A 461,373-nucleotide genomic window follows, 5' to 3' on the forward strand; every position below is an offset into this window, starting at 1 on the left:
GTTGCATGATATGTCCGGTGAGTGCAAAACCGTTGGCTTTTGCGATTTTTTCTTGCTTATGTTCTATGTCCTTATCTTCAAATTCGATAATTAAACCACAATTTTTACAGATGAGATGATCATGATGCGGTTTATTAGCAAGTTCAAATTTTTTACCTGCTTGTCCAAAAGTCAGTGATGTGACGATATTAGAATCTTCAAGAAGGTTTAAGGTTCGGTAAACGGTGGCAATTCCAATATTGAGTTTTGGATGATTTTTTTTGATTAAAATATAAAGTTCTTCTGGCGAGAAATGATTGGGAAAATTATAGAGTGTTTGTATCACAATCTCTCTTTGCCTTGTGAATTTTAATACATTTTTTTTCAATACATCCTTGAACGCAGCGATTAAGTGGTCGTATTCGATATTTTCCATAGAGTTCATAGTATGCTTACTTTGAAGTATTGTTTTCTGGTGAACCGGAGATTTTCTCTACTATGTCATCGGTATTGATTTTTACGATGTATTTCCCGGTCTCTAGAAAAATAGGATACATGAAACTTTTATCCATATATTTTTGAATTCTTGATCTGACAAATTCTACATTGGTTAATGCGATGGCCAAAATCGAAAAAACTAGAAATATTTTTAAACTACCGACAAGAAAACCGGCGAGTTTATCCAGGCCGCTTAAGCCACTCGCTTTTAAGAGGTGAGATAGAATATATCCGATAATAATGCTCAAAATCCATACTAATAACAGTGTGGCGATAAAGCCAATCAGATAGAGTGATGCTTTGTTGCCAAAAGCGTAAATATTAGTGTCGATAAATTGACCTGTTGTCTCAGCAAAACGTGTAGCAACATAAATACCACCGACGATACCGATTAAACCAAAGACTTCTTTGATAAATCCATTAATCACACCTTTTATCCCCAATATCAATATGAGTGATAAAGAGACAATGTCAAAAATTGATACTTGATCCATCTGCTAATTTACCTTACAACAGTTTTTGCCATGCAATTTTGCTGCATAGAGTGCTTTGTCTGCGCGTGCTAGTATATTATCTATTGTGTCACCTTTGACGTGGCTAGTAATGCCCGCACTGATAGTCAAATGGATGGTGTTGCCCTTGTATAAAAGTTTGCTTTCGCTTGTGTTTTGTATAATACGTTCGGTGATTTTAATGCAGTTTTCTAAATTTGAACGATTGAGTAATACAATAAACTCTTCACCTCCAAAACGGTAGACTTTGATACCGCTACGGATTGAACTTTGTATGAGACGTGTCAAAAAGATGAGTGTTTTATCTCCGGCAATATGACCAAAAGTATCATTAATAGTTTTAAAATCATCCGCATCAAAAAGAATGACTTGCAAATCCAAGTCGCGATCGTTTCCAATTTTTAGGATTTCTTCTAAATCTTTATTAAGAGATCTTCTATTGTATATTTTAGTCAAAGGGTCGATATTGGATTCACGTTCGAGTTTTTCAACTTCTAATTTTAACGTCGTAATCATTTGCTCTGCATTGTCCAATTCATTCAGAAGTTGTTTTTGAAAAACATCCAAACTGTTTAGGATTTTTGCAGCATCTAGACCATTGGGTTCTTTTCGGATTTCATCAATATCTATAATATTTTCATCAGATATTGATTTGATATTGATCTTAGATTGTTCAAATTCTTTGATGCTCTCTCGAGTAATATCAAGACAAGCTTCTTTTAAGCTTGTGTCAAGGTCATCGATGGAAAATAGGTATTTATATTTTTTTGACAAATCAAAAATATCTTGGTTGTCATCAGTTAAAAGTAAATCCATAAAAGTTTCATGATAATACTTTGGATATGGAGGTATATCAAGATTTTCTAACTTTTGAAAAGTTTCTTTACCTATCTTGCCGATTTTATCTGCAATATTTGCATTTTTATTCATAATGTGTTCACTCCCCAAGGATATTCGAATATTTTATCGATTTTATGCTGTGATATTGTTAAATCCATCATATTCCTAAGCTGTTCATCAACTCTTGTGTTTGTGTGGAGTAGCGAATCGCATTCTCTTTTGTTATTAATTTAGCATTTAAATGTTTGAGAAGGGATTGTGTTTGTGTCATCATACCGGTTTTTTGTTGATTTAACTGCATTTGCGAGTATATTTGATGCAATTTATTTTCTCTAATAAGATTCGAAATCGCTGCATTATTGATGAGTATCTCATGAATCGCAATTCTTCCGCTACCGACTTTAGGAAGTAAGCTTTGTGAAATGACGGCATAAAGAGAAGTTGAGAGCATATTTCTGACTTGAATTTGTTCCGCACCTTCAAAACTATCGACAATTCTATTAATCGTTTGGACAGCTGAGTTTGTATGCAAGGTTGCAAAAACAAGGTGTCCGGTTTCAGCGGCTGTGATGGCCGTACTGATTGTTTCTTGATCTCGAATTTCACCCACGAGAATGACATCGGGATCTTCACGCAGTGAAAATTTCAATCCTCTCGCAAAACTTTTAGTATCGGTTCCGACATTTCTATGAGAAAAGAGAGATTTTTTGTTTTGATGCACAAATTCGACAGGATCTTCAATCGTGATAATGTGCTTGTTCTCTGTGAGATTAATTTCATTTAGTAATGCCGCAAGCGTGGTTGATTTCCCACTTCCTGTTGGTCCGGTGACTAAGATTAACCCTTTTTCTCTTTGGACTAAATCCTTGAAAATAGGGGGAGTTCTAAGTTCATCTAAGGAAGGAATTTCAATAGGAATAATCCTAAAAGCAGCGGCTAATTCACCATTCATAGTGTAATAGTAGTTGGCACGAAAACGTCCGATATCTGGGAATTCTATCGCAAAATCGAGTTCTTTTTCCTCTTCAAGAGCCTTTTTTTGTTTGTCACTGAGCAGAGTGTAACACATCTCTTCTATTGCAACTCCTGAGAGTTTTTCAAGATCTAGAGGTACTAATACCCCATCAATCCGAATCTGAGGTTCACTACGACTGACAATATGAAGATCAGAAGCCTTATAATTGAGAACGTTTTTGAGTAATGATTTGATGTTCATGATAGTTGGCCTATTCTATGATTTTTGGTACTACGAAACAGCCATCTTGACTTTTTGGCGCATGTTCTAATATAGTCTCGATGATTTCAGGGTTTACTGATGGTGTATCTTCTCTGAAAGGTGTGCCCCCATCTAAAGTCGTAAAAGTGGCAGTTTCTTGGTCGAGATTTAATTCATTCAAAATCTCAACAAATTGCACGATTTTACTCAGTTCGCTAATGACTTCCTCTCTTTTATTTGTATCGATGCTTAATGCAGATAATCCTTCGAGTTTTGTCAATAATTTGTCGTCTATTTGCATTTTATATCCTATTTGATTTATATTTTGATAACATTATATCAAAAATTATTGGCAAAGAGTTAATTTATATATTATATGATAAAATGCCTCCCTAATAATTAGATTAAAAGGATTTCATTTGAGTTTGAAAGAGAATTTAAAAAGTGTCAAAGATGAGATTGGGGCTGAAGAACAATTTCTAGAAAGCATTATAAAAGGTGAACGCTTCTATAAGAGATACAAACGTTATATTATTATTGGCGCCATTGCTATTGTTGTTTTTGTTGTGGGATATATGACATCAACTTATATGACAAACCGAAATCTAACCCTTTCAAATCAAGCATATGAAACATTAATAAAATCACCAAAAGATGCCGAAGCGCTTAAAACGCTAAAAAGTAAAAATGCGACACTATATGCTGTGTTTCAATTTCAAGAGGCTGTGAAAAACAAAGATGTTGCGGCATTAAAAACCTTGTCTGAGAATAAAGACAATGCCTTTTTGGCAGATTTATCCTCCTATGAGTTATCTCAAATTAACAATACAGAACCTCAAAAAAGTCAATTACTGAATGGTTTTGTACTATTAGAAGAAGGATTTGATTTGTTAAAAAAAGGTAAACAAGCAGAGGCATCATTGAAATTTGCACAAATTGATCCAAATTCACCACTGGCTCAAATTGTTAAAAATCTAGAACATTATAAAGTGAACACCAAATGAAATATTTACATTTAATCGTTGCAGCATCATTAGGTCTCTTATTGCTTAGTGGATGTGGCACAAAAAGACAAAATTTTGAACCCAAATCGGTATCTTATGCTATTAGTTATGATGGGACATTGCCCTCAGAGATTGTAGATGTGTCACGTCATGGTGCTACATTGCAAAATGGGCAAATAATCACGAGTTCTGGATTACAAAAGGTGACGTTGCCAAAGGGATTTATGTTTCTTAATGATGATAATGGCCACTATCTCGCCGCATCACAATGTGGTGATTTGATTGTATTGGACAAGAATTCAAAGATTATTTATAAAAAGAAATTTGATACCACGGTTGCATCAGCGGTGTTAAAGGATTCTAAAATTGCTTTAGTATTGGCCTCCAATACGATGGTGCTTTTGGATATGAAAAAAAATACGATTTTATTTCAAAATCAAGAAGATACAACCTATGCCCTTGATTCGAGAATAGCTGCACCGTATTTCCTTGATAGTCTTGTTCTCTTTCCTACCTTAGATGGCCGACTTTTAGTAGTGGATTCTAAAAGCAATAAAATTTTGCGTAATATTGTCATTAGCGATGAGAAGTTTTTTGGTAATGTTATTTATTTGGGAGTTCTTGGTAATCGCTTGGTCGCAGCAACGAATAAAAAAGTGGTCTCGATTAGTCCTAAGACGATGACTACGCTAGAGGCTCATGTGAAAGATGTCATTGTGTTAAAAGGGAGAATTTTTGTCTTTACCAATGATGGGACTGTTATCTTAGCCAATGAAGACCTCAAGGTTTTGAAAAAGAGAAAATTTACTTTTGCTGTGTTTGCTGGAGTTATTTATGGTAAATATATTTATATGATTGAGCGGGGAGGGTATTTGATTGCAACTGATATTGATTTGATTACGGCCAATGTCTATAAGATACCTGAAGATATCAATTCGTACTTATATTTTACAAAAGATGAATTTTACTATAAAAATAAATATTTTAAGTTGTCACACAAGAAATAGTCTTGAAAAAGGTAGTAGATTTTTTAGCAGAAAAGAATTGTGTATTAAAATCACTAGAATCGATTGATTTGTCCCTGGTAAAAACTAGAAAAAAGCTAAGAATTTACAGTGGAGTCAATGAAAAAAGTTTTTATACTGTGATATTTCAAATTGGGCAAAAAAGTAGATTTGTCAAGAAAAATGCCCAAGAGATTATAGACCTAGAACAAAAATTAGAGCGTGCTGTGTCCCATGCCTATAAATATAAGTATGTATTGATTGCCTCGCCTTTATGTTCTTTAGCGAAAAAAATGATGAAAAATAATGGATGGAGTGTTTACGAGGTGAGTCATGATACTTTGTGATATTGGAAATTCCAACGTGGATTTCTTTCATGATGGAAAAATTTGGTCGATGAGCCTTGATGCGTTTGAAAGCTACAAGGCTAAAGAGAAGATTTATTTTATCAGTGTTAATGATAGAATTACAGCAAAACTACAAGATTCTTCCTACTTTATAAATCTTGAACCCTATTTTAATCTAGACACGATTTATCAAGGTTTGGGGATTGATAGAATATCAGCGTGCTGTGTCATCAAAGATGGGATTGTCGTTGATGCTGGCACCGCAATTACGGTAGATATTGTATCAAATTATCAGCATTTAGGGGGATTTATTTTGCCGGGGCTCGCGTCTTATGAAAAGACATTTGCCGGCATTTCTGATAGACTTAAATTTAGATTAAATCCTAATATCGAGCTCGATGCCTTACCACAAAGAACGGCTGATGCACTATCTTATGGAGTTATAAAACCTATCTTAATGATTATAAAAGAGACCAGTAAAGAGAAAAGAATCTACTTTACCGGAGGAGACGGTCAATTCTTTTCAAAATATTTTGAAAATTCTATTTACGATAGAAGCTTGATTTTTAGAGGAATGAAAAAAATAATAGAGGAAAATTTATGTTAAGTGTTGCATTACCAAAAGGCAGAATTGCAGAAGAAACATTGGAGATTTTTGAAAAAATCTTTGGTGAAGCCTTTCGATTTGATGATAGAAAATTGATATTAGAAACAGAGGGTTTTAAGTTTTTGTTAGTTCGAAATCAAGACGTTCCGGCATATGTCTTGCATCAAGCCGCAGATATTGGTGTGGTCGGGTTGGACGTACTTGAAGAGAAAGATGAGGATTTAATCAGATTATTGGATCTTAAAATTGGAAAATGTAAAGTCTGTGTGGGGATAGCTAATGATAAAAAATTAGATTATTCACTCCCTGAAATCACTATTGCGACAAAAATGTCGAATATATCCCAACGATACTTTTCTAAAAAAGCAATGGGTGTGAAGATAATCAAGTTATATGGATCGATCGAATTAGCACCATTAGTAGGGCTGAGTGATGCGATTGTTGATATCGTAGATACCGGAAATACTATGAAGCAAAATGGGCTCAAAGTAGTGGAAACCATCATGGATTCATCAGCTTATCTAATAGCAAATAAAAATAGTTTTATAGAAAAGAAAGAAGAAATAATCTCTTTATATGAAAAGATAAATAATGTGATCTCCTAAAGAGATCCCATTATTTATAGAAGGTTTTTAATTTTTAGTATTTTTTCATACAGTTCATGCTCTCGAATCGGTTTGACTAAAAAGTCAAACGCACCACTCTCAAAAGATTGATGTTTTTTTGTCTCATCTGTTGTTAGAACAATAATCGGTATGTTGTGCTTCTCTGGCAATAACGATATATTTTCCATAAACTCAATCCCATCCATGACTGGCATTTTGATATCTAAAAGAATCAGATTGATATTTTCTGTTTCTTTTACAATATTCAAGGCATCTAATCCGTTCGTTGCTTCTATGACTGATTCAATATCAGTATGTTTTTTCAGCATTGAATGTATCAATTTTAAGTTTATGATATCATCATCAACGGCTAGTATTGTTAAGCCTTTATCCATTTTATTTCCTCTTTTATAGATTTTCTTGTATCAATTTTTCTAACTCAACTTTATTAATAGAGTTCGCTTCTATACTATCATAGACAGACTTGATTTCTTCTGGTATGATAGTAGCAGAATCTGCAAATAAAATTAATTTAGTGTGACTTGACGCATAGTCAGTATTTGTTTCTGTTAATAATGCTCTGAGATTTTCAAAATCTAGATCCCCAATTTCTTTATCTAAGATGATAATGTTGTACAGATTGCCCTTGATTTTTTCTTTAAAATCATCTGCACTTTTTGCCGTATCGGTATCATAACCCATTTTTGTGATGATTGTGGCAAAAATCTTAGATTCTATGATGCTTTTTTTGAAAATCATGATCTTTGGATCGGATGTTGTTGGCTCTTCTACTTCAAGCTTTTCTTCTGTATCATGAGAGGCTTCAACCGTTTCATCAACATCTTCTACTGCAAGTTTCGGACGATCTGATTCTACCTCTTTTGTCGCCGTTTTACTCTCTTTTGTTGTCTCTTCTGTTGTGTAGTCTATCTTGTCTTTTATAAACATATTTAAGACACTAAGAATACTCTCTTTTTTGATTGGTTTGGTAATGTATTCATCCAAGCCTTCATTCATAAATCGCTCACGGTCGCCTTTGAGAGCATTAGCGGTGATAGCAATGATTGGAATATGTGGTAGGTTTGCTTCTTCTTCATATTTGATAATTTCCTGCGTTGCAATGACCCCATCCATAATCGGCATCGCAATATCCATAAATACCAAATCATAATCATGCTCTTTTCTGAGTTCCAACGCTCGAAGTCCATTTTCCGCAATGGTAATTTTAAGACCGAGATCTTCAAGTGTACGTTTGATTAATTTTTGGTTGATTTCATTGTCTTCTGCCACTAAGACATTAGCGTCAAATTTTGTTCCAAATGTCTGAGTATTTGGATGGGATGGAACTTTTTCTTGAGGTGTCTCTTTGACTGGAAGCATCTCTTTACTAGATTCGAGTATTTTGACAATTTTTGTCATATTGATTGGTTCGTATACCGGTGTAATGTACTTGCTTTTTAACTTCTCAAATTTTGATTGTTGTGAAGATTTTAAGACAATGATAATTGGGAGTTTAATTTTTTTGTACTCTTCTATTTCTTCTTCACTTAAGTCACTGTAATCGGCTACGATGATATTACTATTTGATTTGTAAATCAAATCTTTTAATTGTGAAAAATTGCTGTAAAAATTGACACGTGAGCCAAAAAATGAAAAATAATTATAGATAAATTGGCTGTGTGGTTTTGGTGAATCCGTAGAGGATAAGATGGCACAATGATACTCTCGAAATGCATTTTCATAGTTGGTGTCACTAGAAGTTGATTTGTCAAATTCAAGAGTGAAATAAAATTTTGTACCTTTGCCGTATTCACTCTCGAGTGCTAAGGTACCACCCATCAATTCAATGTATTTTGAAGAGATTGTCAATCCCAATCCTGTACCACCAAATTTTCTTGTAATGGTAGAATCAGCTTGGCTAAAGGCATTAAAGATATCTTTGATTTTATCTTTTTCAATACCAATACCGGTGTCTTGTACACTAAAGGTTATTTTTACTTTATCCGATGGGGTCGATTCGTCATCGACACGTTTTACCTCAGTGGTGATGTAACCATCTTGTGGTGTAAATTTCACCGCATTACTCATCAAGTTAATCAAGACCTCTTTAATTTTAGTAGAGTCCCCTTTGATATAAGTAGATAAACTAGGATCAATATAAGAGGAGAGGTGGATGCCTTTTTCAGATGCTTTTGGTCCATAAACTTCGATTGCATTTTCAAACTCTTGTATTGGTGAAAAGAGAATTTCGTCAATTTCGACTTTGTTGCTTTCAACTTTTGATAAGTCTAGGATGTTGTTGATAATTTCCAAAAGGTTTTCTGAACTTTTTTCAATAACTTCGACAAATTCTTTGCTTTCATCATCAAGTTCATTATTTTTAAGAAGTTCCGTAAAGCCAATAATACCATTGAGTGGGGTTCGGATTTCATGAGACATATTGGCCAAGAAAATACTCTTCGCAGCACTAGCCTCTTTAGCGTTATCTTTTTCTTTTGCAATATTTTCGACAGCTTGATCGATAATCTTATACGCTGAATTCATACCCTCAGAGGTACTAAAATCAACATCTTGTTTGGTTTCTGCCAACTCTTCAACTTTTTTAAAGATACTTTGAAGTCCTAAAATGTTGTTTTTAAATTGTTTTGAAAGTACTAATCCCATAATCAAAAAGATGATTGAGATGAACCATGTGGAACCGGCTGATATAAGTTGACCGATATTTTGGTTTTTATAGTTTTTGATGGCAGATACCAATGATGTTTGAATGATTTGAGAACTGCGCTCCATTAACTGTATTTTTTTTGTCATGAGACTAAACCAAAGTGTCGGATCGATTAAATATTCCCCGCTTTGAGCCGCTAAAACGACATCTTTTTTAGCATCAAGGACATCTTCTAAAATCTTCTTATCTTGTCGTGAGTTATAAAGACTGCCAATACGCATCTTAGAGACAGGGTCTTCGATAGTTTGATAGTTAAAAGTATGGGTTCGACTTGATATATTAAGCCATATTTTTGTATCTTCATCAGTAAATGGTACATATTGACTGATAATTTTTGCTATAAATCCTCTCTCTTGACCATTGTATTCGATATCATTAAATAGGTTTACAAGTGATGTCGCCAGTGAGACAATTTGTGAGTTAGTTACAATATCTCTAATAGAGCCAATTTCTTTTAAGATATAGGTATTAATTTGCGAGTAGTAGGAAAAAAAGATTCTATTAAAGTTGATATCTTTCAGCGAGTCTACTCTTGCTCTAACTTCTGTGATTTGGTTCAGTAGTGTGATGATTTGCTTGATATTTGTATTAGTTTTTTGTGTTTTATAATAGTTATAAAAACGCTTAATACTCTTATTGACATTTAAACGTTGCTGCATCAATGCCTCTTTGGCAATGTGTCCATTGCTCGCGATGAACGTTGAACTCAAACCCCGCTCTTTTGCAATATCTTGAGACAGTGTGCCTAAGACTTTTTCTGAGACGAGTTTATTTTCAAAAAGTACTGCTTTATTGTATTCTACATAAGATATATACAAAAAGTATGAAGAAAATATAAAGAGTATAATAATCGGATAAATTCCAATGATTTTTAGCGTATTTTGCATTTTAAATTTCATTTTTCTGCCTTTTTGTCAATTGTTATGTTATAAATTCTAGCAATTCTTTTGCACTCTGTTAGATTTTTTTTCAGCCCATCTTCTAGCAATGTCACGGCCTCTTCTTTATTAGTATTATTCCTCAAGTACGCTTCAGACAGATAACACTTTGCTCGAAGATTTCCTGCATTGACGGATATTTTTAAGTATTTTATTGCCTTGTCTCGCTCCGGTGGCATACCCTCTCCGTATAAATACATTTTGCCCAACATAAAATTTGCCTGTATTGAGTTATCCTTGTTAATAGCTCTTAAAAATGATTCTTTTGCTTCCTTAAAGTTGCTATCTTTGTAAAATAACATTCCATCTCTGAAATTGCTAGCTTGCAATAATATTGCTGCAACAGATAAGAAAAAAATAATTTTTTTCAAAATAATTTTTCCTCCATATCTTTGATTTGAATTTTAAATATTTCTATTTTCTCGCTAAAATCATCATCCCCGATACTTGCAATAATCGCATCTAAGGTATGAATGATGCTGTGAACTTTGAGCTGTGATACGATTCCTTTGAGTTTTATAATCATCTCTTTTATGGCTGCTGCATCAAGAGTCTCTAGTGAGGAATCGATGAGATGGAGCGTTTTTTTGGATTCTTGGATAAAAGCATTCATAAACAATGCAATGTCTTCCAAGTCCATGTCAGTCTCTTCTGCAATTTGTACAATATCGATATCAAAATCATATTGTAAGATTGGCTGAGTCTCTTTTATCCTCTCTTTTTCGATAACCGGCTCTTCTTTAATATCTGCTTCTTCTAATGTTGTTTCTTCTAGTGTTGTGTCTTCTGATGTTGTGTCTTCTGATGTTGTTTCGCCTAAAAAATCTTCGAATTTTTCTGTAGGAATTTCGATTTCTGGCTCTTGAGGTGTGACGGGTTCATCAAAATCTGAATCTAAATTGATTTTGAGTTTTACATTGGGTACATACTCTTCTGTCGCTGGTTTGATTGTCTCATCAAAGCTATTTTCTTTATCATCAAAATCAAGACCGGAGAGATCATGATCTTCGTGTTGAGGCTCTATAGAGACATCTGTTTGCGGTTCAATAAAGTCATCATTAAAATCTTCTATTTTAAATGTTTCTGGCACGGTATCCGTATCGGCGATTGGAATATCCAAAGGTGCGGGTTCTTCTTCTTTGATTGTGAGTGTATCGTCCTCTTCACTTTCAAAAGCGACATGAGGGCGCATATCAAAGTTATCTTCTTCAAATAAAGTATCATGATTTTGCATGTTTTTATCAGACGAAAAACTAATCTCTACATTATAAATTCCCGAAGACTCGTTTAACTCTTGCATCAAAAAAATTTCAGAAATCTGTAATGTGGCTTCTAACTCTTGTCCATTGGTATTTTTAATGATAATGTTTTTGTTTGGAACACCACTATGGAGTGCATAATCAATCCAAGAAAAATTCTTAAATTTTGAAATATACCCAGGTCGATTGATAAACATATCTGCAGGGTCATTATAGTAGCTTTTAAACTCATCAAAATCTTGGAAGCCTAAAGAAGACAATTCCTTTTGACCCATGCCTAAAAAATTACCTTTTTTGTCGTACAATATCAAGTTTAATCCTTTGGTATAAATGTTGGCGTTAACTCCAAATCTAACATCGGCTAATAAATTCTAACTAAGTAATACTTAAAGTCATATAATATTATAAAAAGTCTTAAGAATTACAAAAGGTATGAATTTTTTTCGCTAAATTTGCGTTAATAAGGCTCTTTAACTCTTCTAACGAGGCTTTATAAATGTGATCATAAGTGCCAAAATAGGATAACAACTTTTTGATGGTAGCCGGTCCTACTCCTTCGATTGATTGAAGCGGGTCGTTGAGATCAAGACTTCGTTTTTTCTTTTGATGAAAGGAGATGGCAAAGCGGTGCGCCTCATCTCTTAAGCGTTGTAAAAATTGTAATCTTTGGTCTTGTGTCGGCAAAGAGAGGCTGTATTGAGAACAATGTAAGATATCTTTGGCACGCCCTTTGGAACGGTTAGACTTGGCATCGTGCTTTTCTTTTGATATCGCTAGGACTTCGAGCATGATATGATGGTCTTCTAAGAGAGACATGGCGAGCTTCAATAATGTCATACCGCCATCTAAAAGCCAGAGATCGGGCATGGGGTTACTTTTAAAGTCCTGAATACGCCGTGTTAGAAGTTCGCGCATTTGCGCATATTCACTGGTTTCATTTAAGTTATATTTGCGATAACTTGATTTGTCAAATTTGCCTTCCCAAACAATCATGCCCCCTACAGTGGCAACACCTCCCATATGGGAGTTGTCAAAAACTTCAATGCGATAGGGGGTACGCTTTAAATCAAACAATTCTTGTATCTCTTTGGCCGGGTCTTTTTTCTTCTTTTCCAGACCCAAGAGATAGTGTGCATTTTTTTGAGAGATGGCAATGAGCTTGGTTTTTTCTCCTCTTTTTGGTGTTGTGATTTTGATTTTTTTACCAAAAAGATTCATCAAATACTCTTCAAGCGTCTCTTTTTCTTTGAAATCATGACCAACCAAAATTTGAGAACACAATAAAGGCGCATCTTGTCCGTAAAACTGTAATATTGCGCGTTTATAAAGCTCATCTTTATCAAAACCAGTTGAATTTTTAAGAAGAGTGTGATCGGTTGATATAATTTTCCCCTCACGTATAAACATCTTGATGATGATGGCATGACCGGCCTCTTCATGAACATAAAAAATATCAAAATCTTCCAATCTTGCGAGATCTACTTGAGTGATTTGGGTTGTGTGTCGTATGGCTTGAATCATATCGCGTATTCTTGCTGCTTCTTCAAAATGCTCTAAAGAGACGGCTTTTTGCATCTGTTTTTCGAGTAATGCTAACATTTTTTTTCTATTTTTCAGTGCACTGATGGCCTCTTGGACGATTGTTGCATATTCTTGTGCTGAGATTTTACCCTCACAGGGGGCATGACAGCGTTGCATTTGATAGAAAAGACATGCTTTTTTTGATTTTAGGCACCCCTTTTTTTGTACCAAATTAAAGAGAAGATAAAGGGATTCCATAATTTCGCGCGATGCGCTAGAAAAAGGACCAAAATATTTAACATTTTTTTTCTTGATAATTTTACGGGTAATTTCAAATCTTGGAAAAGCTTCATCTAAATCAATAGAAATGTAAGGGTAGGTTTTATCATCTCTGAGCAAAATATTGTATTTGGGTTTGAGTTGCTTGATTAGAGAATTTTCTAAAATCAGTGCATCGTGTTCATTCTCTACCAAAATATATTTGAGCTCTTTGGCTTCATGAATCATTTTGGTGATTCTCGCACTGAGATTACGAGCAGGAGCAACATCTGAGAGCGAACGAAAATAACTTTTGACTCGATTTTTGAGATTTTTTGCCTTGCCTACATAGAGAAGATGACCATCCTCATCAAAATATTGATACACCCCACTACTTTGTGGTAGTGTTTTTAATTGTTCCCTCAAGCTCATGATCTATTTTTTTCTTTGATAGTGTTACGAATTTCTTCAAACAAAGATTGTAGCTCTTTGTTGGAGGAGTGATTAGCAAAAGTGGCATTGGACCGTTCTTTATATCGGAGTACTTTGGTTTGTGACACATTGGGTTTTGTGAGGGGACCTTTATTGCTAACGAAAGCACGAATCTTGCTTGAATTGATAAATATGCAGTTCGGATTGAGCTCGATGAGCTTTTTTAATATACTCTTTATCAAATTACTCTTATAATTAAATTCCATTTTTATACCGGGGTGTGTGAGCACAAAAAAAAGCGTATCATTCTTCTGATACATAAATCTTGTGTGACTACTGATACTCTTTGGTAATAAAGAGAGCAACATGTTGTAACAATCAGCATGCTGTAATTTTTTTAAATAAGGTCTGTTTTTTAAATGAGAAATTATATAATTTGCTTTTTTCATGCTCTAATTATAGCATCACTTTTCTTTAGTTTTACAGGTTGTGGATATAAAGGTCCACCGAGTTATCAAAGTCAAGACCAAAGCACAAAAGTCTCGCAATGAGTGCCTTAAAACAACATTATGATGTATTGATTATTGGTACGGGAGTTGCGGGATTAAATACAGCCAATCACTTAGATGATGATTTAGATGTCCTGGTGATATCGAAAGATTATGCGTGGGAATGCAACACCTTTTATGCGCAAGGTGGTGTGGCTGTTGCTGTTGATGAGGATGATATTCCCTCACACATAGAAGACACCCTCAATGCCGGAGCGGGACTTTGTGATAAAGAGGCTGTTGAGATTTTGTGTCATGAGGGACGTGATGCTATTGCTGATTTTATGCGCAGTGGTTTTGAATTTGATCGCGATGCGTCTGGAAATCTTTTATACACAAAAGAAGCCGCACATTCACGCAACCGAATTTTGCATGCCGGTGGCGATGCCACAGGACGCTATATCCATTTGCATTTGATGAATCAATTAAAATTTCCCATTCTTTATAATACACAAGTGAGTGATTTACTCATCGAAGATGGTGTCTGTTATGGGGTACGTGTCTTTCATCATAATGAAATTTTTAATATTTATGCCAAACACGTTGTGATTGCTAGTGGCGGGGTGGGATCACTCTATGAGTATCATACTAACGCAAGAACCATCAGTGCCGATATGCAAGGAATTTGCTTGAGCCATGGTATTGCTCTTAGAGATATGGAGATGATGCAATTTCACCCGACCGTTTTTGTGCAAAGCAATGCCGTACGAAAACAACTATTGAGCGAATCACTTCGAGGAGAGGGAGCAAAAGTTGTCGACAGCAAAGGCAAACGATTCTTGTTCGATTATGATGCACGAGGGGAACTCAGTCCTAGAAATATTGTCTCTCAAGCGATTTTTGATTATCAAAAGCGTGTGGATAAAAAAATATTTTTAGATGTGAGTCATTTTGAAGATGAATTTTTTATGAAACGCTTTCCTAGTATTTACTTCAATATGAAAGGGATGGGCTATAATCTTCCAAAAGATTTGATTCCCATATCTCCGGCATTTCATTATGCTATGGGGGGAATCAAATGCGACTTGATGGGGCGTGTTGATGGTATGGCGTGTCTGTATGTAGTCGGAGAATCAGCCAATACCCGAGTTCATGGGGCGAATCGATTGGCCAGTAATTCTCTTTTAGAAGGGTTTGTCTTTTCAAGACGCGTGGCTCATGATATCTGCGAAAAAAGAGATGATGACAAACCTGCGGTACTCTTTGATGAATGTGAACCAAGCTTGATCAAACGTGGAGATAAAGAGCTAAAAAATAGATTAAGAAATTTGATGTGGGATAATGTCGGTATTATTCGTGAGAAAGAAAATTTAGAAAAAGCACGACAAAGCGTAGAAGATATGCTAGAATTACCAACCGGAAAACTTTTGAGACTAAGATTACTAAGCTCAAGAGAGATTATAAAAAGTGCGCTAAAGAGAGAAAAATCTCTTGGTGCACACTATCTTATAAGGAGAGATTAAATATGAAGGCATGGGGGTTATTATTGGCATTTGCATTAAATGCATTTGCTAGTGGCGGAGAAAATCTGACCACTTCTTGGGTGGGGATTTTATCTTTGATTATTTTCGTAGTGGGGTATTATATTATTGCTGCCGAAGAGAAATATCATATCAACAAAGCAAAACCGGCACTTTTTATAGGTACATTGATTTTTATGTTGATAGGATTGTATTTTTCTCTCCATGGTATGGATGAAGCACCATTGGCTCATGAAGTCGATAAATTAATTTTGGAAATTGCAGAAATCTTTTTCTTCCTAATGGTAGCGATGACGTATATTGAAACATTAATCAACAGAAATGTTTTTAATGCATTAAAATATAGTTTGGTTTCAAAAGGGTACTCTTATAAGAAGCTTTTTTGGTTGACGGGTATTTTAGCATTTTTTATTAGTCCTATTGCTGACAACTTGACGACAGCATTAATCCTCTCAACGGTATTGATTACAATCGAAAAGGAACGACGAGAATTTTTGGTTCCGGGTGCTATCAATATCGTCGTGGCTGCAAATGCCGGGGGTGCGTGGAGTCCTTTTGGTGATATTACTACTTTGATGGCTTGGACTGCTGAAAAAGCGGGTTTTGTTGATTTCTTCTATCTTTTTGTTCCTGCATTTTTTGGGTGGCTATTGACCGCTTGGTTACTCTCCCTTTTTGTGCCAAAAGATAAACCACACTTTGATCCAACGACAGAGCACAAAGAGTTGATTTATGATGGTGGAAAAGTCGTGATGATTCTGGGAATCTTGACGATCACTTCTGCGGTGTTGGCGCATCAGTTTTTCCATTTGCCGGCTATGTGGGGTATGATATTTGGTCTCTCTCTTTTAAAACTTTATTCTTATAAACTAAAAAAACGCAATCATATTGAGTTGAATATTTTCCAATCTATTAGTAAAATTGAACACGATACTTTGCTATTTTTTGTTGGTATTTTAGCCGCGGTTGGCGGATTGCACTTTTTGGGCTTTTTGGATTTGGCCGCCAAATTGTATGGTATCGTAGGACCAGATGCGGTCAACATCGGTGTGGGCTTTTTGTCCGCTGTTGTAGATAATGTACCGGTCATGAGTGCGGTGTTGAAATCTAACCCAGATATGGGAATGGATCAATGGTTATTAGTAACGATGACAGCTGGTATTGGTGGTAGTTTGATTAGTTTCGGTTCTGCTGCTGGTGTTGGTGTTATGGGAAAATTAAGAGGTATTTATACCTTTACGGCACATATGAAATATGCATGGACGATACTCATTGGCTATATTGTATCGATTGTGATATGGTACATACAATTTGAAGTGTTAAAACAATTTTGATTTTAAAGGAAAATAATGAAAAGAGATAAGCACAAGGTTTTAAAAAGCAAGGAGCGGACACTATGAAGCACGTCCCTATAATAGTTTTGGATTTTGGATCTCAATATACGCAACTCATCGCACGAAGAATGCGAGAAGAAAAAGTCTATTGTGAAATTCTTCCTTACAATGAACCCATTGAAAATATTAAGAAAAAGAATCCACAAGGGTTGATTCTCTCGGGTGGTCCTGCCTCAATCTATGATGAAAATGCGTATAAAGCCGATACTAAAATCTTTGATTTAGGGTTGCCGATTTTGAGTATTTGTTATGGAATGCAATTGGTGATTGATCACTTTGGTGGAAAAGTAGTGCCAGCATTGCATCATGAGTATGGTAAAGCAGAGATTGCATTTGATACCGTGGATGGCAAAATCAATCCTATTTTTAATGGCACAGATGATAATCAGATTGTATGGATGTCTCATGCTGATAAGGCAGAATCATTGCCTGAGGGTTTTGTCAAAATTGCTCACAGCCAAAATTCCCCTTTTGCTGCAGTAGCGAATGAAGAGAAAAAAATCTACGCTTTGCAATTTCACCCTGAAGTATCACATTCGACTTGTGGTGGTACGATTTTGAGAAATTTTGCCAAATATATTTGTGGATGTGAAACCACATGGAATATGGGCTCATTTGCAAAAGAGGAGATTCAAAAAATCCAAAATACCGTCAAAGATGGTAAAGTCTTGTGTGCGGTGAGTGGCGGTGTGGATAGCTCTGTTGTCGCCGCGTTACTAAATGAAGCCATTGGAGATAAATTGGTGGCGATTTTCGTAGATACAGGATTGTTGCGTGCTAATGAGCGTAAAGATGTGGAAGATATGTTTAAAACCAAGCTTAATATTCCTTTGATTACAATTGATGCAACCGAAACCTATTTGACAAGACTCAAAGGGGTTGTAGACCCTGAAGAAAAGCGCAAGATAATAGGACACACCTTTATAGAAATTTTTGCTAATGAAGCGAAAAAACATGATAATATCAAATATCTTGCACAAGGGACACTCTATCCTGATGTTATTGAATCGGTCTCTGTTAAAGGACCGAGTAAGACAATCAAATCGCATCATAATGTCGGTGGTTTACCTGATTGGATGAAATTTGAATTGATTGAACCATTACGAGAATTATTTAAAGATGAGGTACGTGCTCTAGGATTGGAACTTGGCATTCCCAAAGAGATGATTTCAAGACATCCGTTCCCTGGACCAGGATTAGCGATACGCATCATGGGCGAAGTCAACCAAGAAGATTTAGAAATCTTAAGAAGTGCGGATGTGATTATGTTAGATGAGCTACGATCTAGTGGCTATTATGACAGAACATGGCAAGCCTTTACTGTGCTGCTAAATGTGAAGAGTGTCGGTGTTATGGGTGATAATAGAACGTATGATAATACCGTATGTGTGAGAATTGTCGAAAGTGTGGATGGGATGACCGCGACTTTTGCCAGACTACCTCATGAGCTACTAGAGCGGATGAGCAGTCGCATCATCAATGAAGTGGATGGAATCAATCGTGTGGTTTATGATATCTCATCCAAGCCCCCAGCCACAATAGAATGGGAATAACGATTGCGGGATATTTATCTTCTCAATCATGAGCCTTTTGAAGGGGTCATAAATTTACCGATGATCAAGATCAACTTTTTGCAAGAAGAGATTGATCTTGATGATTATGATAGTGTGATTTTTACCTCTAAAAACGCAGTAAAAGCAATCCAGCGCATCAATCAAAGCTGGATTCACAAAGAGATTTATTCTATAGGAACAGGGACATCACGCGAAATTGAAAAACACCATGCCCATCCGATTCTTACGGCCAAGAGTTCTTATGGAAACGCGTTTGCAGAAGAGATTAAAGATCAGCTCAAAAATAAAAGAGTCCTATTTTTACGAGCGAAAAAAGTCTTATCTGACTTGAGTACCATTTTGAAAACGCATCATGTCGATTTAGATGAAAAAGTTGTCTATGAAACCGTGTGCCAAAGCCACAACAAAGAGCAACAACCTCCTCGCGATTCAATCATCATTTTTACCTCTCCTTCAACCTACCAATGTTTTATAAAAAATTTCACATGGGATGCCAGCTATAAAGCAATCGCAATCGGCTCAGTAACCGCATCAGCATTGCCTTCTCATATTGATATCCATCTTGCTAAAGAGCAGACGATACAAAGTTGTGTTGATTTAGCAAAAACTATTTGATATTTAAGCAAAAATTGCCTATAATTTTAACTGCCTGAGTGGTACGACACCGTTTTTTATGAGGGTCCAACATATTGTTATCTGTGGGACGGGTGTTTTATTGGTGTGTCTGCATTTTTGTTTGAGCTTCTTTGAAGTTAGAATCTGCAGCCTAAAGATAAAATTAGTTCTACATCGTTGGCTTAATAGGGCCAAAGAGTAAACGAACGGCCGCTTGGGTTAAGCAGTAGTCACTCTTTTGTGCCTACTGCTTTTTTATTATTTGGAGATTGATTTTATGGATATATTGATAGTAGGAAGCGGTGGGAGAGAGTATGCGATAGGACTGTCGCTAAAAAAAGATGATGCTGTTGATAACATTTATTTTGCACCCGGAAATGGTGCTACTTCTAATTTCGCTACCAATATAAATATTACAGATTATGAAGCCCTAGCCGATTTTGCACAAGAACACAAGATTGATTTGACGATAGTCGGGCCAGAGGCTCCTTTGGTCGGCGGTATTGTTGATGTATTTAAAGCTAGAGATTTATTGATATTTGGTTCATCCAAGGCCGCATCTAGATTAGAAGGCTCCAAAGTTTATATGAAAAATTTCCTCTCAAAATATAATATCCCAACAGCAAAGTATATTGAAACACAAGAGTATCATGAGGCTGAAAAATTCATAGACCAACTGCAAGAGCCCATTGTGGTGAAAGCCGATGGTTTATGTGCTGGCAAAGGGGTGATTATTGCGCAAAGCAAAGATGAAGCCAAAGCAGCCGCCAAAGCGATGTTACGTGGAGAAAGTTTTGGAGATGCCGGAAAATCTATCGTCGTAGAAGAATTTTTAGATGGTTATGAATTATCTATATTTGCGATATGTGATGGCGTCAATTATAAAGTGCTCCCAGCAGCACAAGACCATAAAAGATTATTAGATGCGGATAAGGGTCCAAATACCGGTGGTATGGGTGCTTATGCGCCAACACCACTTGTGAATGAGACGATTTATCAAAAAGTAGAGGAGCGTGTTATTGTTCCGACTTTAAAAGGCATGCGAGAAGAGGGTTGTCCTTTTGAAGGTGTTTTGTTTATCGGATTGATGATTGTCAATGGTGAGCCGATAGTCTTAGAATACAATGTGCGTTTTGGTGACCCAGAGTGTGAAGTATTAATGCCACTTTTGAAGACCCCTGCAAGTGAGTTGTTTTATAAAGCAGCAAGCGGTAATTTACAAAATCTAGACCTAGAATTCAGTGACAAATTTGCCGTGGGTGTGGTGATTGCAAGCCAACACTATCCGTATAAAAGTGCCATTCCGGCTGAGATTATTGTAGACCAATCGGTGCATGATGAACTTGAAGATACGTATGTCGCTTATGCGGGTGTTAGCCGTGAAGATGACAAACTCTATGCTACTGGTGGGCGCGTGCTACTTTGTATTGGCGTCGGTGAGAGTATTAAAGAAGCACGAGATAAAGCATATTTACTCTGTGGACAAGTCCATTTTGCAGGGAAACAATTCCGACAAGATATTGCATATCAGGCGTTACATTCATGAATGACGATCAGATAATAGAAACATTTGAGCGTGAAAATATTACGCTAGCATCAATTAAAAAGAGATTGTGGGCTTATACGATTGATGAGATTTTGATCTCCGTTATTTTTGTGATTATTTATATGGGGATTATTCCTCCTGATGCCACGTATGAACAAATTATTACTTTGATTAATAGCATGTTTATTTATGTGGTGTCTCTCAAAATTATTTATCAGACTTTCTTTGTCTGGTATTATGGGGCAACCCCTGGGAAAATTCTCTCAAAAATCAGAGTCATCTCCACAGTAGATATAGAAAATCCAAATCTTTTAAGTGCACTAAATCGAGCCATTGTGCGAATTATTAGTGAGAGTTTCTTTTATATTGGTTTCTTGTGGGCATTTGCAAATCCGAAGCGAGAAACGTGGCATGACAAGATAGCAAAGACATTGGTTGTTAATGTTTATTAGGGTTTTATTTCTCTTATCTGTTTTTTTGACATTTGGTATTGCGCAGACACAAAACGTCGAAGTTTTAGCAAAAAATGTCAAAAAAGTCGGTTATAATATTCATGCAGAGGGCAATGTTGTATTGTACTCTCAAAAATATCTCATTACAGCAGACAAAGCCGATTATAATCAACAAACAGGAGATTTGCAGCTCTATGGTGATATTACCGTCCTTGAAGGTCTTGAATTTTCTGCCAAAAGCGGTCAAGCATCGCTCAATCTCAATACGGATATGGGGTCATTCCAGCCACTCTTTTTTTTCAATGACGCCTCAAATATTTGGTTGAGTTGTGAGAGTGCGACGTCGAGTCCTGAATATTTCTTGACCCAAAAATCAATTGTATCGAGTTGTAATGTTCAAAATCCAGATTGGAAAATTGATTTTACATCAGGCGAACTCAATCGTAAAAATAGTTTTTTGAGTATCTATAATGCCGTTTTTTATGCGGGAGATGTCCCCTTGCTCTATTTACCATATTTTTCATTTTCCACTGATAAGACAAGGCGTACGGGACTTTTGAGACCCAAGCTTGGATTTGGTAGTTCTGAGGGATTATTTTATATGCAACCCATCTATTTTGCGCCACAGGCCAATTATGATGTGGAAGTCGACCCGCAAATCCGCACATCCAGAGGTAAGGGCGTGCATAGTGTGCTACGATATGTAGATTCCCCATATTCTACCTTGAAAGTAGGAGCGGGTATTTTTCAAGAAGATGATACTTACAAGACAGAACATGACCTTGTCAATCAAGAACATTACGGGCTAGAGTTATATTATGATCGAAGCCAGTTATTTAGCAATAAAAAAAGTAATAACAGTGAAGATGGGCTGTATGTTGATTTTCAATATTTAAATGATATCGACTACTTAAATACAAAATCGTATAATGATGCTTCTTATGACAACCTTGTAACATCAACCTTTAATTATTACTACAAACAAGATTTGAACTATTATGGACTTTATGCAAAATATTATATTGATACGAGTAAAACTTCAAATAATGATACCTTGCAAGAGTTGCCCGCTTTGCAATACCACCGGTTTTCAACGCCACTATTTTTTAATAATCTCCTCTATTCACTAGATGCTAAAATGAAAAATTATGAGCGTATTTCAGGGGTGAATGCAACGCAATATGAATTAAATGCTCCTCTGACATTTTATTTTTCACTTTTAGATGATTATCTAAAATTTTCAATTTCTGAGAATATTTATCTGACACATGTGGATTATACCAATGCCGCAACACCAACACGATACGGAGAGTATTATAGAAATTATCACAAATTTTCACTCTATACTGACCTTTCAAAACCGTATGATAACTTCTACCACACGCTCTATTTGGATTTAGATTTCATTGTACCGAGCAAAGAAGAAAAAAATGGCTATTTTGCTGATTTTATTCCTGTGGACACAGAAGAGAAAAGTTTGACTTTTAATTTGGCAGAGTTTTTTTATAATTCTCAGGGTGAAAAAAAAGTTAGCCATACTGTAAAACAACAGTACTTTTTCAATGATTATGGCTATAAATATGGAGATTTGGAAAATAATCTAAAATTTTTCTTCTCCAAAAAGATTAATTTTACCAATACGATTTATTATTCTCATGAGTTTTCACGTTTCTCAAAAATCCAAAATGCCTTTAACTATGATGGTGAAACATATCAAGCAAGTTTGACCTATACGTATGAGCACAGCGTGAGCCGTACTTATATCGATCGCGTATATACCAATACAAACTTTGTCTCGCTTTCAGTGAGTACAAATTTTTATCGAAATTATACTTTTTTTGGCTCTATCGATTATGATTTTAAAGATGAATTTTTCAAAACTTGGAAGATAGGCTTCAAGAAAAAGAAAAAATGTTGGGATTTTTCTATCATATACAGTCAAAATATCACGCCACAGTTAAGCAGTTCTTCGAGCAGTTCTGTTAACAAACAGGGAATCTATTTCTTGTTTAATCTCTATCCAATTGGTAGTGTTGATTATCAAATTGTGAAAGAGGATAGTCTCTCAACGACCAATTAACATGATAGAAACCAAGACATTTGAATTGATTCAAGATGCGTTGGATGTGATGGATTTGCCTCCTTTTATTGATATGGGAGAGTTAAAAACACGTTACAAAGAGTTGGCTAGAATCAATCACCCCGATGCTGGAGGTGATGAAGAGAAAATGATACAAATCAATCAAGCCTATAATATTCTCAAAGAATATATGGAAAATTTCAAATTTTCATTTACACAAGAGGAGATAAACAAACAATTTCCACAGGAGCAGTATGCTTCACAATTTAAATTTTAATTTTTTGCGTTGAAAATCCCAATTTTTAGCCAAATACTAAAACAAAACGATATAATAAAGTCTTAAAAAATAATTAAAGGCATTGTGCCTTTCTAAAATAACAGGAGAAACGATGGAATATAAGATCGAAGTCAACAACCAAACCGAGATTTATGATATAGGAAAAGTTGCAAAACAGGCAGCAGGCTCTGTCATGTTAAAGATTAAAAATACAGTCATATTAGCGGCTATCTCAAGAGATGATAAACAAGTGGATGAAAATTTTGTCCCACTAACGGTACAATACATAGAAAAAACTTATGCATCAGGAAAATTTCCTGGTGGCTTTATGAAAAGAGAAACCAAGCCAAGTGATTTTGAAACCCTAACTTCTCGCATTATTGATCGAAGTTTAAGACCACTATTTCCTGATGGATATGCTTACCCAACACAATTAACCGTGTTTGTTTTGAGTTGTGATCCTGAAGTCGATCTTCAAGTTGCCGCTCTCAATGCCGCAAGTGCTGCGATATATGTCTCTGATATTCCTGTTAACAAGTCTGTCAGTGGCGTTAGAATAGGAAGAATCGATGGTGAATTAGTCGTCAACCCTACCAATACGGAACTGTCAAACTCGACACTTGATTTATATGTAGCTGGAACCAAGGAAGAGCTCTTAATGATCGAGATGAAAGCCAATGCGAGCATGGATAATAATACCCTGCCTATGATGACAATTGATCCGATGATTGACCCCACTTTGAGTGAAAATATGCTACCGGTTCAAAAGATAAATGAAGCAACCGAAGAGGAGATACTCGAAGCCATAGATAAAGCACAAGAGGCGATTAGTGCTGCTGCTCATGCTTATGAAGAAGCCTTTTCCCCAATTAAAAAAGAAGATGCGGTTCTTGAATACAAACAAGACCTTATGGACGATTCTATTGCTATTTATATCGATGAATTTTATAAAGAAGAGGTCAAAGATGCCATTGCAAAGATGGCAAAAAGTGAACGTGCAAGTGAACTCAAAACGATTATCAAAAAAATCATGACAGATGATACTGCTATCAAAGAAGAGTGGAGTGAAGAAGTCGTCAAAAATGTGATGAATGACTATAAGAGAAAAATTGTACGTAAGATGATTATCGAAGATGGCGTACGAGCAGATGGTAGAACACTGACTGAAGTAAGACCGATTTCAATTGAAACCAATATCTTGCCAAGTGTTCATGGCTCTTGCCTTTTTACAAGGGGCCAGACACAAGCTCTCGTCTCCATTACCCTAGGTGGAGATAAAGATGGACAAATGTACGAATTATTGACTAAAAAGGGAAATCAAGTGGATAACTTTATGGTCAATTACAATTTTCCGGGATTTTCAGTTGGCGAAGCGACACCACTTCGATCCCCAGGCAGACGCGAACTAGGACATGGAAATTTGGCCAGACGTGCATTGGAGCCGACTTTAGATGTTGATCGTGTTCAAACGATTCGATTGGTATCTGAAATCTTAGAATCCAACGGCTCATCATCGCAAGCAACGATTTGTGGCGGTTCTTTGGCGCTTAAAGCTGCGGGAGTGAATGTTCATAAATTGGTAGCAGGTATTGCGATGGGTGTGGTATTTGAAGATGACAAACATGCTATTTTGACTGATATCATGGGACTTGAAGATCATGATGGCGATATGGACTTTAAAGTAGCAGGAACCCGTGATGGTATTACTGCTTTGCAGATGGATATAAAACTAGGTGGCATCTCAAGAGATACACTAAAAGAAGCGTTGTATCAAGCCAAAGAGGGACGTAATCATATCCTCTCTATTATGGAAAAAGCAGATGAAGAGATTAAAGTCAATAATTCTATTTTACCAAAATTAGAGCTTTTTAGCATTGATCCTTCAAAAATTGTTGATGTCATTGGGCAAGCAGGTAAAACCATACGAGAAATTATTGAAAAATTCGAAGTTTCTATAGACTTAGACCGTGATAAGGGTGAGGTAAAAATTGCCGGTGATAATAAAGAAAAAGTAGAAGCGGCAAAAGAACATATTGTTGGTATCGTCAATCAACCTTCACGTGGTAGAGATTCACGGGGACGTGATAACAGAAGAGGTGGCAGTCACAGAGACAGCAAACCGGTTCCAAAATTTGTACAAGATGAAGTGGTAGATGGTGTCGTGAAAAGAATCGTAGATTTTGGTGCTTTTGTCGAATTGCCTGGTGGTATTGATGGATTGCTTCATGTCTCTAAAATTGCAGACCACCGCGTAGAGCGAGTGAGTGATTATTTGGAAATTGAGCAGGCTGTTAAAGTGAAGATTCTAAAACAAAATGGCAATAAAATAGAATTAGCATTGGTTAAATAAGCATGGCATACAAGGTAGAGTGAGCGTCTCTACCTTGTGCCAGTGTGGTGGCTTTTTGAAAATAATCCATCGCCAGGGAAACAATCTCAAGTGAGCGTGCGCGTATTGATTATCGAGGATATAACATTAGGGCAGGATTAACAACCCGCAAAGCACAAAATTTGTCTCAAAGAAACAGATACCAATGCATAAAGTGCAGCAAAAAATTTATATTAATCATATTTTAATTTGTAAAAAGGTACAATCTCGTCGAAACAAAGTGATAAGTAGGGATACGCAAGCCGAACGGACTTTGTAATTTTAATTAAAGATTTCGTATCTTTAATAAGGAGAATCGAAATGAAGAAAATCGTATTTTTATTGGTTGCATTTGCTGGTTTTGCATTTGCAGGAGAAGATAGTATGGTTCAAGCTTATTCAGTAGTTGCTGCTGGTGTTGGTTTGGGTCTTGCAGCTCTTGGTGGTGCTATTGGTATGGGTCATACTGCGGCAGCTACAATCGCGGGAACTGCTAGAAATCCTGGTCTTGGCGGAAAGCTTATGACTACGATGTTTATCGCTCTTGCGATGATCGAAGCACAAGTTATTTATGCACTTGTTATTGCATTGATTGCACTTTACGCAAATCCATTTTTAGGATAATTTCTACAAAAACGGAGAGATGATATCTTGTCTCTCCATCCACACATGCGGGCGTGGTGAAACGGTAGACACGCGGGCTTGAGGGGCTCGTGCTTAACGGCGTGGGGGTTCAAATCCCCCCGTCCGCACCATAAAATCTTCAACATTATTTATCAAAATTTTTTATCCTACTTACTATAATTTATTTGAGAAATCTTTTATTGATTTTGATGCTTCTGTTTAACTCTTTAGTATAATCTTTTATTAATTTGAAAAGAGATACCATTTGCTTTTTAAGGAGTTATACATGAATCAAACAATCGAACAATTACGCAATCGAAAATCAATCCGAGAGTTTACGGGAGCACCTGTTAAAGAAGAAGATTTACAACTGATTCTCCAAACAGCTCAAAGAGCTCCAAGCTCCATAAACGGACAACAAGTCTCACTTGTATATACAAGGGATAAAGCTATCATCAAAAAAATCGCAGAACTCTCCGGCGGACAAGTTCAAATCGAAACGGCCGATGTCTTTGTGACTTTTGTCATCGATTTTAATCGCACGACGATAGCCGCACAAATGGTGGGTAAAGAGCATCTCATCGAACAATCAGCTGAAGGTATTGTCTTAGGAGCAGTAGATGCAGGGATTATGCTCAGTTCCTTGCAAAGTGCCGCTGAGAGTTTAGGATATGGTACCACCGCCATTGGAGGACTTAGAAATCAACCTGATGCGATGATAAAACTCTTAAATCTTCCTCCAAAAACATTCCCCGTAGTTGGCAGCACTATTGGTGTCCCCACTGAGAAAGCCAAAAATGCCCCACTCAAACCTCGTGTTCCATTTGAGAGTTTTGCCATGGCGGATACTTATAATCATGAAGCCGTCAAAAAAGGCGTCACACAATATGAACAAGATTTGAAAAACTTTAGAGAAGCGCATGGTATGAATTATCTCACCTCTTATGCCGAGCAGATTGCGAATTTTTATGGCAAAATCTATTTTCGCTCCATTGCAGAAAATCTCACCCATCAAGGATTTGTATTTCAAGATGAAATAAAATAATCAAACGTAATTGTGCATAATTGTAAACAAATTGTGGCTTTGAGCGTGATTTGTCCTGAAAAAGGGAGGTCTGATTGTTGCATTTGATGTTTTTTTGCTAAAATCACTCCAAAAAGGAAAATTTATGGAGTTCCCCAAAAGCGTCAATATCACGGAAGTCGGTCCTCGTGATGGATTTCAAAGTATTAGTGAGTGGATTCCCACCGAGCTAAAATTAGAAATCATAGAGGGCCTCATCCAATCAAATTTCAAAAAAATCGAAGTGACATCATTCGTCAGCCCCAAAGCAATCCCTCAAACCAAAGATGCTAAAGAGATTGTGGGTACATTACTTCAAAAATATCAATCCAATGATGTTATCTTCAATGCCCTGGTTCCCAATCTCTTTGGCGCCACAGCGGCTTATGAAGCGGGACTTCGCGATATCACTTATGTGATTTCCGCAAGCGTGGCACACAACAAGGCCAATGTCAAAAGAACAAGAGAAGAATCCTTTGCAGAACTCAAAGAAATCAAAAATCAATTTCCTGATTTACATATCAATCTCGCAGTCGGTACGACCTTTGGTTGTCCTTATGAGGGGGATATTCCCGTGAAGGAAATCAACATGATGGTGCAAAATGGCTTGGATATTGGTGTGAGTGAAATCTCGCTAGCTGATACGATTGGCATCGCCAATCCGTTACAGATGTACACGCTTTTGACTGAGCTCAAACAAAACTTTTCTGATGTTGATTTTGTATTGCATCTTCACGACACCAGAGGGATGGGCTTGGCTAATGTTGTGATGGCACTGCAATGTGGCATTCACTCATTTGAATCCGCCCTTGGTGGACTAGGAGGCTGTCCTTTTGCCCCTGGTGCTGCTGGGAATATCGCCAGTGAAGATTTAGTCAATATGTTAGAGAGTATGCAGATCAATACAGGCATCGTTCTACCAAAACTTTTAGAGACGGTGAAGATTGTCAAAGAGAAGATTAAACCGACTTTGACGAGCCATATGGCCTATGTTGACACGTGTAGTAAAGGAGTATCATGATGCAAAAAAATGGACCATTAAAAGGGGTCAAGGTATTGGAATTAGGCAGTCTCATAGCCGGACCGTTTGCGGGGAGATTGTTTGGAGATTTTGGCGCTGAGGTCATCAAAGTAGAGCCCCCTCATATCGGAGATCCTCTGAGAAAATGGCGTCTTTTAAAAGATGGTACTTCACTGTGGTGGTATGTCCAATCACGCAATAAAAAGTGTATTACCCTCAATCTAAAAGTACCACAAGGTCAAGAGATTATCAAAAAATTGGCCAAAGAGGTGGATATCATCATCGAAAATTTTAAACCCGGAACGCTTGAAAAATGGAATATCGGCTATGAAGATTTAAAAAAAATCAATCCTAAAATCATCATGGTGCGTATTTCAGGCTATGGACAAGATGGTCCATATAGTGCCAAACCGGGATTTGGAAGCATCGGTGAAGCACTAGGAGGCATTCGCTATCTTAGTGGTTATCCTGATCTTCCACCGGTTCGTACGGGCATTAGTATTGGAGATTCTGTCGCTGCGATTTATGCGGTGATGAGTGCGGTGATGGCGATTTATCACAGAGATGTCAATGGTACACAAGGACAATATATCGATGTGGCACTCTATGAGGCGATTTTTAGTCTGATGGAGAGTCTGGTCCCTGAATACGATCAATTCAAATTTATCCGTGAGCGCAGTGGTAACACCTTGCCAGGCATCGCCCCATCAAATATCTATCTGTGTAATGATGGCAAATATGTTGCCATTGGCGCCAATGGCGATAGCATTTTTCAAAGACTCACCCAAGCGATGGGGCGCGAAGATCTTGCTCAAAATGAAGCCTTCAAATCCAACGATGGCCGCGCCAAAGAGATGGCATATTTGGATGCACAAATTACCCAATGGACCGTCAGCAAAACGATTGATGAAGTGCTGGAAATACTAGATAAATACCAAATTCCCTCCGGTGCCATTTATAATGTGGCTGATATGTTCAAAGATGCGCACTTTAAAGCGCGTGAGATGATTCAAGATGTCGAGGTTGAAGGCTTAGGCACTCTAAAAATGCCAGGCATTATGCCAAAATTTAGCAACACTCCAGGAAGTATCCAGTGGTCAGGATTAAAACTCGGAGAAAGTAACCGTGAAATTTATGGAGAATTACTCGGATTAAGTAGTGCAGAGTTGAGTGAAATGGAAACACAAGGTATCATCTGATAGTCGTTTTGTTACAATTTGAAATCAATAGTGATGAAATACCATGATAAGGGGCTTTTGATTGACAAATAGCGACATTTATCATAGAATTTAGGGACAAAATTTTAAAAAGGGTTGCACATGAAATTCAAAAATATATTACTAGCACTAGGGCTTGTATTGGCCGTAGCTTCAACATCTTATGCTTCTAAAACCATAAGAGTAACATTACAATTACCTATAAGTCATCCGTTAGGAGAAAATTGGTTAGAGTTTAAAAAATTGGTTGAAAAAAACTCAAATGGAGATTTGAAAGTACTCATATTTCCATCAGCCCAACTCTACAAAGACAAACAAGTCCCAGAAGCAGTTGGAAGTGGCGCGATAGAAGCGGGGACGGCCTTCTTGGGGCGATTTACCGGGTCTGTTCCTGCTGTGGATGTTGTGGGATTACCATTTTTCTTTAAAGATTCAAAAAGTCTGAGAAAAGCAGTCAAAAGTGGCTCTCACATGAGAACGATTCTCGATAAGGCGATTTTAAAAGAAACCGGTGCTAAAATCTTGTGGTGGCAAGCATACGGTCACAATGTCTATCTTAATAATGGTAAGCCAATCCGTGTTCCTGATGATCTCAAAGGCAAAAAGGTAAGAACGTATGGCAAAATTTTGAGTTGGACCGCAGAAGCAGCTGGTGGTTATCCTACGATTATGTCCGGTTCCAAACAATTTCTCGCATACCAACAACACGCTGTGGATGTCGGGATGACAGGACTCTCCGCTGTTGGCAGTCGTAAGCTTTATGAAGTCATGAAAAATATGACCGTTTCCAATGATAGTATTATCGAATTTGTAGCCATCATGAATGATAAATTTTTTGAGTCTTTGACGCCCAAAGAGAAGAAGATTATCTTAGATGCTGCGGCGATTGTGGAAAAACATTTGCGCGATAAAATCTACTCAAGTGAAGATAAAATGGTAGAAGATCTCAAAAGTAAGATGAATGTGATCGAGTTGACTCCTGCTGAGCGAAAAGCGTGGCAAAAAATTGCAAAGCCAGTGATGCAACGATTTATCAAAGCCACAGGTTCTATGGGTGAAGAGGTTATCAAAGCAGCGCGTGAAGACGAAGCACAATAATAAAATAATAAAATCAAGCAGGGCAAGACGCCCTGCAAACTAGAAGAGAAATATGATAAAAACCATCGATGCTATAACAGAATTTTTTGGAAGATTATCCGCTTGGATATACTTTTTTATTGGATTAATTGTGACCTATGAGGTCGTGATGCGCTATGTCTTTACGAGTCCGACGATTTGGGTGGATGATATTTCAACCATTGCGCAAATATGGGCGACATATATTGGTGTGGCGTTTGCATTAAAACACAAAGATATGATTGTCATCGATGTGGCGTTTAAAAATCATGATTCTGTGATGAGAAAAATCCTTGAGACATTTTCTTTGGTTGTTATCATTGTATTTAGTGGTATTGTTATCTATTATGGTTATCAAATTTGGCTCGATTCCACGCTCAAAGGTCATACGACAGGTTCTTATCTCTCGATTCCAAAATGGTTCACTCAAGCCTCCATTTGGGTAGGGTTTGCACTCTTGCTTATCCAAGCACTTGCCGAGATTGTGAAAGTTTGGACGATTGGAATCGCTCCTGATGAAGAGAGCGAAATGATTAAGGAGAGTGTCTGATGAGTGCTTTTGTCATCCTCTTTTTACTCATCATGCTTTTGGTGCTCAGAGTTCCTGTAGCTTTTGCATTGGGCGGTTTGGGAGCGGCACTTTTGGCCTATTATCCACTACCACTCAATGGTATTCCCCAACGTCTTTATGGTGCGATGGACAGTTTTGAGCTGTTGGCGGTTCCGATGTTTTTGTTGATGTCCAATATCTTGCTCAAAGCAGAAGTGGGCAAAGACCTCTTTCGTGCAGTTCAAAGCTGGATTGGACATTGGCCTGGAGGTTTGGGGATTGCGACGATTGTCTCATGTGGTATTTTCTCAGCTGTTTCAGGCTCTTCTGTGGCGACTGCAGCTACGATTGGAATCGTGGCGATACCAGAGATGACATCACGGGGTTATCCGAAACATTTTGTTTATGGACTGATTGCCGCAGGAGGGACGCTTGGAATCATGATACCGCCTTCCATCCCTTTGATTGTTTATGGCATCATCTCTGAGAGTTCGATTTCTAAGCTTTTTTTAGCCGGCATTGGGCCGGGGATTTTTTTGATATTTCTCTTTATGGCTTATAGTATTATTTATTCAAAAGTGAGCAAAAAATATACCCCACTTCCCAAAGCGACAGGACAAGAGCGACTTGCCGCCACCTTGCGGTCGATTCCGACGATGATTATCGCCATCAGTGTCATTGGCTCGATTTATGCAGGGATTGCCACACCTTCTGAGAGTGCAGGGTTGGGATTTGTGATTTCACTCATCATGACATTTGCGATGAGACGCATGAGTATTGCCAAACTCAAAGAAGCCACTTATGATGCGGCCAAAACGACGATTATGCTCTTTATTATTATTGCGGGTGCAAAGGTCTTTTCTTATGCGATTACGCTTTATATGATTCCTCAAAATATTTCCAATCTTTTGGTAGAAAATGTCTCCAATCATACGCTATTTATCTTAGCGGTTGGCATTGTATTATTGATTGTCGGATTTTTCTTAGAATCGCTCTCTATGCTTTTGATTATGGTGCCAGTTCTATTTCCTGCGGTGCTTGCAAGAGGGATTGACCCGATTTGGTTTGGACTCTTTTTTGTCGTGTTGATTGAGATGGCACTTATCACACCGCCGATTGGAATGAATCTGTTTATCATACAGGGGATCTCGCATGCAAAAATTGAGACTGTTATCAAAGGAGTGTGGCCTTTTGTCTTGATGATGGCTTCGACTGCTATTTTATTGTGGTATTGGCAAGATTTAGCTTTGTATATCCCGTATCATTTTTGAGTACGTCTCATAAATCTCCTGATTATGATGTTTGAGAGCTCCTTTGATTAATATTTCGCATTTGTTGCATATTTGTTGTTTGATAGCATCATGATACGAAGAATCGAGGAGTTTTAAAAGGGTTTTAATATGATAGCGATCAATCGCAAAGATGGTGTTTGAGAGTTGTTCGTGACCGGAATTTTTGATGATGCACGCCTCTTTGATGAGGCCGATTTCATAAAAAAGAGCGACTCTCAACCAAAGGTCATAATCCTCACACACTCGCATTTCTTCATCAAAATAACCAACATGTTCAAAGATACTTTTGTGCATCATGACAGAAGAGGCTGCGATTTTGCATCGAGACATATTCTCTAAAAAACACCAACCCTCGGGTTTGGTGAGATTTTTGGAATATTTTACTTTTTTTCCATCTCTCAGCCACTGTTCATTGGTATGCGAAAATAAAATATCAGGATGCATTTGGTGAAATGAACATTGCATTTCAATCTTTTTATCAAGCCAAATATCATCACTATCCAAAAAAGTAATCCACTCATGTTGCGCCGCTTTGATGCCTATATTTCTAGCATGAGAGACACCGTTGTTTTGGGTTTGTATGATTTTAATCGTTTTGAAATGTTGAAGAACCTCTTGCGTGGTGTCATTGGAACCATCATCGACGATAATAATCTCATCAACTCCTCGTGTTTGTTTCAGAATTGATGCGATACTTTGAGGTAAAAAATCGGCACGATTATAAGTGGGGATGATTGCGGTGATTTTCATGAGAAACTGTGGTGTTGGAGTTTGATATACATGAGTGCGGTCATAATCGCATCACTGAGGGCATCGTGTTTGCCAAAAATCGGCAAATCCAAATCATGCATCATCGAATCAAATCGAAGGTCGATTCTCCCCTCAGGGATGTGTCGGCGTTTTTTATCATGATAGATTTTGGAGACTTCGATTTGCTTATTTGGAAGCTTGATACCCAGATAGGGTTTGAGATATTTGTTGATCATTTTGACATCAAATTCAAGATAATATCCTACCAAGGGACGATTTCCGATAAAATGTAAAAATTTTTCAAGCGCGATGTGGGATTCACTTCCTTGTTCTAAGTCGATATTACGGATAAAATGAATCTTGATACTGTTTTGATTGATAGGGCGTGTGGGCTTGATAAAGAGTTCAAATTTTTCGGATGTGAGGATTTTATCGCCTTTGATTTTTACCGCTCCGATGGAGAGGATTTCATCTTTTTTGGGATTTAATCCCGTAGTCTCTGTATCAAAAACGACCATTTCATCACAGTTTTTTTCCTCAAACAAAAAGGAAAAATCAGGATTTTTCAATTTCTTTAAATTTCTTTTTTTTAAAAAACGGTGTACCATTTAGCTCACTCTATCGGTTTTGAAATGAAATGCAATGGTTTTTTTAAATTTATTGACGATTTTGAAGCTATCTTTTAAGAGGTCTAATTCGAGTTGATTGAGCTCATTGATATTGATAATGTTGCTTTTGTTTTCTTCTTCAAAAGCACTATTTTTGAGCCGTTGTTTTAATCTCAAATTGATAAGGGTATCAAATGCCTCTATTAAAGAACTGGCATATTTCTCATCGATGACGTCAAGTTTGACCAGTGCTTGTATGCGCTCAATTGTATTGGTCATGGGGATTTTATACTCCAATGCCAAACTACGAATGCCTTGCACAATCGGGAAAATGCCACCTTTTTTGACATCGACTTGATTATTTTCAGTCTTGAGATTAGAAAAAATTCCAATCGGCGTTTCAAAAATGAGGGCCGCTTTGGCAAAGTTGGCCATGATGACATCTTTGTTTTCTAATTTTTTAAAGATAGTCGCTTTGAGCTTTTCGAGTAATGTGGCATCCCCAGCTACACAAATAGAATCAAAAAATATTGCCATATGCATATAATCATCCCCACTAGGAGCTTCCAACCAGCGATCAATCTCTGCAACATACGCTTTGGCATGTTTGCGCCAATAGGGGTTTGAAACCATGATATTGCCCTCACATCTTGGAAAACCAATTCCCAAAAGTGCTTCATTCAGAGCCATCATGTAAGGTTCAAAATCTTTTTCATTCTCAAAATCATCGATGATAAGAGCATTATCTTGATCGGTTTTGAGAATCTGCTCTTTTCTACCTTCACTTCCCATGACAATGAGAGCAGCTTTGTCGGCTAAATGTTTTGGCATGATCATATCATAGAGTTTTTTGTGAATTTTTTCATTAAGTTCAGAAATAAGCTGTGAAATATACTCCACTTTAGTTCCCTTATCATGAAGCTTTTTGATGATATTAATCAAATCCTCACTGGCCATTTTGAGCTCTTCAAAATTCTTTGCTTTGTCAATTTGCATCGAGACCAAATGGGAGTGATTGGCAAAATAGCTTAAGAGATCGAGTTGTTCTAATACCCCAATGACCACATCTCCATCACATACGGCCAATCTTTTGATAGAGTTTTTGGTCAAAAGCAACAGGGCATTGGAGAGGTAATCATCGTACTCAATGGTGATAATAGGATGAATGGCAATCGGTCCGATGGGCGCGAATTTGTCATAATCATTGAAGATGACATATTTTCTAATCGTACTGTCGGTGACGATACCATAGCGGTAATTGGAACCATTTTTGACGATGATACACTTGTTTTTGGTCTTTACCATCTTTTTGAGAGCACTCATGATGGGCATATCTGCATCTACGATACAGGGAGTATGCGTATAAGTGTCACGTACTTTAGCAAGCATGAAACTTGAAAATTGAGTGGTGTATTCTTTTTGTTTGGCTGATTGGATTTTATTGGCAAAGCCTTGGATAAAAAAATCTTTGAACTCTTGATTTTGTTCTAAAAGATTTAAAAAGGTTTTTTTATCCAATTCAAAACAAATTAATTCTTCTAAGACCGAAAAAGTCTCCTCCGTCTTTCCATCAATCAAAGAATCTGCATCAAAGATATTAGAATTTGAATATACTTTGATGAGTTCCCCATCATGATACTCTCCTACCTTGCCTTTGACGATGATATAGAGAAAATTTGATGCGGTATTTTTGGATATCAACACAGTATCTTGAGTGTAATATCCGATGTTCATTGAAGAGAGTGTTTGTTCGATTTGATCATGACTGAGTATCTCAAAAGGATGGATTGATTTTAAAAAAGATTTTTGATCGAGTAAACTCATGAGGATGCCTTGATATAAAAAGGGTTGGTACTAATTGTACCAACCCAAATATTTTAATGAGCTGAAGCGGCGCCTGCACCTCGTGGAATTCTAATTCTCTCGACGAGTTCTTGTATCTCAGTCGGTGGAGGTGGTGTCATGGCACTTACGACAATCGCCACGATAAAGTGGATAATCATACCAATGGTACCAATTCCTGTTGGTGCGATGCCCCAAAGATAATCGGCTTTGTCTCCACCCATAAAGACAAAGTAGACGATATAGGAGAAGGTAAAGATGAGTCCGACGAGCATTCCTGCGATGGCTCCTTCTTTGTTCATTCTCTTATAAAAGATTCCCAATACGATGGCTGGGAAGAAGGAAGCTGCGGCCAATCCAAAGGCAAAGGCAACAACTTGTGCCACAAATCCTGGAGGATAAATACCCAAATATCCTGCGATGATAATCGCGACCACGGCGGCAAGTCTTGCTGCAAAGAGCTCTGCCTTTTCACTCAATTTTGATTTGCCCGTTTCTGGATCTTTCATGAGCACTTGGCCGATGAGATCATGTGAAACTGCTGTGGAGATGGAGAGTAATAATCCCGCAGCTGTGGATAACGCAGCAGCCAAACCACCCGCTGCGATGATGGCGATAACCCAGTTTGGAAGTCCGGCAATTTCCGGATTGGCCAAAACGATGATATCGCGATCGAGGTAGACTTCATTGATAATCTTACCATTAGCTTTTTCTTCTGCTGCTGTCATATTGACAGGAGCGGCTGGATTACTGGTGAGTTTTACTCCATCTTTTCCAGTTTTTCCATTAAAGACTGGCTTGCCTTTTGCTCCGGTAAATGCAGCGCCTGAGGCTACTTGAATTTTACCATCACCATTTCTATCATTCCATGCAATCAAACCGGAATCTTCCCATGTTTTGAACCAAGACCCTCTATTGATGCTGCCATCACTTCGTTTGACTTCATTGTTGACAAATTTTGCATAATCAACATTTTGTAGGTTTTTAATGAGATTCAATCGTGCAAATGCCGCCACTGCTGGAATCTGTGTATAAAGTATCGCGATGAAGACCAAAGCCCAACCGGCGCTAATTCGTGCACCCTTTACAGTAGGAGTGGTAAAAAATCTAACGATAACGTGTGGAAGCCCTGCTGTTCCTAGCATCAAAGCAGTGGTGAGCATAAAGACATTCCATGTCCCGCTATGACTTGCTGTATAGGCTGCAAAACCCAGATCGGTCATTGAGGTATCCAATGCGTGTAATAAATACGTACCGCTATCAATCATCCGAATACCATCATCAAAAGCAAAAGGAATTTTGCCTCCAAATCCAAGTTGTGGTAAGAATGTATTAGTCACTTGAAGTGATAAGAATATCGCAGGAACTGTAAATGCGAAAATCATCACACAATATTGTGCCACTTGTGTATAGGTAATCCCTTTCATACCGCCTAAAACAGCATAAATAAAGACGATGACCATCCCGATAATAACACCGGTGTTGATATCAACTTGTAAAAATCTTGAAAAAACGATACCAACCCCTCTCATTTGACCTGCAACATAGGTAAAGGAGATAAAGATAACACAAATAACAGCAACCGTTCTTGCGAGATTGGAATAGTATCGATCCCCGATGAAATCAGGCACGGTAAATTTACCAAATTTTCTAAGATAAGGTGCTAATAGCATGGCAAGTAGTACATAACCACCGGTCCATCCCATCAAATACGCACCCCCATCACTACCTTTGAGTGAGACGATACCTGCCAGTGAGATAAAAGAAGCCGCACTCATCCAATCTGCTCCGGTTGCCATACCATTCATGATAGGGTGTACTCCACCACCGGCGACATAAAACTCTTTTGTTGAACCTGCTCTTGCCCAAATTGCTATAAGAATATAGAGGCCAAAAGACAAACCGACAAATAAATATATTAATCCTTGTAATTCCATGATATCTCCTAATTATTCGTGAATGTCATATTTTTCTTCAAGTCTTTCCATCATTTTGGCGTAAACAAAAATGAGAATAACGAAGATATAGATAGAGCCTTGTTGAGCAAACCAAAATCCAAGCTTAAATCCCCCAAATGAGATAGAATTGAGTTCATCTAAAAAGATGATACCGCATCCATACGACGCAACAAACCAAATAACTAGCAGTTTGAGTATGGTAGAAATGTTTTCTTTCCAATACGCTTGTGCAGCACTATTGTCCATGGTGTCTCCTTGTAAATTTTTTTAACAATATAAATATAAATTATCAAAGTAGCATTATCGTAGCAAAATTGAAAAGTGAGAAGTTATGTTATAAAAATGTAGCTAGTTGAGTAAAAAAGAAACAAAAAAGGCTTTTTTAGGTTTAAATATTTAAATCAATGTATTGATTCGTAACAATTTCGGCAATTTTTTTACTCAGAAGGGTGTAGCCTTTGGCATTAGGATGCACATCATCGATTTTCAAAGTATCATCATTGACAATAGTTTGTAATATATCATCTGCTAGAGGAACATGAAATTGCGCTGCTAAATCTTCATAAAACGAAGCAGTAGTGACACGTAAAATATCCAGTTTTGGAACCCCTACTAAAATGACAAAAATATGTTGTTTTTGTGCGAGTTGTATCATTTGGGCCAGATTTTCTTTGGTTTTTCTCAAATCTTGTCCTCTTAAAATATCATTACCTCCCTCACAGAGAATCAAAATATTTGGTTTGTATTTTTTCAAAACCGAAGGCAATCTGAGAAGTCCCCGACTTGTATCTTCTCCTGAAATGCCTGCATTGATAACATTGGTGTGCAAAAGATTGGAGAGTTGTGCGGGATAGGAAGCATTGTCATCAACACGATATCCTTTTGTGATACTATCACCAAACGCAACGATTGTCGTTTTTTCTGGCACAAAATAGTTTCCATCATCTTCATCTTCCTGATTATTGATGAATGAAAAGAGTGCGATTGTTGCGGCTATTAAAACGACAATTTTGAAAAAACTCACTAGGTTTCCTTTTTCATGACAAATTTATTTTTCATTATAGCTCAATTTGTGTTTATTATGATAAAATTGCAACAAAAAAAGAGTAGAAGTGGTAAAAAAAGGTATTGATTGGGTTGCCGTGGGAGCGTTGATTCTCGCGATGATGGTGTGGGCGAGTTCTTTTATAGCATTAAAATCAGCAATTGGTCCGATAGGTCCTATGAATGTGATATTTTTCAGGATGGCACTAGCTAGTGTTTCCTTTATGTTTTTCATAAAAAAATTCAAAAAAATTAGTTTTACTAAAAGAGATATCAAGTTTATCGCTTTGATGACTTTTTTTGAGCCTTGTTTGTATTTTATCTTTGAAGCGCACGCACTCAAAAATACTTCTGCGGCGCAAGCGGGTATGATTACCTCTATGATGCCTATTATCACAGCAATTGGTGCTGGATTTTTCTTAAAAGAAGCCATTACCCGTAAGTTGATGATTGGTTCGTTTTTGGCGGTGGTAGGAGCGGTGTGGTTGAGTGTGAGCTCCGAATCAACAGATCAAGCCACCAATCCACTTTTGGGAAATACTTTGGAATTATTAGCGATGATTTGTGGGGCGGGTTATACGATTGCAATCCGTCATTTGAGCGCACGATTTTCACCTCTATTTCTCACTGCCATCCAATCGTTTATGGGAACAATATTTTTCTTGCCATTTGCCCTATGGGAATATAATACGACAACGATGCATGTGAGTACTTCGGCAATATTGTGGGTCGTATATTTGGGGATTTTTGTGACAATGTTTGGTTATGGTATGTTTAATTTTGCTTTGAGTCGCATTGAGGCAAGCAAAGCCGCTGTTTATACAAATCTCATCCCTGTTTTTACCATCATTCTCGCTTTTATTATTTTGGGAGAAAAATTTGGATTCATGGAAATAGTCGCATCATGTATCATCTTTAGTGGTGTCATTATCTCCCAGATGCCAGGATGGAAACGAAAAATAAAACAACGTGCTTAATGGGTGTATTTGACGAAAATATGAGCCCCACACAGTAAATAAATGTTACATTTTTGTAAGAAAATATTGGCTTTTGTACCCTCAAATTTTGCTTTGATATTTGCAAAATCGGCAATAGCACGACTCAATTCATCTGCACTGATGAGCCCATTGTCAAATCGCCCTTGTGTGAGTTCATAGTAGCTTTTTGCTGAGCGTAGTTCTTTTTGTGTCGCACTTTGAACTCTCTTTAAAGATTGCAATTTCAATAAGGCATGATGTATCTCTTTGGTGACACTTCTCTCATAATCTTGCAGATAAAGACGTTGGGCTGTTTTCTTGTATGTTGCGGCTTCTTTTTCGCTTTTAATAGCACCCCCATCGAAGAGATTCCAACGCAATGTTGCACCGATATAGCTTTGGTCTGCATTAGTATAACCATTGCCGTTTAGGTTCAAATCATCTCCCTCTTTTTTGAGTGCTCCCACTAAAAAAATCTGCGGATAGGATTGAGAATTGGCTAATAAAATATCTTTATCATCAATCTTGAGTTCTGTTTTGAGTGCTTGGATATCTTCGCGGTTTCTAAGTGCCATATCTATCAGCGCTTTCGTGTCCATGTGTAGCGTTAATGGTGGCAATGATGTGATATCTGTCTTGATATTGGTGATATATTGCAATGTTTCGACGAGTTGTTCTTTTTGATTTTTTAAAGTTGCCAAAGTGGCAATAATCTCATATTGCTTGGCTTCGATTTTATAAAGATTGGCTATATTAATCAAGCCATTGTCATACATGCTTTTTGCTTTTTTATAGGAATCTGTGATGGCAGTTTTGGCATCATTTGTGGCTTTTATAGTCTTATTTATCGTAAAAATATTGGCATAAAGCATTGATATTTTGAGATAGAGTTGTCGTTTTAAATCTGTAGTTTCTAAACGGTTTTTGATGATTTTTAATTTGGCTTTTTCGATATTTTCACTGATGGCAAAACCCGTAAATATAGGATAAGTGATACTCAATGCTGCACTAAGATTCGTGCGTGTTCCCATCGGTAAGGGTTGATTTAATCCCGGTAAGGCGCTGATGTGGAGTTGGGTTGTGGGGATGTCTTTGAGTCGGGTGGCATTGAGGTTCATCTCAAGGTTTGGATAGCGTTTGGCCTGTGTTTTGTGCAAGAGGCTTTTGAGCGCTTGGTTTTGTTTGTGCTTGGATTGGATGAGTAGATTTTTATCAACACTATGTATCAAATCTTGAAATGTTGCGCCATATAGAAAAATTGGTATGATAAAGAAAATGTATTTTTTCAAATTTTCTCCTTCTTTCTTTTGAATTTTATAAATAAAAATAGTGTAAATATCGAACCGATGAGTCCCCAGTGTGCTGCATCTAAAAAGACAGATGAAAAGCCATAATTGTAGCTCATGAAGATTTCGTAATTTCTAAAAGAAGCGACGGTTTGGTCCATAGAAATTCCAAGAAAATTTTTAAAATTCTCTAAATAATCAAGAACATATTGACTGTTTTGTAGTTCATTCATGTGTTGGAAGTTGATATTTTTAAAATAGTCCATATTATTGGTCGCAATGGCTGTACCAAAACTCCCTCCGACAAATCGCACATAATCCATCAAAACGATGGCAAGCTCGCCTTTATCTTTGGGGACATTTTGCAACAGTAGCACCGTCACCGGAGCAAAAAAGAGCCCCATCCCAATACCAAAAGGAATCGTCAAAAGTTCTGCTTGCACGAGTGGAGTATAATAATTGAGCGTCGGCAAAATAAACAAGGAGGTGATGATATAAATAATCGTTGCCATCAAAATGACATTTTTCGCACCGATTTTATCTGATAAAATTCCCGCGAGTGGAGAAAAAATACCAATAAACACCGCAAAAATAAAGACAGCAATACCCGCATCGAGTGTTGGTAGCATTTTGATATGCTCATAATAAACCGGCAAAAGGTAGAAATACTGATACATACTAAAGCCCATGATGAAAAAATAGATCAAGATACCATTGGTAAAATCAGAATTGCGAAAAAGTGAAAAATCGATTAATGAATGTTTGGTGTTGAGTTCACTGAGTATATAAAGAAGATACCCGATGATGGCCGTAAAAAGCAAAAATCCGATGAGTGAATTATTGAACCAGCCTTTTTGTTGTCCTAAAGATAACATGACAAGGATAGAAATGGTAGCCATGGAAATCAAAAAAAAGCTGATGAAATTGAGTTTGATACTTTTGAGATTTAAATCTTTGGGCAAAAAGACGATACTGGCTAGTGTCAATAAGACGCCGATGGGGACATTCACAAAAAAGACCATTCTCCAATTGTAATACTCTGTCAAATAGCCTCCAATTGTCGGACCCAAAGCAGGTGCAAAGCTGACGCCCAAGCCAAAGATTCCCATCGCAAAACCTTGTTTTTTTGGCGGGAAATAGGAGAAAATCATGATATGACTGGTGACCATGATGAGGGCTTCACCCGTGCCTTGGAAAATCCTCGCAATGATGATATGGGAGAGTTCGCTAGAGATACCACAGACAAATGATGCACTTGAGAATATCATGATACCGGCAATAAAGATTTTTTTGGCACCAAATCTTTTGATGAGGTACTCTGTAATCAAAAGTGCAATTGCTGCTGCAATCATATAACTGGTGATAATCCACTGCACTCCATACATATCGGTCGCTAGAGGACCGGTGAGTTTGGGGACGATGACATCGACAATCGTCGTATCGAGGATGGCCATAAAGGAGCCGACCATCACGATAATACTAAATATAACCCTCTCTTTGGAGGTGATATCCCAACTGTTTTTGACGCCTTGTTGCATTATTTACTTCGTTTGATGGCAATATTGGCGCTCATACCGACTTTGAGTCCGGTAATAGAATCCAAAGCAATGCGCACAGTAAAGCGTTGGTCGAGTTTGGTGAATTCACCGCTGGCAATATCCCTAGGGACGAGTGAAAAGGTTGATGCAGAGGTAGGCAGGATATTTTCAACCACGCCTTTGTACTCTTTCCCATCAAGGGCGTCGGGTTTGACTAAGACGCTATTGCCGATTTTGACACCGTGTAGTTTTGTCTCTGATAACAAGACTTCAACATGCAGTTTTTTGGGGTTCACGACATAATAAATCGGATATCCTGAGGCGACCACTTGGTCGGTATTGGCAATTTTTTTGGCGACAATACCGTCATAGGGAGCTTTTAATTCACAATAAGATATTTTATTTTCTATCGCTTTTTTATCATCTTGAAGCGCTTTAATTTTGGATTCAAGTGCAAGAATCTCTTTTTGCAACTCTTTGGTTGCGCTTTTCTTGACAATAGATAAGGTCTTGGCATCTTGGACATTGTTAAAGTTTAAAATTACCGAACCCAACTCTTGCTTTTGCGAGGCAATTTTATCTGATAATGCACGCCTTGATGTTTGGATATTTTCATAATCGTTTTTGGCAATGAGTTTTTTATCCCACATTCTTTTATAGCGTTTTTCATCTAAAGACAACTTAGCCAGTCGCGTTTCATTGGCACTAATAGAGAGTTGTAGTGCTTCGATTTTTTTCTTGTATGCTGCGATATTGTTAGTGGCAATCTTTTCACCTAAATGCAACTCTTTGCGGGTGCGTGAGAGTTTGTCTTCTAGTGCTAATTTGTTCATCTTAAGGGCTGTAATAGAGTTTTGAATCTTATGTTTTGTAACATTGAAATCCGTCGCATCGATTGTCGCTAAAATTTCCCCTTTTTTTACCGAATCTCCCTCGAGCTTGGTCATGGATTGAATTTTTCCATCGACCTTGAAACTGAGTGCTGAGAGTGAATCACTTTTGACAAATGCCGCATCACTCACCGCATTGACAGAACGGTATCGCAGATAGAGGTACCCCTCATAGACAAAAACTAAAACTAAAAGAACGATGATAATATTACCGATTTTTTTCATTGATATTCCAAATTTAAAAAATTTATTTGATTATACCGCGTTAAGATTGAAGGTTCACTTTTAAGAAAAGAAAAGAAGACGTTTTACACCTTATCATGAGAGGGACAAGATACCATGGTCTAAAATTTTTAGCGACAAAAATTATTGTAAAAAAAATCTTGATTGATGCAGAAATGCGCACATGAGCGTTTTGTGTGCAAATCTCACCGATAATGCTATCAAATATACCCCAAAGGGCAAAGCTGTTTTTATAGAATTAAAAGATAAAATACTAATGATAAAAGATGAAGGCATCGGTATCGGAAAAAAGATTTGGATTATGTTTTTGACCAGTTTTTCAGAGTGCATTTGGCAAGATCTGAGGGCGTTTAAGGCTCTGGACTTGGATTATCGATTGTCAAAATGATAGCCAATCTTCACAATGCGGAGATTCGCGTGCAGAGCACTCTTGGTGTTGGGACGAAAATCGAAGTATGCTTTCTTCACGATGAAGATGTCTTAGATTGATAATAGAAGGAACGTTTTGAAAAAATTTGATAGAGGTGAAGTCCTTACGATATCGTTTAGTCACTTTGCGCATGATATGTATTCTGCTTTTTTAGCGCCGATGTTGCCATTTTTGATATCCAAATTGGGTATCAGTCTCTCAGAAGCATCGTTTTTTGATATAGCCAGACGGTTGCCGACACTGTTGAATCCGTTTTTCGGTTTGATGGCTGAGAAGAGCAGCGTCAAATACATTGTGATTTTTACACCCTCCATTACGGCAATTTCGATGAGTCTGCTTGGATTTGCAAACTCCTATGTCTTAGCATTGATTTTACTCTTTGTCGCAGGTTTGAGTGCGGCACTGTATCACATCCCATCTCCGGTCATCATCAAAGAGGCATCGGGCAATCGGGTCGGTACGGGTATGAGTTTTTTCATGGTGGGAGGCGAGGGTGCCCGTACGGTAGGGCCGTTGTTGATTACCGGAGCGATTTCGATGTGGGGATTGGAAGGTACGTATAAGCTGGTGCCTTTTGGATTGTTCGCGTCCTTATTATTGTTTTACAAACTCCGAAATTTTCATCTAGATACGTCATTGAGAAAACCTAGAGAAAAAGGTGATGCCAAAATTTTTCTTGTGAGATATTCTCCTTTTTTCACCGCCATGGGTGGATTTTTGCTGTTTCAATCTGCGATGAAAACGGTTTTGGTTCTGTATTTGCCTGTTTATTTGATGCACCATGGTGCTGATATTTGGCGTTCTGGTATTTCCCTGTCGGTGCTGGAGTTTTTTGGTGTGGCGGGAACTTTATTTGCAGGTTCTTATTCGGATAAAATAGGACGATTTAATATGCTCATGATATCGACTATTGTATCGGCAGTTTTTATGGTATTATTTGTCTTGTTTCATACACTATTACTGTTTCCGATATTGGCAGTTCTTGGATTTTTTCTTTTTGCATCAGGCCCGGTTTTGATGGCGAGTGTGCAAGATCTCAATTCCCATATGCCGACATTTGCAAACAGTATTTATATGAGCGTGAATTTTGGAGTCAGTTCTGTTATCGTGTTTTTGGTGGGACTTTCAGGTGACCATCTAGGCTTGGACTTAACGTATGAGATAACCGCCGCCATGGCATTTGCATGTATCCCTTTTGTATTGATGTTAAAAAGAACTATGAGTAAGGAAGAATAAATGAATGAGATAAAAATAGGTATTTTAACCGTGTCAGATAGAGCCAGTGCGGGAGTTTATGAAGACCTCTCTGGTCAAGCGATTATTAGCACGTTGAAAGAGTATATTAGCAGTGATTGGTCTGAAGTTTATGCGGTGATTCCTGATGAAAAAGAGTTGATCGAAGAGACACTCAAAGATATGGTTGATGTTGAAGAGTGTTGTTTGGTAGTAACCACCGGAGGTACCGGACCTGCTATTAGAGATGTGACGCCCGAAGCGACAGAGGCAGTGTGTGATAAGATGATGCCAGGCTTTGGTGAATTGATGCGTCAAGTGAGTTTGCAATATGTCCCCACTGCCATATTATCACGACAAGAAGCCGGCATCAGAGGCAAAGCATTGATTATTAATTTGCCAGGTAAACCAAAATCCATCCGTGAGTGTTTGGATGCGGTATTTCCTGCTGTGCCTTATTGTATTGACCTTCTTGAGGGACCTTTTATTGAGTGTGATGAAACCGTCATCAAACCATTTCGTCCTAAAAGTAAATAAATGACAAAAAGCGCGTATTAATGCGCGCTTTTTGCATGACTATGCTGCTCCGATGTAAAGGAGTATGATGCCAAATATGATTCTATAAATCCCAAAACTCACGAAGGTAAAGCGCTCTAAAAATGATAAAAAGAGCTTGATCGTGAGATAGGCGACGATAAAAGAGACGACAAATCCGATGCTAAGGGTCAGGATATTTTCGTTTGAAAATTCACGATAATGTTTCAAAAATTCATAGCCACTGACTGTTATCATTACCGGAAAAGCCAATAAAAAACTAAATTCTGCACTGATTTTTCGATTGAGACCAACCAGCATGCCTCCGATAATCGTAGCACCAGCACGACTGGTGCCGGGGATGAGTGCAAAGATTTGTGCCAGACCAATGAGTAGCGATTGTTTATAGGTGAGTGTTTCTACATTTTGAACATGATGCTTTTTTTCTTGGTAAAATTTTTCCACAATCAAAAATACAATTCCCCCGATGATGAACATAATCGCGACGATATTGGTAGAAAAGAGATCTTTAATCTGGTGTCTGAAAATAAAGCCAATGATGGCAATCGGTAAATATGCGACGATGATACGCTTCCACAGTTCAATCTTTTTGGGGCTAAATTTTTCTCTATAAACCAAGACGACCGCTAAAATTGCAGCCAATTGAATGATGATTTCAAAGGCTTTAGTGTAAGTGTTTTGAGCCAATCCCAAGGCTTGACTCGCCACAATCATATGCGCTGTCGAAGAGATTGGCAAAAATTCTGTGAACCCTTCGATAATACCCAAGATGGCAGATTGTAAGATATCCACTACGCAATCGCCTCTAATTCTTGTTGCACTTTTTCATATTTGTTTTTTGCTTCGCTGAGCGCGGTTTGGTTTTGTTCTACGACGGCTTTGGGTGCATTGGCGATAAATTTTTCATTGCCTAGCATTTTTTCAAGCTTCATGATCTCCATCTCAAGTTTACTTTTTTGGTTGTTTAAGCGCTCGATAATCGGTCCTAAATCGATATCTGCAAGTGGGATATAAATCTCTAAATTATCGCTGATATCACTGGCACTATTTGGTATTTTTTCATTGACAAGTGTGATATTTTCGACTTTTGCCAAGAGTTTGATATACGGCAAGGCATGGCGTAAAATCTCTGGATTATCAAGTTTGATAGAAGCATTGGCAATTTTTTTGTTACCCATCTCAATATTGGCTTTGGCCCTTCGGATACTGATAATAGCTTCGATTACTAATTCAAACGTCTTCTCCGTATCATAATCGCGAGATGTCGCTTTTGGATAGGATTTTATCATGATAGATTTTTCATCTTCCAATACGGTACCGGAGAGCTCATGATATAAAAATTCTGAGATGAATGGAGTCAGCGGATGGATGAGTTTCATCGCCTCTTTAAAGATGCTTCCTAACTCTTTGATACTGGATTTATCCGCTTTGCTCAGCTCGATGCCCCAATCGCAGAATTCACCCCACAAAAATCGATACAGTACGGTTGCGGCATCGTTGAATCGATACGAGTCAAAATACTCTCGTGTCTCTTTTGTCGCGATAGCCAGGCGACTGTTCATATATTTGCCTAGCGGTGTTTTAATCTCAATATTCTCAAGGTCTTCAAATTTACTTTCGTTCATCAAAAGAAATCGTGAGGCATTGTAGAGTTTATTGGTGAAATTTCGAATCTGTTCTAATTTCTCGCCACTGAGTTTGATGTCTCTGCCTTGTACGGCTAAAATCGCCAAAGTAAATCGAAGCGTATCCGCGCTGTATTCTTCGATGGTGTCAAGCGGATTGATGACATTGCCTTTGGATTTACTCATCTTTTGGCCGTGTTCATCTTTGACAAGTGCATGCAAATAGATATCTTTAAATGGCAATTCTTTAAAGGCATGTTCTCCTTGGAACATCATCCTTGCGACCCAGAAAAAGAGGATATCAAAACCCGTGATGAGTAGGGTATTGGGATAAAATGTTTCCATGTCCTCTTCAAACCATTTTTCACCTTTAAGGGCTTTTCCATTGCCCCAGCCTAGTGTTGAAAAAGGCCACAAACCAGAACTAAACCAAGTATCTAAAACATCAGGGTCTTGATAGATATTTTTACTCTCACATACCGGACATACCAATTGGGTATCTTTTTCACTCGCCCATTCATAGCCACAATCTTTACAATAAAAAACCGGGATACGATGTCCCCACCATAGCTGGCGTGAAATACACCAATCTCTGAGGTCTTTCATCCAAGCATTAAAAGAGTTAATCCAGTGTGCGGGATAAAATTCAGCTAAGTGTTCGTTGACTTTTTTGATGGTGCCATCGGCAATCTCTTTTTTGACAAACCATTGTTTGGAGATATAAGGCTCCACGACATTATGGCAGCGATAACAGTGTCCGACTTGATTTTCATAATCTTCAATTTTGTCTATAAAACCAGATTCTTCTAATTTTTTGACAATCAAATCACGTGCTTCTAATCGCTCTAAACCTTCAAATTCACCACAATATTCATTTAAAATTCCTTTATCGTTAAAGATGGTGATAAATTTAAGATCATGACGCTTTCCGACTTCGTAGTCGTTGAGATCATGAGCGGGAGTGACCTTAACGCAACCGGTTCCAAATTCCATATCGACATGGGTATCAGTAATAATCTCGATTTCTCTGCCAACGAGTGGTAATATGACTTTTTTGCCAACCAAAGAGCGGTAGCGCTCATCATCAGGATGTACCATCACCGCCGTATCGCCAAAGTAGGTTTCCGGTCGCGTTGTTGCTACTACGAGGTACTCTTGGGAGTCTTTTAGAAAATATTTGAGGTGGTAGAGTTTGCCTTGGTTTTGTTCGTATTCGACTTCAATGTCGCTGAGGGCGCCATCGTGGGTACACCAGTTGACCATGTAATTGCCACGGACAATCATCCCCTCATTATAAAGATTAACAAAGGATTTTTTAACCGCATTTTTCAATCCTTCATCCATCGTAAATCGCTCACGGCTCCAAGCTGGTGAGATACCGAGTTTTCGCATTTGATGGACGATTTCTCCGCCGCTGAATTCTTTCCATTCCCATACTTTTTTCAAAAAGGCTTCGCGGCCGATTTCATCTTTGGTAATCCCCTGAGCCAAAAGTTGTTTTTCGACGACATTTTGTGTCGCAATACCCGCATGATCGGTGCCAGGTTGCCACAGTGTCTTATACCCATCCATTCGTTTGTATCTGGTGATAATGTCTTGCAATGTAAAGGTTAGTGCGTGTCCGATATGTAGGCTTCCCGTGACATTTGGAGGGGGCATCATGATACAGAATTTTTTATCTTTTTCTTGAATTTCTTCATTGCCATCAATCTCGAAATATCCCCGTTCTTCCCATATTTTATAATAGGCGTCTTCGATATTTTTTGGATTATAAACCGTGCTTTTTTCACTCATAATAATAGATACCTTATAATTTTTAACGCGATTATACTAAAAGGGGATTGAAATGTTGTTTAATCAAAGATGTTTAAGGGATTTTAATGTAGTATAATACGTATCATATAGGTTTTTAAGGATTAGGGATGCGGGGAAACAAAAAAATATTAGCTATTTTTGCGGGCATTTTGCTCTCTTTTTCTTTATTAATTATTGCTATTGTTGTGGTGAGTTTTAAAAGCTATGTCCAAAAACGAGAATTTGTGCAAGCCAAGATTGTCGCCTCTATGGTTGAGGGTGGATTAACCGCGCATATGAATGCGGGTGTCATGAGCCAGCGTCAACTTTTCTTGGAAAATGCGAAAAAATCCGCAGATGCTCTTGATATTTGGATTTTTAGAACGGACAAAGTCGTCCAGGAATTTGGCAAAGGCTTTCCCAATGAAACAGTGAGAGATGCCATAGACAAAACAATGATAAAAACCAAAAAAATTCAAGAAGTGATTCATGATGATCTTCTAAATCCAACCCTTCGGATCACCATCCCCTATATTGCAACAGCGCATTCTCATCCTGATTGTCTCAGTTGTCATACCAATGCAAAAGAGGGCGATGTACTAGGGGGTATTAGTATGGTATTTAGCCTGCAACAAGCCCGATATAATAGTATCATGACGATTTTGCGTATTTTTGGTATTTCGATTCTCTTTATCATACTGTTTATTTTTGTGACGAGTAAACTGCTGAAACCTTATGTGGGAAGTTTAATCTATATCAAAGAATCCTTGGAAAAAGCCAACAAAGGTGATTACTCAACACGTATCAAACTCATGGGAGATAATGAATCCACAGAAGCGTTCAAATGGCTCAATACCCTTCTTGAAAAGCTGCAAGAGATGGTCGGCTCGATTGATAAAAATATCGCACTTTTTGTCTCTGATCGTCGGCAAACCTTTCAAGACCCCCTAGAAAAATCAAAATTTATCATCGAAGATATCGCGATGTTGTACCGGTTTAAAAAAGTCATCGAACAAGATATTTCCAAGCAAATCATTTACCAAAGATTGGTGAAATTTTTCAAAGAACACCTCAAGATTGAAAATTTGTCATTTTATGAAGTGGATATCAAAAAAGATACACGCACTTTGATATACGAAGACATTACAGAGGATTTTTGTCACGCCTCAATCAATACCAGTGTCAATTGCAGAGCTTTTCGAACCAACTCGATTGTGGCGAGTGATGATTTTGAATCGGTATGTCAAGCGTGCAAATTGAAGCGAGATTATCTGTGTATTAACTATCCGATTGATGAAAATATCTCATTGGTTATCAATATCAAACCCAAAGATAGCGACGCTCTGTTTCAAAGCAAAAAAGCCATCGGCTATATCAAAAATTATCTTGAATCGGCCAGACCGGTTTTACAAAGCAAGATATTGACGGAAATCTTACAAAAATCCAATATGATTGATGGTTTGACAGGATTACACAACCGAAAATATCTGGATATTTTCATGGAAACGCGTGTCTTAGAGTATAAATCTTATGCGATTGCCATGCTGGATATTGATTATTTTAAAAAGGTCAATGACTCTTATGGTCATGATGCCGGAGATCGTGTGCTTAGAGGACTTTCTGAAATATTTAAAAAGACAATCAAGAAAGAAGATGTAGCGTTTCGCTTTGGTGGAGAAGAGTTTCTGATTTTTATGCCTACGAGTAAAGATGCTTATGAAACAATCAAAAAGATCAAAGACATGTTTGAAAAAACTATTTTTGAGATGGGAGAGACGAGTCTCAATAAAACATTGAGTGCGGGAATATCGTATTACAAAGAAGATGCTCCAAGTGCGTGGCAAGTGATCAAAAATGCTGATATTGCTTTGTATGATGCCAAACATAGCGGTAGGAATAAAATCGTTTTGTTTAAGGACATCAAGGAAAAGGATCAATAATCAAAACAAGTAAATTTGTTCATTTTTTATTTGTATTGCTGTTTCCCATCTATGGAATGTCCGCCACTTTGGTCGTAGACAATACGCTTTCTTTCTTTGGATTTTTAAATTGTGAAGGGTTGTCGCTTTTTTCTTCATACTCTACCATTCAAGGCGCTTTAGATGATGCCACAGATGGCGATACTATTAAAATATGTAAAGGCGATTATAACGAACAAGATAGCGTGCTTGTTGATAACCTAACGATTACCAATGGTGCCGATGTGTATGAGCCAAGTGATGTGAATTGGTACAATAATGGTGATGTCTTAGTAGTAGGAGATAGTAGTCATTCTCCTAAAAATTTGGTAGTCCAAAACGTATCACTGTATTCTACGAGCAATTCTTCCAATTCCAAGGCTATTCGTATTAATTATGCACAATCAAAGATAACACTGAATAATTTGCTTATTAAAACTGATGGCGCAGATGGGGTTTATGGAAGTTACAATGTAAACAATGATTTACAAGGGGTCTTCAAAAATTTGACGATTGAAAGTGGCGGCAGTGGTATTTATATCAGCCAAGGAGGCCTCCAAGATTTTGAAAATATCGCTTTTACTCTCTCAGGAAACAGTGCCAATGATACTGCCATCAAGTTGCAACATAGCGTGGCAGATGAAAATCATATTTTTAAACACCTCTCTTTTGATGTGGGAAAACAACCGGCTATTGCGTTAAGTAGCGGAAAACAGATGATATTTGAAGATATTAATATTACGGCTAGCAACTATACGAATAATACCAATGCGATAGCTTCTGATTATGGCACAACAGTAGATGATTTGACTTTTAATGATATCAATATCAGTCTGAACAAAGGAACGGGTATTGAAATTGAACAAGGAAACAATATTAATGTCGATAACTGTACGATTAGCGGCAGTACTCAATATGCATTTCATACCGGTAGTGGAATAGATGGCGCTCTGACATTTAAAAATATTGCATTTGATACTAATGGGAATTATGGCTTACTCGTACAAGAAGGGACCGATGTCACTATAAATAATGCCACAATCAGTGGCAGTTCGGGCAATGGCTGGGGCATCAAGACAGATTGGAGTGTGACAGGAAGTCTGGATTTTAGTGATATTAATGTGACGGCTCATGCGGGTGGGATTAAAGCGACACAAGGAGATAATGCTGTTTTTGAGAATGTGAGAATCAACAGCGATAGTAGTAGCTCCAATGACAATGGTCTTGAGTTTGATTCTAGTACATTTGAAAATATTACGATTTCAAATTGTGATATTAATGCTACTGGAAATGCCTTGCAAGTCAATAATGCAAGTGGGACTCTTAACGTCAATGCTTCCAAACTGACCACTAATGGCAACTATGCCCTTTATCTTAAAACCGGTGTGATGATGGCATTGATTGAAAATTCTTGTTTCTACAATACCTCAAGTAGTGGTAATAGTTATGCGATGTATCTCTATAATTGGCATACGATTTCTGTCAATAACAATTGTATCTATGCGCTAAATGGCGGAAATTATGCTTATGCTTCAAGTTCATACGATTGGGATGGAAATTACTGGGATGGTGTGAGCGATAGTAGTGGAGACGGTGCCATTAGCCGAGATGATACAACAAAAATAAGTACCAATATTGTAGATAATAATCCTCTTACCATGTGCCAGAATAGTTGTGGTGGTGGTACGGATTTTACGCTAAAAGAGTGTTATTATGATAATTTCAATAGAGCGAGTTTGGGTGAGAGATGGAGCATCATTAGTACCGGAACCTATCCTCCTGATATTACCGATAACAAACTCATGTTGACAAAAAATCATAACAATATTGCCTCAGGGGTATCACTTGTGGGCAAGTTTCCTGCTCAAAATAATCTCGTGCAGATAGAGTTTGAGCACAACGCTTATGGCGGTAGTGGTGCTGATGGGATGACCATAGTCTTTTCAGATGCAAATACTACCCCTGTTGCTGGAGCTTCTGGTGGGTCATTGGGTTATGCCCAAAAAACGGGAATTAGTGGTTTTGCAGGAGGTTGGCTTGGCTTTGGACTTGATGAATATGGAAACTTTTCAAATCCGACAGAAGGTCGCGTGGGAGGTACCAGCCTGACCAAAGATGCTTTGGCAATTCGAGGATCTGAAGGAGATAATTATCAATATATCGCAGGAACCGGTACATTAAGTCCCGGAATCGATGATACCAGCGCATCAACGCCCGCACCAAATTATAAATATAAATTTATCATTGATACCAGAAACTCTCAAACACTGATTACCGTATATCGAGATACTCTTGATGGCAATGGCTATGTCTTGTTGTCCAATATGGATGAGGTCAATGCAACGCAAAGTGCCAGTAGTCCTGAAAATTTTAGATTTAGTTTGACAGGTTCAACTGGAGGTTCTACTAATTATCACAGTCTTGATGACCTCAATATCAGCGCAGCCAATTGTGGTACATTGGGAAAATTAGCAGAGAATCCAAACAGCTATTTTGATGCTTGGGAAGTCGGAGCGAGCTACAATGTGAGCAATCGTGTCATCAAAACAAAAATTGTCAAGCAAAATTTTAATCTCAATATTTTTGCACTCAATGAAAGCAATACGGATTATCAGGATTTCAATGGTACCGTTTGTGCCAGTGTGGTGGATAGTAACACTCACAAAGTGCTTTCAAATTGGGTAAAACTTTTATTTGATGCGACCAATCCTTATGTGAATGTCGCCACATTTAATTCTGAGTATGCGAGTCACGATGCGCAGATTGATTTGGTTTGGAAAGAAAATGTTGATACGACTTGTCCGATTAGTGATGAAGACAACAGTACACGCTCCACCGATCATTTTGCAATCCGACCGCTTAAATTTACCATCGATACCAATACGACATCTCTATATGCTGGCGTACCTTTTCGTTTGGATATAAATGCTAGCAATAATAGTGGTGGCAATAGTTTGGATTATAATGAGACCAATGGGACCTCTTATACTATCAGTATCAGTGATTCCAATGCCACATGCCCTAGTGGCAGTTTGGGGAATGTACCCGATCCGATTCAATTTTCCAACGGTGGTGTGAGTTTCACTCCAAAATACAGCGATGTCGGCGATGTCAACATCACAATCAAAGAAAATTTAGGTAGTGAATTTGCCTATATTGACCATAATGATTCTAGTGATACAGAGCGGTTGATTCCCACAGTGAGCAAAACGATAACGTTCAATCCATACCGGTTTGCTATTATTGATGCTAGTTTTGTGAGAGATCCCAATCAAGATTGGCGCTACATGGCAAATGTGGATGATACCAATATCAGCCTCTCGTTCAAAGTCCAAGCTCAAAATGCTGATGGTGATGTCACTAAAAAATTTGACCGATACTGTTATAGCCATGATGTTGGAGTTACAATCGATGTCAATGCCACGAGTAGTGATGGCAATATCAGTTATACTCAATTTATCAACAATACCATGACAACCGCTCATGATAAAAATCTCAGTAATCCAGATTTTAATGCGACGATTAATGATCAAAATTTTACCGAAGGCAATAGCTCGCTTGTCATGTATGCGCTGAATGTTTACAGACAACACAATATCCCAAAAGACCCGCTAACAATGACGATGGAGGATATAAATACCAGTTACCCAACCGATGTCAATGTACTCAATCCTGGACTCGTCTTAGAGAATAATGACAGTCAGTTTTATTATGGGCGCGTCAAAACTCATGATATTGATACAAACAAGCAAAGCGCACTATTTGATCTGCAAATAGAAGTCTATTCAACCGCGGGCACCTCCTATGTCAGTGGATTTCATCAAAATAGTACCCATTGGTATCAAATGCAAAAAGATAGTAGCACACAGATGAGTGCCCTTTTACCAAAAAAAGATTTTACACTGAGCGAAGATGAAAACAACATCAATGCGATTACACCGACGCAAAATACCACTCTTGGAATCGACCGCTTTACTATAAGCAATACGTGGAGCAATTCAAATTCTGCTTATATCCATGTCAAATCGCCTGCATATCTGTGGTTTAATCATTACAAAGATTATAATGACAGCAATACCAGCGATTGTTCGCAGCATCCGTGTTTTAAATACAATTATTTTCATAAGAGCACTGCGGTGTTGATCCAAAGTGGAGATTTTAATGGGACAGATATTGGCAATGAGTACAATCAAACCAATTACATAAAATCTGGTGTGAAAGTATTCAGATGATGAAAAAATCTGGGCGCTCTGGCTTGTCACTGATTGAATTGATTTTCACGATTGTTATCATCGGGATTGTCTTCACTGTGATTCCCAAAATCATTTTTTCGTTGAACAAAAGCGATCAATTTGCCATCAGGCAAGATGCGCTTTTTAACGGAATCTCTATGATGCAGATGATCTCATCTCTAGCCTGGGATGAAAACAATACAGCTTCAAACGATATCCTACATGTGAACGCTGGCAATGCACTTTTTGATTGTAACAGCACGACACATTATAGAATCGGTGGATTTATAGGCTCAAGAAACTGTGAAAATGATAAAAATGCGAGTGTGATGGGAGATTTTGCAGGAACCAATTATTTTTTGGCCAATAATATCGACCGTTTTAATAACCAAGATATCAATGCATCCTACTACAATTTACACATCAGCGTCCAATATATCGACGAAAATATTACATATCCCTCACCACATCAAGCCAAAGTGATGTTAAATACTCATGGTGCAGCGTCCAATGACACCACAAATTTAAAAAGAGTAGAGTTAAACATCACCTATAATGGAAAACGAGGCACGGTAGGAAAACAAATCGCACAATTTTCCTATGTTTCAGCTAACATCGGGCAGATGACCTTCAATAGTAGAGTCTGGAAATGAAAAAAGCCTTTACGCTCGTAGAAGCGATTATCACCATCGTCATCATCGGGATTTTATCCGCAGGGACTTTTGTGGCACTCAAACACTTATATTTACGTGCCGCCAAAGCCAAAGCCTTCAGTGAGCTCTCCAGCGATTCTCAAGTCATCGCAGATCAAATTGCCTCCTTGTTATACTATCGGGTTCCCAGCTCTGTCATTGGTTACAAGGGTGATGGAAGCTTTGGCTCGATTTATAATATGGAAACATCATATCAGATTTTAGAGTGGATTGGCTCGGCGAGTGAGGGGCTAAAAGCTGGATATTACAGTGGTTTTGTGGATTTAAATGCCTCCGATAAAACAACGCAAACGATTACTTCTTATGATATCAATACCACCGCTCTTGACACGCTGATGGCCGACAAATTTGATGGGGGTAGTACAGATGATTTAGCGCTTATCTTTGCAGGGAGTTTTGATGATGGCGCGCTCTCTTTGGCTAGTGATTTTAACAGCTCTTTTGGGTGGCATGCTCATAATCATAATCTCCTCTATACCCTCCAAAGTTTGCATACTAATAGCATCACCTTAGATGCATCACCCGATATTATTTATGAAAAATATTATTTGGTCGATAGCGCTTATGCGATTGCACGGGGTGCGGATATTGACTTAAATGCCACTTGTATTAGAAATTTAAATCAAAGTATTGATAACAATACGCTTTTTTTATTTTATAATTATCGCCCTTGGAAAAATCAAACATTTTGTGCTGACCCCCATGGTGGTAGTACCCAAGATGGCAATGTCACGATACTCTCCTCTTATGTCACGGGATTTCAAACCGGATTGATTAATGGCAATATCAAATTTGATGTGACACTCACCAAAAAGATTCGAGGCAGTGAGCATAATGTCACTATCTCCAAACAAAAGGTAGTATTTTGATGCGCCGTGGATTTGGTTTGATTCAAGCCTTGATTGTCATCATCTTAGTGAGTGGTCTATTGGTCGTAGCGATGAAATACGCCACAATCACAATCAAACAGACCTCCGATGCTTATGTCAAGGAGAGCGCCGAACTTTTTATGAAAAGTGCCGTAGAGATGAGTTTATTGGCTATCAGTGGCTATGAACGCAACAGTACCCAAGGATGCTTGCAAGAGGTTCATATCACCTCTGCTGATGATAGGTTTTTTGCTGATGTCAATATTACAAAATATTATCTCTTAAGTGGAAGTCAAGATTGTAGCGATTGTGGTGCGTTATGCCAAAGTGTTCAAACTGAAGACTCACATGGCATGGTGTTGCTCAATGTGCATGTCCAAACCAATCCCCATAATACTAGAAACAAAAATAAAACCATCTCACTTTATATGAGGACATTGCAAAGACCATGAAAAAACATCAATACACTCACCGCGCATTCACGATATTGGAGTTGATTTTTGTTATTATCTTGATAGGCATCATCAGTAGTATTGGGCTGAGTTCTTTGCCTGATAATAGGTTGCTGAATGATACCAACTTTGTCATCATGAAAATCAAAGAGACACAACGCCATGCGCTAGGCAATGATGTGATAGGATTCAATACTCCTTGGAGTGTGCAAAGTGATGCGACTTGTCTGGATGTAAATAACACAAGTTTCGAAGAAAAAGCGCGTCAGAATTCTACTCCTTTTCAATTTGTTTCTGATGTGAGTAGTGAAAATAAGCGTCTGTGTTTTGATGAATTTGGCAGACCCTATCATGATGAGAAATTAATACAACAAAAATTAGACATAAATATCACCTATAATCACGAAATGAACACGATTTCAGTCCAACCAATGAGTGGATATGTTATAATAAAAAATTAAAACTAAAGGTTAAGGTTAGCATGGCAGAAAAACAAGAAATCCAGTATATTAACCCCGTTGATCTGACATTGATTGCTTATGATGGCGTTCGCTTCAAAGAGACGCAGTATCAATCGCGTCTCAAGAGTGTCTCTCGGGTTTTATATGAGCATGTTATCATCTATAGTTTTAAAATTCCCGCTTCACAAAAACAAGATGATTTAAATTCATTAGTTGAAATCAAGATGTACGAAGAAGCCGGTCTTGATGTCAATAAAAATTATAAAATTACCTACATTGTCAAAGCACTGGATTTTGATGAAAGTAATCTCATAGAAGCGTTTGCGATTGATCAGGATATCTTAAGGGAATATTTTAAGGGTGCGGTTAAAAAAGTCAAATACATTGATTTTTTAGCGCTACCGTTTTTTGCTTTTACGACCTTTTATACTAACAAAATATTAACCGGCAAAAATGATATTTTTGTCTATTTGAGTGAGCAAGAATCTTTTATGAGTTTCTACAAAGATGGCGCATACATCTCAACAAAATCACAAATCAACATCACAGAAATTATCGAAAAATTAAAAGCAAATGATATTGATTTGAGTGTGGATGCCTTTTATGAACTCTTGAAAAATAAAGGTTTGGATGCGACACAATATGAGCCACAAGAGCGCGAACTTTTTAATTTGATAGAGTCGATTTTCTCCCAAATACTCACCAAAATCCAAAACGTTGCGATGCACAATCGGAGTGTTTTTGACTTTGATACCATCGATCGCATCTTTTTGAGTACACCCCAAGGACGTATTAGAGGACTGAAAGAGTTTGTTTTGACATTTGGTTTGAGTGATACAAACGTACTGGATTTTAATCTTTTTAAAGAAAAACAAACCCATCATTTCTTGGACAACGTTGTAGCATCTTATGGGCAAGATAACATCATCGCGCACTCTGATGGACAAAATGCGACGATTTTCACAAGAAAACCCAGCTTTCTCAAAACACGAACAGGGAAACTCTTTATGAGCGTGATGCTTGTATTTATCATGATGCTTGTTGCTTATGAATATCTTGCGATGTCGATAGCCTCCTTACGCCAAAAAGAAGAGGTGCTAAGCGCTCAACACCAAACGACAAAAAGAGTACTCAATCAATATAAAACCGCCATTAAAAAACAAAATGCATTGATTGTCAAAGAGCAAGAGGCAATCGCCAAGCAGCATAATGTCATGAGTCATATCCAAAATAGTATTGAAACGTTAGAGAATTTAAGAGGTAAAGACCAAGGGTATGTGAGTTTTTTAACACAGGTTAATGCCCTGCTGAAGCGCTTTGGATTGCATGCAAAAAGTATCCAACAAATCAACAAGCATATGAAGATTGAAGTCATCTCTAGTTATACCAATCGTGATGAAATCGCCAAGTTTTTACGTGCATTAATACATGAAGGTTTTGTGAATGTTTCGACCGATGAAATCAAACTTGATGAGAAAAACTACATCAGTAAAATAGGAATTGAACGTGAATAATTTCGAAAATTATCTCGAGAATGTGGATAAAAAGCAGCGGTACTTGATCTATGTGATGATTTTTGGATTGATGATTTATGTGTTTGTTTATATCATGATGCCCCGTTTAGATGAGCAAAAAAACCTTGAAAATAATATCAATCAATTGCAAACACAATTGAGACAAAATGCACCCACTAAATTTAAAAATACTTTGGCATTGAAAGAGAAGCAACTCTTGCAATTGCGAACGGAAAAAGAGAGTAAGCAAGAACAAATCAATCTTTTGGTTTCAGGATTGTATCAACTAAAATTTGCTCTATTTGATGATAAAAAATGGGCGAAAAATATCACAGAAATCTTGCAAAATTCGCTCAAAAGAAATCTCCAAATCGATTATATTAAAAGCAGCAACGTGAAAAATCAAAATAGCAAAGATATCCTCCAAAAAAAGAAAACACTTGAGATACAAGGGAGTGGTAATTACATTGATATCGTAGCATTTATCTCCTATATCGATACGCTTGATACCTTGTTGCAATTTAGTAAAAGTGATATCTTCCTCAAAGATAATCGCGTCAATTTCAAGCTAGATATTGATTTATATGGGATAGGATTATGAGAATATTTTTGATGGTCATGGTTTCTCTGTCGATTCTTTTTGGTGCTGATTTGTCCACGCGATTAGATCAATTGATTCACAGCAAGAAAGAGAATAAAATTGTTGTTTTGAATTACAATCCTTTTGTTGTAACCAAAAAAGTAAAGGGTACGACAACATCGGTCATGAGTACCAGCAACAAGCAAGCATCACCTATTCATTTTGTAATGGTACTCAATCATAGTGCCTTTATCAATGGTCATTGGTACAAAGTCGGTGAGCGTGTAGCAGGATACAAGATAAAGAAAATTTTTACAGATAAGATTAAGATAGAGAAAAAAGGTGTGACGAGAACGCTTTATTTGAAAAAGAAACAACAGATATTGAATATAAGGGAAAAATAAACATGAAGATTAGATTTTTATTGTTAACTTCAGTACTTCTTGCGACATTGGCATTTGCAAATTGTGAAAATAAACTATTTTCTTTCAGCATTAAAGACAATACCACGCAGCATGTTAAAATCATGGATGTTTTAGAAAACATTACCGACACCTGTCATATGACGATGTTGTTTGAAGATGGTTTTGTTAAAAAGGAATTGGACAAGAATCTCAATTACATTAATGTCAAAGATTTTTCTCTCAAAGAGTTGCTCAATTTATTATTGCGTGATCGCAATCTGTTTTATACATTGGATGAAAATCAAAAAATATTAAAAATCTCCTATCTTAAAACCAAATCTTATTTCCTAGATTATGTGAGCTTTACCAAACGAACCAGCAGCACCAACAAAACTATCAAAACGGGCTCTTCTACGGGTAAGGGAGCAGAAGATTCTACGACGATGGATTTTACTTCGGATTTTCAATTTTGGAGCAAAATCGAATCTGAGGTCAATAATATCCTTAACCGGGGTCAAAATGAGAGTAAACGCGTATCAAAAGCGTTGATCAATCAAGATGCTGGGATGATTACAGTCACGGGTACAAAAAAACAATTGGATATGGTGGAACACTATATCAAAGACATCATGAGACGACTTCACAAAGAGATACTCATCGAAGCAAAACTCATCGAAGTAAAATATACAGATAGTAAGACCAATGGAATTGACTGGAGTAAATTTAAACTCTCCCTTAGCGGCTCAAGTGATGCATTGGCCTCGCGGACAAGCGGTAGTTCGATCAATGGCTTTGTAAAACCAAATTACCTCATAGGCTATAATTTTTCGATGGAAGGTTTGCTTGATTTTCTAAAAACGCAAGGGGATGTTAAAATTGTCTCTAATCCAAAAGTTATGACACTCAACAACCAATCGGCTGTCATTAATGTGGGAACCGAAGTCAATTATCGCTATGATAGCGGTAGCACCACGACCACTTCAAGTGGTGGGTCTGTGACGACACCAAATTACACAGCAGATTCTACCTTTGTTGGTGTGACACTGGATATCACGCCGCAAGTTACCAATGACAACTTTATCATGCTCAAAATCAATCCAACAGTGAGCGAGATAGAAAAAGAACACATCGATAGTGATGGCGTTCCATTTTTGGCGCCGGATATCAAAATCAAACAACTCTCCTCTATTGTGAAGGTAAAAGATGGAAATAAAGTGTTAATCGGCGGATTGATTAATAAAGATGAAACTTCAAGTAAAACGAGTGTGCCGTTGTTATCTTCCATCCCATTGTTGGGCAAAGCGTTTCAAAGCGACGGGAAAGTCATCACTAATAGTGAGTTGATTATCGTTTTGATTCCGCATATTATTGATATTAATAAAAAACCAGATTTAAACGATTTTGATATCAAAATCGATAGAAAATATAAAAAATGAGAGATTTTTCAGCTGCAAAAGCACTCTTTAGAGATGTGATTGATGCCAGGAATTATTTTGATAGTGTGAGTGCGGAGATTGCACGTCACAAGGTTGAAAACTCTATCGAAACAAAAGAAGCACCGCTGATATTTTTGATTGGAGACCCGGGTGTGGGAAAGAGCTATATCCTCAAGCTCATCAACCTGGAACAGTCCAAAAATTCCCTGACGGTTTTTATCGATCATCCCTTTTTTGACAAAAGAGATTTGCTGAAGATTTTGTATGAAGCCAAGGGTATTGCTTTTGATAAAGATACTAATTTTAACGAGCTCAAGGAAGTTTTGCTTGAAAATTACCGAGACAGCAATCACACTATTTTCATCGATGAGGCGCAACTCTTAAATGAAGAACAGTTTGAACTGATACGCATACTTAGCGATACAAAGGTATTCCAGTTTGTTCTCTCAATGCACAAAGAAGAGGGTATGGCAATCTTGGAGAAAAAACATTTTAAATCGCGTACCAAGGTGGTAGTGGAATACGGAGTCTTGCATCATGATGAGGTGTTTCGCTATATTAAAAGCAGTTTACAATCAGTAGGACAAGAGGATATTATGGAGATGTTCACAGAAAAAATCGCCAAAAAAATTACCCATTATTGCAACGGTAATTTTAGAACCATCAAAAAATTTCTCTTTACACTTTTGTCTTTGTTGGAATATGCCAAGCAAAATGGCCTGAGAAAATATGACAAGATTAATCCTTGCTTATTGCAAATGAGTGCTTTGGAAATTGGAGTCATTCATGACAAATAGAGCGTTTGAAGAGTTAGAGAGACGCTGCCAAGCGCTAAGACGAAAACGATTTTTAAAGTGGGCATTGTTGATAGTATTTCTTTTGGTGGCGGTAGGGACAATCGTTTTGATGTGGTACATGCCAGATAAAAAAGTTGTTTCTTCCAAGGTTTCACAACCACTACAAGAGACGCGTTTGCATCATGATATAAATCAGAGCAAAAATATCGCAACCCAAGATCAAGCGATTGTATTAAATTCTCCAGATATTGTTCCAAAATTGAGTGATACGAAGCCAGAGAAAAAGAGAGCAACGGTGACAAAACCCGCTAAAATAGCTCCGGCAAAAGTGAAAAAAATTGAGCCGGTGCGCGAACCTAAAAAGGTAACACCCAAAGAAGAAAAACCAACAATCAAAATCTTTGTGAAGAGTGTCGGCAATGAAACGTCATTGCTAGAATCAAATCGCAAGGGAGAAGATTTTGATTCTTCATTGAAATTATCGCAATTTTATCTAAAAGCACATAAATATGAAAAAGCGATACAATATTCCAAAAGAGCCAATCATTTTAATCCCTCATCTGCAAAACCATGGTTGATCTACGCTAAAGCAAAAATCAAACAAAACAAACGCAGTGAAGCAATCAAAGCATTGGAGACGTATCTTTCATATTTTAGTTCAGATGATGCGAGTAATTTACTGATTTCTATCAAAGGCAAACAATGATACAGCGATATAGAGACGCAAATGCGAGAATTAGGAACGTGATATGATTCAAAAAAAGATACGAATCGGAGATATCTTAGAGGAAAAAGGGCTCATCACACATGAGCAACTCGAAATGGCTTTGGTGGCACAAAAAAATAGTAATTTTTCCAAAAAGCTTGGGCAGATTTTTATTGATGAGGGGTTTTTGAGTGATCGTGTGTTTGCGGAGACATTAGCAACACAACTGGATATTGATTTTATTGATTTATATGGAGTAGAGGTTGATTTTGTATTAATGTCAAAATATCCTGTTAAATTACTCAAAGGTGCCGAGGCCATTCCTTTTATGGAGGATGAAGAGTTTATCCATGTTGCTGCTGTTGACCCTCTTGATTATGAATCTTTGGAGTTGTTAGAGCGCAGTATTGCCACAAAACCTATCAAATTATACATTGCACTCAAAAATGATGTTTATCATATCTTTGATCGTTTTGAGATTTTATCGACGACGAAATTATTGGTTGATAATATTAAGCACGAGATTGCCTCAAGTAACTATAAAGCCGATAGTGAGCAGAGTTCTGTAATGCAACTCATCGAGCAAATCATCAAAAGTGCTATCAAAAAAAATGCCAGTGATATTCACATTGAGCCTTCTGCTTTTAACGTATCTGTGAGAAGTCGGATTGATGGCGTGTTGCGTGAGAATTTTGTATTTGACATCGAGATTTACAATGCCATTGCATCACGTATTAAGATTTTGGGAAATTTAGATATCAGTGAAAAACGAAAATCTCAAGATGGTAGATTTTCTATGACGCTCAATAATAATACGTATGATTTTAGGCTCTCAACTGCACCGACGATGTTTGGTGAATCCATCGTCATGAGAATATTAGACCAACAAAAGATATTGCTAAAACTCAGAGATTTGGGGATGGATGAGAATAATATCAAACTTTTTGAAGAGATATTAAAATATCCCTATGGTATCATCTTTGTTACCGGTCCAACAGGAAGTGGTAAGACTACGACCTTGTATGCGGCGCTCAATGAAATAAAAAGCATTGAAAATAAAATGATTACCATCGAGGATCCGATTGAATATCAACTCCCCCTTGCTCAACAGATACAAATCAATGAAAAGATTCATTACTCTTTTGCTGAAGCACTGCGCTCAATACTCAGGCAAGATCCTGATATCATCATGGTCGGAGAGGTTCGAGATAAAGAGACTCTCGATATCGGGGTACAAGCTTCACTGACTGGGCATTTGGTCTTCTCAACACTGCATACCAATGATGCTCCTAGTGCTATTACTCGGATGATACAAATGGGGTTAGAGCCCTATTTGATTGCGGATTCTTTAGTGGGTGTGATTGCGCAAAGATTGGTGCGAAAAATTTGCCCATATTGTAAAAAAGAGTATAAACCTTTAAAGGTAACGCTTGATAAAATAGAGAAATTTCTACCCGAAGAGTACACATTTTACAAAGGTGAGGGATGCATGCGATGTAATTTCACAGGTTACAGTGGCCGAACGATGATTAGTGAGATTTTGCAAATCACTGAGACCATCTCGCATCTTATTTCTATTAACATGAACAAATACGAGATTGCAAGAAAAGCCGAAGAAGATGAGGGATTTCAACCCATGATTCACGATGGTATCAAAAAAGCATTGGCTGGGATTACCACGCTTGAAGAAGTCTTGAGAGTAGCGAAGTAAGGTACGATGAAGTATTTTGAAATAGAGTTTATTAAAGAAGCCAAACGAGAAAAACTGCTCATGACCGCGGCTAATAAAATAGAAGCAATTGATGATTTTAAGAGAAAATCTTTGGGTGTTTTTGTCATGATAAAAGAGGTGAAAGAGCCTCTTTCTTTAAAATTCTCGAAGTTATTTGAAAAAGTCAAAGCAAAGCTACGCGCCAATAAAATACCACTTGAGCCCTATATCGCATCACTGCGACATATCGCTACGATGCTAAATGCAGGACTTTCTATCACGGTTTGTTTGGAAGATGTCATCAAAACCACCGAGCACAAACGCTTGAAAGAAATTTATAACACCATGTTGCAAGAAGTAGAATCAGGGATTAACTTATCAGATACCTTTCAAGAATTTGAATACGAATTAGGAGCCATTTCCGTGGCTTTGATTGATTTGGGTGAAAAGACCGGGACACTCGATGAATCTATAGAAAAATTGGCAGATATTTTACAAGAAGTGCAAGATAATAGGATGAAATTAAAAAAAGCCACCCGATATCCTATCATCGTCATCATTGCGATGTTGATTGCTTTTTCATTGGTCATCACGATGGTCATACCGCAATTTCAATCCATGTTTACAGAATACAATGCGCATTTGCCTTTCCCGACACTCTTGCTCTTGTGGATTGAAAATGCCATTAAGATATATGGACTTTATGTATTAATCGGTGCGGCGATTTTTAGTATTGGATTGTCGGTTTTTTATAAAAAGAGTGAACTGTTTCGTCATCTCTTTGATCGCTATATGCTAAAAGTTTATATTGTCGGTCAAGTGATTTATCTCTCTATGATTGGGCGATTTGTTTATGTCTTTGATCGGCTCTCAACGTCTGGTATTCCGATTATTGATTCTTTGAAAACAGCCATTGGGATTGTAGAAAATGCCTATTTAAAAGAGCGTTTAAATGATATTATTAAAGCGATAGAAGAGGGCAAAAGCTTAAAAGACGGGTTTGAAAATACAGGACAATTTGATAGCATGGTGATTCAAATGATTAGTGCGGGTGAGAGTAGTGGGGCTTTGAGCAAGATGTTGGAGAAAATTTCTGATATTTTTAGAAAAAGGTACAGTTATTTGGTCGATAATGTCGCCACGATGATAGAACCGCTCTTGATTGCAGGGATTGCGGGATTTGTACTCTTACTTGCCCTTGGAATTTTCTTGCCGATGTGGTCGATTGCAGAAGCGGTTGGAGGCACTTGATGGATGATATGCAACTGGGTAGTATTAGTATTGCAATTGTGAGTACGATAATACTGGGTATCACCTTTTGGATTATTCACAAGATTACAAATATTTAATTGCAGGTTAGAGATACGCCTGAATAGTTTGTGCTTGCCGTTCCATTGATGTCTATGAGCAGAAAATCTCCAGAAGTTATATTTTTATCATGATAGAGACAGGATTTGTTTGAATCTACATAAGAGGCATAGAGCCAAAAGTCATTTTTGTCAGGTTTCCCTGCAATATCACTGTTTGGTGCACTAGTATCAAAACTGACACCATTTTTAGCATTAGACGCGGGTCCTGTGAAGATTGAGATATTATAATCACTGCCACTAATGACGCCATTACTCGTGCCGCTAACATTTTCAAATTTACTGGTATCATTTTTAAGGACATAGGAAAAGGGCGCATGCTTCGTGCCTAAGAATGTCGGGTAACCATCAGAATTTAACTCACTTGAAGCTCTTTTGTTGCCCCAAGTAAAGCTGCCTTCGTTGATGCTGTATTCACCATTGGCACTTTCTAGGACGGTAGTGACTGCTGAGATTGTAGCAATCTCAGCAGTTTTTTTGGCACCATCTGTGATGCCGGATAATTTCGGTACCGCGATGGAAGCTAAAATACCGATAATAATAATGACAAAAATAAGCTCCACCATTGTAAATGCTGATTTTTGCATTATTCAGATCTTATTAATTGACCGCAGTTACTGTGCCAGCAGGCGCTGTTTTACCACTTTCTTTTATAGTATCCGGAAGTGCTTGTGCTTGAGTTCCATTGACATCGACCAATCCAATTGATTGCGCATTGATGATTGTACTCATATCCGTTCCTGTTACATTTAAGTCATAATTATTTGGATTAAAGACCCAAAAGTCATTTTTATCCGGTTTGCCAGCAATGTCACTGTTGGTTGCATCGGTTGGATACGTTAGACCATTGGATGCATCACTTGCAGGTCCTGTGATGAGTAAAATATCAGCTGAAGCATTAGTATCACCATCACCACTTGCTGCATCAGATGTGACGTATCCAATAATTTTGAAATTATCACCTTTTTTCATGATGGCTTTTAGAACGCCTTTATCTGTATTGATATTATCATAGATTGTTGCACTTGCTGCACCATCAATGACTCTATCATTCCAGGTGACATTATTGTCATTATAATCTTGTAATCTAAACTCTTTTTTACCCGTTATCACACCATCCATACTGCTCATCGCAGATATTTCACTGTTTGCTTTTGCATTATCTTTGACATCGTTGAACTTCGGTAATGCCGTCGCCGCTAAAATACCGATGATAACAATGACAAAAATCAACTCAACCATTGTAAAACCATTTCTTCTCATGAGAACCCCTAATATTAATTTTGGACATTATAACAAAATTTAAGTTAACAGAAAGTAAGTTTTATCATAAATCAATAATATTTGCACTATAATTGCGCTTTCAAAGGAAATGAATGCCACTCTCTAAACTCAATAAAGAACAATATACCGCTGCCACAGCACCCGCTGGCGCGAATCTCATCGTCGCGAGTGCAGGGACAGGTAAAACCTCCACAATCGTCGCGAGGATTGCGTATCTATTAAATCAAGATGTCAAGCCACAACACATACTTCTTTTGACATTTACCAATAAAGCGGCCGCTGAGATGTTAGATCGTGTCGGACACTATTTTGATCGATCAATCGTCGAACAGATTGAATCAGGTACCTTTCATGCGGTGAGTTATCGACTGCTAAAACGATTAGGGAAAACTATCACATTAAAACAACCCAAAGATCTCAAAGTCTTATTGAAAACCATCCATGCTAGAAGGCGCTTTGATCATATTGATTCACCCGTGCGCCCGTATCAGTCGTCTTATCTGTATGATCAGTTTAGTCTGTATCAAAACTCTACAGTGACGCTCAGTTTTTCAGATTGGCTAGAGGAGCAAGGAAGCGAACATGGGGCTTATTATGATATTTATGAAGACATACTCAGTGAGTTTCAAGAGCTCAAAAAAGAGTATGGTTATATTGATTTTAATGATCTTTTAATCATGATGCGTGATGTTTTGAAGCGTGATGATAGTATTAAATTCTCAGAAGTGCTCGTCGATGAGTATCAAGATACCAATATTTTGCAAAGTTCTCTGATTGATGCTATCGATAAAAAATCTCTCTTTTGTGTGGGAGATTATGACCAGAGTATTTACGCTTTTAATGGGGCAGACATCGGGATTATCAGCTCCTTTACATCGCGCTATCAAAATGCCAAAGTCTTTACCCTCAACAAAAACTACCGATCTACGGAGAAGATTTTGGCATTGGCCAATAAAACCATCAGTTATAATCCTAGAATTTATGACAAAAAGCTAGAAGTGACGCGTGTGGGCGCGTGTGAATCTCCAAAATTGCTCGTGTATGATGAACTCTTTACCCAATATCATGCCATCTCTTCATTAATCAAAGATTCGACGACTCCTTATCCTGATATCGCAGTCATTTTTAGAAATAATTCCAGTGCAGATGGGATAGAGGCGACACTCAAAGAACAAGGTATTAACTGCAAGCGAAAAGGGGGTATCAGTTTTTTTGATTCTCGTGAAGTCAAAGCGATGATTGATTTGGTGAGTGTGGTTGTCAATCCCAAAGATATGATGTCTTTTATCCATTTATTTGAATACACCAAAGGAGTGGGTGCCGCACTCTCCCGAGAGCTCTTTGAGGGCTTGTTTAAATTGGGCTCGGGTAATATTTTAGAGGGATTTTTTCATCCCTTGGAGGATGTGAATCCTTTCAAAACACGCGCGAAAAATTATCAATTGGGACTATTTGATGAGTATTTTGAGATGGGAAGTGTGGGACGGTTTTATAAATTGGGATTTGAAGAAGCCTTTTTGTCCAATCCGATTTTGAAACATTCAAGACTCAGTGAAGAGGGCGCGACATTTTTATATGCTTTTTACAAATTTTTAAAACGCTGTTTGCGCATCAAAAGTCCAAAAACCTTGGTCACGCATGTCATTAATTCAGAAATCTTTGCTAAAATCAGTGAGGTACTCTCCACCCAAAGAGCCACGAAAAAAGATGGGGGCGTCGATGCACAAATGAAAGAAGAGGCAGCCAAAAAAATTCTAAGAAAAGGCTATCTTTTGCAAGAAGTGGCATCATCGTATACATCAACGGAACGATTTTTGAATGCCATCACTCTGGGTAGCGGTGAGATGAGTGAGGGTGAGGGAGTGAATTTGCTGAGTATTCATGCGAGCAAAGGATTAGAGTTTAGTGAAGTGTTTGTGATTGATTTGATGGATGGAAGATTTCCTAACCGAAAGCTGATGAGCAAAGGAGGCAGTCTGGAAGAAGAGCGCCGACTCTTTTATGTGGCGACCACACGAGCCAAAGACAAACTCGCACTCTCTTTTGCCAAATATGACAGAATCAAAAAGGTCTCTTACGTGCATTCGCCATTTTTAGTTGAAGCTGGATTTGATATTTAATTTACTATTTACTTAAACTCGCTATAATCGTTCCTAAATAAGATAAAAATACTCTTATTAGATTTTTTATTAGGAACGATTATGAACAACCACCTCTATATCAATGATTTAATACACGAAGATTCTCCCTATCTCAGACAACACGCACACAATCCTGTTCAGTGGATGGCTTGGAATGACACGGCTTTTTCAAAAGCAAAAGAGGAGAACAAACTAATCTTTCTCTCTATCGGTTACAGCACGTGTCATTGGTGCCATGTGATGGAGCGAGAGACTTTTGAAGATGAAAAAGCGGCGAGTCTGCTCAATGATGCTTATGTGAGTATCAAAGTAGATCGAGAAGAGATGCCCGATATTGATAAGTACTACCAAGAAGTCTTTTATCTGCTCAATAAACGCTCGGGCGGGTGGCCTTTGAGTATTATCATGACACCAAATCGTGAGGTCATATTTGCTGCAACGTATTTGCCCCCTGTGGATAGTGCTAATATGTCAAGTTTCTCTCACATTATCAGCTTTATCGCAAAAAAATTCAAAGAGGCACCCCAAGAAGTACAAAAAAGCGCCAGCAGTATCTCCGCGGCACTAGAACGGTACCAGAGCGCTCAAGCACAACAAGGCTCTCTTGATATAGACCTGCTCGAAGCATTTATTAGTGGGGTGAAAAATAGTTTTGATGACCTTCACAAAGGCATCGGGCAAGCTCCAAAATTTCCTCATGCGAGTACCTTTGATACGCTCATAGATTTGTATAAAAGTCAAAAAAATCAAGAAGCTCTTTTTATGGCACAAGATGCTCTTGATGCGATGGCTCAAGGGGGGATTAATGATCAGATTGAGGGAGGATTTTATCGATACAGTACTGATGAAGCATGGATGATTCCGCATTTTGAGAAGATGCTCTATACCAATGCTGAGATGATAACAGCCTATGCGAATCTTTATAGCATCAAACCCAACGCCAGCACCAAAAAAGTCATTGATGAGACGATTGCGAACATGAATGAGAGATTTTTAGAAAAAGGATTGTATAAAAGTGCCAGTGATGCCGACAGTGAAGGGGAAGAGGGCAAATATTTTGTCTTTGAATATATCAGTGCAAAACAAGCTCTAGAGGAAGCAGGTTTTGATGAGATGGCGACCCAGAGGCTTTTGAGTTATCTTAATATTACAAAATATGGCAACTTTGAAAATAACACCAGTAACCCTTATATTGAAGAGGGGGAAGTGCCTGAAAATCTTGCAAAAGCAAAGAGCGTTTTGAAACAATTACGAAGTCATGTCAGCTATCCATTTATCGATGATAAAATTTTGACATCTTGGAATGCATTGATGGCATCTGCACTTTTTGATGCGGGAGTTGTCGATGAAAAATACTCAAAAGAGGGGGTATTGTTGGTCGAAAATATCCTGAAATATTTGAGCAAAGAGGGTGTTTTATATCATCAATTACTTCTGGGTTCTAGCTTAAAAGTTGTTGGCTTATTGGAAGATTATGCTTTTTTAATCGATGCGCTTATCAAGGCCCATCAATATACACAAAATACAAAATACTTGCAAAAAGCAGCAGATTTGACGCAATTGGCGATTGAGAAGTTTTATCATGAACACACCTGGTATCTCTCAGATGGTGATTTCAAAGCCAAAGCCTCATTGGATGATTCAAGCTATAAAAGTGCCAGCGCAAAGATGATTCAAAATATTTTTGTGATATCGCTTCTTGGTTCTCATGCTGAGCAATCTTTGTTGGCGAGTGAGATGCTCTCATTTCTTGCTTCAACGATCAAACAATACCCCTCCGCTTATCCAGAAGCCATCAAAGCCCTCATGATGGACCAAGTCGGTGTGATTGTCTTAAAAGGACCCAAAGAAGCCTTATCTACATTATATGACATCAAAAAAGAGATGGCTTATCCTTATATTTATGTTTTAGAAAACAAAGAGAAAGCGTTGCAAGCGTGCTCTAGCAAAGCGTGTTTTTCACATTCCAATGTTGCAGATGAGATCAAAAAAGATATTCTAAAGTATTTAAAACAAGAGTAATAATTGTAGAAATTGATATGAGGAGGAGGGTTCCTCCTCGTATTTTTTTGGGATATTATAGCGCTTTTGCGATGTATTTATTCAATCGTTTGGCAAAACTGGCAATATCATCAATCTTCATGCCTTCAGCTAATTTTGCTTGATCCAATAGAAGGAAAGCAATATCTTGAAGTGCTGCAAAATCTTCTTTTTCTAGTATTTTTGCAAAAATTTCATGTTTGGCATTGAGTTCTAAAATTGGTTTGACTTTTGGTAAATTGTCTTGACCCATTTGTTTTAACATTTCTTGCATTTGGAAATCTGGATCGTTTTTATCATAAACCAAAACAGAAGGAGAATCGCTCAATCGTGATGAAATTTTGACATCTTTGACATCATCTTTCAAGATTTCTTTGATTTTGACCAAAATTTGTTGGAAGTTTTTCTCATCTTCTTCGCTGATTTTATCTTCTTCTTTTATCTCTTCATCAATATCAGAGTTGTTGACCGGTTTGATTGGTGTTTTATCATACTCTTGAACCATTGGAATCACGATAGCATCGACTTCTTCATCGAGTAGAAGGACTTCGATATCTTTGGCTTTGAATTGTTCGATTAACGGAGAATTTCGCAATAAGACTTCATTTTGTCCGGTGATATAATAGATACTTTTTTGATCTTCTTGCATCGCTTCTTTGTACTCTTTTAGTGAGACAAGACCCTCTCGCTTGCTGGATTTAAATAGTACCAAATCCAACAGCGCCTCTTTGTTTTCAAAATCACCATAGAGACCTTCTTTAAGAACACGACCAAAAGTTTTGTAAAATTCAAGATATTTTTCAGCATCTTTTTCTTTTAATTTTTTAAGCTCACCCAAAATCTTTTTGACCGAAGCGCGTTTGATGGTCTCTAAGATTCTATTTTGTTGTAAAATTTCACGGCTAACATTGAGTGGTAAATCCTCAGCATCAATAATCCCTTTGACAAATCGGAGGTAGGTTGGAAGCAATTCTTTTTCATCATCGGTAATAAAGACTCTTTTGACATAGAGTTTAACACCAGGTTGGTAATCCACGCGGAAGAGGTCCATTGGCTGTGTTGTCGGGATAAAAAAGAGTGTTTTATACTCTATGGTTCCCTCCGCTCGTGTGTGAATCCACAAGAGAGGATCAGTGCTGTCGTGAGAAATTTGTTGATAAAAGTCTTTGTATTCTTCATCTTTGATACTTGATTTGTTCATTGTCCAAAGTGCTGAGGCTCTATTGACTTGTACCTCTTTGATCTCTTTGGTTGGTTCTTCTTTATCATCTTTTGCTGGGATGGTTTCTTCTTTGTCCATATAGATTTCAAATGGGATGTGGTTAGAGTATTTTTTGATGATGGCTTCGATACGGTAATATTCTAAAAATTCCAACTCATCATCTTTGAGATACAGCGTGATAGTGGTACCAAAATCTTCTTTTTTTGCTTGTGCGATATCGTATTCGCCACTGGCTTCGCTTGACCATAGATAGGCTTGGTCTTCATTAGCTTTTTTAGTGAGTACTTCGATTTTCTTGGCGACCATAAATGCAGAGTAAAATCCTACACCAAATTGACCGATGAGAAGGGAGTCTTTTTTCTTGTCACCACTGAGTTGAGAGAGGAAAGATTTCGTACCACTTTTAGCGATGGTTCCAAGATTTTCAATCAAATCTTCTTCGTTCATACCGATACCATTATCACTGATGGATAAGGTATTGTTCTCTTTATTTAAGATGATTTTGATTTTTGGTTTGAATGCTAGATTTTTATAAGCATCATCGGTTAATGTTAAATAGTTTAATTTATCAAGCGCATCGGAAGCATTAGAGATGAGCTCTCGTAAAAATATCTCTTTATTGGAATATAAAGAGTGAATCATGAGGTCTAAAAGTTGTGTTACTTCTGTTTGAAATTTGTGGGTATTGGACAAATTTTCTGTAGCATTTTCATTAGATTTTTTTGCCATGATAGTTCCTTTTTTTGATTTTTTTTGTTGTCATTTCTTTATAGAGGTATTATTTTAGCATCTCATAGGTAAAAGTTTCATAAAATTATGAAATAAACTTTAGTCACTTTTGTCAACTTTATATTATTTCAATAGATATTCAAAACTTTTAAACCCAATACCGGCAAAAATAACCGTACCAAAAACATTCAAAAGCATGTTGGAAAATGCTAAAAAGACACTCCCTTGACTAAAGAGCCAGAAGGTCTCAAGTGCGAAGGTGGAGTAGGTTGTCAACGCTCCCATCATACCAGTTGAAAGTAGGGATTTTAATGTGGGAGAAAAGAAGTGTGTGTATGTAAAAAAAGCAAATAAAATTCCCAGTGTTAAACTCCCTAAAAGGTTCACGCCAAAGGTTCCAAAGGGAAGATCATGGGGGATGTGTTTGTTAATCACACCATTGAGATAGGCTCGTAGGATGGCACCTATAAAGCCACCACTACCGATTGCCATCAAAGTTTGAAAGCTCATCATTTAATTCCTTTTGCATAGTTGATTTGATGTTTTCATACCATTGTGGGTCAGATTCAGGGTCGACTAAATCTAAAAATTTGACAATTACGGTCCCACTATGGGCTTTGAAGTTTTGCGAATCCAAGATATTTCTTGTATTGACTACGACCACGGGTTGCACTTTTAGTTTTAGTTTTTCTGCTAAAAATTTTGCTCCATTTTGGAATTTCAATATCTTTTTGCCTCGCCCTCTGGTTCCTTCTGGAAAGATTGCGATGATGCGTCCCTCTTTTAATCGTTCTTTTGCTGTTTTGACAAGTTTGACAAGAGATCGTCTATCTTTCCTATCGATGATAATCATCTTGGGCGCTACCAAAATATGTCCAAAGAGTGGGATGTCACGTATCTCTTTTTTGGCAACCCAACAGAGATCTTTGGGATAGATAGCCTCAAGTGATGTGATATCTAAGAGGCTTTGGTGGTTGACCATGATAAGATCAGCTTGAGTGTCGATGGTCCCTTTTTGAACGATATTAAAACCAATCAAAAACGTTTGCATTTTCGCCCATGCTTGACGTATTTTGTAGGTACTTTTTCTAAAAAGATACATCAGGATAATAGTAATGAGTACCGTGATGACAAATTGTATCATGATGTATAGTGCTTTAATTCTCGATAACATTAGAATCCTTTATCCAGCCAATTTTTCCATTTGGTAGGATGATTTTTATATAATGATTAATGGTTTTGATTTTCTGTGCATAAATAATCCTCGGCGTTACAAAAAAGACAGTCGAATTTTGAGTTGGAAGTATGAGGACTTTGGTATTGCTAGCAATTTTGATACTACTTAAGGGGCTCATATTGAAAACGAAAAGTGCAATAGTCCCTGCCAAAAGTAAAAAATATATAAGTTTTCTTCTTCTGAGTAATAGTATTAATAATCCAAGAATGACCACACCATAAGTCAGGTCTTTATAGAGTTTAAAATTATTATCCGTTGGGTTTAAATTGCTTTGTGTGCTGACTTGGTCATCATCGACAATGATTTTCACATTGAGTTTTTCAAAGCTATTTTTTCGGGTATTAAAATAACTAAAGGTGAGATTTTCGGTATGTTTTGGAATGATAGCATAATAATAAATTTTAGATTTAGGGGCATTGTAGGTTGCCGAATCGATACCATCTCTCAAGACCGTGGAGAGTTTAAAATCTTTTAAATTTGAATTTTTTGCTTCTATTTCAAGCACGGTGATGAGATTCTTTTCATCAAAGTTTGTTGTTTTACTTTTGATGATTTCTAGGGAACTTGCGATGACATTAGAAAAATATTTGTCAGCATTGAGATTGATAATATTCAACGCCAATGGTGGAAATATTTGAGAATCGGTGAGTTGATTGTCTTGATAAAGTTCCAGAGAAATTTTAGGGAATGTGGCATTTTTATCCAGCACTTTAAAATAAAACGTTTTATAAAAAATTTCATTATTTTGCCATTTCCATTTATCATCGATATTGCGTGTTTGTACGCCATTATCTTGAATAACAGTATCTTTGATTTCGTCAAAATCCTCTGTTGCAATCAGCGCTTTCACTTTAATGGGAAAAATTTGTCCGACAAAAACACGTCTTGGTACCTGTTCGTATGAGAGAAAAATGGTCTGTTTTTTCTCAGGTGCTACCGTGGTAAAAGCAGTGTTATTGTACTCACTGCTATTTTGTTCTGTGAGATTTTCATCATGTATATTATTGATAGATTCTGGTGTCTGGATGGTATTAACATACGAGGTATTTGGTGATTGTATCCCTTCATTAAATGTGGTAATACTATAAAGTTGGACAATCAGCACAATCCAGACAAAGAAAAATCTCATGAGATTATTTAAAGAAACCTTCGAGCATTGTGGCTCCATCACTAGACCCTAGTATCGCTTCGATGGCTCTCTCTGGATGGGGCATTAAACCAAAAATATTTTTTTCTCGGTTGCAAATACACGCAATCGCGCCAACGGAGCCGTTTGGATTTTCATGATTGCCATCTGGGTCGCAATATTCTAACAGTACTTGATGGTTATCATACAACGCTTTTAATCCACTCTCATCTATAAAATAGTTTCCCTCACCGTGTGCAATAGGAACATTGATAATATCGCCCTTTTGCAATTGATTTAAAAATATATTGTCTGTCTCGATGACTTTTAGGTGTTGGTATTTTGATATAAAATGCGTATTTTGGTTGCGCTTCATCGCACCGGGCAAAAGTTTGGCTTCTAAAAGCATTTGAAAGCCATTACAAATTCCCAAGACCTTGCCCCCACGGTTTGCATAGGAGATGACGGCATTCATGATGGGTGAAAATTTAGCGATGGCAGCACTGCGTAGATAATCACCATAACTAAAACCACCGGGTAATACGACTAAATCTGTACCTGCGGGTAAGACATCTTCTTTGTGAAAGACTAATTCGACATCAGCACCAAGTTTTTCAAAAGCATATTTGGTGTCCGTTTCACAATTGGTTCCGGGAAATACCGCTACTGCAACTTTCATGATTATTGCTCTGTATCGATTGAATACGTTTCGATTACCGTATTGGCTAGAAGCTCTTCACACATCTTAGTCACACGCTCTTGTGTTGCATCGTATTCTTCATCTTTAATATCAAGAATGATTTGTTTCCCGACTCTGACATCTTGAACTTCGTTAAACTTTAAAGCAAGTAAAGCATGTAATACTGCTTTTCCTTGAGGGTCTAAAACCCCTTCTTTGAGTTGTATGTTGACGATGATTTTCATTTGTTTTTTCCTTATTACTTAAATTTCAAGAGATTTGTTATTGGCTGACAATTCTTCTAAGAACCTCTTCATAGGCGCCCTTAACACTACCAATATCTTGTCTAAATCGGTCTTTATCGAGTTTTTCATGAGTGTTCATATCCCAAAGACGACAACTGTCTGGACTGATTTCATCTGCTAGCAGAATATTGCCATCATGATCAATGCCAAATTCTATTTTGAAATCAATCAAATCGATATGTCTTGCTTCAAAAAACTTTTTCAAAATACTATTAATCTCACGGGCGAGACGTTTAAGCTCTTCTAAATCGGACTCACTCTTGACGAGGTTCATCAAAAGGCAATGCTCATCATTGAGAATAGGATCATGCAAGGCATCATTCTTATAGCAAAATTCAATCAAGGCAAAAGGCAATTTTTTACCTTCTTCGATGCCTAATCTTTGTGTTAATGAGCCCGTTGCTCTATTTCTGACAATCACTTCAATCGGGATAATACTCACTTTTTTGACTAATTGTGTGTTCTCACTCAAAGTGTCAACAAGATGTGTTTTGATGCCTTGTGCTTCTAGGATATGAAACAGGTGCGTACTGATTTTGCAATTGAGGGCACCTTTACCTGCTTCTGTGCCCTTTTTTTCAGCATTAAATGCTGTGAGATCATCTTTGAATTCTGTAATGAGCAGGTTCTCATCATCAGTTTTATATAACTTTTTACCTTTGCCCTCATAGAGCAATCCTAACTTTTTCAAGCCCTCTCCTAGTTATTTTTTGGTTTTAAAGACAAAACTTTAATGACATCGATGGCTGTTTTGAGTTGGATGTCCTTTTCGATTTCACTATTGGTAATTACGTCTTTTTTTGATACTTTCTTTTTGACTTTTTTCTTCTCGATTTTTTGCAATTCGCTTTGTAAATGTTTCTTAAGCTCTTTTTCTTTGATAGAAAATGCATTGACTTTATGTGGTACTTTACCCGCATAAACGGTGACATCAGGAGTCACGCCGACTGCTTGGATAGTACGGCCACTTGGCAAATAATATCTTGCTATGGTCAATCTAAGTGCTTCGGTTTTATTGATAGGAAGGATGACTTGAACGCTTCCTTTACCAAAGGTTTTTTCACCCACAATAACAGCACGTTTTAAATCTTGCAATGCCCCACTGACAATTTCACTTGCACTCGCACTGCCTCCATTGACTAAAACACTCATCGGAAGTCTCGATATAGTAGCAGATTTTGTTGCATCATATTGGATGTCTTCACCGGCGTCTCTTCCTTTTTGTGAGACGATAACTCCCTTATCCACAAAGAGGTCCACAAGACCCACTGCTTGGTTCAAAAGTCCGCCTGGATTATTTCTAAGATCGAGGATAATTCCTTTGGCATCGCGATGACTTGAAATTGCTTTTTTGGCTTCTTCTACAACATTTTTGCTAAAACTGGTGACTCTGAGATAGAGAATATTGTCTTTTTCAATGGTTTTGGCATAAACAGCATCTACGGTGATGATGTCACGAATAATGGTAATTTCCAATGGTTTGCTTTCACCTTCTCTTACGATGGTGAGTACGATTTTTGTTTTTGGTTTGCCTCTCATATGCGAGACGGCTTCATCAATCGTCATGCCGAGTGTTGAGAGATCATTGATTTTGAGGATAATATCACCGGCTTTGATTCCGGCTTTATCAGCAGGGGTTCCCTCAATCGGTGCGATGACGGTGAGTGCACCATTTTTCATACCGACAGTAATGCCTAGACCACCAAACTCGCCATCGGTTTGTATTTTGAGGTCTTTGTAATTTTTCTTATCGAGAAAAGAAGAGTGGGCATCAAGATTAGCCATCAAACCTTCGATAGATTTATTGACGATTGCGGTGATATTGATATCATCAACATAATATTTTTCTATGGTACCTACGACTCGGGTATATTTGGACAATGCTTGCAATCTGCTCGCTTCACTTTCTTGTGTTTGTGCAAAAAGCGTAGAGGAGAGCAAAAGTGTCGCTCCGCTTAGCGTTAAAATAAAACCTAAGCTGGCAATTTTAGAATGTTTCATTAAATATTTCTCCGTATATAATTTGGGTTAATTGTCTCTTGTCTTTACACAAATCAATGGGCGTTGTGTAAGAGAAGATTATATAGAAATTTCCCTAAATTTTGTATAAATCAAAGTATGATTTTTTAGCAATAGGGAGCTAAAAAAGACAAACATAAGTAAAAATACTTAACAAACTTGACATTAATAGACTAAAGTTGTATAATAAATTTAAAAATTACAGAAGGAGATGCATTATGAATACACTATTTGAAAAGCTAACTCATCAGATGACACAAACCATCGAGAGTGCGCTATCATTAGCCTTGCATACTAAAAATCCAGAAGTGTCCCCATGGCACGTATTATGGGCGTTGGTTACCAACTCATCTTCCATATTAAATCAAGTTTTAAATAAAATGGGCGTGGACAAGGCGGCATTAGAACTCGAAATTAAAAGCAAAGTCAATATGTTACCCACCGTATCAAGTATCACAAAAGAAAATATCAAGCTCTCACGTGCTTTAATCGAATCGTTGCAAAGTGCACAAGGTTTGATGAGCAAACAAGGAGATAGTTATCTCTCTGTTGACACGTGGTTACAAGAGAACATCAAAAATAAAGAGATTAAAGATGTACTGAGCAAGTATATCGATTTGCTTGAGATGAAAAAAACACTAGAATCACTTCGAGGCAACAAAAAGATTGATAAACAAACCGGCGATGAAACGCTTGAATCATTGGAAAAATTTGGAATTGATTTGACCAAAAAAGCCATCGACGGGGAACTTGACCCGGTTATTGGTCGTGATGAAGAGATTCATCGTATCATGCAGATATTAATCAGAAAAACCAAAAACAATCCAATTTTAATCGGAGAACCCGGTACGGGTAAGACTGCCATTGCTGAGGGGTTGGCCTTAAGAATTGCAAACAATGATGTACCGCTTAGTCTGCAAAACAAAAAAGTGGTCGCTTTAGATATGAGCGCACTGATTGCAGGGGCAAAATATCGAGGAGAGTTTGAAGACCGACTCAAAGCGGTCATTGAGGAAGTCAAAAGTTCGGGAGATATTATCCTTTTTATCGATGAAATTCACACCATCGTAGGCGCTGGAGCAAGCGAGGGTAGTATGGATGCGGCAAACATTTTAAAACCGGCATTGGCTAGAGGTGAATTGCATACCATCGGTGCGACAACGCTCAAAGAGTACCGAAAATATTTTGAAAAAGATGCCGCTTTGCAACGAAGATTTCAACCCGTCACGGTCAATGAACCAAGTATTAATGAAGCATTGCAAATTTTACGTGGGATTAAAGAGTCACTCGAAGCGTTTCACAGCGTGAGGATTACCGACAGTGCTTTAGTGGCTGCTGCGAAGTTAAGTGATCGCTACATCACGGATCGATTTTTACCAGATAAAGCCATCGACTTGATTGATGAGGGGGCGAGTGAACTCAAGATGCAAATTGAGAGTGAACCGATTGAGCTCAGTCGTGTCAAGATTGAAATCGGGCGTTTGATGGTAGAAAAAGAGGCCCTTTTGATGGAAAGTAAGAAAAAGAACAAAGAACGACTCGATGAAATCGAAAAAGAATTGAGTGACATCAAAGAAAAAGAGAAAAAACTACAAATCCAATTTGACACCGAAAAAAGTGTTTTTGAACAGATTGCTAACTTGAAAAATGAGGCTGAAGTCTTGCGCAAAGAAGCAGATATTGCCAAAAGAAATAGTGATTTCAACAAAGCCGCTGAGATAGAGTATGGCAAGATACCAGAAATCGACCAAAAAGAGCAAGAACTCAACGCTCAATGGGAAAAAATGATTGAGAGTGGTACGCTTTTGAAAAATAGTGTCGATGAGGAGATGATTGCCTCGATTGTGAGTAAATGGACGGGAATCCCTGTCACCAAAATGCTCCAAAGCGATAAACAAAAAGTGCTAGATGTTGAAGATAGACTTCGAGAAGAGGTGGTCGGTCAAGACAAAGCCTTGCATGCGATTGGGCGAACGATTAAGCGAAACAAAGCCGGACTTGGTAGTGATTCAAGACCAATCGGAAGCTTTATGTTCTTAGGTCCAACAGGTGTAGGTAAAACACAAAGTGCCAAAGCGTTGGCCAAATTTTTGTTTGACAGCGAAAAATCCCTCATTCGATTTGATATGAGTGAGTACATGGAAAAACATGCGGTGAGCAGACTCATCGGGGCGGCTCCAGGATATGTTGGCTATGATGAGGGAGGACAACTCACCGAAGCCGTCAGACGCAAACCTTATAGCGTGTTGCTATTTGATGAGGTCGAAAAAGCACATCCGGATGTCTTTAATATCTTGTTGCAAGTCTTAGATGATGGACGACTCACCGATAATAAAGGGGTGACGGTTGATTTTAAAAATACGATTATCATCTTGACGTCAAACATCGCGAGTGACAAGATTATGGAGAATCCGCAAAATTGCGAAAAAGATGTGATGAATGAGATTAAACGTTACTTTAAGCCAGAGTTTTTGAACCGACTTGATGATATCGTGATTTTTAATCCGCTTAGTTTTGAAGACATCAAAAATATCGTCAATATTATGTTCACAGAATTGGAACAACGTGTGGGCGAACGCGGTATTAAAATCAGCTTAGATGAGAGTGCAAAAGAGCTCATCGCCCAAGCAGGATTTGATCCGGTATTTGGGGCACGACCACTCAAAAGAGCATTATACGAACTTGTAGAAGATCGTTTGGCAGATATGATTTTGAGAGATGAGTTAAGTGAGGGCTCCGATGTTGCTATCAAAGCGTATCAAGATGAATTGGTTTTTGAATTACTGTAAGCAACGTAAAAAATAAAATGGCGCCGATTGAGAGGTCGGCGTCGTAACAGAAACGGACGTTAGTTTGAAAAAAAGCTGAGGTTATTTTCTCCCCGGCTTTTGGCGGTATACATCGCCGTATCAGCATTTTTGATAAGCATATCAGAGGTATGACCATGTTGAGGAGAAAGCGCAATTCCAATAGAAGTGCCTACTTGAAGGTGCGCTTCTTCGATGATGATGGGTTGGTTTAATGAATCGATGATGCGCTGTGCTACGTGCTTAATCTCCTCTTTGCCTTTTGGATTATTGAGAATAAAGATAAATTCATCACCACCGACACGGGCTATGGTGTCAGATTGTCGTACGAGTGAGAGAAGCCGTTTGGCAATTTCTTGCAATAATTTATCTCCTATATCATGACCGTAGTGGTCATTGACCTTTTTAAAGCCATCTAAGTCTAAAAACATCAGTGCGAAATTGTAAGTATCATGATACAAATTTTCTAACTTTTGGTCGATTGTCTTAATCAACGCCGTACGATTTGGCAGATTGGTCAGGGCATCATGAAAGGCTAAATGTTTGATGTATTCATCTTTATGCCATAAAGCGGTAATATCACTAAAAACGGAGACATAGCGGATGGCTTCACCGTCTCCATTGCGTACCATACTAATCGTCATACGCTCCAGATAAAGATCGCCATTTTTGCGACGATTCCAAACCTTCCCTTTCCATTGGCCTTTTGTTTTTATATCTTCCCACATTGCGGCATAAAAAGCGGCATCATGACGGTTTGATTTTAGTATGCGGGGATTTTGATTTAGGACTTCAGCTTCACTGTAGCCAGTAATCTCTATGAAAGCGGGATTTACCGATAAGATAAGGCCATTAGAATCTGTGATTAAGACCCCATCGAGCGTATTTTCAAAAACACATGCTGCGAGTTTGAGTTGCGCCTCTGTCTCTTTTAAATCGGTCACTTCATTGGCTAAAATTGAAAATCCCTGAACGTGTCCTTGGGCATCAAAATCTGGAATATAATGTCCGATAATATGTCCTAATTTACCATTGGCTTTTTTGAGAGTTTTCTCAAAGTGCTGAGCTTCTCCCGCTAAGACCTTGCGGATATAGGGCGTATTGTCAGTAAAAATTTTTTCTCCGGCGAGTTCTTTAAATGTCATGCCAATGATCTCTTTGGGGTGTTTATCAAACCAAAAAGTATAGGCATTATTAGCAAAATGACAATGCAAATCTTTGTCCCAATACCCAATCATACTAGGTAGTGAGTTGACGATAGAATATAGTAATGGTTCACAATCTTTTATGTGAGATGGTGATGTTCTTAGGTCTTGCTCTCTCCTATTTTTCATATTTTATCCTTGGACGTTGCCATTTTAAAATAGTGCTAATTTTGAGTATGGTACGATTTAACCATTATCATAAAAGAGTATATCTGAACTTTTTTAATACTGGTTAAATAATAAAATTTAATATCAAAAAAAATAATAACAACACTCAATTTTATTTTTCCTTCATTTAAACATTAGCATGGTATAGTGTTACTCATGATTTTAAAGGAGATTTATGCGTTATTTGATCATGATAACATTGATTTGGGCTTTTTCATTTAGTTTTATTGGTGAGTTTTTAGCCGGTCGCGTTGATAGTTATTTTGCGGTACTGATTCGTGTGGCTTTGGCCTCGCTGATTTTCTTGCCTTTAACAAAATTTCGTGGTATTGCCACAGAATTAAAACTCAAAATCATGTTAATTGGTAGCGTGCAAATTGGTTTGATGTACATTTTCTTTTATCAATCATTTTTATTTCTCAGTGTTCCTGAAGTCATACTCTTTACGATTTTTACACCCATCTATGTGACATTGATTTATGATGGACTCAAAGGGCAATTTAAGCCATTGTATCTTATCAGTACGGGCGTGGCGGTTTTTGGGGCATATATCATCAGATATCACAACATCAGTGCAGAATTTATCACGGGCTTTTTGATGGTGCAAGGGGCTAATATCTGCTTTGCAATCGGACAGAGTGCCTATAAAAAAGTGATGGAATCGCATCAAAATATCAAACAACGTGATGTCTTTGGATATTTTCATTTTGGCGCATTGGGTGTGAGTTTGGTTGCTTTTGCTCTATTTTCTCATCATGATAAACTCTCTCCTACGATGACACAATGGGGTGTTTTACTCTGGTTGGGAATTGTTGCCTCAGGATTGGGATATTTCTTGTGGAACAAAGGTGCCTGCGAAGTGGATGCTGGTGTACTAGCTATCATGAACAACGCTTTGGTGCCCGTGGGACTTATTATGAACCTTTTCATATGGGGAAAACAGACCAATTATCTCTTACTCTTTTTAGGGAGTATTATTATTGCATTGTCCTTATGGTTACATCAATTTTTTATCAAGCATTACCAAGTTCGTAGTATTTAAAAATCTCTATTTTTTCGTCTTTTTTATAATATTTATAAGTGAATATTAATTCATAAAATATCATATCTATTGAAGTTTAAAGGTAATATAATTATTTTGGTTGCTCAAAAGAGCGCTTGGAACAGTGTTTTCAATAAAAAGGAGAAAACATGTTATCTTTTAATCGTATGCTATTTTTCGCTTCTTTAGCAGTGGGTCTGCTAAATGCTGCGAGTACAACTACTACTTTTACCGTCAATGCAACGGTAATCAACACCTGTCATATCAGTGCCACAGATCTTAATTTTGGTAATTATGACCCACTCTCTGTAACACCGACTGATGGGACTAGTACCATCACCGTCACATGCGTGCTAAATAGTGCTTATGAAGTAGCACTAGACAAAGGCAGTGGATCAGGCAGTGATTTTACTACGGGGCGTAAAATGACAGGAGATACCAATGCAACAGAATTGTTGACATACAATCTCTATACAGAGGCGTCACATACCACGGTTTGGGGCGACGGAACAGGTTCATCCACGGTTTCCGGTACGGGTAGCGGCCCTTTGAGTTCGATTAATCATACCGTCTATGGGCGCATTCCTGCAAATGAGAATGTGTCAGCACAAACTTATCAGGACACGATTACTGCAACCATTAATTATTGAAAAAAGGAACAGTATGAAAAGAGTACTTGCCACACTAGTATCGCTGATATGGATTGGCTCAGTTCTTTTTGCTGGTTCCTTCTCGATAAAGCCTTTGCGTATTGATCTTTCTTCCGATAAAAAAACGGACATGCTAAGCGTCCGTAATATGAGTGAACATTCGATGATTATTCAGCTGGACCTTGTCTCATGGGATCAAAAAGGTGGAACAGACCATTATACTCCGACTCATGCGTTGATTGCGGTGCCATCAATATTTGAAATCAAGCCAGGTGCTTCGCAAACGATTCGCATTGGATTGCGTAAGATGGATCGGTATGAGCGTGAAGCGGCATATCGACTCTACCTACGTGAAGTTCCCTCGAAGATGGATTTGCAAAGTGGACGTGTCAATGTTGTCCTTCGTATCGGTATTCCTATTTTTGTGAAACCACGCAAAAAAAGCGGCCCGATATTGACATGGGAAGCAACATGTAGTGAACAGAAAACTCTTGTGCTTAGGGCCCGAAATACTGGCAATGCACATATTAAGGTGATGGAAATCGCGGTGGATAATCTAGATGCAAAGAAGCCTATCGTAAGAAAAATGTTGAGTTATATTCTTTCTGGTAAAGAACGCTCCTGGTCATTTCCGACTTATAAGTGTCCAAAGCTTGGCACAAAATTAAAGCTTTCGGTACTAACAGACATAGGTCGTATCCATGCCAAACCGGTGGCAAAGTAGTCCATGTTATGCCTTACTCATATTACTCCTTATGGGAGTATGTCCACTCCTTGCCACAGAATCAAAACACTCCTCCTTGTTTCTTCCTTCTTTAGAAAAAAAAGGATACCAAGATTCACTTTTTTCTATAACACTCAATGGGCAAAATACGGGAGATGTCTTTTTAGTCTTGATGCGAGATGAGAGGCTTTATCTGAGCCAAGAAAATCTTAGCACATTACGATTGGTCTTACCCCAGAACCATAGAGTTCAGATCAACCATAAATCCTACATCCCACTCGATGCCATTTCTGGGCTTACCTATACTTTGGATTCGGCTCATTTGATATTGCATTTACGTGCTACACCCCAGTGTTTTATCAAAAGTGAATTGACATCCAAGCATACGACTTCTTCAAAATTCTCTCCCGCCTCAAACGGATTTTTCTTCAATTATGATACATCCTACGAACAGACTCAAGATCAAAAGTCAGGCAGCTTGCTTGGCGAAGTAGGAATTTTTGGTGAGAACGGTCTTGTTTTAGGGAATTTTTTATTGCACAATGATGAGGTTAATGGTGAGGTGACACGGGATATGGTACGACTAGATACTGCCTATATCTTTGATTTACCAGCAGAACTTCAGACTTTGCGAGTGGGAGATAGTATCAGCAAAAGTGATACGATGTGGGGAAATTCCGTGCGTTTTGGTGGGGTGCAGTGGGGAACCAATTTTGCTATACAACCCGATCTCATTACAATGCCTCAATTTTCGATCAGTGGAGAGGCGAAGTTACCCTCTACCGCAGATCTTTATATCAATAATATCCGCAAAGAGCGTTTTGATATCGATCAGGGACCTTTTACGATTCCGAATATTCCAACAGTAAGTGGTGCTGGGCAGATGCAGCTTGTCGTAAAAGATATTTTAGGCAGAGAAACAGTGATTCAAGTCCCATTTTATGCGAGTCCAAGTCTGTTGCAAACCGGACTTGCTGAGTATTCTTCTGAGATTGGATTTTTGCGAGAAAATTATGCGATTCAAAGCAATGATTATGGCGCATTCGTGGCAGCAGGAACATATCGGCGTGGGATTACCGATGGTTTGACATTAGGTATTCATGGTGAGGGGACATCCCAGACACAAGCGCTTGGAATTTCTAGTAATATTTTGTGGTCTAATATCGGTATTTTTAGTGCTTTTGCCGCAGGCAGTCATAGTCGTGAAAATACGAGTCGTGTAGGCAGTCAGGGCGAGCAAATAGGCTTGGGTTTTGATCACTCAGGAAGTCCTGCGAGTTTTGGAGTGCGCGCGACTTTTAGTACGCGAGGATTTACAGGTGTGGGGGAAGAGGATGCATCAAGGATACGATTTGATGGACGCGTATCACTGCACTATGCTACGCAACATGTCGGATCATTTAGCGGCACACTATTGCATCGTAATTATTGGGAAGAAGAAGATGTTAGAGCTGTGACACTTGGCTATCAGTTGCGATTAGGTAAATGGGGCAGTTTTAGCGCGACATTACAACATACGATTTTACCTGAATCTGATAATGTATTATTTTGTTATGTCTCCATTCCATTGGGAAATCGCACCAGCGGTAGTATTCATGTGCGAAGGGACAATGGCGTGTTAACAGAAAGTTTCGCACTGCAAAAAAGTTTGCCATCAGGTACAGGGAGCGGATACAGTGTGCAAGGAGAGACGGGTGAGAATGAGCGCTTGGAAGCGACTTATAATTACCAAAATAGCCATGGAAGCTACCATGCCACAGTGGTACGAAATGAAGATCAAAATGCCTATCGTCTTGGTATTAGTGGGGGCATTGGCTATCTTGATGGTAGCTTGTTTCAAGCCAGACGCATTGATCAAAGTTTTGCTATAGTTGATGTGGGAGATTTCAAAGGGGTTGATGTCTATCAAGACAATCAATTAGTGGGAAAAACAGACGAAAATGGACGCGCTATATTGCCAAGATTACGCGCATATCAAAAAAATCCAATACGCATCGAAACCAAGGATTTACCTATGAATGTGAGTATTCCTCTCTATAAAATAAACGCCGTCCCCAGATATCGACAAGGGATTCAAGTCAATTTTCCAATACATCACGTGCGCCAGGCCGTCATGAGATTTGTTACAGAGGAGGGTAGCGCTCTTCCAACAGGAGCGGATATCCAGATCAAAGGAACCTCGCATCATTTTCCTGTTGGCTCAAATGGAGAGGTTTATCTTACAGATTTAGATGCTGTGAGTCAGATTCGAGCTTGTTGGGATGGTCACTGCTGTGAGGCCACCATCACCTATCCAAAGAGTGATGATCCCCTCCCTGATTTGGGAGAGCAGATTTGTAAGGAGATAGGACAATGAATCAAATACCCCGATATATAAAAGTAGGATTACTGACATTTTGTTTGCTGACCCAACCCGCATGGGCACTGCTTGCTAGTTGTACGGTCTCCTCCACTCCGGTTAATTTTGGAAATTATGATGTCTTTAATTCTTCACCTACGGATGCAACCGGCACTGTGACGGTTACATGTACCGGTATTCTGGGTCTATTGGGACTTTTAGTACATTATAATGTGAGTCTTGATAGTGGCAACAGTGGTAATTCTAGCGCGCGAAAAATGCAACAAGCAGGAAGTAGTACGGACCTTGAATACAATCTCTATACAGATAGTGGACACTCAGTGGTGTGGGGAGATGGGAGTAATGGAAGTAGTACTATCTCTTCGAGTCTCACGATACTTCAGCTGGGTGCAAATACTGATAATATTTCACTCTATGGCCGTATCCCTGCGGGACAAAATGTCGAAGCGGGCTCTTATAGTGATATCATCACGGTGACGGTTGATTATTAAACTGTTGAGGCTTACATAAAAAAGAACCCTAAAAGATAATAGGATAATTTTACTCTTATTTAAGTTAAAAGAGTATATATGTATAAAAATTATCACAAAGGTCGTATGATGACATTTACAGATCAAGAAGTTTACAATGCGGTAAAACACTATTTGCCACAAGTGAATGAATACGTAAAATCGCACGGTGGCAAGATAAAGCTTTTAGGCGTTAAGGACAATACCGTTTATATAAAACTCAGTGGTGCCTGCCATGGGTGCTCGCTGAGTCTCATGACAACCAAGCTAGTAGTAGAAAAAAGTCTCAGAGATTATATCGATCCGAGACTTGTTGTCATAAACGTCGATGGTAAGCCTGAAAATCAACTCCCTGAAACTTATTATATTGATCCAGAAGATCAAATAGAACTCAATAAAACAACCAAAGAACGATTGCTAAGTGCTATCAAAAAGTTTTTTTAAATCAACTATTTGATATCAAAGAAATACGAACTCTCATAGATGACCATACCAGATGGAGATTTGACATGATAGGTTTCGTATGACATATAACCTTTTTCTTGGAAATATGCATAATGGTCCGTTTCACGCTCAAGAGTATATTTTGAATCATTTTTTCTCTCTTTGTACTTTTTGAGTACAGAGGAAGATTTAGCCTCAATATACTGTTTCAATGTAATAAACAGTTGCTTCTCTTTTTTAAAATAGACAAAAGTACCATTGACGATACGGTTGTTGTTGTAGATAGTGACATCACAGATTTGTACGGCACTGTTTTTTATCTTAGAGTGAGCACCGGTTTTATTAGTCGTCCAATGCGCAGACCAATTTTTGGTAAAAAACACGCCCAATTTATCATAAATAATCTTTTGATTCTTATGATTATTGGGTAATTTTAACACTTTGACGATTCTATTGATAACACTCTTTTGGTCTTTAGGCATCGCACTAAGAGTATCCAAAGCATACACATTGTGTAGCAATACCATAATAAGCAGTACTTTTTTCATTTTAATTTCCCCTCCTACAAAGAAATACTATCTTAAACGGTTATGAGAGTATTGTCAACTGATGACACCATTCGATAGTTTGGCGTAATTATAGGTAGATGATACTTAATTGGCCATAAAAAGGGGTAAATAAAGAGATTGATGCAATCTCATTCTATGATGATTTGCCAAAGATTTTTCTTATTTTCAAAAGTCCCAGTTGCATGCCACTGTATCTCATGATCTTTGCCAAAGCTTTCCACTCGGATTTTTCATAGCAAGGATTAGGACATTTTCTGCATCGTGGTTTTTCATCATGAGGACACTCGATGAGTCTTTGGTGTGAGTATTTTAGCGTCTTCTCACAAGTCTCGCATAAGTGGTAATCCACCACCCCTAAATCAGTATCATGATAGAACAAAATCAACTGGCCGTCTTTCTTATCATGATCGGCATGATTGTTATCACAATAAAGTTGTATAAATTTGTGTACCACTCTCACATCATTTTCAAATTTTTCTGTTTTCACCGAAGTCCTCCTCGTTGGCTCCATTTGTATTTTTTATCATCTTTTACTTTACTAAAGAATAATCTCCCGGAATGTCGCCAAGGGTCTAAAATGATGCCTTGATCAAAAGGGCATCCCTTGCAGGTGACGACAAGCACATTGTGTTCACTCCAATAATCGCCGATATTGGCACCACCGATATAGTAATCAAAACTTTGATAATGCTGTTGTTTCACAAACGAGAGCATATCATAAGCAAATTGCCAACACAGACCCTTTTCTTTGAGCCCAATATTGACTAAAAAGTTTTGCAACAAAGGCGGCGTGACCAAATGATACTCTTGGGCAAGTTTTCGCGACTGGATGATGGCTTTGTGTGCGAGATCTTTAGCCTCATGATCATTAGGATGTAGGGAGTTTAACATATTATTGAGCCGGGTGACTTGATGTGTGTCAACTGCTGAAGGATTAGGGGCATGCGCACAAGCAAAAAAGAGAAGCAGGGGAATGAACAGAATAAGATACTTTTTCATAAATGCTATGATAATCAAATAAGATAAATATATTTTAAATGCAATTAAGTAAAACTACAGTATAATCCATACCTTAATTTACAAAAATTAAATACAAATAAAGGAAACAGATGAAAAGAACATTTCAACCCCATAATACTCCGAAGAAAAGAACCCATGGTTTCAGAACGAGAATGAAGACAAAAAATGGTAGAAAAACAATCAATGCAAGACGAGCAAAAGGTAGAAAAAGATTGGCTGCATAGGTGATTTTAGGATACTAAAGAAAACCAAAGAGTTTTCTTTTGTGTATCACAATAGTAAAAAATGGCATTTTGATGGTGCTGTGATCTTTTACACACCCAATACAGAGAAACACGTCGGTTTTACGACAAGTAAAAAAGTTGGGAATGCAGTGAAACGAAACAGAGCGAGGAGGAGACTCAAAGCTTTGTTTCTAGAGCTACAGCCAAATTTATCAAGTGGAAGTTATGTGATTGTTGCAAAAGATAAGATTCATAATCTTGACTATGCGGCACTCAAAAAAGGTCTACTCTGGTCGTTTGGCCGATTAAATTGTTTGGAAAAATGAAAAAGATAGCATTGGCATTGATAGGGTTTTATCAAAGGTTTTTAACTCTTTTTAGCTATGGGAGTTGTCGATATTATCCCACCTGTTCACAGTATGCAAAAGAACAAATCATGTTTAACAATTTTTTTAAGGCGCTGTTTTTTTCAATTTTGAGGATACTCAGATGCAATCAACTGTTCGTTGGTGGCATCGATTATCCTGTGGTTAAGAAGGTTTTTAACAGAGTTTCTTTTGTTAGACGTTATCAATCATCTTTGCATAAAGTATCTTTTTGGTTTGTGCCAAAAGATGAAAAAAGTTTTTTCGTTGTGAAATCTTTTAAAAATACTATATAAATATAAAAAGGGTTATTTGTGTTAGATAAACTTAGTAATCAAAATAGAATCATTATAGCAACTGTTATCTCATTTGTTTTTTTTGCTGGATATGATTATTTTTTTATTCCAAAACCGGTTCATAATCTCAACGAGCAAAACAGTTCTCAAATTGAGAAAAACACTACGGCAAACTCCTCAAAAGCTCCTAGCGTCGCCACTGATTTAAGTACGAAAGTTCCTAGCAGTAGCACACAAAACACACCAGTCACCAATAAAACTAAAGAACAATTACTGCTGAAAGTAAAAGCAAAAAATTATGAACTTGATATCGATAGATTGGGCCGAATTAACAAGTTTTACTTAAATGATAGCAAATACACATCTCCTGATGGCAAGCGCTTACAGCTTGTGAGTCATGAACTGAATGTTTTGCCTCTTGAGTTGCGTTTTAGTGATGAAACAATCAATACCGATGCTTTTGCTACATCTTATACCACAAATAAAACAAATATTGAGATCAAAGATAAACCAGCCACTGTTACTTTGACACAGAATCTCACCGGCGTCATTGTTAAAAAGATATTGACATTTTATCCTGATGGGCATTATGATGTTCAGGTTCTTTTGAATCATAATAAAGAGTATTTTATTACTCCAGGATATCACCCAAGCCTCGCTAAAGATAGCTATACATTCCATGGGGCACTTTTGAAAAAAAGTGATGGTGGTATGGAAATTATCTCTGATGGTGATGCCCAACAACAAACTTTTAAAGGCGTCAAATTTGCTGCAAATGCAGATAAATACTACACGACAGTCCTTTATAACTTCAAAAAAGGTATGAATGTTGTAGAAGGCTCAGAAAAAGATCAAATTCCCGTGCTGTTTATAAAAGGAAGCAAAGATTTAAATTTGGGTGGATACATTGGACCTAAAGAGTTTGTGATTTTAAATAAGATTAATCCTGGCTTAACTGATTTGATTGAATATGGATTTTTTACTTTTATATCCAAACCCCTCTTTGTGCTTTTATCTTACCTCCATGCATTTTTAGGAAACTGGGGTTGGGCGATTGTCGTCTTGACTTTCTTGATCCGCTTGGTGCTTTTCCCATTGACTTATAAAGGGATGGTTTCGATGAACAAGATGAAAGTCTTGGCACCGAAGATGAAAGAGTTACAAGCAAAATACAAAGGCGATAAACAAAAATTAAACGCACACATGATGGAATTGTATAAAAAACATGGCGCCAACCCGATGGGTGGATGTTTGCCGATGCTTTTGCAAATCCCGGTATTTTTTGCTATTTATCGTGTATTACAAAATGCAGTCGAACTCAAAGGCGCCCCTTGGATCTTCTGGATTCATGATCTTGCGGTGATGGACCCTTATTTTATATTGCCAATTCTTATGGGACTGTCAATGTTCGTACAACAAAAATTGGCCCCAAATAATTTTACAGATAAGACACAAGAAAAAATTATGAAATTTCTGCCTTTAGTGTTTACATTTTTCTTTGTGACATTCCCAGCAGGTCTAACCTTGTACTGGTTTGTGAGCAATCTTTTCTCCATCGCACAACAAGCGTATGTAAACAAACTATTTGAAAAGAAGAAAGTGGCAGAGGAAAAGGCTTAATTATGATTAGAATAGAAGCAAACACCTTAGAAGAAGCATACCTAAACGCCGCTAGCGAGTTAGGGTGCTCTATCACGGAATTGGATATTGAGATTGTTCAAAATGCCAATTCTGGATTTTTAGGTCTGTTTAAAAAAACCGCTATTATCGAAGTAATCAAGAAAGGTTCTAAGCGTACAGAGAGCAAAAGAGCTAGAAATACAGAAGAAAATCTACCTAAAAAAGAGAAGACTTTCGAAAAGAAAAAACGACAAAAACAACGCAAAGAAGACCACCACAAAGAAGAATCACGCAAAAACCATGTCGCACATACTTCTAAAAAACATACCGACACGCAAAGAAGAAATGAGAGTGCTCATGATAAGATAAAACAACCTGAAATCAAAGTCGATATGGATGAAGCTATTAAAACCATCACCGTCGATATCAATAGACTATTTAAAGAGAGTTGTTTTGATATTGATCTTATAAAAGTGTCACAATACAACGCCGATACGATATTGATTGAATTCTCAGGCGAAGATGTCGCCCTTTTGATTGGCAAAGAAGGATACCGTTATAAAGCGCTTTCTTATTTATTGTACAATTGGATTAATATCAAATACGGACTCAATATTCGCTTAGAAATTGCAGAATTTTTGAAAAATCAAGAAGAGATGATTACCAAATATCTGGGACCCGTTATTGAGCGTGTGCGCAACAATGGACGTGGACAAACAAAAATCTTGGATGGTGTCTTGATAAAAATAGCATTAGAAAAATTACGAGCGGAATTTCCTGAAAAATATGTCGGTATTAAATCCGGCAGAGAGGGTGGTCGCTTTATCGTCATCAACGATTTCAATAGGAAAAACAAATAGATACCATTTCAGCCATTTCTACAGCCCACGGCATCGGCTCAATTGCCGTCGTTAGAGTGAGTGGGCCACTCGCCTTATTGATAGCACAAAAAATCACACAAAAAGAGAATTTTACACCACGATATGCTTCACGATTAGCGCTGTATGATGCTCATTCTGAAATGATAGATGATGCCATCGTGATTTACTTCAAAGGACCTCATTCCTTTACGGGGGAAGATATTGTGGAGTTTCAATGTCATGGAGGTGTGGTTGTAGCAAGTATGATTTTAGAGACGGTTATCCAACATGGTGCGCGCTTAGCAACACCGGGAGAATTCTCAAAAAGAGCTTTTTTAAACGGCAAGATTGACCTCACAGAAGCGGAGGCCATATCAAAGCTCATTGAAACCAAAAGTGTGGATGCTGCGAAGATTTTAGCGCGACAAATGCGAGGCGAATTGCGTGAATTTGTCGAAAAAATACGAGATGAATTGGTCGATATACTGGCTTATGTTGAAGTCAGTATTGATTATGCTGAAGAAGATTTACCTGAAGATATCTTGCAACAAATCATCAAAAAACTGGATTTATTAGAGCGAGATTTGAAAATCACTTATGAGAGTTCAAAGCGCAGAGAAGGGCTTATTGAAGGCTTTAAAGTGGCAATCGTGGGCAAACCAAATGTAGGCAAAAGTTCACTGTTGAACTCTTTCTTAAGTTATGAACGTGCTATCATCAGTGATGTAGCAGGGACGACACGAGATACGATTGAAGAAGATATTAGACTCGGTACTCATCTGATTAAAATCGTCGATACAGCAGGTATTCGAGAATCCAATGATTTGGTAGAAAAAATAGGAATCGAGCGCTCAAAAAAGGCCATTGAATCGTCTGATATTGTGATTGCTTTATTTGATAATTCACGAGAATTTGATAGAGAAGACCAAGCTATTATGGATATTTTGGATGCTTGTGATACGTCAATTCCTATTATCAAGGCCTTGAACAAAATCGATTTGCCGTCTCGGTTTGATGTGACGCATTTGCATGGAGATTTTATTGAGATATCAAGTATTTACGATAATACGTTGATTTTAGAAAAATTAAAAGCAATCTTGGAGCGCTCATCACAAGATGATGCCTTGCTTTTGATTTCAAAAAGACAAATTGATGCGGTTTATGGGGCACTTGAAGCGATTTATGAGAGCAAAAATGTACTTAATGAGGGTGAATTAGAGATTTTTGCGTTCCACCTCAATGAGGCTATCGCAAAAATGGCATCGATTACCAAAAATTTTGACCGTGATGAGATACTGGATAAGATGTTTGGCAGTTTCTGTCTAGGCAAATAAAAGTGAAACGAGTGATAAGGAGTGAGTTTTGGAAAAAGTGAGAGAGAATATTATCTCAGAAGAGGGCATTCTCTATTTTGATTATACTGCATCAGGTCAAGCATACGCACCTATTGAAACCAAGATCTTAGAGATTTTAAAAACCTATGCGAACACACATTCTGAAGTGTCATCAAGTGCGATTATTACCAATCAACACTATACCAAAGCACGCAATGATTTAAAAAAAGCATTGGCAATTGATTCACGATTTTATTTGATGCCGACAGGTACCGGTGCCACGGGTGCTATTAAGAAATTCCAAGAATTGATGGGTATCTACATTCCGCCACGTACTAAAAAACGCTATAACATCAATCCTAAAAATATTCCATTGGTGCTAGTGGGCCCTTATGAACACCATTCTAACGAGATTAGTTTCCGCGAAGGATTGTGTGATGTGATTCGTATTCCTTTGGATAAATCTGAAAATATAGATATCGATTTTTTGGAGCAAAAACTTCAAGAAAATCAAAACAGAGAGCTTATTGTTTCCTTTTCTGTGGCTTCTAATGTCACCGGTGTGATAAGTGACTATAAAAGAATTTACACCTTAGTGAAACAATATGGGGGTACTGTTTGTATCGATGATGCTGCCGCTTCTGCTTATATGAATATAGATTGTAACTATTATGATGCACTGTTTTTATCGCCACACAAACTCTTAGGCGGTGTGGGTGCTTGTGGTCTTTTAGTCATCAAAAAAGAGTTGTGCACTGAAGACAAGCCGACTTTTGCGGGGGGAGGTACGGTGCAATATGTATCTCGGACGTCTCATGAATATTTGAGTGATATCGAAATGATAGAAGATGCCGGAACCCCTGGAATTATCCAATTGATTCGTGCTTCTTTGGCCTATAATCTAAGAAATGAAATTGGACTTGAAAATATTGCAAAATTGGAAAAAGAACTCAAGATTTACTTTGGTAAACAAGTAAAAGAGTTGAAAGGTATCAAACTGTATTGCAGTTTTGAACAAGAAAAACTCTCTATTTTTTCTTTGAATTTTCAAGGTATCAGTCCGTTTGATATTTCCAAATTTCTCTCAGATAACTACAATATTCAAACACGAGCAGGATGTAGTTGTGCTGGGCCTTATGGACATGATCTTCTCCACCTAAAAGACAATCAAGCGTTTGATGAAAAGCCGGGTTGGCTGCGTATTAGTATCCATTTTACCCATACAAAAGAGCAGATTGACATCTTAATCAAAGCACTAAAGGAAGCTATCAAAGTTCTAAAATAGTGCACTTATTTTTCTTCATACTATCAGCGATTAGAAGTTTTAACTCAGGAAAATAATGATACAATTCCAACTTATATTTATTATAAGGAAAGAATATGCAATTTTTATTTGGTCTTGTTTTAGGATTTGTCCTTTGTGCCGTTGTGGTTTGGAAATTTATGCCTAAGTTGATGATGATTAACAAGCGCAGTAAATTAAATTTTGAAGAAACGGTAGAGGCGATACAAAAACTAGCAAAAGAAGCGGGTTGGAATGTTCCTCATGTTTATAATATGAAACAATCCTTTGAAAAAGCCGGCAATAAAAATGTTGAAAAGATGCATGTCATATCTTTGGGTCAATCAAAACATGCTTATGAGATTGTCAAACATGATAAAGATAAAAATATCTTGGCCTTTATGCCTTATCGGGCCGGTGTTTATGAAGACACAAATGGCAAAGTCTATTTTTGTGGTGCCAATATGACAATCATGAGCAAACTTTTTGGCGGCAATATTGAAAAAGTCATGGGAGCATCAGCCAAAGAGTTAGATGACGCCTTTGCAAAAATTTTACTCTAGCGTTGGACTTAAATACTTATTTAGCACTTTTTTAGTAGAATAATCCCATACTAATTTATGGGATTAAAATTCATGGAAAACTTAGAAGCATTACTAAAGCAACACAAACTCACGTTAGACGAATATGAAAATATTCTAAAAATCATGGGGCGAGAACCCAATCTTTTGGAGATTAAAATCTTCTCTTCCATGTGGAGCGAACATTGCTCTTACAAATCAAGCAAAAAATATTTAAATGGCTTTCCTACTAAGGCACCATGGGTAATCCAAGGTCCAGGTGAAAATGCTGGTGTGATTGATATTGGAGAGGGCTTGGCTGCGGTTTTTAAGATGGAATCTCACAATCACCCAAGCTTCATTGAACCCTATCAAGGCGCAGCTACTGGCGTCGGTGGAATTTTGCGAGATGTCTTTACGATGGGAGCGAGACCAGTTGCTAATATGAATTCCCTCCGATTTGGAAATGTGAGAAAAAACGATGAAACAGCCAAACATCAACGTTATTTAGTGCGTGGCGTCGTGGCGGGTATCGGTGATTATGGTAACTGTATGGGCGTGCCTACCATTGGGGGTGAAACCTCTTTTGAAGAGTGCTATAACGGTAATATTTTAGTGAATGCGTTCACACTGGGTCTTGTCAAAACCAATGAGATTTTTTATGGTTTGGCAAAAGGTGTGGGTAATCCTGTGATTTATGTTGGTAGTAAGACTGGACGTGATGGACTAGGTGGTGCCGTGATGGCGAGTGACAGTTTTAGCGAAGAAAATAAATCCTTACGACCTACAGTACAAGTGGGTGATCCATTTGCTGAAAAACTTTTGCTTGAAGCCTGCTTGGAACTGTTCCAATATGATTATATCGTAGGAATCCAAGACATGGGTGCTGCGGGACTAACGAGTAGTTCTTTTGAGATGGCAGGACGTAGTGGTAGTGGTATGATCATGAATTTGGATCTTGTCCCTGCGCGAGAAGAGGGGATGGAGCCGTTTGAATTTATGCTCAGCGAATCTCAAGAGCGGATGTTGATTTGTGCTAAAAAAGGGTATGAAGACAAAGTCTTAGAGATTTTCAGAAAATGGGATCTTGATGCAGAAGTCATTGGCGAGGTGACAAATAGTGGCAATATGGAACTTTTTTGGTATGATGAAAAAGTAGCTGATATTCCAGTATTGCCTGTTGGAGAAAAAGCTCCAATTTACGATAGACCCATACAAAAACCTGCATATTTAGACAACATAAAAGCAACTCGTATCGATGATTTTGAAAAAGTTTCAAACCAACGTGCCTTTGAAAAACTCTTTTCTTGTCCTGAGGTTGTGGATAAATCATGGATTACGCAGCAGTATGATTCCATGGTACAAACCAATACGATTAAAGCACCCGGTAGTTTAGATGCTAGTGCTATTCGCGTCAAAGGTACCAATATAGCGCTTTCTATGAGTAGTGATTGTAATCCAAGGTTTAATTATATCGATCCTTTTGGCGGTGCAGCGGCTGCAGTGATGGAGAGTGGTCGCAATGTCGCGATGAGTGGTGCACGACCCAAAGCCATTACCGACTGTCTGAATTATGGTAACCCTGAAAATCCTGAGATTATGTGGCAATTTGCCCAAGGATGTTATGGTATCAAAGAAGCTTGTGCTGCTTTAAATACGCCAGTGGTCAGCGGTAATGTTTCCCTCTATAATGAAACTGATGGCGAGGGTATTTTCCCAACACCCGCGATTGCTATGGTGGGGGTCAATGATGATGCCAATGCCACATTACCTAGTGCTTTTCAAAATGTCGGCAATACTATTTATCTTATTGGTGATACCGCGAGTGATTTTGGTGGTAGTTTGTATATGAAAGAGTTATACGGTAAAGTAGAAGGTACGCTTGGTAAGATTGATTACAAAAAAGAGTTAAAACTTTGGGATTTAGTCATCAAAGCCAATCAGCAAAAACTTCTCAAATGTGCCAAAGACGTCAATGTCGGTGGGATTGCGATTGCCTTGGCAAAGATGAGTTGTGTGAGTGGATTGGGCTCTAAGTGTTGCATTGACTTGGAAGATGAGAGAGATATTTTTGCTGAGAGTTTTTCACGAGCGATTGTGGAAGTGAGTGACGAAGAGGCATTTGAATCTTTAGCAAAGCAGATTGGCATCACCATTCAAAAAATCGGTACGGTGACGAAAGAGAATGAATTTACATGTAATTATATTAATGCAAATTTAGATGATTTAAAAAAGGTATATTTTAATAGATTTCAAGAATTAATAGAGCAAGACGTCTAGTTATACATGAGAAAACTACTCTATTTATTATTTTTACCGCTTCTTTTACTGGCAGGAAAACCCCATCTGCTACTTTTAGAAACGTATCATGAAGATGCAAATATCAGTGGTTGGCTCATGAGTGAAAAACTCGATGGCGTGAGAGCGTATTGGAATGGAAAAGCGTTGATATCTCGAGGAGGGCAAAAATTTGCTGCTCCTTCGTGGTTCACCAAAGGATTTCCTCCCTTTGCCATTGATGGTGAACTGTGGAGTAAACGAGGTGACTTTGCGAATATTTCCGGTATTGTCAGGCGAAAACATGCGCATGATGGGTGGCGGCAATTGAGCTATAATATTTTTGAAGTTCCCTACCAAAAGTGTGGGCTTTTGCAGAGACTTCGTGTCTTGCAAGCGTATTTAAAACAACACCCCCATACGCATATCAAGATAATCAAGCAACGTATTTGTCACAATCAAAATGATTTAAAACACTATTTAAAGACAATCGAAAAAAAAGGAGGTGAGGGTGTCGTATTACGCGATCCTCTTGCCCCATATATTGCAAAAAGAACCCATCGGGCACTCAAGGTGAAAAGCTTTTTAGATGATGAATGCCGTCTTATTGGCTACAATCAAGGTAAAGGCAAATTTGCCCACAAAGTAGGCTCGTTTCGCTGCCAAATGGCCTCGGGGATGATTGTGAATTTAGGCAGTGGTTTAAGTGATTATGAACGTATGCATCCCCCTAAAATCGGCGCAATTTTGACCTTTAAGTATAAGAGTCTAACAAAGAATGGCAAACCAAGATTTCCGGTGTTCCAAAGAGTAAGAATACCGCAGAAACATCAATAGGATATGAGATGAAAGATTATAAAATTAGTGAAAATATGAAAGTTTTTGTGTATATTCTCGGTGCATACTTGTTTAGTATTGCCATTCGCTTGATATGGGTATATCAATTCAACGGCTATGAAAACTTTATGTGGAATCATCAATTTATGATTAATACCAACGATGGGTATTTTTGGGCTCAGGGCGCTAGAGATTTGATTCGTGGTTTTGCGACACCCCATTCTGGGTCACCACTGAGTGCAGGGGCTTCATTGCTGACCTATTGGATTTATGAAGTGCTGCCTTTTTCATTGGAAACGGTCATTTTTTATATGCCGGCATTTTTGAGTTCGCTTTTGGTTATTCCGATGATTTTAATCGCCAAAAGTATCAATAAATCTGAACTTGGCTTAATAGCAGCACTTTTAGCTTCAATTACTTGGAGTTACTATAATCGTACCATGGTGGGGTATTATGATACAGATATGTTAAATATTGTGCTACCAGTGTTTCTATTATGGTCGTTGACGCTCGCATTTAGAAGTCAAGAAGAAAAATATCTGATTTTTACAGCCTTGGAGATTATCATCTATCGATGGTGGTATCCACAAAGCTACTCATTAGAATTTGCTTTTTTTGGGCTTATTTTGTTGTACACATTGATTTATAAGCGTAAGAGTATCTATCATTATAAACTATTGGCTATCATGTTATTTGCCATGATGGGATTGCCAAGTTTAGTGAGATTGGTGATAGTCGTGGTGGTATATATGGCATACAAAAGTAAAAAACTTGATACTTATATCTATTATTTACTCGCTTTTGCCTTAGTGCTATTTTTCTTGAGTGGTGGTTTTTCACCTATTTGGACGCAATTAAAAGGGTATGTTTTTAAAGATGCGACAGAGTTAGTTGGGCATGGTATGCAACTGCATTTTTTCTCTGTTATGCAAACGGTGCGAGAGGCGGGACATATCCCTTTTACTACTTTTGCTAACAGAATCAGTGGTGATACGCTCATCTTTTTCTTTTCGCTTTTTGGATATATTTGGTTTTGCTTTCGATATCCTGTGATGCTCTTGGGGTTGCCACTTCTTGGCCTTGGATTTTTGGCTCATGTAGGGGGACTGAGATTTACGATTTACGCCGTTCCTGTGATGGCTTTTGGTGCTGCTTTTGCTGTTGTGACATTGAGTGAGTATCTCAAAAAATTCTTAGTAGAGGGGAAAAGTAGCTTTTATATTCGAGCCATTTTTGTATCTGTTGTTACCTTAGCATTATTGTATCCCAATATTATGCATGTTATTGGATATAAAGTGCCGACAGTATTTTCGAAGCAAGAAGTGACTGTTTTGGATAAATTAAAACATGTTGCCCATAGAAAAGATTATGCCCTTGCTTGGTGGGATTATGGGTATCCGTTGCGTTATTATAGTGATGTGAAAACCTTGATAGATGGAGGAAAACATAGCGGTGATGTGAATTTTCCTGTCAGTTATATCTTGACAAATCCACAAAACATAGCTGCAAAATTAGCGAGATTGGATGTCGAATATACAGAAAAATCATACCATTTAGCTGCTAATAATCCTGATATAAATAGAACAAATATGGAGAAGATGACACTTGATTATGGTTTTCATGATACTAATGATTTTTTAGCATCACTGGATTCCAATATTACCTTACCGAAAAAAACCAGAGATATCTACTTTTTTCTCCCTTTTCGTATGCTGGGAATTTTTCCAACGGTCGCGCGTTTTAGTGATATGGACTTGATGAGTGGTAATACGATAAAAAGACCATTTTTCTATCAAACCAATCGTTTTAAAGATTCTGGGGATATTTTAAATTTAGGCAGTAATGTACTCTTTAACAAAAAAAATGGTACCCTAAAAGTGGGCAATGAAACGGTACCCATCAAAGATTTTTATGTCACCGCGTATGAAAAAAATGGCAAGTTGATACGACAAAAGCAAATGCTACATCCTGAAGGCAAGATCTCTATCATCTATATGCGTTCTTATAATATCTTTTTGGTATTAGACGATGCGATGTTGCACTCTTCTTATATTCAGTTGTTTGTATTTGAAAATTATGATAAAAATCTTTTTGAGCCGATTTTATTGAGTCCGAGTGCCAAAATCTATAAATTAAAAATATAATAAAAAGAGGTTGAGATGCTTTCATTTTTTGACAAAAGATTGTTGAATATTCTTATCATAGCGTGTTTGACTATGGTGACCTTTTTCTGGACTTTTTGGATTTTTCATCAATCTTTAGAGATACATGTCATCATCGCTGTGATACTCACGAGAATCATCGCATCGTATCTCCTTTTTAAAGATTATTCCCTCTCATGGTCAAAGGCTACGCAGAAAACCTTTATGATCAAAAGTTTTGTCAATATGATGGCTTTTTTGGTCTATATGCCATTTTTTTACACGGTTTTGCCGGTATCTTTTTTCCTCTCTGAATTATTCCTCTATCTTTTTACGATTAATTTTTTTATGTATTTGTATTATATGTATGTTAACCGCAGTAAAATGGAAAAAAATAAAAATCTGGTTATTTATGGTGCGGGAAAAGCTGGGTTGCGGCTGGAAGAAGAGTATCGCAATTCGCATTTTAAGATTCGCTATTTTATCGATGATGATACAAAATTGCAGCATCGAAGTATTGATGGTATTAAGATTATCTCAAAAGAGGTATTTAAAAATCGTGTGAAAAATCAAATGGATTTGTTAATCATTGCATTGCCATCTGAAAATCCTCTTGTGATTCAGAAAATTTTCAATGATATGGAACACTATTTTAAAGATATCAAAATATTACCAACATTGGAAAAAATACTCTCAAACACACCATTTGTCGAACAACTCAAAGATATTAGCGTGGAGGATTTATTAGCCCGTCATCCTCAAGATTTGGATAAAGAATCAATTGCTAATTTTTTAAAGGGTAAAAAAGTTTTGGTCACTGGAGCTGGCGGAAGTATCGGAAGTGAAATTAGCAAGCAATGCTTGAAATATGGAGCTGATGAACTCTACCTACTTGATCACAGTGAATTTAATCTTTACAATATTTATGAAGCGATTGGCTCGGAACACGTGCATACTTTTATGCACAGTGTCCTAGATAGTAAGCGACTCGAAAAAACGATTCAAAAAACCCAGCCTGATATCATCATCCACGCTGCGGCTTATAAACATGTCCCTTTGGTGGAAGATAATATTGAAGAGGGGATTTTAAACAATATTATCGGTACTAAAAATTGTATCGATTTGGCGATAAAATATGAGGTGCAAAAATTTATATTAATCTCCACTGACAAGGCAGTACGCCCGACCAATGTCATGGGGGCAACGAAACGTGTGTGTGAATTGTATGCGGGCAATGTCAATAGTCAGCATACTGAGATTGTAGCCGTGCGATTTGGTAATGTTTTAGGCAGTAGTGGCTCGGTGATTCCAAAATTTAAACAACAAATTGAAAATGGCGGTCCAATCACAGTGACACATCCTGAAATCACGCGCTACTTTATGCTGATTCCCGAAGCGTGTGAATTGGTACTTCAAACTGCTGCCATTGCAAAGGGTGGTGAAATTTTCATTCTTGATATGGGTGCGCCGGTGAAGATTTATGATTTGGCGAAAAAAATGATTGAATTAAGTGGCAAGAAAAATATTGAAATTCAATTTACAGGTTTGAGACCTGGGGAAAAATTATACGAAGAATTGCTTATAAATGAAGCAGATAAGCAGACACAATACCAATCTATTATGGTTGCTAAAGATACATATTATGATATTGAGCAATTAAATCATGATATTGATGAATTGGTTAAAAGTGACGATAAAATAAAAAAATTACAAGAAATTATTCCAGAATTCGACCATAAAATTTAAATCTTATAAGAGGCTCAAAAGGCCTTGAAAACAAAGTTTTATGCTATAATAAACTTATATTTACACTAAAAGGTTACGCGTGATTCGATTTATAATGATGGCACTTTTGTGCTTAAGTAGTTTGAGTTTTGCTTTGGATAAAGCATCGTTAATAGAGGCAGTTAGAGCTAATCCTGCTTTGTTAGATACCCCTGCGGCACAAAATGCAATGCGCGAAAATGGCATGAGTAAGGCAGATGTGACTTCTATTATCAATTCAAAACAACAGAATCATGATGCCAATCTTTCCATAACTCCTAAGATAGAAAATCATATTTCAAATGAGCAAAATAGTTCCGATGCACCGACTGCTACGAATGAAAACAAGAAAAATTTATCAGAAGGGCTCAACCCTTTGAAATTTTTATCAGACAAAGAGGCAATTGCAAAAATTCAGAGTGAGCGCCAATATGTGAAAGAAGAGAAATTAGCACGATTTGGCGATAAATTTTTTATTAATAAAAATCGTATTGATGCGTCAAATCTCATTATTCCTGATTATTATATAATCAACAAAGGAGATCAGATTTCGATTGATTTGTATGGAGATATTAATAAAAATTACACTTTGAAAGTGGATGAATATGGCAATATCAATGTGCCAGTATTGGGCCCTATTAATGTTGCCGGATTAAGCTATGCGGGAGTGAAAGAGGTGATTAACAAAAAATTAAAGCCGACATACCCAACCTCTAAAATTTTAGTCAAAATCTCAGCAAATTCTTCTATTCAAGTATCTCTGACTGGCAGTGTGAATGCGCCAGGACTTTATAATTTACCAGCAGTTTCTACCATCAAGGATCTTTTGATTGCCGCTCATGGATTCGGTAAAATTGGCAGTATGCGTGAGGTCTATCTCAAAAGAAATGCCAAAACAATTAAGATTATTGACTTCTATAAATTAATCAAAAATGGAGAATTGGTTGATACGACCTTATTACGCAATGGCGATATCGTTTTTGTTCCAAAAGCAAAAGAGCAAGTGCGTCTTCGAGGGGCTGTGAATATCCCTGCCATTTATGAATTGAAACCGGGTGAGAAACTTCAAGAACTTATCCATTATGCCGGAGGTATCAAAGCACAAGGGGCTAGTCACTCAATAAAAATTAAAAGATATGTAAAAAATGCGTTTAGCAAGGTCTTATTTAAAGATATTAAATCAAATCTGCGTTTGCAAAATGGGGATGATATTTATGTGTATGATATTTCCCAACTCAATAAAGATCAAGTATTTGTATATGGTAATATTGACAAACCTGGAAGTTACATGATGCCAAAAAGTGGTGATTTAAAAGATTTATTGAGCCAGTTGGAGTATCTCAAAAGTACGTATATGAAGTATGGGTTGATTAAAAGATTTGATGAATCCATCGTCTCTTTTGATTTGAATCACCCCAAAAATATTAAACTCAAACAAAAAGATACCATTTACATCTTTAACACACATGAAATTGCTCCTAATCAATACATCAAAGTCTCCGGTGATATGGTTAAAAAACCGGGAAAATTTCAGTATTTAAAGGGAATGAACCTTAAAGATGCCATCAATTCAGCGGGAATTCTCTCTCCGTTTGATACAAAAAAAGTACAAATTACAAGCTATGATAAGACTATGATGCCGACGGTTAAATTTGTAAATTATGACAAAAATCTCAATCTACTTTTGCATCCTTATGATGAGATTCGTCTCTATGATTATTATAATTTTTCTCCTTTAAAACCCGTCAGCGTTTATGGTGAAGTAAATGAGCCTAATATTCATCATTTTTCAAAGAATATGACCTTGCAAGATTTAATTTCAATGTGCTCAGGTTTTACAGACAGAGCAGATAAAAACCACATAGAATTAGTACGCTATCGTATCAAAAATGGGACACGAACTCGCAAGATTATGGAGCTATCGACAAAAGATTTAAACATGCAGATTCAACCTTATGATGAAGTTTATGTCAAGCGGATTCCTGAATGGTTTGACCGAAAAGTCGTGAGTGTTAAAGGTGAAGTGCGTTATCCTGGCAACTATGTGATTAATACAGGCGATACGGTTTATGATGTCTTAAAAAGAGCAGGCGGATTCAACAAAGATGCTTATTTATATGGTGCTGTTTTGACACGAGAATCTGTAAAAAAAGCCAATCAAAAACGGGTACAAGAATCACTCTATAAACTCAAGAAAAAAGTTGCTATTGTGGCCGCTTCTGCCAAAGATATTGGAGAGAGTAGTGTGGACTCTAAAAATCTCATTGATGCGATTGATTCGTTGATAAAAAACTATCATGATCTCAAACCAGTTGGAAGAATTAGTATTAATATTGAGAGAAATTTGGAGAAATTCAAAAGCTCTCCTTATAATATTACTCTTGAAAACAATGATACTATCTACATACCACCACGACAAAATTCTGTCTCTGTGATGGGTGAGGTAATCAGTCCGACCGCTTTTGTGTATGATGACAAGGATGCCATCTCTTATATTAAAAAAGCAGGCGGTATCACAGCAAGTGCAGATAGCGTCTTTTTTGTGGTACACGCTAATGGCATGAGTGAAAAAGGTGACTTTGGATATTTCAACAGTAATATCACCGTGCATGCGGGTGATGTCATTGTCGTGCCAATTCAAATCAAAACATCAACATGGTATGGTATCGCCAAAGACGCATCATCGATTCTCTATCAGTTAGCCGTGACGGCAGCTTCACTCAAGACAGTAGGAGCACTCTAATGCAAAATCAGATGATCCAAGAAGATGAGATTGATTTAAGAGAACTCTTTGCCACGATTTGGAAGGGGCGCGTGTGGATTGCTATTTTCGTGTTTGTCATTACGTCGTTGACAATAGTCTACACCCTCAGTGTTCCTAATCAATACACCATTAGTACCACACTCGCACCACAAGAAGAGTCACATGGTGCAAATTTAGGAAGTTTGGGTTCGCTCGCTTCATTGGCAGGGGTCAATATTGGTGGCAGTTCCGGAGTGACACCTGATGTAGCATTTCAAGCATTATTGAGCAATTATGCTTTTATGCACACATTTATCAAAAATAGAAAAATTGATCTTATGGTGAAACGTGGTGATGCCCATCATGATTATATTTTTGCACTAGGATTTGACGCACTTTATCGTTTACTTCATAGTAGTGCGCAACGAGATAAAATGACAGATTTTGAAATCTATAAATATCTGAAAAAAAGTATTGCGATTAGTTCTGATAAAAAAACCGGGATGATTACCGTCTCGGTGACATTACCATCAAGAGAGATGGCCATGTATGTTTTGGATCATTTTTTGAGTGATACAACACACTATCTTATCAATAGAAATATAACAGATATTGATTTGCAAATATCAAAATATAAAGAAGAGCTAAGAAAGACAGAAAATCTTGAGTTAAAAACAGAGCTGGCAAAATTAGTATCAAGTTTGGTGAAACAAAAAATTTACATCAATACCAGCAAATATTATAAAGTTAAAATTATCAGTAAGGCCTATATCCCTGATGTCAAAGATAAGGCAAAACCAAAAAGAGCTTTGATTGTCATTGTTAGTTTTGTGACATCTTTTATTTTGGCTATTTTTATCCTTTTTTTTGTACAATTTATCAAACGAGAAGGTTCTGATGTATAAGCCAAGAAATTTGTGAGGTTGTCAGTCATTATGAAAATATTAGAAAATACACATAAAATAGAATCAATCGGGTGTGTCGGACTGGTTAGTAAGCCTCATGATACAACCCTCAAAAAGTATTATCATGAGATACACGATGTGCTTGAAAAATATGGTGTCAAACTTTTGGTTGCTGAAGATAGCGCCAAAAACTTAGGATGCACGGGTGTAGATTTTAATGATATGTGCAAAAAAAGTGATTTTCTAATAGCACTCGGTGGTGATGGTACCTTGATTTCATTGTGTCGCCGAAGTTTTAATTACAATAAACCAATTTTGGGTGTTTATGCAGGGCAATTGGGATTTTTGACTGATATTAAAACAGATGAAATTGAAGAGTTTATTGATAATATGTTTTTGGGAAATTATCGAATTGATGAGAGAATGTTGCTCGAAATTTCTCTAGAACACAATAGCAAAACCAAAAATATTGTCGCTTTTAATGACGTCATTTTTGCGAGAGATAATGCCTCATCGATGTCAACCATAGCCGCTTCTGTCAATGATTATCTTATCAATGTATATCGCGGAGATGGTTTGATTGTCTCAACACCTACGGGCTCAACTGCTTACAACATCTCAGCCGGCGGTCCGGTGGTGTATCCTTTGACAGAAGCGTTGATACTCACGCCCATCTGTCCACATTCACTGACACAGCGCCCGCTTGTCTTGCCTGTGAATTTTGAAGTGGAGTTTCAAAGTGATGATGATATTCTCATCGTGATTGATGGACAAGATAGATACAAAATGCGAGATTTTGAAAAAGTCACCATTAAGATAGCGCAAAAGAGTGCGAAACTCATTCATACGCTAGAGCGCAATTATTTTAATACTTTACGAGATAAATTAAGCTGGGGAAACTGATGATAGAACGTCTTTATTTGAGGGAGCATTTTTCTTTTAAAGATTGTGAATTACACTTTGCTCCGGGATTGATTGCTTTTACGGGGCCTAGTGGTGCGGGGAAATCTGTATTGATGCAGGCCATTTTATCACTTTTTGGTTTTAGCGATGCAAAAGCATTGTTGATTGAAGCTACGGTCTTACACCAGTTGGATATGGAGGCGTATGGCATTGTGAATGAGCCAGCCAATGTTTTTAAGTTGATGCGCTCGAAAACGACGCGATATTTTGTAAATTCTCAAAATATCTCTAAAAAGAGTATCAATGAACTCTCCAAAAATTTTCTTAGCTATTTGAGTGTCAAAGATAATGGTGAGTTTGAAAATGAAAGGCTCTTGGAGTTCTTAGATGCGATATGTACTCACAATCACCCGCCTCATAGGAAAAATTTGAAAGATTTTAAAGCAAAATATGATGCCTACAAAACATTAGATAATGCACTCAAGACAATTCAAGAAAAAGAGAACAAAATCGAAGAACTCAAAGAATTTGCGAAGTTTGAGATTAATAAAATCAACGATATTGACCCTAAAATTGGTGAAGATGAAACGCTCATGTCTCTCAAAAAATCCTTGTCCAAAAAAGAGAAGATGCAAACGGCGCTTGATAGTGCTTATGGTATCTTTGATTTTGAATCAAACGTGATAGAAGCCTTGCAACTGATAGAAACAGAGAGTACGTTTTTTGATGAGTGTATGAATGAGTTGAGAAATCAATTTGAGATACAAAAAGACTTGTTGAATAATTTAGAAGATATTGATATAGAAACGATGTTAGATCGCATCGAAAAGATTGCCAGTTTGAAAAAACGTCACGGTAGTATTGAAGCGGCACTTGCTTATAAAGAAGAGAAAATAAAAGAACTAGAAGCTTATGAAAATATCTCTTTTGAAAAACAAAATTTAGAAAAAAAATATGCCAAAGCACGCACCGAAGTTGAACATTTAGCCCAGCAACTATCCAAAACGAGAGGCGAGCAATTAGAGATTATGAACCAACGCATCAATCATTATTTGCAGATGCTTTATATGCCATCAGTGCGTGTGGAATCCCAGCAAAAAGAGTTGGATGATTATGGTATTGATGCTTTGGTTGTGAATCTTGGAAGCGTTGAAGTCAAAAAAATTAGCTCCGGTGAATACAACAGACTAAGATTGGCGTTTTTAGCAGCGAGAGAAGAGTTTCTAAGAAGCGATGGGGGTGTTTTGATTTTGGATGAAATTGACTCAAATTTAAGCGGAAAAGAGTCAATGAGCGTGGCAAAAGTGTTGGAAGTTTTATCCCAAAAATATCAAATATTTGCGATTTCACATCAGCCACAACTCTCATCACGCGCGGATATGCATTTTTTGGTTTCCAAAGATGACCATGGTAGTCATGTGCGATTGTTGGATAAAGAAGAGCGTGTCGAAGAGTTGGCACGTATGGTCAGTGGTGAAAAAATCCATGAAGCAGCTTTAGAATTTGCAAGTTCACTGATGGCTGGAAATAAAGATTAAAGAAAAAGAGATATATTATGATTATAGATACACATTGTCATCTTGATGATGAGAGATACTACGAAGATTTGGATGAGGTGATTAAAAGAGCTGAAGCTCATAATGTCAAAGCCTTTTTGATACCAGGTGCCGATATCAAAGATTTGCAACATGCACGGGAGATTTCACACCAATATCCTAATATTTTTTATGCAGCAGGGGTACATCCTGATTGTATTGATGGATATGATGAAACCGTATTGAGAACCTTTTTAGAAGACGAACGCTGTATTGCGGTGGGAGAGTGTGGATTGGATTATTTTAGACTTCCTGAGGATGATGCCCAAAAAGCATTGATAAAGCAAAAACAAAAAGAGATTTTTGCCAAACAAATCCAACTGGCCAAAGAGTTGAATAAGCCATTAATCATCCATATTCGAGATGCAAATGACGATAGTCGTCACGTATTAGAAGAGAATGATGCGGGCAAAGTTGGAGGCGTTTTGCATTGCTACAATGCTTCAAAGCATTTGTTGCCATTGCATAAATTGGGTTTTTATTTTGGAATTGGAGGCGTTTTGACATTTAAAAATGCAAAAAATCTCGTCGCTATCGTACCTGAAATTCCCAAAGAGAGACTGCTGATTGAAACCGATGCCCCTTATCTCACACCCCATCCTTATCGGGGTAAAAGAAATGAACCAGCTTATACAGAATTGGTCGTAGAGAAGCTCTCACAAACACTAAATTTGAGTGTTCGTGAGATCGAAGATTTGACGACGCATAACGCTGCGCGACTTTTTAAAGCATTTTCAAGCCTAATTTAGCTAAAATAATACATTTTAGACGCTGTGACGCAAAGGGGCCAGATGCTTAGAATTATATTAGTTTTAGTCTTGTTGATACAAAGCAGTGACGCTTTTTTAGTGACACAAAATAACTTCCAAGAGCAAGTAAAGGTATTAAAAAGTTTCGATATTGATTCTACTTTCTTAAAGGATAAAACGTTTATCTCGATGAAAGACAAAATGAACCGTTATCGGACAAAACACTTTCTAAAAGTCTTAGAAGAGGGCAATCGATTTGTTCCTTATTTGCGTAAACTTATCAATGATTCAGGTATCCCCAAAGCCTTTTTATATCTTGCGATGGCAGAATCAAATTTTGCACCTAATGCTTATTCTAAAGCCAAAGCAGTGGGCTTATGGCAATTTATGCCAGCAACAGCTAAGCATTTTGGTCTGAAGATTAATACGTATGTTGATGAGCGAAAGGACCCCATCAAATCCACCAAGGCAGCGATTAAATATTTGAAATATTTGCATAATATATTTGGCAAATGGTATCTTGCAGCCATTGCATATAATTGTGGTGAAGGCACACTGCTCAAAGCGATTAAGCGAGCAAAAAGTGATAATCTTAATGTCTTACTCAATGATAGAAAACGATACCTTCCACGAGAGAGTCGTCTCTATATTCGCAAAATTGTCATGATGGAAAGTTTGGCTAATAGTGCAGATTTTATTATCGAAAACAACTCTGATTATCTTCTAAATGGCGGCAGTGCTGAGACATTTGCAAAGGTTGAGGTCAAACAAGGGACTTCTTTGGGTGCGGTCGCTGCTAGTATCGGACTCTCCTTAAAAGAGATACGCTCTTATAATCCACAATTGCGTTACGATTTTGTGCCCCCTGCAAAAGGGAAATACACGATTTATTTGCCTTATAACAAACAAGCAGACTTTAAACAAAATTATAATCCAAAGAAAAGCAACAACAGATTTTTTGTCTATCGGGTGAAAAAGGGTGATTCCCTCCATAAAATCGCAAGACGCTATGGTATTAATTATCACATTATTAAAGATTATAATCATTTAAAATCCAAATGGCTTCGTATCAAACAAGCGCTTATTATTCCAATCGTGAAGCCAAGTATGATCAGCTATACCATTCGAAAAGGTGACACGCTCGGTAAAGTTTCCCATAAATTTAATGTGGCCATTAATACATTGATTCAGGCCAACAATAAAAGAAATTCGATAATTCGAGTAGGTGAAAAACTTGTCATACCTCAAATGCAGTAAATTTTTTATTTTTTGTGTCACTTTAGTGATTTTCGCAGGGTGCAGTAGTCGAAATTATACTTTTTCAAATGCTGCCTACAACCCAAATCGTGCTCCATCGCATAGTACGGTTATCAAAAATTCGTCGAGTATGCATAAAGCAACGATGCGTCCTTATCAAGTGGGGGGCAAGACGTATTACCCGACCAAGGTGAGTGTGGGCGATACTTACAGCGGTATTGCCAGTTGGTATGGCAAAGATTTTCACGGTCGCAAGACCTCAAATGGTGAATTTTACAATATGTATGCGATGACCGCTGCGCACAAGACATTGCCTATGAATACGATGGTCAAAGTAACCAATCTGTTAAACCACAAAAGTGTCGTAGTCCGTATCAATGACCGCGGTCCTTTTGTCAAGACTCGTATCATCGATCTCTCTTATGAGGCGGCATTGCGTTTGGGTTATGCGACTAAAGGAACGGCACCTGTTAGATTGCAAGTGATAGGATTTAGCGGGGTGATTAATACGAGCAACACACAAGTGCGTAGTGTTGATTTAAACAATTTCTATGTCCAAATTGGTGCCTTTAGAAACCAAGCAGGCGCACAACGATATGCCAAAGAACACCGCAATGTATTAGGGGCATATCGTGCCATTGTAAAACGATCCTCATATCAAGGATTACCACTTTATCGTGTTTATTTAAGTGGTTTCAAAAGCGAAGAAGAGGCGCGAGATTTTATAGCTAAGGGGCTGTTTAGAGGCTCCTTTATTGTAGGAAATTAAAAAAGGTTTTATCATGAAAACAGCATTAACAAGAACAACAAAAGAGACAGATATTACAATCAAAATCGATTTAGCAGGTGCAGGGCAATCTAACATTCATACCGGTATTGGCTTTTTTGATCATATGTTGGAGGCTTTTGCTAAACATTCATTAATCGACTTGGATATTCATTGCAAGGGTGATATTCATGTAGATTTTCATCACAGTGTCGAAGATGTTGGGATTGTGTTAGGCTCACTTTTAAAAGGATTGATTTATCCTTTGGAAAAGGTCGAGCGATTTGCTAATTCTGTTGTTGTGATGGATGAAGCTGCTGTGGAATGCGATATGGATTTAAGTAATCGACCGTATCTGGTTTTTGATTTAGATACAGATGGAAAGATTGGTGATTTTGATGTAGAACTTTGTGAAGAGTTTTTTCGGGCAGTAGTGGTGAATGCCGGAATTAGCGCTCATATCATCAAAAAAAGAGGCAAAAACAGACACCACATCGTCGAAGCGGCTTTTAAAGCATTTGCCGTGGCATTGAGACGTGCCATAGCCAAAAATGAACGTATCGGAATACCCAGTACCAAGGGAATCTTATGATTGAACTTTTGGTATTAGATGTTGATGGTTGTATGAGTGATGGCAAAATCATTTATGCAAGCAATGGTGAAGAATTCAAAAATTTTAACGTCAAAGATGGACTCGCCATTGTCTCTTGGATCAAGCTTGGGAAAAAAGTCGCAATTATCACCGGAAGACATTCGAGTATTGTCGATAAAAGATCCAAAGAGCTAGGTGTTCATTATCTCTATCAAGGGGTGAGCAATAAAAAAGAACAGTTAGAAGCAATCTTGGCACAAGAGGGTTTGGGTTTTGAACACGTTGCTGCGATTGGTGATGATCTTAACGATATTGCGGTGTTGTCTTTAGTGGGGAGATCATATTGTCCTAATAATGCGAATCACTATGCCAAAAATGCCGTCGATACTGTATTAAATTGCAATGGCGGTGAGGGCGCGGTGAGAGAAATGATTGAGGATATTTTAGAGCACGAACATTTGATAGAGGATTTTATAAAACTTTGGCAGTAAAATTCTTACGATATTTTTTAATAATATTTTTGGTGATTATGGTATTTTTATTGACGAAAAATCCCTATGCATTGCATTATAAGCCCAAAAAAGGAGAACAACCAAGTATTGAGCTGTTTGATGTCAAGGATTATGAAATCCTACCAACAGGAATCAACAGTATCGTTTTTTCAAAAAAAGTTGAGAAATATAAAGCCTATGATAAATTTTATCAGATTGATGTGCTGTATAAAGATAAGCTGAATCTCATCAGCACCTTGATTTCAGATAAGGCTCTCTTGCGAGATTCGATTCTTTATTTTACTGAAAATGTCAAATATACCCGAAGCGATGACTTAGCACTCAATACCCAAAGTGTCCAGTACAATTTGAAAACAAAAGTGCTCAGCAGTAAAACTTCGTTTGAATTAATCAAAAAAGATATGAAAACGATAGGGGATTCATTTATCTACCAGATGCAAGAGGGTATAATTGAAGCCAAGAACGTCAAATCAACCATAAGGATGGATAAATAATTGAAATATTTACTTTTAGTTTTAGTAGCGACCTTATTAAGCGCCAGTGAAGTTCAAATTACTGCTGATAAATTTGTGGCCAATGAAGCCAAATTAATATCTACGTTTACAGGAAATGTTCATGTCACGAAAGGGAGTGACGATTTGAAAGCTGATAAAATTGTTATTGACTTTGACAAAGAGAAAAAACCTATAAAATATACAGCAACTGGTCATGCAAAAGCACACATGACACTCAATAAAAAGAAATATTTTGCTAGTGGTAATGTTTTGATTTATGAGCCAAAATTAGCACGCTATACTATCGAAAAAAATGCGTTTTTACATGAGCTGAGTACCGATAAAAAAGTTTACGGTGATGTGATTCATGTAGATCAGAACAAAGGGTATTATGAAGTAGGTAGCAAGAAAAATGAGCCTGTGAAGTTTATCTTTAAAATTGAGGATAAGAAAAAGTGATACAAATAGTAGAGGCACATTTTGTTACTTCAGCCCAGGGTGTCAAAGACTCCTTGCCTGATGGCGTGAGTGAAGTCGTATTTTTGGGTAGGAGTAACGTCGGTAAGAGTTCAATCATCAATGCATTTGCTAATAAAAAAGGATTGGCCAAGAGTTCTGCAACACCAGGGAAAACGAGATTAATAAACTTTTTTGATATTAAGTTTATGAAAGATAAAGAACCTTTTATGTGCCGATTTGTCGATTTACCAGGATTTGGCTATGCTAAAGTATCAAAAACTTTAAAAAATGAGTGGCAAAAACATTTGACTGATTTTTTAGAATCACGACATTCAATTCGCGTCTTTGTGCAACTTCTCGATTCCAGACATCCACATCTTGAGATTGATGAGAATGTCAATGATTACATTCAATCTCTTTTAAAACCTGATCAAAAATTGATTCAAATTTTTACAAAAGCTGACAAGTTAAATCAAAAAGAAAAAAGTGCGTTAAAGCGAGAGTTTCCCGGTGCCATACTCGTCTCTAGTAGTCAAAAAACCGGAATCAATCAAGCACTTGAAACACTGTTTGATTCTATTTTTCCAGCAAGGCAATCATGATGATTACATATACCAAAGGAACGCTTAAAGACATCGAAGCCATGCAAGCACTTGTTGCCCCAGAAGTTAAAAGCGGTATTATTTTAGAACGAAACAATGATGAGATAGCGACCAATATTAGGTCTTATATCTTAGCAAAAGAATCAGGGGTATTGATTGGTTTTGGCGCTTTACATTTTCACACAAAAGAGTTAGGTGAAGTGAGAAGTCTGATTGTATCGGATACCTCACGGGGTAAAGGCGTTGGTAAAAATATCGTCAATACCATTTTGGAAGAAGCCGCTGCTCTTGAGGCACAAAAAGTATTTGCGCTGACCTATAAAAAAGCTTTTTTTGAGACTTTGGGTTTTGTGGAAATTCCCAAAGAAGAGTTGCCTGCTAATAAAGTATGGACCGATTGCATTAAATGCAAATTCTTTCCAATTTGCGATGAGATAGCCTTAATCAAAAACATATGATCCAAAAAGAAAAAATATTTGATTTTCGGCTGGTACTTTTTAGTATTGTCCTTGTACTGATTCAAATATTTTCGAGTATGTATCAATTTTTCCCTACTTTTGTGGGGGTATTTTTTTGTTATGTGCTCTTAGAGATTGATAAAAAAGAGAAATTTCTTTATGTCTTTTTGAGCTTTTTATATCTAAGTTTTTATGAATTAAACAAAGGATTTTCCCTTTTCTCATATATTGTTTTAGCATTACTTTTTTATTATGTATTTGCTGAGCGGATTAAAAGTTATTTTACTTGTAAAAATTGTATTTTATTTATTTATGTTTTCGTGGCCTATATTGGACACTTTTTTTTAAATGAGCTTATTTCATATGCTCTACACAAGCCCCATCCGAGTTTTTCTATGGAATATTTTTATTATATAGGATTTGATTTTATTATTTGTAGTATTTTCTTTAGGTCAAAAGTATGAAAATCAAGATATTTATTTCCATTTTTGTTGTTATTTGGATTATCATTCTTTCACGTGTTTATTATATTAGTATCAAATCGTATGCATATTATGAAGAGTTAGCCAAACAAAATGCTATCAAAACGGAAGAGTTAGCACCTCTTAGAGGTTCGATTTTAGATTTACACGGTCGTCCCTTGTCTGTTAATAAACTGGGATTTTCAATCGGAATCGCGCCGGGTCTCAGCTCTTCTCGGAAGAGAAAAGAATTAGATAAAAATCTAGATTTCTTAGTGGAGACTCTGCATTTAGATAATAAAGAAAAACTCAGAAAGCGTTATCTCAAAAAAGATTCTCCCTATGCTCACGATTTTGTCAAAGTCATTGATTTCATTGCGTATGATGATGTTATCAAAAGTTTTACTAAAATTTCGCTTAATAAAAATCTCAAGATTGAAGTCTCCTCAAAAAGATACTATCCCTATAGCGATTTAGCTGCTCATGTGGTTGGTTATGTGGGCAAAGCAAATGCCAAAGAGGCCGCTGTTGATAAAATTGCAAAATTGACTGAATATGCAGGAAAAACAGGAATAGAAAAATACTATAACAGAGCGCTTGAAGGAAATAGCGGTATCAAAAAAACCAATGTGACAGCCTTCAATGTGGAATTGGACGTGTTAGAGAAAAAACTCCCCATCAGTCAGGATGTCTCTTTGACTTTAGATATTGAATTGCAAAAATACATCTCGCAACTTTTCAAAGGTAAAAGTGGTGCGATTATTGTGATGAATGCAAAAAATGGCAAAATACTGGCAGCAGGAAGTTTCCCTGAATATGATTTGAATAATTTTGTGAGTGGTATTTCAGAAGCAGAATGGAAAGCACTGTCCAGCGACTTTAATCATCCCTTTACCAATAAACTTATCAGTGGTTTGTACCCTCCTGGGTCGACTATCAAAATGGGAGTGGCGTTGGCATTTTTAGAATCAGGTCTCATCACGGCCAAGACGACGATTTTCGATACCGGTAGTATTGAACTTGGGAATAGAAAATTTAGAGATTGGAAAAAGGGTGGCCATGGATATGTTAATCTAAAAAAAGCGATTAAAGAGAGTTGTGATACCTATTTTTATGATGGAAGTTTAAAAGTTGGTATTGATAGGATTACACCCGTACTTGAGCGTTTGGGCTTTGGTGCGAAAACGGGAGTGGACCTTCCTAATGAATTCATTGGAATTGTACCGGGAAAAAAATGGAAGATGAATAAATATCAGCAACCTTGGTATCAAGGCGAAACACTCATCACCTCTATCGGACAAGGATATTTTTTGGTGACGCCGATGCAAATTGCACGCTATACCGCCTTGATTGCTACGGGTTATGGCGTGACACCGCATTTTGTTGATAAAGTGGGAAATCTTGGAATTGTATATGGCAAAGATAAAACTATCATGAGCCGCAAAGACCATAGATACCTAAAAGATATTCGTGCTGGTATGTATGAGGTCGCCAATGTGCCGCATGGAACGGCGTATTATAATTTGCATACCAAATTTAAAATTGCAGCTAAAACCGGTACGGCGCAAGTTGTGGGTATTCCACAGAGTGAAAAAAGACGTATGAAAGAAAGTGAGTTAGAATTTTTTCACCGATCTCATGCATGGTTGACGACTTATGGACCTTATAAAAATCCTCAATATGTCGTCACAGTACTGGTAGAACATGGGGGACATGGTGGCTCTGCGGCAGGTGCCATTGTCTCTAAAATCTACAACAAACTGCTAGAAGACAAATATATCACACTGAAAAAGCATTAAGTGAGTGTGCTATCATCAACAGTAAGATACTAAAGAGTAGAATAGCTGAGGATTTGTTGTAAAATTTATTGGCAGATATGAAAATTAACAAGATAGCCGATGCAAACATACAGAGGATATCATAACTATTTTCTAGAATATTGATATACAAAGGATGCACGATAGCCGATGCTCCAAGAACGACGGCAATATTGGCGACATTGCTTCCGATAATATTACCGATTGCCATATCGATATTTTTCTTTTTAATGGCCATAATGCTCACTACAAGTTCAGGTAAGCTGGTTCCAAACGCTATCAAGAGTAATCCGATAATCCATTCACTTGTTCCTAAATCTCTCGCAATTTGAGAGGCTGATGTGATGGTGTATTTAGCACCTAGTATGACAAAGATAAAACCCAGAACCAAAAAGAGACTTGAACGAAGCCAATCGAATTTTTCTTTGACGATATCTGTATCGATGGCATCTTCAAATGTTTTGGCATCGGTTTTTAGGAAGATGAGATAGGCAATCATCATGAAAAGCAAAACAATACCATCAAGACGACTGATGACGCCATCAAATGAGGTCACCACAAAGAAAATAGGTGGAATGAGAATCCAAGCACTGTCATATCGGAAGATGTCGCGTTTTGGATTGACATTGTGTGCGAGGAAAAATATGGTTCCTAAAATCAATGAAATATTGATAGTATTACTACCCAAAACATTGGAAATCGCTAAATCTGATTTATCATTGAGTGTTGCAGTGATGGAAGCGGCCATTTCGGGCAGACTGGTGCCCAAGCCGATTAAGGTAGCTCCGATAACAAAAGAGGAGATATTAAAGTAGAGTGCAATCTTTTCTGATTGGATAATAATAAGATTGGCTCCATAGATGAGGGAGACCATCGCAATGAAGAAAATGATATATTCCATCGGTATTATCCTTCGGTTCTAACGATTAAACTTTTGGGAAGGTGATAGGCCGTAATAATTTCTTTTTCTTTTTCCCGCATCGCCCCATCATCGGTTTCATGATCATAACCAACAAGATGTAACAAGCCGTGTATAAATAGCAGTGTGACTTCTTCTTGTTCTTGGTGCCCTAGTGCTAGAGCGACCTCTTTGACTTTTTTTTCATTAATAATGATACTTCCTAGTGGGACATGCTCCATGGGTTCAAGTGGAAAACTGAGTACATCCGTACTCTGGTCGAGACCGCGTGTTTGTTTGTTGAGGAGTTTCATCTCATCATCACCGACAATCATCAGCTCGATATCTTTATCACTCAATGATTGTGCGATTGTTTCCATCATGTTGATGTCCATGGGACAGTTTGTATTGTTTTCTATTAGTATCATGAAAAAAGACCTCTGTGTTCTATTTTGGGTTGCGAAAATATATCATGATATTCTTTGATATCACCAAAAACCAAAGCATATCGAAAATTTTCTTTTAGTTTGGTTGCGAGTTCTTGTTTGTCTTTGAAGAGGCACGCATGCGTACAAGTCTTGAAATAATTCGCATACCGTTTGGGTACGCACAAAACCAAATCTTCTGTGAAACGTTCTAAATATTTAAATTCCATGTCAAGATAGTCAATATTTTTTTCAAAAATGACAGCCTTTGTGGTTTGTCCAAAATCCTTCTTATGCAGTTTATTATCGATAAATACTGAGACAAAATGCTCAGACATGATGACAGAATGCGCATCATGATGGAGCTTTTTCTCTGCGACAAACTCTAAAATTTCACAAAAATATTCTATGAAAATGCTCGGTATTTTAAGATTTTTATAAAAAACATCCTTATAAATGAAAGAGGAATAAAAAGGACTTTTTGATTGAAGATATTGAATCGAAGCATGCTCTTTGATTTTATCACAAACAGGGTCAATGCTATGAGCGAGTCGTTCATCACTACAGGTATATTGGATATTTTCTCCATTTTTAGTGAGTAACAAAAGCGCTTTGTATGTATTAGAAGGTAACTTTTCATAAGTCTTGTATTTGATGATACTGTGCAACATCTCTTCGGCAATATCATTTAAAAAAAGCAACGAAGAGTTTTTTTTGCTAAATTCATATCGTGAGAGTTTGATACAAGCAAGTCGCAATGAATCGACTTCAATCCATGCAATTTCATTGTCTAAAACACTCAGAATATTTTCAGAGACGATGGCATAGGCACCATTTTTTATCGCTGTTTTTTGATTGTAGACAGAATTGTTTGCATCCAAAAACAAGTCGCCCTGTGCAATATTGTCAGGGTTGATTCTAAAAGCATTGACATGATCAACAGATGGAAAGTTTTGTAACTTCCCATCGATGATTTTTGTAATATCTTCTATTCTCATCCAACACTGGAACCATTGTCTTTTGGAGTTTCTGGTCTGATGAGCGTCAAACCGTTGGCATCTTTGGCTGCGAGCAACATTCCTTCACTCAGTAGTCCTAAAATTTTGGCGGGTTTTAGGTTTGCTACAACGGTGATTTGAGTATTGATGAGATCTTCTGGTTTGTAGTATTCTTTGATCCCTGCGATAATTTGTCTTGGTTTTTCTTCGCCAAGGTCAACTTGCAATTGCAATAATTTCTTGCTTTTTGGTACGGCCACAGCCTCAATAATGGTTCCCACTTTGAGTTTTGTTTCAAAAAATTGATCGATAGAAATGGCGGTATCTTTTACTTCTTCTTTTTTTGCTTCTTTTGCTGGGGTAGGTTCGGGAGCTTTTAACAGTTCTGCTTCTACTTTAGGAAACAATGGTGGCACTTTTTGTATGGTAAAATCTTCTAATAAACCATTGTTTTCAATAAACGTAACATACGCATCATGATTGATAGAAAAATGCAAGGCTTCAGCAATCTTATGGGTCGTTTTTGGCATAACCGGATGCAAGAGTATGGCGACTTTTGCCAAAATATTAGCGACCATTGCCACGGTGGCCAGTGCAAAATCATTCTCGCCATTTTTCATTTTGACCCAAGGCTCATAAATCGTGATGGATTGGTTGGCGATAGTGAGTGCTTTCCATAACTCTTCTAAAAAACGGTTGGTTTGTAAATCATTGAGATTGTTTTCAGCTTGTCGTAGATGTTCCATGACATTGGTGATTTCTTTTTCATGATAGTGCCACACATTTTTTGATGAGATGCCAAAGGCACTGTATTTACCACTCATACCAATGATACGGTTCAATAAGTTTCCCAGTTCATTACTCAGGTCTGAATTGATACGATCGATAAGAGCTTTTTGGGAAAAATCACCATCTTGTCCAAAAGGAACTTCTCTGAGCATAAAATATCTAAAATTTTCTAAACCATAAGCATCTGCGACCTCTTTAGGATTGACGACATTGCCTTTTGATTTACTCATTTTTTCACCATTACGAGTCCACCATCCGTGTGCGGCGATATGTTTAGGTAGTGGCAAGCCTAGACTGAGCAAGAAAGCAGGCCAGTAGATCGCATGAAAACGTAAAATATCTTTTCCCACTAGTTGAACAGTGGCAGGCCAATAAGTCATATTTTTTTGATCAGTTCCATAACCTAATGCTGTGATATAGTTTAAAAGTGCATCCAACCAGACATACATAACATGTTTTGGATCATTGATTTCAGGAGGCAGTTTCACACCCCAATCAAAGCTCGTTCTTGTGATAGATAAATCTCTTAATCCTTGTTTTACAAAGCTGATCACTTCGCTCTTTTTGCCTTTTGGTAGGACACATTTTTCATCATCTTCATACCATTGCAAAAGTTTTTCTTGGTAGTTTGAGAGTCTAAAAAAGTAACTCTCTTCTTTGACGATTCGAGTCTCTTTACCACAATCGGGGCAGAGATTTTCATCGATGAGTTGCGTATCTGTAAAAAAAGTTTCACAACTGACACAATAGTGTCCTTCATAATGCCCTTTATAAATATCGCCATTGTCATACATCGTCTTAAAAGCTTTTTGGACGCCGATTTTGTGTTCTTCATCCGTTGTCCTGATAAATTTATCATAGCTGATTTCAAATTCATCCCACAAACTTCTAAATTTGCCACTGATTTCATCGGCATAATCTTGCGGTGTGCGGTTTCTAATTTTTGCGGCTTCTTCGATTTTTTGTCCGTGCTCATCAGTTCCTGTTAAAAAAAATGTTTCATAACCTTTGAGTCGGTAGTAGCGCGCCATAGTATCAGCAATGATTGTGGTATAAGCATGACCGATGTGGGGTACATCATTCACATAATATATTGGCGTTGTAACATAAGCCTTTTCTCTCATTCTTATTTCTCCTTTTTATGTGGGCAAGTTCTAAAATTCAAATCCACCGCTTTGTCCTTTAGACATACTGTTGTAAACAGCATCGACATAAGTTTTCCGTAGGGTACATTCAAAAATTTTGTCGCATTGCATGCAACTGTCTAATTGTAATTTTTCTTGGCACGCTTTCACTGCTTGCAGTGCTTTGTCCAGCTCCTCTTCATACTTATCTTCTTCGTTACTCATAGCAGGCCATAACTCTTTCTATCTCTTTTTTTGAGCCGAAAAAACATGGCGTAGTATCATGAGGATGGGACGGTACTAAATCTAAGATTCTCTGATTTTTATCATTGATAGCAGCGCCTCCTGCTTGCTCAAAAACAAAAGCAAAAGGGAATACTTCAAAAATCATCCTCAATTTTCCTTTGGGAACATCCGTGGTTCCTGGATAGGAAAATAATCCACCACCTTTGAGTAAGATTTGGTGTAAATCTGGCACCATACCTCCGGAATATCGCAATCTGTAACCATCTTGGAAAATATCATCGATAAGTTTCTTGTGGGATTTTGACCACCCTTGTTGGGTGCCACCGGGTGCATTTAATTTGCCTTTTTCTTTGAGTTTGATGTCGTGCATATAGACAAATTCATTCTTTTGATTGAGTCGGTACATTTTGACATCTGATTCGGCGATGACTAGCTCAACTCGGGGACCATACACCACATAAACTGCGGCTTTGAGATGGGCACCATTGGATCCGCCTTCATAAATTCCAAAGATGGATCCCACACTTAAATCGACATCAATAAGGCTCGAGCCGTCTAATGGATCGTATCCAATGGTATAAATACCATTATCATGAAGGGAGGTTTTATTCTCTTTTTCTTCGCTGATGATTTCTTTGATAGAAGGAATTTTGCGAAACTCTTCTTCGATAACAAGATCACTTTTGATATCGATTTTTAGTTGGGTGTCCCCTGTCGTATTGATGCTTGAAGAGTAGCCCGTATCATCGTATTCGATTAATTCTCGTATTCGAATCGCTGATGTTTTGATTGCTTCATATATCTCATTCATGTCGTTGCCTTTTATTTAACTTTTTTTGCGTTTTTTATCACCCAGTCTATGATGGCATCGGTATCGTTTAAATCCAAAACGGTGATATCTTCAGGTATATTATAATCATTGACATTGATACTATCATCAATAGCAATGGCATTAGAATATTTAAAATAACTCTCATCAATTTTGTTTCTAAAAATCGATATTCTTGGAAGAGGGAGTGTTTTTAAGCCTTCCACCATCAAAAGGTCAAATTCACCAATTGTTCTAATAATTTCATCAAGATCTTTTCTTCTTTGTGAAAAGAATGTCGTTCGCGTCTCTGAAACGACCAAAACTTCAGCACCAGTTTGTGCAAATTTCCAGCTGTCTTTTCCCTCTTGGTCAAAGGTTGCTTTATCAGAAGGATCATGTTTGACGATGGCAATCTCATACTTTTTTTGTAATTGATTCGAGACCTTGACGATCAAAGAAGTTTTTCCACTATCTGAGGGGCCACTAAAGGCTATTGCTAAATATTTCATTTATATATCTTCTTGCTTAATTTATATTTTGTTTTAGTTTTACAAAGTATGAGCGATTATATCGAAAATATCTTTAGGTTTTAATGAGTTTGTTACATAAAAAAGTTTATAATCCACAAAATATAATCCACAACGGAGCTTCTATGAAAAATATAACGGTTATCTTTTTGACAGCATTGATTCTTGCGGGGTGTTCGCCTAAGTATGAGCCTTCCTACACCCATATCGCAAAAACAACCGAACAAGCAGTTGCAAACACCAAAAAAGCACAAATACTAAAAGAAAAAAAGCCCGTAATTTTCGCAACTGTAACGTATTTGGATTCATTAGAAAATAAAAAATTTGTCGATAAAAACCTAGAGCAGTTTGTCGTGGGTATTCATTTTACTCACTCTAAAATCAGTCGAGAAGAACAAGAAAAGATGCTCAAAAAATTGACATTTCAAATTGATGATAACAAAACATCTGTCACCGTTATAGCATTAAAATCTACCAATCCGATTCTCAATATCATCCCAGCATCGACTCCGTGGAGTCACTATTTTTTAGTGCAAACGCCAAAGATTCAAAAAAATACAATCGTATTTAGCTTTCAAATTCCTCCGTATCAGCGACAATCATTGACGTTTAAAAAAGATTTTTAGATTCATCTTTAAAACGATTATTATGTGAGCATTTCTTTATCTAATATCACTTTAATTCTTGCTCTATATGCACGTTTTAGGTGTTTTTTCTATCTCGTTTGTATCCCACAAAGGCTCTATTTTGAGCCTTTTATATTGGGTGCCATGAAGGTATGAGAAGAATCTTGTAGTGTTATTTTTTCTCCTAAAAGTTGAGAATATATGATATAGTTTGCCAAGACTTTTTTCCCATATCTTCGGCTTTCAGCATACGGAATGAGCTCCATACTCATGTAGGGTTCATACGCACCTTTTGTGAAGTAATTGCCTGTTTTTAGCATTCTTCTAACAAAACCAATACCCCCATTGTAAGCATAGGCGATAAAAAGAGGATTGGATAAGTGTTTGCTCAGATAATCTAAGTGGTGATTGGCAAATTGATATGCGATTTTAGGTTGAAACATTGCATCAATGTCAAAATCTTTTAGTGCCTGTTCTTTGGCTGTTGCTCGTGCTAAAAAAGGCATAAACTGCATCATTCCAAGCGCATAAGATGTCGATATTGAAGCGGGAATAAAGCGACTTTCTTGCCTTGCAATTGACAATATTAGCGCGATACGATGATGGTCGTACTGTTCTAAATATTGATAAAAGGGCATAGGAAAATAGTTGTATTTATCTCCAAAGGCACGCTCTTTTATGAATGCATACTGACCGATGGTGTTCTTATGTTTGTATTGTTGCGCGATGTGGTCTAATTGTGTTGCATTTTTGTCTTTAATCTCTTGCAAAAGATTCACCCATAAAAAAGGATTTTTGATATCATAATCTTTTGCATCGGCATCAATATGTGGCGATTTGATATTATCAAATTTTTTGCCACGGATTTCATGGGCAAAGATAGTATAGATATTGACATCAAAACTCTTCATGAGTGCATCTAAATACGAAGACTCATGGGTAGCCAAATAACGCCAAAATAGTGTTTTATCTTTGTCAAAGCGATAATAATATTTTTGGGAGGCCTCAGCAAATAAAGTGCGTGCCAACTCCTTTTTGTGATGTTCGAGTGCGTTAAGACCCAAGAAAAATATCGCATTCGCATTGAGATGTGCATGGGTGGGCAACTCCAGGAGAGAAGTTTGTAATTTTTTGAGATTTCTTTGTGTCATGATACGTTCAATGACGCTGTTGAAACCTTTTTCTTGACTTAAGGCTTCTAACTCTTTTGGTGTGAGTGTGCGATTGAAAATTTTACTACGATTTTTTGCCCCACATGAGGTAAAAATTTTGATAAAAGCTTTTTTGTCGCGCAAAGCAGCTTTAAAAACATCCTCAGATGCGAGAATTTTCAAGATGGTATGAGTCTCTTTATAGGCGCTGAGTTTGTGTGCTAATTGTTTGATTTTTTCTTTTTTTAGATGCATCGCATCCCAAACACTGAGTCCGATGGCGATACATTCATTATCTTTTTGTAGCAGGGTATCGGTTTTGTAGCGCAAGCATGCGGCTACTTTTTTGAAGCCGGGGTCATCTATTCGTTTAGCAAAAGAACGAAAGAGTTTGAGATTGACCACTTTTGCCTCTTCTAATAATCGTTGCGCATCCGAGCTTGAGACATTGTTTTCATTGAGAAATCTATAAATATAGTAATCTTTAGAAATACTTTTTGGCAAGGTCTCAAAAGCCGCAACATCAGCCGGTACTTTTGCAAACAGAAGTACCGGTATGGCGATACAAATACCCAACAAACGGTACATGATATTAGCCTGCAACTGAATTGGCCAAATTAAAGAGAAGTTTGACGGCAAATAAATCTAAAAATTGCAATGCCAAAATAATGATTATAGGTGCAAGATCAATCCCTCCGATTACGGTTGGTATATACTTTCTGACGTAATGATAAACAGGCTCTGTGAGTCTATTTAAAACTTGCACAATTGGGTTATAAGGATCAGGTCGCACCCAAGTGATGAGAGCGGCTATGATGACTACCCAGATATAAATATTGATAACCATATGCAGTATTTGTGCGACTGCTTCTACTAAGGTTGATAATACGATCATGGTTGATTTTCCTTTATTTAAATTTTATTTGCTTACGCTAACTTTTTTTATTTGCGATATGTGCTTGGTTGATACTCTCTAAGGTCTTAATATCGAAAATAGCATCAGTTTGAGAGATTTTATCGATATCAAACCACGTTGCGGCCTCCTTGAGTGTGAAAATTTCCTGAGGGGTGTCATAGCACAAAACAATCAGATAATTGACAATGGCCTCAGGAAGATAGCCGTGATCCAAAAGCCATCGCACACTATTGATGGGGTCGTGTTGATTCATTGCCTCGCCATCATGATGGCAAATACGCGGCAAATGGGTATATGTGATGGGTACACGATATCCCAGTGTTTGTCTGATATGTTCATGTTTTGGAGCATCAAGACGATGCGCACTTTCTTGGATAATATGGCTGACCCCTTGAATCATATCATCAATCGCACAGGCAAAATCATACGTAGGATATTTCTCTTCTGTCATGATAACAAAGCGATCAATGCGTTCTTTTTCAAAGGAAAATACGCCATTACTACTCTCTTGTACTCTAATATCATGAAGCGGTTTTTTGAGTCTGATAACAAAGGGCTGGGTACTGTTTAAAATCGTCTCAGAGCTCAAATGTTCACAGGTTCCATCATATTGATAAGTCTTTGAGGCCTCTGTTGCCAATTGTTGTTTCTTTTTGATCTCTTCTGGTGTACAAAAACAGATAAATGCTTTTTTTTCATCTAGCAATTTTGAGGCAAATTGGAGATGATATTTGAAATTGTCATGTTGATAGTAGAGGGCATCATAAGTGATACCGCAGATTTTTAGTATGTCCAAAATCTGGGCATCTTTTTCTGCCATATCTTTGTTCCCTTCGAGGGTTTCCACTCTGATGATAAATTTGTCCTCACGTTGTCGGGCGCATAGTGCATTTATAATAGCAACTTGAAGGTTTTCAAGACCTATGTCACCAGTTGGAAAGAGTGCAAATCTAAACATTTATTTCCCTTGATTTTTTCGGTATTTTATCCAATTGATAGTTAAAATACTCTTTTTAAAAGGTCTATAAACTTTTGAAAAAAAGTTTTTTCTTGTGGCTTATAAACACGTTTTGTTTTGTCTATAAGCCATTCTAAATGTTTTGAAGCTTCTTTTAGGTTGATGGGGTCAAAATCATTTTGCATCTAAAATTCTCTCGATTTCTTTCATCGCGCTTTGGTTTTTGAGCGAAAATTTTATCTCAATTCGTCGTGATGCTTCTTTGTCTTCTTTGCCATCTTTGTTATAAATTGGGTCTAGATAAGAGCGTCCACTGGCAATCATCAAGGATTTGATATTGTGTTTTTTGACAAAATCCAGACTCAAAAGATAGTTCATCACTTCATAGGCTCGTTTTTGAGAGAGTTCTAAATTATACAAAAACCCACCATCACTATCGGTGTGTCCTTCTATGATAATTTTGTCAATATGTCCTTTAATATCAGGATTGTTTAATAGCGCGCCAACATATTCGATGAAAACTTTTTTGAGTTCTTGTTTGGAGCTCTCTTTGAGGACGGATTTTCCTTTGTCAAATAAAATATTAGAAGAGAATCTAAGCGAACCGTTTTTGGGATTGATTTGGATATTTTTACCCAATATCTTTTTGAGTTCGCTGATGACTTTGATGCGAATCCCTGTCAGATTCTTAATCTTCTCTTTAGTACTTTGCATTTGCGCTACCAAACGATCATATCGAGTCTCTTTTTCTCCAAGTTCGGTGAGGAGTTTGAGTAATTCTTCATCTTTTAGTGTGATGGCATTGCGCTTTGCATTTAATTCATTGGATAGGACGAGTACTTTGCCTTTGAAATCTTCCAGACTTTTCTCTTTTTCCAAAAGGGATGCGTTGACATCATTGACGATGGATTGTAAGATGACGATTTTATTGCTAAAAGAGCTCAATTGGGTGTTTTTTTGAAACAGTAATCCTTTGAGTTCTTGAATCTCATCATTTTTGAGTTGTAGGGCACTTTTGGTTTTTTCCACGCTGCTTTCACTTGAAAGCAAGTGGTGTTTTAAGATAATCGATTTAGTGACAATGGCTCCAATGAGCAGGATAAATACAAAGAGCAATCCTGCCATCAAATCAGCATAAGAGACCCAGAAATTTGTCACATCCTCTTTTTTGCTTTGTTTTAAATTCATGCGTTATCTCTTGAATTTCTTGAGGATTTCTCGATGATACTCTTCCAGATTTTGCAATATTTTTTCATTGTGTCCATCTAAAAGGTAGGCAAAATCTGAGAGTTTGATGATGACATCGGAGAGTTCCTTGTCAATTCTCTCAAATGTTGTGTTGACACGGCTGTTTAATTTGTTATCAATAGCAGAGATTGTTTGATCCAAACCTTGGGTTGCGGCGATAAAATCTTGTATCGATTGACCCAGATTTTGTGTCGCCGCAATCGAATCACTCGAAGCGTTGATTTGTTCTATTGTGGCCAATACAGCCGTGGCAGTACGATCCATTTTGTCGGCGATTGTAGAAAAAGAGGTTGATGTTGTTTCGACAATTTGCTTAAAATTGTTGAGATAATCTTCATTGAGTGCTTTGACTTTATCGGTTGTAAAAACCTCGCCTAAAGCTTGAATGAGATGTTGATTTTCAAGTTGTCTACTCCCATATTTATACGCATCGAGTTCGTTTTGGCTCCAAACATATTTGGAATAGAGTGATGTGATATATTTCATCGTGGATTCAAGTTTACTGATACCTCTTTTTTCAAAAAATATCCACCACAGTGATAAGAAAATACCATAAATAGAAACATAAAATGCTGTCCCGACACCACTGAGTAAAATCGTAATCTCATGATCGAGTGCGGCAGTGTCTTGGGCTGAAAAATCCGGCATCGACATAGCGATAGAGATAAACGTACCTAAAATTCCCAACATCGGGAAAACGGTCGTAGCAATACTCGAAAAATTGTCATTTCTGAGGTTACTATTGTAAGATTCCAAAAAGCTATCGATACTCGAGAGTGATTTTTTACTTTCTCCGATTTGAAGTAAATTTTTATTCAAGTACTCTTGCAATTGCGTACCGATATCGTAAAATGAGTTTCTGAAACTACACGCAGCATAATTGGCATTGTGTTTGATAAAAAAGATAAATATAAAAAAGATGAAACCTATCATGATAAGAGTATGGATTTCAACTTTTAACGGAATGAGTCCAAAATATGCCAATAGAGTTGATAGAAATATTATAAGTGGAATTGATAAAATAACAAAGAAATTAGGAAGACAACTTGAGGATTCTTGTGGTGCAATCAAAGGAAACTCCTGATACTTTTTTTGATGTTTTGATTATAACATAAATGATTAACGATTGCGTAACAATCCTTTTAGTTCTTATTTCCTTGACTAAAGTCAACGCATTTTATAGAAAAAAAGTGTAAAATTACAATTGAAAGCTTAAAAAGTTGCTTTTAGGCTTTGTTCTTGTGGGTGTATAAAAATAAGAAATCTAGCATATATTTTTTATTTTTATTCCAATGTTTCTTGGTGTCAAAGCTGAGACAAAACGTAAGTTAGGAGTTTTTATGTCCGACAAAATGGAAAAAAACGCGAAACGATCTATTTGGGCAATCTTGATTCTTTTGGGAATCGGATTAGTGATAGGTCTGTGTATCTCTTATGTTGCTGCTGTGGTAGTGGAGAAAACTGCCGGTGAGAAGTTTTGTACACTTTGTCACACCATGCAACCAATGGCAGATGCATATAACGCCGATGTCCATGGGGGAAAAAACTCTTTCGGGGTGAAGGCTAGCTGTGTCGATTGTCACTTGCCTCACGATTCTCTTGCTGCTTATCTGATAGAAAAAGCACGAACCGGTTTGCATGATGTGAGAGTGCAGACCTTTTCTGATGTTTCTAAAATCGATTGGCAAGCAAAGCGAAAACGGGCAAAAGAATTTGTGTTTGACTCAGGATGTATGAGTTGTCACGCAAATTTAAGAGACGCTACGATGTCAAATCCAAAAGGGTTTATAGCACACAAAGAGTACTTTGAAAAAAGGACCGATAAAAAGTGTGTCGAGTGTCATGAGAATGTAGGTCACCATATTTTGGGTGATTACATTAAGAAATAATTCGATCTTAAAAAGGAGTTTGAATGCTTAAAAGATTGTTGGTACTATTTGCACTATTTGCAACGTTTGCATTTGCGGCGAATGTAGGGGATGTTACATCCGTGAAGACTATTAAAGTCAACAGGGGTTTAACAAAATTAGGAAAAAGTTGTGTCGAGTGTCATGCCAAACTGACTCCTGGTCATGTCAATGATTGGCGAGAGAGTAGACACGGTCATGTAGGAGTATCTTGTATCGATTGTCACGTCGTGCAAAAAGATAATCCAATGGCAGCACAAAACTGTAAAGGGGTTCAAGGTACTGATGTTTATGTGAGTATTTTGGTCAGCCCAAAAACGTGTGGTCGATGTCATGTTAATGAAGTCAAAGAATTTCATCAAAGTGGTCATGCAAGAGCAGCATTACAAGTGGCTGCAAAACCTTCAATGCAAGCATTGATGCACAAATTTGAAGGTCGAGATGATCCACATCTCAAAAATGCACCAGAAGCGACAGGGTGTATGCAATGTCACGGTACGGTGATTAAGCTTGATAAAAACAAAAGACCAACTGCTGAGACGTGGCCAAATTATGGTATTGGTAATGTTTATCCAGATGGTAGTGTTGGAAATTGTAAATCATGCCATTCAGCGCATCGCTTTACGATTACAGAGGCTAGAAAACCGGCAGCTTGTGCTTCATGTCACCTCGGACCAGATCATCCGGATATCGAGATTTACAACAACTCCATGCACGGTCATATCTTCAATGCCGAGGGTAATACGTGGAAATACGATTCTGCTCCAGATGCTTGGGAACCAGGCGATTATAGAGCACCGACTTGTGCGACTTGTCACATGAGTGGTATTGGTGATCTTAAATCCACACACAATGTGAGCAAGCGACTCAAATGGAACCTCTGGGCACCGATTTCAAAACTGAGAGATGGTGGCTATGAAACTGCTGTAACAGAGTTTGAAAAAACGGGTAAAGCCACAGCGGGTAATCCACTAGCAGGAAATCCAAAAGGAAGTGCTGCAGGACGTGCTGAGATGGAACAAGTTTGTAAATCATGCCATGTTCCAACGCATACTAAAAATTTCTTCAAAATGGGTGACCAACATGTTGAACTTTATAATAAATATGCAAAAGAAGCCAAAGGTATTATCGATGAGTTGACCAAAAAAGGGTTGATGAAAAAAGATAAATGGGCGGATGAAGCATTTAAAACATGGTATCACTTGTGGCATCATGAAGGACGCCGTATGAGACAAGGGGCATTGATGGCAGGACCAGATTATGCTCATTGGCATGGTGTTTTTGAATTGCAACAAGATATTAGGGTACTCAGAGATATTTATAAGTACCGTACAGAGAACAACAAGATAGAGCAACCATAAGGCAATCATTCCGGGAGAAGGCACACTCTTCTTCCGGATACCATCAACTTCTTATCAAATTTTAGTTTTAGATGAGATCACACGTGCTAGAGTGTGATAAGAAGTACATTATCAAGAGAGGGGATAGTATGAAGAAGATTTTTTTGAGTTTGATTTTTTTGGCTTCCATGGGCTATGCTGCGACGACACTGGCCATTGTCAATAATGAAAAGATTACCGATGAGGTCGCACCGAAAAATTTCAAGAGTTTAAGCCACCAAGAGCAACAAAAAATTGTCAATCGATTGATTGAACAAAGATTAGCCTGTGATTATGCCTTGAATAGCGGCATCGAAAAGACCAAAGAATATAAAAAAGTTTTAGAGCATATCCTAGGGTACAGCAAGAAACAAAAAAGTGGCAATTTGAAAGATTCGGTTACTACAAATGAAACCGGTTTTACTAAAGAACAACTTTACAGCAAAAAGGGTTTGTTGGCGTTTGATTTTTTATTGGAGAAAAAAGCCAAAGAGATGAAACCCAGTCGTAAAGAATTAATGGCCTTTTATCAAAAAAATAAATACAAATACGACACACCGCATTTGTTGGAACTTTATACTATTGTAGTTGATTCAAAAAAGAGAGCGAATATGATTGCTTCTCAATTAGAAAAATCTAAACATATCGTGACAGATTTTTCAAAATTGGCACAACAATACTCCCTTGCTCCTTCCAAAGTTCACGGGGGATATTTTGGTAAGATAGCCGTTGATAACTTAAACGAAGTATTACGACCGCATTTAGAACATCTAAAACAGCGAGAATACACCAAAAAGCCAATCAAGACTCAATTTGGTTATCAACTCTATTTAGTACTTAATAATATCCCGAAATATGACAGTAAATTTGATGAAGTCTCTCTTGATGTCAAAGATGCTTATGTCAAACAAGCCGTTAAAAAGTGGGCTTATGATAAGATTATGCAATTAAAAGGAACCGCGAAAATCAAAACATTTATCTAAGGCTTCACATGATTGAAAAATTAGCAGCAACTCCTCTATTAAAATCTTTGCCAAAAGAGATAATCGAGGAGATTGCCTCCTTTAGCAAACTGAAATCTTTTGCTAAAGGGGAGATACTGTTTTATGAAAATGATGCAGTTGATACGATTTATTATCTTTTAAGTGGATCCCTCAAATTTTATAAAGTGGATCGATTTGATAATGAAATATTTTTATACAAACTCCCTAAAAATTCTCTCATATTTGATTTGTCAAAATTGTGTGATGAGTTCATCATCCATTGTTATGCCAATGCTGAATTTTTAGAAGAGAGTGAAGTGTTGGCTATTGATTCTCAACCATTCAAACACTTAATGTCTACCAATCAAAATTTTCTTCAATGCATACTCAAAGAGGCCTTTTTGATGATTCAGCAACTTCAGTGTGTCATCAGTCGTGATGTGGTGTTTGATGGGGCTGCAAAAGTGGCGCATATGATTTGTGAAGATCTTGAAAATTTTAATAAACTCAAAAAACATGAAATTGCTTATATGTTGCACATACAGCCAGAGACGTTGTCAAGGATTTTGAAGAAATTCGTGAGGACCAATGTCATCATGATTGAACAAAATAATGTGATTATCGTGGACAAAGAAAAACTAAAAAGTATATTTTCGTAGGGGATGAGACGATGTTTAAACTAACCGGTATTAATAAAAAAATTAAAGTAGTCGGAGGCTTGTTGTCTTTGATTGTTGTGTTGGCGATTATTATATCAGTATTGATGAATGAACGCAGTAAAAAAGATTCATTGATTATCAATATTGCAGGCAAACAACGCATGCTAACGCAAAAGATTAGTAAAGAGGTTTTTTACAACGTCTACAAAATGTCGACAGATTTTAGAGTGGTTGATGCGAGTATCTATACTTTTGAGAACAATCTTCATGATTTAATTTATGGCAATAGTGCCAATGGCATTTATCCGCCGCAAAATATTAAGATTACAGAAAAACTGAAGCAAGTACATGCGATGTGGATTCCTTTGAAAGAAAAAATCGTGAATTTAGAAAAAAATCTACTCAAGATGAAACCCGATTTGGATATTTTTACCTTCAGGATTGACAAGATGTTAGATTTAACAGATACCGTGGTCCAGCAGATGGTCAAAGATAACCTAAACCAGCACTATATTGATCTCTCCGGGCGTCAGCGCATGCTCTCTCAGCGCATGAGTTTGTTTCTCAAAAAATATTTACGCACCTCTGATATTGAAGATTATAACTATTATCTTAATGCCAAAAAACTTTACAATACGACCATTACATCGTTTTTAAATGATACGCATGTCAAAGCGCACAAAACGCTTTATGGTGTTCTTGAAAAAAATTATACCTATTGGAAAGAGTTTGAAGCGTATGCCCAAGATTTGATTCATTATCAAAATACGATTGATGTGGATTTGAAATATATCTACAACAATAATATCAAAGTACTCAATGCTATGGATGAGGCTGTTTGGTTGTTTACCGATTATAGTGAACAAAAAAATATGTTTTTTATCTATGCACAATTTCTATTGTTGAGTGTGGGCTTGGTGATTATTCTCTACTCTTTTTTACTCTCAAAAGAGATTATGAATCATATTGATGATTTTGTAGCGGATGCCAAAATGCTCGCAACCAGTGATCTGAGCAATCTGAATCGTTTTGTGTTACGTGATGCGCAAGAAGATGAGCTCAAAGAAGTCTCCAATCATATCAGTTCATTTGTTACGAATGTAAACAATGTGCTAAAACATTCGCAAGATGCCATCGAAAAAGCAGAAAAAGCAGTATTAGAATTAGAAATGCTCTCCGAGAGCGCTAGTAGCGCACTTTTGGAGCTTGACATGGATGAAGAAGAAAAAAGTGGCTATGACAAAAAAATCAGTGCCACAGAAGATATCGCCATCGAATCTACCGAAAATCTCCTGCATGTAACGCAAATGCTCAAAAAACTGAAAGCTAACTTAAACAGTATCACAGAAATCACGAAGAAAAAAAATCCATAATTACTTGACCTAAGTCATAGAAATTTTTAATGAGATGATGTTACTATTTGTTTGAAAATACAAATAGGAGGTAAGAATGTCATTATCAAGAAGAGATTTTTTGAAATCAACTGCTGCGGCAAGTGCGGCGGCTGCTGTTGGCATCTCAATCCCCAAAGATGCGCTCGCCGCATCTGAGGCAACTCAAAAGGATTGGAGATGGGATAAGGCGGTTTGTAGGTTCTGCGGTACCGGTTGTGGTATCATGATGGCTACAAAAAATGGAAAGATTGTTGCCGTGAAAGGTGATCCTGCCGCTCCGGTCAATCGAGGATTGAACTGTATTAAAGGGTACTTTAACGCCAAAATCATGTACGGCGCCGACAGATTAACCCAGCCACTTCTTAGAGTTGATGCAAATGGTAACTTTGATAAGCATGGTAGATTTGCACCGATTAGCTGGAAACGCGCATTTGATGAGATGGAAAAACATATCCGATACGCGTTGAAAAAAAGTGGTCCAGAAGGAATCGGAGTCTTCGCCAGTGGTCAATATACCGTCATGGAAGGATATACCGCTCTCAAAATGATGAAGGGTGGATTTAGATCCAATGCCATTGACCCAAATGCCAGACATTGTATGGCCTCAGCAGTTGTTGGCTTCTACCAAACTTTTGGAATCGATGAGCCAAGCGGTTGTTATGATGACATTGAACTTACCGATACGGTTGTGACTTGGGGTGCTAATATGGCAGAGATGCATCCGATTCTCTGGTCTCGAGTTACGGATCGTAAACTAACAGACCCAGAACGAGTTAAAGTGGTCAATCTCTCTACCTATACATCAAGAACTTCAGATTTAGCAGATATTGAAATCATTTTTAGCCCCAATACTGATTTAGCAATTTGGAATTATTTAGCGCATGAAATTGTTTATAATCATCCCGAAGCCATTGATTGGGATTTTGTCAAAGAGCATATGATTTTTGCCGTAGGGCCTGTTAATATCGGATACGGTATGAGACGAAAAGGTGAGAAATCTATCACTCCGGTGAATGCTGATGGCAGTGCAGGAAAATACAGCGCCTTAGAGATGGAAACCATTAATAAAGAGATGGCCAAAAAAGTTTCTGCCAAAGAAGCCCCTTCACTAGCACCTTATGGCTATAAAGAAGGCGATGTGATGGAAAATATCCCAGGAACACTCAAACATTGGGAAATCTCTTTTCAAGAGTACAAAAAATCACTGGCTCCTTTTACATTGGATTATGTTGCTAAAATATCAAAAGGTGATCCCAACGAATCCTTAGAAGATTTCAAGAAAAAGCTCCAAGCATTGGCTGATCTTTATGTCGAAAAAGGCAGAAAAGTCGTGAGCTTTTGGACGATGGGTATGAACCAACACACTAGAGGAACGTGGGATAATACTCTCTCTTACAATGTTCACTTTATGTTAAATAAACAAGCCAAACCCGGCAGTGGTGCATTCTCCCTAACCGGACAACCAAGTGCGTGTGGAACGGCTAGAGAAGTGGGGACGTTCTGTCACAGACTCCCAGCAGATCTCATGGTAGCCAATCCAAAACACCGAAAAATTGCTGAGAAAAAATGGGCCGTGCCAGAGGGTACGATCAATCCTGTGGGCGTACAACATATCATGAAAATTCATAGAGATATCGAAGATGGATTGATTAAATTCGCTTGGGTTAATGTCTGTAATGCTTACCAAGATAGTGCGAGTGCCAATCATTGGATCAAAGCTGCTCGTGAGATGGACAACTTCATCGTGACTAGTGATGGATATCCGGGAATCTCCGCAAAAGTTTCTGATCTTATTTTACCAAGTGCTATGATTTATGAAAAATGGGGTGGCTATGGTAATGCAGAGCGACGAACGCAGTTGTGGCGACAACAAGTCCTCCCTGTTGGTGAAGCGATGAGTGATACTTGGCAATGGGTAGAACTCTCCAAACGATTTACCGTCAAAGACCTTTGGGGAGCATACGCGCCATCAGGTCCTAGAAAAAAAGCGCTTCCAGATGTCATCGCAAAAGCAAAAGCAATGGGATATAACGAAGATACGACAATGTTTGAAATTTTGTTTGCAAATGATAAAGCAAAAAGTTATAAAATCGATCTTAATAAATTTCCACAAAAAGGATTTGATAATTCAGAATGTATCGGTGATGCTAGAAATGTTATCGGTAGTGATGGGAAAGTCTTCAAAGGTTATGGTTTTATGCTTCATGAATATCTTTTTGAAGAGTATGCGAGCTTTGGTCGTGGTCATGGACATGACTTGGCACCATTTGATATCTACCATAGAGTACGAGGACTCAAATGGCCTGTCGTTGATGGCAAAGAGACCCAATGGCGCTTTAATGTCAAGTATGATCCGTATGCAAGAAAAGCCAATCCAGATGGCGATTTTGCCTTTTATGGACCACTTGCAAAAGCACTGCCATCAGGCGATTTACAAGGTATTAAAGACAAAACGAAAAAATCATTAAAAAATAAAGCAAAAATCTTTGCCCGTCCTTATATGGATCCACCAGAAATGCCAGATAGTAACTACAATATGTGGCTCTGTACGGGTCGTGTTTTGGAACATTGGCATAGTGGTACTATGACGATGCGTGTGCCAGAACTTTATCGTGCTGTTCCTGAAGCTCTTTGTTATATGAACCCACTTGATGCTAAAGAAAAAGAGATAAAAGAGGGCGAATTGGTATGGGTTGAGAGTCGCCGTGGTAAAGTCAAAGCACGTGTACAAACCAGAGGAAGAAATAGACCAGCACAAGGCTTGGTTTTTGTTCCGTGGTTTGATGAAAAAGTATTTATCAATAAAGTCTGTCTCGATGCGACATGTCCGATGTCAAAACAAACAGATTATAAAAAATGTGCGGTTAAGATCTACAAAGCATAAAAAGTGCGTGAATTGATAGATGCATACGACCGCAAGGTTGTGCTTTAGTAGTGCGTGAATTTTAAAGGAATTTACTTCCTGAGTTGATAAATTCATACGACCGCAAGGTTGTGCTTTAGTAGTGCGTGAATTTTAAAGGAATTTACTTCCTGAGTTGATAAATTCATACGACCGCAAGGTTGTGCTTTAGTAGTGCGTGAATTTTAAAGGAATTTACTTCCTGAGTTGATAAATTCATACGACCGCAAGGTTGTGCTTTAGTAGTGCGTGAATTTTAAAGGAATTTACTTCCTTTAAAAGATGTATAAAATGAAAAAGAGGTTTGTTTTGAAGAGTCCTAAATCAAAAAAAATAAAGATAAGTGAGCGAAGGAGATTTATCTCTTTAGTAACTCAAAGTATCGGGATTACGGCTTTGGGTGGTTTTATTTGGAGTGGTTATTTGCAAGAGGCAAAAGCGACTCCTTTGATATTGCGACCACCGGGAGCTTTGAAGGAAGATGATTTTCTAAAGACGTGTATCAAATGTGGATTGTGTGCTGAGGCGTGCAAGAACAGAAGCTCCAATCCTGATCAAACGCATCAAACTTCGACTTTGATTATGGCAAAGCCCGGAGATGGGATGCCAATGGGGACGCCTTATTTTATACCGCGCTCAATTCCTTGTACGATGTGTGAGGATATCCCCTGCGTAGAGGCTTGTCCGAGTGGATCTTTGGATAAAAATCTTTTGATTGATATGGCAAAAAATCGAACCAAAATGGATATTAATAAAGCGAAAATGGGCGTGGCGATGATCGATCCTCACGCATGTATTGCTTATTGGGGAATCCAATGTGATGCCTGTTTTCGTGCGTGTCCTCTTTTGAATACCGCCATTACACTAGAGTTGAAGAAAAACGATCGGACGGGTAAACATGCCATGTTGCTTCCATTTGTACACGCTGATGCGTGTACGGGATGTGGATTGTGCGAACATGCTTGTGTGACCGAAAAGGCAGCGATTCGTGTCTTGCCTGTTGAGGTGGCACTTGGAAAAGCTGGAGATCGTTATATAAAAGGCTGGGATAAAGCAGATGAAAATCGACTCGAAGGGGTCTCAACCAAAACAACAACTCAAACTAAACGCAGTGCTAAAAATCCGACAGATTATTTGAATGAAGGGGTGAGTTATGAGTAAATATAGATTTTTATTGGCTCGCCGTACCACTCAGATTATGATCTTGGTTTTGTACTTTGGCGCCAATGCCTATGGCTGGAAGATGTTAGCCGGAACCCTGAGTTCTTCTACGATATTAGGAACGATTCCCTTAGCGGATCCGTTTGCGATTTTGCAAATGCTAGTAGCCGGAGCAACTCTGGGCGCTGATATTTTACTGGGCGGTTTGATTATTTTGCTCTTTTATGGCTTGATTGGCGGTCGCGCTTTTTGCAGTTGGGTTTGCCCTATCAATATGGTCACAGATAGTGCCAATTGGCTGAGGAGAAAACTCTATCTTGATGATGCCGAGCGCAAAGTATGGGTGAGCCGAAAAGTTCGCTATTGGGTTTTAGGACTCACGTTGATTGTCTCAGCGATTGTCGGAGTTGGTGCTTTTGAATTTGTATCACCGATTACCATCCTCAATCGAGGTATTGTTTTTGGTTTTGGTATGAGTATGGCCGTCGTAGCGGTGATATTTTTATTTGATTTGTTTGTGCTAAAAAACGGCTGGTGTGGACATATTTGCCCCCTTGGAGGATTTTATTCTCTTGTCGGTAAATTTGCTCCCTTGAGCGTCATGCACAATCAGGCCAATTGTACACTTTGTATGAAGTGTAAAGATATCTGTCCTGAGAAACAAGTGCTCCATACCATTGGCAAAAAAAGTGGCAAAATAGTGGACATTGAGTGTACCAATTGTGGTCGATGCATCGAAGTTTGTGAAGATGATGCCCTAAAATTTACGATATTTGATATAACAAAAGATATAAAAGGAGAGATATAATGAAGATTAAAAAACTATTGATCGGTTTATCGGTATTGGTTGTCATGACCATAGTAGGTTGTGCGACAAATCCGACAGTCAGCGAAAACTCGCTGGGCTTGAGAAAAACCAATATCTATACCGAAAATGATACAACGGTTCAAAAGATTGATTATACCAAAGCCGCTCCCGGTGAGGCTAAGGTTTATGAACGTTCATTTGAAAATGCACCGCCATTGATTCCACATAGTGTTGAAGGGCTGCTACCTATTACGAAGAACAATAACTCGTGTTTGGGTTGTCATATGCCAGAGATTGCTCCAAGTGTCGGTGCTGTGGCTATACCAGAGTCCCATTTTGTATCGTTTCGACCAAAAACTAAGATTGAAGCCAATGGCACAGAGTTAAAAGATGGAATTGTAGTTGTGAACACTGCCAATATCCCTGCGCCAATCGATAAGCTCCACAAGCTCAATGACGCGCGATTTAATTGTTCGCAATGTCATGTGCCTCAAGCCAATATCAAACCATTGGTCAAGAACAATTTTGTACCAGAATTTACATCAAAAGATGGAAAACATAAATCCAATCTTTTAGATGTTCTTAATGAAGGCGTGAAGTAGATGGATTCCAAGAGGCGAGGGTTTTTCAAAACACTCTCACCCTATAAAGATAGAGACGAGTCGGCAGTTGAACCGATTCGTCTGCCTTATCATCATGATCCCTTGTTGTTTGAGTCCGTATGTGTTACCTGCGAGTCCAAACCTTGTGCCACTGTTTGTGATGAAAACATTATCATGATAACACAAGATGGCTCCCCGGCATTGGATCTTTCAAAAAGAGGGTGTACTTATTGTGAGGAGTGTGCAAAAGCTTGTGATCGTGGCGTATTAGATCCTAATATACAAGACAAACAGATCAAAGCGCAGGTTTCTTTGAATATTGGAAAATGCATTGCTTGGGATCAAGTTATTTGCTCATCTTGCGCGGATGTATGTTATGATAAGGCGATCAAATTTTTGGGAATGCTAAGACCAGAGATTGTCCAAGAAAATTGTACAAATTGTGGTTTTTGTATCGGAGTGTGCCCCACAGAGGCAATAGAAATAAGTGCAAAAAGGTAAAAAAATGAGACTATTATTATTACTTTTATTATGTTTGCAGAGTGTTTTTTCTATGAATTTAAAACCCATAGAAACCATCAAGATGCAAGGTGCGGTGATTGATCTTGAAAATATCGGTGATCGATTGTATATTGGTACAGATGCTGGCAAAATGAGTGTTTATGATATCACACAAAATAAGATTGTCAAAACCATTACTTTGGAAAAAATCCATGATTTTATGGATGATTTGATGCCGCCGAAGATTTATAGCGTTGATGCTATGGGAGACAAAATCCTTCTACTCTCTGAGGGTGAAAATGGCGTCAAAAATCTCTTTATAGAAGATAATGGTGTATTGAAAAAAGTTTTGGGCAAAAAAGATCATCTTACGATGAGTAAAGCGAAGTTTATCGATAAAGATCATGTCTTCATCGGTCTTTTGAGTAATGAAGTGCTCTTATATGATCTCAAAAATAAAAAGATTATATACCAAGAGCAATTGAGTCAATCTAAATTTTCAGATTTTGCACTCAATGAAGATAAAACAAAAGCGGTGATTGCATGTGAATCAGGTATTAATTATTTGATTGATACAAAAACAGGTAAGCACATCAGAACGTTGGAAGGCGCTAATAAAGATAATGTATTTAAAATCGCTTACAAAAATGGAAGGGTTGCCACAGCAGGCCAAGATCGCATTGGAGCAGTCTATCGGGTCAAAGATGGTAGTTATATCGAGTTTCATGCCCCTTTTTTGATTTATTCTGTGGGACTCAATCATGATGCTTCTTTAGTCGCATTTGCTTTTAATGACAACAATGATATTGCGATATTTCGTACGGATTCTTCACAAAGAGTTTACACGCTTATCGGTCAAAAAAGCACGATGAATACCATCATATTTTATGACAAAAAAACAATGTTCTCAAGCAGTGATGATAAATATATAATGAAATGGAGATTAAAATAATGAATATATCCAGTATTGTAGTCCAAGTGTTACCCAAATATATGGACGGCGTTTTAGAGATTTTGAAAAATGCACAGTTTTGTGATTATCATTATCATGATAGTGAAACAGGTAAAATTATCGTGACGATTGAAGGCGAAAGTGTTGATGATGAAATCCGTAATTTGAAAATTATCCAAGGAATCGAACATGTGATTGCCGCAGATATGATGATGAGCTATAGCGAGGATGAACTCGATCGTGAAATCAAAAAATTAGAAGCGCAAAATGCCGTACCGGAGATGTTAAATGATGATACGATAGAAGCGAAAGATATCGTTTATCATGGTGATTTGAAAAAGAAAAATATATAAAGGAGTGCCTTATGAAAGCATCGCAAACATTTATAGAAACCCCTGTCCCACAAGACGAGCTTATCATCTCCCGCACAGACTTAAACGGTAAAATCACTTATGCCAATAAAGTTTTTGCTGATATTTCAGGATACGAACCTGAAGAATTAATCGGGAAAAGTCACAATATTATCCGTCATCCTGATATGCCAAAGTCAGTATTTAAAGCACTATGGGAGACCATCAAAAGTAAAAAAATGTGGAGTGGCTATGTCAAAAATATGAGAAAAGATGGTGGGTATTATTGGGTTTATGCTGAAGTATCACCGCTTTATAAAGATGGCAAGATTATCGAATACAAATCCATGCGCACGCCCATCAGTGATGAAAAAAAGATAGAAATTCAAAAAAAATATGATGCCATGCGAGCCAGCGAAGAGGGAAGTGTTCGGATTGTAGCTAACATATCGACAGAAAATGACAGCAAATTGATGCAATATGCAGCGGACAAAAAAATCAGTAAGGACGCGGCACTAGATAGTATTTTAGGAGATTATTTGTTATAATACTAGTATGACAATTAATCAAATAATAAAAAATAGCAATCTCAAATTGACATCAGCACGTATTGAAATTTTAGAGATTTTGTTGACAAAAAACAAGCCCATATCTTATGAGGATATCAAAAACTCTCTGACGATGGATAAGGCGACTTTTTATCGTAATATCGCAAAATTCGAAGAAAATGCGATTATTAGAAGCTTTGAGGCGAATGATAAAAAACGCTATTTTAGTTTAGAGCAAAATTTCCACCCCCATTTTATCTGTACAAAATGCCATACCATCTCTTGCCTCAATGAGACACAAATCGTAGAGATGGATGATTATAAAATCGAAAGTATTGTGATTAAAGGCATTTGTCCTAAATGCCTACAATCCTAACATTGCTTGCTTGAGACTTTGTTGTGCTGGTTTATCACAAAACCAGATTCCAAAGAGAGCCTTTTTAAAAGCCAACCCTTTGATGATTGTCGCAAGTTTTTGATTTTTATATATGTGCACGCCCGTTTTGGGTTCATAAAGAAAACGATAAATATCTCCATTTCGAATTTTTTCATGAAAGACATGTAAAAATGTATTGATATCCTTTTTTAACGGCGTGATATTTCCCTGCGTTGCATTTTCAAATCCCTCTAGCGTAGCACTCACCATTTTATCCGTACTGATTAGAGATGATGTGATGTGTAAGGTCATCTCCATAGTATTGTTAGCATCAATGATGGCATGGGCATCGTGTGTTTTATGTTGCACGTACAAAGCACCGACATAAAGATCAAAAAAGAACTTATTTCTAATACCTGCTCCGTTGAGTTGAAGTGCGGGATTTTGGATGGTATTAGGTATCTTAATACCACTAATCTCTTTGGCATCTAATGCCGTAAAAAAACAAAAACTGATACCTATTATGCCTATGATGAAATATCTCATTTGATATCCAGCCCTAATACGGTTGCATTGTTACGCATCGCTAGGATGACTTCTTGGATTAAATCTCCCAATTCCATATCAAGCATCTCAGCCCCTTTTGTGATGACTTCTCGACTCGCTCCCGCAGCAAAAGATTTTTGTTTGAATTTTTTCTTCACCGATTTGACTTCTAAATCCATCACTGATTTTGAAGGACGTACCAAAGCACACGCAGTAATTAATCCGGTCAATTCATCCACCGCATAAAGGGTCTTCTCCATTGGTGAGAGGGGTTCGATATCGGTACACATTCCATAAGCATGAGACATGATAGCACGGATGATTTCATCACTGTAACCTAGGGGTGTCATAATCTCTTGGGTTTTATAGCAGTGTTCATCAGGAAATTGTTCATAGTCTAGATCATGTAACAGTCCTACAATTCCCCATTTCTCTTCATCTTCACCAAACTTTTTGGCAAAATGGCGCATGGCAGATTCGACAGCTAGCCCATGGGTGATGAGTGCATCTGTGTTGTATTGTTTGAGTAAATTAAAAGCATCGTCTCGCGTTGGCATTGTCGTAACTCCTATAAAATTTTGGGATATTTTAGCCTTTTTTGTATATAATTGCAAAAAAAACTAGGAACGTGAATATGAATAAAAGTTTGGCTACAGATATCATCAGTATCGTATTGATTGGCATCTCATTTATGGTGCCGCAACCCTACAAGCACTTGCTTCTATATGCAGGTCTCTTTGCTTTATCTGGTGCTATTACCAATCAGATTGCGATTCATATGCTATTTGAAAAAGTGCCGTTTTTTTATGGTTCAGGCGTTATAGAGGCGCGTTTTGAAGCTTTTAAGGCATCGATTAAAAATCTCATGATGCACCAATTTTTCACAAAAGAGAAAATCGATGAATTTTTTGAAAAAGAGGAACGCAAGATTGATTTGACGCCGATTATCAATGAGAGTGATTTTTCTCCGGCCTTTGATGCATTGGTTAAAACCGTGATGGAATCTTCATTTGGTGGGATGTTGGGTATGTTTGGTGGCGAAAATGCCCTCGCTTCGCTTAAAGAGCCTTTTTGTGAGAAGCTTAAAACATCAGTTTTGACAATTACACAAAGCGAAGATTTCAGTGCTAAGATGGATGCCTATGTCAAAGAAGCTGGTATGAGTGAGGGGATGTTGGTCTCCATTGAGGCGATGATTGATAAGAGACTGGATGAATTAACTCCAAAAATCGTCAAAGAGATTGTGCAAGATTTTATCAAAGAGCACTTAGGTTGGCTCGTCATCTGGGGTGGATTTTTCGGTGGTGTGATTGGAATAATCTCTGCTGGATTTTTAAAATGACATGCCAGTATTTTGGGATTTGTGGCAGTTGCAAACTCTATGAACTCTCCTATGAAGAACAAATAGCCCAGAAGAAAGAGACGATTCGTGAGCAATTTGAGCCTTTAGGGATTGAAGATTTTGAATTTTTTGCCTCTAAAGAATCACACTATCGTGCGCGTGCAGAGTTTCGTATTTGGCATACGAATGAGCGGATTGATTATGGTATGCACAAAATGCAAGGTCACGGTATCGTGACCATTAAAGAGTGTCCCAAAGTCGATGCACAGATTTTTGATATGATGCCGCGTCTTTTGGCGTATTTGCAAGACCATGAACTTTTGAAGCGTAAATTGTATGCCATAGAGTTTCTCTCTACATCACAATCTCTGTTGGTGACGCTGATTTATCACCGTCCTATCGACGAGGCGTGGGAGCAAGAAGCCAAAGCGTGCGCACAAACACTTCATATCAATATCGTCGGAAGAAGTAAAAAAATCAAAAAAATCATAGGCAATGATTTTGTGATGGAGCATCTTCAAATCTTTGATGAAACGTATCGATATCAAATCCTCGAAGGGGGATTTTCGCAACCAAATACGACGATTAATCAAAAGATGATTGAGTGGGTTTTAAACGCGGTTCACTCTAGTAGAGATTTATTGGAACTGTATTGTGGACATGGAAATTTTACGATGCCATTGAGTCAAAAATTTGATAAAGTTCTGGCGACTGAAATCTCCAAAACATCGATTAATGCAGCACTGACAAATTGTGAGCTTAATGGAATTGATTCGATTCAATTCGTACGCATGAGTGTTGAGGAGTTAACCGCAGCATTACAAAAAGAGCGAGAGTTTTATCGGCTGAAAAATGTTCATTTGGATGATTATGATTTTTCTCATGTTTTTGTCGATCCTCCACGTGCTGGTATTGATGAGAAGAGTTTGCAATTTATCTCCCAATTTGAAAATATCATCTATATCTCATGCAACCCCCTAACACTCAAACGGGATCTTTTAATACTCACCAAAACGTTTGACGTTGTGAAATTTGCTGTCTTTGATCAATTTCCTTATACAAACCATATAGAATCTGGTATAATTTTACGCAGAAAACAAACACTGACAAATTCATGACTTCTGATCACTCAATCCGCTTGATTTTTATTTGAATTTGAATACATTATGAAAGGAAAAAACTATGGAATGTCCAATGCCTACTATCAATACCAATGATATAAAAGAGATAAAAAAGATTTTTGATGAGGTACAAAGTATTGCGATTATTGGTCTCTCTCCTGATGAGAGTAAAGACAGTAATAAGGTCGCGCGTTATTTGCAACAAGAAGGTTTTAAGATTATTCCTGTTTATCCTAAAGAAGAGACGATTTTAGGTGAAAAAGTGTATCGAAGCCTTAGTGAAATCGACGAACGCGTTGATATGGTCGATATGTTTCGTAAACCTGCTATTGCTGATAGTTTGTTGGAAGAAATCTTAAAACGTGATGATGTCAAAGTATTTTGGTTGCAATTAGGAATTGTTAATAATGAAGCGTGTGAAAAAGCAAAAGCAGCAGGGCTCACCGTCGTGCAAAATAAATGTTCCAAAGTAGAACATCAAAGGTTGGCTGTATGATAGAACTGAGTGAAATAATACAAGCCAAGAGATTAATCGCCGATGTCGTCTCCAAAACACCCTTTGTTTATGCGCCTCTTTTAAGTGAAAAAGTTGATGCTAAAATATTTTTAAAAAAAGAAAATCTCCAACTCACCGGTGCTTATAAGATACGGGGAGCTTTTAATAAAATCGCGTCATTAAGTGATGAAGAAAAACAAAAAGGCGTCATCGCAGCCAGTGCGGGGAATCATGCCCAAGGTGTTGCTTATAGTGCCAGACATTTTGGTATCAAAGCGACGATTATTATGCCTGATGCTACTCCATTGCTAAAAGTCTCTGGTACCAAAGATTTAGGTGCTGAAGTCATTTTACATGGTAATAATTATGATGAAGCTTATGCTTATGCACTCAAATATGCCAAAGAAAATGGCATGACTTTTATCCATCCATTTGAGGATGATAAAGTCATCGCAGGACAAGGTACGGTTGCGATTGAGATGCTCGATAAAATTCGTGATCTCAATACTATCTTAGTACCAATCGGTGGTGGCGGACTCATCAGTGGTGTCGCCTCAGCCATCAAACAAATTGATCCCAAAATTCGTGTTATCGGCGTCACTTCTAAAGGGGCACCGGGGATGTATAACTCATTTAAAGCCGGTAAAGCAATCAACTCAAAAAGCGTGAGAACGATAGCTGATGGTATTGCCGTTCGTGATGTTAGCGAGAAAAATCTCGCACATATCTTAGAGTTGGTTGATGATATTATTCAAGTTGATGAAGAAGAGATTGCTAGTGCGGTTTTATTTCTTTTGGAAAAACAAAAAATTATCGTAGAAGGGGCGGGTGCCGTTGGTGTGGCGGCTATCCTTCATCACAAAGTTGATTTGAAGAAAAATGAAAATGTTGGTATTGTGCTCAGTGGTGGTAATATCGATGTTCAGATGCTCTCTGTCATCATTGAAAAAGGTTTGATGAAGTCACACCGAAAGATGAAGCTACTCATCACTTTGATTGATAAACCGGGTGCTTTGATGTATTTGACCGATATCTTACGCGATGCCAATGCCAATATCATCCAAATCGATTATGATAGGACATCGACCAAGCTCGCTTATGGAGATGCCAAGATTACCATCGTGCTTGAGACCAAAGGAAAAGAGCATCAAGCAGAAATCAAACAGATGTTAGAGAACAATCACTACCCTTTTGTCGTAGAACTTTAAAAAGTGAGCCGGTGTATCTACACGGGCTTACTGATGCGGCAAATCGCGGGAAATTGGCTTATTTGTTTAAAATTTGAGCCAGTTTTCCCCAATAAATAGCCAAAAAAATGATAAAATCTCAATACAAAAAATGCTAAGATGAATCGATTGAACTCATGCAATGTGACGCGCTGTTTCATTACATTTTAATTAATATAGAGTGTGATAAAATATGCTAATTAAACGAAAAGGTACAATAATTGACACAAAATAAAGATTTTTTACGTACAATAGTCGAAGAGGATTTAAACTCGGGAAAATACAAAGAAATCGTGACCAGATTTCCACCAGAACCCAATGGCTTTCCTCACATCGGACACGCGAAATCCATCGCGATAAACTTTGGTATTGCGCGTGATTATCAAGGATATTGTAATCTTAGGATGGATGATACCAATCCGACCAAAGAGGATACCAAATACGTCGAAGCACTCAAAGATGCCGTGCAATGGTTAGGGTTTGAGTGGCATGATGAGGTCTATTTTACTTCAGATTATTTTCCAAAACTTTATGAGTATGCGATACAACTTATCAAAATGGGCAAGGCTTATGTGGATAGTCTCAATGAAGAGGAGATACGAGAATACCGTGGCAGTGTGACAGAAGCGGGCAAACGCAGTGAATATGCTAATCGTAGTGTTGAAGAGAATTTAGAACTCTTTGAAAAGATGAAAGATGGTGTATTCAAAGATGGCGAACATGTCCTAAGAGCCAAGATTGATATGAGTGCGGCCAATATGAAGATGCGTGATCCACTCTTATATCGCATCCGACATGCCCATCATTTTAGATCTGGCGATGCGTGGTGTATCTATCCGATGTATGATTTTGCCCACTGTTTGTCTGATTATATCGAAGGGGTGACGCACTCAATTTGTACTTTGGAATTTGAAAATAATCGTGAGATTTATGATTGGTTGCTTGATACGCTTGAGCTTGATCCTCCCCGTCCTTATCAGTATGAGTTTGCGCGTCTTGGTATTAATTACACGGTGATGAGTAAAAGAAAGCTGTTGGAGTTAGTACAAGGCAATTATGTGAGTGGCTGGGATGATCCTCGTCTTCCAACTCTCGCAGGGTATCGAAGAAGAGGATATACGCCTGAGGCGATTTTAAATTTTTGCGATCAAATTGGTATTGCCAAAGCCAACTCGACGGTTGATGTGGCGCAACTGGAATTTTGTATTAGAGATGATTTGAATCAAAAAGTTCCTCGCGTGATGTGTGTCCTTGATCCGCTTAAAGTTACCATCGAAAATTATGAAGGCAGTGAGATGATTGAAGCCTCTTACTATCCTCATGATGTTCCCAAAGAGGGCTCGAGGTTGCTTCCTTTTTCAAAAGAAATTTATATAGAACGTGATGATTTCATGGAACATCCACCCAAAGATTATTTTCGTTTGACTCCTCATCAGCCCGTACGCTTGAAAAATGCTTATATCATCGCGTGTACGGAAGTCCTCAAAGATGAAAAGGGACGCATTATCGAAATCAAAGCCAAATACTATCCTGATTCCAAAAGTGGTTCTGATACGAGTGGCATTAAGACCAAAAGTGCGATTCATTGGGTTAGCGCCAAAGAGGCAAAAAAAGTTGAAATACGATTGTATGATCGGTTGTTTAAGGTTGAAGCACCTGAGGGGATTGAAGATTTAAATCCAAACTCATTGCAAATTATCAAAGAGGCTATGATTGAGCCCTCTGTGATTACCGAAAAGCTAGATGAGCGATTTCAATTTGAGAGACAAGGATATTTCTATGAAGATCCTATCGATTCTACTGATGATAAACCGGTCTTTAATAAAATTGTCGGCTTAAAAGATTCTTGGGCCAAAAAGAAAAAAGTTGCCACACCGCCTGCGCCGAAACCAACTGCGCCAAAACCAAAAAATAAAAAGCCAGCCAGTGCTAAAGTGGCGATGTCACTGAACGCAACGCAACAGAAGCGATTTGATTATTATCGTAAATTGGAACTTAATAGCGAAGTAGCGACGATTCTAGCATGTGATGCGCAGCTTTCCTCTTTTTATCATGATGCGCTATCAGAGTATAGCAGCCCTGTGAGTTTGGCAAATATGATCGTCACAGAGGTGGCAAGAGAGCTCAAAGAAAAGCCCATAGAGGCTTTAAAATTTGATGCAAAACAGATTGCACAACTTGTGAAAATGATCGATGATGCGACCATTTCAAGTAAAATTGCAAAACAAGTTTTTGAACAGATGTCTCAATCTGGGAAAAATCCTGCTGAGATTGTCGAAGAAAAAGGCTTGGTACAAATTAGCGATCCTGCAAAAATTTCACCAATTGTTGATGAAGTGTTTGCGAAAAATCCTGAAAATCTTGCTAAATTTAAAGCGGGAAATGAGAAACTTTTTGGTTTTTTTGTCGGACAGGTTCTCAAAAATAGCGGAGGAAAAGCCAACCCACAAGTGGTTAATAAACTGGTAAAAGAAAAATTAAGCAAATAAACTTTAAAAAAAGGTGCCATGGGATAAAACAGCTTGGTACCTTTATCTCTTTATTAAGCAGAGTAAAACTATAATGATAAAGTTAGGTAAACTCCTGTAAAAAGTAGTCTGTCTCTATTCCTCCTATTTCGGTTGCTACGCATCAGACATGACAGGATACAGAAAGGATTGATCACTTGGAATTGAAAAAACTACTGAATTATTTGATATTATTTTCCGGAGCGATACTTATCCTTATAGGAATTATATTTGTTTTTATGTATGTTTGGGAAGGAATTATCATAAGGATAGGGAGTCCAGATCAGTCTCTTATCTTTTGGTATTTACCGATTTTTTTTATAGGAATTATAGGGATTATGGGAGGTGTTGCAATGCTAGTTTACGGACTCAATCGCATAAAGAATCTCACCAAATAATTAGAGAGTTAAAAGTAGCCTGTCACTTTTTATTTCATTTTAGGCATTTAAAAGTCAGTTGTCTAATATATATAACACAAACCATATCATCTAAATAATATTTTTTGGATATTTCAATATTCTCTATATCACTAAAAATACTACTGTCAATAGCTTTATCTTCTCTTGCTTTTGCCCAAAGAAAGTCAACATCCACTTTAAATATCAATAACTAATCATTTTTTACATGAAGAGATTCAAACTCTTTCATATCACCTTTTAATGGATGTCTTTGATATAAACTATCTATCTTTTCACTAGATTGTAGTTTGTTGATAATTATCTTTAAAATCTCAAAATCACTCTTTGTGTATTTTCCACATTTTTAATCTCTCAAAATATCTTTTTTAAAAGATTTTTCAATCTTAATCTCTAGATAGTTTAACTTAACGTAAGTGATAGTTTGCCAAAGGCGTGACTTTTATTTGTCTTTGAATTGCTTTAGCGCTTTTTCTAAATCCTCTTTAGTATCAATGCCAAAGCTTTGGCTTTGTACTTCTATCATCGCGACTTTTTTATCATGATAAATCGCACGCAGTTGTTCTAGTTTTTCGATATTTTCCAAAGGAGAAGCAGGCAAAAGGCAAAATTCATGAAGCGATTTTTTGGTAAAGCCATAAATACCAAGATGCCCAAAATAGTGGTCGTTTTTCTCTCTTTCATAAGGAATCTTGCTCCTTGAAAAATAGATTGCATTGCCTTTGACATCAGTAATCACCTTGACAAGATTAGGATCATTGGCCGCCTCATCGCTGATAATTTTATAGCAACTTGTCATCATGATATCTTCATGATGACTCAGAGCGTGTTGTACTCGATTGATAACTTTTTGGACGACTTCTGGCTCAATAAAGGGCTCATCTGCTTGGACATTGATGATGACTTCATCATCAGGTAAAGAGAGTTGCATCAGGGCTTCATTGATTCTATCAGTGCCACTTTGGTGGGCTTTACTGGTCAAACACGCTTGAAACCCATAATCTTTTGCCAATGAGACAATCTCATCAGAATCGGTGGCGATGGCGACTTCATCAAGATTTGAGACTCTTTTGGCCGTAGCGATGACCATCGGAAGGCCATTGATATTGGCTAAGACTTTATTGGGAAAACGGTTTGAAGCGATTCTCGCAGGAATAAGTATCATGATTAACCTTTGATAAAATGCAATATTTCTTGTTCGATTTGTTCTTGATCGACGATTTTATCATGAACGATTTTTTTATCAAAAAGTTCTTGAATCATCCCCGGTATTTTTATTTTCATCGCACTGCTGAAATCTCGGAGTGCTTCAAAATCATTATATTTTTTATTCTCTTCTTTGAGGGCGCTGATCATCGTAGGAGCAAATTTGGTCCACTCTGCTGTTGAGCAAGCAATCACGGGAATCTCTGTTTCACCAAGAGCATCGTATGCTTTGATAGTCGTGGCCGTATGCGGGTCTAAAACATAGTTTTTCTCGGCATATTTCTTGATGGTTTTTTTAGCGAAATCATCATCAGAATAAACCGCAGCAAAATCTTCTTGCAATAGCGCTAACTCTTTTTGCGTGAGTTGATAGAATCGATTGGTTTTGAGATTGTCCATCAATTCTTTACAACGAGTGGCTCCAAATTTATCATATAAAACACGCTCTACATTAGAAGAAATCAAGATATCCATCGCCGGTGAGGTGGTTTGCAGCAATGTTCTTCCTCGAAGATCATAAATGCCGGTATTGATAAGATCGGTGAGAATATTATTGATGTTAGAGGCAATTAAGATTTTTTTGATTGGTAATCCCATCTTTTTAGCATAATAAGCACCCAGAGCGTTGCCAAAATTACCACTGGGGATGATTTGATAAAAAGGTGCATTTACTGTGATTTTATTCTGTTTTATCAGATTGACATAGCCAAATATATGGTAGATGATTTGAAAGATGATTCTTCCGAAATTCACCGAATTAGCCGCACTGAGTTTAACCTGGTGTTTGTCTAACTCTTTTTGAAAAGATTCAGATGCTAGGAGCGATTTAAGCGAGTTTTGTGCATCATCAAAATTACCATGAATACCTAAAACTTTGAGATTTGATGCCTCTTGGGTGACCATTTGGAGGCGTTGCACATCGCTAGTACCACCATCAGGATAGAGACAAGCGACTTTGATATTGGGTTTATTGGCAAAGGTATCAAGTGTTGCAGGACCGGTATCGCCACTGGTTGCAGCCAAAATCAAGTAGTTTTCTTTTTGTTTTTGTGCCACGTGTGAGAGGATGTATCCAAAAGGTTGCAATGCCATATCTTTGAAAGCGCGCGTCGGGCCGTGATAGAGCTCATTGATATAGAGATTTTCTTCGATTTGTTTTAGTGGTACTGGGTCATTTGCATTATCAAAATTGTCATACAGTGCCAGCGCCTTATCTATCACTGTCGTATCGATATCGATGTTGAATTTTAAAAGAATCGTTTTGGCGATTTCCTTATAATTTTGGGTTTGTGCCTTAGCAAAAAAATCTGCGTCAAGTTGCGGCAAAGTCTCAGGAATATACAATCCGCCAAAACTCGCACTGGGATTTAATATTGCATAAGAAAACGCTACTTTTTCTGGTTTGTGTCCGTCATTTCCTCTGGTTTCTATAAACATCATGTCCTCTTCTATTTGATATTGGTTCCGATTCCATCACTGGTAAAAAGCTCTAATAAGATAGAGTGTTCAATCCTGCCATCGATAATATGGGCACTCTTGACGCCACCTTGTAAGGAGGCCAGGCACGCATCGGTTTTTGGAATCATACCGCCATGAATGGTGCCATTTCTTTTGAGTGCTTTGATATCTTCTTGGTTTAAGACAGATAGTAATTTTTTCTCTTTATCTAAGATTCCCGTAGTATCTGTTAAAAATATAATTTTTTCTGCGTTGAGTGCGACGGCAATCTCACTCGCTGCTAAATCAGCATTGACATTGAATCCTGGATGATTACTGCCTCCTGCTGCGATAGGTGCGATGACGGGGATAAAGTTTTGGGCTACAAGGTCATCGATGACACTGCGTCTGACATGGGTGATTTCACCTACTAATCCATATTTGCCATTTTCCAAAGCGCGGGCTTGCATGAAGCTGGCATCTTTGCCGGTAATTCCAATCGCTTTGGCTCCGTTAAAATTCAAGAGATTGGTGATTTCTTTATTGATATGCCCACCTAAAACCATCTCAACCACTTCCATAATCTCATCATCAGTGACACGTAATCCATCGACAAAATGACTATTAATCGCAAGTTTGTCTAGGAGATTATTGATTTTTTTGCCCCCACCGTGTACGATAATAGGTTTGATACCGACTAAGTACAATAAGACGACATCTTGGGTAAATTTTTCTCTTAGCGCCGGAACTTCTTGGGCGCTACCGCCATATTTTATTACAATAGTTTTTTTATTAAAAAGTCTGATGTACGGCAAGGCATCCATCAGAATTCTGGCTTGTTGTATCTTCTCTTCCATATTTTGTCTCCTTTATCCGGTACAAAATCCAAACTAAATTTCTCTTTGTTTACACGAAATCTTCTGCTGTAAATTTTGGATTTTACCTAAAATTGGCTAAAAATGCGTTGATTTTATCGATGGCGCTTTGTTTTATTTCAATGTTTAGCTTCATGATAGAGAGATTAAAACCAAAAGCTTCCATTTTGACTGCATCCTTTGTCGTGGTTAAGATAGAAGTGGCATGAAATCGGCTCATGATTTTGGAGAGTTCTTCTTCATGATATGCATGATGGTCTTCAAAATAGACTTTTCCTATGAGATTTTTAGGCAAATATTCATCGAGCCGGTTAGGTTTTGAAATGCCCGTGACCAGTACCATCTGCTCAGTGGCATTCTCGATGTTCACGACTCTTTTAAAATCCACATCTTCTTGTAATACCAAATCAGCATCATGATAGAGATAAATGGGTTCCCGATACGCACCACTTGGAATACAAAAAGGGAGTTTTGGCTCGCGTTTTGGTCGAATTAAAATATCAAATTTTTTAATATAAGCTTTACTAAATCCATCATCTAAAAGGATGATGTTACAGCCAAGACTTTTGGCATATTGTATGGCTTCACTGCGGTCTTCTGAGACGATGACGGTCGCGTGGGGGAGTGATGTCGCATACTCCATCGCTTCATCTCCGCTTTGGAATACATCACAGTATATTTTATGATTATGGGCGACAAGTTTCATCCCCTGAGTTTGCCGACCAAATCCTCTCAGTATGATAGCGACATGGTCATAATGCTTTGCTATCTCGATGGTAAGGGGAGTTTTGCCACTACCTCCTAAGGTCAAATTACCAATACTGATGATGGCAACTCCAAAATCTCTCTGTTTGGCACATACTCTTTTACAAATAACAATAAGGGAGTAGATGATGCTAAGTGGAAGTAATATGAGTGCGAGGAGGTAATGCCACAAAGTGGAAGGATAGAAAAGATACGTTTCTATCCAGAGTGTTATTTTTGCTTTATTAAACACGAGTTTTGGAAATATCGATAATCTGTTCGCAAATATAATGAACCTCGCTATCTTTGAGGCCATGATAGATTGGCAAAGAGAGGATTTTTTGATAATTACTCAAAGCTTTTGGAAAATCATTGACTTTGATAGAATATTTTTGTTTATAATAACTCAAAAGATGAATCGGTATATAATGCAATGAAGTGTTAATACCCCGTTCTTTTAACTCTCGTGCAAAACTATCTCGGTTTTTATCCACCTTGATGATGTATTGATTATAGGTGTGATCACGTTTTTGTATAGGCGTATTGACATGAGGACAGTCTTTGAGTTCTTTGTCATAAATTTTAGCAATTTGTTGGCGTCTTTTGATGAATTCTTCGTTTTTTTCTAATTGTGCCAATGAATAGGCCGCATTGAGTTCATTGAGATCATATTTGAGCCCAATATCGACGACATCATAAACATAGCCAAGGTTCCCATGGGCATCCCAACCATCATTGACGATGGCATGATTGCGAAGCAGTGAGGCTCTGTCTTTGAGATTTTCATTGTTTGTTGCTAAAATCCCACCACTGGCAATAGCATGTTTCATTTGTGGTGAAAATCGAAAGGTTGTGATATCCGCTTTGAGTCCGCCGATTTTTTTGCCATTATACGTAGCGCCCATCGCATCGGAGGCATCTTCGATGATATTGATATTATAGAGTTTTGCAATCTTATAAAGTTTATCCAGATCTGTTGGTTGTCCAGCGATATGATTAATAAAAGCACCTTTTAGTTTTTTGCTGCGATTTTTTTCCAAAATATTCTCAAGATTATCCAAGTCGATATTAAAATCATCTTCATCAATATCTACAAAAACAGGCTCGGCATCAAAATGTCGAATGACCTCAGCCACAGAAGGAAAAGAGTTCACCGAACAGATGATTTTATCGCCACGTTTAAGATCAAGAGCACACATAGCAAGATGCATAGCAGACGTACCGTTATTGGTGCTGATGGCATTTTTACTACCGATATACTGTGCGAACTGTTCTTCTAATTTTCGAGAGATTTTTGTTTCATTTAACTCTAGCACATCTTGTACATAGGTCTTCTCTCGTATGTCGATGGAAGGTTTATAAAATGGTATCTCTTTATTCATAAGGGTATCCTTTATATAGTGATTATAACTTTATATCGCGTGGATATAAAAAATCATGTCCAATGGTACGGTGACTGATTTTGGCAATGATAGGCATTTTTCTTTTAAATTGATTTCTATAAATTCTATTTTGAATGAGCGCGATGATCTCAGACTCAAAACCTGCATCTAGCATCTCTTGTTCATTCATGCGTTTATCAACAAAAGCATGCAAGGCCTGGTCGAGGTCAGCATAAGAAAATCCAAGATCTGCTTCATCGCTTTGGCCTTCCCATAAATCAGCAGAAGGGGGCTTTGAAATGATAGATTGAGGGACGCCAAGATATGTGGCAAATTCAAAAATCTCTGTTTTGTACAAATCGCCAATAGGATTAATGGCACTTGCAAGATCTCCAAATAACGTTCCATATCCAAGTAATAGCTCACTTTTATTGCTAGTCCCAAGGACGAGTGCGTGCTCTTTGGCTGAAATATCATAGAGGATTGACATCCTCACACGGGCACTAAAATTACCGATACGCAGGTTGTCTGCATCAGAATCTTTAAAATAAGTGCTGATAAGAGGTGCTATGGAGACAGTTTCATATGCAATATCAAATGCATTACAGAGTGTTAGGGCGTCATCTAAGCTCGAATCACTTGAAAAAGAAGAGGGCATCATGATACCTAATACATCTTTCCCAAAAGCCTTTTTTGCTAAAACAGCAACAACAGCAGAATCAATACCGCCACTAATGCCAAGCACTACCTTTTTCAGAGACGTTTTATAAACCTCATCTCGTAAAAATTTTATGATATATGATTCTATTAATTCGTATTTTTTCAAACAAACCCTTAAATTTTAGAAAGATTATTCAAGATAGATTATACTGAAGAAATTATTAATTTTCTCTTTTAAATATAGTTAAATTGTTTAAGGTTTGTGTAAAATAGACAAAAGTTTACAAAAAGTTTAAAATATAAACTTAAAAAAACAATTTAAAGCTAAATTTAAGGTAAGATAAAATAGTATGAAAAAATTTCTATTTTATGACACCAGAAATGCTCTCATTTGAAGATAATAAGGAGAATCAATGTTAGAAATTAGATGGCACAGTCGCGCAGGACAAGGTGCAGTCACAGGAGCCAAGGGATTGGGCGATGTGATTGCCAATACAGGCAAAGAAGTGCAAGCATTTGCATTTTATGGTTCCGCCAAAAGAGGCGCTGCTATGACGGCTTATAATCGGATTGATGATCAACCTATTATCAATCATGAGAAACATATGGTTCCAGATTATGTGCTAGTGATTGATCCTGCTTTGGCATTATCAGCCGATATCACCGCACATGAAAAAAACACCACACGATATATCGTGACGACACACTTGTCGAAAGAGGCGTTAATCAAACAGGTACCAAAGCTTGCCGGTAAGCAAGTTTTTACGGTGGATTGTATGAAAATCTCTATGGAGACGATAGGACGAGCCATCCCCAATACACCGATGTTAGGGGCTTTGATGAAAGTCTCAGGGATGTTTGATGTTGAATATTTTAAAAATGCGATGCTTAAAGTACTAAGTAAATTTCCACAAGCCGTGATTGATGCCAATATGGCGGCAATTGATCGTGCCTACAACGAAGTAAAATAAAGGGGCTAGAATGGACTATTTAGGATGGGATCAAGTAGAAGCAGGTGCCGTATTACCGTCATTTGATGAGGTAAAAGGAGATATTGCTTTGCTAAAACAGGCAGAACGAGATTATGCACCAACCAATTCTTATACCGCAAGTGTTGCAGATTGGCGAGTCTTTAAGCCGGTATTTAATCGCGATCTTTGTATTGATTGTCAAAATTGTTGGGTTTTTTGTCCCGATACTGCGATTATTGCTGTGGATAAGAAAATGGTGGGAATTGATTATGAACATTGCAAAGGATGTGGTGTGTGTGTGGATGTGTGTCCAACCAATCAAAAATCACTGCTTATGTTCGATGAAAATGAAGATAATGACAGGGCATTGCAAAATTGGCCAGAGAAAATAAAGAAGGAAAAGTAATGGCAGAAAAATTAAAATTACAAGAAGTGGAAGTTTGGGATGGAAATATGGCCTTTGCTCAAGCGATGCGACAAGCACAAATCGATGTCGTTGCTGCTTATCCCATCACCCCATCGACTCCGACGGTTCATGGTTATGCTAAATTTTTATCTGATGGTTATATTGATGGCGAATTTGTATTAGTGGAGAGTGAGCATGCTGCGATGAGTGGCTGTGTCGGAGCTGCCGCTGCGGGTGGAAGAGTCGCGACGGCGACGAGTTCTCAGGGGTTTGCCCTGATGGTTGAGGTGCTGTATCAAGCCGCAGGTATGCGGTTGCCTATCGTTTTGGCTCTTGTTAATCGTGCGCTTGCCTCTCCTTTGAATGTCAATGGAGACCATTCAGATATGTATTTAGGACGAGATGCTGGCTGGATCATGATAGATGCATTCAATGCCCAAGAAGCGTATGATTTGATGTTGATGGGCTTTAAAATAGCAGAAGATTTAAGTGTAAGATTACCGGTTATGATTAATCAAGATGGTTTTATTACCTCGCATACGGCACAAAATGTTAGACCTTTGCAAGATGAAGAGGCTTATGAATTTATAGGAGAATACCAATCGGTCAATCCGATGCTTGATTTTTCACATCCTGTGACGTATGGGGCGCAAACAGAGGAAGATTGGCATTTTGAATTTAAGGCACGACAACATAAAGCACTCATGGATTCCAAGGCGTGTATCCAAGAGGTTTTTGAATCATTTAAAACCGTGACTGCAAGAGAATACAATATCGTAGAAAGTTATGAGATGGACGATGCCCAAATCGCGATTGTAGCCCTTGGCAGTACGGTTGAGAGTGCCGTGTTTGCAGCAAGAAAATTGCGAGAAGAGGGCATCAAAGCCGGAGTGGTGGCCCCACGATTGTTACGACCATTTCCTTATGAGGCCATCAAAGACGCCCTGAAAGATGTCAAAGCGATTGCGACACTCGATCGATCATCACCCGGTGGTGCTCTTGGTATGCTCTATAATGAAATCAGTGCGGCACTGTATCAAGGGGATAATCGACCGATTATTAATAACTATATTTACGGCTTGGGTGGTAGAGATATGACACAAGAAAATATTATGGAAATTTTCAGAGATATCAAGAAAAATGCCGATGCTGGGAAACTGGTCACACCATTGCAACAGTTTAGTGGACTTCGCGGTCCTAAACTCTCTTTCTTTTAAATAGGAGTAAACAGATGAATAAAGAAATAAGAAATTTAAAACAGTTTTCAACATCCAATGACCGATTTGAAGGGGCGCATTTATTGTGTCCGGGATGTGCCCATTCCATTATTGTAAGAGAGTTATTAAATTGTACTGATGACAATCTTGTCATTGCCAATGCAACAGGATGTTTGGAAGTTTGTACCGCAGTCTATCCGCATACTTCTTGGGATGCGTCTTGGATTCATATTGGATTTGAAAATGCTGCGACATCTGCAAGCGGTGCTGAAGCGATGTATAAAGCATTAAAACGAAAAGGAAAATTAAAAGACCCCGATAAGCCTGTCAAATTTGTTGCCTTTGGTGGCGATGGTGCGACGTATGATATTGGATTTCAATTTTTAAGCGGTGCGGTAGAACGGGGTCATGATTTTACGTATGTTTGTCTTGATAATGAAGTCTATGCCAATACCGGTGGTCAAAGAAGTAGCTCCACTCCTATTGGTGCGAGTACGACGACAACACCAGCGGGGCGTATTAGCTATGGCGAGAAAAAAATGAAAAAAGATATCGTCTCGATTATGGCGGCCAATGGGGCTCCTTATGTCGCCCAAGTTTCACCAAACAAATGGAAAGATATGGTGAAAAAATATCAAAAAGCATTGAGTATTGAAGGACCTGCTTTTATCAATGCGATGAGTGCGTGTACGACAGAGTGGAAATTTCCTTCCAATGAAACGATTCAAGTGAGTGATTTGGCGACGGATTCTTTGGTCTTTCCTCTTTATGAAATCGAAGAGGGGCATAAATTAACCATTACGTATCGACCGAGAAAAATCATCCCCGTACGCGATTATTTAGGCGCACAAGGACGTTTCAAACACCTCTTTAAAAAAGAAAATGAATATTTGATTGAGGCCATGCAAAAAAGTGTCGATGCAAAGTGGGAATTATTGCAAAGACGTGAAGAGGCGGGCGTCTAAAAAATAGGTATAATGTCATAGCTGAGAAATACTTTGCTATGACATTATGAGATATGAGGACAAGATGATGGATATCAAGAAAAAACCTTGCGGTGCTTATATGACAAACTGCTATATTGTAAAAATTGGTGCGGTTGAATTTATTATTGACCCGGGTATGGGTGCTGATGTTTGGGTCAAAGAGAACGTCACAAACCCGGTGGCCATTTTAAATACGCATGGACATTTTGATCATGTTTGGAGCAATAGTAGTCTAAAAGATTATTATAATATTCCAATTTATGCACCCAAACCCGATGTATTTATGCTCCAAAATGATCCTTTTGGACAAGGTACTCCTCCGAGTGAGGCAGATGTAGAGGTTGAAGGTGATGCCAGATTTGAGATTGCTGATATTCCGATACAATACTATTTTTTTCCCGGTCATACCCCAGGATGTAGTGCCATATTGATAGAAAATGCACTCTTTAGCGGTGATTTTATCTTCCAAAACTCGATTGGGCGAGTGGATTTTCCTTATAGCAGTCCTGAGGATATGAAAGCGAGTATTCGCAAATTTTTACAGATGAAAGAAGATTATATTATTTATCCCGGACACGGCGAGAATACAACCGTATTGACAGAGCAAAAGAGTGTGGGGGCTTGGTTGAATTATATTTAACTATCCAAGGCGTGCGTGATAGTCTGTATTGATATTTTTTAGCTTTGTTTTTAAGATATGTTTTTCTAATACAACAGCTTGAAAAATACCCTCAAAGATTTTGATTTCTCCGATTTCACCGGTGACATTGACTTCACGTTTTCGGGAATCTTCAAATTTAGCTTTGGCTTTAAAATCTATAATATCGCCACTTTTTGCGGGTGCCAAAAATTTACTTTTTGCTGCGATAATGACGAGGTTTTCTTCATTGATAGCAGCGATTGCTGCATATTCTGCTGCACTGGCGATAAAACCATTGTGCACGAGTCCTAGCATATCAACACTCATCTCCTGAGTCGTATGAAATACCGTCTGTGCAAAACTATTTTCTAAGGAGGTGATTTGTCCCGAAAAAGTTGATTTTAGTTTTTGGTGGGTATGCAGGTCATCACGCAAGTCATGTTCACGCTCTAGCATACTTTCTGATTCATCTAAATCATTAAAATCATTTTCAAAACTCTCTTCTTGAGTCTCAGTAAACTTATTAAGTTCTTCTGATGCTAATGCGTGCGCGGCTTGGGGCATAGTATATCCTTAAATTTATCGTTGAAAGTAATATCGGTAAATTAAATTCTTATTTTAACGTACGCACGTTTTGGTGCAGGATATCCCTCTATAGTGAGCTCATGATTGTTAGGGTCGAGAAAATTATCCAAACTCTCTCCTTCAATCCATTTTGTTTTTCGTTGTTCCTCAAGATCAGTTTTTTTGATACACAAAAGTTCAAATGTACGAAATCCAGCACGCTGGCACCAATGTTGTAGCGCGGTCACTGTGGGGATAAAATAGATATTGGGAATTTTTGAGTAGCGATCTTGTGGTGTGAGGCACATCGGTGCATCTCCATCGATGATAAAAGTATCCAAAATCACTTCACCCTCAGGATTCAACCCTTTTTTGAGTGCTTTTAGTGCACTGATTGGATCACTCCTGTGATATAAAACCCCCAAACAAAAGATGACATCAAATCGCGTCTCATAAAAAGGCACATGCTCGATGCCTAAAAGTTCATAAGTGATAGGTGCTTTGATAAAATGATTGATAAAATCAAATTGTGTTTTATAGTGAATTGAGGGGTCAAATCCGACCAATTTTTTGGGATGTTGCTCCAACATACGGAAAAGATAATAACCATTATTACACCCAATATCAGCGACGCATTTATCTTTCAAATCCAAATAAGGCTCTAAAAGATTGTACTTGATTTGACTTTGCCATTCGCTATCGATAAAGGTACCAAAAACATTAAAAGGTCCTTTTCTCCAAGGTCTGAGCATCCATGCAAGCGCATCAATCTTTTTTTTCTCTGTCTCTTGAAGGGTACTCTCTTCTAGTGTGATAATATCACTAAAGCTCACTCTACTTGGTTGTATGTTTGGCAGGGCTGCGAGGTGTTCTCGTAGTGGTTTGATATTTTTCCACTCGTTCCATTTTTCGCGCTCTTTTCTAATGGTGTTCAAATCCATTACTGTGCAATCTCGTCATAAGTGGTTTCAATTTTTTTCTTGACATCTTTGTATTCGATGAGATTTTTATCACATTTTTTGTGATAAATACCCATACCATCATAATACTCATGACAATCATTATAATAATTGTTTGAGATACCTCGATCATTCACATATAAACATCCACTCAAAAAAAGTGGTATAATAATCATTAATACTATTTTCATAAGATTATGATAGCATTTCATAGATGATAAGGTACTTAATTTGAAAGGGTCTATATGACGACAGTTTTGATTGTGATATTGGTAGTAGTAGTTGCGTTGGTATTGATGTACAACTCTTTGGTCTCTAAAAAGAATCAAGTAGAGAATATTTTTGCTAGTTTAGATGCTGTTTTGAAGAAAAGATATGATTTGATTCCTAATCTTGTCGCCAGCGTGGGTGAGTACATGGAACATGAAAAAAGTATCCTAGAAGAAGTGACAGCACTGCGCACAGCTGCAAATAAAAGCAATATTAGTGATGATGAGAAGATGGAGCTTGATACTAAAGTCACGCAAGTTTTGAAATCTATCATGATAGCTGTTGAAAACTATCCCAATCTGAAAGCGAATGAAAATGTCTTGCATCTTCAAAAAACGCTCAATGAAATTGAGGAGCAAATCTCAGCAGCAAGGCGGGCATATAATCAAGCTGTGACAGATTATAACAACGCGCTTGAGATGATTCCGACCAATATCGTAGCCTCATGGATGCATTATTCTGCGAAGAGAGTATTTGAAATCAAAGAAGACGAACGAGAAAATGTGGATGTGAAACAACTCTTTGATAAATGAAAAAAATCAGTGAATTAACCGAATTTTATTATCGCGAACTGCATCCCATTTTGGTGCAGCTAGAAAAAAAGCGTACCACGATTCGTTTCAGGCTCATCTTAGTAGCGTGTGCATTGTTGTTATGCGATTTGATTTATCTTCGTTATGCTCGCGTTGATTTTATCATGATGCTCTCAATCAATGCGCTGATTGCCTTTGGGATGTATCGTTATTTGATGCGTGGCTATAAAGATGATTTTAAAGATAACGTCATTTTGCCATTGATTCATCACATCGATGCCAATCTTGTATATATGAAAAAATCTCATATTGACCAAAAAAGTTTTGAACAATCTAAAATTTTTACAGAAACGCCTGATGGATTGAGTGGTAATGATTATATCTATGGCAAGATTGATGATATCATGATAGAACTCTCAGATGTGCATGCATGGAAAAAAGAGCGTAATGCCAAAAATAAAATCACAATCAAGACCCTCTTTAAAGGGCTTTTTATTGTTTCAGAATTTAATAAAAGCTTTAAAGGGACCACGGTGGTATTACCCGATGTGGCACAGAGTTCTTTTGGTAATCTTGTTGGCGGATGGCTGCAATCTCATAATCTTCACCGCGAAGATTTAGTGAAGATGGACAATGTCCTATTTGAACAGCAATTTGTCGTCTATGGGAGTGATCAAATCGAAGCACGCTATATCCTCTCGCATGCTCTGATGAAGCGATTATTGGAGTTTCAAGAGCGCTCCAAACATCGCATTTGCGTCTCTTTTGTGAATGCAAAAATCTACTTGGCAATCGAATATAATAAAGATTTGTTTGAACCCAGTGTGTTTCGCTCCCTTTTAGAGTACAAAACAGCACTAGAATACATCGCCACGTTGCATTTAGCGATTGGTATTGTTGAGGAATTACAATTAAATGAAAAATTATGGAGTAAGGCATGAATGAAAACTTATTGACACAAAGTATCAAAGATTATTTAACCCCCAAAATGCTAAAGTATGCCATCCTTCCTTTTGTTGTGACGATGGTGGTGATGTATGTCATCTTTTTTGGTCTTGCGGGCATGGGATTGGACCAACTTCATACAACGATGGATGTGAATACGACGCATACTACAATCGTCAATGGCATTCCCCAAACCGATACGTTTAGCGCGCATCTTCAAAATTCCTCTATCATCAAATTTTTGATGAATTACACCATTACGTCATGGCTTGCAGGATTTTTGATTTATGCCATCGGAGGATTTTTTATTCTCTATTTTTCTATTTTTATCGCGATTATTGTGATTGGGTTCATGACCCCTTTTGTGATGAAAGAGTTGCAAAGAAGACACTATCCTGAAGTCAAGATGATTGGATATTCAGGTGTTTTTGAGAGTATTTTTTTGGTGATTCAGTGGGCTTTTGTCATGATATTGCTTTTTGTAGTATTGATTCCACTCTATTTTATACCATTATTGAATATTATCGCATTTAATGTGCCTTTATATTACTTTTTTCACAAGATGTTAGTGTTTGATGTCGCATCGCATATTGCAACGCGAGAAGAAGATAGAAAAATACGGTATCTTAATAAAACGTCGCTGCGTATCAAGACGGTATTATTGTACCTTCTTTCCTTGGTACCATTTGCCATATTTTTTGGTGCGATTTTTTATGTGATATATTTGGGAAATACCTATTTTACAGAAATAAAAAAAATTAGAAATTAGGAGAATGAGAGAATGAACAGTGTACTCGATTATTTTAAAATTATATCCAAGATTCCACGATGTAGTTTTAAAACTGAGAAAATGAGAGCGTTCCTTGTAGAAGAGGGTGAGAGACTCGGTTGTGAAGTGAGCACGGATAAAGCGGGCAATGTATTATACAAAAAAGGCACGCCTAAGATCTGTTTGCAATCGCATTATGATATGGTCTGCATCGGTAAAGCGCCACATTTAGAATTGATTCAAGAAGGGAATATTTTAAGAGCCAAAGATTCTACCTTAGGGGCGGATAATGGCATGGGCGTGTGTATGATGCTCTATTGTATGCAAAAATATGAGAATTTAGAGTGCTTGTTTACCTCAGATGAGGAAGTGGGATTGATTGGAGCGACAGAGCTTGAGTTACCGATTGTTGCCCCTTATGTCCTCAACCTTGATGGGGAAGATGAAAACGAAATCTATACCGGATGCGCCGGTGGTACGGATATGGAAGCCGTGATTGATTTGAAATATGAAGATTTATCTCCTGATGCAACAGTTTATGAAGCCAAAGTTGTCGGTCTCAAAGGCGGGCACAGTGGCGTTGAGATTGATAAAAATATTGCCTCTAGTATCAAGGTGATGGCACGATTTTTATCACAATGCAATGGGGAACTTATCCATCTTGAAGCGGGTGAACGACGCAACTCGATTGCCAAACATGCCAAGGCGATTTTTACGAGCAGCGAACGGGTTCAAAGTGATGATGAGCATATTGTCATCACAGAGATAAAAAATACTTTTTCAAAAAAAATAGAAAATTCCCAAGCCATTATCAAAACCTTGCAAGCCTTTCCACAAGGAGTGAGAAGTTGGAACCGTGAATATGGCATACCTGAAGATAGCATCAATTTAGGTCTTGTAGAGATGAGTGAAACCCAACTCAAAGTCATCCTCTCCCTACGATTTTTAAATGATAAAAACAGTGCGATATTAGCAGATGAAACGCGTGTATTTTTTGAATTGTGCGGGTTTTCAGCCTCCATATTGTCTACTCATGTGGCATGGACGCCGACGATTGGTGAATTTTCTCATACTGTCAAAGATATCGTCTCAAAATATGTGCCTGGTGCACAATTCAAGGCGATTCACGCCGGACTTGAATGTGGCATTTTATTGAGCAATTGTGCGCAGGTTAAAGAAGCTATCTCCATAGGACCTAATATCAGATCTCCACACTCCACGCGAGAAGAGTGCGATTTGGATTCTGTGGAGCGTATTACCCAGGCTGTTGAAGAAATTATCGCGCTTTAAAGCCCTCTTTACTTTTGCAATAAGCATTCAAAATACAATCATCACATTTTGGGTTTTTGGCCGTGCAGACATAGCGGCCAAAGAGTACCATCGCCTGATGGAGGATATGAAGGTTGTCTTTGAATGCTTTGGTGAGATCGACTTCTGTTTTGATTGCGGTTTCAGATTTGCTGAGTCCCAAACGATGTGCCACACGGAACACATGGGTATCTACTGCCATAAGATTTGCTTGAGAGTATTCTATCATGACAACATGGGCGGTCTTTTGACCGACTCCCGCTAGAGAGATGAGCTTTTTCTCATCTAAGGGAATCTCACCTTCAAAATGTTCCATGACACTTTTTGCCATTTGGATGATATTTTTCGCTTTATTGTTAAAAAATGAGCATGACTTGATAATCTGTTTGACTTCATCTAAATCAGCCATGGCTAAACTGGACACATCCGGATAGGTTTCAAAAAGTTTTGGTGTGATGAGGTTGACACGCTTGTCCGTACATTGGGCGGAGAGAATGACCGATATGAGGAGCTCATATAGATTTTTATATTTGAGTTCCGTGACGGCATTATCGTAATTTTGAATCAAAATCTCTTTGATTGCTTGTATCTCTTTTTTTGTTGCTTTTTTCATGCTGCGTATTTTATAGCATTTGGAATTAAAAGAAGATTTATTAATTATTTAAAATAATAGAGTATAATTTTGGCGAAACTAATTTAAAAAGGAATTGTATGAAAAAGATCATTTTTGCAAGTTTAATCGCGATAGTATTCGGCGTGAGTTTGAATGCGACCGTATATGCAACTGTCAATGGGAAAGACATTACAGATCAGGATTTAAAAGTATTATTAAGAAGTATGCCAGGTGCTACCTATGAGCAACTTCCTCCAACCACACAAAAAAAAGTAGTAGAACAAGCTGTTGAGAGAGAATTGTTGGCACAACATGCTGTCAAATCTGGTATTGAAAAAGAAGCAGATTTTCAAAAAGCTTTATCAAAAATCAAAAGTGATTTAGCGTTGGAACTTTGGATGAAAAAAGAGTTTGCACAAGTCAAAGTTGATGAAAAATCAATCAAAGATTATTACAATAAAAACGAGAGCAAATTTGTAAAACCATCACGTGCCAAAGCGAGACATATTCTTTTGAAAACAGAAAAAGAAGCCGTAGCAGTCATCAATGAATTGAAAAATTTAAAAGGTGATGCGTTAAATAAAAAATTCATAGAATTAGCAAAAACAAAATCAGTAGGTCCAAGTGCTAAAGAGGGTGGAGAACTGGGTTGGTTTGACAAAGGTAGAATGGTAAAAGCATTCAGTGATGCTGCATTTGCATTGAAAAAAGGTGCGATTACTATGAAACCAGTGAAAACACAATTTGGTTACCATGTTATTTTGCTAGAAAACAAAGAAGTTGGCAAAAAAGCAACATTAGCAGAAATGAAACCAAAGATAGAATATGCTTTAAAAATGGAAAAATTTAGAAAAAAAGTTTCCGATGAAGCAAAGAGTCTTAAAAAAGGTGCAAAAATTACAATTAAATAAAGGGCGCTCAGATGCAAGGCAAAAAAATATTTGATTTCGTGAAACCAGGGGTTGTGTTTGGTGATGATCTAAAGAAAATCTATGAGGTAGCAAAAGCAAACTCTTTTGCTATCCCTGCTGTCAATGTTGTCGGCACGGATTCAATCAATGCCGTGATGGAAACAGCAAAAGAAGTCAATTCTCCTATTATTATCCAATTTTCATTTGGTGGTGCCAAGTTTTGGGGAGGTGAAGGACTTGATCCTAATGTTTCAGCCATTTTAGGTGCGATTAGTGGGGCATTGCATGTCCATAATCTCTCTAAAGCGTATGGCATTCCTGTCATTTTGCACACCGATCATGCGGCGAGAAAACTCTTGCCTTGGATTGATGGGTTGTTGGATGAAGGAGAGGATTATTTTGCAAAATATGGCAGACCTCTTTTTAGTTCGCACATGCTAGATCTCTCAGAAGAGAGTTTGGAAGAAAATATTACGACGTGTAAAGAGTACTTGAAGCGTATTTCTAAAATCGGAATGTCCATTGAGATTGAACTCGGTTGTACTGGTGGTGAAGAAGATGGCGTCGATAATACGAGCATGGATAACTCAGCGTTATATACTCAAGCCGAAGATGTGGCGTATGCGTATGAAGAGTTGAGTAAAATCAGCGAAAGTTTTACAATCGCGGCATCATTTGGTAATGTTCACGGTGTGTATCGACCTGGCAATGTGAATTTATTGCCAAAAATTTTGAAAAATTCTCAAGATTACATTGAAGAAAAATTTAAAACAGCACCAAGACCGGTCAATTTTGTATTTCACGGTGGTAGCGGTAGTCATCTTGATGATATCGAAGAATCCCTTTCTTATGGGGTGATAAAGATGAATATTGACACCGATACACAATGGGCATTTTGGGAAGGTACCAAAGGTTATATTGACCAATATCGTGATTATTTACAATCTCAAATTGGCAATCCTGATGGTGATGATTTACCAAATAAAAAATATTATGACCCTAGAAAATGGTTGAGAGCGGGTGAAAAAGGGTTGATTAAACGACTCAAAGAAACGTATCGCGATCTTAACTGTATCAACAGAAATTAATACAAGAGCCCCAAGGGGCTCTTCTTTTTGATGACACTACTGCAAACTCCCTTAGAGGCACACTTTTTTTTAAACCGTACTTTTTATATCAAACGAGATGATTTATTACATCCTGATTTTAGCGGCAATAAAGCGCGTAAATTTTACTATTTTTTGAGCCACGATTTTTCACATATCCAGCGCATTGTTAGTTATGGTTCAAATCAATCCAATGCCATGTATTCTTTGAGTGTTCTCGCAAAAATGCGTGGTTGGGAGTTTCTCTATTTTTGTGATCATGTGCCTCATTTTTTGAGACAAAATCCCATAGGAAATTATCGTTATGCCATTGAAAATGGTATGAGACTGATGATATCGCAAAATCGCTATCATGATGCCCATCAATTAGAGGATGATGTTACCTTGGTGATTGAAGAGGGTGGGCGACAAAAAGAAGCAGAAATCGGAATCAAAAATCTTGCGCTAGAATTGTGTGAGGATATCGATAAACAACACCTTGAGAACCCTTGTGTCTTTTTGCCCTCCGGTACCGGAACCACAGCACTGTATTTACAAAAATATCTCCCTTACCCGGTCTATACATGCACGACGGTAGGGAGTAGGGAATATTTAGAAGAACAATGGAATATGGTAGAATCTAGCTGTGAGCATCCTATCATTTTGGATTCTTCTAAAAAATATCACTATGGAAAACTGTATCAAGAAGCTTATGCCCTATGGGCGCGTTTACAACACGAGATGGGAGTGACCTTTGATTTATTGTATGACCCTATTGGTTGGATAAAACTTTTAGAGAATATTGAAAAGATTAAGGGCAATGTGATTTATATCCATCAAGGCGGACTCAAAGGCAATCTCTCGATGCAAGCGAGATATGAGCGAAAATATGGTAAAATGAATGAAAGAATTACGAGGAAAATAGATGCAAATATTAAAAACTGATGATACAAACTTTAATACAGAATTTAAAAAATTACTAGAACGCGGCAAAATGGATATGGAACATGTCTCCAAAATTGTCACGGGCATTATTGATGAAATCAAAAAAGAGGGCAATGATGCCTTAAAAAAACACATTCAAAAGTTTGATCATTGGGAAGTGCTCAATGATAAAGCGCTTGAAATTAGTGTCGATGAGATGAAAAAAGCATACGATTCATTAGATGAGGATTTAAAACACGCTTTGCAGTTAGCCTATGATCGTATTTATGCCTATCATGAAAAATTAATGCCAAAAACATGGATGGAGACTGATGATACTGGCTCGATTCTTGGACAAAAAATCACTGCAGTGGATCGTGCAGGACTTTATATCCCCGGTGGCAAAGCAGCTTATCCGAGCTCTTTATTGATGAATGCTGTTCCTGCTATTGTAGCGGGTGTCAATGAGATTGTTGTCTGTACTCCAGCACCGGGAAATGAACTCAATGCCTTGCTTCTTGCTGCGATGCATTTATGCGGTATCAAAAAAGCTTACAAAGTCGGAGGGGCAAGTGCCATTGCGGCGATGGCTTATGGAACCCAAAGCATCCCTAAAGTCGATGTCATCACCGGTCCTGGCAATATCTTTGTAGCCACGGCCAAAAAACTTGTCTATGGCGAAGTCAATATTGATATGATTGCGGGTCCGAGTGAAATCGGCGTGCTTGCGGATACGAGTGCGGATGCCAATTTGCTTGCGATTGATTTACTGAGCCAAGCCGAACATGATGAGATGGCCAGCTCTATCATGATCACCACCAGTGAGAGTATTGCCAATCAAACCATCAACGAGATTGAGCGATGGCTCAAAACTTTGAGTAGAGAAAAAATAGCCAGAACCTCAATCGAAAATCGAGGGGCTATCATCATCTCAAAAGATATGGATGAAGCCATAACGCTGATGAATGAGATTGCACCAGAACACTTAGAAGTGATGTGTGCCGAACCGATGGAAATTTTACCCGATATCAAACACGCGGGTGCTATCTTTTTAGGACGCTATACCCCAGAACCGATAGGAGATTATATCGCCGGCCCTAATCATACCTTGCCAACAGGCGGAACGGCCAAGTTTTATTCTCCATTGAGTGTGGATCACTTCATCAAAAAATCCTCCATTATTAGCATGAGTGAGACGGGAATCAAAAAAGTCGGAGACAAATGTGTCTTGTTGGCCAAGGCTGAAGGCTTAGGCGCGCATGCGGCATCTGTAGGAGAGCGATTATAAGGCGATATGGAATAAAAAGTATGTTGAAAATCATTAAAAAAATTATTGGCGTAATAACATAATGTTTCACACAATATATCAAATAATATGTTTTGTATATATCTTAGTTGGTTTTATCTTTGCGCATCAAGTTGAACAGGAGAGTAGCAATAAAAAACTGATAGCAATTTACTTATTTATAACGAGTGTTATATTATTAAGTATTTATATGGATTTTTTTCATATACATGGGAAAGAATACACATAATTATAAGAAAAGGAATACGTAAGATAATCCTTTTCATGTGTTTTCTTCTTCTCAAGTTCATAGCGATTTTTTGAAAATTATTATTAAAAATTTTCTATTCAAAAAGGCTTAGATATTCCACATATTTATATGATAGTATTGTCTTTTTTTATTGTGTCGATATTTTTTTGTTGGTTTATCTAAGATACAAGAATGTAAGTATTGATTTTAGACTTGTTGTTCTAGTATCTGTTGTGTCCTATTTAGAAATTATTCCTATGACTAGTGGTCTTTGATACAAATCAAAATAAATTTATTATATTAAGTAGTTCAAAGTTTTTTTTGATAAAACTTATAACCCACAATTATTAAGGTAGTCGGTAATCGTCATACTTTTGCAAATCGTTCTTTTCGATGAGCGTTTTGAGTTGTTGGGTATAAATAGCGCCCATTTCTGAGTAGCTTTTGAGATATTTTATGAGTTCGAGGGGATTTTCATTGGCGGCTCGAGCTTCTCGAAATTTGGCATAAGAACCGACTTTTGAGAGGGTTTGAAAATAATCATATACCGAACCCTCCAATGTTTTGTATTTTTTCAGATAGATGGTTTTGCCACTTCGTGTTTGACCTGCTGCGATGCGGTTGTCGCTTTTTTTAAATGACCAGACCCCAAAGAGATTGTTGGCTTGTGTGAAAAATCTCGAGCTGCCCCATCCACTCTCGATAGCGGCTTGTGCTATCACGACGCTTGGTGCGTGAGTGACGAGTTTTTGGGGGATGAGTGTCTCATCTTTGAGTCTAAAAATTTTTTTATATTTATCGATAATCTTTTGTTCAGATTCACTTCGCGTTGGCAATGCCAAAATTCTTTTGAGTGTTTCGCGCTCTTTGCTAATCTTGCGTTTTGCCAGTAAAATAGATGGCAATAAGATAGAGATAAAGGCCTCTTTTTTCTTTTTTGTAGGAAGGGTCTTTAAAGAGATAACAGAGGTATAAAGGATAGGGGCTACGATGGGTCCATCTAAGAGTTGAATATCGCTTGGCGTATGGATTGCTTTGTAAATAATATGCAATTTACCACTATCATGAGAGAGGCTAAAATACAAGCTGTACATTGTGTATCCCATGGGCAAAGCCAAGAGAATCACAATGATGACAGAGAAGATTCGTTGCATCTTTATGAGACTTCCAATACGATTTTTCCGATGTGTTTTTTCTCTAAAAATTCTTTTTGTGCGGTGACAATATCAAAAAGCGGATAGACCTTGGCGATTAAGGGGCGGATCTCTTCTTTTTCGATACGTTTGATTAGGTTGCTAAAAACATAAGGTTCCAATTCGGTGCACCCAAAAAAATTTAAATCTTTGAGATATAAAGTGCGCAGATCAAGGGTCACTTGGGCGCCACCAATGGCACCGGAAATCGCGTATCTTCCTTTTGGTTTTAGAACTTCTAAAAGTTTTGGCCATGTTGCTCCTCCGACCAAATCAATGACGACATCGACGCTATTTTCTCCTAATACTTGGATGATATCATCATCTCTTGAGATGACTTGTGAGGCGCCCAATGCTTTGATGGCATCAAATTTTTTAGGTGACGTGATGGCGATGACTTTAGTACCACGTGCCAAAGCGAGCTGAATGGCCGCAGAGCCTACACCACCAGAGGCTCCTGTGATTAAGAGCGTATCTTTTTCGCTGACATTGGCACGTGAGAGAAGATTTTCAGCAGTGGAGTACGAGCAGGGGAAAGAGGCCAGTTCAATATCACTGTATTTGCTTTCTATTTTATGTGCATGACGCGCTGATACGACGGTATACTGAGCAAATCCTCCATCGCACTCTGAGCCAAAATACCCTGAATTTTGTAATACTTCTCCATTGATTTCTCTAAGCGAAGGCTCGATGAGTACGCGCTCTCCTATGCGATTTGAATCGACATTTTCCCCAACTTTGACGATATAGCCACATACATCAGCACCCTGAATTCTTGGAAAAGAGAGCGTATCTCCTGACCAACTACTATTTTTTGAGAGATCATCATTTTTGGCATACCAACCAATTCTTGTGTTGATATCGGTATTATTCACTCCCGCTGCTTTGACTTGAATGAGCACTTCGTTGGCTTTTGGTTTTGGTGTGGGATAATCGTGTTTGAGGCTCAATTGATCATAATCACCATGCCCTTTTAGGATGATGGCTTTCATGGTTTTTGGAATGGTTTGCATGTTAATCCTTTGGTTTTTTTAATAATGTATCGATTTTACCCAGTATCAAATTGGCATGTACTTTGAGATCATAATATTCTCCCATATAAGAGAGGGGTATTTTGGTGTCTTTTTGTATCTCATTGAGCATCTTGGTCAAATCTTTTTTGATGGCGATTAAATCTTCTCTTTTTGCATCGATGAGTTTAGAATCCACTTCATGAAGAATTTTGTACCATTTATAGATTTTCGATCGAATACGCCATCGATACAGCGGAAGTGCTCCTTTAAGAAGCGGGAAGAGCAGTGTCAGCAGTGGGATGATCATGATAGTGAGTCTCTCGATAGAATTGGCAATCCAAAATGGAAAGATTCTCTCTAAAAAACTATCGCCCTTTATGAGGTATTTTTGTGCCGCTTCACTCATAGGGATTTGAGTATATTTGCTTGTGGGAAACTCATTTTGTACTGAAAAAATTGAAGCAGGTGCATGTACCGCTTTGGCTGCTTTAATCAGCAACTTAATCAGCACGGGATGTAGTGTTTTAGTAGAGACTAAAGTCGCTGTTGTACCGAGTAGTATACGATTAGAAGAGGGGATATTCTTCTCCAGATTGATGATGCCCTCACCCAAAGTTAAAGCAGAAAGGTAAGAGAATTTTTTGCTGTATGCTTTGGCTCTTTGGAAACTAAAGAGTTTCAAGTTTTTATCTTTTAAGAGATTTTGAATTTTTTGCGAATTGGGTGAAATGACACTAAAAATTGCATCGACTTTTCCCTCTTGGAGTGCTCTTTGGGGATCTTCTCCTTTAAGGTCTATGAAGTGCGTATTGTCTGCGTTGATATTGTTTTCTTTGAGTAACACCTCAGCAAGTGCACGCGTACCGCTGCCGATATCTCCGATGTAGAGCTTTTTGCCTTTAAATTGATAGAGATATTTCAATCGCGCTTTGTCTTTATAGAAAATCCAAAGAGGCTCATAATAAATACTACAAAGTGACATGAGATCTTTGATGTCCCGTTGATTGGCGGTGCCTCCTTGTACGAAAGCCACATCCACTTTGTGTGCTTCAAGCAATGAGAGTGCCTCAACAGAGCCTGCTGTTGGGATAATTTGCAAATCAAATTTCTCTTTTTTTAGGATTTTTTGATATTCAAGCGCATATTTATAATATGAACCCGTGGTTTTTCCTGTCGCGATTTTAATCGTTTTAGGTGCAGGAGGTTCGATAAACTGGTATGAGAAAATAGCGACGATGAGGACGATGAGCCCAAAAGGAAAGAGAATTTTGCACCATTCGCATTTCATTATTTACCCCTTTTTGTATAAAATTCTTTTTTGAATTCTTGAAAACGATTTTTGAGAATCGCCTCTCGAATCTGCTTCATGAGCGTCAAATAGTAGTGCAGATTGTGAAGAGAAGCGAGCCTAAAATAGGTCAATTCACGAGCACGAAAGAGGTGGTTGAGATAGCCACGAGAATAATTTTTGCATGTGTGACAATCACACTCTGGATCGATCGGATCCGAATCCAAGATGTATTTAGCCCCTTTGATATTTAATTTCCCAAAAGAGGTAAAAAGAGTACCATTTCTTGCATTTCTTGTTGGCATCACACAGTCAAACATATCCACACCGCGCTGTACATTTTCGACGATATCCTCAGGCGTTCCCACGCCCATAAGGTATCGAGGTTTGTCTTGTGGCATAAATTCGGTGGTAAATTCGACCGTATCATACATTTGAGAGTTGAGCTCTCCGACACTCAAACCCCCGATGGCAAACCCGTCATAATCCTCTAATGCGCAGAGTTCATTGGCGGAGATTTTTCGGAATTCTTGATCGATACCTCCTTGGATAATCGCAAAGATATTTTGATCGATACCGATGCCTTTTTGTTGTTGTGATGTGTGATAGGTGATGGCACGCTTGGCCCAATCGGTCGTTCTTTTAATCGAGAGTGCGACGCGCTCTTTGGTGGCAGGGAGGGCAACAAGATCATCTAAAATCATCATGATATCAGAATTGAGATTGTACTCAATATCTAAGACTTTCTCCGGTGTAAAATAGTGTGTCGAGCCATCGATATGGGATTTAAACTTGATACCATCGGCATCTGCTTTGGAGATGTCACTGAGACTAAAAGCTTGAAATCCACCACTATCGGTGAGAAAGCTATTGGGAAATTTACTAAAACCGTGCAATCCGCCAAAGTGTTTGACCACTTCATCCCCCGGTCTTAAGTAGAGGTGGTAGGTGTTGCCCAGTATAATCTTAGCTCCCAAAAGCTCCACTAAATCTGTGGCATCTAGACTTTTGACACTTCCCACCGTACCAACTGGCATGAAGATCGGTGTTTGTATCGTACTGTGCGCAGTCGTAATCGTACACGCTCTGGCATTTTGGTCTTTATTATCTATTTGAAATTTCATCTTTGGAATCTATCCTTAATTTATATGAATCATGAAAGACTCCATTTTAGCGAAATCTTTTTTATAAAGAGTTTTGGCACAAAGAGGAGTGTGCTATAATGCTTCTTTAATTTTGGTTTGAAAGAGAATTTTATTGAAAGAGATTACCTATTCTAAGAGCAGTTTTTCAAATAAAGCCTTTGATACCCACTCTCATGATAATTTTTCGATATCTTTGATTACGGAGGGCGCGTGTACTTTTTCTAAGGCTACTACGTGCTACACAGCCTTTAAAAACGATATCAGGATTATCAACCCTCATGAATCTCATGCGATTCTTCGCAGTACGTGGACTCATATTAATATCGTCCCACAACGTGCTTTTATCCAAGCGATGGTGCCTTGTGAGAATATAAAATTTCAATCCATAATACAAGATCAAAAAGCCATAGCACTCTTTTATCTGCTCTATGCATCCTTTTGTGATACTGATGATAAGATGGCGATGGAAATGGCAGCTTTAGAGTTTTTCTCGTATCTGATTGAGCACTATTTGGAGGTTAATATTTTGGATGATGAGCACCCTCTGCCTAGACAATGGCTCAAAAATGCATGCTCCTACATGCAAGCGCATGCCCTCTCAAAAGAGATACGCCTAGATGCCATGACGCAAGAATTGGGAATATCAAAATATCACTTTATCAGAGAGTTTAAAAAGCACATGAATATTTCTCCCTATCGATACCTCCAAAATATCAAGATTAATAAAGCTAGGGCGATGATTGATGGTGGCGTTCAATTTGCAGATATCGCACAAGAGTGTGGCTTTTATGATCAATCGCACATGATAAAAGTCTATAAACAGTTCTACGGACACTCTCCCTCTCAGGTGAAACACCCGTTTGCAAAATAGCAATATGCTCCTATACTTTGAAACACGAAAGATTATATACTTCATAAAAAAATCAGGATAGACTATGGATTTCAATAATTATCTCAGTTATGTGGCCATCTCATTTTTTACGATTACTTCTCCGGGTGCGGCGATACTTTTGGCCATCAATAATGCCATCAACTTTAACCTCAAAGCGGTCTTTCTCTCCACACTAGGCAATGCCATAGGACTGTTTTTGCTCTCTTTAGTAGCGATGTTTGGTGTGGGTGTTTTACTCAAGACTTCAGCGGTGTTTTTTATGGTACTAAAAATCGTAGGGGCGGGATACCTTATCTATCTAGGCTTCAAACAAATCTTCAATCACAAAATGAAATTTGCTTTTGCCAAATCTGGAGCAAAAGTGCATCTTTTTGATAGTAAAAAAGTCTTCCAAAAGGGCTTTTTAGTTGCAGCTACGAACCCTAAGCCTATTTTGTTCTTTAGCGCAATATTTCCACTGTTTTTAGAACAAGACAAAAGTACTCTGTTACAATTTTGTATCATGACCGCGACGTTTATCTTCATCTCTTTTTGCTCTTTGATGTTTTATGGCTATTTGGGAAAAAGGGCGCGCCAACTCTTTTCGGATGAAAAAAGACTGAGGATTTTTTACCGTATTTCGGGCGTTTTATTTATCATGATGGGAGTGGGAATGCTCAGTATTAGCGCTTAAACTTCCCATAATAGCGTTCTTGCTTTTGGGGAACCGGCTAGTTGTCCCAAACTTTCCGGTGCGGGTCTTGGGGATTTTATGGCGTCAAATTCTTGGGCGATGGAGGCACATTTTGGTGAGAAATAGACTTTGACTTCACACTGTAAGCGTCCTTCTGATTCATGACGATAAAAGATTGCCATATCTTCGGGCTGATTTTGTTTTTCATATTGTGATAAAAAACGTTTTTCGATGGCATCTAAGCGCTCTGTTGCCAACATGGCATCGCCAAGATTGCAAGAAAACCAAGAGTCCATTTTTCCTCCTCTTTGCATTGACTACTGTCCTTTATTTTATCACAAACTTTATAATAAAAAGATGGCGTGATGATGGGAGTGATTGTCTTATCATGAGAGAATAAAAAAGGTTACTTTTTCTCTCATAAGTGAGTCTTGATTTCATCTTAGGTATAATATAATAAAAAGATTCTTGACGTTTTTGGAGTATTGATGAAGAATATCCTGATTTTAGCTGATGGTATTTTGGCTAAATATTTTTTAGAAAGAGTGGTGAACCTTCAAGACGGTGCCAACAACTATTCGGTCGTCTACTATGATGCGCGCTCGGTGCCTGAACATAAGCCTGAAAATTTTACATTTCATAATTTTGATCCGACGAGTTTCAAAAAGCTCTCCCTTGTCTTTGATCAAGAATTTTTTCAAGTTATGATTGTCGTCTCAAAGAAAATAGATGCAGAAGCGGCTTATGAAAATATCAGAAAAATCGATCCCAAGATTCAGATTGTGATGGTGGACCGTTGGGGAATTGCGTATGATGATAAAAGATTGTATCTTTTAGATTCTCGTGAAGTTTTATCCTCTCGTTTTACCGATTATTTGCCTGATATGCCAGTCATCGCGCAAAATGTAGGACTCGGACAGGGTGAGATTATGGAGGTGCGTATTCCTACGGGGAGTTCGTATTCGTATCGCCATTTGGGAAATATTGAGCAAAGTACGTGGAAAATTGCAGCAATTTATCGCGCTAATAAACTGATTTTGCCTCGAGATTCTTTGATGATTCAACCCAATGATATGTTGTTGATTATTGGAGACCCCAATGTTTTAAAAAGTGTCTACAAAAGTGCCAAACGTGAAATCGGTCAGTTCCCTTCACCGTTTGGACAGGTGATTTACTGCTTGATTGATATGCTAAAAATGAGTGATAAAGACATCGCCATGATTTTAAATGATGCCATGTTATTGCATTCTAAAATTAACTCAAGACGATTGTATGTCAAAGTGATTAATCCGACCTATTCTAAGCAATTTGAAAAGATTAAAAGTTATGAAGGTGCTAATATTAGCATCAATATAGATTATTATGAGCGCTCTTTTTATCGTGTGCTAAAGCAGGATGTCAAACATGTTGATATTGGTCTCATTATCGTACGTCATGATTTTTTTGTGAAATACATTCGTGAATTTTTTGAAATTAGAAAACCCATCTTTAAGATAGGCTTTTGGGGTTTTTCAGAGCTTAGAGAGGCTGTGATTTTGAGCAATGATAGTGATGATATCGAAAAAGAATCTTCTGCGATTTTTGATTTTTCAAGTCAATTAGATTTGAAAATTAAACTCTACAACTTCAAACCAGAAGGCTCACTAGAAGAGGATGAATTGAGTGAACATTTTAATAACTTATCTAAAATTTTTAACAAAGAAATTGAGATTATCGATTCTCAAAAAAATCCACTATTAGTGCTGAGGCATCGGAGCGATATTGTGCAATTTATCCCCTTTAGCCGAAAAATAGCCCATTCCAATATTTTCTCAATTTTTTCTACTGATATGGATAAATTGTATTTTAAATTGGCCTCAAATTATCAGGTATTTATGCCTGTCACTGTTGATACTTAGGAGAAACTTTTATGGTAATTACCATTGATTTTAATAATACACAAGATAAAAACTATGAGATATTTATCGAAACATTAAGTGATATGAACTTTGATACCAAAGTTGCCATCGTGACCAATCCAACGGTCGCTGCACTGCATCTTGAGCGATTACTCTCTCACATCAAAGCCGATGCAATACACATTATCAGTGTCCCTGATGGTGAGGCGTATAAAAATATGGAGACGATTCAAGATATTTTGAATCAATGTTTTGAAAACAGACTCGATCGTCAATCGATTTTGATTGCATTAGGTGGTGGCGTGATTGGTGATATGACGGGATTTGCTGCTTCTATTTTTCAGCGCGGCATTCGTTTTATTCAAATCCCTACGACGCTTTTAGCACAAGTAGATGCCAGTGTGGGCGGCAAGACGGGCGTGAATTCACCCTATGGCAAAAATCTAATAGGAGCCTTTTGGCAACCCTCTCGTGTCTATTGTGATACACAGTTTTTAAAAACCCTACCAGCACGAGAATTTTCAGCCGGAGTAGCAGAAATTATCAAGATGGCCGTGACGTTTGACAAAGATTTTTTTGAGTGGCTTGAGAATCATGATATTCATGAAGAAGCGGCACTGAAAAAAGCCGTACAAAAAAGTATCGAAACAAAGGCTCGTGTCGTGGCTCAAGATGAACGTGAAAAGGGTATTCGAGCGGTTTTGAATTATGGACATACGTTTGCACATGTCATCGAAAATGAGACACATTATACCCGCTATCTCCATGGCGAAGCTGTGGCGATTGGGATGGTGATGGCCAATGCTTTGGCGGTGTCATTGGGTTTGATGGAAGCCGATGAAGCGACTCGTATTGCCGCGCTGCTCAAACGCTATCATCTTCCTACGGATTATGAAATCCAAGATTGCGAAGCCTTTTATCAGCATTTTTTCCTAGACAAAAAAAGTCATCATGATAAGATTACCTGGGTCTTGCCACAGGGGATTGGTGGATTTTCATTGCGTGATGATGTCCCCAAAGCAGATGTTATGGCGCTCTTAGGTGGGTTTCATGGCTAAGAAAGTATTTTTTAAAACATTCGGTTGTCGCACTAATATCTACGATACACAAGTGATGATGCAAAATCTCAAGGATTTTGAAGTGACACGCAATGAAGAGGAAGCACAAATCGTTGTTGTGAACTCTTGCACGGTTACCAATGGTGCTGATAGTGGTGTCAGAAGCTATATTAATGCGCTCAATCGCAAAGGGAAACAAGTCTATATCGGAGGGTGTGGTGCTTTTAGTAAGGGTGCGGATTTGTTCGCCAAAGAGAAAGTCTTTGGTGTATTTGGACACTCTGAAAAAGAGAATCTCAATAAGCTTTTGCAAAGAGAGACACGCTTTGTTGAGATTGGTGATTTGACTTCGCTTGATGAGACGATTGTTGAGGAGTATTTAGGTAAAAATAAAGCATTTATCAAAATCCAAGAAGGGTGTGATTTTAGATGCAGTTATTGTATTATCCCTTATGTCAGGGGTAACGCACGCAGTCAAAATGAGAGTAAAATACTCGAACAAATCGAAAAATTAGCCAGCAATGGATATGGAGAATTTATCCTCACCGGTACCAATATCGGAAGCTATGGTAAAGACAAGGGCAGCTCATTGGGGAAATTGGTCCAAAATATTGGTAAAATTCGTGGAGTGAGACGCTTGAGATTAGGGAGTATTGAGCCGGTTCAGATTGATGAGAGTTTTCGTGAAATATTGCACGAGCCATGGTTGGAGCGTCATTTACATATCGCATTGCAACATACCAATGAAGAGATGCTGCGTATCATGAGAAGGCGCAATAATACCAAAGATGATTTGGAACTTTTTTATGAGTTGCAAAGTCTTGGATTTGCACTAGGGACCGATTTCATCGTGGGACATCCCGGAGAGAGCGAAGAGAGATGGGAAGATGGTTTGAAAAAGATTCAAGATTTTCCTTTGACGCACATTCATGCCTTTATCTATTCCAAAAGAGATGGGACCCCTTCGGCAAAATTGAAAGATGAGATTCGTGGAGATGTTTCAAAAACACGCTTAAAGGCATTGGAATCCATCATTGAACAAAAAAATTACGAATTTAGATTAAAGAATAAAAAAAGTTTAGATATACTTGTTGAAGAACAAAAAAATGGCTTATATACCGGATTTGATCAGTACTATAATAAAATATATATCAAATCAGATAGAGATATTTCAAAAGAGTGGATTGAGATAGGAGATTATGATGTTCGAGAAAATGGCAACTTTGCTGAATTTTAGATCCAAAAAATTACTGGTGTCAATGATGGCATTGAGTATTGTTGTGATCTTGATGGGATATCAGTATATCCAAAATTCACCCTCGATTATTAATCTAGATACGTATCATAAATTACTGACAAATGGGGTCATCGAAAAAGCAAAAATTAGCCAAAACGAAGTTATCTTATACACGACCGAAGGGGTCTATTCTATAGCTAAAGATGGCATCATGATCAAAGATCTTCTCAAAAAAGTCCCCATAGAAGTAGAAGACAATAATGAATACGCCAATACACTTATCACCGCATTGATGTTGGCTTTTGTCTTATTGTGGTTGGTGATTTATGCAAAAAAACGTCAGATGCGAGAACAGATTGAAAGCGAACAAAAAAAAGAGACCAAAATGTTCTCTTTGGATTCTCTTGGCTCTTTTGAAATGAATCCGGCAATCTCGAAAATAAAATTTACTGATGTTGCGGGTATTAAAGAGGTCAAAGAGGAGCTTGAAGAAATCGTGGATTTTCTGAAAAGTCCTAGCAAATATCAAAAATATGGTATTTCATTGCCTAAGGGCGTGTTATTGATTGGACCTCCGGGTGTGGGTAAAACACTCATCGCCAAAGCCGTGGCAGGAGAGGCTAATGTACCGTTTTTTTATCAAAGTGGTGCGAGTTTTGTCCAAATTTATGTCGGTATGGGTGCTAAAAGAGTGCGTGAACTCTTTTCTCATGCCAAAGCGTATGCTCCTTCGATTATTTTTATAGATGAAATCGATGCCGTTGGTAAAGCACGTGGCGGGATGCGCAATGATGAGCGCGAATCTACCCTCAATCAACTCTTGACTGAGATGGATGGCTTTGAAGACAATAGCGGTGTCATCGTGATTGGTGCTACTAATAAAATCGAAGTCATTGATGAGGCGTTGTTGCGTTCGGGTCGATTTGACAGACGGGTATTTATCCCCTTGCCAGATCTTGCTGATCGAAAAGATATCTTGCAAATTTACCTCCAAGATAAACCTTCTCGCGTCAATCTTGATGAAATAGCAAAGATGAGTGTCGGGTTTTCAGGTGCGGCATTGTCAACTTTTGTGAATGAAGCGGCGATTAATGCACTCAGGCGAAAAAGTCAAATAATCGAGCAAGAGGATTTTCGAGCCGTGAGACTCAAAGTACTCTTAGGCAAGACAAAAGTGCTCAGTTACAGTGATGAAGAGAAACGAATTCAATCGGTCTATCAAGGGGCCAAAGCCTTATGTGCCTATTGGTTTGAAGTGGATTTTGACAAGATTACTATTGTCAATGACCGCTTGAAAGATATGGATAAAGAGATTGAATCCAAAACACAGATGCTCTCCAAAGTCAAAGTATATCTTGCAGGTATCGTGGCGACACAAATCAAATACAATGAAAAATTTTCAAATGCGACAGAAGATTTAAAACGCGCGACGAGTATCGTCCAAAATATGGTTGAGAATTATGGCATGGGCGATAAAGTCTTGCCAAATAATCATGATGTAGAGAAAATTTTGGATGAAGCATTTGCAGAAGTCGAGAAGTTTTTATTAGGTATGGGAAGTACGCTAGATAGCATTTCAAACATATTGTTTGAAAAAGAGAGCGTTTCACGGGAAGATTTAAAAAAGATTCTCAATGAAATATTTTAGTGGATTTTGTTTTAAAGGGGAATCAAAACTATTTGAAGATTGGCTAGAGGTTTGTGATTTTTGTGTCGCAGGCTTTGGTATGGGCGCCATTGATGCTTTTGAATATGCACTGCAGAGTGAAACAAGAATCGACAAACTTCAGCTCTTTTCTCCTGTTTTTTTTCAAAATAGAAGCGAAATATTCAAAAAAAATCAAATAGAACGTTTTCTCAAAAATCCCGATAATTACTGTTCAGATTTTATAAATCGAGCGCAATATCCCTATCATGATGATCTTTCAATCTACCGTAAACATAGCACAAAAGAGGTACTAAAAAAAGCATTGTATTATGTTTGGGATCAAGAACAAATCAAACGACTGTGCGAGCGCAATACTGCTATTGAAGTCTATCTAGGAGGATTAGACCAGATTTTAGATACGACCGCAGCACTTGAATTTTTTACACCTTTTGCTGATGTCTATTTTATGAAAAATGCCGGACATTTACTCAGATAAAAAGTACCATACACTCCATCGCACCGTGCGCTCCAATGACGAGGGCTTGTTCAATATCTGCAGTTTTTGATGGACCACTGATAAAAGTACCAAATGTATTTTCCTTGAAATTAATCTGCTCATAGGCTTCATGCATACTCGCTACAATATGCTCTTTTTTGACAACAATTAACAATCTTTGCGCGATAAAATAAAGCGAACGATTGATATTTTCATGATCTTGCAACCACACTGCTGCATTTTCTGCTACTGCAAATTCTCCTTTGACCACTGCTAGGTCCACGTTTTTTAACTCATGCGGGTCTTGGACATCATTGGGGTTGATGTGTTCGATTTGCAAATCCATAGAGGTCGCGATAGTACCATGATGTTGATAATGCTCTTGTATAAAAGTTTCGATATTTTCTTGAGTATCCAGCCAGTGTGCCATGCCTCCGACAGATTGCAGTGCTTGTGCAAATTGTTTGTCTTTATCATGATAGTCATCATGCGCTATTTCAAGATCAGGCAATGCTACCTGAGTCGTGTTTTGTTTAGCGATATTGGTTCTGATTTGATCTAAAATATACGCTTTTGAAGTCATTTTTTACGCTCCTTATACAACTCCTTGAAACTCTGCTTTGGAAAGGGTGGCAATTCTCGATTTTTTCCCCAGACATTGAATTTTGAATACAAAAGATTGCGCGGTAATATGGGGACTAGTTTTCTTGCAATCTTGCCACCTGAATCCATAATCATAGGGTGTTTCATCACCCACGTTGCCATTTTAAGTGCGCGATGTTTTGTTTTGTCCAACAAACCCGCATCCACGACATCTTGACGGTGGAGGTAGAGTTGCTCATGTAAATCTACCTTTACCGGACATATATTGCTACACGAAGCACACAGTGAACAGGCAAAAGGCAGCGAAGCATTTTTTTGAATCGCTTTACTCGCTCCAAGGGTGGAGCCAATAGGTCCTGGAATGGTGTAACCATAGCTATATCCTCCGCTTCTTCTATAAATCGGGCAGGTATTGAGACATGCGCCACAGCGGATACATTGAAGCGATTTGACATATTTTTTGTTGCCTAAGATTTGGCTTCTGCCATTGTCCACGATGATGATGTGCATCTCTCCTTCATGTTGCGGAGAGTGGTAATGAGAGGTATAGGTCGTGATCGGTTGTCCCGTGGCACTGCGTGCTAAAAGGCGGGTAAAGACAGAGAGATCCTTGAGTCGTGGGATAATCTTTTCAATTCCCATGGATGCAATATGTAATTTCGGAAGACTCGCACCAAGGTCAGCATTTCCCTCATTGGTACATACGACAATACCACCGGTTTCACTAATGGCAAAATTGACGCCCGTGAGTGCGGCATCGGCACCTAGAAATTTCTCTCGAAGATGTTTTCTGGCCTCATGTGTGAGATAGGTAGGGTCACTGTTGCCTTTTTGTGTATGGAGAAATTTTTCAAATGTTGTACCGACATCTTCTTTCTTGAGATGAATGGCTGGCAAGACGATGTGAGAAGGAGGTTCGTGTCGGAGTTGGACAATTCGTTCTCCCAAATCCGTGTCAACCACATCGATGCCATTTTCTTCTAAAAAAGGATTGAGATGGCACTCTTCTGTAAGCATGGATTTGCTTTTGACAAGTTTCGTCGCTCCATTACGGCGCAAGATATCGAGCACTATTTTGTTATGTTCTTGAGCATCTCGTGCCCAATGTACTTCAATATCGCGTTTTCTAGCATTGGTCTCAAATGCGCTGAGATAATGGTCTAAATTCGCTAATGTATGCGTTTTGATAGCATCAGCTTTATCTCTTAGTGCTTCCCACTCTGGCAGACTTTGTGCTTGGATGTCCCTTTTTTGGCGAACAAACCACAGTGCTTTGTCATGCCATTTCATACGGTTGGTATTTGAAGCAAATTTTTCGGCGAGTTTAGGATGGTCACTCATGCTAACCCCTTTGCTAATATTTGTGCGATGTAGATAGTTTTTATGGGGAGTTTATCTCGATCAATCAAGCCTTGCATGTGCATCAAACAAGACATATCTACCCCGGTGATATACTCACTGCCTGCTTTGATGTGATCCTCAAGTCGTGCTCGTCCCATCGCTACGCTCATGGCTTCTTCGCTCACCGCAAAGGTTCCTCCAAAGCCGCAGCATTCATCATTGCGCTCTAAGGTAGAAAAGGAGATATCTGATACCAAATCCAAGATATCTTTGATTTTAGAAAATGCTGGTGCATGGCATTCGCTCATGCTCGCAAGCCCGAGTTCTCGGTGTCCGTGACAAGAATTATGGATGCCCACTTTGTAAGGAAAACTGACATTGAGATGGTCTGGTTTGATGATATCGTGTATAAATTCGATGAGTTCATAAGTGTTTTTTTGGACGTGTTCAAAGCCCTCCATCTCAGAAACAAACTGAGCATAATGGTGTCGTACCATGCTCACACAACTACCACTTGGTGCGACGATATAATCATAGTGCTTGAAAATTTCTACAAATCGCTTAGCCAGTTGGGCACTCTCATGAGCGCACCCGGTATTGGCCATGGGTTGACCACAGCAGGTTTGTTCCAGTGGATAGTCCACATCCAATCCAAAACTTTCTAAAATCTTGAGAGTATCCATGGAGGCTTCAGGATATAATTCATTCATAAAACAGGGAATAAACAGTCCGATTTTCATCGCAAGTGCTCCTCTTGTATTGGCATCGCAAGGATAAATTTCTCATCATGATTGCACCAGCATTCTAGAGAAATTTATGAGGGTTACGTATGGTTATCACCAATTTTAACGTTTACATATAACATATGTATGACATTTTATATATTAGGTGAGAATTGCCTCCAAAAAGTACTCAATCAGTAGCGTTCCTACTAATAAACTGAGGATGATAAAGGATACCAATAATGCCTTTTTCATATTATCGGTTGGTGAAGGCTAATTTTAAAGCCAGCAAGGTGAAGATTCCACCGGCTATTTTGTTCATGATACCTTCTGCATTTTTATTTCTATTGAACCAATGCCCCAATTTTCCTGCGACAAGACTAATGGAACTAAAGACGATAAAGGTACAAATAATAAAGATAAATCCCAAAACAAAGATTTGCAAGGTCATGCTACCGTTTTTAATATCTGTAAATTGCGGTAAAAATGCCAAAAAGAAAATAGAGACTTTTGGATTGGTAATATTCATGAAAATACCACGACGATAAAGCTTGAAATAGCTCATTTTAGAGTGATTGGCATTGAAATGATGGGAAGCACCACTTTTAAAAGAAAGATAAGCAAGATAGAGTAGATAGGCCGCACCGATGTATTTGAGGATATCAAATGCCAATTGTGAAGTTTGGAAGATGGCCGCTACTCCCAATGCGACGGCAGTCGTGTGGACGATCAATCCCGTACAAAGTCCCATCGTGACAAAAATACCAGGTTTTGAGCCTTTGCTCATTGATTGGGTTAAAACAAAAATATTGTCAGGTCCAGGAGCCAGAGCTAAAAGGGCGGATGCTGTAACAAACAAGATAAGCGTATCAAGCGGAAATAACATAAAAATCCTTTTTTTCTTAATTGTAACAAAATAAGATTTATACCATGTTGAGATTCACGCAATGGGATGCACTCTTTAATACCTTTTTGATGTAACGTAGCCTATAATTTCAAAAGACCTTTATAAATTTCTACGATTTAAAGCGAGCCAGATGAATCATAAAACTCTAAAGATTATCTTTTTAAGTTATTTTATTTTGATATTTGCCGGTGCCTTTGCTTTGATGCTGCCATTTACTCATGTGGGGCATCTCAAATTCATCGATGCGATTTTTACCTCGACTTCAGCGGTGTGTGTGACAGGATTGATTGTCAAAAGTACGTCGGAGTATTTTAACTTTTCAGGACAGTTTATCATCTTGATGCTCATACAAATAGGCGGTGTTGGGTATATGAGTTTGGTGACGCTATTTTTTCTGTTTACGAAAAAAAATCTCAATATTCATGAAAAAAACCTTGCTAAAGATTCATTGAATTATTCAAGCAATTTGGAGATTCAAAATTTTATCAAAAAAGTTTTTTTGTTCACCTTTGTGATTGAAGGTGTTGGTATTGTTCTTTTAACCTTGCATTTTAGCTTTCAAATGTCTTTTTTCAAAGCGTTGTGGGAAGCGATATTTCATACGATATCAGCCTATAACAATGCCGGTTTTTCACTCTTTTCTGATAGTTTGATTGGCTACAACAGTGATATCTGGGTCATCATGATCCTCTCTTTGTTGATTATCTTTGGGGGGATTGGATATCTTGTTCTTGTTGAGTTGCATGCCAAAGCAGTATCAAAGCGCTATATGCTCTCGGTACATACCAAGATTACGTTGGTAGGAACCGCCATACTCTTAGTCTCAGGGACACTATTATTTCTTGCAATCGAGTGGGATAATCATGACGTTTTTGGCAATATGCCTTTATGGCAGCGTATTTTGAATAGTTTTTTTCTCTCTGTCAATTTTAGAACAGCAGGTTTTAATAGTGTCGATCTCTCAACTTTAAGCGAACCGTTACTTTTTTGTTCTACAATCTTCATGATGATAGGTGGTGGCGCTGGCAGTACCGCAGGAGGTATTAAAATTACCACGGTTGCGGTGTTGATAATCGTCACCATTCATACGATTAAATTGAGTAATCAAAAGCCAAATCTCTTTAAAAGAACGATTTCTTCAGAAGTTATTCAACGGGCATCTGCGATTATTATTGTGGCCTCTTTTGTTGTGATGATTGCGACAATTTTATTGACAGAAACACAGCATACAGGTTTTATGAAGACGCTCTTTGAGGCGATTTCTGCTTTTTGTACCGTGGGGGTATCTGTGGGGAATGGCGGAATTTTAAGTTTTTCGAGTGATTTTGACTCTTTTGGTAAGGCCATGATCATCTTGTTGATGCTCATCGGAAGGATTGGAATTTTTGCCTTTGGTTTTTTAATCATGGGGAAAGAAAAAGTAAAACATATACAATACCCAGAAGGAAGGATTTTATTATGAAAACATATGCCGTAATCGGATTAGGAAAATTTGGGCATCATATCGCTAAAGGATTGGCAGATGAGGGTGTTGATGTTATCGCAATCGATAATGATGAACATAAGATTCAAGAAATCAGTGAATACATAGAAGATGCCATCGTTTTAGACAGTACTGATATCAAAGCACTCGAAGAGGCGGGTGTGGTGGATTTAGATACCGTGATTATCAGTATTGGGGAGAGTTTGGAAGCGAGTATTTTGACATTGATGGCGCTCAAAGAGCTCAACAACAAAAACATCATCGCCAAAGCCATGAGTCTTACCCATGGTGAAATTCTCTCGCGATTGGGTGCTTTTAAGATTATCTATCCGGAGCGAGATTCAGCCAAAAAATTAGTAGAAAATATCGTCGGAGATGTATCGATGGATAATGTGGACTTTAGTACGACCAATAAAATAGCGAAATTTGAAGCCACTAAATCATTTATCGGTAAAAGTGTTCGAGAAGCGGAGTTGATGTTTGATCATGAGATTCATATGATTGCGTGCAGAACCAAAGGAATTTGGTTTTTTGATATTGACAAAGAGTATATCATAAAAGAGAAAGATAAGTTGGCATTTATCGGGAAAAACGCATTTATTGGAAAACTGAGAAATCTCACCAAGAAAGAGGAATAATCTAAATACGAGAGTAAAATTGTTAGCCAGACACACTAAAATTTTAGTCAACTTTGTGTATAATGCCCATAATAAAATAGTATATTAGGAAAAATTATGTCAAGAATTACAAAAGAAGAAGCGTTAGAGCTGATTCGCCATTATGACCTGAATGAACTCGGACGCTTGGCTACACTTAAAAAACAAGAGCTACATCCAGATAAAGTGACCACTTTTATCGTAGATAGAAATATCAATTACACCAATGTTTGTTGGGTTGATTGCAAATTTTGCGCCTTTTATAGACACGCTAAAGAAGAAGATGCCTATGTTTTAAGTTTTGAAGAAATTGGTAAAAAAATCGAAGAATTAATTGCCATTGGAGGGACACAAATCCTGTTTCAAGGCGGGGTGCATCCTAAACTCAAAATCGAATGGTATGAAGATTTGGTATCATGGATTAGTACGCATTATCCGACGATTACCATCCATGGTTTTTCTGCCATAGAGATTGATTATATTGCGAAGATTTCAAAGATTTCATATAAGGAAGTATTGGAGCGTCTAAAGGCCAAAGGATTGTTCTCAATTCCTGGTGCTGGAGCTGAGATTTTGAGTGATAAAGTTCGTGATATTATTGCACCAAAGAAATTAGATACCGCAGATTGGATTGATATTCACAGACAAGCCCATAAAGTTGGCATTAAATCAACAGCTACGATGATGTTTGGTACGGTTGAAGAGGATGAAGATATCATCGAACATTGGGACCATATCCGAAATCTTCAAGATGAAACCGGTGGTTTTCGTGCGTTTATTATGTGGAGTTTTCAATCCGATAATACACGCCTAAAACGTGAAATCCCTAGCATCAAAAAACAGTCCTCCAATCGATATTTGCGTTTGTTAGCCGTGAGTCGATTGTTTTTGGATAATTTTCCCAATATACAAAGCTCATGGGTCACACAAGGCAGCTATGTCGGACAACTTGCCCTCATGTTTGGTGCCAATGATTTAGGCAGTACCATGATGGAAGAAAATGTCGTAGCCGCAGCGGGTGCTAGTAATGAGATGAATCAAGAAGAGATGGTTCGATTGATTCGTGAAGTGGGAGAATATCCTGCCAAAAGAGATACTGCATACCGTATTTTAGAGAGGTTTTAATGTGAAAAATCTTATTATTTTGTTTTTATTTTTGCAAGGAGTTTTGATGAGCCAAAGTTTGGATAGTATAAAGGTTAATGGTGTTTCCATACCGATTATTTTTGAAAAAGAGACACATCTGCCTATCGTCACGGCACAGATTATTTTACGATGTAGCGGTAGTATTGAAGATGGCAAACAAAGCGGTCTTGCAAGATTTACAGCCAATATGCTCAATGAAGGAACTAAAAAACTCGGCTCCGTTGCCTTTTCAGAACAACTAGAAGAGCGTGCGATTCATCTGAGTACTCACGCAGGATTTGAGACGTTTGTATTTGAAATTTCATCCTTAAAAGAACAGTTTCCTTATTCGATGAGTATGCTCAAAGAGCTTTTGATGGATCCAAATTTTACACAAGAGAGTCTCTTGAAAGTGAAGAGTCAAACGTTGGGAATGCTCTCTTCTAAAGAGAGTGATTTTGATTATATTGCCAATATCAATCTAAAAAAACTCATTTACAAAAATACCCCAATGCAAGAGCCAACAGCAGGAGATAGTGCGAGTATCAAAGCATTGACATTAGATGATGTCACGCATTTTTATCATGAGCATCTTGATTTGTCCAATATGGTCATCGTGGCCGGTGGAGATATTGACATTCAAGCCTTTAAAAAAGAGTTGATGGATGTATTGAAAGTCTTGCCTGTGGGTGCTAAGCGACAGTTGGTACATTTTGATGCCAATGGCGATGAAAACAACCAAACGGTACACAAAGAGACCGAGCAAGCTTATATTTACTTTGGCGCGCCACTAGATATGAGCAGTAGTGATTCAGATGATTATAAATCAAAAGTTGCCAGTTTTATCCTCGGAGAGAGTGGGTTTGGTAGTCGGTTGATGGAGGCAGTGCGAGTCAAAAAGGGATTGGCTTATTCAATTTACTCTAGAAATAGTATCAATAAATCACACAGTGCCTTTACGGGTTATTTGCAAACTAAAAATGAAAATCGCAAAGAAGCAGAACGCATTGTCAAAAATGTTATTGATGATTTTGTGAAAAACGGTGCGACAAAAGATGAACTCGAACAAGCCAAAAAGTTTTTACTCGGAAGCGAACCCTTACGCAATGAAACGCTATCTCAGAGACTGAATCGTGCCTTTTTTGAATATTATCGTGGATTTAAACTTGGGCACTCTAAGGAAATTTTGGAGAAGATCGATGCGTTATCTTTGGGTGAACTTAATGCTTTCATCAAAAAACATCGAGAGATTACCCAGTTGAGCTTTTCTGTGGTTACTAACTGATTTAGAATATGAAACGGTCGCTTCAACTACAATCAGAAGAAGATCAAAAAAAATTTGATAAATTAAGAATTGATTCTATTTTGGGATTGGCATTGTTAATCCCAAAATCTTATGACAATAGTTTTATCACCCAAACCCCCCAGCTCAATCAAAAAAACTGTATCGAAGTTGAAGTACAACATGTGAGCAAAACACCCAAGGCGCTAAGCTTGGATCTTTTTTGTATCACGTGGAATGAAAAGATTAAAGGGGTGATTTTTAGACCCAGTTTTTATCATACGAAAATTTTCAAACCAGGTAGCCTTATGCATGTCAGAGGTAAAATTGTCTGGGGTATGGGCAAAATACAAATACAACAACCTCAGGTTTTAAAAGCCATCAATACCATTACCTCCAAATATAAAACAGCCCTTTCAAACGAAGCGATGCGTACTCTAGTGAAAAAATATGTCACAAAAGAAGCTTTGATTTCAGAGGGGATGAGTGATAAAGATGCTACGAATTTATGGCGTTTGCATCATCCTGATCTTGATTTTTTATATGAATTTGAAAAAAATGGCTATCCTCATGATATCAAAGAAACGTTGAAATATGCTGAGATTTATCACTATCTGGATGCATTAAGTAAAAAAAATATTACCTATCTTGCAAAGAATAGATTGGAGCATGACGCAGAACCCTTTATCGCTACCTTGCCTTTTGATTTGACACCAGGCCAAAGAGCGTGTATCGATGCCATCAAGCAAGATTTTCAAAGTTCAAAAGCTGCCAAGCGTTTGATTATGGGTGATGTTGGTTGCGGGAAAACTATCGTGATGTTGGCTGCTGTGATGATGGCATATCCTAAACGTACGATTTTGATGGTCCCTACAACCGTCTTGGCAAATCAAATCTATGAAGAAGCTATCAAATTTCTCCCCTCCAATGTCACGGTTGCTAAAGTTGTCCAACAATCTAGCAAAGAGATTGATTTGGAGACTTTTGACTTCATTATTGGTACGCATGCTTTGCTCTTTCGGAAATTGCCTGAGACCGATTTGGTGATGGTAGATGAACAACACCGTTTTGGGACAAATCAACGTGCAACCATCTCAAATATCGCCAAAGTTGGTAATACGCGTGCACATTTTTTGCAATTTTCAGCCACACCAATCCCGCGTACTTTGAGTATGATGCATGCCTCAGTCATCGATTTTTCATATATCAAAGAGTTGCCTTTTAAAAAAGATATCGAGACACATATTATCGGAAAATCTAAATTTCCACAGTTGATTGGACATCTCAAAGATGAGATTGCAAAGGGTCATCAAGCCATCATTGTCTATCCGCTCGTTGAAGAGAGCGAAGTGATTGATTATCAATCAATAGAAGAGGGGCGTGGTTATTGGGAGAAAAATTTTGAGCATGTGTTTGTCACTTATGGCAAAGATAAAAATAAAGAAGAGACCTTGCAACGATTTCGTGATGAGGGCAATATCCTCGTTTCAACAACAGTCATAGAGGTAGGAATTTCTCTGCCAAAATTGACCACTATTGTTCTGGTGGCACCTGAGCGATTGGGATTGGCGAGTTTGCATCAGTTAAGAGGGCGTGTCAGTCGAAACGGGCTCAAAGGCTATTGTTATTTATATACTAATCTAGAAAAGAGTGATAGGCTGAGTCAATTTGCCAAAACAACCAATGGCTTTGAAATTGCAGAGCTTGATTTACAGTATCGAGCAGGGGGTGATATGCTTCGTGGAATTTTTCAAAGTGGGAATAATTTTGTCTGGTTTGATATGGCTGAAGATCATGAAATTCTAAAAAAAGCTAAAGCAGCAATGGAGTATAATGGCGCCTAAATACCAAAAAATGGAGCTAATATGGAAAAACCCCAGCCAAATTCGCAACAATATGAACTGGAAGATAATGATTTTATTATCTCAAAGACGGATTTAAAAGGACGCATCACATATTGCAATCAAATTTTTATTCGTCTATCACAATATGATGAAAAGGAGCTGATTGGTGCTCCACATAATATCATCCGACACCCTGATATGCCTCGTATCATTTTCAAATTACTATGGGAGCGGATTCAGAGTCAGCAAGAAATTTTTGCTTTTATTAAAAATCTCACCAAAGATGGTGGATATTATTGGGTTTTTGCAAACATAACAGCCTCTTTAGATATTAATGGTGCGAGTATTGGGTATTATTCGGTGAGAAGAAAAGCGAATCAAGAAGCAATGCCTACCATTATTGCATTATATCAAAAACTCTCAGCGCTTGAGAAAAGCGAAAATATAAGTGCGTCAGAGCAATATTTAAATGATTTTTTAGAAAAAAAAGAGATGAATTATGATGAGTGGGTCATCTCCTTGCAAGGATAAGCAATATGTTTAACATCAATAAAAAATACAATCAGGAACTATTAGAAAAAATCAATAGTGTTATTGAGAATGCGGCCATGGGCAAACTAGAAAATCGTATTGTCAACATTGATATGAATGACCCTTTGGCTAAGACGGCTTGGGGTATTAATGATTTATTAGACCAGCTAGAAGCCTATATGAGAGATGCCAATACGGCTATTGATATGACGAGTCAGGGTATTGGTTATAGAAAGATGTATCCACAAGGTCTCAAGGGATTGTTTGCTATCTCAAGTCAGCGTATTGCAAAAGGTGTGGATGCGATTTTAATCGCGAGCAAGGAGCAGTTGCGTGCAAGTTTGAGTACAAAATTTGGTAATTTAAATGGCGGAATGGCTTCGTCTTTAAGAATTTTACAATCAGATATGATTGAAGTGATTGATGTGGTATCCAATATTAAGACATTAGCAGAACAAACAGCCACAAAATCCAATGATAGTATGGCGGTTACAGATGATGTCTCTGAAAAAATAGAAATTTTGACGGGTTTGATTGTTGATATTGTAGAGGCGATACAATCTCTTGGTGTTCGATCTGAAGAGATTTCATCTGTGGTCAATTTAATCAAGGATATTGCAGACCAAACCAATCTACTGGCACTCAATGCTGCGATTGAAGCTGCACGTGCTGGAGAACATGGCAGAGGATTTGCCGTAGTGGCTGATGAGGTGCGAAAGTTGGCGGAGAGAACAAGCAAAGCCACAGCAGAAATCGCCATCACCATACAAACGCTTCAGCAAGAGACACAGGGTATTCAATCAAATGCACATGAAATCAATACGATTGCAGTACAATCAGCAGAGGCGATTGAGGGTTTTACAAAGACATTGTATGAGTTTAATAAAGATGCCCACAAAACCTCAAAAGCCTCCAAATATACAGAAGATAAAAGCTTCTCAACTTCAGCAAAAATAGATCATATTATCTATAAAACACGAGCTTATGCCTCCGTACTCAATGAAAATATTCATGATGAAGTACTCACAGATGAATCAAAAAATCGTTTTGATCTTTGGTATTATGCTGCAGGGAAAGAGTCCTTTGGGCAAATGCCGGCTTATCGGTCGATTGAGCCTTTGTATCAAGAGGTGAAAAAGCGGGTTTCTTCGAGCTTAGAAGAATTAGAACACCATGGACTCAAAGCGCAAAATGCTGATTTTTTCTTGAATAATTTTGTCGAATTAGAGGAATTTAGTAACAAAATATTTAAATGTTTGGATACGATGGTAGTAGAAAAATCTAAAAGGGAGTGACCCCTTTTAGATGTGAGTGATGTCTAGTAGAGGCCAAATTTGGCATCAGATCTTTTATATAAGACACGTACTTTGTCTTCTTTATCATGAAAGATCATAAATTGTTGTCCGTTTTCTTTGAGTTCGGCAAGCGCGTCATCAACATCGATTGGTTTATAACTCTCTAATCGCATTGGTACGATTTCATCTTCTGAGTATTCTACTTCTTCTGTTTCAACTTCTGGTACTTCTTTTTGTTTGAAACTTGTGACTTTATCATGATGTCTTCTCAATACTTTTTGAGCGCGATCAATCGCTAAATCAATAGCGGCATAAACATCTTTATCTTTTTGTTTGATGACGACGGTGTTCATATGTGCGAGATTGATAGCAAATTCTACGCTAAAGCCTTTTTTCCCATTTTTTTCATCAGCTGAAAGTATGCATTTTGTTGAAATAATATCTAGATTGTACTTTTTTAGTGTATCCACAGCACCTTGTATGTGCCCCTTGATTGAATCTGTCAACTCTAGCTGTTTTCCTACGATACTTAAATTCATAATGTCTCCTTGATGCCCTACCATTAGGGCTTTTTTGGGTACAATTCACCCATCAAAATTATAACAAAACTCAGCTTAAGCTGAGTTTCTGTGAAAACGAAGACAATAGGGCTGAGTTTCTGTGAAAACGAAGACAATAGGGCTGAGTTTCTGTGAAAACGAAGACAATAGGGCTGAGTTTCTGTGAAAACGAAGACAATAGGGCTGAGTTTCTGTGAAAACGAAGACAATAGGGCTGAGTTTCTGTGAAAACGAAGACATTGGGGCTAAGTTTTCTGTGAAAACGAAGACATTGGGGCTAAATTTTTGTATTTATGGTTTTTGTATCGTACGTCTGTGGATTCGGATTGGCTCTAGTGACACTGTTGGATTGGTCGTGACAATGGTATCGATGATAACCGTGCGATTGGAATCGGCTGTGACGATATCCGTCCCTAGTTGTGTACATTTTGGCGATGCTGGGAGGTTGTCGCCAATATATTGAATTGTGATATTGACATCATGAGTGTAATTTGTACCAGATGTGGGGTATTTGATATCGATATGATTCAAACAGCCATTAGTTGCATTGACTTCATGTCCACTAATCGCTAGTAATGCGTATTCGGTAGCACTTTTTGCCAACAATTCCGCTTCTATTTTAAGATACTGATCGGTAGTCTGTTTGGCTGATTGTGTTGACATAGAAAGCGCCAAAATCGATAGCGTTGCTACGACAAATAAAAAGATAATTGCGGTGATAAGAGAAAAACCTTTACGCATTAGTACACCACCTTTTCTTTGCAAAATGCAAAGTCATAATTTCCACTTTGGTTGCCATCACGAATACAGAGTTTGAGTCGGATGGTATCTCCGATTTTTGTAAATTTAAAGGTACTGACATGTTCGCATAAGATCGCTTTTGATGTATTGGTATCATCATACTTTTCATCTTCCCACGGTTGATAATTGTAGTGCAGGGTGAGATTAAAATCATCAGAATTACTACCTTCAGGAACAACAGAATAAGCACTCCACGCCAAATAATAGTGCTCAAAAATCTCATCTAGCGCAGAAGTGTTTTGATCAAAGTTCAAAACATCATTGGCACCTGAGGTATAAGAGACTTTATAGGTATATTCTCCTTTGGTTCCATTCCATCCATATTGGGAGACATCAAAATTTGATTGACCATTAAAGATGAGTGCAGGTCTGTTAGCGGCAACACTATTATCGAGTCTCACTTTTCCATTAGAGAGTGCTCCGATGATTTGATCGGTAGTATTGAGATCACTTCCGATTGTCTTGAGCTTGCCATGAGCACCTAGCGCTTTGTTTGTTGTAGCATTATTAAGATCAATAAAACCACTCCATCCTGGATTATTCACACCTCGAAAACTCTCATTATCATACCCAATCCACTCTAAAATCTGATAGGAATCATTAGCATCGGTTAATGATACATAATGAGGAGCTGGAGTTCCCGCTGAATCGGTATCTCTAGCGATGATGCTGTCTTTTATACGAAATTGTAAGCGTTGTGCTATCTCATTCAAAACCAAATCACTTTGTGCTTGTAAGCGATTGATGGCTCTGGTTTTGATGTAATTATCATAAAGTTTTACGATGATTTCTGCTCCGATACTGGCGACGATTCCCAAAACGACGATGACCATGACCAGTTCAATCATTGTAAAAGCAGGTTTTTTGCGCATCAATAGGCCTTTCTTAATAGAGTGCTTTCACCAATATTACAAGAATATGTCCGAAGTGTAAATGGGGTTTCATTGTTTCCTGTGACACTTAAGGTAAGCAGTTTGATATTGGTTGATGTTCCACTAGCGGTCGTCCCAAATACAAAGTTGATATCATTGGCGTTATAATTGGCTGTATCACTCACATAGACTACGCTGGTTGTTAGATTAAAATCTTTAAAATGATAGTCAAGATTTGTATTTTGTGCGGGTAATTGTAGTTGACTTGGTGTGGCACTGTTAAAGTCATCAATATCATCAAGATCTCCACTATCAGGACCTAGATTTGCGGGGGAAGTCGAGGCATTGAGGTCGGTGAAAAATTTCCTTCTTTTATCTCCTTTGACATGACCGATTCTACGAATACCATCACTAGAGACATTGAGATCACTGTCACCATCGGTGGTTAAGACACGCACGGTATCATTTTGGATGGAATTTTCATCCCATCGATAGGTCAAAGTATCTCCTAGTTTTGTCCGAGCTGCCAAGATGACTTCTTGCTGCATGGTATAGGCATTGTTGTTTTGCGTTTGTGTGAGCAACATAGGCAAGGTCATCACAGCAATTCCCATCACAACAATGGCGACGATGAGTTCCAGCATAGAAGCTGCAGAGCGCATCACCAGTTCAACCTTCTGTTAGATCGTGTAGAGACATTGGTATCAATGACATGCCCGAGTTTCCCTTGTCCTGCCCACTCTTTGCCATCTTCTTGAAATTCAAGTATAAAATCTTTTGGATCATACGTAATCCAATCGGTTGCATTGATTTCAACTTTGTCGATATACGGTAGATTATTTGGATCGGCAACAACATCCAGAGTATCGGTACCATTGGTCGGATTTCCAAGGAGTGTGGCATTGGTATCATCTGAGCCACTTGCATAATTAGTGCCAAATCGTACGTTTTCTACAGTAGAATATCGACTAACATTGCCATCGATGACATTGGCATGTTTGGTATTGATGTACCAATTGATTGAGTCGATACTCTCTCCACCATTGATTGACATCAAGTTTCTATCCGCTGGTGTGCAATCTTTACAATAAACTTCATAATAGACAATGGCTTTGCCACTATTGCCTGCAAATCGATAATCTGGAGCGTGAACACGACCATAATAAAAGTGGATATCATTGGTTGCATTGATGTCTGTTCCTGCTCCTGCTGTTACATCAGCTAATGCAATACCTAAGTAACTTGTGATAGAGCCTTTGAGCGTTTGTGCATCAATAAGAGCCGGTTGGATCGGTGTAGTTGCATTTCTCTCTACGGCCATTCGAAGCGTAATCGCTGAAGTTCCTGAGGTAAAGTTATTGTCATAAGCAACTGTATCAGCGTGATTGTTCGTAGCACTGATATTGTTATCAGTGGTCATATCGGATGTATTTTGATCATTGGCAATACTGATGCGAAGGGCTGAGAGATCTTTGCTTTGGGCATTGTACGTGAGTGCTACATCGACATCATTGGCAAAACACATACTAGAGAAGAATGTTGTGGTGTTGTTATCAACATTTTTTGCTTCTACCGTGGTATCGATAGTGGCATACATTGGATCGATAATTGGTTGGTTTACCATATAGGTAAAACCATCGTTGTAATCATTAACCGTTGTATTGGTAAATTCAAAATGATCCGGTTGAAATACGATTGATGTCGAATTACCATCCACACTACAACTAATCAATCCAGCACTACTATCGTTTTGACCGATAGAGCTGGCATTACAATCTCCAACAATCGAGTCTCTGTAGGTCCAATTGCTATCTTTAACAACAAGTTTGATAACCCCGACATTGGAATACTTAGCATTGCTTGCTGTGGCGAATCCATCGGTGAAATTGGCTGTACTGATATTGAACTCATTGGAATCAATACATGCGTTATTGGTTGAAAATGCAGAATCTAAGCCGATGTCGATATTGCCTGCTGCCTTAGATAGCGAGGCATTGTAGGAGAGTGAATCATTGGACCCATTATAATCAGGTGCGTGTATGTCAAGTCCCAAGTTTGAGGCTCCTGAATTGACGATGTAATAGGCTCCTGAATGCGTTGCTCCTGTGAGATTTATATCAAAAGAGGCCGGTCGGGTCGTAAAGACATCACCAGCATATGGTGCTGAAGAGTTGAAATCATCAGGATATAGTTTGGATTCGGTGTGGTTGCCATCATTGGTTCCGATAGAAATATTCAAATCAAATCCTAACTCTCTTGAAGCGCGATCATAAGTCGTGCCACTAGTGAGCCAATGGATATTATTGATATCTGTCAATGGAATACCGACATTTGCATCAACGACTGTTGGGTAAATATCTTTTGATGTTCCATTGTAAATATCTTTGATGCGAAGAGAATTGATGAAAATTGATGTATTGGCATCCACATCCAGTGCGCTGATACCTCCGAGTGAAATATTGAGGTCAAAAGGGGCATTGACCACTTTTGCTCCGACGGTACTTCTACCGATATCTTTTGCCACGACAACAATATTGTCCCAGTTAAAATAGACCGGACTTGATTCTACCGGTAGGGATACTTGAGTGACGGTACCACCGGAGAGATTATAATCTTTCAATGTTGGATTGGTAAAGGTAATGGACATACTATTGGAAAATGTTTTTCCGAAAGTAGCCAGAGAATTAATCGTAGCATTAAATTCTATCCATGCTACATGATCTTGAGCAAATGATGAGAAAGAGTAAACCAGAGTATTTGAACCAACATCATATGTGGTATCACTGTAACTGTGATTAATCAAGTTTGGATCAAGAACATAAGTGGCGTTTGTATCATTACTGTCTGCTCTATCTTTAAGTACCACGGCACATTGGTCTCTTGTTGATTCACTGCTGTTATACGTTGGATCTTCACAAGGTGAGCCTACTTGAAATGGCGTCAGATTTGTGACAACGCTACTGTTGTTTTCATAGGTGAGTTCTCTCGGAAGTGCATCTGTGATATAAACATCATCTGCAGAATCATCACCTGTATTGAGGATAGTGAGACGGTATTTGACGATATCACCCCGTCTTAATTGTGGTGATGGATCAGAACATTTATTCCATCCAGCAGCTGGATTAAGAGGTTCTTTGAGCTTGAAACACTCTTTATAAGAGTCAATGAAATCTGGGGCAAAAATTTGTGTTTGCATAGAGAGCATTTGTACAAAAGCTTGCTCACTAGGATAGGCAATACCACTTAATACATCAGATTCATTGACCGCAATCGTCGCTTTGGTGTGATTTTGTGAATGTGAGAGATAACAAGGTCTTCCATCAGTATTGGTGCAACTGCCGTTTCCATCATAATTGCTACTCAAGTTGTATTGATCCATATCATTACCCAGATTATAAGTTAAACCAGGATTTTTCGTTATGAGATTATTGTTGACATCTTGGAACGTAATGGTATCGTTAAAGAGGTTGTCTGTATTGTTTGTATCCTCAATAACCGCATTGGCAGTACCATTTTTATCATCAATGGTCATACCCTCTAAAGAGATCTGTTTATCACCACCTTGGACAAAATCATAAAGAGAGGATTCTATGTCTCCAGAAATTGGGGTGATAAATCCACTAATATCAATTGGTAATTTTGCTTGACCACCTGGACCTGGTGGGACTAAATCAACAAAACCACTAAATACGGACAAGTTCTTAAATTTGACTTCTCTGTGATATCTGTGGTTGACAGAATAGGCCACTACCATAGTCCAACCTCCAAAATATCCAAACGTCGTACCACCTTTCCATGATGTTTGTGTGACGTTGTTTTCTGTTGTGGTGGATGGAGCAAAATCTATGGTATCTCTTCCTTGTGTGACTTGCATATCTGCGACGGTATAATTACCATTTATATTGCCATTTAAATTTTTAATAATATCTGTGATATCTGCTTTGGCACCATAGAAGATTCTGTAATTACCAATATTATCCGTGTTATTTGCATCTTCGTCGCCTTTTTTAAACTGATAATAATCCGCTCGATTGGAAGGATCGGCGGTACCGTTCAAATCAGTTTTTGCAACGGTTATATTATGAACGGAACCATCTGGGGTGATGAGTTTGACGCTATTAAAAGGAATATCATCTCCTGTTTCATTTTTATCATCTCCATGAAGATGACCGCCCCAGAAAAGACCCGCATATTCGATCGTGATATTGTCTTCAGGATTGGAAGTATTGGTATCTACGATGTGTAGAAGTGCGGAGGAGGCATTGGTGTATCCTCCCACAGAATGTGCGTAGGTTGAGTTTACTTCATCAAGATTTTGTGAACCGTCATAGTTTTGAGGTACTAATATTGTATTACCAATGGTTGCGATATTACCATATTTATTGACGCTAACATCGTTGTTGAAATATTTCAAAGACGGTCTTAATATATCCACACTTGTTGCTGAAGTATTGGTGTCAATCGTCGTATTGACATCATTATTGTTCATATTTGTATCTACCGTACTGCTACTGACCGATGCATCATTGGTAAGTCCTGATGCTTGATTTGGTGAAATCATGGTGACATAGAGTTCGACATTGTTTCCCATGCTGAGATGATTCATACTACATGAAAAGGTATTGCTTACAGGGGTAGTACAGCTAACAGTTGCGTTGGATTCATTGGTGTTGGTTGTGATACCAACGTAGGATAAGCGACTATCAAAATGATCCGTAATCGTGATATTTTGTGCATCGGCATAGGTGCTAATATTATCAACTCTCACCGTATAAACAAAAGCGGAACCTGGATTTGGTTTGATTGGGGAGGCCGTTTTTGTTATTTTTAGATCGGTACCGATGATATAGTTTTGTGCTGTGTCGCTATTGTTTGCACTATTTTCATCGGGTTGATTTGTGGCCGTAGCTGTGGCGGTATTGGTAATATTGACTTTGTCAACATTGGCTGTTTGTGCATTGAGGGTAAATGTTTCAGATTCATTTTTACGTAGAATCAAAGTATCTGGGAAGGTACAGTTGAAACTATTGGTTCCTGTACAGTTGAGGTTTATTGAGTGTGATTCACTGGTATAGCTTACATTAGGCGGTAAGGTATCTGTTAGCGTAAATCCTTTTGTCACCGGTTCATTCGATAAATTGGTTACCGTGATTGTATAGGCAAGATTTGATTCTGCTCCAACATTTCCGGAAGGATTTGATGTTTTTATGACACTAAGATCGACACCACAAATTGTTTCTGGTCTATCTGTTCCATCATAATTTTTCAGCGCTTTTTCGTAATTGTAAATGTTCTTAACCGCTCTTGCATCCAGAGCAATGTTATAAATTTCCACTTCGTCAATGTAACCTTGAAAGTGTTCTATTGTTTTATTATTATTTAATTTTGTTCCTCCATTAACATATCCTATCCCTGTATCGTCGCTATGAGCGTTTAATCTCGTTCCATCGCCACTTCCAAATGAGATACCATTGAGATAAGCATGAAAAGCACCAGACTTGAGAGTATCACTATCCTCAGCATCAAGGGTTAACACGACATGATTCCATTTATTGATTTGTATCGGGGTATAAAGATATGTTCCAGAACTCCAGCCTCCCTCTTGATTCCAACCCCCAACATACAAGTTTGAGCCTCTTAAATATATTGCCAAACCTCTAGCACTGCCACCTTCTTCGTAGATAATTTTATTTCTATTATTAGCTGTTGTCGTATTGGAATCAAACCAGAGAGAAATTGATCTTTTATTGTGGGCTGCTGTATTTATCAATGTATTATCGGGTATGTCTATGTAATCATTACTTCCATCAAAACTACCACTTCTCCACGCGGTTGAAAAGTTGTTGTCATCATAGGCTAAGATATGGTTGATGGTTTGTGCACCATTTTTAGCTTTACCATTGACACCATTGATACTATCAACAACTTCTCCATTACTACCATCCCAAGAACACTCTTCAAAACGATAATCGACATCGGGCTTAATAGGATAGACTTTGACATCAACCGAGGCAGTATGACTCACTAGATTCTCTTGAGGCGTTGGCGTTGTGACTTCTACTGTGCTGGTTAAAGGATCAATCAAAGTATTGGTATTTGGCATCGTTGCAACTACAGTGATGTTTTTATTTTGGTTGTAATCAAGTGTCGAATAGTTACAAGTAACGGATTGATTGGAATCGGTGAGATTACAATCACTAGCCCCTGAAGTGATATAGAGTGCATTGATAGTTTTTGAAAATGTTTGTTTTAATACGACATTATGAGCGGTTGAGATATTGATATCGCTCACGTTTATATTGTAGGTGACATTTCTGTCTTCTAGCACATCAGTTGGGGTCGCGTTGATGCTGACGTTAAGATCAGCTCCGATGACTCTTACATCTGGGGCAGTCGCATTGATAGGATTTTCTATCGAATTTGAGTTGATATCGACGGCATTGGTATAAGTGCCAATTTTATTTGCGGGTGCTTTGACATTAAGTCTTAGGATACTCTCTCCACTATATGCTTGTATCAAAGGTTGTGTGCAAGCTACTGTATTGCCCGTGGCGGTACAACTCCAATCACTATCACTTCCATTATTGTCAATATAAGTTAAATCTGCAGGTAAGATATCAGTCGTATTAACATCGATTGCAGGATTTCTACCGGTATTGTTGATATCTAAAACATAAGTATAAATTTCACCCAATGCTACTTGTGTTTTGGGAGCATCAAAGGTGGCATTTAGCGTGGCACCTTCGAGTTTGATTTTAACATCATCGTTATTATTACTATTATCCACTTCGGCTGTACTGGAGTTGATATCCGCAACATTGGTGACATTTCCTATACTACCAGATGTTTTAGCAGAAACCAATATGTCCGTTGCTGTTGTATTTGGCGCAAGCGTGCTTCTTGTACATGTTAACGTATCTGAGGCAAATGAACAGTTCCAATCACCCGGATTGGTAATATTAAAATCACTAAAACCATTTGGCATCACATCGGTGAGCGTGATATCTTTTGCTAGTCCTTTATCTATATTTTCAACAGATAATTTAAAATCTACAGTTTTCCCAACACCCACTGTGATATTATTATCATGATACAATCCATCGCTCAGAGGATCAGGGTCATGTGCATATTTGGTGATTTTTAAATCAGCTCCTCTTATCGTAGTCGTGATGACTTTACTTTGTCCGGTTGTATTATTTGCATCATCACTTCCTACAACAACAGCAGTATTGGTGATGTTGCCATTGTAGTTTGGCGCTATTGATGAGATGGTTATAGGATTTGCCGTAGAACTCTTGGCTAAGGTTGGAAGGTGGCATATAATCTTTGAATTATTTGCATCAAATGCATCACAATTCCATCCGGTTCCACTTGCATTAACATCACTCCATCCCGGAGTTGCAGACATGTTGTTGAAGCTAAAGGTGACATTGATGTCTTTTGCATCGGATAAGCCTTGGTTTTTGATACTGATAAAGTACTGATGGGCTCCATAAGCTCCGACTGGGTTGGGACTTTGTGTCGGATCATTAGCAAAGACGATATCCCCACCTTGTATCGTTGTCTCCCAACTTGCTTTATTTGGAGTAGAAGTTTCGACAGTACTGGTAAATGCTTCTACATCATTTCTAGCCGTTCCGGTATAGTGAGGGAGCGTCGAGTTAAATGTAAATGTTGTTGATTCATGACCTGAGAGATTTTGATCATATATAAATTTTTTGCTTCCATTGACATCCGTTCCTAAACTCCAATGTGAGTTGGAGATATTTCCATCATAAGTGGCGCCGTTTGGAAAAGTATCAAGGACATATATATCAGAAGCAGGCACTGAACTGCTATTTGTAACTGTCACGCTATAGGTGACGACATCACTCATCCCAGCGATCGCAGGACCGCTTTTAGTGATAGAGATATCAGTACCTTGCGTTGTTGTCGTTATAGTATCTGTATTATCTGGCAATAATCTTGTGAGTTCTGGAGTTGAGTTAGTAACATTGGCTTCATTACTCAGAACTTCTCCCGTGCTATTTGGAGTGGTGACATTGACGGTGATATCTGGTGCTGAATTTGATGGTGCAACCGTGTTTCCATAAGAACATGTAAGGATATGACTTGCTTCAGTACAATTCCAATTGGTTCCACTTGCACTTATAAAATTGACATTTGCAGGTAAGGTGTCTTTTACCACGATAGTATCAGCTGTCGTACTTGGAATATCATGTGCCGCAGTTCCGGTTCTTGGATAATTTCTCGTGGCAAGTGTATAACTGAAGGATTGATTTGCTCCAACTGGATCAGCTGATACGGTTTTGACGATGGACATATTGGCACCGCGAACGAGTGTATTGGTATGAAGATATCCATCTCCAGTGGTTGGTGCATTATTGCCTAGATTTTGATCGCTAAGGGAAGTTTCTGCTTTGTATCTATTGACTATGAAGTTTTCGTTTTCATCATTGATGTCAAAACTTGCAGCATTAAAAGCATTGGAGTTTACGGTGGCTACCAAAACCCATCCGTTTGCAACAGTTAAAGGAGTATTTAGTCCATCATTCATAGTACAAAATAGTGTTGCTCCCGCTGTCGTAGGGTTATTACAAGTAAATCTAGCATCTGGTGTGACTGAAATATTTGTTATGTTATCTGGTAAAATATCAGTTACATTAACATCTGTAATGCCTGGCGGTGTTGTACCAGATATTGGGGCATTTCTGACATAAATATCATATTTTAAAGTACCATCGATAGCGACATAGTTTTCAGTTGTACCATAATAACTTCCATTGATAGTTTTTGCTGCTTGCAAGTCAATATTTATAACTTCCGTAGTCGCAGTATCAGTATTGTTATCATAGCGAGATTCAGATGTGTCTGTCGCTGTTGTAGCGGTGTTATATACCCAGTCATGAGCTGGTCCTGCTGTGACATTAAAACTGACGATGTTTTGATTGTATCCTACAGGAATTGTAAGATTGGAATCATTGGTGTGACATGTGATATTTGAACCGTTGATTGAACAGGTCCAATCAGAACTTAAAGTGCTTAGAGAACCATTGACATAAGTGACATTTGAGGGGATTGTGTCATTGATCTCTGCTCCATAGGCTGGAGAATGTCCTATATTTTGTAAATTAATCGTGTATCCATAAGTTGAATGACCGGCGACTCTTGCTGGGGCCGTTTTGGTGATAGCAAGATCTGCACCTTCTACATCAAGATTGACAGATGCGGTATTATTCGCCGTATTTTTTTCCAGTGTTTCTGAACCGGTGGTTGCAGTATTGAGATAGGTTCCATTTGTATTGGGCGCATTGGTTGTGATGGTAAAAGATTTACTGGCATTTTGAGCAAGATCTCCTAGAGTACAGTGTACGGTTTGTCCTGAAACATTTGACCCGTCATTGGTACAGCCGTTTGTTGATATATTTGTAAAGCCATTTAGAAGTGTATCATCAACATAAGCATTGGTGGCGGTCGCAAGTCCAGTGTTTGTAACCTTTATAGTATAGGTGACACTTTCATTGAGTTGTGCTGTTGTAGGGAGTACAGATTTTGTTATACCAAGATCCGCTCCTCTAATAGTCGTTCCAGCAATTGCATGATTGCTAGTGGCGATTTCTTTCTCTGCCGTTGTAGTAGATACATTGGCCTCATTGCTTCTTACCTGATCAATGGCATTGATATCATTTGGAGCCGTTGCCTCGATGGTTATATCTGTTGTTGACGCATTTAATGCAAGAGATGGCGCGTAGGAACAGCTAAACCCCGTATCTGTCACATTGCTACACGTCCATCCTGCCCCAGCACTTAAGGTGGATGTTTTAAGTTTAAAACCATCCGTCCCTGATTGTGTAACATAATCATCTAAAGTAATATTATTAGCAACTGCTTCCCATTGGTTTTCTACATGAATGGTATATGTTACCGTTCCTTTGAGAGCGACATTAGTTTTATCGACATCTTTAAATACAACAATATTTGCCCCATGTACTTCTACACCCCAATTTTGTGTATCATTGCTTGTATTGCTTTGGCTTGTTGAGGTCACTGCTTGGCTTTTATTTAAGATATCACTGTTACCCGGGAAATTACTATCGTAGTTTGGTGCGGTTGCACTGATGGTGATTATTTTAGAAGCATTTTTAGCGATATCTCCCAGCTGACAGGTGTAGGGTGCCCCCGTAGTGTAATTTGTCCCACCGTTACAATCTATGAGTATATTTGTAAAATCTCCATCTGTAGTATTTGCCGTATTGAAAAAGTTGGTGATATTGACATCTTTTGCTGTGGCACTTCCGTCATTTCTGACTTCAACGCTAAAGACGACATTTTCATTGGCAACTGCAGTGGTGGTTGTCGGTGGTATCACAACGATATCGGCACCTTGTATTTCGGTGCTTGCACTATCGCTTACTGTAGGTTGTGGCGTTGTTGTCGTTGTTACCGATGCGGTGTTGGTTCTGGTTCCCAATGTCGCATTATAGGGGACATTGACCTTGAAATGTATCGTAGAGCTTGCACCTTCGGCTAAAAGTGTTGGTCTTGTACAGTTCAGTGCTGAAGTTCCAACTCCAGAACAGGACCAACCATCTGAATTTATAACAGAGTTGATGGTGTATCCTGCCCCTAAACTCGTGGCTAGATTATCGCTTAAAGTGAGGCTTTGTGCATCTGAATGTGAGGTATTTGTCACTGTGATATTATAATCGATCAACCCGCCTGCTTCTACGATAGGGGTTGCTACTTTATCGATGGTGAGGACAACACCAGTAACATTGACGTTTGCGGTGTCGGTACCATCATTTGAATTGAGTGAATGACTTATCTTGGCGGTATTTTGTACCGTCCCCGTAGTGGCCGATGGAGCCTGGGCTTCAAAAGTGATACTGCTACTACTGCTTCCTGGAATAGTTGCTTTAGTACAATGAAAGGTACCGGTAATAGGAGTAGCTGGACAATTCCATCCATCATTAGATAAGATATTGATGATGCTGACCCCTGATGGGAGTTGATCTTCTATATCTGCATCAGATGCAGGAGCGGTATTGACATTGGATACATTTATGGTATAAGAAAAGGTTTTGCCAAGACCTACATCGGTGACATTGGCACTTTTGGTGATATTGAGATTAGGTCCTTTGATGTGAGTGGTTACAGTATCAGATGTATTGGTAGTATTTTGCTGGTCTGTATCGGTTGTGACACTCGCTGTGTTAGTAACATCATCGAGACTAGTGGTTGGCATCTTGACCTTAACGGTAAAACTCCAAGTCTCTCCTGGTGCCATACTTGTTTTAGTACATGTAAGCGTTTGTCCACTTCTAGAACATCCTGCTGAATCACTGATAAAACTCATATCAGGATCTAACGTATCGGTGACGACAACATTGTCTGCAGCTACTTCACCGGCATTGGTAGTTTTTATTGTATAGGTGTATTCTGTGCCAATATCGGTACTGCCATTATCAGGTTTTTTTACAATATTTAAATCCGCTCCCAATACTTGTGTTGTTAGAGTAGTTGAATTGTTTGTCGTACTGAGTTCTCCCGTGGTCGTTGATGCCGTGGCATTATTGGTGATGGATTGGTGTGTGGTTGGCATCGTAACGTGTAAATCTAAATCATAAGCTTCATGATACGCAAGTGTTGTATCTTTTAAAGTACAATTTATCGTCGAAGAGCCACTACACGTCCAATTTGTGTTGTCATAGCTTGATAAAGTGACACCTGCTGGTAATGTGTCGCTTAGTGTGACATCATAAGCAGGACTCGCTCCATTATTAATGACATGCAATCTATAAATCACATTGCTGCCCACACCGGCATTACTGGCATCGATTCCGTTTATAAGTGAAGAAGTAAGAACGATGTCGGCGGCTTGGACGACGACTGCTGCACTAGGTTCTAGTGGCATCGTATTATAATCACTTGAATCGGTATTTAATCTAGCGGTATTGGCAATAGGTTGTTCATTTGAACTAGCGGGAGCTTTGACATTGATAACTAAGGATTTGCTATCTCCTACTGCTAAATCCAATCCGCTACAACTGATAGTACCTGAAGATTCTGAACAGGACCAGCCACTTGGCGTAGAATTAAAAGAAACAAAACTTATATTTGCTGGCAATGTATCACTCAGCGTGACATCTCTAGCCGCAACAGTGGTTGTGCCTTTATCTGGATTGGTGACGTTGATTGTATAAGTAAAGGCTTCATTGAGTTGTAAAGGTGTTTTAGAGGCGGTTTTTGTGGCATGTAGATTTGATTTTCCGACGCTAAATGTTAGACTTGTTGTGTCGTTACTAGAATTTGGGTCCGGAATGGTATTTGCTACTGCTGTGACGCTTGGCGTGATAGTCCCAACAGAAGAGGGTGCTGTAATTTGCAAATCGAGTGTATTAGAAGAAGATGCGTTGTGTATGGCATAGGCATACGTACACGTGACAGTTGTAGAATCACTAGTACAACTCCAACCTGTGCCACTGCTGGTGTTATAACTTGCTCCTGTTGGCAGTGTGTATTCTATCTTTTCATTTGTCTCATAGATGTCGGTTTCATTACTAGGATTTTGATTGGACAGAGTGATATGATTATGAAACACTTTTCCCGCTTCAATCGTAGTCGTAGGAGCTGTCAATGAGACACTCAAATCAATGGTATAATCAGTCGCATTTAATTTGGATGTTGAGATAAATAATATAAATAAAAATATTAAAAAAGTATATGGAGAAAAACGCCTATTTATTGCTCTTGTAAGATAAAAATTCATAAATTCACTCCCTTGCCCACTCAGGGGTAGGGTGGTCGATTGAAAAAGAGATGTTAAACATAACTTTTGGCAACCCAACCACCCACCTAATCATTAATATGACAATGCTGCTTACTTATTTTACAATGATAAAAATAAAAATAAACTTAATCTAAATATAGCTAGAAATGCTTTCTATAATACCAAAATCCTGATGTTTGCTCGCATCAAGTAGGACTTGTGCCATAATCTTTCGATCATGATTAAAAATCAAAGGGGCAATAAAATTGACCGTGGAATCCTCAATAGGCGAGGTCGTTATCATGATATTAAAAATAGAGATATTAGTGTTTTCATCTAGCTCCAATAATTTTTTAAAGTATGCCGGTACTTCAAAATCATAACTTCTTAACATAAAAGGGTTGATGAGTGTAAACTCTGTCGTATTGTCAGGGCTTTTTAATTTCATAAAAAAGTCATCAATTTTTTCTAAATTGACAGTTTTTAGTCCCTCAAAGCCTAAAATTGGTGATATGATGTCAAATGTCATAAACTTCCTTATCTCTTCTTGGATATCGTGATTATAGCAAAACTGAATAAATAAATCGGTTAAAATAAAAAAAAATCAACTTTAATTTTCTGATAACTAAAAAAAAGATACAATACAAACCTATTTATAGAATAAGGAAGATATATATGAAGATGTATAAAATTTTACTATTGGTGACGTTGATTGTGTTCGTGACAGGGTGCTCTACAAAAGAAAAAGTTGCTATTTATAACAAGCCTGCACTCTATTGGTACAATTCCATCATCAAAGAAGTAAAAAATCAAGATTTGGAAAAAGCAGATGATTACTTTACATCGTTGTCAAGTGAGCATGTTGAATCCCCTTTGTTACCGACAAGTATGTTGATGCTAGCCCATGCGCACATGCAAGAAGAAGAGTACATCCTCGCGAACTTCTATCTTGATGAGTACATCAAGAGATTTGGTAATGCTAAAAACACAGAATATGCCAGATTTTTGAAAATGAAAGCTAATTTTGACTCTTTTTTGCAACCGGGTAGAAATCAACAATTGTTGCTCGATACCATTCAAAGTACCAAAGCATTTGTCAAGCGCTATCCAAATTCAAAGTTTCGACCAATGGTAGATACGATGTTGGTAAAATTGGAATTGGCAAATTTTCAATTGACAGAGGAAACGGCCAGTTTATATGGACGTCTTGACAAACCCAAAGCAAAAAAAATCTACGACGAAAAAATCCAAAAGTCACCTTTAAAGGATGCAAAGATGATTAAGCCGCACGTTTCTTGGTTTCGATCACTCTTTGAATAACTATTGACTTCGTGGAACATCTTGCGTGATGAGGGTGTTCCCATTAGGTCACAACACACTACAATACAATAATATTAGGAGATAGAATGCATTTAGATGATTATCTACAATTTCCTTCAACCTTACCGATTTTAGTTGAAGACAACTTATTTTTATATCCGTTTATGATTTCTCCGATTTTTTTATCTGATGAAGATAATATTGAGGCAGTAAATCTCTCATTAAAAAATAATACCCCAATCATAGTCTGCCCTGCCTTACCCGAAGAAGAGGGTGGCAGAGATTTTGGCAGTATTTACAAAGCCGGGGTCATTGGCTCTATCATGAGAAAAGTAGAATTACCAGATGGTCGCGTTAAAGTGCTCTTCCAAGGCATGCAAAAAGGAAAAATTGTCGAGGAAATAGGAACAAAACCGTTGCAAGGGGTGGTGGATTTGATAAAAACACACGAATCCAACTCACAAACCAGCGAAGCGGGATTGGTGATTTTGAAAGAAAAAGTCCATGCTTTAGCCAAAGTGAGTAACTATTTTCCCCCGGATTTTTTGAAAACAATCAATGACAACAATGAAGTACATCGTGTTTGTGATTTGATTGCGAGTAGTATGCGCCTCAAAAAATCTCAAGCTTACGAACTTTTTATCATCGAAGATGATGAAACCAAACTGCTCAAATTGATGGAATTTTTGGCTGAAGAAATCGAAGCGAGTAAATTGCAAAAAGAGATCAAGACCAAAACACATTCTCAAATTGACAAGATTAACAAAGAGTACTTTTTAAAAGAACAACTCAAGCAGATTCAAAAAGAGTTAGGTACAGACAATCAGCGAGACGAAGAGATTGCGGAGTATCGAAGAAAGCTGGAAATCAAGAAAAAATATATGGAAGAGGATGCTTATAAAGAGATTTCCAAACAGATTGACAAACTCTCACGCATGCACCCAGACTCCAGTGATGCGAGTATGATACAAAGCTATTTAGATTGGGTTATTGAGATACCATTTGAAAAATTGGCTTCCAAAAAATTGGATATTTTAGATGTCAGAGCACAACTTGACAAGGATCATTATTCACTGAAAAAACCAAAAGATAGAATTGAGGAGTATTTCGCCGTTCGGGAGCTCTTGGATCGACGTGGCATCAAAGACAAAAAAGCAAAAGGGGCAATACTCTGTTTTGCAGGACCTCCAGGTGTTGGTAAAACATCATTGGCAAACTCTATTGCGAGGGCATTAAAGCGTGAACTTGTCAGGATTGCATTAGGTGGGTTGGAAGATGTCAATGAATTAAGAGGTCATAGACGTACCTATATTGGTGCGATGCCAGGACGCGTTGTCCAAGGGATTATTGAAGCAAAAGAGATGAATCCAGTCGTCGTATTAGATGAAATCGACAAAGTGGCACGAAGTTATCGTGGAGACCCGACAGCGGTGTTGTTGGAGATACTAGATCCTGAGCAAAACAATAAATTTAGAGATTATTATCTGAATTTCAATATTGATTTGAGCAAGGTGATTTTCATCGCTACGGCTAATGATGTCTCTTCTATTCCTACGCCGTTACGAGATCGTATGGAATTTATCTTTTTGAATTCTTACACGCCACAAGAAAAATATCAAATAGCCAAAAAATATTTACTTCCTCAAGAGCTCAAAAAACATGGCCTCAAAAATAGTGAAGTTTTTATCTCAAAGTCTACGTTGGAAAAGATTATAGAAAACTACACCCGAGAATCTGGTGTGCGAAACTTGAGAAGAAGATTGGCTGAGATATTGAGAAAATGTGCCAAACAACTTTTGATTGACCCTGAAATAAAGAAAATCAGTATTACCAATAAAAATATCGAAGAGTATCTTGAAAAAACGATATTTGAAATTGAGGAAAAAGAGAAAGTAGATCTCATCGGTCAAGTCAATGGCCTCGCATGGACGAGTGTGGGGGGTGATGTTTTGCGTATCGAAGCCATCAAGATTCAAGGAAAAGGTACTTTGCAACTCACGGGTTCATTGGGTGATGTCATGAAAGAATCCGCACGGATTGCTCAGAGTGTGGTAAAAGTGCTGATAGATAATAACAAACTCGCGATTCCACTCTCCATCATACCAAAACCTCCAGTGGACAAAGAGGGTAAGAGCGCGAAAATTACACCAAGTGATGTGTATCGACGCTTTGATTTGCATATTCATGTGCCAGAAGGAGCCACGCCAAAAGATGGTCCAAGTGCCGGTATTACCATGGCGACGGCGATTGCATCAATACTCTCAGAGAAAAAAGTACGCAGTGATGTCGCGATGACGGGTGAATTGACATTGAGTGGAAAAGTATTGCCGATTGGTGGGCTCAAAGAAAAGCTTATAGCTGCGTATAAAGCAAAGATAAAAACAGTTTTGATTCCAAAGAAAAACTATGATAGGGATTTGGAAGATATACCAGAAGAGGTAAAATCAAAGATGGAATTTATCGCGGTCTCTAGGATTGAAGAAGTATTAAAACAAGCGCTTATCTAAAGTGCTTGTTTCACATGATCTTGCAACAAAAGCTGCAAGATCATGATATTTGTCGTGTGTTATTGATTGAGTAAATCAAACGGAGTAGCAACTACTTTTTTGGTATTTACAACGTATGGAATCAATGCAGCAGCACGTGCTCTTTTGATTGCAAGTTCTACCATTTCTTGATGTCTTTTGCAGTTTCCTGTTAATCTACGTGGCATTATTTTGTATCGCTCAGATAGAGAGTGTTTAAATAATTTTGTATCTTTGTAGTCCATGAATTCTATTTTTGCTTCGCAATAAGTACAATATTTTCTTGCGTATTTTCTTTTTTCTGCCATTTTTTATCCTTTTTATTCTTGTATATTAGAACGGTATTTCATCTTCATCAATGTCGATGACAGGTGTCTCGTTGCCGTTGTGTACTTGAGCAGCCGGTTGTCTATAACTTTTTTGCTCATCTTTGTAGTGTGACTGTTCTGGCTTATAATCGCCACTCTCATTGGAGCCTCTTGAGTCTAACATTTGCATATTGTCAACGACGACAGAGTGCTTGCTTCTTTTTCCACCATTTTGATCGGTCCACTGATCGAGCTTTAATCTTCCTTCGACGAGGATTTTTTTGCCACGATTTAAATATTGGTTTGCTACCTCTGCGGTTCTACCAAAAAAAGTGATATCGATAAAACAGACTTCTTCACCTGGTGTTCCGTCTTGTTTTTTGAACTTTCTATTAGTCGCGATACCCGTGGTGCACACAGCGCCACCGCTTGGCATATAACGAAGCTCTGGATCTCGTGTCAAGTTTCCTACTAATATGACTTTGTTAAACATGATATGACTCCTATAGGTCTTTTAGTCTTCTACGGTTTCTTTCACTGTTTCTTGCTCTGGTGTTGCGACAGGCGCTTCTGTTGCTGGTTCAGCTGCTGGTTCTTCAACTGCTTTTGGTGTAAACTTTGCAACTTGTTTATTCCAATAAGCAAGCTCTTTTTGGTTTTCATATTTAACACTCATAAATCGGATGAATTCTTCTGTAATACGAATAATTCTCTCTACTTCTATAATGGCTGTAGTAGGAGCTGTGAAGTAAAATACACTGTAGTATCCTCTATCGTGTTTTTCGATAGGATATGCTAATCTTCTTACTTTCATATCTTGTAATGCCGCAATTTGGGCACCATTTTTTTCTAAAACTTCTCTAACGAAGTTAATCTTTGCCTGAAGTTCCTCTTCTGTAAGAGTCGGTTTCAGTACGGTTAGCAACTCATAATGTCGCATGGTTTCTCCTTTTGGTTTTCACCCATAACTGAGTAAGGATGGTTTATTTTTGACTATCAAAATAGTTCAAGGTTGCGATTATACTACAAAAAAGTTTGAAGTTTTATTAAGGTAGATAAAAGTAGTGCGTTTTTATCGATATTTTGCATTTTTTTGAGTTTGAGTTCACTCTCAAACAGCAAATCAAGCATCGCTTTGTAGCTTGTGAGATCAATCATCATGCAAAGACGTGATCGTTCATTGGCGATTTGAGGAGGCAGCGGATATCCTAAAATCTCCTTGGGATTAAATTTACCATGCGTTTTGATGTAAGCTTGAAACATAAAAAGTTGCGCTAATTGCGTTTGAATGGCATTGATGATGCGAACTTCATCAGCGCTTCCTGATTCCATGAGTTTTGTATAGGTATGGGAAATATCTTTTTTTTGTAATAATTCCGTGATAAATTTGTCCATACTGACCGTCCCGACTCCATAAATCACATTGTCAATGTCTGATACTTCGATTTCTTTGTCAAGAATAGCCAGTTTATCAAGATCATTAATGCACAGTCCGATATCTTCATCTTCGAGTTGAAAGAGATGGGCAAGTGCAAATTTGCTGATTTTTATCGCTTTGTCTTTGGCCGCATTGTCTAAGAGCATCAATGCTTCCCCTTGATTGGGACGAAAAAATCTGACAAAATTAGCACTGACTTTGGGAGAAAATGATTTTTCCATATTTTTGGCTTTTTTATCTTCGCCAAAAAATTGAAAAATAAAAAAATTTCCTTCATTTTTATGACACAATTGGACTAATTGATCCAAATCTTTTTTGGGGATGGTGGTATCGGTTTTGATAATCAAGATATTGCGATCTCCAAAAAGTGATGCTTGGGAGAGAAAATTTTTGGCTCCGGTGAGATTGTATTCATCATAATAAAGTTGTAATTTTTCTTCTGGTCTGACATCAAGTTTCGAGAGCATTTTGGACATAAAAAGATTATTTTGATAGAGACAACTTCCATAAAAGAGGATTGATTTTGGTAAGGTGTTTTGGTGCAGAAGGTTTTCAAATTCTCTCTTATACATCGGTTTGGACTACCTTTGCGAAAATTCTAGCGGAGGGAATATCCACCTCTGTGATACTGATACGTATCTTTTGAAAGAGTTGCACATTATAATCCAATAAAAACAGTCGTGCCCCTTTGATTTCATCATCTAATTTTGCAATCGGAGTGCGCTCAGCACTCGTGACGACAGCCTGATAGGTTTCACCAATATGTTCTGCTGCCCATCTGGCAAATTTACGATCCATATAATCCCACGCCACTTTAGCACTTTGGCGTTCTAACTCACTGATTTTTTCACATGTGGTGGTGATATCTTGGAGCAAATAATTAAAACGTTTACTCTCATGATGCATGGTTGCTTTCAAAAGACGGTGCAAAATCAAGTCGCTGTAGCGTCTGATGGGTGATGTAAAATGGGTGTAAGATTTAAATCCTAGACCAAAATGTCCACGGTTTTCTGGCTCGTATTTGGCTTTTTTTTGAGAGCGTATGATGAGCTTGTCTACTTCGGTCCTAATATCTAAGAGTGAGGCTTTGTCTTGAATCTCTTTAATCATCTTGGGAATGTCTGTTGAAAAATCCACGGAGATACCAATCATCGCCAAATCATCTAACATCGTTTGTAATTTATCGTATGAGGGGTCATCATGGGTTCTAAAAATCCCGTAAGAAATTTTCTTGGAGGCTGCTTTGTTGGCTAAGAGCATACAGTCTTCTATCAATTGATGTGAAGGAGTTTCAACCTCTTCACGGGTAGCGATTAGGTTTTGCTCGGTATCTAATTCCATTCTTATTTCACTCGATGCAAAATCAAATCCCTCTTGAAGACGTTTGTTCTTGAGTTTTTGTGTGACCTCATGTAGTGGCATCAAAAATGTGCGTATTTTGTGATCCATCGCATCGAGATTGGGGTATTGGTTTTGCAAAATAAGATCGATTTGGTCATAATGATAGCGTTTTTTAGAATTAATAACCCCATCAAAAAGTTCCTCTTTGATTGGGTTGAGAGTTTTTCTATCTAGCGTAATTTTAAAAGTATAGGCAAGCCGATCGACATTGGGTTTTAAAGAACAGATATTTTCACTAAGTGCCCTGGGTAACATCGGGATAGATTTGTGAGGAAAATAGATAGAAAAGCCACGTTTTTTAGCCTCTTTATCGATGTGTCCCATCTCAAAGACATACTCACTCACATCCGCAATGGCGACGTATAATATAAAGTTTTCATGATCAAAGTAGATGGCATCATCAAAATCTTTTGCATCGATAGGGTCGATGGTGCAAAACGGCAGATGTGTCAAATCCACACGATTGGGATAGAGTGTTTTATCGACATAAGTACCATGACTCAAAGCTTCCTCTTCACTCTCTTTTGAGAAAAATTCTTCTTTTTCATATAATCCTAATGCTATTTTTTCATCGACACTCGGGTCATCCATCGAGCCGAGAACTTCGATGATATTGTTGGTGGCATTATCGATTTTTAAGACAGTATGTTCAGGTAACAATTTGAGTGATTTTTGGGAGGCGGTGATATCGCATGGCAAAGCAGTGCTGATGTTGATACCGACGATTCTGTTGTTTTGTGTTTTGGTATAGATAATACTTGTATTGTGCGCGCGCTCTATAATCAAGACCACTTTGGCTTTGATACGGGAACGATTTTTGGAGTGAAGTTGTCTTGCGAGGACAAAATCACTTTTAGCAGCACCGTTGAGATCGCGAGTTTCAATCAATAAATCTCTGCCACTTTCTCCTGCTACATTTAAAAATCTAATGCCACTTGTGACGATATCTACCGTACCGAGTTTGAATTTTCGATTGAGAAAATATGTGTTTTTGTGCTCATCAATCGCTTTTGCTTTAATCAAGTTATTGATCATGGGCTGAAACTCTTGTGTGACCTCAGATCTTGGGATACCGTCGTTTAGTTTGAGAATAAAGTCTTTCAAATTTTTAACGTCTCGATGGCATTGACAAATGGATCAGCTTCTAATTGGTAGGATTCTAACAGTTTTAAAGATTCTGCGACTTGTGCTTCCTCTAAAATACCGAAAATATTCACAGATGTTTTGACAACGTGTAAGGCTTTTGCATACGCTTGTATATGTTCGTGTGCTAAGTTTGGATTATTAGAAAACTCTATCGCTTCAATGAGTTCGGTTTCTAAATTCCATTTTTCAAAAATTTTTGCGGTTACTTCTTCATTGGTGAAATTTGTCAACTCTTCTTCGACTTGAGACAAACTTTGCAAATCAGAGTGCGCTTGTATTTTGTTTTTGAAGCCTTCGCTTTCATTTTGCTCTATCAGTTCATGTGCGATGATGAGCTTGCCGACTTCAACCATAAAAGAGGCAGGTTGCAATACATCAAGCATTTTTCGATCTACTCGATTATACCACTTAAACATCAAAACACTCTGCATCGTGCTAATCTCTAAAAATTTCTCTTTACTAATACAATAGGGGCTGAGATTGATTTTGATATTGTCTTTGATGGCACTTGAGAGTGCAAAACCTCGAATCGTCGCCATACCAAAAAGTGAGACAGCATGTGAAATACTATTGATTTCTTTGCTAAAACCGTATAAAGGTGAATTGGCGGATTTGAGTATATTAGCAGTGAGCATCGGGTCTCTTTGCACCACTTTAACTAAATCTTGCATTGAACTGTTAGTATCCGAGCAGATGTTTTGTATCATGATTACGGTGTCATCAAGGGGTGGCAACGCTTTTATTTTTTTGAGTATTCCACTATCCATATATTCAACCTTTTTATAAAGAAGTTTTTTATTTTACTATTTTGTATATTACAATTGGCTAAAAAATTTTCTTTATTCCTGCGAGATAGGGCGTGTTAAAATGGATTTATTTTGAGTTTCATTTTCATATTGCTTGACTAATGGTATTGCAAAGTGCTATGATTGATTTCATATTATAGCAAAAAGTATTTAGGAGGATTTTTGTCTGCTTATTTACAACAATTATCAGTGCTTTATGTTGAGGATGAAGCGGATATAAGAGAGGGTTATTGCCGTACTCTTAAGCGACATTTTAAAGAGACATACAGTGCCTCCAATGGCTTTGAAGGCTTGGCCTTGTATAAACAATATTGGCCCGATATTGTGATTACTGATATTCGAATGCCTGAATGTAGCGGTATTGAAATGTCCAAAGAAATTCTCTCCCTTCGTCCTGAGCAAATTATCGTCTTTACGACGGCACACAGTGAGTCTGAATACACACTAGAGGCTCTTGAATTGCGGATTAGTGCTTATATACTAAAACCTGTGGAGAAGAATAAACTCATAGAAAAACTTTCCAAACTCGCTGAGAATTTAATCCAGCAAAGAGAAACACGCCAACATCAAGAGACAATCCAAAACATGCTCAATAATCCGTCAAATCTTCTCATTCTCACAGATTTAACGCAAGTGACTTTTGCATCTCCTGGGTTTTTTGACCTCTTCGGAGTCAAGGATAAAGAGGCTTTTCATGATCGATTTAGAACCTTTTTGGATATTTTTGACAGCAGTGAGATACCGAGTCATCTGAGTATCAAAGAAGATTTTTTAAATCATACGCTTTTGGATAAAGACCCTGATAAAATTGTCGCCATACTAACACAAGAGGGAATGCGAAACTACCATATCAAAGTGACTCAAGTGGGCAAAGCACAAACATGGTACCTTGTTACGATGTGGGATGTTACCAATATTTATCATGAAAAGATAGACGCTGAACACAAAGCCAATCATGATGAACTCACTCAAGTCTTTAGTCGGGTACGATTCAATGAATTTTATCATCAAGAGTTTTTACGAGCGCTAAGATACAAACGAGCACTCAGTTTGGCTGTTTTAGATATTGATCATTTTAAAGCGATTAATGACACTTTTGGACATCTAGTCGGGGATGAAGTCCTCAAAACGCTTGCCAATTTTTGTCAAAAGAATATTCGTAATACGGACTTTTTATCCCGATGGGGAGGAGAGGAATTTGTACTAATTTTAAGTGAGACACCGATTGAAGATGCCTTTGTTGTCTGTGAAAAGTTGAGAATTGGTTTGATGGAACTTCAATTTACGAAAAATATTCCGGTGACTATTAGTATCGGCTTGAGCCAATTACAACCGGGAGATTCAAAAGAGAGTTTATTGCGTAGAGCTGATAATGCTTTGTTTAAAGCCAAACAATTAGGTAGAAATCAAGTGAACATCAATGCGTAACAGCTAAAAAGTAGTGTGTATGAAATTTTTTATTCTTTTTTGTTTTTCGGTGCTACCGATGTTTGCGCTCAATATTCTTATTCTCAATTCTTATGAATCCACTTTTGCCTGGACACAATCTCAAACGAGCGCGATTATCGAAAAACTGCATGAAAAAAATCTCAACCATTTGCATATCTACACGGAGTATATGGATACAAAAGTATTGCCACTAACGGCAAAAAGAGAGCAAAATATCTTAGGGTTTTTACAAAATAAATATGAAAAAATTCCTTTTGATATCGTGGTCACTACCGATGATAATGCATTGAAATTTGTTGAATATTATAAAGAAAAAAAACTCTTCAAAAAGGCAAAAGTTTTCTTCTCTGGGGTGAATACCATCTCTTTGGCGAGTCAATTAAATCCGCGTGAATATGCCGGTGTTTTTGAAAAAAAACATCCTTTAAAAAACTTCAATCTAGCGAAAAAAATAAATCCGAGATTAAAAGTGATTTACTTGGTGACAGATGATTCGAAGACATCGACAGAAGAGATGCAGTTATATCAAAAACAGTTACACGGTGAAACTGCAATCAAATTGGTGTATATTCAAGAGAAAAATATCGAAAATGTACTGAAAAAGCTCAAGCATTATGAACCAGAATCTATCATGATATTATTGGTGTTTTCAAGTTTTCAGTACAATCACCAACACCTCCCTTATCAAAAAGCAGCACAACTTTTATCGCAAGTGTACCAAAATCCCATGCTCGTTCATACCCATGTTTATATCAATATTCCCCATACGAATATTGTAGCAGGTGATTGTACCGATGGTAAAGTACAAGGCACTATGGTTGCGAAAAAAATCTTTCAATATCTACTTGGCACCAAGATGCAAAATATCGGTTTTGAGATGCAAGATGGCAATCGTATTTATCTTAATGTGAAAAATCTCCATCGCTATAATATTCATATTAACGATTTAGGCGTTACCAATCCGAAGTTGGTGAATCCACTCACCTCTTTTTATGATTTGTACGCTTCTTGGATTTATGCATTTCTTATTATATTAGGGGTCATTTTGTTGCTTTTTTACACTTTGACCAAAAAGAATCAATCACTTAAAAAAGCACTAAAAAATTTGAAAATATTAGCAGAAACCGCATTTGGTGGTATTATTGTACTTGATCCCAAAATGAAAATCGAGTATGTCAATCAAAGAGTGTTTGATATCACAGCGTTTGAACATCATGAAATGCTAAGGATGCATATCTTAAAGTTTGTGCATCCCAATGACGTTAAAATTGTCGAAAACATGATAGAAACCCAACAAGAAAAACCAATAGAAATACGGTTTCTCAAAAAAAATCATACATTTTTTTATGTGCTCCTTCGATGCAGGAAGATGAGCTTTAACAATAAAATTTATATGATTATCGGGATGACAGATATCAGTGATATGAAGCGGCAAGAAGAAAAAATCATACAGATGAATGAGACGCTCAAAGAAGAAATCGCTCGCGCTTTAGAAGAAAACACCAAACACCTTCAAGTCCTTCAAGAACAGAACAAATTGGCTTCTATGGGCGAGATGATTGGGTCTATCGCACATCAGTGGCGACAACCTTTAAATGCTCTCAATATTAACGTGCAGAATTTGGATGATGATTACGATGAGGGTTTGATTGATAAGCATTTTATCGACAATTTTATAATCAAAAATAGAAAGATTATTGAGTTTATGGACAAAACCATTGATGATTTTAGAAACTTTTTTAAAATCGATAAAGAAGTGACGTGTTTTAGTGTTGCCAAAATTATTGATGAGGTACTTGTATTAGAGTCAAGCCATCTGAAAAACAACCATATCCTCGTGACGATTCGAGGTGATGATTTTGAGGTGCGAGGATTTGCCAACGAATTTAAACAAGTGATTCTCAATCTCTTGAGCAACGCTCGTGGCGCGATTTTGGACCATGCCATAGAACAAGGTTATATTGAAATCATACTTGATGCCCCGTCACTTAAAATCCAAGACAATGGCGGGGGTATTAAAGAAGAGATTATGGACAGAATTTTTGAGCCATATTTTACAACCAAATCGCAAAGTTATGGAACAGGTGTTGGATTGTATATGTCAAAAATCATCATAGAAAAAAACATGGGTGGAATTTTGAGAGTTGAAAATACGCAAGATGGCGCACTCTTTGAGATTATTACACAGAATTAAAGTTTTTTTCGGTAAAATTGACGAAATTAAAATAGTAAAGGATTCGTAAAATGGCAATTACTGTGTATTATGATAAAGATTGTGATTTAAGTATTATTCAATCAAAAAAAGTTGCAATCATAGGTTTTGGTTCTCAAGGACACGCGCATGCAGAAAATTTAAGAGATAGCGGTGTTGAAGTGATTATCGGCCTGAGAAAAGGCGGAAGCTCATGGGCTAAAGCAGAAGCAAAAGGGTTTGATGTCAAAACAGTTGCAGAAGCGGCAAAAGTTGCGGATCTTATCATGATTTTGACACCGGATGAGTTTCAAGCAGATGTCTTTGAAGAGGAGATTAAAGACAATCTACAAGAAGGCAATGCGATTGCTTTTGGACATGGTTTTAATATTCATTATGGACAAATCAAAACGCCAAAAGGTGTAGATTGTATCATGATTGCACCAAAAGCTCCAGGACACACGGTAAGAAGCGAATTTATTAATGGTGGTGGTATCCCTGATCTTATCGCTGTAGAACAAAATGAAAGTGGTATGGCTAAAGAATTAGCGATGAGTTATGCTTGCGGTATTGGTGGCGGTAGAACCGGTATCATTGAGACAACATTCAAAGACGAAACAGAAACCGATCTTTTCGGAGAACAAGCGGTTCTTTGTGGCGGGATGACCTCATTGGTCAAAGCAGGATTTGAAACATTGACAGAAGCAGGATATGAACCAGAAATGGCTTATTTTGAATGTCTTCATGAAATGAAATTAATCGTCGATTTGATGTATCAAGGCGGTATTGCTGATATGCGTTATTCGATTTCAAATACTGCAGAATACGGGGATTATATTAGTGGACCAAAAGTCATTACAGAGGAATCAAAAAAAGCAATGAAACAAATCTTGAAAGAGATTCAAGATGGTACATTTGCGAAAGATTTTATCTTAGAAAGACGAGCAGGATATACGAGAATGAATGCAGAGCGTGCTAATGCAAGACGCAGTTTGATAGAAAAAACAGGTGATAAACTAAGAAGTATGATGCCATGGATTACGGCAAAACGTATTATCGATAAAGACAAAAACTAACCCCCTAACATCGGGTCGATAAGGTCTTATCGCACCCGATGTCCAATTTAATATAAAGATTATTTTTGATAAAAAAGAAGAAAAAACATCCAAGAAATAAAAAGAAAAGCTCTAAAAAAACAGCAAATTTTAAAAACCAATTATTTTATGCTGCCCTTGTTTTTATTGTTGTATTTTTAGGATTTGGTATCTACCAATATTTACATCAATCGTCGCAACGAAGCCAATCATCACAGTTGGTTAAAAAGCAAGACCAAGCAACACGCGATTTAATGCGCAAGATGAAACAGATGCTAGAAGTGGAAAACAAAAGCGTCAAAGCAGAAATCAAAGCGATAGAAAAAAATAAAACAACAGAAGCAATTCCTGCGAAACAAGTCAGTGCCACACCCTTAGATAAAACACTACCTACCCCTAAAATAAAAATAGAAAAAGAGACAAAATCACTCTCAGAAATCCAAGATTATGAGAGCAATAAGAAAAAAGATGTCCCAGAAAAACCTCCCGTTATAACCCATCATGATGAGCCTTATAAGGGGGCACCAAAGTTAGCGATTATCATCGATGACGTGGCTTTTGCTCATGAGGTGAAAAATATTAAAAAGATACCTTTCAAAGTCTCGCCGTCGTTTTTCCCTCCCACCAAAGGGCATCCTAATACGATAAAACTCTCACAGCAATTTTCATTTTCGATGGTACATCTCCCTTTAGAGGCAATGCATTTTGCCCATCCTGAACCGCATACTTTATTGGCGAGTGATTCTAGGGAGACGATTTATCAAAGAATTCAAACAATAAAAAAAGAGTTCCCTCGAACAACTTACTATAACAATCATACCGGTAGCAAATTTACCTCCAATGAAGCGGCCATGGAGAAATTGCTTGGTGTGATGCATGGTTTTGGGTTGCATTTTGTAGATAGTCGCACGATTGCCTCTACAAAAGCTCAAGTTGTGAGTAAAAAATTGCATTTGCGTCTTTTATCAAGGGATATCTTTTTGGATAATAATTCTGATCCTAAGGCGATCATAGCACAGTTGAAAAAAGCAGTACTCTTGGCAAAAAAAAGAGGGTATGCCATCGCGATAGGTCATCCGCATAAAAATACATTGCAAGTATTAGAGCATGCAAAAGGGTATCTACAGGGTGTGCAATTAGTCTATATCAATGAGATTTAGATGCAAGAAATTAAGCCTATTCCTAGTGCTTTTAATAGCCTAAAAGATCAACCCAAAAAGCTCTATTTCCAAGGAAACACCGCTTTACTTACTATGCCTAAAGTCTCAATTGTAGGGACAAGACATCCTATCTCTTATACCAAGCAAATGTGTCAAAAATTGGCTCATGCCTTAAGCAAACGTGGCGTTTGTGTGGTGAGTGGTGCCGCGATGGGTGTGGATGCTTTGGCGCATCGATCTGCTTTTCCTAATACGATTGCGGTGATGGCCAATTCACTTGATATTGTTTATCCTAAAGTTAATATGGCATTGATTCAGGATATGGCACAGAAATCATTAGTGCTGAGTGAATATGAGCGCCATACCAAGGCGACACGATACAGTTTTGTATTACGAAATCGTTTGGTTGTTGCATTGGGTGACGTTTTAGTCGTCGCAGAGGCAGATTTAAACAGTGGCTCAATGCGTAGTGTTGAAATCGCACAAAAATTAGGCAAGAAAATCTATGTTTTTCCACATCGATTGCATGAGAGTTTGGGTACCAATTCACTCTTAGAAAAACATGAAGCCACGGCTATCTACGATATTGATGCCTTTGCAGATCAGTTTGGTAGGGTAGAAGAAAATATCGATGCCTTGACAAAATTTTGCCAAACCCATGATGATTTAGACGATTTTTTAGAAGAATTTGGCACTGAAATCTATGATTTTGAGTTACAAGGTCGTATTGAAATTTCTAATATGAAGGTGGTGCTAAAATGATTTATGCCAGTATCGATGTGGGGTTGAAACGCATCGGTGTAGCCGTTTGTTTAGATGGGAAAATCGTATTTCCAAAAGATGCCATCATGCGCAAAAATAGACAACAAGCCGCACGGGATGTTGATGATTTTTTGCAAGAGTGGCATGTGGATGTTTTGGTTGTGGGCCTTCCCCAAAGTGGCAGTAGTGCCCAGGAGATGCAGCGTCGAATTCGCCATTTTGTTTCACTGTTAGATTTTGATCAAAAGATAGCCTTTCAAGATGAATACGGAAGCAGTCTTGAAGCCCAAGAGATGATGAAAGGCATCACCAAGCAGAGAAAAGATGGTAAAATCGATTCTCTAGCGGCAAAGATTATTTTAGAGCGGTGGTTATCTTAGAAAGATATCTCGATATTTTTCCTCATCAAAGGCGACAATAACCTGATCTTCAAATTCTATAACGGGACGTTTGATGAGTAGATTTTCATCGGCTAACCACTGAATTTTTTGTGCATCATCGAGATGTAATTCTTTTAACTTCAGCGTTCGGTATTTTGTTCCTTTGTTGTTAAACAGTAGCTCAAGTGGTACGTGTTTGAGCCACTTATTGATATGATCAAGACCAACAGGTTCTTTCTTAAAATCTACCAACTCATAGGCAATATCATGATCTTTGAAAAACTTCAAAGCTTTTCTGACACTGCCACATGTTTTGATTCCATATACTTTCATTTGTTAATCCTATTTTAAATTTCAATAGTGTATAGTATATAAAATTATCTATTAAAAAGGAGTTATAATGCAAGTAAATCTTAGTTCAATGCGCACTTATGAAGATTGGCTTTCAAATAATTCCAATAATATTGCCAATGTTAATACACAAGATTATAAGGCGATTGAGACGACACTAAAAAACAGTGCTGATAGCGTCACAGCCCATGCGAGCAACGGTGACAATGGTGTAGATTTAGCCAAAGAGATAACCGACCAGATTGTCATAAAGAATGGATTCCAAGCTAATGTCTCGGCTATTAAGACCCAAGATGAGATGATTGGCTCGGTATTGGATTTACTCGCTTAAAACCTTAGAGGATTAACATCGCATCGCCATAAGAGAAAAATCGATACTTTTCTTTTACTGCTTCTTCATACAATGCCATCGTTTTTTCAATGCCAACAAATGACGCAACGAGCATCAAAAGGGTTGATTTTGGTAGATGGAAATTTGTCAAAAGATGATTGACACGTATGGGCTTGTTTTGTGGATGTAGAAATAAATCACAATAGCCACTCTTTTCTCCTACTCTTGCATAATACTCGATGGTTCTTGTCACCGTAGTACCAATAGCTAAAATGGGTTTATCAGAGCGTATTAATTCACAGGTTTGATTGCTAATGTCAAAGTACTCTTCATGCATTTTGTGATCATGAATATCCTCACAAGTGACTGGCTTAAACGTTCCCGCACCCACATGTAAGGTTACTTTTTGGGTTTCAAAGCGATTTTGTAATATCTCAAACATCTCATCATCAAAATGTAGGGATGCCGTTGGTGCCGCGACAGCACCGCGGTGTTTGGCAAAAACACTCTGATAGTCACTGCAATCATCTTGTGTATCTTCTCTTTTGATATAAGGAGGAAGCGGGATGTGTCCTATGAGTTCTAAGACATCAAAGAGTTGCGCGGCATTGATTTTTTCTTCTTCAAGAAAAAATTCTACGACTCTCAATCCATCATCATGCATGGCAATGACACATGCTTTGAGACCATGGTCAAACCTTAGCCAGCTTCCCGGCTTGACGCGACCTTTGATATAAACAGAAAAATGATTCTCTTGTAAAGGGGCATTAAGAAGAAGTTCGACCTTGCCACCGGTGGATTTTTCACCATAAATTCTAGCTTTGACGACTTTGGTGTCATTAATCACAATAGCAGTATCTTGAGGAATATAATCTAAAATATCTCGAAAAGTCGTATGAATAATAGTATCTTTTTGACGCTCATAAATCAAAACTCTCGCACTCTTTTTGTCAGCCAGTGGGTTGAAGGCAATCAACTCACTGGGCAAATCATAGTCATAAGTCGCTACTGAAAATGGATCAATCAATGCATTACTCGGCGTCTTTTTTTTCTAATGTTTGTATTGTAGGTTCTGCGTCATCATCGTCATCTTCGGTTTCGTCATCATCATCTTTTTGAGCAGGGTTGACAATTTTTGCCACAATAATAGAGAGTCCATAGAGTAATACCAAAGGACCTGCCATTAAAAACTGCGTCAAGACATCAGGTGGGGTTAATAGAGCAGAAACTGCAAAAATGATAATAATCGCATATCTAAAAAATCCCTTGAGTGATTCATCATCAACAAGTCCTAATTTTGCAAAAAAGAAGGTGATAACCGGCAACTCAAACGCGATTCCAAATCCGACAAGAAGTTTCGTAAAAAATCCGACATATTCTCCAATACTCGGCAGTGCCGTAAAGAGTTCGGAGCCAAAATTAATAAGAAAATTAAATCCAAGAGGGATGACAAGATAATAGCAAAAAATAGACCCAGCCAAAAACATAAAGGTTGCGGAGAGGACAAACGGCAGGACAAGTTTTTTTTCATCTTCATAAAGTCCCGGTGCTACAAAGAGCCAAAATTGCCAAAAAAGTACTGGCAAAGATAGGATGATACCGGTAAAGAAAGAGACTTTAATCGCGGTAAAGAATGGTTCTTGAACTTTCGTAAAAATAACATGAGAATTAGCCGGTAAGACACCATTAAGGGGTGCAATCATCCAAGCGAGGATAGGTTCCCAAAAAGTAAAACAAGCAAAGAACATGACAAAGATGACAACGACAGAGATAAACAGTCGCTTTCTTAGTTCGACTAAATGTGGTTTTAATTCATCAAACATTGTTAGGCATCCTCTTTGTCAGTTTTTTCAAGCTTTTCTGGCTGTTTTATTGTTTCGCTTTTCTCAATCTTTTCGACGGTTCTATTCGTGCCCATTGGGTCTTGTATGGCTCTTTTAGTTTTTGCGATGTCTTCTTTGACCTCTTTAAAAGTCTCATTGAGTCCTTGGGTGCTGCTTTTTATCTCTTCGAGTTCATCAAAAGAGAGTTCTTTTTTCGCGCTGGTTGCGGCACTATCAAGTTTTTTCTTATATTCCAATGCTTCATCTTTTAACTCTTGTATGTGCATTTCTTGTTCGATTGATGATTTTGCCTCATTGATGCTTTTTTTGAAAGTTTTAAAGAATTTGGCGACTTGCACCATCGCATCAGGTAGTTTTTCAGGTCCTAAAAATAATATAGCGATGATCGCTATAATCATTAATTCGCTAAAACCCATTCCAAACATAGTATATACCGCCTTTCGGTTTTTTAAAAGAGGAATTATATCCTACATTTACTCAAAAATAAATAAAGCTTTAGCAATTGAGGTGATTGTTATGAATCCAATTTTTTGCAAATCCCCTGTGTGGTGCGCAAGAGCGTTTCAAAAGCATCTTTTGAGAGTGGTTTTTCACAATAATAACCTTGGAGATATGTTGCCTTTCGGTCTTTTATAAAGTGGTATTGTTCCTTTGTCTCAACACCCTCAGCAATGGTTTCAAGATTGAAATTTTTAGCGATGTTGAGTATGGTATGAATCAACTCTTTGTCATCAGCATCATCTTGAATATCTTGAATAAAGGATTTATCGATTTTCAATGTGGTAAAGGGCAATTTTTTGATGTAGAGCAAAGAGGAGTATCCCGTACCAAAATCATCAATAGAAAGATTGACACCCATCGCTCTTAATGTTTGCATTTTTTTGGTAATGCGTTTGATATTTTTGATGATAATCGACTCAGTGAGTTCGAGTTCGAGACAGTTAGGATCGATTTGGTTTTCATCTAGTATGGTACGTAATTGTGTCAAAAAGTGTGGATTGTTAAATTGATTAACGCTCACATTAATCGCAATCTTTTTTAATGGTACTGTGTCTTGAAAGGTCTCACGCCAGATTTTAAATTGTCGGGTTGCCTGGCGCAATACCCATGCGCCTAAACTCAAAATCAGACCGCTCTCTTCAGCAATAGGAATAAATTCATCGGGTGCGATTTTTCCTAGTGTTTTATTATTCCATCGTAGCAAGGCCTCTGCTCCGATAATATAAGAAGATTCCAAAGAGACGATGGGTTGGTAATGGATTTCAAGCTCATCATGAGCAATGGCATTTCGGAGTTCATTCTCGATTTGAAGATAGCGTTTTGCTTTTGCTTTCATATAAGATTCATAAAAACGCGTGGTATTTCTACCAGAATTTTTTGCTTGATACATCGCGATATCTGCATGTTTGAGTAAATCCTCTGTACTCTCTTCTTTGTGGGTAATCAATGCGATTCCAATACTCAACGAAATATTCAGATGAAATCTTTGAATATGATAAGCATCTGTAAATACTTGATGTATTTTTTGTGCGACCAATTCTGCTTTAATCATGGCTTTTTCTTGCTCTTGTGACAAATCGCTTAATAAGATGACAAATTCATCTCCACCAATACGTGCGACCATGTCATCTTCCCTAATGGCACTTTGTAAGCGCTTGGCCGTTTGAATCAGCAGTTCATCTCCGATGCTATGTCCTAAGGAGTCATTAATGTTTTTAAAATGATCAATATCCAGAAAGATGACGCCGCAGATGATACCGTGTCGTCTGTATCGGATGATTTCTCTATTGGTATTTCGCAAGAGATTCATTCTGTTTGGAATATTGGTGAGCGTATCATGATTGGCTTGGTATTCAATATTTTTTTCTTGTTTGACACGTTTTGTAATATCCATTACGATGGCAACGGCATTGGTGACTTCATGTTCGGTATTAAAAAGTGGATTGGTATTGATGATGACCCAAATATCTTTATTGGCATATTTTGTTTTATACGCACCTTCGTAGGCACCGGGTTGTCCATCTATTGCTGATTGCAAAGCATATATCACTTTTTTGTTGTCTAGACGTTTCATATCCAGACCGATAATAAATTCCCGAGGTGCCCCAAGAAAATTTAAAAATTCCTGGTTTGTATCTTGGATGATTAAATTTTTGTCGTATAAAAACGATCCGATAGGAACATTTTGAAAAATGGTTTCAAATTTTTGTTCAGATTGGGTCAATTCATTTTTTTTCTTCTGATACAATTGCATTGAATTGACCGCACTAACATAATTTTGATTGAGTTTTTGAGCCATGTATTGCAACATGATAAAATAGAGTGTGACTAATAATGCAATATAATGGTACATCACTTCAGTTTCTTCCAACAGCACCACAATAAGGGGCACTAAGAGGAAAGTTAAAAATGCGCTGACATTAATGCGTATTTGAGACAGCGTACTTAAAGACCCCGCACTAATACCGCTTAAAATCATCATGATAAGCATTTGATAGAGATAATTCTCATTGATAAAAAACAAAATCGGAACCGCTCCCCAGATGGCACCTGAGAGAATGACTCCCAAGGTAAAAAGGCGACTCCAACATACATTGGTGCACAAAGCATGATGATGATGAAAAGAATAAAATAAAACATAGCGCAGGAGTGTGATAAGGCTACTCATCAAAAACCAAGTGATGAGTTTAGAAGCATCCACGCGACCGTAAAAGAATACAAAAAATGTCACAGTAATAATACCAAGACCAAGAAGTGACAACGCGAGGTTTTGATAAGTATCTTTGAGCAATTGTTCTTTATTCAATGCCATTCCTTCATTTCCTGCGCGATTTCACACACGTGTCTTTCAAGCTAAAATACTTTCTGTATCATGAGAGCATATTATATCAAAAAATAGAGTGAAATTAGGGGGTTTTATTTTATAAAAAGGTATAAAAAGGTATTCTTACTTATAAATATATTAAATAAATATATTGATTTAATATCTTAAGGTGTAATATGAAATATGATGTTGTTGTTATCGGAAGTGGCATTGCAGGGATGCGAGCAGCCATAGAAGCAAAAGAGCTTGGCGCAAATGTTGTACTGATTACAAAATCGTCTCCATCAGCGAATAACTCGTTTATGGCCAAAGGAGGGATCAACGCGGCATTTGGCAATATGGGAGATAAAGATAATATATTTCAGCATAGTAATGAGACGTTGAAAAGTTCAGTAGGCATTGGCAATGAAGAGTCAATCCGTATCTTTTGTGAACAAGCGCCTGCGGCGGTTAGGGATTTGATTGGATATGGCGTTGAATTTAGCACATTAAAAAACGGCAAAATTGCCCAAAGACCTTTTGGTGGCTCAAAATATAAAAGAACGGTTTATGCTGCTGATGAGACCGGTCCTGCTATCATGAAGGCATTGCATCGTGTGATAAAAAAATACGAAATTGATGTCATTAAAAATCATATGGCCATCAATCTCGTTAGTAAAAATAATATCATCTCCGGGGTGACACTTTTTGATGAAGAGACCCAAAAAGTCGTCGTGTGTGAGGGTAAAAGTGTCATACTTGCAAGTGGTGGATTTGCTTCATTATATAAAAATTACACCTCCAATGTCAGAGATGCCACCGGCGATGCGATTGCGATGGGACTCAGAGCCGGACTTCGAGCTATTAATCTTGAATTTGTACAATTTCATCCTACGGGGTTGGAGGGGACAAATTTTTTATTAAGTGAGGCAGCAAGAGCAGAGGGCGGCAAATTGGTTGATGAAAATGGCGAATCTTTTGTAGATGAACTCAATACGCGCGATTTTGTAACCCGTGCTATTTTTAAAGAGATGCAAAAAGGCAATAAAGTCTTTTTGGATTTGCGAGACGTACCCCAAGAGGTACTAGATACGAAGTTAATCGGTATCAAAAAAAGAGTGCAAGCTTTGAAAAAGCTCGATGCGAGTAAAGATTTGATACCCGTTAGTCCTATTGCCCACTATACCATGGGTGGCGTTGAAACTGATGCCATAGGGCGTACCAATATTGAGGGGCTTTTTGTCGTCGGAGAAGCAGGCGATAATGGCGTCAATGGTGCCAATCGATTGGGTGGTAACTCTCTGTCTCAAGGTGCTGTTTTTGGTAAAATTTCTGCTTATGAGGCGATTAAGTTTGCCAATAAAGTGAAAAAATTCAACGGTGTGGATTATTATGACATCATGAAAGACATCCAACTTGTCGAAAATCTAAAAATATTGGCGGGGCACACCGATGCTGTAGAACTTCGAAATGAGATTGGACATATTCTGTTTAAGAAATTAGGGATTATTAGAACGGGCGTGGGCATGAAAAAAGCACTAGAACGCTTTGAGGAGATTGAAGCCTCACTGGAACAAAACCGTAGCGAGAAATCTACTACGATTAAAAATATGTTGGAATTGATGAATGCGATTTTGGTGGCCAAAGCTGTGGTGAAATCTGCCTTGTCTCGTGAAGAGAGTAGAGGGTCGCATTTTCGTATTGATTTCCCAGAAACCGATCGTAAATTTAAGAAAAATAGCTACATTTCAATGGCGGAGTTATAAGAAACCTATTGTATAATAGAGACTAAAGTTTTCGAGATAATAAAATTTTAGGAATACTCGTGAAAAAAGCGATATTATTATTGAATATGGGAGGTCCCAATAACCTCTCTGAAGTCAAACTATTTTTAAACAATATGTTTCATGATAAAGCCATCATTGGCGCACCATTTCTCATCAGAAAAATGATTGCTTATTTTATCGTAAAGGGTCGTCTTGAAGAGGCGACACGTAATTATGAAAAATTAGGGGGCGTCTCACCGATTGTGCAAAATACGAAGAATCTCGTAGAAGCGTTGCAACAAGAGCTGGATTTGGATGTGTTTTACATCATGAGATATACCCCACCTTACGCACATGATGTTCTCTCTAAAATAGAAGATTATGAGCACTTTTATGTGATTCCTCTCTATCCACATTTTTCTACGACGACGACGCTATCATCGCTTGATCATCTTTATGAAGCGGCTGAGTCATTGGGTATTGATGATGAGAAATTTTCGATTATTGATCAATACTACAATAACGCCCACTACAATCAAACCATTGTCAACCGGATTAAAGAGCGCTTGGGTGATGATAACCCTCAAGATTTTGAGCTCATCTTCTCAGCACACGGATTGCCCCAACGCGTGATTGACCGAGGAGATCCTTATCAAGTGCATATCAAGCGTAATGTTTACTGGGCCCGTAAAGCGCTGAATGATAATGGCATCCGATTTTACAAAACGCACCTGGCGTATCAATCCCGACTTGGACCGGTGGAGTGGATTAAACCTTATTTGGATGACAAACTCAAAACCTTAGAAAAAAAGCGCGTGATTATCTATCCGATTGCTTTTTTGATTGATAATTCTGAAACCAAATATGAGCTAGATATTGAATACAAAGAGATTGCTGATGCGCTCGGATTTGTGGATTATCGTGTCGCTGAAGCGCCTAATACTTTGATAAAAGATACGATTATAGATCTCTATCATAAAATGTCATAGTATCTATTGTGTGATAAAAAGTGCCAATTCATCGCTAAGAAAATAATCTAGATTGTAGACCCTGCCTTGATCTGCTTTTAGTTTATGTTCCTCAAGTAAGATGGTGACATATTGTAATTCATCATGATGAAACTCTTCCATGGCGATGCCCACCTTGCTTCGTAATCCCAAAAAGATTTTTTCTACATGGATATCCTCACTATTGAGCGGTTCTTCTGTGATGCTTTTGGGATTTTTGATAAAGGCTTCAATCCCTTTTTCGGTATAAAATCTGTGCTTATCATGATACCCCACAGCTCCCGCTCCAATCCCGATATAATCATCATGCTCCCAATACCCTCTATTGTGCACACTCTCATACGTGCCAAAGTTGGAAATCTCATATTGGGGAAGACCTCTTTTGATAATGTCTTGAACAAATGTCGTAGCAAGAGGAAGGCAATCGTGTGCTACTTGCGGTGTTTGGAAAAAAGGAGTTCCCTCTTCTATGGTGAGGGAATAGGCGCTTAGGTGGTTGATGGGCAATGAAAACGCGATATCTAAATCATGAGACAACAGCGCACTGGTGTCCATACTCGTACCATAAATTAAATCAATAGAAATATTCTCAAATCCCGCTTGGTGGGCATGGTTTACTGCTTTGATTGCAAGATTTTTGTTGTGATTGCGTCCTAAGAATTTTAATTTTTCATCATCAAAACTCTGGACGCCAAAACTCACACGATTGACCCCTAGGGCTCGCATCTCTTGAAGCCAGGGAAGGGTCGCTGAGTTGGGATTGGCCTCAGTGGTGATTTCAGCATCATCGCAAAGATAAGGACGAAGCAGTTCAAAGAAACCTTCATAATATTTTGGTGTGATGGTTGAGGGCGTACCTCCACCGATGAAAAGGGAGCGGATGCTCTTGGGTTTGGGCTCAAAACGTGCCAATTCATCTTTTAAATGTGTCTGAATCGCGTTCATATAAGAGGGTTTTAGATTAAATTTATCAACGTAAGAATTGAAAGCACAATAGTGGCATAAGCTATCGCAAAATGGAATATGGAGATATATAAGCATAAATAAATCACTTTTTTGATAGTATTTTATCTAAATAAAAGTGACTAAATCCTTTAGGAAACTATTAAAAAATAAGAAAGTTTTGATAAAATGCCGGAAATTAAAAAATACAGACAGAATGTGGCCGCAGTAATATTGTCGCACCGATATCCGCTTGCATGTGAATTTTTAATCGCCAGAAGGAATGATATAAAAAACGTTTGGCAATTTCCTCAAGGCGGTATTGACGAGGGCGAGTCGGCACAAGAGGCACTTTTTAGAGAACTTAAAGAAGAAATAGGCACTGATAAAGTTGAAATAATTACAAAATATCCGGAACAATTAAAATATGATTTTCCAAAAACGATTGCGAAGAAAATGTATCCATTTGATGGGCAGAGTCAAACGTACTTTCTTGTCAAATTGAAGCAAAATGCTACCATCAATCTCAATACAAAACATCCTGAGTTTGATGATTATGATTTTGTAAAATTGAAAGAAATTTTTGATGTGGTGACCTATTTTAAGCGACCGGTATATCAAAAAGTATTACAATATTTTAAAAAAGAAGGGTATTTATAGATGGGAGTTGGAACAAGATGCTAATCGTGCAAAAATACGGCGGAACAAGCGTCGGAACAGTAGAGCGAATTACAGAAGTGGCAAAAAGAGTTGCTCAAAGGAAAAAAGAAGGTAATGATTTAGTCGTGGTAGTTTCTGCGATGAGTGGTGAGACCAATAAGTTAATCGAATTAGCACACAGTTTTAGCAAAGACCCAAAAAAACGAGAGATGGATTTATTGCTGAGTTCAGGAGAGCGGGTAACCAGTGCGCTTTTGGCCATAGCGTTGAGCGAAATGGGTCATGAAACCGTTGCCATGAGTGGACGACAAGCGGGAATTCAAACCGATGATCTTCATACTAAGGCTCGGATTGAGCATATTGATGGGTCACGTATTGAAAAAGAATTAAAAAAAGGCAATATCGTCGTCGTAGCGGGTTTTCAAGGTATCACTGAAATTGGTGAAGTCTCAACGCTCGGTCGTGGCGGTAGTGATTTGAGTGCGGTGGCGATTGCGGGGGCATTGGGTGCGGATGTTTGTGAAATCTATACCGATGTTGATGGGGTCTATACCACAGATCCAAGGATTGAACCAAAGGCAAGAAAATTAGCTAATATTAGCTATGATGAAATGCTAGAATTGGCAAGTTTAGGTGCTAAAGTCTTACAAAGCCGGTCGGTTGAATTAGCAAAGAAATTAAATGTTAATTTGATTACAAGAAGTAGTTTTAACAACAATGAAGGAACAAATATTTTGAGAGAAGAGGACATAATGGAAAAACCACTCGTTAGTGGTATTGCTATTGATAAAAATCAAGCAAGGGTTACATTAAGAGGTGTTACTGACAAACCGGGTATTGCTGCTGAAATCTTCAGAAAACTTGCAGAAGAGGGTGTCAATGTCGATATGATTATCCAAAATGTGGGGGTTGATGGTGCAACAAATTTAGGATTTACAATTCCAAATAATGAACTCAATATCGCAAGAAAAGCGATGGAAGATATCCAAGCATCAGAAAAAATAGAGATTGATGAGGGGATTGTCAAAGTCTCTATCGTAGGAGTAGGGATGAAATCTCACAGTGGTGTTGCTTGTACTGCATTTGATACCTTGGCTGATGAGCGAATTAATATCCAAATGATTAGCACAAGTGAAATTAAAATCTCGATGGTGATTAGTGCAAAATATGGAGAATTAGCCGTTCGTGCACTTCATGATGCCTATAAATTGGACCAATAATTTATGCAGAAATTTTTAAAGTGGTCATTGGAGAATATTCGTAAAGATAGCTCCATGATGAGTTGGATGGAAGAGAAGAGATTTGAATGGGTACCCCTCAATGTCTCAATGCTCAAAAACTTATTGGCCGGACACACTATCTTGATTGTCACTGATGATGATCGTGAATGGTTCGGTCAATATGTTTTAAGTGATGTCAATCGATTGACGAAAAACAGACCAATTTTACCTTTTGTCTCATTAAAGGCATTATTTCCTAATCTCAACACTTTAAAAACCAAAGAGGATATTGAATTACTCGAAAATATGCTGATGCAATCTTTCCCGAATGGCTACACGTACTTTTATGTGGGAAAAAATAATAATATCAAAATGCAAATCGCCAAAAGAAAAGACGATAGTTTTATCTGGGTTATGGACGAACAGTTGCAAAATAGCTTTTTTCTCTCCTCGAGTGATGAGAATTTGGATATTAAACTGATACAACTCTATAAACTTCTAGATAAAAGTATCAATGCCTTGCTTTTTGCTGAGGTAGATTTTGATAGTGAATGATGAAGACCTTCGCAGTCATATCCTGATTTGTAAAAATTTACAAAAGGCATATGACCATATAGAAACTCTGTATGCTGATGTCTATCGCAAATTATTTTTTCGAGATGATTTTCTCTTGGAAGATGCTAAAAGTGTGACTAAGGAAGCCTATATTGCTGAAAATGAGAAAAAACTCCTCATTTTAGGGGCTAAAAATTATAATATTTATGCTCAAAATTCTCTTTTGAAAATGCTAGAAGAACCCCCTCGAAATATTGTTTTTATTTTGGTTTGTGAGACAAAAAATGTTTTTTTACCTACCATTCGCTCAAGATTGCTAGCGAAACAATTGGATTTTAAAGAAGAGAAGATACCGCTAGATATCAATCTGGCACAATTGGATTTGAAGGTGATTTTACACAGCGTACAACGCTATTCTAAAATCAGTAAAAATGAGTTAAAATCTCTGCTTCAAACAATTGTATCAGATGCTATTACCCGCTATCATATGGAGTTTACGACTCGTGAGATGGAGCATTTTGAGCGCTTGTTTCAATTAGCGGATATGAATTCAAGACCGGGCAATGTCCTCGTGTCACTTTTGTTGAGTATTTATTTAAAAAAGAGATAATATGAAACTGTATAAAATGTCAGATGATACCAATATAAAAGAGTGCCTTAAAGACTTAGAAGTGACCCCAGAAGGGGCCAAAATATTATGTAAAAAATCAAAATATTACTTGATTTATATCAAAGATCTCAGAGCACCGGCTGCCAATATTCTAAAGCAAGATGCACTCTCAATAGGAGCTGATTTGGCCGTACCCAAAAATAGTGTCACCTGCCAAGACCCTTTGGTGGATGCGGTATTGATTGCCAATGAAAATCATATCAATCAACTTGCAAAAAAAGAAAAAATACAACCCTTTGGACTCAAAGAGCTCGCCTCGCGTTTGCCAGAATTTTTACATCACAAAAAGGACAAAACGCAGATTATGGGCGTGCTCAATGCCAATCATGATAGTTTCAATGCCAATAGTCGATTTTCGGATTATGATGCTCAAATGCGCATTGAAACAATGATGGCTGAGGGGGCTGATATTATTGATATTGGTGGACTCTCAAGCCGACCCGGTAGCACTCCCATTAGTGATGAAGCGGAATGGGAACGCATCAAGAATATTGTTGATATTATAGAGAAAAATAAATTTTATGATCAGGTTTTGTTTTCGCTTGATAGTTACAGCCCTTTGTGCCTGCGATATGCCTTAGACCGTGGATTTAGCATTATCAATGATATTACGGCTTTGGAAAACGATGAGGTTGCCAAGATTGCTTCAGCTTATGATGCTACGGTTGTATTGATGCATAAACGAGGCACCCCGAAACAGATGCAAGACAATCCACAATATGATAATGTTATCTTGGATGTGGATGCTTTTTTTGATGAACGTGTGCAAAAAGCAAGAGCATTTGGCGTCCAAAAAATTGTCTTAGATGTCGGCATTGGTTTTGGTAAGACATTGGAGCACAATCTCTCACTCCTCCAGCATCATGAGCATTTTTTGCATTTTGGATACCCCCTTTTAATAGGAGCAAGTCGCAAATCGATGATTAATGCAATCAGTACGAGTGAGGTGGCCGAACGATTGCCCGGTACCTTAGCGATTCACCTCGAAGCGGTGCGCAAAGGGGCATCAATCGTGAGGGCTCATGATGTGAAAGAACATCAACAAGCATTGCGTGTACAAGATGCTATATTGGAGGCACAATAAGTGGATTTTGAATTTTATTATTATATTATTTTTTTAGCATCAGGTTTTTTGGCAGGTTTTGTTGATTCGATTGCTGGTGGTGGTGGAATTATCACTGTGCCGGTTTTACTTGCCGCTGGAATTCCGCCTCACATCGCGCTTGCTACCAATAAATTAGGCAGCTCTTTTGGGAGTTTTACCGCTTCGATGAACTTTATCCGTAAAGGCTTAGTGACATTCAAAGAGGTTTACATCGGAGTGATTTTTACCTTTATTGGCGCGGTCATTGGGACGAAAACAATTCTTTTGTTGCAGGCTGATATTTTGAATAAAATCATACCCGTTATGTTGGTTATCATTTTTTTCTACACGCTGTTAAACCCAAAATTTGGTCACCTTGACAAAAGCAGTCGATTAAAAAAACCACTTTTTTTCTTTATATTTGGGCTGTTAATCGGCTTTTATGATGGTTTCTTTGGACCCGGAACGGGTACCTTTTGGACGATTGCCTTGGTGACATTGATGGGTCTCAATCTCAAAAAAGCTACGGCGACGACGAAGATTATGAATTTTACCAGTAATTTCGTCTCGTTGTGTGTGTTTATTATCGGGGGACATGTATTGTTTTTCATCGGTATTTTAATGGGAATGGGACAAATTATCGGTGCGTATGTAGGCTCGTCGATGGTGGTGAAAAAGGAGGTGACGTTTATCAGAACCTTTTTCCTTTTTATTGTAGGTATTACCATATTAAAATTAATCTATGACAGTTGGCTTTCATGAATGAACTAGAATATAAAAATAACGTAGCACTTTTAAACCAATGGGCTGAGGCTTATTATCTCAAGGATGATCCTCTTGCTAGTGATGAGGAGTATGATAGACTCTATCATGATGTCTTGGATTTTGAGCGCAAACATCCTGATAAAGTGCTTGCAAACTCTCCAACCAAAAGAGTAGGGGGGATGGTACAAGAGGGTTTTTCCAAGGCAAAACATCTTAAAAGAATGTGGAGTATGGAAGACATCTTTTCAGATGATGAATTGGATACGTGGATTGAGCGGATTAAAAAAACCAGTCAAAATTTTACACTCTATTGTGAACCAAAGTTTGATGGAGCAAGTTTAAATATCATCTATAAAGAGGGCAAATTGCATCAAGCCATCACGCGAGGTGATGGTGTTATGGGTGAAGATGTGACCGAAAACATCAAAACAATCAATTCGATTCCTTTGGAGATTGATTATAAAGAGTTGATTGAAATACGCGGTGAAATTGTGATACGAAAAAAGGATTTTGAGACTCTCAACCAAGAACGATTAGAGCAAAATGAGCCCCTATTCGCCAATCCGAGGAATGCCGCAGCGGGAAGTTTGCGTCAATTAGATACTAAGGTCACAGCAAGCAGACGGTTGATGTTTTATCCGTGGGGAATCGGTGAGAATCACTTGGATTTACCACGACTTAGTGAACGGATGGATTTTGTCTATCATCTTGGTTTTATGAAACCACCCAAAGCCATTATCACACAAGATTTAGATGATGTACGTGTTTTGTATCATGATCTCATTCAATCCCGTGATACGATTCCTATGATGATGGATGGGATGGTGATTAAGATCGATGAAGTGGCCTTGGAAGAAGAGTTGGGCTATACGGTGAAATATCCCAAATGGATGGTGGCTTTTAAATTTCCTGCTGTTGAGAAAGTGAGCAAAATCCTTGATGTGATTATCCAAGTAGGTCGTACGGGCGTTCTTACCCCTGTGGCGGTGCTAGAACCTGTAAATATTGATGGAGCCATAATCGAGCGAGCCACATTACATAATTTTGATGAAATACAAAGAAAAGATATCAAAATCAATGATGCTATTATCATTATTAGAAGTGGTGATGTGATTCCTAAAGTCACCAAAGTCTTGCGTGAGCGCAGGGATGGAACACAACAAGATATCCCTAGACCGACTCATTGTCCAATTTGTGGCAGTGAAGTGTTGGATGAGGGGATTTTGATTAAGTGTCAAAACTTCTCATGTGAAGCCAGAGTCGTCAATGCCATCATACATTTTGCTTCAAAAAAATGCATGAATATTGATGGTCTTGGCACAAAAATCGTTGAATTATTGTATGAGAAAAAACTGCTGCGAAGTGTGGAAGATATTTATAATCTTAGTGCTGTAGATTTGCTAGCATTGGAAGGCTTCAAAGAAAAAAAAGTGACCAATTTGATGCACTCTATTGAAAATTCAAAAAATGTGACTTTGGAGCGTTTTATTAATTCCTTAGGGATTGAACACATCGGTGAAGTCGCTGCGAGAAAAATAGCAGAACATTTTGGCCAAAGTTGGATTGATGCCCGCTTTGAAGATATTGTCGCCCTTGATGGCTTCGGTGAAGAGATGGCACGCAGTCTGATTGATTTTCTTGTTGTTAATAAAAGCAAGATTTTACATTTGAATGCACAACTTCATATCAAAAATCCAGAGATAACAGAAAAGATAGCGTCACTTTTTACCAACAAGACAGTCGTCATCACCGGAAGCCTCTCTAAGCCTCGTGATGTCATTAAAGAGCTGTTGATTACCCATGGGGCAAAAGTCACCAATAGTGTCTCTAAAAAAACGGATTTTGTGATTTTTGGAGCCGATGCAGGAAGCAAATACGACAAAGCACTTGCCCTTGGCGTGCCATTGATGAGTGAGGAGGTAATGCTGCGTGAGATTGGATAATTATCTTCATGAAAAAGGATGGGCACAAAGTCGCAATAAAGCCCAAGAATTGATAAAAAAACAAGAAGTTTTGGTGGATGATAAAATCATCTCAAAGCCCAGTTTTGATGTCACAGAGGCGATGTGTGTCCGTGTTGTGGATTCAAAACAATATGTCAGTCGTGCTGGATATAAACTAAAAAGTTATCTCCAAGAACAAGATGAGATTAACATCGCAGGGATGACGTGCTTGGATGTAGGAAGCAGTACGGGAGGATTTTGTCAGGTATTGTTAGAAGAGGGCGCTCAAAAAGTTGTAGCGGTTGATGTTGGTAATGAGCAGTTGCACGAAAGCCTCAAAACATTCTCCAATTTAGAGGTTTTTGAGAAAACAGATATCCGAGATTTTCATTATCAAGAAAAATTTGATATGATAACTTGTGATGTATCTTTTATCGGAGTGGGACATATCATAGCACATTTAGATCTGCTAGCAAAGCAATATATTTTGATTTTATTTAAACCGCAATTTGAAGTAGGAAATCTTGTCAAACGGGATAAAAAAGGTGTCGTAAAAGATGGGATTGCTATTCAAAGAGCAAAAGAAAAATTCCTAGCAAATTGCCTACAATATTGGGATTTGGTAGGGTATCAAGATTCAAAAATAAAAGGAAAAGAGGGAAGTGTTGAAACATTTTACTGCTTCAGAAAAAGAAAAAATTGATTCTATTGCCATTGGAACGTTTGATGGATTGCATTTGGGACATCAGCAATTAATCAAAAAGCTTTCCCCAAATGGCGCTTTATTTGTCATCGATAGGGCAAAAGCAAACTTGACTCCGGGTCGAAAACGAAGTGATTATACGACATTCCCATGCTTTTATTATAAAATCGATCAAATCAAATCTTTTGATTGTACGACATTTGTCTCTTTTTTAAAAGCGGAATTTCCCAATCTGAAAAACATTATTATTGGTTATGATTTCAAATTTGGTGCACAACGGTCTTGTGATATTATGGACCTCAAAAACCTTTTCAAAGGAACAATTACCATCGTGGATGAATTTTTCTTAGATGGTATTTCGGTTCACTCTTCCAAAGTGAGAGAACTGATTCAAAAGGGAGAAATAAGACAAGCCAATCATCTCATCGGTAGGCGTTATTGCATTAGTGGTCAGCATATTCGAGGACAAGGATTGGGGAAAAAAGAGTTTGTTCCCACGATTAATTTAGAAATTGGAAGGTACATCCTCCCTAAACATGGCGTTTATTCAACAGTGAGTAAGATTGGAACCTCATTATTTCCTTCTGTCACTTTTATTGGCATTAGAGAGAGTTCTGATGGCAAATTTTCTTGTGAAACACACATCCTTGATTCAGAGATTGAAGCACCGGAATCTTTGGAAGTATGTTTTGTAGATTTCATTAGAGAAAATAAGAAATTTGACTCTTTTGAGGCATTAAAAATACAAATATTGAAAGATATTGATACGGCTAAAAAGATTATTACAAAAAGTGGTCTTCATGGATAAAGTATTTACAAAACCCATTGAAAAACAGTTTGAATTTGATGAAAATGTTGCGACGGTTTTCGATGATATGCTTGAACGCTCCATCCCTTTTTATCAAGAGGTTATTGCACTCATTTGTAGCGTTATTAACGCACGCGTTAAAGACAATGCTCGAATTTTGGATTTGGGTTGTTCAACCGCACGTACCTTGCTTTCACTCTATCAAAAAAGTGAGAAAAAACTGGATTTGATTGGATATGATAATTCAGAAGCTATGCTACATCAAGCTCATAATAAAATCAAGGCCTATGGTGCTGATATTAAGTTGGAATTAGGGGATATCTTAGAGGCATCTTTACCAAAAAGTGATGTGATTATTGCCAATTATATGTTGCAATTTATTCGCCCTATCCACCGTGTGAGTTTTTTGAAAAAAATTTATAATGCATTACAACCAGGTGGCTTGTTTATCTTTAGTGAAAAAATTGTCTATAACGATAACAAACTCAATAAAGAGATTATCGATATTTATTATGATTTCAAAAAGACACAAGGCTACAGCGAGTTTGAAATCTCACAAAAAAGAGAAGCTCTGGAGAATATATTGATTCCTTACACCGAAGATGAAAATAAAATGATGGTGAGAGATATTGGTTTTAAGAGAGTTGAGACGATTTTCAAATGGGGAAATTTTGTGACTTTTATCGCAACCAAAGCCTAAAATTCTTCAAAATTGTTGCTGATATATTCGAGTTCATGAATATTTTGTGCAATGTATTCAACATCTTGACTTGCTTCATAGGACGCAGCAAAGAGGAGTTTATCTCCCTCTTTTAAAAGCATTTGCGTATGAGGAAGCAAATGAAATTTATTTCCCCTTTGTAGGAGCAGTGTTATCACGCTATTTTTAAGCACTCTATCATCGCGTCTTCTTAAGAGATAATCGAGCAAAATTGGATGCCCCACATGAAGGGCGTTGACGATTGCATGGGCTTGATTTGCATCGATGATGAGTTCAAAAATCTTTGGATTTGCACCGATTAAATCCATAATCTGTCTGATTAAATTTGCCCCAAAAGCTTCATTTTGCTTTTTCAAAAGGATTAAAAATTTGTCAGACATCGGATTGATTAATGCATTGACGGTTTTATGTATCAGAATTTTGGAGAGCATATAGACATAATCAATCTTTGAATATTGAAAGATTGAGTAATTTTCAAGTTCATTTTCTCTCGCAATGGTGATGATATTAGGGTTTAATTTCTTAGCCGTTGATAACAGTGAGAGATTGGTCGTATCATCGTTGGTGCCCGCAATGATGACGACAGCCTCTTCAATGCCTTGGTCTTTGAGCATGTCTCTATCATCTGCATCGCCAATGACGACGCCTCTTTTGTTGGGGTTTTTAAGTTGGTTGATATCAATCTCTATAAAAGTGGCTTCTATTTTATTTTCTTCTAAAACATGGTAGAGTTTTTTCCCCATTCTACCGTATCCGCAGATGATGTATTTGCCTCTTGGTAATTTTATTGGATCTTTTTCTAAGGTATCGATATTGTAAACCCATTTTTCAATTTGATAAATAGAGGGCGAATTGAGGCTTAAATGGAGATGATTTGAGATAATACTAAAGGGATTTTCAATAATCTCAACACCCACATCCGAAAGGTTTTCCGTGAGATTTTCTGTGGTTGACTTGATGGCAAGAGGCACATTGGGGTTGGTGAGTTTACAGGTGATTGCAATTCTGAGATTTAAGTTGTCATCTTCAAATAAAGAGACAAGCCCTTTACAATAGCGTGATTTGATACCTGATATTTCCAGTGCGACAGGATCATAAATATCAGCTTGAATCACGGGGACAATGGGCGTGTATGCTTCCAAGAGGAGCTCATTGACCCGCTCTTCATTTCGTTCGATTACGACGACACGAAATCCCTTTTTTAAAGATTTTTCTATGATTTTACGTGTGGTGCTATTAAAGCCTAAAATAATAAAGAAATCTTCTTTGAGGTTTTTGATCTGTTTTTTGAAACGTGCTCGTGCGAGTTCTTTGATGAGGATTTTATCTTGTACGAGTGAGATAATGCTACCAATACTATAAAACCATCCAATGACGGTGATATAAATGAGCATCGAGACCCAAATTCTCTGAGGATATGTAAAAACATAAGGGGTCTCACCAAAACCTATGGTAGTAGCCGTATAAGTGACAAAGTAAAAGGCATCGAAGATGCTCATATGATATATTTTGCCATCACTCGTGACCCCATCAATCGAGACCAGTCCAATGATTGCCACAGTATAAGCAATGATGAGCACGATAAATGGCACGCGCATCTTCTGCAAGATTAAAAACAAAGAACTATTCTTCATTTCCATTGTGATATTACCTTTTGGACTTTACAGTATCACCTACGTACAAAATAACAGACGTGATATTAGCAAGCAATGCGCCTCCTGATAAAGAGACAATGAGAACAGAAACATGAGATCCCATGACTTGATTATAAGTCGCAATAGTCCATATCGTCGCCGCTGTGATAAGTTGTATATCTGCGACTAATGAAGTCGCCAATAAGACAGAGCCCATCTGTGTTCGATCTCCTAACTTGAGGATGGTGGCAATCAGATTGATAACAATGGCGGCGAGAAGTTCATACTTATCATGATGGGCAATGGAATCAATATCCCCATAAAAAAAACCAAAATTTAATGTCATGGCCAGGATTATAAAAAATCCCGCTCTTACTTTTTCTAAATTCATCTTTAATCCTTGTTATAGGGTTTATTCAAACAGCTTCGGATGATTTTTCTTGACATATTCGATGATTTTGATAATCTCATCTCTGCCCATTTCACTATCTTCATCATCTTTGAAAACAATGTCTATCGCGTTGACATAAGCATCGACGGCCTCTTCAAGTTTCTCTTTTTTAACCCCTGCAAAATAAAGCGCAACATTTAACATATCGGTCAATTGTATTGCCAACTCTTCAATCTCAGACTCTATATTTTGAATTTCGTTATCTTGCATTTTTCCCTCCTAGTTTTTTTGTTATCAAATTCATGATTTGGCTTCTGATTCCTTCATAGACAAAACCGTCTTTGAATCCGCCCAATAAACCGCCGCTAGCATTTGCATGCCCCCCACCGTTGGCTATTTTTGCTGCCATCTTACTGACATCGATTTTGCCATCAGCTCTCAAACTGATGGTTTTTTTAGATGTCACATCCATGAAAAAATCAAAATTTGGATTGGCTTTTAGAAATGCATTGCCAATAACAGAGACGTTTCCGATGTTATAGGTCAAGATTCCTAGATGCCCATCGTATTCAATTTTCATGAACTCTTTATTCTTGTTCAACATTTTAACATTATATTCGGAAATTAGATTACTTAATGTGTCGTTTTTATCTTGCATGAGGATTTCTTTTTTGATTTTATGTATATTTTCATCCAAAACAATGTGCGGGTCTTCATAATCAAAGTAGGGCTGTATCTTGGTAAGCAGTTCAAATATGTATTGGCTGTTTTCTTTGGGGAACATAATACGGTTGATTTCTTTTGCTCCACTGACCAATCCCAAGCAGACTTTTCCTAGCTCAAATTCTGCTTTATCTTCGAGCCATATATCCACAGCATTGACGACATTGACAAATTTGTTGAGCTTCTCATCACGGCCATATAACTTAGAAAAGAAATCATAAGTGATTTTAGTCGCACATCTTGTATCATCAAGATAATACCAATCAAACTCTTGCGCGCAATCTTGACCTGATTTATGATGGTCAAGTAATAAGATCATGATGTTTTCTTGCGTATTCATAATCTTGGAGTCAAACTCTTTGGCTTGCTCAGGCGTGAGATTTAAATCTGTGATTAAGATGATATTTTTTTCAAAACCATCATTTTGAATATCGGCAAAGATTTGATTGAATCTTTCGTTGATTTCTCTACCATAATTTGAGTTATAAAAGGTGACGGAGTCAAAATATCTTCGTGTGACCATTTGACACCCATAACCGTCCAAGTCTGTATGTGAGAGGTGATATAGCTTATAATCCATGTATTTCCTTATAAATTTTCAATTTCAATGGCTCCTAATACTTCAAATTTCGCATTTGAGTCGATTTCTGCGTGGCTTAAGACAACCACATCGAGGTTGAATTTTTCAAAGATATCATTGAGCGATTTGCGTAGTAATGGATCGACGACAATCACAACAGGAGCGATGCCTTTTTGCAAGACCTTTCCTGCCTCTTCACTGATAACTTGAACCAATTGGTTGATTTGTCCGATATTCAAGATAAGATCACGTACGCCATCTCTATCATGAACCGCATCCAATAGCTTTTGTTCGGTTTGTGCATTAAAGGTCAACAATTTGATGACACCCTCATCATCTTTATAGAGTTTGGTGATGATTCGTGAGAGTTTGGCCCGAACTTGTTCGACGATGATATCGACATTTCTCGTGATTTCTGCAACATCACTAATTGTTTCTAAAATTGTAAGCATGTCTTTGATGGGAATGCGCTCATGTAAGAGTGCTTTGAGCACCTTTTGTATGAGACCAATACTGGCAACTTTCATGCAATCTTCGACTACAACGGCATAATTTTCTTTTGTCTTATCGATGAGTGCCTGGACATCTTGTCTGGTCAAGAGTTCTTCTGAGTATTTTTTGATTAATTCACTCAGGTGCGTGGAGATAACCGTAGAGGGATCTATTGTTGTATAGCCTTTGATAATGGCATCCTCTTTTTTATCGGCATCAATCCACAAAGCATCCAGTCCAAAAGCTGGCTCTTTTGTTGGGATTCCTTGAATGTCATCCGCAACCAATCCGCTATCCATCGCAAGAAATTTGTCAGGTAAAATTTCGCCACTGCCTATCTCTACTCCTTTGAGCAAGAGTTGATATTGCGTTGATTTGAGATGCAAATTGTCTCGAATTCTCACTTGTGGGATAATATAACCATAATCGGTGGCAATTTTGCGTCTCATACTTTTGATTCTATCCAATAAATCTCCACCTTGCGAAGGATCAGCGAGTTTGATTAATTGATAGCCAAGGTCAAGCTCTAAAATCTCGAGTTTTAAAATCTCATCCAAGGCTTTTTCTTCTTCCTCTTTTAGCTCTTGTTTTGTCTTCTTTGGTACACTTGGCGTTGGTGCGGCATTGGCTGCTTCTTTAGGTGTTTTTTGTTCTTTTGGAAAGAGGTTTCCGATAGAAAATCCCTCTTCAACGGTACGCTTCATGATATAGCCCAGTGTTAAAAATATAGCACCGACAAGGCTCAAAGATATCGTAGGAAGACCGGGGACCAATGCAAAAAGTACCAAGATGAAGCCTACAATAAACAGTGTTTTGTAATCTCCAAATAGTTGATCGATGGCGCCAGTAGCAAAGTTTTGGTCATCTTTATTAGCGCGTGTGATGATGATACCCGTAGCGGTGGAGCTAATCAATGCTGGTAATTGGGAGACCAACCCATCTCCAATGGTCAAAATCGTATAGGTTTTGGCGCTGGTCGCTAAGTCTAGGTTATACTGAAAGGCTCCGATTAAAAATCCTCCGATAATATTAATAATCGTGATGATGATTCCGGCGATGGCATCACCTTTTACAAATTTACTAGACCCATCCATCGCCCCATAAAAACTCGCCTCTTGCAGGATATCTTCACGACGTTCTCGTGCCGTTTTTTCATCAATCAATCCGGCATTGAGATCCGCATCAATCGCCATTTGTTTTCCAGGCATGGCATCGAGTGTAAATCGTGCAGCGACTTCAGCAACTCTGGTGGAACCTTTGGTGATAACCATAAAGTTGATGAGTACCAAAATGGAAAAAACGATAATTCCAATGACATAGTTACCACCGACAACAAATTCTCCAAAACTAGAGATGATTTGACTCACTGCATCAGGTCCTTTGTGTCCATTGCTCAAAATCATCCTAGTCGTCGCGATATTCAGAGACAATCGATACAGCGTAATGATAAGAATCAAAGTAGGGAAGGTGGTCAAATCCGTCGGTCTTGGGATATAGAGTGCAATTAAGATAATTAAAACCGATACAGATAAAGAGATGGTAAGAAAAAAATCCAGTACAGGGCTAGGTAGCGGGATGATAATAATCGCCAAAATAGCGATAATCATTACGACCATAGTGAGATCTTTGGCTCGAAGGATTGGTCCTAATATAGGTGTTAAGCTAGAAAATATTTTATTTCTATTTTGTTTCAACTATCACCTTTAACTTTCTATAATATCTTTAAGCGTCAAATCATCTAAAAAATGATCGATTTTTTTCTGTAACTTGGTCAAAACGGGTAAAATCTTGCAAAATTCATCTTTGCCACTGGGACATTGTGATTCTGGTGTCGAACACTCAAAGACCTTTGTTGGCCGCTTTTCTGCAGCCTCTATGATGTCCTTAAGCGTCAGATGTTCGGCATCTTTTGCCAATAGAAAACCACCTTTTGTTCCTTTAAAAGATTTTAATATTCCATTTTTTGCTAATGCTTGTAGTATTTTAGCCAAAAAACTTTTTGAAATAGCAAGTTCGGTAGATAATGTTTCCACATCTTGTGGTGAATTTTTCTTGGCAATGATTATCAAAGACAATAATGCATATTCACTGGCTTTTGTTAATAACATAGGATAACCTTTCTTTTATAATTACCTAAAACGGTCAAAATATCACTATGTGCTACTTTGATGATGCTCATGATAAAGATTATTTCATCTTATTCTTAATGAACAAATCCATGTATTTTAGTAATAAGACTAATATTGTACTAAATATAAACTAGATTTTCCTTTAAGGGCAAAAAGCAACAGATATTCTCATGAAAAAAGAGTCGATTTTGTTTTTTTATTTTGAAAATGAAGAATCAGGGTGACTTTTTTGATTTTTTTCGCTATAATTTCTGGCTTTAAAATATTGAGGAAACTCAAAATACCAATCAAGGAGGTCATTATGGCTTTAGGTTCGGCGGAAAAGTTAGAAATCGTCAGCAAATTTGGAAGAAACGAGGGTGACACTGGTTCCCCTGAGGTGCAAATCGCAATATTATCAAAAAGAATTTTAGATTTAACAGAACATCTAAAAATCAACAAAAAAGATCACTCATCACGATTGGGTCTATTGAAACTTGTTGGACAAAGAAAACGATTGATGCGATATCTTAAAAAGACGAATTTTACGAAATACACAGAAATAGTTAAAGAACTGTCAATCCGAGACAAATAAGCATTGTGAGCCTATAATTATATAGGCTCATCCCCACACTCCGACTCCATCATCACCTATACCCCCTTCAGATATACAGATTAACGTATAAAATATATAGAAAAAGTATGTAAAATTGTAATAAATAGCATAAAATATTCATTTTACTATGTATAAATACACTTATATTGAATATTTTAGATATAATAACTTATGTTTTGCATATATTTAGGTGTAATTAATTTTCTCTTAGTTAAAATAGAAATATGAAAACTAATGATATATTTAATCTCCTTCATAATGCCGTAGAATCAAAATTCTTAGGAAAAAAGATTAGCCAACGTGAGATGGCAGATCGTCTTGGCATTTCTATGCGGACATATCAAGATTGGCGATTGGGAAATTCTCAACCCCAAGCGGCCACTGCCATATTTAAAATGTTGAGTGAACTTGATGACGATGAAGTGTTAAGAATCACCAAGCGTATCCGAAACGGTCTCAATCAGGAGGGAAAATGAGCACATTATCTCAAAAAGAAAAACAAGCACTAAATGAATTATTTGTGACACTCAGCAAAAAGCAAAAGACGTGTTTCAAAATGCAGCAAATCAAAGATTTCCTTACTTTGAGATTGAAATATCTTTTTAAAAACAAAAAAGTCAAACACCAGATAAAATAAAGTCTTAATCAATTACCCCCTTTTTTCTAAACCTTCTACTACAATATTCACTTTTTATCGACCATTCCTTATGACAATAACGCAGATAAACCCCTAGAATGCGACTAAATATAGTTGAGTCTAATAGACTAAAGAAATATACTTGACAAAATGACACTCAATGTTGTATAATTTCATCAGCAATTAAAAGAAGAGAGTGACAAGAGACGTCATGAAGGCTGGATAAGGTAAGACACAAGAAGAGCCAAAGCTCATGTGAAGGAATATGTGGTGAAGATATCCAAAAGAGATGTAATTTTAGAATCGATAATCAAAGAGTACTTGAAATCAAAAAGTCCTATTGGTTCGAGTGAATTAAAAGGTCGTATGAGACTGGATATTTCGCCATCGACGATTCGAATCTATTTCAAACAACTCTCTCAAGAGGGTGCATTGATACAATTGCATGTCAGTAGTGGTAGAATCCCAACACAGAGTGCTTTAAAAGAGTATTGGCTGAATCGTATTAATCCAGAAGATTCCATCATGATAGAAGATATTGACAAGATACAAAATGCAATCCGTGATTATGGTTTGTATTGTATTGTCAAAAAAAACAAAAATGACACTTTTAATGAGTTGATGAAAGTCAATGGAAGATTTTTGATTTTGGTTTTTGATGAAGATGAGATTGTTTTGAAATATCATCCCAAAATTGAAAAGTTTCTAAGCAGTCTAGTCGGATGTAGTATGCAAGATTTGAGTCATATTGCTTCTGCGGTTGGATTGTACGAATTGCGACATAAATTGGAAATGATTTTTTCAAGTTCGTCCCTCCTAAAAGAGGGCAAAGATGAATTATACAAAATTGCAGAAGAGCTTCATAACGAAGAGTTTATCGATAAAATCATAGAACCAGGATTTTTTGATTCTTTGAATATTGGAGTTTATTTTGATGGTTTTGTTCCCAATGGCTGTATGGCTGTCAAGCGCAATGCCAATATGAATAATGATGACTTACAAATGTTTTGTCTAGGAAAACTAGACAGTGACTTTGAAGGTTTTTTTAAAAATGCAAAGGAGTAACAATGGATTCGGAAAAAGATAAGCAAGAAGAGATTATTCAAGATGAAGAACAATTAGAGACAACAGAAACAGAAAATACGACAGAAGAAGTGGAAGAAAAAGAAGAGCAAGAAGATGAAGTGACGCAACTAAAGAATAAAATTCTGGAATTGGAAGATCAACATCTTCGATTGACTGCTGATTTTGACAATATAAGAAAAAGAATGGAAAAAGAAAAGTTGATGGCAATTGCTTATGCTCATGAGACTTTTGCAAGAGATTTGTTACCGATTATTGATGCCTTGGAAATGGCGAAAAATTCTAGTGAAGCAGAAGAAAATCAAAATAGTGATGAGTTACTGAATAAAATCAAGGAGGGAATAGATTTAACCATAGAACAATTTAAAAAGACCTTTGAAAAACATGGTGTTGAATTGGTCGATATGAGTGGGGAATTTGATCCAAATTTTCATGAAGCTGTCATGCAGTTAGAGAGTGAAGAGAAAAAATCCGGAGAGATATTAGAAGTATTTCAAAAAGGATATAAGATAAAAGATAGAGTGCTTCGTCCAGCAATGGTCAGCATCGCAAAATAAAACAAAAAACAAGAAAGGATTTAGTATGGGAAAAGTAATAGGAATAGATTTAGGAACAACAAACTCATGTGTTGCTGTATATGAACACGGAGATAGCAAAGTAATACCAAATAAAGAAGGAAAAAATACAACCCCTTCAATCGTGGCATTTACAGATAAAGATGAAGTATTAGTAGGGGATACTGCAAAAAGACAAGCCGTTACCAATCCAAAAAGAACCATTTATTCTATCAAAAGAATTATGGGTTTGATGAGTGATGAAGAAAAAGCAGAAGAAGCGAAAAAAAGACTTCCTTACGAAATCGTCAATAGAAATGGTGCGTGTGCAATCGAAGTAGACGGTAAAGTCTATACTCCACAAGAAATCAGTGCAAAAGTATTGATGAAATTAAAAGAAGATGCGGAATCTTACTTCGGTGAAGAAGTGACCGATGCGGTAATTACCGTACCAGCATATTTTAATGACTCACAAAGAAAAGCGACACAAGAAGCAGGTACAATTGCAGGCTTGAATGTGTTGAGAATCATCAACGAACCAACCAGTGCGGCACTTTCTTATGGTCTTGAGAAAAAAGAAGCTGAAAAAATCGTCGTTTACGATCTTGGTGGTGGTACCTTTGATGTCACGGTTCTAGAAACCGGTGATAGTGTTGTTGAAGTATTGGCAACCGGTGGTGATGCATTCTTAGGTGGTGATGATTTTGATAACCGCTTGATTGATTATTTGGCTAGCGAATTCAAAAATGAAAATGGAATCGATTTAAAACAAGATGTGATGGCGTTGCAACGACTAAAAGAAGCTGCTGAAAATGCAAAAAAAGAGCTATCAAGTTCAACAGAAACAGAAGTCAACTTGCCATTTATCACAGCAGATGCATCCGGTCCAAAACACTTAGTGAAAAAAATCACAAGAGCGAAATTTGAATCAATGATTGAAGACCTTGTTGAAGAGACCATTACAAAAATCCAAGAAGTTGTCAAAGAATCAGGATTAGACAAAAATGAAGTCAAAGAGATCGTATTAGTCGGTGGTAGTACACGTGTACCATTGGTTCAAGAAAAAGTTAAAGCATTTTTTGGCAAAGATTTGAACAAATCTGTAAACCCTGATGAAGTCGTTGCTATTGGTGCAGCAATCCAAGGTGCTGTTATCCGTGGTGATGTTAAAGATGTGCTATTGCTTGATGTGACTCCATTGAGTTTGGGAATTGAAACATTGGGTGGCGTGATGACGAAGTTGATCGAGAAAGGAACCACAATACCGGTGAAAAAAACACAAGTATTTTCAACCGCAGAAGACAATCAATCAGCCGTTACCATTCATGCCCTACAAGGGGAACGAGAATTTGCAAAAGATAATAAATCTTTAGGTCAATTTAATCTTGAAAATATTTCTCCAGCTCCTCGTGGTGTCCCTCAAATCGAAGTGGCCTTTGATATTGATGCCAATGGTATCCTTACTGTCAGTGCTACGGATAAAGCAACCGGTAAAGCCCAAGAAATTAAAATTACCGGTAGTAGCGGATTGGATGAAAAAGAGATCGAAAAAATGGTAAAAGATGCAGAATTGCATAAAGAAGAAGACGAAAAAAGAAAAGTAGCAGTAGAAGCTAGAAATCAAGCCGATGCCCTAGCACATCAAACAGAAAAATCTCTCAGTGAAATGGGTGATGCCGTTGATGCAGGTGAAAAAGCGAAAATTGAAGCGGCATTAAAAGACCTCAAAGACGTCTTGGCTAATGATTCAGCGACAAAAGAGCAAATCGATGAAAAAGTCAAAGCCTTGACTGAAGTCAGCCACAAATTAGCAGAAGCAATGTACAAAAAAGATGAAGCTTCTAAAGCAGGTGGTGCGAGTGATGCTGGCAAAAAAGATAAAAAAGATGATGACGTCATCGACGCAGAAGTAGAATAATGACTACGCAGGGGTTAGGTTAATCTTAACCCCTACAAACTCTCATATCCCCCAAAAAACCGCACCAAAAAGATGACATATTAAACTAATATTTATAATTTTTAGTTAAAATACTGATATCTAATTATGAAGGTTAATGTACATGAAGCTATTTTTAAAATTGTTTTTGGTTCTTGTGATTTCCGTAGTCTCATTGTCTGCCTTAGAGCAGAGGAAGATTTTATCTCCGGATGAAGCTTTTGTCGTCAATGCGAAAATGGAGCAAAAGAGTGTTAATGTGGATATTAAACTAGGGCAAGATATTTATATCTACTCTAATAAATTAAAGTTTGAGATTCTAAAGCCACTTCAGGTCTCTTTGGATAAAGAGATTACAAAACCAAAACCAATGAAACATGAAGAGTTTTTGGTTTATGAAAAAGAGGTGAAGATAGCCATTCCTCTTTCTGTCATTAAAACCCATGTAAAGTCTGGAAAATTTACCCTTCGTGTCAATTACCAAGGATGCTCTGCACAAGGTGTTTGTTATCAACCACTAAGCAAAGACTTTGACTTTGATTTGGGTGCTGCAAGTGCTGCAAAAACTACCCCTGTTGCACAGCAAGATGTTGCAAAACCAGAGGCGGCCGCAAGTCAAAATATCTCTGAAGAGAATCAAATTGCAGATAGCTTTACCAATAAAAGTATTGGATTGGTCTTATTGACATTCTTTGGCTTTGGTTTGTTGCTTTCTTTAACTCCATGTGTTTTTCCAATGATACCTATCTTGTCATCGGTGATTGTGTCTCAATCTTCTTCTAGTATGAATACTAAAAAAGCTTTTTTTCTCTCTTTAGTCTATGTGCTTGCGATGTCTTTGGCTTATACCATTGCTGGTGTTTTGGCTGGGTTGTTTGGTGCTAATATTCAAGCCGCACTTCAAAATCCATGGGTGATTTCGATTTTTAGTCTTATCTTTGTACTACTGTCTTTCTCGATGTTTGGGTTTTATGAATTACAAATGCCAAGTTTTATCCAATCAAGATTATCAAAAAATAGTGAAAACTCTAACAAAGGTGGTATTGTAGGTGTGGCTATTATGGGATTTTTATCCGCTTTAATAGTTGGCCCTTGTGTTGCGGCTCCTTTGGCAGGCGCTCTTGTTTATATTGGACAAAGTGGTGATGCATTGCTTGGTGGATTGGCACTCTTTTTTATGAGTCTTGGTATGGGGGTTCCTCTCTTGATCGTCGGAGCCGGTGCTGGTAAATTTATGCCACGTCCTGGTATGTGGATGGATGCTGTCAAATCGATTTTTGGTGTTTTGATGTTAGGTGTTGCCATCTGGATGCTTGCTCGTATCGTTTCTCCTATGACAACGATGCTCTTGTGGATGACACTCTTTTTAATATCCTCAATTTATATGGGTGCATTAGAACCTCTAAAAGAGAATGCCAGCGGATGGAGAAAGTTTTTCAAAGGCTTGGGCGTCATTTTATTTGTTTATTCGATTATGTTGTTTGTCGGTGCTATGAAAGGTTCTACCAATCCTTTACAGCCACTACAAGAATCAGGAGTCGTTTTACAACAAGCTCAAGGGGTACAAAGTACGGAACCGGTATTTAAAAAAGTAAAAACCATGAGTGAACTCAATGCGGTCATTAAAACATCTAAAAAGCCAGTTTTTATAGATTTTTATGCGGATTGGTGTGTGAGTTGTAAAGAATTCAAAGAGTATACTTTTAGTGATAGCAATGTGCAAAAAAGAATGGCAAAATTTACCTTAGTTCAAGTGGATGTTACTAAAAATAGTGCAGATGACAAACAGATTCTAAAGCGTTTTAATATATTTGGTCCTCCTGCGATTGTGTTTTTTAACAATAACCAAGAATTGAAATCTTATAAAGTAGTAGGCTTCAAAAAAGCGAAAGAATTCGCAGATCATTTAGATAAAGTGCTTGGTGAGTGAAACTCGGATGAAAGTCGCCTTAGTAGTTGATGTGCAAGGTCTTGAAAATAGACCATTATTTGAAAAACACCTCAAGCGGGAGGGATTTCTTCCAATCGAGGGGGAAGAGTTTGCATATCTCGGTGAGGCGACTTCACATATCTTTAATACGAGAGCTTACATTCTCGAAGTCGTTTCAAAAGGGCTTAAAAAGACTACTTTTGAAACGTGCAGAATCATTTTTGAAATCGGAGAAAATCCGATGGAACTCTATATCTTTGATAAAACACGTCATGAATTTGTACCACAGCAAGTGTAAACTCTATATGGAACCTTTTTTGCTTTAAATAAGGTGTTGCAATTTATAAAATAAGGTAAATGATGAGAAAAATCTTGTTCGTCTCAGGTACTGCATTACTGTTGATTGGATGTTCAACCCATCCTGTGGATCCAAAGATTACGATGAAGCCACCTGTTTATGTGGACCAAACGCCATCACGTGTCAATGATGCTCCCCAATCAAATCCCGGAAGCCTTTTTGGTCAAGGGGACAACCCTCTCTTCTCAGATTTAAAAGCCATGCATGTGAATGATATTGTGACGGTGACGATTAGTGAAAATATAGCACAAAGTTCAAGTGCTGCAAAATCTCTATCAAAAAGTAGCAAAGACTCACTCGGTGGTGGTTTGGTCACTAACAATGGTTCCAATAGTACCTTGAAAAAAGTGACCGATACTATTAATGGTGTTGCAAATATTGGATTTAGTACTGATTCTTCCAACTCATTTTCAGGATCAGGAAGTAATACTCGGGATGAAACTTTTACCACTACCATATCTGCTAGAATTATTAAAATCTTAAACAATGGTAACTATTTTATTGAAGGAAGTCGTGAATTGTTACTCAATGGCGAGAAACAGATTATTCAAATTAGCGGCGTCATCCGTCCTTATGATATTGACCAAGCCAATACGATTGATTCTAAATATATTGCTGATGCTAAGATACTTTATAAAACACAAGGGGATATGGACCGTAGTACTACAAAACCTTGGGGTACAAAATTCTTAGAATCTATTTGGCCTTTTTAAAGCGTCATAGATTCTATTTTTTAGTTTTTAACGGCTTTGGCTAAATCCCACATTGGCATAAAGATACCCAATGCCATCAATAAAACCATAGCGGCAATAAATCCGAGTAAAATGGGCTCAATATAGCTTGAGATATTATCAATGAGGTCATTAAATCTCGATTTAAAGTAGTTTGTCACTTTATCTAGCATTTTATCCAAGGTACCACTACGCTCACCGGCATGAATCATTTGAATCAACATGCCCTCAAAAAGTTGTGTATCGCTAAAACTTTGAGTGAGAGATACCCCGCGTTGTACCGAGACATTAACAGAACTTAGTTTATGTTTGAGGTGCATATTGTCCAATGTCAAAAGAGAGGTCTCAAGTGCATCGGCGATAGGAATACCTGAGCGAATTAGTTCTGTAAAAACAAGGGTAAATCTTGACATCGTAGCATAGAATGAGATGCTTCCAATCAAATAGACTCTCAAAATGTATTTATCAAAATTATATTTGAATTTTTCATTGTTGACGAGCATGTATTTGACGAAGACAATCACAATGATGATAAATCCTAGCACATAAAATCCATAGTTATGGATGACATTTTCCAAAAATAGTAAAATTTTTGTTGGAAGGGGTAGTTCTGTTTTGAATTTTGAGAAGATATCTTTGAACTTTGGAACAACATATACCATCAAGATAGTAAACGCGATGGCGATGGCTATCATGACGGTGATTGGGTATCGCATGGCTTTTTTAAATTTGGCACGGTTCTCTTCGATTTCTTCAAGTATTTCGGCCAATTTTTCCAAAGATTCAGACATATTACCCGTACTTTCACCGAGTTCAACCATAGCCAACGTGACATCTCCGAGTTCTTTTCGGTAAGGCATCATTGCTTGGGTGAGACTAAGACCCGAGTTCAAATCGTCATTGAGTTCAGAAAATATAATCTTAAGCGCTTTATCAACACTGGCATCTTTGACCTCTTTAATACTATCATGAATAGAGATACCAGCATCAGTCATAACGGCAAGTTGACGAATGGCCGCAATGAGTGCTTTTGAATTAATCTTCTTTTTGATAACAGATTTAAAAAACTTTTCTTTAAATTCTGAAAATTGATCTTCTAATGGGGCTGATGTTATTTTGATATTGAGTAAAATACCCGGGATTTTTGTCTTGGCTATGGTAATAGCATCTTTTTTGTTTGGTGCTTTTATGGTTTTCGTCTCTTTTTTCCCTTTAAATAGGGAGGTTACTTCATAATACTTCATCCTTTTGCCACCCTTATAACTTCATCTAGAGTCGTCACACCATTGGCTGCTCTTAGTATGCCATCTCTATACATATTGACAAAACCTTCTTTGAACGCTTGCTCCGTGATTTGTTCTTTACTTTTCCCTTGTGCAATCATACTCGATATGGTCTCACTTACTACTAGTATTTCAGAGAGCATTTCCCGTCCCATATAGCCTGTTTGTGCACATTTTTCACATCCGTTGTTTTTATAAAACTGATAATCATTAGGTAAAAATTCTTTTATTTCATCATAGGCTGTTTTCGGTAACGTCACTTTTGTTTTACAATGTGGACAGAGTTTTCTTACGAGTCGTTGTGCTTCGATGGCGACGAGTGAACCACTGAGTAGATACGGTTCAATTCCCATATCCATAACCCTTGTTACCGCGCTGATTGCATCATTGGTGTGCAGTGTTGAGAAGACTAGATGCCCCGTGAGTGCAGCTTGTACGGCAATACGGAGTGTTTCTTGATCCCTAACCTCACCAATCATGATAATATCAGGATCTTGTCTTAGAATCGATCTCAATGCGCCTGCAAATGTCAAATGTGCTTTTTCATTGACTTGGACTTGTTGTATGAGATTTAATTGGTATTCAACAGGATCTTCTACCGTGATGATTTTCGTTTCGACACTTTTTATGGCATTTAGTGCCGCATATAAGGTCGTCGTTTTACCACTTCCTGTCGGTCCTGTAACAAAGATGATACCATAAGGAGCTCGCATAGCATCATTAAATTTTACAAAATTTTTATTTTGCATTCCCAAATCTTCGAGTCGAATCATGACCTTTGATTTATCCAAAATACGCATAACAATAGATTCACCATTTAAAATAGGAAGGGTTGAAATCCTAAAATCAAATTCTCTACTGAGAATGGTGGCAGAAAATCTGCCATCTTGTGGTTTTCTCTTCTCTGCAATATCCATATTGGAGAGTAGCTTCAACCGTGATGCTAAGGGTGGATAAATATCTTTATCAAATATAAATGTTTCTGTTAAAATGCCATCAATCCTACTTCTGACAACACAGTTATTGATAGTAGGCTCTACGTGAATATCACTGGCGCGTGAGAGAATAGAGGTTTTTAAAATCACTTCAATCAGCTTCATGATACCGGATAATTCTTGCGGATTATCGGTAGCACTTGAAGAGATTTCTTTTCTAATGTCAGCGATCAAATCTTTGATACTATCGCCGAGTTCGATTTTATTTAGATATTTCTCAATCAAGGAGGGTTCACTGATGACCGTTTTGACTAATTTCCTTGGAAATAAACGTTGAATTCCCTCTTGTGCATTGATATCAATCGGATCTTTAAATGCAACATAGATATTGATTTCATCTTCTTTTATTGGCAGGGCTTTAAACTTTCTTAATTGACCAAAAGGCAACTTGTTCACCATGCGATGGTTTATATCTATTGAATCGAGATCAATATATTCTGCATTCAAATTACCTGCAAGTGCCTTTAGAAACTCTTCAATTTGAATAGCAAAGTATTTATTGATATCTTCTAAGTCAACATTGCCTTTTTTATAAAATTCAATGATCAGCGTGATGAGATCTTGCTTATCAAAGATATTTCTATCTAATAAAATTTGAAATATATTTTTTTTCTTACCTTCTGCTTCTTCTTTTATCAAACTAGCCGTTTGATTGTCAATAACGCGATTTTTTATAAGATAAGCAGAAAAATTATTAAGTACATCTTCCATTTTGGCTACCAATACGTTCTTGTTTTTATCAAAATACCATCTTTATAAGTTCGAAGATACATCTTTTTTACTTGGCGTACCTCTTCGATAGAAAGTTGATATTTTAGTGTTGTGTCATGATCATCATCAAACCAGTATGAATTTCCTTTAAAGCGGTATTTTTTTTGAACATATTTGTCAAAAATATTTGATAATATGTAATTTGTCTTTGGTAAGCGAACATATGAGATATCAATATGGTCGATGAGGGCATAATAGAGCAGTTTCTTTTTGTATAAAATCGTCGCATAATAAGCAGCATTTTCTCTATCCGCTTTTGTTTTGTAGAGTTTAATAATGGGTACCATGAGTTTGTTAATCATGTCAGAATTGAGACATGAAACTGCAAAAATATTCAAGAAATTACTGTTATGTTTGTGGTGCGGGTATAGTACAACAGATTTTGAACAAACTTTGGCATATTGTTTTTTTAAAAACATTGTTTTGAGATCATTAAAATCATTGGCCGCTGTATAGCTAACGAGTAGAATCATAATTAATAAAATTTTCTTAGTCATACAATTCTCCATTTATAATATCATGCAAAAGCGATTTTATTTTGCTTGAATTATTGGTTTTTAAAAAAGCTTTTAAGGCTTCAATAGCATCATCTCGTTTGCCTAATTTATATTTTGATTTTGCAAACCAAATCCAACTTTTTTCACTAGTATTATCAATATCGTTTGCAATAATAGACCATTTTAAAGTATTGGCAAAATCTTTTTTCTGATAATACTCTTTGCATAGCATCAATGCAAATATAATACTGTGATTTTCATTAAACCTATCTTTGAGATAGGTGATAGAATCGATTGGTCTTGATTCAATTTTAATCAAATCTTCTTTTTTTGCTACGGGTTTCTTGACCTCTTGTGTCACTTTGACACTCTTTGCTTTTGGTTTCTCTTTTTTTACAATCGGTGCAACCTTCTTTTCAGGTTCTAATTCAACCGTTGGTAATTTTAATACTAATGTATCGCTATTCATCGCATCTTGATGATTTTCTTGTGTTTTTGGGGGCACCATAGCATGGCTTTGTGTTGTATTGATATCGGGTGTATTGCTGATACTTAATGTATGAGCGGGCACTTGTTTGGTTTGGTTTTTATCATGAGATGTTGATATTGGTGGTTGTGAACTCTTTGATTTTAACTCAGCTTTGGGCGCAGAAGGCAGAGTAGCACTCGTGGTAGGCGCTTCTTTGAGATTTTTTTCAGTTTGTGTTTGGTTGATTTCTTGGGTTTTGAGTGTGCTTGGCGTAGCTTTTTGATACCAAAAAAAATAAATCAATGAACCTATAATAATAAGGAATACAAGAAAAAAGAGTAAAAATTTTATTATTCTTTTTTTGATATATGTGGAATATTTTTTTTCAAGTTCTGCTATATCTCCGGCACTATACATGAATCATTCCTTGTGCAATTCCTGCCATCAGTATGTATTTTGTTTTGAGTGTTTCTGAATTGACCTTAGAGGGACTGTATGTGTCATAATATTCTAAAATTTCAAATAATTTAAATAATAATTTATTAATAGTTCTAAGGTTTCCATCTGTGAGTTTTGTGATCAGTTTAAAATGTCGCGTGTTGAACAAACGTAAATATTCAAATTTACTATGAAAAATCAGCTTTTTTTCTATATACGTTTGAATTTCTTTATGAGATAGATTTTTGATTTCTATACTTTCCCAAATCCTAGTTTGAAAATAATCTTTTGCCAAAACATCTTCCTCATCCGTTTTGTGGACGGTAAAAAAGAATTTAAATCTTCTTGAGTCTGCCATCAGCCTAATTTTTTCAATCAGTTCATCTGGATAGAGCTGTGATTCATCGATCAAGACAGTAATTGCTTCTTCTTTTGGGTCGAGTTTTGCTACGATTTTTTTGAGAAATTGATCGTATCCATTAAATTCAGGAGATTCCTCATCAAATATTTTACTGTACAATGCTTTGATAAATTCTATTTCATTGAAATAGGGACGAGGAAAAAAGATGATTCTTTTCTTGTTTTTAAAATCGTTATAAATCTTTTGTAATAAAAAGGTTTTACCCGTGCCGGGTTTCCCATAAAACAAAATCAATTTCAACGGCTTATCGATGGCTTGCACCAATTTTTCATAAGCCGTTGATGATTTATCTAGATTGATATAATCAAACAATCCACCATCAAGAAATATATTTTTTAGATGATAATATTCACTTTTACTCATACAATCTCTTGGAAAATCCTAACTCTCTTAGTGATGTTTTTGTAGATCCTTTAACACCGACAATTTTTGGTGTGATGACAAAAATTAATTCTTGAGATGTCAAAGAGTTGCCATCATATTTAAACGCACTACCTAAGAGTGGAATATCACTCAAAAGTGGAACACTAGAGTGATCAACACCTTTTGAATTGGTGATGAGTCCTCCTAAAATCAGAGTGCTACCATCTTTTACTCTGACAACAGTAGAGAGCTTTTTCTCAGATGTATCCGGAGCTATTTCTCTTGGTAATACTTGTTTCCCATCATCTTCTGTATATTTAAAGTTACTGACTGAAGGATTAATTCTCAAAATAATCTCATTATTATCTGAAATTTCTGGTGTAATATTCAGTAGTACTCCAATAAAGATTGAGTAGTTGGTGTAAGTTGTGGTCGTGGTCGTGGTGGCTGTGGCATTATTGGTCGTATCTTCTGGTACTCTGTAGTTAATATTGTCACCGACTGTGATTAATGCTTGTTGATTATTGAGCGTTAATACTTTTGGACTTGATACGACTTTGGTGTCACCATTTGTAGCCAAAAAGTCCATAAGACCGGCCATTGAAAATACTCCTGAACCTACAACCGTATATGAATTTGCATAGGTGAGTGATTTGAGAGGATTCGTTCCGGTACCATTGATGTTGTACGTAGCCGTATTAGGATTGCTATCGGTACCTAATGTCAAATCAAATTTACTCCAATCAATACCTGTTGAAGATTTATTTTCAAGATCCACTGAGATGATTTTTACATTAATCAAAACTTGTTTGTGGAGCCTCTCTCTTATGATATCAATATATTGTGCGACGCGATCTAACTGTTTTTTAGTAGCCGTAATAGTAATGACGCCAGCATTTTCATTGATAATAGGTTTCTCAGCTTTGTATTCATCCGCGCCGGTATTGAGAACTGAGACAAGTTCGCTAGAGATTTTAGCCCAAAAATCAAAAGTTTCAGTTGATTTGATAGAGTTATCTCCAGTTACTGACCGTGTGGAGCCTTCTTCTGTTGGCGTTGCATCAACGGAAGCATTTAATACAGACGTTCCATTTCTAATTGATGTAATATAATCGATTTTGAAAGTTTTTGTTTTCAAGCCATAAATTTTTAGAATATTTTTCTTGAATTTATAGTAGAGGTCATTATCGCTAATGAGTACATCAAACAACTCATCTAAGGTCAAATTGTTGATATTGATACTGCTAAGTTTGTTTTTAAGAGATTTTTTTGCAATATCATCTTGTACTACAATCGTGAAGTTACAAGTATCGGCAATCTGAGACAATAAGTCTATGTTAGATACTCTATTACTTGTTTTAATATTAAAAGTTCTGTATTCACACGATTTTGCGCTTTTAAAAGCATAAAGAGGAGTGAGTGAAAACAATACTAATACAAAGAGTATCGATAATTTTCTATTATTTTGATGAAAATATGATTTTAGGCCCATTGTGCTTCCTTATAAAAATTTCTCTTATCTTATTAGATTTTTTTAGCAGTACGCTACTTCGTTTGATTTTAATCAATTTGTACGTTCCTATCTTGTGATAGAGCGCAACCCAGCGCCCATTTATTTTGGCTTTATTAGTAAAAATAGCATCCAATCTAAAGTAGACTCTGCGTTTTCCTGCACGTTTTTTTAGTTTTGGATCCACTTTTTCTACAATAAATGGATTCGCAATTTTATCGATAGCTTTTTGATTAATACCCGTTCGAGTCTCACTCACTTTCTCAAAAATCTTATCGTATTTGAGCATCTCGTTTTGAGGTGGCTCTGTATTGTTTGCATATACAAAACTTGTAAATATTATTGTTAATATTAACGCTTTGATGACATTTGTTTTTTTCAATATTTCATCCCCCAAACGGCTATATTTACATAACCATCAATTCCGGCTGCGCCTTTTAGGTTTAAATCATAAATATCGACTACCAGTTTACTCTCTTCAATCTCATTGATAAATTTCATGACATTTTTGAATTTTCCATTGAACTCTACTTTTAAGGTCAGGATCTGTTCAATTTTCTGTAAATTTGGTTTGTTGATACTGTTTTCAATAATCTTAACTTTGACTTTATTTTTTTGAGCTAGGAGGGTAATGGAATCAAGAAACTTAGCCCAGTTTTGGTTGTTGAAAAGTAAATAAGATAAATTTTTTAATTTATTGTCAATATAGGTATTCATGTTCGTAGTATCGGTCAAATGAGTTTTGGCCTTTTCTATATCTTTTCTTGCTTGATTGACATAATAGTGTGTATCACCATTTCTTGTGACAGACCGTAGATAATTTTTTTCGGCCGCCACCTTTTTTTCCATTGTATTGAGATTTCTTTTTGTGTATTTTAGCTTTTTATCCGTGATAGGGAATACATAAGCATAGGATATAAATCCGATAAAAACAAATATCATCAATAAAATCAGCGATACTTCACTACTTTTCTTAGTAGATAGCGCGATATCGAGTTTCTCAAATATACTTCTAGAACTACTCATCATTTAATCCTATATAAATTTTAGACAAATAGATGTTTTTCTTCTCATCCTTGACTATTTTGTCTGTATTGATTTTATATTTATTTAAATCGGTTAATTTCTTGATAAATTCAGTGATTTTCTTATCGCTACGATTTTGTATATCAAAAGTGAAGATATCTTTGTTAAATTCAACATTTTCAATCTTTGATTTTGTTTTATTGGTGATATTGAAAAGTTCACTGAGTATGACAGCTTTCATTGGATAAGAGATTTTTTTTGCATAAATTTCATCCAAAAGTTTTTTTCTAAATTCCAGTTTGGTGCTCTCTTTTTTTAGGAGCGCATTGATTTTATTTTTTTCATTTTTCAGGGACGCCAATTGATTTTTGATGGCTGTCGTTTGACGGCTTAGTTTTCTAAACTCTGTTGAAGTCTGTCCCAGTTTTATTTGTGAAATATAATTTAATCCCAATTGATAGGCTGGATACGCTAAGGAGATGACAATACTCGCAGCGACAGTTGCGATCAATTTCCCTAATGGTCGCTTAAAGAGTGGAGGTGGTCTTTTGAATGGTGAAAAGTTGAGGCCATCATCTCTCTCATCAAAATAAACTTGAGCCGATAACATCATCAATATATGAATTTGATCGATATACCATTCTTTTGAATTGATGGCAATATTGAAATTAAACTCGTGAGATTCAAGTCCCAAATAACTCTGAGCATACTCTTCAATACCTAAGAGATCACCAATCTCTGAGCCAATATAGATTTTATTAATGGCATCAAGCGTGTAGGATCTTTTGGCATACACTAATACATCATTGATATATAAGAATATTTCTCCAAAAAGCTTCATGAGATGTTTTTGGTACTCTAAGTTTGTTCCTTTGAGTCCATCATTTGTTAATAAATCATTGAAATCTTTTTCATCGACACGTTCTCCTACTAATTCACAAAACTTTTCATTAATCTGAGTGAGTGAGTAGTGCAATGATTTAGAGTATAAGTATTCACCATCACGATAGATTGCCAAAAAGGCATCTTCTTTTTGAAAATAGATAAAACAATTAACGCCATCACTCTCTAATAGGTTTTTCTTATAGAGAGCTTTTAATAAGAAAGGGGTGCCGGTTGCATAATCAATATGCTTTGTATGCTTTTTGATAGGCCCTAACCGCTCACTTACCAGTGATGAATCCATAACAAAAACATTATAGATTCTATTTTTAGCGTCATTGGTTTCAGTTTCTAAATAGGTAATGGAGTAATTAATCGCAGAATCAAGTCCTAATTCGTCATAGACTTTTACCTCAATCGCATCTTTTAAATCCTCAGGCGGAATATTTCTGCTCATCTCTATGGTTGCATTGATAATATCCTTAGAGGGAATGTATGAGGTGATAAATGCATCTTTTTTACTTTTTTCAAGCTTATTGACATTGATTTCATTCTTGTTGTATTCATAAGAGATTAGTGTTATCGGGTCAACGGAGATGATACTTGAGTAGTTATTTTTATTTTTTGCCATTGTTGATAACTCCTAATTTTAGTCGATTTCTTTAATGAATATTTTAATTGTACCATAAAATCTAAGATTTATTCAAAATCATAGCCTAATTTTTTCAAAATCTCTCTATTTTGGCTCCATCCGGGCTTTACGGTGACGAAAAGTTTCAAAAAAACGTTTTTGTTGGATAGGGCTTTAATCTCATTACGAGCGCTACTTCCGATTCGTTTGAGCGTTTGACCGTCTTTTCCTATCAGTACGCCTTTTTGACTCTTTTTCTCTACGATAATACTCGCATGTACAACCTCAATATCATCTTTCTCTTCAATTTTATCAATGACTACATCGGCAAAATAAGGAATTTCTTCACTAGTATTGTTAAAAATCGATTCTCGAATGTATTCTTTATAAATATCTCTGATGTTTTCAGTCGTTAAAATCTCAGGGTCATATAGGTAGGGATGTACGGGTAAATATTTGGAAATCTCTTCCAATAAATACTCTTTTTTTGTGCCTCTTTTGATTGAGACTGGCATGATGGCTAGAAATTTGTCTTGATAGCGACTAAATTCTTGTAATTTTGCCAAGATTTTTTCATTGCTGACATTGTCAGTTTTGGTAAGCAGGACGATATGGGGTCTATTTTTTTTGTTTTTTTCTAAGAAATCAAGATAATAGTCTAATTTATCTGTGATTGGGGATAAAAACAAAATTAAATCACAATCTCCCATGGCTTTGAGCGCTTCATCAAGCATGAATTGGTTGAGGAGCCTCTCACGCTCATGTAAACCTGGCGTATCCACAAAGATAATCTGAGTATCATGATGCATCGCAATAATTTTAGAACGCCTTCTTGTGGCATTGGCCTTGTGAGAGACCATAGCAATTTTTTCGTTCACAAGCCAATTAAGGAGTGAACTTTTTCCTGCATTGGGTCTCCCAATGACCGAAACGAAGCCGGACTTCGTTTCTACAATATTATCAGCCATTATAATATGTACCTACTGCTATCTTCGTCTTCAACAATATCATCGAGTTTTTCATGAATTAATTCTTTTGTGACACGAACTTGCTGTCCTGCAAATTCATCTGCGCTATAGCTAATATCTTCTAAGACTTTTTCTATGACAGTATGGAGTCTTCGTGCTCCAATGTCTTCGGTCTTTTCGTTAGTGATTTGTGAAATTTTTGCGATGGCTTTGATGGCATCATCTTCAAAGACCAAATCAACATCTTCAGTTTTTAAGAGTGCTTGATATTGTTTTAAAAGTGAATTTTTTGGTTGGGTTAATATCTTGTAAAGAATCGTTTCACTCAGCGAACTCAGCTCTACGCGCAATGGAAATCTTCCTTGGAGTTCTGGAATCAAATCACTCGGTTTGCTTAGATGAAAAGCACCCGCTGCAATAAATAGGATATGATCGGTTTTGATAATACCATATTTTGTATTCACATCGCTACCTTCTACGATTGGCAATAGATCGCGCTGAACGCCTTCTTTGCTTGGGTCGCTTCGATTAGAAGAGTGTGAACTGACCGCAACTTTATCGATTTCATCTATAAAGATAATACCACCGTTTTCTGCTCGGTCTTTGGCTTCGTTTTTAATGGCTTCATTATCGAGAAGTTTTTCACTGACTTCATTTTTCAATGCCTCTTTAGCATCTTTGACTTTGATAGTTTTTTTGATGTTTTTTTGATTTGAACCGAGTATTTTTATAAAAGATTCTTGAACTTTGACAATTTCTGGTGGCAATGATGAGTCTGACATATCGCTATTGGCATTTGAAATTTCAATTTCAATTTCCAAATCGTCCAATTCATTATCTCTGAATTTTTGGCGCATTTTTTCATAACTGCGTTGATAATCATGCTTTTTTTCTTCACTCGCACCTTTAGGTAAAGGTGGCAATAGTTTTTCTATAATCTCTTTTTCGACATGTGTCATGATGGTATCTTTATTCTTTTCTCGGTGCTGTGCTCGAACCAAATTAAATGAAGCGACCATCAAGTCTCTTACCATAGATTCCACATCTCTTCCGACAAAACCCACTTCTGTGTATTTGCTCGCTTCGACTTTGATAAACGGAACGCCCATCATCTTAGCCATGCGTCTTGCGATTTCTGTCTTTCCTACCCCGGTTGATCCTATCATGAGGATGTTCTTAGGCATGACTTCTTCTTGCATATCTTTTTCAAGTTTTAATCGTCTGTATCGATTTCTCAATGCTACGGCTATTGATTTTTTGGCTTCAAATTGACCGATAATATACTCATTAAGATACTCTACAATCTCTTTTGGTTTTAAATTCATCTCTATTTGTCCTCAAGTGAAAATAATTTAATATTGTTATTGGTGTAGATACAAAGTTCTCCTGCGATATTTAGGCTCTCTTTGACCAGTGTTTCTTCATCAAGATGGGCGTGACGATCGAGTGCACGCGCTGCTGAAATGGCAAAGTTTCCACCACTGCCAATCGCTGCGATTTTACCATCTTCTGGTTCGACGACATCGCCGGTGCCGCTTAATATAAAAATATGTTTGGTGTTGAGTACGATCATCATCGCTTCAAGACGGCGTAGCATCTTATCTTTGCGCCACTCTTTTGAAAATTCTATGACAGATTTGTATAAATCCCCTTTTTTTTGTTCCAAAATTCCTTCAAACATATCAAAGAGATTAAAGGCATCAGCGGTACTTCCGGCAAATCCAGCAAGGATTTTTCCATTATATAATTTTCTGATTTTGGTGGCATTACTCTTTAGGACACTATTGCCAAATGTGACTTGTCCGTCTCCGCCGATGACGGCTTTCTTGTCTCCACGGCATGCTAATATTGTTGTGGCTTCAAACATTTTATTTGCTTACTCCCCGATGATTTCTAAGGTCAAATCTGCATGGATACCATGACCTAATTTTGCAGAAATTGTAAAATCTCCCGTTGTTTTGATGGCTTTATCCATTTCTATCTGTTTTTTGTCAATTTTGACTTGGTGTTGACTGAAAAGTTCTTGAGAGATTTCATCTTTTGTGACGGCACCAAAAAGACTGCCATTGGCTCCTAACTTGCGTGTAATAACAAGTTTTTTATTGGCCAAATCTTCTTTTAATTTGGTCAATGTTTCAATCTCTTCAGCTTCGGCTTCAGCCTTTCTTTTTTGGTCGGCTTCATATTTTCTAAGTACTTCATTGGTAGCATGAAGTGCCAAACCTTTGCCGATTAAAAAGTTTCTTCCATAACCATCTTTGACTTCTTTAATCTCCCCTTTTTTTCCGAGGGATTTAACATCTTTAATTAATAATACTTTCATATCAGTCGCTCCTTGTTATTATAATTTATTGGGAATTTTTGCGTGGCTACACTTTTCTCCGCGATACGCCACAATGCCATCTGTTAGATGGGCAATCTTGGTAAATCCCATCTGTTGCTTCAAGATTGCCAGTACATGACCGGTTCGATTGCCGGTACGACAATACAAAATAATCGGGTCATGTTTCAACGTTTCTAATGTCTCAATGTGAACATGCAACAATGTTGTGGGAAATAAATAATCCGTACCGACAATACTCTGGTCCGTATATTCTAGGATTTCTCTAATATCAATTAAGTGAAAATCAATCTCTTTATTTGCGCGTGATGCAAGCAATGCTTCCAAGTCCGCACTGCTTGCATTTGCAGAAGAAAAAACACGCGTTTTTATGGCTTCAAGTTTATCGTTTTTCATGAGCTTTTTTATTTTTGCCACTGATGATAAATCGTAGTGCATTGAGCTTGATAAATCCGCCTGCATCTTTTTGGTTGTATACTTCATCGGCTTCAAACGTACAAAACTCTTCATTAAAGAGATTATTTTTTTCTGAACTTCTACCCACTACGGTCACATTGCCTTTGTAGAGTTCGAGTCGGACTGTTCCATTGACATTTTCTTGTGATTTATCAATCGCCGCTTGCATCATCTCGCGCTCAGGTGCAAACCAAAATCCATTATAAATCGTCGTCGCATAACGTGGCATTAATTCATCTTTGAAGTGCGCTGCTTCTTTGTCTAGGGTAATACTCTCTATAGCGCGATGTGCTTTGAGCATAATCGTACCACCGGGTGTCTCATAACAGCCACGACTTTTCATACCGACAAAACGGTTTTCAACAATGTCAATTCTGCCGATACCATGTTTGCCGCCGAGGTCGTTGAGCGTTTTTAACATCGTAGCAGGGCTTAATCTTTTGCCATTGAGTGCGACAGGGTCCCCTTTTTCATATTCTATTTCTATGGTTTCACTCTCATTAGGAGCCTCTTGTGGACTGCAGGTCCAGCGCCACATATCATCGTCTGGTTTGGCATTTGGATCTTCTAGTATCAAACCTTCATACGAGATGTGAAGTAAGTTTGCATCCATAGAATAAGGAGATTTATTGCCTTTTTTCTCAATAGTAATACCATTTTTTTGTGCATAAGCCATGAGTTTTTCTCGTGAATTAAGATCCCACTCTCTCCATGGTGCAATAATCGTAAGATCTGAGTTCATACTCAAATATCCCAATTCAAATCTGATTTGATCGTTGCCTTTTCCCGTTGCCCCATGACTGACGGCATCAGCACCTGTTAAGGCGGCAATCTCAGCTTGTCTTTTTGCAATCAAAGGTCTTGCGATTGAGGTACCTAATAGATACTCACCCTCATAAATTGTATTGGCTCTAAACATAGGAAAAACATAATCTCTTACAAACTCTTCTTTTAAATCTTCGATAAAAATATTTTCAGGTTTAATACCGAGTTGAAGTGCCTTTTTTCTAGCAGGCTCTAACTCTTCTCCTTGTCCGATATCTGCTGTGAATGTGACGACTTCACAGTTAAATTCATCTTGTAGCCATTTTAAGATAATACTCGTATCCAATCCTCCAGAATACGCTAAAACGACTTTTTTTACATTTTTTTTCATAATTGTTTCTCCTTTTGTCAAGGCTAATGCCATTAAGGAAAGTATTTTATCGAAAAATATTAAAAATAGAGCTTAGAAAATGAAGAGATAATGATTTTGCAAAGTCTTCACAATAGCAAAAATCGTTCCATACAATGATAATTTAAAATTTGTTTTGATACAATTTCGTAGATTAATTGGTAAGGCTTATACATTGAGAATAGATAAATTTTTAAACAGTGTGAATATTACGAAAAGACGATCAATCTCTGAGGATATGTGTAAAAGTGGCGTCGTGAGCATCAATGACACGGTAGTGAAACCTGCTAAAATGACAAAAGTGGGGGATATTATTAGTGTAAAATATCTCGATAAAATCGTGCGATATGAAGTGTTACAGATACCACAGACCAAGACCATTCCCAAAAGTGCTCAAAGTGAGTATGTTAAAATATTAAATTAGAATTTTAGAGACGTGAGTAAAGGATAGCAATATGTTTGAAGTACCAAAAGAAAATTTTCAAAAAATATTTACCAATGAAATGGGTTTTGATGAAGCAAGAGCCTATTTGATTGATATTTACAAAAGAGGGGAGACAGCCGAAGAGATTGCTGCGGCCACTGAGGTCATGCGTGAACATTCAATCAAGCTGATTCTCCCCGAAGCATTGCGTGATAAACTAATCGATATTGTCGGTACTGGTGGTGATAAGAGTAATAGCTTTAACATCTCCAGTACGGTTTCACTGTTACTGCCGACATTTGGATGTTTTGTTGCCAAACACGGTAATCGTGCGATTACCAGTAAATCAGGAAGTGCTGATATGCTTGAAGCCATTGGCATCAATCTAGACCTTGATACCCAAAAACAGACGAAAATGTTGAGTGAGTGCGGGTTTGCATTTTTATTTGCAATCAATCATCATCCTGCGATGAAATACATCATGCCCCTTCGTAGAAGTATCGAACATCGAAGCATTTTTAATATCCTAGGACCCCTAACAAATCCAGCCGGCGCTAAAAAATATCTTATCGGTGTCTTTAGTGATGCCTTTCTCAATCGCATTATCGTAGGACTTAGTATGCTAGATACAACCAGTGCGGTAGCGATTAGTAGTCGTGATAAGATGGATGAGATTAGTATCTCAGATATTACCTATGCGACCATGCTCAAAGATAATCGTACGAAGGATTTTATCATTGATCCACAAGAGTATGGCATCAAGTTAGCCCCTCGCGAATCAATTGTCGGAGGCAGTGCGAAAGATAATGCCCAAATTACTTATAACATTTTAAAAGGCGAAGAGAACGGCCCAAAACGTGATATCGTACTACTCAATACCGCGATGGCGCTTGTGGTGGATGACAAAGCACGAGACATACAAGAGGGTATCGAGATGGCAAGAGATTCTATTGATAGCCATAAGGCTTTCAAAAAACTCGAAGAAATTATAAAAGTTTCCAATACGATATGAGTCAGATACACGCCATTTGCTCTTTGAATACTTTGGATGATTTTATCGATGAAGTACGCACTTTTTTAGGCGATTGTCGTATCATTTTATTGCAAGGAGACCTCGCTAGTGGCAAAACGACTTTTGTACAAAAATTTGCACAACATATTGGTATTAAGGCGTGTGTGACATCGCCGACATTTTCAGTTCAAAATGAATATGAAAACCGACTGTTTCATTATGATATTTATCAAAATGGCACCGCTGCTTTTATTGCGCAGGGGTTATTAGAAGAACTCGATAAAGAGGGGTGGCATCTGATTGAATGGGGAGATGCCGAATTGGAGCAGATTTTAGAGCGTTATTTACTAGATTATGCTCGCATTACAATAACAAAACATGACAAAGATACAAGGAATTATACGTGCATACACTAAAAGCCGACAAGCTGATGAAGTCTATCAAAAATACAAAAATTATCAATGAAGTTTCACTTGAAGTTAAAAGTGGAGAAATTGTAGGGCTTTTAGGACCCAATGGTGCTGGTAAAACCACCATGTTTTATATGATATGCGGCATCATCAAACCCGATAGCGGTGATATTTATCTTGATAATATCAATATTACCAAAATGTCAATGCACAAACGCTCTAAAGAGGGCATTGGATACTTGCCTCAAGAGTCGAGTATTTTCAAAGAATTAAGCGTAGAAGAGAATCTCATGTTGGCTTCAGAAATTGTTTATGATAATCAAGAAGAGATGGAATCACGCGTAGAAAAACTGTTAGAACTTTTGAATATTGAACCCATTCGAAACCGCAAAGGAATCAGCCTCAGCGGGGGAGAACGACGTCGCTGTGAAATCGCACGATCTTTGGCCAATCAACCAAAATTCCTACTTTTAGATGAACCATTTGCCGGAGTAGATCCCATCGCAGTGGCGGATATTCAGGCGATTGTACGTGATCTTGTGAAATTCAATATTGGTGTCTTGATTACCGATCATAATGTTCGAGAGACATTGGGTATTTGTAACCGAGCTTATGTCATGAAGGATGGACAGTTATTAGCTAGTGGTAATGCCGAAGATGTCGCCAATGACAAATTGGTCAAGACGCATTATCTTGGAGAAGATTTTAAATTTTAAAAAGGTAAATCACCGTGAAATTAAGAGTAAACACAGAGCTTGCCACCAAACAAAAACTCTCATCTACTCTTAGGAGTTGGTTGCCAATTTTACAATCAGATCTTGAATCACTACAAGAGACGCTTGAGCCCTTCGTTCAAGAAAATCCTTTTATTGAAGTCAAAGCAGGCCAAGAAAAAGTCGCCCCGCAATATCAGAAAAAAAGTTTTTTTGAACAAGTTTCAAAGGATTCAGTTTCTACTATTATAGAGGCATTAAGTGTTGATAAAAAGTCCTTATATGAGGTGCTTTATGAACAAATTAATCCACCGCTTTTCCCGACACAAATCTCTCAAAATATTGCGTATGATATTTTAGAAAATATTGATCATGAGGGATATTTTGATGTCACGATGCAAAGGCAAATAGCTGAAAAAAATCATTGTGATATCGCTACTGTTGACAAAATACGCAAAAGGTTTGCGTATCTCTCACCATCAGGCGTGGGAGCTTTGGATTTTAAAGAATCTTTCTTATTTCAACTTGAAGAGTTGGAAGTCGAAGATGCGACCTACAAGCTTGTTTGTAAGATTATGGAGAATTTTGAAGCCGTTGAGTCTTTTGCTTCAGACCCCAATTTCAATAATGCGCTAAAAATTTTGAAAAAATTCAAAAATCCTCCGGCTATTGATTTTATGGAAGAAAATACCCTTATTATCCCTGATATTTTTATTTTCAATACCGACGGTAATATTGAAGTGCGATTAAATGATGCCTATTATCCTGATATATTACTAGACACAACAGGACTTGATGATAAAGAAGAATTTGTCTCCAAAAAAATCAAAGAAGCCAAAGATTTGATTGATGCTTTAGAGATGCGCAAAGCAACGCTTTATAAGATTGGGCTGTTGATTGTAGAGTATCAATATGACTTTTTCTTTGGTTCTGCCATCAAACCGATGAAACTCAAAGACCTCGCTGTGGAATTAGGGCGAAATCAATCGACAATCTCGCGCGCGATATCGGGTAAATATATCTCTTGTGACCGGGGTGTTATTCCTTTAAAACACTTCTTTGCCACAGCCGTTGAAGAAAACCTCTCCAACAGTGCAATCAAAGATTATATGTGCGAACTGGTCAAATATGAAGATCGTAAAAAACCACTCAGCGATATGAAACTCTTAGAAGCGATAGAAAAAAAGTTTGGCATCAAAATCGTGCGACGTACCATCACAAAATATCGCCAACAATTCAATATCGCAGGCTCATCGGAGCGCAAAAAACTTTATGCGTTAAAATGCCTGTAATTACGCCACAAAAAGACTCTTTTTTTCATGATCATGATGCAGTTTGATGATATTGTAAGCATGTTGAATATGATAGAATTTTTTCGTATAGTATTTATTCAAAAAGCGGCTGGTTGATTCAAATCTATCAGGATGATACTTCTTGGCTAATTTTAAATAATGTGCTCTGACTACTTTGAAACTATCGGTTCTCACACATCCTAAGACTCTATAATGCTCTTCTAAAAACTGATGTAGAGAATCTTGTATGACATCTTGGTAGGATTTGTTTTCTAGAAATTTTTGATAAGCACTGTATCGTTTTTTATCATATTTAAAAGTAACAAAAGCGCCTAATAACTCTTTTTGTTCGAGTAAATTACTCAACAAGCGTGCAGTTTTTGAAGCCAACGGTGAGATGGTGAGTGTTTTATCATGATAAGAGTACTCTGTGGCATGATCTTTGAAATAGATTTTTAAGTAATTAATGAGTAGCAAAGGAGCGGTATCAAAAACAAATTTGACACGAAAATCTTCCTCAAACACCATCGAGATATTGATACATTGGGATATTTGATTGGCTTTAATTAAGGATATTTTGATGTTTTTGTCCACAGAATTTTGTATGGATTGCAGTGTGGTGTCTGTGAAATTTTTGTTTTTTGATGCATACATTTTACTAATCAATTTCAAAAAATACCGTCGTTGGACGTGCTCTTCTGCTTGCTGAAAGATGATAAATTTAGATTTTTTACCAATCGTTTTTGCAAATTTTTTCTCCGCGAGATTTTGAAGAAAATAGAATGCTTTGGTATCTTCTATGATGTGAATTGATATAGAATTTCGAGAACATAATATCTGCATTGACCCCAATCCTCTTTTGTATTTCAAAAAATAAAGCAAGAAGTATTCCGTTTTCATACTCTTTTCATTTCCATTTTTTATAATTTCACCAAGAAAAAATTATCGAAGGAGTGATAGATGAATATTATCAATTGTTTTGTAAAGGGTATTATCTCCCTTAGTTTAATCGCTACTTTTGCTTTGGCAGAAGGAGATCATGAGGCTCATGATGTTAGTTTTCAAGATTTGAGTATGAAAAGCTCTATTCAACTGAAGCAAGATACCACAGAAATGCAAGAGCAACAACACGCCAAACTTGGTGTCTCAGATATCATTCCGACACTAAAATCGAAATTTTCTGGTAAGATTACAACCGTAAAGCTAGAAAATATTGATGGAAACTTGGTCTATACAGTAGAAGTATTAGCACAAGATAATAGCCGTAGCAATGTCTTGATAGATGCCGGTAACGGCAAGATATTGGCACACCAATTCAATAAAAAGGATCATAATCATGAAGAAAGTAATGATCAAGAAAATGAACACGACGATAGCTGAGACTATCTTGTGGGAAGCATTTAGATTATGAAGTTACTGATTATTGAAGATGACGCACAAATCCTCGCTTTTTTAAAGCGGGGATTGCTCGAAGATGGCTATTTGGTGGAGAGTGCAACAGAGGGAGAAGAGGGACTTTATATGGCCATGCATCATGCTTATGACATCATCGTGCTCGATTGGATGCTCCCTGGCAAAGATGGTCTGGAAATCATCGCCTCCCTACGGGCTCAATACATCAAGACGCCCATCATCATGCTCACGGCAAAAGACGGTATCAAAGACCGCGTCAATGGACTGCGGTGTGGTGCGGATGATTACGTGCCCAAACCCTTTTCTTATGAAGAACTAGTAGCAAGAATTGAGGCATTACACCGAAGAGATGTGACACAAGGCTCTAATACGATTGAAATTGGAGATTTACTTATCAATCTCAATGCGAAAATCGTAAAAAAAGCGGATGAGACGCTAGAACTCACAGCCAAAGAGTATGAATTACTGCTCTTTTTAATCAAACACAAAAATGCCATTGTTTCTAATACGATGATAGAGAGTGGTCTTTGGGGAGATGAAGAGTATATCAATAGCAATGTCATTCAAGTGACGGTGTATCACTTGCGTAAAAAAATCGGCAAAGATTTGATTAAAAGCTACCGAGGGTTGGGGTACAAAATTGAAATTTAAAAGTCTTAAAACAAGAGTATTACTCTGGTTTGGTAGCATCGTGGCTCTTTTGTTGATTCTCTTTAGTTTTTCGTTTTATTATTTTTATAACAAAAGTATCAATCTCTCACTTGAAACACGACTGTATAATCAAGCACGCTATCTTCATGAAACGGTTTTGCCACATTTAAAAAAAGGGGAAATAATCGATGATGATCGCTATGATTCGTTACAAATTGCCATTGTTCGAGGAGATGATATTGTTAATCAAACAAAAAAATTCCATTTGAAACATTTTGATACCTATCTCAATGCGACAAAACCTTTTACTAGTATTGCGGATGATGAACATATGAGCGTGATTTATGATTTCAAATTTCAAAAGCCTTTTGAAGGTGATATCTTATTGTATCAAAAAGAGATTGATGATAAGGCGGAAAATGTCGTCGATACGCTTTTGGTTCTCAATCCTATTTTATTACTGGTTTTGTTATTTTTAGGCCATCAATTAATCGAAAAAGTTTTAGTTCCCATCCGCAGCGTCACGCAGATTGCGAAAAATGTTTCCGTGACAAATTTTGCGACGAAAATTCCTCTACCAAAGGGAGAGCACGAACTCAAAGATCTCGTGGATTCTTTCAATACGATGACCGATCGACTCAAAGAAGGTGTTGAGAAGATTGATCGATTCAACAGCGATGTCTCACACGAGCTCAAAACTCCCTTGACGGTGATCAAAGGAGAGATAGAAGTCTCATTGAAAAAGAAGCGAACGTCTGAATACTATCAACAAACATTGCATACAATTTTCGATGCAGCCCATCAAATTCAAAGAATCATTGATGATTTACTCTTTTTGACTAAATTTTCAAAAAAAAATATTAAAACAACGTACCGTTTGAGTGATTTGGATGCGATTTTACTCAAAACCGTCGACAAATATGCCCCCATTGCCGCAAAAAAATCTATCAAAATTCATCTCGATCGTTTGGAACCTGTGGCTTATCTTGTCAATCCCCTCTTGATAGAGCGTATATTTTCCAATCTCTTGGATAATGCGATTAAATACACACCGTGTGATAAAAATATCCATCTCTCAATCTATCAAGACAATCAGGTGCATTTTAAGATTGAGGATGAGGGCATTGGTATCGCTGAGAAATTTTTGGCCAAGATAACCGATCGTTTTTTTCGGGTAGATGCATCACGAAATAAAAGTATCGATGGTTTTGGTATCGGGCTCTCTATTGTAGAAAATTGCGTCAACCTTCACGATGGCACACTCAAAATCACTTCCAAAGAGGGGGTTGGTACGACTGTCGAAGTGCTTTTATGATGCGCTACTTTTTATAATTGCCTCATTCATCCTGATTTCATTTTTACCTCTTATAATATCGCCAAGCAAAAAAAATGCTAAAATCATATGAGGAGTTTTCATTGGAAACGACTGGAAAAAAATTGTTGCGGGTTCCTGAGGTGACCTTTTTGTTTTGGGTGGTAAAATCACTTTCAACAACCGTGGGCGAAACCACGTCAGATTTTTTTGTCAATCTGGGTTTAGGGATGCCATTGATGGCAGTGATTGTCGCTGTGCTGATGGGTGGATTATTTTCTTTACAGTTTAAAAAATACCAACAATATGTCCCGGTGATTTATTGGAGTCTTGTTGTCTTGATGAGTGTTGAGGGTACGTTGATTACCGATATGTTGGCAGATAATCATCTTGCGAGTTTACAGACTTTGACGATTGTATTTACCTTGGCGATGTTGATTGGCTTTACGCTGTGGTATCAGAGAGAAAAAACGCTTTCGATACACTCGATTGATACTGCTTCTCGTGAAGCCTACTATTGGATAGTGATTTTGATGGCATTTGCGCTAGGAACTGCTGCTGGTGATTTGATATCTGAAGCTCTATCGCAAGGTTATGGTGTTGCATTATCGTTATTTAGTAGCTTGATTGTATTGGTGGCGGTAGCTTATTACGCCTTGAAGCTCAATGCTGTTTTGGCATTTTGGCTGGCTTATATCTTGACACGACCTTTTGGTGCTTCATTGGGTGATTATCTCTCTCAATCCCAACAAGATGGTGGCTTAGGTTTTGGTTTAGGTGCTATTAATGGTTTGTTTTTTATGATTATTATCCTCTGTGTTATTTGGATGCATCAGCAAATTAGCCAAAAAACAGAGAATGTGGCACGTAGAAAAAAAATATAAAATTTTAATTTAGGATGAACCTATGATGAAACACGCAAAAGGGTACTTTGGTTTGATGGTGATAATCTCAATTTTCTCACAGAACTTGTGGGCTTATAACACCAATAGCATGAAAAAAAATTATCATGAAGCCGTGCGCCTGCCAGATACCATCTTGAAGCCTTTGATTGAAGATAAAAAAATCACAAAGATTAAAACGACAGTGGCGTATCAACCTCAGTATTTAGGAATGGACGCGATTTATGTGAAAGAAAATATCGATAATCTTGGCAAATATCGCTGGAATAAAAAATCCAAAACTTATATCAATGCGCTCAATCATCGTGCCTTAAAATTCAAAAAAAATCATATCTATTTGATTTCAAAAGTGCAGTATGCCAAAATATCACAGCTTGATGATGCCCTCAAAACCATCGGCAAAAAAAATATCTCTGCCCAAAAATTAAAAGATTTATTTGAAAATTACAATAACCGAGATATAACAAAACGCAACTTGTCGTTTTATCATGAGCTTGTGCAGACATTATTGGCTGATCGTCTGATTTGGCTGAAAAATAGAGAGTATCTTTTTATTGTTGATAAAAAGACACAACGAGCTTATATCTTTACATTTCAAAAATCTCTTGATACGATAGAGTTCATCGGCAGTGATAAAATCTCAACCGGGAATCCTCGCTATAACAGTAGAAATAACCGCTACTTTGAGACGCCTATTGGCATCATAAATCGAGCCAAATATCGACGGGGTGATTGGCGAGCTGTGAGTAAAAATGCCTTTAAATATGGAGAAAAATCCGATCGTGTTTACTATCTTGGTACCTATACGATTCCCATAGCGTATCAATCAAAATTCAAGAGAGAAGTGCATCTGGCGATTCATTCGACCACACCGATTGATGCTATGCTTTTGGGACATAAAGTCTCCAAAGGGTGCATCCGAATTAGTCGCCATCTCAATAAAATTTTAAATAAAAGTGCGCTTTTAGATGGTAAAAATGGTAAATATGTCATCATCATTGACTCAAGTCTTCCTATGGCTGAAAATATTAGACAGATGATGCTATTTTCAAGTAAATCACTCAAGAATAGAAGTAAAAAATACGCAATGCATTTTTATTAATACTTAAAATAACACATATTTATGACATTTTCAATTTTTTGTGCTACAATATAAAGATATAATGCAAGATGAGGGAAGGGATGCTTGGAAAAAATATATCTACAAAATTAGATAGTTTTTATTTATTTTTCATCATTTTGATTTGGGCGATTGCATTATTTGCTTTATACTTCATCTACTACTATAAAAACCAAAAAAAATCTGATTATTTTAATGAAAATATTATCACACTTGAGATTGCTTATAAGGCCAGTCGTGATAAATATAGTCTACTGGCTGATTACATTTTTGCCAACTCTATCAATAACAAGACCATTTTATCTCTTTTTGAAAAAGGGCTTGATGCTCGTGGTGAACAACGCCATAGTGAGCGCTATAAACTGTATCAAAAATTGTTACCCTTGTATCAGAAATTGCAACAAAATGGCATACGTCAGCTTCATTTTTTTACACTTGAAAATAGGAGCTATTTGAGGTTTCATAAACCTGAGCATTATGGTGATGACCTATCAAAATTGCGCCAAACTGTGGTGTTTGCAAATCAAAAAAATCAAAATGTCTCCGCCTTTGAAACCGGGAGAGTGGTCTCAGGTTTTCGCAATGTCTTTCCTCTAAATTATAATCATCGACATTTAGGAACTGTAGAGATTAGTGTCACGACAAAAGCAATATTAGATACCTTGCATGTGTTAGACCCCCGTCGAGAATACCGCTTTATCTTGAGTAAAAATGTCGTATTGCCTAAATTATTCAAAGAACAAAAACATCACTATACCCTATCCCAAATCGATTCTGATTTTGTTTTGGAAAACTATCAAGATAGTGCGCGTGATGCACCAACAAAACTGATTAAATTAACACAGAAAATCAATCAACAATTGCACCAAAATAAAAATTTACACCAAGCCTTGGCAGATGGAAAACATTTTGGAGTGTTCTCAAAAATCGGTACTACTTTTTATGATGTCTCTTTTGTCCCTATGCGCGGAATCACCGGAGGAGTTGAAGGATACTTGATAGCATATAAAAAGAGTGCCAATATTCCTGTGATTTTAAAAATCTACTCTTTGTTGTATTTTAGTGTTATCTTGGTGGCTTTATTGATGACTTTGTTGTTGATAGTGATTCGGCGCAACCATACCACGATACAATATCAAAGAGAGTGGTTTAAATCGATCAATGATAGCTTAGGAGAGGGACTCTATGTGATGGATTTGGATGCCAATATTGTCTATATTAATCCTGTAGCTTGTGAAATTTTAGGCTATGATGAAGCTGAGTTGTATGGCAAAAGTGCTCATGATATTTTCCACTCACACGCTCTAAATCATGATGTACCCCAACAAGAGTGCCCGATATTTAAAGGAGTGTTAGAACATCAAGCCATGACAAGCGAACACGAATATTTCACCTGTAAAAATGGTGCAGTTATTCCCGTACAATTGACCAGTCGTCCCATTTACAAAAATGGTACGATTCATCAGATTGTGACCTCATTCCAGGATATGAGTGAAAAGCGCAAACTTGAAGAGCAAAGTGATTTATTGTTGCGTGCTTTGGAAGTGAGTGCGAGTACGGTGGTGATTACAAATAAAGATGCCATCGTAGAGTGGGCCAATCCTGCCTTTGAAAAGCTCACCGGATATAAAGCAGAAGATGTCATGGGCAAAAATCCTAGTGATTTTATAAACTCTGGAAAACAAACGCCTGAGTTTTATGAACACATGTGGCAGACGATTTTAAGTAAAAAACCGTGGCGGGGTGAGCTTATCAATAAGCGAAAAGATGGAACACTGTATTATGAAGAATTGACCATTACACCTATTTTAAATGCAGAAAAAGAGATTAATCATTTTGTAGCAGTGAAACAAGATATTAGCCAAAGAAAGAAACTTGAAAATAACCTTGAACATTATGCGATGCACGATGCGCTGACCAATTTGTCAAATCGAAGATATTTGACTGCTTATTTAGAGCGATTGTTTATCACCCTTTCTGATGAGAGCCAATATGTCGCGATTTTATTTTTAGATTTAGATGATTTTAAACAACTCAATGACAAATATGGTCATGATATAGGCGATGCCATACTCATAGAAGTAGCCAACAGATTGCAGCGTAGTGTCCGCAAACAAGACCTTGTCTCACGATTAGGTGGGGATGAGTTTGTGATTGTACTAGAAGGTTTGCCTCCTAACTTTGAAAAGGCAAAATTCAATGCGCAAGCCATTGCTCAGAAGATAAAACTAAATATTTCTTCATCTTTGAATCTTGACTCACAGACTTTTCATATCGGTATTAGCATCGGAGTGACACTATTTCACAATAATTCCAAAACAGTCAATCAACGTATCAAAGAGGCTGATGATTCCCTCTATCACGCAAAAGCACAAGGAAAAAATCTCATCTATTTCTACCAAGATATCTTTTAATTTATACTTTTCCGATAAAGTTACTTGACATTAATGCATTTTTAGTTTATAATTCCTTAAATATTACATTAATTTATAAGGAATTCAAATGACACAAGAAACATTAGCATTGCATTTTGGTTACGAAAAAGGGGATTTTGGTACGATGGCTGTGCCTCTTTATCAAACATCCGCTTATGATTTTGGCAATGCTCAAACCGCAGCAAACCGTTTTGCTTTAAAAGAACTCGGACCCATTTATACACGCCTAAACAATCCAACTACAGAAATTTTTGAAAAAAGAATAGCTGCAATCGAAGGGGGTGAAGCCGCCGTAGCCATTGCTAGCGGTCAAGCTGCTACATTTTTTGCGATTGCCAATCTGGCAGAAGCTGGTGACAATGTCATCTTGGCAGAGAAAGTTTATGGCGGTACGACGACATTAATCACGCATACACTCAAACGATTTGGTATCAAAGCGAAAGTTTTTAATAGTGATACTGCTGATGATTTGGAAGCATTGATTGATGAGAAGACCAAAGCGATCTTTTTTGAATCTCTCTCAAATCCACAAATTGCTATTCCAAATATTGAGAAAATTGTCGCCATTGCTAATCAACACAATGTGGTTACCATCTGTGATAATACCGTCGCAACACCGATTTTATTTCGTCCGTTTGATTATGGCGTCGATGTTATCATTCACAGTGCGAGCAAATACATCTCAGGACAAGGATTGAGTATCGGAGGTGTGGTTGTTGCACGAAATAATCTGAATGAAAAATTGATTAAAAATGTGCGTTATCCACAATTTAATGAGCCAGATGAGAGTTATCATGGTTTGGTTTATGCAGATATTCCATTACCACTTTTTACACTTAGAATCGTGCTTTCGTTGATTCGTGATATTGGTGCTACCATCGCACCATTTAACTCATGGTTATTAATCCAAGGACTTGAAACCTTGAGCGTGCGAGTCAAGCAACATTCTCGCAATACATTAGAAGTGGCCAGATTTTTAAAATCACATCCAAAAGTCAAAAACGTCAATTATCCAGGATTAGAGGGAGATGTACAACATGAGAAAGCCAAAAAATATTTTAAAGATGGCTTGACTTCTGGATTATTGAGTTTTGAAGTAGAAGGATTAGAATTTGCAAAAAGCATCTTAGATAATACCAAAATCTTCTCCGTTGTTGCCAATATCGGGGATACCAAATCTATCATTACCCATCCTGCGAGCACCACGCACATGCAAGTGCCAGCAGATGAGTTGGAAAAAGCAGGCATTAGCCAAGGATTGATTCGATTAAGTATTGGATTAGAGAGTCCTGAGGATTTAATCGCTGATCTCAAACAGGCCATAGGATAATCTTATGGCTCTTATTTCAAGCAAAGGGATGTATGGGCTCAGTGCTATGTATGAATTGTCGCTTATCGAATCAGACAAACCAACGCAAATCAAAGATATTTCAGAGCGCGCATCCGTCCCTCAAAATTATTTAGAACAACTCCTCGTCGTGCTCAAAAGGGCAGACTTGATTACTAGTGTCAGAGGTGCACACGGGGGTTATTTTTTAGCACGCAGTGCGAGTGATATCATGATAAAAGATATCTTAATTGCCCTTGAGGGTAATCTCAGTGTTGTGGATTCGGATATTCAAAATCCTGTTTTAAAAATGTTTTATGATGAGAGTAACAAAAAGCTTGAAGATATTTTTAATATTCCTCTTTCAAAACTCGGCGAATACGAAGAGATTCTAAGAGGACAAATACATTATGTTATATAAAGGAAATACTCATGAATTATGCACAAAATGTCACCGAATTAATCGGTAACACCCCTTTAGTAAAATTAGGTCAAATCTCACAAAAAAGTGGTGCGACGATACTAGGAAAATGTGAATTTCTCAATCCAACTCACTCAGTTAAAGACCGTATCGCTTACAATATGATAAAAACCGCATTGGATGAGAAGCGCATCAGTAAAGATTCTATTATTATTGAACCCACAAGTGGCAACACCGGTATAGGGTTGGCTTCTGTGTGCGCCAGCTTTGGCTTGAAACTCATCTTGACGATGCCAAGTTCCATGAGTTTGGAACGACGGAAACTACTCGCCGCACTTGGTGCAGAATTAGTCTTGACTGAGCCAAAATTTGGGATGCAAGGAGCCATCGATAAAGCGCAAGAGATTGCACAATCTACTCCAAATTCATTTATCCCACAACAATTTGCCAATGAAGCCAATCCTGCCATCCATGCAAAAACCACTGCAGAAGAAATTTGGCGTGATACTGATGGAAAAGTCGATATCTTTATCGCAGCAGTAGGTACCGGTGGTACTCTTACTGGTGTCGGACAAGCATTGAAAAAGAAAAATCCGAATATCAAAGTATATGCAGTCGAACCGGATGTCTCAGCGGTACTCTCAGGTGAGAAAGCCGGTCCTCACAAAATACAAGGAATCGGTGCAGGATTTGTCCCTAAAGTGCTTGATACCAAAATTTATGATGGCGTTATCAAAGCCAGTTATGAAGATTCAGTGTCCGCTTCTCGAGCCGTAGCAAAAGAAGAGGGATTATTGGTAGGTATTAGTGCCGGAGCCAATATTTTTGTCTCACAAGAACTTGCATCTTTACCTGAAAATAAAGACAAAATAATCGTGACAATCCTTTGTGATACGGGGGAACGATATTTGAGTTCTGGACTCTATGAATAATTAAAATAAACTAAAAACTACAACAATCGGCTTGCATATTAAGTTTTCAAGCCGATTTTCTCTCTCATTGCGTTACAAATTTACACAGGTTTTATGACTATCATGATGCTCATTTATTGTATGAAAGTCTGTAGATTTAGCCGCAAACCCTTGTAATATAGTGCTAATTGTTCACATAGCAAATTATTAATAATGATTATAAAATTAAATTTAAGATTAAATAATTATTTAATTGTCACAACTATTTTAAAATTAAGTATCTTCGTACTATATTTTATACAGTGTCAAATGACATATTTTTGACATATCAATATAAAAAGGAGAATCAATGAATAGACGTGATGCATTAAAATTGGCTGGGGCAACTGTTGCAGCGGCTAGTGTTTCGGGTTATGCTTCAGATACCACCAATGTATTATCTGATGTCAAAGTTGTCGGGTCTGCTGCGACGCTTCCAAAAAATGGAGCCGGTGCACGAATCGTGATTGTCGGGGGTGGATGGTCTGGATTGTCTGTGGCAAAAAGGTTGAAGCAGTATGTCCCTGATAGTGATGTTGTTTTGGTAGAACAAAGGACGACGTTTATCTCGTGTCCGATTAGTAACCTTTGGTTGGTCGGTGGTGTTACATTAGAGTTTTTGACGCATAGTTTCTTGGATGCTGCCAATAACAACGGCTATACTTATTTTAATGCAACAGTGTTTGATATTGACAGAAAAGAGCGTAAAGTCTATACCAATGAAGGGCATATCGGTTATGATTATCTCGTCTTGGCACCGGGCATTGATTATGATTACTCTCAATGGACAAAAGGTGACAGTGCCCTTGAATACGAACTGCGCACCAAATATCCAGCTGGATATAAAAATCACAGTGAACATGCCACTATCAAAGAAAAGATTGAAAACTTTGAAGAAGGCAATTTTATTTTGACTGTGCCAGGCGGTAATTATCGTTGTTTGCCTGCTCCTTATGAGCGTGCATGTCTGATTGCTGATTATATGAAAAAAAATGAGATTGAAGGCACAGTGATTTTGATGGATGAAAATCCAGATATTACCATCAAGAAAAAGGGTTTTCATTCTGCTTTCAATGAAATGTATAAAGATTATATAGAGTATATGCCCGATACCAAAATCGAAACATTTGATTTGAAAAATAAAAAAGTGACGACGGAATTTGGCGATGAAATTGAGTTTGCCGATGCCTCTTTTTATCCACGCGTAAGAGGAAGTAAACTCTTAGAAATCGCAGGCGTTGCAAAAGATGCTATCAATAAAGGCGAAGCCCATATTGACCCATTTACCTATCAAGTGATTGGTGACCCGCATGTCTTTTGTTCGGGTGATGTTAGACCGATGGCTTTTAGTAAATCGGGTAATACCTCTAATTCAGAAGGTCATATCGTTGCGCGTAGTATTAGTGATCGTATCTTGGGTAAAAAATATGTCTGGAAATCTCCTCATACGACCTGTTACTCTGCTGTGGCACTTGATCCAATGCGTGCGATTTTCGTAAATGCGGATTATAAATGGAGCGATTCCAACAAATCGTTTGCATTTTTTCATGCCTCAACGATGGAAGATTGGCACGGTAAAAGTGGCACCAATGCAGGTAAAGGCTTGATTGAGTGGGGCAGTGGCATGTATCGAGACATGTTCGCTTAGAAAAATACGACCATAGTCTCAGAAGCTATGGTCACAAATTATTGATGGATTTTATATGGATAGAAGAAATTTTTTAAAAATTTTGAGTGCTACAACAGTGGTCGCCATCAATCCTGCGCTGATTTCACAGAAACTCTATGCAGATGATGGATCGATGTACCAAACGTATGAAAAAGTGCTCTTAGTGGGTGATGATGGCAAACCGATTTTGGCATCATCTTTGAAAAAGGAGACCAACTATATCTTTATGTATCCCTATAAGGGTACGCCTGTGTTACTCGTGGATTTAGGGGTTCCAACTCACAAAAATGTGAAGTTGCATGCCGAAGATGGCACGGAATATCTCTTTAAAGGTGGTGTGGGTAAAAAGGGCTCTATCGTCGCAGTTTCGGCAATCTGTCAGCATCAATTGACGCACCCAAAGCCAAGTGATAGTTTTCTAAACTATCTCCCAAGAGGTGCTAAAACAGCAGCTTATCCACATGGCGGAGTCTTTGTTTGTTCTTCTCATTTGAGTGTTTTTGACCCAATGGATGGTGGCAAAAATGTGGCAGGACCAGCAGCACAGGGATTAGCAGATATTGTATTGGATGTGGATGATAAGGATCAGATTTGGGCGGTTGGTGTGTTGGGACCAGATCGCTTTCATGATTATTTTAAAGCATTTAAACCTGAATTCAAGCAGATTTACGGCAATTGGAGAAAAGCGAAGAAAATCGTCAAAATCCATGCTCCGGTGACGTTGCTGAGTGAATATTCAAAAGACATTATAGAGTACTAAAGGAAAAAAATGAAACCAATACTTTTATGTTTATCACTCGCATGCTCTTTGTCGCTTTTTGGTGCTAATTACACCAAAGTTCAAAGGCTTGATGATATGCACAAGATGGCCTCAGGTATGGAGATGATTCAAAAAGGTTTTTTGTATCGCTGTCCTGATGGGAGTTGTTTCAAAGAAGGTGCAGATAAAATTCTCACAGTAGTCAAGACATTAGAAACCCAAGAAGTCAAAGATTTCTTGCCCGCACATCAAAAATATGCCTACAAATTTGGAGAGAAATCTGCCAAGATGATTGCGCTTTATGCCAATGATCTGAAAGAGTCGATTGATCATAAAAATCAAGCCGATGCGCTAGAAGATTATAATCAAATGCTGAGACAATGTGCCTCTTGTCATCTACGTTTGAGACAATAATTATAATATTTTCATTTATATTTCATTTTCGCTCCCTATAATTTTAAAAATATAAGGGAGCGAAATATGGAGCACTTCAACATACTTTGGTATCAAGATATCAATACCTATGCGGGAGTTTACCCTTGGATTGATTTTCTTATGCAAAGTGTTGCCACGGTTACGCCCTATCTTTTTATTGTTATGTTATTTTATTTATGGTTTAGCAAAAGAAAAAATTTAGCATTGTTTGCGGGATATGCTGCAATTCTCGGGGTTTTAATCAACCAAATCATTGGATTATTTTACTTTCATCCGCGCCCTTTTATGGAAAATTTGGGACATGTTCTTTTGTCTCATAGTGCAGATTCTTCGTTTCCTTCTGATCATGTTAGCTTTACCGTAAGCATTGCATTGACGCTCACCGCTTTTAAAACAACAAGAACATTGGGTATAATTGCCTTTATATTGGGATTATTTTGTGGTGTTGCGAGGATTTATTGTGGTGTTCACTGGCCTTTTGATATTATAGGGGCGGTGATGGTCGCAGGATTGGCTTCTTTTTTGGTATTACGATATCAAACGCAATGGTCAGAATTAAATCATGTTATTATCACAATGTATCATAAAATTATAAAGAAGGAATTTCTTGCTAAGTGAAATCGTAAATTGGATTATTAGTACTGTGGGTACTTTAGGTTATATGGGGATTGTTGTCATGATGTTTTTGGAGAGTTCGTTTTTTCCTTTTCCGAGTGAAGTGGTGATGATTCCGGCAGGGTATTTGGCATCACAAGGTGAGATGAGTTTGACGATGGTACTCTTTTGCGGCATCTTGGGTGCGATATTAGGGTCTTTATTTAACTATTGGTTGGCTTATAAATTTGGTAGAAAGGTAATTTTAAAATTTGGAAAATACTTTTTTATGGATGAAAATAGATTGATGGCAATCGAAAATTATTTTTACAAACACGGCCACATCTCTACTTTTATTGGGAGATTGATTCCAGGTGTACGACAATATATCTCTTTGCCTGCGGGTTTGGGCAAGATGGATTTGCGACTGTTTACAATTTTCACAGCATTGGGAGCAGGATTATGGGTGATTGTTTTAGTTTTATTAGGATACTTTATCGGACAAAATCAAGCCCTAATCAAAGAATATTTGCATCTGGTGATGGCCGTCTTGGCATTTGTCTTGATTATCATGAGTGTTTGGTATATCAAAAGAAATAAAAAGCATCATGAGACTTTACAATAAAAAACTGCTTTTTGCAATCAGTTCACTGGGATTGGGGCATGCGACTCGAACACTTGCTCTGATTCACCATCTCAAAGAGAACAATGAGATTACGATTATTTCCTATGGTAATGCGCTAAATTTTTTAAAAAAAGAGCTCGATGGCTGTGCTATTCATTTTATCTCTATGGTGGATTATCCTAATTTAGAGCGGGGTAGGGGAATTCGCTTTTATTACTATCTGGTGTTAGATTTGATACAAACGAGTCGTATCATCAAGCAGGAGCGAAAACAAACCAAAGCGATAGAAAAAGAGTATGATTTTATCATCTCGGATGGACGCTATGGTATTTGTTCGACACAGATTCCCTCTTTTTTGATTAGTCATCAAATCTCATTTGTTCCACCAGCGGGGTTGTCGCTCTTTTCTTTTGTAAGTGATCTTGGTAATTATCTCTCTTTTAGAACATTTGATCGATTGTTGATTCCTGATTTTCAAGATTTCGACCACTCGCTTGCTGGCAAGCTATCTCATACCAAAATGCTACAATATTTGCATCATGATTATATTGGATTGCTTTCTTCTTATCATGATGAAAAAATATGTGATGAAAATCGTGAAGCTATTGATTATCTTTTTGTGATTAGTGGCTATTTGCAGGAGCATAAAGAGCATTTTGTTACCGTACTTATGGAGCAGGCTAAAAAGCTCACAGGCGTGAAAATCTTCGTCTTAGGAGATGCGAGTCATGATGAGATTTCATATATGCCAGAATATAACATCACCATCTACCCTTCCGTCTCTAGCGAAATACGAAAAGAGCTCTTTGCTCGGGCTAAAGTCATCATCTCACGCACAGGATATACTACGGTGATGGATTTGGCAGAATTAGGCAAAAAAGCGATTTTGTTTCCTACGCCCAACCAAACAGAACAAGAGTATCTCGCAGAATTTCACCAGGGCAAAATGCATTTTGTGATTGGCGAAGAACATCATGGCTTTGATTTGAGCCGTTTTGTCTCACAATTACCTCAAACGACGCCAGTCCCTGTGCGCACCAAGACAAAAGAGGCGCTAGCATACGTCGAGAATATGATGCAATCGTATCTTGAAACGCACTTTTTTTCTATTATCATTCCCGCTTATAATGAAGAAAAATACATCATCCATACCTTAGAGAACCTCTCCCGTATGGAATATGAAAATTTTGAAGTCATCGTCGTAGAAAATGGCTCAGATGATTGCACCTACAAAGTAGCAAACACGTACAAAGAAGAGATGTCAAATCTCAAAGTTTTACAAAGTCATAAAGGCGTCTCCAAAGCCAAAAATCTTGGTCTGAGCAAAGTCGATGAGCGATCAGACTGGGTGGTGTTCTTGGATGCTGATACTATTTTGAAGCCAGGATTTTTACACAATCTCAATCACTATCTCAACAAACACAAAGATGACAATCTTAGTGTGGGAACATGTGAGATTTCAGCATACGATTCCACGCGTTTGTACACTAAATGGTGGCTCAAATTTTATGATTTGGGACACCGTCTAAGCAAGACATCTTACTCTTTGCAAATCGCCAAAACTGACATTGCTCAAAGTATCAAATTTGATGAGGCGTTGAACTATTCTGAAGATTTGAAATTTATCAGACAGATGCAAGTCTTTGGCAGATTTTTCTTTTTAGAAACCAAAAATGTCCAAACTTCGGTGCGCCGATTTGAAAAAGATGGCTATTTTCGTACACTAATGTATTGGAATATCCAAGCGCTCACACCAGAATTTTTGAAAAAAAATAAAAACTATCGATCAATCAGGTAGCGATGGATTTCTCTTTCTTAGACCACTTTATCAAATTTTTGATTGCCTATAAGACACTTGCTTATGGGATTCTATTTTTAGGCTCTATGTTGGAAACTGTCATTGGTTTTTCATTTTTTATCTATGGTGAAGTCTTTTTTCTAGCTGGGAGCATGATGGCGGGTATGGGTATTTTAAATATCTGGGAAGTCATCATCGTTTTGTATCTAGGAGGAATACTTGGAGATAGTCTCAGCTATTTTCTAGGAGTGCGATACGGACTGCGGATTTATAAAAAGCTCAAAAAAATCCGACTTTTTAAGCGCTTTATTAATGAGCAAAACTACAACAAAGGGGTGAAGTTTTTCCAAAGAAGAGGGGCGGTGAGTCTGTTTTTTGCCCGATTGTTGGGGCCGATTTCTTGGATTACGCCTTTTGTTGCGGGTATCTACAAATTGCCATATCGCAAATTTTTGATCTACAATATCCCCGGTGTCATCATTGGAATCGGTCAGTTTATTATCATCGGGTATTTTTTTGGAAAGCATGTCGATGTAGTGTTGAAGGTGGTATCGACTTATATCATGATAATATTATTTTTGCTCTGTTGTGTGGGTGTTTTGTACTATTATCTCAAAAAGAAGAAGATGCTACACCAAATCAAAGAGCTCCTTGCACAAAACAAAAGACAAGCCATTCGCTACATCGCAAAAAACTTTTTTTTCAGTAGTGCGATATTGCTACTCATCTATCTATTGTTTTTGTTTTTGATATTTTTTACGGATATGGATCATGAAATTCATCCTGTGAAGCACTCAGTACACATCTCTGTGGATTTGAATCAGTGCCGCTCTTTGCAGCTATATTATAAAATCGACAAGACCAATATCATCCAGCCGATTAATGTGATTTTACAAAGTCCTCTGAGACTTTCTGAGATTTTTAACCAAGAGTGGGATCAAAATAAGATATTTGATATCAATAATATCTCATTTATAGAGTATATTAAATTATTGAAAAATAAAATTCCACCGATTAGTTCTCTATATTTTGATGGAGTTGCGCAAGATGCGGCGTATCAGTTTCATTCAGATTCCATCGAGAAAAGAGAGCATATTAGGATTTGGAAGTATCAAAAAGCAGCTGATTATCTCTATTATGCATCGATTACTTATGATGATGGCTTTGGTTTTAATTTTTACAATTACTTTTACTCGCCTATTCATCATGTAGACAAAGATATCGATAGAAGCAGAGATTTCTTGTATCGTTATTTGATAAGTCGAAAAGATTTAAATGTACAATGCCATTATATTCAAACACGGTGTACTATCCCAAAAATCATTGATGATGATGAACGTGACGAGGAACAGCCTTATTATAGCGATGGTAAAATCCTATTTTGTAACGTTTCAAAATAAGTGAGAATCTTTGTTATAAATTTTGGGATATAATCAGCATATTGAAACCGAGATAAGGAAATGTCATGAAAAATTTGATTTTGAAGATGACTGCTAGCAAGTGGAATTACTATCTCAGTCTCATAGCAGATGGTATGACTGGCTTAGTATTTTTGATCTTCAGTTTTCGTACGTCAGATGATATTTGGGCAAGTTGCGCTCTTTTTATTGTCGGAGTAGTGAGCTTTTCGTTTGTGGAATACGCGGTGCATGCATGGCTTTTTCACAAAAATCATTTTTTGAAGATTTTCATAGAAGGACATGCACATCACCATCAAAATCCTTTTGGTTATGATGCCTTGCCGTTTTTTGCTTCAGCGTTGATGGGATTCCTCGCGGTTGAATTGCTCTCTCCTATTATGCCACAGCGTGATGCATTTGCTCTAATCGGCGGTCTGGCGATGGGATATTTTAATTATGGTTTGACGCATCACCTCATGCACCGAAGAGAGTTTACGCTCCCATATTATCGCTATCTTCAACAGTTTCATTTTGTACATCACAAAAAACCGAGAAAAAATCATGGGATGACCACAGATATCTTTGATCGGATTTTTGACACCTATTATCAATGGGATGAAGCAGACCTCAAAGGCATCGAACAACTCAAAAAAATCCGAACAAAACACTAACGCAACCACAAGATTTTACCCAATTGCCCACTTTTGCATGATTGATGCTGTGATCTTAGCAATGTTTTATGGTTTTAATTTTACTTTTGATAGAATGAACTAATAGAAATTCTAAGGCAAAATTTACATGAGTATTATGGCAATTGAAAACAACTTAAATACGCTCATCTCACACTTTACTCAAGAGCGCTTTATCTTTGATCTACTTTTGGCTTATGAGACCCCAAAATCAACCATCAAACGCCTTCGAGGAAGTGATCATGATAATCTAGTCTCACGTGGTGAGTTAATGGTGCGAAAAAAACTATTTTTTAAAGTCAAAGAGGCATCTTTGCATGCCACGATAGATGAAATCAAAACATCTAAAGAAGTCATAAAACATCATCCCCGGTTTATCATCGTAACTGATTATGAAACACTTCTTGCTTATGATACAAAAACAGAGGATACCCTCGATATAGAGTTGCTAAATATCCCCAATCATTATGATTTTTTTCTCCCACTTGCCGGCATGGAAAAGGCTACCTATCAAGATGAAAATCCTGCTGATGTCAAAGCCTCCATCAAGATGGCACGTCTTTATGAGGAACTCCAAAAAAACAATCATTTTGAAACAGAAGAAGATATCCATGCACTCAATGTATTTTTGACGCGTCTTTTGTTTTGCTATTTTGCAGAAGATACGAATATCTTCGAGGATAATCTTTTTACTGCATCTCTCTCCTCTCATACACAGCTCGATGGAGGTGACCTTGATAGCTATCTTCAGAGACTTTTTGGCATGTTTAATACCCCAGAGAAAAAAAGAGACCCAAGTACACCAGCGTATCTGAATAAATTTCCCTATGTAAATGGTGGACTTTTTGCCAGATCACTGAAGCTGCCCATCTTCACGACGCGCTCTCGTGCTCTCATGATAGAGATAGGCCAGCTCCAATGGTCGCAGATAAATCCAGATATATTTGGTAGTATGATCCAAGCGGTGGTCACACCTGAACATCGTGGTGGCATGGGGATGCACTACACAAGCGTGCCAAATATCATGAAAGTGATCGAGCCACTTTTTTTAGATGAATTCTACAAAGAGTTAGAAAAAAGCTTTGATAGTAAAACAAAACTACAAAAACTACTGAAAAGACTAAGCATGATCAAGATATTTGATCCAGCTTGTGGAAGTGGGAACTTTCTCATCATAGCTTACAAAAAGCTGCGTGAACTTGAGATGAGCATACTAAAACGTATGGATGAGTTGAGTAAGGAGCTGACTTTTGTATTTAGTGAGATAAAACTAACACAGTTTTACGGCATAGAGCTAGATGACTTCGCCCATGAAGTCGCAATGCTCTCCCTTTGGCTTGCAGAACATCAAATGAACCTAGAGTTTTACAAAGCCTTTGGCAGAACAAGTCCAGCCCTGCCACTGCACGATGGTGGAAATATAGTCCATGGAAATGCCACTAGAATAGACTGGGAAGAGGTTTGCCCAAAAGTAGATGGTGATGAGATCTATATACTTGGGAATCCGCCTTATTTGGGTACTAGAAATCAAGAAAAAGAGCATAAAGAAGATATGGCTTTTGTATTTAAAGGTATTAAAAATTATAAGAATTTAGATTATATTGCTTGTTGGTTTTATAAAGGTGCTAATTATATAAAAGGAATTAACTCTAAATATGCTTTTGTTTCTACAAACTCAGTAACACAAGGAGACCAAGTAGCATTACTTTGGTCAAATATTTTTGATAAAGAACTAGAAATTAATTTTGCATATCATTCTTTTAAATGGCAGAATAATGCAAAAAATAATGCTGGAGTAACAGTTGTAATTATTGGTATTGCAAATATAAATACAGAATTAAAAAAGTTATATACAAATAATTTGATAAAAAGTGTTAAAGAAATAAATGGTTATTTGATAGCAGCTCCTAAAGTTTTTATAAATAGAAGAAATAAACCTTTGTTAAATATTCCCAAAATGTCCTATGGTAATTATACTGGTGGCTGTAATGAACTATTATTATCTCCAAGTGAAAAAAATGCTATTTTATTAGAAAATAAAAATGCAAGTAAATTTATAAGAAAATTAAGTGGTTCTGCAGAATTTATACAAAATAAAGAACGGTATTGTTTATGGATTAGTAATGCAGATTTAGATGAGGCTTTGAAAATTCAAAATATACAAAAGAGAATTGAAAGTGTTAAACAAAATAGGTTATCAAGTAAAGATGAAGCATTGCAAAAACTTGCAACTAGACCACATCAATTCCGTGATATTAAAGAAGCTAAAAAGTCCTCTATAATTGTACCTATAGTCTCATCTGAAAGAAGGAAATATATTCCAATGGGTTTTTTAGATAAGGAGTATATTATTCCAAATTCAGCACAGGCTATTTACGATGCAGAACCTTGGATTTTTGGTTTTATTTCATCTTATATGCATAATATTTGGGTAAAAGCAGTTGGTGGAAGTTTAGAAACACGTATTAGATATTCATCTGTACTTTGTTACAACACTTTCCCATTTCCAAATATATCTGAAAAACAAAAAGAAGAGATAACAGAACTAGTATATGGTGTACTAGATGAAAGAGAACAACACTCAGAAAAAACCCTAGCCGAGCTTTACGATCCAAACAAAATGCCACAAGGACTAAAACAAGCCCACCACGCCCTAGACCTAGCCATAGAAAAATGCTACCGAACCAAACCATTTGAAAATGATGAAGAAAGACTAGAATACCTTTTTAAAATGTATAAAGAGATGACCGCGAAGGAGAAAGAAAAATGAGTGATTTTATAGATGAGTATAGGTTGATAGATAGAATACAAGATAGCAATATAAATTTTTTATTTGGTTCTGGCATGTCAGCAGGTTATCTTGAAATATTGGGAAATATTGAGCAACTACTTACAGATTTAAATAATGATGAAACTATTGAAAATGAAAATCAAAGGGAGTTAATAAGGGCATCAATCTTAAATAAATATTTTGAAGGCGTAATTGAAAAAAATTTAAATATTTTAGATTATTCACATTTAGAACCTGAAGAAATTTTATCAATACAATGGACACTAGAGAGTTATATAAACTTTTTTAAGACTATAAATCAATTGATCTTATCTAGAAGGAATAAACTCTTAAGTAAACAAGTGAATATTTTTACTACAAATATAGATATTTTTCTTGAGCGTGCTATTGAACAAATTGGATTAGAGAGTAATGATGGTTTTGGAAAAGGTTTTAAGCCAAAATATGATTTGAGTAATTTTAAAAAATCCATCTTTCAAAAAAGCCTCCATTTTGATAATAGTTCAGAAATACCAATATTTAATATTTTAAAAATACATGGCTCTTTAACTTGGAAAAGTGAAGATAAAAATATATATTTTGATAGTTCATTACAGGGAATTCAAAAAGTACAAAAAGTAAAAAGAAGATCTTTGATAGATGTTGATACATCAAAAGATAACCTAACTAGTTTAAAAGCAAAATTGCCTAAAAGAATTCATGAAAGCAATTTTAGTAGGTTCTTAGAAGAATACAATCAACTTGCTATTGTAAACCCTACAAAAGGAAAATTTCAACAAACTGTGTTAGATCAAAAGTATTATGATCTTCTTAGAATTTATGCAAATGAGCTTGAAAAAGAAAATACTTTACTTTTTGTAATGGGCTTTTCTTTTGCTGATGAACATATAAGAGATTTAACGATAAGAGTTGCTGATTCAAACCCTACTTTGATGATTTATATTTTTGCATTTGATAAAAAATCTCGAAGACGCTTGAACTGTATACTAGGACTTTATAAAGATAAAATAAAAAATAATAATATAAAAATAATATCGCCTAATAGAATTAAAGAAGAAGATAAATACAAGGATGAATTTCAATATACATTTGATCAAATTAATGAAAGGGTTTTCAAAAAAATACTAGAAAAGATTTCAAAACCTATGACTAAAAAAATATTTAAAGCTACACTTGAAGGCTTTGGAAATGAATAATCAACAAGTTTTAGATGATTCAATTTTTAAAATTGGTGAAGTGCTATCAGTCGATGGTAGAAAAGTAAAAATCAAAGTTGATAAAACTAAAAATAGCTCACATATTATGTATAAAGGTGAACTACTTAAAAATACTTCTGTTGGAAGTTATGTAAAAATTATCAAAGGTTACACTAAAATAATTGGAAAAGTCGAAGGTGAATTTGTTGAAGAGGATAAAAACTATAGTCCAAAAGAGTATACAGCTGAAGCAAATAAAATAAATAGAAATCTTATTGTAAGTATGTTGGGTTTTTTTGATGGGGAAAGATTCAAAAGAGGAATAAAAGAGCTACCTTTAGTATTTAATGAATGTTTTTTACTTGATAACCAAGAGTTTGAACAAGTCCATGATTTTATAGAAAAAGATGATGAACCACTTGAAATTGGTGTTTTATCACTTGAAAAAGGTCAAAAAATTCAAATAGGTGTAAATAGTCTATTTGCTAGTCATATTGGTATTTTTGGAAACACAGGAAGTGGTAAATCATATACATTGGCAAAGCTTTATAATGTTTTTTTTGATAAATATATACAAAATCAAAAATTTTTGAAGCAAGCTAAATTTTATTTATTTGATTTTAATGGAGAGTATTTGGATAGCAAAAAGTCTAAAGAAGATTCAGTAATTGTAGATATAAAATATAAGAATGTATATAATTTATCAACAAGAAATGGAGAAGGTAATAAATTTCCAGTACTTGAAAAAGAGATTTATGATATCAATTTTTGGTCAATTTTTTTATCTGCTACGGAAAAAACACAAACTCCTTTTTTAAAAAGAGCTATTGAAAATGACTTTTATGCAAACAAATTTAATAGTAAAGAAACGATAGTTGATGCTATTAAAGATTTAATAAAATTAATGATCGAAAAGCATATTGAAAAAGGTGATATTTTATCTTTTTTAAGAGATATAGAAAAAGCAATAAATAAGAAACTTAGTAATCTAAATGATATTATTACTTATTTTCAACAGAAACTACATTGGCATGGGAATGGAAATGATAATTTTTTTGTTTATACAACAAGTGGTAAAATTTATGAAGATAAACAATCATTTTATCCAGAATTATTTCAAATGTTTTCAAATACACAATTTATTAATTTGAGTGATTTTGAGAAAATTAGATTACAAATTATTTTTCAATACTATGATGAATTAGTAAAGTATGATTTGAATTCTGAACATATATCCCCACTTCTTAAAAGACTTAAAAAAATAGAAGATATTGATAAAGTTTTAAAAATTGACAATACAACTAGTACAAAAAATATCAATGTGATTTCTTTAAAAAATGTAAATACTGAAATGAAAAAAATATTGCCACTTCTAATTTGTAAACAAATATATGATCAACAAAAACAATTACAAAATAAATCAAGCTATCTAAATATCATTGTTGATGAAGCACATAATGTTTTATCTCACAATTCAAATAGGGAAAGTGAAACTTGGAAAGATTATAGGCTAGAAACTTTTGAAGAGATCATAAAAGAGGGTAGAAAATTTGGTGTATTTTTGACAATTGCTAGTCAAAGACCATCAGATATTTCTAGCACTATTATCTCACAATTACATAATTATTTTTTACATAGACTTATAAATAATAAAGATATTGAAGCGGTAGAAAAAACTATCTCATATCTTGACAAAGTCTCTTTTGAAGCCTTGCCAATTTTACCAACTGGAAGTTGCATATTTGCAGGACTTGCTGCACAAGTTCCTGTTATGGTAGATATTGGAAAAATCAATGACGGGCATGAACCTAAAAGTGATACTATTAAGTTAACTAAGAATTGGAAGTAAATCATGCAAAAAATAGCCAACCTAAACATCTATGTAGGCACAAAAGAAGAATACCACATAGCGATTAGTCAAAATATGAAAATCGTGTGTGCACTCAATCGTGCAAATGGTTTTGTGACACATCAGTCTCAAGTCGGGTGGACAGGTAGAGGTTGCAATAAAGATAACCCTTATTATCTTTATAAAGAGGAAGAGGATGCTATTTATCTAAATATGTTTGATGGGGAAGATCCTATCTATGTAAATGACAAAATGATAGATGCCGCCTTGAGCTTTATGAAACGGCATTTGGATAATGATGAAACAATCTTTGTGCATTGTAGCTTAGGGGAATCTCGAAGTCCTTCTATCTCACTTATGTATATGTTAGAACACAACCTTATAGATGTGACAGACGATGCTTTGAGAGTATTTAGAGATAAGGTTTATGGAAACTACCAGCCTAAAAGAGGCAATGCGGAGTATATTATTAAAAGATGGTTGAGTAAGTGAAAAAGGAGCAAGAATGAACATAAAAGATTTTAAATCAGGAACACTTAGACAAGAGTATCAATATAAAAGTTTTATGCCTGAAAAGATAAACCATACATTTACTTGGGATGATCCACAAATCAATACTATGTTGGAAAATGCTACAAGAGCATTAGGTGAGCTAAATGCTTTTACTATGATAGTTCCAAATGTAGATATTTTCATACAGATGCACATCACCAAAGAAGCAAACACTTCAAGTAAGATTGAGGGTACAAAAACAGAGATGGATGAAGTACTTATCGCGAAAAATCAAATAGATCCAGAAAAAAGAGATGATTGGCAAGAAGTGCGAAACTATATTGATGCCATGAACAGCGCAATAAAAGAGCTTGAAACGCTGCCTATCTCAAATCGCCTTATCAAAAATATTCATGCAATACTGCTAAATAGTGTAAGAGGTGAAGCAAAACAACCAGGGGAGTTTAGAAAATCTCAAAACTGGATAGGTGGAGCGAGTTTAAGTACAGCTTATTTTATCCCTCCACATCATAATGAGGTGGGCGAGCTTATGAGTGATTTAGAGATGTTTCTACATAATGAAGAGATATTTGTACCACATCTTATTAAAATTGCTATTGCCCACTATCAGTTTGAAACCATTCACCCATTCTTAGATGGTAATGGAAGAATCGGAAGGCTTTTGATAACGCTTTATTTAGTAAGTAATGGATTACTTAAAAAACCATCTTTATACTTATCTGATTTTATAGAAAAAAATAAATCAGTTTATTATGAAGCATTGACAAGAGTACGAACAGATAATGATTTGATTCATTGGATAAAGTTTTTTCTTGAAGCTGTTATATCTACTGCTAATAGTGGAGTAAGAACTTTTCAAAATATTTTGAGTTTGAAACAAGAGATGGATACCATAATAGTAGGATTTGGTAAAAAAGCACATAATGCAAGTAAACTTATAGAGTTTTTGTATCAAAAGCCTATAATATCGATTAACGATATTATAAAACCATTAAATGTAAGTAAACCTACGGCAAACTCTTTGGTTAAAGAGTTTGAGGGAAAAGGGATATTGAAAGAGATTACAGGATACGAACGAAATAAGCTTTTTGTATTCAATAGATATTTAAATATTTATAGTCAAAGTTAAGACTCTAAATTTTACTAAGAATATTTATAGTCAAAGTTAAGACTCTAAATTTTACTAAGAATTTTTATAGTTAAACTTGGAAGAGATTCTAAAAAAAGAGGGATAATGACAAACATAATAGAAGTAAACTACTCACACACAGGTGAAAGTAAAACAACAAACAACTATGGTATGCGACAGATGCAAGCAAAGGCTTATGAGGCTAGAGATGAACAATATCTACTCCTCAAAGCACCTCCTGCTTCTGGAAAGTCACGTGCGTTGATGTTTATAGCACTTGACAAACTTCACAATCAAGGAATCTCGAAAGTTATAGTTGCGGTACCCGAACGCTCCATCGGTGGATCCTTTGACACAACCGATTTAAAATCCAACGGTTTTTTTGCCTCATGGCAACCAAACCCACGGTATAATCTTTGCACTCCCGACGGAGAAAAGAGCAAAGTTGCTGCATTTAAAAAGTTTATGACAAGTGATGAGAAAATCCTTATCTGTACTCATGCCACTCTGCGTTTTGCTTTTAAGGAGCTTGACGAGTCCAAGTTTGATAACTGTTTACTTGCGATTGATGAGTTCCATCATGTGTCAGCCGATGGCGAAAATCAGCTAGGAGAGTTAATCAGATCCGTTATGGAAAACTCTACGGCTCATATAGTGGCGATGACAGGATCGTATTTTCGAGGTGATAGTGTTCCAGTTTTACTCCCTGAAGATGAAGCTAAATTTGCAAAAGTGACATATAATTATTATGAACAGTTAAATGGTTATGAACATTTAAAATCTCTTGGCATAGGGTATCACTTTTATCAAGGGAAATACACAAGTGCTATAGGTGATATACTTGATACTGATAAAAAGACGATCCTTCACATACCGAATGTCAACTCTGGAGAATCTACAAAAGATAAATATAAAGAGGTAGATACTATCCTAGATATTATTGGTGATGTTGTTCAAACAACAGAAGATGGAGTTATTATTGTCAAAAGGCATAGTGACGGGAAACTTATCAAAGTGGCTGATTTGGTAGAAGATGATGCAAAATCAAGAGCAAAGATAGACGCATATTTAAGTAAAAACACAAAAGTCGATGATATGGATTTGATCATAGCATTAGGAAAAGCGAAAGAAGGGTTTGACTGGCCATACTGTGAACATGCTTTGACAGTCGGATATCGATCTTCATTGACAGAAATCATCCAGATTATAGGACGGGCCACAAGGGATAGCAAGAACAAAACTCATGCACAGTTTACAAATCTCATAGCACAACCAGATGCTGATAATAATGAGGTGCAAGTATCTGTCAATAATATGCTCAAAGCAATCACCGCATCACTTTTGATGGAGCAGGTTTTAGCACCCAACTTTAAATTTAAACCGCGATTTGAAAACGATGATGAACCAAACAAAAAAGGCGAACTCAAAATAAGAGGTTTTAAACTGCCGACAAGCGAGCGAGTCAAAGATATCATCGAATCAGACCTAAATGATTTAAAAGCGACTATTTTGCAAGATGACATCATGATAAAAGCAATCCCCGGAAATCTAGATGCTGAGGTTATCAATAAAGTTTTAATTCCCAAAATCATCAAAGTCAAATATCCCGATTTGGATGATCATGAAGTAGAAGAATTGCGTCAGCATGTTGTCATAGACAGTGTTGTAAAAAATGGGCATATCATAGAAAACGGCGATAAGAAGTTTATCAAAATGTCGGATAAATTTGTAAATATCGATGAACTTTATATTGACTTGATTGATCGGATAAATCCATTCCAAAGAGCTTTTGAGATTTTATCTAAATCTGTTACTGCTCATGTCCTCAAACTCATACAAGAGAGCATCGAAGCCACTAGAATAGAGATGACACAAGAAGAAGCGGTGATTTTATACAAAAAAATCCCAGCGTTTCAAAATGAACATGGAAGAATGCCAAATATAAATAGCAACGACTTTACAGAAAAAAGGATGGCCGAAGCACTGATATATCTAAACAAACTAAGACGGGAAAGAGCCAATGGATAAGTTACCCGAGTTTTCGCTTGATGAGATTTTAGAAGCTGATCCACTTGGTCTTTTAGGCGAGCTAAAACCACGTACAAAAGCTTTAACTGAAGATGATAGATTGATTACTAGTTTTGAAGAGATCAATGCTTTTATAGAAAAACATGGATGCGAACCTAAAAAATCATCAACTATGAGTGAACGCAATCTTTTTTCAAGACTCAATGGAATACGACAAAATCCTCAAAAGATAGAAGTGCTTAAACCTTATGATAAATATAATATTTTACAAGAGGTAAAGATAAACTCTATAGATGATATTTTAAATGATGATGCTTTTGGATTGCTTGATGATGTAAATAGTGATGATATATATACCCTAAAGCATATACCCAAAAAGAGGGAAGAAGCTGATTATATTGCCCAGAGAAAGCCATGTAAAGATTTTGAAAAATATAAATCTCTATTTCAAGAGGTTCAAGATGATCTCAAGAAAGGAACTAAAAAATTAGTAAAATTTAATGAGAGATTTTTTGAGGAGGGAAATTTCTTTGTTTTAAAAGGGGTCTTAGCTTATTTGGAGAAAATAAAGAAAACTAAAAAAGATCGATTTAATAAACTAGATGGAAGAACAAAAATCATCTTTGAAAATGGTACTGAGTCCAATATGCTTTTCAGGTCATTTGCCAAAGGATTGTATGAAGATGGCTATTTTGTAAGTTTGCAAGATGATAGAGTTTTAGATAAATTATCGCAAATTTCAGATAAAGATCAAAAAAGTGGATATATTTATATACTAGAGTCATTAAGCCAAGATGATCGTATAGCCTCTATAAAAGATTTATACAAGATAGGTTACTCGACCATTCCTGTCGACCAAAGAATCAAAAATGCACAACATGAACCAACGTATCTCATGGCTCCTGCCAAAATCAAAAGCATTTATGAAACCTACAATATGAATACTCAAAAATTTGAACAACTCATTCATAGATTTTTTGGAAAAGTTTGCCTCAATATTGATATTTTTGGAGATGATGGCAAGCGATATACACCAAGAGAGTGGTTTATTGCACCTTTTGAAGTTATCGAAGAGGTAATCTATCTCATTATCAGCAAAAAAATAATAAATTATAGATATGATGACGAAAAAGAAAAATTAATTCAAGAACGAAGATGATGAAAAAAAACTATAAATACAAAATCGAAGGTATTGTACAGGGTGTTGGCTTTAGGCCATTTGTGTATCAGTTGGCGCATGCGCATGAGCTTTTGGGTTATGTCCTCAACAACTCTTTAGGCGTTGAGGTCGAAGTCGAGGGAACGCCTGAGGCTTTAGAAAAGTTTACCAGTGACCTATCGGCAAAACTGCCACCTTTAGCGCGAATTGACCGCATCACAAAAGAGGAGCAAGCGCTAAAAGCGTACCAAAGCTTTGAAATTCGAGCGAGCGATGAACAAGCACGCAAGCAAACTTTGATCTCTCCTGATATGTCGATTTGCGATGATTGTCTCCGTGAACTTCGAGATAAAAACAATTTCAGATATGATTATTTCTTTATCAATTGCACCAATTGTGGCCCGAGATACTCCATCATCAAAACCGTACCTTATGATCGGAAAAATACCTCCATGAGTACCTTTACAATGTGTCCGGTGTGCGAGCATGAATACAAAGACCCGATGAACCGCAGATACCATGCCCAGCCGATTAGCTGTCCTGATTGTGGGCCGGAACTTTTTTTAAAAGATATGCACGGTAATCTGTTGGCCAAAAATCATGATGCCCTCAATCAACTCACCACATTGATCAAAAAGGGGCATATCGTCGCCATGAAAGGCATGGGGGGATTTCATCTCATCTGTGATGCGACGCAAGATGCTACGGTTTTGAAACTGCGCCAGCGCAAAAGTCGTCCGAGCAAACCTTTTGCGGTGATGTTTCGCACCATCGAGGAGATTGAGAAGGCGTGTGAGATTAGCAAAGCGGAGCGCCAAGCCATCACTTCGCAACAGCGCCCCATCGTTTTGGTGAAAAAACGCACCCAAAGACTCAGCCCAAAAGTCGCACCAAATATCGATCGTTTGGGTGTATTTTTACCTTATACCCCTTTACATGTACTCCTTCTCGATAGGCTAGATTCTCCTTTGATTGCCACTAGTGCCAACCGATCGGGTGAGCCCATCGTGACGTGTGCAGAGGATCTTGTGGATTCTTTGGGCGAGGTGATTGATTATTATCTTGATTACAACCGTGACATTATCAATTCAAGCGATGATAGTGTCTTGCAGATGATTGGCGATAAACCGCTCATGATGCGCTCATCGAGAGGATTTACACCAACAAGTTTCAGATACCAATCTTCCGCCCTCCAAACACTCGCCCTTGGAGCACATCAGAAAAATGCCATCGCGCTTTATCTAAACAATCAAGTCATCTTCAGCCCATATATTGGCGATTTGGAGAGTGTCAAGAGTTGTGAAGCGTTTGAGCGTACTATCGCAGTGTTCAAAAGACTCTACAATTTTGAGCCGACTCAAATCATCTGTGATATGCACCCCAATTACTTTAGCACCCAATGGGCCAAAAAACAAAACTGTGAAGTGCACCAAGTCCAACATCACTATGCGCACATACTCGCGTGTATGTTTGAACACCAAATTGATCATGAAGTCTTAGGCGTGGCATGGGATGGCACGGGTTATGGAGATAATGGTACGATTTGGGGTGGAGAGTTTTTGCGCTGTGATCGCAGTGGATATGAGCGAGTAGCTCATTTTGAGCCATTTTGTCTCTTAGGTGGTGACAAAAGTGTCAAGGATATCAAAAGAGTCGCACTCTCTATGATTTTTGATGTAGCCCAGGATGAATCGCTCAGTGGATTTGAAGATTTTACGACCCTCTTTAATGCACAAGAAATCTCACTCCTGCGTCAAATGCATGAGAAAAAAATCAACGCTCCAAAATGCAGCTCAGTAGGGCGTATTTTTGATGCTGTTGCTGTTTTTAGCGGAGTTTGCTCTCGTGTGAGCTATGATGGGGAGAGTGGTTTGATTTTAGAGAGTCTTTATGATGAGACGATTCAAGGTGCTTATGAGTTTTATCTCGATGATGGCGTGATTTATTATAAGCATATCTTTGCGCAAATGCTAAAAGACAAAGACCCCAAAATCATCGCGAGCAAATTCATCAATGCTTTGGTCGATGTTTTTTTCACAGTCTCAAATCAGTATGATTTAGACATCGTACTCGGTGGTGGGGTTTTTCAAAATCGCACACTTTTGGAAAAAATTTCGAGCAGGTTAACAAAAAAGACGCTATACTTTCCTCATAAATTACCTATCAATGACAGCGCTATCGCGATAGGGCAGTTGTATAAAGTTTTGTAGGTGTCAATCGAACATAGAGGAGTCTGATGATGCATTTAAAAAAATTCCTTATTTTATTGGGGTTGAGCGTGGCGCTTTTCTTTAGTGGATGTGCGACGACATTTTCAGGTGCGTATAGTCAAAAAGTTGATCCCAATGAGGTCATTAACCCTCATGATACGATTTTGGTCACGACTAACAAAGATGATATTGCCTCTAAATATTATGTGGATGATGTGATATATCACCTGAATAAACGTGGTTTTGACATGGTTTATTCCTACACAGATGCAAATATTCCACCCGTGAAATACAAGATGGTGATACGCGTCTACAAAAAAACAACCTCTTATAAATATAACTCAGCAGATTATGGCCCGATCAGCACCGGAACAGTGAGAACGAATTGCTATAAAGAGGGGAAAGTGACCCGTTGTGTAACGACACCAAATCAAACTTATGGCATCATCGGCTACTCTCAAAAAATCCGATATCTCCACGGACACTACTTTATCATGACCGTTTATAATACGCAAACACAAGAGAAAGTTTTTGTAGCAAAAAGCTCGACGTTTGAAACTTCTTGCGATAATATGACGTTGTACCGATTTTTGATTGATGAGACCATCAAACGGATGAATTTTCACAGGCCGATGGAGTACAAATTCTCAGTCAAGATGCCTGATGGCTTTACGTGTCAGTAGTTTCTTGATTGTAGAGTTGTTGTAAAATCGCTTCTTGTTCTTCTTGTGAGTAGTTGAATTTGAATTCGATTTCTTTGAGATAGTAGAAAAAATTCTCAGCCCTGATACCTTTATAGCGCACAATGGATGCCTCAAAAAAGACCCAAAATTTTGTGATAAGATTATCGATGTTTTGGATTTTGGCGATTTTATTGAACATCATGAACTTTGAGAGCTCTTTGAAATAGGATTTTTGTGCGCCATCTTGGAGAAAGTCATCTTTGTACTTGTGCAAACTGGGCATGGGTAGATTGAAGATTTTGTCTTCATAGTGAAAAGTCAAAAAGTTTTGTGAATCAAAAATATTTTCTTCTACCTTTTTTTTACTCTTTTCCAAATAGAGATATTCATCATACTCCAATACATCTTTGTCGATATAAGCCTCTTGTGCAAAATTGGCGATGAGCATCCTAAAGAGTTCGTAGCGATTTTTAACCGTGAGATAATTAAAACCTAGTGTGATACTCGCTTCTCTTGCGCTAAGATTTTCGCAGAAAGCTTTGATGATTTTGTGGTTTTTTTCAATTTTCTTAGGACTGAATTTTTTACCACATTTACTACATTTTAATTGTCCCGTTTTTAAAGTATAGAGTTTTGGATGATGACAATAAATACAATTCATACAAAATTATACCATATTTTGTGCCAAAAATATATAAGAAATATCTCAATTAATGATACTTTTATGTAAAAGTTGTAGAATATGAACAATTATTCATAAAGGGTTGAACATGCACATAGCTGATGGATATCTTTCTCCTGAAACCGTAGTCGTTTCTTTTGCGGTTGCTATCCCATTGTGGGTTTATGCATTTCGTAAATTAAAAGCGAAAATGAACGAAGAGACGATTCCTGTCTTGGGTGCTCTGAGTGCTTTGAGCTTTGTTATCATGATGTTTAATATTCCCATTCCTGGGGGTACAAGCGGACACGCGGTGGGGGCGACTTTGATCGCCATCATGATTGGGCCTTGGGTCTCTTTTATTGCGGTGTCTTTAGTCTTGTTGATTCAAGCAGTCGTATTTGGAGACGGGGGCATTTCAGCACTGGCTGTCAATGCGCTAGGTATGGGATTGATTGCTTCATTTAGTGGCTATTATTTGTTTGAACTCCTTAAAAAATATAAGTTTGCTCCTTTTATCGCTGGATACACTTCTTTAGTTTTTGCTTCCTTTTTTGTTGCACTTATTTTGGGTATCCAGCCTCTTTTTTGGTCTCACGATGGCACGCCACTTTATTTTCCTTTTGATTTGAAAGTTACCATACCGATGATGGTAGGGGGACACTTGCTTTTTGGAATTGCCGAGGGGATTTTTACACAAGTTGTGTATGCATTGTTAAAGAAAGAGAAGAAGGTGACTTATGAAATCTAATGTTTTTAAGATTTTGGCGGTGATGGTACTTTTGGTGCCACTAGGACTTTTGACCCAAAACCCTGCATGGGGAGAATGGGAATCAGATTATTACATTAAGATATTAGGATACCTGCCAAAAGGGATGGCTGATGCCAAAGGGGTGACTCCCTTATTGCCAGATTATTCGATGAAAGGCGGTAATGAAGTCTTGTGGTATTATCTTAGTGCATTGATTGGTATCGTGTTGATATTTGCGATTTTCTACGCCGTGTCTAAAATAGGAAAACGTCGTGTTTCTAAATCTTAGCTTCATTGCCCTGTTTTTTGTGATATTATGGCTCAAGAGTCCATGGTATCTATTGGCGTGCGCTTTGATTTTCAATGCAGTTGCTTTTAAAAATTGTATCAAAATTAATAAAAAAGTTTTAAAATCCATACTGATCTTTAATATTGGTGTGAGCCTTGGCTATATTGTGATGGCATTTTTCAAAGAGATTAGTCCTTGGAATTATGTGATTTATATCAATCTCAAAGTTTATACTTTGACTTTTTTTGTATTTTTGTTTTTTTCTCATGTCAGCATCGTGAATTTTTTCTCTTTTTCAAAAGAGCTAAGCTATCTTTTGAGTATTTCACTCTCCCAAATCTACTCGTATCGCAAAACTTTTGAAGATTTTAGATTGTCTTATAAAGCCAGATTTATCAAAAACTACAAAGAGCGCAAGCGGGATTTTATCACGGTAGTCTTTAGCTTTTTTCTCAAAAAATCAATGCATGATTCTCATGAGAGAGTCCTAGCAATGAGAGCGAGGGGATTCTTTGATTGATTTAGAACATATTTCATTTGAGTATGAAGATAAATGTGCACTTGATACGATTGATTTAAAAATTGAAACTGGTGAAAAAGTCGTACTTTTGGGTAGTAATGGCAGTGGAAAATCTACGTTGCTGCGATTATTGGCCGGACTATATTTTGCCAATAGTGGCACGTATTTTTTTGAAAAAGAGCCCATCAAAAAAAGAAAAGTTGGGAAAGATTTTCGAAAAAAAGTTGGAGTTTTATTTCAAAATCCTGAGAGTATGATTTTTAATCCTACCGTTTATGATGAGATTGCTTTTTCACTCAAAGAGTTTGATTTTGATAATATCGAAGACCGCGTTGTCAAAATCTCAAAAGAGATGGGCATCGAAAAACATCTCAAAAAATCACCGCTTAGCCTAAGTGGTGGCGAAAAACAAAAGGTCATGTTGGCTTCTATTTTGGTGTATGAACCACAGCTTTTGCTCTTAGATGAGCCAACGGCTGCGATGGATCCTAGGTCATCAGGGTGGTTTATCGATTTTATGATTGATATCCAAAAAACCGTCGTACTGGCTACCCATGATCTCAGTCATGCTTATGAGATGAGTGAGCGTGCCATTGTGATTAGTGAGGAGCATAAAAAGATTTATGATGGCGATATAGAGGTTTTATTTGAGGATTTGGATTTGCTCCAAAAAGCCAATCTCATTCACAAACATAAAGTTAAAAAAAATATTTATAATACAAAATACCATTTACATTTTAAAGGAGAAGGACATGTGTAAAGATTGCGGTTGCTCTATCACAGATAGCGCACACGAACACGAACATCATCACGGAAGTAGCGAGGAACATCAAAGTGCCCACGAGCATTTACATGATAATCCGCAACTTAACGATAAAAAAACAGTAGAAGTTATCACAAAGATTTTGGATAAAAACGATCATGAAGCCGATCACAACCGTGCTCATTTTGAAGAGCACAATGTTTTGTGTATCAACTTGATGAGCTCTCCGGGCAGTGGTAAGACAACAATGCTCGAAGCTTTGGCAGATATTGCAGATTTTAAATTTTGCGTCGTTGAGGGTGATTTGGAAACCAATAAAGATGCCGATAGGTTAACCTCAAAAGGAATCGATGCCCATCAAATACAAACTGGTTCTGCGTGTCACTTGGATGCTTTCATGGTACATAAAGCACTCCATCATGTAGATATGGACAAAGTAGATGTCTGTTTTATCGAAAACGTCGGTAATCTTGTTTGCCCTGCGAGTTATGATGTCGGAAGTCATCTAAATATCGTGCTTGTCTCAGTTCCTGAGGGTGAAGATAAAATCGCAAAATACCCGGTAATGTTCCGAAAAGCCGATTTGATTCTTTTTACAAAAACTGACCTTTTGCCATATTTTGAATATGACTTAGAACACGAAAAAAGTGTCGCAAGAACACTCAAACCTAATGTTGATATTTTAGAAATCAGTACAAAAGATCCAAAAAGCTTAGAAAAAGTTGCCAATTGGATAAAATTCAAAAGAGAGGTAAGATAGATGTGTCTTTCAATACCAAGCAAAGTAACTCATATTGATGAAAATAATATGGCCACCGTTGATACTATGGGCGTCAAAAGAGAAGTGACGCTTGATTTAATCGATGAAAAAGTTGAAATCGGTGATTATGTACTCATTCATGTTGGATTTGCTATGAATAAAATCAGCAAAGAAGAGGCTCAAGAGAGTTTGGACCTCTATGGGCAGATTGTGGAGCAGATGAAAAATGAGGAGATAGACCAAAGCGAGGGAGATTGCAATTATGCCACTTGATTTGATAGAAGGCTTTAGAAATCCTGAACATATCAAAGCCTTGGCTGCATTAATCGAAAAAGAGTGCAAGAGCAAACTCAATGTCATGGAAGTTTGTGGGGGACATACCCATACGATTATGAAGTTTGGTCTGCCTCAAATACTGCCTGATTTGGTAGAATTTATTCACGGACCAGGTTGTCCGGTTTGTATTATGCCAAAAGAGCGCATCGACCATGCCCTTGCACTCGCTTCAATGCCAGATACGATTCTTGCGACACTTGGTGATATGATTCGTGTGCCAGGGAGTAAGACGTCATTGCAAAAATTGCGTGCTGAGGGCAAAGATATCCGATCATTATATTCTCCACTAGACGTGCTTAAAATTGCCAAAGATAATCCGGATAAGAAAGTCGTTTTTTTCGCAATCGGCTTTGAAACTACGACGCCAATGACGGCGGTGCTGATTGATGAAACACTCAAAGCAGGCCTAAAAAATCTCTATTTTCATATTAATCATGTCACGGTACCTGAGCCTATTGATGCGATTATGTCAAGCGGAGATTCACGGATTAATGCCTTTTTGGGACCATCACATGTGAGTGTGATTACTGGATATGGCGTTTTTGAACCCTTGGTGGCGCGCTACAAAACTCCAATCGTCGTCGCAGGATTTGAGCCAGTTGATGTGATGGAAGCCATCCTCATGATAATCCGTCAGATTAACAATGGAGAGTATAAAGTCGAAAACCAATACAAAAGAGCCGTCTCTAAAGAGGGCAATGTCAAAGCGCAAGAGTTAATCAACAAATATATGGAAAAACGCAGTCATTTTAGATGGCGTGGTATTGGTGATATTGCGGATAGTGCGCTAAAACTCAAAGATGAATATGCCTATATGGATGCCGAAATTGCTTTTGATGCCATCTTGCCAAAAGGTGAGATTGATGATCATAAACTGTGCATTTGTGGTGATATTCTCAAAGGAAATGCCAAGCCGTTTGATTGTAAAGTTTTTGGAAAAGCGTGTGTACCGAGCAACCCGATGGGATCTTGTATGGTCTCAAGCGAAGGGGCTTGTGCGGCTTATTATAAATATGGAAAATTCACCGGAAAAGGGATGAAATGAGTCAAAAAAAGATAATGCTATCGCAAGGCGGTGGCGGAGAAGAAACCCAAACGCTCATCAAAGAGCTTTTTTTTAAATATTTTGATAATGAGATTTTACTCAAAATGGAAGATGCTGCCGTCCTTACGATGCAATCGAAAAAGATTGCGTTTACGACTGACTCTTTTACCGTCAGCCCTATCTTTTTTAATGGGGGAAATATCGGTAAATTAGCCATCGCTGGAACTGTCAATGACGTCGCTATGATGGGTGCAAAACCACTCTATCTCACGTGTTCATTCATGATAGAAGAGGGATTCCCTTATGATGATTTGGTGACTATTGTCAAAAGCATGAGTGATGAGCTCAAAGTCAGTGGCGCGAAGATTGTAGCAGGTGATACTAAAGTCGTGCCAAAAGGTAGCGTGGATGGTCTTTTTATCAATACTTCAGGTATTGGTGAAGTGATGATTGACAATATCTCAGCACACAATCTTGTAGAAGGTGATTCTGTCATTGTATCCAATGAAGTGGGAAATCATGGCGCGTGTATTTTAGCCAAACGCGAAGATATCCAACTTGATTCTGATTTGAAAACTGACTGTGCAACATTGTGGCCGATGATTGAGGCGTTGATAAAAGAGGGCATCAAAATAAAATCACTCCGAGATGCCACACGTGGAGGTTTGAGTGCTGTGCTCAATGAATGGTGCGAAACATCACACGTCAGTATTGAAGTCAATGAAGAAAAAATCCCAGTAGCCAATGAAGTCAAAGGGGTTTGTGAAATGTTGGGATTTGAGCCTTATGAATTTGCCAATGAAGGTACGATGGTTCTCTGTGTTGAAGCCGGCGAAGAAGAGAAAACCTTGCAAATATTACGAACCTTTGAGAAAACAGCAAAAGCTTCATTTATTGGAACCGTGTCACACAAATATGATGACAAAGTCATCCTTAATACGCCATGGGGCAGTAGCCGATATTTGGAACCGCCTAAAGGTGAACTTTTACCAAGGATCTGTTAATGCATGAATATTCTATCGTGACTTCACTGCTAGATATGTGTGAAGAAAATGCCAAAAAAGAAAATGCCACCAAAGTGACGAAAGTGGAAGTGAAAATTGGGAAATTAAGTGGCGTCGAGCCCTATCTTTTGGAGAGTGCTTTTGAGACGTTTAAAGAAAAAACGATTTGCGATGGGGCAGAATTTGTGATGAATATCCAAGATGTGGTGGTGCATTGTAATTCATGCAATAAAGACTACACTCTGGAGAAAAATGAATTTTTCTGCCCAGGATGTAAGAGTCTAGATCTCGATGTGGTTGATGGCAATGATATGTATTTGATGCGGGTTGAAATGGAATAATAATTGAATTATGATATAATTTCCACGAAGGAAATAATACATGATTAAACAATTTAGAGTGGCAAAGATAGAGGATTTGCCCGAAATTATTAATATTTACAATGATTCGATCAATGATGGTATTACGACACTAGAGAGTGCAATCGTGACGGTTGAGAGCCGCGTCGATTGGTTTCACTCTCATGATAAAGAGACGCGCCCGATTTTGGTGAAAGAGTATCGAGATAAAATCATCTCCTGGATTGATTTTCAACCTTTTGACGCGGGTAAAGCTTACCAAAATTGCGCGCGTATTAACATCTATATTGAGAGAAATTTTAGAGGACAAAAACTAGGTCAAAAATTTTTACAAGAAGCACTGGCAAAAGCAAAAGAGTATGGAATCAAAACGCTTTTAGCCTATATTTTTGCCGATAATATTGCTTCATTGAAATTATTCAAAAAAATGAATTTCAGAGAGTGGGGTCGTTTCCCTAGTGTGGCTGAATTTGACGATACACAAAAAGACCTCATTATCCTTGGTAGGGCTATTGAAACAGTTTAAGGGGCGATTCTATCGTCCTTTTTAAGATATCAATCGGAGTCATCACAGAGTCTTTTAACAGCTGAGTTTTTATTTTTGGATTTTTTAAGTCACCTGTGATACTGATATTCGTAGAGATACTTTTGTCATCTCCGAGGATAATATAGCCCAAAACTGGAATTTTTTTGATTGCATCGCTCACATCTTTGAGTGTTTTGACTTGTAAGTCAAGGTGAATACTGTTTTCATCAAGATTGATATATCCCTTTCCAACTATATCGGTATTATATCCATGTAGATTGATGTTTTGAAAAGAGAGAATTTGATTAATTCTTTTAAATTGGATGGTACCATTTTTGATGAAATAGCCATTTTCATTAAAATTAGGATTCTTAAATAAGACCAAAGAGGGAATGGTATTGATGATTGCCATGAGATTATTAAACAATGCCGAATCTTTTAAGGTGGTATTGTTCATCTCTACATTACCATCAAAAATATCAAAATTATCGCCGTTTGCCGTGATTTTAAACGTCCCATCTTTGACCATATTACTGTGTAAAGCAGTATTGACAAACACATCATTTAATTTTGTCGCTTCCAGATAAAATCGTCCCCCTTTATCTTCATAACCAATTTGCGAGTTTTTATAAACACTGATGAAGCTAGTATCCTTTTTCATGCGCTTGAATGTAAAATGATCACTTAAAATGGTCGCATTTAAATCTTTGATTTTGAAATTGACATGATGGCCATTGATAATGGTGTCATGATTGGCTACTTTTTTTGTTGATTTTGAGGAAGTATTGGCAATTTGAATATCTAAATCTTTAAGATTCACGATAAGTTTGTCATCATAAGAGAGTTGAATTTTCTTATTATGACTAAGCGCGGTGATGGCATTGGCGTTGGTCTTAATGGTGATATTTAAATCTTTTATTTTTTTATCATGAACGTAAAAAGGGGTCTGAAAATCGCGCAATTGCAAGTGTGCATCAAAATTTTGGAATGCTTTTGTCGTGACATAAAGCGCTCCTGCACTCATATTATAATCTTGCATCATGGGAGAGAATTTTTGGTATTTTGATAAATCTTGGATGGAAATTTTATTATTGTTCGCTGTAAATGAGAGATTAGTATCTAGATTTTTTAGCTCAAACAGGCTGCTATTGGGTTTGAGCGTCAGTTTTATAGGCTCATCTTGTAGGTTTTTGATTTGTAATAATTTGTTATCTTTAAGCCCAATATCAAGCGCATTGATACTAACAAGACCATGATATTGTTGGGTGTCCGTTTTGAAGATTCCCGTGGTATTGAGATCAAAAATATTTTTATAAGCGAGATTGCTATGGTCGATAAATATCTTATTATTATCCAATCTTATGGTTGCATATTTTGTAAAAAAATTCACACCTTTGATATTTAATATTGAATCTTTTACCGTAAAATCACCCTTAGCATCAATAGAGTAGGGCAAAAACTTGATATCAAGATAGAGGTTGGAGTGATTGATGCCACTAGATTGTGTGATAGGAATATTGATATTAAAGGCTTTGAGTATTGAATGTATCGTAGAATCTAATAGTGAATTGGACGTAATATCAACGACGATACCATTGCTTGTGGTGAGCAGATTATAGATATAGATGTTGTTAATCGTGATTTTTTTACCTTTAAAGGTTGGATCATCAAGATGAAAAATCAGCTTATTGTCTTGAAGTGTGATATCGATTTTTTTAGCTAATGCGGGTGTGACATCGGGATGAAATTGAATGGTTGCCTCTTTGAGAGTGGCATTGGCTTGCATCAGTTTTGGGAAAAAATCACCGCTGAGGAGATTAAACATCCCTTGGATATTGTTGAGTTTATAATCTTTAGCTACTATTTTTTTGTAAATCCAAGCACTCACGATTGGCTCGAGCTTGACCCGTGCTTCAATATACTTCATGATAGGCTCTAATGAGGCAAAATGCTCACTACTTGCTTGATAATAGACTTTGTCTTTTTCGATTTTAAAATTCAAATGTCCATCGATATTTAATATGTCAAATTTCCCAGAATAATCATAGATGTTTTTTTTCAAATCCAAGATGGTTTTTCCGACGAGTTCAATATCATAATCTTTTAAAATCATCTGTTTGACATCAATATTGATTTTTCCCTTAGAGACATCTTGCAGTTTGGCATCGATGGTTAGGTAGTTACTGTTGAGATAAAAAACATTATCTTTGTACAGAAGATTGATGACTTCATCATTGTATTGCACGTTTTTGAGTGAGATTTCTTGGAAAAATTGGTTTAAGTATTTACCATATTTTGCTAATTTATAAATCTCATAAGCTGAGTTTTTAGCTTTTGAATCTCTTAGTATCTTGATTTGATTTGATTCGACAATTAACTTTTTATCTAATTTTATATATAATTCATTAATCCTTAGTTTTGGCAACGTGATAGAATTGATTGTGATGCCATGCATTAAAGATAAGATTAAGATGACGAGAGAGAGTATGATAAACAAAATAGTTATCCAAAGTTTTCTCATGATATGTGATGTGATTTTAATTATCATTTTATCTCTTATATTCCATATTTCTGCTCTCATGACTTCAAGCAAAGTCGTCTATGTGCCCAAGGGTTCTGTGACCCAAATTATAACATACTTACAAGAAAATAATTTCGCTATTTCCAAAAATGTTGATAAATATCTTTTATATTTGATTGGACAACCGCAATCTGGGTGGATTAACGTCGGAGAAAATGTTTTGACACGGGGAGATTTTTTTTATAAGCTCTCTCATGCAAAAGCAGCAATGAAGACGTTGACCTTAATTCCTGGTGAGACGACGATTGTATTTTTGCAGCGATGCGCACAAGAGTTTAATCTCTCTTTTGAGAAATTATTGTCAATCTACAACCAAGTATCTCCCTATAAAGAGGGACTTTTAGTGCCTGATACTTACAATATTCCTATGGGTATCAGTGAAAAACATTTGATTTATTATCTGGTGCATGAAAGTGAGATCATACAAAAAAAGAATGCTTACAAAATCTTCGGTGAATATAATAAAAAGAAGTGGTACAAATACCTCATTGTCGCCTCAATCATCCAAAAAGAGTCCGCCAATAAAACCGAGATGCCAATCGTCTCTTCGGTGATTTATAACCGTCTGCGCAAAGGGATGAAGTTACAGATGGATGGCGCTTTAAAATACGGCCTTTTTTCTCACAAAAAAATCACACCTCAAAGAATTAAGGAAGATAAAACAAAGTATAATACTTATAGATGGAGAGGGTTACCTGATGACCCTGTATGTAGCGTCAGTATGGATGCCATTGCCGCCGCTATATTTCCCAAAAAGACAAAATATTTATATTTTGTAAAAAACAATAAAGGAGTGCATTCTTTCTCAGAAACGTTTAGCCAACATAAAAGAAATGTTAAAAAGTTGCATTAATTTGTTAATTTTATAATTATTGAGATTATTTTTATAAATTAATCAAAATTTTATAATATTTTTTATACATTATGATGATATTATCGTATTCATAAAATATTCACAAGGAGATGATACATGAGCAAACACAGATCCAAAATTATATACACTAAAGTAGATGAAGCACCAGCATTGGCGACTTATTCACTACTTCCTATCATAAAGGCTTTCACAAAACATGCAGATATAGAGATTGCCAACAAAGATATTTCTCTCTCAAGCAGAGTGCTTGCCGCTTTTTCTGATAGCTTACCAGAAAAACAACAAGTCAGCGATGATCTTGCAAGATTAGGACAATTAGTCAAAGAACCTGATGCAAACATTGTAAAACTACCTAATATCAGTGCATCTATTCCTCAACTCAAAGCAGCTATTAAAGAGCTTCAAGATAAAGGCTATGATGTTCCATCTTATCCTGAAGACCCACAAACACCAGAAGATATCGCGATAAAAGAACGCTATGCAAAAACTCTAGGAAGTGCGGTCAACCCCGTACTACGAGAAGGAAATTCTGATAGAAGAGTCGCTAAAGCCGTGAAAGAATACGCCAAGAAAAATCCACACAAAATGGCTGCTTGGTCAGCAGATTCAAAAGCTCATGTTGCATCGATGGATCATGGTGATTTTTATGAAAGTGAGACCTCAATCACACTAGAGGAACCAACCGTTGCTCAGATTCAATTTATCGATAAATCGGGTGATGTTCGTGTACTCAAAGAGTCATTGCCACTCTTAGAAGGAGAAATTTTAGATTCTTCTGTGTTAAGAGTTGCGGCATTGGAAGATTTTTTTGATGCACAATTAAAAGATGCTAAGGCACAAGGTGTTTTATTGTCATTGCACTTAAAAGCGACGATGATGAAAGTCTCAGATCCTATCATCTTTGGACATGCGGTTCGTGTTTTTTATAAAGATTTATTTTCAAAATTTGCAAAAGAACTCAAAGAAGTCGGCTTTAATGAAAACAATGGTATTGGTGATCTTTATGCTAAGATGGATAAGTTCTCACCAGATGTCAAAGAAGCCATAGAAGCAGAAATTGCCAATATTTATGCAACGCAACCAGATTTAGCCATGGTTGATTCTGATAAAGGCATTACCAATTTACATGTTCCCAATAATGTCATCATTGACGCCTCTATGCCAGTAGTCGTGCGAGATGCCGGCAAGATGTGGGGTGCTGATGGCGCGCTTCATGATACGAAAGCTTTGATTCCAGATCGTAGCTATGCTGGTTTTTATCAAGAAGTGATTGAAGACTGCCAAAAAAACGGTGCGTATGACCCTTCAAAAATCGGAAGTGTTGCTAATGTCGGACTGATGGCACAAAAAGCGGAAGAGTATGGCTCTCATGATAAAACATTTATTGCTCCCGGTGATGGCAAGATCGTCATCGTCGATGCACAAGGTCACGTGCTCTTGTCTCAAGATGTACAAGAAGGTGATATTTATCGAAGTTGCCAAGCCAAAGATATTCCAATACAAGATTGGGTGAAATTAGCAGTCAATCGTGCGCGCGCTTCTGGAACACCGGCAGTTTTCTGGCTTGATCCAAACCGAGGTCATGATAGAGAAATTACAAAAAAAGTCGAGAAGTATCTCAAAGATCATGATACCAATGGCTTAGAGATTTATATCAAATCACCAATCGAAGCGATGAAATATTCACTCAAAAGACTCAGAGCGGGACAAGATACCATCTCGGTGACTGGTAATGTCTTAAGAGACTACTTAACTGATTTGTTCCCAATTATAGAACTAGGAACCAGTTCAAAAATGCTCTCCATCGTACCACTTTTAGCAGGAGGCGGTTTATTTGAAACCGGAGCAGGCGGAAGTGCTCCAAAACATGTGCAACAATTTTTGGAAGAGGGACATTTACGATGGGATTCATTGGGAGAATTTTTAGCGTTATGGGCATTGTTGGATGGTTTGGCATTTAAATCAAAAGAGACAGAAGTGTCTGCCCTTGCGAAAACACTTGATAGCGCTATTGGAAGATTGTTGGACAACAATAAATCCCCATCTCGAAAAGTAGGAGAACTTGACAATAAAGGCAGTCATTTTTATCTTGCACTTTATTGGGCAGAAGCCCTAGCCGCTCAAAATGAGAGTGCTAAATTGAAAGATATTTTTAAAAGTGTTGCTTCCAAACTAGAAGAAAATGAAGCAATCATTTTGAAAGAGTTAAAAGAGGCTGAAGGCAAAAGCGTCACTATTGGTGGTTATTATAAGCCTGATGATGCCTTGGCATTTGAAGCGATGAGACCGAGTGCGGTGTTTAATACAATCATCGACTCAATTTAAAAGATAAAGATTTCGAGGGAGCATTATGAGTATTAACAGTAAAGTTTCTGTTGTCGGGGCAGGTGGCAATGTCGGTGGTATTGTTGCCTATTCGATTGCGATGCAAGGTTTGGCACATCAAGTTGTTTTAGTTGATAGAGATATGGATAGAGCCCGTGGAAAAGCACTGGATATGAATCAAGCCGCAGCAGCGATGCGCTCCCATTCTGTCGTTAGAGTAGCAGAGAGTTATGAAGATGTACGCGATAGTAAGATTGTTGTCATTACTGCCGGTTTTCCTAGAAAAGAGGGCATGAGTCGTGATGATTTATTGATTAAAAATGCTGAAATCATGAGAGAAGTAGTGGCACAAGTGAAGGTAGTCGCACCGGATTCTATTTTAATTATCGTCTCCAATCCACTCGATGCGATGACTTATGTTGCATTAAAAGAGTCAGGATTCCCAAAAGAGCGCGTGATTGGAATGGCGGGAATTTTAGATATCGCGAGAATGACACACTTCATCCAAGAAAAACTTGGCTTTGGTGCGGGACAAATTCGTGCGAGTGTGATTGGTGGACATGGAGACACGATGGTGTTATTGCCACGTTTTTCAACCGTCGCTGGCGTACCTCTTCATGATTTACTTAGTGATGATGAAATTGAAGAGATTGTGATGAAAACCAAACACGGAGGTGCAGAGATTGTTAAATATCTTGGTACTTCCGCTTATCTGGCACCGGGAAAAGGTACTGCGATTATGATTGAGTCTATTTTAAGAGATTCTAAGAAAATCTATTCTTGTTCTACTCTGCTTGATGGAGATTATGGCTACACCAACGTCACCACGGGTGTACCTGTGATGTTGGGAGCTAATGGAGCAGAGCGCATTATCAAAGTGACGCTAGATCGTTGTGAGAAAAGTCAATTTGATCATAGCGTAAAATCCGTACAAAACATTATAGAAGTCTTATATAAAAACAATTTTTTTGGGGAGGAAAAATATGAGAGAAATTAAATATGATGATATTGTCAAGACCATTCGTGACACTATCATTTACAGCGGTACTGTGTTGCCAAAAGATGCATACAAGGCTTTAAGCGATGCTTATGAGAATGAAAAAAGCCCAGTAAGCAAAGAGGTTTTAAAACAGCTTCTAGACAATGCTGATATTGCAGCAAATGAGACCAAACCACTGTGTCAAGATACGGGATTGGCAGTTTTCTTTGTCAAGGTAGGAGAAGATGTCAAAGTTGTTGGCGGTTCACTAAAAGCGGCTATCAATGAAGGTACGAGACAAGGTTATGAAGATGGCTATTTGAGAGCTTCTACTTGTCATTGGGATACACGAGCCAACCTCAAAGATGAGATCGGTTATAATCTACCGGCTGTGATTCATTTTGATTTGGTTGAAGGTGATGTTTTAGAAATCGAATATGCTGCAAAAGGCGGTGGTAGTGAAAATGTTAGCCGTGCGATGGTTTTAGCTCCAGCTAAAGGCAGAAAAGGTGTTATAGAATTTGTTAAACAAGTGATTTCAGATGCTGGCCCAAATCCTTGCCCTCCATTGACCGTAGGTGTCGGTATTGGCGGTACTTTTGAAAAAGCGGCAATTTCTAGTAAACATGCCTTGTTTAGAACCTTAGGAAGTCGAAACGAAGACCCAACGCTTGATTCTATGGAACAAGAGTTATTGACTGAGCTCAATAAACTAGGAATTGGTGCTATGGGTATGGGGGGAACGGAGACTGTTTTGGGCGTTCATATTGAAAAAAACCCATGTCATATTGCGAGTTTGCCGGTCAGTGTTAATGTTCAATGCCATAGCAGTAGACATACTGTTATTAAACTTTAGGAGGGTGAGTTATGAGCAAAACATATCATCTAACAGCACCATTAAGTGAAGAAGATGTCGTACAATTAAAAGCAGGAGATATTGTCTATCTTAGTGGCGTGATTTACACCGCTAGAGATGCGGCGCACAAAAAATTAGTAGATTTATTAGATGCGGGTAAAGAGTTGCCTTTTGATATGAAAGGTGCTGTTATTTATTTTGTTGGACCAACACCACCAAAACCCGGTGATCCGATAGGAAGTGCCGGACCGACTACGAGTTATCGTATGGATTCTTATTCTCCACGTTTAATTAGCATTGGACAAAAAGGGATGATTGGTAAAGGCAAAAGAAATCAAGATGTGATTGATGCATGTGTGAAATACAAAGCAATTTATTTTGGTGCAACCGGAGGGGCAGGCGCATTGCTAGCGCGACAAATCAAGAGTGCTGAAGTGATTGCCTATCCAGAACTTGGACCTGAAGCTATCCGAAGATTGGAAGTGGTTGATTTTCCACTGACCGTAGTTAATGACTCTTATGGTGCGGATTTATACAAGATTGGCCGAGAGCAATATGAAATAAAAGATTAATTAAAATATAGTTTAAGCGTAGTGTTTTTTATCTACGCTTAAACTTAAAATTTTATAAATAAAATATATATATATAAATTTTACAAATAAATATAGAAAAAACATTATAAAGTTACACAATATTTTTATTATCAGATTAATAGATAAAACAATTAATGATTTTGTTTATTGTTGTGCTAATAAACTAATTAGGAGATTATATGAATATTCATGAATATCAGGCAAAAGAGATTTTCGCCAAATATAATGTACCCGTTCCAAGAGGAAAGGTTGCATTTAGTGTTGATGAGGCGGTTCAAAATGCCAAAGATCTTGGTGGCAAGATTTGGGTTGTAAAAGCTCAAATACACGCAGGTGGACGAGGTCTAGGCGGCGGTGTTAAGCTTGCTAAAAGTATTGATGAAGTAAAAGCTTTGGCTTCTGAAATCCTCGGAATGACTTTGGTGACACACCAAACCGGCCCTGAGGGAAAACTGGTTCAAAAAGTTTATATCGAAGAGGGCGCTGATATTGCAGATGAACTCTATCTTGGAGTGGTTCTTGATAGAGCCAAAGAGATGCCTGTTATCATGGCTTCTACCGAAGGAGGTATGGAAATCGAAAAAGTTGCTGCAGAAACTCCAGAAAAGATTATTAAAGTTGCAGTAGACCCAAGTATTGGTTTTCAAGGCTTTCATGGTAGAGAATTAGCATTTGGATTAGGACTACCAAAAGAACAAATTGGAAAATTTATAAAATTTGCAGCAGCACTTTATAAAGTTTATGTAGATAATGATGCTGAATTGATAGAGATTAATCCTTTAGTGAAAACGGGCGCTGGTGATTTCATTGCGCTTGATGGTAAGATGGGATTTGATGATTCTGCACTCGGAAGACATCCTGATATTGAAGCGATGCGAGATATTAGCGAAGAAGATGCAGATGAGAGAGAAGCGGGTCAATATGGACTCAGTTATGTTTCACTTGATGGCGAAATCGGTTGTATGGTAAATGGTGCCGGATTGGCGATGGGTACGATGGATACCATCAACTATATGGGCGGTACTCCTGCAAACTTCTTGGATGTTGGTGGAAAAGCCAACGCTGAAACCGTTGCAAAAGGTTTTGAGATTATTCTCAAAAATCCAAATGTAAAAGCAATTTTTGTGAATATTTTTGGTGGTATCGTAAGATGTGACCGTATTGCAAATGGGATTTTAGAAGCGACGAAGATGGTGGATGTCCATGTTCCTGTTATCGTCAGACTTGATGGTACAAATGCACCAGAAGCGGCGGAAATTTTAAGAAATGCAAAAATCAGCAATGTTATCGCTGCGACTGACTTAGGTGATGGTGCAGCAAAAGCCGTAAAAGCTGCAAAGGGAGAGAAATAATGAGCATATTGGTTAACAAAGATACAAAAGTCATCGTGCAAGGTTTTACAGGCAAAGAAGGTACGTTTCATGCAGAACAATGCATCGCTTATGGTACTAAAATTGTCGGTGGTGTGACACCAAACAAAGGGGGCCAAACGCATCTAAACTTACCTGTTTTTAATACCGTATCAGAAGCGGTTAAAGCAACAGGGGCTACTGTGAGTATGATTTTTGTTCCGCCTGCTTTCGTGGGAGATGCGGTTATGGAAGCTGCTGATGCAGGTATCGATTTAGCCGTAATCATCACAGAAGGTGCTCCGGTTAAAGATATGATGATGGCAAAAGCATATGCTGTTAAAAATAATATGAAAACCATCGGACCAAACTGTCCGGGTATTATCACCGCAGAAGAGTGTAAAATCGGTATTATGCCAGGTATGGTATTTAAAAAAGGAAAAGTTGGATTGATTTCAAAATCTGGAACGTTGACATACGAAGGTGCTAATCAAGTATGTAAAGAAGGTTTTGGTATTACAACGGCTGTGGGAATTGGTGGTGATCCGATTATCGGACTCAGCTACAAACAACTATTGCCACTTTTTGAAGCAGATCCAGAAACAGAAGCGATTGTTATGATTGGCGAAATTGGTGGTGATCTTGAGATTCAAGCCGCCGCATTTATAAAAGAAAATATTACGAAACCTGTTGTTGCCTTTATTGCGGGTCAAACAGCACCAAAAGGTAAAAGAATGGGACATGCAGGAGCCATTATCAGCGGAAGTGCGGGTACTGCTGCTGAAAAAATGGCTGCGCTTGAAGCTGCTGGAGTTTTTGTTGTAAAATCTCCTGCTGAAATTGGCGCTAAAGTGGCCCAAGTATTAAAGAAATAAGGAGAGATGAATATGAGTAATGTAGTAGCTCCAGAGAGTACACCTGTATGGGTTGATACCAGTCGATGTAAAGCATGTGATGTTTGTGTCAGTGTTTGTCCTGCGGGTGTCTTGGCGATGGTACCTGCACCCAATTCAACACTAGGCTCTATGATAGAAGTAGAAACACCTGCGGCTTGTATTGGTTGTCGAGATTGTGAACTTCATTGTCCTGATTTTGCTATCTATGTAGCAGAGAGAGGCGAATATAAGTTTGCCAGAATCACAGATGATGCAAAGCAACGTGCTGAAGACATCAAGAAAAATCACTATAGAAAATTAAGTGCATAGGGAGAAATAAATGGCAAGAGAAGTAATCTCAAGTGGTAATGCACTTGTAGCGAAAGCAGCAGCAGAATGTGGATGTAAGTTCTTTGGAGGATATCCTATTACACCATCAAGTGAAATTGCTCATGAAATGAGTGTTTCACTACCAAAGGTAGGTGGACATTTTATACAAATGGAAGATGAAATTGGTGGTATTTGTGCCGCTCTTGGATCTTCAATGAGTGGTGTCAAATCCATGACGGCGACCAGTGGTCCTGGTATCTCATTGAAATCAGAACAAATCGGATACTCTTTTATCACTGAAGTTCCTTTGGTTATCGTCAATGTCATGAGAGGCGGACCAAGTACGGGACTTCCAACACGGGTGTCTCAATCTGATGTTGGACAAGCAAAATATCCAACACATGGTGATTTTGCTTCGATTACATTATGCCCTGGTAGTTTGGAAGAGTGTTATACCGATACCATTCGTGCCTTTAACTTGGCAGAACAGTATATGACGCCGGTATTCTTACTTTTGGATGAAACACTCGGCCATATGCTAGGTAAAGCAATCTTACCAGATCTTGAAGAAGTCCAAAAAACAATCGTGAATAGAAAAGAATTTACAGGTGACCCAAAAGAGTACCTACCTTATGATGCAAAACCAAATGAGCCTGCTGTACTTAATCCGTTCTTCAAGGGATATCATTATCACATCACCGGACTGCATCACGGACCAACAGGTTTCCCAACTGAAGATGGTACGATGTGCGAATACAATATTGAAAGATTGACCGGTAAAGTCAACAATGCTAAAGATCTTGTATCTTATGAAGAGTTTATGCTTGATGATGCAGATGTTTGTATTATTGCTTATGGAAGTATCAGTAGAGGGGCTAAAGAAGCGGTATCAAAACTAAGAAAAGATGGTATTAAAGCAGGGTTATTTAGACCCGTCACATTGTGGCCAAGCCCAGTAGAAAAATTTAAAGAACTCGGAAAGAAATTCGACAAAATTATGGTAACAGAACTCAATATGGGACAATATCTAGAAGAGATTCAACGGGTTATGAAGCGCGATGATTTCACCGTGCTTTTAAAAGCAAACGGTCGTCCAATTGCACCTGTCGAAATGGTTACTAAAGTAAAGGAGATGATGTAAGATGGCTTTTAATTACGATAAATATCTTAGAGTAGAAAAGATGCCAACACTGTGGTGTTGGGGATGTGGTGATGGTGTTATCTTGAAATCTGTAATTCGTGCCATTGACAAGATGGGATGGAGTATGGATGATGTTTGTATCGTCTCAGGTATCGGTTGTAGTGGTCGATTTAGTTCTTATATTGATTGTAACACGGTACATACCACTCATGGTAGAGCTATCGCGTATGCCACGGGTATCAAACTTGCAAATCCGGACAAACACGTCATCGTAGTTACCGGTGATGGTGATGGCTTGGCAATTGGTGGAAATCATACCATCCACGGGTGTAGAAGAAATATTGATTTGAATCATATTGTTATTAATAACTTTATTTATGGTCTAACCAATTCACAAACCAGTCCGACAACACCAAAAGGTATGTGGACCGTCACAGCGCAATTTGGAAATGTAGATCCTACTTTTGATGCTTGTAAACTAGCAGAAGGGGCTGGAGCCACTTTTATTGGTAGAGAATCTGTTCTTGATCCAAAGAAAATTGAAAAAGTTCTAGTCGAAGGATTTTCTCATAAAGGGTATTCTTTCTTTGATATTTTTTCAAACTGCCACATTAATCTTGGTAGAAAAAACAAGATGGGAGAAGCGGTTCTTAATCTAAATTGGATTGATAGCATGACCGTCTCTAAGAAAAAATTTGACGCGATGAGCGAAGAAGAAAAAGTGGGTAAATTCCCGATGGGTGTCTTGAAAAAAGATGATGATGCACTCGAGTATTGTGAAGCATACGCTAAAGTAATCGAAGCAGCACAAAACAAAACAAAAGTTCAGCTTTAAGGATGGTAAGGTAACATGAGAAGACAATTAAGATTTGTAGGAGTCGGCGGTCAAGGTGTTATACTTGCAGGTGAAATTTTAGCTGAAGCAAAAATCGATGATGGTGGTTATGGTGTCAAAGCCTCAACCTATACATCACAAGTAAGAGGGGGACCGACTAAGGTTGATATTTTACTTGATGATCATGAGATTTTATTTCCTTATGCCAATGAGGGCGAGATTGAGTTCATGATTGCAACGGCTCAAGTCAGTTATAATAACTTCAAAAATGGTGTCAAAGATGGTGGTGTTATTGTTGTTGAGCCAAATCTTGTTACTCCAAGTGAAGAAGATAGAAAAAGATGGACGATTTATGATATTCCAATCATTACCATCGCAAAAGAAGAAGTTGGGAATGTTATTACACAATCAGTCGTGGCACTCTCTATTACCGTTGAGATGACAAAAGTATTAGATCATGAACTGGTTAAAAAGATTATGCTTGAAAAAGTACCTGCAAAAGTACACGAAGCTAACCTCAAAGCTTATGAATTAGGTATCAAATACGCCAAACAAGCATTGGCTTAAATGAAGAACCAAAGAGCCACTAGAATCTCTAGTGGCTCTTTTTTATATCGTAACCATTATCCAAAATTTTTCTGAAGTAGCGTATCAAGTCTTGATAACTCACGCTCCAAATCCATACCACTTTTAAATATATCATGAATAGAGTATGTCTCTAGTGGTTTGGCACCACAAAATTGAAAAAGTTTATGTACGGCAATATTGGCCTCATCAACACTTAAGCCATCAAAAAAACCCTCTTTATTGTCAAATTCACTTCTCGGACAATTATAGGTGAGACTTAGCATATATTTTTTCTCTGTCATCAATCCGCCACTACCGTATCGTTTGTTTGGGTCTTTTCTGCTTCGTCCATCATTGATATAAGTGACACTCCCTGAACCTGCCGAAAAGACTCCATCAATATATTTTTTTGTGACCCAAGGCACACCCATCCAATAGACAGGATACTGGAAAAAAATAAAATCAGCCCAATCCAGTTTTTCGAGCTCTTCTTTGACATCATAGTGTTGATCTATGGCCGTTTGCTGTATTTCAAAGCCTTTTTTTTCTAAGGTTTCAATGACACGAGTAATGATGGTATTGGTCAGATTTCCCTCCGCAATACCTTTATAATATTGGTGACCGTTGATAATCAGGATTTTGTTCATAGATACTCCTTATAAAATAATACAAAATTATAGTTCTTCTTAACTTAATAATCCCTTGCTTTACTTTTAGTAAGTAATGAAATAATATGTACTTAAACTTGTTTATCATGATATTATTTTATTCAAAGAATCCATTTAGTTAAATCTCTTTTTATATATCTTTCGTTACTATATATAAATTTTTTAAAGGAGATTTGATGAAAAAACTTGTTTCATTAGTTTTGTTGGTTGCGTCAATTTTTGCCATTGACACTCTGGCTGCTTATCCTTCTAAAACTATCAAATTGATAGTGCCTTCAAAAGCAGGAGGTTCGACAGATACAACAGCGAGATTGTTCGTAGAAACTGCTAAAAAATACTGGAAAGATGCAGATTTTATAGTAGTCGATAAACCAGGGTCTGGTGGATTGATGGGTTTTGAAGCAGAAGCGCGAGCACGAGCTGATGGCTACACCATAGGTTTGATGTTTACCCCGCAATTAGTCGCGCATATTGTTGCAAAGCGTGCATCTTATACTTTGGATTCTTTCAAGATTATCGGAAATGTTGCAGAAGATCCGGAAATCATTGTTGTGAGTGCAAAAAGTAAGATCAAAAATATAGCAGACCTAATCAAAGCAGCAAAATCAAAACGTTTTACTGTTGCGGTTAATGGTATCGGAAGTGATGATTTCTTGGCAGCTAAAAACTTTGAAAGTATTGAAGGGGTTACCTTTAATTTGATGCCAACTAAAGGTTCTACGGAGCAAAAAGCAGCGATTTTAGGAAATCATGTTGATGCGGCATTTATGAATCTATCGCAAATGCTTTCACAACATAAAGCGGGTAAGGCGCGTATTATTGCTATCCTTTCCAAAAAAAGATCCTCTGTGGCTCCGGATATCAAAACAGGCTTAGAGCAAAATTACAGTGGCTTGATGACAGCAACGAGAGGTATTGTTATTGGAGCCAAAGTCAAAAAATCTATCGCAGACAAAATCACAGACCTTTATACCAAAGTCGTCAATGACCCAAGTTTCCAAGAAAAATGTGCGAAGAGCTATATTTTCTTAAACTTGATGAATGGTGCAGAATATAAAGCTTATTTAGAATCGTTGCAAAAAACGACTCAAAAAGTTTATGATGCGACCCCTTGGTAACATAAATGAGTAAAAAATATCTTGATATCGGGTTAAGTATATTTTTTATCGTTCTTGCAGTACTGCTTTATCGCAGTACTGCATCCTTCCCAAAATCTACGATTTTTACGACGGCAGTTTACATCAAATTCCTTGCTATCTCCTTGGGATTGGCTGGTGTTGTATATTTTTTTAATGCCATAATCTCAGATAAATATATTAAAATTGTTTTTACACATAATCCTAAAAAGTTTTTTTTATTAATCCTCTCACTTGTTGTCTATGTGTGGGTGATGCACTATTTAGGATTTATAGTATCAACTTTGATATTTTTACCAGTGACGATGAGATTCATGGGTTATAATGCTTTTATAAAATCGTTGTTCATCTCTATTGGAATTGCTCTTTTTGTCTATTTTCTATTTGAAAGAATCTTTGAAATCCAACTTCCTGAGATGATGATTTTCATGCAAAACTAAGGATGCTATCATGATGTTAGAAGCTTTACAAGCTGTGATGAGTGTGGATGTGATACTAGCTGTGACTATTGGCTCGATCTCCGGCATTCTGATTGGAGGAATGCCCGGTCTTACTGCGACAATGGCAGTGGCACTTTTGATTCCGATTACATTCTCATTTTCTCCTTTAATAGGGTTGGCGTTGATGGGTGGTGTCTATTGTGGCGCGATGTATGGTGGATCGATTTCGGCGATTTTACTCTCTACCCCAGGGACTCCTGCTGCTGCAGCCACAGCATTAGAGGGGTATCCTCTTACCAAGCAAGGCAAAGGTGGTTTAGCCCTCAAAGTTTCAGTAATCGCTAGTTTCATCGGAGGGACATTCTCTGTTGTTGTACTACTTTTAGTGTCTCCACTTTTATCAGAATTCGCGCTAAAGTTTGGGCCTCCTGAGTATTTTTTATTGGCATTGATGGGATTAACAGGGGTCATATCAGTCTCAAGTGGTGGCTTGACTAAAGGAATTATTTCAGGATTGATAGGACTTATTATTGCTTTGATTGGAACCGATGCGATGAGTGGAACTTTGCGCTATACGTTTCATATCGTCGATTTGTATGAGGGAGTTTCCTTTATGCCCGCACTCATCGGGATGTTCTCCATCGCACAAATGCTCTCACTTGTCGGAGAGAAGCGCATCGCCAATGAAGATATTGACCTCTCCACGATTAAACGAGACAAAATGCCCAAAGGAATGGCCCCTTTTATCACACTCGGAACAGCTGTGGGTACTATTGTGGGGATTATCCCCGGTGAAGGTGCTACGATAGCCGCATTTGTCTCTTATAATATGGCCAAGCAAAAATCAAAATTTAAAAATCTCTTTGGCAAAGGAAACCCCGAAGGGATTGCGGCGGCTGAGAGTGGTAATAATGCTTGCGTCGGTGGTTCTCTTGTCCCACTTTTGACGTTAGGAATTCCTGGCAATACGGTCTCAGCAGCCTTGATGGGAGGTCTCATGATACAAGGGTTAATTCCCGGTCCTGAACTCTTTACAAAATATGGGCAGATTACTTATGGATTTATTTTATCGCTTTTTATCGCGAATATTGTTTTTTTGATAGTGGGACTCTTTTTTGCACCTTATTTTGCGAAAATCTCACTAATTCCTGCTTCGGTTTTGATTTCGGCCATTAGTATCTTTGCTATTATTGGTTCGTATGCGATAAATAACAATATGTTTGATGTTTGGTTGATGCTATTGTTTGCTTTTGGAGGTTTTTTCCTCAATAAATTAGGCTTTTCCTTGAGTGCCATTATTTTAGGGATGATTTTGGGGCCTATTGCAGAATCAGGCTTTGCACAAGCATTGACGATATCAGGTGGCACCTATGGTATCTTTTTTGCCTCTATCCCTGCGAAGATTTTGTGGGTGATTATTATTGTTCTATTGTTGCAGCCAATGTGGGGATATTATCGCAGTAAAAAAATCAGAAATATTGCATCTTAGGTCTAATAATGGATCCCAACAAATTTATAAAAATCACAAATTCTAATGAATTTGAGATAAAAGTAAGCTATCCTGCTGATGAAAACAAGAAAAAAACGCAGTACAATATCAGTATTTATATGTTTTTGCCAGAGAGTCTTGGAATTGATGAGCAAACCTATTCAAAACAAGCATTTTATAGTCATTATTTGGGGTATATTCGGCTTATTACCCCAGAATATAATGTCCAAACGTTATCAAAACGATTATCTAATTTAATTGAATTTTTCAAGACAGGCATGAATGAAGAAGAAAAATTTGAATACATAAACTATGAAATAAAGATGATTGTATGCTCTTATGTTAATTATCTCAAAGATTTTACACACAATATAGAAGACAATGGTGTGGATGCAGAAAAGATGCGTATTTTTGTAGAAGATATTAAAAAATTTGATGATTTAAAAATAGAAATTTTTACTTTGAGTAACGCATCAAAACAAGACAATATCAAACATCTGATTTCATTTTCAGCTGAATATATTAGTCTGGTGACACAAAATTATCTTTTTTTAATTAATCTCTCTTTGCGGAAAAACGAGTCCTTACATCGTGACACGATTGGTAAAATTATCACTGTCATTAATGATGAAATTGCGTTTGAAAAAGAGAATAAAATGCCTTATATTTCAACAGATGAGAGAATGAATGAAAAAGTGATATTTCGGCATGGAATTTTCAAAAAATATTTTTATAGTATTCTTTTTCTCAAACAAGATTCGCAAAAAGACGCCGTAAAAATAAGACAAATATATTATGCTTTAGCTGCTGGAATTGCGATGCTATTTGCTACTTCGGTTGTCTTTTATATGCAACAAAAATATGGAAAGTTTACTGCGCCATTTTTTGCAGCTTTGGTAATCAGCTATATGTTTAAAGACCGAATCAAGGATATTTTTAAGAATTATTTTGAACAAAAACTAAAGATTAAAGCGTATGATTTTAGAAATAAAATATACGATATGGAACGCCAAAAGCTTTTTGGATTTATCAAAGAGAGAGTCCAATTTATCAAAAAAGAGACGATAAGTGAAGATATTAAAAATACGCGATTATTAAATACAGATAATAGAATTTCGACTTGGTTTGTCAATGAAAATATATTGAAATATGAGAAAAATATCACACTAATCAATAAAAATATCAAAGATGCGTATGGCAATTCTATCAAAGGAATTACTGATATTATGCGCTTTGATATTACACGATTTACGAGAAAAATGGATGAGTCCAAAGTGCCACTGTATCGTGTGAATCAGAACAATATTTATGGTACTAAAGTGTATCATTTGAATGTTGTTGTTGATTTTAGTTCTGAAGATCACAAGAATATTCATAAGATTAGACTTATTTTAACCAAAAAAGGTATTAAGAGAATTGAAATTCCAGATGGAGATATTGAAATATTTCCTGGAAATATGAAAAAACGAAACAAAGATTGGTTTCCTTTTAAAAAAGATGGTTCCATCAAGCAAGTATTTGATTTTAAGAAAGAACCACAAGATGGATAGCTTTGATCTTATTGTGGTAGGCTCAGGAGCTGCTGGGCTTATCAGTGCTATCAAAGCTGCGCGAGATGGTAAACGGGTACTGTTGCTTGAAAAACTCTCCAAAATTGCAGCTAAACTTAAAGCAACTGGCGGAGGGAGATGTAACCTGAGCAATACACTCTCGAATGAGAATTTTATGGAACGTTTTGGAAGAGAAGGGCGTTTTATGAGAGATGCACTTGAGCGTTTTGATTACAAAGATTTGAGAGCCTTTTTTTTGGAGATTGGCGTTGAAACACATGCGCCTGATGGTCATCGGATATTTCCTATCTCTCACCAATCTGTCACGATTATTGCCGCATTAAAAAAGGAGCTAGAAAAAAGAGGTGTGACGCTCCTGTGTTCTTGCGAAGTGCAACGTATCTCTCATGAAGAAGATGCTTTGTTTATGGTCTCCTCATCGCAGGGTGATTTTTGGTCTAAAAATATCATTATTGCCACAGGAGGGTTAGGATATCCCGTACTTGGAGCACAGGGAGATGGATACCGATTTGCTGCATCTTTTGGGCATAAAATCACCGACTTGAGTCCGGCGATGATGCCCCTAAAAGTCGAAGAGACATGGGTGGGAGATTGTCGTGCGGATACGATTGCCAAGGTGGAGATGCGAGTGGATTTGCCAAAATCCAAAAAACTTCGTGCCAAAGGAGATCTTATTTTCACTAAAAATGGTATCCGTGGACCTGTAGTTTTAGATTTTGCACGATTTGTGACGCCTTTGCTCAAAACTCACGAACGTGTTCCTATCGTGATGAATTTGACTAAAGGAATGCATGAAGAAGAGATCATCAACTATCTTAAAAATGAGGCAAAAAAAGATTCCAAAAAGACGATTTTAGAACATCTTCATACGGTGTTGCCTCTTTCTGTCGCAAAAGCACTGTGTTGGCAAGCTAAAGTTGATACATCCCTGCGATATTCCGCGATTGAAGGATTCAAAAAAAATCGATTGATTAAGCTTTTGGCTTGGACGCCACTGCATATAACCGGTCATGATGGATTTGAAAAAGCGATGATTACCCGTGGTGGGGTGAGTTTGAAAGAAATCGATCCCAAAACGATGCAAAGCAAACGTGTCAAAGGTTTGTACTTTTGTGGCGAAGTGATGGATTTAGATGGGCCTTGTGGAGGTTTCAATCTTCAATGGTCTTTTTCAAGTGGTTATTTAGCTGGATCATTATCACAATAAAAGTCTCATGATACTTTTCAGGTAAGAAAATCTCCTTACCTGATTGATTATGAGTGATATATGTGTTGTTATTGTTTAAAAAGGCGACTGCCGATTCTGAGTATATTAGCACCGCATTCTACGGCGAGTTCATAATCATTACTCATGCCCATAGAACAATATTTAGCCCCTTTTCCTTGAAGTGATTCAAAGATATTGTATGTCGTCTCAAAGCTCTTTTTGATTTGTTTTTGATCATCACTATGCGCTCCGATACTCATCACTCCTTTAAGATTGATATGTGGGCATGTTGCGATAATCTGATCGTAGATTGCGATAGCTTCTTCTGGCATGACGCCTGCTTTTTGAGCTTCATAGGCACTGTTGATTTGCAGCAAGACATTCATCGTCTTCTTTTTAGCTTCCAATCTTTTGTTAATCTCCACCGCCATGTCAAGAGAACTACAAGAGTGCATTAACGTCGGATTGAGATCAATGAGCGCATTGATTTTATTGGTTTGTAATCGACCGATAAAATGCCACTCTATGGGTAGTGATTCTAAGGTTTTTGCTTTCTCTTTGAGGTCTTGCACACGATTCTCACCAAACGCTCTTTGTCCGATGGTGTACATCTTCGCAATGGCATCGGCATCGACACTTTTGCTCACGGCAATAATTTTGATGATTTGATGTTGATTGACACGCACTCTGACGTCTTCAATCTTTGTTAATACATCATCATAGCGTTGTTCTAAAAATTCTTTAGTCATGATTCTGCTCCGATTAATCTATATATATCATTAAAAATAGTAAAAGCCATCAGTGAGAGCAACAAAGCCCAACCGGTCAAGGTCAAATAATACAATACCTTCTCACTTGGCGCTTTTTTGGTAATCATCTCATAGAGATTAAACATGATATGACCCCCATCGAGTGCCGGTATAGGAAGTAGGTTGAGTACGCCTAAATTCACTGAAATCAACGCGGTCAATCCAAAAAGTGCAACCAGTCCGATTTTACTCGCCTCTGCTGTGACTTGTACGATTGAAACAATGCCGCCTAAATCTTTGGCAGGGATGACCCCTTCTATGAGTTTTTGTAAACTCTTGACGATCATAGTTGTGGCCTGTTTGGTCGCATCAACAGCATAATTAATGCTTTGTGGAAATGATAATTTTAACACAGTAACCGCACCAATTGGTGCGATACCGACCATTTTTTTCTCTAAAGTTTCACCAAACATATTTTTGTAAGTATGGACCTTTGGCATAATTTTAATGCGCTGTTTTTTATCTTGACGCTCAATATCAAATAGAAGGATACCTTGGCTGTTTTTGATTTTATTGCTTAATTCATCCCACGTTTGTATCGGGACGTGATTGATAGCAATAATTTTATCACCTTTTTGTAAGCCACCCATGAGTGCGGGTGAGTCTTTGCTAATCGCTCCAATAGTCGGTAAGAGTTTGGTAACCCCCATATTTCCAATAGCAATATAGAGTAAAAATGCCAAAAGAAAATTTGCAAAAGGCCCCGCAAAAAGGATAATGATGCGCTGCCATGGTTTTTTGGTATTGTAACTGTCTGTATCCAAGCTTATCTTTGTCGGGTCAGTGTCATCTTGTCCCTTCATCTGAACATAGCCACCTAGAGGTATCATGCTGAGACAATATTCCGTATTCCCAATTTTTTTTGTTAGGACTTTTCGTCCAAAGCCAATACTGAAAACTTCTACGGCAACACCAAAAAATCTTGCGGCAATGAAGTGTCCAAGTTCATGAAAAAAAATCAGAAAAGATAAGACCAGTAATGAAGTAATAATACTCATGAGGCGTTAACTGCTTTGATATAAGCGACAACATATTCAAAACCAGAATAAAGGGTCAATAAGACAGAAATCCACAATAGGGTGTCGTCAAAAGGCCAGTTCATCATCAAAAATCCAATGGCAATCATTTGTGCCACGGTCTTGACTTTCCCCGCCATCGAGGCGGAGACATTAAAGCCCTTACTTGCCGAGGCCACGCGAATACCCGTGATGAAAAATTCTCGTGTCAAGATGAGATAGATGGCCCAAGGATTAGCACGTCCTAACACCATCAATCCTAAAAAGGCTGCCAGTACTAGCATCTTATCGGCTAGTGGATCCAAGATGGCACCCAGTTCGGTTTTTTGATTCCATGTACGAGCAATAAAGCCATCAAAAAAGTCGGTAGTACTTGCCAATACAAACAACAAAGCGGCAAAATAATCAAGCCAAGATGTATGGATTCCTGCAAATAGCGTGTTGTCTCGATCAACCAAGAACCAATACATCAAAGGGGCCATTGCGACTCGTATTAGAGCCAAAAGATTTGGAAGATTTAGCATCATTGAAATGTCGTTCCACCATCTATGAGTAGAGTATGCCCCGTAATCCAAGAGGCCTTGCTAGAACATAAAAATAGTGCAGCTCCTGCCATATCTTCAGGTTTACCCATGCGATTGAGCGGTGAGAGTTCTGCTGTTTTTTGTTTGACTTCTTCATAATTGGTAAAGGCTCTCAGTGCATCAGTTTCAATAGGTCCGCCACTGATTGCATTGACACGGATTCCTTTTTCTCCAAGTTCTGCAGCGCCATATTTGACCATCGTCTCAACCGCAGCTTTTGCTGTGCCATGTCCTGCATAATTATCGATATGAACAAGATTGCCCGTAGAGGAGAGAGAGATGATACTACCGCCTCCGATTTTTTCCATTCGTTTTGCTGCTTCTTGTGCACCTACAACAAATGCATTGACAGTTGCTGTAAATATATTGTTGATGCCGCGAGGTTTTAGTTTCATGAACTTAGTATATCCACCTACGACCGCACGACCAGAGATGATAGCATTGGAGATAAAAAAATCAATGCGATCAAAATCTTGATCAATTTGCTTAAACAATTCTTTATACGTTTCAGGCTCCAAAATATTGAGCGCATAAGCTCTAGCCTTAATACCAAATTCTGCTTCTAACTCTTTTGCTTGTTGCATTGCTAATTCTTGATTTGAATTATAGGTAAAGGCGACGTTGACATCATTTGCTGCAAATTCTTTGACGATTGCTTTACCAATCCCTCTGGTTCCTCCACTGATTACAAGAGTTTTTCCCTTCATGTCAGATAATTTCACTAAAATCCTTTTATATCGTATTTTTTAATTGTATTTTCTATTCTCTTTAAATGGTCACTACTTGGTTGCGTTAATGGCAATCGGTATTCGAGTGTATCGAGTAAACCTGCTAGATACATTGCTGCTTTGATTGGAATGGGATTGCTTTCACAAAAAAGTACCTTATTGATTTCATATAATGAGTCATTAATCGCTTTGGCGCCATGAAAATCTCCCTCAAGTGCCAAGTTGGTTAACTGAGATATTTGGTCTGGCAATATATTTGATGTCACTGAAATGACACCGCTACCTCCGTTTGAGAGAATAGGGTAGTTAATAGCATCATCGCCACTAACAACAGTAAGATTTGGTTCATGCGCCAATAAATCAACACATCTCTCGATAGAACCGGTTGCCTCTTTAACACCAAAGATATTTTCACAATCATTAAAAAGTCTGTAAATGGTCTCAGGTAAGAGATCACAACTGGTACGTCCTGGTACGTTATAAAGTAGTACCGGAATATCGACACTGTGTGCGATTGCTTTATAGTGTTGATACAGACCCTCTTGCATGGGTTTGTTATAATAAGGAGTGACAGATAAAATACCATCTGCACCGTGTTTTTGTGCAAATTTTGCTAAATCTACAGCTTCCCAAGTGGCATTACTACCTGCACCAGCCAAGACTTTGACATTGCTTCCTTTAGACGTTTTTACCGCGATTTCGATACATCGTTTGTGTTCATCATGACTGAGTGTTGCGCTCTCTCCTGTTGTGCCAACCGGTACGATTGCATTGATACCATTATTGATTTGTCTGCTGATAAGCGCAGCATACTTTTCTTCATCAAGTTTCCCTTTTTTAAATGGTGTGATGATGGCTGTCATAGAGCCTTTAAAACTTGTGGTCATTTAAAATCCTTTTTTAAGATTACGGTGGTAGAGTGTTCGCTTATAAGGTATTTTTTAGCAACATTTACCAAATCTTTTTTTGTTAATTTATTAATTTTATCTTCATATTCTAGCAATGGAGTCACATCACCTTTGGCAAAATATCCACCAAATAAATTGGCCAGTTCTGAGGAACTCTCTAATGAAAAGATAAAATCAGATTTTGTATTGATTTTTATTTTTTCGATTTCCTTATCTCCAATGGCACCTTTTTTAATATTGGCGATGATCTTCAAAATTTCCTTTTCGACATCTTCTGCTTTAACTCCAGGGTTACATACGGCCAAGAAAAGAAACAAGGAAGGGTCTTTTTGTTCCATGTTATAGGCATAAATTTGATTGACCATTTTCTTTTGATCGACCAGTGTTTTTTGCAAGAGACTGCTTTTGCCATTGCTCAAAAATTCACTCAAAGCAGAGAGTGCTACTTGGTCGGGATCGTTAAATGCCGGGATTTTATAAGCGATAGCTAGCATCTGTACCTGGGACTCTTTTTTTATCATGATACGTTTAGCCCCATCTTGGACTGGTTCAACTTGGTGCATTTTGGGGATGGCTATCTTGCTATTTTTTATAGCGCTAAAATATTTTTCGGTCTCTTCAAAAACTTTATTAGCATCAACATCTCCTGCGACAATCACGATGGCATTGTTGGGTCTATAATAGCGTTTGTGAAAATCTCGGATATCTTTAATGGTCCAATTTTTGATATCATCTTTAAATCCTATCGGAGTCCAATGGTAAGGATGGTAGGTAAAGGCATTGTTGAACAATTTAAAATAAAGAAAACCAATCGGAGAGTTATCCGTTCGCCATCTTCGCTCTTCTAAGACGACATTTCTTTCGGGTTGAAACTCTTTGTCTGTCAGCTTGAGATTGGCCATCAATTCAGCAAAAAGTTTGAGAGATTTACCAAGGTTTTGCGTAGAGCTTTTGATAAAATAGTGCGTAAAATCAAAACTTGTTGAGGCATTATTGACACCGCCAAAGCCTTTGACGATTTCATCAAACTCACCCGCTTTGAGATTTTTGGTAGATTTAAAATTCATGTGTTCTAGCATGTGTGCGATACCGCTTTTCCCCATGATTTCATTACGACTGCCAACTTTGTAAATAATATCGGTGGTGATGACGCCACTACCGTTATCCATAGGAATTGCAACCACTTGCAATCCATTTTCTAATGTTTTTGTATAATATTTTGGCAATGAATTGGCCATCAAAACTCCTGTTAATAATAAAAAATATAAAATTCGAATCATCGATTGCTTCCTATTGCTTCTTTGATCTGATGAAAACCATCTTGGTGCATGAGTTCCAAAATTCCTTCATTAATCTCTCTCATGATACCCGGGCCTTTAAAGATAAAAGAGCTGTATATTTGAACCAAACTTGCACCTGCTTTGATACGACGATATGCTTCTTGGGCACTATCGATTCCTCCGACAGATATGAGGATGGTTTTGGAATAAAACTCTTGAGCGATAGCATCAAAAAGTTCAAAACTCTTCTCTTTGAGCACCCGACCACTAATACCGCCAAAATTTTGTGAATTTTCAAGCAGCGTATAGTCAATCGTCGTATTGGTAGCAATAATACCGCTCGCGCCATTATCGACAGCAATCTTACAAATGCTTAAAGCATCTGCTATCTCAAGATCCGGAGCGATTTTTAGCAATATGGGTTTTTGTGTCATTTCTCTTGCCATGACAAAAAGATCACGGATAAATTGCTCATTTTGAAGATCACGCAATCCCGGAGTATTGGGAGAGGAGATATTGATGACTAGATAATCACAAATATCTTTAAATTCATCAATCAAAAGCTTATAATCATTGAGTGCTGACTCTGCTGGCGTTATTTTATTTTTGCCAATATTGGCGCCTAATGGTGTGGCAAAAGGGTAGAGGCGTTTTATTCTATTGGCCACTTTAATCATACCCTCGTTATTGAAACCCATGGCATTTTGAATACTTTCAGCTTCAGGATAGCGAAACATTCTAGGTTTTTTATTGCCACTTTGTGCGACGGGTGTTATGGTGCCAAATTCAATATGTCCAAATCCAAGTGCGGTGAGCATACGAATCATCGTGGCATTTTTATCAAATCCAGCGGCCAAACCGATGGGGTTCAAAAAGGTGACGCCCCATATTTCTTGTTCAAGTTCCTTATTGGTGATGAAATATCGTTGTGCCAAGAACGATGTTACAACATGACAATAGTTTGAAAAAAATCTCATGACACATGCGGCAATGTCGTGTGCATGTTCTGGGCTGAGCAAAAAAAAGATTTTTTTCAACGTCTCATATTTAAACATCAAGTCTTTCCTTTTAAGGTGTCAAATTTATAAAGATTTTATTATACTAAAAAAAATCTAAAAAGATGTTGATTGACCTTAGCTTTGCATCCCTTTTAGCTTTAAATATTCACGGCACGTTTGAAGGAGTTCTTGATCGTTTCCTATGGCCTCTACTTTACCATGTTTTAAAACAACAATTTTATCTGCTTTTTGTATGGTGCTGAGTCGGTGTGCGATGACAAATGTGATTTTGTCTTGGATGATATTTTCAATGGCTTCACCGATTTTTTGTTCGCTTTTTGAATCTAGTGCGCTGGTGGCTTCATCTAAGATAAGGATTTTTGGATTTTTGTAAATAGCGCGTGCGATGGCGATTCGTTGGCGTTGTCCTCCTGATAGATTGGTCCCAAATTCATCTAATTGAGTGTGGATTCCCTCTGGTAAACTTTCGATAAACTCATAAGCATTGGCTTTTTTCAGTGCACTGATGATGCGCGTTTCATCGATACTCTTTCCATAAGCAACATTAGCACTGACTGTATCATTGAAAATATAAACCCGTTGCGTCACAATGGCAATCGCATCGCGTAATTCTTTGAGGGTAAAATCTCGAATGTCGATGCCATTGATATTGATAGAACCTTTTGTTGTATCAAAGAATCGAACGAGTAGATTGACTAAGGAAGTTTTGCCACCACCACTATCTCCGACAATTGCGATAAATTCACCTTGTTTAGCACTGAGATTGACCCCATTGAGCGCCACTTTGTCGTCATATTTTAAAACGACATTATTGAAATCTATTGAATGAATACGCTCTGGCATCAGCACCTTTCCCCCTTTTATGGAGGCTTCTTGATCAAGTAAAAAGAAGATTCTCTCACTGGCTGCGACGGCATCTTGCATTTTGTTATAAAGGCCTGAAATTCTTTTGATTGGAGTATAGAGCATAAAAAGAGCGGTTAAGAATGAAAAAAAGCTTCCGACGCTCATGCCCCCTTCAATGACCTCTTTTCCCCCAATAATGATGACAATCGTCACTCCAATAGAGCCTAATGTCTCCATAGTCGGGCTGATGAGTGCTGAGATTTTGACACTTTTCATGGTCAGATGGAAGTAGCGTTTATTCTCCTCTTGAAAGTGTCGATGCTCATAAGGTTCTGCTGAATTGGCTTTGATGATTTCAATATTGTTAAAGATTTCACTTAATTTTGCCGTAATATCTGAAATTTTCTCTTGAGACATTTTTGATATTTTTTTCATTCTTTTCGCGAGTTTGCTGAGTGGATAAATCGCTAAAGGCATGATAACAAGGGAGTAAAAAGCTAGCTCTTGACTTTGGTAGATGACGATGCCTGCCAAGCCTAAAATTGTAAAAAATTCTCTAAAAAAATCAGGCACCAAATTGGAAACGACCAATTTGATTCGTTCGACATCATTGGTATTCCTACTAATCAGCTCACCGGAGCGGTATTTGTGGAAAAAATAGATATCCAAAGCCAGAATATTTTCTAGCAATCGATCTCGAAATCTTCTGACGATATCTTGACCAATATATTCTGTGAAATAGGTTTGCATATATCGTCCGCCTTCTTTTAGGGCATAGACTAAAATGATAGCATAAGGAATGAGATGTAGCATTCCTTCATCTTTAGCGATAAAAATCTTATCTAAAAGTGGTTTGACCAAATATGCAGTAGCCGAGGTTCCCGCTGACGTGAGAATCATCCCGAGAAACGCTAATGCAAAATAGGGAATATAATCTTTGAAATAAGGGGTAAATCGTTTGAGAATGTATTTGGGATTATTGTTCATCGATTTTTTCCCATTGTGTGGTATTGGCCGTATCCATCAGCTGTATTTTCATCTCTTTTAGTGTGGCTCTAATGGCATCTGCTTGTGCATAGTCTTTGTTTTTTTTGGCTTGAAGACGTGCTTCAACCAAGGTATTGATTTTGTTTTTTTCCTCTTCTGTGATGCCAAGTTGAAAATATTCATAAGGGTCCTTGTATCCAATCCCCAACAGCGTGTCTAGATATTCAATATCTGCACTAATGGTCTGTTTTAAGCCCTTGTTCTTTGGTTCTGCATCAAGTTTTTCATTGGAGAGTGAGACCATCTCATCAATCGCAGCCAAGGCTACGGAGATATTCAAATCATCACTAAGTGCCTCTAAAAGAGCGGTTTTAAAGGGTACTGAAACACTAGAGGCTTTGATGCCATAGATGCGTTTTTTAAGGCGATAGATTTTATCCAATCGCTTTTTGGTTTGTAGTAAATCTTCTTCTGAAAAATTAAAATTAGCACGATAATGGGTCGCTAAGAGATAAAACCTCAAAATCTCACCATCATAAGCGCGCAGGGCATCTTTGAGAAAAAAGCTATTGCCCAAAGATTTGCTCATCTTCTCACCGTTGATGGTGACAAAGCCATTGTGCATCCAATATTTGCTGAGTTCTTGACCACTTTTGCAGCGTGTTTGGGCCGCTTCATTCTCATGATGAGGGAAGAGAAGATCCGCTCCTCCTGCATGGATATCAATTTGATAATGGCCGTGAGGATTAGCAAGATGTTTTTCAATCATACAAGAGCACTCGATGTGCCATCCGGGGCGTCCTGCTCCAAAACTAGCAGAGTAGGTGGGTTCGCCTTCTTTTGAAAATTTCCATAATGCAAAATCTTTTTGATTTTTTTTGTCATCATTGGTTTTGACTCGTGATTGCATGTTTGTCTCTTCTAATACCATGTGGGAAAGAGTGAGATATTGGTTGTCTTTTGATGTGTCAAAATAGATACCATCATCTAAAGTATAAGCTATTTTCTTTTCTAATAATACTTCTATAAAGGCGATGATTTCCTGGAGGGTTTGCGTCGCTTTTGGCTCAATATCAGCATCCAAAACACCCAATTCATGCATCTCATTTTTATAACTTTGTATGTAAGCATGCGTAATGGTTTCTAAACTTTTCCCGCTGGTATTCATCTTGTTGATAATCTTATCATCAATATCCGTAAAGTTTTTGACAAAGGTGACATCATAACCCAGAGCGCTTAGCGTGCGTCTGAGGAGATCAAATGCCACAGAACTTCGTGCATGCCCAAGATGCGCGTCATCATACACCGTAGGACCACAAACATAAATCTTGGCAACATTTGGGGTTATGGGTTCAAAAAGAACCTTTTTTCTAAGAACAGAATCATAAATATACATCGATTATTTCCTTGAATTTTAGCAAAACAACAATTTCTACGGCAATCACCGCAAATAGTAGTATGGTTTTTTTGAATGAGATTATATCCAAAAATAGATTGAAGCCAAATGCTTTGATTGTAAAGAAGAGTAAAACAAAGCCAGAAACAGAACTTGCAAGCGCCAATCCCTCGACTCCAAGCGGTGCAATCAGTGCCAAAGATAAGATGACATTGGTCACCAGTGAATAGATAGAAATCTTCGCTGCAATGTTTTGTTGATTTTGTGAATAGAGCCAAAGTGAGAAGATTTTTGAGAGTCCAAATGGTAATAATCCTATGAGATACATACTCAAAACTCTAGAGGTATGGTACGCATTTGTAGCGTTAAATGAGCCTCTTTGAAACAATAGCTTGACGATTTCATCACTTAAGATGAGCCCTACGACCATCGAGAGACACAAGATGAAAGTCAAAAACCAAAACGATTGCCCCATCAATCTGAGTGCTTTATCATGATGGTCACTTTTTAACATGCGTGCGATTTTGGGAAAAATTCCCACGCTCAGAGCGATGGCAAAAAGAGCCAGAGGCAATTGAAAAACGCGATTACCATAATACAGATAACTGATGCTACCACTTGCTAAGAAACTCGCCAGCCACGTATCCAAAAAAGCTGAGACTTGCGCGGTGGAATTACCAACAATGGCATGATAAAATGCTTTGAAAAATGTCTCAGTTTGTTTGTCTTTTTTATCAGAGCGCGTGTAACGATATCCGACATAAAAGATTTTTAATAAGCCTTTTTTATATAAGGCAATGAGATGGGCTATGACTTGTAAAATCCCTCCTATTAATACCGCATAACTCATGGCATAAACAATCTCAACTTTGGTTAAATCTCGACTGAGTAACAAGGCTGTAATCAGTGCGATATTTAACAAAGCCGTAGAGAACGCTGTCGTGGCAAAATGATTTTTGTATTGAAGCAATGAAGCAAAGAATGAAACGCAAAAGATAAGAGGAAGATAGTAGAAATTAATCGCTACAAAAGTAGAGGCTAATTCGATATCTTTTTCATCAAAACCTATGGCAATCACTTTGGTAAAAAAATTATTAAATACGCTTACAAGAAGAGATAATAAAATCAAAAAAAGAAAGAATTTTATAAAAATTCGATACGTAAAAAGCGATTTGATGCGAGATTTTGTAAAATTAGGGATAAAACTCTGCGCAAAGGCACCTTCAGCAAAAATACGTCGAAAAAGGTTGGGCAGTTTAAAAGCCACAAAAAAGATATCACTGTATAAATTTGCACCCAAAATGGATGCGGTAAGTAAATCTCTTATAAAACCGAAAATTCTAGAGATTAAAATGCCGATACTATTTGTAAAAAATGATTTTAAGAACATTTTGAATTTTAACAGATTGTGCGTTAAATAGAGCTTTTATTTAAATCATTGTATAATAATGATAATTTGTGTCTAAAATTTGATTAAAAGGATATATTTTGGGTTTATTTGGTTCATCTCATAAAAATACAAAAGAGACAGACACTCATGAAAAAGAAGATGAATTTAAGTCTGTTATTATCGATACAGAACATGTCGTAGATGAGCTCAAAAACCTCTCAGCTGTCTATAACATTAGCCCTCGAGATTTAAGTTTTAAGATACTGAAAATCCTCACTTCCTATAAAATAGAAAAAAATGAAGACTACAAAGAAGTTACCGGCGAAGATTTTGAAATATTTCATGATAATGATTTTCTTCTCAATCCCGAATTAAAAATCAAGCAACATTTTAAAGTAGAAATTTTTAAAAAGCCTAAAAAAGAGTTGCACGCCTTGCCTGAGATTGTTTTAGGTGGCAATAAATCTTTGACGAAAATTATTGCAACAGCGAAACAGAATTTTGAAATCCGTTATTATGAAGGATTAGAAGAAAAAATCATAGAAGATATTAATATCAAAAAAATTCGCTCCAATATACTGGTAGGAATCCGAGACGAAGCGATGCATCGAGAAGTCAAAAAGCTGGTGGCTATGATTCGTGTCAAAAATCTCTTAGAAAATGACTTTGTTTTTGTTGTCTGCCAAGGAGTAGAAAAAGTAGATTCTATTGATGATAAATTGCTCTTTCATTATAAAAATAAATTGAAACCAAAAGATGGCAATGACCGAGTGGATTATGCAAGGCGAGGGTATGTCTTAGCTGTATCTTCAGGTGAGCCGATTATCGAATACGTCAAAGCGCAAAATGGCACACCAGGACGAAATTGTCAGGGAAAATTTCTCAGCGTCACGGAGGCTACATCTCAATATGATGGCAATCTTAATATTAGTGAAAACATCACCAAAAAAGAAGATGATAATAAAATCTTGTATGTCGCCAACCAAAGCGGTTATGTCAATATCGATAATGGTGTTTATGATATCAAAGATAATATGGAAATAGAATCCGTTGATTTTAAATCTACCGGTTCTATTGAGACGGATATTAATTCTAATGTCACCATCAATATTAAAGAGAGTGATGCGCTCAAAGATGCGATAGGCCCGGGGATGAGTGTGGAGACTTCAGAATTAAATATTGAAGGAAACATCGGCAGTGGTGCGACGGTCAAAACCAAAAAATTGGTCGTCAAAGGACAAACTCACAAAACGTCAAAATTAGAATCAGAATTTGCCAATATTGCGGTACACAGAGGCGAAGTGAGTGGTCGAGAGATTGAGATTGAACGACTCGAAGGGGGCATGGTCTTTGGTGATATTGTACGGATTAAAAGTGCCATCGGTGGCGAGGTGGTCGCCAAGGAGATTTATATTGATGAACTCACCTCAAATACGACATTGCGTGCCAATAGTTTGATTGATATCTCACACGTCAAAGGGAGCAATAACAAATTGTGTATCGATCCCACATCAACGCACGTATATCATCAAAAGATAGAAAAAATCAATGAAGATATTAAAAAAACCAAAATAGAGTTGGTTCCTATGCCAAAACTTCTAGAGAGCAAAAAACGTTTGATAGACAACAATCGCAGTATTATAGAAGAGATAAAAAATCGGATTTCGGACTTGAAAAAAAGCAACAAACGGCCTCCGATATCTCTTATCAATAAAATCAAAGATTATCAAAAGATTGTGAACGAATATAATACATTATTAAATAACTTTAAAAACAAAAAACACCAGTTGGCCTCACTGAATGAAAATCTACTCTCCGTACAAAATCAAATCTTCTCAGCCAAGATTATCAATCGTGGTATTTGGAAAGAGTTTAATGAGTTGAAATTTAAACTCATCTCCCCAGCTTTGGAGGTGATTTATAATACAAAAGATAATGAAATCATCAGAGAAGTGACCTTGGTACATACAGGAGATAATCAGTTTGAAATCAAAAAATCAAGTGAGTATAGCGCATCATGATCATCGGAATTGAAGGAAAAATTCTCAAAAAAGAACCAACTTTTTTGCATATAAAAACAAATTCAGGCTTAGTCTATAAAGTGAATGTATCACTTTTTACCTCTTCTAGCATCAATACCGACGATATATTTTTGCATACGACACTTATCATTCGAGAAGATCATCATACCTTGTTTGGCTTTTTGGAAATGGCAGAAAAAAATATCTTCGATACGGTAGTAAAACTCAATGGAATTGGCCCATCAACCGCCTTGGCTATCTGTTCGACTTTAACACCGAGTGCGTTTGCCTCTGCACTTATGAATCAGCAGATTGAAGCTTTCACAAGAGTGCCTGGAATTGGCCCTAAAAATGCCAAACGCTTGCTGGTTGAGTTGAGTGATTTTTCACTTGAGACGATGGATGGTGGCACTATCAACAATGCGCAATCTGAAGCGATGATGGCACTGGAGAGTCTTGGGTTTAAAAAAGAGCGAATTAAAAAGGTATTGACCACGTGTAAGAGTACCGAGACCACGTTGCTAATAAAAGAAGCATTAAAAAAATTAGGATAGAGATGTATCAAGATTATAATTTTAAGATAAGTGAGTATTGATGAAAATTGCACTAGTATTTGGCGCCAATAGCTTTGAACATGAGATTAGTATTGTCAGTGCGATTGCACTGAAAAAAGTTTTGAAAAGTGAGTTGATTTATATTTTTTGTGATTATAATAGAGATTTTTATCTCATTCCAACGGACAAGATTAATTCGAAAAGATTTAGTAGCGGAGAGTACAAAAAAGATAAAAAAGTAGCGATTGGACAAGGAGGCTTTTATCAAAAAGGTCTTTTAAGTGAGAAAAAAATCGACTGCGATATCGTGATGAGCGTGGTGCATGGCAAAGATGGTGAAGATGGTAGCCTTGCTTCTTTGTTTGATTTTTTCAAGATTCCCTATATCGGTCCGAGAGTGGAGGCCAGTGTCATTAGCTACAACAAGCTTTTAACCAAACTCTATGCCAAAGAATTTGATGTCAAAACACTTCCTTATACGACACTTCAAAAAGATTCTAATCGAGATATTACACTTGAATATCCCGTGATTGTAAAGCCTACACGATTAGGGAGTTCTATTGGTATTAGTATTCCTACCAATAAAGAAGAGTTGGATTACGCTCTTGATGTTGCTTTTGAGTTTGATTCCCAAGTGATCATCGAGCCTTTTATTCGTGACATTAAAGAGTATAACCTTGCTGGTTGCAAGTGTGATGATTATCGTTTTTCTATCATCGAAGAGCCGGAAAAAAATCAGATATTGGACTTTGATAAAAAATATCTTGATTTTTCAAGAACCAAACGGGTGAATGAAGCGAATCTCTCTGATGCGTTAATCGCAAAAATACAAGAAAATTTCAAAAGATTGTATGAGCCGTTTTTCTCAGGAGCCCTCATCCGATGTGATTTTTTTGTGATTGATGATGATGTTTATATCAATGAAATCAATCCAATCCCTGGTAGTATGGCCAATTATTTGTTTGATGATTTTGATAGTATTATCAAAGATTTAGCCCATCATCTGCCACAAAGTATAAAAATTCCTCAAAATTATACCTATATTAATGATATTCAAGCAGCAAAAGGCAAATAATACGTTATAATACATAAAATTTTATGTATTATAACAAACTGCACATTAGAATACCAAAAAGGAATAACTATGATTTCTTATACCCAAAAGGAGATAGTATCGGCTACGGATGCTGTACGAAACTTCAGCTCGGTCTTGAAAAGTATCTCTAGCAAAGAAAAAGAAAAAGTGGTGATTGTCAAAAACAACAGATTTGAAGCAGTTGTTTTGAGTGTAGACCAATATGAAAAAATGACAAAAGCGGTGGAAATTCTTGAAAATATTTATAATAAAACAAAAGCGAAATAGAATATAATTATGGCACAAAAAAGAGTTTGCTATGATGAGATTACATACAATATTAGCTATGAGATTCATCATCATGATAAAAAACAAGAGATTGTCTTCTTACACGGTTGGGGCAGTAATAAGGAGATCATGAGAAATGCTTTTTTGAAGTATCTGCCTGAATTTAAGCACATCTATATTGATATGCCAGGTTTTGGTAACTCAGACATTAAAAATCCCTTAGATACGAAAGAATATGCCAATATTATTCAGGTTTTTTTAGATTCTATTCATGCTTCTAAAGCCATCATTTTTGGCCACTCCTTTGGTGGTAAAGTGGCGACTTTGTTAGACCCTAAAATATTGGTATTATTGAGTACTGCGGGTATTTTAAATAAAAAATCCTTCAAAACTAAAGCCAAAATTTTAACCTATAAGTTACTCAAGCCCATCGCGCAAAAATCGCTATATAAAGTATTCGCGACCAAAGATGTCTCAGGGATGTCTCAGGTGATGTATGAGACCCTCAAAAAAGTTGTAGATGAGGATTTTGAGCCTATTTTTGCTGCGTTTCAAAATAAAGCCTGTGTTTATTGGGGGCGTGATGATGCGGCTGTTCCCCTTTGGAATGCAGAAAAAATTACGGCATTAATAAAAAATTCTAAGATGCGCGTTTATGAAGGAGACCATTTTTTCTTCTTGAAAAATGCTGCGTTGATTTGTGATGATTTCAAAAAAGATTTAAATTAGGTGATGATGATGGTATATTTAGAGTTATTAGTACATGTATTATTTACATTATGTTTGGGATATTATTTTATCAGTGCGATGCAGTGGTACAGTTATAAGTTAGAGCGAGTTGTGCTACATTTTAATCGATATGATTGGCATTTTTATTTCTTCATGATACCGATTTTTATCTATTATATTTCGGGCGTTTATTTCTTGTTGTATTTTTTTATTATCTATATCCCGACACTTTTTCTCTGGTACCGTGCCATTGATAAAAAGCTCATCTTTACACCGCGCATCAAACGTTTTTTTGGCTTTTTGGCTTTAGCGATAGTGTTTCAAGATCTCTTGTGCTTCTTAAATCCAAATTGTCTTATCTATGGTGTTATATTTCCACTTTTCTTCTCTTATCTTGCGTCTTATTTATACGAAAAAATACTCTTTTATGACTTCAAAAAAAGAGCCTCCAAGAAACTATTGGCAAATCCAAATTTGAAAGTCATTGCGATTACGGCAAGTTATGGTAAAACCAGTATTAAAAATTTCCTTTATGAAGTCTTGTCACAACACTATAATGTTTACAAAACACCTCGCAGCGTCAATACGCTAGGAGGTATCATCAAGGATATTAATGAAAATCTAGACGATGATATCGTCTTTTATATCGTAGAGGCAGGTGCTCGTGCAAAAGGGGATATTTTAGAAATTGCACAATTTGTCCAACCGCACATCGCAATCGTGGGACAAATTGGTGAACAACATATCGAATATTTTAAAACACTGCAAAATATACGAGATACCAAGATGGAACTGCTCCAAAGTGCACGATTAGAGCACGCTTTTGTTCATACCAGCGCCCATGTTAAACCAGAAAAGCATATAACATTTTTTGGTGATCATATTGAGGGTATTATACCGACATTAGAAGGGATTGATTTTGATTTGATTTTTGATGCAAAACAGTATCATTTTCATGCCAATTTATTAGGGGCTTTTAATGCCCAAAACCTTGATGTTGTGATTCGTACTGCTAGGTATCTTGGTCTTGATATGGAGACGATACAAGAGCGTATTGCACATCTGTCACAAGTAGAACACCGATTACAAAAGATAGAAGCCAATGGTAAGATAATCATCGATGATAGTTACAACGGAAATCTTGAGGGGATGGTCGGCTCGTACGAGCTTGTTTCTCAATACTCTGGACGGAAAGTCATCATCACTCCGGGTATTGTGGAGAGTGATGAAGCCTCTAATATCAAATTGGCCAACAAAATTGATGCGATATTTGATTTGGTGATTATTACGTCAAAGATTAATGCAAAGATTTTGGCACAACACATACAACATACTGAAAAAATTATTTTAAAAGACAAGGGTAAAATCGAAAAAGTATTGGCAGAAAATACACAAATGGGAGATTTAATTTTATTTTCTAACGATGCACCGACATTTATGTGATATTATAATTTATTATTTATAATAAAAAAAGTATAATTTATTAAACGCAAAAAAATATCTTATATTTTTGTAATCTTTATTTTAATATGATACCGTTAAAATGAGAATCAAGGGAGTGGTATGAAGTCAGACAGTCTTTACATATCTTCGTTAGAAAAAGCTGCGGGCAGCTTGATTATAACGATGGGTATTATGGAATTACTCAAAGGGAAACTGAACCGAGTTGCTTTTTTTAGGCCTGTTATCTTGGATACAAAAACAGTTGATAATGACATCGCTTTTGTACTTGAAAAATATGATCTCGATGTCAAATATGAAGATGCTTATGGTTTTAGCGTTCATGAAGTAGAGAGTCTCCTCGCGGAAAATAAATTTTCTTTCTTCATTGAATCTCTTTTGGAAAAATACAAAAAGCTCGAAAAAGAGTACGATTTTGTAGTCGTAGAAGGGCTCAATAGTTCTGCATTTTCACAAACTGTTGATTTTGATATCAATCTCGCAATTGCACAAAATCTTGGGATTCCTTATGTGAGTATTTTAACAGGAAAAGATAAAAGTGCTTCAGAAATATTAGATGAAATTACGATAGAAAGTGATGCGATTAAAGCCTCAGGATGCGCGCATATCGCTACATTCGTGAATCGTTTGGATTCAAAAATTATCAACAAATTAAAACATGATATTATTTCTTTGGGCGTCAAAGAAAGTCCAATATATTTCCTAGAAGAATTAACCGAATTAGATACACCAACCGTTGCTGAGATTAAAAGAACACTCAATTGCATGCAAATACTTGGTGAAGAACGCGACTTGCGACGGGTAGTCAGACAAAGCAAGATAGCGGCAATGAAGCTTGATAACTTTTTGGAGTACATTGAAGATGGTGATTTAATCATTGTGCCAGGGGATCGATCTGATATTATCATTGGTTCTTTAGCCTCAATTTTATCAGAAAACTTTCCAAATATCTCAGGGCTTCTTTTGACCGGAGGACTCTTACCTCATCGATCAATTAAAAAGCTATTTAGTGGGTTTGAACAGTGTAGTTTGCCGATATTAAGTGTTGAAGAAGATACTTATAAAACGGCGATGAAAGTCCAGAATGTCAAAGCGACCATTACCCCACAAAGTGAACGAAAGATCGCGCTTGCTATGGGGCTTTTTACCTCTAATGTCGATATTAGTTATCTTGAGAATAAAATTGTTTCTGATAATGGCAATGGTATGGTGACTCCGATTATGTTTGAATTTCGTTTGTTTGAACGCGCTAGAGCCAATCGCAAAAGAATTGTGCTACCAGAGAGTGGTGATGAACGAATCTTGCGAGCCACAGAGATACTTCTCAGACGTGATGTTGCAGAGATTATATTATTAGGTGATAAAAAGCATGTTCTTGACAAAGCATCAAAGCTTGGCCTTGATATTTCAAAAGCCACGTTTGTCAATCCAAAAACATCCCCATTGATGGATAAATACGCCAAACTTTTTTATGAGCTTCGAAAACACAAAGGTTTGAGTGAAGATGTGGCACGACAATCTATGGAGATGGAGAGTTATTTTGCGACGATGATGGTGCATTGTGGTGATGCTGATGGTATGGTCTCAGGCGCCATTCATACAACGCAAGAGACGATACGACCTGCGTTACAAATTATCAAGACAAAACCAGGTGTCTCTATTGTATCGAGTATCTTCTTTATGTGTTTGGATACCAAAGTTTTGGTTTATGGTGATTGTGCGGTCAATCAAGACCCGAATGCAGAACAGTTAGCTGAAATTGCTATGACTTCGGCTAAAACAGCGGCAATGTTTGGAATCGAGCCTAAAGTTGCGATGTTATCTTATTCTACTGGTGATTCAGGTAAGGGCGAAGAAGTTGAGAAAGTAAGAACAGCAACCAAAATCGTCCATGAACGCGAAACAGAGCTTTTGGTTGAAGGTCCGATTCAATATGATGCGGCGATTGATGAAAATGTTGCAAAAACCAAATTGCCAGATAGCAAGGTTGCTGGTAAAGCGACTATTTTCATATTTCCAGATCTCAATACCGGTAATAATACCTACAAAGCCGTACAAAGAAGTTCAGGTGCTGTTGCTATTGGTCCGGTTCTTCAAGGTCTCAATAAACCGGTCAATGACCTGAGCCGAGGTTGTCTTGTCCCCGATATTGTCAATACTGTAGCTATTACAGCAATCCAAGCAGGAGAAAATGATAAATGAAAATTTTAGTAATCAACAGCGGGAGTTCATCGATTAAATTTCAGCTTTTCAAAATGTCAAATAATGCCTCTTTAGCTAATGGATTGGTAGAACAAATAGGTGAAAAGATGGCGCATGCAGAAATACGTTTTCATGATGATTCTGGACATGAATTTCAAATCACAGAAGATCAAACGATAAAAAATCACAAAGAGGGATTGGAAGTGGTCAATTCTCTTTTGATAGAATCTGGTATCATCAAAGACTTAACGTGTCTAGATGGAATCGGGCATCGTGTTGTCCACGGTGGCGCACACCTTTCCAAACCCATCATCATTGACGACCAAGTTATCAGTGAGATTAGACGATTAATCCCACTAGCACCATTACACAACGCCGCCCATCTTGATGGTATTCTTAGCTCCCTAGAACAGTGTCCTAATGTACCCCAAGTGGTGGTATTTGATACGGCCTTTCACAGTACCATGCCACAACATGCATTTATGTATGCACTCCCTTATGATTTGTATGAGGAACATCAAGTCAGAAAGTACGGTTTTCATGGAACATCACACCATTATGTCGCAAAGGAAGCATCTAAATTTTTAAATCTTGATTATGACAAGATGAATGCCATCAGCCTACATTTGGGCAATGGCGCAAGTGCTTGTGCGATTAAAGAGGGGAAAAGTGTTGATACGTCTATGGGATTAACACCCTTAGAAGGATTGGTGATGGGAACTCGTAGCGGGGATATGGACCCTGCTATTTTGCCTTATCTTGCTAAGATGAAGGATATGGACATTCATGATCTTGATACTATGCTCAATAAAGAGAGCGGACTCAAAGGTATCTGTGGAAACAATGATATGCGAATAGTCGGAGAGATGGCAAAAACTGGAGATGAGAAAGCAGAGTTGGCCATCAAGATGTTTACCTATCGGGTTAAAAAATATATTGGGGCTTATTTGGCTATTTTAGGAAATCTCGATTGCTTAATTTTCACAGGAGGTATTGGTGAAAATGATATAGATGTTAGAAGACGAAGCTGTTTGGGGCTTGAGCATCTTGGCATTATTATCGATAATGACTTAAATAACCAATACGCAAAAGGCCCGATTGAAATCAGTGCCAAAGAGAGTGCCATCAAGGTAGTTGCAATTCCAACCAACGAAGAGTTAGAAATAGCCGCACAAGTCAAAGCACTCATATAGTGCTTTGTAGATACAATTTTTGAACTTATATCTTAAAAGAATCTTTTGATTCTTTTAAGATATTTTCTCCACCTCAACTCTCAATATAACATAGCCCTTTATCTTCTCAATGTTTTTTATATATCATGATGCATAAAAAATTGGCACTGTGAGCCACTTTGTCGGAACACTTTTATGCTAAAATAAAAGAGTAAGAAAAACCGGTGCTGTTTTATTCCATCATGCACATTATATTGTGTCATGATTCTTGTAACTTTTGGTGACAAAACAGCCAAAAATCGAAAAAAAAGAATGGTTTTGCCACAGGCTCACTGATTTCTTACTTCGAATTGTTAGTATAAGTATATAAAAAATAAAGGAGTATACATGATCAAGAAGATTTTAGTTGCAACAGGGCTTACATCGATGATGTTTGCAGCCAATGTTACGATGGATTTAAATGCGAAATATGGGGCGACAAACTTTCATACTGTGGGTGCTGAAAAGTTTGCCAAATTGGTAAATAAATACAGTGATGGGACTGTCAAAATCACCGTACATGCGGGGAGTTCTCTTGTCAAAGGCAATCCTTTAAAAGCGGTCAAAGACGGCGTGGTGCCGATGACAGATATGTTTATACCTTTCACTGCAGGCGGGGGTAAAGTCTTTGGTATATCAGCACTGCCTTTTATCGCAAAATCCTACGATGATGCGTACCGACTCTATCAACTTTCAAAACCAGCATATGAAAAAACCGCAAAAAAATGGAATCAAAAACTTCTCTATGCGGTGAGTTGGCCACCGAGTGGTTTGTACACCAAAAAAGCGATCAATTCTACAGCAGATTTTGCAGGAATCAAAGCAAGAACGTATGATAAAAACTCAGCAAATTTTGTCAATATGGCAGGAGGTAATGCTGTGGCACTTCCTTGGGGAGAGGTCTATTCAGCACTCAATACCGGCTTGGTCAATGCCGTTGTAACATCATCAGCCTCAGGAAAAGATGGAAAATTTTGGGAAGTATTGACCCACTTTACTAAAATCAATTATGCGTATCCATTGCAAGCGGTGACTATCAATCTAGATTATTGGAACAGCATGAATGCTGCGCAACAAAAAGCCATGCTCAAAGCGGCTAAAGAGATTGAAAAATCTCAATGGGAAGCATCTAAAAATGAAGACAAAATCGCATTGAAAATGCTGGCAGACCACGGCATGATTATCTCAGATGAAAGTTCAAAACTCTCAAGCGAACTCGATGTTGTCGCTAAGAAACTACTCGATGAGTATCTCAAAGATGCCAGCCCTAGTATCAAAAAGATTTTCAAAGAGTATCAAAAATAAGATGTTAAAACGTTATTTTCTTAAATTTGATAAAGGCCTCAACACACTTGGGGTCTTTCTCTCTTCGCTTTGTATTATCGCCTTGGTGGCTTTGATTCTCTTAGAGATTGTTCTAAGAACGTTCTTTGACACATCCACCATGTTTGCCGATGAGTACAGTGGTTATTTTTATCTGGCGTCTGTTTTTCTCTCTTTAGGCTTTGCTTTTCGGGAGAAAGCACACATTAGAATCAACATACTCACCTCAAGATTGAAAAATGTAAAATTAAAACAAGCTTTAGATATCTATGCGGGGGTTGTCACCTTTTTTGTGATACTCTTTATCTTATATCGCGTTATTCTGATGTGTATGGATTCCTACGAATTTGAAATACTCTCAGAAGGTGTTTCTGCCACTCCGATATATATGACACAAATTCCAATGATTGTAGGGTTGTTTATCTTTGTCATTGCAATTTTGGCATTTATTATCAAAGGAGGGCATCATGATAGCTGATCCTCTTGTTTTGACGGTTGTATTGTTGTTTGTCATGTTTGCTTTATTGCTCTCATCTATCTGGATTGGAGTCTCTTTGATGTTGACGGGTATTTTTGGAATGTTGATATTCCAAAATCACTTACCGCCTTCTATCAGTATCTTTGACAAGATTGGAGATCTCTTATCTTCTTCATTATATGATTCACTGAATTCTTGGTCCCTAGCCGCACTTCCGATGTTTATTTTGATGGGAGAATTGTTGTACAAATCTTCAATTTCAAGTAAATTATTTAACGGTTTGATTCCTTGGTTGGACAAAGTTCCTGGTAGATTATTGCACATTAATGTTGCGGCTTGTTCTTTGTTTGCCGCCGTTTCTGGTTCATCAGCCGCTACGACAGCCACCGTAGGCAAGATTACCTTGGGAGAACTGAAAAAAAGAGGTTACAGCAAAATGCTGGCTATTGGTTCACTGGCAGGAAGCGGAACTTTGGGATTTTTGATTCCTCCTAGTCTTATCATGATTATTTATGGTGTGCTCTCCAATGTTTCGATCGGACAGCTCTTTATCGCAGGAATTTTCCCCGGACTCTTACTCGCAAGTGCCTATGCCCTTTATATCATGATAGCGGCTTCTTTTGATAAAAAAGCAATTCCTCTGCAAACAGAAAAAGTCACGTGGCAGGATAAAATGAATTCTATCAAAGATTTGCTACCCATTATGCTATTGATTACTTTGGTGTTAGGAAGTATTTATGCAGGTTTTGCGACGCCAACTGAAGCAGCGGCTTTGGGTGTTTTGGGTTCATTGTTGCTGGGATTGTATTTTAAAAGTCTAGATTTTGAAGTCATTAAAATCGCATTATTAAACTCGATTAAGACAACGGTGATGATTAGCTTTATCATTGCCGGAGCGGGTTTTCTCTCTCAAGTGGTCGGCTTTTTAGGCATTGCTACTGCATTGAGTGAATACATCGCATCGTTACATCTCTCTCCTTATATGTTGATTTTTGTTGTGGGGATTATGTATGTGATTCTAGGTATGATGCTAGATGGTATATCGATGGTTGTCATGACCCTGCCCATCGTCCTTCCTATTGTCAAGATGGCCGGTTTTGACCCACTTTGGTTTGGTATCTTCTTGGTTTTTATGGTGGAATTATCGCAAATCACCCCACCTGTTGGTTTTTCTTTATTTGTAATTCAGAGTATTTCCGGTGAAAAAATTGGCTATATTTTAAAGGCGACTTTTCCATTTTTTGTTATAATGATACTGGTGGTTGTCTTGGTGACAGCCTTTCCTGAAATTGCATTTTATTTGCCGAGGAGAATGATACAGTGATAAAATTAAATTGTGATATGGGTGAGAGCTTTGGCGCTTGGAAAATGGGCTTGGATGAAGCGGTGATGCCTTTGATTGATATGTCAAACATCGCCTGTGGATTTCATGCAAGTGACCCGGTGATTATGAATCAAACTGTCAAGATGGCGGTAGCTCATGATGTGACGATTGGAGCCCATGTGGCTTATCCTGATTTGGTTGGTTTTGGTCGACGGAGTCTTGCATGTACTCATGATGAAATTGAGAGTATGGTTATATATCAAATAGGCGCATTGGCAGGTATTTCTCAAGCCAATAATACAAAAGTGAGCTATGTCAAACCTCATGGTGCCCTTTATAATGATATGATGAAAGATGTTGCGATTTTTGAGAGTATCCTCAAAGCCATAGCACAGTATGACAAAAATCTGAAACTCATGATATTAAGTTCAGCCAAAAATGAGACCTATGCCAAGATTGCAAATCAAGTAGGTGTTGATTTGATTTATGAAGTCTTTGCTGATCGTGCCTATATGGAAGATGGCAGTTTGATGCCACGCAGTATGCCACATGCGGTACTTGAATCCAGTGATGACGTGATGGAGCGTTTGATTTATTTGAGTCAAAACGGTGTGATTAAGGCACATACCGGTAAAGAGTTAGCATTACGAGCGGATTGTATCTGTGTGCATGGTGATAATGCTCATGCGGTTGAAATCGTGAAAGCTATGAGAGAGTATTTGAGTTGATAGAGTATAAAATCGCTTCAGTAGATAGTATTATTGTCTATTTTGCTGACCATATTTCTCGGGACAATGTTGATTTGGTGCAGAGTAATTATATTCATATTAAAAATCTAAAACATGAAGGATTAATAGATATCATTCCTTCTTATACCTCAATTCTCTTTCATTATGATTTGCGGATTTTTGATTTTAAATCAATCGTAGCTTTTTTACAAGAACATATTGCACTCGATCGCCGTATGGATAAAGAAGAGGGGCGCTTGATTGAAATTCCGATTTATTATGATGAAAGTGTAGGATTTGATTTGGCACATGTTGCCAAAGAGGCCAATCTCAGCATTCAAGAAGTGATAGCCATACATTCAAGTTGTGAGTATTTGGTCTATTCGATAGGGTTTTTACCCGGATTTGCGTATCTGGGCGAAGTAGATAAAAGAATTGCCACACCAAGACTCACGAGTCCACGGAGTAAAATTCCTCGGGGTAGCTTAGGTATTGCTGATAATCAAAGTGCTATTTATCCAGTGCAAAGCCCTGGAGGATGGAATATTGTGGGGAGAACATATCAGGATATGTTTGACAAGAAAATCGATGGTTTTTCTTATCTAAATGTGGGAGATCGTGTGAAGTTTTTACCGATTGATAAAGATGAATTTTTAAAAAATGGTGGCGTGATTTGAGTTGTTTTAAAGTCATAGAAGGAGGGCTTCTCTCCTTGATTCAAGATAATGGTCGATTTGGTTTGTGCCACAAAGGACTCACCCAATCAGGAAGTATGGATGAGTATGCTTATCGGGTAGCCAATAATTTATTGGGAAATCCTCACAATACCAATTGTATTGAAATCACCTTAGGAGGATTGAAACTTGAGTGTGATGATGCGTGTACTATCAGTGTGTGCGGTGCCAATGCAAAATTTACCATCAATAATCAAACAGCAGATATCTGGAGAACACACAACCTGCACCAAGGAGATATTTTAGAGTTCAAATTTGCCACTTCGGGTGTACGGGTATATCTTTGTGTCAAGGGAGGTTTTAATATCCCACAAGAACTCGGAAGTTGTGCGACGACCATCAAAGAGGGAATCGGTGGGCTTAATGGCAAAAGCTTGCAAAAGGGAGATATTATCAACTTTTTTCCTCATGCCATACAAAAAGAACATCGCCTTCACAAAGCAGATTTCATACCCCAATATACACAAAATTTAAAATTACGTGTGATTTTGGGCTATCAAGATGGATATTTTGATCCCGATGAAGTAGAAAAGTTTTTTTCTCAGACTTATACTATATCTTCGGAAAACAATCGAATGGGATATAAATTAAAATCAGATCCAATTCACTGCAAGATTGATGGCATTATCTCAGAAGGTATCAGTTTTGGGGCGATTCAAATTCCCAAAGATGGGCAACCTATTATTTTATTAAAAGACAGACAAACCATAGGGGGATATCCAAAGATTGGTTCTGTACTGCCAATAGATTGTTTTAAATTAGCACAGATGCGCATGGGAAATCACGTTACTTTTGAGCCCATATCAATCGATTTGGCTCAGGAAAAAATGAAACTATTTTATGAGAGTCTTGGTTATTAGCGTTGCAATTCTGCAAAACGCGCTTGCAAATCTTCTCGCATCTTCTCTGCGATTAAATCACCATTTTGGATGTAGCCTTTCACAAAACCATCCAAATTGATGAGGATTTCAGCGAGTTCTGCTTCAATTTGTTCTTTGGTTCTATTTTTTGACATTGTTGTTTCAAAAAACACCAATTTACGAATAAAATCTGAGAGAATTTCACTCGCTTGCTCTGCTTTTTCGGGGTCTCTGAGCGCAAATATGACATCATCAGAAGAGCCTTTTTTGATGTCAGATCGAATATCTCTGATATAATCTTGCACATGAGCTGAAAAATCTCCATATTTTGCATTGGGATTTTTGAGTGATTCTATATCAATATTTTCGGTGACTTTTTTAATATTTTTAATAACAATCAATATGATAAATACAGATACCAAAATGACAGGTAAGAGTTGATCCATAATAAGCCTTTTTTGATTATATATTTTAGAATTATAGCAAGATATGTATAAAGTTGTCTTATTTCTAAGACAACTTTAGGCTAATGAGAAAGAATTTGACTTAAAAAGAGTTTGAGTCTGTCTGATTGTGGATTTTCAAAGAATTCTTCAGGGGTGTTTTCTTCGATAATTTGTCCCGATTCCATAAAGATAACACGATCGGCTACTTTTTTAGCAAAGCCCATTTCGTGAGTCACACAAACCATCGTACGATGCTCTTGAGCCAATTCCACCATAACATCTAAGACTTCTGAAATCATCTCTGGGTCAAGTGCACTGGTGGGCTCATCAAATAGCATAATCGATGGATTTTTACAAAGACTTCTTGCGATTGCTACGCGTTGTTGCTGACCACCTGAGAGTTGATTGGGGTATTTTTTGGCTTGATCTGCGATACCGACTCGATCTAAGAAATTCATCGCCGTCTCAATCGCATCTTTTTTAGGGGTTTTTTTGACCCAAATCGGTGCTAGTGTGAGATTATCTAAAATCGTGAGATGCGGGAAGAGGTTGAAGCTTTGAAAAACCATCGCCACATCTTCACGAATTGCTTTAATTTTTTTGACATCATCGCTCAACTCAACATCATTGACGATAATCTGTCCTTCTTGAAATTGTTCAAGATAGTTGATACAACGAATCATCGTTGATTTACCACTTCCTGAAGGTCCTGCTACGACGATAATCTCACCTTTTTTGACATTTAAATTGATATCTTTAAGGACATGGAAATCGCCATACCATTTATTTAAATTTCTAATCTCTATTACATCATTTTTATTTTCCATAATTTTTCCTACTTATTATTTGTATTGAATCGTTTTTCTAATGATCGGCTGTAAACAGACATGCTATAACAAAATACCCAAAAGAGTATCGTGACAAATACATATCCTTCTGTTTCAAAACCAAGCCATTTTGAATCACTTGAGGTAAGTTGAACCATCGCAAGTAAATCAAAGAGACCGATAATTAGTACCAATGTGGTGTCTTGAAAGAGGGCAATAAAACTTCCAACAAGATTTGGAATCGCCACTTTCAATGCCTGAGGCAATATGACCAGTATCATCTTTTGCCAATAGGATAATCCAATAGCATCAGCTGCTTCGTATTGACCGCTTGGTATGGATTGTAACCCTCCCCGAACAATTTCAGCAATATAAGCTGCTTGAAAGAGCGTAATACCGATGAGCGCACGCAAGAGTTTGTTAAAAGTGATACCTTCTGGGAAAAAGAGTGGAAGGATAACAGATGACATGAAAAGAATCGTAATCAAGGGAACGCCACGAATAAATTCGATATACGTAACACTAATACTTTTAATAATAGGTAGCTTTGAAGACCTACCAAATGCAAATAAAATACCAATAGGGAAAGAACACACAATACCGACAGCTGCGACGATGATAGTGAGCATTAAACCACCCCATTTATTGGTGTCAACGACATTTAATCCAAAAAATCCACCACGGATTAAAATAAATGCCACAATAAAATATCCTGTTAACATAAAAAATCTAACAGTATCTTTTTTTATAAGTTTAAACAATCCAATGAGTACAACAAAGAAAATCGCGACGAGATTCACGCGCCAGCGATCAACTTCAGGGTAGAAACCATACATAAACATACTCATCTTGACCTTGATGAAAACCCAACAAGCACCATCTCCGGTACATTGTGCCCTTGAATCTCCTGCAAAATGAGCATCAATCAAAGACCATTTGATAAAAGGAGGAATAATCCAAACTAAAATAGCAATACCGAGCATTGTTAATGCCGTATTTAATGGCGAAGAAAAAAGATTATCTCGCATCCAATGGATTGCACCTTTTGAGTTTGATGGCGCTTCTCTTTGTGAAATTTTATTATATACTGCCACGCTATCTTTCCTTAATCTTCATTTTATGGTTGATCCAATTGAGTAGTGCTGATACCACAAGGCTCACCACCAAATAAACCAACATCGTGATAGAGATAATCTCAATTGCTTGTCCTACTTGATTGAGTGTAGTTCCCGCGAAAACCGTTACCAATTCCGGATATCCAATCGCCGTTGCCAACGAAGAGTTTTTGACAATGTTAAGATATTGGTTGATGGTTGGCGGAATGGCAATTCTTACTGCTTGAGGCAAAACTACCAATTTTAGTGCTTGATAACTAGATAGTCCTATAGATGCAGCGGCTTCTTTTTGTCCTTTATTAACTGCTTCAATACCACTTCTGACCGCTTCTGCAATAAAGGTTGCCGTATAAATGGTAATGGCCATGGCTAAAGCAATAAATTCTGGATAAAATTGTTTACCCCCTTGGAAGTTGAATCCTTGAAGATGCGGATATGAAAAATCAAAATTTGCACCACCAACAAAATATCCAATAATAGGTACCACAATCAACAATCCCAACCCCACAGGTAAGACTGGAAACTCTTGTCCTGTTTGTTCTTGTCTCTTGTTTGACCATCGATTAAGAAAAAAAACAAAGACAATGACAAGGATAAATGACAAAAGTACCGAAATAACGGTTGCATCAAGGGCAGGTTGTGGAATATAGAGTCCACGATTGTTAATAAAGATTGTGCCAAAGATATCAATGCTGCCCCTCGGAGAAGGAAGGGAACGTAAAACGACGTTATACCAAAATAAAATTTGCAATAATATTGGAATATTTCTAAAAATCTCAATATAGGCTGCTGAGAGTTTTCTCATGAGCCAATTCTTTGAGAGCCTGAGTACCCCGACAAAAAGACCGAGTATCGTTGAAAATATGATGGCAACAAACGAAACAATGAGGGTGTTTAAAAGTCCTACTAAAAAAACTCTACCATAGGAGTTTGAAGGGGTATAAGATATCGGACTATCATTGATACCAAATCCTGCGGTTGAATTTAAAAATCCAAAACCGGTTTTAATGCCTCTTTGTTCTATATTGTGAGTAGTATTGACCCCAATATACCACAAAAATGCAACAACACCAATAATTGTAATGAGTTGAAATAGATAGCCTCTAACTCTTCTATCTCGTAAAAATGCTAGCATTATGCTCCTTTATGTGACACGTAGTGAGAGGGCAGGGACGAACCCTGCCGAAAAATAAAATATGATATTATTTGAATGGTGGAGAATATTGTAATCCGCCATCTTTCCATTGTGCATTAAGACCTCTTTCGATTTTAAGAGGAGATCCCATACCGACATTGCGTTCAAATGATTCACCATAATTACCAACTTGTTTGATAATATTATATGCCCAATCTTTTTTCAAGTGAAGATTTTCACCCAATCTGCCTTCTGTACCAAGAATTCTCTTGATAGCAGGATCTTTTGTAGTAGCTTTGAGTTGATCGACATTTTTGCTTGTGATACCGCGTTCTTCTGCGGCTACCATAGCATTGTAAGACCATTTTACGATGTTAAACCATACATCATCACCTTGTCTAACAACCGGTCCCAAAGGCTCTTTTGAGATGATTTGAGGCAGAATTATAGAACCACTTGGGTCTTTTAGTGTTGTTTGCAACGCATGCAATTGAGACGAATCTGATGTCATAACGTCACAACGACCACTCTCATAACCATTTCGAACTTGTGCCGTGGTATCGTAAGAAACAGATTTATATTTCATACCATGAGATGCAAAGTAACTTGCGAGGTTTAATTCTGTTGTTGTACCTGCTTGAACACAGACTGCTGCACCGTTTAAGTCCAACGCACTTTTGACACCAAGAGATTTATGAATCATAAAAGCTTGTCCATCATAAAAGTTAACACCGGCAAAATTTAAACCCAAAGAAGAATCTCTTGTTTGTGTCCATGTTGTATTTCTTGAAAGGATATCAATCTCACCACTTTGAAGTGCTGTAAATCTTTCTTTTGCTGTCAAAGGGGTATATTTAACTTTTGATGCATCACCTAAAACAGCGGCTGCGACTGCTCTACAAACATCAACGTCAATACCGCTCCAGTGGCCACTTGCGTCAGCTGATGAAAATCCAGGAAGTCCTGTGTTAACACCACATTTTACAAAGCCATTTTTTTGTACGTCACTTAAGGTATCAGCCTGAAGGGCTGAAGCACTTAATCCCAAAACTGCGATTGCAGCAATAGAAATTTTTGCGATTTTTGATCTCATGTTGTTCCTTTTAAGTTGTTTATGGATGTCATTGTAGCACACAACAAACAAATAATTATTATTTGCATAGGCTAAATTTTAATCACATCTTAATAAACTATACTACATCTTGCTTTCACGTAAAATTAAAGTGATGTAAAAAAAGTGTAATTATTTTTTTATGTTTCGCAAAGTTACAAAGATGCTAAATTAATGGGAAAACCGTTTTTTTGATAGTTTAGAGTCAAATGAAAACAATACCAAAGCAAGCCAAATCAGTAAAAATGTCAATAATTTTTTTTGATCAAACGGCTCATGATAGACAAAGATTCCGAGCAAAAATGAGATACTTGGGCCGACATACTGAATGAAACCAAGTTTCGTAAGCGAAATGCGAGTCGCTGCAGCATTAAACCACAAAAGCGGCAAGACAGTAATCAATCCAGCACTAATCAAGAGAATAGATACAGTGTTGATAGTAAAATCAAAGGTGTTTTGAGACGTTGAGACTAGATAGTAAAAATATAAAAGAGCAAAAGGCAAAATCACTAACGTTTCAATAAATAGTCCAGCTACTGAAGGCAGAGAGATTTTTTTGCGAAGCATACCATAAAATGCAAATAATGAAGCAAGAGATAATGAGACAAGGGGGATAGAACCCACAGAGATTAGTTCATTTAAGATAGCTAGAAATGCCAATAAAATTGCAATTTTTTGTAATTTTGATGGAATTTCTCCAAAAAATATAATACCTAATAGGATACTGATAATAGGGTTAATATAATATCCCAAACTGGCCTCTGTTATCATATCATGAGAGATAGCCCAGATAAAAATAAGCCAGTTTGATGAGACTAAGATTGACGTAATCATTAGAATCCTGACTTTTTTCCAATCTTTTAAAATAGCGAGTACTTGTCGAGATTGTTTTGTGTAGCCAATCAAGAGTGCTAAGAAAACAACAGACCAAACGATTCTATGAACAAGAACCTCAGCAGGAAGTACGCTACTGGTCAATTTAAAATATATTGGGACAAGTCCCCAAAAAATAAATGCGGCTAAGGCATATAAAATACCTTTTTTCTCTTCATTGTGTTCCTGCACGCGAATCCTTGATTTTTTTTTGCTTATTTTACTATTGTTTTCTTAATTCTAAAGTTTAACATTGTATAATGATTATAAAATTCAAGTAAAGGTAATTGATGATGGAAGAATGGACTAAGACTTCTTGGAGAACAAAAGCAATAAAACAACAACCTACTTATCCAGATAAATCGGAGTTACAAAAAGTCGAAAAGATATTAAGCAAATATCCTCCTCTCGTTTTTGCGGGGGAAGTGAGAAGCCTTAAGCATGAGTTTGCAAAAGTCTGTGAAGGCAAAGCATTTTTATTGCAAGGTGGCGATTGTGCAGAGAGTTTTGCAGAGTTTAATGCTGATAATATTAGAGATATGTTTAAAGTCATCATGCAGATGGCCGTCGTACTAACTTTTGCCGGTGGTTGCCCTGTTGTGAAAGTCGGCAGATTAGCCGGACAATTTGCCAAACCAAGATCGAGTGATTTTGAAGAGATTGATGGAGAAAAACTACCAAGTTATCGTGGTGATATCATCAATGATAATAATTTTAGCGAAGATTCTAGAATTCCAGATCCCAATAGAATGTTACGCGCCTACAATCAATCATCTGCGACCATGAATCTTTTACGTGCATTTGCTAAAGGGGGATTGGCTGATTTACATCAAGTTCACAAATGGAATCTCGGTTTTGTTAAAGATAATGCTTTGGGTGGTAAATATAAAGCATTGGCTCATAAAATTACGGAAACATTGGAATTTATGGAAGCATGTGGTATCACTTCTGAAAATACACCGATGATTAATGAAACCATTCTTTATACTTCTCATGAGGCGTTACTCCTCAATAATGAAGAAGCCTTGACGCGTGAAGACAGTCTAAGCGGTGATTGGGTTGATTGTTCTGCTCATATGCTCTGGATTGGTGATAGAACTCGTGATGTCGATGGTGCACATGTAGAGTTTTTGCGTGGAGTTATTAATCCAATTGGTATCAAAGCAGGACCAAGTATTACGCCAGATGAATTGCTTGCGTTAATAGATAAATTAAATCCTGAAAATGAAGCGGGACGTATTAATATCATCATCCGAATGGGTGCGGATAAGATTACATCAGAATTGCCCAAACTCATCCGTGCGGTGAAAGCCAGTGATAAAAAAGTCATTTGGAGTATTGACCCGATGCATGGCAATACCATCAAAGCCTCAAACAACTATAAAACCAGAATGTTTGATGAAATTTTACGAGAAGTCAAAGGATTTTTTGACGTACACAAACAAGAGGGCACCTTCCCAGGAGGAGTGCATCTTGAGATGACAGGACAAGATGTGACCGAATGTGTCGGTGGTGTTGTGGATGTCACAGAAGAAAATCTTAGTTCGCGATACAACACCCATTGTGACCCAAGACTGAACGCAGACCAAGCACTGGAATTGGCATTTTTGATAGCCGATTCACTCAGAGAAGCCAAAGACCGATTTAAAAATCAAGAAAACTAAAAAAGAAGAGGCCGGTTTTGGTCTCTTAAAAATTTTCCAACATTAATCTACGTGCAGTGAGATGATACGATCACTGCACCATTTTGCGAGATGCTCATCATGAGTGATAAGCAAGATTCCGACACGATCCAAAAATCTCATGAGCAATTTCATCACTTCAAGTTGGGTAATATTATCAAGCGCACTGGTGGGTTCATCGGCTAAGATTAACTGAGGATTCATCAAGATAGCTCTAAGGATTGAGCATCTTTGTAACTGTCCACCACTCAATTGATGGGGCTTTTTCTCCAATAAAGCAAGGTCGAGATTTAATTCCTCACAAAGCTTTTCATACCCTTGCAATGGCGCAACATCTCGAATTTGATTGATGATGGTATAGGTTGGATGAAACGATGTATAGGGATCTTGGTAAATTTGCGAAAATGATGCTACGTTGATTGTCCCTTTGTTGGGTTTCAAATTGTGGCTGATGAGTTCAAACAAGGTGCTTTTCCCTGACCCGCTGGGGCCGACAATACAGACAACTTCACCTTGTTTCATACTTAAATCAAACGCTTCATATACGGTATGTTTTCCATCGTATGAAAAGTACAAATCTTGAATCTCTAAAATATTTGACATATTATCGAATATTTCCCTGACCGTATAATTTGTACTTGTAAGTCGTTAGGTCGTGGATTCCCATCGGTCCACGTGCATGGATTTTACTTGTACTAATGCCAACTTCCGCACCAAAACCAAACTCTGCCCCATCTGTAAAACGAGTGCTAGCATTGACATACACACAAGCTGAATCGACCTCATTCAAAAAACGCTCGGCATTGGCGTAAGATTCACTCAATATAGCATCTGAATGTCCAGAACCATAGTGATTGATGTGATTGATGGCTTCTTCTAGGTTGGCGACGACTTTAATGGAGAGTATATTATCAAGATATTCAGTGCAAAAATCCTCTTCTGTCGCAGGTAAAATGTCGATAATTTTTCTTGTTTGCTCGCATCCTAAGAGTTTAGTTCCCATGGCATCAAAAGCATTTTTGAGTTCTGGCAGTGCCTTTGGTGCAATATTTTGATGCACTAAAAGTGTTTCCATAGCATTGCAAACACCCGTTCTTTGACATTTTGCATTCACAGCAATTTTAGAAGCTTGGCTGATAGAGGCACTCTCATCTAAAAATATATGACACAATCCCTTATCATGTTTGATAACCGGGATATTAGAGTGTTCTGAGACGTATTTAATCAAGGCTGCTCCTCCTCGCGGAATGATAAGATCAACAAACTGATCCATAGTAATCAATTGGGCAATACCCTCGCGTGAATAATCTGGCAATAAAGAGATGAGCTCTTTTGGTAACTGGCAAGCTACCAATGTCTCTTGTAAAATCTTTGCAATCGCAATATTGCTATTTTTTGCCTCTTTTCCCCCTTTTAAAATACAGACATTACCACTTTTAAAGCACAGCGCGGCGGTGTCACTAGTCACATTAGGGCGACTTTCATAGATAATCCCAATCACACCAATCGGCACTGATACTTTTTCGATTTTTAATCCCCCTGGTGTCACCCAACCATCCAAAATACGACCGGTAGGCTCTCCCAAGGCTGCGATTTCTTTGAGACTACGCGACATATCATGAATGCGTTCAGGCGTCAATGTCAAGCGGTCCATTAATGATTCTGGCAATGCTGCGATGTGACCGGCATCGATATCTATTTTGTTTGCTTTTAAAATATTATCTTGATGTTTTTCTAGATTCTCTGCCATTTTCTTGAGTACGTCTGATTTCGTTTCGGGTTTGAGTGTCGAGAGTATTCTGCTTGAATCTTTTGCTTTTCTTAAAAAATTTTCCATTTTTTTCCCTTAATGTAAACTTTATAATAAAAATTGAATAAAATTTTAAAGATTTTACTCTTATTTTAATGTAAGTAAGCTAAAATAGTTTCTATATTAGATAAAATTAAGCAAAAATAAGGAGAGAAAATGCAGCAAATGTATGATGTCTTAATTATCGGTAGCGGGCCAGGAGGCGTCGGTGCCGCAATTGAATCAAAGGTTCTAGGACTAGAAAAAATACTCGTCATAGAAAAAGGAGACAATCACTCTCAAACCATCAGAAAGTTTTATAAAGATAACAAAAGAGTCGATAAGGATTATCAAGGCCAAGAGGTAGAAATCAAAGGAAATGTCCAATTTCTTGATGGAACCAAAGAGAGTACACTAGACTATTTTGACCAATTAATTGATAATGAAGAGATTGATGTTGTTTTCAATAGCGAAGTCGAAAAAGTTGAAAAACAAGAGGGATATTTTTTAGTCACTACGGCCAAAGCCACATACAAAGCGCAAAATGTCATTATAGCCATAGGAAAGATGGGAAAACCGAATAAACCAAGCTACAAAATCCCTCCTTCTATCAGACAAAAGGTAAATTTTAATCTAGAGCGATGTACTCATGGTGAGAAGATTTTGGTTGTGGGAGGCGGTGATTCTGCTTCGGAATATGCTGTCTATCTTGCCAAAGAAAATACCGTCACGCTCAATTATCGAAAAAAAGAGTTTACACGCCTCAATAGTATTAATGCAAAAGAGATTGCTGATGCCAATGGAGAAGAGCGACTACGATTGAGAATGGGGCGCAATATTTTGAGCTTGGAGAATGAATCTGGTGCGGTTAAAGTAAATTATGATGATGGATATAGTGTGGTTTACGACAGAATTATTTATGCAATTGGTGGTACCACTCCTGTGGAATTTTTGAAAAAATGCGGTGTGGCGCTGGATGAGGGCAAGCAGCCGATTATTGATGAAAACTTTGAAACCAATAACAAAGGGATGTATATCGTCGGAGATTTGGCCGTAGATAGTGGTGGTAGTATTGCCATTGCACTCAATCACGCATTTCATGCCATCACCCATATACTCGGTAAAAAATAAGATTATCAAGCATAAAGTGGTAATCTCAAGAAATACATGATATGATTTAGGATAAATTTTGCCTTATTTAATTTATTTTAAGTAATTTTTTACCACTTTATTAATATAACTAAGGTAAAATCACTTTTTTATAATATAAAGGAGTTTTTTTATGCCTCAAGTATATGATCTCATCATTATTGGTGGGGGGCCCGGTGGCATCGGTGCTGCAGTTGAATCCAATGTCCTGGGTATCAAGAATATTTTGATGATTGAAAAAGGCGACAACCATTCTCAGACCATTAGAAAATTTTACAAAGAACATAAAAGAGTCGATAAAGATTACAAAGGTCAAGTTGTCGAGTTAGAAGGAAGTGTCAAGTTTGAAGATGGCACCAAAGAAAGTACCCTTGATTACTTTGATTCGCTTTTGGATAATGATGAAATTGATGCCATATTTAACAGCGAAGTAGAGAGTGTCGAAAAATCAGGTGATACCTTTTTGGTGACGACTGCAAATGCTGGTTATATCGGTAAAAATGTCATTATCGCCATCGGAAGAATGGGAAAACCAAACAAACCTACCAATTATAAAATCCCGCCTTCTATCACACAAAGAGTCAATTTTAATTTAGATAAATGTGTGCCCGGTGAGAAGATACTCGTAGTAGGTGGTGGTAATTCTGCTGCTGAGTATGCGATTGACTTAACCGCCAAATATACGGTCACTTTAAATTACCGAAGAACAAAATTTAACAGACTCAATGATATCAATTTAGAGACATTGTACCGATTAAATGGTCTTGAAAAAATGAGATTACGATTGGGTTGTGATATTACCTCTTTAGAGAATGAAGATGGCTTAGTAAAAGTGAATTTTACGGATGGTTACTACACGATATATGATCGTGTCATCTATGCAATTGGTGGAACAACACCTGTTGAATTTTTGAAAAAATGCGGTATTGAATTAGATGAGAAGGGTGAGCCGATATTTGATGAAAATTATGAAACTTCAAGCAAAGGCTTATTTGTCGGTGGAGACATTGCGGTAAGAAGTGGTGGTAGTATTGCGATTGCGCTCAATCACACCCATCATATTGTGTCGTATATATTAAAACATAAAAAGTGATGCGATACAGTTCTCTTTCGATTCTTTTAAATTTTATTCTTTTTATTGTGCTTGCGTTGGGTGGGGTATATTGTTATAAAACCCAACGCAAACATGAAGCGAAAATCTTAGAATTGAAACAGAACTTTATCGAAAAAACAGCCATTCGTTTTGAAGATTTACCCAAGCGTACTCAAAAAAGATACCTTTATATTGGGGCACCTAGTGATTTTGATGTAGTGTCTTCTGATGCGGATGATACCAACCAAACACGCCACTATATCCATGAATTAAAAAAGAAGTTGATTATCGTACAAAAAGACAATCTTCTTCTTGCTGAAGAAAAAGATAAGATCCAAAAATCTTTATTGAAAACGAAAACAGAACTCATGGAACAAAAAAAACTTTTATTATCACAAAGTTTAGAACAGATGAATGAAGCCGAACAGCAACATTATGAGAATATCAGTGCCTTAAGAAAACGATTGACGGAGTTAGAGCGAGAAAATATTGATTTGATGCAAGAGGAAAATGAAAAAATTATCATGTTGCAAAACAAAATAAAAAGCTTGGAGCGACAACGAGATGGGAAATAAGCCCGCATGCTAAAATTATATCAGTACAAACAGGGGTATCGTTACAATAGTGATACTATTTTTCTATATAATTTTATTACGCAATTTGATCTCAAAGGCTCCGTCTTGGATGTGGGGTGCGGTTGTGGTGTCTTGGGCTTATTGTTAAAGCGCGATTTTAATAAAATTGCCTTGACGCAAATCGACATACAAGAACGCAATATCGCCTTAACCCAGCGCAATGCCGAGGCCAACAAACTAAAAACTTTGACGCTTCATGATGATTTTCTTACGCATGATTTCAGTGAGAAATTTGACTGCATCATTAGCAATCCTCCTTTTTATAATAGAGGTGCCCTAAAGAGTGAAGATCCATCGCTTTATTTGAGTCGTCACAGTGATGCTTTGGATTTTGAACGTTTTGCTATTAAGGCGTATCGGCTATTAAAGCATCGAGGATCTTTTTTATTTTGCTATGATGCTAAACAAATTGATCTTTTGATGAGTAAATTGGTCGCAGCAAAATTCAAAATTAATCACCTCCAATTTGTCCATGTTCGCGCCAATAAAGAAGCCGGATTGGTCATGGTTCATGCCAGACGAGACTCAAAAAGTCTCTGCAAAACGTTACCGCCTATCATTCTTTATGAGGGAGACAGTTTGCGAGATGAGATCAAAAATTTTTATATAAAGGCTGATACAGACAGTGAAGATATCTAAAGAAGGGTTTGATTATAGTTTTGATCCCAAAGCATGCGAGACGTGTGCGGGAAATTGCTGTATTGGCGAGAGTGGATACATTTGGGTTGATCGACAAAAAGCTAAAGAGATTGCCGACTTTTTAGGGATAAAAATTGAAGAATTTTCTCAAAATTATCTAAAAAAGGTTCAATATAGATTTTCGTTAAAAGAGATTGAGTATAATGGTGGTTATCGGTGTGTATTTTTCAATCTTGAAAAACGAGCATGCACCATTTATCCCGTGCGACCAAAGCAATGTGCTAGCTTTCCGTTTTGGGAATATTTCAAAAAAAATATCAAAGAATTGGAGGATGAATGTCCAGGTATAACGCGCCTTTAGTCTTTATTTTATTGTTTCTCTTTTATGGCTGTTCTACCAAAGAACCCACATCAATGATTGGTAAAAAAACGTTTCAAAATGAAGATGTTTTGATTCTCAAGGCACTCGAATATCAAAGAGAAAAACAGTATGATAATGCTCTTGAAACCTATAAAATACTTTATGAAAAGAGCCATAAAGTTAATTATTTAGAAGAAGAAGCACGCCTCTCTTTTTTATCCAATAATCAAGCCAGAACATTGGATATTTTAAACCGGGCCATAGAAAAATATCCCAATAATATTTTGTTTAAACGATTGAAATCTGGATATTATATGAAGACAAAAGCATACTCCAAAGCAGAAAAACTAGCTTTAGAGATTCTCAAACGAGAGAGGAATGCTGAAAATCTTTCTCTTTTAGGTGATATCTATTTTCTAGAAAAGTCATACAATCTTTCATTAAAATATTATGAGAGTGCCTTTAAGACAAACGAATCTGAAAATCTGCTTTTAAATATGGTCAATCTCCTTTACAAATTTCTCGATAGAAAAAAAGAGGCGATTTCGTATCTAGAGACCTATATTCGCATGAAAGATGCCAGTGAGCATGTCTATTTTGCATTGGTTCGTATCTATGGACAAGAAAAAAATATTGATGGATTGATTTCTACTTATGAAGAGTTATATACTAAATTCAAAAAAGATGAATATGGGAAAAAAGCCATAGAATTATTGATTTATAAAAAAGACAAACAAGCAGCCATCAAATTTTTGGAAGAGAGTGATTATAATCCTCAAATGCTACTCGATCTTTATACCTCTAACAAAGATTACAAAAACGCGTATCGTATTGCTCAATCGCTGTATAAAAAAACCAATAATATAGATTTTTTAGCCAAAATGGCTATTTTTGAATATGAAAAAAATAAGAACCATCTCAATCCAAAAATTTTGAATTCAATCTCCAATAAATTTGAAACGGTCATTGAGAAATTTCATGACCCGGTTTATCTTAATTATTATGGGTATTTGTTGATTGATCATGATTTAAATATCAAAAAAGGAATCAAACTGGTCAAACTCGCTCTTGAATCAGATAAAAATTCACCCTTTTATTTGGATTCTTTAGCTTGGGGATACTATAAACTGGATGAATGTCGCAAAGCATTAGAGGTGATGAAAAAAATCATCAATGAGACCAATGAACCTGAAGTTTTGTTACATTACAAAATGATACAACAGTGCTTAAATCAAAAAAACAGTAAAGAGAAACAATGATATTAGATGACATAATCAAAAAAACAAAAGAAGATTTAGAGATTCGAAAAGAAGAATTTTCGATGGATTGGCTAGGGCGTAGTTTGGCGTACAATCCCTTTCCTCCTAGAGATGTTATGGAGGCCTTAACCACGACCAAAGAGGAGCCCTACCGCATCATTGCAGAGGTCAAAAAAGCAAGTCCGAGCAAAGGAGTGATTCGTGAAGATTTCGATCCCTTGCAGATTGCAAAAGATTACGAAGCCGGTGGTGCCAATGCGATTTCTGTCTTGACAGAGCCACATTTTTTTCAAGGAAATATCGAATATTTGACGATGCTCAGACGATACACCTCCTTGCCTCTTTTGCGTAAAGACTTTATTATAGATGAGTATCAGATTCTCGAAGCAGCGGTGTATGGCGCCGATTTTATTTTATTGATTGCCAAAGCGCTCGAGAAAAAAACATTAAAAAGATTGTTGGAATATGCGTGGCATTTAGGGTTAAATGCCTTGGTTGAGATTCATGATAAAGATGATTTAACAAAAGCGATTTTTGCTGGAGCTGAGATTATTGGTATCAATCATCGAAATTTGGAGACATTTGAGATGGACATGAAACTGAGTGAAACATTGATTCCGATGATTCCTAACGGTAAAGTTTTAGTAGCCGAGAGTGGTTTGTCTGAAAAATCCACACTTGAGGAGTTGCATCACATTGGTGTTGATGCCTTCTTGATAGGAGAATTTTTTATGAGACAAGAAGATATCACTAGTGCGCTTGCTCATTTTAAAGAGGCGTAAGATGGACTATTTATATGCCCCTTGGCGAACAGAATATGTGACGGGGAAGAAAAGCGATTGTGTGTTTTGCGATATTGCTCAAGATGAAGCACATGATGAAGACAACAGTGTGTTGTATCGAGATTCACAGTGTTTTGTCGTCATGAACAAGTATCCTTATACTCCTGGGCATCTCCTTGTTGTACCGTTAAAACATACTGATGCAATAGAAAACTTAGATGAAGCGGTCTGGCTTCATATGAGTAAAGTAGTGCGACAATGCAGTGCGATGTTGCGAAAAGCATTTAGGGCTGATGGGATCAATATTGGGATGAATCTTGGCAAAGCAGCAGGAGCGGGGATTGCTGAGCACGTTCATTATCATATCATGCCCCGTTGGCTTGGTGATACGAATTTTATTACGACGATTGCCGATACACGAGTTTTTTCCAATGATTTTCAAAAAATTTATACAGAACTGAAAAAGAATATAGACGCTTATGTTACAAACAATTAGCACAGAGACTTTTTTGCGTGAAGAAGAGACGTATGATTTGATTATTGATGCGAGAAGCCCTGCTGAATATCATCATTCAAAAATTCCTAATGCGATTAACCTCTATGCACTCAGTGATGAAGAACATCATGAAGTAGGATACATTCATAAGCAACAATCCAAGAATGATGCAAAATTAAAAGGGGCAAGCTATATTTGTTGCAATGCAGCCCGACATATTTATACCCTGAATAAACAGTGTAAAATTGGATCTAAGATTGCTATATATTGTGCAAGAGGTGGACTTCGATCGGCCTCTTTGGCTACTATATTTTCAAATATTGGATATCGTGTTGATCGATTGGAATTGGGGTACAAGGGTTACCGAAGTGCTGTCGTGTCCTATTTGGATACTTTTGATCAGGGGAATTTTATCGTCTTAGGCGGTAATACAGGATGCGGGAAAACTCAATTGCTACAACATTTAGATAATGCCATCGATTTGGAGGGTTTAGCCAACCATCTTGGTTCAACTTTTGGATATATAAAAGGCGAGCAACCTTCTCAAAAAGAGTTTCAAAATAGATTATTTTGGGTGCTCAATCGCATTGATTGGAATAAGCCTGTGTTTATTGAAGGAGAAAGCAAACGCATTGGTACGGTGATTTTACCTGATTTGCTTTATAGGAAAATGGGAGAAGGAAAGCGTATCGAAATTACGGCGCCTATTGAACAACGTGTTGCACGAATTTTACGTGATTATGAACAGATAGATGATGCATTTTTTTATCACGCGATGGATACCATCACCCCCTACATCAAAAAAATTGCTAAACAACAAGCGATTGCTTATTATCAAGAAAAAAATCTTGCAAAAGTAGCGGAAATTTTATTGTTAGATTATTATGATAATGTTTACAAAAAACCACAAAAAATAGATTTTAGTATTAATAATAGTGATATAAATGTGACTTTATCAAAATTAAATAATATTTTGGATACCTTATAATTATCACTTATAAAAGGGGTTTTATGTTCAAAATAGTTATGTTGTTTTCTATCGCAATGTCTACGGTGCTTTTAGCTGGCAATATCGAAGTCAAAGATGCTTATGTTAGGGCAGTTCCGCCTAATTTACCCAATTCAGCTTCTTTCATGACAATCATCAACAATGGTGCCACGGCGGTGGATTTAACTCGTGCGGATTCCACACTTGCTGATACCTTAGAGCTTCATGAACACACTATGAAAAACGGTATGATGGTGATGGCTCAAGTGCCAAAAATCACAATCCCCGCTCATGGTAGTGTGATGTTAAAACCGGGTGGATATCATATCATGATCATTGGTCTTAAAAAACCAATAAAGCCTCATGATAGTGTTAAAATGATAAACCTACATTTTTCAGATGGTGAAACTCTCACGCTAAAAAATGTGCCCGTAAAGAGTGTGATGGGTGGCATGAAAATGAAAAATATGAAGATGAACGGTATGAAAATGAACGGTATGAAAAGTAATTAATTCCGTATGAGAAAAAAGTTAATTATTATATTTTCAGCGATTGTTATCATCGCGGGGTTGGTTTTTGTTGGATTGCCTTATTATCAAAATCAAAAGCTAATCCAGCGCTATGCTTTCACGATGGATTCTGCAAGTGGCAAGGTTAGTTTAAAGGACTTTAAAGGCAAGATTGTCATTTTATATTTTGGCTATATGTATTGTCCTGATATTTGTCCCACTACACTTAGCATGGTGAGTGATGCGCTTCATAAGCTTCCAAAAGAAGAGGCCAAAAGATTTCAATTACTTTTTGTGAGTGTCGATCCTGACCGGGATACGCTAAAAAATCTAAAAGCGTACGCGAACTATTTCTATCCTACAGCGATGGGCTTAACGTCAACAAAAGCTAATCTTAAAGCAGTGAGTCGAACGTTTGGAGCATATTATTCTAAGATTTACGATAAGGGCTCAAAAACCCAATATACTGTCGCACATACCTCATCAGTATATATTATCAATACCCAAGGTATCTTAGAGAAGACAATACCTCACACGGAGGATGAAAATGTCTTCTTGAAAGCTTTTAAAACCGCATTAATCAAAAACCGCTAGAGTGTGACTCTAGCGGATTAACCAACGATCGACGACTAAAAATACAACCACAGCTAAAGTATAAAGATTGAGCTGCATAAAGATTTTCTTGCAACGTTTTTTATTCAGATAAGTATCGTTTTGAAGAAGTGGAAAACTCTTGTATGCCAAAAAGAGAGAGTGTCCTATCACTATCGTAAAGATAATGATACTTTTGGGGATAAAAAATGAAACCACCATCAAAGCGCTGATAATAGTCAATAGAATCCACACATAAGTGATGTGCGAGAGCGATTGTGCACCGACAACATTAGCCATATTGGGAAATTTTGCCTTATTGTAATCATCTTGATAGATGAGTACTAAAAGCCAAAAATGAGGAATTTGCCAGATAAAATAAAACCAAGCAATCACCAAGAAGGCAGGGTGGAGTAAACTAAAATTTGCTGCCATAGTACAAAGTATGGTGGGAATAACACCTAAAATTGCCCCCGGAAATACGGCATAAGCACTCGTACGCTTCATGGGTGTATAGATCATATTGTATAAAACAACAACCGAGGCAAAGATCAAAACGCCACTAAAACCGAGTACATAATATTCGATAATAGAAGCGCCACCAATCAATCCAACAATAATACCAAGTGCTCCTTTTTCACTAATACTTCCCTGTACGAGTGGCCGGTTTTTGGTTCGTGGCATCAACGCATCAAGCCCTCTTTCTTGAAATTGATTGAGGGCACTCACACCGAGTGCCAATAAAAATATCGCTGTAATAGAGAGCCAAAAGTCCAATGTGATTTCTTTCGCAAACAAGAGATATGCCAAGGCTCCTGGTATCATTACAGCAAAAGATAAATATGCTTTGGTTAGGGCGATATAATCTTTGATACCCGCCCTTTGTTTATTGACTAAAATTGCTGTTTTCATCATCACACTCCTTTTGGCTTTTATCACTAATCTTTAAGCGTTTTAAAATATTGTATCAAGGTATTGATATCATCATCGCTCAAGATGCCTCGATAAGGTGCCATCATGCCACCACTGTATCCTTTTACAATTTTTGCATCAGGATCTAAAATTGATTCCTTGAGGTAGGCATCATTAGCGACGACATCCTCCTCTTTACCCTTAACGAGGACTTTGGTTTTATGTCCATACATCCCCTTGTAACTTGGACCGATTAACTTTGAACCATCCAAAGAGTGACACCCTAAACAACCGTTTGATTGAAGAAGGCTTGTAGCTTTTTCTTTGATATCCACTTTTTTTGGTTTATCCCCATTTTTTAGATAGTCAATAATTTGGTCAATCTGTTTATCGCTGAGCACGCCTTTGTATGAGCTCATCATACCCGGTGTAAAGCCCTCTACCACTTTGGCATTAGGTTTTAAAATTGACTCTTTGAGATACTGTGCATTTGCGACCACTTCTTCTACTTTTCCATTGACGAGGACTTTTGTTTTGCGTCCAAATAATCCCTTGTAGCTTGGGCCTACTAAAGGAGAGCCATCTAATGAGTGACAGCCAAGGCAGCCATTTGATTTGAGCAAGGCAAGACCTGGATTTTCTTTAGTTTTACTCTCTTTGCTAAAAGGTGTTTTCTTATCACTGTTGTACCAAGCATCAAAGTCTTTTTGGCTGAGCACATGAACTTTTGCCAACATACGAGAATGTCCCACACCACAATATTCAGCACATTCAATATCATAAACACCCAATTTTGTAGGGTTGAACCATGAGTGATACACATATCCCGGTACGGCATCTTGTTTGAATCGAAAAGCCGGAATATAATAACTGTGTAATACATCATTGGTCTTCGCTGTAATATCGAGTTTGACATTTTTACCGATTGGCACATAAAGATCTGTAGTGACTTTTCCATTTGGATATTCATGTGTCCAAAACCACATTTGCCCGGTGACTTTTACTTCCATATTATCTTTTGGGACTTCTCTAATGATTTTTAAACTTGTCATACCGTAATAAAACATAATAGCAAGCAAAAACATCGGGAGAATGGTCCAAGCAATTTCAAGCTTACTGTTGTGCTCAATATTGACAATATCCTTCCGTGCATGTCGTTTACTGCTATATTTGTATGCGAAGTAAAACATCACACCAATAACGATGAGAAACACGACGGTAGTAATCCCAAATACTACAAGCATTGCCATATCTACCTGAGAAGCAAAACTTGATACGCCTTCTATTCCATTTATTAAATATTTATTCAAAATGTATCTCCTTTTGCCTGCTAATTAAATATATCACTATTAGTATGTCTCGCATACGTATCAATAGCCATGATAATATACATACTAAACAATAACGCGGTCGTACCAAAAACCAATCGCTTATAAAAAGGTTTTGAGCCTTTTATGTGCATATAATAAGAGACAACCAAAGCGACCTTTGTAAATGAAATCAACATTTGAATCGCATAAGTGTTTTGTAAATCGGTATGAAAAACGATAGGCTGCAAGATGGTGGCCGTTGTTAAAATCAACAACAGTCCAAAAACTTTGTAATAGATTGCCGTGTCAATCATATGATAATTTTCATTTGAATTTGATGTCATAACCCTCTCCTTAATAAATCAAATAAAATATAGGAAATACAAATATCCATACGATATGAACAAAATCCCAATATAAGGCAGTATTCTCAAGAACGACAAAGTTCTCTGGAGTGATTTTGCCACGATTAATCAGACTCAAAAGCCACAACATCACACCAATGCCCACGATAATATGCACACCATGTAATCCTGTCATGGTAAAGTACAGTCCAAAAAATAGCTTTCCACCATGCCCTAATGCTGCTAAATCAGCAGAAGGAGAACCGGGATAGAATCCCTCACCTATCTCTAGTGTCCACTCTGTATATTTGATGGCCAAAAAGAGAGTTGCCAAGATGATGGTGGCCCAAATATATTTTTTGCATACTGCAACATGGCCATTCCTAAGATTGGCCAATGAGAGTCCCATCGTTAAGGTGCTGATTAATAATATAAAAGTATTAATACCCCCTAAAAGACGATTCATATGAATCGAAGCGGCTGAAAACTGAGCGCCATGCTGATAGGAATAGAAGGTATAAACCAAGAACAGTGATCCGAAAATCATCATCTCAGTGAGTAGAAATATCCAAAAACCCAGTTTGGCACCTTCATAATCATGATCCCAATCGACAACCTCATGGGGATTGCCTTGTTTATCAAAAATAATTTCTGGTTCATAGGTTTTAACATCACTCATGATGGGCTCCTTTTTTACTCTCATCTACAGACAAATCCATATGATGTACGGGTTCTCCTTTGATGTATTCATAAGGCATAAAGTCAACATAAGGAATCGTACCAAAATTCTCAGCTTGTGGCGGAGAAGGTATTTGCCACTCTAATGTGGTAGCATTCCAAGGATTTGGACCCGCAGGTTTACCTTTTCTAATTCCTTTATAGAGATTCACAAACATATAAATGAGTCCAAATGCAAAAATCCAAGACCCGACGGTCGCGATTTGATGATAAATTGTAAATTGTGGCAGATAATCAAAATAACGTCGTGGCATGCCTAGTGCTCCGGCTACAAACATCGGAAACCAAAGCGTGTTGAAACCGACAAAGATGATGTAAAAAGCGATTTTTCCATGCAATTCATTGTACATTTTACCCGTGACCTTTGGAAACCAATAGTGCATCCCTGCAAACATCAAGAATACAACACCACCAAGGATTGCGTAGTGAAAATGCGCAACAACAAAATAGGTATCATGAAAATAAACATCCACACCAACCGCACCTAAAATCAATCCAGTCATACCCCCGATAATGAAGGTGATAAAAGTACCTAAAGTCCATAACATCGGAGTATCAAAGACGATAGAGGCTTTGTACATCGTAGCAATCCAGTCAAAAAATTTAATACTCGTAGGCACAGCGACCAAAAATGTCAAAACAGAAAAGACAAGTGCGACAGTATTGGATTCACCGGATGTAAACATATGATGTCCCCAAACCAAATATCCGATAAATGCAATCATAGAACTTGAGATTGCAATGGCACGATAGCCAAAAATCGGCTTTCTACAAAAGGTCGGGATAATTTCTGAGGCGATACCAAAGGCTGGTAAAATCATCAAATAAACAGCAGGATGAGAATACATCCAAAAGAGATTTTCTAATAAAACCGGATCTCCACCCTTTGTAGGGTCAAAAACGCCCACGCCAAAAACACGTTCTAAAATAACTAAAACAAGAGTAATCCCGACAATAGGAGTCGCTAAAACTTGAATCCAAGAAGTCGCATACAAACCCCAAACAAATAGTGGCATTTTGAAAAATCCCATGCCTGGTGCTCGCAATCTGTGTGTGGTTGCGATAAAGTTAATCCCCGTTAAAATAGAGGCTAACCCTAGAAGATAGGCTCCTGTTAGGGCCATGACGATATTAGAGCCTGTTTTGGTACTGTATGGAGCATAAAAGGTCCATCCCGTATCGGGAGCATTGCCATTCCAAAAAAGCGATGTGAGTACGGCTATAATACCCAAAACAAAGACCCAAAAAGAGAGCAAATTGAGTCTTGGAAATGAAACATCTCGCGCCCCAATTTGCAGGGGAAGCAAGAAGTTCCCTAATGTCGCAGGAATCCCTGGTACAATGAAGATAAATATCATGATAATACCATGGAGCGTAAAGGCCTCGTTGTAGGTTTGTGGACCCATGATTTGTTGCCCTGGATAAAATAACTCTAAACGCATGGACAGTGCTATCAAAACCGCAATGCCAAAAAACGAAAACATAACGATACCGTACATAATCGCAATTCTTTTGTGGTCGATACTAAAAATCCACTGTAAAAACTTATTGTCATGATGTCCAAAAACCGTATGGGTTTCTTGATAAAAACTTGTGTGAGTACTACTCATCTACCTTATCTCCTTTTCTGTGTTTCTTTCCCGTAATGAAAAAATATAAAAATATGATGATTAAAAATATTGAGACGACCAAACCAAATATTTTTTTATATTGCACTACATATTTGCTACTTTGTGGATCAAACGAATAGCAAAAAGCCAAAGCGCGTGTAATCGTAGGTCGCACTGTGCCTGCTCCTGCTTCTGTCAATGCCATTTGTAAATCAAAAGGTAAGTATTGAATCCCCTCAAGATAACGTGTAATCTTTCCTTTTGGAGAGATGATGGCCAAATCTGTAGGGTGAATGTAATCTATAAAACCTTGCTTATTGACAATTTTTTTATATTCATACCCCAATGATTCTAAAAAGGTGTGCATGGTTTGGTTATTGTCTGTGACCAAAAAGTGCCACGCATCTGCATCAAAGCTTTTTTTGATGACTTGCGTGTGATTTTTTTTGAAAACCATCGCATCTTTTGGCGTATCGGTGGTGACAAAACTAATCGTAAGCGCATTATATTCTTTGCCTTCTTTTAACTTCAAGTTTCCCAATGATTTGGTCAAACTATCAATTTGAGGGCCGCAAATACCAGGGCAGTGGAAATAGTTAACCGAAATAACCGTCGGTTTTCCATCAACAAACTCTTTCAGACTCTTAGTCACCCCATGTTCATCCGTAAAACGAAGATCTAGTGGCACAAAATGCCCCAGTTTCTCATATGTCCCGACTTTTCCGTTTTTATTTGGAGTGTCAGCTTGTAAAAAAATCGTGCCAAAAATCAGCACAACAAGTAAAACTTTTTTCATTTTTCTCCCAATTTCCTATCTTCATGTTGGTAAATATTAAGTAAATATTTATTTAACACATTTTTAACACAATTCTATCAGATATTTTTTTTCTTAAAGGCATATAAATATTTTAATCTATTATATTTATAAATGTTCCTTTTATATTCTATTTTTGGATTATTAATATAAATAAATATATTGAAAATGATTTTCAATAAGTTATTAAAGTGCGGTATATGTGGAATTTGTGTAATTAAGATAAAATTTATCTTAATTTAGAAAATTATATTTTTTTCACCATAATAGAATTTGATTTATCTAAATTTCTTATATTAAGACAGTGTGATAGTAAATATAACACGTCGTCGTTAGAGGAATGAAATGCCTAAAATAGGGGATATGAGAAACTTTAAATCATGATTGATTAAATATCATATTTTCAAGCTTATCTGTATTGTTGATATTGTCTTTCAGAAAATCAATATAATTAGAGGTGATTTCTACGTCATAACCGTTGAGAAATGTATCAAATAACGTGGTATCTAAAATCGTATTTTGATCTATATTGACAATCAAAAAATGATCTCCAAAAAATCTGATAATCGTAGATGTTGGATAATGTTGCATCAAAAGAGCGGCTAAATCCTTGAGTAACCTATCACCTTTTTTCCAACCGTATCGTTTGTTGTAAGCAGTTAAATTTTTAAGGGTAAGGTGGTAGGCATTGAGAGATTGATACTCTGTGAATTTTGTCAAGAGGACCTTTAGGTGATTAATATTGTAACAACCGGTGAGTTGGTCTTTGAGATAGTAACAAAATCGCATTTCATCCAGCTTGTTTTCTGGTAGTTGTCGTGTTAATGTATCGATTTTGATTGTTTCTAAAACCGGCAAAGCCGCATCAACGATATCGGGATTAAACTGTTTTCCCTTCTCTTGTTCTAATATCTTTAACGCGTCTCTCTTGCTACGAGCACTTTTATAAGCTCGGTTTGTGGTGATGGCATCAAATGCATCGGCTACTGCGATAATTTGAGAGAGGAGGGGAATGTGTTTTCCTTTTAATCCATGAGGATATCCTTGGCCATCAAAGCGCTCATGATGATGCAAAACGATGGTGGAGAGCTCTTTAAATGGCCCATGAGATAAGAGTTCAGCACTGAAGAGTGCATGCGTTTTAATAAGCTCATATTCGGCGGTACTTAATCGATCAGGTTTTAGTAAAATGGCATCAGGAATCTCTATTTTACCAAGATCATGCAACATCGATGCCCGAAAAAGTAGTGCCACGTTTTCTTTGCTCAGATTCATCACTTTGGCAATCTCTGTGGCGTAGTGTGCGACACGCCTGCTGTGTCCTGCTGTGTAAGTGTCACGACGCTCCATCATATCGGTTAATAGATAAATATTCTCTTCATAATCTTTCATTTTTGCGTTGAGATATTTTTTGCTGTTGTGATTGATCCAGTAAATGACAATTAAGCCCACAATCCATGTCATGATATAAATCAAAATCAGATTATAATAGCGCTTTTGATTTAAATCTTTGAAAGAGGGGACTAGCATTTTAGCTTCAACACTCCCAATAACATCACCTTCTTTCGCATCATCATGGATATGGCACAAAAGGCAGCTTTTTGTAGCAAGTAGCGGAGTGATTGTGTAGACATACGTACTATTATGTTTACCTGAGATAACACTATGATGTTCTTGTTTGGTTTGTTGCATTTTTTTAATTGTCTTGGCGCGTCGTTGTGTCATAGCCTCAAGCTCATCTTTGTAAAAAAAACTATTTACGCTCAAATCAATATTTTTATTTTTATTGATTTTTTCAAGTAAATAGCTTAAAGAATAGGAGAGATTTGATTGTGCATTGGGATATTTAATCTTTTGGTTGAAACTCCAATCAAGTAGATGGGCTGCTTCTTTTGTAGCGGTTTGTGTTTGCAAAATACGAGTATTGATAATATTTTTGTTTTCATTTTTGATTTGAAAGGTGAAGAACAAGATATTCGCAAGAGTCCAAAGAATAGCCATAATAATAGCTATTTGTTTAAAATAATGATACCTTATCGACAATGACATTCCCCGATTCCCCAGCCTATTTTAATGAAAGTATAATTGGGAGATTATATCGTAGTAAAGTTAATTAATTATAACCTTTTCAATATTATTTTTATTTTTAAGTTATAAATTAAGTAAATTTTACCATCTATTTAATGGCTTCTTTGATGGCATTAATATAGCTTTTGAGTGATAAATCTGCGTTTTTATAGGCTTTGTCAAATGCGGTGCCATGATCTACTGACGTGCGTACGATGCTTGCATTTAATGTGACATTGATACTCTCTTCAAAGTAGAGTGCTTTTAGCGGAATTAACCCTTGATCATGATACATACAAACAAAATAGCGATAGCGCTCTCTACTGCTCTTACTAAAAGCAATATCAGGAACAAGTGGACCGATGAAGCGCTCTTTTCCAAGTAATTCATTTGCTTTGTTAATGGCCAGCGTGATTTCTGATTCTTCATCACCGATGACACCATGGTCTCCAGCATGGGGATTGAGCCCGAGTACTGCAATCTCTTCTTCCTCAACAGACGTGGCCACATCTAAGAGAAATTTTGCCAATTTTTTAGCATGTATTTTATCACTAACAGCCTTTAATGGGATATGGTGGGTGTATAATATGACAAACATTTCATCACATCCTAGCATCATGATAGTTTTACAGCCTAAAAGATCCGCAAGCGCATCAGTATGCCCTTTATAGCGAATACCCGCCATATTCCAAGAGGTTTTATTGATAGGTAGTGTTACAATAGCGGAGACTTTTTCGCTTTTTGCTAGAGCAATGGCGGTCACAAAAGAATCATAGGACATCTCTCCCGCTTCTTTTGTCGCAATACCGGGTTTTATATCAAAGATTTCACCACACTCTTTGGTTTTGAACTTTTCAGGTACATCAAGTCCCAACATCGCAGCACCCCAGCCTAGCATCGTTTTATTAATACAATAAGTAGGTTTACACAGTTGCGAAATCTCTTCATGCGCCCGTAATGCAATTTCTAATCCAATACCATTAATATCTCCAATGCTGATTGCGATTTTTTTCATTTTACCGCCTCTATCATATCTTTGATTGCTTGCTCAAGTCCGGTAAAAACTGATCTTGCGATGATGCATTGACCAATATTTAATTCTTCAATTCCTGCAATATTGACGATTTTATTGACATTTTGATAATTCAAGCCATGACCAGCCGCTACTTTTATATTCAACTTTTTAGCATAAGCAGTACTGTGTTTGATCTCTTCTATGGATTCTGCTAGTAAGACTTGAAGTTCATTACGTGATACATTGAGTGCCTCAATACAATGTTTGGTTTTGGAGAGATTAGAAAATAACATTGCATAGATATTAGAATAGTGTCCGGTGTGCAATTCAACCCATGAGGCCCCTATCTCACTAGCTAGATCAATAACATGCGTATTGGGATCGATAAAAAGGGATAATTCAATATTTTTACGTTTTAGGGCAACCGCAATATTCTGAATAGCATCAAAATTCTTTTCGACATTTAATCCCCCCTCGGTGGTGACTTCTTCTCTTTTTTCTGGTACTAAAGTGATGCGATGAGGATGTAATGCGATGACTTTACTGATGACCTCTTTGTCGATAGAGCATTCCATATTAATAGGAAGTTGAGAGTTTTCTATAATTCTTCTCGCATCATCATCACAGATATGTCTTCGATCTTCGCGAAGATGTATGGTAATCTGATCGGCTCCTGCTCGTCTGACAATTGAGACCGCATCAAGGGGATCAGGATCGTTGATTTTTCTTGCTTCCCTAAGGACGGCAATATGGTCGATATTTACACCCAAAAACATGAAAAACTCCTTTATTGAGTATCTTTTTGAAACTTTATATTATACCTATATTAAATAAAAGAAATATTTAGTATAATAGTAAAAAATCACATAAAAGGCTCAAAAATGAAAAAATTATTTTTGATTGTACTCTTATTTATGGGACTCAATCTTTTCTCGGGTGAAATTCAATTAAAGACTCAAGATGGTTTTGTACTAAAAGGTTGGCTAACCTATCCAAAAGTAAGCCAAAAAAGCTATCCTTTAGCTCTCTTCGCACATGAATTTGGAAGCACGCATAAAATGTGGGCCAAAATATCGCAACTCATGAGAGAGAAGGGGTATGCAACGTTTGAGATGGATTTGCGTGGACATGGTGTCTCAGACATGCAAAATGGTAAGAAAAATGCTATCGTACACTTCAAAACAATCGACCAACTCAGCAATGCGGTCAAAGAGAGTGCAGCAAAAGTAGATTTTAAAAAGATTCCTTCTGACTTATCCGCGTGGATTGACAAACTCTCTGAAAACCCTAAACTTCAAACCGAAGATATGGTATTTTTTGGCTCTTCGCTTGGTGGTGGTGCGATTATTTCCATCTTACTTGATTATGAACCCAAAGTGGTGGTTTTATTCTCCCCCGCGGGTCCAAAAGAGTACAATGCTAGCGATATTGACGATGCCATTTCTAATAGTGAAGCCAAAATCTTACTCGTCTCCTCACGCGAAGATTTTGCACTTGGTAATACCATTGATTATATGAAAAAAGCGTTGACACCGACACTACTTGTCGTACCAGGAAGCGGTCATGGTAGTGCTACTTTTGATTTGGCGATGCCTTTTTTGAAAACATATCTTGATAAATATCTACCAAAGAGATAAATGGGGATGATAGGTTGTGATTTAGGAACCAATACCCTACGTGTGGTAGAAATTGATTGCAAAACAAGAAGACGTGTCAAGGAGTTTGAGAGGATTGTCAAAACCGGCCAAAATCTCAAAAAAACCGGTCAGATTTCAACAGAAGCCATTCATAATATTTTTGAAGCACTAAGAGATGCTTCAAAAATCTTTGATTTTGAGAAACATAAGGTCAAATGTGTCACCACAGAAGCGATGCGACTCGCTAGTAATTCACGCGAAATTCTGCAAGAAATTCGTCAAGAATTCGGGCTTGATTTTCAAATCATTTCAGGCGATGAAGAAGCAAAATATACTCTCTTTGGCGTTCAAAATGCTCTTAAAGTGCTCAATCAATTTGATAATGATTTTTGTATGTTTGATTTAGGGGGTGGCTCTACGGAAATTATCTATGCCAACAAGCCAACACCCTCATACAAGAGTTTTCCTTTTGGCATTTTGAAGATTTCTGAAAAATATAATGAAACCCAAGCTTTAGAAAAGGGCATTGAACACGAACTAAATCAAATAGACCCTTTTGTTTTAGATCATGATAAACCCAAAAGATTGATTGCTACTGCTGGGACGCCCACTACAGTGTGTGCCTTTTTGCAAGGAGTGGATTATAAATCTTATGACCATAAGCGAATTAGTGGTCAAATCTTGCGTCGTGATGACTTTAAAAAAGCCTACAAGCAACTTTTTGCATTGGATTTGAGTGAGCGAGAAAGGTTTTGCGGTACCAATCGCAGTGATTTGATAAAAACGGGTATTTTGATTGTTATTGGGTTGATGGGAAAGCTAGGATTTGATGAGTGTGTCATCGTGGATGATGGCCTTCGTGAAGGCGTTGCATTGTCCTTGTGTCATTTTGGCTTTATCTAAGATTTTTTTGATATAATAAACGCCTTTTTTATAAAGCACAAATTAATTTTAAAAGGAGAAGTCATGGATTTAAACGGTTCCCAGATGGTCGTAGAAGCACTACGCAAGGAGAATGTTAGTGTCGTCTTTGGCTATCCTGGTGGTGCTATTATGAATGTTTATGATGAAGTATATAAACAAGATTATTTTGAGCACATCTTAACACGACATGAACAAGCAGCAATCCATGCTGCAGATGGCTATGCGAGAGCAAGCGGTGATGTCGGTGTTGCTTTTGTGACAAGCGGCCCTGGATTTACCAACGCAGTGACAGGTCTTGCCACAGCGTATATTGACTCTATTCCTATGGTTGTCATCAGCGGACAAGTTCCTATTAGTATGATAGGTACCGATGCATTTCAAGAGATTGATGCAGTTGGAATCAGTAGACCTTGTGTCAAGCATAACTACTTAGTCAAACATGTCAAAGATTTGCCCCGAATTTTAAAAGAAGCATTTTATATAGCACGAAGCGGCAGACCGGGACCGGTACATATTGACTTGCCTAAAGATGTGACAGCACAAGTCGGTAAATTTGAATATCCTGATACTATATCTATCCGCACCTATAAACCGACATACAAAGGTAATGCACGACAGATTAAAAAAGCTATCGATGCCATTGAAAAATCTAAAAGACCCGTTCTTTATATCGGTGGTGGCGCAGTAAACGCAAATGCGGCAGCTGAAGTGAGAGAATTTGCTGAAATTACCGGAGTACCAGCCGTTGAAACTTTGATGGCCCGAGGGGTGATGGGTGATGATAATCCACTACTGCTTGGCATGTTGGGGATGCATGGTTCTTATTGTGCCAATATGTCGATGAGTGAAGCCGATTTGATGATTGCTTTTGGAGCACGATTTGATGATAGGGTCACAGGAAAATTAAGTGAATTTGGAAAACATGCCAAAATTATTCATGTTGATATTGACCCCAGTAGCATCGGAAAAATTGTCAAAATTGATTATCCAATCGTTGGGGATTTGAAAAACATCGTGAGTGAAATGATTCCGTTGGCAAAAGAGAAAATTAATCCAACCCAATATGAGTCTTGGAGAAAATTACTCAAACGCTATGATGAAATTCATCCTCTTGGCTACAAAGATACTCCAACAGTTATTAAACCCCAATGGGTCATCCAAAGAATAGGGGAGTTGTTGGGAGAAAAAGCTATCATCACGACAGATGTTGGGCAGCACCAAATGTGGGCGGCGCAATTTTATCCTTTTGATAGACCGCGACAATTTATCACTAGTGGTGGTCTTGGTACGATGGGATTTGGTTTCCCCGCGGCTATTGGCGTAAAAAAAGCAATCCAAGACAAAATTTCGATTAATATTACAGGCGATGGTTCGATTTTGATGAATATTCAAGAGTTAATGACTGCGTATGAATCGAAAGTTCCAGTTATCAATATTATCCTCAACAACGGATATCTTGGAATGGTGCGACAGTGGCAAACCTTTTTCTATGACAAGCGATACTCTTCGACTGACCTAAGTGGTGCGCAACCAGATTTTGTCAAATTGGCGGAAAGTTTTGGTGGACGTGGATTTAGAGTTGAAACAAAAGCTGCATTTGATGAAGCATTAGATGAGGCGGTAAAGAGCAATAGTGTTTGCATGATTGATGTCAACGTTGATCGATTGGAAGATGTATTACCAATGGTTCCAGCCGGTGGCAGTCTTTACAACATGATATTAGAGCATAAGGATTAAGATATGAAAGAAATCAGAAGAGTTTTGTCAGTTATTGTTACAAACGAACATGGTGTGCTTTCAAGGATTTCCGGATTATTCGCAGGAAGAGGGTACAATATAGATTCTCTCACCGTTGCTCCCATCCCTGAAACAGATTTTTCTCGGTTGACAATTGTGACCTCTGGCAATGAGAATGTTTTAGAACAAATCGTGAAGCAATTGCACAAGTTGATACCTACTTATAAAGTTATTGAATCGGGTGAATTTGTTGAAAAAGAGATGGCATTGGTCAAAATACCGCTTAATGAAGATTTTAATGGACTTGATGCTATGTTAAAAGCATATAATGGTGTGATTGCCAATAGCGGTACGAATTTTATCGTTGTTATGGTCGCAGATAACGCCAATAGAATCGATGATTTTCTGAAAGCAATTAAAAAATACAATCCAACAGATATGGTACGAAGTGGTTCTGTTGCGATGGATGTGTAATGAGATTAAAAGCATTATTAGAGAGATTAGAATTAACACAAGATATTTGCGATGTCGAGATTAAGTCCTTTGCGACCTTGCAAGATGCTAATTCGGAGCAAATTACCTTTTTTAATGATGAAAAATTGCTAAAAGCTCTCAAAAAAACTGAGGCGGCAGCCGTTTTAATTCATCCCAAATTTGAGGCGTTTGTTCCCCAAGGGACTCAAGCATTGGTGTGTGAGGACCCTTATTTGTATATGGCACGAGCGAGTCAATATTTTTGTAAAGACTCCTTTTTGTATGGTGGCATGAGTCAAATATCAGACCAAGCTCGCATTGGTCCTAATGTTCAAATTGGCAATGACAGCATCATAGAAGCCGGTGTCATTATCCATCCCAATGTTGTGATTGGACGCAACGTCATAATCAAAGAAGGGACTATTATTTATCCCAATGTTGTGGTGTATGCTAATACCACAATCGGATCACACTGTATTATACAAGCAGGAGCCGTTTTAGGCAGTGATGGTTTTGGTTATGCTCATACTAAAAATGGCGAGCATGTAAAAATTTGCCATAGTGGAAATGTTATCATTGAAGATGATGTAGAAATAGGAGCCAATACGACAGTGGATCGTGCAGTATTTGGTTCTACCGTGATTAAAAAAGGAACAAAAATTGACAATCTTGTCCAAATAGCGCATAATTGCGAACTTGGAGAATACTGTCTAATCGTATCACAAACAGGAATTTCTGGTTCTACGACACTAGGAAGGAATGTGGTCATGGGAGGTCAAAGTGCAACTGCCGGACACCTAAATATTGGTGATTTTGCAATTATTGCAGCAAGAGGCGGTGTCACAAAAACGATAGAAGGTGGAAAAACATACGGTGGTTTTCCATTGATGCTACAAAAAGAGTGGCTTAAAAAACAAGCAAAAATAGCAAATTATTTTAAAAAATTAAATAAAAGGATTTAAAAATGGGTGGAAAAAATACAGTATTAAAGGAATTCCCTTTAGCAGATACCAAAAATGGTAAAATTTCGGTTTCTCACTTAGAAGAGCCTTATGGCGATGGATCATTTCCAGTTGTGAGTATCGGAATCTCTCTTAAGAAAAGTGCAGAAGAACCAGATTGGAAAGCACACATTCCTTATGATAATCTTGATGAATTGATTGAGGCATTGAAAGAAGCTAAAGAAACTTTTGGCAAAAAATAATTCACAATAAAGGGGCTTGCATAATCTGCAAACCCCTTAGAAAATTTAGTAATTTTCTTTAATAAACTCTCGGATTCTCAAGATTCCCTCTTCAATACTTTTAGTACTTGTTGCGAATGAAAACCTAAAATATCCATCACTTCCAAATCCAATACCTGGTACGGTTGCTACGCCCTTACTTTCCAATAATTGTTTACAAAATTCTAGTGAGTCATTGGAAACTTTTTTGATATTCACAAAAAGATAAAAAGCACCATTTGGACTCACGACGCTAAGTCCTTCGGTCTCATTAAATAATTTAACAGCAACATTTCTTCTCTTTTCAAACTCAACGCGCATCATTTCAATATCATTATTTGCCTCACCCAAAAGTGCTGGAATTGCCGCTTTTTGTGTGATTGAGTTGATATTGGAAGTACTTTGACTTTGAAGTTTTTTAACTGCATTGGTAATCTCTTTGATAGGACATGCCATATATCCAAATCTCCATCCTGTCATCGCTACAGATTTACTTAATCCATTGATGGTAATGGTGCGATCAAACATATCTTTGCTAATACTAGCGACAGATGTAAAGACACGACCATCATAAAGAAGTTTTTCATACATCTCATCGGCTGCTACCAAAACCTTGGTTCCTTTGAGTACTGCAGCAAGTGCTTGTAAATCCTCTTTGGTATAAACTGAGCCGGTTGGATTTGATGGAGTGTTTAAAATCAACAATTTGGTTTTTGGTGTTATAGCATTTTGTAATTGTTCTGGCGTAATTTTGAATGCAGTCGTATCATCGGTTGCTATTTCAACAACACTACCTCCTGCAAATTTAACAATTTCAGGATATGTTACCCAATAAGGGGAGGGGATAATGACTTCATCTCCATCATCAATAATCGCTTCCATAAGATTAAATAAAGACTGTTTGGCTCCAACATTTGAAATAATATCTCCCAGTTCATAATCCAATCCATTTTCATGTTTGAGTTTAAATTGAATGGCTTCAACTAAATCAGGAGCACCGACAACGGCAGTATATTTGGTGAATCCATCTTGAAGTGCTTTAATCGCCGCATCTTTTATAATTTGAGGAGTATCAAAATCAGGTTCGCCTGCTGAAAAACTCAACACGTCCTTTCCCTCTGCTTTCATTTGCTTAGCCAAAGCAGTAATGGCAAGCGTCATCGATTCAGATAGTACTTGTATTCTTTGTGATAGCATATTTGTCCTTTTTATATGAGAATTCTCATGTGATTATTGTTTGACTGAATTCAAAAATTGTTTATAAATATCTTCAAGCTCTTTATCGGCTTCAATGAGGTCTTTATCGGCATGTTGCTCATTAACAACCGTTTCTAGCGCTTTGATTCTTTTAAAAAGATATAAAAATAATTCCTTATTGATATCGGGAATTTTATTGTGTGCCATTGGATTTTTATCTCGCCCTTTTTCAATGACTCGAGCAGGAATGCCCACCGCTGTTGAATTCTCAGGTACGGGATTGACCACAACTGAATTTGAACCAATGCGGCAGTTTTTGCCAATAATAATATCCCCTAATACTTTAGCACCCGCTCCAATGACCGTCCCACTGCAGATTGTCGGGTGTCTTTTTTGACCTCGGTTTAGATTCACACCACCTAAAGTCACCCCTTGATAAATCAAGATATCATCTTCTACAACCGCAGTTTCGCCAATCACTACACCAAAGGCATGGTCTAAAAATACGCGTCTTCCAATCGTAGCTGCGGGATGAATGTCAATATTGGTGACAAATTGATTGATACCCATAATAATTCGAGAGAGAAACTTGAATCCTTTGGTGTAAAGAGCATGTGCGATACGATAATTAACGATAGCCCAAACACCCGGATAATTGAAAAAAATTTCAAATTTAGAATTTATGGCAGGATCGCTTAGAATAGGTTGTGCAAAATCCTCTTTTATTTTATGCCACAAACTAGCATCACTCATGAGTCATCCTTTCCATTGATTGTTTTAAGATATCCATTGTCGTTGAGAAATAGATAAATTTCACCCAATATATACTTTTTAGTCTTATCATCGATTAAAGAGGATTTTTCAATTTTTTCATTTAAGATTTCTTGCACTTCTTTGATGTCATAATCAAGATCTTCAAAAATATCCAAAATACTTTGTGATTCAATCACATTTTCCACGCTAAATCCCGTATCATCGATTCGTATTGTTGCTTCTGTCGGATGAGTAAAAAGATTATGATCCATACCCAAAACCTCTTGATACGCGCCCACAAGGAAAAATCCAATAAAATATTCTTCTTTTGTGACATCCACATCATGTAAGATAAGCGGACTGGCGCGATTATAGCTGATTTCACCATCACTATCACAGGTAATATCCCAAATTGAGGCCGATCGTGTTGGTTTTTCATCTAAGCGATCAAGCGGCATGACAGGAAAAGATTGACTAATACCCCATAAATCTGGCAAACTTTGAAACATCGAAAAGTTTACCAAATAACGCTCCTGTACCATATCTTGAATGCGCAATAATTCTCGAGTTTTTTTGTCTTTGAGCAGCATAATAGCTTTTTTCATGATTAAATTCACTAGAATTTCTGTATTACTACGATCAATCAAATCAATATATCCCAAATCAAACAGGGTTAATAGTGAATCCATGTGATCGAGACTATCATGAAGATATTCTTGTGCTCGTGGAGAATCTATGGTCTTGTAAATATCATAAAGTTCTTGAACCAAAGGAGGATTTTTCTCTTTTAATTGTAGTTTTTCTTCGGTATATTCTTGAGAAAATAGTTCTAAAACAGGCGCCACCAAAACCGCATGTGACGCGGCGATATAGCGACCTGATTCGATAAAAATATTCGGTTCTGGTACGTTTTTCCTCACAGAAATGTCTTTGAGCAAAAAGGTAATATCATTCGCATACTCACTCAAAGAGTAGTTGCGATTCATACTCTGTCTGTGTTGTGAGTACTCAATCGCCAATCCTCCGCCAATATTGATAGCATTGAGTCCTGTTGCCCCCATTTTTTTTAGCTGTACAAAGAGATTTCCTGCCTCTCTTAGAGCTTTTTTAAGTGGTCCAATCTCTGAGATTTGTGATCCGATATGAAAGTGAATCATCGTAAATTTCTCAATGAGATTTGCTTTTTTGAGCAAATTAACCGCTTGTAATAATTCTGTCGATGTGAGACCAAATTTTGAATTAATACCACCACTTTTAGCCCAGATTCCGACACCAGAACTGTGTAATCGGATACGTAATCCAATATTAGGAATAGAGCCAAATCTTTTCTTGGAGATTTTGATGATATTCTCCAATTCACTGAGTCCTTCTATGGTAATGGTGATATTATGTCCCATTTCACAAGCAATAAAACCAATCGATATCATTTCCTCATCTTTGAATCCATTGACGGTGATGGGTGCTTTTTTATTATTGTAAGCCATCGCTAGAAAAAGTTCTGCTTTACTGCCCGCTTCGAGGCCATAATCATATTTTTCACCCAATTGGACCAAATTTTTGACAAAATTTGGATATTGATTGACCTTGAGAGGATACACGGCATTAAACGTACCGCGATACTTGAATTCTGCCCGTGCTTTATTGAATGTTCTATAAACCAAATCGATTTGTTTTTCAATCAAGTGCGGAAATCTGAGTAATATGGGCCCTTTGATATCATTTTCTCTAATTTGTTGTACGATTTTTACTAAAGAAGGACTACTTTTGTAATTGAGTTTTACTTTTTTATTATCAATAAAAAAGTTATTATCGCCCCATAATTTGATGCCATAGTCCAATTTAATCTCCCAAAAAATCTGAAATAGATATTTTATGTTCTTCTTTGTTTTCTAAATCTTTCATCCAGAGTCCGTGTTCTACTAGCTCATCTTCTCCGATGCATATACAAAAACGAGCATTTTGTTTGTCTGCATTTTTCAAATGTGCCTTCAAGCTCTTTTTTTCATAATGTAGCACTACTTTTTCTTCGCGTCTGAGTGCTATTGAGAGTTCAAAACAAGAATCCAATGCCTCCTCGCATAATGCGCCGACATAATAGCCTTCTCTTTTCTTTTCTGGCATTTTAATCAATTCCATCAATCGTTCAATTCCCATAGCAAAACCGATTCCATATGTTGGTTTGCCATCTAAAAATTCGACCAATCTATCGTATCTACCGCCTCCTGCTATGGCACTTTGTGCTCCTATCTCATCACTGACAAATTCAAAAGCTGTCTTATTATAATAATCAAGTCCACGTACTAATTTTGAATTTACCACATATTTCACACCAAAGGAATCTAAAATCGAAGTGAGTTTTGAAAAGTCTTCTTGGCAATCTTCACAAAGATTATCCGTAATCAACGGAGCGTGACGATAAATCTCTTTGCAATGTTCATTCTTGCAATCCAAAACTCTTATGGGATTGGTATCTTTGCGTCTTTTACAATCATCACAAATATCCTCTTCGCCTTCTAAAAATTGAACCAATTTTTCACGATAAGGCGGCATGCATTTGTGACATCCTAATGAGTTGAGTTCTAACACATAACCGATACCAAAGAAATCAAGCATCTCTTTTAACATCAAAATAATACTCGCATCTTCTTTGACATTACTTTCACCAAAAGATTCAACTCCAAATTGATGAAACTCTCGAAGTCTTCCTTTTTGTGGACGTTCATATCGAAACATCGGTCCGTAATAGTAGAATTTTTTCCCACCGCCGGCTTTATCATATTTTTGTTGTATAAAGGCGCGAACAACGCCAGCGGTACCCTCAGGTCTCAAACAGACGTCATTGCCCCCTTTGTCAGTAAATTGATACATTTCCTTACCTACAATATCACTGCTCTCGCCGACACTTCTTTTAAATAAAGCGGTCTCTTCTAAAAGGGGCGTTTCAATATAGGTAAAACCATAATTTTCTGCAATTCTACTGCAGTGTTTTGTAAAATAAAGATATCTCTCGTTGGCTGGGTCTAGCAAATCTTTCATGCCTCTAAGCGCTTGTATCATATATAAATTCCTCTATTTCTTGATAAATTTTTTCTCTTGTTTGTTGTGCATCAACTTTTAAAACACGTACGGGAAGTTTACTCAATACGGCCTCCATCAAATCTTGGACTTTCAAAAGATAGTCAATGCCGCGTTGTTCAATATTATCATGCTCTTTTTCCTCTAATCGCGCTACAATCAAATCCCTATTGGTGTGAAAAAAGACAACAGCATCGGGTAGATTGCCACCTAGTGCAAATTGATTTAATGCAATCAAAAAATCCATCTTCAAGTCTTGATTATTAGCCAAGGCATAAGCAATCCCTGAAATCATTCCACGGTCTGAGAGAATGATATCATGATCTTTTCCGGCGATATTTTCTGCAAAATTTTGAGCACGATCGGCCAAAAACAAAAACAATTCCGTATTAAAAGCGAGTGAATGCTCACTGTTTAATATAAGGTCTCGCAGTGTCTCCCCCAACTTAGTATTGCCCGGTTCTTTTAGTGTGATGATGCTATCATGATGTTGTTTGAAAAGCTCAATTTGAGTACTTTTCCCCGTCGTATCAATCCCTTCAAATATCACATACATTGTTTGATCTTTATGTATTTTAAAACTTCTTTAGGGACAAGATGGCTCGCATCTCCTTGGTGTCTAATGATATCACGTACCACAGTCGAGCTGATAAAAGCATGTTCCAAATTTGGCATCAAATAGACAGTATCAATATTTTTGTCCATCGACGCATTGGCATAGCCAATCTGTAATTCATACTCAAAATCGCTCACCGCACGCAGTCCTCTAAGGATGGTATTGACGTTTTGCTCTTGACAAAAACTTACAAGCAAGCTGTGAAACGGCATCACATCGACATGAGGGATATCTTTGACACTATCTTGTGCCATCTCGACTCGTGTGACGAGATCAAACATCGGATTTTTATTGCCTGAGGCTGCGATGCCAACAATCACTCTATCGAAAATCTTTCTGGCTCTTTTAATGACAGAAATATGTCCATTTGTAATAGGATCAAATGTCCCGGGGTAAATTGCAACTAAACCTGACATCTCAGCCCTCCCATCTTTGAAATAAATTATGGTTGATATTAAGAGCATCAAACCATTTACCAATCAAAAAATTCTCCATATCTTCCAAGGAGCGAATTGCAGCATAATATCCTAAAATAGGAGGTGAAATTAGCACTCCGAGATTAGAGAGTTTGAGCATATTTTCTAAGGCAATAGAAGAGAAGGGCATCTCTCTTGGCGCTAATACCAAATGCTTTTTCTCTTTAATCATGACAGCCGCACTTCTTGTGATCAAATTATCGCTAATACCACATGCTATTTTGGCTACAGTATTCATACTACAAGGGACAACAATCATCGCATCGGCACCAAATGAACCGGAGGCAATGGGCGCTGCGATATTGTGATTATCAAAAAAATTTCTATTCTCCTCTTTTTCTAATACCGTCGTGGCATTTTCAGAAAATATAATATATTTTTCAATCTCTTTTGGTAGTTTTTTTATAAACTTTTCACCCAGTTTTACACCACTTGCACCACTGATGCCGATTATTAATTTCATATTGCTTCTTTCTCTAATATTATTCTAAAATCATAGCACTTTTTTGAGATAAAATCTTCGCCCTAAATACTTTTCCTTTTGCCGTTCTTATTTTGACGACATCTCCGATATTGGCATCACTCAAAACATGTGCATCGGTGGCTATTCGTAAATTTTCATCTTGCAACACTGCTTGAATCAAATCATTTTTCAACAAAAGTTTTTTGATTTTCAAATCATTACGTGTTAGGATTGCGCCTTTTTTAATATAACCGCGGATAATATACTCTTGGTGCATCTTACCGGTAATAGCATATCTTGGCAAGACATCAAAAGGAATAACCGTTTTTTGATAATCGTTATTTTGGAGGATTTTACCGTTTCGCAAGTTATATTTTGCTTTAAAAACTGAAATATTGGCGATAATATGATATTTAAGATAGATTTTTTTTGTTTGGAATTTTTTAGTATAAGTGACGCTTAATGTACCGGTTGCATTTCTATAATTATTTTCTTTTAAATTCAATGTACTTAGGGTAAATTTGGAGAGGTCAAAATTTGGTAAAGTAGCAGCTTGAAGCTTGATTTTTTGGATATTCATAGACGGATATCTTCTTTGAAATTTTTTTCGTATCTCTGTTTTGATTGCTTGCAAAGCAACGGGTTCATAGCATTTTCGGAAGGTGATGATACCACCAGAATGATCACTATAAGTCATATTGTGTTCTTTTAGCTTAGAAACAATTTGCAATGAGGGAACAGAAAAAGAGGAGAGGTTTTTGGGTATCTTGAGAATCGTAAAATCATGATGGGGATTCTTGAGAAAAAAAGAGGCTCGTATTGTCATAATATTTTTAGTACAATATTGATTTTTGAGCGTGATATGTTCGGATGCTTGTAAGAAAGAGATGAAGAAAATAAACATCAAGATGGAGCGGGAAACGAGGTTCGAACTCGCGACCCCGACCTTGGCAAGGTCGTGCTCTACCACTGAGCTATTCCCGCTTACAAGTTGGAATTTTATCAAAAGAATCCTTTAAAAAGAATTATTTTAACATACTCACCTTGAGAAAGTTTATCAGTTTGTTCATCTGTCACTAATAATGCATTACTTTGTAATATGGGTGACACCATCCCGGAACCATAACGGTTTTCCATAGTTACTGAAAATATTCCATCATGATACGTTCCCAATATCAAATTGGATCGGTTGGGCTTGATTTTGAGATCCTCTGCCATTTGTGCCGTGATAGTAGGATGCCCCGGATTTTTATTGCCTTGCATTTTTTTGAGTACTGGGACTAAAAACAAAAAGGCATTGACAAATGCGGCAAGAGGATTTCCTGGCATAGAGGCTACAATCGTAGAACCCATATTGCCTATCATGGTAGGACGTCCTGGTTTGATATTGACCCCATGAAAAAGGGCTTTGAGTCCATTAAAGAGCAACGCTTCTTCTACAAAATCAGCCTCACCCATACTAATGCCCCCTGTGGTGACTAGCAAATCATAACGTTTCATCTCTTTAAAGTATGCTTTACTTTGCTCTAAATTATCTGGAATCACACCACAATAATCTGCATCAAAACCATACTCTTTAAAAAGAGCAATCAAAGCAGAAGAATTGACATTGTAAATCTCATCTTCTCCTGCTTCTTCCCATGGTTCTTTGAGTTCATTACCGGTAGAGAAGATAGCAATGGTTGGATTTCTGTAAACTTCAACTTCTGAAATCCCCTGAGAAACTAGCAGAGCGATGCACGAAGAATCGAGTAAAGTTCCCTCATGTAAGAGAATATTACCGCGTGAGACTTCTTCCCCTTTGACACGAAAAGCATTGCCTTTTTTCACCGTTTTTGTCAGACTCATGAGATTATTTTCATCTACGCGCGTGTCTTCTATCCCGATGATTGTATCGGCATTATCTGGTATTTTAGCGCCCGTCATGATTTTGTAACATTCACCTGGTTGGAGTTTGGTGTGAGTGGTATCACCCGCAAAAACTGTCCCTTTTATAATGAGTGCTTTGTGACTATCTGCACTTTGAAAAGCATAGCCATCAAGTGCAGAATTATTAAAAGCTGGTAAATCTTTTTTACATATAATATTTTTTGCAATGACTCTACCAAGTGCTTTGTGTACAGGGAGCCAAAGGCTTGTTGGTTTTACTTTAACAAGCGCCAATGATGATTGTTTTGCTTCTTTTAATGATACAGATGTTAATTTTTGCATGAAATTATTCCTCTAATCTTTCTATTTTTGCACCTAATGCGGAAAATTTACCTTCTAGATTTTCATATCCGCGATCTAGATGATAAATTCTATGGATTCTCGTGGTTCCTTTAGCCACTAATGCTGCTAAAATAAGTGCGGAACTGGCTCTAAGGTCTGTTGCCATCACATCCGCGGCATTGAGTTGTGTATTGCCCTCAACTGCGGCACTATGTCCTTTTAATTTGATGATGGCACCCATACGACCGAGTTCGCTGACATGCATAAAACGATTTTCAAAAAGTCGTTCATCGATAATACTCGTGCCATTTGCTTGGGTACAAAGCGCCATAAACTGTGCTTGCATATCGGTTGGAAATCCCGGATATTCGCTCGTTTCAAGATCACAGGCTTTGATGGTTTCAGCTGGCAATAATGTGATAGAATCGGCATCTTTTTCGATACCAAATCCCATCTGCTTCAGCTTCAAAGTCATGGATTCAAGATGTTTGGGGATGATATTAGTAATAGTAATACCCGAATTTGTAATCGCACCGGCACACAGATACGTCCCTGCTTCTATGCGATCGGGAATCACTGTGATATCTTGCATATCTAAAAGAGCACCATCTGTACCTATTATATTGATAGTAGAAGTACCAATACCCTCAATCTGTAATCCCGCGTCTCGCAATACCTCACACAATTGCACGACTTCAGGCTCTTTAGCTACATTCACAAGAGTGGTAGTGCCATGAGCCAAACTTGCGGCCATGATAATATTCTCACTACCGGTGACTGTTACTTTATCAAAGATAATGTTGGCGCCTTTCAACCCATTGGGTGCTTTTGCTATGACATAACCTTGTTTGATTTCAATTTCTGCTCCCATTTGCTCGAGTGCTTTAAGGTGCAAATCAATCGGTCGTTGCCCAATCGCACACCCTCCAGGCAAAGAGACTTCACAATGTCCAAAGCGAGAGAGAAGCGGTCCAAGCGTCAAGATAGAAGCGCGCATTTTTCTGACAATATCATAATTTGCAAATGCTGATTTGACTTGTGTTGTATCTATGGATACTATATTATCCTTTTGTACGGTTGTAGAGCCTAAATTTTCCAAGAGTTTTAAAAGCGTTTTGACATCAGCCACGTCGGGAACATTGGAAAGCATGATGTTGTTTTTGGAAAGTAATGTTGAGGCAAGAAGTGGCAACGCGGAGTTTTTTGCTCCGGAGATTGCAATCGTGCCTTTTAATTTTTGGTTTCCTTCTACTGATAAATAATGCATAAAAATCATCCTTGTTATATTTGACTTATTATATAAAAACTATATTTAAAACTTAATATGTTTGAGCCTCTAAGTATCATTAAAAAAATACTTTTGGGAAATTTTATATATTAGTTGATATAATTGCCCCATGAAAAAAATATACCTTATCAGACATGCAAAGTCAAATGACAAAAACAATATTGAGAATGACTTCGAAAGAGGCTTGAGTAAAAGAGGAAAAGAAGATATAAAATTTATGGCAAAAAGATTAAAATTTTTTGAAATCATGCCAGATATAATTATCAGTAGTCCTGCTAAAAGAGCCAGAAAAACAGCAGAAGGCATCGCCTCAATTGTTGAATACAAAAATGAGATTGTCTATGAGCCATCTTTGTATGAATCAACACCCAAGCATTATATGGATCTCATCACCAATTTAGATGATAGTATCCATTCGGTTTTTATGATTGCGCACAATCCAACCATTACGGAAATAGGGGAGTATTTAAGTGGCGCTATTTTGACCAATATCCCGACGTGTTCTATTGTTTGTATCGCTTTTGATGTGAACACTTTCAAAAAAATACAAGAGAGCAGTGGTTCTGTTCTATTTTTCGATTATCCTAAAAAACATAGAAAATAATTACCCTCATTATCATTTCTACCTCTTATTTCAACCCCATAGTACTCTTTTCTAAAAAATCTTAATTTATTTGTTAGTAACACTTTCCCTCTCACTTTTTTGTCAAAAATAAAATACATATAATTTTATGTATAATATTTCAAAACTACCTATTTTAGGGCTTTAAATGCTATAGAAATACTCATTTTTTGGGCTACTAACATGTTAGTAATTACATATGAGGCTCAAAAATGTTTCACGAAAAATAAAATAAAAACCTATAATTTTTTTCTAAAAATTTATATCTAACTTGATTTAAATAAAAAAAATGTATAATTATCTATGTTTTAAAGGAGTCACATGTTATACGAAGATGAAGATGATTATTTTATGGGAAGTCCAAAAAGTAAATTTTTTGATATAGTATTTAATGCCAATCGATCATTGGTTGAAAATTCACTCTCCAATATCGCCGAACGATACAGTGCTATGGAGATACTTTTAGAAGAGTTTATCCCTGATGAAATGGAATTAGAATACCGTATTAATGAAATACGAACAAATCAAGCAGATGAAATCATTAAAAAAAGCAACAGCTTATATATTGTCACAACGGGTGAAGTTTTAACGCAACATGAATAAGATATGTTTCTTATTGTTTTTTTTAGTTTCAACGCTACTCTATGGCAAAGACAAACAAATATGGGAATATCAACATCGGTTTTTACTCAAGAAAGATCAAGTTGCACAAATACATATCGATAATGTCGCTTTAGCAAATAAGCAAAAAAATAGCTCCTTCTTGCTAAAATTCGGCTGGGTTTTATTTGAGAATGCAAATATCACGCTATTATTAAATTATAAAGGGTATCCACATCAATACTTATTACGTAGTGGAAAGCCGACTGATGGTGTAAAAATTGATTTATTGAGCAATTCAAATGGATTAAGGGGTCGGGTGTATGCCTTGATTGATATCGCTGATTTTGACCAACAAAAACAGCGTGCACAGATTGATGTTTATATCAAAGATGACACAAAAAAAGTGCGTATTAAATTTCAAGATCCCAAACAAAATATGATAGACAAAAGGAAATAGTATTGTTAACTAAGATAGAAGCCTTTATGGAAGAGTTTATCGCCTCACTTGAAGACCAGCATAGTCTGGATTTATTTAAAAAACTTCCAAAAGGCAAAAGATTACGAGCAAAACTGATACTGAAAATAGCCGGAGAATCAAGAGAATCTTATAAATTAGCAGCCATTGTGGAGCTTGTACATGCGGCAAGTTTATTACATGATGATGTCATTGATGATGCATTGACGCGTCGCGGTAAGGACTCAATCAATGCCATATATGGCAATAAAACCTCCATCATGTTAGGAGATATATTATATTCGAAAGCATTTGCAGAATTATCAAACTTTTCAAGTGAGATTGCTTATAGAATCTCCAGTGCCGTCTCTTTACTTTCTGTTGGAGAATTACTTGATATGGCTTTATCAGAGCAGTTTAACGACAACAAAACTGCCTATTTTGATATGATTTACAAAAAGACAGCAATTCTCATCGAAGCCGCAGCGGCCAGTGCTGCCATGCTGTGTGGAAAAGATGCTAGCCTTTATGAAACCTACGGTCGTAATCTGGGCTTGGCATTTCAAGTCATCGATGATGTACTTGATATTACTCAAAGTAGCGAAGTCCTCGGTAAACCCTCTTTGAGTGATTTTAAAGAAGGCAAAACGACCTTACCGTATCTTTATCTCTATGAGCGTATCAATACAGAAGAACAACACAAGCTCATCTCTTTGTTTAAAAAAGATTTAGACAAAGATGATAAAATGTGGATTAAAAACAGAATGAAGGAGACTTCAAGTTTGAATGACTCGATTCAATATGCTAAAGAGCTGGGGCTAGAGGCATTAAGTGCCATCAAAGATGAAAACAACGATGGCCTCACTAAGATCATCAAAGAGATGATTGAGAGAGAATTCTGATGCATTATCTCACCGTCAGTTTCACTCATAAAAATACCGATATTTCTATCAGGGAAAAACTAGCGCTTAGTGAAGAAGAAAAACGCACCAATTTTCAAAACCGCTTAAAAGAATATCCAACCATCAACGAAACTATTGTTTTATCTACCTGTAATCGTGTTGAGATTATACTCAGCGTGACAACCTGTGATGAAACGATTAAATACATCTATGAAGTGTTAAGCGACATCAGCGGGGTTGATGTAGATGATTTGGAAGAACGTGCTGATGTTTATGAAGACAATGGCGCAATTTTCCATCTTTTTTCCGTTATTTCCTCTTTGGATAGTCTTGTAATCGGTGAAACACAAATTGTAGGGCAACTTAAAGATGCTTATAAATTTTCTTTTGATAAAGGATTTTGCGACCAAAAACTCAGTCGCGCCATGCATCATGCTTTTAAATGCGCCGCAAAGGTGCGAAATAATACAGCAATTTCTCAAAGTGCTATTTCTGTCTCTAGCGTTGCGGTATCTATGGCCAAGGATTTATTAGGTCGAAACCTTGGTGGTTCTACCGCCTTGGTAATCGGTGCAGGAGAGATGAGTCGATTGGCTGCAAAACATCTCATAACTCATGGGGTTAATGTCATCATCATCAATAGAAATCCAGAACATGCACAAAGCTTAGCGGATGAACTCGGCGAAATGGCTACGATTGCGCCTTTCTCTAAATTGGCTGATTTGATTAACCGCTATAAACTCGTATTTAGTGCGACGGGTGCGCCTCAGCCTATTATCACCGAAGAGATTATAGAAGAAAAAGAGTTTGAACGCTATTGGTTTGATATTGCCATCCCGAGAGATATCGAAAATTGTGATCATGATAATATCCATATTTATGCGGTAGATGACTTGAAAGAGTTGGTAGAAAAAAATCTCGCCCAAAGAGAAGAGCAGGCTAAGATTGCCTATTCTATTGTAGGAAAAGCGACGATGGACTTCTTTAAATGGCTCCAATCCCTCTGTATTGATCCTATTATCAAAGAGATCCGCGATAAGGCACAAGATTGTGCTATTTATGAGTTAAACCGTGCTATCAAAAAAGGCTTCATTGATGAGGCTTACAAAGAAGAAGTCACCAAAATTTTGCACCACTCGTTTAACTCTTTTTTACACGTGCCAACGAAAAAATTAAAGGGCATTGCAGAATCAGCAGAAGCAGACGTGATTGTACAATCGGTACAGTATATCTTTGATATCAACGAAGACCAATCAGAAAAATTAAACATGTATAAATGTGAATACCAAATGGAGAATAATGTATGAGATTTTCAAAATTATATGCACCCACAACCAAAAACGCACCCAAAGATGCGACACTTCCCAGCCACCAATTTTTGCTTAGAGCAGGATTTGTGACACAAAGTGGAAGCGGGTTGTATAGTTTTTTGCCTCTAGGAAAAATTGTATTAGATAAGATTAGACGTATCGTCAAAGAAGAGATGGATGCATCTGGGGCTCAAGAGATTGAGATGGGCGTGGTCGTTTCAGCAGATTTATGGAAACAAAGTGGTCGATATGATGTTTTCGGCAAAGAGTTATTGCGTTTCAAAGACAGAAAAAACAATGAATTTGTACTCGGTCCAACACACGAAGAAGTCGTCGTTGATATTGTCAAAAATATCATCACAAGCTACAAACAACTGCCACTACATCTGTATCAAATCACAACCAAATTTAGAGATGAAGCCAGACCAAGATTTGGACTCTTGCGAGGAAGAGAATTTATCATGAAAGACGGATACAGTTTTCATGATAGTGAAGCCTCACTAAAAGAAGAATTCCAAGTCATGGAAGAGACCTATACGAAAATCTTCAAAAGATTAGGTTTGGATTTTAGAGCTGTGGATGCAGATAGCGGTGCTATTGGTGGTAGCGGCAGCAAAGAGTTTATGGTCTTAGCTGAGAATGGAGAAGATGACATCGTCGTCTGCGATGGTTGTCAATATGCTGCCAATATCGAAGCAGCAACACGTGCTAAAAAAACAACCGATATTGAAGCGCCTGTTGCAAATTTTGCAAAATTCTATACACCAACTCCGGTCAAAGACAGTATCAAACACATCGCAGAATTTTTCAAAGTCGATGAATTTTACACCATCAAATCCGTCATCAAAAAAGCGATTTATAAAGATGAAGAGAAAATCATCTCCTTTTTCATCAGAGGTAATGATACCCTCCAAGAAACCAAAGCACTCAATGCTTGCGGTGCGTTGGAGTTGTTAGATGCCAGTGAAGAAGAGGTCATAGAAGCAGGGTTCCATCCAGGATTTTGTGGACCGGTTGGATTGGATGAAGATTTAGAATTTTATATTGACAAAGAATTACGAGAAGAAAAAAACTTGATATGTGGTGCCAATGAAGATCAATATCACTTTGTCGGCGTCAGTATGTTTAATTTCAAAGAGAATCGTTATAAAGATCTCGTACAAGTGAGTGCGGGTGATATTTGTCCTCATTGTGGTGGTAAATTGCACATCACCAAAGGGATTGAAGTGGGACACATCTTTCAATTAGGGCAAAAATATGCTGCTGCGATGGACGCAAAATTCTTAGATAAAAATGGCAAATCTATGCCTTTTTATATGGGATGTTATGGTATTGGGGTGAGCCGATTGGTCGCGGTAATGATTGAAGCCAGTCATGACGAGAAAGGCTGTATTTGGAACCAACAAACCGCCCCTTATTTACTTGATATTATCGTCTCTAATATTAAAGACGAGGAACAATTTGCCTTTGCAACTCAGCTATATGAAACATTAAAAGAAAAAAAATACAATGTACTGCTCGATGATAGAAAAGAGCGATTTGGATTTAAAATGGGTGATTTTGAGCTGATAGGCTTCCCTTATGCTCTTATCGTTGGCAAAGGGTTGGCTCACAAAGAAGTTGAATTGATTAATCGAAAAACTCTAGAAAAAGAGAGCATTAGCATTGATACTATTGTCAGTGTTCTTGAAGAGAGATTATCTTGATTTATTTTTTTATTTATCTCTTTTTAGAAGTTACGATTAGTGTGAATATTGCCTCGCAAATTGGAGCTTTTGCAACATTTTCAGAAATTGTCATCTCTGCTATCTTAGGCTTTGGACTATTGGCAAATTTTCGCTACACTTTTTTTGAAACCATGCAGGCACTTAACAATCGTACCATCTCAATAGAAGAGTTCCAAAAACTCAATGCTTTCTCCGTTATAGGAGCATTATTACTGATATTACCAGGTTTTTTCAGTGATATTTTGGGGATTTTACTTCAATTTAGCTTTTTTGCTACCATATTTGCACGAAAAATTTTACATATAAATAACAAAACAGAAAAATTCAAAGATAGGAGGGACGATGAAGTCATTGATGTTGAGATTATTGACGATCATACTACTAAGTAGTACGGTTTTATTAGCACAACAATCCGTAGAGAGCAAGGTGATTGGTTTTGTCAATAAAGCGATCAATACAGGGAAAAATTATAAATTTTTAAAAGCAGAGGTCATACACAGCGAACCCATCCCAAAACTACCAAATTGGAAAGCATATTTTTTGAAAATTGACTTAGAGATTATCAGCCAAAAAAGACAAGTTTCTGTGAAAGATATCATCTTTTCAAATGGTCAATTTATTAGTAAAGATTTTATCAATCTAAACCTTGGCAAAAGTATTAAAAGTGATTTTTCTTTTCCTGCTAGCGCCGATTTATATGATGCGAAGCACTTCTTGGCTGGCAATCAAAATGCTAAAAATAAATTGATTCTTTTTAGTGATCCATTGTGTCCTTTTTGTATGGATTTTGTACCCGACTTGATTCACTTTGTGGAAAAACATCCAAATCAACTCGCGTTGTACTACTATTATATGCCGCTCTCCATGCATCCAGGAAGTACGACATTGGTAAAAGCAATCCTCGCTTCTAAAAAAATCAAAACGATAAAAAACTTGGATGAAAAAGTCTACTCTGAGGCCTTTGATTTCACAACGGGCAGTGAAGATGAAGTCATCAACCAATTTAACAAAGCTTTTGATATAAAACTTACCAAAAAAGAATTAAACACTCCCGATATAGCTGCACGTATTAAAGCAGATGTCAAAGTAGCCAATGACCTCATGATTCGAGGAACACCAACATTATATGTCAATGGCAAAAAAGATCCAAGTCGATCTCTTTATAAAAAATTAGTGAAAGAATAGTATGAAAGAATTGATTATTGCAACAAGAGGAAGCAAACTGGCATTGTGGCAATCTGAACATATCAAAGCACTTTTAGAAGCAGCTCATGATGATTTAAAAGTTAGTTTGAAAACCATGACCACTAAAGGGGATAAGATATTAGATACACCACTTGCTAAAATAGGAGGCAAGGGACTTTTTACTAAAGAACTAGAAGATGCGATGCTCAGAAAAGAAGCACATATTGCCGTACACAGTCTCAAAGATGTGCCGGTTGTTTTTCCTGATGGTTTAAAATTAGCCGTTATCACCGCGAGAGCAGATGTACGTGATGCCATGCTATCAGAAAAATACACATCGCTTGAAAACCTACCCCAAGGTGCTATTGTCGGAACAACAAGTTTAAGACGCAGAATGCAACTTTTGAAAATAAGACCCGATCTCATCATCAAAAATCTTCGAGGTAATGTCAACACACGACTCAGAAAATTAAAAGAAGGTGAATTTGATGCTATTATTCTTGCCAGTGCGGGGATTAAAAGATTGGGACTAGAAAAAGAAGTCAAATATTTTGCACCGATTGATCAAAGTATCATGATACCAGCCTCTGGTCAGGCCGCATTAGGAATCGAAATTGTAGATGAAGAAGCCGTCGAGAAAATCGTCAGCGTTTTAAATGATGAAACCGCCATTATTGAAACCGCCATTGAGCGAGAATTTGTTGCTAAATTAGAGGGTGGCTGCCAAGTACCCATTGGTATCAATGCAACCCTACACGGAGATGTGATTGATGTTTCGTGTCTTATTGGTTTGCCCGATGGAAAAGAAATCTTAAAAGAGAGCATTCAAATCCAAAAAGAAAATTATAAAGGTGTGGGTACGGCATTGGCACAAAAGATGATTGATGCTGGGGCTAGAGATATTCTAAAAAGAGCCGAAGATATGGCTCTTAATGTGATCTTCGAGGACTGATATGCAAAAAACAATTGAGCTACTAAAAGAACATGATTTACTGAAAGTTATTGATGCAGAAGTGGATATTGACCTTGAAATGGCTCATATTGCTTATATTGAAGTCAAAAGCGATGACTCCAAGGCCTTGCTTTTTACCCATCCTGTGAGTAAAAGACTCAATAAAAAGTTTGATATTCCTGTCTTGATGAATGTTTTTGGCTCTTATGAGGCTACCAAACTCATCTTCAATAAAGAACCCGATACGATTGCCAAACAGATTGAAAAATTTCTGCACATGAAACCCCCTTCCAATATTTGGGATAAGTTTGGTATGCTCAATGAACTTTTTAGTCTCAAAAATGTTTTTCCTAAGCGACTGAATCTCAAAGCCGCGTGCCAAGAGAACGTTTGGGAGACGATTGATTTGTTTGATTTACCTATACTCAAAACTTGGTCACAAGATGGTGGTGCTTTTATCACGATGGGACAAGTTTACACACAAAGTCTAGATGGAAACAAACACAATTTGGGGATGTATCGGTTGCAACTTTATGATAAGACGAGACTGGGCATGCATTGGCAAATTCATAAAGATGGCGCACATTTTTTCAATGAATACAAAAAAGCCGGCAAAAAGATGCCCGTAAGCATTGCGATTGGAGGAGATCCTCTTTATATCTGGTGTGGGCAAGCGCCGATGCCAAATGGTATGTTTGAACTCCTTCTTTATGGCTTGATTCGAGAAAAAAATGCCCGTTTGGTACAATCAAAAACTAATCCTATCTATGTACCGATAGATAGCGATATTGTCATAGAAGGATGGGTAGATCCCCAACAAAGTGAAATCGAAGGCCCTTTTGGTGATCATACGGGGTATTATACCCCAATGGAGCCTTATCCGGTTATGGATGTCACGGGTATCACCACAAAAACCAATCCCATCTATCAAGCGACAGTGGTTGGAAAGCCCCCACTTGAAGACAAATACATGGGATGGGCAACAGAGCGAATATTTTTGCCACTATTACAAACAACAACGCCTGATTTGATTGATTACAGGATGCCTGAAAATGGTGTCTTTCACAATCTAATTATTGCTAAGATGCGTACTTTATATCCCGGTCATGCCAAGCAGTTTATGCATGCGTTTTGGGGTGTGGGACAGATGAGTTTTGTCAAGCATGCATTTTTTGTTAATGAAGATGCTCCAGCACTCGATCATTATGATGATTTGAGTGATTACATCCTAGATCGTGTGAGTGTGGATAATATCCTCATTAGTGAAGGAGTGTGCGATGCACTCGATCATGCCTCTCCTAATGCGTGTTATGGTGGAAAGCTTGGCGTTGATTGCACGGCGGACAATGTCTCCTTTTGCAAAAAAGAGATACTCCAAGATGCGAAACTTTATGATATAATATCAAAAAAAGTTGATGAAGTTGTTTGTCTCCATCAATATAAGACACACACAAAAACTCCAATCACTGTTTTGGCCCTTAACAAAAAAAGAGAGATAAAAGAACTCTATGAAGATTTAAAAGAGTTTCAAGCACATATGAAACTTTTAGTGTTTGTCGATATGGAGAAAAATGACATTGAGAACCCTTATATGCTAATTTGGAGGGTTGTCAATAATATCGATGCGAAAAGAGATCTCTTTTTAAATGAAGAGTTTATTGGTATTGATGCAACGAGTAAAAATGAAAATGATGGCTACATGAGAGATTGGCCACAAGATACAGATTGCGATCAAAAGGTATTAGAATCCTTAATTCAAAGAGGATTAATAAAAAACAACAAGGAGTTATTTAAAAACTATCATGTCTGATTCATCGTCGAACATGCAGTGGCGTATACGACAAATCTCAAATTTAAGGTTTGCAATATGACACTGCTACTTATTTATTTCAGCTTAGCTGTTGGTATTTCCTTCTTATGTTCTATGTTGGAGACTATTCTTCTTTCTATCAGTTTGTCACATATTAATGTCATCAAAAAAACCAATTTACCAATTGGTAAAAAATTAGAAAAATTAAAAAAAGAGATCAACACCTCTTTGGCTTCTATTTTGATATTAAACACAGCAGCCAATACACTCGGTGCCGCCGGTGTTGGGGCAGAAGCATCTCTGATTTTTGGTACAGAATATATGTTTTACGTCTCTGCTATTTTGACTTTGGTTATCTTGTTTGTCTCAGAGATTATTCCTAAAACTATCGGTGCGATATATTATAAAGAGCTAGCTCCTATCGCTGCGCGACTGATAAGCTTCTTTATTTTTATCACCTATCCACTGATCATTGTCTCTTTGTCTTTGACCAAAAAAATATCAAGATCCAAAACAAGCCACTCCATCACAAGAGAAGAATTATTAGAGAGTACTTTAATTAGTGAAGATGATGGTGTGATTGATGAAAAAGAGTCTGACTACATAGAAAATATTTTGCGCCTTCACAAAAGCAAAGTAGAACAAATTTTGACGCCAAGAAGTGTTATTTTTGCGCTCGATAAAAACATGCAAATTCAAGAAGCGCTCAAAAGACCAGAAATCAAAAGATTTTCAAGAATCCCCGTTTATGAGGATACAATCGATAATATTATTGGTGTAGTACTAAGTAAACAGATCTTTGAAGAAGCCATCAGTAATCATAAAACAAAATTAAGTGATTTGATGGAGCCTATTTTTGCTATCAATGAGCACATCCCGGTCTCTTATACTCTAGATCTCTTTATCAAACGAAAAGAGCATATGTTTTTGGTCACAGATAGTTATGGACAAACCGAGGGTATTGTAACGCTTGAGGATTGTATTGAAACCCTTTTGGGTGTTGAAATCATGGATGAGAGAGATACGACTGAAGATATGCAAAAACTTGCAAAAGATAGAATGAGACGAAAAAAAAATAAAAAGTTAAAGAAAAAATTGGAAAGACAAAAAAAACTTTTACATGAATTGCAAGAAAAAAATGTCTCCCCGGAGACATCAAGTAAAAAAAAATAGTCATACCATAAAAGTATCGCACGATATTTCCATTTAGTGATAATCATATTTGGGTTACAATAAAGCACGGAATGGTTAATTATATTGTAAAATCATAAGATAAATAATAATTTTTTATTTAATTTGTGATAGAATTGAAGGGCGGTCAAGACAAACTAGAAAATATATGGAGCAGAAAGTGGACAAAAAAAGAAAAAAAATCGAACAAATTCTAGAAGCGTCATTGATTTTATTTTCAAAAAAAGGGTTTTATTCTACAACGATACCTGATATTGCAGATGCGATGAGTATGAGTGTGGGCAATCTTTATAACTACTTTTCTTCAAAAGAAGAGTTAGCCATGGAGGTCATCAAGTACTCATCTGAAATCTTGGGTGGAGAAATCAGGCAAATCAATGAACTCAAAATCACTTCAAAAGAAAAAATCAAGAAAATTGTTGAATTATATTTTGATATGGCAATCCATCAACCCCAACATATTGATTTCTTTCTCAGAGTCTATCTCGCTAATAAAGAAGTTTTTAAAAATGGTTGCGAGGGGATGATTTGTGTCGCTTCTTTTGTGACAGAATTGATGATATTCTTTGAAGAAGGTGTGAGAAATAAAGAGCTCAGAAATCAAAACTTTTTCTCTGCTTTTGGTTTATTTATGGGCTATCTTGGTGGATTTGTCTTTTTAAACGGCGAAGGTATTTTGGATGATAAATTGGAAAATTATACCGATGAAATCGCTGAAAATATTTTCAATGCACTAAGGATACAAAACTAGATGTCAACATTTCATAATCGAAAGACAATTGTTTGGATTCAAGGCATCACGTGCAATGGAGACTCACACTCTTTTTTTAATTATGAAAATATGAAAACCTTCGCTAAAAGTTTTGAGATTATTTATCACCCTTTGTTGGTGACAGATCATGATTTACTGAGTGTATTAGATGATGAAAAGCATTATGATTATTTGATTGTTGAGGGCTCATTTTCTAAAGATATCAGCATTATTGAAAGATTTGGACTCTCACTAGAAACTATCATGAACAAAATTGCCCATCGGGTTGATTATATTATCTGCGCAGGTAGTTGTGCGAGTTATGGTGGTATTTTTAGACTTCGTAATCCAGAAAAAATCACCGGAGCTATCTTCTCGGGAGAAGAGCAGGGTGGTTTTTGGAAGAAGAACGATAAAGTAATCAATATTCCAGGATGCCCAATGCATCCAAGATGGCTTAGTGATACCCTTTTTATGCTACGTTCGGGCAAGAAAATAGCTCTTGATTCTATGTCAAGACCCAAGGAGATTTTTTCCTATTTTGTGCACCACGGATGCTTGAGAAATGAATACTTCGAATGGAAAGTAGACGCAAACCAGTTTGGAGAAAAAGAGGGATGTTTATTTTATCATCACGGGTGCAAAGGGCCTATGACACACGGAAATTGTAATAAAATACTCTGGAATGAGGTCAGCTCAAAAACTCGAGCAGGTTCGCCTTGTCTTGGATGTACTGAGCCCACTTTCCCGACAGATAATATCTATGAAACCAAAACATACATGTCCTTACCACTTGCGCCAACAGGTGTGAGCAAGCGTGCTTATTACACTATTACCGGTATTGCCAAAAGCTTTAAAATTGAAAGATTAGAAAAGAGATTGATTGATGACAACTAAAGAAATTATTGAGCGGGTAGAAGGAGAAGCGACACTTGAGCTAGAGTGGGATCATGATAAAATCTCCTATGCAAAAATCAAATTTGCAAACTATCGAGCGATTGAAAAAATTTTACAAGAGCGCCATCTCTTAGATGCCTTGATGGTCACGCCTAGAGTTTGTGGTATCTGTTCGCACTCACATGTCAACGCCAGCATCTTGGCGATTGAAGATTGCTATAGAAATTTAGGTATCGATATCACATTGACACAAAAGGCACAATACCTCAGAGAACTCATATTAAATGCTGAAAAAATTCAAAATCATATCAAATGGTTTTATTTTCTAATTTTGCCAGAACTCTTTAAAATGAATCAGAAAAAATTTGTCTTAAGTGAACCATTTAGAGACAAAGAGTGGTTTGAAGCACAACAAGCCATCACAAACATTCTCAAGATGGGTTCTCTCTTTTCAGGTCAATGGCCTCATGGTTCTTACGTCATGCCCGGGGGTGTCACGTGTGATCCTATCAATAGTGATGTGATTAATGCTAAAAACCACTTGATAAAAGTCAAAGATTTTTGTGAAGAGAGATTGTATGGTTGTAGTATTGAAGAGTTTTTAGCTATTGAGTCCATGCAAGATATCATCAATATGGATTCTACTTTGGAACATGCTGTTTATATCATGAAGGAAAAAGGCTTCCATCAAACAGGAAAAAGTTATGATAGATTTTTGACCTTAGGGGGCTATACGCATTGTGATGCGGCATTGAAAGTATTCAAAACACGTGTCGTCAAGGCAGATGTCAAATTTGTAGAAGAGAGTTTAGAAAATAGTTTTTTCCAAGAAAAGACCAAGGGATTTACCTATTCTAAAAGTGCCTTATATAAAAAGATGTTTTACGAAGTAGGGCCGTTGTCGCGATTAATGGCCTCAAAAGACGCTTTGATTCGTGATTGTCATAGACGATGTGCGGATTCTACGATTACAAGAATTGTGGCGAGGATTAAAGAGATTGCCATCTTAATTCAAAGATCAGAAATGTTGCTCGATAACATAGATATCCGACAAAAATCGTTGCAAACTCCTAAAAAACTGCCAAAAAATATCACATCTCATGGTGTTGGTGTCATCGAAGCAGCGAGAGGGTCGCTGATTCATAAGGTTGAAGTCGAAAATGGCTTGATAAAAAGCTATGACATTATTCCGCCAACAGTATGGAATTTAGGCAACGGAAGCCCCACCAATCCGTCAATTGCGCAAAAAGCAATCATCGGTCTTGATAGTGTGGAAGCAGCAGATTTCATCTTTAAAAGCTTTGATATTTGTTCTGTGTGTACAACACAATAACGCCTTTAGTTTAATAAAACTTTAATTTAATACTAATTTTATCCTATTAATTTGTTACGATATTACACATTAAATTGAATTTATATTCAATAAATGACCATTCATTTGCTTTTTATTTATAATTGTGATTTAATGAACTTATAAATAACTATTCATTTACTTATAATGAATAAATATTAAAAAGGAGCAATTTTATGGAGCAAGATAAATTGTACCAAAGTCTCAATGAGAGATTAGGTAAACTTACGAACTTTCCAAAATTGATTGGTAGTGATAATAAATCCATTTCATCACTATTGGAAGAGCATGGTATCTCTAGAAGAGATTTTATGAAATGGGCTGCTGGCATGACGGCAATGTTATCATTACCAGCAACATTTACTCCTCTTGTCGCTAAAGCTGCTGAATTGACAGACCGACTGCCTGTCATCTGGTTGCATATGGCAGAATGTACAGGCTGTAGTGAAAGCTTGCTAAGAAGTGATGCCCCGACGATAGATAGTCTTATTTTTGACTATATTTCATTGGAATATCATGAGACATTGATGGCCGCATGTGGCTGGCAAGCAGAAGAAAACTTAGAACATGCTATCAAAAAATATAAAGGTAAATATGTTTTGATGGTAGAAGGTGGAATTCCAGCAGGCAAAAGTAGTTATTTCTTGACAGTTGGTCCTCAAGGTCAAACAGGTGAATCTCATGCAAAAGAAGCAGCAGAGAGTGCTGCAGCAATTTTTGCGATTGGAACGTGTTCAAGTTTTGGTGGCGTACAAGCGGCTTATCCAAATCCAACGAATGCACAACCGCTTCATAAAGTTACAGATAAACCTGTTATTAATGTACCAGGATGTCCTCCAAGTGAGAAAAATATTGTTGGTCAAGTACTCCATTATCTTTTATTTGGTACCTTACCATCTCTTGATGCCTACAATAGACCAAAATGGGCTTATGGTTTAAGAATTCATGATCTATGTGAACGACGTGGCCATTTTGATGCCGGTGAATTTGTTCAAGAATTTGGTGATGAAGGTGCAAAAAAAGGGTATTGTCTCTACAAAGTTGGTTGTAAGGGGCCTTATACTTTCAATAACTGTTCTAGAGAGAAGTTCAATCAACATACCTCATGGCCTGTTCAAGCAGGACATGGATGTATCGGCTGTTCTGAGCCTGATTTTTGGGATAAAATGGGACCATTTGAGTCACCGCTTGCTGACAGGCTCTATCATAGTGTGTTTGGTGGACTTGGCGCAGATGCAACTGCTGACAAAATTGGTGTAACCGTTCTCTCAGCTGCTGCTATTGGTATTGCAGCACATGCAGCGATCACTATAGTAAAAAAACCGAAGGAGTAATAGAATGTCAAAAAGAATAGTTGTTGATCCTATAACTAGAATAGAGGGACATTTAAGAGTTGAAGTGGTAGTTGATGATAATAATGTCGTAACGGAAGCATATTCTTCATCTACATTGTGGCGAGGTATTGAAACCATTTTAAAAGGAAGAGATCCAAGAGATGCTGGATTCTTTACACAAAGAATCTGTGGTGTTTGTACCTATTCACACTATAAAGCGGGTATCGAAGCTGTAGAAGACGCCCTAAAAATTGAACCACCACTCAATGCAAAGTTGGTGAGAAACTTGATGAAAGCAGCACTCTTTTTACATGATCATCCCGTTCATTTTTATCACTTGCATGGTCTTGATTGGGTTGATGTTGTTTCTGCACTCAGTGCTGATCCTCACAAAGCTGCAGTCGAAGCGTTTAAATATACAGATAGCCCGATTGCTTGCGGTCAGGACACTTTGGTAGCGACACAAAAAAGAGTTGCAGAATTTGTCAAAAAAGGTCATCTTGGACCATTTGCCAATGCTTATTGGGGAAATAAAACATATAAATTCACTCCAGAACAAAATCTTATCGCGCTATCGCATTATCTAAAAGCCTTAGAAATGCAACGAACTGCCGCTCAAATGATGGCAATTTTTGGTGCAAAACAACCGCATCCTCAAAGTTTAACTGTGGGTGGTGTCACATGTATTATGGATATGAAAGATCCAGCAAGACTCGGTGAATATCTCACCAAATTCAAAGAAATGGCAGATTTTGTTAATCGTGCTTATTATGCTGATATCGTTATGGCAGCATCTGCATATGCCACTGAGCCAAGTGTCAATGCAGGACTTGGAACACCAAATCTCATCACAGGTAAATCTTTCTTACTTGCTCAAGATAAGTATTTGTTTGATGATGGTATTATCCTCAATGGTGATATTTCAAAAGTATTACCAATCGATGAAAGCAAGATTACAGAAGAAGCAACCCATGCATGGTATGCTGATAATGAAGCTTTGCATCCATATGATGGAAAAACAAATCCAAAATATACAGGATTTAAAGAAGCTGAAACTGTCGATGGTCACGGTAAAATGGTGATGACAAAAGTCTTGCAAGAAGATGGAAAATATTCTTGGGTAAAAGCACCAAGATATGATGGCAAACCAATGCAAACAGGTCCATTGGCAAATATCGTAGTCAACTATGCCAAAGGCAATCAAAAAGTCGTCAAAGTGGTCGATCAATTCTTGAAAGATGCCGGTATTCCAATCACGGCAGTATTCTCAACACTTGGTAGAACCGCTGCACGAATGTTAGAGACTAAGATTATTGCAGATAATGCACTTGAAACCTTTAACAGTTTGGTTCAAAATCTCAAAACTGATGAATCTACATTTACGACTTATGAAATTGATAAAGATAAAGAGTACAAAGGTAGATATATTGGTGAAGTTCCAAGAGGAATGCTTAGCCATTGGGTTAGAATCAAAAACGGCGTGATTGAAAATTATCAAGCAGTTGTTCCAACCACTTGGAATGCCAGTCCGAAAGATGCCAATAATGTCAGAGGACCATACGAAGAATCATTGATAGGATTAAAAATCTCTGATCTTTCACAACCTCTTGAAATTGTAAGAGTAATGCACTCTTTTGATCCATGTATGGCATGTTCTGTACACGTGATGGATGTAAAAGGAAACGAACTAAGTGAGTATAAGATAGACACAAGTTGCTTTTGCTAGAACGAAAGGGAGTTAATTATGTTAAATAAAAGAACAAAAGAATTAGAATTCTCATCCGGTCTTAGATGGACTCACTGGATCCGAGTTTTTGCGATAACTGCCCTCACCGTAACAGGGTTTTATATTGCTTATGTATTTGTTGCGCCAGCACCTTCAGGTACGCCAACGGTATTTCTAAATGCAAAATTTAGAATGTGGCATGAAGTAGCAGGATTTATCCTCATCGCTGTGACGCTTTACAAATCATACCTGTTTATATTTGGGAAGCTCAGCGGAAAAGAAAGGATATCATTGTATGATGCGTTTAATCCAAAAGTTTGGGTTGCACAAATAAAGTATTACCTTTTTATGAGTAAAAAACATCCTAAACTAAAAGGGGTATATAATCCACTACAATTTGTATCGTATGTGTTTTTGTATTTCCTTATCTTTATCATTTCATTGACAGGACTTGTCTTGTATGCACGATGTTATGGAGAAGGTTTGGGTGGATTTTTATTACCATATATGGAGCCGATTGAAGCGCTCATGGGTGGTTTGGCAATGGTGAGAGAGATTCACCATATAGCGATGTGGGGTATCTTGATTTTTATTCCTGTACATATCTATATGGCTGTTTTCAACTCTATCATGAGTACTGAGGGCTCTATTGATTCAATCATTAGTGGATATCGTTTCACTAAAACTGAAGAGTAAGAGTTTCTCTTGAAAATTTTAATATTAGGAATTGGCAATGTGATGTTCTCCGACGAAGGTGTCGGAGTGCATCTTTGCCATTTGATGGAAGAAAAATATGAATTTTCCTCAGAAGAGCATACTTTAGATTTCATCGATGGTGGTACACTTGCTGAGAGATTGATTCCCATCATTGCAGAATATGATTATGTTATCGTCTTTGATTGTGTTGATGCCAAAGGTGGAGAAATCGGAGATGTTTACTTCTTTGATTTTGAAAATGTACCAGATAGCATTACATTTCAAGGTAGTGTTCATGAGGTAGAAATGCTTCAAACATTAAGCATGATGGATATGTTAGGTGATAGGCCACCGACTAAAATAATCGGTATTATTCCGGAAGTGGTCAGTGAAACAACATTGCATCTAACAGACAAGTTGATTGCCGGAACGGCTATCATGGAAAAGGTATTTTTAAAACATATGGATGAATTGGGATTTAAATACCAGTTAAAACAAGAGATTGACATACAAAGCATCGCCAACAAGGCATGCGCACAATTTGCATAAGAAAAACAAGGGTAATAATAAAATGGTAATAGCTTATAGATTTGAATATATATCAACCAATAGAGTATTGGAAAATTTCTTAAAAGAAATTTGTGATGAATTTAAGATTGATTATTCAATCGAAAAAGACGGTACAATCGTCACATTATTTGTAAGTGGTACTGAAGAAGTTTTGCATAAATTTGCTGATTTCATATCATTTTATCTACCCTTGTCTATCTTTCTAAAAGCAACCCATGTGGAAGCTGTAGATTCGATGCCAAAAAGCAATGTCAAAATCAAACCTTGCGAGATTGCGTTGCCTTTTAGCAAAAAGGCTATAACGCTAGCAAAGGATAAAAATTCTGTTTTTTGGAATAATCCTTTTACTCCTAATGAGGTCGGAAAGGTTTGTGTCGATTGTGAAGCATCCCTGATTTTTAGTAAGAACAACAACATTCTAATCGCCAATAATGCCATCGCACACCATAAGGTCTACCAAGAAGTAGCCGAATTGATTGCAAAAAATGAAGTTGTTTTTATTAAAATGCCAGGTGGTGATTTTGCTTTTTCTAAAGTATCCAAAAAACACGTTCACCAACAAGATGATGCCATCATCATACCGACAGATTTGTCAAATGCTCAAAAGATGGTGCTACTAGATGAAAATGAAATCCGAAATCTTGCTTCAATAGAAAAGCCAATTATCAATGCAAGAATCAACTCAATTTATGCAGCCAAAGGAATATTGGATGAAAAAAGTGTCAAAATTCAGATGCCAAATACAATTCTTTTGCAACTTATCTGTGAAGAGTTGTATAAAATCGGTGTCGATTTTGTAGTCAAATCCCATCTTGTAGGCGAGAAAAATTATTCGATTGATTTTGAGGCCGTACCTCCTAAAATCGATTCGATGGAAATAACAGTACTAGAGAATAATGAAGTATTGATTTTAAAAGAGTATGAAGGCGCTCCAGAGCATCTCGTACAAGGGTTAGAAAAGCTTACAAATCCAGCAATTCGTCAATACGCATCCATACTCAATGAACGTGCTCTTTTTAATGCTAAAACCAGTTGTTTTTATTTTAGTAAGACTCATGACGATGCCATTTTGTTTCATGATGAAGAACACGGCATGCTAGAGTTGAGTAAATTTCCACTTTATCCTTCCATTGCAGCTATCTTTGCAGCAATCGAAGATGCCGGTGAGACCGGTAAAAAATTAATCAAAAATTATAAAGCAGCATTTCCAGAGATTTTTCAACATGCCCTTGATACTGAAGTGCCGCAAAGATTGCCGCAAAACCTCTTTCATCTTTTTGCATTTGCATCTGTTATCTTAGGATTAAGTGAAGATTTTGAAAACGGTGCTGAAAAATTGATGGATCATGCCCTGGGTTTTGGTGGTCAAAAAGGGCCAAGAATCGAGTTTACACTCAAAGAAAAAACAAAAGTACACTCAGACTTTGATGCCATCAAAATGATACGCAGTGCGATGAGTTTCAAACTAGCCGGCACAGATGATGCCACGCTAAGCTTTGGTTTTTTAGATAGTTTTTCATATTTTGTCTCTGATATTGCAGATGCCCATAAAGAAACCCTATCAAGCTCTGCTATGACGCTTGGTGGTTCACTTTTTGGATACAAACGCCTTAGCGAGATGACATGTAAAAACTTACTTTCCAGTCATAAAATATACTTTAACCGAGAGTTGCCAATCGACAATATTTAAACCCGCTAAAACCAAGACTATTGGTTTTTACGAAGGCGTGGCAAAAATACTATCAAAATAATGACAGCGATTAGACCTTGCAATGTTATAGTATGTTCTGCTCCGATATAATGAGATAGCGTCCCCACCATGAGCGCGCCTAGTGGCTGCATACCAAAAAGTGCCATAGCAAAATAACTCACAACACGTCCACGCATCTCTATGGATGATGTGGTCTGCAACAGTGTGTTGATAATAGCGATTTGCATCATCATCCCAAAACCGGTGATGGTTGCGAAGAAAAAAGCAAATGTTAGCGTATGAGAATTGGAAAAGAAAAGCAAGCCGACTGCGAAGATTGCAATCGCTGCAATGAGAATTTTCTTGAGATTGATGCTAGATTTAAGCGATGCTAAAGTAATAGCACCAAAAAATGCACCGATTCCAATACAACTATTGAGATATCCAAATGTCGAAGCATTGCCAGCTAATGAAACTTTGGCGATAATCGGAAGTAGGGTGATATATGGCAACACCAAAAAGCTCATCAAAGAGAGTAATAAAATCAACATTCCAATCATCGGAGTGGCTTTGATATAAGACAATCCCTCTTTGATATCTTCTACCATCTTTTTACTGCTGACTGTGGGAATATAATCAGGAAGTCGCATCATGAGCAAGGAACCAATGACGGCAATAAAACTAATGGCATTGATAGCAAAACAAAAACCAGCACCCACTTGGTCTAGCAAAATCCCAGAAATAGCAGGTCCGATTAGACGGGCGAGATTTACCATCGAAGAATTCAGCGCGATAGCATTGCCCAGATACTCTTTTTTATCAACCATGTGATGCACTAAAGATTGTCTTGTGGGAACATCAAAAGCGTTAATAATGCCAAGAAAAATACTCAGAACTAAAATCTCCCAGACTGTATAAGCAGTAAAAAAGACAATCAAAGTCATCAAAGTCGCTTGAATCATCGAAGCAATTTGTGTTATAAGTAACATTTTATATCGGTTGTGTCTATCGGCGATTGTTCCCCCAATCAGTGAAAATAAAAAAGAAGGAAATTGCGTAGCAAACACCGCAACACCTAACATAAAAGCCGATTGCGTCATCTCATATATGATCCAATATACGGCTGTTCTTTGTATCCAAGTCCCCATCATGGAGATAGACTGTCCGAAAAAAAAGAGTCGATAATTGCGACTGTGAAAGGCATTAAAGGTATTGATATTCATGAATTCTAACTGCTTTGTACTTGTAAATTTTATATTTTTATCTTTTGAAATCCTATCACTTTTATACTTAATTTTTGTGTTATAATGTCAAAATATACTGAAAGGAACGAACTTTTGAATGACATCATACTCTGCACCTTTAATGCACGTTATACTCATACTTCTATAGGCTTGAGATATCTTTATGCAAATCTCAAAGAACTCAAACAACAAGCTAAAATCATCGAATTTGTTATTAATAGCAGCATTGAAGATGCCGTAGAAAAAGTCTTGCATGAGCAACCAAAAATCATCGGTATTGGTGCTTATATCTGGAATGCGCAAGAGGTGAGCGCCTTTATCGATTTGACTAAAAAAGTCGCTCCTGATACGCTCATCATAGTGGGTGGACCTGAGGCGAGTTACCTCCCTCATCGTGTTGATTTCTCAAAAGCTGATTATATCGTGCAAGGAGAGGGCGATGTGGTATTTTATACATTGTGTCGTGATCTCTTGGAGAATCGTTTCCCTGTTGAGAAGATGATTCAAGCACCCATGGTCGATATGAGTCAAATTGAGTTACCCTATAAATACTACAGCGACATCGATGTTAGGCACCGTTATGCTTATGTCGAGGCCAGTCGGGGTTGTCCTTATAATTGTGAATTTTGTCTCTCATCTTTGGATAAAAAAGTACGCCATATTGATTCGCAACGATTTTTAGATGAGATTGAAATACTTTGGAATAGGGGAGTGAGAAATTTCAAATTTATTGATAGAACCTTTAATCTCAGGATTGAGACCGCCAATAAACTGATGGATTTTTTCCTCTCAAAAGAAGAGACGTATTTTGTACATTTTGAAGTCATTCCGGATCATTTTCCTAAATCTTTAAGAGAGCGTATCGTGAAGTTTCCTCCTGCCTCATTGCAACTTGAGGTGGGAATACAGACATTAAATCCTGAAATTTCTAAAAATATCAATCGTAAATTAAATATCGAAAAAATTCGTGAGAATCTTCGTTTTTTAGATCAAGAAACTACCGCACATCTACATGTAGATTTGATTGTTGGCTTACCAGGGGAGAGTCTGGACGGATTTGGTGAAAACCTAGATCGACTCTATCAAATGACAACATGCGAAATTCAAATCGGTATTTTGAAAAAACTCTCCGGCACAACACTCAATCGACATGATGAAGAATATGGCATGGTCTATTCAGATATTCCTCCTTATGACATTTTAAAAAATGATTTGATTTCCTATCATGAGATGCAAGAGATGAAGCGATTTGCAAGATTTTGGGATTTGGTCTATAACAGTGGAAATTTCAAACATAGTGTAGTATATTTATGGGAAGATGGTCGTGTTTATGCAGGATTTAAGAAATTTTCCCATTGGATTTACCAGCAAACTGAATCGACGTGGCAAATCTCTCTGGATAGGCTAGCACAGCTACTTTATCGTTATCTTACTGAAATTTTAGAGAAAGATTCGCTCATGATAAAACAGTTGCTCATCAAGGATCTCACCGTAATTCGAGGGCGTAAAATACCAAAATTTTTAAGGATTGAAGAAGAGGGCAAAAGTAAAGAAATTGGGAAGCCGACGTTTAACAAACGCCAACTCAAGCATTTGGACGCATAACCTACTTCCAGATATCTGGCTCATCCAAAGCTGGGTTATTTTGCAGAATCTCATAAGGTTTATAGTGCTCTTTGTAGTTTAAGCTGATGCAATCTTTAACATAATATCCCAAATAAATCCATCGGAGGTTAAAATTTTTGGCCAGTTGGATTTGAACATAAATTGAATACCTTCCAAGAGAAAAATCTGCATAATCGGGATCATAATAAAAATATATAGATGAGATACCATCATCCATGAAATCGATTAAATCGACAGCTACGAGCCGATCATCAATAAAATAGAGCACCTCTTTACCAAATTTTCCAGCTCCTGCTATATAGAGCTCATAATAACTATTGGGGCGTATTTTATAACTTTTCCACCCTTTTTTCGCTTCCATATGTGCGTGATATTTTTCATAAATTTCAAGATGTTCATTACTCAGTGTTGGTTTTTGGATGGTATAGACTGTTTTGGAATTTTTGCGTATAACTCGTCTGGCACTTTTGCTAAATGTATAGGCTTGTGCATCGATTCTTAGGCTTTTGCATTCTTGACACGTGGCACAATTGGGTCTGGAATAATAGTTTCCAAAACGTCTCCAACCTCTTTTGACCAAATCATCATTAAAGCGACTGGTACAGTTTTCAATGTACTTGTATTCCATGCGTGAGCGTTTGTCACTGAGGTAAGAACATTGGTTTTCAAGTGTTGAAAATTCGATTATCTTAGTAGAAAATTGCATATTCATGATGGATTGATTTTTTTAATGCCACTCTCTTTGACAAAATCCAAAAATTGATCTTGCATTTTTTCTTCTTTACTCTCTTTTGCTTCTTTAATTTTTCTTTCGTTCTCGATTTTTTCGTTCTCTTTCATATTTTTCTTCAAATCTTTTAATTCATCAAATAGTGCATTTTGCATCAGACGCTCCGATAGTATTTTTGTTTATTATAGCAAAATATATGCATTCTAAATTGCATTCGTGTTATAATTTATCGAAATATTCTAGATATTTTGAAGATAAGGAGGGGAAATTGATACATATCACATTCAATGCCTTTTCATTTTTAAGAGAAAAACTAAAAGCGCAAGGCATCCCCTATGTCAATGCCCCGATGGAATTACCAAAGGGCATCACACCCAATCAAATCATAAAAAATTTAAATTTTAAAGACGAAGAAGTCGAAGCTGTTTTTATCAATGGCGTGGTATTACCCAAAGATACCATACTAAAAGAGGGCGATAGATTAGCACTTTTACCACCAGGAACGCCGGGGTCTTATCGGCTCATGCTTGGTATCAAACAAGAAGAGGGCGACTTTTAGTCACCCTCCACCCACTTTTGGGAAGATGGTAAATATTTGACCATCTTCCAAAACAAAATCTTCCTCAACATGTCGTCCATTGACCATCAAAACTCCAACCGGCAGCTTCTCTTTGTCAATGCCAACATCTTCTAAAATATGCTGAGCCGTCGATCCTTTTGGATACTGACGCTGTTGTGATTTAAATCTTCCTTCTCGATATTGTGCGAAAAGTTTCACCGTGATTTCCATAAGTTCAGCCATCAGAAATCCCAAAAAGCATCAATCTCTTCGTTGGTGAAGTCCCACGTCACATTATGAGGAGGAAGCGCTTCATATTTCATGAACTCCGGTATTCTGTCATCATGCTTGGTTAATCCTGCATTTAAATTAAATTCATGCTCTGTTTTTAGAATGGTTTTACCTAAATTCATCACATCATCAATACTTAAAGTAGTGCCAAATCTGGCATTAATCATATCAATAAGTGCCGGTAAACACGCCGGTTCATCAAGTGCTGGGAACGCCACGAAAATACACATTCCGGTACTATCTACAGCCGCTGAGGCGATTTGTAAATTTCGTGCAAGCTCCACTTGTCCCTCTTTTTTGAGTGGATCAACATGTCCCCCACTGTTGAGAATATTGGTAGCGACGGCATAACCGGCGGTATGATCTGCTCCCATAGGTGTGGTAACATAAGTAACACCTTGTCCTTTGATTGCTCTTGGTTCATAAGCAGGAATACTTTGATTTTTGACCACTGGCACACGAACAAGACCGTAGAGTTTTCCTAGATTTCCAGCTCCTGAGCCGATAATTCTACCAAGATGTGTTCCTTTGCTTACTTCGTATTTGAGAATTTCATAGGCTCTATCTCCATCACCAAATTCAATCAATCCAGCATCTACTGCGAGTCCCAAAGTCACACCGGTTTCAATAGCATCCAATCCCAAATCATCCATCAATGCATCGATTTTTGCGATTTGGTCTAAGTCTCGAATACCAAGATTAGCACCAAAGGCCCAAATCATCTCATATTCAAATCCAGAAGTGAGATATTTCCCCTCTTTATCATTATAAGTTTGAGAGCATTGAATCACACATCCGGCATGACATCCATGAGTCGTGCTACCGCCACGGGCTTTGATATTTTCAGCCATCGTTTCACCGCAGATATTTTCTGCATTATCTGAATATCCTGATCTGAAGTTTCGAGTCGGTAAGCCACCGGCTTCATTGATGATATTAACCAGAACATTTGTACCAAAAGCGGGCAAGCCTTCACCACTGATTGGATTATCCTTGAGTGCTTTAGTAAACACTTTACTCGCAGCTTTGAATTTTTCCATATCAACAATGCTGGCACTTGCTTCGTTGAATTTTTCAGCATCCACCGTGATACATTTGATTTTCTTAGAACCCATTACCGCACCAAGACCACCGCGGCCATGGCTTCTGAGCTTACCTTTTGGGTCTTTGACAGAAATATTGGAAATCAACATTTTCATCTCACCCGGACGTCCAATACTCATGACGGCTACTTTTTTGTCATATTTTTCTAGCATTGAATCTAATACAAAGTAATTATCTTTGCCGACAAGTTCCGGTACGCGTTCGATCTCAATATGCTCTTTGGTGACATGAATGTGATAAAAAGTACTATCATCCTCAGGCATTCCTTCGATGATGAGCGCTTTTACACCCAATTTTGCCATCACTCCGGCGATAGTTCCACCAACATTACTCTCTTTGATACCTCCGGTTAGTGGGCTTTTGGCACCTAGAGAATTTCTACCGCTGTTTGCAGCACTGGTACCGGAGAGTAGTCCTGGAGCAAAGACCATTTTATTATTTGGACCAAGAGGGTGACACTCAGGGTCAACCTCGGCAGCAACGATTGTAGAAGTAAGACCTCTACCACCTAATCCCATCCAGTCTTGCGGTACATCTTCAATCTTAAAACTAAGATTTGACATATTTACTCGGTAAATTTTATCTGACATATCTTCCCCTTTTGGTCAATTTTCCTCATTCTATGATGTATAAATTGAATTATTTCTTAAAATTTTGCCAAAGCACTTATAATGAAAATATGCTAAAATTGCATATCTTTTTTTACACACTTTTCACATAATTATGGATTTTTAAATGGTAATATGATTTTGATAATGATATACTTCCAATTTCAGAAGGAGTCATTATGGATATATCAATGTTGATGCGTGGTACTGAAGCGTTCAAAAAACAGAGTTTCAAAAAGTATAAAGAACGCTATATCGATTTGGTAAAAAGGGGACAAAAACCCAAAGCACTCTTTATCGGTTGCAGTGACTCAAGGGTCGTACCTTCGCTCATCACAAACTCCGATCCTGGCGATCTTTTCGTCGTTCGAAATATTGGAAATTTTGTTCCTCCCTATAAGCCAGATGTCGATTTTCACGGTACTGCTGCTGCCATAGAGTATGCCGTATCCTTTTTGAAAGTGAGTGATATCATTGTCTGTGGTCATTCTCATTGTGGTGCTATCGAGGGAGTATTTAAAAAAGAGGATATTGATCCTGATGCGATGATACATGTCAAAAAGTGGTTGGAACTGGGTGAGCGAACAAAAGAGATGATAGACCAACTCGAAGTCAGTGAACCACTTGAGTTAAAATTAAAGATGGAAATGGCCGAACAAATCTCTGTCGTCTTTTCACTTCAAAATCTCTTGAGCTATCCCAAAGTCGCAGAAAAAGTGGAAGAGGGCACTTTGTCGATTAGAGGATGGTATTATAAAATCGAAACCGGTGATGTTTCGTTTTATGATGATGACAAGATGCTCTTTTTGCCACCAGAACATCATGATGCCTAATTTTTAGAAAATATCAGTCGTTTTTTTCAGTTTTTCTTTGTCAAAATGCGTATAAATACGAGACGTATTAATATCAGCATGTCCTAAAGATTCTTGCACGAGTATCAAATCATGACTTTTTTGGTACAGCAAAGTGGCAAAGGTATGGCGTAGCATATGGCACCCGTTTTTCTCTTTTCTAATACCTGCTGATATGAGTATTTGCTCCACAATTCGGCTCAAATAAGCTTGTGTGAGTTTCGTACCTTTTTGATTGCAAAACATCAAACCATCGTGACAATGATGGATCTCAAGCCAAGCTAAGAGATCTGATTGTATGATTTTTTCACGTATCATGACAACACGGGGCTTGTTGCCTTTGCCGCGTACTTGTATGACATAAGTATCTTCATCTTTAAAAAAATCACTCTTTTTGACGCCAATCGCCTCACCCACGCGAATGCCGGTATAGAGAATCAGTTTGATAATCAAACGGTTTCTGATGCCGATTTCTGGGGTTTTGAACTCATAAGCGTCAATCGCTGCGATAAAACGCTGTACTTCATCTTTATTGAGGTAAGAGGGGAGTTTAATGCCCCCTTTTCCTCCTAATCCTCCCCAGTTCTTGAGTTCGATGCCATAGTGATAAGCCGTACCATTTTCATCACTATTTTGCTTGTCAATATAACTAAAAAAACTAAGCAATGCGATACGATAGTTCTTTTTGGAGGCATCGGAGAGTTGTGATGTTTCACTGGCCAAAAAATCACTCAATAACTCTTCATCAATCTCTCGCATCGAAGCGGCACCAAAACGCATCAGATACTCATAGAGTTTTTCAAGTGGACGAAAATAGACATGAATGCCTCCCATGCCAATATTTCTTGCATCATTGAGCCATTGTTTTAAGACCTTGATATTATCGCTGCCTTGAGCGAGATGCTGGATGATTTGAGCCAATCGATCTTTATCGGTGACGTTGCGATTCGATAATGTCGTTATTTTGTTACGAGTAAATTTACTCAACCAAAAAAGATAGGTCTTACTAAATGTAGCTTCAAAGTCAAGAGGATATCTCATGAGTATGCCTTGTGATGATTTATGGGTATTATAGCAAAAATTTCCTTAATTGTATTGGAAACTATAATTTCCAAACTCTTATTTGGTTGTATCGGCTTGAAACTTAAACGAGTTAGAAACAATGAGTTAAAACTTAAAAAGAGCATGTCATGATAGACGTTAAACTCATAGATAAGTTTGAAAATGGGCGTACAACAGTAGAAAATGATATTTTACTTAATACAAGCTTGACAGCTACTGAAAAGATCGTATATATGTACATAGAAATGCTGAGCTACAAGGATAATTATTGCTATGCTACAAATCGTCAAATTTGTGATCTAACAGGTCATAGTATTGATGCACTAAAACAAGCAATTAAAAAATTAAAAAAGAAAAAATACATCGTAATTGATACACTACAAACTAGAACACCATATAAGCGACGAATATTTACAGAAACAAGATTTCTTAAAGCATGGAATTCAGCCACCCTACCCTCAGATTGTACAGTTAAAAATCCGATCAGGCGCATTGAAGAGTTGGACAGATTACAAATTAGTAAGTCTTTTGCAAAGTTTAGAAAATTCATGAAACTATATCTAACAGAAAATCAATTTTTCATTGATACCGCGGGAGATTTACAAGCACAAATAATTGAGATTAAAAAGAATGGCTACTATCGCACAATAACATATAATAGGGATCTAAACAAAGATGAGGCCATATTATTTGAAATGTTGATGTTTGATAAACGTGAAGCATTACTAGATGCTTTTTTCAAAAATAAGGAGTTAAAAAATGATTATTGAAATTTTATCTTTACAATATGACATGATCCAAAATATTATAAAAGAACAAATCGAAGATAGAAAAGGTGGCATTAGTATATTAAAAGGTGAAGATCACTTTTATGGCAATGACAATGAAGAGCGAACAAAACGAATAAAAGAATTAAAAAAAGAGATCAAGCAATTGATAGAACTAAGAAGAGCTTTAAAACGCGGCATAAAATAGATGTTTAACTCTTATACAGGGATACCGTAATTTCCCTATATAAGCGTTTTCATGTTACGGAATGAAAGCGCCTTTAATCAAAATAAAGGCAAAAAATGTTTCCAATTTTATCTTCTATTTTAGGGATTTTTCAAGATCCTATCAAAAAAGCGGCTTCTAAATGGTTTGAAACGGCACAAGATAAAGCACAAGCAACAGCAATATATCTTAAAGCGCTTGATCCAAATGGGCAGATGAGAAGAAGCATAACTACAACCACGATGAGGCTATATAGTACTTATATTTATGTTATGCTTTTTTTACTACTCGCACAATCTTTTAATCTAGGAAATACACAACAAATATCTAGTGCCATATCTAGCATGAAAGATTTATTTTTACCTATTACGACGGCCTTTGGCACGATTATGAGTGCAAGTTTTGCAGTCAATGGCGTAAACTCATTTACAGATGGAAAAATTAAAACAAATACAAATCAAGGAGGCGAAAAATGACTAAAGAGATTGAAAGTTTATCTGATGATCAAATTATTCAAACAGAAGAGGAAAATATACCAGATATAAAAGAAAATTTGACAAAAGATTTAGAGAAACGCATAAATGAAGTTGAAAAAAGATTTGAGGATTTTAAGGTCGTAGAAATTAAAGAAGAACATGAAGAGGAAAAGAAACCAAAATCAAAATACTTTTTTTTGATTGGTAGTGTTTCTTTGATTGGTATTGGCCTATTTCTTATTAAAAACTCTAAAAATAACGATAAAGAGGCTAAAGCATGAATAAAGGAGCGGAAAAAGTAACGGATAATGGCGTAGATATGGATATTCCTTTTGATGACATAAAAAGCACGAAGGAAGATATAACCAGGACTGAGTTAATGCAGAAGACGGGCAAAGAATTGGCAAAAATCGCCCTCCCCTATACAAATTTAAAAGAAGTTACATTAACAAAATTAAGCAAAGCCGAACTTTGCGACATAATACTAACAAAAGGAGCAAATAGAGAGCAAACAGAGCCAAAGGCAAGAGCAAACAGAGCCAAAAGCGATAGCGAGGCGATTATTGATACATTTTTGGCTATTGCAGAGAGTTTTAAGCTAAAGAGAGAGCAAGAGCCGCTTAATGCAGCAGCAAAACAGATTTTTAAAAATAATGCAGTCAATATCGTTGATAAAAAGGTCGAAGATGAAACAGTAAGTAGCCACGGCGTTAATACGGCAGTCGTAATTGTAGCGGGTGCATTTTTGGCTATTGATGGGATTATAGGCTTAGCGAATATTCCAACATTTTTAGGAAAGTTAAAAAGTAAATTTAATGCTAATAGAACAAAGACAAAATAAAATTATTACAGTCATAGGGCATAAGGGCTATGGAAAGACAGCTTTAACAGAAGCACTTATGCTCATGTACAATAAGCCGACTATAATTGCAGATCCACGATTTCAATATTCTACATTTCAAAATCGACGGTTAAGTTTTCAATCCGTTGGAAAGTTTAGAAAGTGGATATATAACACGGCAAATTTCAAAGTTTTTTATAAATACAAGTTAGAACTAATCGTTAATGCTTTTGATGATACTTTTGATGAACTTGCAAGTATCGTTGCACAGATGAGATCTTTGATGTTTGTCGTCGATGAAGTAGATATGTTTTTAGATCCTCGGGCTACAAAAAAGAACTCCTTGAACAAGATTATACAATATGGTAGGCACCACGAGATTGACATAATATCCACTTCACGTAGGCCGGCAAACATCTCGCGCAACTTGACATCACAAACAGATATTTTTTATTTTTCACGGTTGCGCGAACCTACTGATAAATTATATATAAAGCAAGCGATCGGGGCTGAATATGTTAGTTTAGTTGAAAATTTAGATCGCTTCAGTTTTTTAGAGTTTGAAGATGAAGAACATCATAAGATCATTACTACAAGTAAAAATGATCTTGAAATATTACAAAAAGGATAAATCTTTGAAAGGAGGTTTAAAAATGCAAAAGAACGTAACAAAAGGCGTTATTTATGGCGTAGCCGCGGTTGTTGTTTCAAGTGTTTTGGGAAAATATATCCCATTTTTATCAATCTAATTAAATATCAAAGGACATCATAAATGAATTTTACACAATCAGACCTATACGTAAGTTTAGGCGTAATTATTGGCGTTGTTGTTGGAAAAAAATATATCCAACCAATTATCTCAAGCACTTTGACTGCAGGAGCTTAAATCATGGCAAGAACATTTAAGAGAAAAGAAGGATCATTATCTTTTACCGCATCAACTCAAACAAGATTACAGTTATCACGAAACTATCACGTTGAGAGTTATTTAGTAAAGATCAAAGTGACACATACTAACGGGGCAAGTCCTAAGTTTTACAATGAAGGCGTATTGAGTTTAATTAACGGCATCCAGCTTGTCGGAAATGGTAACGAAAATATTAAACAGATACCAGGAAATAAATTGTACATTGATGCAATTTTATCAAATGGAAAGCAAGGTAAAACCGTACTTGACACAACAGCAAGCACAAGCGGCTTAGTGTCTTATGTATGGGCAAAGATTAACTTATCAATGCCAAACAGTGTACGCCCATGGGATACCATTTTAAATACTGGAGTTTTCCAGAGTTTAGATCTAATTGTAGATTGGGGATCTAGTGCAAATATGGGCGAAGATATTACAATCACGGCGGCAGATATGACAGTTTATAGCAACCAGCTTATTGGTTATACACGCGGCAAAGGTGAAGTGATTAAATATTACGAAGAAACCGCACTCAAAGAAGAGGTAACAAGCACAAACAGCGAGTTTACAATCACATTACCAATTAACAAACTATATAGATCACTAGTTGTCGCCGCTACCGTTGATAATATTAGATCCGGTAATGTCATCAAAGGCCTAAAAGTAAAAAGTGGCACAACTGTGATTGTTGATTGGGATAGTGAAGCGCTTAATGAGTTTAACAAAGAACATTTTAGAATTGAAGGCGATCAAGATTTCACCGGTATTTATGTGATTGATTTTGCAGAACGTGGAAGATTAAGCGACGTTTTGAATACTCTAACCGGAGGTTTCAACACTTTAGAGCTTGTGCTTGATGTTGAAAAACAATCAGGGTCAAATTTTGTACAAGTTTATAGTGATACAGTAAAACAAACATCAATCACGGAGGCTTAAAATGCCAAACTATAACGGAGATGGAACATCAAGCGGAGTGATAAGCGGTACCACGGCAAGTGGTACCGATTGGTTAAGTAGCATATTAAATCCAATTTCAAATGCAGTCATCACAGTTGCAAGCACAAAAGCACAAGTGGACACCTTAAACAATCAAACCAAAACAACGCAATCATACCAGGATCAACAACAAGCCGTAGGATCAAAAAATTTGATTTCCGGCATAGATAACAATTATTTGATATTGGGTATTTTTAGTGCCATTGGTGTATATATGTTTTTGAAAGGTTAAATCATGGGATTGTTTGGAGGATCCGCAACATCAAGCGGAATTACAACAAGTAGTATAAATTTTAATCCCTCTATTATTTTTGGGAAAGATAATAGTACAAGTAGCACCCCTACTCTATCACAGACACCAACGAGTAGCCAAACCACCCGCGATGGGTTAAGCGCCGCAGCTAGTGTCGGGTTATTGGGTGGCACAGCGGGGCAAGCAAGCTTAAGTGAAGCGCCTATGGATAGTGGAACAGATCCGCAAGCGGCAACGGCAGAAAGTACCGCAAGCGGATCTAATTTTGATCTCAAAACTTTTGGTATCGGATTGGCAGGAATTGGTGGCGTAATGCTTGTTAAAAATGGGATGGATCATACAAAGCACAAGAAAAAAAAGGCTAAGTAATGGGATTTTTAAGCGCGATTTTTGGCGGTGGTGGCAGTAGTAGCAATAGCACAACAAATACTAATGTCACCGTAAATCCAACAACAAACGTTGATATAAATCTTGATGAATTAGCACAAGCTATAAAAGATGGAACCGCCACCGATGCACAAATTCAAGCCGCCGCTTTACAACTTACGGCGGCAAGTAATAACGCAGAGCTAGAACAAAGAAATAATTTTTTTAATTCTATAACAACTGGATCTAAAAAATATATTCTTTTGGGTGGTTTTTTTTATCTTATTTATCGAATTAACAAAAAGGGAAAATTATGAATTACAATATAATTGAAAAAGATATTAGTAATGGTCTTGATGCGAATCAGGTAAACTCTTTAGGCTCCGGAGATTATCTAATTTTACGCTATGCACCAGAGGGGGCAAATGTAAAGATCCGCATTAATGATGCAAACGCCAAAGATATTTCAATGATACAAGATGACAGCATCACGGCTACCGGAATAAATCGAATATATATTTCAGCAGATCCCGTACCAGATGAGCATATAATTTTTGCGCAAAGTAGTAATGATGCAGATTTTAAGATCAACCCTGCTCCAGCGTTAAAGACTGTAAACGTAAACGGATCATTTACGCCACGTTTTGATGAGGAATATACAATCGCATCGGGTGAAAGTTTTGATCTTGATGTAAAGGCGATTAAAGCAGTAAGATTTTTGGCGAGCGATTATGTAAATATTTCTTTAAATACAAGTAGCATAAAATATGAAATGTTAGAAGATCTAATCTATACCACAGAACTAACAAATTTAAAATTTAGCAACGATACAGCGGCAAGTATTAGCGTTATTATATGGGGTATGTAAGATGCTAGGAATAACAAGAGGAACTTTAATTAAAGTTGTTAAAAAGCTATTTAATGTTACAGGGTCGTCACCTCTTTATGCTTGTAGGGCATGGGTAAATTTTAATGGTACTGGGACAGTTTCTATTAGAGCGAGTGGTAATATATCTAGTATTACAGATAATGGAACTGGGGATTATACAGCTAACTTTATAATAGCTATGGAAGATGCCAATTATTATGCAAGTACACTACAAAGAGGAAACAGTTTTGCATCAGGACCATCATATCCTTCAGAGTTTACAACTACGAGTTATAGATTTAGATATTACATTGGTATAGATGGGGAAAAAATAGATAGAGATATTTGTGGATGTATTGTGTTTAGATAACAAAAGGAAAAAAAAATGAATAGAATAATATACAAAAACAAAGACGAAAGTGTAGCAATACTAATACCAGCACAAGAAGTACTAGATATAGTAGGTTTACAAGCGATTGCTGAAAAAGATGTACCTCATAATCTTCCTTATTGGCTAGTATCTGATACAGATATTCCAACAGATAGAACAGATAGAGATAGATGGGTGCTTGAAGATATGCCAGAACCTGATGGGTTTGGTGGTGAGTCTAGTGAATTTACAGATACAGAATTACAAGCACTATACAGACAAGGAGTAATAAAATGATAATAATTGATAAAGACAAAATTAAAATAAAAGAATTATTATTATTTAAAAAACAAGTAAAAGAAGCATTGAATAATAGTGATTTGGTTGCTATTCGATGCCTAAAAGCAAATATCCCATTTCCTGATGATTGGGTCAGTTATGTCATGACTTTAAGGGCTTTATTAAAAAGTGATACTGTGCAAGATATACCAGCTCATCCAGATTATCCAATAGGGTCATAAAATGGTTGATCGCCGCGTTAAGCGCGTTATTATTTCATTATTTTTTTTTAGTCAAATCGTTTATTTTAGGGGGTTTTTTATGTATGGGTTAATAAGCAAAAAACATTTAGATGAAATTATAATAAATGTTGTTAATACTTTAGGAGGTGGCCAAAATGCTATAAATCTTCTAAGCGAAACGGCAATGGCGGAAACTAACTACGGAGATACGCCGGATCTTCATTTAAGCAGCGGGTATGGAATTTTCCAATTTGATCGGCCGGGGTTTGCTGATGTTCAAGCTAGAACACCACAAAGTACAAAAGTTCTTATACAAAAAGTTTATAATATCGATATAGACAATGTCAGCATTTTAGCATTACAATGGTCACCACTTTTAAGCACTATTTTTGCAAGACTTTTTTATCTTTTGCGCCCAGGGGCAATTCCATCAACTTTAGAATGTCGCGCCGCGTATTGGAAGCAATATTATAATACTTACAGCGGAGCGGGAACGATTGCGCACTATATAGAAGCAAATTCTAACCAAAGGTTTGAAAATGGTTAATACATACAATAATAGCGATACATTAGCGAGTATTTTTGGATTTGATACAAATAATCTTAATATTCCAGATAATACTGGAGTAGTACAACAAGATGATCTATCATTTTTTGATTGGTATGATAATGAACTAAGAAAAGCGAGTATTTCCGCTGATGATACTTTAGGAGAGCAAGAATTACAACAAGAACAAATTAAAGCTAGTGCCGCGAAATTTTATGAGAATTTTTCCTCCAATATAAAAAACGCTATTGATACTATTTCAAGCGATTTATCTATCGGTAAAAATGTTGTTATTGTTGGGGGATCCGTGTTGATTTGTTTAGTAGTTTGGAATTTTATCGGGCGTGATATTTATCAAATTGCTAAAAAGGGGAAATAATGGACATTATACATGATTTAGCGATATATGTGCAAATTTTGACACCGCTTGTTTTGATCCCTCTTTTTAAATTACAGCAGACATTAACAGAGATAAAAATTGATATTGCAAAATTAAAACAAAAAACGGGAGTAAATTAAATGGATTTGACAGAAGCAAGCAACGCCGCCGGCGCACAGATAAAAGATGGAATTATACAAGCGGGCAAAGATATTGGGTTTAAGATCACAATAGGATTATTTATTATTGCAATAGCAGTCTATAAAAAGAAGTAGTGGCGAGATCTCGTCACACTTTTTTAGTATTTGTATAAAATTAAGTTTAAAATCAACCTTAAGTGTTTTTTCCTCCAGGATCTATTCGCGCAGCATAACAACAAACTACCATAAAATAGACATTTCATTTTTTTAGAAAATATTAAAACCGTTTAAGTTTCAAAATAACCTTAAACAAATTTTACTATTTAATCTTATCTTTTATGATATAATTTTCTCAAAATTTTGTATCAAAAGGTTTATCATGATAAAAATACTTATCTCAACAATTGCTATATCTGCCCTATTCTTTGGATGCGCAAGCAAAGAGCCATTATCTACCGTAGAAGCAACCGATTACGCAATGAGTTGTAACGCATTGATAAGTGAAATTAGCAACATAAGATCACAACTTAAAACAGAAGAGGACAAAAATCTAGCTAAAAATATAGTTGGAAAGACTCTAACATTAGGAATATATAGCGCAAATGATGACAAAGCACTACTTTTAAGAGAGCGTGCAAAGAGTTTACAGCTTATTTATACCATAAAACAAGCTAAAAATGAATGTAAACAATTAACCGAAAAAGATCTAAAAGTAGATAGTATGCCAGTGCATGAAATAAAAAACATAAAAACTCAAACAAATGAGCTAAAAAATTAATTTCGCGCGGAAACTTAACATATAAATAAAAATATATTCAATTTTACCGTAATAGATTAATTCTTTAATAGTAAAATTGAATAATCTTTGAAATTTAATACCAACATACCAATACATAATAAAAAAAGATTGTAGGGCATTTTAGAGAGGTTTTTTTATCATGATAAACTTCAAAATTCAAAACCATCTAATCATAAACCGCATAGATTAAGTGCTTTTGCCTCAAGCAAAACACCAAAACACAGTCGTAAGACTGTTTCCTTATTGAGGCGTAGCGCCGCGAGAAATCAAAAATCGACAATAAATATAAATTATTATATATCTAAAATATCTATCAAAAAAAGACTTTGTATATATATAGGATAGCTAGTGTCTGTTAGACACCAGAAAATTGCTAGCTAGTGTCTGTTAGACACCAGCTAGTGTCTGTTAGACACCAGCTAGCAACGTATAGATTACAGAAAATAAATTTGATGATTTTTAAAAAAATTAAGCTAAGTTTAAAAAATTTAATATTAGAATTGTCTCTTAAGTTTCAAAGCTACGAAGAGTAGCCGTGTAATGCTTGCAACAAAACACGGCCTACAGATACAACCTATTACGGAGGTCATAAATGTATTACGAACGAATTATATCTACAAATGCTTTTAATCCCCTTAAATATCATAAAAAATCAAAATTAACCTTAAGCGATAAAAACGTTATAAAGTTTAAAGTAAATTTTTTAAAATGCCATATTTATAGTAGTTTTGCACAGTTGGCAACTATAATTTCCAAACTATTATATAAACCTCTCAATGGCCTATCGGGCAACATACCATTGGTGTTCTACTGGCTTTTTGAGAATGCCGTGTAATGTGACAAATTGGATTGGTAATGATTCTATTTTATTGCCATTGACGATTCGATATACTACAAAATGCAGATGAGGTCCCCTAGCATATCCTGTTTTGCCGCTGTATCCAATCAATTCTCCTGCTCGCACTTGCTCGCCAAGTCTCACCACGACACCATGTTGCTTGAGGTGGGCATACAATGCAAAAGTACCATCATGATGCTCAATGACGATATGATTGGCATCTTTCAAAAACGAACGATTGGGACCTCCTTTGTTGGAATCTGATTTCACTTCAATTACCCTACCCGCTCTAGCTGCATAGACGCCGGTACCTTCTTTGAGATTAAAATCAACAGCATATTGACTTGCTCCAAAATGAGTAAAGGTGCCATTAAATCCTTGTGTAACCATCTGTCTGCTTCCTGCACGATAAGGGAGTCTGTAATGATATGCTTTGTCATACTTGGCATTTATTCTTCCCATCATCCATTTGTAATTAGATTTGAAGATTGTCTTACCTTTTTGCTCACGGATACGCACTATCTCTTTTTTTATATTCGGTTGCAAAATGACGCGTTTTGAGATGTGTTGATTGCCGCTTTTGCTTTGATAGCGTGCATCATAGACGAGTGTCACACTATAGGGATTTTTATTGAGTCCTGTGACAACAATATCATGACCTACGACTTTGGCCTTGCAAACAACACTATGATTGGCGCCATTTAGGGCACTGAGCAAAGAAAATATTAGCAAAAACGGGACGATTAATTTATTCATTTTTATTCTTAGTGATGATTTATAATTAAAAGTATACCGTGTCTTGGAAAATTATGGTATAATCTTTCTAATTTCAGCGCACCTCGATCTGCGACTGACTTCGTTTTTGTAATCCTTCGATAACCTTAACAACAACTCACAATCGAGTCTAGATCGACAAAGTTTCCAAACTTATCGTAGGCTCATCATATAAAAGGTATTTTATGTCATTTTCAAATTTGGGTTTAATGAAACCCCTACTGCGCTCTATTGCAGATTTAGGCTACAATGAGCCAACGCCGATTCAAAAGCAAGCCATTCCGCTCATATTAAAGCGCAAAGATGTTTTAGCCGGAGCACAAACCGGTACAGGGAAGACTGCCGGATTTACCCTACCCCTATTACAATTACTCGATAGCAAAAAAGTCACCAAAGGCAAACGTCAAATACGTGCCCTCATCATGACGCCAACACGAGAACTCGCCGCTCAAGTGGGTGAGAGTGTTCAAGATTATGGAAAGTATCTCCCTTACAAGGCTACGACGAATTTCGGTGGGGTTGGTATCAATCCTCAAATTACAGCGATTAAAAAAGGTGTGGATATTTTGATTGCCACTCCGGGCCGATTATTGGACCTTGTCGGGCAAAAAGCTTTGGATCTCTCCGCTGTTGAGTTTTTGATTTTAGATGAAGCCGATCGTATGCTCGATATGGGATTTATCCACGACATCAAAAAAGTCCTCGCCCTACTTCCAAAACAGCGACAAAACCTGCTCTTTTCAGCAACCTTTTCCAGCGAAATCAAAAAATTGGCAGATAGCCTACTCAACGCGCCTACATTAATCGAAGTAGCGCGTAGAAATACCACAGCTGAGAGTATTCGTCAAACAGTGCATCCGGTGGATAGAGATAAAAAAAGAGAAATGCTCTCTCATCTCATTCATGAGGGCAAATGGAGTCAAGTTTTGGTTTTTACCAGAACCAAACACGGGGCAAATCGCCTGAGTGGACAACTTGAAAAAGATGGCATTCGTGCTGCGGCGATTCATGGAAACAAAAGTCAAAGCGCAAGAACCAAAGCATTGGCTGATTTCAAGATGGGCAGGGTTAACGTGTTGGTGGCCACAGATATTGCAGCACGTGGGATTGATATCGAACAACTTCCTTATGTCGTCAATTTTGAATTGCCTAATGTTCCAGAAGATTATGTACATCGTATCGGAAGAACGGGACGTGCCGGCAATGGAGGAGAAGCACTCTCATTGGTTTGTGTCGATGAAGATGCTTTTCTTGTGGGGATTGAGAAACTCATCAAATATAAAATTCCAAAAGTCATTATCGATGGCTTTGAACCAGATCGCTCCATTAAACCTGAGCCGATTTTGCAACGCAGTAACCGACAACAACGCAGTAAGCCTCGCACCTCGGCACCAAGAGGCTCTAGTGGGAACTTTGCAAAAAATCATTCACGAAATACAAATACCTCTTCAAGACCGAGAAGAACACAATCTCGATAATCTGTTATATTCGGCTTCTTTAATCAAGAAGTCGATACCCTCTTTTCACCCGCCCCTATTGGCTCATCAGCATCCTTGCATATAAGCCCGCTGTGGTAGTGTAGCCGACTTCACTAAATTTCAGCCTACCCTCTTTGTCATACATCAGTGTGGTGGGGAAAACGGTGATATGAAACTTTTTGGCATAAAAGCCCTCTTTGTCATTGACGACATTAAAATGTAGCTTATGTTCATCAAGATAGGCTTGTATCTCTTTTTGAGTGCCCGATTGTACCGCAATCGTGATGACATCATAATCTTTTGAAATCTTCTCAATATTGGGAGCTTCGAGTTTACAAATAGGACACCAAGTCGCCCAAAAGTGTATCATGATAGGACGATTTTTGGGTAGTGTGATATTGCGACCATCTATAAGCGTGACATGCTTAATATCAAGCCGATTTTTATTTAAATCCGACGCACGATAATAGCTCACAACATTCATCGCAATCGTTAAAAATACCACAAAGAATAACGCTTCTTTGAGATATTTTTTTATATGATTTTGCATGCTATCCCTTCATGCTAAGTATTGTTGATATGGCTATTCTCCGAAAATAATCACTTCGTAACTATCGCGTTTCACCAAAGGATTTTTGACAGTATCGCCACTATTTTTATTGACTTTGATGAGTTCTTCTTTGAGTTCATCAATCATATTTTCGTACTCTTGAAGTTTCTCTTTGAGTTGAATAATAATATCAACGCCTGCCAAGTTGACACCAAGGTCTCGCGTGAGTCTTTGTATCATTTTGATTTTATCGATATCTTTTTGAGAAAAAAGCCGCATCTTTCCTTCAGTACGAGAGGGACAAATCAGCCCTTCTCTCTCATATTGTCTTAGTGTTTGAGGATGGATGGTCAAAACTTTAGCAACTACGCTTATTAAATATACCGGTTCATCATATGCATGCATGGTTTTATGTCCCCTTTCTACTCTGGTAATTTTTCTTTCATGATCTCTTTTAAATTCTCATCCAAACTATTGACATCTGGAAGGATAATATTGGCTTTTAAGTAGAGATCTCCTTTTTCTTGCGTTTTTCTATTGATAACGCCAAAGCCTTTAACACGGAATTTTTGACCGTTTTTAGTGTTTTCTTTGATTTTTAGTGTCACCTCTTTATAAGGTGTTTCCACTGCGACTTTACCGCCGAATAAGGCTGTTTTGAGTTTGATATCTAGATTTTGTATCAAATCATCACCTTCTCGTTCATAAATAGGACTACTCGCCACTTCGACACTCAAAAAGAGGTCACCGCGTTGTCCTTGGTAAGATTTACCTTTGCCTTTGAGGCGCATTTTTTCGCCACTTTTGATACCGGCTGGAATCTTGATATCAAAATGCTCATCGCTATAGGAAATCGAATGTTTTCCACCCAAGATAGCAACATTAAACGGGACCGTAATCCGCGCTTCTACATCTAAATCAGGTGCTTGAAATCCACCAAATCCGCTATTTGAAAATCCACCGGAGAAGCCACCTCGATTGAAGCCACCAAATCCAGCACCGCCCATGCCGCCACCAAAGATATTTCTCAGTATTTCATCCAAATCTGCATTTCCACCTTGGCTGGATGCAAAATCATGAAAATTTTGTCCTCCAAACATATTATCGCCATACGTGTCATATTGTTTTCTTTTTTCCGCATCTTTGAGTATTTCGTAAGCAGCATTTATCTCTTTAAATTTTTCTTCCGAATCTTTTTCTTTATTTACATCAGGATGATATTTACGAGCTAATCTTCGATATGCTTTTTTTATTTCGTCTGCCGAAGCATCACTTGAAACACCTAATGTGTCGTATAAACTTCCACTCATGCCTTTTACCTCTTATTTTTATTTGATATGCATTGTACCATAAAAGTTTAGTCTATGTCAATCAAGGTTGTGACATTATGGAGAATAAATACATAAAATTATACATAAAATATAAACTTTTTTTGTATCTAAAACGAATGTCAGCACATCTATGGTAGAATAAATCAAAATAAATTTTAGGTTAGGCGCATGAAGATATTAATGATAGAAGATGATTTGGAATTGGCTGAAATTTTATCAGAATATTTAGAACAATTTGACATCAAAACAACAACAGCTGAAGACCCATATTTGGGGCTTTCCTATCTTGATCATGAGACTTTCGACCTGGTTATTTTAGACCTCACGCTCCCCGGAATCGATGGCCTGGTTGTTTGTAAAGAGATACGAAAAAAACATGCGATCCCCATCATCATTTCATCAGCACGTCATGATCTCACCGATAAAGTCACTGCACTTGAAAATGGGGCTGATGATTATCTTCCAAAACCTTATGACCCACTAGAACTCAGAGCGCGAATTATGAGCTTGCTCCGTCGTCACAATCAAGATTTTGGGATTTCACAAGAGACAAAAAAAGAGGCACCAGACCTCTTACTTGATGAAAATAAAATGCGCATCACCCTTATGGGCGAGGAGTTAAATCTCACCGTGGCAGAGTATGAGATTTTAGCATATCTCATCAAAAAAGCAGGCGGTGTCGTCTCTCGCGAAGAGTTGATTTATAATGTTGATTCTATCGGAGAAGACACCACCAATAAGAGCATTGATGTTATCATTGGACGTATCAGAACAAAACTCAATGAAAATCCAAAGGACCCTAGATACATCCACTCGGTGAGAGGAATCGGGTATAAATTAGTCCAATGAACAGAAACTCTATCTTTTATAGCATTACCTTTATTTTTATTATCTCCATTGCAAGTATCATCTTGGCATTTATGTTTTTGATGGACTATGACAAGCAAAATTATACAGAAAAGCTCAATAACAAATATACCATTATAGCCAGAGCCACCCTCTTTCATCTTAATAATTTCATCACGAAAAAAGAGCTTGAAAATCAAGTCGAGGGATACAATATGAAGGGGATTAATAACAAAAAAGACAAAGAAAAAATCATCAAAAATGCTCAAGTGCTCCAAAAAATCGTCAATAAAATCGGAACCAGCTCGATTCTCTATTATGAAAAACAAAACTATCTTTTGATTGAACACGACAACACCGTATTGCTTTTAAAAGATAATGATTACCAACCCTACCGCTATCACACCATACGCAGTATCTTTGCGCTCATACTTTTGATTATAATCACTGCGTACATTCTCACTATCCGAAAAATAAAGCCGCTACGAAAACTCAAAAGAGAGATGAATAAATTCGCACAAGGCGATTTGCAAATCTATTGTGCCACAGATGGAGAAGATGAGATTTCGCAAGTGGCCAACTCATTTCAAAATGCCGTAGATCAAATCAACAAACTAAATAAATCGCGCCAACTCTTCTTAAGAAATATCATGCATGAGCTCAAAACGCCCATCACAAAGGGAAGAATTAGCGTCGAAATGATTGACAATAACAAACAAAAGCAACGATTAATCAGTGTTTTTGAAAAGCTTGAACTTCTGATTAACGAATTTGCATCAATCGAGCAGATTACTTCAGGGGAAGGCGTCAAAAATGTCAAACCATACCGCTTGAGCGATATCATTGATGAAGCCATTGATTTGGCCATGATATCAGATGATCAAGTCACTATCGATATAGATAAAAATTATATTGTTCATGTTGATTTCAGACTCTTTACAACAGCAATCAAAAATATCATCGACAATGGGATCAAACACTCTATCGATAAACAAGTCTCTATCAAAACAACTGACGATGAGATTATCTTCATCTCGCAAGGCAATCCTTTAAAATATGATCTTTCCCACTATACCGAACCCTTTACACAAGGTGAGATTACCCATAAAAGCTTTGGATTAGGACTTTATATCGTATCGAGTATCATTAGCGCTCATAAACTGGAATTCAAATATGAACACAGAAGCAGCCAAAACTACTTTAGCTTCAATAAAATAAGTCGGCTATTTTAAGAGATGTTATTCATTTCTCAAAGTATCTAAGACATTAATCTTAGTCGCTTTGTAGGAGGGATAATAAGACGAAAAAGCAACAATACCAATCGAACCCAATAGTATCATGAAGAAATCTGTTGTTGATAATTCAAGTGGCAATTTCGAGGTACCATACACATCAGCAGGCAGTGAGACAATATCGAAATTTCCCAATAGATAAATCGAGAAAAGCCCCAAAAGTGTCCCGATGACAATCCCACCGCCTCCTATAATCATGCCAAGATAAAAAAATGTTTTTTTAATCTCTTGCTTTGTGGCTCCGAGTGAGAAAAGCAATGCAATCTCTTTGCGTCTGCTCATCACCGTCATCAAAAGAGAGCTGATAATATTCAATGATGCGATGAGGATAATCAACATCAAGACGATAAACAACGAGCGTTTTTCTAGGGCTAGTGCTGAGAAAAAGTTACCATTCATCTGCCACCAACCAAGGATTTTTAGATTTTTAGGCAAGACTTTCCTAATCTTTTCAATATCCTTAAAAGGATGCTTTGAGTAGATATGAATCCCATCAAATGTCCCTTTTTTATAATTTAAAATTGCTCTAATTGACTCTAAGGTTGTGTACATATAGACTTTGTCATAAGCAATCAATCCGGATTCAAAATCACCTTTATATGTAAATCGTTTCATTCTGGGCATCAAAGAAAAACCGCTGGGGTCATTTTCAGTGAAAATCAAAATCAGCTTATCTCCTAAATGCAGAAAATTGCTATCTTTGATCTCTTTCCCTACGATAAGATCGTATTTTTTGGGATTGACGCCTTTGAGTGCTTTGTTTAAGACCGAATTAATCTTTTTTTCTTGCTGAAAATCAACACCAAACAGCAAGCCGCCTTCTAGCTGACTGCCTCGCTTTGTAATCACTTGAGAAGAGATATAGGGACTAAAAAGTAGCTGAGGAAATGTATCTTTTAAATACTCTAAATCTTTTGTTTTAACTTTATCAAATGTAGCAGAGTAGACACTCAGGGGATAATTCATCGTAAAAAGTTTGCGTTCAAACTCTTTGTCGAAACCATTCATAATGGCCATGGCGACGAGTAATACCATCACACCGACACAAACGCCTAAAAAGGCCAAGAAAGCACTCACGGTTATGAAAGGCTGAGCCTTATCAAATCGTAGATATTTGCGAACCAGATAACCGCTTATGCTTTTTCGTGCCATCAATTATACTAATGCACCTTTTTTAGGACCGCTCACACCGCAGCAATTTTTATATTTTTTGCCACTACCGCATGGACACGGAGCATTTCGTGGGATTTTTTTCTCTGTAACCATCACACTATCAGCATCACTTGTAGCAGAACCATTGTGCTCTAATGTCATACCGTTTTTCGTATCTGCTTCCATCGCGCGCATCATATCTTCCATCGCTTTTTTCTGCGCTTCTTCGTTTTCATCTTTCAATTGCACGACATAAAGTGTTTTGAAGCTTTCAAATTTTATCTGATCAACCAACTCTACAAAAAGGTTATAACTCTCTTTTTTATACTCTACCAATGGATCTTTTTGGTTGTACCCTCGCAGTCCGATACCCGTTTTTAAGATATCCATTTGATATAAATGCTCTCGCCATGCTGTATCTAAGACTTGAAGGTATAAAATACGCTCAATTTCTCTTTTTTGCTCATCATCAACAACAGACATTTTGACACGATAGGTTTCTGATAACGCTTCATCAATATAAGTTTTCAAGGCATCATAATCAAGACCTTCAAAATCTTTTTCTTCAAAGCCTTCTTTCAAATCTGTGTTGATAATCGATACTAAATTTTTCAAATCAAAATCTTCTTTAGGAGCACCTTCTAATATCTCAGCACGCAATAATAAATCTTCAACATACTCTTTTTTGATTTCTTCTATTTTTGAGCTAATATCATAATTTTCATCCAAGAGATTGTTTCTAAAATTATAGATTGTCTTTCTTTGTTCATTGGCAACATCATCATATTCGAGCAAATGTTTTCGGGATTCAAAGTTCATATTTTCAACTTTTTTCTGTGCATTTTCAACTGCACGCGTTACCATTTTGGACTCGATATGTTCGCCCTCTTCAATACCTAAGCGGTTCATGATGTTTTTGATACGATCACTACCGAATATTCGCAACAGATTGTCTTCTAGACTGAGATAAAAACGACTTTTACCCGGGTCTCCTTGTCGTCCTGCACGACCCCGTAATTGATTATCAATCCGTCTACTTTCATGACGCTCTGTACCGATGATGTACAAGCCACCTAAAGCTTTGATTTCATCAGATATCTTGATATCAACCCCACGACCTGCCATATTAGTGGCAATCGTAACCGCACCTTTTAAGCCGGCATCTTTAATGATTTCTGCCTCTTTTGTGTGATTTTTCGCATTCAATACGGTATGAGGGATGTGACGTTCTTTGAGAAGAGAATGCAGTGCTTCACTTTTTTCAATTGAAGCCGTACCAACCAAGACCGGTTGCCCTTTTTTGTGACATGCTTCAATATCATCAATGGCTGCTTTGAATTTTTCTGCTTCTGTCTTATAGATAAAGTCATTGTTGTCTTCTCGAATCATTGGGAGATTTGTTGGAATTGTGATGACTTCTAGTTTGTAGATTTGTGCAAATTCTGTGGCTTCTGTTTGTGCGGTACCTGTCATACCGGAGAGTTTTTTATATTGTCTAAAATAGTTTTGAAAGGTGATATCTGCGAGTGTTTGGGACTCTTCTTTGATTTGTACCTTTTCTTTGGCTTCTAGTGCTTGGTGTAAGCCCTCAGAAAAGCGTCTGCCTTCGCTGAGTCGTCCTGTAAATTCATCGACGATGACAATTTCACCATCTTTGACCACATAATCGACATCTTTTTCAAAAAGATAGTGTGCTTTGAGCGCTTGGTCAAGATGATGGGCTAATACCGCATTTTCCAAGCTATAAAGGTTACCGACACCAAAAAGCTCTTCGGATTTTTCATTACCTGCTTCTGTTATCATGATGGTTCTATTTTTTTCATCAACGGTAAAATCCACATCTTTTTTCAATTGTAGGGCAATGTCATTGGCTTGTCTGTATCCATCTAAAGTTCGATTTGTTGGCCCAGAGATGATAAGAGGGGTTCGAGCCTCATCAATCAAAATCGAATCCACTTCATCTACGATGACAAAGTTGTGTCCACGTTGGACTTTTTCTTTCAAAGAGTAGCTCATATTATCACGCAAATAATCAAATCCATACTCATTGTTGGTACCATAGGTAATATCAGCGTTGTATTGTTCTTTTCGTGCCACTTCATCTTCAAGTTCCGCAGTCACAACACCCACACTCAAACCTAAAAAATTATAAACCGGTTTCATATCGTTGGCATCTCTTGCGGCTAAGTAATCATTGACGGTGACGACATGCACCCCTTCACCGCTCATCGCATTGAGTGTGACGGGCAATGTTGCTACGAGTGTTTTACCCTCCCCCGTTTTCATCTCTGCGATATCGCCGCCATGCAACACTAATCCACCGACAAGTTGCACATCAAAATGACGCAAACCGATTGTTCTTTTACTCGCCTCTCTCGTAATTGCAAATACATCGTATAAAATTTCATCTGTTGTTTTTGTACCGTTTTTAATCTCTTCTCTAAAGTGGTTAAATTTCTCTTGTATCTCAGTATCGCTCATCTTCTCATATGTCTTCTCAAGCGCATTGATGTTTTCTACTTTTTTCAGATAAGCTTTCACCAATCTGTCATTTTTAGTTCCAAAAATCTTCTTAGCTATATTGTTTACGAGCATTAATCTACCTTTTATTTATTTCAAAGCGATAATTTTATCATACTTTTACTATCTATTTGCTAAAACTTTACTATAATATCCCAATGGAGTCAAATTTATGAAATATTTTTTATTAATTGCTATTTTTATCATCAAAATACAAGCTGGAGTTTTGGATTTTAAAAGTTTACAAAGTGATTTTACACAAACCATCACCAATGATGAAAACAGCACGATTACTTATACCGGAACCTTTTATGCCACAGCGGCAAACCAAGCATTGTGGATTTATAAGTCGCCCATCAAAAAAAGTGTCTATTTTGATGGCAATCATGTCGCCATCGTAGAACCAGAGTTAGAACAAGTCATCATGACGACACTCCAACGCAGTCCCAACCTCACTCAAATTATCGCCGATGCAAAAAAAATGCATCATGATACATACAAAGCGACCTATGAGAACACGGATTATTTTATCAATATCAAAAACGACACGATACAAGATATCCATTATAAGGACAAACTTGATAATCATGTCGTCATCCATCTCAAAAACCTTCAAAAAAATATCATCTTAGATGCGACACTCTTTCAGGTCAAAATACCCGAAGGCTATGATGTCATCGATCAATAATCTTTCACACACATACCCTCTTTTTTGAGGGCATCGATGATTTGTTGGGTACTTGGCAAGGCATTCATCTTTTGAATATAAATATGATCGATATCGACTCCGTATTTATTGGAGCAATACTTGATGATGGCTTTTTTCATATTTTCCTTGCCTTGAGAGGTCACTAAATCTTCAAAATAAAAGCTACCGATGATGATATTAAGGGCATCAATGATTTTATAATGTTCCTCTTCGACATCTCTTCCATCAAACACCAAACTGATGCTAATAGATACCGGCTTTTTCTTCACTTTTGAAAAGACTTCTGAGCTAAAATCATCAACATGCAACATCTGCGCATAAAGTCCAACCGTAGCACATAGCACTAAAAATATCATGATCTTTTTCATCTTCTCTCCTTAATCAAAAAATGTTTGGTAACGGATGGGTTCTTCTTCAATCTTTCGCACTTCAGAATTGTGATAAAAATCAATCACTTTTTGCGACACTGTCGTGATTTTTTCTATCCATTTGTGAAAATCTCCATGCGTTTGATGGAGGTAGAGATTTTTGGGATTTTTTGCCCTTGAGATGGCAACGTAAAATTGACTTTTTTCAAAAATATGATCGATATTGCAAACCAGTGCATCGATGCTCATCCCTTGTGATTTATGTATGGTGATAGCATAGGCTAGTTTGATAGGAAATTGCTCCAAAGAGACCAGTGGTTTCTCTTCGATTTCGCCATTGAGACTAATATTTTCACTCATCACATACTCTTGCCTATCAACCCGCACTACCGCATTCTCTTTTTCGATGATGAGGTAATCATCAGCGATTTCTTTGACAATACCACGCTCTCCATTATAGTATTTGCCCCATTTATTGGTGCAAAAGAGCACTTTGGCTCCTATTTTCAATGTCAAATCACAAGGAACCGGCAAAGAGTTTTTCCAATTTTTGATTTTATTTTCGTGCAAACTTTTGACATGATGCGTCTCTAATGCCTTGATGACAATCGGTGCGCCTTCAAGCTCGTTTAGTTTTTTGAGATTCATTTGATCAGCCTCATGATTTCTCGCAAACAACATCGTAGCAGAACGCTCTAAAACTGATTTGTTTTCTCGCAACTTTTCAAGGTATGCGATCACATCATCATCAATATTTGCCACTCTGATTTTACTCAAAACAGCAAAAAATGCAGCATCATCTGTGCGTTTTGTTTTGGTTAACTCTACCACCAGTGGATTCATCAACTCCCAAGCACTACTCTCAAAGGCGTATTGATTGAGATTCAAAAGAGTGGTATTGTTCTTCTTAAAAATTGGCGGCAATTGGAAAAAGTCTCCAATAAATAAGACACGCCCCTTAAATCCTGCACTTCGCAAGCGATATTGAATCATATCTAGTAAGGAAGCAGAGACCATGCTAATCTCATCAATAATCAATAAATCACAACTTTTGAGTATTTTTTTGATTTCGCTCAGACGCCCTTTAGCATAGCGGTCGTGCTTGCGTAACTCCTCTAAAGAACCACAAATCCCAAATGCAAAAAAACTGTGAATCGTTTGACCGTTTATATTCACAGCACTCACTCCCGTGCTCCCTAGTGTCACAACTTGCCATGCGTGGGCTTTGGCTCGTGATACCAACTCAGTCGCCAGATAACTTTTGCCAACACCACCACCGCCTGTTAGGAGTACATCTCGTGTTTCTAGTATTTCTTCTATTTTATTTATCATCGATTTATGTCCAATTATTTTATGTCATTATAGCATAGATATTTTATCCTAAAGACAGATGGCATTAATAGCTTTTTAACAGCTCATTTGCTATGATTAGCTTATGATTAACCTAGAAAAAGCAAAATTACTAAAGCAATTATACCAATACAAATCATTTGGTTTTGAATACTTTCAAGACAATCAAACACTGGGAACAACACAGAATCAACCTTCTGTAAATAGCCTTGATGAATTGGAACATAAGGTCAAACAATGTCATTTGTGTCAGTTGGCAAAATCTCGAAAAAACATCGTTTTTGGAGAAGGAGATGAGCATGCAACGTTGCTTTTTGTAGGCGAAGGTCCTGGTGCCAATGAAGATGAGAGTGGCAGACCTTTTGTAGGAAGAGCGGGCATGTTGCTCACAAAAATCATTGAAAATGTACTCGAACTCACACGAGAAGATGTTTATATCACCAATATCGTCAAATGCAGACCCCCGAATAATCGCGTCCCAAGCGTCGATGAAGCCAGTGTCTGCAAACCATATTTGATGGAACAAATCGCCATCATCAAACCCAAAATTATCGTCGCTTTGGGTTCGACTAGCTATCACTATCTCACAGAAGATTACGATATGCCGATATCTAAAATCAGAGGAGAGATTCTTGAATTTGGAGATGCTAAACTCATCCCGACATACCATCCAAGTTTTCTCTTACGAAATCCATCAGCCAAAAAAGAAGTCTATGCTGATATGTTAAAGGTCAAAAGGCTCCTATGAAATCTTTATTATTATTGTTTGTTGTTATAAGTTTCTTGTTTTCCAAAAGTGAAGTGCCCTCTACAATACCACCAGCGCAGAGTGTCTTTATCAATCTTGAAACCCAAGAGTGCCATACGGAATGTCTCAATGAATTATTGAATAATGGCAAGATTTTTTCATTTTTGAGTGTCTATCAAAATCATAGTGAATATGATGATATCCAAAACGCCTACAATGAATACTCAAAGCTATTTGGAATGAGTCGCTCACAAGAGGTCACCATCAAAGTCGCCATGCTGGTACCGCAAAAAACCATACGACGCTATGCTATCAGCACGGTCAATTCTGTTTTTACGTATCTGCTTTATAGAAAATTTAATTTTGATCTTAAAGTGTATAATTGTGAAGATGAAAGTGAAAAATCAATCTTGGATAACCTACAAAAAATCAAAGATGATGGATTTATTTATGTGATTGCGCCTTTTACCGAAGTCGGTGCTAATATCCTCACCAATCACGCCGATGGATTGATCGCATACATCCCAACTGTCAATGTTTCTAAAATACAAAATCCTCGTGCTAATGTGATATTAGGGGGGATTGACTATAAGGCTCAAATTGAAAAACTCTTGGACTATACCGCTGATAAAATCGCAATATTTTCTGATAATAGCAGTATTGCCAACGAACTAGATAGTGATGTGGCTACCACACCAAAAAACATCATTTATAGCAAACAATTTCACAATAATCGCCTGCAATTCAAAAAAGTCCTCAAATGGAACAAAGCCCTTGATGGGGCATCGATTTTCTTGAATCTTCCTCTTGTCAAGGCCAGTTTATTGGCCTCACAACTGCGTGTTTATGATAGAAAACCTTACAACCTTCTCTCTACGCAAATCAACTACAATCCGATGATATTGACACTCACACAATATGCGGATAGGAAATCCATGCTCATTGCCAATTCTATTGGCGAAACCAAGACAGAAATCGTAAGAGCCAATGAAATGCTGGGTGGCGATATTGAATACGATTGGGTAAATTACTCAACAACACTCGGCATTGATATGCTATATGAAACATACTTTTTAGCTGATGGCCAAAGAGATTTTTCAGAAACCATCGCCAATGGACAGGTACAATATGGCATCAAAATCATGTCACCGAAAATCTATACAATAAGACCGGTAGAGTAAAACATCTAAAGATTGAGGGATGTCAAAAAGTCTCTAATATCCCTGTCGATTCGAAGAGGTTTGCCCTCTTTTGCAAAGACTAAAACCGCGGTCATATCAAAAAGCTTTTCGTCGCCTCGCCACACTGTTTGACTCAACTTCATCGAACTGTTTCTGAGTTGTAGTATTTTATTTTTGACGTCAAGCAAATCGCCAAGTTTTGCCGATTTTAAAAATTCTGCATCGATATGTTTGATCACAAAATGTCCACCATCTGCAGTCGGTGTAGTGCCTTGTTCAAAAAATAATTCGCTACGGGAACGCTCACAAAATTTCAAATAATTTGCATGGTAAACAATACCACCAGCATCCGTATCTTCGTAATAGACTCGTATCTTCACGCTATGTTCTCCTATTTATCAATGAGTTAATCATCTATATACTTTAGATTATACAAAGGTCTGGCTTGTACATGGCTTTGCTTTAAAATTTTTTTGAAGTTCACTGTGTCAAAGAGTATCAAGAACTAGTCCAAATGAAATTTATGTTGGAAATATGACTTACATACTCACAGGTGAAGGATGGTTCTATTTAGCTACGGTTATTGACTTATATTCACGTAAAATGGTTGGGGAGTTAATGGGATAATTACTCTTGTAAATGATGCACTTTTTATGGCTTTAAAAACAAAAAATCCTAAACATGGATTAATTTGGCATACGTGAACGAGGAAGTCAAAACTAGCAAATGCGGTTGCATAGCAAAGTTTCTGTGAATATGCAGCTGATTCTCATCGTGAACTTCTTAAATCTTATGGAATCATTCAAAATATGAGTCGTAGAGAAAACTGTTATGATAATGCTGTAGCAGAAAACTTTTTTCACTCATTCAAAACTGAACTGACACATTTGAGAAAATTAAATAGAATGAGCACTTTTTGAAATTATCATAAACATCTAATATTTTATATTTCAATTTAGAGTTACTTTGTAGGCATTTAAAATGACTATAAAATTACATAAAATATCTAAAAAGGGGAGTGTTTAGTAGTACAAGACAATTGGCATGGAAGAAATTCTTCATTATGCGTACGAATTAAGGTTGACAGATCATATTCCCAAAGGCATATGTTATGCAACCGTCTCGTTTATAGAGAATATTTCAAAACACTCAAAACAGGAGGGGCCATTTGATTATTATATTCAATAGGTTTTAACAAATTACATGTTAAAATACAAAACATTTTATAACATATGACAAGATTCGTGTCTCAAAATTTTGTCTCTAAAAGGTCATATGGACTTTAACAAACAATACATTTATATCTTTACTTATATGATGTCACAGGCAATCAGGCAAAAAATCAGCTGTAGAGAACAGGGACATATGAGTACATTTTAAGTATACAGGAAAAAGATTTAAACTGACAATGAAAGTTAATATTGTAGCACTCATACTCATCTTGTTCATTACAAGTACTGCTGTCATGTGTAAAGAGCCCGAAAAAGTGTCTTTACGGTTTCTGGGCAATATCAATTATGCTCCGCTTTTGTTTATGAACAACGATACGCCAACGGGATTGGGCGTAGAACTTGTCCATGCGGTTTTGCATAGTGCTCAGATCGATGGTGAAGTAGAACTCATGGAATGGGATGAAGCACAAAAGCAGATGAAAGCAGGCAAGGCAGATGCTTTAGTACTGATTAATAAATCACCAGCTCGCCTAGAACTGTATGATTTTTCTGAACCCTTCTTGGAATCTGATTTCTCTATCTTCCATCATATAAGCCGACCTGAAATCAATACACTCAACAGTCTTTCAGGTTTAAAAGTCGGCTCTGAGAAAGGTGGTTATGCTCGCACTATTCTTGAAAATAACCCTAACATTGAAATTATTACGATTCCGAATTGGCTAACCGGCTTTAGAATGATTGAAGCGGGGACTATAGATGCCCTTTTGACCGAAAAATGGGTTGGCGAGTACACACTAAGCCACTATAAAATCAGTGACATTGCAATATCGCCAATTCCAACTAAAAAAACGACAAGCTATATTGCAGTGGCTAAGGGAAACAAAGCACTTCTTGATAAAATCAATGAAGGGTTGAGAAAGTTGTCTGAGACAGATGTACGCGAACGCATACTTAGTCATTGGAGTTCTGAGACAATTACCTATATAACGAATAGAGAATTGAAAGCAGAAAGGTTACATAAACTCATGCTTTTATTAGCAATGGCACTCTTGTCTATCCTTGGTGCTTTAGGTGTGTACAGCATGTATCAGCAACGTATAATCAAACAACAAAACCAAAAACTCAAAGACTACAATACTCAACTTGAAGAGCTATTTGTTACAGACAAACTGACTGGTCTATATAACCGACACAAACTTGATGACACTCTTATATCCGAATTAATGCGGTTTAAACGCTATCAGGCTCCTCTATCTATAATCATCATGGATATTGATTTTTTCAAATCAATCAATGACACTTATGGTCATCAAGTTGGTGATGAAGTATTGAAAGATTTTGCCAATCTGAATAAGAATGCTATACGGTCTTCTGATATTCTTGGTCGTTGGGGTGGAGAAGAATTTTTGATTATATGCCCTGAAACTGATTTGGAAAGTGCTTATATCCTTGCTGAAAAGCTTCGTAGTATTCTAGAATCTCATGAATTTGCTAATGTTGGAAATATAACAGCAAGTTTTGGTGTGACGACCGCTACGATAGGTGCAAACGTTGATAACTTAATCGCACAGGCTGATGATGCCCTTTATAAAGCCAAGAGTAAAGGCAGAAACCGTGTTGAAAGGTTTAGTGCAGAATAATCTAGACATATCAAAGTGGATTGTCTCCCAAAAACTACGAAAAATATTTGTTTTTATACCATAAGAATAAGCTCTATATTATGTGAAGCATTAATTCCTTGTAAATTCTATCTATTGTCTGGTCTCTAAGATCTAGCTCTTTGGCTTTGTTCTTAAATTGTGAGAAGACTGCAATAACCTGCCCTACATAATCTTTAGCAATACTCTCTTTTATAGAGTGTTTTTTTGCAAGATCTAAAATATCTTTTAAAGTAAAATCATTGACCTTCCCATTTAAAGAGAGTTGGTGATTTTTTGTATATCCTGCTCCATTTGAATAAGTGATGTCATAAGCGGGACTTAGATTCCAAATACCATTTTTATCCATCGTAAATGCGAAGTTTTTAGCATGGTCATCTTGATTTCGTCCAACAATATTAAAAATCATCCTTTTAAACTGTTCATTTACTGCTTGTTGGCTTCCTGTAAGATATCTTGTCAGTCGCAAGAGTTCATCATAAGAATAATGCATAGGAATGTTAAAATTTGTATGGGTAAGTCCTGCCACAGAGTGCAGATGCAACGCTTCTCCATCTACTCTATCAAATCTTTTTATAAGATAGTGAGCTAAATTTCCATGAGTTAATAACTCAATATTTGGCACATTTATACCAAGCTCTTTTGCCATGCTCATGTAAAGATATTCTAATTTTGTATAGTCACTACTACTTCCATCATCTCTTTCTATATCAAATTTAATTAAGTAGTGCTCAAAATCTTTTTTTAATTCTCTTTTAACCCCACTTATGATCTCTTTTGTCTTATTGTTGTAGCCAATGATAGCCTTAGCTCTCGCTCCTCCTGCACTTGCAGCACTATCCATAAAGTTTAGCATTTCATCTACCACTTCAATAGCATCACCGCTTATAATCTTTTTTGCATTTTCATAAAAGTTTTGAAGCTCAATAAGTTCATTGATTTTCTCTTCTTCTACCTTATGTGCAACAGGTTTATATGTAATAGCCCCTATACTTTTATCTCCTATAAACATAAGCTTTTGGATAATTGTGAGTTCGTGGGGTGGAATGTTTTTTGATTCAAAATATCTCTCAATTACTTTTGTACCAAACTTATCTGGCAAAGTATCATGAAAAACTCCTGCCAATCCTTCAAAATATCTATCATCATTGTTTGTATATACCCCGTTCATTGAAAGAGGTAGTTTTAAAGGGGAGATTTCAAGAGTACTTGTTTTAAACTCTTTATCATATTCAAAATATACTACCCCATCTTTTAAAAGTATGGTTCCAATCTTTTTATCAAAAATAAAAGCTTCTACTTCCATACTCATTTTACAATCCTTTTAGGCAAAGAATCTTTGTTTTTTATCTCATCAAGGCTTTGGTGTTCTTTGGTTTTTAGTAAAGAGTTTAGATTATCAAAAAGGCGTAAAGCCATAAAAAGCTTAATAAGGTTCTCAAAAGATATTTTATATGAGTAAATAAACTGTTTATACGTAGGCAAAGGGATGTCAGCTTTTAGGGCTAACTCTTTTTGTTGGAGTTTTTGTACTTTTCGCTCAGTCTCTATTATCTTCACAGCTTTTTGTATTATTTCAAGTGGTGTATATAGCTCTATCATTATTCATCCTAAATATATTATAATATCTTTAATAAGTAAAATAT

At 37.3% G+C, this 461,373-nt stretch carries 456 protein-coding genes, 2 tRNA genes and 1 pseudogene (1 of these 459 running past the window's edge); 290 read left to right on the top strand and 169 right to left on the bottom strand.

The window, feature by feature from the left end; translation table 11 throughout:
• From SFB89_RS04040 to gatC, 5 genes are all read right to left on the bottom strand, one after another.
• A protein-coding gene (locus tag SFB89_RS04040) for a Fur family transcriptional regulator (protein ID WP_331775663.1) crosses the window boundary here: on the bottom strand, nucleotides 1-424 show its 5' portion. Its footprint begins 53 nt before the window's first position; only the first 424 of its 477 coding nucleotides appear in the window; the start codon lies at nucleotides 422-424; its stop codon lies beyond the left edge, outside the window.
• 7 nt (nucleotides 425-431) lie between these two features.
• Entirely contained in the window at nucleotides 432-971 is a 540-nt protein-coding gene (locus tag SFB89_RS04045) for a CvpA family protein (protein WP_331775664.1), read from the bottom strand.
• Between the two features lie 3 nt (nucleotides 972-974).
• Entirely contained in the window at nucleotides 975-1,919 is a 945-nt protein-coding gene (locus SFB89_RS04050; RefSeq protein ID WP_331775665.1) for a GGDEF domain-containing protein, read from the bottom strand.
• A 67-nt stretch (nucleotides 1,920-1,986) separates the two neighbouring features.
• Nucleotides 1,987-3,045: a type IV pilus twitching motility protein PilT gene (locus tag SFB89_RS04055; RefSeq protein WP_331775666.1), complete on the bottom strand. Its 1,059-nt coding sequence runs from the start codon at nucleotides 3,043-3,045 to the stop codon at nucleotides 1,987-1,989.
• Nucleotides 3,046-3,055: 10 nt separating this feature from the next.
• Nucleotides 3,056-3,346, bottom strand: coding sequence for an Asp-tRNA(Asn)/Glu-tRNA(Gln) amidotransferase subunit GatC (gene gatC / locus SFB89_RS04060; protein ID WP_331775667.1), 291 nt, complete (start codon nucleotides 3,344-3,346; stop codon nucleotides 3,056-3,058).
• A gap of 118 nt (nucleotides 3,347-3,464) precedes the next feature.
• On the opposite strand from gatC, the gene SFB89_RS04065 reads away from it, so the two are divergent.
• The 5 genes from SFB89_RS04065 to hisG are packed head-to-tail and all read left to right on the top strand — an operon-like array spanning nucleotide 3,465 to nucleotide 6,612.
• On the top strand, nucleotides 3,465-4,049 hold the full coding sequence (locus SFB89_RS04065) for a hypothetical protein (protein WP_331775668.1): 585 nt from the start codon (nucleotides 3,465-3,467) through the stop codon (nucleotides 4,047-4,049).
• Entirely contained in the window at nucleotides 4,046-5,056 is a 1,011-nt protein-coding gene (locus SFB89_RS04070; protein ID WP_331775669.1) for a PQQ-binding-like beta-propeller repeat protein, read from the top strand. The genes SFB89_RS04065 and SFB89_RS04070 overlap by 4 nt, the downstream gene beginning before the upstream one ends.
• A gap of 2 nt (nucleotides 5,057-5,058) precedes the next feature.
• A complete protein-coding gene (locus tag SFB89_RS04075; protein ID WP_331775670.1) occupies nucleotides 5,059-5,400 on the top strand; it encodes a hypothetical protein in 342 nt (113 codons plus the stop codon).
• Nucleotides 5,387-6,007, top strand: a complete 621-nt coding sequence (locus tag SFB89_RS04080) for a type III pantothenate kinase (protein WP_331775671.1) — start codon at nucleotides 5,387-5,389, stop codon at nucleotides 6,005-6,007. The genes SFB89_RS04075 and SFB89_RS04080 overlap by 14 nt, the downstream gene beginning before the upstream one ends.
• Entirely contained in the window at nucleotides 6,001-6,612 is a 612-nt protein-coding gene (gene hisG / locus SFB89_RS04085; protein ID WP_331775672.1) for an ATP phosphoribosyltransferase, read from the top strand. The genes SFB89_RS04080 and hisG overlap by 7 nt, the downstream gene beginning before the upstream one ends.
• Before the next feature lie 14 nt (nucleotides 6,613-6,626).
• Here the strand turns inward: hisG and SFB89_RS04090 are convergent, their stop codons facing one another.
• The 6 genes from SFB89_RS04090 to SFB89_RS04115 all read right to left on the bottom strand — a co-directional run bounded on the left by SFB89_RS04090 (nucleotide 6,627) and on the right by SFB89_RS04115 (nucleotide 13,987).
• Entirely contained in the window at nucleotides 6,627-7,007 is a 381-nt protein-coding gene (locus tag SFB89_RS04090; RefSeq protein WP_331775673.1) for a response regulator, read from the bottom strand.
• A gap of 13 nt (nucleotides 7,008-7,020) precedes the next feature.
• Nucleotides 7,021-10,236 carry a response regulator gene (locus SFB89_RS04095; RefSeq protein ID WP_331775674.1) on the bottom strand — a complete coding sequence of 1,072 codons (3,216 nt, stop codon included), beginning with the start codon at nucleotides 10,234-10,236 and terminating at the stop codon, nucleotides 7,021-7,023.
• Nucleotides 10,233-10,646, bottom strand: coding sequence for a tetratricopeptide repeat protein (locus tag SFB89_RS04100; RefSeq protein ID WP_331775675.1), 414 nt, complete (start codon nucleotides 10,644-10,646; stop codon nucleotides 10,233-10,235). Before SFB89_RS04100 ends, SFB89_RS04095 begins: the two co-directional genes overlap by 4 nt.
• Nucleotides 10,643-11,845, bottom strand: a complete 1,203-nt coding sequence (locus SFB89_RS04105; RefSeq protein WP_331775676.1) for a hypothetical protein — start codon at nucleotides 11,843-11,845, stop codon at nucleotides 10,643-10,645. Before SFB89_RS04105 ends, SFB89_RS04100 begins: the two co-directional genes overlap by 4 nt.
• 103 nt (nucleotides 11,846-11,948) lie before the next feature.
• Entirely contained in the window at nucleotides 11,949-13,745 is a 1,797-nt protein-coding gene (gene uvrC / locus SFB89_RS04110; RefSeq protein ID WP_331775677.1) for an excinuclease ABC subunit UvrC, read from the bottom strand.
• Nucleotides 13,742-13,987: a hypothetical protein gene (locus SFB89_RS04115; protein WP_331775678.1), complete on the bottom strand. Its 246-nt coding sequence runs from the start codon at nucleotides 13,985-13,987 to the stop codon at nucleotides 13,742-13,744. The genes uvrC and SFB89_RS04115 overlap by 4 nt, the downstream gene beginning before the upstream one ends.
• A 305-nt stretch (nucleotides 13,988-14,292) precedes the next feature.
• On the opposite strand from SFB89_RS04115, the gene nadB reads away from it, so the two are divergent.
• From nadB to SFB89_RS04200, 17 genes are all read left to right on the top strand, one after another.
• On the top strand, nucleotides 14,293-15,756 hold the full coding sequence (nadB, locus tag SFB89_RS04120; protein ID WP_331775679.1) for an L-aspartate oxidase: 1,464 nt from the start codon (nucleotides 14,293-14,295) through the stop codon (nucleotides 15,754-15,756).
• Nucleotides 15,757-15,758: 2 nt separating this feature from the next.
• On the top strand, nucleotides 15,759-17,108 hold the full coding sequence (gene nhaD, locus SFB89_RS04125) for a sodium:proton antiporter NhaD (protein ID WP_331775680.1): 1,350 nt from the start codon (nucleotides 15,759-15,761) through the stop codon (nucleotides 17,106-17,108).
• A 62-nt stretch (nucleotides 17,109-17,170) separates the two neighbouring features.
• A complete protein-coding gene (gene guaA, locus SFB89_RS04130) occupies nucleotides 17,171-18,721 on the top strand; it encodes a glutamine-hydrolyzing GMP synthase (RefSeq protein ID WP_331775681.1) in 1,551 nt (516 codons plus the stop codon).
• Nucleotides 18,722-18,724: 3 nt separating this feature from the next.
• On the top strand, nucleotides 18,725-19,357 hold the full coding sequence (locus tag SFB89_RS04135) for a uroporphyrinogen-III synthase (RefSeq protein ID WP_331775682.1): 633 nt from the start codon (nucleotides 18,725-18,727) through the stop codon (nucleotides 19,355-19,357).
• Nucleotides 19,358-19,634: 277 nt separating this feature from the next.
• The gene (purD, locus tag SFB89_RS04140; RefSeq protein WP_331775683.1) at nucleotides 19,635-20,903 is read left to right on the top strand and encodes a phosphoribosylamine--glycine ligase; all 1,269 of its coding nucleotides are present in this window, start codon (nucleotides 19,635-19,637) and stop codon (nucleotides 20,901-20,903) included.
• Nucleotides 20,900-21,355 (top strand): RDD family protein, encoded by a 456-nt coding sequence (locus SFB89_RS04145; RefSeq protein ID WP_331775684.1) that lies wholly within the window; start codon nucleotides 20,900-20,902, stop codon nucleotides 21,353-21,355. The genes purD and SFB89_RS04145 overlap by 4 nt, the downstream gene beginning before the upstream one ends.
• Entirely contained in the window at nucleotides 21,345-23,435 is a 2,091-nt protein-coding gene (locus SFB89_RS04150; RefSeq protein WP_331775685.1) for an LPS-assembly protein LptD, read from the top strand. Before SFB89_RS04145 ends, SFB89_RS04150 begins: the two co-directional genes overlap by 11 nt.
• 1 nt (nucleotide 23,436) lies before the next feature.
• Nucleotides 23,437-23,712: a J domain-containing protein gene (locus SFB89_RS04155; RefSeq protein WP_331775686.1), complete on the top strand. Its 276-nt coding sequence runs from the start codon at nucleotides 23,437-23,439 to the stop codon at nucleotides 23,710-23,712.
• Between the two features lie 112 nt (nucleotides 23,713-23,824).
• Nucleotides 23,825-26,062 carry a polyribonucleotide nucleotidyltransferase gene (locus SFB89_RS04160; protein ID WP_331775687.1) on the top strand — a complete coding sequence of 746 codons (2,238 nt, stop codon included), beginning with the start codon at nucleotides 23,825-23,827 and terminating at the stop codon, nucleotides 26,060-26,062.
• Nucleotides 26,063-26,401: 339 nt separating this feature from the next.
• Nucleotides 26,402-26,704: a F0F1 ATP synthase subunit C gene (locus SFB89_RS04165; protein WP_331775688.1), complete on the top strand. Its 303-nt coding sequence runs from the start codon at nucleotides 26,402-26,404 to the stop codon at nucleotides 26,702-26,704.
• Between the two features lie 47 nt (nucleotides 26,705-26,751).
• Nucleotides 26,752-26,835 (top strand) — tRNA-Leu (locus tag SFB89_RS04170).
• A gap of 155 nt (nucleotides 26,836-26,990) precedes the next feature.
• Nucleotides 26,991-27,749, top strand: a complete 759-nt coding sequence (locus SFB89_RS04175; protein WP_331775689.1) for a nitroreductase family protein — start codon at nucleotides 26,991-26,993, stop codon at nucleotides 27,747-27,749.
• 124 nt (nucleotides 27,750-27,873) lie between these two features.
• A complete protein-coding gene (locus tag SFB89_RS04180; protein WP_331775690.1) occupies nucleotides 27,874-28,788 on the top strand; it encodes a hydroxymethylglutaryl-CoA lyase in 915 nt (304 codons plus the stop codon).
• Nucleotides 28,785-29,987: a CaiB/BaiF CoA transferase family protein gene (locus tag SFB89_RS04185; protein WP_331775691.1), complete on the top strand. Its 1,203-nt coding sequence runs from the start codon at nucleotides 28,785-28,787 to the stop codon at nucleotides 29,985-29,987. The genes SFB89_RS04180 and SFB89_RS04185 overlap by 4 nt, the downstream gene beginning before the upstream one ends.
• Nucleotides 29,988-30,107: 120 nt before the next feature.
• On the top strand, nucleotides 30,108-31,103 hold the full coding sequence (locus SFB89_RS04190) for a TRAP transporter substrate-binding protein (RefSeq protein WP_331775692.1): 996 nt from the start codon (nucleotides 30,108-30,110) through the stop codon (nucleotides 31,101-31,103).
• Nucleotides 31,104-31,155: 52 nt separating this feature from the next.
• Nucleotides 31,156-31,671, top strand: coding sequence for a TRAP transporter small permease (locus tag SFB89_RS04195; RefSeq protein ID WP_331775693.1), 516 nt, complete (start codon nucleotides 31,156-31,158; stop codon nucleotides 31,669-31,671).
• Nucleotides 31,671-32,942, top strand: a complete 1,272-nt coding sequence (locus tag SFB89_RS04200; RefSeq protein ID WP_331775694.1) for a TRAP transporter large permease — start codon at nucleotides 31,671-31,673, stop codon at nucleotides 32,940-32,942. The genes SFB89_RS04195 and SFB89_RS04200 overlap by 1 nt, the downstream gene beginning before the upstream one ends.
• On the opposite strand, the gene SFB89_RS04205 is transcribed toward SFB89_RS04200, so the two are convergent.
• The 6 genes from SFB89_RS04205 to SFB89_RS04230 form a co-directional block, all read right to left on the bottom strand.
• The gene (locus SFB89_RS04205) at nucleotides 32,913-33,713 is read right to left on the bottom strand and encodes a glycosyltransferase family 2 protein (protein WP_331775695.1); all 801 of its coding nucleotides are present in this window, start codon (nucleotides 33,711-33,713) and stop codon (nucleotides 32,913-32,915) included. The genes SFB89_RS04200 and SFB89_RS04205 overlap by 30 nt on opposite strands.
• Nucleotides 33,710-34,321 carry a 3'-5' exonuclease gene (locus SFB89_RS04210; RefSeq protein ID WP_331775696.1) on the bottom strand — a complete coding sequence of 204 codons (612 nt, stop codon included), beginning with the start codon at nucleotides 34,319-34,321 and terminating at the stop codon, nucleotides 33,710-33,712. Before SFB89_RS04210 ends, SFB89_RS04205 begins: the two co-directional genes overlap by 4 nt.
• Nucleotides 34,322-36,145, bottom strand: coding sequence for a putative nucleotidyltransferase substrate binding domain-containing protein (locus SFB89_RS04215; RefSeq protein WP_331775697.1), 1,824 nt, complete (start codon nucleotides 36,143-36,145; stop codon nucleotides 34,322-34,324).
• 53 nt (nucleotides 36,146-36,198) lie between these two features.
• Nucleotides 36,199-38,100, bottom strand: a complete 1,902-nt coding sequence (locus SFB89_RS04220) for a sodium:solute symporter family protein (protein ID WP_331775698.1) — start codon at nucleotides 38,098-38,100, stop codon at nucleotides 36,199-36,201.
• Between the two features lie 12 nt (nucleotides 38,101-38,112).
• Complete coding sequence (locus SFB89_RS04225) at nucleotides 38,113-38,367, bottom strand: DUF4212 domain-containing protein (protein ID WP_331775699.1); 255 nt, start codon at nucleotides 38,365-38,367, stop codon at nucleotides 38,113-38,115.
• Between the two features lie 142 nt (nucleotides 38,368-38,509).
• A complete protein-coding gene (locus tag SFB89_RS04230) occupies nucleotides 38,510-39,145 on the bottom strand; it encodes a GDSL-type esterase/lipase family protein (protein ID WP_331775700.1) in 636 nt (211 codons plus the stop codon).
• Between the two features lie 88 nt (nucleotides 39,146-39,233).
• On the opposite strand from SFB89_RS04230, the gene SFB89_RS04235 reads away from it, so the two are divergent.
• Nucleotides 39,234-40,142 (top strand): DMT family transporter, encoded by a 909-nt coding sequence (locus tag SFB89_RS04235; RefSeq protein ID WP_331775701.1) that lies wholly within the window; start codon nucleotides 39,234-39,236, stop codon nucleotides 40,140-40,142.
• Here the strand turns inward: SFB89_RS04235 and SFB89_RS04240 are convergent.
• The 3 genes from SFB89_RS04240 to SFB89_RS04250 are packed head-to-tail and all read right to left on the bottom strand — an operon-like array spanning nucleotide 40,139 to nucleotide 44,081.
• Complete coding sequence (locus SFB89_RS04240) at nucleotides 40,139-41,431, bottom strand: TolC family protein (RefSeq protein WP_331775702.1); 1,293 nt, start codon at nucleotides 41,429-41,431, stop codon at nucleotides 40,139-40,141. The two genes, SFB89_RS04235 and SFB89_RS04240, sit on opposite strands and share 4 nt — an antisense overlap.
• Nucleotides 41,428-42,966, bottom strand: a complete 1,539-nt coding sequence (locus tag SFB89_RS04245) for a DHA2 family efflux MFS transporter permease subunit (protein ID WP_331775703.1) — start codon at nucleotides 42,964-42,966, stop codon at nucleotides 41,428-41,430. Before SFB89_RS04245 ends, SFB89_RS04240 begins: the two co-directional genes overlap by 4 nt.
• A complete protein-coding gene (locus SFB89_RS04250; protein WP_331775704.1) occupies nucleotides 42,966-44,081 on the bottom strand; it encodes an HlyD family secretion protein in 1,116 nt (371 codons plus the stop codon). Before SFB89_RS04250 ends, SFB89_RS04245 begins: the two co-directional genes overlap by 1 nt.
• Before the next feature lie 181 nt (nucleotides 44,082-44,262).
• Here SFB89_RS04250 and SFB89_RS04255 point away from each other — a divergent pair, with 181 nt between their 5' ends.
• Genes SFB89_RS04255 through mog form a run of 4 tightly spaced genes read left to right on the top strand, consistent with a single transcriptional unit; the run spans nucleotide 44,263 to nucleotide 46,299 of the window.
• Nucleotides 44,263-44,487, top strand: a complete 225-nt coding sequence (locus SFB89_RS04255; RefSeq protein WP_331775705.1) for an ATP-binding protein — start codon at nucleotides 44,263-44,265, stop codon at nucleotides 44,485-44,487.
• On the top strand, nucleotides 44,484-44,588 hold the full coding sequence (locus SFB89_RS11935) for a hypothetical protein (protein ID WP_443082175.1): 105 nt from the start codon (nucleotides 44,484-44,486) through the stop codon (nucleotides 44,586-44,588). The genes SFB89_RS04255 and SFB89_RS11935 overlap by 4 nt, the downstream gene beginning before the upstream one ends.
• Before the next feature lie 16 nt (nucleotides 44,589-44,604).
• The gene (locus SFB89_RS04260; protein WP_331775706.1) at nucleotides 44,605-45,765 is read left to right on the top strand and encodes an MFS transporter; all 1,161 of its coding nucleotides are present in this window, start codon (nucleotides 44,605-44,607) and stop codon (nucleotides 45,763-45,765) included.
• Entirely contained in the window at nucleotides 45,766-46,299 is a 534-nt protein-coding gene (gene mog, locus SFB89_RS04265) for a molybdopterin adenylyltransferase (protein WP_331775707.1), read from the top strand. It abuts the gene before it with no gap.
• 39 nt (nucleotides 46,300-46,338) lie between these two features.
• Here mog and SFB89_RS04270 read toward each other — a convergent pair whose 3' ends face one another.
• On the bottom strand, nucleotides 46,339-47,109 hold the full coding sequence (locus SFB89_RS04270; protein WP_331775708.1) for an undecaprenyl-diphosphate phosphatase: 771 nt from the start codon (nucleotides 47,107-47,109) through the stop codon (nucleotides 46,339-46,341).
• Entirely contained in the window at nucleotides 47,109-49,736 is a 2,628-nt protein-coding gene (locus SFB89_RS04275) for a valine--tRNA ligase (RefSeq protein ID WP_331775709.1), read from the bottom strand. The genes SFB89_RS04270 and SFB89_RS04275 overlap by 1 nt, the downstream gene beginning before the upstream one ends.
• A 128-nt stretch (nucleotides 49,737-49,864) precedes the next feature.
• Between SFB89_RS04275 and SFB89_RS04280 the strand changes: the two genes are divergently transcribed.
• From SFB89_RS04280 to SFB89_RS04345, 14 genes are all read left to right on the top strand, one after another.
• Entirely contained in the window at nucleotides 49,865-51,676 is a 1,812-nt protein-coding gene (locus tag SFB89_RS04280; RefSeq protein ID WP_331775710.1) for a GGDEF domain-containing protein, read from the top strand.
• Nucleotides 51,677-51,744: 68 nt separating this feature from the next.
• Complete coding sequence (locus tag SFB89_RS04285) at nucleotides 51,745-55,926, top strand: right-handed parallel beta-helix repeat-containing protein (protein WP_331775711.1); 4,182 nt, start codon at nucleotides 51,745-51,747, stop codon at nucleotides 55,924-55,926.
• Nucleotides 55,923-56,579 carry a type II secretion system protein gene (locus SFB89_RS04290; protein WP_331775712.1) on the top strand — a complete coding sequence of 219 codons (657 nt, stop codon included), beginning with the start codon at nucleotides 55,923-55,925 and terminating at the stop codon, nucleotides 56,577-56,579. The genes SFB89_RS04285 and SFB89_RS04290 overlap by 4 nt, the downstream gene beginning before the upstream one ends.
• Complete coding sequence (locus SFB89_RS04295) at nucleotides 56,576-57,508, top strand: prepilin-type N-terminal cleavage/methylation domain-containing protein (protein ID WP_331775713.1); 933 nt, start codon at nucleotides 56,576-56,578, stop codon at nucleotides 57,506-57,508. The genes SFB89_RS04290 and SFB89_RS04295 overlap by 4 nt, the downstream gene beginning before the upstream one ends.
• Nucleotides 57,505-57,960, top strand: a complete 456-nt coding sequence (locus SFB89_RS04300; protein WP_331775714.1) for a hypothetical protein — start codon at nucleotides 57,505-57,507, stop codon at nucleotides 57,958-57,960. Before SFB89_RS04295 ends, SFB89_RS04300 begins: the two co-directional genes overlap by 4 nt.
• Complete coding sequence (locus SFB89_RS04305; protein ID WP_331775715.1) at nucleotides 57,957-58,421, top strand: prepilin-type N-terminal cleavage/methylation domain-containing protein; 465 nt, start codon at nucleotides 57,957-57,959, stop codon at nucleotides 58,419-58,421. The genes SFB89_RS04300 and SFB89_RS04305 overlap by 4 nt, the downstream gene beginning before the upstream one ends.
• Before the next feature lie 20 nt (nucleotides 58,422-58,441).
• Nucleotides 58,442-59,935, top strand: a complete 1,494-nt coding sequence (locus tag SFB89_RS04310; protein ID WP_331775716.1) for a hypothetical protein — start codon at nucleotides 58,442-58,444, stop codon at nucleotides 59,933-59,935.
• Complete coding sequence (locus SFB89_RS04315) at nucleotides 59,928-60,536, top strand: hypothetical protein (RefSeq protein WP_331775717.1); 609 nt, start codon at nucleotides 59,928-59,930, stop codon at nucleotides 60,534-60,536. Before SFB89_RS04310 ends, SFB89_RS04315 begins: the two co-directional genes overlap by 8 nt.
• Nucleotides 60,533-60,919, top strand: coding sequence for a hypothetical protein (locus SFB89_RS04320; RefSeq protein ID WP_331775718.1), 387 nt, complete (start codon nucleotides 60,533-60,535; stop codon nucleotides 60,917-60,919). The genes SFB89_RS04315 and SFB89_RS04320 overlap by 4 nt, the downstream gene beginning before the upstream one ends.
• Before the next feature lie 2 nt (nucleotides 60,920-60,921).
• A complete protein-coding gene (gene mshL / locus SFB89_RS04325) occupies nucleotides 60,922-62,355 on the top strand; it encodes a pilus (MSHA type) biogenesis protein MshL (RefSeq protein ID WP_331775719.1) in 1,434 nt (477 codons plus the stop codon).
• The gene (locus SFB89_RS04330) at nucleotides 62,352-63,152 is read left to right on the top strand and encodes an ATP-binding protein (RefSeq protein WP_331775720.1); all 801 of its coding nucleotides are present in this window, start codon (nucleotides 62,352-62,354) and stop codon (nucleotides 63,150-63,152) included. Before mshL (SFB89_RS04325) ends, SFB89_RS04330 begins: the two co-directional genes overlap by 4 nt.
• The gene (locus tag SFB89_RS04335) at nucleotides 63,142-63,858 is read left to right on the top strand and encodes a tetratricopeptide repeat protein (RefSeq protein WP_331775721.1); all 717 of its coding nucleotides are present in this window, start codon (nucleotides 63,142-63,144) and stop codon (nucleotides 63,856-63,858) included. The genes SFB89_RS04330 and SFB89_RS04335 overlap by 11 nt, the downstream gene beginning before the upstream one ends.
• A gap of 43 nt (nucleotides 63,859-63,901) precedes the next feature.
• Nucleotides 63,902-65,569, top strand: a complete 1,668-nt coding sequence (locus SFB89_RS04340) for a GspE/PulE family protein (protein WP_331775722.1) — start codon at nucleotides 63,902-63,904, stop codon at nucleotides 65,567-65,569.
• A gap of 6 nt (nucleotides 65,570-65,575) precedes the next feature.
• Nucleotides 65,576-66,820: a type II secretion system F family protein gene (locus SFB89_RS04345; protein ID WP_331775723.1), complete on the top strand. Its 1,245-nt coding sequence runs from the start codon at nucleotides 65,576-65,578 to the stop codon at nucleotides 66,818-66,820.
• A gap of 94 nt (nucleotides 66,821-66,914) precedes the next feature.
• Here the strand turns inward: SFB89_RS04345 and SFB89_RS04350 are convergent, their stop codons facing one another.
• Nucleotides 66,915-67,523 (bottom strand): prepilin-type N-terminal cleavage/methylation domain-containing protein, encoded by a 609-nt coding sequence (locus tag SFB89_RS04350; RefSeq protein ID WP_331775724.1) that lies wholly within the window; start codon nucleotides 67,521-67,523, stop codon nucleotides 66,915-66,917.
• A gap of 13 nt (nucleotides 67,524-67,536) precedes the next feature.
• Nucleotides 67,537-68,199 (bottom strand): type II secretion system protein, encoded by a 663-nt coding sequence (locus tag SFB89_RS04355; RefSeq protein ID WP_331775725.1) that lies wholly within the window; start codon nucleotides 68,197-68,199, stop codon nucleotides 67,537-67,539.
• Between the two features lie 113 nt (nucleotides 68,200-68,312).
• Between SFB89_RS04355 and SFB89_RS04360 the strand changes: the two genes are divergently transcribed.
• Together SFB89_RS04360 and SFB89_RS04365 are read left to right on the top strand one after the other, a co-directional pair.
• Nucleotides 68,313-70,340, top strand: a complete 2,028-nt coding sequence (locus SFB89_RS04360) for an ATP-dependent helicase (RefSeq protein WP_331775726.1) — start codon at nucleotides 68,313-68,315, stop codon at nucleotides 70,338-70,340.
• Nucleotides 70,341-70,421: 81 nt separating this feature from the next.
• Entirely contained in the window at nucleotides 70,422-72,383 is a 1,962-nt protein-coding gene (locus SFB89_RS04365; protein WP_331775727.1) for a thioredoxin domain-containing protein, read from the top strand.
• Between the two features lie 55 nt (nucleotides 72,384-72,438).
• Here the strand turns inward: SFB89_RS04365 and htpG are convergent, their stop codons facing one another.
• From htpG to SFB89_RS04405, 8 genes are all read right to left on the bottom strand, one after another.
• Nucleotides 72,439-74,352: a molecular chaperone HtpG gene (gene htpG / locus SFB89_RS04370; RefSeq protein ID WP_331775728.1), complete on the bottom strand. Its 1,914-nt coding sequence runs from the start codon at nucleotides 74,350-74,352 to the stop codon at nucleotides 72,439-72,441.
• Between the two features lie 123 nt (nucleotides 74,353-74,475).
• Nucleotides 74,476-74,865 (bottom strand): fluoride efflux transporter CrcB, encoded by a 390-nt coding sequence (gene crcB / locus SFB89_RS04375; protein ID WP_331775729.1) that lies wholly within the window; start codon nucleotides 74,863-74,865, stop codon nucleotides 74,476-74,478.
• Complete coding sequence (locus tag SFB89_RS04380) at nucleotides 74,831-75,526, bottom strand: lysophospholipid acyltransferase family protein (RefSeq protein ID WP_331775730.1); 696 nt, start codon at nucleotides 75,524-75,526, stop codon at nucleotides 74,831-74,833. Before SFB89_RS04380 ends, crcB begins: the two co-directional genes overlap by 35 nt.
• Entirely contained in the window at nucleotides 75,510-76,757 is a 1,248-nt protein-coding gene (locus SFB89_RS04385; protein ID WP_331775731.1) for a hypothetical protein, read from the bottom strand. The genes SFB89_RS04380 and SFB89_RS04385 overlap by 17 nt, the downstream gene beginning before the upstream one ends.
• Nucleotides 76,723-77,394 carry a phosphoribosylformylglycinamidine synthase subunit PurQ gene (purQ, locus tag SFB89_RS04390; protein ID WP_331775732.1) on the bottom strand — a complete coding sequence of 224 codons (672 nt, stop codon included), beginning with the start codon at nucleotides 77,392-77,394 and terminating at the stop codon, nucleotides 76,723-76,725. The genes SFB89_RS04385 and purQ overlap by 35 nt, the downstream gene beginning before the upstream one ends.
• A gap of 2 nt (nucleotides 77,395-77,396) precedes the next feature.
• Nucleotides 77,397-77,639 (bottom strand): phosphoribosylformylglycinamidine synthase subunit PurS, encoded by a 243-nt coding sequence (gene purS / locus SFB89_RS04395; RefSeq protein ID WP_331775733.1) that lies wholly within the window; start codon nucleotides 77,637-77,639, stop codon nucleotides 77,397-77,399.
• Nucleotides 77,640-77,676: 37 nt separating this feature from the next.
• A complete protein-coding gene (purC, locus tag SFB89_RS04400) occupies nucleotides 77,677-78,390 on the bottom strand; it encodes a phosphoribosylaminoimidazolesuccinocarboxamide synthase (RefSeq protein ID WP_331775734.1) in 714 nt (237 codons plus the stop codon).
• An 8-nt stretch (nucleotides 78,391-78,398) separates the two neighbouring features.
• The gene (locus SFB89_RS04405) at nucleotides 78,399-79,700 is read right to left on the bottom strand and encodes a S41 family peptidase (protein WP_331775735.1); all 1,302 of its coding nucleotides are present in this window, start codon (nucleotides 79,698-79,700) and stop codon (nucleotides 78,399-78,401) included.
• A gap of 236 nt (nucleotides 79,701-79,936) precedes the next feature.
• Here SFB89_RS04405 and SFB89_RS04410 point away from each other — a divergent pair, with 236 nt between their 5' ends.
• Nucleotides 79,937-82,507: an ATP-dependent Clp protease ATP-binding subunit gene (locus SFB89_RS04410; protein WP_331775736.1), complete on the top strand. Its 2,571-nt coding sequence runs from the start codon at nucleotides 79,937-79,939 to the stop codon at nucleotides 82,505-82,507.
• A 59-nt stretch (nucleotides 82,508-82,566) separates the two neighbouring features.
• Here SFB89_RS04410 and SFB89_RS04415 read toward each other — a convergent pair whose 3' ends face one another.
• Nucleotides 82,567-83,859 (bottom strand): sensor domain-containing diguanylate cyclase, encoded by a 1,293-nt coding sequence (locus tag SFB89_RS04415; protein ID WP_331775737.1) that lies wholly within the window; start codon nucleotides 83,857-83,859, stop codon nucleotides 82,567-82,569.
• A 214-nt stretch (nucleotides 83,860-84,073) separates the two neighbouring features.
• On the opposite strand from SFB89_RS04415, the gene SFB89_RS04420 reads away from it, so the two are divergent.
• From SFB89_RS04420 to SFB89_RS04445, 6 genes are all read left to right on the top strand, one after another.
• Nucleotides 84,074-84,940 carry a DMT family transporter gene (locus SFB89_RS04420; protein ID WP_331775738.1) on the top strand — a complete coding sequence of 289 codons (867 nt, stop codon included), beginning with the start codon at nucleotides 84,074-84,076 and terminating at the stop codon, nucleotides 84,938-84,940.
• Nucleotides 84,941-85,089: 149 nt separating this feature from the next.
• Nucleotides 85,090-85,590, top strand: coding sequence for a Csu type fimbrial protein (locus tag SFB89_RS04425; protein WP_331775739.1), 501 nt, complete (start codon nucleotides 85,090-85,092; stop codon nucleotides 85,588-85,590).
• Nucleotides 85,591-85,603: 13 nt separating this feature from the next.
• Nucleotides 85,604-86,314, top strand: a complete 711-nt coding sequence (locus SFB89_RS04430) for a fimbrial biogenesis chaperone (protein WP_331775740.1) — start codon at nucleotides 85,604-85,606, stop codon at nucleotides 86,312-86,314.
• The gene (locus SFB89_RS04435; protein ID WP_331775741.1) at nucleotides 86,292-88,670 is read left to right on the top strand and encodes a fimbria/pilus outer membrane usher protein; all 2,379 of its coding nucleotides are present in this window, start codon (nucleotides 86,292-86,294) and stop codon (nucleotides 88,668-88,670) included. The genes SFB89_RS04430 and SFB89_RS04435 overlap by 23 nt, the downstream gene beginning before the upstream one ends.
• Complete coding sequence (locus SFB89_RS04440; protein WP_331775742.1) at nucleotides 88,667-89,164, top strand: Csu type fimbrial protein; 498 nt, start codon at nucleotides 88,667-88,669, stop codon at nucleotides 89,162-89,164. The genes SFB89_RS04435 and SFB89_RS04440 overlap by 4 nt, the downstream gene beginning before the upstream one ends.
• A 78-nt stretch (nucleotides 89,165-89,242) precedes the next feature.
• The gene (locus SFB89_RS04445; RefSeq protein ID WP_331775743.1) at nucleotides 89,243-89,626 is read left to right on the top strand and encodes a NifU family protein; all 384 of its coding nucleotides are present in this window, start codon (nucleotides 89,243-89,245) and stop codon (nucleotides 89,624-89,626) included.
• Between the two features lie 5 nt (nucleotides 89,627-89,631).
• Here SFB89_RS04445 and SFB89_RS04450 read toward each other — a convergent pair whose 3' ends face one another.
• The 3 genes from SFB89_RS04450 to SFB89_RS04460 all read right to left on the bottom strand — a co-directional run bounded on the left by SFB89_RS04450 (nucleotide 89,632) and on the right by SFB89_RS04460 (nucleotide 91,194).
• Nucleotides 89,632-90,174: a hypothetical protein gene (locus SFB89_RS04450; RefSeq protein WP_331775744.1), complete on the bottom strand. Its 543-nt coding sequence runs from the start codon at nucleotides 90,172-90,174 to the stop codon at nucleotides 89,632-89,634.
• A gap of 154 nt (nucleotides 90,175-90,328) precedes the next feature.
• Nucleotides 90,329-90,682 carry a nitrous oxide-stimulated promoter family protein gene (locus SFB89_RS04455; protein ID WP_331775745.1) on the bottom strand — a complete coding sequence of 118 codons (354 nt, stop codon included), beginning with the start codon at nucleotides 90,680-90,682 and terminating at the stop codon, nucleotides 90,329-90,331.
• Entirely contained in the window at nucleotides 90,679-91,194 is a 516-nt protein-coding gene (locus SFB89_RS04460; protein ID WP_331775746.1) for a hypothetical protein, read from the bottom strand. The genes SFB89_RS04455 and SFB89_RS04460 overlap by 4 nt, the downstream gene beginning before the upstream one ends.
• Nucleotides 91,195-91,304: 110 nt before the next feature.
• Between SFB89_RS04460 and rpmH the strand changes: the two genes are divergently transcribed.
• The 26 genes from rpmH (at nucleotide 91,305) to mrdA (ending at nucleotide 119,070) form a co-directional block, all read left to right on the top strand.
• Nucleotides 91,305-91,439, top strand: coding sequence for a 50S ribosomal protein L34 (gene rpmH, locus SFB89_RS04465; protein ID WP_331775747.1), 135 nt, complete (start codon nucleotides 91,305-91,307; stop codon nucleotides 91,437-91,439).
• 11 nt (nucleotides 91,440-91,450) lie between these two features.
• Nucleotides 91,451-91,765, top strand: coding sequence for a ribonuclease P protein component (rnpA, locus tag SFB89_RS04470; protein ID WP_331776051.1), 315 nt, complete (start codon nucleotides 91,451-91,453; stop codon nucleotides 91,763-91,765).
• Complete coding sequence (gene yidD, locus SFB89_RS04475) at nucleotides 91,762-92,100, top strand: membrane protein insertion efficiency factor YidD (protein WP_331775748.1); 339 nt, start codon at nucleotides 91,762-91,764, stop codon at nucleotides 92,098-92,100. Before rnpA ends, yidD begins: the two co-directional genes overlap by 4 nt.
• An 18-nt stretch (nucleotides 92,101-92,118) precedes the next feature.
• Complete coding sequence (gene yidC, locus SFB89_RS04480) at nucleotides 92,119-93,720, top strand: membrane protein insertase YidC (RefSeq protein WP_331775749.1); 1,602 nt, start codon at nucleotides 92,119-92,121, stop codon at nucleotides 93,718-93,720.
• 2 nt (nucleotides 93,721-93,722) lie between these two features.
• Nucleotides 93,723-94,580 carry a Jag N-terminal domain-containing protein gene (locus SFB89_RS04485; protein ID WP_331775750.1) on the top strand — a complete coding sequence of 286 codons (858 nt, stop codon included), beginning with the start codon at nucleotides 93,723-93,725 and terminating at the stop codon, nucleotides 94,578-94,580.
• On the top strand, nucleotides 94,577-95,914 hold the full coding sequence (gene mnmE, locus SFB89_RS04490; RefSeq protein ID WP_331776052.1) for a tRNA uridine-5-carboxymethylaminomethyl(34) synthesis GTPase MnmE: 1,338 nt from the start codon (nucleotides 94,577-94,579) through the stop codon (nucleotides 95,912-95,914). The genes SFB89_RS04485 and mnmE overlap by 4 nt, the downstream gene beginning before the upstream one ends.
• Before the next feature lie 28 nt (nucleotides 95,915-95,942).
• Complete coding sequence (locus tag SFB89_RS04495) at nucleotides 95,943-97,199, top strand: aminotransferase class V-fold PLP-dependent enzyme (RefSeq protein WP_331775751.1); 1,257 nt, start codon at nucleotides 95,943-95,945, stop codon at nucleotides 97,197-97,199.
• A 95-nt stretch (nucleotides 97,200-97,294) separates the two neighbouring features.
• A complete protein-coding gene (locus SFB89_RS04500) occupies nucleotides 97,295-97,759 on the top strand; it encodes a DUF302 domain-containing protein (protein ID WP_331775752.1) in 465 nt (154 codons plus the stop codon).
• Between the two features lie 72 nt (nucleotides 97,760-97,831).
• A complete protein-coding gene (purL, locus tag SFB89_RS04505) occupies nucleotides 97,832-100,036 on the top strand; it encodes a phosphoribosylformylglycinamidine synthase subunit PurL (protein WP_331775753.1) in 2,205 nt (734 codons plus the stop codon).
• Between the two features lie 6 nt (nucleotides 100,037-100,042).
• Nucleotides 100,043-100,870: a DNA ligase gene (locus SFB89_RS04510; RefSeq protein ID WP_331775754.1), complete on the top strand. Its 828-nt coding sequence runs from the start codon at nucleotides 100,043-100,045 to the stop codon at nucleotides 100,868-100,870.
• An 8-nt stretch (nucleotides 100,871-100,878) separates the two neighbouring features.
• Nucleotides 100,879-103,014: an STT3 domain-containing protein gene (locus tag SFB89_RS04515; protein WP_331775755.1), complete on the top strand. Its 2,136-nt coding sequence runs from the start codon at nucleotides 100,879-100,881 to the stop codon at nucleotides 103,012-103,014.
• A gap of 15 nt (nucleotides 103,015-103,029) precedes the next feature.
• Nucleotides 103,030-104,757 carry a polysaccharide biosynthesis protein gene (locus SFB89_RS04520; protein ID WP_331775756.1) on the top strand — a complete coding sequence of 576 codons (1,728 nt, stop codon included), beginning with the start codon at nucleotides 103,030-103,032 and terminating at the stop codon, nucleotides 104,755-104,757.
• 79 nt (nucleotides 104,758-104,836) lie between these two features.
• Nucleotides 104,837-107,518 (top strand): SLBB domain-containing protein, encoded by a 2,682-nt coding sequence (locus tag SFB89_RS04525; RefSeq protein WP_331775757.1) that lies wholly within the window; start codon nucleotides 104,837-104,839, stop codon nucleotides 107,516-107,518.
• Complete coding sequence (locus SFB89_RS04530; protein ID WP_331775758.1) at nucleotides 107,518-108,423, top strand: Wzz/FepE/Etk N-terminal domain-containing protein; 906 nt, start codon at nucleotides 107,518-107,520, stop codon at nucleotides 108,421-108,423. The genes SFB89_RS04525 and SFB89_RS04530 overlap by 1 nt, the downstream gene beginning before the upstream one ends.
• A gap of 30 nt (nucleotides 108,424-108,453) precedes the next feature.
• Complete coding sequence (locus SFB89_RS04535; RefSeq protein ID WP_331775759.1) at nucleotides 108,454-109,326, top strand: NAD(+) kinase; 873 nt, start codon at nucleotides 108,454-108,456, stop codon at nucleotides 109,324-109,326.
• Nucleotides 109,326-110,864 carry a chromosome segregation protein SMC gene (locus tag SFB89_RS04540; protein ID WP_331775760.1) on the top strand — a complete coding sequence of 513 codons (1,539 nt, stop codon included), beginning with the start codon at nucleotides 109,326-109,328 and terminating at the stop codon, nucleotides 110,862-110,864. The genes SFB89_RS04535 and SFB89_RS04540 overlap by 1 nt, the downstream gene beginning before the upstream one ends.
• Before the next feature lie 17 nt (nucleotides 110,865-110,881).
• Entirely contained in the window at nucleotides 110,882-111,670 is a 789-nt protein-coding gene (locus tag SFB89_RS04545; protein ID WP_331775761.1) for a TatD family hydrolase, read from the top strand.
• Between the two features lie 42 nt (nucleotides 111,671-111,712).
• Nucleotides 111,713-112,927, top strand: a complete 1,215-nt coding sequence (locus tag SFB89_RS04550) for a lytic transglycosylase domain-containing protein (RefSeq protein WP_331775762.1) — start codon at nucleotides 111,713-111,715, stop codon at nucleotides 112,925-112,927.
• On the top strand, nucleotides 112,905-113,696 hold the full coding sequence (locus SFB89_RS04555) for a septal ring lytic transglycosylase RlpA family protein (protein WP_331775763.1): 792 nt from the start codon (nucleotides 112,905-112,907) through the stop codon (nucleotides 113,694-113,696). The genes SFB89_RS04550 and SFB89_RS04555 overlap by 23 nt, the downstream gene beginning before the upstream one ends.
• Nucleotides 113,697-113,709: 13 nt before the next feature.
• Nucleotides 113,710-114,285, top strand: a complete 576-nt coding sequence (gene hisB / locus SFB89_RS04560) for an imidazoleglycerol-phosphate dehydratase HisB (RefSeq protein ID WP_331775764.1) — start codon at nucleotides 113,710-113,712, stop codon at nucleotides 114,283-114,285.
• A complete protein-coding gene (locus SFB89_RS04565; protein ID WP_331775765.1) occupies nucleotides 114,282-114,776 on the top strand; it encodes a KdsC family phosphatase in 495 nt (164 codons plus the stop codon). The genes hisB and SFB89_RS04565 overlap by 4 nt, the downstream gene beginning before the upstream one ends.
• Nucleotides 114,767-115,291 (top strand): LPS export ABC transporter periplasmic protein LptC, encoded by a 525-nt coding sequence (gene lptC, locus SFB89_RS04570; protein WP_331775766.1) that lies wholly within the window; start codon nucleotides 114,767-114,769, stop codon nucleotides 115,289-115,291. Before SFB89_RS04565 ends, lptC begins: the two co-directional genes overlap by 10 nt.
• Nucleotides 115,292-115,750, top strand: a complete 459-nt coding sequence (gene lptA, locus SFB89_RS04575) for a lipopolysaccharide transport periplasmic protein LptA (protein ID WP_331775767.1) — start codon at nucleotides 115,292-115,294, stop codon at nucleotides 115,748-115,750.
• Complete coding sequence (gene yihA / locus SFB89_RS04580) at nucleotides 115,747-116,352, top strand: ribosome biogenesis GTP-binding protein YihA/YsxC (RefSeq protein ID WP_331775768.1); 606 nt, start codon at nucleotides 115,747-115,749, stop codon at nucleotides 116,350-116,352. Before lptA ends, yihA begins: the two co-directional genes overlap by 4 nt.
• Entirely contained in the window at nucleotides 116,352-116,810 is a 459-nt protein-coding gene (locus SFB89_RS04585; protein ID WP_331776053.1) for an N-acetyltransferase, read from the top strand. The genes yihA and SFB89_RS04585 overlap by 1 nt, the downstream gene beginning before the upstream one ends.
• A gap of 460 nt (nucleotides 116,811-117,270) precedes the next feature.
• Complete coding sequence (gene mrdA, locus SFB89_RS04590) at nucleotides 117,271-119,070, top strand: penicillin-binding protein 2 (RefSeq protein ID WP_331775769.1); 1,800 nt, start codon at nucleotides 117,271-117,273, stop codon at nucleotides 119,068-119,070.
• On the opposite strand, the gene SFB89_RS04595 is transcribed toward mrdA, so the two are convergent.
• The 7 genes from SFB89_RS04595 to mobB are packed head-to-tail and all read right to left on the bottom strand — an operon-like array spanning nucleotide 119,051 to nucleotide 124,888.
• A complete protein-coding gene (locus tag SFB89_RS04595; RefSeq protein WP_331775770.1) occupies nucleotides 119,051-119,989 on the bottom strand; it encodes a calcium/sodium antiporter in 939 nt (312 codons plus the stop codon). The two genes, mrdA and SFB89_RS04595, sit on opposite strands and share 20 nt — an antisense overlap.
• 5 nt (nucleotides 119,990-119,994) lie before the next feature.
• Nucleotides 119,995-120,369, bottom strand: a complete 375-nt coding sequence (ybeY, locus tag SFB89_RS04600) for an rRNA maturation RNase YbeY (protein ID WP_443082182.1) — start codon at nucleotides 120,367-120,369, stop codon at nucleotides 119,995-119,997.
• Nucleotides 120,370-120,410: 41 nt separating this feature from the next.
• A complete protein-coding gene (locus SFB89_RS04605) occupies nucleotides 120,411-121,409 on the bottom strand; it encodes a hypothetical protein (RefSeq protein ID WP_331775772.1) in 999 nt (332 codons plus the stop codon).
• Entirely contained in the window at nucleotides 121,406-123,322 is a 1,917-nt protein-coding gene (gene metG, locus SFB89_RS04610; RefSeq protein ID WP_331775773.1) for a methionine--tRNA ligase, read from the bottom strand. Before metG ends, SFB89_RS04605 begins: the two co-directional genes overlap by 4 nt.
• 30 nt (nucleotides 123,323-123,352) lie before the next feature.
• Complete coding sequence (locus SFB89_RS04615; protein WP_331775774.1) at nucleotides 123,353-123,547, bottom strand: hypothetical protein; 195 nt, start codon at nucleotides 123,545-123,547, stop codon at nucleotides 123,353-123,355.
• Nucleotides 123,540-124,379, bottom strand: a complete 840-nt coding sequence (locus SFB89_RS04620) for a class 1 fructose-bisphosphatase (RefSeq protein ID WP_331775775.1) — start codon at nucleotides 124,377-124,379, stop codon at nucleotides 123,540-123,542. Before SFB89_RS04620 ends, SFB89_RS04615 begins: the two co-directional genes overlap by 8 nt.
• Nucleotides 124,380-124,390: 11 nt before the next feature.
• The gene (gene mobB, locus SFB89_RS04625) at nucleotides 124,391-124,888 is read right to left on the bottom strand and encodes a molybdopterin-guanine dinucleotide biosynthesis protein B (protein ID WP_331775776.1); all 498 of its coding nucleotides are present in this window, start codon (nucleotides 124,886-124,888) and stop codon (nucleotides 124,391-124,393) included.
• 143 nt (nucleotides 124,889-125,031) lie between these two features.
• On the opposite strand from mobB, the gene SFB89_RS04630 reads away from it, so the two are divergent.
• Complete coding sequence (locus tag SFB89_RS04630; protein WP_331775777.1) at nucleotides 125,032-125,532, top strand: hypothetical protein; 501 nt, start codon at nucleotides 125,032-125,034, stop codon at nucleotides 125,530-125,532.
• Nucleotides 125,533-125,648: 116 nt separating this feature from the next.
• Here the strand turns inward: SFB89_RS04630 and SFB89_RS04635 are convergent, their stop codons facing one another.
• From SFB89_RS04635 to SFB89_RS04660, 6 genes are read right to left on the bottom strand one after another with little or no spacing between them, the layout of a single operon-like run.
• Nucleotides 125,649-127,271: a lytic transglycosylase domain-containing protein gene (locus SFB89_RS04635; protein WP_331775778.1), complete on the bottom strand. Its 1,623-nt coding sequence runs from the start codon at nucleotides 127,269-127,271 to the stop codon at nucleotides 125,649-125,651.
• A gap of 4 nt (nucleotides 127,272-127,275) precedes the next feature.
• Nucleotides 127,276-127,578 carry a YggT family protein gene (locus tag SFB89_RS04640; protein ID WP_443082176.1) on the bottom strand — a complete coding sequence of 101 codons (303 nt, stop codon included), beginning with the start codon at nucleotides 127,576-127,578 and terminating at the stop codon, nucleotides 127,276-127,278.
• 37 nt (nucleotides 127,579-127,615) lie between these two features.
• Nucleotides 127,616-128,557, bottom strand: a complete 942-nt coding sequence (locus tag SFB89_RS04645) for a glutamate--tRNA ligase family protein (RefSeq protein WP_331775779.1) — start codon at nucleotides 128,555-128,557, stop codon at nucleotides 127,616-127,618.
• Between the two features lie 41 nt (nucleotides 128,558-128,598).
• On the bottom strand, nucleotides 128,599-128,742 hold the full coding sequence (locus SFB89_RS04650; RefSeq protein WP_331775780.1) for a hypothetical protein: 144 nt from the start codon (nucleotides 128,740-128,742) through the stop codon (nucleotides 128,599-128,601).
• The gene (locus SFB89_RS04655) at nucleotides 128,732-129,745 is read right to left on the bottom strand and encodes an OmpA family protein (protein ID WP_331775781.1); all 1,014 of its coding nucleotides are present in this window, start codon (nucleotides 129,743-129,745) and stop codon (nucleotides 128,732-128,734) included. Before SFB89_RS04655 ends, SFB89_RS04650 begins: the two co-directional genes overlap by 11 nt.
• Before the next feature lie 3 nt (nucleotides 129,746-129,748).
• A complete protein-coding gene (locus SFB89_RS04660) occupies nucleotides 129,749-130,876 on the bottom strand; it encodes a MotA/TolQ/ExbB proton channel family protein (protein WP_331775782.1) in 1,128 nt (375 codons plus the stop codon).
• Between the two features lie 269 nt (nucleotides 130,877-131,145).
• Here SFB89_RS04660 and SFB89_RS04665 point away from each other — a divergent pair, with 269 nt between their 5' ends.
• From SFB89_RS04665 to SFB89_RS04730, 14 genes are all read left to right on the top strand, one after another.
• The gene (locus SFB89_RS04665; RefSeq protein WP_331775783.1) at nucleotides 131,146-131,694 is read left to right on the top strand and encodes a cytochrome c3 family protein; all 549 of its coding nucleotides are present in this window, start codon (nucleotides 131,146-131,148) and stop codon (nucleotides 131,692-131,694) included.
• A gap of 23 nt (nucleotides 131,695-131,717) precedes the next feature.
• Nucleotides 131,718-133,073: a multiheme c-type cytochrome gene (locus SFB89_RS04670; RefSeq protein WP_331775784.1), complete on the top strand. Its 1,356-nt coding sequence runs from the start codon at nucleotides 131,718-131,720 to the stop codon at nucleotides 133,071-133,073.
• Between the two features lie 128 nt (nucleotides 133,074-133,201).
• Nucleotides 133,202-134,074: a peptidylprolyl isomerase gene (locus SFB89_RS04675; protein WP_331775785.1), complete on the top strand. Its 873-nt coding sequence runs from the start codon at nucleotides 133,202-133,204 to the stop codon at nucleotides 134,072-134,074.
• Nucleotides 134,075-134,082: 8 nt separating this feature from the next.
• Nucleotides 134,083-134,733, top strand: a complete 651-nt coding sequence (locus SFB89_RS04680; RefSeq protein WP_331775786.1) for a Crp/Fnr family transcriptional regulator — start codon at nucleotides 134,083-134,085, stop codon at nucleotides 134,731-134,733.
• An 11-nt stretch (nucleotides 134,734-134,744) separates the two neighbouring features.
• The gene (locus SFB89_RS04685; RefSeq protein WP_331775787.1) at nucleotides 134,745-136,106 is read left to right on the top strand and encodes a type IV pili methyl-accepting chemotaxis transducer N-terminal domain-containing protein; all 1,362 of its coding nucleotides are present in this window, start codon (nucleotides 134,745-134,747) and stop codon (nucleotides 136,104-136,106) included.
• A 76-nt stretch (nucleotides 136,107-136,182) separates the two neighbouring features.
• Nucleotides 136,183-139,011, top strand: a complete 2,829-nt coding sequence (napA, locus tag SFB89_RS04690; protein WP_331775788.1) for a nitrate reductase catalytic subunit NapA — start codon at nucleotides 136,183-136,185, stop codon at nucleotides 139,009-139,011.
• 327 nt (nucleotides 139,012-139,338) lie between these two features.
• Nucleotides 139,339-140,190 (top strand): ferredoxin-type protein NapG, encoded by an 852-nt coding sequence (napG, locus tag SFB89_RS04695; protein WP_331775789.1) that lies wholly within the window; start codon nucleotides 139,339-139,341, stop codon nucleotides 140,188-140,190.
• Nucleotides 140,183-140,998: a quinol dehydrogenase ferredoxin subunit NapH gene (gene napH / locus SFB89_RS04700; protein WP_331775790.1), complete on the top strand. Its 816-nt coding sequence runs from the start codon at nucleotides 140,183-140,185 to the stop codon at nucleotides 140,996-140,998. The genes napG and napH overlap by 8 nt, the downstream gene beginning before the upstream one ends.
• Before the next feature lie 5 nt (nucleotides 140,999-141,003).
• Nucleotides 141,004-141,600 (top strand): nitrate reductase cytochrome c-type subunit, encoded by a 597-nt coding sequence (locus SFB89_RS04705; RefSeq protein WP_443082183.1) that lies wholly within the window; start codon nucleotides 141,004-141,006, stop codon nucleotides 141,598-141,600.
• Nucleotides 141,601-142,101 (top strand): 4Fe-4S dicluster domain-containing protein, encoded by a 501-nt coding sequence (locus SFB89_RS04710; RefSeq protein WP_331775792.1) that lies wholly within the window; start codon nucleotides 141,601-141,603, stop codon nucleotides 142,099-142,101.
• Nucleotides 142,102-142,105: 4 nt separating this feature from the next.
• On the top strand, nucleotides 142,106-143,053 hold the full coding sequence (locus SFB89_RS04715; protein WP_331775793.1) for a WD40 repeat domain-containing protein: 948 nt from the start codon (nucleotides 142,106-142,108) through the stop codon (nucleotides 143,051-143,053).
• Complete coding sequence (locus tag SFB89_RS04720) at nucleotides 143,053-143,406, top strand: chaperone NapD (protein WP_331775794.1); 354 nt, start codon at nucleotides 143,053-143,055, stop codon at nucleotides 143,404-143,406. Before SFB89_RS04715 ends, SFB89_RS04720 begins: the two co-directional genes overlap by 1 nt.
• A gap of 11 nt (nucleotides 143,407-143,417) precedes the next feature.
• Nucleotides 143,418-143,951 carry a PAS domain-containing protein gene (locus SFB89_RS04725; RefSeq protein WP_331775795.1) on the top strand — a complete coding sequence of 178 codons (534 nt, stop codon included), beginning with the start codon at nucleotides 143,418-143,420 and terminating at the stop codon, nucleotides 143,949-143,951.
• A 7-nt stretch (nucleotides 143,952-143,958) separates the two neighbouring features.
• Nucleotides 143,959-144,327, top strand: coding sequence for a Fur family transcriptional regulator (locus tag SFB89_RS04730; protein ID WP_331775796.1), 369 nt, complete (start codon nucleotides 143,959-143,961; stop codon nucleotides 144,325-144,327).
• Here the strand turns inward: SFB89_RS04730 and SFB89_RS04735 are convergent.
• The gene (locus SFB89_RS04735) at nucleotides 144,316-144,873 is read right to left on the bottom strand and encodes a chalcone isomerase family protein (RefSeq protein WP_331775797.1); all 558 of its coding nucleotides are present in this window, start codon (nucleotides 144,871-144,873) and stop codon (nucleotides 144,316-144,318) included. The genes SFB89_RS04730 and SFB89_RS04735 overlap by 12 nt on opposite strands.
• Nucleotides 144,870-145,430: an HD domain-containing protein gene (locus SFB89_RS04740; protein ID WP_331775798.1), complete on the bottom strand. Its 561-nt coding sequence runs from the start codon at nucleotides 145,428-145,430 to the stop codon at nucleotides 144,870-144,872. Before SFB89_RS04740 ends, SFB89_RS04735 begins: the two co-directional genes overlap by 4 nt.
• A 77-nt stretch (nucleotides 145,431-145,507) precedes the next feature.
• On the opposite strand from SFB89_RS04740, the gene SFB89_RS04745 reads away from it, so the two are divergent.
• From SFB89_RS04745 to SFB89_RS04765, 5 genes are all read left to right on the top strand, one after another.
• A complete protein-coding gene (locus SFB89_RS04745) occupies nucleotides 145,508-146,215 on the top strand; it encodes a DUF445 domain-containing protein (protein ID WP_331775799.1) in 708 nt (235 codons plus the stop codon).
• Entirely contained in the window at nucleotides 146,212-147,333 is a 1,122-nt protein-coding gene (gene trmA / locus SFB89_RS04750; protein WP_331775800.1) for a tRNA (uridine(54)-C5)-methyltransferase TrmA, read from the top strand. Before SFB89_RS04745 ends, trmA begins: the two co-directional genes overlap by 4 nt.
• 64 nt (nucleotides 147,334-147,397) lie before the next feature.
• On the top strand, nucleotides 147,398-147,832 hold the full coding sequence (locus tag SFB89_RS04755; RefSeq protein ID WP_331775801.1) for a CoA-binding protein: 435 nt from the start codon (nucleotides 147,398-147,400) through the stop codon (nucleotides 147,830-147,832).
• On the top strand, nucleotides 147,829-149,040 hold the full coding sequence (ilvA, locus tag SFB89_RS04760) for a threonine ammonia-lyase (protein WP_331775802.1): 1,212 nt from the start codon (nucleotides 147,829-147,831) through the stop codon (nucleotides 149,038-149,040). The genes SFB89_RS04755 and ilvA overlap by 4 nt, the downstream gene beginning before the upstream one ends.
• A 239-nt stretch (nucleotides 149,041-149,279) precedes the next feature.
• Complete coding sequence (locus SFB89_RS04765; RefSeq protein ID WP_331775803.1) at nucleotides 149,280-151,547, top strand: glutamine--tRNA ligase/YqeY domain fusion protein; 2,268 nt, start codon at nucleotides 149,280-149,282, stop codon at nucleotides 151,545-151,547.
• 627 nt (nucleotides 151,548-152,174) lie between these two features.
• Here the strand turns inward: SFB89_RS04765 and SFB89_RS11940 are convergent.
• The 7 genes and pseudogenes from SFB89_RS11940 to SFB89_RS04795 form a co-directional block, all read right to left on the bottom strand.
• A pseudogene (locus tag SFB89_RS11940) lies at nucleotides 152,175-152,300 on the bottom strand (hypothetical protein); the annotation flags it as partial.
• A 123-nt stretch (nucleotides 152,301-152,423) separates the two neighbouring features.
• On the bottom strand, nucleotides 152,424-153,146 hold the full coding sequence (gene kdsB, locus SFB89_RS04770) for a 3-deoxy-manno-octulosonate cytidylyltransferase (protein WP_331775804.1): 723 nt from the start codon (nucleotides 153,144-153,146) through the stop codon (nucleotides 152,424-152,426).
• A gap of 2 nt (nucleotides 153,147-153,148) precedes the next feature.
• Complete coding sequence (gene thrC / locus SFB89_RS04775) at nucleotides 153,149-154,627, bottom strand: threonine synthase (protein ID WP_331775805.1); 1,479 nt, start codon at nucleotides 154,625-154,627, stop codon at nucleotides 153,149-153,151.
• A gap of 8 nt (nucleotides 154,628-154,635) precedes the next feature.
• Nucleotides 154,636-155,481 (bottom strand): acetylglutamate kinase, encoded by an 846-nt coding sequence (argB, locus tag SFB89_RS04780; RefSeq protein ID WP_331775806.1) that lies wholly within the window; start codon nucleotides 155,479-155,481, stop codon nucleotides 154,636-154,638.
• 82 nt (nucleotides 155,482-155,563) lie between these two features.
• Nucleotides 155,564-156,496, bottom strand: coding sequence for a tetraacyldisaccharide 4'-kinase (locus SFB89_RS04785; protein WP_331775807.1), 933 nt, complete (start codon nucleotides 156,494-156,496; stop codon nucleotides 155,564-155,566).
• Nucleotides 156,489-157,625: a DegT/DnrJ/EryC1/StrS family aminotransferase gene (locus tag SFB89_RS04790; protein WP_331775808.1), complete on the bottom strand. Its 1,137-nt coding sequence runs from the start codon at nucleotides 157,623-157,625 to the stop codon at nucleotides 156,489-156,491. The genes SFB89_RS04785 and SFB89_RS04790 overlap by 8 nt, the downstream gene beginning before the upstream one ends.
• Nucleotides 157,626-157,647: 22 nt before the next feature.
• Nucleotides 157,648-158,451, bottom strand: a complete 804-nt coding sequence (locus SFB89_RS04795; RefSeq protein ID WP_331775809.1) for an NAD+ synthase — start codon at nucleotides 158,449-158,451, stop codon at nucleotides 157,648-157,650.
• 247 nt (nucleotides 158,452-158,698) lie between these two features.
• Here SFB89_RS04795 and SFB89_RS04800 point away from each other — a divergent pair, with 247 nt between their 5' ends.
• The 5 genes from SFB89_RS04800 (at nucleotide 158,699) to SFB89_RS04820 (ending at nucleotide 162,505) form a co-directional block, all read left to right on the top strand.
• Nucleotides 158,699-159,256: a pyruvate flavodoxin oxidoreductase subunit gamma gene (locus SFB89_RS04800; RefSeq protein WP_331775810.1), complete on the top strand. Its 558-nt coding sequence runs from the start codon at nucleotides 158,699-158,701 to the stop codon at nucleotides 159,254-159,256.
• 10 nt (nucleotides 159,257-159,266) lie between these two features.
• Nucleotides 159,267-159,662: a 4Fe-4S dicluster domain-containing protein gene (locus tag SFB89_RS04805; protein ID WP_331775811.1), complete on the top strand. Its 396-nt coding sequence runs from the start codon at nucleotides 159,267-159,269 to the stop codon at nucleotides 159,660-159,662.
• Complete coding sequence (locus SFB89_RS04810) at nucleotides 159,662-160,879, top strand: 2-oxoacid:ferredoxin oxidoreductase subunit alpha (RefSeq protein WP_331775812.1); 1,218 nt, start codon at nucleotides 159,662-159,664, stop codon at nucleotides 160,877-160,879. The genes SFB89_RS04805 and SFB89_RS04810 overlap by 1 nt, the downstream gene beginning before the upstream one ends.
• Before the next feature lie 14 nt (nucleotides 160,880-160,893).
• Nucleotides 160,894-161,844: a thiamine pyrophosphate-dependent enzyme gene (locus tag SFB89_RS04815; RefSeq protein ID WP_331775813.1), complete on the top strand. Its 951-nt coding sequence runs from the start codon at nucleotides 160,894-160,896 to the stop codon at nucleotides 161,842-161,844.
• A 67-nt stretch (nucleotides 161,845-161,911) separates the two neighbouring features.
• Nucleotides 161,912-162,505: an MBL fold metallo-hydrolase gene (locus SFB89_RS04820; RefSeq protein ID WP_331775814.1), complete on the top strand. Its 594-nt coding sequence runs from the start codon at nucleotides 161,912-161,914 to the stop codon at nucleotides 162,503-162,505.
• Here the strand turns inward: SFB89_RS04820 and SFB89_RS04825 are convergent, their stop codons facing one another.
• Genes SFB89_RS04825 through SFB89_RS04835 form a run of 3 tightly spaced genes read right to left on the bottom strand, consistent with a single transcriptional unit; the run spans nucleotide 162,506 to nucleotide 164,219 of the window.
• Nucleotides 162,506-163,069, bottom strand: coding sequence for a hotdog domain-containing protein (locus SFB89_RS04825; protein WP_331775815.1), 564 nt, complete (start codon nucleotides 163,067-163,069; stop codon nucleotides 162,506-162,508). It abuts the gene before it with no gap.
• A 41-nt stretch (nucleotides 163,070-163,110) separates the two neighbouring features.
• The gene (cmoB, locus tag SFB89_RS04830; RefSeq protein WP_331775816.1) at nucleotides 163,111-164,010 is read right to left on the bottom strand and encodes a tRNA 5-methoxyuridine(34)/uridine 5-oxyacetic acid(34) synthase CmoB; all 900 of its coding nucleotides are present in this window, start codon (nucleotides 164,008-164,010) and stop codon (nucleotides 163,111-163,113) included.
• The gene (locus tag SFB89_RS04835; protein WP_443082177.1) at nucleotides 164,010-164,219 is read right to left on the bottom strand and encodes a hypothetical protein; all 210 of its coding nucleotides are present in this window, start codon (nucleotides 164,217-164,219) and stop codon (nucleotides 164,010-164,012) included. Before SFB89_RS04835 ends, cmoB begins: the two co-directional genes overlap by 1 nt.
• Nucleotides 164,220-164,273: 54 nt before the next feature.
• On the opposite strand from SFB89_RS04835, the gene SFB89_RS04840 reads away from it, so the two are divergent.
• From SFB89_RS04840 to SFB89_RS04855, 4 genes are read left to right on the top strand one after another with little or no spacing between them, the layout of a single operon-like run.
• Entirely contained in the window at nucleotides 164,274-164,831 is a 558-nt protein-coding gene (locus tag SFB89_RS04840) for a LemA family protein (RefSeq protein ID WP_331775818.1), read from the top strand.
• Nucleotides 164,828-165,772 (top strand): DUF3137 domain-containing protein, encoded by a 945-nt coding sequence (locus tag SFB89_RS04845; RefSeq protein WP_331775819.1) that lies wholly within the window; start codon nucleotides 164,828-164,830, stop codon nucleotides 165,770-165,772. The genes SFB89_RS04840 and SFB89_RS04845 overlap by 4 nt, the downstream gene beginning before the upstream one ends.
• Entirely contained in the window at nucleotides 165,769-166,545 is a 777-nt protein-coding gene (locus tag SFB89_RS04850) for an EI24 domain-containing protein (protein WP_331775820.1), read from the top strand. The genes SFB89_RS04845 and SFB89_RS04850 overlap by 4 nt, the downstream gene beginning before the upstream one ends.
• A gap of 12 nt (nucleotides 166,546-166,557) precedes the next feature.
• Nucleotides 166,558-167,835 (top strand): Xaa-His dipeptidase, encoded by a 1,278-nt coding sequence (locus tag SFB89_RS04855; protein ID WP_331775821.1) that lies wholly within the window; start codon nucleotides 166,558-166,560, stop codon nucleotides 167,833-167,835.
• On the opposite strand, the gene nth is transcribed toward SFB89_RS04855, so the two are convergent.
• A complete protein-coding gene (gene nth, locus SFB89_RS04860) occupies nucleotides 167,822-168,466 on the bottom strand; it encodes an endonuclease III (RefSeq protein ID WP_331775822.1) in 645 nt (214 codons plus the stop codon). The two genes, SFB89_RS04855 and nth, sit on opposite strands and share 14 nt — an antisense overlap.
• A 98-nt stretch (nucleotides 168,467-168,564) precedes the next feature.
• Here nth and SFB89_RS04865 point away from each other — a divergent pair, with 98 nt between their 5' ends.
• Genes SFB89_RS04865 through hisD form a run of 4 tightly spaced genes read left to right on the top strand, consistent with a single transcriptional unit; the run spans nucleotide 168,565 to nucleotide 172,674 of the window.
• A complete protein-coding gene (locus SFB89_RS04865; protein WP_331775823.1) occupies nucleotides 168,565-169,377 on the top strand; it encodes a peptidylprolyl isomerase in 813 nt (270 codons plus the stop codon).
• 11 nt (nucleotides 169,378-169,388) lie between these two features.
• Entirely contained in the window at nucleotides 169,389-170,465 is a 1,077-nt protein-coding gene (gene fbaA, locus SFB89_RS04870) for a class II fructose-bisphosphate aldolase (RefSeq protein ID WP_331775824.1), read from the top strand.
• Nucleotides 170,466-170,495: 30 nt separating this feature from the next.
• A complete protein-coding gene (locus SFB89_RS04875) occupies nucleotides 170,496-171,407 on the top strand; it encodes a 1-aminocyclopropane-1-carboxylate deaminase/D-cysteine desulfhydrase (protein WP_331775825.1) in 912 nt (303 codons plus the stop codon).
• The gene (gene hisD / locus SFB89_RS04880) at nucleotides 171,388-172,674 is read left to right on the top strand and encodes a histidinol dehydrogenase (protein ID WP_331775826.1); all 1,287 of its coding nucleotides are present in this window, start codon (nucleotides 171,388-171,390) and stop codon (nucleotides 172,672-172,674) included. The genes SFB89_RS04875 and hisD overlap by 20 nt, the downstream gene beginning before the upstream one ends.
• A gap of 594 nt (nucleotides 172,675-173,268) precedes the next feature.
• Here the strand turns inward: hisD and SFB89_RS04885 are convergent.
• Genes SFB89_RS04885 through tgt form a run of 4 tightly spaced genes read right to left on the bottom strand, consistent with a single transcriptional unit; the run spans nucleotide 173,269 to nucleotide 177,539 of the window.
• A complete protein-coding gene (locus SFB89_RS04885) occupies nucleotides 173,269-174,075 on the bottom strand; it encodes a glucosaminidase domain-containing protein (RefSeq protein ID WP_331775827.1) in 807 nt (268 codons plus the stop codon).
• A 2-nt stretch (nucleotides 174,076-174,077) separates the two neighbouring features.
• Nucleotides 174,078-175,127: an alcohol dehydrogenase family protein gene (locus SFB89_RS04890; protein ID WP_331775828.1), complete on the bottom strand. Its 1,050-nt coding sequence runs from the start codon at nucleotides 175,125-175,127 to the stop codon at nucleotides 174,078-174,080.
• 1 nt (nucleotide 175,128) lies between these two features.
• Nucleotides 175,129-176,415 carry a TAXI family TRAP transporter solute-binding subunit gene (locus SFB89_RS04895; protein ID WP_331775829.1) on the bottom strand — a complete coding sequence of 429 codons (1,287 nt, stop codon included), beginning with the start codon at nucleotides 176,413-176,415 and terminating at the stop codon, nucleotides 175,129-175,131.
• The gene (tgt, locus tag SFB89_RS04900) at nucleotides 176,415-177,539 is read right to left on the bottom strand and encodes a tRNA guanosine(34) transglycosylase Tgt (RefSeq protein ID WP_331775830.1); all 1,125 of its coding nucleotides are present in this window, start codon (nucleotides 177,537-177,539) and stop codon (nucleotides 176,415-176,417) included. Before tgt ends, SFB89_RS04895 begins: the two co-directional genes overlap by 1 nt.
• Before the next feature lie 133 nt (nucleotides 177,540-177,672).
• On the opposite strand from tgt, the gene SFB89_RS04905 reads away from it, so the two are divergent.
• Nucleotides 177,673-178,431, top strand: coding sequence for an AraC family transcriptional regulator (locus SFB89_RS04905; protein WP_331775831.1), 759 nt, complete (start codon nucleotides 177,673-177,675; stop codon nucleotides 178,429-178,431).
• A 64-nt stretch (nucleotides 178,432-178,495) separates the two neighbouring features.
• Nucleotides 178,496-179,125: a LysE family translocator gene (locus SFB89_RS04910; protein WP_331775832.1), complete on the top strand. Its 630-nt coding sequence runs from the start codon at nucleotides 178,496-178,498 to the stop codon at nucleotides 179,123-179,125.
• Here SFB89_RS04910 and SFB89_RS04915 read toward each other — a convergent pair.
• The gene (locus SFB89_RS04915; RefSeq protein ID WP_331775833.1) at nucleotides 179,122-179,421 is read right to left on the bottom strand and encodes a hypothetical protein; all 300 of its coding nucleotides are present in this window, start codon (nucleotides 179,419-179,421) and stop codon (nucleotides 179,122-179,124) included. The genes SFB89_RS04910 and SFB89_RS04915 overlap by 4 nt on opposite strands.
• A gap of 192 nt (nucleotides 179,422-179,613) precedes the next feature.
• On the opposite strand from SFB89_RS04915, the gene SFB89_RS04920 reads away from it, so the two are divergent.
• Genes SFB89_RS04920 through bioV form a run of 5 tightly spaced genes read left to right on the top strand, consistent with a single transcriptional unit; the run spans nucleotide 179,614 to nucleotide 185,462 of the window.
• Nucleotides 179,614-181,023: a COG3400 family protein gene (locus SFB89_RS04920; protein ID WP_331775834.1), complete on the top strand. Its 1,410-nt coding sequence runs from the start codon at nucleotides 179,614-179,616 to the stop codon at nucleotides 181,021-181,023.
• Between the two features lie 11 nt (nucleotides 181,024-181,034).
• A complete protein-coding gene (gene aroB / locus SFB89_RS04925; protein ID WP_331775835.1) occupies nucleotides 181,035-182,081 on the top strand; it encodes a 3-dehydroquinate synthase in 1,047 nt (348 codons plus the stop codon).
• Nucleotides 182,074-183,318, top strand: a complete 1,245-nt coding sequence (gene mtaB, locus SFB89_RS04930; RefSeq protein ID WP_331775836.1) for a tRNA (N(6)-L-threonylcarbamoyladenosine(37)-C(2))-methylthiotransferase MtaB — start codon at nucleotides 182,074-182,076, stop codon at nucleotides 183,316-183,318. Before aroB ends, mtaB begins: the two co-directional genes overlap by 8 nt.
• A complete protein-coding gene (locus SFB89_RS04935) occupies nucleotides 183,281-184,966 on the top strand; it encodes an AAA family ATPase (protein ID WP_443082178.1) in 1,686 nt (561 codons plus the stop codon). The genes mtaB and SFB89_RS04935 overlap by 38 nt, the downstream gene beginning before the upstream one ends.
• Complete coding sequence (bioV, locus tag SFB89_RS04940) at nucleotides 184,953-185,462, top strand: pimelyl-ACP methyl ester esterase BioV (protein ID WP_331775838.1); 510 nt, start codon at nucleotides 184,953-184,955, stop codon at nucleotides 185,460-185,462. The genes SFB89_RS04935 and bioV overlap by 14 nt, the downstream gene beginning before the upstream one ends.
• Here the strand turns inward: bioV and SFB89_RS04945 are convergent.
• The 4 genes from SFB89_RS04945 to SFB89_RS04960 all read right to left on the bottom strand — a co-directional run bounded on the left by SFB89_RS04945 (nucleotide 185,455) and on the right by SFB89_RS04960 (nucleotide 189,014).
• A complete protein-coding gene (locus SFB89_RS04945; RefSeq protein WP_331775839.1) occupies nucleotides 185,455-186,045 on the bottom strand; it encodes a LutC/YkgG family protein in 591 nt (196 codons plus the stop codon). The genes bioV and SFB89_RS04945 overlap by 8 nt on opposite strands.
• Nucleotides 186,042-187,406, bottom strand: a complete 1,365-nt coding sequence (locus tag SFB89_RS04950) for a lactate utilization protein B (RefSeq protein WP_331775840.1) — start codon at nucleotides 187,404-187,406, stop codon at nucleotides 186,042-186,044. The genes SFB89_RS04945 and SFB89_RS04950 overlap by 4 nt, the downstream gene beginning before the upstream one ends.
• The gene (locus SFB89_RS04955) at nucleotides 187,403-188,146 is read right to left on the bottom strand and encodes a (Fe-S)-binding protein (protein WP_331775841.1); all 744 of its coding nucleotides are present in this window, start codon (nucleotides 188,144-188,146) and stop codon (nucleotides 187,403-187,405) included. Before SFB89_RS04955 ends, SFB89_RS04950 begins: the two co-directional genes overlap by 4 nt.
• A 238-nt stretch (nucleotides 188,147-188,384) precedes the next feature.
• Nucleotides 188,385-189,014, bottom strand: a complete 630-nt coding sequence (locus tag SFB89_RS04960) for a LysE family translocator (protein ID WP_331775842.1) — start codon at nucleotides 189,012-189,014, stop codon at nucleotides 188,385-188,387.
• Nucleotides 189,015-189,165: 151 nt separating this feature from the next.
• Between SFB89_RS04960 and SFB89_RS04965 the strand changes: the two genes are divergently transcribed.
• From SFB89_RS04965 to SFB89_RS04995, 7 genes are all read left to right on the top strand, one after another.
• On the top strand, nucleotides 189,166-190,497 hold the full coding sequence (locus SFB89_RS04965) for a TrkH family potassium uptake protein (RefSeq protein ID WP_331775843.1): 1,332 nt from the start codon (nucleotides 189,166-189,168) through the stop codon (nucleotides 190,495-190,497).
• Entirely contained in the window at nucleotides 190,494-191,156 is a 663-nt protein-coding gene (locus SFB89_RS04970) for a potassium channel family protein (RefSeq protein WP_331775844.1), read from the top strand. Before SFB89_RS04965 ends, SFB89_RS04970 begins: the two co-directional genes overlap by 4 nt.
• A gap of 96 nt (nucleotides 191,157-191,252) precedes the next feature.
• Entirely contained in the window at nucleotides 191,253-192,299 is a 1,047-nt protein-coding gene (locus SFB89_RS04975; RefSeq protein WP_331775845.1) for a dehypoxanthine futalosine cyclase, read from the top strand.
• 46 nt (nucleotides 192,300-192,345) lie between these two features.
• Nucleotides 192,346-193,584, top strand: coding sequence for a M16 family metallopeptidase (locus SFB89_RS04980; RefSeq protein WP_331775846.1), 1,239 nt, complete (start codon nucleotides 192,346-192,348; stop codon nucleotides 193,582-193,584).
• Nucleotides 193,585-193,592: 8 nt separating this feature from the next.
• Nucleotides 193,593-195,425: an ATP-dependent DNA helicase RecG gene (recG, locus tag SFB89_RS04985; RefSeq protein WP_331775847.1), complete on the top strand. Its 1,833-nt coding sequence runs from the start codon at nucleotides 193,593-193,595 to the stop codon at nucleotides 195,423-195,425.
• A gap of 21 nt (nucleotides 195,426-195,446) precedes the next feature.
• Nucleotides 195,447-195,956, top strand: a complete 510-nt coding sequence (locus SFB89_RS04990) for a PAS domain-containing protein (RefSeq protein WP_331775848.1) — start codon at nucleotides 195,447-195,449, stop codon at nucleotides 195,954-195,956.
• A gap of 5 nt (nucleotides 195,957-195,961) precedes the next feature.
• Entirely contained in the window at nucleotides 195,962-197,251 is a 1,290-nt protein-coding gene (locus tag SFB89_RS04995) for a methyl-accepting chemotaxis protein (protein WP_331775849.1), read from the top strand.
• A 23-nt stretch (nucleotides 197,252-197,274) separates the two neighbouring features.
• Here SFB89_RS04995 and hpf read toward each other — a convergent pair whose 3' ends face one another.
• The 6 genes from hpf to fliW form a co-directional block, all read right to left on the bottom strand.
• A complete protein-coding gene (gene hpf, locus SFB89_RS05000; protein ID WP_331775850.1) occupies nucleotides 197,275-197,790 on the bottom strand; it encodes a ribosome hibernation-promoting factor, HPF/YfiA family in 516 nt (171 codons plus the stop codon).
• 312 nt (nucleotides 197,791-198,102) lie between these two features.
• The gene (locus SFB89_RS05005; RefSeq protein WP_331775851.1) at nucleotides 198,103-198,552 is read right to left on the bottom strand and encodes a type IV pilus modification PilV family protein; all 450 of its coding nucleotides are present in this window, start codon (nucleotides 198,550-198,552) and stop codon (nucleotides 198,103-198,105) included.
• Nucleotides 198,552-199,484: a type IV pilin protein gene (locus tag SFB89_RS05010; protein WP_331775852.1), complete on the bottom strand. Its 933-nt coding sequence runs from the start codon at nucleotides 199,482-199,484 to the stop codon at nucleotides 198,552-198,554. The genes SFB89_RS05005 and SFB89_RS05010 overlap by 1 nt, the downstream gene beginning before the upstream one ends.
• Nucleotides 199,484-200,149, bottom strand: a complete 666-nt coding sequence (locus SFB89_RS05015; RefSeq protein ID WP_331775853.1) for a type IV pilus modification PilV family protein — start codon at nucleotides 200,147-200,149, stop codon at nucleotides 199,484-199,486. Before SFB89_RS05015 ends, SFB89_RS05010 begins: the two co-directional genes overlap by 1 nt.
• On the bottom strand, nucleotides 200,146-212,253 hold the full coding sequence (locus tag SFB89_RS05020) for a LamG-like jellyroll fold domain-containing protein (protein ID WP_331775854.1): 12,108 nt from the start codon (nucleotides 212,251-212,253) through the stop codon (nucleotides 200,146-200,148). The genes SFB89_RS05015 and SFB89_RS05020 overlap by 4 nt, the downstream gene beginning before the upstream one ends.
• 151 nt (nucleotides 212,254-212,404) lie before the next feature.
• The gene (fliW, locus tag SFB89_RS05025) at nucleotides 212,405-212,782 is read right to left on the bottom strand and encodes a flagellar assembly protein FliW (protein WP_331775855.1); all 378 of its coding nucleotides are present in this window, start codon (nucleotides 212,780-212,782) and stop codon (nucleotides 212,405-212,407) included.
• A 146-nt stretch (nucleotides 212,783-212,928) separates the two neighbouring features.
• On the opposite strand from fliW, the gene SFB89_RS05030 reads away from it, so the two are divergent.
• Both SFB89_RS05030 and lon read left to right on the top strand, forming a co-directional pair.
• On the top strand, nucleotides 212,929-213,573 hold the full coding sequence (locus SFB89_RS05030; RefSeq protein WP_331775856.1) for an outer membrane protein assembly factor BamD: 645 nt from the start codon (nucleotides 212,929-212,931) through the stop codon (nucleotides 213,571-213,573).
• Between the two features lie 86 nt (nucleotides 213,574-213,659).
• On the top strand, nucleotides 213,660-216,080 hold the full coding sequence (gene lon / locus SFB89_RS05035; RefSeq protein ID WP_331775857.1) for an endopeptidase La: 2,421 nt from the start codon (nucleotides 213,660-213,662) through the stop codon (nucleotides 216,078-216,080).
• 59 nt (nucleotides 216,081-216,139) lie between these two features.
• On the opposite strand, the gene rpsR is transcribed toward lon, so the two are convergent.
• From rpsR to SFB89_RS05065, 6 genes are all read right to left on the bottom strand, one after another.
• On the bottom strand, nucleotides 216,140-216,406 hold the full coding sequence (rpsR, locus tag SFB89_RS05040; RefSeq protein WP_331775858.1) for a 30S ribosomal protein S18: 267 nt from the start codon (nucleotides 216,404-216,406) through the stop codon (nucleotides 216,140-216,142).
• A gap of 25 nt (nucleotides 216,407-216,431) precedes the next feature.
• Nucleotides 216,432-216,899 (bottom strand): single-stranded DNA-binding protein, encoded by a 468-nt coding sequence (locus tag SFB89_RS05045; RefSeq protein ID WP_331775859.1) that lies wholly within the window; start codon nucleotides 216,897-216,899, stop codon nucleotides 216,432-216,434.
• 21 nt (nucleotides 216,900-216,920) lie between these two features.
• Nucleotides 216,921-217,346 carry a 30S ribosomal protein S6 gene (rpsF, locus tag SFB89_RS05050; protein ID WP_331775860.1) on the bottom strand — a complete coding sequence of 142 codons (426 nt, stop codon included), beginning with the start codon at nucleotides 217,344-217,346 and terminating at the stop codon, nucleotides 216,921-216,923.
• An 83-nt stretch (nucleotides 217,347-217,429) separates the two neighbouring features.
• Entirely contained in the window at nucleotides 217,430-218,416 is a 987-nt protein-coding gene (holA, locus tag SFB89_RS05055) for a DNA polymerase III subunit delta (protein ID WP_331775861.1), read from the bottom strand.
• Nucleotides 218,409-220,349 (bottom strand): ribonuclease R family protein, encoded by a 1,941-nt coding sequence (locus SFB89_RS05060; RefSeq protein WP_331775862.1) that lies wholly within the window; start codon nucleotides 220,347-220,349, stop codon nucleotides 218,409-218,411. Before SFB89_RS05060 ends, holA begins: the two co-directional genes overlap by 8 nt.
• Nucleotides 220,346-221,158, bottom strand: coding sequence for an HDOD domain-containing protein (locus SFB89_RS05065; protein WP_331775863.1), 813 nt, complete (start codon nucleotides 221,156-221,158; stop codon nucleotides 220,346-220,348). Before SFB89_RS05065 ends, SFB89_RS05060 begins: the two co-directional genes overlap by 4 nt.
• A 201-nt stretch (nucleotides 221,159-221,359) precedes the next feature.
• On the opposite strand from SFB89_RS05065, the gene SFB89_RS05070 reads away from it, so the two are divergent.
• From SFB89_RS05070 to ruvX, 6 genes are all read left to right on the top strand, one after another.
• Nucleotides 221,360-222,625 (top strand): GGDEF domain-containing response regulator, encoded by a 1,266-nt coding sequence (locus SFB89_RS05070; protein WP_331775864.1) that lies wholly within the window; start codon nucleotides 221,360-221,362, stop codon nucleotides 222,623-222,625.
• Between the two features lie 19 nt (nucleotides 222,626-222,644).
• Complete coding sequence (locus SFB89_RS05075; RefSeq protein ID WP_331775865.1) at nucleotides 222,645-224,840, top strand: PAS domain-containing sensor histidine kinase; 2,196 nt, start codon at nucleotides 222,645-222,647, stop codon at nucleotides 224,838-224,840.
• Nucleotides 224,841-224,890: 50 nt separating this feature from the next.
• Nucleotides 224,891-225,913 (top strand): ketol-acid reductoisomerase, encoded by a 1,023-nt coding sequence (gene ilvC, locus SFB89_RS05080; protein ID WP_331775866.1) that lies wholly within the window; start codon nucleotides 224,891-224,893, stop codon nucleotides 225,911-225,913.
• 65 nt (nucleotides 225,914-225,978) lie between these two features.
• Entirely contained in the window at nucleotides 225,979-227,091 is a 1,113-nt protein-coding gene (locus SFB89_RS05085; protein WP_331775867.1) for a divergent polysaccharide deacetylase family protein, read from the top strand.
• Nucleotides 227,092-227,853 (top strand): DNA-processing protein DprA, encoded by a 762-nt coding sequence (locus SFB89_RS05090; protein ID WP_331775868.1) that lies wholly within the window; start codon nucleotides 227,092-227,094, stop codon nucleotides 227,851-227,853. It abuts the gene before it with no gap.
• On the top strand, nucleotides 227,850-228,233 hold the full coding sequence (ruvX, locus tag SFB89_RS05095) for a Holliday junction resolvase RuvX (protein WP_331775869.1): 384 nt from the start codon (nucleotides 227,850-227,852) through the stop codon (nucleotides 228,231-228,233). Before SFB89_RS05090 ends, ruvX begins: the two co-directional genes overlap by 4 nt.
• Here the strand turns inward: ruvX and SFB89_RS05100 are convergent.
• On the bottom strand, nucleotides 228,225-228,566 hold the full coding sequence (locus SFB89_RS05100; protein WP_331775870.1) for an arsenate reductase family protein: 342 nt from the start codon (nucleotides 228,564-228,566) through the stop codon (nucleotides 228,225-228,227). The genes ruvX and SFB89_RS05100 overlap by 9 nt on opposite strands.
• A gap of 67 nt (nucleotides 228,567-228,633) precedes the next feature.
• Here SFB89_RS05100 and SFB89_RS05105 point away from each other — a divergent pair, with 67 nt between their 5' ends.
• On the top strand, nucleotides 228,634-228,915 hold the full coding sequence (locus SFB89_RS05105; protein WP_331775871.1) for a flagellar basal body rod C-terminal domain-containing protein: 282 nt from the start codon (nucleotides 228,634-228,636) through the stop codon (nucleotides 228,913-228,915).
• A 4-nt stretch (nucleotides 228,916-228,919) separates the two neighbouring features.
• Here the strand turns inward: SFB89_RS05105 and queA are convergent, their stop codons facing one another.
• The 4 genes from queA to SFB89_RS05125 all read right to left on the bottom strand — a co-directional run bounded on the left by queA (nucleotide 228,920) and on the right by SFB89_RS05125 (nucleotide 233,565).
• Nucleotides 228,920-229,939, bottom strand: coding sequence for a tRNA preQ1(34) S-adenosylmethionine ribosyltransferase-isomerase QueA (gene queA / locus SFB89_RS05110; protein WP_331776055.1), 1,020 nt, complete (start codon nucleotides 229,937-229,939; stop codon nucleotides 228,920-228,922).
• Between the two features lie 7 nt (nucleotides 229,940-229,946).
• A complete protein-coding gene (gene tatC / locus SFB89_RS05115) occupies nucleotides 229,947-230,738 on the bottom strand; it encodes a twin-arginine translocase subunit TatC (protein ID WP_331775872.1) in 792 nt (263 codons plus the stop codon).
• A 2-nt stretch (nucleotides 230,739-230,740) separates the two neighbouring features.
• Nucleotides 230,741-231,184, bottom strand: coding sequence for a Sec-independent protein translocase protein TatB (tatB, locus tag SFB89_RS05120; protein WP_331775873.1), 444 nt, complete (start codon nucleotides 231,182-231,184; stop codon nucleotides 230,741-230,743).
• A gap of 89 nt (nucleotides 231,185-231,273) precedes the next feature.
• A complete protein-coding gene (locus tag SFB89_RS05125) occupies nucleotides 231,274-233,565 on the bottom strand; it encodes an EAL domain-containing protein (protein WP_331775874.1) in 2,292 nt (763 codons plus the stop codon).
• A 194-nt stretch (nucleotides 233,566-233,759) separates the two neighbouring features.
• Between SFB89_RS05125 and SFB89_RS05130 the strand changes: the two genes are divergently transcribed.
• Nucleotides 233,760-235,328, top strand: coding sequence for an L-aspartate oxidase (locus tag SFB89_RS05130; protein WP_331775875.1), 1,569 nt, complete (start codon nucleotides 233,760-233,762; stop codon nucleotides 235,326-235,328).
• A 59-nt stretch (nucleotides 235,329-235,387) separates the two neighbouring features.
• Nucleotides 235,388-236,317, top strand: coding sequence for a ferrochelatase (gene hemH / locus SFB89_RS05135; protein ID WP_331775876.1), 930 nt, complete (start codon nucleotides 235,388-235,390; stop codon nucleotides 236,315-236,317).
• A gap of 3 nt (nucleotides 236,318-236,320) precedes the next feature.
• Here hemH and hemW read toward each other — a convergent pair whose 3' ends face one another.
• The gene (gene hemW, locus SFB89_RS05140; RefSeq protein WP_331775877.1) at nucleotides 236,321-237,376 is read right to left on the bottom strand and encodes a radical SAM family heme chaperone HemW; all 1,056 of its coding nucleotides are present in this window, start codon (nucleotides 237,374-237,376) and stop codon (nucleotides 236,321-236,323) included.
• 90 nt (nucleotides 237,377-237,466) lie between these two features.
• On the opposite strand from hemW, the gene SFB89_RS05145 reads away from it, so the two are divergent.
• Genes SFB89_RS05145 through cmoA form a run of 10 tightly spaced genes read left to right on the top strand, consistent with a single transcriptional unit; the run spans nucleotide 237,467 to nucleotide 246,385 of the window.
• The gene (locus SFB89_RS05145; RefSeq protein WP_331775878.1) at nucleotides 237,467-237,937 is read left to right on the top strand and encodes an RNA pyrophosphohydrolase; all 471 of its coding nucleotides are present in this window, start codon (nucleotides 237,467-237,469) and stop codon (nucleotides 237,935-237,937) included.
• Nucleotides 237,938-237,954: 17 nt separating this feature from the next.
• Nucleotides 237,955-239,157, top strand: a complete 1,203-nt coding sequence (locus SFB89_RS05150) for an aspartate kinase (protein WP_331775879.1) — start codon at nucleotides 237,955-237,957, stop codon at nucleotides 239,155-239,157.
• 3 nt (nucleotides 239,158-239,160) lie between these two features.
• Complete coding sequence (locus tag SFB89_RS05155) at nucleotides 239,161-239,712, top strand: HobA family DNA replication regulator (RefSeq protein WP_331775880.1); 552 nt, start codon at nucleotides 239,161-239,163, stop codon at nucleotides 239,710-239,712.
• Nucleotides 239,705-240,322, top strand: a complete 618-nt coding sequence (locus SFB89_RS05160; protein ID WP_331776056.1) for a DNA polymerase III subunit delta' — start codon at nucleotides 239,705-239,707, stop codon at nucleotides 240,320-240,322. Before SFB89_RS05155 ends, SFB89_RS05160 begins: the two co-directional genes overlap by 8 nt.
• Nucleotide 240,323: 1 nt before the next feature.
• The gene (gene folP / locus SFB89_RS05165) at nucleotides 240,324-241,466 is read left to right on the top strand and encodes a dihydropteroate synthase (protein ID WP_331775881.1); all 1,143 of its coding nucleotides are present in this window, start codon (nucleotides 240,324-240,326) and stop codon (nucleotides 241,464-241,466) included.
• On the top strand, nucleotides 241,467-242,228 hold the full coding sequence (locus tag SFB89_RS05170) for a TSUP family transporter (protein ID WP_331775882.1): 762 nt from the start codon (nucleotides 241,467-241,469) through the stop codon (nucleotides 242,226-242,228).
• Nucleotides 242,225-244,174, top strand: coding sequence for an NAD-dependent DNA ligase LigA (gene ligA, locus SFB89_RS05175; RefSeq protein ID WP_331775883.1), 1,950 nt, complete (start codon nucleotides 242,225-242,227; stop codon nucleotides 244,172-244,174). Before SFB89_RS05170 ends, ligA begins: the two co-directional genes overlap by 4 nt.
• Nucleotides 244,161-244,877 carry a 23S rRNA (cytidine-2'-O)-methyltransferase TlyA gene (gene tlyA / locus SFB89_RS05180; protein ID WP_331775884.1) on the top strand — a complete coding sequence of 239 codons (717 nt, stop codon included), beginning with the start codon at nucleotides 244,161-244,163 and terminating at the stop codon, nucleotides 244,875-244,877. The genes ligA and tlyA overlap by 14 nt, the downstream gene beginning before the upstream one ends.
• Nucleotides 244,840-245,685, top strand: a complete 846-nt coding sequence (locus SFB89_RS05185) for a bifunctional riboflavin kinase/FAD synthetase (protein ID WP_331775885.1) — start codon at nucleotides 244,840-244,842, stop codon at nucleotides 245,683-245,685. Before tlyA ends, SFB89_RS05185 begins: the two co-directional genes overlap by 38 nt.
• Nucleotides 245,678-246,385 carry a carboxy-S-adenosyl-L-methionine synthase CmoA gene (gene cmoA / locus SFB89_RS05190; RefSeq protein WP_331775886.1) on the top strand — a complete coding sequence of 236 codons (708 nt, stop codon included), beginning with the start codon at nucleotides 245,678-245,680 and terminating at the stop codon, nucleotides 246,383-246,385. Before SFB89_RS05185 ends, cmoA begins: the two co-directional genes overlap by 8 nt.
• Here cmoA and SFB89_RS05195 read toward each other — a convergent pair.
• From SFB89_RS05195 to SFB89_RS05220, 6 genes are read right to left on the bottom strand one after another with little or no spacing between them, the layout of a single operon-like run.
• Nucleotides 246,382-248,046, bottom strand: coding sequence for a potassium channel family protein (locus SFB89_RS05195; RefSeq protein ID WP_331775887.1), 1,665 nt, complete (start codon nucleotides 248,044-248,046; stop codon nucleotides 246,382-246,384). The genes cmoA and SFB89_RS05195 overlap by 4 nt on opposite strands.
• A 7-nt stretch (nucleotides 248,047-248,053) precedes the next feature.
• Nucleotides 248,054-248,431 (bottom strand): DUF6394 family protein, encoded by a 378-nt coding sequence (locus tag SFB89_RS05200; RefSeq protein WP_331775888.1) that lies wholly within the window; start codon nucleotides 248,429-248,431, stop codon nucleotides 248,054-248,056.
• A gap of 21 nt (nucleotides 248,432-248,452) precedes the next feature.
• Complete coding sequence (locus SFB89_RS05205; protein WP_331775889.1) at nucleotides 248,453-248,701, bottom strand: hypothetical protein; 249 nt, start codon at nucleotides 248,699-248,701, stop codon at nucleotides 248,453-248,455.
• On the bottom strand, nucleotides 248,691-249,734 hold the full coding sequence (locus SFB89_RS05210) for a DHH family phosphoesterase (RefSeq protein ID WP_331775890.1): 1,044 nt from the start codon (nucleotides 249,732-249,734) through the stop codon (nucleotides 248,691-248,693). Before SFB89_RS05210 ends, SFB89_RS05205 begins: the two co-directional genes overlap by 11 nt.
• An 8-nt stretch (nucleotides 249,735-249,742) precedes the next feature.
• The gene (gene flhA / locus SFB89_RS05215; RefSeq protein ID WP_331775891.1) at nucleotides 249,743-251,920 is read right to left on the bottom strand and encodes a flagellar biosynthesis protein FlhA; all 2,178 of its coding nucleotides are present in this window, start codon (nucleotides 251,918-251,920) and stop codon (nucleotides 249,743-249,745) included.
• A gap of 9 nt (nucleotides 251,921-251,929) precedes the next feature.
• The gene (locus SFB89_RS05220; RefSeq protein WP_331775892.1) at nucleotides 251,930-252,334 is read right to left on the bottom strand and encodes an RrF2 family transcriptional regulator; all 405 of its coding nucleotides are present in this window, start codon (nucleotides 252,332-252,334) and stop codon (nucleotides 251,930-251,932) included.
• Between the two features lie 322 nt (nucleotides 252,335-252,656).
• Here SFB89_RS05220 and rpsO point away from each other — a divergent pair, with 322 nt between their 5' ends.
• From rpsO to flgH, 9 genes are all read left to right on the top strand, one after another.
• Nucleotides 252,657-252,929, top strand: a complete 273-nt coding sequence (gene rpsO, locus SFB89_RS05225; RefSeq protein WP_331775893.1) for a 30S ribosomal protein S15 — start codon at nucleotides 252,657-252,659, stop codon at nucleotides 252,927-252,929.
• A 245-nt stretch (nucleotides 252,930-253,174) separates the two neighbouring features.
• Nucleotides 253,175-253,426, top strand: coding sequence for a helix-turn-helix transcriptional regulator (locus SFB89_RS05230; protein ID WP_331775894.1), 252 nt, complete (start codon nucleotides 253,175-253,177; stop codon nucleotides 253,424-253,426).
• A complete protein-coding gene (locus SFB89_RS05235) occupies nucleotides 253,423-253,587 on the top strand; it encodes a hypothetical protein (protein WP_331775895.1) in 165 nt (54 codons plus the stop codon). Before SFB89_RS05230 ends, SFB89_RS05235 begins: the two co-directional genes overlap by 4 nt.
• A 270-nt stretch (nucleotides 253,588-253,857) precedes the next feature.
• A complete protein-coding gene (locus tag SFB89_RS05240; protein WP_331775896.1) occupies nucleotides 253,858-254,652 on the top strand; it encodes an HrcA family transcriptional regulator in 795 nt (264 codons plus the stop codon).
• A gap of 2 nt (nucleotides 254,653-254,654) precedes the next feature.
• Nucleotides 254,655-255,227 (top strand): nucleotide exchange factor GrpE, encoded by a 573-nt coding sequence (gene grpE / locus SFB89_RS05245; protein WP_331775897.1) that lies wholly within the window; start codon nucleotides 254,655-254,657, stop codon nucleotides 255,225-255,227.
• Nucleotides 255,228-255,252: 25 nt separating this feature from the next.
• The gene (dnaK, locus tag SFB89_RS05250; RefSeq protein WP_331775898.1) at nucleotides 255,253-257,142 is read left to right on the top strand and encodes a molecular chaperone DnaK; all 1,890 of its coding nucleotides are present in this window, start codon (nucleotides 255,253-255,255) and stop codon (nucleotides 257,140-257,142) included.
• A 142-nt stretch (nucleotides 257,143-257,284) separates the two neighbouring features.
• On the top strand, nucleotides 257,285-259,090 hold the full coding sequence (dsbD, locus tag SFB89_RS05255) for a protein-disulfide reductase DsbD (protein WP_331775899.1): 1,806 nt from the start codon (nucleotides 257,285-257,287) through the stop codon (nucleotides 259,088-259,090).
• Nucleotides 259,083-259,388: a hypothetical protein gene (locus SFB89_RS05260; protein ID WP_331775900.1), complete on the top strand. Its 306-nt coding sequence runs from the start codon at nucleotides 259,083-259,085 to the stop codon at nucleotides 259,386-259,388. The genes dsbD and SFB89_RS05260 overlap by 8 nt, the downstream gene beginning before the upstream one ends.
• Nucleotides 259,389-259,450: 62 nt before the next feature.
• Nucleotides 259,451-260,161, top strand: a complete 711-nt coding sequence (gene flgH / locus SFB89_RS05265) for a flagellar basal body L-ring protein FlgH (RefSeq protein ID WP_331775901.1) — start codon at nucleotides 259,451-259,453, stop codon at nucleotides 260,159-260,161.
• A 20-nt stretch (nucleotides 260,162-260,181) separates the two neighbouring features.
• Here the strand turns inward: flgH and SFB89_RS05270 are convergent, their stop codons facing one another.
• The 15 genes from SFB89_RS05270 to SFB89_RS05340 all read right to left on the bottom strand — a co-directional run bounded on the left by SFB89_RS05270 (nucleotide 260,182) and on the right by SFB89_RS05340 (nucleotide 274,386).
• Nucleotides 260,182-261,423 (bottom strand): type II secretion system F family protein, encoded by a 1,242-nt coding sequence (locus tag SFB89_RS05270; protein ID WP_331775902.1) that lies wholly within the window; start codon nucleotides 261,421-261,423, stop codon nucleotides 260,182-260,184.
• Nucleotides 261,420-263,168 carry a GspE/PulE family protein gene (locus SFB89_RS05275; RefSeq protein WP_331775903.1) on the bottom strand — a complete coding sequence of 583 codons (1,749 nt, stop codon included), beginning with the start codon at nucleotides 263,166-263,168 and terminating at the stop codon, nucleotides 261,420-261,422. The genes SFB89_RS05270 and SFB89_RS05275 overlap by 4 nt, the downstream gene beginning before the upstream one ends.
• 5 nt (nucleotides 263,169-263,173) lie before the next feature.
• Nucleotides 263,174-263,725, bottom strand: coding sequence for a hypothetical protein (locus SFB89_RS05280; RefSeq protein ID WP_331775904.1), 552 nt, complete (start codon nucleotides 263,723-263,725; stop codon nucleotides 263,174-263,176).
• Nucleotides 263,718-264,611: a hypothetical protein gene (locus tag SFB89_RS05285; protein ID WP_331775905.1), complete on the bottom strand. Its 894-nt coding sequence runs from the start codon at nucleotides 264,609-264,611 to the stop codon at nucleotides 263,718-263,720. Before SFB89_RS05285 ends, SFB89_RS05280 begins: the two co-directional genes overlap by 8 nt.
• Nucleotides 264,604-265,416 carry an AAA family ATPase gene (locus SFB89_RS05290; RefSeq protein WP_331775906.1) on the bottom strand — a complete coding sequence of 271 codons (813 nt, stop codon included), beginning with the start codon at nucleotides 265,414-265,416 and terminating at the stop codon, nucleotides 264,604-264,606. The genes SFB89_RS05285 and SFB89_RS05290 overlap by 8 nt, the downstream gene beginning before the upstream one ends.
• Nucleotides 265,409-266,908, bottom strand: a complete 1,500-nt coding sequence (mshL, locus tag SFB89_RS05295; protein ID WP_331775907.1) for a pilus (MSHA type) biogenesis protein MshL — start codon at nucleotides 266,906-266,908, stop codon at nucleotides 265,409-265,411. Before mshL (SFB89_RS05295) ends, SFB89_RS05290 begins: the two co-directional genes overlap by 8 nt.
• A complete protein-coding gene (locus tag SFB89_RS05300) occupies nucleotides 266,877-267,308 on the bottom strand; it encodes a hypothetical protein (protein ID WP_331775908.1) in 432 nt (143 codons plus the stop codon). The genes mshL (SFB89_RS05295) and SFB89_RS05300 overlap by 32 nt, the downstream gene beginning before the upstream one ends.
• The gene (locus tag SFB89_RS05305) at nucleotides 267,305-267,952 is read right to left on the bottom strand and encodes a hypothetical protein (protein ID WP_331775909.1); all 648 of its coding nucleotides are present in this window, start codon (nucleotides 267,950-267,952) and stop codon (nucleotides 267,305-267,307) included. The genes SFB89_RS05300 and SFB89_RS05305 overlap by 4 nt, the downstream gene beginning before the upstream one ends.
• Complete coding sequence (locus SFB89_RS05310) at nucleotides 267,945-269,465, bottom strand: hypothetical protein (RefSeq protein ID WP_331775910.1); 1,521 nt, start codon at nucleotides 269,463-269,465, stop codon at nucleotides 267,945-267,947. Before SFB89_RS05310 ends, SFB89_RS05305 begins: the two co-directional genes overlap by 8 nt.
• A 68-nt stretch (nucleotides 269,466-269,533) precedes the next feature.
• Nucleotides 269,534-270,433 carry a GTPase Era gene (gene era / locus SFB89_RS05315; protein ID WP_331775911.1) on the bottom strand — a complete coding sequence of 300 codons (900 nt, stop codon included), beginning with the start codon at nucleotides 270,431-270,433 and terminating at the stop codon, nucleotides 269,534-269,536.
• The gene (gene hslU / locus SFB89_RS05320; RefSeq protein WP_331775912.1) at nucleotides 270,433-271,758 is read right to left on the bottom strand and encodes an HslU--HslV peptidase ATPase subunit; all 1,326 of its coding nucleotides are present in this window, start codon (nucleotides 271,756-271,758) and stop codon (nucleotides 270,433-270,435) included. Before hslU ends, era begins: the two co-directional genes overlap by 1 nt.
• A 2-nt stretch (nucleotides 271,759-271,760) precedes the next feature.
• Nucleotides 271,761-272,300 carry an ATP-dependent protease subunit HslV gene (gene hslV, locus SFB89_RS05325; protein WP_331775913.1) on the bottom strand — a complete coding sequence of 180 codons (540 nt, stop codon included), beginning with the start codon at nucleotides 272,298-272,300 and terminating at the stop codon, nucleotides 271,761-271,763.
• Nucleotides 272,301-272,309: 9 nt separating this feature from the next.
• Nucleotides 272,310-272,756: a 50S ribosomal protein L9 gene (rplI, locus tag SFB89_RS05330; protein ID WP_331775914.1), complete on the bottom strand. Its 447-nt coding sequence runs from the start codon at nucleotides 272,754-272,756 to the stop codon at nucleotides 272,310-272,312.
• Between the two features lie 18 nt (nucleotides 272,757-272,774).
• A complete protein-coding gene (locus SFB89_RS05335; RefSeq protein ID WP_331775915.1) occupies nucleotides 272,775-273,170 on the bottom strand; it encodes a rhodanese-like domain-containing protein in 396 nt (131 codons plus the stop codon).
• Nucleotides 273,157-274,386 (bottom strand): argininosuccinate synthase, encoded by a 1,230-nt coding sequence (locus SFB89_RS05340; protein WP_331775916.1) that lies wholly within the window; start codon nucleotides 274,384-274,386, stop codon nucleotides 273,157-273,159. The genes SFB89_RS05335 and SFB89_RS05340 overlap by 14 nt, the downstream gene beginning before the upstream one ends.
• Nucleotides 274,387-274,579: 193 nt before the next feature.
• Here SFB89_RS05340 and SFB89_RS05345 point away from each other — a divergent pair, with 193 nt between their 5' ends.
• The 5 genes from SFB89_RS05345 to SFB89_RS05365 are packed head-to-tail and all read left to right on the top strand — an operon-like array spanning nucleotide 274,580 to nucleotide 278,255.
• Nucleotides 274,580-274,828, top strand: a complete 249-nt coding sequence (locus tag SFB89_RS05345) for an RNA-binding S4 domain-containing protein (protein ID WP_331775917.1) — start codon at nucleotides 274,580-274,582, stop codon at nucleotides 274,826-274,828.
• Nucleotides 274,829-274,859: 31 nt separating this feature from the next.
• A complete protein-coding gene (trpD, locus tag SFB89_RS05350; protein ID WP_331775918.1) occupies nucleotides 274,860-275,840 on the top strand; it encodes an anthranilate phosphoribosyltransferase in 981 nt (326 codons plus the stop codon).
• Nucleotides 275,837-276,256 carry a tRNA (adenosine(37)-N6)-threonylcarbamoyltransferase complex ATPase subunit type 1 TsaE gene (gene tsaE / locus SFB89_RS05355; protein WP_331775919.1) on the top strand — a complete coding sequence of 140 codons (420 nt, stop codon included), beginning with the start codon at nucleotides 275,837-275,839 and terminating at the stop codon, nucleotides 276,254-276,256. The genes trpD and tsaE overlap by 4 nt, the downstream gene beginning before the upstream one ends.
• The gene (lptB, locus tag SFB89_RS05360) at nucleotides 276,244-276,966 is read left to right on the top strand and encodes an LPS export ABC transporter ATP-binding protein (protein WP_331775920.1); all 723 of its coding nucleotides are present in this window, start codon (nucleotides 276,244-276,246) and stop codon (nucleotides 276,964-276,966) included. Before tsaE ends, lptB begins: the two co-directional genes overlap by 13 nt.
• A 14-nt stretch (nucleotides 276,967-276,980) precedes the next feature.
• Nucleotides 276,981-278,255: an RNA polymerase factor sigma-54 gene (locus SFB89_RS05365; protein ID WP_331775921.1), complete on the top strand. Its 1,275-nt coding sequence runs from the start codon at nucleotides 276,981-276,983 to the stop codon at nucleotides 278,253-278,255.
• On the opposite strand, the gene SFB89_RS05370 is transcribed toward SFB89_RS05365, so the two are convergent.
• Complete coding sequence (locus SFB89_RS05370; RefSeq protein WP_331775922.1) at nucleotides 278,256-279,098, bottom strand: J domain-containing protein; 843 nt, start codon at nucleotides 279,096-279,098, stop codon at nucleotides 278,256-278,258. It lies immediately after the preceding gene.
• A 117-nt stretch (nucleotides 279,099-279,215) separates the two neighbouring features.
• On the opposite strand from SFB89_RS05370, the gene SFB89_RS05375 reads away from it, so the two are divergent.
• The 26 genes from SFB89_RS05375 (at nucleotide 279,216) to SFB89_RS05500 (ending at nucleotide 310,314) form a co-directional block, all read left to right on the top strand.
• A complete protein-coding gene (locus SFB89_RS05375) occupies nucleotides 279,216-279,635 on the top strand; it encodes a PepSY domain-containing protein (RefSeq protein ID WP_331775923.1) in 420 nt (139 codons plus the stop codon).
• Between the two features lie 27 nt (nucleotides 279,636-279,662).
• Nucleotides 279,663-280,319 carry a response regulator transcription factor gene (locus SFB89_RS05380; RefSeq protein ID WP_331775924.1) on the top strand — a complete coding sequence of 219 codons (657 nt, stop codon included), beginning with the start codon at nucleotides 279,663-279,665 and terminating at the stop codon, nucleotides 280,317-280,319.
• Nucleotides 280,309-281,634 carry a HAMP domain-containing sensor histidine kinase gene (locus SFB89_RS05385; RefSeq protein ID WP_331775925.1) on the top strand — a complete coding sequence of 442 codons (1,326 nt, stop codon included), beginning with the start codon at nucleotides 280,309-280,311 and terminating at the stop codon, nucleotides 281,632-281,634. Before SFB89_RS05380 ends, SFB89_RS05385 begins: the two co-directional genes overlap by 11 nt.
• Before the next feature lie 101 nt (nucleotides 281,635-281,735).
• Entirely contained in the window at nucleotides 281,736-282,515 is a 780-nt protein-coding gene (locus SFB89_RS05390; RefSeq protein ID WP_331775926.1) for a COG4705 family protein, read from the top strand.
• 22 nt (nucleotides 282,516-282,537) lie between these two features.
• Entirely contained in the window at nucleotides 282,538-283,635 is a 1,098-nt protein-coding gene (locus SFB89_RS05395; protein ID WP_331775927.1) for a L,D-transpeptidase, read from the top strand.
• Nucleotides 283,636-283,715: 80 nt separating this feature from the next.
• A complete protein-coding gene (locus SFB89_RS05400) occupies nucleotides 283,716-286,067 on the top strand; it encodes a sensor domain-containing diguanylate cyclase (RefSeq protein WP_331775928.1) in 2,352 nt (783 codons plus the stop codon).
• An 88-nt stretch (nucleotides 286,068-286,155) separates the two neighbouring features.
• Entirely contained in the window at nucleotides 286,156-287,418 is a 1,263-nt protein-coding gene (locus SFB89_RS05405; RefSeq protein WP_331775929.1) for an O-acetylhomoserine aminocarboxypropyltransferase/cysteine synthase family protein, read from the top strand.
• A gap of 4 nt (nucleotides 287,419-287,422) precedes the next feature.
• A complete protein-coding gene (locus tag SFB89_RS05410) occupies nucleotides 287,423-287,836 on the top strand; it encodes an RrF2 family transcriptional regulator (RefSeq protein ID WP_331775930.1) in 414 nt (137 codons plus the stop codon).
• An 11-nt stretch (nucleotides 287,837-287,847) separates the two neighbouring features.
• The gene (gene cysK, locus SFB89_RS05415; RefSeq protein WP_331775931.1) at nucleotides 287,848-288,768 is read left to right on the top strand and encodes a cysteine synthase A; all 921 of its coding nucleotides are present in this window, start codon (nucleotides 287,848-287,850) and stop codon (nucleotides 288,766-288,768) included.
• Between the two features lie 328 nt (nucleotides 288,769-289,096).
• On the top strand, nucleotides 289,097-290,434 hold the full coding sequence (locus tag SFB89_RS05420; protein WP_331775932.1) for an FAD-dependent oxidoreductase: 1,338 nt from the start codon (nucleotides 289,097-289,099) through the stop codon (nucleotides 290,432-290,434).
• A 55-nt stretch (nucleotides 290,435-290,489) separates the two neighbouring features.
• Nucleotides 290,490-291,215 carry a sulfur oxidation protein gene (locus SFB89_RS05425; RefSeq protein WP_331775933.1) on the top strand — a complete coding sequence of 242 codons (726 nt, stop codon included), beginning with the start codon at nucleotides 290,490-290,492 and terminating at the stop codon, nucleotides 291,213-291,215.
• A gap of 9 nt (nucleotides 291,216-291,224) precedes the next feature.
• Nucleotides 291,225-291,629 carry a hypothetical protein gene (locus SFB89_RS05430; RefSeq protein WP_331775934.1) on the top strand — a complete coding sequence of 135 codons (405 nt, stop codon included), beginning with the start codon at nucleotides 291,225-291,227 and terminating at the stop codon, nucleotides 291,627-291,629.
• 66 nt (nucleotides 291,630-291,695) lie between these two features.
• Nucleotides 291,696-292,268 carry an undecaprenyl-diphosphatase gene (locus tag SFB89_RS05435; RefSeq protein WP_331775935.1) on the top strand — a complete coding sequence of 191 codons (573 nt, stop codon included), beginning with the start codon at nucleotides 291,696-291,698 and terminating at the stop codon, nucleotides 292,266-292,268.
• Entirely contained in the window at nucleotides 292,258-292,869 is a 612-nt protein-coding gene (locus SFB89_RS05440) for a DedA family protein (RefSeq protein ID WP_331775936.1), read from the top strand. The genes SFB89_RS05435 and SFB89_RS05440 overlap by 11 nt, the downstream gene beginning before the upstream one ends.
• Nucleotides 292,853-294,667: a glycosyltransferase gene (locus tag SFB89_RS05445; protein WP_331775937.1), complete on the top strand. Its 1,815-nt coding sequence runs from the start codon at nucleotides 292,853-292,855 to the stop codon at nucleotides 294,665-294,667. The genes SFB89_RS05440 and SFB89_RS05445 overlap by 17 nt, the downstream gene beginning before the upstream one ends.
• A gap of 2 nt (nucleotides 294,668-294,669) precedes the next feature.
• Nucleotides 294,670-296,067: an LssY C-terminal domain-containing protein gene (locus tag SFB89_RS05450; protein WP_331775938.1), complete on the top strand. Its 1,398-nt coding sequence runs from the start codon at nucleotides 294,670-294,672 to the stop codon at nucleotides 296,065-296,067.
• A 65-nt stretch (nucleotides 296,068-296,132) separates the two neighbouring features.
• Nucleotides 296,133-296,738 (top strand): sterol desaturase family protein, encoded by a 606-nt coding sequence (locus SFB89_RS05455; protein WP_331775939.1) that lies wholly within the window; start codon nucleotides 296,133-296,135, stop codon nucleotides 296,736-296,738.
• Nucleotides 296,739-296,865: 127 nt separating this feature from the next.
• Nucleotides 296,866-299,526 (top strand): class I SAM-dependent DNA methyltransferase, encoded by a 2,661-nt coding sequence (locus tag SFB89_RS05460; RefSeq protein WP_331775940.1) that lies wholly within the window; start codon nucleotides 296,866-296,868, stop codon nucleotides 299,524-299,526.
• Entirely contained in the window at nucleotides 299,523-300,743 is a 1,221-nt protein-coding gene (locus SFB89_RS05465) for an SIR2 family protein (protein WP_331775941.1), read from the top strand. Before SFB89_RS05460 ends, SFB89_RS05465 begins: the two co-directional genes overlap by 4 nt.
• Nucleotides 300,736-302,592, top strand: a complete 1,857-nt coding sequence (locus SFB89_RS05470; protein ID WP_331775942.1) for an ATP-binding protein — start codon at nucleotides 300,736-300,738, stop codon at nucleotides 302,590-302,592. Before SFB89_RS05465 ends, SFB89_RS05470 begins: the two co-directional genes overlap by 8 nt.
• A 3-nt stretch (nucleotides 302,593-302,595) precedes the next feature.
• A complete protein-coding gene (locus tag SFB89_RS05475; protein ID WP_331775943.1) occupies nucleotides 302,596-303,084 on the top strand; it encodes a dual specificity protein phosphatase family protein in 489 nt (162 codons plus the stop codon).
• A 13-nt stretch (nucleotides 303,085-303,097) separates the two neighbouring features.
• The gene (locus SFB89_RS05480) at nucleotides 303,098-304,234 is read left to right on the top strand and encodes a Fic family protein (RefSeq protein ID WP_331775944.1); all 1,137 of its coding nucleotides are present in this window, start codon (nucleotides 303,098-303,100) and stop codon (nucleotides 304,232-304,234) included.
• 105 nt (nucleotides 304,235-304,339) lie between these two features.
• Entirely contained in the window at nucleotides 304,340-306,262 is a 1,923-nt protein-coding gene (locus SFB89_RS05485; protein ID WP_331775945.1) for a DEAD/DEAH box helicase, read from the top strand.
• Nucleotides 306,255-307,421: a GIY-YIG nuclease family protein gene (locus SFB89_RS05490; RefSeq protein WP_331775946.1), complete on the top strand. Its 1,167-nt coding sequence runs from the start codon at nucleotides 306,255-306,257 to the stop codon at nucleotides 307,419-307,421. The genes SFB89_RS05485 and SFB89_RS05490 overlap by 8 nt, the downstream gene beginning before the upstream one ends.
• Nucleotides 307,418-309,631 carry a carbamoyltransferase HypF gene (hypF, locus tag SFB89_RS05495; protein WP_331775947.1) on the top strand — a complete coding sequence of 738 codons (2,214 nt, stop codon included), beginning with the start codon at nucleotides 307,418-307,420 and terminating at the stop codon, nucleotides 309,629-309,631. The genes SFB89_RS05490 and hypF overlap by 4 nt, the downstream gene beginning before the upstream one ends.
• Before the next feature lie 26 nt (nucleotides 309,632-309,657).
• Nucleotides 309,658-310,314 (top strand): hypothetical protein, encoded by a 657-nt coding sequence (locus SFB89_RS05500; protein ID WP_331775948.1) that lies wholly within the window; start codon nucleotides 309,658-309,660, stop codon nucleotides 310,312-310,314.
• On the opposite strand, the gene SFB89_RS05505 is transcribed toward SFB89_RS05500, so the two are convergent.
• On the bottom strand, nucleotides 310,301-310,975 hold the full coding sequence (locus SFB89_RS05505) for a transposase (protein ID WP_331775949.1): 675 nt from the start codon (nucleotides 310,973-310,975) through the stop codon (nucleotides 310,301-310,303). The two genes, SFB89_RS05500 and SFB89_RS05505, sit on opposite strands and share 14 nt — an antisense overlap.
• A gap of 109 nt (nucleotides 310,976-311,084) precedes the next feature.
• Here SFB89_RS05505 and cbiM point away from each other — a divergent pair, with 109 nt between their 5' ends.
• The 10 genes from cbiM to SFB89_RS05555 are packed head-to-tail and all read left to right on the top strand — an operon-like array spanning nucleotide 311,085 to nucleotide 317,328.
• The gene (gene cbiM / locus SFB89_RS05510) at nucleotides 311,085-311,726 is read left to right on the top strand and encodes a cobalt transporter CbiM (protein ID WP_331775950.1); all 642 of its coding nucleotides are present in this window, start codon (nucleotides 311,085-311,087) and stop codon (nucleotides 311,724-311,726) included.
• A complete protein-coding gene (locus SFB89_RS05515; RefSeq protein ID WP_331775951.1) occupies nucleotides 311,716-312,015 on the top strand; it encodes a PDGLE domain-containing protein in 300 nt (99 codons plus the stop codon). Before cbiM ends, SFB89_RS05515 begins: the two co-directional genes overlap by 11 nt.
• Nucleotides 311,999-312,535 (top strand): hypothetical protein, encoded by a 537-nt coding sequence (locus SFB89_RS05520; RefSeq protein WP_331775952.1) that lies wholly within the window; start codon nucleotides 311,999-312,001, stop codon nucleotides 312,533-312,535. The genes SFB89_RS05515 and SFB89_RS05520 overlap by 17 nt, the downstream gene beginning before the upstream one ends.
• Nucleotides 312,528-313,295 carry an energy-coupling factor ABC transporter ATP-binding protein gene (locus tag SFB89_RS05525; RefSeq protein ID WP_331775953.1) on the top strand — a complete coding sequence of 256 codons (768 nt, stop codon included), beginning with the start codon at nucleotides 312,528-312,530 and terminating at the stop codon, nucleotides 313,293-313,295. The genes SFB89_RS05520 and SFB89_RS05525 overlap by 8 nt, the downstream gene beginning before the upstream one ends.
• The gene (gene hypB / locus SFB89_RS05530; RefSeq protein ID WP_331775954.1) at nucleotides 313,288-314,058 is read left to right on the top strand and encodes a hydrogenase nickel incorporation protein HypB; all 771 of its coding nucleotides are present in this window, start codon (nucleotides 313,288-313,290) and stop codon (nucleotides 314,056-314,058) included. Before SFB89_RS05525 ends, hypB begins: the two co-directional genes overlap by 8 nt.
• The gene (locus SFB89_RS05535) at nucleotides 314,059-314,331 is read left to right on the top strand and encodes a HypC/HybG/HupF family hydrogenase formation chaperone (RefSeq protein WP_331775955.1); all 273 of its coding nucleotides are present in this window, start codon (nucleotides 314,059-314,061) and stop codon (nucleotides 314,329-314,331) included.
• Nucleotides 314,321-315,439, top strand: a complete 1,119-nt coding sequence (gene hypD / locus SFB89_RS05540) for a hydrogenase formation protein HypD (protein ID WP_331775956.1) — start codon at nucleotides 314,321-314,323, stop codon at nucleotides 315,437-315,439. Before SFB89_RS05535 ends, hypD begins: the two co-directional genes overlap by 11 nt.
• A complete protein-coding gene (gene hypE, locus SFB89_RS05545; protein WP_331775957.1) occupies nucleotides 315,436-316,443 on the top strand; it encodes a hydrogenase expression/formation protein HypE in 1,008 nt (335 codons plus the stop codon). Before hypD ends, hypE begins: the two co-directional genes overlap by 4 nt.
• The gene (gene hypA, locus SFB89_RS05550) at nucleotides 316,443-316,784 is read left to right on the top strand and encodes a hydrogenase/urease nickel incorporation protein HypA (RefSeq protein WP_331775958.1); all 342 of its coding nucleotides are present in this window, start codon (nucleotides 316,443-316,445) and stop codon (nucleotides 316,782-316,784) included. Before hypE ends, hypA begins: the two co-directional genes overlap by 1 nt.
• A 40-nt stretch (nucleotides 316,785-316,824) precedes the next feature.
• A complete protein-coding gene (locus SFB89_RS05555) occupies nucleotides 316,825-317,328 on the top strand; it encodes a GNAT family N-acetyltransferase (protein WP_331775959.1) in 504 nt (167 codons plus the stop codon).
• On the opposite strand, the gene SFB89_RS05560 is transcribed toward SFB89_RS05555, so the two are convergent.
• Nucleotides 317,312-319,876 carry a YhdP family protein gene (locus SFB89_RS05560; RefSeq protein WP_331775960.1) on the bottom strand — a complete coding sequence of 855 codons (2,565 nt, stop codon included), beginning with the start codon at nucleotides 319,874-319,876 and terminating at the stop codon, nucleotides 317,312-317,314. The genes SFB89_RS05555 and SFB89_RS05560 overlap by 17 nt on opposite strands.
• Here SFB89_RS05560 and mltG point away from each other — a divergent pair.
• The 11 genes from mltG to SFB89_RS05615 all read left to right on the top strand — a co-directional run bounded on the left by mltG (nucleotide 319,767) and on the right by SFB89_RS05615 (nucleotide 330,633).
• Nucleotides 319,767-320,762, top strand: a complete 996-nt coding sequence (gene mltG, locus SFB89_RS05565; RefSeq protein ID WP_443082184.1) for an endolytic transglycosylase MltG — start codon at nucleotides 319,767-319,769, stop codon at nucleotides 320,760-320,762. The two genes, SFB89_RS05560 and mltG, sit on opposite strands and share 110 nt — an antisense overlap.
• A gap of 117 nt (nucleotides 320,763-320,879) precedes the next feature.
• On the top strand, nucleotides 320,880-323,108 hold the full coding sequence (locus tag SFB89_RS05570) for an NADP-dependent isocitrate dehydrogenase (protein WP_331775961.1): 2,229 nt from the start codon (nucleotides 320,880-320,882) through the stop codon (nucleotides 323,106-323,108).
• A 25-nt stretch (nucleotides 323,109-323,133) separates the two neighbouring features.
• A complete protein-coding gene (locus SFB89_RS05575) occupies nucleotides 323,134-324,105 on the top strand; it encodes a malate dehydrogenase (protein ID WP_331775962.1) in 972 nt (323 codons plus the stop codon).
• On the top strand, nucleotides 324,092-324,943 hold the full coding sequence (locus SFB89_RS05580) for a fumarate hydratase (protein WP_331775963.1): 852 nt from the start codon (nucleotides 324,092-324,094) through the stop codon (nucleotides 324,941-324,943). The genes SFB89_RS05575 and SFB89_RS05580 overlap by 14 nt, the downstream gene beginning before the upstream one ends.
• An 11-nt stretch (nucleotides 324,944-324,954) precedes the next feature.
• Nucleotides 324,955-325,515 carry a Fe-S-containing hydro-lyase gene (locus tag SFB89_RS05585; RefSeq protein ID WP_331775964.1) on the top strand — a complete coding sequence of 187 codons (561 nt, stop codon included), beginning with the start codon at nucleotides 324,955-324,957 and terminating at the stop codon, nucleotides 325,513-325,515.
• 200 nt (nucleotides 325,516-325,715) lie between these two features.
• Nucleotides 325,716-326,888, top strand: coding sequence for an ADP-forming succinate--CoA ligase subunit beta (gene sucC, locus SFB89_RS05590; RefSeq protein WP_331775965.1), 1,173 nt, complete (start codon nucleotides 325,716-325,718; stop codon nucleotides 326,886-326,888).
• On the top strand, nucleotides 326,888-327,760 hold the full coding sequence (sucD, locus tag SFB89_RS05595; protein WP_331775966.1) for a succinate--CoA ligase subunit alpha: 873 nt from the start codon (nucleotides 326,888-326,890) through the stop codon (nucleotides 327,758-327,760). The genes sucC and sucD overlap by 1 nt, the downstream gene beginning before the upstream one ends.
• 12 nt (nucleotides 327,761-327,772) lie before the next feature.
• Entirely contained in the window at nucleotides 327,773-328,090 is a 318-nt protein-coding gene (locus tag SFB89_RS05600; RefSeq protein WP_331775967.1) for a 4Fe-4S dicluster domain-containing protein, read from the top strand.
• Nucleotides 328,091-328,100: 10 nt separating this feature from the next.
• Nucleotides 328,101-329,231, top strand: coding sequence for a 2-oxoglutarate synthase subunit alpha (locus SFB89_RS05605; RefSeq protein WP_331775968.1), 1,131 nt, complete (start codon nucleotides 328,101-328,103; stop codon nucleotides 329,229-329,231).
• Nucleotide 329,232: 1 nt separating this feature from the next.
• The gene (locus SFB89_RS05610) at nucleotides 329,233-330,066 is read left to right on the top strand and encodes a 2-oxoglutarate ferredoxin oxidoreductase subunit beta (RefSeq protein ID WP_331775969.1); all 834 of its coding nucleotides are present in this window, start codon (nucleotides 329,233-329,235) and stop codon (nucleotides 330,064-330,066) included.
• A 15-nt stretch (nucleotides 330,067-330,081) separates the two neighbouring features.
• The gene (locus SFB89_RS05615; RefSeq protein WP_331775970.1) at nucleotides 330,082-330,633 is read left to right on the top strand and encodes a 2-oxoacid:acceptor oxidoreductase family protein; all 552 of its coding nucleotides are present in this window, start codon (nucleotides 330,082-330,084) and stop codon (nucleotides 330,631-330,633) included.
• Between the two features lie 56 nt (nucleotides 330,634-330,689).
• On the opposite strand, the gene SFB89_RS05620 is transcribed toward SFB89_RS05615, so the two are convergent.
• Nucleotides 330,690-331,280 (bottom strand): NAD(P)H-dependent oxidoreductase, encoded by a 591-nt coding sequence (locus tag SFB89_RS05620; RefSeq protein WP_331775971.1) that lies wholly within the window; start codon nucleotides 331,278-331,280, stop codon nucleotides 330,690-330,692.
• Between the two features lie 197 nt (nucleotides 331,281-331,477).
• On the opposite strand from SFB89_RS05620, the gene SFB89_RS05625 reads away from it, so the two are divergent.
• From SFB89_RS05625 to SFB89_RS05645, 5 genes are read left to right on the top strand one after another with little or no spacing between them, the layout of a single operon-like run.
• On the top strand, nucleotides 331,478-332,419 hold the full coding sequence (locus SFB89_RS05625; protein ID WP_331775972.1) for a tripartite tricarboxylate transporter substrate binding protein: 942 nt from the start codon (nucleotides 331,478-331,480) through the stop codon (nucleotides 332,417-332,419).
• Nucleotides 332,420-332,424: 5 nt separating this feature from the next.
• On the top strand, nucleotides 332,425-332,877 hold the full coding sequence (locus SFB89_RS05630) for a tripartite tricarboxylate transporter TctB family protein (RefSeq protein ID WP_331775973.1): 453 nt from the start codon (nucleotides 332,425-332,427) through the stop codon (nucleotides 332,875-332,877).
• Between the two features lie 10 nt (nucleotides 332,878-332,887).
• Nucleotides 332,888-334,366 carry a tripartite tricarboxylate transporter permease gene (locus SFB89_RS05635; RefSeq protein ID WP_331775974.1) on the top strand — a complete coding sequence of 493 codons (1,479 nt, stop codon included), beginning with the start codon at nucleotides 332,888-332,890 and terminating at the stop codon, nucleotides 334,364-334,366.
• Between the two features lie 8 nt (nucleotides 334,367-334,374).
• On the top strand, nucleotides 334,375-335,916 hold the full coding sequence (locus SFB89_RS05640; protein WP_331775975.1) for a hypothetical protein: 1,542 nt from the start codon (nucleotides 334,375-334,377) through the stop codon (nucleotides 335,914-335,916).
• Complete coding sequence (locus tag SFB89_RS05645) at nucleotides 335,909-337,144, top strand: NAD(P)/FAD-dependent oxidoreductase (RefSeq protein ID WP_331775976.1); 1,236 nt, start codon at nucleotides 335,909-335,911, stop codon at nucleotides 337,142-337,144. Before SFB89_RS05640 ends, SFB89_RS05645 begins: the two co-directional genes overlap by 8 nt.
• A gap of 68 nt (nucleotides 337,145-337,212) precedes the next feature.
• On the opposite strand, the gene SFB89_RS05650 is transcribed toward SFB89_RS05645, so the two are convergent.
• The 10 genes from SFB89_RS05650 to murJ form a co-directional block, all read right to left on the bottom strand.
• Entirely contained in the window at nucleotides 337,213-337,893 is a 681-nt protein-coding gene (locus SFB89_RS05650) for a YggS family pyridoxal phosphate-dependent enzyme (RefSeq protein WP_331775977.1), read from the bottom strand.
• Entirely contained in the window at nucleotides 337,890-338,951 is a 1,062-nt protein-coding gene (gene rseP, locus SFB89_RS05655) for an RIP metalloprotease RseP (RefSeq protein ID WP_331775978.1), read from the bottom strand. Before rseP ends, SFB89_RS05650 begins: the two co-directional genes overlap by 4 nt.
• Nucleotides 338,948-339,496: a CDP-diacylglycerol--glycerol-3-phosphate 3-phosphatidyltransferase gene (gene pgsA / locus SFB89_RS05660; protein ID WP_331775979.1), complete on the bottom strand. Its 549-nt coding sequence runs from the start codon at nucleotides 339,494-339,496 to the stop codon at nucleotides 338,948-338,950. Before pgsA ends, rseP begins: the two co-directional genes overlap by 4 nt.
• A complete protein-coding gene (locus SFB89_RS05665) occupies nucleotides 339,493-340,260 on the bottom strand; it encodes an enoyl-ACP reductase (RefSeq protein ID WP_331776058.1) in 768 nt (255 codons plus the stop codon). The genes pgsA and SFB89_RS05665 overlap by 4 nt, the downstream gene beginning before the upstream one ends.
• Before the next feature lie 14 nt (nucleotides 340,261-340,274).
• On the bottom strand, nucleotides 340,275-341,168 hold the full coding sequence (gene dapA / locus SFB89_RS05670) for a 4-hydroxy-tetrahydrodipicolinate synthase (protein WP_331775980.1): 894 nt from the start codon (nucleotides 341,166-341,168) through the stop codon (nucleotides 340,275-340,277).
• A complete protein-coding gene (locus SFB89_RS05675) occupies nucleotides 341,165-342,469 on the bottom strand; it encodes a M16 family metallopeptidase (RefSeq protein WP_331775981.1) in 1,305 nt (434 codons plus the stop codon). The genes dapA and SFB89_RS05675 overlap by 4 nt, the downstream gene beginning before the upstream one ends.
• The gene (locus SFB89_RS05680; protein WP_331775982.1) at nucleotides 342,466-343,524 is read right to left on the bottom strand and encodes a quinone-dependent dihydroorotate dehydrogenase; all 1,059 of its coding nucleotides are present in this window, start codon (nucleotides 343,522-343,524) and stop codon (nucleotides 342,466-342,468) included. Before SFB89_RS05680 ends, SFB89_RS05675 begins: the two co-directional genes overlap by 4 nt.
• 78 nt (nucleotides 343,525-343,602) lie before the next feature.
• Complete coding sequence (locus SFB89_RS05685) at nucleotides 343,603-345,321, bottom strand: ABC transporter ATP-binding protein (protein WP_331775983.1); 1,719 nt, start codon at nucleotides 345,319-345,321, stop codon at nucleotides 343,603-343,605.
• The gene (gene cysS, locus SFB89_RS05690; protein WP_331775984.1) at nucleotides 345,311-346,717 is read right to left on the bottom strand and encodes a cysteine--tRNA ligase; all 1,407 of its coding nucleotides are present in this window, start codon (nucleotides 346,715-346,717) and stop codon (nucleotides 345,311-345,313) included. The genes SFB89_RS05685 and cysS overlap by 11 nt, the downstream gene beginning before the upstream one ends.
• On the bottom strand, nucleotides 346,704-348,107 hold the full coding sequence (gene murJ, locus SFB89_RS05695) for a murein biosynthesis integral membrane protein MurJ (protein WP_331775985.1): 1,404 nt from the start codon (nucleotides 348,105-348,107) through the stop codon (nucleotides 346,704-346,706). The genes cysS and murJ overlap by 14 nt, the downstream gene beginning before the upstream one ends.
• Before the next feature lie 98 nt (nucleotides 348,108-348,205).
• Between murJ and SFB89_RS05700 the strand changes: the two genes are divergently transcribed.
• The 14 genes from SFB89_RS05700 to SFB89_RS05765 all read left to right on the top strand — a co-directional run bounded on the left by SFB89_RS05700 (nucleotide 348,206) and on the right by SFB89_RS05765 (nucleotide 363,095).
• Entirely contained in the window at nucleotides 348,206-350,128 is a 1,923-nt protein-coding gene (locus tag SFB89_RS05700; protein WP_331775986.1) for a flagellar assembly protein A, read from the top strand.
• Nucleotides 350,125-350,682 (top strand): Holliday junction branch migration protein RuvA, encoded by a 558-nt coding sequence (gene ruvA, locus SFB89_RS05705; RefSeq protein ID WP_331775987.1) that lies wholly within the window; start codon nucleotides 350,125-350,127, stop codon nucleotides 350,680-350,682. Before SFB89_RS05700 ends, ruvA begins: the two co-directional genes overlap by 4 nt.
• Nucleotides 350,683-350,722: 40 nt before the next feature.
• Nucleotides 350,723-351,757, top strand: a complete 1,035-nt coding sequence (locus tag SFB89_RS05710) for a D-alanine--D-alanine ligase (protein WP_331775988.1) — start codon at nucleotides 350,723-350,725, stop codon at nucleotides 351,755-351,757.
• A gap of 69 nt (nucleotides 351,758-351,826) precedes the next feature.
• On the top strand, nucleotides 351,827-352,045 hold the full coding sequence (locus SFB89_RS05715; RefSeq protein ID WP_331775989.1) for a type II toxin-antitoxin system Phd/YefM family antitoxin: 219 nt from the start codon (nucleotides 351,827-351,829) through the stop codon (nucleotides 352,043-352,045).
• A 9-nt stretch (nucleotides 352,046-352,054) separates the two neighbouring features.
• A complete protein-coding gene (locus SFB89_RS05720; protein ID WP_331775990.1) occupies nucleotides 352,055-352,774 on the top strand; it encodes an alpha/beta fold hydrolase in 720 nt (239 codons plus the stop codon).
• Between the two features lie 9 nt (nucleotides 352,775-352,783).
• Entirely contained in the window at nucleotides 352,784-354,217 is a 1,434-nt protein-coding gene (locus tag SFB89_RS05725; RefSeq protein ID WP_331775991.1) for a UDP-N-acetylmuramoyl-tripeptide--D-alanyl-D-alanine ligase, read from the top strand.
• A gap of 120 nt (nucleotides 354,218-354,337) precedes the next feature.
• Nucleotides 354,338-356,437 (top strand): phosphate acetyltransferase, encoded by a 2,100-nt coding sequence (pta, locus tag SFB89_RS05730; protein WP_331775992.1) that lies wholly within the window; start codon nucleotides 354,338-354,340, stop codon nucleotides 356,435-356,437.
• Complete coding sequence (locus SFB89_RS05735; RefSeq protein ID WP_331775993.1) at nucleotides 356,434-357,630, top strand: acetate/propionate family kinase; 1,197 nt, start codon at nucleotides 356,434-356,436, stop codon at nucleotides 357,628-357,630. The genes pta and SFB89_RS05735 overlap by 4 nt, the downstream gene beginning before the upstream one ends.
• Before the next feature lie 366 nt (nucleotides 357,631-357,996).
• A complete protein-coding gene (locus SFB89_RS05740) occupies nucleotides 357,997-358,953 on the top strand; it encodes a TRAP transporter substrate-binding protein (protein WP_331775994.1) in 957 nt (318 codons plus the stop codon).
• Nucleotides 358,892-359,449, top strand: a complete 558-nt coding sequence (locus SFB89_RS05745) for a TRAP transporter small permease subunit (RefSeq protein WP_331775995.1) — start codon at nucleotides 358,892-358,894, stop codon at nucleotides 359,447-359,449. Before SFB89_RS05740 ends, SFB89_RS05745 begins: the two co-directional genes overlap by 62 nt.
• Nucleotides 359,439-360,773: a TRAP transporter large permease gene (locus tag SFB89_RS05750; RefSeq protein ID WP_331775996.1), complete on the top strand. Its 1,335-nt coding sequence runs from the start codon at nucleotides 359,439-359,441 to the stop codon at nucleotides 360,771-360,773. The genes SFB89_RS05745 and SFB89_RS05750 overlap by 11 nt, the downstream gene beginning before the upstream one ends.
• Nucleotides 360,770-361,501, top strand: coding sequence for a 5-oxoprolinase subunit PxpA (locus tag SFB89_RS05755; protein WP_331775997.1), 732 nt, complete (start codon nucleotides 360,770-360,772; stop codon nucleotides 361,499-361,501). Before SFB89_RS05750 ends, SFB89_RS05755 begins: the two co-directional genes overlap by 4 nt.
• The gene (gene pxpB, locus SFB89_RS05760; RefSeq protein WP_331775998.1) at nucleotides 361,498-362,178 is read left to right on the top strand and encodes a 5-oxoprolinase subunit PxpB; all 681 of its coding nucleotides are present in this window, start codon (nucleotides 361,498-361,500) and stop codon (nucleotides 362,176-362,178) included. The genes SFB89_RS05755 and pxpB overlap by 4 nt, the downstream gene beginning before the upstream one ends.
• A complete protein-coding gene (locus tag SFB89_RS05765; RefSeq protein WP_331775999.1) occupies nucleotides 362,175-363,095 on the top strand; it encodes a biotin-dependent carboxyltransferase family protein in 921 nt (306 codons plus the stop codon). The genes pxpB and SFB89_RS05765 overlap by 4 nt, the downstream gene beginning before the upstream one ends.
• Here SFB89_RS05765 and SFB89_RS05770 read toward each other — a convergent pair.
• The 6 genes from SFB89_RS05770 to rarD all read right to left on the bottom strand — a co-directional run bounded on the left by SFB89_RS05770 (nucleotide 363,092) and on the right by rarD (nucleotide 368,794).
• Nucleotides 363,092-363,541 (bottom strand): hypothetical protein, encoded by a 450-nt coding sequence (locus tag SFB89_RS05770; RefSeq protein WP_331776000.1) that lies wholly within the window; start codon nucleotides 363,539-363,541, stop codon nucleotides 363,092-363,094. The two genes, SFB89_RS05765 and SFB89_RS05770, sit on opposite strands and share 4 nt — an antisense overlap.
• A gap of 80 nt (nucleotides 363,542-363,621) precedes the next feature.
• Nucleotides 363,622-364,368, bottom strand: a complete 747-nt coding sequence (locus tag SFB89_RS05775; protein ID WP_331776001.1) for an amino acid ABC transporter ATP-binding protein — start codon at nucleotides 364,366-364,368, stop codon at nucleotides 363,622-363,624.
• Nucleotides 364,369-364,376: 8 nt separating this feature from the next.
• Nucleotides 364,377-365,462, bottom strand: coding sequence for an amino acid ABC transporter permease (locus SFB89_RS05780; protein WP_331776002.1), 1,086 nt, complete (start codon nucleotides 365,460-365,462; stop codon nucleotides 364,377-364,379).
• A gap of 1 nt (nucleotide 365,463) precedes the next feature.
• Entirely contained in the window at nucleotides 365,464-366,618 is a 1,155-nt protein-coding gene (locus SFB89_RS05785) for an amino acid ABC transporter permease (RefSeq protein ID WP_331776003.1), read from the bottom strand.
• Nucleotides 366,619-366,685: 67 nt separating this feature from the next.
• A complete protein-coding gene (locus SFB89_RS05790) occupies nucleotides 366,686-367,711 on the bottom strand; it encodes an amino acid ABC transporter substrate-binding protein (protein ID WP_331776004.1) in 1,026 nt (341 codons plus the stop codon).
• A 189-nt stretch (nucleotides 367,712-367,900) separates the two neighbouring features.
• Nucleotides 367,901-368,794, bottom strand: coding sequence for an EamA family transporter RarD (gene rarD / locus SFB89_RS05795; RefSeq protein WP_331776005.1), 894 nt, complete (start codon nucleotides 368,792-368,794; stop codon nucleotides 367,901-367,903).
• A 101-nt stretch (nucleotides 368,795-368,895) separates the two neighbouring features.
• Here rarD and SFB89_RS05800 point away from each other — a divergent pair, with 101 nt between their 5' ends.
• Nucleotides 368,896-370,266: a class II 3-deoxy-7-phosphoheptulonate synthase gene (locus tag SFB89_RS05800; RefSeq protein ID WP_331776059.1), complete on the top strand. Its 1,371-nt coding sequence runs from the start codon at nucleotides 368,896-368,898 to the stop codon at nucleotides 370,264-370,266.
• A gap of 42 nt (nucleotides 370,267-370,308) precedes the next feature.
• On the opposite strand, the gene SFB89_RS05805 is transcribed toward SFB89_RS05800, so the two are convergent.
• Together SFB89_RS05805 and SFB89_RS05810 are read right to left on the bottom strand one after the other, a co-directional pair.
• Entirely contained in the window at nucleotides 370,309-370,887 is a 579-nt protein-coding gene (locus SFB89_RS05805; RefSeq protein ID WP_331776006.1) for an ATP-binding cassette domain-containing protein, read from the bottom strand.
• A 1-nt stretch (nucleotide 370,888) separates the two neighbouring features.
• Nucleotides 370,889-372,121, bottom strand: coding sequence for a glutamate-5-semialdehyde dehydrogenase (locus tag SFB89_RS05810; RefSeq protein ID WP_331776007.1), 1,233 nt, complete (start codon nucleotides 372,119-372,121; stop codon nucleotides 370,889-370,891).
• Nucleotides 372,122-372,250: 129 nt separating this feature from the next.
• On the opposite strand from SFB89_RS05810, the gene SFB89_RS05815 reads away from it, so the two are divergent.
• The 11 genes from SFB89_RS05815 (at nucleotide 372,251) to SFB89_RS05865 (ending at nucleotide 380,578) form a co-directional block, all read left to right on the top strand.
• A complete protein-coding gene (locus tag SFB89_RS05815; protein WP_331776008.1) occupies nucleotides 372,251-373,204 on the top strand; it encodes an NAD(P)-binding domain-containing protein in 954 nt (317 codons plus the stop codon).
• 151 nt (nucleotides 373,205-373,355) lie between these two features.
• Nucleotides 373,356-374,315 (top strand): NAD(P)-binding domain-containing protein, encoded by a 960-nt coding sequence (locus SFB89_RS05820; protein WP_331776009.1) that lies wholly within the window; start codon nucleotides 373,356-373,358, stop codon nucleotides 374,313-374,315.
• Complete coding sequence (locus tag SFB89_RS05825) at nucleotides 374,312-374,890, top strand: hypothetical protein (protein WP_331776010.1); 579 nt, start codon at nucleotides 374,312-374,314, stop codon at nucleotides 374,888-374,890. The genes SFB89_RS05820 and SFB89_RS05825 overlap by 4 nt, the downstream gene beginning before the upstream one ends.
• Before the next feature lie 6 nt (nucleotides 374,891-374,896).
• The gene (locus SFB89_RS05830) at nucleotides 374,897-375,589 is read left to right on the top strand and encodes a tRNA1(Val) (adenine(37)-N6)-methyltransferase (RefSeq protein ID WP_331776011.1); all 693 of its coding nucleotides are present in this window, start codon (nucleotides 374,897-374,899) and stop codon (nucleotides 375,587-375,589) included.
• Nucleotides 375,576-375,950, top strand: coding sequence for a YkgJ family cysteine cluster protein (locus SFB89_RS05835; RefSeq protein ID WP_331776012.1), 375 nt, complete (start codon nucleotides 375,576-375,578; stop codon nucleotides 375,948-375,950). The genes SFB89_RS05830 and SFB89_RS05835 overlap by 14 nt, the downstream gene beginning before the upstream one ends.
• On the top strand, nucleotides 375,926-377,209 hold the full coding sequence (locus SFB89_RS05840) for a tetratricopeptide repeat protein (RefSeq protein ID WP_331776013.1): 1,284 nt from the start codon (nucleotides 375,926-375,928) through the stop codon (nucleotides 377,207-377,209). Before SFB89_RS05835 ends, SFB89_RS05840 begins: the two co-directional genes overlap by 25 nt.
• The gene (gene trpC / locus SFB89_RS05845; protein WP_331776014.1) at nucleotides 377,206-377,991 is read left to right on the top strand and encodes an indole-3-glycerol phosphate synthase TrpC; all 786 of its coding nucleotides are present in this window, start codon (nucleotides 377,206-377,208) and stop codon (nucleotides 377,989-377,991) included. Before SFB89_RS05840 ends, trpC begins: the two co-directional genes overlap by 4 nt.
• Nucleotide 377,992: 1 nt before the next feature.
• Nucleotides 377,993-378,487 (top strand): HIT family protein, encoded by a 495-nt coding sequence (locus tag SFB89_RS05850; protein ID WP_331776015.1) that lies wholly within the window; start codon nucleotides 377,993-377,995, stop codon nucleotides 378,485-378,487.
• Nucleotides 378,471-379,475 (top strand): tRNA 2-selenouridine(34) synthase MnmH, encoded by a 1,005-nt coding sequence (gene mnmH / locus SFB89_RS05855; RefSeq protein ID WP_331776016.1) that lies wholly within the window; start codon nucleotides 378,471-378,473, stop codon nucleotides 379,473-379,475. The genes SFB89_RS05850 and mnmH overlap by 17 nt, the downstream gene beginning before the upstream one ends.
• Before the next feature lie 23 nt (nucleotides 379,476-379,498).
• Nucleotides 379,499-379,987: a copper chaperone PCu(A)C gene (locus SFB89_RS05860; RefSeq protein WP_331776017.1), complete on the top strand. Its 489-nt coding sequence runs from the start codon at nucleotides 379,499-379,501 to the stop codon at nucleotides 379,985-379,987.
• Nucleotides 379,988-379,993: 6 nt separating this feature from the next.
• On the top strand, nucleotides 379,994-380,578 hold the full coding sequence (locus tag SFB89_RS05865; protein ID WP_331776018.1) for an SCO family protein: 585 nt from the start codon (nucleotides 379,994-379,996) through the stop codon (nucleotides 380,576-380,578).
• Nucleotides 380,579-380,587: 9 nt separating this feature from the next.
• Here SFB89_RS05865 and SFB89_RS05870 read toward each other — a convergent pair whose 3' ends face one another.
• From SFB89_RS05870 to SFB89_RS05910, 9 genes are all read right to left on the bottom strand, one after another.
• Complete coding sequence (locus tag SFB89_RS05870) at nucleotides 380,588-381,490, bottom strand: protoheme IX farnesyltransferase (protein ID WP_331776019.1); 903 nt, start codon at nucleotides 381,488-381,490, stop codon at nucleotides 380,588-380,590.
• 23 nt (nucleotides 381,491-381,513) lie between these two features.
• Nucleotides 381,514-382,797 (bottom strand): cytochrome c oxidase subunit II, encoded by a 1,284-nt coding sequence (coxB, locus tag SFB89_RS05875; RefSeq protein WP_331776020.1) that lies wholly within the window; start codon nucleotides 382,795-382,797, stop codon nucleotides 381,514-381,516.
• Between the two features lie 20 nt (nucleotides 382,798-382,817).
• Nucleotides 382,818-383,141 (bottom strand): cytochrome C oxidase subunit IV family protein, encoded by a 324-nt coding sequence (locus SFB89_RS05880; protein ID WP_331776021.1) that lies wholly within the window; start codon nucleotides 383,139-383,141, stop codon nucleotides 382,818-382,820.
• 10 nt (nucleotides 383,142-383,151) lie between these two features.
• On the bottom strand, nucleotides 383,152-383,820 hold the full coding sequence (locus SFB89_RS05885) for a cytochrome c oxidase subunit 3 (RefSeq protein ID WP_331773759.1): 669 nt from the start codon (nucleotides 383,818-383,820) through the stop codon (nucleotides 383,152-383,154).
• On the bottom strand, nucleotides 383,813-385,489 hold the full coding sequence (locus SFB89_RS05890) for a cytochrome c oxidase subunit I (RefSeq protein WP_331773760.1): 1,677 nt from the start codon (nucleotides 385,487-385,489) through the stop codon (nucleotides 383,813-383,815). Before SFB89_RS05890 ends, SFB89_RS05885 begins: the two co-directional genes overlap by 8 nt.
• Nucleotides 385,482-386,285, bottom strand: coding sequence for an SCO family protein (locus SFB89_RS05895; RefSeq protein ID WP_331773761.1), 804 nt, complete (start codon nucleotides 386,283-386,285; stop codon nucleotides 385,482-385,484). Before SFB89_RS05895 ends, SFB89_RS05890 begins: the two co-directional genes overlap by 8 nt.
• 396 nt (nucleotides 386,286-386,681) lie before the next feature.
• Nucleotides 386,682-388,304 (bottom strand): bifunctional diguanylate cyclase/phosphohydrolase, encoded by a 1,623-nt coding sequence (locus tag SFB89_RS05900; protein ID WP_331773762.1) that lies wholly within the window; start codon nucleotides 388,302-388,304, stop codon nucleotides 386,682-386,684.
• A gap of 175 nt (nucleotides 388,305-388,479) precedes the next feature.
• The gene (pdxA, locus tag SFB89_RS05905; protein WP_331773763.1) at nucleotides 388,480-389,385 is read right to left on the bottom strand and encodes a 4-hydroxythreonine-4-phosphate dehydrogenase; all 906 of its coding nucleotides are present in this window, start codon (nucleotides 389,383-389,385) and stop codon (nucleotides 388,480-388,482) included.
• Nucleotides 389,382-390,161, bottom strand: coding sequence for a pyridoxine 5'-phosphate synthase (locus tag SFB89_RS05910; RefSeq protein ID WP_331773764.1), 780 nt, complete (start codon nucleotides 390,159-390,161; stop codon nucleotides 389,382-389,384). The genes pdxA and SFB89_RS05910 overlap by 4 nt, the downstream gene beginning before the upstream one ends.
• A gap of 105 nt (nucleotides 390,162-390,266) precedes the next feature.
• On the opposite strand from SFB89_RS05910, the gene SFB89_RS05915 reads away from it, so the two are divergent.
• From SFB89_RS05915 to SFB89_RS05940, 6 genes are all read left to right on the top strand, one after another.
• Nucleotides 390,267-391,022, top strand: coding sequence for an alpha/beta hydrolase (locus SFB89_RS05915; protein WP_331773765.1), 756 nt, complete (start codon nucleotides 390,267-390,269; stop codon nucleotides 391,020-391,022).
• The gene (locus SFB89_RS05920; protein ID WP_331773766.1) at nucleotides 391,023-391,925 is read left to right on the top strand and encodes a Ppx/GppA phosphatase family protein; all 903 of its coding nucleotides are present in this window, start codon (nucleotides 391,023-391,025) and stop codon (nucleotides 391,923-391,925) included.
• A 63-nt stretch (nucleotides 391,926-391,988) separates the two neighbouring features.
• Nucleotides 391,989-393,683 (top strand): acetolactate synthase large subunit, encoded by a 1,695-nt coding sequence (locus SFB89_RS05925; RefSeq protein WP_331773767.1) that lies wholly within the window; start codon nucleotides 391,989-391,991, stop codon nucleotides 393,681-393,683.
• Nucleotides 393,684-393,695: 12 nt separating this feature from the next.
• Nucleotides 393,696-394,157, top strand: coding sequence for an acetolactate synthase small subunit (gene ilvN, locus SFB89_RS05930; RefSeq protein WP_331776060.1), 462 nt, complete (start codon nucleotides 393,696-393,698; stop codon nucleotides 394,155-394,157).
• Nucleotides 394,157-395,119 (top strand): UDP-3-O-(3-hydroxymyristoyl)glucosamine N-acyltransferase, encoded by a 963-nt coding sequence (gene lpxD / locus SFB89_RS05935; protein WP_331773768.1) that lies wholly within the window; start codon nucleotides 394,157-394,159, stop codon nucleotides 395,117-395,119. Before ilvN ends, lpxD begins: the two co-directional genes overlap by 1 nt.
• Before the next feature lie 2 nt (nucleotides 395,120-395,121).
• On the top strand, nucleotides 395,122-395,361 hold the full coding sequence (locus tag SFB89_RS05940) for a hypothetical protein (protein ID WP_331773769.1): 240 nt from the start codon (nucleotides 395,122-395,124) through the stop codon (nucleotides 395,359-395,361).
• Between the two features lie 45 nt (nucleotides 395,362-395,406).
• On the opposite strand, the gene SFB89_RS05945 is transcribed toward SFB89_RS05940, so the two are convergent.
• From SFB89_RS05945 to murA, 11 genes are all read right to left on the bottom strand, one after another.
• A complete protein-coding gene (locus tag SFB89_RS05945; protein ID WP_331773770.1) occupies nucleotides 395,407-396,576 on the bottom strand; it encodes a pyridoxal phosphate-dependent aminotransferase in 1,170 nt (389 codons plus the stop codon).
• 33 nt (nucleotides 396,577-396,609) lie between these two features.
• Nucleotides 396,610-397,329 (bottom strand): serine O-acetyltransferase, encoded by a 720-nt coding sequence (gene cysE / locus SFB89_RS05950; RefSeq protein ID WP_331773771.1) that lies wholly within the window; start codon nucleotides 397,327-397,329, stop codon nucleotides 396,610-396,612.
• Nucleotides 397,326-399,167: a biosynthetic arginine decarboxylase gene (gene speA / locus SFB89_RS05955; RefSeq protein WP_331773772.1), complete on the bottom strand. Its 1,842-nt coding sequence runs from the start codon at nucleotides 399,165-399,167 to the stop codon at nucleotides 397,326-397,328. The genes cysE and speA overlap by 4 nt, the downstream gene beginning before the upstream one ends.
• A 1-nt stretch (nucleotide 399,168) precedes the next feature.
• Nucleotides 399,169-400,386 carry a histidine--tRNA ligase gene (hisS, locus tag SFB89_RS05960; RefSeq protein ID WP_331773773.1) on the bottom strand — a complete coding sequence of 406 codons (1,218 nt, stop codon included), beginning with the start codon at nucleotides 400,384-400,386 and terminating at the stop codon, nucleotides 399,169-399,171.
• Nucleotides 400,370-400,960 carry a dTMP kinase gene (tmk, locus tag SFB89_RS05965; RefSeq protein ID WP_331773774.1) on the bottom strand — a complete coding sequence of 197 codons (591 nt, stop codon included), beginning with the start codon at nucleotides 400,958-400,960 and terminating at the stop codon, nucleotides 400,370-400,372. The genes hisS and tmk overlap by 17 nt, the downstream gene beginning before the upstream one ends.
• A complete protein-coding gene (gene coaD / locus SFB89_RS05970) occupies nucleotides 400,951-401,436 on the bottom strand; it encodes a pantetheine-phosphate adenylyltransferase (protein WP_331773775.1) in 486 nt (161 codons plus the stop codon). The genes tmk and coaD overlap by 10 nt, the downstream gene beginning before the upstream one ends.
• Before the next feature lies 1 nt (nucleotide 401,437).
• The gene (locus SFB89_RS05975) at nucleotides 401,438-401,959 is read right to left on the bottom strand and encodes a UbiX family flavin prenyltransferase (RefSeq protein ID WP_331773776.1); all 522 of its coding nucleotides are present in this window, start codon (nucleotides 401,957-401,959) and stop codon (nucleotides 401,438-401,440) included.
• A gap of 19 nt (nucleotides 401,960-401,978) precedes the next feature.
• Nucleotides 401,979-402,785, bottom strand: a complete 807-nt coding sequence (flgA, locus tag SFB89_RS05980) for a flagellar basal body P-ring formation chaperone FlgA (protein WP_331773777.1) — start codon at nucleotides 402,783-402,785, stop codon at nucleotides 401,979-401,981.
• A gap of 83 nt (nucleotides 402,786-402,868) precedes the next feature.
• Nucleotides 402,869-402,943: transfer RNA gene (locus tag SFB89_RS05985), tRNA-Gly, on the bottom strand.
• Nucleotides 402,944-402,961: 18 nt separating this feature from the next.
• Nucleotides 402,962-404,170, bottom strand: a complete 1,209-nt coding sequence (locus SFB89_RS05990) for a molybdopterin molybdotransferase MoeA (RefSeq protein ID WP_331773778.1) — start codon at nucleotides 404,168-404,170, stop codon at nucleotides 402,962-402,964.
• A 4-nt stretch (nucleotides 404,171-404,174) separates the two neighbouring features.
• On the bottom strand, nucleotides 404,175-405,437 hold the full coding sequence (gene murA / locus SFB89_RS05995; protein WP_331773779.1) for a UDP-N-acetylglucosamine 1-carboxyvinyltransferase: 1,263 nt from the start codon (nucleotides 405,435-405,437) through the stop codon (nucleotides 404,175-404,177).
• A gap of 130 nt (nucleotides 405,438-405,567) precedes the next feature.
• On the opposite strand from murA, the gene SFB89_RS06000 reads away from it, so the two are divergent.
• From SFB89_RS06000 to SFB89_RS06090, 19 genes are all read left to right on the top strand, one after another.
• Complete coding sequence (locus SFB89_RS06000) at nucleotides 405,568-406,062, top strand: SixA phosphatase family protein (RefSeq protein WP_331773780.1); 495 nt, start codon at nucleotides 405,568-405,570, stop codon at nucleotides 406,060-406,062.
• 339 nt (nucleotides 406,063-406,401) lie between these two features.
• On the top strand, nucleotides 406,402-406,683 hold the full coding sequence (locus SFB89_RS06005) for a DUF2018 family protein (protein ID WP_331773781.1): 282 nt from the start codon (nucleotides 406,402-406,404) through the stop codon (nucleotides 406,681-406,683).
• Nucleotides 406,676-407,140, top strand: coding sequence for a hypothetical protein (locus tag SFB89_RS06010; protein ID WP_331773782.1), 465 nt, complete (start codon nucleotides 406,676-406,678; stop codon nucleotides 407,138-407,140). Before SFB89_RS06005 ends, SFB89_RS06010 begins: the two co-directional genes overlap by 8 nt.
• Nucleotides 407,141-407,166: 26 nt before the next feature.
• A complete protein-coding gene (locus SFB89_RS06015; RefSeq protein WP_443082185.1) occupies nucleotides 407,167-408,039 on the top strand; it encodes a polyprenyl synthetase family protein in 873 nt (290 codons plus the stop codon).
• Nucleotides 408,039-409,346: a glutamyl-tRNA reductase gene (gene hemA / locus SFB89_RS06020; RefSeq protein WP_331773784.1), complete on the top strand. Its 1,308-nt coding sequence runs from the start codon at nucleotides 408,039-408,041 to the stop codon at nucleotides 409,344-409,346. The genes SFB89_RS06015 and hemA overlap by 1 nt, the downstream gene beginning before the upstream one ends.
• Complete coding sequence (locus SFB89_RS06025; protein ID WP_331773785.1) at nucleotides 409,343-411,055, top strand: proline--tRNA ligase; 1,713 nt, start codon at nucleotides 409,343-409,345, stop codon at nucleotides 411,053-411,055. Before hemA ends, SFB89_RS06025 begins: the two co-directional genes overlap by 4 nt.
• Nucleotides 411,052-411,465, top strand: a complete 414-nt coding sequence (locus tag SFB89_RS06030; RefSeq protein ID WP_331773786.1) for an FxsA family protein — start codon at nucleotides 411,052-411,054, stop codon at nucleotides 411,463-411,465. Before SFB89_RS06025 ends, SFB89_RS06030 begins: the two co-directional genes overlap by 4 nt.
• Nucleotides 411,419-412,261 carry a DsbA family protein gene (locus tag SFB89_RS06035; protein WP_331773787.1) on the top strand — a complete coding sequence of 281 codons (843 nt, stop codon included), beginning with the start codon at nucleotides 411,419-411,421 and terminating at the stop codon, nucleotides 412,259-412,261. Before SFB89_RS06030 ends, SFB89_RS06035 begins: the two co-directional genes overlap by 47 nt.
• Nucleotide 412,262: 1 nt before the next feature.
• The gene (gene hemC, locus SFB89_RS06040; protein WP_331773788.1) at nucleotides 412,263-413,213 is read left to right on the top strand and encodes a hydroxymethylbilane synthase; all 951 of its coding nucleotides are present in this window, start codon (nucleotides 412,263-412,265) and stop codon (nucleotides 413,211-413,213) included.
• Nucleotide 413,214: 1 nt separating this feature from the next.
• Nucleotides 413,215-415,023, top strand: a complete 1,809-nt coding sequence (locus SFB89_RS06045) for a menaquinone biosynthesis decarboxylase (protein ID WP_331773789.1) — start codon at nucleotides 413,215-413,217, stop codon at nucleotides 415,021-415,023.
• A gap of 57 nt (nucleotides 415,024-415,080) precedes the next feature.
• Nucleotides 415,081-416,196, top strand: a complete 1,116-nt coding sequence (locus tag SFB89_RS06050) for a CNNM domain-containing protein (RefSeq protein WP_331773790.1) — start codon at nucleotides 415,081-415,083, stop codon at nucleotides 416,194-416,196.
• 178 nt (nucleotides 416,197-416,374) lie between these two features.
• A complete protein-coding gene (locus tag SFB89_RS06055) occupies nucleotides 416,375-416,965 on the top strand; it encodes a TetR/AcrR family transcriptional regulator (protein ID WP_331773791.1) in 591 nt (196 codons plus the stop codon).
• Entirely contained in the window at nucleotides 416,966-417,862 is an 897-nt protein-coding gene (locus SFB89_RS06060) for a hydrogenase (protein ID WP_331773792.1), read from the top strand.
• Complete coding sequence (locus SFB89_RS06065; protein ID WP_331773793.1) at nucleotides 417,852-419,195, top strand: nickel-dependent hydrogenase large subunit; 1,344 nt, start codon at nucleotides 417,852-417,854, stop codon at nucleotides 419,193-419,195. Before SFB89_RS06060 ends, SFB89_RS06065 begins: the two co-directional genes overlap by 11 nt.
• Nucleotides 419,196-419,389: 194 nt before the next feature.
• Nucleotides 419,390-420,547, top strand: coding sequence for a hydrogenase small subunit (locus tag SFB89_RS06070; RefSeq protein WP_331773794.1), 1,158 nt, complete (start codon nucleotides 419,390-419,392; stop codon nucleotides 420,545-420,547).
• Between the two features lie 4 nt (nucleotides 420,548-420,551).
• A complete protein-coding gene (locus tag SFB89_RS06075; protein WP_331773795.1) occupies nucleotides 420,552-422,273 on the top strand; it encodes a nickel-dependent hydrogenase large subunit in 1,722 nt (573 codons plus the stop codon).
• Nucleotides 422,274-422,291: 18 nt separating this feature from the next.
• Entirely contained in the window at nucleotides 422,292-422,969 is a 678-nt protein-coding gene (cybH, locus tag SFB89_RS06080) for a Ni/Fe-hydrogenase, b-type cytochrome subunit (RefSeq protein ID WP_331773796.1), read from the top strand.
• A gap of 9 nt (nucleotides 422,970-422,978) precedes the next feature.
• Entirely contained in the window at nucleotides 422,979-423,518 is a 540-nt protein-coding gene (locus SFB89_RS06085; RefSeq protein WP_331773797.1) for a HyaD/HybD family hydrogenase maturation endopeptidase, read from the top strand.
• Between the two features lie 22 nt (nucleotides 423,519-423,540).
• Nucleotides 423,541-425,229: a hypothetical protein gene (locus SFB89_RS06090; RefSeq protein ID WP_331773798.1), complete on the top strand. Its 1,689-nt coding sequence runs from the start codon at nucleotides 423,541-423,543 to the stop codon at nucleotides 425,227-425,229.
• A gap of 17 nt (nucleotides 425,230-425,246) precedes the next feature.
• On the opposite strand, the gene SFB89_RS06095 is transcribed toward SFB89_RS06090, so the two are convergent.
• The gene (locus SFB89_RS06095; RefSeq protein ID WP_331773799.1) at nucleotides 425,247-426,452 is read right to left on the bottom strand and encodes an MFS transporter; all 1,206 of its coding nucleotides are present in this window, start codon (nucleotides 426,450-426,452) and stop codon (nucleotides 425,247-425,249) included.
• 114 nt (nucleotides 426,453-426,566) lie between these two features.
• Between SFB89_RS06095 and SFB89_RS06100 the strand changes: the two genes are divergently transcribed.
• The gene (locus SFB89_RS06100; protein WP_331773800.1) at nucleotides 426,567-428,078 is read left to right on the top strand and encodes a B12-binding domain-containing radical SAM protein; all 1,512 of its coding nucleotides are present in this window, start codon (nucleotides 426,567-426,569) and stop codon (nucleotides 428,076-428,078) included.
• A gap of 1 nt (nucleotide 428,079) precedes the next feature.
• Here the strand turns inward: SFB89_RS06100 and SFB89_RS06105 are convergent, their stop codons facing one another.
• Both SFB89_RS06105 and SFB89_RS06110 read right to left on the bottom strand, forming a co-directional pair.
• Nucleotides 428,080-428,805: an arginyltransferase gene (locus SFB89_RS06105; RefSeq protein WP_331776061.1), complete on the bottom strand. Its 726-nt coding sequence runs from the start codon at nucleotides 428,803-428,805 to the stop codon at nucleotides 428,080-428,082.
• Nucleotides 428,806-428,807: 2 nt separating this feature from the next.
• The gene (locus tag SFB89_RS06110; RefSeq protein ID WP_331773801.1) at nucleotides 428,808-428,984 is read right to left on the bottom strand and encodes a hypothetical protein; all 177 of its coding nucleotides are present in this window, start codon (nucleotides 428,982-428,984) and stop codon (nucleotides 428,808-428,810) included.
• A 113-nt stretch (nucleotides 428,985-429,097) separates the two neighbouring features.
• Between SFB89_RS06110 and SFB89_RS06115 the strand changes: the two genes are divergently transcribed.
• On the top strand, nucleotides 429,098-429,388 hold the full coding sequence (locus tag SFB89_RS06115) for a MoaD/ThiS family protein (RefSeq protein ID WP_331773802.1): 291 nt from the start codon (nucleotides 429,098-429,100) through the stop codon (nucleotides 429,386-429,388).
• Here SFB89_RS06115 and SFB89_RS06120 read toward each other — a convergent pair whose 3' ends face one another.
• Together SFB89_RS06120 and SFB89_RS06125 are read right to left on the bottom strand one after the other, a co-directional pair.
• The gene (locus tag SFB89_RS06120) at nucleotides 429,389-429,631 is read right to left on the bottom strand and encodes a MoaD/ThiS family protein (RefSeq protein ID WP_331773803.1); all 243 of its coding nucleotides are present in this window, start codon (nucleotides 429,629-429,631) and stop codon (nucleotides 429,389-429,391) included.
• Nucleotides 429,631-431,373: an aldehyde ferredoxin oxidoreductase C-terminal domain-containing protein gene (locus SFB89_RS06125; protein WP_331773804.1), complete on the bottom strand. Its 1,743-nt coding sequence runs from the start codon at nucleotides 431,371-431,373 to the stop codon at nucleotides 429,631-429,633. Before SFB89_RS06125 ends, SFB89_RS06120 begins: the two co-directional genes overlap by 1 nt.
• Before the next feature lie 197 nt (nucleotides 431,374-431,570).
• Here SFB89_RS06125 and SFB89_RS06130 point away from each other — a divergent pair, with 197 nt between their 5' ends.
• Complete coding sequence (locus SFB89_RS06130; protein WP_331773805.1) at nucleotides 431,571-432,224, top strand: carbonic anhydrase; 654 nt, start codon at nucleotides 431,571-431,573, stop codon at nucleotides 432,222-432,224.
• A gap of 3 nt (nucleotides 432,225-432,227) precedes the next feature.
• Here the strand turns inward: SFB89_RS06130 and SFB89_RS06135 are convergent, their stop codons facing one another.
• On the bottom strand, nucleotides 432,228-433,283 hold the full coding sequence (locus tag SFB89_RS06135) for a tyrosine-type recombinase/integrase (RefSeq protein ID WP_331773806.1): 1,056 nt from the start codon (nucleotides 433,281-433,283) through the stop codon (nucleotides 432,228-432,230).
• A 149-nt stretch (nucleotides 433,284-433,432) separates the two neighbouring features.
• Between SFB89_RS06135 and SFB89_RS06140 the strand changes: the two genes are divergently transcribed.
• From SFB89_RS06140 to SFB89_RS06230, 19 genes are all read left to right on the top strand, one after another.
• Nucleotides 433,433-434,074 (top strand): helix-turn-helix domain-containing protein, encoded by a 642-nt coding sequence (locus SFB89_RS06140; protein WP_331773807.1) that lies wholly within the window; start codon nucleotides 433,433-433,435, stop codon nucleotides 434,072-434,074.
• Nucleotides 434,064-434,279, top strand: a complete 216-nt coding sequence (locus tag SFB89_RS06145) for a hypothetical protein (protein ID WP_331773808.1) — start codon at nucleotides 434,064-434,066, stop codon at nucleotides 434,277-434,279. The genes SFB89_RS06140 and SFB89_RS06145 overlap by 11 nt, the downstream gene beginning before the upstream one ends.
• A gap of 95 nt (nucleotides 434,280-434,374) precedes the next feature.
• Nucleotides 434,375-434,773 carry a hypothetical protein gene (locus SFB89_RS06150; protein WP_331773809.1) on the top strand — a complete coding sequence of 133 codons (399 nt, stop codon included), beginning with the start codon at nucleotides 434,375-434,377 and terminating at the stop codon, nucleotides 434,771-434,773.
• Complete coding sequence (locus tag SFB89_RS06155) at nucleotides 434,770-435,054, top strand: hypothetical protein (protein ID WP_331773810.1); 285 nt, start codon at nucleotides 434,770-434,772, stop codon at nucleotides 435,052-435,054. The genes SFB89_RS06150 and SFB89_RS06155 overlap by 4 nt, the downstream gene beginning before the upstream one ends.
• The gene (locus SFB89_RS06160) at nucleotides 435,051-435,614 is read left to right on the top strand and encodes a hypothetical protein (protein WP_331773811.1); all 564 of its coding nucleotides are present in this window, start codon (nucleotides 435,051-435,053) and stop codon (nucleotides 435,612-435,614) included. Before SFB89_RS06155 ends, SFB89_RS06160 begins: the two co-directional genes overlap by 4 nt.
• The gene (locus SFB89_RS06165; protein ID WP_331773812.1) at nucleotides 435,589-436,245 is read left to right on the top strand and encodes an AAA family ATPase; all 657 of its coding nucleotides are present in this window, start codon (nucleotides 435,589-435,591) and stop codon (nucleotides 436,243-436,245) included. Before SFB89_RS06160 ends, SFB89_RS06165 begins: the two co-directional genes overlap by 26 nt.
• A 258-nt stretch (nucleotides 436,246-436,503) precedes the next feature.
• Complete coding sequence (locus tag SFB89_RS06170) at nucleotides 436,504-437,457, top strand: hypothetical protein (protein ID WP_331773813.1); 954 nt, start codon at nucleotides 436,504-436,506, stop codon at nucleotides 437,455-437,457.
• Nucleotide 437,458: 1 nt separating this feature from the next.
• A complete protein-coding gene (locus SFB89_RS06175; protein WP_331773814.1) occupies nucleotides 437,459-437,749 on the top strand; it encodes a hypothetical protein in 291 nt (96 codons plus the stop codon).
• Between the two features lie 3 nt (nucleotides 437,750-437,752).
• A complete protein-coding gene (locus tag SFB89_RS06180) occupies nucleotides 437,753-438,139 on the top strand; it encodes a hypothetical protein (protein WP_331773815.1) in 387 nt (128 codons plus the stop codon).
• A complete protein-coding gene (locus SFB89_RS06185) occupies nucleotides 438,139-438,453 on the top strand; it encodes a hypothetical protein (RefSeq protein WP_331773816.1) in 315 nt (104 codons plus the stop codon). Before SFB89_RS06180 ends, SFB89_RS06185 begins: the two co-directional genes overlap by 1 nt.
• Complete coding sequence (locus tag SFB89_RS06190; RefSeq protein WP_331773817.1) at nucleotides 438,450-439,004, top strand: hypothetical protein; 555 nt, start codon at nucleotides 438,450-438,452, stop codon at nucleotides 439,002-439,004. Before SFB89_RS06185 ends, SFB89_RS06190 begins: the two co-directional genes overlap by 4 nt.
• A 1-nt stretch (nucleotide 439,005) precedes the next feature.
• On the top strand, nucleotides 439,006-439,374 hold the full coding sequence (locus tag SFB89_RS06195) for a hypothetical protein (RefSeq protein ID WP_331773818.1): 369 nt from the start codon (nucleotides 439,006-439,008) through the stop codon (nucleotides 439,372-439,374).
• Nucleotides 439,375-439,389: 15 nt separating this feature from the next.
• Nucleotides 439,390-439,671, top strand: a complete 282-nt coding sequence (locus tag SFB89_RS06200) for a hypothetical protein (protein WP_331773819.1) — start codon at nucleotides 439,390-439,392, stop codon at nucleotides 439,669-439,671.
• Nucleotides 439,668-439,895, top strand: coding sequence for a hypothetical protein (locus SFB89_RS06205; RefSeq protein WP_331773820.1), 228 nt, complete (start codon nucleotides 439,668-439,670; stop codon nucleotides 439,893-439,895). The genes SFB89_RS06200 and SFB89_RS06205 overlap by 4 nt, the downstream gene beginning before the upstream one ends.
• A gap of 1 nt (nucleotide 439,896) precedes the next feature.
• Nucleotides 439,897-440,442 carry a hypothetical protein gene (locus tag SFB89_RS06210; RefSeq protein ID WP_331773821.1) on the top strand — a complete coding sequence of 182 codons (546 nt, stop codon included), beginning with the start codon at nucleotides 439,897-439,899 and terminating at the stop codon, nucleotides 440,440-440,442.
• Nucleotides 440,435-440,821 carry a hypothetical protein gene (locus tag SFB89_RS06215; RefSeq protein ID WP_331773822.1) on the top strand — a complete coding sequence of 129 codons (387 nt, stop codon included), beginning with the start codon at nucleotides 440,435-440,437 and terminating at the stop codon, nucleotides 440,819-440,821. Before SFB89_RS06210 ends, SFB89_RS06215 begins: the two co-directional genes overlap by 8 nt.
• The gene (locus SFB89_RS06220) at nucleotides 440,821-440,961 is read left to right on the top strand and encodes a hypothetical protein (RefSeq protein ID WP_331773823.1); all 141 of its coding nucleotides are present in this window, start codon (nucleotides 440,821-440,823) and stop codon (nucleotides 440,959-440,961) included. The genes SFB89_RS06215 and SFB89_RS06220 overlap by 1 nt, the downstream gene beginning before the upstream one ends.
• Nucleotides 440,962-441,096 (top strand): hypothetical protein, encoded by a 135-nt coding sequence (locus SFB89_RS06225; RefSeq protein ID WP_331773824.1) that lies wholly within the window; start codon nucleotides 440,962-440,964, stop codon nucleotides 441,094-441,096.
• 244 nt (nucleotides 441,097-441,340) lie between these two features.
• Nucleotides 441,341-441,739 carry a hypothetical protein gene (locus SFB89_RS06230; RefSeq protein WP_331773825.1) on the top strand — a complete coding sequence of 133 codons (399 nt, stop codon included), beginning with the start codon at nucleotides 441,341-441,343 and terminating at the stop codon, nucleotides 441,737-441,739.
• An 802-nt stretch (nucleotides 441,740-442,541) separates the two neighbouring features.
• On the opposite strand, the gene SFB89_RS06235 is transcribed toward SFB89_RS06230, so the two are convergent.
• Complete coding sequence (locus SFB89_RS06235; protein WP_331773826.1) at nucleotides 442,542-443,354, bottom strand: M23 family metallopeptidase; 813 nt, start codon at nucleotides 443,352-443,354, stop codon at nucleotides 442,542-442,544.
• 203 nt (nucleotides 443,355-443,557) lie between these two features.
• Between SFB89_RS06235 and SFB89_RS06240 the strand changes: the two genes are divergently transcribed.
• Nucleotides 443,558-444,850: a DEAD/DEAH box helicase gene (locus tag SFB89_RS06240; protein ID WP_331773827.1), complete on the top strand. Its 1,293-nt coding sequence runs from the start codon at nucleotides 443,558-443,560 to the stop codon at nucleotides 444,848-444,850.
• A 55-nt stretch (nucleotides 444,851-444,905) separates the two neighbouring features.
• On the opposite strand, the gene SFB89_RS06245 is transcribed toward SFB89_RS06240, so the two are convergent.
• Genes SFB89_RS06245 through SFB89_RS06255 form a run of 3 tightly spaced genes read right to left on the bottom strand, consistent with a single transcriptional unit; the run spans nucleotide 444,906 to nucleotide 446,710 of the window.
• Nucleotides 444,906-445,400 carry a redoxin domain-containing protein gene (locus SFB89_RS06245; RefSeq protein ID WP_331773828.1) on the bottom strand — a complete coding sequence of 165 codons (495 nt, stop codon included), beginning with the start codon at nucleotides 445,398-445,400 and terminating at the stop codon, nucleotides 444,906-444,908.
• Between the two features lie 33 nt (nucleotides 445,401-445,433).
• A complete protein-coding gene (locus SFB89_RS06250; RefSeq protein ID WP_331773829.1) occupies nucleotides 445,434-445,805 on the bottom strand; it encodes a heat shock protein transcriptional repressor HspR in 372 nt (123 codons plus the stop codon).
• Nucleotides 445,806-445,822: 17 nt separating this feature from the next.
• Nucleotides 445,823-446,710 (bottom strand): DnaJ C-terminal domain-containing protein, encoded by an 888-nt coding sequence (locus tag SFB89_RS06255; protein WP_331773830.1) that lies wholly within the window; start codon nucleotides 446,708-446,710, stop codon nucleotides 445,823-445,825.
• Between the two features lie 189 nt (nucleotides 446,711-446,899).
• Here SFB89_RS06255 and SFB89_RS06260 point away from each other — a divergent pair, with 189 nt between their 5' ends.
• Nucleotides 446,900-447,580 (top strand): response regulator transcription factor, encoded by a 681-nt coding sequence (locus SFB89_RS06260; protein WP_331773831.1) that lies wholly within the window; start codon nucleotides 446,900-446,902, stop codon nucleotides 447,578-447,580.
• Nucleotides 447,577-448,809, top strand: a complete 1,233-nt coding sequence (locus SFB89_RS06265; RefSeq protein ID WP_331773832.1) for an ArsS family sensor histidine kinase — start codon at nucleotides 447,577-447,579, stop codon at nucleotides 448,807-448,809. Before SFB89_RS06260 ends, SFB89_RS06265 begins: the two co-directional genes overlap by 4 nt.
• Before the next feature lie 6 nt (nucleotides 448,810-448,815).
• On the opposite strand, the gene SFB89_RS06270 is transcribed toward SFB89_RS06265, so the two are convergent.
• A complete protein-coding gene (locus SFB89_RS06270; protein WP_331773833.1) occupies nucleotides 448,816-450,021 on the bottom strand; it encodes an ABC transporter permease in 1,206 nt (401 codons plus the stop codon).
• A 3-nt stretch (nucleotides 450,022-450,024) separates the two neighbouring features.
• Complete coding sequence (secA, locus tag SFB89_RS06275; protein WP_331773834.1) at nucleotides 450,025-452,616, bottom strand: preprotein translocase subunit SecA; 2,592 nt, start codon at nucleotides 452,614-452,616, stop codon at nucleotides 450,025-450,027.
• Between the two features lie 97 nt (nucleotides 452,617-452,713).
• Here secA and lolA point away from each other — a divergent pair, with 97 nt between their 5' ends.
• Nucleotides 452,714-453,229 carry a LolA-like outer membrane lipoprotein chaperone gene (lolA, locus tag SFB89_RS06280; protein ID WP_331773835.1) on the top strand — a complete coding sequence of 172 codons (516 nt, stop codon included), beginning with the start codon at nucleotides 452,714-452,716 and terminating at the stop codon, nucleotides 453,227-453,229.
• Here the strand turns inward: lolA and SFB89_RS06285 are convergent.
• Nucleotides 453,223-453,618 carry a flagellar basal body-associated FliL family protein gene (locus SFB89_RS06285; RefSeq protein WP_331773836.1) on the bottom strand — a complete coding sequence of 132 codons (396 nt, stop codon included), beginning with the start codon at nucleotides 453,616-453,618 and terminating at the stop codon, nucleotides 453,223-453,225. The genes lolA and SFB89_RS06285 overlap by 7 nt on opposite strands.
• 9 nt (nucleotides 453,619-453,627) lie before the next feature.
• Nucleotides 453,628-454,950, bottom strand: coding sequence for an ATP-dependent DNA helicase (locus SFB89_RS06290; protein ID WP_331773837.1), 1,323 nt, complete (start codon nucleotides 454,948-454,950; stop codon nucleotides 453,628-453,630).
• A gap of 103 nt (nucleotides 454,951-455,053) precedes the next feature.
• Here SFB89_RS06290 and SFB89_RS06295 point away from each other — a divergent pair, with 103 nt between their 5' ends.
• Nucleotides 455,054-455,716 (top strand): uracil-DNA glycosylase, encoded by a 663-nt coding sequence (locus SFB89_RS06295; protein WP_331773838.1) that lies wholly within the window; start codon nucleotides 455,054-455,056, stop codon nucleotides 455,714-455,716.
• Nucleotides 455,713-456,897 carry a hypothetical protein gene (locus SFB89_RS06300; RefSeq protein WP_331773839.1) on the top strand — a complete coding sequence of 395 codons (1,185 nt, stop codon included), beginning with the start codon at nucleotides 455,713-455,715 and terminating at the stop codon, nucleotides 456,895-456,897. The genes SFB89_RS06295 and SFB89_RS06300 overlap by 4 nt, the downstream gene beginning before the upstream one ends.
• 5 nt (nucleotides 456,898-456,902) lie before the next feature.
• On the opposite strand, the gene SFB89_RS06305 is transcribed toward SFB89_RS06300, so the two are convergent.
• Complete coding sequence (locus tag SFB89_RS06305) at nucleotides 456,903-457,277, bottom strand: YbgC/FadM family acyl-CoA thioesterase (protein WP_331773840.1); 375 nt, start codon at nucleotides 457,275-457,277, stop codon at nucleotides 456,903-456,905.
• 1,028 nt (nucleotides 457,278-458,305) lie between these two features.
• Between SFB89_RS06305 and SFB89_RS06315 the strand changes: the two genes are divergently transcribed.
• Nucleotides 458,306-459,709 carry a diguanylate cyclase gene (locus SFB89_RS06315; RefSeq protein ID WP_331773841.1) on the top strand — a complete coding sequence of 468 codons (1,404 nt, stop codon included), beginning with the start codon at nucleotides 458,306-458,308 and terminating at the stop codon, nucleotides 459,707-459,709.
• Nucleotides 459,710-459,782: 73 nt separating this feature from the next.
• Here SFB89_RS06315 and SFB89_RS06320 read toward each other — a convergent pair whose 3' ends face one another.
• Nucleotides 459,783-461,039 carry a type II toxin-antitoxin system HipA family toxin gene (locus tag SFB89_RS06320; protein WP_331773842.1) on the bottom strand — a complete coding sequence of 419 codons (1,257 nt, stop codon included), beginning with the start codon at nucleotides 461,037-461,039 and terminating at the stop codon, nucleotides 459,783-459,785.
• Entirely contained in the window at nucleotides 461,036-461,329 is a 294-nt protein-coding gene (locus tag SFB89_RS06325; RefSeq protein ID WP_331773843.1) for a hypothetical protein, read from the bottom strand. Before SFB89_RS06325 ends, SFB89_RS06320 begins: the two co-directional genes overlap by 4 nt.
• Between the last annotated feature and the right edge of the window lie 44 nt (nucleotides 461,330-461,373).

Origin of the sequence: Sulfurospirillum sp. 1612 (assembly GCF_036556685.1) — a bacterium.
Classification (GTDB): Bacteria; Campylobacterota; Campylobacteria; order Campylobacterales; family Sulfurospirillaceae; genus JAADIZ01.

What these genes read in the sequence shown, in the direction of transcription:
- SFB89_RS06255 (WP_331773830.1), bottom strand. Translation starts at nt 446,710, where the DNA reads ATGAGTGGAAGTTTATACGACACATTAGGTGTTTCAAGTGATGCTTCG.
- guaA (WP_331775681.1), top strand. Translation starts at nt 17,171, where the DNA reads ATGAAGCACGTCCCTATAATAGTTTTGGATTTTGGATCTCAATATACG.
- hslU (WP_331775912.1), bottom strand. Translation starts at nt 271,758, where the DNA reads ATGAATTTAAAACCAAAAGAGATTGTAGAGTATCTTAATGAGTATATT.
- SFB89_RS05710 (WP_331775988.1), top strand. Translation starts at nt 350,723, where the DNA reads ATGAAAATTGCACTAGTATTTGGCGCCAATAGCTTTGAACATGAGATT.
- SFB89_RS05460 (WP_331775940.1), top strand. Translation starts at nt 296,866, where the DNA reads ATGAGTATTATGGCAATTGAAAACAACTTAAATACGCTCATCTCACAC.
- SFB89_RS05410 (WP_331775930.1), top strand. Translation starts at nt 287,423, where the DNA reads ATGGCTCTTATTTCAAGCAAAGGGATGTATGGGCTCAGTGCTATGTAT.
- SFB89_RS04790 (WP_331775808.1), bottom strand. Translation starts at nt 157,625, where the DNA reads ATGAATAAAGAGATACCATTTTATAAACCTTCCATCGACATACGAGAG.
- trpD (WP_331775918.1), top strand. Translation starts at nt 274,860, where the DNA reads ATGTTTGAAGTACCAAAAGAAAATTTTCAAAAAATATTTACCAATGAA.
- SFB89_RS05485 (WP_331775945.1), top strand. Translation starts at nt 304,340, where the DNA reads ATGACAAACATAATAGAAGTAAACTACTCACACACAGGTGAAAGTAAA.
- SFB89_RS05535 (WP_331775955.1), top strand. Translation starts at nt 314,059, where the DNA reads ATGTGTCTTTCAATACCAAGCAAAGTAACTCATATTGATGAAAATAAT.
- SFB89_RS04510 (WP_331775754.1), top strand. Translation starts at nt 100,043, where the DNA reads ATGAGAAAACTACTCTATTTATTATTTTTACCGCTTCTTTTACTGGCA.
- SFB89_RS05800 (WP_331776059.1), top strand. Translation starts at nt 368,896, where the DNA reads ATGGAAGAATGGACTAAGACTTCTTGGAGAACAAAAGCAATAAAACAA.
- SFB89_RS06150 (WP_331773809.1), top strand. Translation starts at nt 434,375, where the DNA reads ATGTTTCCAATTTTATCTTCTATTTTAGGGATTTTTCAAGATCCTATC.
- SFB89_RS05010 (WP_331775852.1), bottom strand. Translation starts at nt 199,484, where the DNA reads ATGCGCAAAAAACCTGCTTTTACAATGATTGAACTGGTCATGGTCATC.
- SFB89_RS04670 (WP_331775784.1), top strand. Translation starts at nt 131,718, where the DNA reads ATGCTTAAAAGATTGTTGGTACTATTTGCACTATTTGCAACGTTTGCA.
- SFB89_RS06170 (WP_331773813.1), top strand. Translation starts at nt 436,504, where the DNA reads ATGGCAAGAACATTTAAGAGAAAAGAAGGATCATTATCTTTTACCGCA.
- SFB89_RS05465 (WP_331775941.1), top strand. Translation starts at nt 299,523, where the DNA reads ATGAGTGATTTTATAGATGAGTATAGGTTGATAGATAGAATACAAGAT.
- SFB89_RS05515 (WP_331775951.1), top strand. Translation starts at nt 311,716, where the DNA reads ATGAAATCTAATGTTTTTAAGATTTTGGCGGTGATGGTACTTTTGGTG.
- SFB89_RS04225 (WP_331775699.1), bottom strand. Translation starts at nt 38,367, where the DNA reads ATGGACAATAGTGCTGCACAAGCGTATTGGAAAGAAAACATTTCTACC.
- SFB89_RS05340 (WP_331775916.1), bottom strand. Translation starts at nt 274,386, where the DNA reads ATGAAAAAAAATGTAAAAAAAGTCGTTTTAGCGTATTCTGGAGGATTG.
- SFB89_RS06240 (WP_331773827.1), top strand. Translation starts at nt 443,558, where the DNA reads ATGTCATTTTCAAATTTGGGTTTAATGAAACCCCTACTGCGCTCTATT.
- SFB89_RS04720 (WP_331775794.1), top strand. Translation starts at nt 143,053, where the DNA reads ATGAATATATCCAGTATTGTAGTCCAAGTGTTACCCAAATATATGGAC.
- sucD (WP_331775966.1), top strand. Translation starts at nt 326,888, where the DNA reads ATGAGCATATTGGTTAACAAAGATACAAAAGTCATCGTGCAAGGTTTT.
- SFB89_RS04215 (WP_331775697.1), bottom strand. Translation starts at nt 36,145, where the DNA reads ATGAGTTTACTCGATCAAAAATCTTTTTTAAAATCAATCCATCCTTTT.
- SFB89_RS06125 (WP_331773804.1), bottom strand. Translation starts at nt 431,373, where the DNA reads ATGTCAGATAAAATTTACCGAGTAAATATGTCAAATCTTAGTTTTAAG.
- SFB89_RS06290 (WP_331773837.1), bottom strand. Translation starts at nt 454,950, where the DNA reads ATGATAAATAAAATAGAAGAAATACTAGAAACACGAGATGTACTCCTA.
- SFB89_RS04410 (WP_331775736.1), top strand. Translation starts at nt 79,937, where the DNA reads ATGAATACACTATTTGAAAAGCTAACTCATCAGATGACACAAACCATC.
- SFB89_RS06090 (WP_331773798.1), top strand. Translation starts at nt 423,541, where the DNA reads ATGGTAATAGCTTATAGATTTGAATATATATCAACCAATAGAGTATTG.
- SFB89_RS04950 (WP_331775840.1), bottom strand. Translation starts at nt 187,406, where the DNA reads ATGAGTGACCATCCTAAACTCGCCGAAAAATTTGCTTCAAATACCAAC.
- hisB (WP_331775764.1), top strand. Translation starts at nt 113,710, where the DNA reads ATGAAAACAGCATTAACAAGAACAACAAAAGAGACAGATATTACAATC.
- SFB89_RS04945 (WP_331775839.1), bottom strand. Translation starts at nt 186,045, where the DNA reads ATGACTTCAAAAGCGTATATTTTAGATCAAATCAGAACCAATATCGCT.
- rpsR (WP_331775858.1), bottom strand. Translation starts at nt 216,406, where the DNA reads ATGGCAGAAAAAAGAAAATACGCAAGAAAATATTGTACTTATTGCGAA.
- SFB89_RS04740 (WP_331775798.1), bottom strand. Translation starts at nt 145,430, where the DNA reads ATGCCAACGCGAGACGATGCTTTTAATTTACTCAAACAATACAACACA.
- SFB89_RS05810 (WP_331776007.1), bottom strand. Translation starts at nt 372,121, where the DNA reads ATGGAAAATTTTTTAAGAAAAGCAAAAGATTCAAGCAGAATACTCTCG.
- rpsO (WP_331775893.1), top strand. Translation starts at nt 252,657, where the DNA reads ATGGCTTTAGGTTCGGCGGAAAAGTTAGAAATCGTCAGCAAATTTGGA.
- SFB89_RS05885 (WP_331773759.1), bottom strand. Translation starts at nt 383,820, where the DNA reads ATGAGTGATGTTAAAACCTATGAACCAGAAATTATTTTTGATAAACAA.
- SFB89_RS05205 (WP_331775889.1), bottom strand. Translation starts at nt 248,701, where the DNA reads ATGCAAGATAACGAAATTCAAAATATAGAGTCTGAGATTGAAGAGTTG.
- SFB89_RS05585 (WP_331775964.1), top strand. Translation starts at nt 324,955, where the DNA reads ATGAGCAAAACATATCATCTAACAGCACCATTAAGTGAAGAAGATGTC.
- SFB89_RS05090 (WP_331775868.1), top strand. Translation starts at nt 227,092, where the DNA reads ATGCAAGAAATTAAGCCTATTCCTAGTGCTTTTAATAGCCTAAAAGAT.
- mobB (WP_331775776.1), bottom strand. Translation starts at nt 124,888, where the DNA reads ATGAAATATTTAGCAATAGCCTTTAGTGGCCCCTCAGATAGTGGAAAA.
- ilvA (WP_331775802.1), top strand. Translation starts at nt 147,829, where the DNA reads ATGATAGAACTGAGTGAAATAATACAAGCCAAGAGATTAATCGCCGAT.
- SFB89_RS05735 (WP_331775993.1), top strand. Translation starts at nt 356,434, where the DNA reads ATGAAAATTTTAGTAATCAACAGCGGGAGTTCATCGATTAAATTTCAG.
- SFB89_RS05155 (WP_331775880.1), top strand. Translation starts at nt 239,161, where the DNA reads ATGCAGAAATTTTTAAAGTGGTCATTGGAGAATATTCGTAAAGATAGC.
- SFB89_RS04485 (WP_331775750.1), top strand. Translation starts at nt 93,723, where the DNA reads ATGATTAGAATAGAAGCAAACACCTTAGAAGAAGCATACCTAAACGCC.
- SFB89_RS04050 (WP_331775665.1), bottom strand. Translation starts at nt 1,919, where the DNA reads ATGAATAAAAATGCAAATATTGCAGATAAAATCGGCAAGATAGGTAAA.
- SFB89_RS04820 (WP_331775814.1), top strand. Translation starts at nt 161,912, where the DNA reads ATGGATATCAAGAAAAAACCTTGCGGTGCTTATATGACAAACTGCTAT.
- SFB89_RS05680 (WP_331775982.1), bottom strand. Translation starts at nt 343,524, where the DNA reads ATGTTTAAATATGAGACGTTGAAAAAAATCTTTTTTTTGCTCAGCCCA.
- SFB89_RS04840 (WP_331775818.1), top strand. Translation starts at nt 164,274, where the DNA reads ATGACGACAGTTTTGATTGTGATATTGGTAGTAGTAGTTGCGTTGGTA.
- SFB89_RS05805 (WP_331776006.1), bottom strand. Translation starts at nt 370,887, where the DNA reads ATGTCAAATATTTTAGAGATTCAAGATTTGTACTTTTCATACGATGGA.
- SFB89_RS04835 (WP_443082177.1), bottom strand. Translation starts at nt 164,219, where the DNA reads ATGAAAATAGTATTAATGATTATTATACCACTTTTTTTGAGTGGATGT.
- SFB89_RS06160 (WP_331773811.1), top strand. Translation starts at nt 435,051, where the DNA reads ATGAATAAAGGAGCGGAAAAAGTAACGGATAATGGCGTAGATATGGAT.
- mtaB (WP_331775836.1), top strand. Translation starts at nt 182,074, where the DNA reads ATGGCTAAGAAAGTATTTTTTAAAACATTCGGTTGTCGCACTAATATC.
- SFB89_RS05290 (WP_331775906.1), bottom strand. Translation starts at nt 265,416, where the DNA reads ATGAGTAAAAGTGAATATTATCATCTAAAAAATATATTTCTTGATGGT.
- SFB89_RS05200 (WP_331775888.1), bottom strand. Translation starts at nt 248,431, where the DNA reads ATGAATTTAGAAAAAGTAAGAGCGGGATTTTTTATAATCCTGGCCATG.
- SFB89_RS04735 (WP_331775797.1), bottom strand. Translation starts at nt 144,873, where the DNA reads ATGAGATATTTCATCATAGGCATAATAGGTATCAGTTTTTGTTTTTTT.
- SFB89_RS04520 (WP_331775756.1), top strand. Translation starts at nt 103,030, where the DNA reads ATGCTTTCATTTTTTGACAAAAGATTGTTGAATATTCTTATCATAGCG.
- hypF (WP_331775947.1), top strand. Translation starts at nt 307,418, where the DNA reads ATGATGAAAAAAAACTATAAATACAAAATCGAAGGTATTGTACAGGGT.
- SFB89_RS04055 (WP_331775666.1), bottom strand. Translation starts at nt 3,045, where the DNA reads ATGAACATCAAATCATTACTCAAAAACGTTCTCAATTATAAGGCTTCT.
- SFB89_RS05635 (WP_331775974.1), top strand. Translation starts at nt 332,888, where the DNA reads ATGATGTTAGAAGCTTTACAAGCTGTGATGAGTGTGGATGTGATACTA.
- SFB89_RS05910 (WP_331773764.1), bottom strand. Translation starts at nt 390,161, where the DNA reads ATGTTTTTGGGTGTAAATATCGACCATATTGCCGTCCTTAGGGAAGCA.
- SFB89_RS04440 (WP_331775742.1), top strand. Translation starts at nt 88,667, where the DNA reads ATGAATCAAATACCCCGATATATAAAAGTAGGATTACTGACATTTTGT.
- crcB (WP_331775729.1), bottom strand. Translation starts at nt 74,865, where the DNA reads ATGATGAGCTTTCAAACTTTGATGGCAATCGGTAGTGGTGGCTTTATA.
- trmA (WP_331775800.1), top strand. Translation starts at nt 146,212, where the DNA reads ATGACATGCCAGTATTTTGGGATTTGTGGCAGTTGCAAACTCTATGAA.
- SFB89_RS04405 (WP_331775735.1), bottom strand. Translation starts at nt 79,700, where the DNA reads ATGAAACATTCTAAAATTGCCAGCTTAGGTTTTATTTTAACGCTAAGC.
- SFB89_RS04200 (WP_331775694.1), top strand. Translation starts at nt 31,671, where the DNA reads ATGAGTGCTTTTGTCATCCTCTTTTTACTCATCATGCTTTTGGTGCTC.
- SFB89_RS05105 (WP_331775871.1), top strand. Translation starts at nt 228,634, where the DNA reads ATGCAAGTAAATCTTAGTTCAATGCGCACTTATGAAGATTGGCTTTCA.
- SFB89_RS05830 (WP_331776011.1), top strand. Translation starts at nt 374,897, where the DNA reads ATGCTAAAATTATATCAGTACAAACAGGGGTATCGTTACAATAGTGAT.
- SFB89_RS04365 (WP_331775727.1), top strand. Translation starts at nt 70,422, where the DNA reads ATGAACAACCACCTCTATATCAATGATTTAATACACGAAGATTCTCCC.
- SFB89_RS06200 (WP_331773819.1), top strand. Translation starts at nt 439,390, where the DNA reads ATGAATAGAATAATATACAAAAACAAAGACGAAAGTGTAGCAATACTA.
- SFB89_RS05990 (WP_331773778.1), bottom strand. Translation starts at nt 404,170, where the DNA reads ATGCAAAAATTAACATCTGTATCATTAAAAGAAGCAAAACAATCATCA.
- ruvX (WP_331775869.1), top strand. Translation starts at nt 227,850, where the DNA reads ATGATTTATGCCAGTATCGATGTGGGGTTGAAACGCATCGGTGTAGCC.
- hypB (WP_331775954.1), top strand. Translation starts at nt 313,288, where the DNA reads ATGTGTAAAGATTGCGGTTGCTCTATCACAGATAGCGCACACGAACAC.
- SFB89_RS04630 (WP_331775777.1), top strand. Translation starts at nt 125,032, where the DNA reads ATGAAAAATATAACGGTTATCTTTTTGACAGCATTGATTCTTGCGGGG.
- SFB89_RS04340 (WP_331775722.1), top strand. Translation starts at nt 63,902, where the DNA reads ATGATTCAAAAAAAGATACGAATCGGAGATATCTTAGAGGAAAAAGGG.
- flgA (WP_331773777.1), bottom strand. Translation starts at nt 402,785, where the DNA reads ATGACAATACGAGCCTCTTTTTTTCTCAAGAATCCCCATCATGATTTT.
- SFB89_RS06220 (WP_331773823.1), top strand. Translation starts at nt 440,821, where the DNA reads ATGGACATTATACATGATTTAGCGATATATGTGCAAATTTTGACACCG.
- SFB89_RS06260 (WP_331773831.1), top strand. Translation starts at nt 446,900, where the DNA reads ATGAAGATATTAATGATAGAAGATGATTTGGAATTGGCTGAAATTTTA.
- SFB89_RS04415 (WP_331775737.1), bottom strand. Translation starts at nt 83,859, where the DNA reads ATGAAAAATAGGAGAGAGCAAGACCTAAGAACATCACCATCTCACATA.
- cysS (WP_331775984.1), bottom strand. Translation starts at nt 346,717, where the DNA reads ATGTATATTTATGATTCTGTTCTTAGAAAAAAGGTTCTTTTTGAACCC.
- SFB89_RS04150 (WP_331775685.1), top strand. Translation starts at nt 21,345, where the DNA reads ATGTTTATTAGGGTTTTATTTCTCTTATCTGTTTTTTTGACATTTGGT.
- SFB89_RS06295 (WP_331773838.1), top strand. Translation starts at nt 455,054, where the DNA reads ATGATTAACCTAGAAAAAGCAAAATTACTAAAGCAATTATACCAATAC.
- SFB89_RS06210 (WP_331773821.1), top strand. Translation starts at nt 439,897, where the DNA reads ATGGTTGATCGCCGCGTTAAGCGCGTTATTATTTCATTATTTTTTTTT.
- SFB89_RS06205 (WP_331773820.1), top strand. Translation starts at nt 439,668, where the DNA reads ATGATAATAATTGATAAAGACAAAATTAAAATAAAAGAATTATTATTA.
- SFB89_RS05395 (WP_331775927.1), top strand. Translation starts at nt 282,538, where the DNA reads ATGATGAAACACGCAAAAGGGTACTTTGGTTTGATGGTGATAATCTCA.
- uvrC (WP_331775677.1), bottom strand. Translation starts at nt 13,745, where the DNA reads ATGAGCTTGAGGGAACAATTAAAAACACTACCACAAAGTAGTGGGGTG.
- SFB89_RS04385 (WP_331775731.1), bottom strand. Translation starts at nt 76,757, where the DNA reads ATGGAGCCACAATGCTCGAAGGTTTCTTTAAATAATCTCATGAGATTT.
- SFB89_RS06130 (WP_331773805.1), top strand. Translation starts at nt 431,571, where the DNA reads ATGGATATATCAATGTTGATGCGTGGTACTGAAGCGTTCAAAAAACAG.
- tatC (WP_331775872.1), bottom strand. Translation starts at nt 230,738, where the DNA reads ATGTTTGATGAATTAAAACCACATTTAGTCGAACTAAGAAAGCGACTG.
- SFB89_RS04145 (WP_331775684.1), top strand. Translation starts at nt 20,900, where the DNA reads ATGAATGACGATCAGATAATAGAAACATTTGAGCGTGAAAATATTACG.
- SFB89_RS04725 (WP_331775795.1), top strand. Translation starts at nt 143,418, where the DNA reads ATGAAAGCATCGCAAACATTTATAGAAACCCCTGTCCCACAAGACGAG.
- hpf (WP_331775850.1), bottom strand. Translation starts at nt 197,790, where the DNA reads ATGAATTTAAGTATCGTAGGAAAACAGCTAGAGTTGACAGATTCAATC.
- SFB89_RS06225 (WP_331773824.1), top strand. Translation starts at nt 440,962, where the DNA reads ATGGATTTGACAGAAGCAAGCAACGCCGCCGGCGCACAGATAAAAGAT.
- SFB89_RS06025 (WP_331773785.1), top strand. Translation starts at nt 409,343, where the DNA reads ATGAGATTTTCAAAATTATATGCACCCACAACCAAAAACGCACCCAAA.
- SFB89_RS04730 (WP_331775796.1), top strand. Translation starts at nt 143,959, where the DNA reads ATGACAATTAATCAAATAATAAAAAATAGCAATCTCAAATTGACATCA.
- SFB89_RS05850 (WP_331776015.1), top strand. Translation starts at nt 377,993, where the DNA reads ATGGACTATTTATATGCCCCTTGGCGAACAGAATATGTGACGGGGAAG.
- SFB89_RS06245 (WP_331773828.1), bottom strand. Translation starts at nt 445,400, where the DNA reads ATGCAAAATCATATAAAAAAATATCTCAAAGAAGCGTTATTCTTTGTG.
- SFB89_RS05665 (WP_331776058.1), bottom strand. Translation starts at nt 340,260, where the DNA reads ATGAAGGGAAAAACTCTTGTAATCAGTGGAGGAACCAGAGGGATTGGT.
- SFB89_RS04585 (WP_331776053.1), top strand. Translation starts at nt 116,352, where the DNA reads ATGATTACATATACCAAAGGAACGCTTAAAGACATCGAAGCCATGCAA.
- pdxA (WP_331773763.1), bottom strand. Translation starts at nt 389,385, where the DNA reads ATGAAAAAAATCGCAATCAGCATTGGAGATATTAATGGTATTGGATTA.
- SFB89_RS05615 (WP_331775970.1), top strand. Translation starts at nt 330,082, where the DNA reads ATGAGAAGACAATTAAGATTTGTAGGAGTCGGCGGTCAAGGTGTTATA.
- SFB89_RS04685 (WP_331775787.1), top strand. Translation starts at nt 134,745, where the DNA reads ATGTTTAAACTAACCGGTATTAATAAAAAAATTAAAGTAGTCGGAGGC.
- era (WP_331775911.1), bottom strand. Translation starts at nt 270,433, where the DNA reads ATGGCTGATAATATTGTAGAAACGAAGTCCGGCTTCGTTTCGGTCATT.
- SFB89_RS05580 (WP_331775963.1), top strand. Translation starts at nt 324,092, where the DNA reads ATGAGAGAAATTAAATATGATGATATTGTCAAGACCATTCGTGACACT.
- SFB89_RS05785 (WP_331776003.1), bottom strand. Translation starts at nt 366,618, where the DNA reads ATGCTAGCATTTTTACGAGATAGAAGAGTTAGAGGCTATCTATTTCAA.
- dapA (WP_331775980.1), bottom strand. Translation starts at nt 341,168, where the DNA reads ATGACCACAAGTTTTAAAGGCTCTATGACAGCCATCATCACACCATTT.
- SFB89_RS06320 (WP_331773842.1), bottom strand. Translation starts at nt 461,039, where the DNA reads ATGAGTATGGAAGTAGAAGCTTTTATTTTTGATAAAAAGATTGGAACC.
- flgH (WP_331775901.1), top strand. Translation starts at nt 259,451, where the DNA reads ATGAGAAAAATCTTGTTCGTCTCAGGTACTGCATTACTGTTGATTGGA.
- pgsA (WP_331775979.1), bottom strand. Translation starts at nt 339,496, where the DNA reads ATGATGCTAAATCTTCCAAATCTTTTGGCTCTAATACGAGTCGCAATG.
- rplI (WP_331775914.1), bottom strand. Translation starts at nt 272,756, where the DNA reads ATGAAAGTATTATTAATTAAAGATGTTAAATCCCTCGGAAAAAAAGGG.
- SFB89_RS05865 (WP_331776018.1), top strand. Translation starts at nt 379,994, where the DNA reads ATGAGAAAAAAGTTAATTATTATATTTTCAGCGATTGTTATCATCGCG.
- lpxD (WP_331773768.1), top strand. Translation starts at nt 394,157, where the DNA reads ATGAGATTAAAAGCATTATTAGAGAGATTAGAATTAACACAAGATATT.
- SFB89_RS05210 (WP_331775890.1), bottom strand. Translation starts at nt 249,734, where the DNA reads ATGGATTATAAGCTATATCACCTCTCACATACAGACTTGGACGGTTAT.
- SFB89_RS06250 (WP_331773829.1), bottom strand. Translation starts at nt 445,805, where the DNA reads ATGCATGCATATGATGAACCGGTATATTTAATAAGCGTAGTTGCTAAA.
- SFB89_RS04920 (WP_331775834.1), top strand. Translation starts at nt 179,614, where the DNA reads ATGAAGAATATCCTGATTTTAGCTGATGGTATTTTGGCTAAATATTTT.
- SFB89_RS05895 (WP_331773761.1), bottom strand. Translation starts at nt 386,285, where the DNA reads ATGAAAAAAGTTTTACTTGTTGTGCTGATTTTTGGCACGATTTTTTTA.
- SFB89_RS04605 (WP_331775772.1), bottom strand. Translation starts at nt 121,409, where the DNA reads ATGAGAATAGAAGATATTACAAAAATCATCGATGGGAAGTTACAAAAC.
- aroB (WP_331775835.1), top strand. Translation starts at nt 181,035, where the DNA reads ATGGTAATTACCATTGATTTTAATAATACACAAGATAAAAACTATGAG.
- tmk (WP_331773774.1), bottom strand. Translation starts at nt 400,960, where the DNA reads ATGTATGTGATATTTGAAGGGATTGATACGACGGGGAAAAGTACTCAA.
- SFB89_RS06195 (WP_331773818.1), top strand. Translation starts at nt 439,006, where the DNA reads ATGCTAGGAATAACAAGAGGAACTTTAATTAAAGTTGTTAAAAAGCTA.
- SFB89_RS06315 (WP_331773841.1), top strand. Translation starts at nt 458,306, where the DNA reads ATGAAAGTTAATATTGTAGCACTCATACTCATCTTGTTCATTACAAGT.
- SFB89_RS04445 (WP_331775743.1), top strand. Translation starts at nt 89,243, where the DNA reads ATGTATAAAAATTATCACAAAGGTCGTATGATGACATTTACAGATCAA.
- SFB89_RS05425 (WP_331775933.1), top strand. Translation starts at nt 290,490, where the DNA reads ATGGATAGAAGAAATTTTTTAAAAATTTTGAGTGCTACAACAGTGGTC.
- SFB89_RS05645 (WP_331775976.1), top strand. Translation starts at nt 335,909, where the DNA reads ATGGATAGCTTTGATCTTATTGTGGTAGGCTCAGGAGCTGCTGGGCTT.
- SFB89_RS05945 (WP_331773770.1), bottom strand. Translation starts at nt 396,576, where the DNA reads ATGCTATCACAAAGAATACAAGTACTATCTGAATCGATGACGCTTGCC.
- SFB89_RS04715 (WP_331775793.1), top strand. Translation starts at nt 142,106, where the DNA reads ATGAGACTATTATTATTACTTTTATTATGTTTGCAGAGTGTTTTTTCT.
- SFB89_RS04435 (WP_331775741.1), top strand. Translation starts at nt 86,292, where the DNA reads ATGCCAAACCGGTGGCAAAGTAGTCCATGTTATGCCTTACTCATATTA.
- SFB89_RS06035 (WP_331773787.1), top strand. Translation starts at nt 411,419, where the DNA reads ATGAAGTCATTGATGTTGAGATTATTGACGATCATACTACTAAGTAGT.
- SFB89_RS04165 (WP_331775688.1), top strand. Translation starts at nt 26,402, where the DNA reads ATGAAGAAAATCGTATTTTTATTGGTTGCATTTGCTGGTTTTGCATTT.
- SFB89_RS04640 (WP_443082176.1), bottom strand. Translation starts at nt 127,578, where the DNA reads ATGATCGTATTATCAACCTTAGTAGAAGCAGTCGCACAAATACTGCAT.
- SFB89_RS05445 (WP_331775937.1), top strand. Translation starts at nt 292,853, where the DNA reads ATGAGACTTTACAATAAAAAACTGCTTTTTGCAATCAGTTCACTGGGA.
- SFB89_RS04305 (WP_331775715.1), top strand. Translation starts at nt 57,957, where the DNA reads ATGAAAAAACATCAATACACTCACCGCGCATTCACGATATTGGAGTTG.
- SFB89_RS04890 (WP_331775828.1), bottom strand. Translation starts at nt 175,127, where the DNA reads ATGCAAACCATTCCAAAAACCATGAAAGCCATCATCCTAAAAGGGCAT.
- SFB89_RS11935 (WP_443082175.1), top strand. Translation starts at nt 44,484, where the DNA reads ATGATAGCCAATCTTCACAATGCGGAGATTCGCGTGCAGAGCACTCTT.
- SFB89_RS06005 (WP_331773781.1), top strand. Translation starts at nt 406,402, where the DNA reads ATGTTATACGAAGATGAAGATGATTATTTTATGGGAAGTCCAAAAAGT.
- SFB89_RS06215 (WP_331773822.1), top strand. Translation starts at nt 440,435, where the DNA reads ATGGTTAATACATACAATAATAGCGATACATTAGCGAGTATTTTTGGA.
- thrC (WP_331775805.1), bottom strand. Translation starts at nt 154,627, where the DNA reads ATGATGTTTATAGAAACCAGAGGAAATGACGGACACAAACCAGAAAAA.
- SFB89_RS04680 (WP_331775786.1), top strand. Translation starts at nt 134,083, where the DNA reads ATGATTGAAAAATTAGCAGCAACTCCTCTATTAAAATCTTTGCCAAAA.
- SFB89_RS05750 (WP_331775996.1), top strand. Translation starts at nt 359,439, where the DNA reads ATGATAGCTGATCCTCTTGTTTTGACGGTTGTATTGTTGTTTGTCATG.
- SFB89_RS04330 (WP_331775720.1), top strand. Translation starts at nt 62,352, where the DNA reads ATGAGAGATTTTTCAGCTGCAAAAGCACTCTTTAGAGATGTGATTGAT.
- SFB89_RS05610 (WP_331775969.1), top strand. Translation starts at nt 329,233, where the DNA reads ATGGCTTTTAATTACGATAAATATCTTAGAGTAGAAAAGATGCCAACA.
- SFB89_RS04595 (WP_331775770.1), bottom strand. Translation starts at nt 119,989, where the DNA reads ATGGAATATATCATTTTCTTCATTGCGATGGTCTCCCTCATCTATGGA.
- cmoA (WP_331775886.1), top strand. Translation starts at nt 245,678, where the DNA reads ATGGATAAAGTATTTACAAAACCCATTGAAAAACAGTTTGAATTTGAT.
- mshL (WP_331775907.1), bottom strand. Translation starts at nt 266,908, where the DNA reads ATGGGCCTAAAATCATATTTTCATCAAAATAATAGAAAATTATCGATA.
- SFB89_RS04175 (WP_331775689.1), top strand. Translation starts at nt 26,991, where the DNA reads ATGAATCAAACAATCGAACAATTACGCAATCGAAAATCAATCCGAGAG.
- ilvC (WP_331775866.1), top strand. Translation starts at nt 224,891, where the DNA reads ATGGCAATTACTGTGTATTATGATAAAGATTGTGATTTAAGTATTATT.
- SFB89_RS06015 (WP_443082185.1), top strand. Translation starts at nt 407,167, where the DNA reads ATGGAAGAGTTTATCGCCTCACTTGAAGACCAGCATAGTCTGGATTTA.
- SFB89_RS05975 (WP_331773776.1), bottom strand. Translation starts at nt 401,959, where the DNA reads ATGAAATTAATAATCGGCATCAGTGGTGCAAGTGGTGTAAAACTGGGT.
- SFB89_RS05195 (WP_331775887.1), bottom strand. Translation starts at nt 248,046, where the DNA reads ATGGAAATGAAGAATAGTTCTTTGTTTTTAATCTTGCAGAAGATGCGC.
- SFB89_RS04915 (WP_331775833.1), bottom strand. Translation starts at nt 179,421, where the DNA reads ATGGACTCTTGGTTTTCTTGCAATCTTGGCGATGCCATGTTGGCAACA.
- SFB89_RS06190 (WP_331773817.1), top strand. Translation starts at nt 438,450, where the DNA reads ATGAATTACAATATAATTGAAAAAGATATTAGTAATGGTCTTGATGCG.
- hemA (WP_331773784.1), top strand. Translation starts at nt 408,039, where the DNA reads ATGCATTATCTCACCGTCAGTTTCACTCATAAAAATACCGATATTTCT.
- hemW (WP_331775877.1), bottom strand. Translation starts at nt 237,376, where the DNA reads ATGCTTATATATCTCCATATTCCATTTTGCGATAGCTTATGCCACTAT.
- SFB89_RS05100 (WP_331775870.1), bottom strand. Translation starts at nt 228,566, where the DNA reads ATGAAAGTATATGGAATCAAAACATGTGGCAGTGTCAGAAAAGCTTTG.
- SFB89_RS05600 (WP_331775967.1), top strand. Translation starts at nt 327,773, where the DNA reads ATGAGTAATGTAGTAGCTCCAGAGAGTACACCTGTATGGGTTGATACC.
- SFB89_RS05840 (WP_331776013.1), top strand. Translation starts at nt 375,926, where the DNA reads ATGTCCAGGTATAACGCGCCTTTAGTCTTTATTTTATTGTTTCTCTTT.
- SFB89_RS05630 (WP_331775973.1), top strand. Translation starts at nt 332,425, where the DNA reads ATGAGTAAAAAATATCTTGATATCGGGTTAAGTATATTTTTTATCGTT.
- SFB89_RS06050 (WP_331773790.1), top strand. Translation starts at nt 415,081, where the DNA reads ATGACACTGCTACTTATTTATTTCAGCTTAGCTGTTGGTATTTCCTTC.
- SFB89_RS06010 (WP_331773782.1), top strand. Translation starts at nt 406,676, where the DNA reads ATGAATAAGATATGTTTCTTATTGTTTTTTTTAGTTTCAACGCTACTC.
- SFB89_RS06105 (WP_331776061.1), bottom strand. Translation starts at nt 428,805, where the DNA reads ATGCAATTTTCTACTAAGATAATCGAATTTTCAACACTTGAAAACCAA.
- SFB89_RS04045 (WP_331775664.1), bottom strand. Translation starts at nt 971, where the DNA reads ATGGATCAAGTATCAATTTTTGACATTGTCTCTTTATCACTCATATTG.
- SFB89_RS05370 (WP_331775922.1), bottom strand. Translation starts at nt 279,098, where the DNA reads ATGCAGATATTATGTTCTCGAAATTCTATATCAATTCACATCATAGAA.
- SFB89_RS05740 (WP_331775994.1), top strand. Translation starts at nt 357,997, where the DNA reads ATGATCAAGAAGATTTTAGTTGCAACAGGGCTTACATCGATGATGTTT.
- SFB89_RS06135 (WP_331773806.1), bottom strand. Translation starts at nt 433,283, where the DNA reads ATGAGATATCCTCTTGACTTTGAAGCTACATTTAGTAAGACCTATCTT.
- purD (WP_331775683.1), top strand. Translation starts at nt 19,635, where the DNA reads ATGGATATATTGATAGTAGGAAGCGGTGGGAGAGAGTATGCGATAGGA.
- purL (WP_331775753.1), top strand. Translation starts at nt 97,832, where the DNA reads ATGGAAAACTTAGAAGCATTACTAAAGCAACACAAACTCACGTTAGAC.
- cysE (WP_331773771.1), bottom strand. Translation starts at nt 397,329, where the DNA reads ATGAGTGATGCTAGTTTGTGGCATAAAATAAAAGAGGATTTTGCACAA.
- SFB89_RS05450 (WP_331775938.1), top strand. Translation starts at nt 294,670, where the DNA reads ATGGATTTCTCTTTCTTAGACCACTTTATCAAATTTTTGATTGCCTAT.
- SFB89_RS05375 (WP_331775923.1), top strand. Translation starts at nt 279,216, where the DNA reads ATGAATATTATCAATTGTTTTGTAAAGGGTATTATCTCCCTTAGTTTA.
- SFB89_RS04675 (WP_331775785.1), top strand. Translation starts at nt 133,202, where the DNA reads ATGAAGAAGATTTTTTTGAGTTTGATTTTTTTGGCTTCCATGGGCTAT.
- SFB89_RS04565 (WP_331775765.1), top strand. Translation starts at nt 114,282, where the DNA reads ATGATTGAACTTTTGGTATTAGATGTTGATGGTTGTATGAGTGATGGC.
- cybH (WP_331773796.1), top strand. Translation starts at nt 422,292, where the DNA reads ATGTTAAATAAAAGAACAAAAGAATTAGAATTCTCATCCGGTCTTAGA.
- napA (WP_331775788.1), top strand. Translation starts at nt 136,183, where the DNA reads ATGTCATTATCAAGAAGAGATTTTTTGAAATCAACTGCTGCGGCAAGT.
- fliW (WP_331775855.1), bottom strand. Translation starts at nt 212,782, where the DNA reads ATGACATTTGACATCATATCACCAATTTTAGGCTTTGAGGGACTAAAA.
- SFB89_RS04875 (WP_331775825.1), top strand. Translation starts at nt 170,496, where the DNA reads ATGACACTACTGCAAACTCCCTTAGAGGCACACTTTTTTTTAAACCGT.
- SFB89_RS04255 (WP_331775705.1), top strand. Translation starts at nt 44,263, where the DNA reads ATGAGCGTTTTGTGTGCAAATCTCACCGATAATGCTATCAAATATACC.
- SFB89_RS04800 (WP_331775810.1), top strand. Translation starts at nt 158,699, where the DNA reads ATGTTAGAAATTAGATGGCACAGTCGCGCAGGACAAGGTGCAGTCACA.
- SFB89_RS06140 (WP_331773807.1), top strand. Translation starts at nt 433,433, where the DNA reads ATGATAGACGTTAAACTCATAGATAAGTTTGAAAATGGGCGTACAACA.
- SFB89_RS05920 (WP_331773766.1), top strand. Translation starts at nt 391,023, where the DNA reads ATGGGGATGATAGGTTGTGATTTAGGAACCAATACCCTACGTGTGGTA.
- mrdA (WP_331775769.1), top strand. Translation starts at nt 117,271, where the DNA reads ATGAAAATCAAGATATTTATTTCCATTTTTGTTGTTATTTGGATTATC.
- SFB89_RS05065 (WP_331775863.1), bottom strand. Translation starts at nt 221,158, where the DNA reads ATGGATAGTGGAATACTCAAAAAAATAAAAGCGTTGCCACCCCTTGAT.
- SFB89_RS05770 (WP_331776000.1), bottom strand. Translation starts at nt 363,541, where the DNA reads ATGGATCAACTCTTACCTGTCATTTTGGTATCTGTATTTATCATATTG.
- SFB89_RS05230 (WP_331775894.1), top strand. Translation starts at nt 253,175, where the DNA reads ATGAAAACTAATGATATATTTAATCTCCTTCATAATGCCGTAGAATCA.
- SFB89_RS06095 (WP_331773799.1), bottom strand. Translation starts at nt 426,452, where the DNA reads ATGAATATCAATACCTTTAATGCCTTTCACAGTCGCAATTATCGACTC.
- SFB89_RS04320 (WP_331775718.1), top strand. Translation starts at nt 60,533, where the DNA reads ATGAGAATATTTTTGATGGTCATGGTTTCTCTGTCGATTCTTTTTGGT.
- SFB89_RS04955 (WP_331775841.1), bottom strand. Translation starts at nt 188,146, where the DNA reads ATGAAAATCGGACTGTTTATTCCCTGTTTTATGAATGAATTATATCCT.
- SFB89_RS04805 (WP_331775811.1), top strand. Translation starts at nt 159,267, where the DNA reads ATGGACTATTTAGGATGGGATCAAGTAGAAGCAGGTGCCGTATTACCG.
- SFB89_RS04995 (WP_331775849.1), top strand. Translation starts at nt 195,962, where the DNA reads ATGTTTAACATCAATAAAAAATACAATCAGGAACTATTAGAAAAAATC.
- SFB89_RS05570 (WP_331775961.1), top strand. Translation starts at nt 320,880, where the DNA reads ATGAGCAAACACAGATCCAAAATTATATACACTAAAGTAGATGAAGCA.
- SFB89_RS04550 (WP_331775762.1), top strand. Translation starts at nt 111,713, where the DNA reads ATGCTTAGAATTATATTAGTTTTAGTCTTGTTGATACAAAGCAGTGAC.
- SFB89_RS05505 (WP_331775949.1), bottom strand. Translation starts at nt 310,975, where the DNA reads ATGAATTGTATTTATTGTCATCATCCAAAACTCTATACTTTAAAAACG.
- SFB89_RS06000 (WP_331773780.1), top strand. Translation starts at nt 405,568, where the DNA reads ATGAAAAAAATATACCTTATCAGACATGCAAAGTCAAATGACAAAAAC.
- SFB89_RS06325 (WP_331773843.1), bottom strand. Translation starts at nt 461,329, where the DNA reads ATGATAGAGCTATATACACCACTTGAAATAATACAAAAAGCTGTGAAG.
- dsbD (WP_331775899.1), top strand. Translation starts at nt 257,285, where the DNA reads ATGAAGCTATTTTTAAAATTGTTTTTGGTTCTTGTGATTTCCGTAGTC.
- hypA (WP_331775958.1), top strand. Translation starts at nt 316,443, where the DNA reads ATGCATGAATATTCTATCGTGACTTCACTGCTAGATATGTGTGAAGAA.
- grpE (WP_331775897.1), top strand. Translation starts at nt 254,655, where the DNA reads ATGGATTCGGAAAAAGATAAGCAAGAAGAGATTATTCAAGATGAAGAA.
- SFB89_RS04360 (WP_331775726.1), top strand. Translation starts at nt 68,313, where the DNA reads ATGCCACTCTCTAAACTCAATAAAGAACAATATACCGCTGCCACAGCA.
- lolA (WP_331773835.1), top strand. Translation starts at nt 452,714, where the DNA reads ATGAAATATTTTTTATTAATTGCTATTTTTATCATCAAAATACAAGCT.
- ruvA (WP_331775987.1), top strand. Translation starts at nt 350,125, where the DNA reads ATGATCATCGGAATTGAAGGAAAAATTCTCAAAAAAGAACCAACTTTT.
- SFB89_RS05400 (WP_331775928.1), top strand. Translation starts at nt 283,716, where the DNA reads ATGCTTGGAAAAAATATATCTACAAAATTAGATAGTTTTTATTTATTT.
- SFB89_RS05455 (WP_331775939.1), top strand. Translation starts at nt 296,133, where the DNA reads ATGAAAAATTTGATTTTGAAGATGACTGCTAGCAAGTGGAATTACTAT.
- SFB89_RS04895 (WP_331775829.1), bottom strand. Translation starts at nt 176,415, where the DNA reads ATGAAATGCGAATGGTGCAAAATTCTCTTTCCTTTTGGGCTCATCGTC.
- tatB (WP_331775873.1), bottom strand. Translation starts at nt 231,184, where the DNA reads ATGTTTGGAATGGGTTTTAGCGAATTAATGATTATAGCGATCATCGCT.
- SFB89_RS05715 (WP_331775989.1), top strand. Translation starts at nt 351,827, where the DNA reads ATGATTTCTTATACCCAAAAGGAGATAGTATCGGCTACGGATGCTGTA.
- SFB89_RS04970 (WP_331775844.1), top strand. Translation starts at nt 190,494, where the DNA reads ATGAAAACATATGCCGTAATCGGATTAGGAAAATTTGGGCATCATATC.
- SFB89_RS05625 (WP_331775972.1), top strand. Translation starts at nt 331,478, where the DNA reads ATGAAAAAACTTGTTTCATTAGTTTTGTTGGTTGCGTCAATTTTTGCC.
- SFB89_RS05435 (WP_331775935.1), top strand. Translation starts at nt 291,696, where the DNA reads ATGGAGCACTTCAACATACTTTGGTATCAAGATATCAATACCTATGCG.
- SFB89_RS05675 (WP_331775981.1), bottom strand. Translation starts at nt 342,469, where the DNA reads ATGATTCGAATTTTATATTTTTTATTATTAACAGGAGTTTTGATGGCC.
- ybeY (WP_443082182.1), bottom strand. Translation starts at nt 120,369, where the DNA reads ATGATGGAAACAATCGCACAATCATTGAGTGATAAAGATATCGAGCTG.
- SFB89_RS04710 (WP_331775792.1), top strand. Translation starts at nt 141,601, where the DNA reads ATGGATTCCAAGAGGCGAGGGTTTTTCAAAACACTCTCACCCTATAAA.
- SFB89_RS05405 (WP_331775929.1), top strand. Translation starts at nt 286,156, where the DNA reads ATGACACAAGAAACATTAGCATTGCATTTTGGTTACGAAAAAGGGGAT.
- rpmH (WP_331775747.1), top strand. Translation starts at nt 91,305, where the DNA reads ATGAAAAGAACATTTCAACCCCATAATACTCCGAAGAAAAGAACCCAT.
- SFB89_RS04635 (WP_331775778.1), bottom strand. Translation starts at nt 127,271, where the DNA reads ATGTACCGTTTGTTGGGTATTTGTATCGCCATACCGGTACTTCTGTTT.
- SFB89_RS04180 (WP_331775690.1), top strand. Translation starts at nt 27,874, where the DNA reads ATGGAGTTCCCCAAAAGCGTCAATATCACGGAAGTCGGTCCTCGTGAT.
- SFB89_RS04665 (WP_331775783.1), top strand. Translation starts at nt 131,146, where the DNA reads ATGTCCGACAAAATGGAAAAAAACGCGAAACGATCTATTTGGGCAATC.
- SFB89_RS04190 (WP_331775692.1), top strand. Translation starts at nt 30,108, where the DNA reads ATGAAATTCAAAAATATATTACTAGCACTAGGGCTTGTATTGGCCGTA.
- SFB89_RS05145 (WP_331775878.1), top strand. Translation starts at nt 237,467, where the DNA reads ATGCCGGAAATTAAAAAATACAGACAGAATGTGGCCGCAGTAATATTG.
- kdsB (WP_331775804.1), bottom strand. Translation starts at nt 153,146, where the DNA reads ATGATACTTATTCCTGCGAGAATCGCTTCAAACCGTTTTCCCAATAAA.
- SFB89_RS06060 (WP_331773792.1), top strand. Translation starts at nt 416,966, where the DNA reads ATGTCAACATTTCATAATCGAAAGACAATTGTTTGGATTCAAGGCATC.
- SFB89_RS05605 (WP_331775968.1), top strand. Translation starts at nt 328,101, where the DNA reads ATGGCAAGAGAAGTAATCTCAAGTGGTAATGCACTTGTAGCGAAAGCA.
- nadB (WP_331775679.1), top strand. Translation starts at nt 14,293, where the DNA reads ATGAGTGCCTTAAAACAACATTATGATGTATTGATTATTGGTACGGGA.
- nhaD (WP_331775680.1), top strand. Translation starts at nt 15,759, where the DNA reads ATGAAGGCATGGGGGTTATTATTGGCATTTGCATTAAATGCATTTGCT.
- SFB89_RS06235 (WP_331773826.1), bottom strand. Translation starts at nt 443,354, where the DNA reads ATGAATAAATTAATCGTCCCGTTTTTGCTAATATTTTCTTTGCTCAGT.
- SFB89_RS04420 (WP_331775738.1), top strand. Translation starts at nt 84,074, where the DNA reads ATGCGTTATTTGATCATGATAACATTGATTTGGGCTTTTTCATTTAGT.
- SFB89_RS05745 (WP_331775995.1), top strand. Translation starts at nt 358,892, where the DNA reads ATGAGTATCTCAAAGATGCCAGCCCTAGTATCAAAAAGATTTTCAAAG.
- SFB89_RS04290 (WP_331775712.1), top strand. Translation starts at nt 55,923, where the DNA reads ATGATGAAAAAATCTGGGCGCTCTGGCTTGTCACTGATTGAATTGATT.
- SFB89_RS05900 (WP_331773762.1), bottom strand. Translation starts at nt 388,304, where the DNA reads ATGGCTATTCTTTGGACTCTTGCGAATATCTTGTTCTTCACCTTTCAA.
- SFB89_RS06145 (WP_331773808.1), top strand. Translation starts at nt 434,064, where the DNA reads ATGATTATTGAAATTTTATCTTTACAATATGACATGATCCAAAATATT.
- SFB89_RS04645 (WP_331775779.1), bottom strand. Translation starts at nt 128,557, where the DNA reads ATGTTTAGATTTGCACTCTTTCCAACTGGTGACATAGGTCTTGAAAAC.
- gatC (WP_331775667.1), bottom strand. Translation starts at nt 3,346, where the DNA reads ATGCAAATAGACGACAAATTATTGACAAAACTCGAAGGATTATCTGCA.
- SFB89_RS04155 (WP_331775686.1), top strand. Translation starts at nt 23,437, where the DNA reads ATGATAGAAACCAAGACATTTGAATTGATTCAAGATGCGTTGGATGTG.
- SFB89_RS04515 (WP_331775755.1), top strand. Translation starts at nt 100,879, where the DNA reads ATGAAAGATTATAAAATTAGTGAAAATATGAAAGTTTTTGTGTATATT.
- holA (WP_331775861.1), bottom strand. Translation starts at nt 218,416, where the DNA reads ATGTATAAGAGAGAATTTGAAAACCTTCTGCACCAAAACACCTTACCA.
- SFB89_RS04850 (WP_331775820.1), top strand. Translation starts at nt 165,769, where the DNA reads ATGAATGAAAACTTATTGACACAAAGTATCAAAGATTATTTAACCCCC.
- SFB89_RS04530 (WP_331775758.1), top strand. Translation starts at nt 107,518, where the DNA reads ATGCAAAATCAGATGATCCAAGAAGATGAGATTGATTTAAGAGAACTC.
- recG (WP_331775847.1), top strand. Translation starts at nt 193,593, where the DNA reads ATGAAACGGTCGCTTCAACTACAATCAGAAGAAGATCAAAAAAAATTT.
- SFB89_RS04745 (WP_331775799.1), top strand. Translation starts at nt 145,508, where the DNA reads ATGAATAAAAGTTTGGCTACAGATATCATCAGTATCGTATTGATTGGC.
- SFB89_RS05130 (WP_331775875.1), top strand. Translation starts at nt 233,760, where the DNA reads ATGAAATATGATGTTGTTGTTATCGGAAGTGGCATTGCAGGGATGCGA.
- SFB89_RS05890 (WP_331773760.1), bottom strand. Translation starts at nt 385,489, where the DNA reads ATGAGTAGTACTCACACAAGTTTTTATCAAGAAACCCATACGGTTTTT.
- SFB89_RS06120 (WP_331773803.1), bottom strand. Translation starts at nt 429,631, where the DNA reads ATGGCTGAACTTATGGAAATCACGGTGAAACTTTTCGCACAATATCGA.
- metG (WP_331775773.1), bottom strand. Translation starts at nt 123,322, where the DNA reads ATGAGAGAAAAGGCTTATGTTACAACGCCAATATATTATGTGAATGAT.
- sucC (WP_331775965.1), top strand. Translation starts at nt 325,716, where the DNA reads ATGAATATTCATGAATATCAGGCAAAAGAGATTTTCGCCAAATATAAT.
- SFB89_RS06285 (WP_331773836.1), bottom strand. Translation starts at nt 453,618, where the DNA reads ATGAAAAAGATCATGATATTTTTAGTGCTATGTGCTACGGTTGGACTT.
- SFB89_RS05275 (WP_331775903.1), bottom strand. Translation starts at nt 263,168, where the DNA reads ATGGAAGATGTACTTAATAATTTTTCTGCTTATCTTATAAAAAATCGC.
- SFB89_RS04280 (WP_331775710.1), top strand. Translation starts at nt 49,865, where the DNA reads ATGCGGGGAAACAAAAAAATATTAGCTATTTTTGCGGGCATTTTGCTC.
- SFB89_RS04095 (WP_331775674.1), bottom strand. Translation starts at nt 10,236, where the DNA reads ATGAAATTTAAAATGCAAAATACGCTAAAAATCATTGGAATTTATCCG.
- nth (WP_331775822.1), bottom strand. Translation starts at nt 168,466, where the DNA reads ATGAAAAAAGCAACAAAAAAAGAGATACAAGCAATCAAAGAGATTTTG.
- SFB89_RS05650 (WP_331775977.1), bottom strand. Translation starts at nt 337,893, where the DNA reads ATGACTAAAGAATTTTTAGAACAACGCTATGATGATGTATTAACAAAG.
- SFB89_RS04070 (WP_331775669.1), top strand. Translation starts at nt 4,046, where the DNA reads ATGAAATATTTACATTTAATCGTTGCAGCATCATTAGGTCTCTTATTG.
- hemC (WP_331773788.1), top strand. Translation starts at nt 412,263, where the DNA reads ATGAAAGAATTGATTATTGCAACAAGAGGAAGCAAACTGGCATTGTGG.
- SFB89_RS05380 (WP_331775924.1), top strand. Translation starts at nt 279,663, where the DNA reads ATGAAGTTACTGATTATTGAAGATGACGCACAAATCCTCGCTTTTTTA.
- murA (WP_331773779.1), bottom strand. Translation starts at nt 405,437, where the DNA reads ATGCATTATTTATCAGTAGAAGGAAACCAAAAATTAAAAGGCACGATT.
- yidD (WP_331775748.1), top strand. Translation starts at nt 91,762, where the DNA reads ATGAAAAAGATAGCATTGGCATTGATAGGGTTTTATCAAAGGTTTTTA.
- SFB89_RS04615 (WP_331775774.1), bottom strand. Translation starts at nt 123,547, where the DNA reads ATGAGTAACGAAGAAGATAAGTATGAAGAGGAGCTGGACAAAGCACTG.
- SFB89_RS04810 (WP_331775812.1), top strand. Translation starts at nt 159,662, where the DNA reads ATGGCAGAAAAATTAAAATTACAAGAAGTGGAAGTTTGGGATGGAAAT.
- SFB89_RS05775 (WP_331776001.1), bottom strand. Translation starts at nt 364,368, where the DNA reads ATGGAAAATAAAAATGATGTAATAGAGATTAGAAATTTAAATAAATGG.
- SFB89_RS05470 (WP_331775942.1), top strand. Translation starts at nt 300,736, where the DNA reads ATGAATAATCAACAAGTTTTAGATGATTCAATTTTTAAAATTGGTGAA.
- SFB89_RS05575 (WP_331775962.1), top strand. Translation starts at nt 323,134, where the DNA reads ATGAGTATTAACAGTAAAGTTTCTGTTGTCGGGGCAGGTGGCAATGTC.
- SFB89_RS05075 (WP_331775865.1), top strand. Translation starts at nt 222,645, where the DNA reads ATGAAATTTTTTATTCTTTTTTGTTTTTCGGTGCTACCGATGTTTGCG.
- lon (WP_331775857.1), top strand. Translation starts at nt 213,660, where the DNA reads ATGCATTTAGATGATTATCTACAATTTCCTTCAACCTTACCGATTTTA.
- SFB89_RS04815 (WP_331775813.1), top strand. Translation starts at nt 160,894, where the DNA reads ATGAATAAAGAAATAAGAAATTTAAAACAGTTTTCAACATCCAATGAC.
- mnmH (WP_331776016.1), top strand. Translation starts at nt 378,471, where the DNA reads ATGTTACAAACAATTAGCACAGAGACTTTTTTGCGTGAAGAAGAGACG.
- SFB89_RS05915 (WP_331773765.1), top strand. Translation starts at nt 390,267, where the DNA reads ATGAAAAAATTATTTTTGATTGTACTCTTATTTATGGGACTCAATCTT.
- SFB89_RS04980 (WP_331775846.1), top strand. Translation starts at nt 192,346, where the DNA reads ATGAGCCAAAGTTTGGATAGTATAAAGGTTAATGGTGTTTCCATACCG.
- SFB89_RS05560 (WP_331775960.1), bottom strand. Translation starts at nt 319,876, where the DNA reads ATGATAATTAAAATCACATCACATATCATGAGAAAACTTTGGATAACT.
- cmoB (WP_331775816.1), bottom strand. Translation starts at nt 164,010, where the DNA reads ATGGATTTGAACACCATTAGAAAAGAGCGCGAAAAATGGAACGAGTGG.
- SFB89_RS05940 (WP_331773769.1), top strand. Translation starts at nt 395,122, where the DNA reads ATGGGTGGAAAAAATACAGTATTAAAGGAATTCCCTTTAGCAGATACC.
- SFB89_RS06300 (WP_331773839.1), top strand. Translation starts at nt 455,713, where the DNA reads ATGAAATCTTTATTATTATTGTTTGTTGTTATAAGTTTCTTGTTTTCC.
- SFB89_RS06270 (WP_331773833.1), bottom strand. Translation starts at nt 450,021, where the DNA reads ATGGCACGAAAAAGCATAAGCGGTTATCTGGTTCGCAAATATCTACGA.
- SFB89_RS04540 (WP_331775760.1), top strand. Translation starts at nt 109,326, where the DNA reads ATGATAGAACGTCTTTATTTGAGGGAGCATTTTTCTTTTAAAGATTGT.
- SFB89_RS04545 (WP_331775761.1), top strand. Translation starts at nt 110,882, where the DNA reads ATGATTATAGATACACATTGTCATCTTGATGATGAGAGATACTACGAA.
- SFB89_RS04845 (WP_331775819.1), top strand. Translation starts at nt 164,828, where the DNA reads ATGAAAAAAATCAGTGAATTAACCGAATTTTATTATCGCGAACTGCAT.
- SFB89_RS05500 (WP_331775948.1), top strand. Translation starts at nt 309,658, where the DNA reads ATGATGCATTTAAAAAAATTCCTTATTTTATTGGGGTTGAGCGTGGCG.
- SFB89_RS04310 (WP_331775716.1), top strand. Translation starts at nt 58,442, where the DNA reads ATGGCAGAAAAACAAGAAATCCAGTATATTAACCCCGTTGATCTGACA.
- SFB89_RS06230 (WP_331773825.1), top strand. Translation starts at nt 441,341, where the DNA reads ATGATAAAAATACTTATCTCAACAATTGCTATATCTGCCCTATTCTTT.
- hisG (WP_331775672.1), top strand. Translation starts at nt 6,001, where the DNA reads ATGTTAAGTGTTGCATTACCAAAAGGCAGAATTGCAGAAGAAACATTG.
- rseP (WP_331775978.1), bottom strand. Translation starts at nt 338,951, where the DNA reads ATGAGTATTATTACTTCATTACTGGTCTTATCTTTTCTGATTTTTTTT.
- SFB89_RS05005 (WP_331775851.1), bottom strand. Translation starts at nt 198,552, where the DNA reads ATGCGTAAAGGTTTTTCTCTTATCACCGCAATTATCTTTTTATTTGTC.
- bioV (WP_331775838.1), top strand. Translation starts at nt 184,953, where the DNA reads ATGAAATATTTTAGTGGATTTTGTTTTAAAGGGGAATCAAAACTATTT.
- SFB89_RS04220 (WP_331775698.1), bottom strand. Translation starts at nt 38,100, where the DNA reads ATGGAATTACAAGGATTAATATATTTATTTGTCGGTTTGTCTTTTGGC.
- purS (WP_331775733.1), bottom strand. Translation starts at nt 77,639, where the DNA reads ATGAAAATCATCGTCAACATACAACTCAAAGAAGGGGTTTTAGACCCT.
- secA (WP_331773834.1), bottom strand. Translation starts at nt 452,616, where the DNA reads ATGCTCGTAAACAATATAGCTAAGAAGATTTTTGGAACTAAAAATGAC.
- napH (WP_331775790.1), top strand. Translation starts at nt 140,183, where the DNA reads ATGAGTAAATATAGATTTTTATTGGCTCGCCGTACCACTCAGATTATG.
- SFB89_RS04380 (WP_331775730.1), bottom strand. Translation starts at nt 75,526, where the DNA reads ATGTTATCGAGAATTAAAGCACTATACATCATGATACAATTTGTCATC.
- SFB89_RS04355 (WP_331775725.1), bottom strand. Translation starts at nt 68,199, where the DNA reads ATGAGAAGAAATGGTTTTACAATGGTTGAGTTGATTTTTGTCATTGTT.
- SFB89_RS05270 (WP_331775902.1), bottom strand. Translation starts at nt 261,423, where the DNA reads ATGAAGTATTATGAAGTAACCTCCCTATTTAAAGGGAAAAAAGAGACG.
- SFB89_RS04350 (WP_331775724.1), bottom strand. Translation starts at nt 67,523, where the DNA reads ATGCAAAAATCAGCATTTACAATGGTGGAGCTTATTTTTGTCATTATT.
- SFB89_RS04295 (WP_331775713.1), top strand. Translation starts at nt 56,576, where the DNA reads ATGAAAAAAGCCTTTACGCTCGTAGAAGCGATTATCACCATCGTCATC.
- SFB89_RS06185 (WP_331773816.1), top strand. Translation starts at nt 438,139, where the DNA reads ATGGGATTTTTAAGCGCGATTTTTGGCGGTGGTGGCAGTAGTAGCAAT.
- SFB89_RS04620 (WP_331775775.1), bottom strand. Translation starts at nt 124,379, where the DNA reads ATGAATGAGATATATGAAGCAATCAAAACATCAGCGATTCGAATACGA.
- SFB89_RS05020 (WP_331775854.1), bottom strand. Translation starts at nt 212,253, where the DNA reads ATGAATTTTTATCTTACAAGAGCAATAAATAGGCGTTTTTCTCCATAT.
- SFB89_RS04425 (WP_331775739.1), top strand. Translation starts at nt 85,090, where the DNA reads ATGTTATCTTTTAATCGTATGCTATTTTTCGCTTCTTTAGCAGTGGGT.
- SFB89_RS05335 (WP_331775915.1), bottom strand. Translation starts at nt 273,170, where the DNA reads ATGAAAAACGATAAACTTGAAGCCATAAAAACGCGTGTTTTTTCTTCT.
- argB (WP_331775806.1), bottom strand. Translation starts at nt 155,481, where the DNA reads ATGGAAGAGAAGATACAACAAGCCAGAATTCTGATGGATGCCTTGCCG.
- SFB89_RS06175 (WP_331773814.1), top strand. Translation starts at nt 437,459, where the DNA reads ATGCCAAACTATAACGGAGATGGAACATCAAGCGGAGTGATAAGCGGT.
- SFB89_RS05870 (WP_331776019.1), bottom strand. Translation starts at nt 381,490, where the DNA reads ATGATGAAAACAGCAATTTTAGTCAATAAACAAAGGGCGGGTATCAAA.
- SFB89_RS04210 (WP_331775696.1), bottom strand. Translation starts at nt 34,321, where the DNA reads ATGGTACACCGTTTTTTAAAAAAAAGAAATTTAAAGAAATTGAAAAAT.
- hisD (WP_331775826.1), top strand. Translation starts at nt 171,388, where the DNA reads ATGCAAATATTAAAAACTGATGATACAAACTTTAATACAGAATTTAAA.
- SFB89_RS05860 (WP_331776017.1), top strand. Translation starts at nt 379,499, where the DNA reads ATGTTCAAAATAGTTATGTTGTTTTCTATCGCAATGTCTACGGTGCTT.
- SFB89_RS06155 (WP_331773810.1), top strand. Translation starts at nt 434,770, where the DNA reads ATGACTAAAGAGATTGAAAGTTTATCTGATGATCAAATTATTCAAACA.
- hypD (WP_331775956.1), top strand. Translation starts at nt 314,321, where the DNA reads ATGCCACTTGATTTGATAGAAGGCTTTAGAAATCCTGAACATATCAAA.
- SFB89_RS04965 (WP_331775843.1), top strand. Translation starts at nt 189,166, where the DNA reads ATGAATCATAAAACTCTAAAGATTATCTTTTTAAGTTATTTTATTTTG.
- SFB89_RS05285 (WP_331775905.1), bottom strand. Translation starts at nt 264,611, where the DNA reads ATGTATAGTGCCGGAGATATAGCAGAACTTGAAAAAAAATATTCCACA.
- pta (WP_331775992.1), top strand. Translation starts at nt 354,338, where the DNA reads ATGAAGTCAGACAGTCTTTACATATCTTCGTTAGAAAAAGCTGCGGGC.
- hslV (WP_331775913.1), bottom strand. Translation starts at nt 272,300, where the DNA reads ATGTTTGAAGCCACAACAATATTAGCATGCCGTGGAGACAAGAAAGCC.
- SFB89_RS05475 (WP_331775943.1), top strand. Translation starts at nt 302,596, where the DNA reads ATGCAAAAAATAGCCAACCTAAACATCTATGTAGGCACAAAAGAAGAA.
- SFB89_RS04655 (WP_331775781.1), bottom strand. Translation starts at nt 129,745, where the DNA reads ATGAATTTAAAACAAAGCAAAAAAGAGGATGTGACAAATTTCTGGGTC.
- SFB89_RS05640 (WP_331775975.1), top strand. Translation starts at nt 334,375, where the DNA reads ATGGATCCCAACAAATTTATAAAAATCACAAATTCTAATGAATTTGAG.
- SFB89_RS05310 (WP_331775910.1), bottom strand. Translation starts at nt 269,465, where the DNA reads ATGGCAAAAAATAAAAATAACTACTCAAGTATCATCTCCGTTGACCCG.
- SFB89_RS05815 (WP_331776008.1), top strand. Translation starts at nt 372,251, where the DNA reads ATGCAGCAAATGTATGATGTCTTAATTATCGGTAGCGGGCCAGGAGGC.
- SFB89_RS06045 (WP_331773789.1), top strand. Translation starts at nt 413,215, where the DNA reads ATGCAAAAAACAATTGAGCTACTAAAAGAACATGATTTACTGAAAGTT.
- htpG (WP_331775728.1), bottom strand. Translation starts at nt 74,352, where the DNA reads ATGGCAAAAAAATCTAATGAAAATGCTACAGAAAATTTGTCCAATACC.
- fbaA (WP_331775824.1), top strand. Translation starts at nt 169,389, where the DNA reads ATGCAAGGCAAAAAAATATTTGATTTCGTGAAACCAGGGGTTGTGTTT.
- SFB89_RS05925 (WP_331773767.1), top strand. Translation starts at nt 391,989, where the DNA reads ATGGATTTAAACGGTTCCCAGATGGTCGTAGAAGCACTACGCAAGGAG.
- SFB89_RS06180 (WP_331773815.1), top strand. Translation starts at nt 437,753, where the DNA reads ATGGGATTGTTTGGAGGATCCGCAACATCAAGCGGAATTACAACAAGT.
- purQ (WP_331775732.1), bottom strand. Translation starts at nt 77,394, where the DNA reads ATGAAAGTTGCAGTAGCGGTATTTCCCGGAACCAATTGTGAAACGGAC.
- hisS (WP_331773773.1), bottom strand. Translation starts at nt 400,386, where the DNA reads ATGATACAAGCGCTTAGAGGCATGAAAGATTTGCTAGACCCAGCCAAC.
- SFB89_RS05490 (WP_331775946.1), top strand. Translation starts at nt 306,255, where the DNA reads ATGGATAAGTTACCCGAGTTTTCGCTTGATGAGATTTTAGAAGCTGAT.
- SFB89_RS05220 (WP_331775892.1), bottom strand. Translation starts at nt 252,334, where the DNA reads ATGTTATTAACAAAAGCCAGTGAATATGCATTATTGTCTTTGATAATC.
- hypE (WP_331775957.1), top strand. Translation starts at nt 315,436, where the DNA reads ATGAGTCAAAAAAAGATAATGCTATCGCAAGGCGGTGGCGGAGAAGAA.
- SFB89_RS04080 (WP_331775671.1), top strand. Translation starts at nt 5,387, where the DNA reads ATGATACTTTGTGATATTGGAAATTCCAACGTGGATTTCTTTCATGAT.
- SFB89_RS04430 (WP_331775740.1), top strand. Translation starts at nt 85,604, where the DNA reads ATGAAAAGAGTACTTGCCACACTAGTATCGCTGATATGGATTGGCTCA.
- SFB89_RS04855 (WP_331775821.1), top strand. Translation starts at nt 166,558, where the DNA reads ATGAACAGTGTACTCGATTATTTTAAAATTATATCCAAGATTCCACGA.
- SFB89_RS05420 (WP_331775932.1), top strand. Translation starts at nt 289,097, where the DNA reads ATGAATAGACGTGATGCATTAAAATTGGCTGGGGCAACTGTTGCAGCG.
- SFB89_RS04460 (WP_331775746.1), bottom strand. Translation starts at nt 91,194, where the DNA reads ATGAAAAAGTATCTTATTCTGTTCATTCCCCTGCTTCTCTTTTTTGCT.
- SFB89_RS05045 (WP_331775859.1), bottom strand. Translation starts at nt 216,899, where the DNA reads ATGTTTAACAAAGTCATATTAGTAGGAAACTTGACACGAGATCCAGAG.
- tgt (WP_331775830.1), bottom strand. Translation starts at nt 177,539, where the DNA reads ATGAAATTTCAAATAGATAATAAAGACCAAAATGCCAGAGCGTGTACG.
- folP (WP_331775881.1), top strand. Translation starts at nt 240,324, where the DNA reads ATGAAACTGTATAAAATGTCAGATGATACCAATATAAAAGAGTGCCTT.
- SFB89_RS04960 (WP_331775842.1), bottom strand. Translation starts at nt 189,014, where the DNA reads ATGTTATTTCCGCTTGATACGCTTATCTTGTTTGTTACAGCATCCGCC.
- SFB89_RS04275 (WP_331775709.1), bottom strand. Translation starts at nt 49,736, where the DNA reads ATGAGTGAAAAAAGCACGGTTTATAATCCAAAAAATATCGAAGACGCC.
- coaD (WP_331773775.1), bottom strand. Translation starts at nt 401,436, where the DNA reads ATGTCAGGTTTAGTTGCAATTTACCCCGGGACATTTGATCCTATTACA.
- SFB89_RS05620 (WP_331775971.1), bottom strand. Translation starts at nt 331,280, where the DNA reads ATGAACAAAATCCTGATTATCAACGGTCACCAATATTATAAAGGTATT.
- SFB89_RS05305 (WP_331775909.1), bottom strand. Translation starts at nt 267,952, where the DNA reads ATGAGTAGTTCTAGAAGTATATTTGAGAAACTCGATATCGCGCTATCT.
- SFB89_RS04865 (WP_331775823.1), top strand. Translation starts at nt 168,565, where the DNA reads ATGAAAAAGATCATTTTTGCAAGTTTAATCGCGATAGTATTCGGCGTG.
- SFB89_RS04335 (WP_331775721.1), top strand. Translation starts at nt 63,142, where the DNA reads ATGACAAATAGAGCGTTTGAAGAGTTAGAGAGACGCTGCCAAGCGCTA.
- SFB89_RS05030 (WP_331775856.1), top strand. Translation starts at nt 212,929, where the DNA reads ATGAAGATGTATAAAATTTTACTATTGGTGACGTTGATTGTGTTCGTG.
- SFB89_RS04535 (WP_331775759.1), top strand. Translation starts at nt 108,454, where the DNA reads ATGAAAATATTAGAAAATACACATAAAATAGAATCAATCGGGTGTGTC.
- ligA (WP_331775883.1), top strand. Translation starts at nt 242,225, where the DNA reads ATGAATGAACTAGAATATAAAAATAACGTAGCACTTTTAAACCAATGG.
- SFB89_RS05480 (WP_331775944.1), top strand. Translation starts at nt 303,098, where the DNA reads ATGAACATAAAAGATTTTAAATCAGGAACACTTAGACAAGAGTATCAA.
- SFB89_RS05555 (WP_331775959.1), top strand. Translation starts at nt 316,825, where the DNA reads ATGATTAAACAATTTAGAGTGGCAAAGATAGAGGATTTGCCCGAAATT.
- SFB89_RS04910 (WP_331775832.1), top strand. Translation starts at nt 178,496, where the DNA reads ATGGATTTCAATAATTATCTCAGTTATGTGGCCATCTCATTTTTTACG.
- SFB89_RS06165 (WP_331773812.1), top strand. Translation starts at nt 435,589, where the DNA reads ATGCTAATAGAACAAAGACAAAATAAAATTATTACAGTCATAGGGCAT.
- SFB89_RS05280 (WP_331775904.1), bottom strand. Translation starts at nt 263,725, where the DNA reads ATGACTAAGAAAATTTTATTAATTATGATTCTACTCGTTAGCTATACA.
- murJ (WP_331775985.1), bottom strand. Translation starts at nt 348,107, where the DNA reads ATGTTCTTAAAATCATTTTTTACAAATAGTATCGGCATTTTAATCTCT.
- SFB89_RS04090 (WP_331775673.1), bottom strand. Translation starts at nt 7,007, where the DNA reads ATGGATAAAGGCTTAACAATACTAGCCGTTGATGATGATATCATAAAC.
- trpC (WP_331776014.1), top strand. Translation starts at nt 377,206, where the DNA reads ATGATATTAGATGACATAATCAAAAAAACAAAAGAAGATTTAGAGATT.
- SFB89_RS04450 (WP_331775744.1), bottom strand. Translation starts at nt 90,174, where the DNA reads ATGAAAAAAGTACTGCTTATTATGGTATTGCTACACAATGTGTATGCT.
- SFB89_RS04755 (WP_331775801.1), top strand. Translation starts at nt 147,398, where the DNA reads ATGGAATGTCCAATGCCTACTATCAATACCAATGATATAAAAGAGATA.
- SFB89_RS04990 (WP_331775848.1), top strand. Translation starts at nt 195,447, where the DNA reads ATGGAAAAACCCCAGCCAAATTCGCAACAATATGAACTGGAAGATAAT.
- SFB89_RS06070 (WP_331773794.1), top strand. Translation starts at nt 419,390, where the DNA reads ATGGAGCAAGATAAATTGTACCAAAGTCTCAATGAGAGATTAGGTAAA.
- SFB89_RS05820 (WP_331776009.1), top strand. Translation starts at nt 373,356, where the DNA reads ATGCCTCAAGTATATGATCTCATCATTATTGGTGGGGGGCCCGGTGGC.
- cbiM (WP_331775950.1), top strand. Translation starts at nt 311,085, where the DNA reads ATGCACATAGCTGATGGATATCTTTCTCCTGAAACCGTAGTCGTTTCT.
- SFB89_RS04825 (WP_331775815.1), bottom strand. Translation starts at nt 163,069, where the DNA reads ATGCCCCAAGCCGCGCACGCATTAGCATCAGAAGAACTTAATAAGTTT.
- SFB89_RS04195 (WP_331775693.1), top strand. Translation starts at nt 31,156, where the DNA reads ATGATAAAAACCATCGATGCTATAACAGAATTTTTTGGAAGATTATCC.
- SFB89_RS05150 (WP_331775879.1), top strand. Translation starts at nt 237,955, where the DNA reads ATGCTAATCGTGCAAAAATACGGCGGAACAAGCGTCGGAACAGTAGAG.
- dnaK (WP_331775898.1), top strand. Translation starts at nt 255,253, where the DNA reads ATGGGAAAAGTAATAGGAATAGATTTAGGAACAACAAACTCATGTGTT.
- SFB89_RS04935 (WP_443082178.1), top strand. Translation starts at nt 183,281, where the DNA reads ATGATGTTCGAGAAAATGGCAACTTTGCTGAATTTTAGATCCAAAAAA.
- SFB89_RS05685 (WP_331775983.1), bottom strand. Translation starts at nt 345,321, where the DNA reads ATGAACAATAATCCCAAATACATTCTCAAACGATTTACCCCTTATTTC.
- SFB89_RS04345 (WP_331775723.1), top strand. Translation starts at nt 65,576, where the DNA reads ATGAAGTATTTTGAAATAGAGTTTATTAAAGAAGCCAAACGAGAAAAA.
- mog (WP_331775707.1), top strand. Translation starts at nt 45,766, where the DNA reads ATGAATGAGATAAAAATAGGTATTTTAACCGTGTCAGATAGAGCCAGT.
- SFB89_RS05790 (WP_331776004.1), bottom strand. Translation starts at nt 367,711, where the DNA reads ATGAGATCAAAAATCGCAAAAATTTCTATTGCTGCAATCGCAGTTTTG.
- mshL (WP_331775719.1), top strand. Translation starts at nt 60,922, where the DNA reads ATGAAGATTAGATTTTTATTGTTAACTTCAGTACTTCTTGCGACATTG.
- tsaE (WP_331775919.1), top strand. Translation starts at nt 275,837, where the DNA reads ATGAGTCAGATACACGCCATTTGCTCTTTGAATACTTTGGATGATTTT.
- SFB89_RS05720 (WP_331775990.1), top strand. Translation starts at nt 352,055, where the DNA reads ATGGCACAAAAAAGAGTTTGCTATGATGAGATTACATACAATATTAGC.
- SFB89_RS04500 (WP_331775752.1), top strand. Translation starts at nt 97,295, where the DNA reads ATGCAATTTTTATTTGGTCTTGTTTTAGGATTTGTCCTTTGTGCCGTT.
- SFB89_RS04245 (WP_331775703.1), bottom strand. Translation starts at nt 42,966, where the DNA reads ATGCAACAAGGCGTCAAAAACAGTTGGGATATCACCTCCAAAGAGAGG.
- SFB89_RS04185 (WP_331775691.1), top strand. Translation starts at nt 28,785, where the DNA reads ATGATGCAAAAAAATGGACCATTAAAAGGGGTCAAGGTATTGGAATTA.
- SFB89_RS06265 (WP_331773832.1), top strand. Translation starts at nt 447,577, where the DNA reads ATGAACAGAAACTCTATCTTTTATAGCATTACCTTTATTTTTATTATC.
- SFB89_RS04250 (WP_331775704.1), bottom strand. Translation starts at nt 44,081, where the DNA reads ATGAAAAAAATCGGTAATATTATCATCGTTCTTTTAGTTTTAGTTTTT.
- SFB89_RS05880 (WP_331776021.1), bottom strand. Translation starts at nt 383,141, where the DNA reads ATGACATCAAATTCAAATGAAAATTATCATATGATTGACACGGCAATC.
- SFB89_RS06075 (WP_331773795.1), top strand. Translation starts at nt 420,552, where the DNA reads ATGTCAAAAAGAATAGTTGTTGATCCTATAACTAGAATAGAGGGACAT.
- cysK (WP_331775931.1), top strand. Translation starts at nt 287,848, where the DNA reads ATGAATTATGCACAAAATGTCACCGAATTAATCGGTAACACCCCTTTA.
- SFB89_RS06110 (WP_331773801.1), bottom strand. Translation starts at nt 428,984, where the DNA reads ATGCAAAATGCACTATTTGATGAATTAAAAGATTTGAAGAAAAATATG.
- SFB89_RS04160 (WP_331775687.1), top strand. Translation starts at nt 23,825, where the DNA reads ATGGAATATAAGATCGAAGTCAACAACCAAACCGAGATTTATGATATA.
- SFB89_RS05235 (WP_331775895.1), top strand. Translation starts at nt 253,423, where the DNA reads ATGAGCACATTATCTCAAAAAGAAAAACAAGCACTAAATGAATTATTT.
- SFB89_RS05430 (WP_331775934.1), top strand. Translation starts at nt 291,225, where the DNA reads ATGAAACCAATACTTTTATGTTTATCACTCGCATGCTCTTTGTCGCTT.
- rpsF (WP_331775860.1), bottom strand. Translation starts at nt 217,346, where the DNA reads ATGCGACATTATGAGTTGCTAACCGTACTGAAACCGACTCTTACAGAA.
- SFB89_RS05725 (WP_331775991.1), top strand. Translation starts at nt 352,784, where the DNA reads ATGGTATATTTAGAGTTATTAGTACATGTATTATTTACATTATGTTTG.
- SFB89_RS04885 (WP_331775827.1), bottom strand. Translation starts at nt 174,075, where the DNA reads ATGCAACGAATCTTCTCTGTCATCATTGTGATTCTCTTGGCTTTGCCC.
- SFB89_RS04975 (WP_331775845.1), top strand. Translation starts at nt 191,253, where the DNA reads ATGTCAAGAATTACAAAAGAAGAAGCGTTAGAGCTGATTCGCCATTAT.
- SFB89_RS04205 (WP_331775695.1), bottom strand. Translation starts at nt 33,713, where the DNA reads ATGAAAATCACCGCAATCATCCCCACTTATAATCGTGCCGATTTTTTA.
- SFB89_RS04650 (WP_331775780.1), bottom strand. Translation starts at nt 128,742, where the DNA reads ATGCAAAATGATTTTGACCCCATCAACCTAAAAGAAGCTTCAAAACAT.
- SFB89_RS06065 (WP_331773793.1), top strand. Translation starts at nt 417,852, where the DNA reads ATGACAACTAAAGAAATTATTGAGCGGGTAGAAGGAGAAGCGACACTT.